We start from the raw sequence: 332,760 nt of genomic DNA on the forward strand, positions 1-332,760 counted from the left end.
AAGGAAGATCAAATTCTAAAGTCATTAGGATTAAAGAAATCAGACCTTATGCAAAATGCGCCGATACAATTGGTAAACACAGGAAATTCATTTATGCTGATTCCTGTAAAAAATTCAGAAATCTTAAAAAACATAATTCCTGATTTTAGTTTGATTGATGAAATAAGTGAAACCTTTGATTTAATAGGTTATTATGTATTTTCAACAGACGTAGAAAACCCTGAAAGAGATGCTAGTACAAGAATGTTTGGGCCTCGATACGATATTTTAGAAGAAGCAGGAACAGGTATGGCTGCGGGTCCGCTTGCTTGTTATCTTTATGATGTATTAACCATTAAAAAAGAACGGTTTTTAATACAGCAAGGAGAATTTATGACAACGCCATCACCAAGCTTAATTATTGTTGACCTACATATTGAAAACCACAAAATAAAAAGTATTATGGCAGGTGGTAAAGGATTGCTAAAAACACAAATGGAAATTGAGATAAATAGCTAAAATTAGCTTGAGCTTGTAAAAAGCAATAATCAGATTGAATAATACATAAAATAGATTGATTTTTGTACTATGGAGAATACGTATCATTTCGACACTATTGCAAAAGCAATCTATTTTATTAAAAACCATCATATTGAGCAACCAACGCTCGAAGAAATTGCAAACCATGTTCATTTAAGTAAGTTTCATTTTCAGCGTTTGTTTAAAAAATGGGTTGGTATTAGTCCTAAAGAGTACCTGCAATTCATCACCATAGAAAAAGCAAAAGAATCTCTACGAAAAGGACAATCTACTTTAGAAGCTTCTTATAACGTTGGTTTGTCGGGTAACAGCCGTTTACACGATTTATTTATAAAAATAGAAGCGTGTACTCCGGGTCAGTTCAAACAAAAAGGAAAAGGACTTCAAATATATGTAGGTGAAATAGGAACTCCGTTTCAATTACAAGTATGGAAAGCCTTACTTCAAATTCCGTCTTCTTACCTACTCGCCTATCATGATATTGCTAAAATGATTGATAATCCTAGAGCAGTAAGAGCAGTGGGAACCGCAATCGGTAAAAACCCTATTGCGTATTTAATTCCCTGTCATCGAGTAATAAAAAGTGATGGAAATATAGGTAATTACAGATGGAATTCTGAAAGAAAGATTACCATAAACAGCTACGAAACCATTCAATTGAAATAATAGCAAGAACCGTATTGTAGTCATTATCTTGTTACAAGATATTTGTATAAAATATCATAACTATGAATGTAAATTTTAGAGTATTAGCCATTGAAAATCATTACAATCATCTTTTTAATTTAAGTGAAAAAGACCTATTAGCTAGAAGTATAATAAAAATGATTGTAGACAAAAAGCTAGGTTTTCCTTGTAGAGTAAGTCTTAAAGACGTAGAAATAGGCGAAGAAGTGATCTTGTTTCCTTTTCATCATCACAAAACTACTTCTCCGTACCAAGCAAGCGGACCTATTTTTGTAAGAAAAAATGCAAAAATGGCTAACTTGGGTATAAATGAAATTCCAGAAATGTTATTTAAAAGATCTCAATCTTTAAGAGGTTATAACGAAAACGGAATGATGATCTATGCCACAACCGCAGAAGGAGAAAATATACGAAAAGAAATTGAAATCATTTTTAGCAATGAAGAAGCAAGTTATATTCAAATTCATAACGCTAATCCCGGTTGCTATAATTGCCAAGTTAATAGAGTGTAATAACTACTAAAAAAAATGGTATGTTAATTAACTCTGTGTATTTTTAATTATTTATACACCTTATCTATAAACTTAGAGTTTAGTAATCTTGCTACTCCCATATAATTAGGTGTAAACTTTATTTTATCGCCTACTTTGTATTTTACAGCTCCAGATGCTGTTTTATTTTCTCCAATATCTATCACCAACATATCTGAAGTTATTCCTACAAAAGAAATCTCTTTATCTTCGGTTTCGATATCATCTTTATCTACATCTAACAATCCAAAATCTAATATGGCTTTGTACGAAGTATCTTGTATGTCTTTTTCATCATAATTTGTTGTATGACCAATACTTGCATCACTTATTATTCCGTCAGGAACGATACTTTTTTCTTTTAACTCTATAATATTAGCATAAAACTCAAAGGTTTCCGTATACAATTCTTTAAAAGGTTCATTGTTTAAAGGACTCATTCCAAAAAAAGCAGCCTCTCCTATTCTAAAATGATTGATGTCTTCTGGTACTACCTTATTTTCTATTAAAGGTAAGGTTATTGAAGTACCACCTGAAATGTATTTTAATTCCTTATTAAACTTCACAGAAATTAATTCTTTATACAACGACAACTGTAATAGTTTGTCATAAGTAGGCTCTACACCATACATACACCCTAAGTTAGATCCAATACCTATTACCTCGATGTTCGATAAATTAAAAACACTTTCGTAAAACTCTAAAATATCATCTCGCTGCACTCCTTCTCTTAACTCTCCAAGCTCTATCATAATAATAATTTGATGTATTTTATTACTTCTAATAGCAGCCTCATTTAAGGCTACAATTGTTGAAAGAGAGGTGTTTAAAGAGATATCTGCATATTTTACCACTTCATCTGCATAGGTTTGCGCAGGTGGTTTTATATAGATGGTTCTCATTTCTGGATTCAGTTCTTTTAAATTTTTAAGACTGGTAAGTCTTGAATCTCCCACTGAATTAATCTTTTTAATTACATCTTTCGTTAATATTTTTTTTAAAAATGTTTTATCTCCTGAAAAAACTTTAGTTACTAAGCTCCATTCTATGTTATGAGATTCTAAGAAATTACTTAAGTATTGTATGTTATTTTTTATTCTTTCTGAATGAATAATTAATTCTGCCATAATTAAGTTGTTATTACTCTTGGTAAATTTTCTGGTAATTTTGTTAGTAATTCATAGTTGATAACCTGAATATAATCATTAAACGATGAAACCGTAATTTCTTGGTCTCCTTGAGATCCAATAAGAACAACTTCATCTCCCTTTTCTATAGCATCTGCAAATGTTATATCCACAGCCATCATATTCATATTAACAGTTCCAATAACATCTAAACGTTTTCCTTTAATTAAAACCTTACCTGTATTACTCAATGCTCTATTATATCCAGATGAATACCCTATAGGTATTAATGCTATTTTAGTTTCTCGGTTTGTAAAATAAGAGGTTCCATAACCTATAAATTGACCTGATTTTACAGTTTTAACGTCCATCACTTTAGTTTTCCATGAAATAACTCTTTGTAATGGATTTTCTACTTGCTTGTTTTTAGTTAAATAATGAACTAGGATTTCTTTTGTTGGAAAAAATCCAAACTGTAAAATCCCTATTCGAACAAGATTTAATCTAGTTTTAGGATATCGAATAGTTCCTGAAGAACTTGCTAAATGAAACATAGGGTTTAAAAAATCATATGAATTTACTTTATTAATTATTCTTTTAAATTTTATTGTTTGATCGGTTACTCTTTTATAATTAGCGATACTTTCTGCTCCTGCTAAATGCGAACAAACACCTTTTACATTAAGATGCATTTTGTTTTTATTTACATACTCTAAAATTGTTCTAATATTTTTAGTTTCAAAACCTGTTCGGTTCATTCCTGTTTCAATCTCTATATGTATTTGGGCTTTTATACCTATTTTTTTTGCTGTTTCTACTGCAAATTGCAATCGATCCTTTTCGAAAACATAAAATTCAATATTATTTTGAATGGCCCATTCTAGTTGATTGTTTTCAATCATTCCCATTATTACAATAGAAACATTCTCGTATGGTAATGTAGTTTTTAATTTGTATGCCTCATGTGCATCAGAAACACTAAAATGTGTTACTCCATACTTATAAGCCATTTTACTATACTGTTCAATTCCGTGACCATAAGCATTTCCTTTCACTACAGATGAAAACACTACATCTTCTCCTAATAACTCTTTAATGAAAGTAATATTATTTTTAATCGCAGATTCTGAAATTTCTATATATGAGGTATGCTTCATTTTTTTAAATTTTAGTAAGAATTGAATAAAACATATTTACTCCTGTTATTGTTATTTCATCAGGAAAATCATAATCTGGATTGTGTAATGCAGGTGTTTCTATTCCTGCTCCTAAACCAAACATCGCTCCTTTAAACTTTTGTGTAAACAATCCAAAATCCTCTCCCCATTTAAAAGGTGTATTAACTTTGTTTATGGTAAGGGTATTTTGTTTTGCTGCGTTTTCAATAATATCTACAGCTTTGTCATTGTTTACATTTGCATAAAACTCTTCTAACCAAACTATTTCAATTTCTAAAGAGTATTTTTTAATTAATTGATTAATAAATTTAATTAGTTCACCACTTTTCTTTTTCATTAAATCTGTAGACCAACTTCGAATGGTTAAATGTACTTCACCATATCCAGCCGATATCCCATATGCCTTTTCTCCTAAAAGAATATGCACTAGAGTTATTAAAAAAAACTTCTCTGATTCAGGGTTATTATAAGTGTTTTCATTACTAAAATTAATAAGCTCTCCTATTGCCATAGCGGGATTAAAACCTTTTTCTGGTTCTGCAGCATGTGCTGTTCTTCCTTTTAACTTTACGATAATACTTTTTACATTACTTGTAAATTCCTGTTTTTTTATTACTATTTCATGCTTAATAAAACCTGGTAAATTGTGTAAAGAAAACACATAATCTATACTTATTTTTTTAAAAAAATCATCTTGTAATACTGCTTTTGCTCCCATACCATTTTCTTCCGAAGGTTGAAAAAGCAGTATTATCGTTCCTCTTTTTACAGGTTTATCTGCTATTTTTTTAGCAACACCTAGCATAATAGTGGTATGACCATCATGACCACACTTATGTGAAACCCCTTCTACTTTAGACTTGTGTAAAAATGAATTAACTTCTTGAATAGGCAATGCGTCAATATCTGCCCTAAGCATAATCGTCTTATATTTTTCATCACCCTCAAAAACAGCTATTAAACCTGTTCCTGCTATTTTAGACACCTTACTTTTTGTGTGTTTATTTAAAAAGTCATAAATGCGTTTTTGAGTATTATATTCTTTACCTGATAGCTCAGGATACTCATGTAGTTCTTTTCTTATTTGAGCCAATAAAACATTTAATTTTTCGTCTTCCATTGTGCTTTTTTTTCACTTAATAATTGTAATGAAGTAAATACTAAAATAGATGATGTTATTCCAAAAAAATTAGCGTCTAACCCAAAAGGTAGCTTTAACTCTGTTATAATTAATATTAATGTGGTTGCTCCACCTATAATCATTGAGTAAAAAGCTGCTTTAGAAGATGGTTTTTTTAATAATAAACTAGCTAAAACGGGGACTAATAACCCAGAAACCATAAAAGCATACGAATATAACATTAACTGCAATACATTTGTCATCATTGTTGCTAAAACAATAGCAAACCCGCCTATTAATAACGTTATAATTTGAGAGCTTTTAATGCTAATTTTCTTTTTAAAATAGCCAAAAATATCCGTTGTTAAATTACCTGAAGCAGCCATTAAGCAACTATCTGCAGTAGACATAATTGCAGAAAAATAAGCAGACATCATTAATCCCATCAATCCAACTGGTAAAATAGTTCTTAATAATAAAGGTAACCCTAATTCAGCATCTAAATTGGTAGTTGGAGCATATCCTATCGATGAAAACATTCCTTGTTCAAAAGCTACCCTCGAAAACAATCCTAAAGCAACTCCCATAAAAGCCATTATAGGGTATTCAAACAATCCTGCTATTTTCCATGCTTTTTTTGCTGTTTTTTCATCTTTGCAGGCATAAATTCGTTGGTATAATGTCATACCCACAAACCAAATAGGAACAATAGTAATCATCCAGTTAAAGAGATCTATAAATTTCACATTCGTTAAGGATAAAAAGTTAGTGGGTAACGTTTCTTTAATAGCACTCAACCCTCCAATTTCAATATAACCAATAGGAATTCCAATTCCTACTAACCCTACCATCAATATAATCCATTGTATGGTATCAGTATAAATAACTGCTTTTATCCCTCCAATTACAGTATATATTACTGCTATAACTCCCATAATTAAAGCGGCATTTGTAATTGAAATTGAAGGAAATGTAGCAGAGGCTAATTTTGCTCCTGCTAATATCTGTGAACTTGTAAAGCCTATGTAACCAATTAAAGAAATAACTCCTGCCATTAAAGCTACTTTCGCATTGTAATAATGAGCTAACGATTGTGGAAAAGTTAAAAATTTATGTTTTTTAGCTATCGGATATATTTTGGGAATTAAAAAAACAGCACTTAACCAAGCGCCCAACAATCCTGTAAACAACATCCAACTTCCTGAGAGTCCCATTAAAAACCCGAGTCCTCCTAAACCAATGGAAAACCCTCCACCTACATCTGTTGCTACTACTGATAAGCCAATGTGTCCCGCAGACATGTTTCTGCCTCCTACGTAATAATCTTCTTTCGATTTATTTTTATTTAGAAAGTAAAAACCTACTCCCAACATAAAAACTAAATAAATAATAAAAATGATTAAATCTACAATATGAATATTCATAAATTACTTCTGGTTAGTTAAAAGAACTTTGTTCTTTTTGGGGGTTAATTATTTTGTAATTTGAAATTGTTTCATAATTATCTATCGTTTTAATCGCATTTCTAAATACGGGTTTGTAAACCCTAGTTTTTCATATAAAAATTTAGCAGGATTATCTTTTTCTACGTGCAATGCAATGTCTCCTTTACAATTATCAATTGTATACTGCATTATTTTTTTACCCAGTCCTTTACCTCTATAGTCTTTATGGGTTGCGATATAAACCAATATGTTTTCTGGTATATATTCATCCATTCCTGTTTTGTTAATAACCACCGCAGCAATTATTTCATCATTTTCTTCTAAAGTAAAAACGTATCCTCCTAAACCTGTTCTTTCTTTAGCTGCATAATTTATCGCTTTAGTAATAGCACTTTTGCTATCTCCATATTCTTCTAAGTGTTTAAATAAAAAAGACGCTACTCTTTCAATTTCTAGGGGAGTAATGCGGTTAAAAGCATCATAGGTTTTTAATTTCATAGTTATGTGTTATCTGTTAAATGTATAAATGACAATCGTCACAATTCTTTACTTCTCCATAATAGGTTTCTCTGTATTTATGTAATGTTTTTACGGGCAATCCTAAGAAATATTTTCTTATGTAAGTTACTTTCGTAATTAATCTACCCATTTTAGGAGAAAATCTGTTCTCTGTTTTAGTGTTTCTTTTAATATATAATAGTCTCATAATGATTATAATAAATAAAACATATGAATATCAATTTACTGATATTCATAAAATTAATAAATATGATGTTTTATACTTATCGATAGTAAGTACAAGCATCTTTTAAAAAAAATGAAGTTTTACAGGCTATTTAGAGCCTAAAAAAAAATTATAATCCAGGAGGAATGAATTTTTCCGATTGATTACGGAAAACTAAAAAATTAAAAGTGAAAATTCGTTGGTTTTTTCTCTCGTGTATAGAGTATATCATATCAAGCAAAGGTACAATTTATAATAGAGCCGACCAAAAATTAGATAAACAGACTAAAAAACAACTCATTATAATAATAGTATTCGAAGAATTAGATTCTTAATTAGAAAATAGCTAATATTACAAAATAAAGTTCTTTATTTATTTTCATCTAAAGGAAAAGGTTATGCTTAACTGTGTATTAATAGGGAATCTGGTGTAAATCCAGAGCTGTCGCGCAACTGTAATTAACTTTAAATTTTATCCTAGTGTTCCACTGTTTATTAATGGGAAGGACGATAAAATTGTTTTAAGTCAGGAGACCTGCCTATTCCAAAATAACTTTGCTTTCGCGATCTAAAGCTTTAAGTTAGAAATAACTTCTTTTATTAAACTAACATAGGACACCTATGTCTAGTTATTATTTAAAATGTACTTCTCTCTTAACTTTTTTATTTCGGCAAAATTGAAATATTATAATAGGCTTATATCAATAATCTAATTAAAAAAGTTAAAATTAATGACCGTCGAAGAACGTATTGAACAATCTAAAACACAAATTTTTAAAGCTGTATTTCCAAATACAACTAACCATTATGACACTTTATTCGGAGGCACCGCAATGCAACTTATGGATGAAGTAGCTTTTATTACCGCTACCAGATTTAGCCGACAACGTATGGTTACCGTTAGTAGTGATCGAATTGATTTTAAAAAACCAATTCCTGCTGGAACTTTAGTAGAATTAATAGGTAAAGTAACTTACTTAGGGAACACTAGCTTAAAAGTGCGTGTAGATATTTTTGTAGAACAAATGTACTCAGATCATCGAGAAAAAGCGGTTAGCGGAGAATTTACTTTTGTTGCTATTGATCAAGAAAAAAAACCTATTAAGATATTAAAATAGAGTTATTCTTATCCGAGCCAAAGAGTCATATTTATTTAAAAACTTGATTATTATCATTTATCAATTACTCAATTAATAATAATTTTAATCAGACAAAAACAATCATGAAAAAATATTTAATTCTGTATTATTCCAAAACAGGTAATAGTGAATTTTTGGCAAAAAAAATGTCAAAAGAATTAGGTTGTGATTTAAAAGAAATCACTCCAAAAATAAATAGTATCATACCCTTATTTATACTGTCTGTTTTTAAAATTAATATACATACTAACATACAAATTGAAGATATCAAACAATATGATGAAATCATAATTTTTGGTCCCATTTGGGGCGGACTTATCATTTCTCCTTTAAGAAATGTGCTAAAAAAATGTATAAAAGCCTCAAAAAACATTCACTTTGTGGTGAGTTGTGAAACTAGTGAAGAAGAAAAAAACAATAAGTACGGATACCAAACAGTATTAAATAAAACTAAACAAATTGGTGGCAATTTAATATTGTCAACGGAAGCTTTTTCTACTTCATTAATAAAAGGAGAAAGTGATTATCAAAAACGAAAACTCTCTGAAAAACCTAAAATAACTGAAAACAATTTTAAAGGAATTATTAAAAATAAATTTGATGAATTTGTTAAGAGAATTAAAAGAAATTAAATAAGCTCTAAGTTGTTTCTTAGTTTAATAAGCATCTACATCTAGAATAAAACGAATTGGTCTAAAATCTTTTACGGCTTCAAACGTAGTTTTAATTTTTTGTAGTTGCTCTTTAGTTTTTCCTAACGATTGTTTTGGCGGAATTTTAATCACCAAATTCTTAATATACTGATTTCTAATTCTCGCTACTGCAGGTGCTGACGGACCTAACACATTTTCTCCAAACACATTTTGCAAAGCTTTGGCTAACCAATTAATTCCGTTGTCAACCCTAGTATAATCCTTGTGCTTTAGGGTAATTTTTATCAATCTATAATACGGAGGATAATGATATTGCCAACGATCTTGCAACTGTTCCTTATACATTTCTGCATAATTATTCGTGGAAACCTGTTGTAAAATTTGATGATACGGATTATACGTTTGTATCGCTACATGTCCTTGTTTTTTTGAGCGTCCTGCCCTACCCGATACTTGTACCATGAGCTGAAAAGCACGTTCATGTGCTCTAAAATCTGGGAAATTGAGCATAGAATCGGCATTTAAAATACCTACCAACGATACATTTTCAAAATCCAATCCTTTGGATAACATTTGCGTACCTACCAAAATATCAATTTCTTGAGCTTCAAACGCACCTATAATTTTTTGATATCCGAATTTACCTCGTGTCGTATCTAAATCCATACGCCCAATGTTATGATTCGGAAATAATTCTTTCAATTCTAATTCAATTTGTTCGGTTCCGAATCCTTTTGTATCTAACGTAGCACTACCACAAGCTCCACAACTATTTGGCATTGCACGTTGATAATGACAATAATGGCATTTTAATTCTCCTCGGTATTTATGATACGTTAAACTTACATCGCAATTCGGACATTGAGGCGACGTCCCGCAAGTAGTACATTCTACAATAGGTGAAAATCCACGACGGTTTTGAAACAAAATTACCTGTTCTTTCTCTTCTAATGCTTCATTAATGAGCTTCAACATTCTATCCGAAAAATGCCCTGTCATTTCCTTTTTTCGATGCTTCTCTTTCACATCGATCAATTCAATTTTAGGTAATTGAATATTCCCATGACGACGATTCAGTTCCACCAATCCGTATTTATCTTGATCAGCATTAAATTTACTTTCTATGGATGGAGTTGCAGAACCCAACAATACTTTGGCGTTGTGAATTTTACCCAACACTACCGCTGCATCACGCGCATTATAACGTGGAGACGGTTCATACTGTTTATACGAAGATTCATGCTCTTCATCCACCACAATTAACCCAAGATTGGAAAATGGTAAAAAGATAGACGAGCGAGCTCCTAAAATAATTTGTGCCTTGGGTTTATTATCCAATACATTTTTCCAAACTTCTACACGTTCATTCATGGAATATTTTGAATGAAAAACAGAAATTTGATTTCCAAAATAAATTTGTAAACGCGTGATAATTTGTGTGGTCAAAGCAATCTCGGCCAATAAAAACAAAACTTGCTTTCCACTATCAATCGTTTCTTGAATAAGGGTATTATATACTTCTGTTTTACCCGAACTCGTTACTCCGTGTAACAGTGTAATATCTTTTTCAGTGAAACTTTCTTTGATTTCAGCTAACGCTTTTTCCTGATATTCATTTAGCTTTTTTAAATCGTTTGTATCTCCTTTATATTGAATTCTATCGATTTGAATATGATAAAACTCGAAGATATCTTTGTCTACCAAAGCCTTCAGAATTTGAGCGGAAACTCCTGCTTTTGAAGCTAAATCTTCTGCTTTTATTGGTTTTTTGGTCGATTTTAACTGAAAAAAGGTTAAAACAGCATCTTTTTGCTTTTTTGCTCTTGAGAGTTCATCCAATAAAACCTGTAACGACTCATCACTTTCATACTGCGGATGCAAACGCACATATTTTACCAACTTAGGTTTGTACGTTTCATAGATTTCTTCTTTAATATAAATAGCCGATTTATGAATCAACTCATTGATGATAGGCAATACTTTTTTCTTACCTAAAATATCCGAAACCTGATGTACCGTTAACTGCGATTGATGATGTAACGCTTCAAAAATTAAGAACTCATTATCCGTCAATACACTTTCATCTTGAAAAGCTTCATTTTTATAAATAACCGTTTCACTTTCTAACAAAAAAGCAGACGGTAATGAGGCTCTATACACATCACCCAATGAACACATATAATAATTAGCAATCCATTGCCAATGTTTAAGTTGTTGTTCGTTTACAATGGGTTTTTCATCTAAAATTTGATGAATATCTTTTGCTTCATACAACTCGGGTGCTGTTTGATGAATATTGAAAACCAAAGCTGTATAAATCTTCGATCTACCAAACTCAACCGCTACTCGCATTCCTTTTTGTAAAAAATTCGCTTCCTGTTCGGTTACCGAATAGGTAAACGTTTTTTGTAAAGGAATAGGTAATATGACGTCGATGAAGTGAATAGTAACTTAATTTTAAGCGAAACCAAAACTACATAAATTTCACTACATTGTAAACAGAAATTGATAGGAATTATGACAGCTAATCAGTGGAAATCGAAAGGAAAACTTATAGATATTTTCAATAGAAAAATCTTTGTTATTGACGAAGGAATTTCTGACAAAACCTTAGTTATTCTTCACGGATACCCTACTTCTTCGTATGATTATTATAAAGTTTTACCAGAACTGGCTAAACATTACAGAGTGATTATCCATGACCATGTCGGTTTTGGTTTTTCTGACAAACCTTTTAATTATTCGTATTCTCTTATAGAACAAGCTGATATTGCTTTGCAATTATGGCAACAGTTACAACTTAAAAATGTTACTTTATTAGCTCACGATTACGGAACTAGCGTAGCCACCGAAATTGTTAATAGATACAACAGAAATCAACTAAACATTAACATTGAAGAGTTAATTTTATGTAATGGAAGTATGCATATTGAGTTGGCAAAACTGAGATTTATTCAGAAGTTATTAAAAAGTAAAACGGTTGGAAAATGGGTTGGAAAACTGACAAATCAATTCATTTTTGATAGAAATATTCGTAAGATTTATTTTGATTCAAGTAAAATCTCTCAACAAGAACTAGATGAAATATGGGCACAAATAAACTACAATGATGGAAAAAAAGTAATTCATTTACTAAGTAATTACATAAACGAGCGTTACTTTTTTTGGCATAGATGGATTGGTGCTTTAAAAAACACTCAAATACCAACTAAAATTGTTTGGACAACACACGATCCTATTGCAGTAAAAGCAATTGCGGAACAACTTCATAAAGAAATTCCGAATAATGAATTAAAATGGTTAGAGAATACGGGACATTTCCCGATGTTGGAGAATCCTGATGAATGGACTAAATTAGTGTTGAGTTGACAAACTGTTACTATCTTTCTAATTAACTACTAGTTTCATCATCAAATCTGTTTGTTCATCATCACCTAATTTAAAGATGTGTTTATCGAATTCTACAAAACCATTTTTATGATAAAATTGAATTGCTCTCAAATTTTCTTCCCAAACGCCCAACCAAACATAATCAACATTTTTTTGCCTTGAAATTTCCATTGCTTTTTCAAAAAGTAATTGTCCTATTTTTTTTCCTTGAAACTCCTTTAGCACATATATTCGCTCAATTTCAAGTGCATTTTCTCCTTTAATCTCTGTTTGCGATTGTCCAAAATTAATTTTTAAATATCCAACAACGTTATTTTCTGCAGTAGCAAAATAAAATTCAGAATTTTCATCAATCAATTCGGTTTTTAGTTTTTCAGTAGAAAAACTTTTCTCCAAATACTCTTTCATATTTTCCTCACTATTTTCTGAAGAAAAAGCTTCAGAAAATGTTTGCATACCAATTTTTTGCAATTGGTTTATTTCGTTTGGTAATACCTTTCTGATTTTCATACTTTCTACCCTTTAACAATAAAATATAACTTTAGTAAAAGCTAACTAATACTACTCCAAATACCACTTGTTTTTTGTAATTTGGTATAACGCTTTAAAATTGAACTATTTTCAGGTTTTATCATGGTTGGATCATCCTCTAACAATTGAATAGCAGTTTGACGCGCTTTATATAAAATAGGGCTGTCTTTAACTACATCGGCAATTTTTAAATTTAAAACGCCACTTTGTTGCGTTCCCATGATATTTCCTGGTCCACGTAGTTTTAAATCTACTTCTGCAATTTTAAATCCGTCTACCGTATCTACCATTGTTTTTAGACGAGTTTTTCCGTCCGAAGATAATTGGTAACTCGATAATAGAATACAGTAACTCTGTTCTGCACCACGACCTACTCGACCTCGTAACTGATGTAACTGACTTAATCCGAAACGTTCTGCACTTTCAATAACCATTACCGATGCATTTGGTACATTTACACCCACTTCAATAACAGTGGTGGCAACCATAATTTGGGTTTCACCTTTTACAAAACGATCCATTTCGTAATCTTTATCGGCTGGTTTCATTTTACCATGTACAATACTGATTTGGTATTTAGGCGATGGGAACTCACGGGAAATACTCTCGTAACCATCCATCAAATCTTTATAATCCATAGCTTCAGATTCCTGAATTAATGGATATACTACATATACTTGTCGTCCTTTATTAATTTCATCCTTTAAAAACTTAAAAACTGCTAAGCGGTTACTGTCATAACGATGTACCGTTTTTATATCTTTTCTTCCTGGAGGTAATTCATCTATTACAGAAATATCCAAATCTCCATAAACCGACATCGCTAACGTACGTGGAATTGGCGTTGCAGTCATCACCAAAACATGAGGTGGCAACTCATTTTTATGCCACATTTTACTACGTTGTGCTACACCAAAACGATGCTGCTCATCAATAATAGCTATTCCCAAATTTTTAAACTGAACTTTATCTTCTAAAATAGCATGTGTACCAACCAAAATATGCAAGCTACCATCTTCTAAACCTTTGTGTATTTCTCGTCGCTTTTTAGTTTTAGAGGAACCGGTTAATAATTCAACTTTAATATCTGTTCCTTCAAGTAATTCGGCAATTCCGTTATAGTGTTGTGTCGCTAAAATTTCCGTTGGTGCCATAATTGTCGCTTGAAATCCATTATCAATTGCCAATAACATGGTTAACAAAGCCACAATCGTTTTACCAGAACCTACATCACCTTGTAACAATCGGTTCATATGTGCTCCAGTACTAACGTCTTTTCTAATCTCTTTTAGTACACGTTTTTGTGCATTGGTTAGATCGAAGGGTAAATGGTTGTTATAAAAATTATTAAAATTCTCACCTACCTGTTCGAAAACATATCCTTTTATTTTAGCTTTATTGATGAGTTTTTTCATCAACAATTGCAATTGAATAAAAAATAATTCCTCAAATTTTAACCGATATTCTGCTTTAGCTAATAATTCCTGGTTCTTCGGAAAATGGATATTCAGTAAAGATTCTCTTTTTCCTAACAACTGGTTTTCTTGCATGAAATTAACAGAAAAAGTTTCTTCTATGTTTCCATAGGCTTGTTGCAATAAATTTTGCAACATCGATCGCATGATTTTTTGAGAAATACCTTTATTACTTAATTTTTCTGTAGATGGATACACAGGTTGCATTGCGGTTTGCAACTTCTTTTTATATTCGGAAACCAATTCTAGCTCTGGGTGTGGCATATTTGCTTTTCCGCTATACCAATTAAGCTTTCCGTAAATAACATACGGAACATTCAGTTTTAAACTATCTTTAATCCACTTTACCCCTTTAAACCAAACTAGTTCCATAGAACCTGTAGCATCAGTAAAAGTAGCTACTAACCTACTTCCTCTTTTTTGCTTAACTGTTTTTACATTTGTTATTTTACCCGCAATTTGAACTTCCGAAGTGTTTTGCTGTAATTGATTAATCGTATAAAACTGTGTTTTATCAATATATCGAAACGGAAATAAGTGTAATAAATCGTTGCAGGTTTTTATTCCGAGTTCAGAATACAACAATTCTGCACGGGCAACACTTACTCCTTTGATATAGGTTACAGGTTGGTTTAAATTCATTGAAAACGAAAATACAAAAAGCCAATTAATCGTGCTATCTTTGTACCCTTAAATTCAATCAATGAGATTACATAGAAATTTAACGTATGCTGTAATAGATAGCTTACGAGATATATTTAATGAAGGAGTGTATGCAGATAAAGCTGTTGAAACTGCTTTGCGTAGAGATAAACGTTGGGGAGCCAGAGATCGTAAATTTGTTGCTGAAACTATTTACGATATTGTTCGATGGCAACGTTTATATGCAGAAATTGCCAATGTAAAAGTTCCATATGCACGTCCAGATTTATGGCGTTTATTTTCAGTTTGGTGTGTGTTAAGAGGAATACAATTACCCGATTGGAATCAAATTGAGCCTACTCCTACTCGAAGAATTAAAGGGAAATTTGATGAACTTTCTAAAATTAGAAAATTTAGAGAATCAATTCCCGATTGGATTGACGAATTAGGTGTTAAAGAATTAGGTGAAGAAATTTGGACAAAAGAAATAGCTGCTTTAAACAAACAAGCTGAAGTTATTTTACGTACCAATACCTTAAATACAACTAAAGAAAACTTACAAAAACAATTAGCTTCTGAAGGAATAGAAACAGAGCCTATTAAAGGATACGCTGATGCTTTAAAATTAGTAGAGCGTGCTAATGTTTTTAAAACAGAAGCTTTTAAAAAAGGACTTTTTGAGGTACAAGATGCTTCTTCTCAATTGGTGGCCGCCTACTTAGATGTTGAACCAGGAATGAAAGTTATTGATACTTGCGCTGGTGCTGGAGGAAAAACGCTACACTTAGCTGCTTTAATGGAAAATAAAGGGCAAATTGTAGCTATGGATATTTACGAAAGTAAATTAAAGAAGCTTAAAGTCCGTGCTCGAAGAGATGGAGTACATAATGTAGATACTCGAGTTATTGACTCTACCAAAGTAATTAAAAAACTACATGATAAAGCCGATAGAGTTTTAATCGATGCTCCGTGTTCTGGTTTAGGGGTTATCCGTAGAAACCCAGACAGTAAATGGAAGCTACAACCTGAATTTTTAGATAATATAAGAGATGTACAACAAGAAGTTTTACAAAACTATTCTAAAATGGTAAAACCAGGGGGTAAATTAGTATATGCAACTTGCTCTGTATTACCTTCTGAAAATCAGCAACAAGTTGAGTTTTTCTTAGCTTCAGATGGTGGAAAAGATTTTAAATTTGTAAAAGATGAAAAAATTTTATCTCACCAATCTGGTTATGATGGGTTTTATATGGCCTTATTAGAACGTAAATAATTTATTATATGATGAAAAAATTACTTTTATTATGCACTTTGCTGCTTTCAGTAGTAATCAATGCTCAACAAGATTATTATGATGATGTTAATTTAACACTTACTGGACTTGATTTAAAAAATGAATTAGCCACAAAAATAATTAACACTCACACCAACTTATTAAGTTATACACCAGGTATTTGGGAGGCCTGTAAAGCAACAGATGTTGATCCTAATAATAATAATGAAGTTTTGCTTATTTATGGTTATAGCGCCTCAGGTATCACCTCTAGAAGTAGAGGAATAAATGATAATGGAGGAAATAATGGTCAGTGGAATCGTGAACATACTTATGCTAAAAGTTTGGGAAATCCAAATCTTGGAACTTCAGGACCTGGAGCTGACGCGCATCATTTAAGAGCCTCCGATGTTCAATACAACAACCAACGTTCAAGTAAAAAATTCGCTACAGGTTCTGGTAATTCAGGTGATGTAACTGGTGGCTGGTATCCTGGTGATGAATGGAAAGGTGATGTCGCTCGAATGATGATGTATATGTATTTAAGATACGGAAATCAATGTTTACCCACTGGCGTTGGTGTTGGAGATTCTTCAGGAACACCTGATGATATGATTGATTTGTTTTTAAAATGGAATGCAGAAGATCCTGTTTCTCAAATTGAAGATAATCGTAACACATTTCATGAAAATACTTCTAATACCTACGCTCAAGGAAATAGAAACCCTTTTATAGATAATCCTAACTTAGCTACTCAAATTTGGGGTGGTGACATAGCAGAAAACCGCTGGGACTCTTCTACTCCTGATGATACTGAAACACCTACTATTCCTACAGCCTTATCAACTAGTGATATCACAAGTAATTCTATTACTGTTTCTTGGAATCCTTCTAGCGATAATGTTGGAGTTATAGCATATGAAGTTTTTGTAGATGGTATTAGTAATATCACTACAGGTGGTACATCTATAGTTATTAATGGATTAGAAGCTTCTACTAATTATAGTTTTACGGTTAGAGCTAAAGATGCAGCGGGTAATACTTCAGCTCAAAGTTCTTCTACAGAAGCCACTACATTAGAAGACACTAGTATAGATGCCTGTGTATTTGAATCTTTTACAAATATTGGTACAGCTTCTTCTTCATACAGTAGCAGAAATTGGACAGGTGATAATGGTTTTGAATGGACTGCTAGTGATGCTAGAACAGACCAAACTCTTACTTCTGGTAATAATGCCATCACTATTAGAAACGGGGAATTATCGACAGTACAAACAATTGAAGAAGGGATTAGTAGTTTTTCAGTAAAAACAAAACGTGTATTTACTGGAGGTAGTGGTACTTTCGATTTAAATGTGAACGATTCTAAAGTAGGTGAAATAACATATTCTGATGTAGAAAAAACTACAATCATTAATGATATAAATATTTCTGGAAATGTAACTATCACAATAACAAATAAAACGAGTACTACTGATCGAGTGATTTTTGATGACTTACAATGGGAATGTTATAATGCAACTGCAGGAATTGAAGAGCTTTCTAGATTGAATAGTATTAAAATATATCCAAACCCTAGTTTAAATGGAAAAATCACTTTACAGACTTTATCAAATATTGAAGTAGAAAACATTAAGATTTATTCCATCTTAGGCAAGAAAGTTATTGATGTTAAATATCCGAATTTCATAAATAATAAATACACTTTAGAAAATCTTAAAAGTGGAATTTATTTAATAAAACTTTCAAACAAAAAGCAAAGTACTACTAAAAAACTAGTAATTCAATAAAACAAAGAGGCTGGTGACTTTTTTTACTGGCCTTTTTTAATCATCAGCCTTCAATTATGTTTCTCTTGTCCTTTTACCTAGTTTTATTAGTATAAACTCTGATAGAAAATAAAACAAAAATACCTATAAACTATTTTGTATTCTATTCTTGAAATCAGTAACAAATTGACTTTTTCTTAACTTAAGATATCGGAAAAGATTTTACTTTTGCAAAAAATAAAAAATCTTTTTCACCAAGCTGGTTTTGATGGATTTAATAATACAACGTAAATAATTATGATGAAAAAACTACTTTTAAAGCTATTCTTTTTAATTGCATTTGTAGCAAATGCACAACAGGATTATTATGATGATGTTAATTTAGCTCTTACTGGTACTGATCTAAAAAATGCTTTGGCTGTTAAAATAACAGCAACACATATAAATATGTTAACATATACTCCTGGTGTTTGGGAGGCTAGTAAAATAACAGATATAAATTCTGAAAATAATTCTGAAGTCGTATTAATTTATGGTTGGGAAAATGGTTCTGATACTGATATTAGTAACGATAGAGGACGTGATAAGACGCTACAAGATAGTGGTAATGGAGCTACTTTTGTATGGAATAGAGAGCATGTATTTTCTAAATCCTTAGCAAATCCTAGTTTTACAACTGATAACCCTGGTCCTGGTACGGATGCCCATAATCTAAGACCAGCAGACAAAACTAGAAACTCTACTAGAAATAATTATAAATTTGCTTCCGGAACAGGTAATTCTGATCGCTCTTCTGTAACTTATAGTGGTCCTGATGGACCAAATACAAGAGGTTGGTATCCAGGAGATGAATGGAAAGGGGATGTTGCAAGAATTATTATGTATATGTATTTGCGCTATGGAAATCAATGTTTACCAACTAATGTTGGTGTTGGTGATAATCAATTCACTCCAGATGATATGATAGACTTATTTTTACAATGGAATGTAGAAGATCCTGTTTCCGAATTTGAAAAAATTAGAAATGAATATCATGAAAATACTACAAATACCTATGCACAAGGAAATAGAAACCCTTTTATAGACAATCCTTATTTAGCAACTCGAATTTGGGGTGGAGATTCTGCTCAAGATTTATGGGGAATTTATACAAGTAGTGATAATGAAGTCCCAACTGTACCAACAAATGTGGTTGCTAATAATATTACTATGACTACGATTGATTTTTCTTGGGATGCTTCTTCAGATAATGTAGCTGTTACAGGTTATGATATATTTGTTGATGGAATTTTAAAAGCACAAACTACAGCGACTAATATTACAATTTCAGGGTTAACTTCGAACACAACTTATGCTTTTACAGTATTAGCTAAAGACCTTATTAACAATAAATCAGCACAAAGCACCGCTGTTAACGCAACTACCTTGCAAGATTCTGAAGCTCCAACAATACCTACTAATCTTGTTGCAAGTGATATCACAGATACTTCATTTAGATTAACTTGGGATGCTTCTTCAGATAATGTAGCTGTTACTAGTTACGATATTTATTTAGATGGCGTTTTTAACGTGTCTACAACTGATTTAACCTATAATATTACTGGATTAAATGAGTCTACCCTATATAGTGCTTCCATTTTAGCTAAAGATAATGCAAACAATATATCTGCACAAACAGCAAGTATAGATATAACCACAACAGATGGTTCAGCTGTAGGTGGGGCTACCGAGTTATTTATTTCTGAGTATACCGAACCAAATGGAGGAAACAATAAAGCTATTGAAATTGTTAATCTTACAGGAAGTACAGTTAGTTTAGTTGGATATTCTATAAAAAAACAAAAAGACGGAGCAGGTAATTGGATAGATGAATTTGATATTTCTACTGGCTCTGTAACATCTATTGTTCCTAATGATGTATTTGTTATTATTAATGAAGGAGCAGATGATGCTACATTAGTTGCGGAAGCAGATTTAATAAGAGCAAGTAATACCTCTACAAATTATGGTTCTCCAATAAACTTTAATGGAAACGACCCTGTTGGACTGTTTAAAAATGGTATTTTGGTTGATATTGTTGGGGATTTTGATGGTGGAAGTGGTAATCAATTTGCACAAAACGTGACTTTAAGAAGAAAAAGCACTATTTCAAGCCCAAATACTGTATACGATGTTAATGAATGGGATACTTTTCCTGAAAACACCTTTGATGGTATTGGTTTTCATAGTGTTACTTTAAGTACAGAAAGTCAAGTTTATATAGATTTTAAAGTTTACCCAAACCCTTCTAACACAGGTAATATTACTATTCAATCACCTAACAATACTGAAATTAAAAACATTAAAGTTTATTCTATACTTGGTGAAAAAATAGTGGATATTAAAAACCCTGATTTCTTGAATAATAAATACACTTTAGAAAATCTTAAAAGTGGAATTTATTTAATGAAGCTTTCGAATAAAAAACAAAGCACTACAAAAAAACTGATTGTACGTTAAAATAAAAAGGCTCGTGAAGAAATTTTCACGAGCCTTTTTTCAATCAACTATTAAAAACTAACTAATTACTAACGTTACGTATGTAATTATCTATTTGACGAGGTTGTTTTTAATTCGTTACATTATTTTTTTAGTTTAACACATCTTTAAGAAATTCTCTTATTGATTTCCTAAAATAATTGGCATTCCACTTTTACCTGCTCCAATTAACACTACCTTACTATTTGGAGATTCCGATAATTTTAAAGTAGCTTCAATACCTTTATCTTGTAAAATTTTATCTGTTAATGAAGCACTTAAAATTTTATTTGCATCTGCTTTACCTTTTGCTTCAATAATTTGTTTTTCAGCTTCTTTTTGTGCAGTTACCAATCTAAATTCATATTCTAAAGACTCCTGCTCTTGTTTTAATTTACGTTCAATTGCCTCTTTAATGGTAGATGGTAATGTTACATCTCTAACTAACACTTCATTTAGTTGTACATATTGCTTTTCTAAAATCTTTTTAGTTTCTGTAAATATTTCATCTTGAATAGCATCTCTTTTACTTGAATATAACTGCTCTGGTGTATAACGACCAACAACACTACGAGCCGCAGATCGAATAGCTGGCTGAATAACACGTTGTAAGTAGTTTTCACCAAGTGTTTGATGTAATTTTCCTAAATCATTATAAACAGGTTGATACCATGCTGAAGCATCAATTTGAATCTCTAACCCATTAGAAGATAACACTTTCATTTTTTCGAAAAGTTCTTGCTGTCTAACTTCATAAACATGCATTTCATTCCAAGGTGCTACAATATGAAAACCTTCTCCATATGTTTCGTCTGTTACAACACCTCCACTAAATGTTTTATACAAAACTCCTGCTTGTCCTGACTTTATGGTTTCTGTTGATTTTGCAAAAAGAATAATTAAAAAAATTATGATTGGAATAAATACAATCCCTTTTGTTGGAAAATTTAATGTTGGTTGATTTTGTGCCATTTTTAGTTTTTTTATGTATCAAAGATACAGTTTATTGATTTTACATTTAATCCTTATACTTACAATCCTCATCTGCAAACTCAAGTTCAAGAGTAATATGTTCTAAACGAAATTGCTCATGTAACGTTTTTTTAATTTCTTTCTTAAGATTTTCAGTTGTATTTAGAGAAATTGATTTATCCTTTAGTGTTATATGAGCTGTAAAAACATTATGCTCCCCATCTAACGTCCATAAATGACAGTCATGTACATCTGTAATCTCTTCAAAACTTAATAATTTTTCTTTCACTGATTCAATAGACACATCTTCAGGAGTTGCCATTAAAATAATTTTAAGACTTTCTTCCATGTTTCTAAAGACATTAAAAAGAACATAAAAAGCTATTAAAAGTGATAAAATAGGATCCAGAATTGGTATATCCCAAAATTGCATAATCACGCTAGCAATTAAAACAGCTAGCCAGCCTAAAACATCTTCTAATAAATGTAATGATACTACACGTTCATTTATTGAAGTTCCTTGTTTTAATTTTAACACAGCCGCCCCATTCACTAAAATTCCTAAAATAGCAATCCACATCATCCCTTTTGCATCAGCTTGTTCAGGATTTAAAATTCTAGGAATTGCTTCTTTTATAATAAAAACTGAACCAATTACTAAAATAATAGAGTTGATAATAGCTCCCAACAACGAAAACCGTTTATATCCGTAAGAATATTTTTTATTTGCTTCTTTATTTGATACTTTTTGAAAATACCAAGAAAGTCCCAACGATAAACTATCTCCCAAATCGTGTAAAGCATCTGATAAAATTGCCAAACTATTGGTAAAAAGACCTCCAATAATCTCAATAATTGTAAATGCAAGGTTTAAAAAGAAAGCAACTTTGATGTTTCCTGTAGCATCGCTATGTGAATGATGATGATTGTGTGCCATGTATTTTTTATCTATATGACTAGTTTAATATAAAAAAGATGCATTATTGATTATCCAATCTATCTTTTACAAACTCAACTTTCGTTTTTCCATGTGGTCTTGGATTACCATTATCATCTAAACTTACCATTACAATTTTATCTATATTAATAATGTCTTTATGCGTTAGTTTGTTTCTTACTTTACAGTTTAGTGTGATAGAAGAATTACCAAACTTAAGAACCTCAATTCCTATTTCAATAATATCTCCTTGTTTAGCAGAACTAATAAAATCTATTTCAGACATAAACTTAGTGACTGTTTTAGGAATCTCTAACTGAATAATTGAATACAAAGCCACTTCTTCATCTATCCATTGTAAAAGTCTTCCTCCAAATAATGTTCCGTTTGGATTTAAATCTTCAGGTTTTACCCATTTTCTCGTGTGAAATTTCATATTTATTGTTCTATATTTTTCGCTTCAAAAGCTATTAATTCATTATTTTCAAAATTAGTGGTAAGTTGTATTGGATTACAACACACTTCACAATCTTCTATATACGTTTCAGAAACACTCATATCCAAAATCATAGAAATTTCTTCCCAACAATACGGACATTGAAAAAAGTGTTCTAAAATCATTATTTTAATTATTTAATTTTAAATTTTACCAAAATATTTTCTTGTAAACCATTCAATGGTTAGTAAACCAACGATAACAAATAATAGCCATTTCCAATTAATTAAATTTTCTTCTTTTACTATAGATTTTTGAGTGGTATAATAGCGTTTATCATTTAATAACTCGTTGATAAGACTTTCACTTTGATTCTTATAAAACAATTTCCCTGAACTTTTCAAAGCTAATTTCTGAAGCTTATCTGTATTCGCATTGGTAAATTGTTCCTCCACCTGATAATCGGTGACTTTAAATTGTCCGCTTACACTTAAATTTTGTCCTTCTACAGTAACTTTATAAGTGTAATTTCCAGCTAACAAACCATCTACATCGACTTTATAGGAATTATTTAGTAATGAAAAAGGAAATTGTTTTTTCTCTTTTGTTTTAGAGTTAGTAATTACTATTTGCATTGAAGCACGTTTATCAAACTGATAATTTTTATCTAAATACAATGCCGAAATATTTATGGTAGCATTCGCCGGATATATACGTTCTGCATTTACTTCTAATCTTTTTCGCTTTTTATTGGAAGCTACGTACTGTACTAAATTCCCTATAAATTCATCAAAAGGTTCAAAAGAATTTTCTTCTAAAAAACTCGCAGCTCTCCATTTCCAAATTCCTTCTCCAAATAAAATTGCTAGTTTTTGCCCTCCTTTTTCTAGAGTGGTTAATAAAGGTTGCTTGGTTTCTATATTTACTAATTTTTGATATAATAAGGTTTGATGTTCACCTTCAATAGTTACATCCCCAAACTTATCTTGCAACGGTGGAAGATTCCCAAATTGAAGATCTTTCTGCAAAAACGTTGAAAATCCAGCATTGTAAACTGCTCCATAATTTTCAGTTTGATTAATCGCATTTTTGCGAATTCCGTTTGGTAAAGAATTGATAAAGTTCCAATCTGTTTTTGTTCCAGAAATTATTACGAAATTCGATTTTCTTTGTTCAAACAATCTTCTGAACGCAGTATTAGGCTGATAAAAAACAACCATTTGATAACCTTCTAACGTTCCTTTGAAATTATGCACTAATTTTAAGTCAACTTTACGTTGTTTATTACGCTCTATTGACTTTTTTAAAGCTCCCAAATCAGGATGTAAAATAGAAGACACTATTAGTACCTTTGTTTGTTCGTCTATTACTTCTACAGCAAAACTTTTAAAATTATTCTTGGTGTTTTTTTCACTTTTAATCGCGCGAATTCCAGCAGTAAAATACTGTATTCCTTCCTTAGCAGCTGTTAAATTCGCTGTAATTGTTTTCGTTTTTTTCTCTGCTGAAAAAGATACTTTTTCTGAAAATACACTCTTACCTCCTTGCGTAATCGTAAATACTGATTGTAAGGGTTCTTTTCCGTCATAAAACAGCATCACCTCTACAGGAAACTTATTTTTGATGTAACTGTACTTATTTACATTGAGTTGCGAAATTCTTAAGTCTTGAAATTGTGTAGTATCGCCAATAACCAAAGGATAAACAGGTTGTTTGATGTTGATAAACTCATAATCGTTCCCAACTGTTTGATTACCATCAGAAATAAGCACACTAGCACCTATTCCATCTTTGTTTAAATCGTTTGCAGATTGTACCGCCTTAGCAATATCTGTTTGAGTTTCATTAAAAGATAAACTATCTAAAACGGTAATATTCTTTCCGAAGGAATAATAATTAACATCAAATTTACTATTCAGCTCTTTATGTGTTTTTACGTTTTGTAAAATGTTTTTTACTGAAGTTTCTTCTTTAAAATGTTTTGTGGATAGCGAATTATCTACTAAAAAAGATAAAACAGGTTTACTATTTTCTGTTTTTATAGTTTTTATCTTCGGGTTAATGAGCAACAAACCCAATAAAAACAAACTCAATGCTTTTAAAGCAAACAAAAAAATGTTGATTTTAGAATTGCTTTTCGTTTTGTAGAAATACTGAAAAAACGCCACAGCAACACTTATTAAAACAGCTAAAATAATATATAAAAGTGTGGATGTTTGCAAAATTTTTTGTTTAAAATGTGAAGATAAAAATATCTACTAAAAAACATCTTCTAAACCTTACATTTTTGATATTTTTGTTCCTTAACACAACAACACAAAATGAGCTTAACACAATTAAACGCCATCTCACCAATTGATGGTAGATACAGAAACAAAGTTTCAGATTTAGCTAAGTACTTTTCAGAAGAAGCTTTAATTAAATACCGCGTAAAAGTAGAAATTGAATACTTTATCGCTCTTTGCGAAATTCCATTACCACAATTAGCAGACTTTAACAAGCAATTATTTAAAAATTTACGTGCTATTTATGAAGATTTTTCTGCCGAGAATGCACAAAAAATTAAAGATATTGAAAGCGTTACCAACCACGATGTTAAAGCAGTTGAATATTTTATAAAAGAAAAATTTGACGCACTAGAGTTACAAAAATATAAAGAATTTATCCACTTCGGATTAACTTCTCAAGACATAAATAACACAGCCATTCCTTTATCTATAAAAGATGCTATGGAGGAAGTATACTACGATAGTTTAGATGGCTTAACATCTAAATTGGCTGAACTTTCAGAAGAATGGGAAAATGTACCTATGCTGGCTCGTACTCACGGTCAACCAGCCTCTCCTACTCGCTTAGGAAAAGAACTTTTTGTATTTGTAGAACGTGTTCAGCAACAAGTTTGGTTTTTACAAAATGTACCACATGCAGCAAAATTTGGTGGCGCAACGGGTAACTTCAATGCGCATAAAGTTGCTTATCCAAACATAGATTGGAAAAACTTCGGAACTCATTTTGTGGAAGAAATCTTAGGGTTACATCATTCCTTTCCAACAACACAAATTGAACACTACGATCATATGGCTAGTTTATTTGATGCGATGAAACGTATTAACACCATTTTAATCGACTTAGATCGTGATGTTTGGACCTATGTTTCTATGGATTATTTTAAACAGAAAATTAAAAAAGGGGAAGTTGGATCTTCGGCAATGCCACATAAAGTAAATCCGATTGATTTTGAAAATTCTGAAGGAAATTTAGGATTAGCCAATGCTATTTTTGAGCATTTATCAGCTAAACTGCCAGTTTCTCGTCTACAACGCGATTTAACAGATAGTACAGTTTTACGTAATGTTGGTGTTCCGTTCGGGCATACCTTAATTGCTTTTGCATCTACCTTAAAAGGATTAAATAAATTGCTATTAAACGAGCAAAAATTTGAACAAGATTTAGAAAATAACTGGGCAGTTGTTGCAGAAGCTATTCAAACTATTTTGCGTAGAGAAGCATATCCTAATCCATACGAAGCATTAAAAGGATTAACACGTACCAACGACAAAATAACGCAAAAATCAATTGCTGATTTTATAGATACGTTAGAAATTTCATCAGAAATTAAAAACGAATTAAAACAAATAACACCATCAAATTATACCGGTATTTAATGAGAGTCTTTTTATCAATATTTATAGTATCAATATTTACTCTTTCTTGCACTAAACAATCAAAAGGAAATGCAGAGCGCTTTAAACATGGTATTTTTGAAATTCCTGCGGGTGAAGGTTATGGAAAAACTACAATAAAAAGAATAGATAGTTTACAAATTGAAGAATATACAAAAAAAGTAAATATTTCTTCTGACAGTACAGTATCTGAACGTGAAGAAAAACATATTGACACCTTGTATATTAAATGGAAAAATAGTTTTGCATATACTTTGCGAATGAAAAATCCAAAAACCGATTTAGACAAAGACCCTATCTTTGTTCAAATTAACAAAGTAACCGATACTTCCTATCATTTTACAGCGAAAATTGGATACTCAAAATTTAGACAAAAAGGAACCGTTTTTATAAGTAAACAATAAATTATATATATATTTATTTAAGTTTTAAGATTATTTAAGAATAATTATGGAGATATTTTTACAGGCAGATACATGGGTAGCCTTAATAACATTAACTTTTCTTGAAATTGTTTTAGGTATAGATAATATTATTTTTATATCCATAGCTTCTAATAAATTACCACAAAACCAACGTAAAAAGGCTACTAATATTGGGCTTTTATTAGCAATGGTTTTTAGAATTCTATTATTACTCGGAGTTTCTTATTTAATTAGAATGAAAAATCCGTTTTTCACAATTAATACTTCTTGGCTAACAACACAAGTTACTGGGCAAAGTATTATTTTAATTTTAGGAGGGATCTTTTTGCTATATAAGAGTACAAGTGAAATACATGACAAAGTAGAAGGTCATGTAGAACACGAAAATAATAAGGCTAAAAAGAAAGAAGCAACTTTATTTAAAACAATCTTTCAAATTGTATTAATTGATATTGTTTTTTCATTTGATTCTGTTTTAACTGCTGTAGGTATGACCAACGGAGTTAAAGGTGCTTTAATTATTATGATTTTAGCTGTAATTATTTCCATATTAATTATGATGTTATTTGCCAATCCTATTAGTACATTTGTAAACAACCATCCAACAATACAAATGTTAGCTTTATCCTTCTTAATATTAATTGGATTTATGTTAATTACTGAAGGTGCACATTTATCTCACACTATAGTTTTTGGACAAACTGTAGGTGCAATTCCAAAAGGATATTTGTATTTTGCTATAGCATTCTCTTTAGGTGTAGAGATGCTGAATATGAAAATGAGAAAAAAAGAATGATATCAAGTATGCTACTACTCTTTTTAGTATAAAATAAAATAGTAGTATCTTTATCCATTAAATGAAGAAAATTAAAAACATATCTACTAGTCTTTTCTTTTCTATCGTGTTATTTATGCCTTTCTTGGTACAAATAGTACATAGTACAAAACACCATGAAAAAGAAGAGATTTGCTATTCAAAAAAGGAAAAACATTTCCATAATTTTGAAGGAGATTCTTGTGATATATGTTTATTTCATTTATCTAATTTTATATACAAAAACAACTATCTTTATATAGCTAAACTAGCTATTAAATCAGATTTCTACTCTAACTTATATTCATTTGTAAGTAGTCTTAATAAATTTTATTTTTCATTAAGAGGGCCTCCTGTTTTAGTTTAAATCAATAAATTATTGTTTAAACTAAAATCTTAAATTAAGAATGACTAAATCTAAAGTCTTATTCATTCTTGTGCTTTTTATTCATGTAACAATAAAAGCACAAGAATGTAACTATACCTTTAATGGTGTTGTAGAAGATTTTCATGACAAAACAGCTATTTCAGACGCTGTTGTTTATGTAAAAAATCAAAATAAATTCACCACTACCGATGTTAATGGAAATTTTTCATTCAAAAACATCTGTAAAGGAAAAATTATTGTGGAAATATCTCATGTAGCATGTGATACTAAACGTTTGGAATTTTACTTAAATGAAAACACCTTTAAAGAAATATTAATAGAACATCATATAGAAGAACTTGAAACAGTTACAATAAAATCCAATTCAATATTAAAAACAACTCAAGAATCTGTATTAAAAACTAGCGCTATCGAAAATTTAAGTGATGCTAGTTTAGGAGATGTTTTAAAACAAATTTCAGGTGTGTCATCTATAAATACTGGAAGTAGTATTGTAAAACCTATCATTAACGGATTACACAGTAGCAGAAATCTAATTATGGTCAACGGTGTGCGTCTTCAAGACCAAGATTGGGGAATTGAGCACGCACCAAATATTGATGTTAATGCTGCTGGTAGTATTTCTGTAATTAAAGGGGCTAATGCTTTAGAGTACGGAGGAGATGCAATTGGTGGTGTGGTTATAGTTAATCCAGAAAATATCATTACTAAAGATACGTTATCTGGAAAAACAATTATATCACAACAAAGTAATGCGAGATCTTTTTCTGTAAACTCTAGCTTGAGAAAATCTTATAAAAGTGGTTGGTTTGTTAATGGATTGGCTTCTTACAAAAGATATGGAGACGCAAATACTCCTGATTACAGCTTAACAAATACAGGTTTAAATTCTAAATCTTTTACATTACAAACTGGGTATAAAAGTTTTGAAAAAGGTTTTGAGCTTTATTATAGCTATATTACTAATGAAATTGGTATTTTAAAAGCCTCACATTTAGGTAATACTGCCGATTTGGTAAATGCGATCAACAGTCCTCAGCCACTTTTAATTAAAGATTTTAGTTATGATATTAACAATCCTAAGCAAGATGTAACACATCAATTAACAAAAGCAATATTTTACAAACGCTTCAGAGGATTAGGTAAATTAAATTTTCAATACGATTATCAAGATAATCATCGTTTTGAATATGATATTAGAACAGGAGATGACAAATTTAAACCATCTATTGATCTAAGATTAAAAACACATACTGTAAAAGCAGACTTAAAATTAGATTCAAATATAGAAAGAATACTAAAAATCGGAATACTTGCAGGCTATCAAAATAATTTTCCTAATTCGGAAACCGGAGTACGTCGTTTAATTCCTGATTATGATAAAATTGATTTTGGAATTTACACTATTGGTAACTTCACTTTTGATAATCTAAAATTATCAGGAGGGTTACGTTATGATTACAATTACATAAATTCAAAAAAATACTATTATAAAAGTAGATGGGATAATTTGGGTTATAATCAAACATTTGCTTCTTTTATAATTAAAGAAGAAGGGAATCAATACCTTACAAATCCAATATTTCATTATCATAATTTTTCTGCTTCTGCTGGGGCTTCATATAAGTTGAATGATAAAAACACGATTCTTTTAAACTATGGATTGGCAAAAAGACCTCCTAATCCATCAGAATTGTTTAGTGATGGTTTACATCACTCTGCATCGAGAATAGAATTAGGTGATTTATCTATTCAACCTGAAACCTCTCATAGGATTGGAGCTAGTTATATGTTTTCTAATGCAAAATTCAATTCAACATTAGAAGTTTTTTTTAATCAAATTTCAAATTTTATTTTTATTGAACCAGGAGGAATAGAAACTACACTTCGTGGTTCTTTTCCTGTTTGGAATTATAAACAAACTAATGCTCGTTTAACTGGAGTTGATTTGACAATGCAATATCTTATTAATTCTAATTGGGCTTTAAACAATAATACATCATACATTCTTGGTGATGATCTATTACAAAATAGACCCTTAATTGATATGCCTCCATTTAAAACAGTAAATAGTATTGCTTATAACAATAAAAAATGGTTAAATTTTACATCAACATTAGAAAGTGAATTTGTTGGAAAACAAACCAGATATCCAAACAACAATTTTTATGCTTACATCCCTACGACAGACAGTACTGTTTTAGTAGATATAAGCAGCACACCAAAAGCTTATCACTTACTAAATATTAGTAATGAAATAAGTTTTAAATATGCTAAAACTAATTTTTCACTAGGTTTTTCAGTGAATAATATTTTAAACACCTCTTATAGAAATTATTTAAATAGACTACGTTATTTTTCAGATGACTTAGGTAGAAATTTCAAAATTCAATTAAAAATTAAATATTAAAATTATTAAATCATGAAATCACAAAAAATATTACTAATTGCCTTCTTATCTTTAATCACTTTAGCATCTTGTTCTGATGATGACAATAATCCTCTTCCTGTTAATGAAGAAGAAGTGATTACAACTTTAGAAGTAACATTAACTAATGGTACTACAACTGTTACACTTTTAAGTACGGATCTAGATGGAGATGGTCCAAATGACCCAGTTGTTTCTGTTTCAGGAAACTTTGAAAAAGGGATGACTTATGATGGAGTTCTCAAATTATTAAATGAAACTGAATCTCCTGCAGAAAATATTACTGAAGAAGTAGAAGAAGAAGCTCTTGATCACCAATTTTTTTATAGCACTACTAATAGCATAGCTACTTTTGCTTATTCTGATGAAGATACTGATGGTAACCCAATTGGTATCGAGTTTAAAATGACTGCTAGTGCAGATGCAGGAAATGGGAAAGTAACATTTACATTAAGACACGAACCAAATAAAAATGCTTCCGGTGTTAAAGATGGTGATATTACCAATGCTGCAGGTGAAACTGATATCGAAGTAACTTTTGATGTAGTTGTTGAATAGATAAATTTATCACAAATAAAAAAGAGCTTCTAACGAAGCTCTTTTTTTATACCACATATTTTGTTTTTTTCATTGTACTTATAATAATAAACGATGCTAAAAAGAAAATAGCTAAACACAATACCGACCATTGCATAGAGTTGGTGATTGAATACAGTAAACCATATACAAATGTTCCTAAAACAATCGCAATTTTTTCTGTAACATCATAGAAACTAAAATAGGTCGCATGATCCTCGGTTTCTGGTAATAATTTAGAATAAGTTGACCTCGTTAAAGATTGAATAGCCCCTTGTACAAATCCTAATAAAATACCTAACCCATAAAAATATAAAGCTACATTTTCTTGAGATTTATCTAATAAAAATGCAGAAAAACAAACAAACATCCATGTTACAATAGTAATCTTTAAAGCTGTAATATTACCCAATTTATCAGATAAACGAGAAAACACAAATGCTCCTATAATCGCAACAATTTGAACCAATAAAATAGTTACAATTAAACTTGTTGATGATAAACCTAATTCTGTCGAACCAAAAATGGCTGCCATTAGAATAATTGTTTGCACACCAATACTTAATAAAAAGAAAGAAATTAAAAACTTTTTTAACGTTGGGTAATTGCTCACTTCTCTAACTACAATCTTTAACTCTTCAAATCCCTTCCATAAATAATCATTTCCAGGTTGTTTATCATAGATATCATCTGGCAAACGCCTAAACGTAATTTGTGCAAAACCAATCCACCAAAGACCTACCATAACAAACGAAATACGTGACGCCATACCTGCTGTAATTCCAAATAAATCTGGCTTTTGAATCATTAATAAATTAAGGATCAATAAAACTACCGACCCAGTATATCCATAAATAAAACCTTTAGCACTAGCTCTATCCTGTTGTTCTGGTAAAGCAACTTCAGGTAAATAAGCGTTGTAAAAAACCAAACTTGCCCAAAAACCAATACTTGCGAAAATGGTAAATAAAATCCCTATCCACACAGTATCAACCCCATCAAATAAATACAAACTCATCACCGAGAATCCTCCTAACCAACAGAAAAATTTCATGAATTTTTTTTTGCTTCCTGTATAATCAGCAATACCAGATAAAATCGGTGAAATAAAAGCAACTACTAAAAAAGAAAAAGATAATGCATAACTGTATAAACTATCTGGATGAGACCAATCCATTCCTAAAAAACGAACTATTTTTCCATCGGTTACAGCACTGTAATATAAAGGGAAAACCGCAGTACTTATTACCAATGAATATACTGAGTTTGCCCAGTCATAAAATGCCCAAGCATTAATTAATTTTTTATCTCCTATTTTGTACATAATCTAGAATTAAAAAGCCGCTCAATTTATTGAGCGGCTCGCAATATACTAAAAGTATTTTGGTATTATTTTGCAGTAGAATTTCTTAACATAGCTTCTGCTTGTTGATTGAATTTAGCTGCATATTTCTTAGCTGTTGGTAAATAATCACGTAACCCAACAATACGTGACTGATTAGAAGGGTGAGTACTTAAAAATTCTGGAGGTGCTTGTGAGCCACTTTTTTCTGCATTTTGTCCCATACGTACCCATACATTAATCGCTTCTTCCCCATTGTATCCTGCCATTATCATAAACACTAAACCTAATTTATCTGCTTCTGTTTCATGAGTTCTACTAAATGATAACATTCCTAACTGAGAACCAACTCCGTAGGCCATATTCCACAAGTTGCTATTCTCACTATTTGCTGAACCTATAGCGATGGCAGCTCCTCCCAATTGTTGAATTTGAGCTGAACTCATACGTTCTTGACCATGTTTTGCAAACGCATGTGCTACCTCATGTCCCATAACTGCAGCAATACCATCTGTATTTGCGCAAATTGGCATAATTCCTGTGTAAAAAACTACCTTCCCTCCTGGCATACACCAAGCGTTAATTGTTTTATCATCAATTAAATTAAACTCCCATTTATAGGAATCTGCTTCGGCTGTCATGCCGTTTGCTCGCATAAACCTATCAACTGCTGCCGCGACATTTTTTCCTACAGTATTTAATTCATTAGCCTTTGCCGTGTTTTTAACGATTTTACTACTATTTTCCTTTAAAAACCCATTATATTGCTGAAAACTAGTTGGTAAAATCTGTGCATCACTCACAAAATTAACACGTTGTCTTCCTGTAATAGGTACTGTACTACACTCAATAAATAAAATTGTTATAAACGCTAGTGCTAAAACTTTTCTCATTTCTTTTACTTTTTAATTTGATTTTTTTTGTTTTTAATTTTAAACTTTAATATAAAAAAGTCTAAAACATTTTCAAGTTTTAAAGATACAAAATTTCTATCTTTATCATGAAAACATTTTATTAATGAACCTTACAAACAACACGAAAATATTGCCATCTAGCATGTCAATCCCTAATTTTATAAAAATTACTGCTCGCTGTATTCAGTTTATTTCTACAAAACTAACTGTACTATTTGCACATAAATTATTCACTTCACCGTTTAATTTTAAAACGCCAGATCGTGAAAAAACAATGTGGCAAAGTGCACAAAAAAAACGTATTAAAATTATAACTCTTAATAAAGAAATAGATGTTTTATCTTACGGATATTCTACTAAGAAAGTGCTATTAATTCATGGATGGTCTGGAAGAAGTACGCAATTATTCACGGTTGCCGATAAGCTACTTGAAAAAGGATACATGGTAATTTCTTTTGATGGCCCTGCACATGGAAAATCTGAAGGAAAACAAACTTCAATGCTCGATTTTCTGGAAGCTATAAAACAAATTAATCAAGAGTTTGGTCCTTTTGATAGCGCAATAGGACATTCTTTTGGAGGAATGGCATTATACAATATCTCCAATGAATTAAATTTAAAAAACTTTGTAACTATAGGATCTGGAGACAAAGTAAGTACAATTATTAATCGATTTATTGAAGATTTAAATTTAAAACCTAAGATTGCAACCAAACTAAAACAGTTTTACGACAAAAAATGGAACAGAGATGTTGATAATCATGCAAGTTCTGAACTGGCAAAACAAATTAAAATACCTATTTTAGTGGTTCATGATTCTATAGATGGAGATGTTGCTGTAAGTTGTGCTGTAAATATCCGTCAAAGTCTACAAAAGGGTTCATTGTTAATTACACAAGGTTTGGGTCACACCAAAATCTTACGTGATAAAAACACCATGAGTCGAGTTGTAGAATTCATCACACAAAACCAATGAAAAAAATAGTTTTTATCTTATTTATAGGATTTCTTATTTCCTGTCAATCAACAGCACAAAATAAAAAAATGGAAAACAAAAAATACAAAGTTGAAAATTCTGAAGCAGAATGGAAGAAAAAGTTAACTCCTATGCAATTTCATGTTTTAAGAGAAGCAGGAACTGAAAGACCTGGCACAAGTGAATTTAATGATTTTCAAGAAAAAGGAACCTATGTATGTGCTGCTTGTAATACACCTCTATATAAATCTGATAGAAAATTTGATGCACATTGCGGTTGGCCTTCTTTTGATGAAGCTATAGAAGAAAACATCGAATTAGATGTAGATTATAAAATTGGTTATGAGCGTACAGAATTAAAATGTAAAACTTGCGGAAGTCATTTAGGTCATCGATTTAATGATGGTCCAAAAGAAACAACAGGACAACGTCATTGTTTAAACGGAGTCGCTTTGAAGTTTATTCCTGAGAAAAAATAAACTAAATTTAACCACCTAAACAACTTAAAAAACACTTTAAATAATATAACTTAATCTTTGTATTAATCTAATAAGTAACAGTTCTACAAAAATAAATCTGTGCACAAAAAAAGCTGTCAATAATTTAGTTCTATCAAAATATTACTTATTATTTCATTGATTTAAGAAGTGAACTGTAAAAAAAGGAAGATAATAATTGGTAAAATGCCTATTCGTGCAGTTTTAATGTTTTTGATATATTTACTCAACATCACACAAAACTATTAATATTAACTTAAAAACTACCGACTAAAATAATTATATTTGTGCCTCTAAAAATGAAGTAGACACACATGTTTAATAATTTAAGTGAAAAGTTAGATAAAGCGTTACATACGCTGAAAGGACACGGAAAAATTACGGAAGTAAACGTTGCGGAAACTTTAAAAGAAGTTCGTAGAGCACTTTTAGATGCCGATGTTAACTTTAAAATAGCTAAACAATTTACCAAAACTGTTCAAGAAAAAGCCTTAGGACAAGACGTTTTAACTACGTTAAATCCTGGACAATTAATGGTTAAATTGGTTAAAGATGAACTAACCGAATTAATGGGTGGTGATTCTGTTGGTATTAATTTAGGAGGTTCGCCAACTGTAATTTTAATGTCTGGCTTACAAGGTTCGGGTAAAACTACCTTTTCTGGTAAATTAGCTAACTACTTAAAAACTAAAAAGAATAAGCAAGTTTTATTAGTTGGTTGTGATGTGTATCGCCCTGCTGCTATTAATCAATTACAAGTTGTAGGTGAACAAATTGGTGTAGAGGTATATGCGGAAGTAGGAAATCAAGACCCTGTAGAAATTTCCAAAAATGCAATTGCACATGCAAAAGCAAATAGTAAAAATGTTGTTATTATCGATACCGCTGGTCGTTTAGCGATTGATGAAGCATTAATGACAGAAATTTCAAATATTCATAAAGCTGTAAATCCGCAAGAAACACTTTTTGTTGTAGATTCTATGACGGGGCAAGATGCGGTTAACACGGCAAAAGCTTTTAACGATTTACTTAATTTTGATGGAGTTATCCTTACCAAATTAGACGGTGATACTCGTGGTGGGGCTGCTTTATCAATTAAATCTGTAGTAAATAAACCTATTAAGTTTATAGGTACTGGAGAAAAAATGGATGCAATTGATGTGTTCTATCCAGATCGTATGGCGGATCGTATTTTAGGAATGGGAGACGTGGTATCCTTAGTAGAACGCGCTCAAGAACAATACGATGAAGAAGAAGCTAGAAAACTTCAAAAGAAGATTGCTAAAAACCAGTTTGGTTTTGACGATTTCTTAAGCCAAATACAGCAAATAAAAAAAATGGGAAGCATGAAAGACCTAGTCGGAATGATTCCTGGAGCTGGAAAAGCATTAAAAGATGTTGATATAGATGATGATGCTTTTAAAGGAATTGAAGCTATTATTAACTCAATGACACCTGGAGAAAGAAGTACACCTACTCTTATTAACGCTAGCCGTAAAAAGAGAATCGCAAAAGGTTCTGGTACATCGGTTCAAGATGTAAACCAATTAATGAAACAATTCGACCAAATGAGCAAAATGATGAAAATGATGCAAGGTGGTGGTGGAAAACGCATGATGCAAATGATGAAAGGAATGAAATAAAAAAAAGAGAAGCTTAAGCTTCTCTTTTTTGTTTTAACTTATTACTTTTACCCTTAACAACACAACAACACACTAAATGATATTATTAGACGGTAAAAAAACATCTGCAGATATTAAAGAAGAAATTGCACTTGAAGTTGCGGAACTTATTAAAAATGACAAAAAAACCCCACATTTGGCAGCGGTTATTGTTGGTGATGATGGTGCTAGTTTAACCTATGTTAATGCAAAAGTTAAAGCTTGTGAACGTGTCGGTTTTGAGTCTACCCTAATTCGACTTCCAAAAGAAACTTCTGAAGAAGAATTATTAAATGAAATTGAAATATTAAACATTGATAATGATATTGATGGTTTTATTGTTCAATTACCACTACCAGACCATATCAATGAACAAAAAATTATCATGGCTATTAATCCTGATAAAGATGTAGATGGTTTTCATCCAACTAATGTTGGTAAAATGGCTTTGAACTTACCAACTTTCATTTCTGCTACACCTTTTGGTATTTTAGAATTATTAGATCGTTACAACATTAAAACATCAGGTAAAAATGTAGTTGTTATTGGCCGTAGCCATATTGTTGGTAGCCCAATGAGTATTTTACTTTCTCAAAAAAGAAAAATAGGTAACGCAACAGTAACCCTAGCACATAGTCGTACTAAAAATTTACCAGAGCTTACTAAACAAGCAGATATTATTATTGCGGCTATTGGAATACCTGAATTTTTAAAAGCTGATATGGTAAAAGAAGATGTAGTTATTGTTGATGTTGGTATCACAAGAGTTGCAGATGCTTCAAGAAGAAACGGATTTAGATTAGTAGGAGATGTTGCTTTTAACGAAGTTTCTAAAAAAGCTTCATACATCACACCTGTACCAGGTGGTGTTGGACCGATGACAATAGCAATGCTGTTAAAAAATACTTTAATGGCTAATAAGAAAAATGATTAAAAACACATTATAAACTATAATTTATGGTTTTATAAAAATGCACTTATTTAAAAGGGTAAATTTCTATTAAATTTACCCTTTAATTTTTACCAGAAATAAAAGAACTACAACTTAATAACAGTATCCATTTTTAACTCAACAGGAGTTTTGTTTGGTTGAAATAATCTAGCAGAAAGAATGCCTTTTAAGATTATTAAATCATCTTCAACTTCTAACCAACTACCTTCTCGCAAGCCTAAAACAGGAGTTGTGTTGAAAACATGAAACTCTTTAATTCTCGTTTCTCGAGTTTCTCCCATATGTTTTGAATTTAAATTTGGATCTAAGTAATGAGCATTAATATTAAATGGAATAAAACTTAAAGTATCAAAACTTGGCGGATATACAATCGGCATATCATTGGTATTCATCATCGTTACACCACAAATATTACTTCCTGCACTTGTTCCTAAATACGGAGTTCCTTTTTCAACAACTTCTTTTAAATCAGAAATCACACCCTTTTTATACAACTGATTTACTAATTCAAACGTGTTTCCTCCTCCTGTAAATATAGCTTCTGCTTTTTGTATTGCTTCTTTTGGGTTATCAAACTCGTGAATACCAATAGCTTTTTTGTCAATTTTAGCAAATGCTTTTTTAACTATTTCTGTATATGCTTCATACGTAATGCCACTTGGTCGTGCATACGGAATAAATAAAATTGTCGTTGTTTTAGCAAAAAAATCAGCTAATGTTGGTAATAAGTATTCTAAATATCCACTTCCGTGAATAGTAGATGTACTAGCTATAATAAGTTTTTTCATAATTTCAAAATTAACAAAAGTTTACAAGTGCTTTAAAACATTTTTAAGAAAGCTCTCTTCGTTATTTGTAATATGAAAAACTACCTCTCTTTGTTATTGGTAATAACCACTATTTCTATTTATTCTCAAGAAAGGCCTATAGTTATAACTGGACAAATCTATTTAGACAGTATTCCTATACAAGATGTTCATATAATTAACAAATCATTAGAAGTAGGCACAATTACCAATGAAAAAGGAATGTTCGAGATTCTAGTTAAAAAAGGAGACATTCTTCTTATTTCACATCTAAATTTAGAAATTAAAGAACATATTATTACTACTGAGAATATTAGTTCAAAAAATATTCAGATATCACTTCCAAATAAAACATACGTACTAAATGAAGTAGTCATAAAAAAAAGGAAAGGTATTTTTGAAGTGGATAAAGATATAATGCCTCACAATACTCCTATTGTAAATGCAAAAACTTTAAATTTACCTTATACTGAAACAGAAAAAGCAAAAGAAAAAAAAACAATACAAATTAAATCAGGAGTTGCTGTAAATTTAGAAGGAGCACTTAATGCTTTAAATGGAAAAAACAAGCAGAAAAAATTGCTAAAAAGATTAAAGATTGAAGATGAAAACTTGCTAAGAATCCGAAAATATTTTACAGACGGATTTTTTGTACATCAATTGAAAATTAAAAAAGAGTATATAAATCAGTTTTTAAGTTATAGTAGACCAAGAGGAATCATTCAATTATATCAAAAGGAAAAACATTTAGAGCTTGCTACTATTTTATTAGAAAATAGCAAGAATTTTCCTCAACTAACTGAGAAAGAAAAAACAACTATAACAAGTAGTAAACTAAAAAATTAACAAAGGCCTTACAAACTATTTAATTCAACTTAAAATAGTTAACTTGTTACTTTGTAAAAAAGAAACTAAAAGTGAAACAAAAACTACTTTTTATTTTATTGTTAATTTTCGTAAAATCTTTTTCACAGGATAAACGAAATTTTTTCTACGGAAAGATTTATGATGATTTAGGTGTTTTAGCCAATGCTCATATTATTAACTTAAACACGAAACAAGCAACTTATTCTAACAACCAAGGTAAATTTAGAGTATTTGCTAGCATCAATGATTCTTTAAAAGTTACATCAGTAGGATATAAAACAACCTTTTTACTTGTGAAAACAACACATTTTGGAATCAATGAAAATAAAATTAATTTAGAGAAAGAAATCTATGAACTGGATGAAGTCTTTGTTAAAAACAACAACCTTTCTGGGAGTTTAGAAACTGACTTTAAACAAACACCTAAAGATTTAAAAGGGGAAGCTTTAACGAAAACCATGGATTTTTCTAAAGTAAATATGAAAGCCAAAACTTCTGATGATTACATTGATCAACGAGTAAGACCCAATATTGTTAGAACTGATCCTAATTTAGATTTTGTGGGGGCTGGTGTAGGTTTTGTAATGCCTTTTAAATATTCCGAAAGGTTATGGGCTCTTCGAAAAGACTTAGCCTTCAAAAAAAGTATACCTGCTAAATTGCTATCAGAATTGGGAGAAAAATTTTTCTTCGAAGAGTTAAAAATTCCTATAGAGAAATATTATCATTTTTTAGAGTATTGTAATCCATTAGGTATAGAAAAATTATATAAAAATGGCAATGTATTAGAAGTAATTAAAATTTTACGCAAAGAACATGTTCAATACTTAGAACTCATCAAAAAAGAGTAATTTGGCTTGATATTTGAATGATAACTACCATGAAAAAATATCTTTTATTTTTATTTATTATCCCAATGCTGGGGTTTTCAATTCATAAATATTATCTCGCTTTAACAGAAATTGAGTACAAACCTGAAACTCAATCTGTACAAATGATTATGAATGTTTTTATGGATGATATTGAAATAGCCATTAATAAGGACTATATTTTAAATTTACAATTAGCGTCCAAGGATGAACCTAAAAACGTCGATGAATATTTTTTTAACTATCTAAAAGAACATTTTAAAATTTCCATTAACAATCAAGAAATGAATTACAAGTATATCGGAAAAGAATATAATGGAGATATTATCTTTTTTTATTTAGAAATAGATAATGTTTCTGAAGTGAAAACTATTGAAATTCAGAACGATATTCTAACAAAGCACTTTTCTGATCAAAAAAACTTAATCAAAGCCAAAGTTAATGGTGATCGTAAGAGTTTAATCCTAACTAAAAAAAATGATAAAGGTTTGTTAAAATTCTAAAAAAGACCCTTTACTAGTGATAATTATTCAGTATTTTCACTTAATTTTTTAAACCAATTCAAACTATAATGAGAAAGTTAACTACTTTGCTATTTTCTGCACTGTTTATTTCTGCATCCATTTTTGCACAAGATGCACCAAAAAGAGAACTACAAAAAGGTCATACAGATGAAAATAAGTTTCGTCAATTAAAAGACGCTTTTGCCACACCTAACGATCAACACAATGCTTCTGGTGCTCCAGGACATGCATATACACAACAAAAAGTTGATTATAACATGGATATTCGTCTTGACGAAACTACCAATAAAATATATGGTGATGAAACAATTACCTACCACAACAATTCTAAAGATAATTTAGAATATTTATGGTTACAATTGGATCAAAACATGCGTGCTCCCGACTCAAAAACTCCTTTAGCACAATCTAAAAGTGCTAGTGGATGGCAATCACCAGAAAAATTTGTAACTGAGAATATGGGAGAATCAAAAGATTTTGGTTTTAAAATAGAAGCAGTAAAATATAATGATGGTAGAGATTTATCATATACTATTAACAGTACAATGATGCGTATTAACTTACCAAAATCATTAGCTCCCGGAGAAACTTTTACATTTAAAATTAAATGGAATTACTTAATAAATGATATCAACGTAGATGGTGGTAGATCTGGTTTAGAAACTTTTCCTGATGGCAACAACAATTATACAATTGCCCAGTTTTTTCCAAGACTATGTGTGTATGATAATGTAGAAGGATGGCAAAATATGCAATTCTGGGGACGTAGTGAATTTGCTTTAGAGTTTGGAGATTATGAGGTGAAATTAACTGTGCCAGCAGATCATATTGTAGATGCCACTGGAGAGCTTCAAAATGAAAAAGATGTGTTAACCAAAGAACAACGTAACCGTTGGGAAAAAGCAAGAAAATCATACAAAAATCCTGTATTCATTGTTACACAAGCTGAGGCTGAGGCTAATGAAAAAGGAAGGTCTAAAAAGACTAAAACATGGCATTTTAAAGCAAATAACGTTCGTGATTATGCATTTGCATCATCTAGAAAATATATTTGGGATGCGATGGCTGTAAACATTAACGGTAAAACAGTAATGGCTGTTTCATTATACCCAAAAGAAGGAAATCCTTTATGGGAAGAGCATTCTACAAGAGTAGTTGCAAATACTTTAGAAGAATATTCTAAAATGACATTTGATTACCCGTATTCTAAAGCTATTTCAGTTCATTCTGAAAGACAAGGAATGGAATATCCTATGATTTGTTTTAACTACGGAAGGCCAAACGCAGACGGAACATATTCTGACAGAACTAAACACGGAATGATTGGAGTAATTACTCACGAAGTTGGCCATAACTTCTTCCCTATGATTGTAAATTCTGATGAACGTCAATGGACATGGATGGATGAAGGCATTAATTCATTTGTTGAAATTTTAGCTGAATTAGACTACGACCCTAATTTTAATACAGGTAATTTACCTAAAGATATTGTTCGTTATATGAGTTTTGATCAAGAAAACTTATCTGCAATTATGTCTCAAGGAGATTACGTAAAAAACTTTGGACCGAATGCATACACAAAACCGGCTGCTGGTTTATACATGTTACGTCAAACCATTATGGGGCCAGAATTATTTGACTATGCATTCAGAACTTATTCTAAAAGATGGATGTTTAAACACCCTACTCCAGAAGATTTCTTTAGAACTATGGAAGATGCATCTGGTATGGATTTAGACTGGTTTTGGAGAGGTTGGTTCTATACTACAGATTATACAGACATAGGTATTAAAGAAGTTAAACCTTTATACATTACTGATAAGCAAAGTGATCGAGTTAAAGAATTAATTAAAACAAACCCAAGAGCTAAAGATTATTTCGAATCATTAGGAGATCTAGTATACCTAACCGACAAGAAAGAAGATGCTAATGCAGATAAGGTTCAAAATTATATTAATTCACTTTCTTCGGATAAAAAAGCAGCTCTAAAAGATGTTCCTAAATACATTTATCAAGTAGAGTTTGAAAAACCAGGAGGTTTGGTAATGCCTATTATAGTTGAATTAAACTATGCTGATGGTACCAAAAAACGTGAAGTTTATCCTGCAGAAATCTGGAATAAAGATGAAAATAAAGTTTTCCGCGTATACTCATCAGACAAAGAAATTAAAAGTATCGTCGTAGATCCAGATTTGGAAACTGCAGATGTTGATACTTCTAACAACAGCTGGCCAAAGCAAACAGAAAATAAGTTTGATAAATTTAAAAATACTGTAAAAGAATAATTAAAAAAATAGCTTTATTATTAAAAACCGCAACAATTGTTGCGGTTTTTTTTATTAAATTTTTGATATTTAAAATTAAATGTTACATTTACAGCAATGTTAGCAAGCAAAACAAATATAATTCTTCAAAATATCACTTTTATAGTGATGTCTTTTATTGCTACAACAATTATTTCTACAACAACCCTTTAGGGTTATTTTCTATTCATATCAATTCAGGTTATAATTTATTTTTTCAATAAAATTGAAAACAGATAAATTCATTTAAAGTCATTTTTTATTAATTACAAAAAACTTAAAAATGAAAGTTTTAAAATTCGGAGGATCATCTGTCGAGAATGCTAAAAATATTCAACAAGTAATTTCTATAATTACTCATATTTCAAAAGAACATAAACTTGCTGTTATTGTTTCTGCTTTTGGTAAAACTACCAATAAACTGATTGAGGCTACAAAAAAAGCCAAACAAAAAAACAAAGATTACAAAACTATTTTAGAGAATATTGAACAACAGCATATAGATGTTATTAAAGATCTTCTTCCTAGTTCATCACAAAATCAAGTAATTAACAATGTAAAACAATCATTTTCTCAATTAACAACATTGTGTGAAGGTTGTTATTTATTAGAAGAAGTTACCCCTAAAACATTGGCAACAATCAGTGGATTTGGAGAGCGACTTTCTTCATACATCATCTCTGAAATTGCTAAACAAAAATTGGATGCCATATTTAAAGATAGCAGAGAACTCATTGTAACAGATAACAATTATCTAAAAGCACAGGTAAATTTCAAATTAACGAACAAAAACTGTCAGGATTATTTTTCTAAGAATAAACACCAAATTACCGTTTTACCAGGATTTATTGCGAAATGTAAAAACGGACAAACAACAACGCTAGGTCGTGGTGGCTCAGATTATTCTGCATCGATTTATGCCGCAGCTTTAAATGCTGATGAATTACAAATTTGGACAGACGTTAGTGGTATGTTTACAGCAAATCCAAGTATTGTTAAACAAGCATTTCCAATTCCTCATATATCCTATCAAGAAGCGATGGAAATGTCGCATTTCGGAGCAAAGGTCATCTACCCTCCTACTATTCAACCCGTGATGGAAAAACAAATCCCTATTTTGATAAAAAATACTTTTGAACCAGAAAATGAAGGAACTTTAATTACTCAAAAAACCAGTAAAAATGGTTCTGTAAAAGGAATTAGTTATATCGAAAATATTTCTTTACTTACTCTTGAAGGTAGTGGAATGATTGGTGTTTCGGGTATTTCGAAGCGCTTGTTTGAAGTACTTGCAGATGAAAATATAAATGTGATACTAATTACACAAGCGTCTTCAGAACACTCTATTTGTGTAGGTATTTATAATGATGATTCAGAAAAAGCAGTTTTAAAAATTAATGAAAAGTTTGCCACAGAAATAGAGCAGCATAAAATTGACCCTGTTATTTTAGAACAAAACTTAAGTATTATTGCTTTAGTGGGTGATCAAATGAGAAATCACCAAGGTTTAAGCGGACAAATGTTTAGCGCTCTTGGTAAAAACAATGTAAATATAAGGGCGATTGCACAAGGAGCTTCAGAAAAAAACATCTCTGCTGTTATTAAAAATTCAGATGCCAAAAAGGCATTAAATACACTACATGAACAGTTTTTTGAAGAGAAAGTAAAACAACTTAATCTTTTCGTAACTGGTGTTGGTAATGTTGGAAATCGTTTCTTAGCGCAAATTCATCAACAAAAAAAATATTTGTTAGAAAAATTAAAATTGAATATTCATGTTGTGGGAATTTCTAATTCTAAAAAGATGATTTTTAACGAAAAAGGTATTAATCTATCCAATTGGAAAAATTTATTAGAAAATGGAGAACCGACAAGTTTAGAGTCGTTTTTTAATTGTACGAAAGAACTTAATTTACGTAATAGTATTTTTATAGACAACACTGCGAATCAGCAAGTTTCCGAAGTATATGAAAACTATTTACGCAACAATATTGGCGTGGTTACTTGCAATAAAATTGCATGTGCATCTAGTTTAGAAAACTATAAAACACTTAAAAGAATTTCGAGAAAATACAACGCTCCTTTTTTGTTTGAAACTAATGTGGGTGCTGGATTACCAATTATTGACACACTTAAAAACTTGATTGCTTCTGGAGATAACGTTCAGAAAATTCAAGCTGTTTTATCTGGAAGTTTAAACTTTGTCTTTAATAATTTTAATGAAAAAGTAACTTTTCATGATGTTGTTAAACAAGCACAAGCTGAAGGTTATACGGAGCCAGATCCTAAAATTGATTTAAGTGGTGTAGATGTAGCTCGTAAAATTTTAATTTTGGCCCGTGAAAGTGGGTATGAATTAGAACTTTCGGATATTGAAAATGATTCATTTTTACCTGAAAAAAGCTTAAAAACAACCAATAATGATGATTTTTATGCTTCTTTGATTGAGTTTGAAGCTCATTTTCAAAAAATCTATAAAGAAGCTAATGAAAAAAATTGCAAGCTAAAATACGTTGCTGAATTTGTAAACGGAAAAGCAAAAGTAGGGTTGCAACACATTCCATCAAATCACCCTTTTTATAATTTAGAAGGGAGTGATAATATTGTATTATTCTTTACAGATCGATATCCTAAACAACCGCTCTTAATTAAAGGTGCTGGAGCTGGTGCTGATGTAACTGCATCAGGTATTTTTGCTGATGTTATTAGAATAGCAAATGGATAAAAAGGAATGATGAACAAAGAAAATATTACATATCAAACTTGGAATAAAGTTGCGCAAAAGTATGAAGATAAATTTATGAGCTCTTCTGTTTATACATATAGTTTTGATGCACTTTTACAGCATACCAAAATTCAGAATGCAAAAATTTTAGATGTTGGTTGTGGGCCGGGAAATATTACCAAATATCCTTTAGAAAGAAATCCCAATTTTAATATCACTGGTATCGATTTTTCAGAAAATATGATTGAATTGGCTAAAAAAAACAATCCTGAAACTGACTTTAAAGTTTTAGACTGCAGAAACATAGACAACTTAAAACAAAAATATGATGTAATTATCTACGGATTTTGTTTCCCATACATTTCAAAAGAAGAGACAATTAAATTAATAAAAAAATCAAAAACTCTTTTAAATGAAAACGGACTCATTTTTATCAGTACTATGATTGATGATTATGATAAATCAGAATATAAAACTTCTAGTTCAGGAGATAAAATATACACTTATTACCATCAAGAAAATGATTTAGTTGAAGAATTAAAAATCAACAATTTTAAACTTCTTGAAAACTATAAAAAAGAATACACAAAAAACAATGTAGTTATAGCTACAGATTTATTTTTAATTGCAAAAAGATGAACAAAATAAAAATATTTTCACCAGCAACCGTTGCTAATGTTTCCTGTGGATTTGACGTTTTAGGTCTTTGTCTTGATAATGTTGGTGATGAAATGACATTTACAAAAACAACTTCAAAAGAGGTAATTATTTCAAATATAACTGGTGCTAAACTACCTCTTTCTCCTCAAAAAAACGTAGCTGGAGCTGTTGCTTTAGCAATGTTGAAAGAGGCCAATGCGAATTTTGGGGTAAATATTACTATCCATAAAGGTTTTACACCTGGTAGTGGTTTAGGGAGTAGTGCTGCAAGTGCTTCGGGTACTGCTTTTGCTATTAATAAATTATTAGACAACCCTTTTTCTAAATTAAAACTTACGCAGTTTGCAATGATTGGAGAAAAAGTAGCTTGTGGTTCGGAAATTGCAGATAATGTTGCTGCAGCTATTCACGGTGGCTTTATTTTAGTAAGAAGCTACAACCCCTTAGAAATAGTACCTATACCTACCCCATCTGAATTAAGAATTGTAGCTATTCACCCTCAAGTAGAAGTAAAAACGAAAGATGCGCGTGGTGTTTTACCTGAAAAAATTTCTTTAAAAGATGCTATAACACAATGGGGAAATGTTGGAGGCTTAATTAGTGGTTTATATACTAGTGATTATGATTTAATCGCCAATTCACTAACCGATGTAATTGTTGAACCTGCAAGAAAACATTTAATTCCACATTTTGATTTAGTAAAAAAAGAAGCTTTAAAAGCTGGGGCTTTAGGTGCAGGAATTTCAGGGTCTGGACCAACTATATTTGCTCTTTGCAAAGGTGATGAAGTAGCAAATAGCGTGTACAAAGCTATAAACAATTCTTATAAAGATAAAGAGATCAATTACCATATGATTTCCTCAAAAATTAATACTGAAGGTGTAAAAATAATATAACCGTCATTACGAGGACGAAGGACAAAGTAATCTTATCTTTTAATAAACAGATTGCTTCGCTTCTCTCGCAATGACACATCTAAAACACAATATCCAACAAACTATGAACTATTTCAGTCTCAATCATAAAGCGCCAAATGTTTCTTTCAAAGAAGCTGTTATTAACGGATTAGCCCCAGACAAAGGATTATATTTTCCTGAAAACATCACTCCTCTTTCAAAAGAATTTATTGAAAATATTAGTGAATATTCTAATGAAGAAATTGCGTATGAAACCATTAAACAATTTGTGGGAGAAGAAATCCCAACGAATGTTCTAAAACAAATCATCAAAGAAACGTTAGCGTTTGATTTCCCAATAATACCTATTGAAAAAAACATCGGAGCTTTAGAATTATTTCATGGACCAACAATGGCTTTTAAAGATGTCGGAGCCCGTTTTATGGCACGTTGTTTAGGATATTTCAATAAAAATAACAATCAACAACTTACCGTTTTAGTCGCTACTTCTGGTGATACAGGTGGTGCTGTAGCCAATGGGTTTTTAGGGGTAAAAGGTGTTGATGTCGTTATTTTATATCCTAGTGGAAAAGTGAGCGATATTCAAGAAAAACAATTAACAACACTCGGGCAAAACATTACTGCTTTAGAAGTAGATGGAGTTTTTGATGATTGCCAAGACATGGTGAAAACTGCTTTTTTAGATGGCGAAATTAAACGCTCCCTAACATCTGCAAACTCGATTAATATTGCACGTTGGCTACCACAAATGTTCTATTTCTTCTTTGCTTATAAACAATTACATAAACAACATAAAAACCTCGTTTTTTCAGTACCAAGTGGAAACTTTGGGAATATTTGTGCAGGAATAATGGCACAAAAGCTAGGTTTACCTATTAAACATTTTGTGGCTGCCACGAATGTAAACGATACCGTTCCTAATTTTATGAATGATGGAAACTACACACCAAAACCATCTAAACCTACCATTTCTAACGCGATGGATGTTGGAAATCCAAGTAACTTTATCCGGATTCAAGAATTATTCAACAATGATTATAAGGCTTTAAAATCGGCTTTTTCATCGTATTCTTTTTCTGATGATGAAACAAGAGATGCTATGAAATTGATATATAAAAAGGCTAACTATATTGCCGATCCTCATGGAGCTGTTGGATATCTAGGATTAAAAGAATATAACTTACAAAACGACCAATATGGTGTTTTCTTAGAAACGGCACATCCTGTAAAATTTTTAGATATTGTAGAAGATACTTTATCTGTAAAAGTGGATATTCCTTCTCAAATTAAATCAATAATAGATAAAGAAAAAAAATCAACAAAAATTAAAACTTACGAGGAATTAAAATATTTTTTGAATAACTAATTTTACTATACTTTTATTTTGACCATTAATTCTTTTTCGATTAGATTCGTTGTTAAAAACTAATTAACTATAACGTTATTAATAGTAAAAATGACAAAAAAAATTACCGGTTCTATCATAAAAGGCTTATTAATTGGTGCAGTATATTTAACTCTAGCTATTAAAATTGTTTTTCTATCTCCACAAGAAGTCCCTGCATTTAAAGATTTAAAAAAAATTGAAATTGATAGTGATAGCATTTACTATGTAAAAAGTAAAAAAAAGAATGATGCCTACACTAAAATTACGGGAACATTTAACGGTAAAGAACTAAGAAGTATAGAGTTAGGTACTAAACGATGTCAAGAAATATTTGGTATTACCTCTACATTTATACGTATTAGAAAAAAACCTGATAGCTACACATTATACCTTGAAGAAGATAAGCAAAGAATATTTGGTAGTGGGTATTTAATATACCAAATAGAGGTTAATAAAGAAGTGTTATTACCTTATGAAGAAACATCAAATCTATATTTAAAAAGTAGAAAGAAATTCTTTTATATTGCTGTTGCTTTTTTATTATTTATCGCTGCTATCTTATTTCTTAATTTATATAAAGCTATCAAAGCTAAAAAATAATCGATTAAATATCTTTATAAAACAAATTCTATACTGAAACATACAGTCACTTTAATCATTACATTTACCGCATAATTTTATTTTATGATGCAAGAGGATAAAGATTTATCAAATACGATAAATCAAGAAGAAATTGACACCTGTATTACAGTACTCAATAAATTATTAAACAATACAGATCAAATATTTGATCTTACAGAAGAAAAACGAATCGCCTTAATGGCAGCGGCAGGAAAACTGTCTCGTCCTAACCGAGATGAGTTTGTAAAGCGTAAAAAGAGTGCTGAAAAAGCTGCAAAAAGAAAAATGATTGAGCGAGATAAGCATGCTCGAAAAGAAACGGGAATTCGTAGCGCTAGAGAAGCCGCCATATTTATTGCGCCAAAACTATTAGCGATTCCTAAACAAGAAGACACTCCCGAGTTAGAATCTCCAAGAAACTGTTATGTTTGTAAAACGGTGTACACAAAATTGCATCACTTTTACGACACTATGTGTACTGATTGTGGTGATTATAATTATGCTAAGCGTTTTCAAACGGCAGATTTAACGAATCAAGTTGCTGTAGTTACTGGTTCTAGGTTAAAGATTGGCTATCATATTACCTTAATACTGTTACGTGCTGGTGCAACTGTGGTTGCTACGACTAGATTTCCGGTAGATTCTGCTTTACGTTTTTCTAAAGAAGAAGATTTTGCACAGTGGGGACACCGATTAAAAATACACGGTCTCGATTTAAGACATATACCCAGTGTAGAAATTTTCTGTAATTTTATTGAACAACAATATGACAGACTCGATATTTTAATTAATAATGCCGCACAAACAGTAAGAAGACCTTCCGGATTCTTTAAACATTTAATGGAAAAAGAAGAAGTTCCGTTCGATACTTTACCTCGCTTTGCTAAAGAATTACTAAAAGATCATTACAATTGCATTCAAGAGTTAGAAGATTTATCTATAAAAGCATCAGACGATAAAAATAATGCATTAGCAGTTACTTGGCATGGAAAAGAACCAGGAATTGGACTTAGAGCTTCTGCAAAACTATCTCAAATACCGTATAGTTTTGACAATTCTTTAAAAGCGGAAGAAGTTTTTCCTGAAGGCCAATTAGATGCCGATTTACAACAAGTAGACTTACGAAAAACAAATAGCTGGCGTTTAAAATTAGGAGAAATAGAAACACCTGAAATGATTGAAGTACAATTGGTAAATGCCATTGCGCCTTTTGTGTTGTGTAATCGTCTTTCTAAATTAATGAGAAAAGAAAATACAGGTATGAAGCATATTATTAACGTATCGGCTATGGAAGGTAAATTTCACAGGTTTCATAAAGAAGCTCGTCATCCGCACACCAATATGGCAAAAGCTGCTTTAAATATGTTAACGCATACTTCTGCAGGTGAATTTGCTAAAGATGGGGTTTTTATGAATGCTGTGGATACAGGTTGGGTTACCGATGAAGATCCTGCTGAATTGGCAAAGAAAAAAGTAGAAGTACACGATTTTCAACCACCGTTAGATATTGTAGATGGAGCTGCACGCGTTTTAGACCCACTAATAGATGGTATAAATACTGGTAAACATTGGTGTGGTAAATTCTTAAAAGATTACCAACCTATAGATTGGTAGTCTTTTGAATAAGAACATTTAGTTTGATTCTTAATATATTTTTATTGAACTTCGCTATTCGGTGAATATCCACAATTAAAACAGATGGATATTCTTTCACCAGTTGTGGTGTATAGTTCAGGACTAGACATATTTTAGGACGAGACATATAACAAAAATGAAATGAGAGTAGAATTTTTAGGACACGGACTTCATACAGACCATACAAATACCGTTGGACACTATATGATTGATTCCTTAAAAAATGAAGACTACTACTCTTTTGTTGGATTCTCTGCGTTTACGAAAATGTCAGGAATTAACCGAATTAAAAAAGAACTACTACAAGCTTCTAAAAAATTTAAGTCATTAAAGTTCTACCTTGGAATTGTACCAAAAGGAACTTCGAGAGAAGCTCTTCAGTTTTTAATCGATAACAATATTGACACTTGGATTTTCTGTACAAAAGACCAAATAATGTTTCACCCTAAAATTTATTTTTTTCAAGGCAAGCACAATTATCGATTTATAACAGGTTCGTCTAACTTGACAAGTTTTGGATTGTTTGACAATATAGAAGCATCAACTTTATTCGAATTTTCAAAAAACAATCAACAAGGGAAAAAATTAGTTAGACAATTTGAAGAATATTTCGAACCAATTCTTAACGGAGAAGATAAAAACGTTCAAAAATTGACAACGGAAGTGCTTGTTGACTTAGAACAATCAGGATTTATTTGGCCTGAATCAAAAACAAATGCTGAATATGAATTTGTAAAGTCTAATAAAAAGGCTTTTGCTAAAAGAAAGAAACTAAAATTCGACAAAAATTCTTTAGGCAAAATTGAATCAAAGCCAGCTTCATACAATAATGACTCAGATTATATTCCTGCAATAACTCAAGAATATTTGAACTCTTGGCCTGATTTCTTTGAATTATTTAAAGAGTTTAAAAAAGAAAATCTTGATAAAGGAGAAAAATATAGTGTTACAGTACCAAGTGACTACAAAAACCCTTCTCTTTACAATTGGTACCTAAAACAAAAGATTTATTATAAGAACAAAATATTACCAGAAGACCACGAAGAACAACTAAAAAGAGAACATTTTTACTTTGGTGATGCTCATAAATTATGGCAAGAATGGAAAGATGATACTAAATTAAAATTATTACAAGAAGCAGTTGATGAAGGAGAAAATATAGGGTTAAGCCAACGATATGAATATAAAGGAGTACGACTTGGAACTTGGATTCAAGGTGTGAAAAAAGCTAATAAATCCGGTAAAAAATTAGACGTGATGGAAAAGATAAATGAAATTCTTGATTTATCTTCAAAAAGTAGAACACCTCTTGACACAGCTACAAGATTTATAAATGACCTTTTAGAAAGAGAAAATCCGAATAAAGCGAACTTCCAAAATAGGTTTAATAGTGCTTTAAGAGATAGAATTGACGAACTTCCTGACGAAATACAACAAGACATAGTTGACGTTTGGTTTCTAGTTTTTGAAGAAGAGCGTCCACTAGGTCGTATAAGAACAAGACAAAAAGACCGAACTGACGAATGGAAAGCTTTTCGTTACAACAAGTCGCTTAATCCAGAAGAAATATGGTTTTCAACCTATTCAATAATGGGCGATTTATATAGTTGGGTCAGGCAAAAAAGAGAAGTTAAGTCTAGAATGGATTTAGTAAAAAAGAATTTTAACGAAAAAGAAAAAAGTGAATTACGAAGAGAAGGCTTTCCGATTTAGAAAATACGCACCACAACACCTTATATAATTTATTGCTAGTTCTAGCCTACTTCTGAAAAATACTCTTGAATTTTCAGTTTGGTGCGTACTTGCAAAGTTAACTGCTTAAACCACGCCACTAATCATACACAAAACCGATAGCGAAACACTTAAAAAATATCATAAAAAAAGCCGAGATTAAATCTCGACTTTTTAATATTTAAAACACAAATTATTTTTTAAATAAATTTGTTACGTCTTCTGCTGTTAACAATCTAGAAACTCTCATTTTATCAGTATTTTCTTCATTTTCATATTGTTGAATTTGTAAAAATACTTGTCCATCGTCTCTTGTATATTTAAGCCAAACGATATCTCCATTTGCCTTCATTTTTAAAGGATCTCTTGGTACTTCTTCAAAACCGTTCATAAAAATAGTATATAACTTATCTATGTCATTATCTATATTGTTAAACGAAAAGTTCTCATATTCATGTCCTACAGAATTCATGTTTTTATAAAAAAAGTTATATAGATTATCTCCAACTTTTTCTAAATAAACATAGCTGATTCTACTTACAACTTCAGATTTATTTGTGTCAATTAATTCAATCTGAGAAAAAGAAGATGTAGCTACTAGCAGCAAAAAGGTAATTGTAAAAATGTTTTTCATAAAATTTCATTTATAGGGATTAATATTTTGGTCAATGTACTTCAAAATATAATAAGTACAAATAAATAACGTATTAAAAAATAAATATTGTACACATTTTACTATTTTCGAACGTTCAAATAATAATAAATGAAAGTATGTATCGCAGAGAAACCAAGTGTTGCACGAGAAATCGCTAACATTCTGGGAGCCAGCACTAAACGAGATGGGTATTTCGAAGGAAATGGCTATGCGGTTACGTATACTTTTGGTCATTTATGTGCGCTTCTCGAACCTAAAGACTACAAACCGCATTGGAAAAGTTGGGATTTAAACAATTTACCCATGCTTCCTGAAAAATTCGGAACCAAAGTAACAGGCGATTCAGGTATTCAGAAACAGTTTAATATTGTAAAAGGTTTGTTCGAAAAGGCAGATGTTGTTATTAACTGTGGGGATGCGGGCCAAGAAGGAGAACTCATACAACGCTGGGTAATTAACCAAGCAGGATATACAGGTAAAGTACAACGTTTATGGATTTCTTCTTTAACAGAAGAAGCGATTAAAGAAGGTTTTGATAATTTAAAATCTAACGAAGACTACGATAATTTGTTTTATGCTGGTTATTCTCGTGCTATTGGAGATTGGTTATTGGGTTTAAATGCGACACGTTTGTATACTGTAAAATTTGGTGGATATAAACAAGTTTTATCCATAGGGCGTGTGCAAACACCAACTTTGGCAATGTTGGTAGATCGTTATAAAGAAATTCAAAATTTTAAACCAGAGCCTTATTGGGAATTACAAACAACCTATAGAGAAACGAATTTTAACTGTGAAGAAGGGCGTTTTTTAAAAAAAGAAGAAGGACAAGCTTTTGCCGATAAAGTTAAAGAAAGTGATTTCGAAATTACTTCGGTCACCAAAAAGAAAGGAAAGGAATATGCACCTAAGCTCTTTGATTTAACTGGTTTACAAGTATATTGTAACAATAAATTTGGTTTTTCAGCAGATGAAACTTTAAAAATCGTTCAGAAGTTATACGAAATGAAAGTTGTTACATACCCGAGGGTTGATACTACTTTCTTACCAAATGATGTATATCCTAAAGTACCGTCAATTTTACAAAAACTAACGAATTACAGTGAACTAACACAACCTCTATTAGGAAAAAAAATAAGAAAATCTACTTCAGTTTTTAACGATAAAAAAGTTACCGATCACCACGCTATTATTCCAACCGGAATTCAAACCAACTTACAATATAATCAGCAACAAGTGTACGATATTATTACACGCCGATTTATTGCTGTTTTTTATCCAGATAGCGCTATTTCGAACACTGCTGTTATTGGAAAAGCAGATGAAGTTTCATTTAAAACCACCGGAAAAGAAATTATTACTAAAGGTTGGCGTGTTGTTTTTGAATTTGGAGACGATACCAAAAAAACTTCCGAACAAAACGTGTTACCTACGTTTGTAAAAGGAGAAAAAGGTCCACATGAACCTAGTTTTTTAGAAAAAGAAACCAAACCACCTCGTAATTATACAGAAGCTTCACTCCTACGCGCTATGGAAACAGCAGGAAAACAAGTGGATGATGATGAAATGCGTGAATTAATGAAAGAAAACGGAATCGGTCGTCCGTCTACACGCGCAAGTATTATAGAAACCTTGTTCCGAAGAAAATATATTGAGCGTCAGAAAAAATTAGTAATTCCTACACAAACAGGAATTGATTTGATTGATTTAATTGACAATGAACTCTTAAAATCTGCTGAATTAACAGGACTTTGGGAAAAACAATTAAAAGAAATTGAGCGGGGTGAATTTAATGCAGGAACCTTTATTAATAACATGAAAAAAATGGTAGATGAACTGGTATATGAAGTTCGTTCGAGTTCTAAAACCAAACGAATTTCTCACGAAACTCATCAGAAAAAAACATTAGAAAAAAAGAAAAAAACAGCCACTAAAAAAACGTTAATTGGTAAAGAATGTCCGAAATGTAAAAACGGACAATTATTAAAAGGTTCCTCTGCCTATGGATGTTCTGCTTACAAAAATGGATGTGATTTTACACTTGCCTTTGAATTTTTAGGGAAAAAAATATCAGAAAATCAATTAATAAGGTTACTCGATAAAGGTTGTACAACCAATTTAAAAGGTTTTAAGCTAAACGATACTAAAGTTGATGGTTTGGTTCGCTTTGATGAAAATTTTGCTTTAAAACTTGAAGAAAAGAAATCAAAAGTGAAAGAAGAAGTTCCTGACACTATCCTCTGCCCTAAATGTAAAAAAGGAACTGTTTTAAAAGGAAAATCGGCTTACGGGTGTTCTGAATATAAAAACGGTTGTAGTTTTGTGTATTCTTTTGAAGACATCAAGAAAAATGCCAATGGAAAACCGTTGACAAAAGAGTTAGTTTATAAAATATTGACTTCTAACTAGGTCTTTTAGTGCTATGGAAATACTCTACTATTTCATCTACATTTTTAATTGTAGTTTTTACCCATTTAAAATATAGTGCTTCTTTTTCTTCTTCTGATAATTGCCAAGTAATATCTGTTTTACGTAATCGAGACGTTACATCTTGTAAAATAATAGCTGCTGCTACTGAAATATTTAAACTTTCAGTAAAACCGACCATCGGTATTTTTAAAAATCCATCTGCCTGTTCCTTTACGTAGTCCGAAATCCCTTCTTTCTCTACTCCAAACACAAATGCCGATTTCTTAGTTACATCAAAGTCTGCTAACATACACGAATCGTTATGTGGTGTGGTTCCTATAATTTGATAGCCTTTACTTTTTAAATCTTTTACACATGTTTTTGTATTATTTGTATCTTGTTTAAATCGGTTAATAGTTAACCATTTTTGACTTCCTTTAGCTACATGACGAGATACTCTATTTGTATACATATTTTCGATAGTATTCACATCTTGCACCCCAAAAACATCACAGGTCCTTATAACTGCACTTGCATTATGTTCTTGATAAATATCTTCTAAAACTACGGTGAAATGGCGTGTTCTTTCGTCTAAAACTTTACGAAACAAATCCTTTCTTTTCTCTGTCAAATACCCTTCTAAATAAGTTAACAATCCTTTATCTATCATAAATTACCTTCTTAATGAGCACGAATTTATTAATTTTACAGAACATGTAGTAATCATACTTTTTAAATAGATGAAAAAATTAGTGGTTTTAACAGGAGCTGGGATTAGTGCAGAAAGCGGAATTAATACTTTTAGAGATGCTGACGGATTGTGGGAAGGGCACGATGTTATGCAAGTGGCTTCTCCTCAAGGCTTTTATGCTAATCCGAAGTTAGTATTAGATTTTTACAATCAACGAAGAAAACAACTACTTGAAGTAGAACCCAATAAAGCGCATCAAAATTTAGCACTTTTAGAAAATCATTTTCATGTAGAAATTATTACTCAAAATGTTGATGATTTACACGAACGTGCAAAAAGTAGTAATGTAATTCACTTGCACGGTGAATTATTAAAAGCGAGAAGTACCAGAGATAGAAATTTAGTGTATAATTGGGAAAAAGATATTTTTTTAGGTGATTTGGCTGAAGATAATACGCAATTACGTCCACATATTGTTTGGTTTGGAGAAGAGGTACCTATGTTAGACAGAGCTATTGAAATTACAGAAAAAGCTGATGTTTTGGTAATTATAGGAACTTCTATGCAAGTGTATCCTGCCGCTAGTTTAATTAACTTTGTACAACAAAATACTCCTATTTATTTTATCGATCCAAAACCTTCAGTAAATAAAAACGCCTTCAATAATTTAACGATTATTGAAGACGTTGCGAGTTTTGGAACAGATAGATTACTAGAATATCTGTTATAGATATTATTTTATATACGTTACCATTAAAGTATCGTCTGAATTAAGATTATCGACAGCTTCAACAACTAATTTATCAGCAGAAATTTCAATGACTCTTTTGTAAACAGTTTCATCACCAGAAATTTTTATGCTCTTTTCTTCCGCTAAGTACTCCCAATTAGAAGCAGTAACATCTCCATATAGCCCTTCTTCTACTTTTCCATCAGCATGAAAAACGATCCATTCATCATTTTTGTTTGAAGTCATTTCTGGTTCTTGACCACTTTCTTGTGTAGATTCTACAAACCATTTACCAGAAGTTAAAATACTTTTAACTTCTTGGGTTTCATTTTTTGTAAATGAAGATAATACAATTGCGCAAAGAATAATTATAAATTTTTTCATATTAAGGGGATAATTTTAAACCAAAAATAATCAAAATTTATTTAATCCTAAAAATTTTAAAACTAACTTATTAACCTTTTAAAAAACTCAAACAATTCTCCCTTCGAAATGGAACTTCCTTTCTCTATTAAATCAAAAATTTCTAAATTTCTTTCTTGTGAATAACTTTTTTTTCCTTCTAATAATTCTACAGATTCATCTAAAGGATTTTTAAGTAGCCACTCGAAGCCTTCTTGCTCTAAAACATTAATATCTTTAGTTATATTAATAACTATTCGTTCTATTTGTTCTGCTTCGCATTTAAATAAATTAACTGTAACTGGTGAAAAGTGTTCTAAATACTCTGTCTTAGTAAGAACATCGTCCCAAACTACATCCGAAAACACATTCATTTCATCTTCTGCTATTTGTGGTTTTTGTTCTTTTAATTCTTTCCATTCTTTTGCATCAATACTTTGTGATGCTAAAAAACGTGCAAATTCTTCATGTAGGCCTTCAAATTGTTCTTTTGTGAGCTGTCTATATTTCATGAAACAAAAATACTTTTAAACACTCAATTTATAAACTATTTTATCAATCATTTCAACTCCTAAATTCAATTGTTCTATAGAAATATATTCATTTGCTCTATGTGCTTGTGTTATAGAACCTGGACCACAAATAATACTTTCTAAACCCGCTTCTGCAAACTGACCTGCTTCTGTAGCATAAGAAACATAACTTACATTTGAGCTTCCATTAACATCAAAAATAAAATCAACAATAGAAGCATTTTTACTTGTTTCTAAGCACGGTACTGGCGGATGTAATTTTGTACTTTTAATTTTAAATGTTGGAAATAATTGCTGTTTTTCTCTTTCCAATTCTCTACAATAATCTTCAAATTCTGATAAAATAGTAGTTGTTTCATTTTGTGGAATAGAACGAATTTCCCACTCTAAAATAACTTTATTAGCAACAACATTAGTCGCAATTCCTCCATTAAATTTACCTACATGTATAGTTGAATGTGGTGGAGAGAAATGTTGGTTTGTCGTAGAATTTGCTAAAATTTTCATTTTGTTTTCTAGCCACATAACGAGTCGAGCACTTTCGTGTATTGCACTTACTTCTTTATTAATTCCACTACTATGACCTTCGCTTCCATTAATTTCTGTTAAAATATCTAAAATCCCTTTTTGCCCAATTATAGGTTGCATCATTGATGGCTCTCCAATAATCGCGTATTTTGGTTTCTCTGAATAATAATTTTTAATGTGTGCCACTAATTCTGGTGCAGAGATACATCCTATCTCTTCATCATAAGAAAAAGCAAAGTAAATAGGTTTTTTAAGATCTGTTGCCACCATTTTTGGTAAAACGGATAAAAAACAGGCTAAAAAACCCTTCATATCACAAGCTCCCCTTCCATAAAGTTTTTTATCTTTTTCTACTAACTCAAACGGATTTGTATTCCAAGGTTGTCCTTTCACAGGAACGACATCTGTATGACCCGATAAAATAATACCGCCATCAACTGAGGGACCAATTCTACAATGCAACGAAGCCTGTGTTTTATCTTTACTATAGACATAAACTGTATCTATTCCGTAACTTTTTATATAATCGCTAATCCAATCTATAATAGGTAAGTTAGATTCTTTACTAAGTATATTAAAACTAACTAATTTTGCTAATATTTCTTTTGCAGTCATTGTAAATCCTTCTTAATTTATTTTTAATAAAGTTAATGGATTTGGGCAATTCTTTTGGTAAAATTCTACATCTTTTTTAGCACAAACTCCAGGATAATCTCCCACGTAATTTTCTATATTATTTATCAATTGAAAATGTAAATGTGGTGCATAATCTCCATTAACAGAATTATCTCCTAACGCTCCTATTATTTGACCTTTATGTACTTTATCTCCTTCTTTTACATGTTGAATTGAAGCTAAAGAAAGATGCCCATATAAAGAATAAAATACTTTATTTTTAATTGTATGTTCCAGAATAATAGTTGGGCCATAATCTCCAAAATTTATATTATTTTTAAAGCTATGTATTTTACCATCTAACACTGCTAAAACAGACGTTCCTGCACTGCACCACAAATCGATTCCTAAGTGTATATTTCTTTGATTTTCTACTTTTTGTTTAGAAAAATGCTCGCTTCTATTATAAATATCTCTTTTTTCTAAATAACCACCGTAAGCGACTTTCGCATTGTTCTTTAATAAATAATTATCAATATAATTTTGCCACTCCTTCGAAGAGGAAATATTAAAATTCAATTCTTTATTTTCCGAAGAAATAGATATGGGTATATATTTCTCTAATAATATTGAAGCATCAATAACTTTTAAAGGCTCTTCTGAAATAGATTTTAAAAAATTTTCCATCTTATAAAAATAAAAAAAGCGCAGTAAAAACTGCACTCTTAAATATAAATAAATGAATTATTATTTATCTTGTTACTGTTCCTGAAATAGATAATACAGGTCCAGCACCCATAGTTAATACACTATGCACATCTGCTCCTGATGGAACAGGATGAGCTAATGGCTTTAATGCAAAAGGAGCTGCACTGTTATCTGGACTTGGTTCTACCGAAATAACAACCATTCCGCTTCCTCTTATATCAGTAGGAAAAGTTACACCTGAAGCACTTCCCATAACATAATCTTCACCTGGAAAAGGGGGGCCATCTCCACTTGTTCCTTTATAAGGTGAAGTTGTTGCATTGTCATCCGCTGCATCTAGACTTGTGAAAGTTCCTGTGCTTACTGGTGTTCCATTTAATACAACCCAACCTTCGTACTTCCAACCATCTGGTAATGTTGGTAAATCTAATCCTGCAACTGGGGCTGCGCCTGAATTGTCTAAAAACCACACTCCACTAGCTTCGTTAGTATCATCCATATCAGTTGGAGTTGCTAAAATGTATTTTCCAGATGAATTACTAAAATCTCCTACTAAATTATTTGAAGAAACAATAGCAGATACTCCTGAAAAATCTCCTGCCAATAACTTTGTTGCTGCAGGGGCTGGATCAGTATCATTTGCTGGTTCAATAGATAAAACAAAAGTAGATGCACTTTCTAATTGAGTTCTATTAACTGGAAATGAAGTTTGTGATAAATTTCCTGAATCATCTACAGAAAAAACACCTGTACTTATCGGACTACTATTTACGATAATCCATCCTTCATAATTGTAATCAGATCCTAAATTTTCTAATCCGGAAATATTTAACGTTAAATTTTCTATTGTTGGTACTGGAGTCTCATCATCATCACTACATGATGTAAATGTAAAAGTAGTAATAGCTATGATGCTAAAAAGAATTTTTTTCATTATAAATAGTTTTTAAAGTTTACTTACAACAAATTTATTTTATAAAAGCTTCATAAAATGTCAGCTACCTAACACTTACGCTATTTTTTTTAATAATCTTATTTCTTTTCTATTAAAATCAATCACTTTTTCTTGTTTTAAATCATTCATTAAAGTATTCAATGTAGGTCTTGAAGTCCCTATAAGAATAGCAATATCTTTTTGTGTGTATGGATGTTTAATTATATGGTCCCCTGTTTTTTCACATTCATACCCAAAGTCTTCACACATTTCATCTAAGAATTCTAATAAACGTGTACGAGTGTCTTTAAAAAGTAATAATTGTAACCTTCTTTCAAGTCTTTTTATACGTAAACCAATGAATTTATAAATTTTAAAACTCACTGAAACATTATCTCTCATTAAGGCAAACATGGTATCTTTTGATACAGGGCAAACCATAGTAGTATTATCTATAGATTGAGCAAATTCATTGTGCTTATCTACTCCTAAAATTGCTTTTTCACCAAATATTTCTCCTTTGGTTAAAATGGCTTTTATCACTTCTTCTCCTTCTTCAGTATAATAACCTATCTTAACTTTTCCTTTATCTATCAAATAGATTTTATTTGCCGCATCTTGTTCAAAATAAATATAATCACTCTTTTTATATGCATTTACAGAGTGTTCTTTTTTATACTCAGGATATTTATGCGGACACAATATTTTAAACAAATTCACCTCTTCAAAATACCATAGCGCACTCATAGTTATAATAGTTTAGTTATATAAGTCTAAAATACAAAAAACATAATAAAAAAAGCTCCGGATATTCCCCAGAGCTTTTTAAAATTTATAGTAAAATGATTAAGCGTTTTCTTTTTTAATTAAATTTAAAGCAGAACCTTCTTTATACCATTCTATTTGTCCTTGGTTATACGTATGATTAACTTTAACAACGTCTTTTTTACCATCTGCATGAACAACTTCAATTGTTAATGGTTTTCCTGGAGCAAACTCATTTAAATCTAAGAAATTAAATGTATCATCTTCTTGAATTAAATCATAATCAGCTTCATTAGCAAATGTTAAACCTAACATACCTTGTTTTTTCAAGTTTGTTTCGTGAATACGAGCAAAAGATTTAACAATTACAGCAACCACACCTAAATGACGTGGTTCCATAGCTGCATGCTCACGAGAAGAACCCTCACCATAGTTGTGATCTCCTACTACAATTGTAGGTATACCTGCAGCTTTATATTCACGTGCTGTTTTTGGTACTGCATCATATTCACCAGTTAATTGACTCTTAACAAAGTTTGTTTGCTTGTTATATGCATTAACAGCACCTATTAACATGTTATTAGATATATTATCTAAATGACCACGATAACGCAACCACGGTCCTGCCATAGAAATATGGTCTGTAGTACATTTACCAAAAGCCTTGATTAATAATTTAGCACCTTTAATTTCATCACCAATTGGTGTAAACGGAGTTAATAACTCCAATCTTTCAGAATCTGGATTAACAACTATTTCCACTCTACTACCATCAGCTACTGGTTCTAAGTAACCATTATCTTTAACCTCAAATCCTTTTGGAGGTAATTCCCATCCTGTTGGCTCATCTAACATTACTTCTTCTCCATTCTCATTGATTAACTTATCAGTGATAGGATTAAAATCTAAACGTCCTGCAATAGCAATTGCAGCAGTTAATTCTGGTGAAGCAACAAACGCGTGTGTATTTGGGTTGCCATCTGCACGTTTCGCAAAATTTCTATTAAACGAATGAACAATACTGTTTTTAGGCGCATTTTTAGGGTCGCTATATCTTGCCCACTGACCAATACATGGTCCACAAGCATTGGTGAAAATTTTAGCATCTAATTTTTCGAAAAGTTGAAGAATTCCGTCTCTTTCTGCTGTATAACGAACTTGCTCAGAACCTGGATTAATTCCTAATTCTGCCTTCATTTTTAATCCTTTATCTAGCGCTTGTTTTGCTATAGATGAAGCACGAGATAAATCTTCGTAAGAAGAGTTAGTACAAGAACCTATTAATCCCCACTCAACTTTTAAAGGCCAATCGTTAGCTTTTGCTTTCTCAGTCATTTCTGGACCTGCAGGAGTAGATAAATCTGGAGTAAAAGGTCCGTTTAATAATGGATTTAATTCTGATAAATTAATTTCAATAACTTGATCAAAATATTGCTCTGGATTTGCATATACTTCAGCATCAGCAGTTAAATAATCTTTAACTTTATTAGCTGCATCTGCAACATCTGCTCTATCTGTAGCACGCAAATAACGCTCCATAGACGCGTCGTACCCAAAAGTCGAAGTTGTAGCGCCAATTTCCGCCCCCATGTTACAAATTGTTCCTTTACCTGTACAAGACATCGCTGTAGCACCAGGGCCAAAGTATTCTACAATAGCTCCTGTTCCTCCTTTTACAGTAAGAATTTCAGCTACTTTTAAAATTACATCTTTAGGTGCTGTCCAACCAGATAATTTACCTGTTAATTTAACTCCTATTAACTTTGGAAACTTTAATTCCCAAGCCATACCTGCCATTACATCAACAGCGTCTGCACCACCAACACCAATTGCAACCATACCTAAACCTCCTGCATTTACTGTATGAGAATCGGTACCAATCATCATTCCTCCAGGGAAAGCATAATTTTCTAACACAACTTGGTGAATAATACCAGCACCTGGCTTCCAAAAACCGATACCGTATTTATTAGAAACAGACTCTAAAAAGTTAAAAACTTCGCTACTAACGTCGTTCGCGTGTTTTAAATCTTTTGTAGCTCCTTCTTTAGCTTGAATTAAGTGATCACAATGAACAGTAGTTGGTACAGCCACTTTTGGTTTACCAGCTTGCATAAATTGTAATAACGCCATTTGCGCCGTTGCATCTTGACATGCCACACGGTCTGGTGCAAAATCTACGTAATCTTTTCCTCTTTCGTAAGCTTTAGTTGGTTTCCCATCCCAAAGATGAGAATATAAAATTTTCTCTGCTAAAGTTAAAGGTTTACCTGTAATTTCACGAGCTGCATCAACTCTTTCTACTACTTTACTGTAAACCTCTTTAATCATATTAATATCAAAAGCCATATTATGTAAGTTTTTGTTTTGTACACGAATTTACCAAAAAAAAATAGCATAAAAATGACATAGCTATTTAATTATAATGAGTTTAAATAAAATTTTTCTATTATAAAACATCTAGATTTTCATAAATTTAACAATAATAAAAAAGCTCGAGTAAATTACTCGAGCTTTTTTTAAATTATAATTTATAACAATTACATTACTAATTGCTTTTGAGAAGGCTTAAATTTAGTTAATACTATACCATCAACAGCAGCTTCATACTCTTCCATAGTAGGAGTTCTTCCTAAAATAGTAGATAATACCACTACTGGAGTAGAAGATAATAAAGATTCTCCTTTTTTCTCACCTGTATCTTTTACAACTCTTCCTTGGAATAAACGTGTAGAAGTAGCCATTACTGTATCTCCTGGCTCAGCTTTTTCTTGATTTCCCATACAAAGATTACATCCTGGGCGCTCTAAGTATAGCATGTTCTCATATTTAGTACGTGCTAAACCTTTTGGCGCATTATCATCAAACTCAAATCCAGAATACTTCTGTAATACTTCCCAGTCGCCTTCTTCTTTTAACTCATCTACAATATTATAGGTTGGTGGAGCAACTACTAAAGGTGCTTTAAACTCAACTTTACCTTGTTGGGTCTCAATGTTCTTTAACATTTGAGCTAAAATCTTCATGTCCCCTTTGTGTACCATACAAGACCCTACGAATCCTAAATCTACTTTTTTAGTACCTCCGTAGAAAGATAATGGTCTAATTGTATCGTGAGTATAACGTTTAGAAACATCATCATTATTTACATCTGGATCAGCAATCATTGGTTCAGCAATTTCATCTAAATCAATAACTACTTCAGCATAATATTTAGCATCAGCATCGGGTTTCAATGCAGGTTTAATACCTGTTTTAAGCTCTTGGATTCTGTTATTTGCTTTATCAACTAAACCTTGTAGCATTTGCTTTTCGTTATCCATTCCCTTATCAATCATGATTTGGATACGATCTCTAGCAATTTCTAACGACTCAATTAATGTTTCTTCTTCAGAGATACAGATAGATGCCTTTGCTTTCATCTCAGCGGTCCAATCAGTAAACGTAAACGCTTGATCAGAAGTTAATGTTCCAATATGTACTTCAATTACACGACCTTGGAATACATTTTCACCATCAAATTGTTTTAACATTTGTTGTTGAGTTGCATGTACTACATCACGGAAGTCCATAAAACTCTTCATATCTCCTTTAAAAGTTACTTTTACTGATTCTGGAATTGGCATAGTAGCCTCACCTGTAGCTAATGCTAAGGCAACTGTTCCTGAATCTGCTCCAAAAGCAACTCCTTTTGACATACGTGTATGTGAATCTCCACCAATAATAATATCCCAATCATCAACCGTAATATCATTTAATACTTTATGAATTACATCGGTCATTGCATGGTATTGACCTTTAGGGTCACGTGCAGTAATTAATCCGAAATCATTCATAAATGTCATTAATCTTGGAATGTTAGCTTTAGATTTATCATCCCATACAGAAGCTGTATGACATCCTGATTGGTAACCTGCATCTACAATAGGCGAAATAACTGTAGCAGCCATCATCTCTAATTCTTGAGAGGTCATTAATCCTGTAGTATCTTGAGAACCAACAATATTTACTTCTACTCTAACATTAGAACCTGCATGTAACGTTTTACCTGGTGTAGTTCCTACAGCATTTTTGTTAAATATTTTTTCAACTGCTGTTAACCCTTGCTCTTCTATTGAAATCTCTTTTGAAGGTGCATAAACTTGAGGAATCTCTATACCTAATATTTTACAAGCAATCGTCTGTAATTTTTTACCGAAAACAACAGCATAAGAACCTCCCGCTTTAATAAATTCCATTTTCTGAGGAGTTAATGCAGTAGAAATATCTTTTAATTCTTTATCTCCTTTATATAATTTCTTTGTTTTAGTATTAATCGTAAGTACCGTACCTGTAGCTACAGAATAAACCTCTTTTAAAATAGGTTCTCCATCTTCATCTACAATTGTATTTCCTTCTGAATCTTTTTGTTTTTCCCAGTTTTTTAAATCAATACCAATACCTCCTGTTACGCCTACAGTAGTTAAGAAAATTGGCGCAATACCATTTGTACCCGCAATTACCGGTGCTATATTAATAAATGGAACATATGGGCTAGATGAAATACCAGTCCATAATGCAACATTGTTTACACCCGACATTCTTGAAGAACCAACCCCCATTGTTCCTTTTTCAGCGATTAACATTACACGCTTATCTGGATGCTTCTCTTTTAGCTCTAAAAGTTCGTTTTGCATATCTTTGTTATGCTCAAACATGCATTGTCCGTGTAATTCTCTATCTGATCTTGAGTGTGCATCTGCTCCAGGAGAAAGTAAATCGGTAGAAATATCACCTACACCTGCAATGTAAGTAACTACCTCAATCTCTTCTTCAATCTCTGGTAATTTTGTGAAGAAATCTGCTTGAGCATAACTTTCAATAATTTCTTTTGCTATTTTGCTTCCGCTTTTGAAAGCTTCTTCTAAGCGTTTAGTGTCTGCCTCATATAAAAACACCTGTGTTTTAAGAACTTTAGCTGCCTTTTCTGCTATAGAAATATCATTTCCTAAAGCTAAATCTAGTAACACCTCTATTGAAGGCCCTCCTTTCATGTGCGATAATTGCTCGAATGCAAAAGCTGGAGATATTTCTTCTACAACTGATTCACCAATAATAATTTCCTTTAAAAATTTTGCTTTTACACCTGCTGCACTGGTGGTTCCTGGTAAAGTATTATAAACAAAAAAGTTAAGAGAATCCTTACGATGAGTATTATCCAAATCTTTAATTTGCAAAATAATTTCGCTTAATAATTCAGCTCCGTCAATTGGCTTTGGATGTAATCCTAATTCTTTTCTTTCTTCAATCTCCTTGATGTAATCTTTGTATGTCATATATAGAAATCTTTTCAATATTTAAGGTAAATTTGTAAAATCTATTGCTAATACGATCTGATTTTCATTTTTTACCTTTATAAGTTGTAATAATGTTATTTCTGAAATTGTATTAAAAATACAATTCAAATTAGTACAAAAAATAAAACAACTCTTTTCTATACACAATTGAGAAGATACATAGTGTTTTGAACAAATGTTTATTATGAAATTAGGCTAGTAATAGAAATATACGTGTAATCTTACATGTACAACTCTATGCTTTAATTAGTTTACTAAAACCTCATTCAGCATATCAATATCAAAAGCTATATAGTATAAGTTTTTGTTAATTTTTGTCTAGCGAAATTACTATTTTTCAAGGAATTTTAAAAGATAAATAATCAATTCGAAGAAATAATGAATATATATTTTTTATAGCTATAATTTTTAATAAATATACAATTATTGAGTTAAAAAAACATATTTTTTTGCTAATTTAATAATTTTAGAATACAATCAAAAGTCAATTTAAAATGAAGATTTTAAGAGAAATAACTTAAATAAAGTAAAAAAAGAAAAAAGCAGATCAATAAGCCGGATTCTGTAACTTACAAAGTTCTTATCATTTATCTCGCTCTAAAATTACTTTTAGAGTCTATCTACCTACCCCTTAGAATCGCGCGAGTAGCGCTCAAGCTCTAATATACGTGGTATTGCACCGCATAGAGTTTACCTGGTTTCACTACAGCCGAACTGTACTTGCTTTCTGTTGCACTTGTCCTCGGTTTACACCGGACGGATGTTATCCGCTATGCTACCCTATGGTGTCCGGACTTTCCTCCAAATTTTGGCGATAAGACTGATCTGCTAATATTTTATTGTTCTCTTAATTCATAAAAAAACCCACTCATAAATGAGTGGGAAAATTGCTATGAAAAAGAAAAAGTGTTATTAGACGTCTCTAATAACACTGCAAATATAAAACTTATTTTAATTATCAAACAAATAAATTATTCTTTTTTTATGTTAAATTTTACGAAAACATATCTTTAACTTTTTCGAAAAATGATTTATCATTTTTTTGAGGGTTTGGACTAAAATTTTCATCCTCCATCATTTTCTCGAAAAACTGTTTTTGTTCTTTGCTTACCACTTGTGGTGTCCATACATTTATATGTATTAAGAAATCACCAGTACCATAGTGTTCTATACTTGGCAATCCTTTTCCTTTTAAACGTAAAATTTTACCCGATTGAGTACCTGGCTCTATCTTTATTTTCACTTTACCGGAAACAGTATCAACTTCTTTCGAACTTCCTAAAACAGCTTCAGAATAATTAATATATAAATCGTAATGAATATTACTTCCTTCTCTTTTTAACGTTTCATGTTGAACTTCTTCTATCAACACTAATAAATCTCCTGGAATTGAATTTTTACCTGGAGCTTCGTTTCCTTTGCCTCCTACTTTTAACTGAACTCCTTCTGTAACTCCTTGTGGAATATTTATAGAAACAGTTTCTTCATTAATGATCATTCCTTGAGCGTCAGTTCCGTTTGGCTTGTTATTAAGTATTTCACCAGCTCCATGACATGTAGAACAAGTCGTTGCGGTTTGCATTCTACCTAAAATAGTATTGGTAACACGCATTTGTTGGCCAGAACCATTACAAGTTGTACATGTTTTATAAGTTACACCTTTTGCCTGAACTTTACGACGAACTTTTACTTTTTTTTCAACTCCATTAGCAATTTCTTCTAATGTAAGTTTTACTCGAATACGTAAATTACTTCCTTTTACTCGCGCTTGACGATGACCACCGCCACCAAAACCACCTCCGAAAGCACCTCCAAAGATATCTCCAAACTGACTGAATATGTCATCCATATTCATACCGCCACCGCCAAAACCTCCGTGACCACCTTGACCTCCTTCAAATGCGGCATGACCAAATTGATCGTAACGTGCTTTTTTATTATCGTCACTTAATACTTCATATGCTTCAGCACATAACTTAAACTTCTCTTCAGCCGTTTTATCATCCGGATTTTTATCTGGATGATACTTAATTGCCATTTTACGGTATGCTTTCTTAATTTCAGCAGGAGTTGCCGATTTTGAAACACCTAATATTTCGTAATAATCTTGTTTTGCCATTTTCTATTTGTCATTCCTGTAACCAGAAATCTAGATTTTTATATTAATGAAAATCCCGATTTCTCGGGAATAACATTTTCAATTCATTTACGCCTGTCCTACTACCACCTTTGGATGACGGATAATTTTATCCCCTAACTTATAGCCTTTTTCTACACAATCGATAATCTTTCCCTTTAAATCTTCTGATGGTGCTGGAATTTGAGTTATTGCTTGATGCGTTTCTGGATCAAAAACGTCACCAGAAGTTACTTCTATTTTTGTTAATCCTTTTTGTTCTAAGGTTGTAATTAACTTTTGATAAATTAACAACACTCCTTTGCGTAATTCTTCAGCCTCTTTATCTTCTTCAATATGTGTCAAAGCTCTTTCAAAATCATCTAAAACTGGCAGAACAGCTGTCATTAATTCTTGATTTGCTGTTCTAAATAATTCAATTCGCTCTTTAGAAGTACGTTTTTTATAGTTTTCAAACTCTGCAAATAAGCGTAAATATTTATCTTTTTCTACTTGTAATAACTCTTCTGCAGTAGGCTCTTTTTTCTTCTCTGCTTCTTGCTCTATCTCTTGATTTTCGGTTACTTCTTCATCAAGATTCATTTTATCTAAGTTATCTTTTAACTCGTCTTCTTCTGTATATTGACCTTTACTCATGGTTGATTTTCATTATTTTATACGTTATTCTTTAGCAAGAATATTGCCAATAAAAAAATCGTGTCATTATGACACGATTTATAAGATTAAAAAATAAATTTTTAATCTTCAATTCTTTCAATTTTAGCACCTATAGATTTTAAACGTGCTTCAATATTTTCGTAACCTCTATCAATTTGTTCAATATTATTAATAATACTGGTTCCTGTTGCTGATAAAGCTGCTATTAATAAAGAAATACCTGCACGAATATCTGGTGATGTCATTTTTGTCGCTTTTAATTGACTCTCAAAATCGTGACCAATTACAGTTGCTCTGTGCGGGTCGCATAAAATTACTTTTGCTCCCATATCAATCAATTTATCTACAAAGAACAAACGGCTTTCGAACATTTTTTGATGTATTAACACAGTTCCTTTAGCTTGTGTAGCTACTACCAAAACAATACTTAATAAATCTGGAGTAAACCCAGGCCAAGGTGCATCTGCAACAGTCAACACTGATCCATCTATATAATTCTGAATTTCATAACTTTCTTGTGCAGGAATAAAAATATCATCTCCTTTTTTTTCTAACTGTATTCCTAACTTGCGAAACACATTTGGAATTTGCCCCAAATCTTTCCAACTAACATTTTTAATTGTTAATTCAGATTTTGTCATAGCCGCCATACCAATCCAACTACCTATTTCTATCATATCTGGTAAAATGGTATGCTCACATCCTCCTAATTTATCAACTCCTTCTATTTTTAATAAGTTAGAGCCCACACCTGTTATTTTTGCTCCCATACTATTCAGCATTTTTGATAATTGCTGAATATAAGGTTCACAGGCAGCGTTGTATATGGTCGTTGTTCCTTTTGCTAAAACAGCTGCCATCACAATGTTAGCTGTTCCTGTTACCGATGCTTCATCTAACAACATATCGGTTCCGTGTAATTGATCTGCTTCTACTCCGTAGAAATGTTCTTCACGGTTATAACGGAATTTTGCTCCTAATCGGATAAAGCCCTCAAAATGTGTATCTAAACGACGTCGACCTATTTTATCTCCACCTGGACGTGGAATATATCCTTTTCCAAAGCGAGCTAATAACGGTCCTACAATCATAATAGATCCACGTAGTGAACTCCCGTCTCTTTTAAAATCTTCTGACTCTAAATAATCTATATTGATTTCATCTGCCTGAAATGAATAAGAATTTGATGCTAATTTTTCAATTTTTACACCTAATTCTCCTAATATAAAAATTAGCTTATTAACGTCAATTATATCTGGAACATTATTAATGATTACCTTTTCTGAAGTTAATAATACAGCACAAATTACTTGCAATGCCTCATTTTTAGCTCCTTGAGGTGTAATCGATCCATGTAACTTATGTCCTCCTTCAATTTTGAATGATGCCATTTATCTTTTTCGAGTTTTATGATTGGTGTTTTTTGTGTATTTAGAACTAGTTTTAGCACTAGCTTTCTGGCCTTGTGTATTTCTTTTACGAAGTAAATTTTTACTTTCTGCTAGATCTTCTTTTGTATTTCTGATATCTATCTTTCCATTAGATAATTCATATAAATGTTCTAAAATAACACTATCATCTACTGTATCTTTATTCCAATTTAAGAAGCACTTTTTCATGTGGTTTGCTATAGTATACACCAAAGCATCTTTCATTTCACCTTCCTCCCAAGTTAAAGCAACATCTATCATTGTTTGAATGTTATTACCATAAAATCGATATTTAGAAGCCGATTTTGGATATGCTAATCTTTCTGGTTTTTCTTGTAATTCTTCTTTTGATGGTATTTCGTAAGGAGAGTCTGCATCTAATTTAAAATCAGACATAATATACAATTGATCCCAAAGTTTATGTTTAAAATCTGGCACATCACGTAAATGTGGTTGCAAATTCCCCATTACATCAATAATTGCCTGAGCCATGGTATTTCGCTCTTCTTTAGTCTCTAAAGACATGCAATGATCTACTAATTTTTGTATATGTCTTCCATATTCTGGAATTATAAGTAAAGGTCTTTCTGAATTGTATTCTAAATCAAACGTCATTTTCTGTTTTTATTTATTGCAAAATAATGAATAATTTTTGTTCTCAAAGCAATTTCCCTACGGAAATGATTTGAACAAACTATAGATTTTCTTAACCTATTACTTTTAATTTTGCGAATTGTAATAATAATTTCTTTTTTCCTACAGTACCAAATTTAATTTCAGCTTTTTTATTAGGTCCTGCTCCTTCTAAAGCCAAAACCTCTCCTGTTCCAAAACGGTTATGCTCTACAATATTACCAACTGCAATATTACCGTCAAATAAATTGATTTTTGAAGTTGTTTCAGACACCTTTTTCATTTTGCTCTTCGGTGGAATTAAATCTTTTGGACTTTTCTTCTGCAAAAATTCTTGACGCTTTTTCTGAATCGGCTTTTGAAAACGAATCTGCTTTGGTGAATCGCCAAAAATATCTGAATCTATAAACCTGTTTACACTTGGTTCTGGAGCTTTAGGCGTAATATATTCTAAAAATTGATCATCAATTTCTTCTAAAAAACGACTCGGTTCACCATCTGTTAATTTTCCCCAACGATAACGAGTTTGCGCGTAAGTTAAATACGCTTGCTTTTCAGCACGTGTTAAAGCTACGTAAAATAAACGACGCTCCTCCTCTAACTCACTACGCGTATTCATACTCATTGCAGATGGAAATAAATTCTCCTCTAACCCTACTACATAAACGTATGGAAATTCTAATCCTTTAGATTGATGAATACTCATTAAAGCAACTCTTGCAACATCCTCTTTTTTCTCTGAATCAAAATCAGTTGCTAAAGCAACATCTTCTAAAAACGAGGTAAGAGATGCATCCTCTCCTGCTTCTATTTTGTCAGTAATAAAATCCTTAATTCCATTTAATAGTTCCTGAACGTTTTCAACCTTACTTACACCTTCTGGCGTACCATCTTTTTGTAAGTCTTTAACCAATTGCGTTTGCTTTACTACTAAATCTGCCATTTCAAAAGCATTTTTAGTTTGTGATTCTATTTGAAAACGTTGAATCATATTAGCGAAATTTTGCAATTTCGTTTTAGTTGGTGAATTCACTTTTAAATCCACTTTATCTATATTTAAAATAACTTCAAAAATGGATTTTTTATAATGATTTGCCGCAATAGTTAATTTATCTATAGTGGTAGCACCGATACCACGAGCAGGATAATTAATTACACGTTTTAACGCTTCTTCGTCATTTAAATTAATTAATAAGCGTAAGTAAGACAGTAAATCTTTAATCTCTTTACGTTGATAGAAAGAAATTCCACCATAAATTTTATAATCTATATTTTTCTTACGCAGAGAATCTTCTATAGCTCTAGACTGCGAGTTTGTTCTATACAACACTGCAAATGAATCGGCTTCTAATTGATGATTCATCATGTTTTCCCAAATAGATTGCGCTACAAAACGTCCTTCTTCTCCATCAGAAATGGTGCGCATTACTTTAACGTAATTCCCGTTATCATTAGCTGTCCAAACTTCTTTATCTAGTTTCGTTTTATTTTTTGCAATTACCGAATTTGCTGCGTTTACAATATTTTTCGTAGAACGATAGTTCTGTTCTAACTTAAACGTTTTTACATCTGGGTAATCTTTCTGGAAATTTAAAATATTATTAATGTTTGCTCCACGAAAAGAATAAATACTTTGAGAATCATCTCCGACCACACAAATGTTCTGAAAACGATCTGCCAATGCACGTACAATAATATACTGTGAATGGTTAGTATCCTGGTACTCATCTACCATAATGTATCGAAAACGATCTTGGTATTTTGCCAATACATCTGGAAACCGTGCTAATAATTCATTGGTCCGTAACAGTAAATCATCAAAATCCATTGCTCCAGATTTAAAACATCTTTCTACATATTCTTTATAAATATCTCCTACTTTTGGTCGACTCGCCATGGTGTCTGCTTCTATCAACTCAGGGTTATTAAAGTAAGCTCTTACGGTAACCAAACTGTTTTTGAATGAAGATATTCTACTTAAAATCTGTTTAGGTTTATACCTGTCTTTATCAAGATTCATTTCTTTAATAATGGACGTTATTAAACGAACAGAATCTTGTGTATCGTAAATAGTGAAGTTAGAAGGATACCCTAATTTATCAGCTTCCGAGCGTAGAATACGTGCAAAAACAGAGTGAAAAGTTCCCATCCATAAATTTTTCGCTTCACTATGACCTACAACGCCCGCAATACGCTCTTTCATTTCACGCGCTGCTTTATTGGTAAATGTTAATGATAAAATATTAAATGAGTCTACTCCTTGCTCCATTAAGTGGGCAATTCTGTACGTTAAAACTCTTGTTTTACCCGAACCTGCACCTGCAATAATAATCATAGGTCCGTCTTTTTGTAAAACAGCTGCTCTTTGTGGTTCGTTAAGTTGCTCTAAATAAGTACTCAATGGAAATCTTTATTGAAAGTATTTTAAAACGGAAAAATAACCATTCTTTTAGGTTTTTTACCCATTTTTAAGCAGATTTTATCCACAGATTTATTCAAGCAAAAAAATTAGACCCCAAACCCGAATTATCAATAATTCGTCTTAAAACCCGAAGAGCTCAAAATTCGTCTTAAAACCCGAATTATTTTGTTTTTATCAAACTAAAAAACTATTTTTACTAAAAATTACAGCATGATAAGCATCATCACTGGCGATATTATTAACTCGAGAACTATTTTAGTTGAAGAATGGCTTCCTGTTTTAAAGAGCGCTTTTAATAAAATTGGTAAAACACCAAAAACTTGGGAAATATATAGAGGTGATAGTTTTCAAATAGAAGTTGAAAACATTGCCGATTCTTTTCGGTTTGCTCTAGAGCTTAAAACCGCTATCAAGAAAATAAAAGATTTAGATGTTCGTTTAGCCATAGGAATAGGAACTAAAAATTTTAATGCTAAAAACATAACAGAAGCTAATGGTGAGGCTTTTGTTAATTCTGGCTATGCTTTTGATCATTTACTAAAAAAACAAAATTTAGCTATAAAATCTCCTTGGAAAGAAGTTGATGAAGAATTTAATATAGCTTTTGGATTAGCCTTGTTGATAATGGATAATTGGACTGTAAATTCAGCAGAATTTGTAAAAATGGTTCTTGATAATCCGAAAGTAACTCAAAAAGTGATTGCCAAAAAACTTGAAATTTCTGAAAGTAGTGCCAGTGAACGTAGAAAACGCTCAGGATTAGATGAAATTATGAAGTTAGAAAAACGATATAGAAAAATTATGAATCAAAAAATGACTAACGCATGATCTTATTTTTAAAATTTTTAATTGCCCATTTATTAGGTGATTTTGTTTTTCAACCTGAAAATTGGGTAAAAGATAAAGAGAAAAAGAAAATAAAATCAGTAAAACTATACGCACATATTGGTGTACATGTAGCTCTACTACTCTTACTTTTACAATTTAACACTAGATATTTAGGTGGATTTTTCTTAATCATCTTTTCTCACTTTTTAATCGATGTTGCAAAAGTTTACCTTCAAAAGAAAAAAAACAAACGTATTTTCTTTTTTATTGATCAGTTTTTGCACGTTTTAATGTTAGCTGTTGCAGCATATCTTTATAATCCTTTTACAATAGACTTTCAGCAAATTTTATCAGAAAAAAACCTATTATTTATTGCTTCAATCATATTTTTAATCTTTGTTTCTTCTATTATGATAAAAGTCATTATTACACAATGGTCTTTAGAAAAAGAAGAAAAAAAGGAGCAACAATCTTTAGCTAAAGCAGGAAAATATATTGGTATCTTAGAACGTTTATTTGTTTTTATGTTTGTTATTCTAGGTAAATGGGAAGGTGTTGGTTTTTTACTTGCAGCAAAATCAATATTTAGATTTGGTGATTTAACCGAGGCAAAAGATAGAAAACTTACAGAATATATTCTTATAGGAACTTTATTAAGTTTTGGATTGGCAATTTTAACAGGACTTGTATATTCGCATTATGGAAGATAAAATTATTGAAGGGTTAGCCTATGCCCTACCGGCTTTAGTTACAGGTGCAGTTGCCTATTTTATGTTCAACTCGTTTGTACAACAAGATAATAACGAAAAGAAATTTAATGCTTTAGTTGAAAAAAAGCGCGAGAGTTTACCTATAAAACTACAAGCCTACGAACGTTTGTTATTGTTCTGCGAACGCATTAATCCGTCGAAATTATTACTACGTGTAAATCCGATTGGAACAGATACAAATAGTTACTTGCATTTACTAATTAGTAATATTGAACAAGAATTTGAACACAACCTAGTGCAACAACTTTATATAGCTGAAGATAGCTGGAAAGCTGTTGTTGGTTCTAAATTAGCCATTGTAAACAAATTACGACAAGTTGCTGAAAAAAGTGAGAATGCAAAAGAACTTAGAGAAAACTTATTGATTGATTATTCTCAAGTTGAAAGCCCAACAGAAACCGCAATCGCTATTATTAAACAACAGGTTCGTAAACTTTTATAATAAAAAAGCTCTTGATTTCTCAAGAGCTTTTTTATTATAATATAACATTAATTAAAATATATTTTACCTGGATTAATACCAACCGTAAATTCTTTTTCTTCTGCTTTTGTTGAAATATCAAATACCTTTAACGAACCATTAGATACATAATCTTTAGCGTCTGTAATATATAATTTACCTTCTCTAACATTCATTCCATAAACAGGTGTAGAAAATAATTCTGTAGCATTATACGTTGATGCACTTTCACTCATTTCATAGACTTTTCCTTCTGAAGAAAAATATATTTTTCCATCTTCTTTTACCATGGTATTTGGATGCACTTCTGTAGGAACTTCTATTGTTTTAGTTACGGTATTAGAACCTGTACTAATCACAGAAATTTCAGCCAATACCTCTGTTGGATTCCAAGTTGAAGCAGCTTGCCCTTCGCAAGAAACCATTAAACTTCCATTACTATTAAAAAATAATTCATCTGGGGCAATACCTACCGTAATATTTGCCACAACACTATCCGAAGTTGCATCTAAAACAGAAACCGAATTACCAACTCCCCAACCTCCTTTATGAGACACATATAATTTGTTTCCATTCGCTATAATTCTTTCTGGACCTTCAGCTACGGTTATTTTATTTGTAACTGAATTTGTATCCAAATCAATAACAGCTACATAGTCGTCATCTGTACTTCCTCCATCTCCCCAATTAGTAACATACCCTTTTCCATTTGCAAAAGCAATAAAACGAGGATTACTTAAATCGGTTGAAATTTCTCCCAACTTTTCCATTGTATAACGATCTGTAATTGATATTTTATTGGCAACATTAACTACAATATACGCTCTATTTTCATCAAACCCAATAGATTGCACTATCGTTCCTAAAGTTTCATTATTCACCTTTTCATACACTTTTGCTTCTTCTGCTGTATAATCATTAGAAATATAATTTATAGTTCCTGTTCCTCCTGTAAAATCTCCTTCATTCGTCACTATGATCCCATTGTCATAATCACCTTTTGGAGCTGTCGGCTCATTACTATCGCTACTACATGATGCTAAAACAGTTAACGCGATAATTAATAACACTACTAATTTATTAGTTTTCATTTTTTTTAAATATTTAGTTTAAGTTTAATTTGATAATTTCTCGGTGGCATCGGGTAATATTCATAACTCTGATACTCCCTGTTAAATATATTATTAATTGTAAATTGTACTTTAGTTTGTTTAAGTTGATAGTCCACACCAATATTAGATACTGAAAAAGCTTCTAAACTTCCTTCATTAACTTTTCTTTTACCATTTATTAACTGCTGGTAATAAGCGGAAAATTTATTGATTTTATAATTTAACGAAAAGTTAATTCGGTGTCTTGGAACATAAATTAAATCTGTTTTTTTTTCGGTATCTTTAGCAAAAGTTAATGCATAGTTCGACAATAAATTAAACTGATGCTCTCCCCTTTTTTTATTAAAACTCAATGAAATTTCAGCTCCATAATTTACTGACTTAGATATATTATAAGGCTCCCAAACACCTGATTCTCCTGGTTTCCACTGAATAAGATCTTTATTATCAATATAAAATCCGTTGAAATTTATTTTTAATTTTTTTAATTGAAATACATTTCCTATTTCAAACTGATATGAGTTTTCTGGTTTTAAATTTGGGTTTCCTACTACCCCCCAATACAAATCATTTAGCGTTGGTGCTCTAAAATTTTTAGATGTGTTAAATAATATTGAATAAAAATCTCTAACTTTAAATTCCGTTCCAAAAGAATATAATAAAGAATTTTTATAAGTAAATGAAAATTCCTTTCGTAACTGAGCATTGTATGAAAAAACATTAGATACCGTATGATTTAAAACACCAATAAAAGAAATAGTATTTCTAGATTTGTTTTGTAAATCATCGCCACTTCCTGTTGTGCTTTCATAATTAACTAATCCGTTTATATCAATTTTATCTGAAATTTTATACTGATAATCTATATTAGCAATGAATGTACTTGCTTTATTTATTGAAAAATTATCTGGATTAAATCTATTTTCAACATAAATATATTCTTCACTTAAATAGGCCAAACGAGAAGTTATTACTTGCTTTTTATCCAAAAAACTATTCCACTCTATTAAGTTTCGAATAGTATTATATTTTAGTTTTGCTTTTGACGGAGCATTTAAACTTCTAGCAGTATTTCTATCATTTAGAGTAAGGTTAGAATACACTTTGAACCAATTTTTTTTATTGATTTTTACTCCAAAATTTCCACTAAAACCATATTTAAAATATTCTCCATTATCATTTTTTAAGTTTGAATTTAAAAACGGATAATCATTATTTGCTCCTAAATAATTTATTCCAAAATTAATAAATGAATTTGTGTTAGAATGCGTTGTCTGTACATCAATAAAATTAGAATTGTAACTCCCTTTAGCTAATTGTATTTTGAAGTTTTGATATTTTTTAAACTCTATAGCGTTGTTCAAATGTATACTTCCACCTATTGCCCCTGTTCCAAAAAGCACACTTCCTCCCCCACTTCTAATATCAATTTCCTTAAAATTATTAATCGACACGGTGTTAAAATCAGTTTGCCCATTAAGTTGAGAATTGATATTAATTCCATTCCAAATTACAGCTGTTTGAGATGCCGTAGTTCCTCTAAAACTTGCAGACGATATCATTCCATTCCCATATTCTTTAAAATAAATTTGAGAATTAAATCGTAAGACATCTGTTAATGACTCATTGTTTTTTTCAATTAAACTATCAGAAATTACATTAACCTTATATCCTTTCGAATATTTTTTTAATTTATATCCACTAACAACAACTTCTTCTAAAGTATAGATGCTATCCTTTTGTGCTTGCAAAAATTGCGAAACACACATAAAAAATAGAAATAGGAAATGTTTTTTATATCTCATATATTGTTAAACCTTTGTCCCGAAAGTTTTTTACTTGTGACTCTTTGGCAGGTCTCCTGACTTACGTCTTGTAACTCACCTTCCCATCAAAAAACTGACAGTGGTAAAAGTTTTAGTTACAAGCTTTATAGCTTACAGTTGCGGGAACAGTCTCGGATTTACACCGAATTCCCTTTTAATTCACTTACTCGAAAAGCAAGTAAAACCAAAAATCAAGGCAAATATATCTAATCTTATTAACAATACAACAAATTCATAGTTTGAATTTATATCTTCGTTAAATAATTTTTTTAACTACAAAATGAGAATAGAAAACGAGCTTAAATTAGGATTTAAAGATGTAATGATTCGCCCAAAACGTTCCACTTTAAAGTCGCGTTCGCAAGTAACGCTAGACCGTGAATTCACGTTCTTAAACAGTAAAAAAACCTGGAAAGGTGTACCTATTATGGCTGCTAATATGGACACTGTAGGCACGTTTGAAATGGCTACAGCTTTAGCAGAACATAACGTTTTCACCGCAATTCATAAACACTATTCTTTTGAGCAATGGAAAGATTTTGTTACCAACGCCAACGAGCAAACCATTAGAAACATTGCCGTTAGTACAGGTACAGGGAAATCAGATGCTGAAAAAACTACAAAAATATTAACAGCTTTTCCTCAAATCGATTTTATTTGTATTGATGTTGCCAATGGTTATTCAGAACATTTTGTGAGTTTTGTAAAAAAAATGAGAGAAAAACATCCTGATAAAACCATTATTGCGGGTAACGTAGTTACTGGCGAAATGGTAGAAGAATTATTATTGGCAGGTGCCGATATTATTAAAGTAGGAATTGGCCCTGGTTCGGTATGTACGACACGTGTTAAAACGGGTGTTGGTTACCCACAATTGTCTGCAATTATTGAGTGTGCGGATGCTGCTCATGGTTTAGGCGGACAAATTATTTCTGACGGAGGTTGTAAAACTCCTGGTGATGTTGCCAAAGCTTTTGGTGGTGGTGCCGATTTTGTGATGTTAGGCGGTATGTTGGCTGGTCATGAACAAAGCGGTGGTAATTTAATAGAAAAAGACGGCGAAAAATTCAAAATATTTTATGGTATGAGTTCTGAAACTGCCATGAACAAACACGTTGGTGGCGTTGCTAATTATAGAGCTTCTGAAGGAAAAACTGTTGAAATTCCGTATCGTGGTAATGTTCATAATACGGTAAATGATATTTTGGGTGGTGTGCGTTCTACGTGTACCTATGTTGGTGCTAGCAGATTAAAAGAATTGACCAAAAGAACCACTTTTATTAGAGTTCAAGAACAAGAAAACCAAGTGTATTCATAAATGAAAAATCGTCTTTATTTTTTCTTCGGATGCCTATTCGTATTGGTTTCATGTAAACAAACTCCTAAAAAAGAAGTTGTAACTACACAAACTGAAAGCTTAGTAAAATACGCAAAGGGATTTGATATTCAACGAATTGGAAACAAAACCAAGTTGATTGTTAAAAATCCGTATTTAGATGCTGATGAAACATTTGAATATCTTTTTTCTTCGGATGATGAAAAAGGCTCGATAAAAACACCCGTAGAAAAATTAGTGGTTACCTCAACAACGCATATTCCGATGTTAGAATTGTTGGGAGGAGAAACTTCTTTAGTTGGATTCCCACATCCCAAATATGTTTCTTCTGTGAAAACCAGAAAATTGATTGATGCAGGAAATATTAAAGAAATAGGACAAGAAGCTAACCTCAACACCGAAGTTTTACTCGATTTACAGCCTGAGCTTGTAGTGGCTTTTTCCATGCAAAAAACCAATAAATCATTAAGCCTCATCGAGCAAAACGGAATTCCGGTATTGTTAAATGGGGATTGGTTAGAAGAAACTCCGTTAGGTCGTGCCGAATGGATTAAGTTTTTCGGGGTATTATTTAACAAAGAACAACAAGCAGATAGCATTTTTAAAAGTATTGAAAAAAGCTATTTAGAAGCCAAAAAAATTGCTCAAAAAGCAACTATAAAGCCCACAGTTTTATCGGGAGCTATAATGAGTAAAGATATCTGGAACTTACCCGCAGGCGGAAGTTTTGTTGCACAATTTTTAAAAGACGCAAATACTAATTATTTATGGAAAGATACCGAAGGTAAAGGAAGTTTGTCTTTAAGTTTTGAAAGTGTGTTAGACAAAGCTCAAAACGCTGATTTTTGGATCGCTCCTGGGTATTTTAACACGAAAGAAGAAATGCACAACAACAACCAGCACTATACACAGTTTGCAGCATTTAAAAATGATCATATTTATACACCTAACTTAAAAAAAGGCGCTACTGGGGGTGTTGTATATTTTGAACTCGCTCCTACCCGACCAGATTTAGTTTTAAAAGATATTATTAAAATTACACATCCTGAATTGTTATCGAATTACGAGTTGAGTTTTTTTGAGAAGATGAAGTAATTTTATCGATATTATATTTTATAGACTCAAGTTTTAAATCTATTGGAGATATTCTCATTTTTTCAAAAGTAGGTTGTAATCCTCTTTCCAAAAACATTAGAATTATCTTTTTTTCATTTTCAAAATTCGATTTTAAACCAAATATTACTTTGGAAATTAGCTGTAAATCTATTGGAGAATATAGATGTTTATTATCTCCCTTTACAAATTGAATATTATCTTTAACTCCTCTGTAATTAATATCTATAACTAACCTAACTTCTTTTTCATATTTCCATTGTTTTAGCTTACTTGTAACAATCATTAAGCCAATATTTTCAGCATTATTTAATGAATATTCTTTTAAGTTATTTGGATAAATAACTTCTGATGGACCTCCTAAATAATGATTAATGGAAAAGTCAATTTCAAAGCAAACCTGAGTATGTGAATTGGCATAATGCGACCACATTAGATATGAGTCATCTGTATCATACTCTTTACTAAAACAACAAACAAAAAGAGAACCTAAGGCTTTTTGCTTAACAAAATCTACAGTCAAATCAGGAAATTGTTTCCCATAATTATTTTCAACTTCATTCCATTCTATTTCGGGGTGAAGAAACGGGCTACAATCCAATGGATCATTAAAACCATCAATTCTTGTAAACCGTAAAGATTTATTTTCTATAGTTTTATAAAAACCTTCAAATGATAAAAATCTGTATGCTTTTCCATTAAATGTGTTGTACTTATCCATTTTCAATCGTTCTAAACGTTAAGTTTACTCTTGGCCTATGTTTTATTTTGGTAGGTGGTAATCGATGTAGCCAGTGGGTTTGGGTTTCGTCTTTCATCACTAATAACGATCCGTGTTCTAATACCAACGATACTACTTCTTTAGTTTCTTTGTGTTTAAATCCAAACTTACGTTCAGCACCAAAAGTTACAGAGGCAATCGCTCCGTTTTTCTTTAGGTCTTTTTCTCCGTCGCTATGCCATGCCATACCTTCGGCACCATCGTGATATAAATTCAGTAAACACGAATTATAGGTTTCATTAGTTACTTTTTCTACAGTACTTTTTATTTTTAATAAATCTTCGGTAAATGGTAAAGCATGTTTGGTTACTTTAGAATATGTGTATTCAAAAGGTTTTTCGGCATACCAAGCTACTTTTCGTTTGGTAACCATTCGTTTTCCAAAGATAATAGCTTCATCATTTCTCCATTCAATGGTATTTAACAAAACATCATACAATTCATCTGCTTGTTGACGTGAAAAAACAAGTCCGTAGTAATTTACCGTTCCGTTTTTAGGAAGCAGGTTTTGCAATTCATCCGAAGAAGAAAATAAATCCATTTTTATTCTTAATCAAAAACTACCTATTAAATTTATTACGGGTAATAATATATTTTAGTTTTTCTTTTAAATCGGTTCCTGTATCGTAAATCATTTGTTCGTTAGACGGAAAATAAACTTCTTTTAATTGAATTAAATTCGTAAAAGAATCATCTAAAGCTCTTCTGTCACCATCATAATTTGCATAGGCATGTTCAAAAATAAACTCACTTTGTATAGGGAATTTTTTCAGTAACTGTCTTGAATAATTATCTATATACTTAACAACTCCTGTTATTGAACTACTTTTATTTTGTGTGAATTTATATACACGACAACGGATTTTTTTAAATTTATCCACTTTAATTTTATTCCCTAAACTGTCTTTAACAATATTTCCTTTCTCGTCATACAAATACTTGTATCCGTCTTTAATTTGTTTCTCTTTGATGATTTCTTTTTCATGAATTTGCTCAGGTGAAATATCAATTCTCCTCAAGTTTAATTCTAAATTATAATCATACTTAATTTGTCTATTTTTTTGAGCGTGATAAACAGTCCATAGATCATTTAACCCATACGTATCCATTGCTAATAGATCTTCTTCTAACCTTCTAGGAATTACTTGCCTGGTTTCATTTTTTACCAATACGTAAACAAAATCGGTTCCTCTATCATGCGCTTCATCCATTAAATTTTTAGTATCCTTATAATTCGGATTAATTCTATCTAAATATTGCAACTCTTCAAAAACAGCTCTGTATCGATATTTATCTTGACTCGCATCATTAAAAGCTGACGCTGCGTTATTATATAAATATTCTGATAATTCTGCTTTGGTAGCAATTAACTCATCGTCATAATTACGCATCTTAAATTCAGCATTTCTTCCAGTTGCTAAAACTTTTAAGGGTAATAATGGCTTTATTCTTTCTTGACGGTTGTTTAATTGCTGATATAAATTTAAAATTGACTCTAAATTTTCTGGACGATTTTCTTTTTTTAAAAAAGCAATTCTAGCCTCATCTCTTTCTTTAACCTTTTTAAATGCTTTTACTAACATTTCTACATAAGGCTGATTCTTTTCTTTGGTTTTATTTTTCTTTAAATTCTCTATTGATAAAGAAATGGCCTTATCATAATTACCAGAATTAATAGCTTTTTGAGTAGATTTAACACTACTACAAGAAACTATTGTTAGTGTTATTAAAAATAATAAAGTAATTTTTTTCATGTATAGTAAATAATTTGAGGATAATTTTCAATTACCATGCCAACGCCTGTAAAGTTATTTTAAATTCTAAACCTACTCTAATAATTTTGCCATTGCTTTTTTAATTACCTCTATATTTTTTATTTCATTAACTGTATTCGCTTTCTTTTGCATTTCTACCATTTGACGTAATAAGTTTATCCCAACTTGATCGAAACCGTATTGTTTGTATTGCTTTCCTTTTGAAACAATATCATCCGTTAAATTTGAAATGGCTTCTGTATTATTACTTTTTGAAATCTTTTCGTAAGCTTTTTTGTACAACGATTGTATCTTTTTATCTGCGCTTAAATACATTCCCGACATAACATTTCCTGCTATAAATGTTAATTCACCCTCATCTTTCTCTTCTAAATAAATACGCGTTAATGGTGTTGCAATGATCTTTTTAACCTCATTAGGTAATTCTTTCGACTTTGCAATCGCCATCGGTTTATCTATGTAATACAACGCTACTAAAGCTTTCCCCATTACTGAATACGACGGACTTTCTAAGGCTTTTTCGAAAATGGTTTTTAATTCAGGGTCGGTTAATTTACCTAAAGTTTCAATAGCTGTAGCTTGTACTAAAGTTTTAGGATCGTTATTCGCTATTTTCTTAATCGTTTCTATTTCTCTTTTCTTAGAGTTTTTATTGATTAGATTAATGTTTTCTAAAGCTAACATTCTAATTTTATAAAACGGATCATTCATCGCTTCTGCAATAGCTTCAAATGCATCTTTATTATCTTGCTTTATGGCAACTTCTAACAACGCTTCTCTTTTATGAGTATAATATTTAGCATGTTTAATCTGAAAAATATAATCGCTCAACACTTTGTTTTCATTAATATCACACAACAAAACACCATCTGCATTTACTTGAATTAATTTTGGTTGCGTGATATACGGAAATGTAAATGATGCATCTTTCCCTTTTACAAAAACATTATGTCGCGTTGCTTTAGTACCTTCAAATACATCAATAGCAAATGGAAACTGAAATTCTTCCGCTTGCGTTTGAAATATATTAACTGTTACTGTTTTACGCAATTCGTTAAAATCATAAGAAATATCTAACTTCGGGTGCCCACTACCAAAATACCATTGATTAAAAAACCAGTTTAAATCTTTACCACTTACCTCTTCCAAAGCTAAACGCAATTGATGCGCTTCTCCTGTTCCGTATTTGTTTTTGGTTAAATAGTTGTTTAATCCAGCGTAAAAAGCTTCGTCATCTAAATAATTGCGTAACATATGTAAGATTGCACCACCTTTGTTATAGCTTACGCCATCAAACATATCTTCTTTATCATCATAATTAAAACGCACTAAATGCTTATCGTAATTTTGTCCGTTTTTATATCCTTGTACATCTTCAAATAAATGTGCATCAGCATCCTCTTTTCCGTATTTATACTCTCTCCATAAATACTCGCTATAATTTGCAAAACTTTCATTTACGGTTAAGTTACTCCAGCTTTCGGCCGTTACTAAATCTCCAAACCAATGATGAAAAGCTTCGTGCGCAATCGTGTTTTCTTGTATATTCTCGTCTATTAACTGCCCTGGAGTTTGGTATGCGTTTTCACCATGAATTACCGCAGTAGTATTTTCCATTGCTCCACTTACGTAATCTCTACCCACAATTTGCGCGTATTTATTCCACGGATATTCAATTCCTGTAATTTTTGAGAAAAACTGTAACATTTCTGGCGTTTTACCAAAGATTTGTTTTGCATACGGAGCATATTCCTTTTCTACATAGTAGTCAACTGGTTTATTATTATAAGTGTCTTTTACAATTTCATATTCACCAATTCCCATAAAGAACAAGTATGGAGCGTGTTTTTGAGTAAAATTCCAATAATCTGTACGGGTTCCGTTTGCATTATTTGTTTCTTTTTCTAACTTTCCGTTTGAAAGGGTTACAAATTTTTGAGGAACAGTAATATAAATTTCTTGTGATGTTTTTTGATTTGGAGCATCTATCGTTGGAAACCAACAGCTACTAGCTTCCGTTTCTCCTTGTGTCCAAATTTGAGTTGGTTTATTTTCGTCTAATCCTGTTGGATTAATAAAATACAATCCTTTTGCCGAAGTAATTGCTTTACTTCCTTTTTGTTTCACTTTTTCTGGCTGTGCTGTATATTTTATGTACAGCGTAAATTCTTCATTTCTATTATACTTACGAGGTAAATCAATGATTAATTCATTATTATCGTAATTATAACTTAATGTTTGATTGTTTAAAGTCACTTTATGCATTAACATTCCCTTGGCATCTAAGATCACTTTTTCTTGCGGATAAAAATGCGATTTTATCGTTACCCATTCTTCTCCATTCATCGTTTGCTCTTGAAAGTTAAAATCCACTTTTAATTTTGTATGTACTAAATCGTGAATTTTATCTCTTTCTGCTCTGTACTCTGGTGATGTTTGTGCAAATGTAATTGTTGTTAGTAGGGCTACAATTAGGGATAGGAATATATTCTTCATAAATCTTTTACTTCAAATTTTTATTCAAAAAGTATTGCACTTTAATGATTGCCTCAAAAATAGCAATTTTAAGTGATTCCTCTGTTAATGCGTAGTTAAAACAAAAAACCACAACCTTTTTTTAATCGGTTGTGGTTTTATAGTAATATGATAAGAATTTTATTCTTTTGGCTCTACTTTTATTTTTTCTGTTTGAAGCTCTCCTCCAAAAATATCTTTAAGCTTTTCTAACCCCTTACTATTTTTATCTATTTTTGCTTTTTGTAGCATCATCATAATCTTATTAGGATTCATATCTTTTCCTAATATTCTCGCTACTCCAACTCCAAATTCTTTTGCATAACCCACAGCTACAATTTCATCAATAGCATCAACTTCACCAGCATAGTAAATTGTTGCTTTTCCTCTTTTATCATTAATACGCATTAACGATTTGTAATTAGTATTGTTCATCACACTACTTAACGTTTCTCTTTCTTCTGTTATTTCAGCTTCTGTTGCTTTGTTTTGTGGTAAAAAAGCAATATTTACTTTTTGTATACTCTTAAATGTATTTTTTTCTTCCTCTGTAGTATTCTCTTCTAAATAAGAAGTAAGTAAACTTGTAGAAAGGTCTAACCGAACAAAGTTTGGTTTCTCTTCTGTTTTTATAAAATATCCTTGCAAACTCTCTTTTTTACATGAAGTAATAGTTACTGCAAGAAATAATGTAACTAGTATATATACTTTTTTCATTTTGTAGTTTTTTAATTGATTAGATTAAAAAACGCAGTCTGATAATCATCGACTGCGTTTTAAACTTTTAGATAAACTATTATTCTTTAGGCTTCTTATCGTAATCGTTGGCAATTTCTGCTAACTCATTCATGTTTATTTCTCCAATCAAAGAAATAACGGTTGAACTTGGCTTATCATCTTTCTCATCTTTATTTTTAACAAACATCAATACTTCACTAACAATATCTTTGTTTTTTGTTGCTTTGATATAAATTTTTACACGAGATCCTTTGTCCTTTACACGCATTAATTGTGTCATATCTCCTTTTTTAATGGCTGCATTTACCATTTTTTCCATATCAGATGCTATAGACATATTCTCGGTAGAAAACACCTTTAACTCTTGCAATCCTTTTGCAGTGTTAAACACTTTCATGTCTTTAGAATTTGCATCTGGAAATTTTCTTAATAACTCAAAGGCATCTTTAGTTACTACTACTGTTGATACATCATCTAAATCTTCTAATTTATCGAACATTCCTTGTGCGAACATTACATTTGATGTAAAAACTACGGCTAATATTAATATTACTTTTTTCATGATATTCTTATTTTATTTACTTGGGTTACTTTCTTGTTTAATTAATAATTTACTTTTTTGATAACTGTATTAGCAGTCTCTTCATAGATTCTCAATTTTGTAACAGCATCATTTCCTTTATTTAAGTTGTTTGAAACTGCGTATAATGCATCATTTCCTTTGTTTAAATTGTCTGAAACTGCATACAACACATCATTTCCTTTATTTAGATTGAATGAAACTTGTTCTAGCGCTTCTTTTATTTGTGCAAACTGTTTACGTTGTTGATACTTGTTATACTCTTGTCTTCCTATAAAGACACTTATTAACAAAGCTACTGACGCTGCTACGGTTAACCATTTCCAGTTCTTTTTTCTAGTATTCTCAGGTTTTAACTGAATGGTTTTTGTATAGGTTTCACTTTTGTTTTGTTTAAAATATCCAAACATCATACCATACTCTTGTAAGTGTGGTGCTACATTACCTGTAGTAAAATAATTACGAAGGATATTTTCTTCTTGTAATGTGGTTTCTGCGTCTAGATATTTATCTAATAACTTTTCTATGTTAGCTAACTCCATAGTTATGTTTTTTAATTAATGCCTCTCTTATTGTTTTTCGTGCTCTTGATAAAGCTACTCTTACAGCGGTTGGTTTCATATCCACCATTTTACATATTTCATCAAAATCATATTGCTCAATATCTCTTAACTGAATGATGATCTTTTGCTGTTCGGGTAAATTTTCAATGAGCTTGTGTACTTGGTTTACACTATCTTCTTGTTCTATTTTTTTATCAAGCGATGTTTCTTTTTCTTTATAATTATTATGAACCAATGTTAAATTACTTGCTTGTTTCGATTTTAAACGATCGTAACAATAATTTTTAGTCATGGTCATAGCAAAAGCTTCTACATTGTTATACTCAGACAATTTTTCTTTATTCTTCCACAGCTTAAAAAACAACTCCTGTGTTGCGTCTTCAGCTTCTTCCGTGGAGACTAATAATCGTTTCGCTAAGCGAAAGACTTTGTCTTTAAAGGGGATTACAACTTTTAAAAAGTCTGACTGATTCATTGTTTGGTTACTTAGTTAGTGTAATTTCTTAATAAATTTTGCGTATTTTTTATCAACTTTACATACCTACGACGAGGCAAAATTATTTTTGTTACATAAATTTTAAAAAAATACTAATATTAACTAAATTGCGTTGTCTGTATTAATAAATACTGTTTTATGAAAATTCGATATTCTCTTTTACTTATTGTAACATTATTAACATCTTTTCTTTTTTATAACTGTTCTAAAACAGAAGAGATCCCTCAAGATATTAAAATTAATGATTTTGTTTGGGGCGGTATGAACGCTTATTACAAATGGCAGGGGGAAGTACTCGATTTAGCAGATAATCGTTTTGTGAATAGAAATCAACTTAATAATTATTTAGCTGGTTTCAATGCTCCTGATGATTTATTTTATAGCTTGATTTCTTATCAAAATGAATATCCTAGAGATCCTCAAAGAATATTCTCGTGGATTGTTGATGATTATATTGCTTTAGAAGACTCTTTTCAAGGGAGAAGATTAACTAGTGGAATGAAAGTTACATTAAATCGTTATGAAGATGGATCCAACAATGTTTACGCATATGTTAGAGATGTTGTTATTGGTTCTGATGCTGAAAATAATGGTGTAACACGCGGTATGATTTTTTCAGAAATTAACGGAACACAAATAACAATAGGTAATTACAATGATTTGTTTGACCTCAACAGTTTTACGATTTCTCTAGCCGATTTTAATGGAGGGAATCCTATTGTAAATGGATCAACTATAAACGTTACAAAAACAGACCTTCAAGAAAACCCTGTAAAAATTGCTAAAACAGTATTTGATAATGGTACTACTAAAATAGGTTATTTAATGTATAATCAGTTTTCTACAGAATTTGATGATGAATTAAATAATGCTTTCGCGACTTTTAAAGCAGATGCTATTACCGATTTAATAGTGGATTTACGCTATAACGGTGGTGGTTCTGTTAGATCAGCAATCTATTTAGGAAGCATGATCTCTACACAATCAAACGATGCTATTTTCGCTAAACAAATATGGAATAACAAAGTAATGAGCAACATAAATAACAGTAACTTTATCGATTACTTTACTGACCAAATTAACAATGGTATTGTAAGCGAATCTATTAATAGTTTAAATTTAAATACTGTTTATTTTATAGTTTCTGATGCAACTGCCTCTGCTTCAGAATTAGTAATTAACGCTTTAAAAGCATACATAGACGTAAAACTAGTAGGTACTCAAACCGTAGGAAAGCAAGTAGGTTCTATTACTTTATACGATTCTGATGATTATACTCGTAACGGACCAAACTTTAATACATCTCATGCATGGGCAATTCAACCAATTGTTTTAGAGATTCAGAATAAAGACAACGAAAACGAGCCTGAAGGTTATATTCCTGAAGTAGAAATTGAAGAAGATCCTGCAAATTTAGGAGTTCTAGGAGACCCAAATAACGAGCCTTTATTAGAAAGAACCATTCAATATATTCTTACTGGATCTAAAGGAGTTTCTACTCAAAAGAGATCTTTTAAAACTGATAAAATTTGGGACTCTAATATGACTTTCCTTGATTACAACAATATGTATGTTGAGTTGAAATAAGAATCAACTTCAATCAAAAATAAAAATCCAGTAAATTACTGGATTTTTTTATTTAAAATAAACTCGCTTGTTGACCTTCATTGGGTATTTTTAAATTCATTCCCAACTCTTTATTTAGTTTTTGAATAAAATAAGAGGCTAATAAAGGTGATTGAACTTCTAAATTTTGATGAATAAAAAAGTGAATGTTTTGTAAACCTAACCCTGTCCATTCTTTCAAACGGTTTACCCAATCATCTAAACGTGTATAATCCGTAGGATGATTTGCTCCGACATATCTTACAAAAGCTTCATTATTCGTTAAACGCATATGCAACATATCTCTTCTGCCTGCTGTATCCACAATTGTGTTAGAAATTGTATTGTCTTCTAACAACTGATAAAACTCTTTTGAAACACTATCATCTGTAAACCAATCTGTATGTCTACACTCTACAGATAATGAAACCTCCTTCGGCCAACTCTCTACAAAGTTTTGTAATTTATCAAAGTTCTTGGGACCAAAATTACTATGCAACTGTAAAAAGATAGTTCCTAATTTTTCTTCTAACCGCAAAGCACAATCTAAATAGTAATTTACTGCATCAGCAACTCCTTCTAATCGTTTCCAATGACTGATTTCTTGTGTTAACTTCGGAAAAAATTTAAATCCTTCTGGAGTTTTATTTTTCCATTTCTCGAACTGTTCTGCAGGAAATTGCCTATAAAAAGTAGCGTTTAGCTCTATCGAATTAAACTGACTCGAATAATAAACGAGTTCATCTTTTGTTCCTTTTGGATAAAATCCTTTTAGATCAGCTTTGTTCCACTTAGCACAACCTACATACACCGAAGGTTTCTCTACTGTTTCATACTTCGATAAAATTCTAACAGTATCAGGATGTGTTTTAGGCAATGTAAAATCTACAAATTCAGGATGTTCTACTTTTCCAAATTTCATACTAAATTTCCATGTTTTCTAACCCTTCTTCTACTTCTTGATTATTCATCAATTCGGGTCTAAATTCACTCATCAACGCATCATTTTCACTTCTAGCATGCTCATACCCTTGTTTCCACCAGCTACTCATCAATTTTTTATCAAAAATAAGTGAGTTCGTAGTTAAAACAGTTGGTGTGTAATATAAATTCAGTTTTACATCATTATGTTTTGCTGAAAGTTTACCAATGGTTATGTTGTGCCTTTCTACATGTTCTAACATAAAATCAAAAACATCAAATAATAATGAAAAAGGATTTTTAGCAGGTAAGCGATTAAACTGTGTAATTTCTGTTTCTAAAATAATAGCATCAACTTCTTTGGCACCTCTTAAAATAGCTTCTCTAATAGGAATCAAACAACCAAAACCACCATCTGCGTACTGACAGTAGTTTTTCTCTAATAAACTCATAAAAGGCACATAATTACACGACCCCCAAATCCAATCGCAAAAGTCTTCATAAGTACATTCTACAATAGATTTATACTCAATTTTACTTTCTGTTAAATTCGAAACAGTTACCACCACATCTTTATGTGTTTCTCTTATTCTGTAGTACATATCTTTAGTGATTTTCTCTTTAATAAGCTTACGCAAATTTTTACTCTCACCAAACGTTTTCCGCCCGTTTATAAAATTCCAAAGGGTATTAATGTGTCGAATTGATATTACTTTTTCACCATGAACTTTTTTAATTTCGAAAGGATTGTTGCTAAAAATACTACGCTGATTCACATTGGTATATAATTCTTTAAGTTCATCAACCATTCCTAAAGCTAAATGTGAAACCATTAAACTACCGGTAGAGGTTCCTAAAAACAAGTCATAGTCTTTTCCCTTTTTTTTCATTAAATACTCAGCTACTCCTCCAGCGAATGCTCCTTTGCTTCCGCCACCTGAAATTACCAATGCTTTTTTCATTAAAAAATAGTTACTTTAGACTACTAAAATATGAAAAACCAATGAAACATTTCCTTTTATTTATTTCCTTCGGAATTTTGCTTACATCCTGTAAAAATGAGTACAAGCCTAGAGTAATTAATAATATCACCATACAGGAATTTACAATAGATAGCACAAGTATTAGAGCTATTGAAGTAATTGATAAAAACTCGATGTACTATGCAGGCTCAAAAGGAGATATTGGTTTTACTTCGGATGCTGGTAAAAACTGGAAAATAAAAAATATTCATTTTCAAGATACTATAATTCCTCATTTTAGAAGCATTACGAAAAGTGGAGAAAATATTTTTGCCCTATCTGTTGGAAATCCAGCTTTATTATATAAAATTTCAGATAAAAAAATTGATTTAGTATATACTGAAGAGCATGAAAAAGCTTTTTACGATGCTATGAAATTCTTTGCCGATGATAAATATGGTATTGCTGTTGGTGATCCTACGGATCAATGTCCTTCTATTATTTTAACTTCAGATAGAGGAAACACTTGGACAAAAATTCCATGCGATAAATTACCAATATTTGAAAATGGTGAAGCCTTTTTTGCTGCGAGTAACACCAATATAAAAATCATTAACAATACGGTTTGGATTGTTTCTGGCGGAAAAAAAGCACGCATGTTAAAATCTACAGATAAAGGCCAAACTTGGAGTATTTATAATACTCCAATCGTTCAAGGAAATGGCCCTCAAGGAATTTATTCTGTTGATTTTTTTGATGAAAACAATGGGATAGTAATCGGTGGAGATTACTCTAAACCGGAAGACAATTGTAAAAACAAAGCCATAACTTCTGATGGTGGTAAAACTTGGGAAATTGTTTCAGACAACAATAACCCAAATTATAAAAGTTGTGTACAATATGTTCCAAACACCAACGGAAAGGAAGTTTTTGCTGTTGGTAAAACAGGAGTTTCTTTTTCTAATGATGGTGGAAATACCTGGAAAGAAGTATCTAAAGACAGTTATTATACCATTAAGTTTGTTGACAAAAACACAGCTTGGTTAGCAGGACACGAAAAAATTGGGAAGTTATTACTTAACTAACTCTTAAACTTATGTTAAAGAAACCGTTAATCCACTATTATTAAATATTTTTAATGATTAATTCAATTATACTACAATGAAAAAAATACTAATACTCCTCTTTTTTAGCGTATCAGTAATCTATTCGCAAGAATATTTCCCAACAAATACAGGAGTAAAAACCTCAAAAAACACCTCTGTTGCATTTACCAATGCTACCATTTATGTTACTGCTACTAACATTATAAAAAAAGGAACACTACTTATAAAAGATGGTAAAGTTGTTAGTATAGGTAAACGTATTTCAATTCCTAATGACGCTGAAGTGGTTGATTTGAAAGATAAAACCATATACCCTTCTTTTATCGATATATACAATTCTTTTGGTATTCAATCACCAAAAAGAGAACAAAATTCAAGTCGTCGTCCACAATACGATGCTAGTAGAAAAGGATATTATTGGAACGATCATATTCGTCCAGATGTTAATGCAGCTACGGAGTTTTCATTCGACAACAAAAAAGCAAAAGAGCTTTTAGAAGCTGGTTTCGGGGTCGTAAACACACATGTGGAAGATGGAATTATGCAGGGAAATGGAATTTTAGTTGCACTAAATCCCAATTCTTCAGACGGCTATAGAATTTTAGATAAAAAATCTGGTAATTATTTATCATTCAACAAAAGTAAAAAATCCAATCAGTCCTACCCTACATCTCGTATGGGTGCAATGGCTTTATTACGTCAAACTTACATGGATGCTGATTGGTATGCTAACGGGAATGCAAAAAACACCGATTTAGCATTAGAAGCTTTGAATAAAAACAAAACCTTACCTCAAATTTTTAATACAGGTAACTATTTAGATGCCTTACGTGCAGATAAAGTTGGAGATGAATTCGGAATTCAATACACTATTTTAGGAGGTGGTAATGAATACGAACGCATTGAGGAAATAAAAAACACCAATGCAAAATTTATACTTCCTGTTAATTTTAGAAAAGCATACGATGTTAGCGATCAATTTTTAGCAGATAAAATTTCATTACACGATATGAGACAATGGAATCAAGAGCCTTCTAATCCTTCTATTTTAGCAAAAAACGGAATCACTTTCGCATTCACTACACGCGATTTAAAATCAACTAAAGATTTTAATAAAAACATCCAAAAGGCTATTAAACATGGTTTGGATAAAACCAAAGCTTTAGAAGCACTTACTACGATTCCTGCTCAAATAATAGGTAAATCTAATGTTGGAAACTTAAATGTTGGAAGTTATGCCAACTTCCTAATCACTTCCGGAGACATTTTTGATAGCAAAACAACTATTTACGAAAACTGGACACAAGGTGATCAAAATGTAATAAACTCTAAAGATATTAAAGATTTAACAGGAGATTATATGGTTGCGGTTAATGGGAAAACGTACGATTTAACCATTTCTGGTAAAGGTGATAAACAAAAAGGAAGTGTCAAATTCGGTGAAAAGAAATTAAAATCTGACTTTTCATTTAAAGACGACTGGGTACAATTAACAATTAACGATAATGATCAATTCTTACGTTTAGCAGGAAAAATTATCAATGCCTCAAACGCAATGCAAGGTGCAGGTAAAGACAATTTGGGTAATGATATTAGTTGGTCTGCTTCTAAAAAAGTTAAAAAATCTGATGACAAGAAAAAAGATGATAAAAAGTCTAATGATAAAAAACTAGTCATACAACCTGTAAGTTATCCTAACATTGGGTATGGTAATTATACAAAACCTCAAAAACAAACTATATTAATCAAAAATGCAACAGTTTGGACGAGTGAAAATAATCAGGTTTTAAAAAATACAGATGTTTTATTAAAAGATGGTAAAATTTCACAAATCGGCAAAAACTTATCTACAAGAGGTGCTACAGTTATTGATGGAACAGATAAATATCTAACTGCAGGTATTATAGATGAACATTCTCATATTGCAACTTCTGCCGTAAATGAAGCGGGTCATAACTCAACAGCAGAAGTTACTATTGAAGATGTAGTAAATCCCGATGATATTAATATCTACAGAAATTTGGCTGGAGGTGTAACTTCGATTCAAATTTTACACGGATCTGCCAATCCTATTGGTGGTCGTTCAGCAATCATCAAACTAAAATGGGGAGAAAATGCTGACAATTTAATTTACAAAAACTCTCCAAAGTTTATCAAATTTGCGTTGGGTGAAAACGTAAAACAATCTAATTGGGGAGATAGTAATACCATTCGTTTTCCACAAACTCGTATGGGTGTTGAGCAAGTATATACCGATTACTTCCAACGTGCTAAAGAATATGATGCCTTAAAGAAAAGTGGTAAATCGTACCGAAAAGATTTAGAATTAGAAGCTTTAGCAGAAATTATTAACAAAGAACGTTTTATTTCTTGTCACTCTTATGTGCAGTCGGAAATTAACATGTTGATGAAAGTCGCTGAAAAATTTAATTTTAATATTAATACATTCACACACATTTTAGAAGGCTATAAGGTCGCTGATAAAATGAAGCAACACGGTGTTGGTGGTTCTACTTTCTCAGATTGGTGGGCTTATAAATATGAAGTAAACGACGCAATCCCTTATAATGCTGCCATTATGCATAATCAAGGAATTACGGTTGCTATTAATTCTGATGATGCTGAAATGTCTCGTAGATTAAACCAAGAAGCCGCAAAAACCATGAAATATGGAGATTTAACTGAACAAGAAGCTTGGAGAATGGTAACTATTAATCCTGCCAAATTATTACATATTGATGATAGAACTGGTAGTATTAAAACTGGAAAAGATGCAGATATAGTAGTTTGGAGTGGAAATCCGCTGTCTATCTATTCTAAAGCAGAAAAAACAATCATTGACGGAGCTATTTATTTTGATATTGAAAAAGAACGACAAAAAAGAAAAGAAATAAAAGCTGAACGAGCGAAATTGATTGAAATGATGTTACAAGAAAAATTAGGCGGTGCTGAAACACAAGCACCCACTAAAAAAGAACATAAATTATTTCACTGTGACACCGAATAAGAACTCAAAATTTACAACAATGAAAAAACAATTTTTATATAGCTTGGTTTGTTTCTTATTCTTAGGAAATAGTTTTGCACAGCAAACACCAGCACCCAAACAAACAAACGATTACACTATTGAAGGAGGAACTGCACATTTAGGAAATGGACAAGTGATCGAAAATTCACTTATTATGTTTTCTAATGGAAAAATTTCCTTTGTTGGAAATGCGAATATGAAAATTGCACGAAAAGGAACCGTTATAAACGCAAAAGGAAAACATGTCTATCCTGGTTTTATTGCTACAAACACCTCTCTTGGTTTAGCTGAAATTGACGCCGTACGTGCTACTCGCGATTTTGATGAAGTAGGTACAATGCTTCCTCACATTCGTAGTATTATAGCTTACAATACAGAAAGTAAAGTAATTGAAAGTATGAGACCAAACGGAGTCTTTACGGCACAAATTACGCCTCGTGGTGGTACCGTTTCGGGGACTTCTTCTGTTGTTCAGTTTGATGCTTGGAACTGGGAAGATGCTGCTGTAAAATTAGACGATGGTATTCATATTAATTGGCCTAATACTTTTTCTCGAGGACGTTGGTGGTTAGGAGAAGATCCTGGTTTAAAACCTAATAAAAAATACGCAGAAGAAGTAACAGCAATTAAAGAGTATTTTGAGGATGCAAAACGTTATTTATCAGGAAATAGAACTCCGAAGAATTTACCCTACGAATCAGTTCAAAACTTATTCAATAAAAGTCAAAAAATATTTATTCATGTTAATGGTAAAAAATCGATTATAGATGCAATCGATTTATTTAAATCAGTAGGTATTACTAATATGGTTATCGTTCATGGGGAAGAAGCTGAAAAGGTTGCAACTATTTTAAAAGCCAATAATATTCCTGTAATTATAGAGCGTGCACATCGTTTACCAAGTAATGAAGATGAAGATTACGATTTGCCTTTTCGAAATGCTAAAATTTTAACCGATGCAGGTATTTTAGTTGGTTTAGGTATGGAAGGTGATATGGAGCGTATGTCTGCTCGTAATTTACCTTTTTACGCTGGTACCTATGCCGCTTATGGATTAGATAAAGAAGAAGCTTTAAAGTTAATCACTCTAAATAATGCCAAAATATTAGGGATTGATGATAAAGTAGGTGCTTTAGAAGTTGGTAAAGACGCTACGCTATTTATATCGGAAGGAGATGCCTTAGATATGCGAACCAATAAACTTACTGATGCATTTATTCAAGGTAGAAAACTGAGTTTAGAAACACATCAAACAAAACTTTGGAAACGATATTCCAATAAATACAAAAATCAATAAGTCTAAAAAGCTCGGGAAATTCCCGGGCTTTTTTATTTTTAGCACTTTAAAATTAGGTATTTTTGCTGAAATATGAAAAAAATCACCAGCATTCAAAACGGATATATCAAAGACTTGTTAAAACTACAAGAGAAATCAAGAGAACGTAGAAAAACAAGCCTTTTTTTAGTAGAAGGACAACGTGAAATTTCACTAATTTTAAAAGGAAATTATGAAATTGACACAATTTTATTTGTTGCTGATATTTTTGCTGAAGATGAATTGCAAAGCTTAATACCGAAGGCCGTTTCTCGTATTGAGATTACCAAAGAAGTGTATCAAAAACTAGCCTATCGCGATTCTACTGAAGGCATTATTGCGGTCGTAAAAGCTAAAGATTTTTCCTTAAAAAACATTCAATTTTCAACAAAAAGCCCCTTAGTTTTGGTGATGGAAGGTATCGAAAAACCAGGAAACATTGGTGCTATGTTACGTACTGCAGACGCCGCCAAAATAGATGCTGTATTTATTGCAGATGCGAAATCAGATATGTACAATCCAAATATTATACGTTCTAGTGTAGGCTGCATATTTACCAATCAAATTGCTGTAGGTACATCTGAAGAAATTATTGAATTTTTACAAGCTAACAAGATTAATATTTATAGTGCTACTTTACAAAACTCTAACGAATACCATAAAGAAGATTATACAAAACCTACTGCTATTGTTGTAGGTACTGAAGCTACTGGATTATCACCAATTTGGAGAGAAAAAGCTACACAAAACATAAACATACCCATGCAAGGTGAAATAGATTCTATGAATGTTTCAGTAGCATGTGCTATCGTGGTTTTTGAAGCTAAAAGGCAACGTGATTTTAAAATCTAATTTACACATAAAGTAGATAATCTAAACTAAAACATACTACTTATTATCAATAAAAAGACTCTCTTCTACTCTAAATAAATTTCATCCTCCAAAATATAGATTGAATATTAAGTTAATCCTTTTAAATATGCCTTCTTTAAATTTATTTTTCTATATATTTACAACGGCTTTAGGGGTATTCTGAAAAGAATTGAGACAGTCCCTTTGAACCTGATTCGGTTAACACCGGCGTAGGGAAAAGCAAGCAAAATACTTTTTGTGTGTTTTGCTGTGACTTTATATTTCAAAGAAATCTTCTTTAGCCATTAATTTTTAATAAAATATTTAATGGAAAAAATTCTTTGGAATCACGTTCAAACCGTAAAACAAACTTTTCCCCTAGTTCATAACATTACAAATTTTGTAGTGATGAACAACACTGCTAATGCTTTACTTGCTGTCGGCGCTTCGCCCATAATGGCACACGCTCATTCTGAAATAGAAGAAATGGTAAAACTCTGCCAATCTTTTGTTATTAATATTGGAACTTTAGACGAGTATTGGGTTACCTCAATGAAACTTGTTGCTCAAAAGGCTCATCAATTAAAAAAACCTTGGATTTTAGATCCTGTGGGTGCTGGTGCGACCACTTTTCGTAATGAAACTTTATCTGAACTATTAAACTACAAGCCAACAATTATTCGTGGAAATGCCTCCGAAATACTGGCTCTTGCCAAAGCTAATAGTACGATTACTAAAGGAGTAGATAGTACTGCTCAAAGTGAAGCTGCTCTTGACGCAGCTAAGTTTATACAGCAAAAATATAATACAATAGTCTGTATTTCTGGAGCAACAGATTTTATTGTATCAGAAAACCAAATCATTTCCATAGATAATGGTAATTCTTTAATGACCAAAGTTACTGGTTTAGGTTGCTCTTCAACAGCGGTTATAGGGGCTTTTATTGCTGCCATTGAAAATAAATTGGAAGCTGTTGTTGCTGCAAATTCGTTGTTTAGTGTCTGTGGAGAATTGGCCGCTGAAAATAGTTCTGGACCAGGAAGCCTCCAAGTAAACCTTTTAGATAAACTATATAATATTACGGAAGCTGAATTCGTGAAGCATTTAAAAATGAAACATAATGCCTAAACATCCTCTATTTCCCTATCAATTATATTTGGTTGTTTCAGAAGCAAGTTGCAAAAACAAAAACTATTTAGAAGTTGCTGAACAAGCCATTCTGGGTGGTGTGGATATTATTCAACTAAGGGAAAAAGATATTTCAACGAAAGCTTATTTTGAGAAAGCATATCGAATAAAAGAGATTACGGACAACTATAATATCCCTTTAATCATAAATGATAATTTAGAAGTAGCCTCAAAGATTAATGCTTTTGGAATTCACGTGGGCAATAATGATATATCACCTACCGAAATTCGTAGGCAATGGAAAGAATGCCAATGCTTGGGTTATTCAATTGAATATATAGAACAATTACAAAACAAAGAAACTGAAGTATCTGATTACTTAGGTATCAGTCCTATTTTTAACACCACTACCAAAACAGATACTGTAACCGAATGGGGCGTTAATGGTATAAAAAAAATCAGAGACCTTACTCGTAAACCTTTGGTTGCAATTGGTAATATAAAAATAGACAATTCAGAAATTGTTACAAAAGCTGGAGCTAATTGCATTGCAGTAGTTTCTTCCATTTGTTCTTCTGAAAATCCACAAAAAGCAGCGTACGAACTCAAAAAAAAATTAAAATGATTGTAAAGAACTACACATATCCTACAGTATTAACTATTGCCGGATTTGACGGAAGCGGTGGTGCAGGAATTCAAGCTGATATCAAAACTTTTTCAGCTTTGGGATGTTTTGCTACCTCAGTTTTAACAGCATTACCTGTCCAAAGTACTCAAGGTGTAAGAAATATTTTTCCTATTCCTCCTCTTGCTGTTAAAGAACAAATAGAAGCTATTTTGGATGATATATTTCCTGATGCTATAAAAATAGGAATGGTACACTCCAATGAAATGGTAGAAACTATTGTTACTACGTTATTACAATACCCAAAAACAAATATTGTTTTTGATCCTGTTATGGTAGCTACAAGTGGTCATAAATTAATAGAAGATCAAACTATCACTAAAATTATTGAGCAATTATTCCCTGTTGTAAAAATCATAACACCTAATATGGATGAAGCTAGCATATTAGCTCAAATGGAAATCAATACTTTAGACGATATGTATATCGCTGGAGAAAAGATTTTAAAATTAGGTTGTAAGTCTCTTTTACTAAAAGGCGGCCATTTAGATTTACCTATTATTACTTCTCTTTATTTTGATAGTGAAGGAAAAGTACATCCTTTTGAATTTACAAAATTTAACACTAATAACACCCATGGTTCCGGTTGTACTTTGTCTTCCGCCATTGCTAGCTATTTAGCTCAAGGCAAAGACTTATTAGAAGCTGTTTCATTAGGACAAACATTCGTCCATCAGGCTATTGAAAATGGGAAAAACGTTTTAATAGGAAAAGGAAACGGTCCTCTCAATCACTTTTTTAATCCACAAAAACTTATCAAAAATGACTTGGTCTAAACAAACTTGGAAAAAAATAAACCCTATTTATCAATCTATTATTGAAATGCCATTTATCACTGAATTAATGAATGGAACCTTACCAATGGAAAAATTTCAATTTTATATGATGCAAGATGCGGGGTATCTCGAACATTTCGGAAAAGCTTTAGCTTTAATAGCTGCTAAGACTACAGATGTAAACGACTCTCTGTCTTTTATTCGTTTTGCGGAGACAGCAATTGTAGTTGAAAGTGCATTGCACGAAGTGTATTTCAAAGATTTTGGCATAAGAGATAAAGGTAAAATGGAGCCTGCTTGTCATCATTATGTTCACTATGTAAAATGTAATGCTGCACTAGCACCTATTGAAGTAGCAATAGCAACAGTATTACCCTGTTTTTGGATATATAAGAAAGTCGGTGAATACATTTTTAAAAATCAAAAATCAAAAAATAACCCTTATCAAAAATGGATTGATACCTATGCAGGTGAAGAGTTTGAAATAAGTGTACAAAAAGCTATTGAGATATGTGATCGTGTTGCTGAAAATTCTACAAAAGCAAACAGACAAGCAATGACAGAAGCTTTTATTACCGCCTCCCATTTAGAATTTAATTTTTGGGATGCTGCTTATAAAATGAAAAAATGGTGAATCTAAAATAGAAACCACTGATTTATCTCAAATTTTGAAGAAAATAGGTAATACCAGTTTAAATTTTAGCTGAAGACTAAAATATTTTTTTATTTAATTAGACATAATTCTGTAAAAAAATCAATAATTTTTACCTTTAATAATAAAACTTTACTATACATACAAAAAACTTGCTCATTACAATTCTTTATAGTAATTTCACTATTATACTGGTTTTAAAAAGAGGGATTGTTACATGGAGTATACAGCTACGATAGAAGAAGAAAATAAGGAGATTGCAAATCGTTATAAAGATTTGCTGAAAGGATCGTATCAAACGTTGTCTGAAGACGATAAAAAAATGATACGTAAGGCTTTTGAAGTCGCTGTAGAGGCACATTCCGATCAGCGAAGAAAAACAGGTGAGCCTTATATTTTTCATCCTATCGCTGTTGCTAAAATTGTTGCCTATGAAATTGGTCTGGGGGCAACCTCTATTGCTGCGGCTCTTTTACACGATGTTGTTGAAGATACTCATTACACTATCGACGATATGGAACGCTTGTTTGGTGAAACCGTAGCTAGAATTGTTAGTGGACTTACCAAAATATCTAACTTAAAAAAGGAGCAGGATTACTCTATACAAGCGGAAAACTTCCGTAAAATGTTATTAACACTTAATGACGATGTTCGTGTAATTCTAATCAAAATTGCAGATAGATTACACAATATGCAAACGATGGATGCTATGCCTCCACACAAACAAGTAAAAATAGCATCAGAAACATTATACATTTACGCACCACTCGCTCATCGTTTGGGCTTATACAACATCAAAACCGAATTAGAAGACTTGGGCTTAAAATACACTGAGCCTGATGTTTATAACGATATTTTACTTAAAATAAAAGAAAGTAAAGAAGAACAACAAAAATATATAGACAGCTTTACAGGCACTTTAAAAAAAGCACTCGATAGTGAAGATTTTAAATACGAAATTAAAGGTCGTTTTAAATCAATCTTTTCCATCCGAAGAAAAATGCGAAAGCAAAATGTTTCTTTTGATGAAGTCTATGATAAATTTGCTATTCGTATTATTTACGAACCAACATCTGAAGATGAAAAATTTGATGCTTGGAAAATATATTCAATTGTTACCGATTTCTTTAAACCCAACCCTGCACGTCTTCGCGATTGGATTTCACAGCCGAAATCAACAGGATATGAAGCGTTACACATTACTGTAATTGGTCCGGAAGCTAAATGGGTAGAAGTGCAAATTCGTTCTCAAAGAATGGACGAAATTGCTGAAAAAGGATATGCCGCACATTTTAAATACAAACAAGGAAATGTTCAAGAAAGCGGTCTAGAAAGCTGGTTGAACCGACTTAAAGAAACATTAGAAAATCATAGTTTAGACGCTGTTGATTTTGTTGAAGATTTTAAACTAAATTTATATGCCAAAGAAATATATGTCTTCACTCCTAAAGGAGATTTAAAATCTTTACCTAAAGGTGCTTCTGCTTTAGACTTTGCTTTTGCTGTACACACCGATGTTGGTTTAAAATGTCGTGGTGCAAAAGTTAACGGAAAATTGGTTCCTCTGAGTTATGAACTTAAAAGTGGGGATCAGGTTGATGTTTTAACATCTGCAATTAATAAACCTAATGTGCGCTGGCTTGATTTTGTAATTACGGCTCGTGCGAGAGCTAAAATTAAATCTGCATTAAAAGCAGAAGAAAAAAGTATAGCCGAAGAAGGTAAAGCTATTTTAGCACGAAAATTACGTCATTTAAAAATTAATTATGACGAAAAAATAGTACACGAAATTGCCGCTTATTTTAATCTTAAAACAAGTTTTGATTTGTTTTACAGAATGGGTAATGGCGCTATAGACAATACTCAGCTCAAAGAGTTTGTTAACCAACGTAGTAGTACTTTAATGAATTTTTTTAGAAACCCTTTCCGAAAAAATTCATCAAAAGGTATTACCGATAAGGAAGAAATAACAAACAAATACGATGCTTTAGTTTTTGGTAAAGAGGAAGAAAAATTAGACTATTCTCTTGCGCAATGTTGTAAACCAATAGCTGGTGATGCCGTTTTTGGGTTCATTACTGTTAATGATGGTATTAAAGTACACAAAACCAACTGTCCAAACGCTATTTCTTTACAATCTAACTACGCTTACCGAATAATTAAAGCAAAGTGGATAGATTCTACAAAACAAGAATTTTCTGTTATTTTACATTTAAATGGAGTTGATAATAAAGGAATTGTTAACAATATCACTAAAATCATTTCTAGTAATATGGATGTTTTTATCAACAGTATCAATATCTCTGGAGATGACGGTATTTTTGATGGAAAACTTTCTTTAACTATCAAAAACATCACTCAACTTAACAAGATTATCAATAAAATTAAAAAAGTAGAAGGAATCTTAACAGTAGAACGTGTTAACACTTTCTAACATCATTTTTTTTAAAGCTTTTTTTATTGATAAATAACCGTAAATTTGCTTGTTCGCAAAAATTAAAAAAAAATGAGTAGTTCTGTTGAAAATCAAGAAATCGTAAAAAAAGTTTTTACTGCTTTTTTAGAAGAAAAAAAACACCGTAAAACACCAGAGCGTTACGCTATTTTACAGGAAATTTACGATGCAGAAGAGCATTTTGATATAGAATCTTTGTATATTAAAATGAAAAATAAAAACTACCGCGTTAGTAGAGCTACCTTATACAACACTATTGATTTACTATTAGACTGTGGTTTGGTACGTAAGCATCAATTTGATGGACAATCTATGGCTCGTTATGAGAAAAGTTACTTCGATAAAAACCACGATCATGTTATTTTAACTGACACAGGTGAAGTAAAAGAATTTTGCGATCCTCGAATTCAAATTATCAAAAAAACAATTGAAGATGTTTTTGATATTGACATTCAAAACCACTCTCTATATTTTTACGGAACAAAACGAAACACTAAATAACACAACACAAACACTTAACAATACACTAAATGGCAGTAGATTTATTACTCGGCTTGCAATGGGGCGATGAAGGGAAAGGAAAAATCGTTGATGTACTCACCAGAAATTACGATATTATAGCACGCTTTCAAGGTGGACCAAATGCGGGTCATACTTTGATTTTCGATGGCACAAAACACGTATTACATACAATTCCTTCAGGAATTTTTCATAAAACAGCGTTAAACGTTGTAGGAAATGGAGTCGTTATTGACCCTGTTATCTTTAAAAAAGAGTTAGAAAATTTAGATAAGCATAATATTGATTATACCTCTAATTTATTAATTTCTAGAAAAGCTCACTTAATTTTACCAACACATCGTTTATTAGATGCTGCTTCAGAAACTTCTAAAGGAAAAGCAAAAATAGGTTCTACTTTAAAAGGAATTGGCCCTACTTATATGGACAAAACAGGTAGAAACGGAATGCGTGTAGGAGATTTAGAATTAGATAACTGGAAAGAGAGATATGACAGTTTAACAGAAAAACATTTAAAAATGTTAAATTTCTTTGATGTTCAGATCGACTACGATTTAAAAGAATTAGAAGCTGAATTTTTAAATGGTGTAAAAAAATTGAAAACATTACAATTTATAGACTCTGAAGAATTCTTAAACAGTGCCATTAAAGAAGGAAAATCTATCTTAGCTGAAGGAGCGCAAGGTTCTTTATTAGATATTGATTTTGGAACGTATCCTTTTGTTACCTCTTCCAACACAACTGCTGCAGGTGCTTGTACAGGTTTAGGTATTGCTCCTAACAGGATTGGTGACGTTTTCGGTATTTTCAAAGCATACACAACACGTGTAGGATCAGGACCATTTCCAACAGAATTATTTGACGAAGATGGAGCTACAATGGCGAAAGTTGGTCATGAATTTGGAGCTACCACAGGTCGTCCTCGTAGATGTGGATGGTTAGATTTAGTTGCGTTAAAATATGCTGTTGATGTAAATGGTGTTACACAATTAATGATGATGAAAGGAGATGTTCTTTCTGGTTTTAACACCTTAAAAATATGTACTTCTTATAATTATAAAGGAGAAGAAATTTCTCATTTACCATATAATATAGAACCAGAAAATGTTTCGGTAAACTATACAGAGTTTAAAGGTTGGAAAGACGACTTAACAAAAATGACCTCTGCGAATGAGTTACCACAAAATTTAATGGACTATGTCGCTTTTATAGAAAAAGAAACTGGCGTGCCTGTTAAAATCGTTTCGGTAGGTCCAGATAGAAAACAAACTATTTTGCGATAAAAATAAAAAAGGAGCTTTTAAAAGCTCCTTTTTTATTACTTACTTTTTAGAATTTCTTGACCGTATGTTTCACATTGATGTAATGTTTCTAACACATCATTCATAGATGTTTTAGGATTTATTAAACACATACGAAGAACTACTTGTTTATTAAGAATTGTTGTAACCAATACTGCTTTTTTTGATTGCATTACTCTTTCAGAAATCTGCTGATTAATCGCATCAATTTCTTTTTCGGATAGGTTCCCTCCTATTGGGTTGTATCTAAAATTAATTACTGCTAAAGTTGCCGGAGAAACCACTTCCCATTCTCTACTCTTTCTTAAATGTTGTTCAACATCCTCGGTTAATTGAATATTATAAGTAACAGCTTCTTTAAACGTTTTTAATCCATAGGTTTTAATAGACATATAAAACTTTAAAGCTCTAAACCTTCTAGTTAATTGGATACCATAATCGTAAAAATTAATTTCAGACTCATTTCCTTCTATATCTCTTAAATACTCTGGTTTTTCGCTAAATGTATTACTTAACCAAGAAGCATCTTTTACTAATAAACACCCTATTTCATAAGGCTGATAAAACCATTTATGAGGATCTACTGTTAAAGAATCTGCACGATCTATGCCTCGTAAAGCACGAGCTCCTTTTTTAGATAATATAGCAGCACCTCCGTAAGCTCCATCAATATGAAACCACATATTTTCATCTTCACAAATATCAGCAATATCATGTAAAGGATCTACAGTTCCAGTATTTGTTGTTCCTGCCGAGGCTATAAAACAAAAGGGCTGTAAACCCTCTAATTTATCTTTAGCAATGGCGTTCTTTAGCTTATTAATTCCAATTTTAAATTCAAAATCCGTAGGTATAATTCTTATTTGTTCTTTTCTAAATCCTAAAACACGAATCGCTTTAATATTTGACGAATGTGCTTGGTCTGATAAATAAATTACCGCTTTCGAAAAATCATCGCCACATTTAATTCTACGTGCTGTTACTAATGCAGTTAAATTTGCCATAGAACCTCCACTTGTAAAAATACCTCCTCCTTGTTTTACAGGAAAATTATACATTTTTAAGAGCCAATTCATGGTTACAATTTCTAATTCTGCAGCTGCCGGAGAAACAATCCATCCTCCAGAAAAAATATTAAACCCAGTCGCCAGCGAATCCGTCATCGTGCTTATAAAATTACTGGGACCTGGTACAAAAGAATAAAATTTAGGATGTGAAGTTACATTACTATTAGGAATTACGTTTTTCATCACAAAATCTAATACTTCATTTGCAGAAGTAGGTTCTTCTGGGGCTTCTTGCAAAAAAATAGTATCCATTTCTTTTCTAGTTGCTGAAGCTACTGGATTTTTATTTTCCATCGCTGCCCAATGTTCTGCTATTAAATCAACGATTTTATAACCGTACGATTTCATTTCTTCTAGCGATAAATCAAAATGGCCTTTCATATATTGTTTTTCTTAACTTTTGTGCAAAATTAGCCAACTAAAATCCCTTACAAAACTTTAAACAAGAATAATTTATTAAATGATTAAGAAATTTGGCATGTTCTTTTCATTATTTTTGTCGCTCTAAACCTAAAATCTTGAAAAGAATATTTCTTTTTTTACTTTGTCTTTATAGCCTACAAAACTTCTCTCAAACCAAGAGAATAAACATTTTATCTGCTGAAATTAGTACGGTAGATGAAGATAAATTTCCTGGAGCTACTATTTTAATTGGGAATGTGAAAATTGCACACGAAGGTGCCACCCTAGATTGTAAGCGAGCTTTATTGTATAAGGAAAGAAACGAATTCCAAGCAGTTGGTGAAGTTGTTGTTGAGCAAGGAGATAGTATTATTCAATACTCAGATTTTGCAAATTATTATGGAAACACAAAAATTGCAAAGTCTTGGGGAAATGTAGAAGTTGTTGATAAGGACATGAAACTTTCTACAGACACGTTGTACTTTCATAGAAAAGAGCAGTTTTTATACTACCCAACCAAAGGTGTTATTCGTGATACAAAAAACACACTTACAAGTAATACAGGAACCTATTTTTTAAACGAAAAAAAGTTTTCAGCAAAGTCTGAGGTTACTGTAGTAAACCCTGATAACAAGTTAGAATCAGATCATTTAGATTATTACACCAATACCAATCTAGCTTATATTTATGGTCCATCAACAGTAACTAATTTAAAAGACAGTACTCGAATTTATGCTGAACGCGGTTTTTTCGATACTAATACAGATATTTCTTATTTTGTACAAAATGCAAAACTATATTTAAAAGAAAAAACGATACAGGCAGATAGTTTATATTACGATAAACGTAAGGGCTTTGCTTCTGCAAACCATAAAATTAAAGTTGTAGACACTTTACAGAACCTTATTATAAAAGGTAATTATGCTGAAGTTTTCGAGTTAAAAGATTCCTTATTTATCGTTGATAAACCTGTTGCCATTTCGGTGATGGATAAAGATTCTATGTACGTACACGGAGACACCATTTTAGTTACAGGTGAACCAGAAAAACGTATTGTTAGAACTTTTCATAATGTAAAAATATTTAAGTCTAATTTACAAGGTAAATGCGATTCTATTCATACAAGTCAAGTTACAGGGCTTACACGTATGTTTAACAGCCCTGTTTTATGGTCAGGAAAAAACCAAATTACAGGAGATAGCATTCAATTTTTATCGAACAAAGAAACCAATAAATTAGATTCTTTATTTGTATATAATGATGCGTTTATGATTCAAAAGGACTCTATAGACCCAACTAATTTCAATCAAATAAAAGGAAGAAATATGTATGGGAAATTTAAAAACAACGATTTAAGTTTAATGCTCATAAAAGGAAATGCAGAGTCGTTGTACTATAACAGAAATGAAGAATCCCTAAAGTTAGAAACTATTACGAAGGAAATCGCAAGTGATATTGAATTTACTTTAGAGAACAATGAAATTATTCAAACAAAATACTTTAAAAAGACCGAAGGAAAAACCTTTCCTCCTTCAGAATTTCCTGAAGAAGAAAAAAAGTTTAAAGGTTTTATTTGGCGTGAAGACGAACAACCCAAAACTATGGAGGACATTTTTATTAAAGACAATAAAAAACCTGTTTTAAAGAAGTCTAAAAAAGTAAACAAAGATGTTCAAAAAGCAAAAATGGACTTCAATAAAGAAACTATTAAAAAAGAAAAAAATAAACCTAGAGAAGGTTTTGGTTTAAAACGAGAATAGTGAAAAGTGACTTTTTAAAATATCAAGGACAAACGACTCCTCACCCATTAGGTATCGAAATTTCGCATGCAAATGGAAGTTATATTTACAGTACTTCTGGCAAAGAATATTTAGATTTTGTAGCAGGAGTATCCGCAAACTCTTTAGGTCATAATCATCCGAAGGTAAAAAAAGCCATTAACGAGCAATTAGAGAAGTACACGCACATAATGGTGTATGGAGAATTCATCCAAAAACCACAGTTAGAACTGTGCAAAGCTTTAGCTGCTACACTACCTGAGAGCTTATCTTCTGTATATTTGGTAAATTCTGGTACAGAAGCTACCGAAGGTGCTTTAAAACTTGCAAAACGATTCACAGGAAGAGCAGAAATTATTGCTGGAAACAATGCATATCATGGCAATACTATGGGTGCTATGAGTATTTGTGGTGCCGAAGAGCAAAACCGTGCATTTCGTCCGTTAATTCCTGGATCAAGATTTATTCACTTTAACAACGAAGCAGATTTAGCAAAAATAACCACCAAAACTGCGGGAGTTATTCTTGAAACCATTCAAGGTGGTGGTGGATTTATAGAGCCTACCAACAACTATTTACAAAAAATAAAACAGCGCTGCGAAGAAGTTGGTGCTCTTTTAATTTTAGATGAAATTCAAACAGGAATTGGTCGTACAGGAACTTTTTGGGGATTTGAAAACTACAACGTTACTCCAGATATTATCATTACAGGTAAAGGACTTGGAGGAGGAATGCCAATTGGCGCATTTATTTCTTCCTACGAAATTATGAACACGTTAAAGAACAATCCGAAATTAGGTCATATTACAACTTTTGGTGGACATCCGGTTATTGCTGCTGCTGGTTTAGCAACCGTACAAGAAATTCTTTCTTCTAATTTAATAGAAGAAACTAAGCGGAAAGAACAACTTATTAAAAAACATTTAAAACATCCTAAAATTAGAGAAATTAGAGGAAAAGGGTTAATGCTTGCTTTAATTTTAGAAACTCCAGAAATGGCAGATAACGTAATTTTAAACTGCCTTGAGAATGGATTAATCTTGTTTTGGTTGCTCTATGAAAAACGAGCTGTACGAATTACACCTCCACTTACCATAAGTGACAAAGAACTTATAAAAGGATGTGAAATTTTAACAAACATTTTAGACAACGCATAAAATATACAAATGTAATCTCCGTTTTAAGTATGCATAGTAGATTAGATTAGGGGATTTATCAATTCTATTATTAGAAAAATCGGTTAGAATTTATTTTAACCGATTTTTTATTAGATTTAAAGCATGCAAAAATCTGAAATTACCCGCCTTTTTGATTTCCCTTATTATCAATTGGCAAATTATTCTCAAGAAAAGTGTTTTATCTATAAAGAAAATAATGTTTGGAAAAACATTTCTACACAACAGTACATAGCTCAAGCAAATAAAATTAGTCGTGCTTTACTCAATTTAGGAGTACAACCTAATGATAAAATTGCCGTTATTACATCAAACAATCAACCCAAATGGCATCTATTAGATATTGGTGTACTACAAATAGGAGCGATTAATGTCCCGCTCTACCCTACTTTCTCTCAAAAAGATTATGAATACATTTTAAATCATTCAGATGCCGTGTATTGTATTGTTTCAGATGATGAATTACTGCAAAAAGTAAATGCAATACTGCATAAAACACAAATAAAAAAAGTATTCTCTTTTGAAGAACTCAATACTGATTATGATTGGAATGCCTTGTTAAGTTTAGGAAACGAAGAAAGTTTTCAACCTAAAGTAGAAAAATTAAAAAGTAAAGTTTTACCAGAAGATTTAGCCACCATTATTTACACTTCAGGTACCACAGGAACTCCTAAAGGAGTAATGCTTTCTCACAAAAATATTGCTGATAATATTTTTGCCGTTGCAAAAAGAATGGATTTACACCAAAATAACAAACGTGTGCTAAGCTACTTACCTATTTGCCATATTTTCGAGCGTTCTGCCTCTTATTATTGTCAGCAAATGGGCTTTGAAGTTTATTTTGCAGAAAGTATAGAGAAAATAGGAGACAACATACGCGAGGTAAAACCTCATTTTATAGGAGTGGTACCAAGGCTTTTAGAAAAAATATTCGATAAAATTGTTGATAAAGGAAGTAATTTAACAGGGATTAAAAAGAAAATGTTTTTTTGGTCTCTTGCACTTGGTGAACAATTTGAGCCCTATCGTAAAAATGGATGGTGGTACGAATTTAAATTAAAAATAGCCAACAAGCTGGTCTTTTCTAAATGGAGAGAAGCCTTGGGTGGTAACTTGGAATTTATGTTAGCAGGAAGTGCTCCGTTACAACATCGTTTGGTTCGTGTTTTTACCGCTGCCAAAATTCCTGTTTTTGAAGGCTATGGTTTAACAGAAACTTCTCCTGCAGTTTCAATAACAGACATGAGAAACAACAAATTTAAAATAGGTACCGTAGGTAAAATCTTAGACAATGTTAAAGTTGAAATTGCTGAAGACGGAGAGATTTTGGTAAAAGGAACTAATGTTATGCAAGGCTATTATAAAAGACCAGAGCTTACCCAACAAACCATTATTAACGGTTTTCTACACACAGGAGATATTGGAGAATTAGACAGCGAAGGTTTTTTAAAAATTACCGATCGAAAAAAGGAAATCTTTAAGACTTCTGGAGGAAAATACATAGCGCCTTCGGTTATTGAAGCAGAGATTAAAAAATCGCGTTTTATAGAACACGTTTTGGTGATTGGCGAAGGCCAAAAAATGCCTGCAGCCATTATTCAACTACATTTTGATTTTGTGTACGAATGGGCAAAACGTCATCAGTATAAAATTACGGATGTTTGCACAGATAAAAAACTCATCCAAAGAATTCAAAAAGAAATCGATTTTTATAATAAACGATTCGGAAAATGGGAACAAATAAAACGTTTTGAAATCACCCCAGATGAATGGAGTGTAGAAGCAGAACATTTAACACCAACCCTAAAAATGAAACGTAAAATTATTGTTGATAAATACCAATATTTACACGACAAAATCTATAACTCACAATAAATCAACAGGTAATAATTTGTTTGCGGAAATGACTTAATTTTCCTATTTTGCAAGGCGCAAAACAAACCCACATATGTCGATTGAAATTAAACGTCTATTTGACTTTCCTTATTATCAATTAGAAAAATATAATTTAGAAAAAGCCTTCATCACAAAATACAATGGTGAATGGAAATCTATTTCTACCAAAGAATATATACAACAAGCAAACGCCATTAGTCGTGGTTTATTGCGTTTAGGAGTTCAACCTAACGATAAAATCGCGATTATCTCTACCAATAACCGTACAGAATGGAATGTTTGTGATATCGGAATTCTACAAACAGGTGCTCAAAACGTACCCATTTATCCTACTATTTCTAAAGAAGATTACGAATATGTTCTAAACCATTCGGAAGCAACCTATTGTTTTGTTTCTGATGAAGCGGTTATTGAAAAACTAAATCAAATTAAAGGAAACACACAATTAAAAGGTGTTTTTACTTTTGATGATATTGCAGGAGAAAAAAGTTGGAACGAAGTTTTAGCATTAGGTAAAGACGAAAGTAACCAAGCCGAAGTTGAAGCTCGTAAAAGCGAGGTGACTTCAGATACGTTGGCAACCTTAATTTATACTTCAGGTACTACAGGAAGACCCAAAGGTGTAATGTTAACACACGGTAATATTGTTTCGAACGTATTAGCGAGTGAAAAACGTGTTCCTTTAGATTATGGGAAAGACAGAGGTTTAAGCTTTTTACCGGTATGTCATATTTTTGAACGTATGATCTTATACCTATATCAATATTGTGGTGTATCTACATACTTTGCTGAATCTATTGATAAATTGAGCGAAAACGCACAAGAAATAAAACCAAACGTAATGACAGCTGTACCGCGTTTGTATGAAAAGATTTACGATAAAATCTATGCAAAAGGTGCTGAATTAACAGGTATTAAGAAAAAATTGTTCTTTTGGGCAATCGATTTAGGTTTAAAATATGAGCCTTACAAAGCAAACGGTTGGTGGTACGAAAAACAACTAGGTGTTGCACGTAAATTAATTTTCTCTAAATGGCAAGAAGCTTTAGGAGGAGAATTAAAATTAATGGTTTCGGGTAGTGCTGCCTTACAACCTCGTTTAGCTAGAGTGTTTGCTGCTTCGGGTATGCCGGTAATGGAAGGTTACGGATTAACAGAAACATCTCCTGTTGTTTCGGTAAATGACGTACGTAATGGTGGATTTAAAATTGGTACTGTTGGTAGAATTTTAGATGATGTTGAAGTAAAAATTGGCGAAAACGATGAGATTTTAGTAAAAGGACCAAATGTAATGGTTGGGTATTATAAAGATCCAGAAAAAAGTGCCGAAGTTCTTAAAAACGGATATTTTCATACTGGTGATAAAGGAGAAGTTGTAGATGGGTTCTTAAAAATTACAGGACGTATTAAAGAAATGTTTAAAACCTCTGGTGGTAAATATGTAATTCCAACATTGCTAGAAGACAGATTAAAACAATCTCGTTTTATTGAACAAATTATGGTAGTAGGTGAAGGAGAAAAAATGCCAACTGCTTTAATTCAGCCTAATTTTGACTTTGTAAAAGAATGGGCTAAGCGTCATGGTCTTTCTTTTAATACCAACGCAGAAATTATTTCAAATGCGAAAGTAATCGAAAGAATACAAGAAGAAGTTACCGAATGTAATACGCATTTTGGTAAGTGGGAACAAATTAAACGTTTCGAATTAACGCCTGATGAGTGGAGTATTGATGGTGGTCATTTAACCCCAACCATGAAAATGAAACGAAAAGTAATCAAAGAGATTTACAACAACTTGTACGAAAAAATGTACGACAGAGTATAATTTTAAAACCGCTGCATATTTGTAGCGGTTTTTTTATTACTTACTCGTCATTACGAGGGAGAACGGCGAAGTAATCTCCTCCTAAATAAATAGATTACTTCATTCCACTGTGCTTCATTCGCAATGACGTTCTCATTCGTCATTACGAGGAGACACGACGAAGTAATCTGTTAATTACTAGTTCCTTTTATTTTTTTTGATTGCTACGATATAGAGATTGCTTCATTCCACTGTGCTTCATTCGCAATAACGTTTTCATTCGTCATTACGAGAAGACACGACGAAGTAATCTGTTAATTACTAGTTCCTTTTATTTTTTTGATTGCTACAATATAGAGATTGCTTCATTCTACTGTGCTTCATTCGCAATGACATACAATTCATCATTACGAGGAGACACGACGAAGTAATCTGTTAATTACTAGTTCCTTTTATTTTTTTGAATGCTACGATATAGAGATTGCTTCATTCCACTGTGCTTCATTCGCAATGACATACAATTCATCATTACGAGGAGACACGACGAAGTAATCCTTTCCTAAGTAAACAGATTGCTCCTGTTTCTCTACATTTCTTTCGCAATGACAAAATAAAAACACGTAATTTTGTCCAGCTTAAGGTGCATGCATGAAAAAACTCATTGAATTTTCTTCTGATATCAACGGAATTCCACTTCCCAAAAAATTCACCTATCCGTTTTACTACACACCTCACCCACTCGCTAAAGTTGCGGTGGAGGAATTACAGGAATATTTAAAAACCCAAACGGACTTTAAGCATAACTTCGGAATTGAAAATCCTGACGATGAAAATGCCTTAGGAAAAATGTTTGGCGTGTTAGTAGTTCAAAACTCTGCAGGAGAATTAGGGTATTTAACCGCTTTTTCTGGAAAATTAGCAGAAAAAACACAACATAAATACTTTGTACCACCTGTTTTTGATGTGTTGGATGAAAATGGTGTTTTTCGAAAAACGGAAAATGAAAACAACCAAATCAATCTTCAAATTGAAGAACTGAGTACTCACAAAGAATATCTTCGGCTAAAAAAACAGTTTACAAAAACCCAAAAACTGCATCATACCTTACTGAAAGAAGCACAACGGATAATAAAAAAGCGACGCAAAGCAAGAAAACTTGAACAAAGCCCAGATAATCAACTTAATATTAACGAGGAGTTTTATGTACGTGAATACGAAGTGTATTTAAACGATAAAATTTTACCCTTACAAGAACAATTTGAAGTCTATCAAACCCAAATTGATGCCTTAAAAAAGCAACGAAAGCAAAAATCCGCTTGGGTGCAACAAGAAGTATTTAAGCAATATCAATTTTTAAATGCTGAGGGAAGCACACAGAATTTATTAGACATTTTTAAAGATTCTAACCAAAACATTCCGGCAGGTGCGGGCGATTGTTGCGCACCCAAATTGTTACAATACGCTTTTTTACACCACCTCACTCCTATTGCTATAGCAGAGTTTTGGTGGGGAAAACCAGTAACTACATCCGTACGAAAACACCAATACTTCTACCCTGCTTGCTCGGGAAAATGCAAACCTATTTTAACGCACATGTTACAAGGTTTACAGGTAGATGAAAATCCGTTACTCGCAGAATTACAAACCGAAAAAGAACTCGAAATTGTGTTTGAAGACGAGTTCTTATTAATAGTAAACAAACCTGCAGAGTTTTTATCAGCTCCAGGAAAAGAAATTGAAGACTCGGTGTATAGCCGCATACAACAACAATACCCCGAAGCTACAGGACCTTTACTAGTACACAGGCTCGACATGTCTACCTCGGGTATTTTGCTCGTTGCCAAAAACAAAAACATACACCAAGCCTTACAAAAACAGTTTTTAGACAAAACCGTACAAAAACGCTATGTAGCTTTGTTAGATGGCGAGTTAACCGAAAATAGTGGTACGATTAACTTACCGTTACGCCTAGACTTAGACGACCGCCCCAAACAAGTAGTATGTTACGAACATGGGAAACCTGCGGTAACGAAATGGGAAGTTATCGAAGTTACTAACCACCAAACTAAAGTATATTTATATCCAATTACGGGGCGTACACACCAACTGCGTATGCACGTTGCACACTCTTTAGGGTTACATACGCCTATTATAGGCGATGATTTATACGGACAAAAAGCCAACCGATTACACTTACACGCCGAAAGCATTACGTTTACACACCCAAAAACCAAACAAAAAGTAACCTTTACCGTGAAAACCCCTTTTTAAATTGCGGAAAAACACAGTTTTAAATGCGGAAAACCGCAAGCTTCTTTGTTTTTTTCTTTTTATGTTTGAGGAATAACTAACTATTATAACTCGTATTACTTTTTTCTCTTATCCCCAAAATACACACGGATATAAAATATAAAAGTTGGCTTATAACGAGTTAGCAACAAGCCACCGAAAACCGTAAATCCGAATGAGTAAAATCACTTCCCAAATACTTGATATTGATAAAACAATTTGTAAAAACATTGAGAAATTTGATGTCAATGAAAGAGGGTTATTATCACAAAATATTTTGTCTCAACTTAGGAATTATGTTGAACATATTGCTCTAAAAGTTTTTGAAGATGCACAACAAACAGAACTAAATAATAGCTATGAAAATATTCAGAATGCTATTGAATATATTAAAGCTAGAGGCGACTTAAAATTTTTATCAAGATTTCATAAGCTTTTACAAATTACAGCTTCACATTATACACTAAATGAAGAAAGTTCAGAAAGATTAATACTCAAATACTTTGAGTACCTCATTAAAATTAAATCTTTTCTTTACAAATCATATAATTTAGATGTTCTGCACAATCTAAAAGATTTTCCAATCCAAACAGATTCTAACTTAAAGGAATATTATGAAAAAATTTCTTCATTAATTAAACAGCCTGAAGGGAATAGAAAAAAAACTAATTATAAAGACAGATATTATATTCAGAAAATTAAACCATTTTTTGTAGAAAATGAAATATTCTATGAAGTAACTTTTCGTAGGGCTAATGATTACACGAGTAAATTTGACCGAATAATTGCTTTTACCAAGCTTGAAATACTTGAAAAGTATGCAGTAAAACTATCAATAAGCACAGACTTTATAGAGATTTTAGATAAAAAAATGCCTATACAAATCATTGATAGTTGGGAGGTTTCAATACGACCTTGTGAAATAGATAATTTTGCAAAAATTTTTGGAGTGAAATCTAAAATTAGTAGTGGGAAGGAATCTTTTGAGCTAATGAAATATTTAACATCTTCTGGTTTAAATTTAATTGAGATTATTAGTCTTAATGATTGGTACTATGAATATGTTAGAAAGACAGTTACAGAAAAAGCCAAATCTTCTCGAATATTCCAAATATTGGATGAATGTAGAAAAATGAGTAACGCAAAAAATGATGGCTATAATTTAATTAGATATTTACTACTAAGACTGAACAATAAAATAATTAAAAAACAATACACAAATTCACCTTGTAAATTTTTATCAAATTTAAATTTAGAATTTGGGTGTATTCCTTTTGACCAAATGCCATTTAATTCAGCACTAATTAATCACAATCCAAAACTAAATGACCTTTTTGCATCTATCGATACTGAAGATAGAAAACACGAAATTTTAGCAAGACATATTAAAAACAATACAGAACAAAAAGGACAATTATTTACAGCTATAGATGAGATTGAAAGTTTTGAAAATGTTGAAGAACTTATAAGTCAATGGAATGATAATTTATATTGGAAACACAAAAATAGACGAATAGAAAGTTTTAAAAAAAATGTATTTATTAAAGGTTACGAAGCCGATACTTTTAACATCATAAACAAACTAAAAGACATATCATCAACAGGAATTAAAAATTATAAAAACTCAATTGAATCTTGGCTTAATTCAACTGCTTATAAAATTGATTGTGAAGAAAAAAAATCTGCTCTTAAGAACTTATTCGAAATCTCAAAAGTAGCTTTGATTTATGGAGCTGCTGGAACAGGTAAATCAACTATGATTAACCATATTTCAAACTTTTTTGACAAAGAAAGTAAATTGTATTTAGCAAATACAAATCCTGCTGTTGATAATTTAAAACGTAATATAAAAGTTGCTAATTGCACTTTCAAAACCATAACTAAATTCTCTTACAGCCGACAAACTGAATACGATATTTTAATTATAGATGAATGTAGTACAGTAAGTAATTCAGATATGCTTAAAATATTGAACAAAGCAAAGTTTAGATTGCTTATTCTTGTTGGCGATGTTTTTCAAATAGAATCAATCCTTTTTGGTAATTGGTTCAGTTTAATAAAATATTTTATTCCAGAATCTTCAGTATTTGAATTAGAAAAACCATATCGAAGTAATAATCAAGATTTATTGAGACTTTGGGAAAGAGTAAGAAACATTGAAGACAATATTTTAGAAACTTTAACTAAAAATGGATATTCTAAAACACTTGACGATTCAATTTTTCAAAATGCAGAAGAGGACGAGATAATACTTTGCTTAAATTACGATGGACTTTACGGCATAAACAATATAAATTCATTTTTACAAAGCAGTAATTCTAATCAAGCATTTGTTTGGGGTACACAAACTTACAAGGTAGAAGACCCAATAATTTTTAACGAATCAGGTCGCTTTTCACCTTTAATTTATAATAATCTAAAAGGTAAAATCTCAAGAATTGAATTACTTGATGAACAAATTCAGTTTGACATTGAAGTCAATCTAGTACTGAATGAATTCGACACTGAAGGGTATGATTTTGAACTCTTAGAAGATTCTGCCAATGGAAATTCCGTAATTCGATTTACTGTCGACAAGTATAAAAGCACTGATGATGACGATGACGATTCTAGTAATATTATTCCTTTTCAAGTAGCTTATGCAGTTTCTATACATAAAGCACAAGGGTTAGAATATAACTCTGTGAAAATTGTGATAACAGATGAAGTAGAAGAGATGATTTCTCACAATATTTTTTACACAGCAATTACACGAGCAAAAGAAAATTTGAAAATTTATTGGACACCCGAATCTGAAAAGAATATTATAGAAAGTTTTAAAACAAAGTTTAACAAAAAGGACTATGCTTTACTCAAAATAAAGAACAGTCTTTAATTAGTAAAAAGGCCAGTTGCTAACAACGTGTATAATTCATTGCTAGTTACAGCCTACTTACGAAAGTCCTCGCGGACTTTCTATCTGTGATTTATTTGCTAACTTTAGTGCTTAAACACGCAACGAAATCATACACAAACACGTTGTAGCACATTTGAATAAAACGCTCTAAATGAATAAAATTGAAATAATAAATTACGAATCACAATATCAAGAAGACTATAAAAGATTATCTTTAGAATGGCTGAATGAAAACAATTTATATGAGGATGCTGATGGACAGATGCTCGACCATCCGAAAATAGAAGTATTGAATAAAGGAGGGTTTATTTATCTAGCTAAGATAAATTCTCAAATTGTAGGTACTATCACTATAATTCCTTCAGACAATAACTCATTCGAAATATTAAAACTTGGAGTAAGCAAAAATTATCAGCGTCTTGGAATTGGAAGAATTCTTATGGAATTTTGCATACAACAATCAAAAATATTAAATGCCAGAAAAATCATACTTGAAACAAACACCAAACTTGAAAGTGCAATTCGTTTATATACCAAATTGGGATTCAAAGAAATAGTATATCAAAACAATAAATATGAAATGTCTGATTTTAAAATGGAATTACTTTTGAAATAAATAAAAACGTGCAACAACACGGTGTATAATTCATTGCTAGTACTCGCCTACTTACGAAAATCCTCACGGATTTTCTATTCGGTTTGTATTTGCAAATTTAGTTGCTGAAACACGTAACTACTCATAGCCGAGACCGTTCTCCCCAAACCCAAAAAATGATAGTTAAAAACGATAATTTAGATATCCCACATGGAAATACCGTTATTTGGAGGTATGTTGGTTTAGACAAGTTTCTCGACTTACTCATGTCTCAAGAATTGTTCTTTTCGAACGCTGCAAAAATGTCTGACAAATATGAAGGATTGATCCCAAAACGGAATCAAGATTACTTGCTTAAATCCATCAAAAATGGTGGACTTTCACGAGAAGAAGCCGAACTAGAAAGACAAGCTCGGTTGCGAGAAATTCATTCTTTAAAAGAGCTTACCTTATTAAATTGTTGGACGATAAATCAAAACGAATCCTATGCGTTATGGAAAATATACTTGGGCGGTGCTAAATCTGGAGTTGCCATTAGAACCACCGTTTCTAAGCTTACCCGAGCTATTAAAAAAGGAAATGATCCTTTTAAAGAAGATATCTTTTTATCAAAAGTAAAATACACAGATTTTATTAAAGACGAGCCAGAAAACAGGTTCAACGTTATTACTACTAAAAATAAATTTTACGATTACGAAAAAGAATTAAGACTGTTTATTTTTCATCATCCGTTATCAGAAGGCGGCATACCTACTCCGTATGATATTTCTGTGGGAAGAAGATTAAAAGTCGATTTAAACGAGCTAATTGATGAAATTTATCTGAGTCCGTTTGTTGGAAAATGGTTTGACAAAAGCTTCATAGAAATTCTAAATAAAATTCATCCGAGTTTGAGTGAAAAAATAAAGAACTCAGAAATATTAGATGAATAAAACAAGGCAAAATCTTTTTTATATTAGCACTTTCTACATTCTATTTAAACGACCAAACTAATGCAAGAAACCGTATCGAAGTATGAAATTCTAGAAAAAGAAGTTTCAGAAATGGCTCTTAGAACCTCATTATGGAGTAAAGAAAACAAACGAAAATCCTTTCGTATTTATATTAGTATCTCTATTTCCTCTGTACTCATCACCTTTTTGGTAGCTATTGGTAATGATATTCCTGAACATCTACGTTTTATAGTTAAAATTATCACACTATTTTTTAGTGGATTAACTACGGTATTAGCTGCTTGGGATGGATTTTACAATCATAAACAACTATGGATTAACTACGGGGAAACAAGAGATCATCTTAAATCTATTCAATTAAAGTTAAAGCTCTTAAATACGAGTGAAAGAAATGACGACCAAATTCTTAACAGAATTTATAAAGAATTTCAAGATCTCCTTCATAACAGTAACTCTAAATGGAGAGAGCTAAGGGTTGAAGAAACGAAAGCAACGTCAAAGTCTTCAGAGTAGTTTGTTTTAACTACACTAAAAGGCGCTTTGGCTACATTCGTTACTATGTTGTTTCGCAACTTTGTAGAAACAAAAACATAGAAAAATGAAAATTGTAGTAACAGGTTCTTTAGGGAACATCAGCAAGCCGCTTACACAAGAATTAGTACAAAAAGGACACTCGGTTACCGTAATCAGTAGTAACCCCGAAAGACAAAAGGAGATTGAAGCCATTGGTGCAAAAGCAGCCATTGGTACAATGCAAGATGTTGATTTTCTAACAACAACGTTTACAGGTGCAGATGTAGTGTATTGCATGGAAGCACTTGGAGCTGGTGCTTTTTTCGACCCAAATCTTGATCTTTTTGTAGCAATTAATACGATTGTTACTAATTACAAACAAGCCATAGAACAATCAGGCGTAAAACAGATCGTTCATTTAAGTAGTGTTGGTGCTCATACCAATAAAGATAACGGAAGTCTTACAATGCATTATAATGCAGAAAAGATTATCAATGAATTACCTAGTGATGTTTCTATTAAATTTATGCGTCCTGTAGGTTTTTTTACCAATTTATTACGATCTATTCCAACAATAAAAGCTCAAGGAGGATTTATCTCTAATTATGGTGGCGGTACTAAAGAACCTTGGGTTTCTCCTTTGGATATTGCATCTGTTATTACTGAAGAAATAGAATTGCCTTTTAACGGAAGAACCGTTCGTTACATTGCTAGCGAAGAAGCTTCTCCCAATGAAATTGCGAAAGTTTTAGGAGAAGAAATTGGAGATCCTGATTTAAAATGGATGGTGATTTCTGATGAACAATTACTCAATGGTATGATTTCAGCAGGAATGAATCCGCAAATAGCCGAAGGTTTTGTAGAAATGCAAGCAAGCCAAGGCAGCGGATTGTTATACGAAGATTATTACCGTAACGAGCCAACATTAGGCAAAACAAAACTATCCGATTTTAAAAAGGAATTTGCAAAGGTTTTTAACCAACAATAATTAACTTTACTAAATGGCTAAGAAGCGACCATATAGAGTAAAAACAATCAGTGAATTTCATCGATTAAAAGGGTTGCCACAACCTGAACATCCGTTAATAAGCGTGATAGATTATGGAGAAATAAAATGTGATCCTGATGTTAGTATCAAAAATTGGATTTTTGATTTTTACAATATTTCTATTAAACGTGGGTTAAATGCTAAGTTAAAATACGGACAACAAGAATATGATTTTGACAATGGGGTGATGTTTTTTATTTCACCCAATCAAGTCTTTGGGATTGAACCTGGAGTAGATCATACAGCGATTCGTTCAGGTTGGATGCTCCTTATTCATCCCGATTTTTTTTGGGACTCCTCTTTAGCTAAAAATATAAAACAATACGAATACTTTGATTATTCGGTAAACGAAGCCTTATTTCTTTCTGAAAAAGAAGAAAACACACTAAAAGATATTATACAGAAAATTAAACAAGAATATCATTCTAATATTGATGAATTTAGTCAAAGTATTATCATTTCTCACTTAGAAGCATTACTTAATTATTCTGATAGATTTTTTCAACGCCAATTCATCACACGAAAAAAAGCAAATCATCAAGTTCTTAACCGTTTAGAAAAATTACTAGAAGATTATTTTAATAGTGAAGAGTTACTTAGAAATGGCCTGCCAACTGTTCAATACATTTCAGAAACATTAAATATTTCTCCTAATTATTTACGTGGATTACTCAAGACATTAACAGGACAAAATACACAGCAACACATCCACGAAAAATTGATAGAAAAAGCTAAAGAAAAACTCTCCACCACCAATTTATCGGTAAGTGAAATTGCGTACGAATTAGGTTTTGAACACTCGCAATCGTTTAGTAAACTGTTTAAAAGTAAAACCGATGTGTCTCCTTTAGAATTTAGAGCATCGTTTAATTAATTATATAACACAGCTATTATTTCAGTTACAACAACCATAGATACGGTTACATAAATTCTCTAATGTAAACTGAACTTTGTAGTGTCATTATTATTCACTTTCAAAAATTAAAAAAATGGACACAAAAAAAGTATGGTTGGTAACAGGAGCTTCCAAAGGATTGGGGCTTTCGTTAGTAAAAAAATTATTAGAAAAAGGGTATAAAGTAGCAGCTACTTCAAGAAATGTAAATGACTTAAAAGAAGCTGTTGGTGTTGAATCGTCTAACTTCCTCCCGCTTCAGGTTGATTTGGTAAGTAACCAAAGTGTGGCAGATGCAATTGCAAACATTATAAAGTCTTTTGGAGTCATTGATGTGATTGTAAACAATGCTGGTTACGGACAAGCAGGAACCTTAGAAGAATTAAGTGATGAAGAGTCTCGTAAAAACTTTGACGTGAATGTTTTTGGGGCATTAAATGTTATCCGTAAAGTGATGCCTCATTTACGTGCGAAAAAATCAGGACATATTTTTAATATTTCTTCTGTTGCTGGTTTTATTGGTAATTTTCCGAGTTTCGGGATTTACTGTGCTTCTAAATATGCTGTAGTGGGCTTTACCGAAGCGCTTTCTGCAGAAGCAAAAGATTTTGGAATTAAGGCAACCGTAGTGTATCCAGGTTATTTCCGTACTAATTTTTTAGATGAAGGTTCTTTTAATCTTCCTAAAAACCCAATTTCAGATTATGCTGATGCTAGAGCTATTGAAAAATTACATACGGATGAAATTAGAGGAAACCAAGCAGGTGATCCTGAGAAAGCAGCAAATGTTTTGATTAAAATTGCTAAAACTAAAAATCCTCCTTTACATTTGTTTTTAGGAAGTGATGCCTATCAATATGCAAAGCAAAAATTAGAAATAATCGAAAATGAAATGACAGTGAATGAAGCCCTAGCAACATCAACTGATTATTAACTAAAATTTTATAAAAATGAAAAACAAAATAGCACTAATTACAGGAGGAAGTAGAGGTTTAGGTCGAGATATGGCTATTAATATCGCTAAAAAAGGAATCGATATTATCTTTACTTATCATGCTAACAAATCAGCAGCAGAAGAAGTTATTGCTGAAATTGAAAAAATAGGACAAAAAGCAAAAGCGTTTCAACTGGACACAAGTAATATTAGCTCTTTTGATAATTTTTTTAGTGAATTATCATCTCATTTAAAATCAGAAAATGGAACTCCAAATTTTGATTTTCTAATCAATAATGCAGGAACTGGTATTTATAAACCGTTTGTTGAAACTACAGAGCAAGATTTTGATGCCATGATAAATATTCACTTTAAAGGTGTTTATTTTTTTACACAAAAAGCGATTCCGTTTTTAAATGAAGGTGCTAGAATTATTAATATTTCTTCTGGTTTAGCACGATTTACACTTCCAAACTCATCAGCATATGCATCAGCAAAAGGAGCAATAGAAGTATTTACACGTTATTTAGCAAAAGAATTAGCACCTAAAAAAATTGCTGCAAATATAGTGGCTCCAGGAGCTATTGGTACCGATTTTGGTGGTGGAGAAAACAAAACTAATGAACAAAAAAGAAATATTGTAAGTAACTTTACTGCATTGGGTCGCATAGGTGAACCTGAAGATATTGGCGGTGTCGTTGCCTTTTTATGCTCTCCTGATGCTGGATGGATAAACGGGCAACGTATTGAAGTAACTGGAGGAATGATGTTATAATGTATAGATGAAAAAACAGATAGAAAGATTTAAGTCGATAAACGAATATCATAAACTAGCAAACTTACCAAAGCCAGAGCATCCTTTGGTAAGTTTAATAGATTATAGTAAAGTAGATTATCAAGTTGAAGCAGGTGTCGAATTAACTTGGATTCAAGATTATTATTCTATTGCTTTAAAAAGAAACATCAATGTAAAGTTACGTTATGGTCAACAAGAATATGATTTTGACGAAGGGTTAATGTCTTTCTTTTCTCCAGGGCAATTAATGAATATGACCTTAAACAGACAAACAAATCCTAAACCTTCTGGTTGGATATTATTGCTACATCCTGATTTTTTATGGAATACCCCTTTGGCAAAAAGCATCAAAAACTACGATTTCTTAGGCTATGCAGTTAATGAATCGTTATTTCTTTCAGAAAAAGAAGAAGTGTTAATTGCTAATATTATGAAGAATATTCAACAAGAATATCACGCTAATATTGATCGGTTTAGTCAAAATATTATCATTTCTCAAATAGAAGTTTTGCTAAATTATGCAGAACGTTTTTATCAGCGTCAGTTTATTACACGAAAAATAAGCAATCATCAAATTTTAGGTCAGTTAGAAAAAACACTAACCAATTATTTTAATAATGACTCTTTAGCTATTGACGGATTACCAACAGTACAATACATTTCAGAGCAATTAAATGTGTCGCCTAATTACTTAAGTAGTTTGTTAAAAAGTCTTACAGGACAAAGCACACAACAACACATTCACGAAAAACTGATTGAAAAAGCCAAAGAAAAACTATCTACCACCAATTTATCGGTAAGTGAAATTGCTTATGAATTAGGTTTTGAACATTCGCAATCGTTTAGCAGATTATTTAAGAGTAAAACTAACATCTCTCCTGTAGAATTCAGGCTGTCTTTTAATTAACAAAGTGTACCATTTGTATAATTTACGGTGTCTTCTCTCCTATTTATAAAATCCTACGGATCTTTCGATAATCCGAAGCAATTTTAGTAAATTAGCAATATTAAGAGACTGAATACAAAGTGATTACTCACTATATTTCTACATACGATGCCTATTAACAACATACCCGATTTGTATCTAAACAATCCTTCTTTGAGGCCAGATCTTTTTGTGTATGATTTTAAAATGACTGAGGAAACCATTAAAGCAAAAGTCAATTTAAAAATGCACATGTTTAGTTTTTTACAAACAGGTAAAAAGCAAGTCCATTTTTCTAATGATGCTGTGTTGGTAGACAACAAACATTCCTTACTCATAAAAAAAGGAAACTGTTTATGGAGCGAGTTGTTAGATACCGAAGATACCTATTATTGTAAACTCTTATTCTTTTCCGAACATCGCTTACACGAGTTTCTTAAAAAACATGTAAAAGACAAAGAACCACATCAAGAAACACCTTTATATTTCGCCATCGAAAACGATACCTATTTAACTTCGTATCTAAATTCATTAGCAACCATCATTACTGCGCCACCTACATTTATGGATGATTTGCTATCGGTAAAGTTTGACGAGTTAATGCTCTATTTAATCAACAAATACAAGAGTGATTTTGAAAGTTATTTATTGTCGTTAATTACTAAAGAGGAATCCTCTTTCAAAAACAACATAGAAGAAAACACCTACTCTACTCTTACCTTAGAAGAAATTGCCTTTTTATGCAATATGAGTCTTTCTACCTTTAAGCGTCATTTTATAAAAACCTACAATGTATCTCCAGGTAAATGGTTACGAGATAAACGACTCTTAAAAGCCAAAGAGTTACTAGAAAAAGGAGAGTTCATCTCTTCAGATATTTATTTAGATTTAGGCTACAACAACCTTTCTAACTTCAGTACTGCCTTTAAAAATAAATTTGGCATGAATCCTTCGGAAGTATAATTCCACTCTTTTCAAAAGCAATTTTACACTCTAAAAATTGACCTTTTTTCATAAGCAAATGAACTGATTTCGTAATCAACTACGTTTATTTGGTTTGTACCTTAGGTGTTATAACAAACATAAAACCAAAAAATTATGAATATTACGTTAAAACAAGCTGAAAAAATGATTGCAGCTGCTAAAAACAAAGCAACAGCAATAGATACAAAAATGAACATTGCCATTGTAGATGCAGGTGCCAATTTAATTGCCTTTGCACGTATGGATGGTGCTTGGTTAGGTTCTTTAGACATTTCTATTAAAAAAGCGAAAACAGCGCGTTTTTTTGATATGAATACAGGCGTTATTGGAGAGTTATCGCAACCCGGAGGTTCTTTATACAACATAGAACATTCTAATGGTGGACTTATTACTTTCCCCGGAGGTGTCCCTGTAATAGATGATAATGGAAATGTTGTCGGAGCTATTGGTGTAAGCGGAAGCTCTGTAGAAAACGATCATGCAGTGGCAGAAGCAGGAGCCTCAGCACTTTAGAAGAATATCGTAATGAAACACTATAAAACAATCCCCATTTTTTACAAACTTAAATCATAAAAACATGTCTACAAACAGAGGAATTGCCTACATAAAACCAGGCGTAGTAGAAGTACAAGATATTGGATACCCCAAACTCGCTTTAGGGGATAGAAAATGTAATCATGGTGTTATTTTAAAAGTCGTTTCTACCAATATTTGTGGAAGCGATCAACACATGGTACGTGGACGAACCACAGCACCTGAAGGATTAATTTTGGGCCATGAAATTACGGGGATTGTTATAGAAAAAGGAAGCGATGTAGAGTTTATGAATATTGGCGATTTGGTCTCCGTACCGTTTAATATTGCCTGTGGTCGTTGCAGAAACTGTAAAGAACAACAAACCGGTATTTGCGAAAATGTAAATGAAGCCAGACCCGGTGCTGCGTATGGGTATGTAGATATGGGTGGATGGATTGGCGGACAATCGGAATATGTAATGGTGCCCTATGCTGATTTTAACTTGTTGAAAATTCCGAATAAAGACCAAGCAATGGAAAAAATTCGCGATCTTACTTTGCTATCAGATATTCTTCCTACCGGATATCATGGTGCCGTAACCGCAGGCGTAAAACCAGGTGCCATCGTGTATGTTGCCGGTGCAGGACCTGTGGGTCTTGCTTGTGCTGCTTCTTGCCATTTATTAGGCGCTGCCGTAGTTATTGTAGGCGATATGATTCCTGAGCGTTTGGCACAAGCCAGAAGCTTTGGTTGCGAAACGGTAGATTTACGTAAAGATGCCACACTCGCAGAACAAATTGAAGAAATTGTGGGCGTACCAGAAGTAGATTGCACGGTAGACTGTGTGGGGTTTGAAGCCAGAGGGCATGGTGCAAGTGCTGGTGTAGAGCAACCTGCCACGGTATTAAATGCCGCTATGGAAGTAACCAGAGCTGGTGGTGGTATAGGTATACCTGGTTTATATGTAACGGGAGACCCAGGAGCAAAAACTGAAGCTGCCAAAATTGGAAACTTAAGCATTCGTATAGGTTTAGGTTGGGCAAAATCGCATCATTTTCATACTGGGCAATGCCCCGTAATGCATTATAACCGTAACTTAATGCAAGCCATTTTACACAATAAAATTAAAATTGCCGATGCCGTTAACGTACAAGTAATTAGTTTAGACGACGGCCCCAAAGGATATGCCGATTTTGATAAAGGTGCCGCTAAAAAGTTCGTAATCGACCCACATGGAATGATACACTAGTGTAATTGATGAAATCCTGTCTATTCGAGTGAAGTTTACGATTGAAATGAGTAAAAATTGTATCGGGAATACATGTTTTAGGTTCTAAAATGGTTCTCGATACATTTTTTTTCAAAAAACTACTCGAACTGACAAACCTCGTCATTACAAGGATTATTGAAATTAAAATATATTTTAATTGAAAATACCCAAACGAAGTTTGTGACGAAGTAATCTCATCAAAAAAAACAAATTGTTTCGTTTTATTCACAATGACAAAATCTGCACGTCATTACGAGGAGGCACGACGAAGTAATCTTTCCAAAAAACAAATTTCTTCACTTTGCTCGCAATGACAAAATCTACACGTCATTACGAGGAGGCACAACGAAGTAATCTCACTCAATTACATACCAAAAAATAATCTTTAGGGTGAACCCCCCTTTTTTATTTTCGAAAATTCACACAATTAGCTACGGAAAATCACAACCTTTTTTTTTTTTAGTATTTTCTTTTTAAGTTGATTAATAACGAGTTGTAACCAATTAAAAATTACCTACTTATAGGTATTTAGAAAATAAGATGAGTTTATAATTTTGTTTTAGAATATTATTACTCATAAAATTTTAAACTACAGTTATGAACCAAAAAATAATTTTATCACTAAACCAAGAAGAATTGGAAAATTTTAGGGTTTTAGTTAAAAATAGTGATTTAGATCTCTTAAATGATTTAGTACAATTAGTTGTTTTGAAAGATGATCCAGAAAAATATATTAAAAGGAAAGTATTTGAAGCTTTGTCAGATTTAAGCGGGTTCAATATTAATGTTATTAATGAATCCCAAAAATTGAAATTTGATTTAGGCCTTACCAATTATCACAAAAAATCATTAAAAATTTATTTTCAACGAATTGTAAAAGATTTAAACTCAACTAAAATTATTTCCGTAACAGAATGCGAAAAATTGGAAAAAGTTTCTGATTGTTTAAAATTAGTAAAATCTAAATTATGAAAAATATAATATATCTAATTGCATTTTCTTTTTTTGGGTACTCTTTAAACGCCCAAGATTCAAACACTTTTTTTAATCAAATTACATTAAGAAAGTCTTTTCAAAGTAAAAATGATAAAGCAGAACCTGCTATTATTACATACTCAAAGCCAAAAAACAAAAATGAATCTTGGTTATTAAATGCAGCTATAGGGATAAATGTTTTACCAAATACAACTAAAGCTTTAACTCTTTCTCCATATATAGAATACCATAAAAACACTTTAATTGATAAGGAACAAGAGAATTTTCAAACTGGATTAGCCTTAGAATGGCAATTAAGGAATATTTCTACAAAGAAATGGACACCCGTGTTTATTTCATCCTTAAAATATAATGAAGATAAAATTAAGAATATTTCATCTTTTCAAGGTAATTATTATTTTACACCACTTTTAAAAGGTAAAGCAAAAGACCCTAAATATTTTTACATACCAAATACAGTTGTTGATTTTGGAAAACTATTTCAATTTGTTTATTCACCATATATAGGGATAGAGAATGAAAATAGATTTTCAACAGAAGATAGTTCGGATAAAGGATATATATATCGTGCATACTTTAGAATAACATCAAATATTTCTCTTTTCCCTTCCTGTGAAAAACTTAAAGAAAAATTTGAATTTAATATAGATTGGCAGTATAGGTATAACATCCAGGAAAATGTTGATAATCTAAATAAGTTCAAACATAAATATTTTACTGCAAATTTCAATTATATATTTTTCACTACCCAAGATGGAAAGAAATCAGCTAAAATTGGACTTGATTACACAAATGGTGAAAATCCATCAAAGAATTTTGAGGAACAATCTTTTTACGCTGTAAATTTAAAAATAAAATTTTAAAAAAATTAAAATAACTGGTTACAAAACCGTGTATAGTTAATTGCTGCATTTAGCTTACTTACGAAAATCCTCGCGGATTTTAAGTAAGCCACAAGCAATTTTATAAACTTAGTTACTTAAACACTCAACAAACCATACACAAACCGTTAACATTAATAAAACAAATAATCGAGACATGTTAAACAAAAAATATTTTATTATTTTCATTCTTATAGTGACAAATTTTGCTACTAATGGTCAGACAGCGACATTATCCGCGGGGGGGTGGCGGACGTCAAACAATAATCCTTTTACGAGAATAACAGGAAGTAATAACCTTGCAACGAAAATTTATCGAATTGAATGTACGGCTTTAGTTGACACTTCTATTTTACAATTTAGGATAATTGTTGACGGTACACCAATTCAAGCTACATTTCAAGAAGGTAGTTATGTTGTTGTCGAAGGAAAACAAATTGCTATTGAGCAATTATCACAAGGGACAATGGTTAGAGGGGCTTGGACAATTATACAAGAACCTGAAATAGCTGCAACAACAGTTCCTTGGAATTATTATCCCAGTTTATCCAACGATTTATTAGTTGCGTCATTAAAAGTGGAACAAGAATTTTTAATAAGCATTAACTACTCCACTATTAATTGCTCCAATACGAGCTTTAATGTGTTCATTAATGGTCAACCAGTGAAAGATACCAACAATAATACTTTGATCTTTTTAGAAGGGAGTACGGTATATGGAAAAGGTAAAAGCATTTTAATACGTGCAACTGGGGCTTGTACAAATAATATGCCGATTGTAGGAGATTTGAAATTGGCAAAATAATCAAACGAAAAAATTACTTATTGCAAAATAGAAATCATTAGTAACTTAAAATAAAGTCAAATATGAGAGCTTATATTCAACAAATTGACATCACTACTAACAGTAAAGTAGTTGTCACAGGTCAACTTTCTAGAACTAATTTGGAAGTCAGATTAAATGAGCACATTTATGTTAAAGAACCAAAAGATGGAATTTGGGGCTATACCCTTGAAGTTATTCCTACCTCTGTTTTCGGTGCCGATATCATGATTCCTTTTGTTATTCAAGCTCCGTGGACAGGAAATGAAGGTGCAAATGGGGTAAGAATCACACAACCAACCTTACAACCTGACCAAACAGATTATGAAACAATTCAGTTAAAGGTGAAAAAAGTTGACAACTTTACAAAGGAGCAATCTAATTTTATCATTATTAAAGGAGGAAGTTTTGACAAATCAACGAACCAAATAATTATTGATATAAATTATGAAGGAGGTTGTTTCCCACATCTTTTCTCATTAGAATGGAATGGAATATCCCTTGAGAGTTTTCCACCTCAATACAACTTTATATTAGTTGATTTAAGCGAATATGACTCTTGTAAGGCAATTTTACCTGCACAATTAAGATTTGATATTGATACACCAAACATTCAATTGGATAGGCCTTCGACAATTAATTTGGGTACAGTAAATAGTAACAGACAAATAAAGATTGACATAAATTAAAACCGAAAAAAATGAGAAACATTACCGCAAATGCAATTTTGAATTTAAAGGAACAGCCAGCATCACTTTATGTACATGGCTCAATAATGACATATAGAGCTGATGACATAATTGAAGTTGCTGTTGCATCACCTCTAGGAATTAGTCCTTCAATTTTAGTTTTAGACTTGATTGTTAAATCAGGAAATGGACCAATGAAAGGGACACCAAAACCTTTCAACTATGAGTTGTCTGATGATTCAGCAAAAAACTACAGTCAAGTAACTATTAGATATTCAGAAGATGCTTCTGTAACTGTGAATATTGAAGTATTCGGATAAGAACTCCCACAGTCTGTTTATAGTTCATAATTATTCAGAAGTTTGAATATAAGCTATTTAAAGTTCTGTTTTAGGTAAATAAAAAATTATTCTATGAAGAATCTTATTTATTCTATTATAATACTTACGACAAGTATTAGCTCATATGCACAAACCAAAAACTCTTTAGATGATAATAGGAAAATTAAAATCCCAGTAGTTTTCCATATAATCTATTCAAGCCCCCACGAATCCATTATTGATTCACTAATTATTGATGAGTTACAGAACTTAAATCTGGACTTTTCCAATGTGAATGACAAGTCTGCTTTAGATAGTGATTTTAAGATTCTTGTTGGTAATGCTAATATTGAGTTTTTTTTACTTGATACTATATTTCAATCAAGTGCAACTAAAGGAATTAATAGAATCTCTTCCTCTCTAAAACCTGACCGAAATAAATTATTAATAAATCCGATCAACTGTGTAAATATTTATGTAGCGGATCAAGGCAATTTTTCTAATATCTTAAGTGACCGAATTAATCTGAATTTTCGTGATATTGGACTTCATACTCATGTATTAACACATGAAATGGGGCATTGGTTAGGACTATACCATATCTGGGGGAAAGTTGGAAGTTGCAATCACTTTAGAGCAATTTTAAGTTCTAAAGATGACGGAATTGATGATACACCAAAACAGTTTAAATGCACAGATTTGTCATTTTCAAAAACTTGCCCTCCTAAAAAGAACCTTTATTATAAAGGTCATAAAATACTGTATAACAATTTCATGGATTATTCTGGATGTCGATGCATGTTTACTGTTGGACAAACTATTAAAATGAGAAATAACATCATTGAAAGTAAACCGTTGCTTTTCGATCAATAAAAACTAATGCCAACAAAGTGTTAAAATAATAAGGGTTTTAGTGCTTAACTCAAAGTTCCGTGCTTTTGATTATGTTCGCAAATTTTACAATTTTACAGTAAGTTTTTAAAACCCTTACTATTCTATACACAAAACATTGCAATTAATTACAGACCCCACTCTGAATTGAAAAATATAAATAAAAAATTTAAGTTTAACATAATTAAAATAATCTGAAAAATGAAAAAATTTAAAGACGACCCAACACAAGCAGATTTAGATAATCACTCTGATTAATTAAACCCAAACAATGATGAATATTGGCATTCAAGAGAAGAAGATTAAATAAATTAATTATGACAGTAAAGTATTAAATACCTTACTGTCTTTAGTTGTATTAAATTTTGAAACTAGTTTTCTCTAAAATTCTTAAAACGAAACAACATCTAAAAAATACATCTAATTTTCAACAAGAATAAAGCCTAATAAATTCTGCTGAATTACCACTCAAATTCGGAATTGAAAACACCTTAATAACCAATAAACAATAACCTTTAGGGTGAAAACCCTCTTTTAAATTGCGGAAATCCAAACAATTAACTACGGAAAAATCATAAGTTTTTTTAGTTTTTTGTTTTTAAGTTTGAAGGTAACTAACTATTACTCATATTACTTTTTTCTCTTATCCTCAAAATATACACGGATATAAAAGTATAAAAGTTGACATATAACATTGTAAAACATTAAAAAACAAATATTATGAAAGGAATAATTCTACTTATGACAATTTTAATATCCTGTAATGCATTTACACAACTTACACAACAAGAAAAAGATTCATTACAAGATAATAAATCGCCATTAACAAAAAAAGAGTTCTATACTGCCGTAAAAAAAGAGTTCAATTCTCTGTTAGGTAATGACGAAAAAAGTATAAACAATGCTATTACAACAAATTTTAACAAAAATGAAACAAGCGTTACAGCCAAATTCCTTATTGCTCCAAATTATCTAAATAAGAATGATAAATTCAAACACTTAATTTCTGGACAAATTAAAATAGGAGAAAGTAATAGCTTTTTGGACTTAGGAAAATCCAAAATGCCTTTAATTGATCTATCGATCAAACATAATTGGATTATTAATAAAACTTGGTATTACAATAAACCTAGTAAAGTAAAGGAGAATGAATCAAAAAAAATAAATATAGCTAATGATTCTTTAATGAAAGAAGGTAACAAAACTTTTTATTACCAACTTGAAGAAACTGAAAATAAAAAAATTCACGACTGGACCTTTAAAAAATATAATTGGATATCTACAGAAATAAATTATACAAATGCTAAATATCAAATATTAGATTTGACAAAGCCGTTTGACGAGCAAATATTTAGTAAAACATATTCTAAAGCCTCAGGAAATATAAGCTATAATTATTTTGGTAAATGGCTAAAGGATAATGCCTTTTGGAAAGGCAAAGCGAGACCTCATTATATCTACTTTACAGCAAACTATGAATTTAAAGAAGGTAATAACATTAATAAATTCGATAAAGTAGAAGTATCCGATTACGAACAAGTTGTCAATGGTAATACAATAAGAGAAGTTACTACAACTAAAACAGCTTATAAAGGAAGCTACCAGACATTTATGCAACATAATATTTCAAGTGAATTATTATTGGGAATTCAAAAAAACATTTCTCTAGACTTATTTGGTAATGTTCAATTTTCTGAAGAAGAACCACCTCTCTATACATACGGAGGTGGTTTATACTTTTTAGTAAAAAATAAAAAAGAGGAGACAACTGTTAATCTCGGTTTATTTATAAAAAAAGAAGGAGATAAAGACCCTTTTTTAGGATTTAAAACTTCAATTCCTATATCTCTATAAACGTTTTACAACAATGGCTATAATTAATACGGGTTTTGTGTTTAATCCAAAGTTTAGTGTATTTTTATAGAGTACGCTAAATCTTTTGCTTTGGCTTTAAAAATGAAAAATTAAAACAAAATAAAAAGTTTTGGCTAAGTGCTTATTCGGAAATTAATCGCTTGTTAATTCCCGTACTAATCATAGCCGAGGCCGTTGTGTGTCATACGACCAATCTCTCGTGAAAGAAAAAAATTGACTAATAAATGATAACCAAAATAGACCTTAATAAAGTAGCGAGCTACAAAAGTCAAGCGACTTTAGAAACAGATAAAGCTTTGAATCTTATTTATGGTTTAAATGGTACAGGAAAAAGTACTCTGTCTAATTATCTTTTAAAAAGAGATAATGAAAAATATAAAGATTGCTCTGTTGTTGGATTAGATGAGAATCACGAAATCCTTGTATATAATCAAACTTTTGTTCAAGAAAACTTTTTCGAATCTGAAAACTTAAAAGGAATTTTCACTCTTTCAAAAGAAAATAAAGAAGCTATTACAAAGATTTCTAATGCACAAAAAGAAATAGAAAAACTTGACGGAGAAAAAATCAAAAAAACCGAAGAACTAGAAACTGAAAAAACATCAATAAGTAAAAAGCTTGAAAACGCAAAAAATACTATTTGGAAAATAAAAACCGATTTTAGTGGTGGCGACCGTGTTCTTGAGTTTTGTTTGGAAGGTCATAAAGGCTCAAAAGACAATCTATTTAATCATATTCAAGGTTTAACAAAGCCAAATGATAAACCAGCCAAAAGCATTGATGATTTAAAAAATGAGGTTCAGGAAATTATGGGAGATAATGCTCAAAAATATGTCTACGTTCCTAAAATCACATTCTCGTCTTCAAGTATAGAAACTGAAAAGATTTTCGCCAAACAAATCGTAGGTAATGAAAATAGTAGTGTATCTGAACTAATCACAAAACTTGGAAACTCTGATTGGGTAAAATCGGGATTAAAATATTTACCCGAAGAACCATTTGATGAAAATGAAGATTGTCCTTTTTGTCAAGAAAAAACCATATCAAACGAATTAATAGAAAACATAAAGGGTTACTTTGATGCTTCGTATGAAGCAGATATTAACTCAATAAAAACTTTTCTCGAAGAATATTCCCAAGCAATTCAACAAATTCCGAACAAAACGATTTTTGAAGCCAATCCCAAATTTGAAACATTCAAGCAAGATTTTGAAATTAAATTTAATGCATTTAATCAATTAGTTAAGTCGAATAAAAAAAAGATTGAAGAAAAAACAAAAAAACCAAGTGTATCTCAAACTCTTAAAGACTCAACGAAATCATTAGAAGATATTAATGAAATTATAAGCAAAATTAACGCTTCTATTAAAGAGCATAATGATAAAATTGATAAAAAAGCGACTGTAAAAGCGGAAATAAAAAAGACTTTTTGGCAAATTATGCGGTGGGATTACGACCAAACAATTAGTTCATATCTTTCAGATAATAGCACATCAAAAACCAAAATAGATTCGTTAAATACTGCAAGTAAAGACATTGGAGAAACAATACTTGAACAAAGGTCAATCATATCCGAACAACAAAAACAAACAGTTAATATAGAAAAAGCAATTGCAAATATTAACGATGGATTAATTGACTTAGGAATTAATAATTTTAAAATTGAAAATCACGAAGAAAATCTTTACAAAATAGTTAGAGGAGACAATAGAGAAAAAGTATTTCTTTCGTTAAGTGAAGGAGAAAAAATGATAATAAGTTTCTTGTATTTTATAGAAATGTGTAGAGGAAAACAAGATGCTACTGAAACAGGAAAAAAGAAAATAATTGTTATTGACGATCCTATTTCTAGTCTTTCCCACATTTATGTTTTCAATATTGGAAGACTAATTAAAAACGAGTTTTTTGGAAAAAAAGAAATAAAAAAAGATGAAGAAACTGGAGATAAAATAAATGTTTGGAAATATAAGTATGAACAAGTTTTTATTTTAACTCATAGTCTTTATTTCTTTTATGAGATTACAGAAACGAAACACGATGAACGAAAAGAAACTCAAAAATTGTTTAGACTTATAAAAAACAATAATGGTAGTAACTTTCAAATAATGAAATATGAAGAAATTCAAAATGACTATCAAGCTTATTGGTCCTTTATAAAAGATGAAAATCAACCACCAGCATTGATTGCGAATTGTATGAGAAACGTAATTGAATATTTTTTCAATTTTGTGGAGAAAAAAGATTTAAATAACTTTTTCTTCAACCAAGAACCATTTAAATCTAGTATTAGATTTCAAGCATTTAATCGTTATATTAATCGAGAATCTCATTCGTTAGGTCAAAATATATTCGACTTTAAGGAATTTAATTACAATGACTTTAAAGATGGATTTGCAGAATTATTTAAAGTAGCAGGTTATAAAGAACATTATAAGAAAATGATAAAATAAAAAGTACGAACGCACAACAATGGCTATAAGTAATTGCTTGTTCTCACCTACTTCTGAAAATCCTCGCGGATTTTCAGTTTGGTGTGTACTTGCTAAGTTAACTGCTTAGCCACGCAACTAACCATATACAAGACCGCTACCCACAAGCTAGAAAATCCAACTCACAAAATAACCATGTGTGACAAATGTCATATTTGGTTCTACTTCCCTATCGTAGCTTTGCGATAAGGAAGATGAAAAAAAGCGTAGAACATATATTATATAGCGAAGACACCCTAGCTTTGGCTAAATTGGCCAAAGCCATGGCACATCCTACTCGTATTGCCATATTAAAACATCTTGAAAAACAATCGTCTTGTTTTACGGGAGATTTGACAGCTATTTTTCCGTTAGCACAGTCCACCGTTTCTCAACATCTTAAAGAATTAAAAAATGCGGGGCTTATTAAAGGAGAATTAGAATCACCCAAAATAAAATACTGTATCCATCAAGAAAACTGGAAGATTGCAAAGTCTTTATTTCAGCATTTTTTTGATTGATGTTGTTTAATAACAAAATCGCTTATTGGCGATAAACAAATACACCTACAATGACCAAAGTAATTAAAGTATTAGGAACAGGATGTACGAAATGTAAAAAAATGGCAAGTATTGTTCAAGATGTAGTTACAGAAAATAATATTGATGCAACGGTAGAAAAAGTTGAAGACATTATGGAAATTATGAAATTTAATGTAATGCTAGTACCTGTATTGGTAATAGATGATGTTGTTACTATAAAAGGTAGAGTACCTACAAAAAATGAAGTATTGGCACTTTTAAACTAATTACAATGAAGTATCAAATTAAGGCTTCGTCTATTTCTAATCAAGATGCTATTATTCATGTAAAGCAATTGAACATCCATTTTGGTACAACTTTAAAAACTGCTGAAGTATTGCCAAATCCTGCCGAGTTATTCTTAGGTTCTTTTGCTGCTTGTATGCTAAAAAATATTGAGCGTTTTTCTGAAATTATGAAATTTACATACACCAAAGCCCATCTTGAAGTAAATGCAACACGTCTTGAAAGTCCACCAAGAATGGACGACATAAATTATAAGCTAACCATTTATAGTAGTGATGAAAAACTAAACGTAGGTTTACTTAAAAAGAACATAGAAAAGTTTGGTACCATCTACAACACTATAAAATTATCGTGTACTATTTCTGGTACGATTAACACCATTGCAAATGTTTGATTGGATACAAAACATTGCCGATTGGTTTGTTTATGATGTTCTAAATTTAAACAAAGGAGAACATTTAGCCGAAGCCTTAAATTTCTTTATTTATGATACGACAAAGATTTTAATACTGCTTTTTATCATCATCTTTTTAATGGGGATCGTAAATAGTTACTTTCCTATAGACAAGGTGAAGAACTACTTATCAAGAAATAAATTATACGGATTAGAATACCTTATGGCAAGTCTTTTTGGGGTCGTTACTCCTTTTTGTTCTTGCTCATCGGTGCCATTATTTATTGGTTTTGTAAGAGGCGGCATTCCTTTAGGGGTAACTTTTGCATTTTTAATTACATCACCTTTAGTTAATGAAGTTGCCATTGGTTTGTTTGTGGGTTTATTTGGCATTAAAACCACTATTATATATGTGGTTAGTGGTATTTTATTAGGAACTGTTTCGGGTATTATTCTTCAAAAATTAAAATTAGAACCGTATTTAACACCTTGGGTAAAAGAAGTATTAGCCAATGCACAAAGAAAACAAGAGGCTTTTATTGCCGAAAAACAAACGTTAAAACAACGATTACCCGTAATTTGGAGTGAAGTTTTAAAAATCTTAAAAAGTATTATTCCGTACGTAATCTTAGGAATTGCTATTGGCGGATTAATGCACGGTTACATTCCGGAAGGATTTTTTGAAAAATATATGGATAAAGACAATCTGTTCGCTGTACCCATTGCAACCATTTTAGCAATACCTATGTATGCTAACGCATCTGGTATACTTCCTGTAGTACAAGTATTAGTAGCAAAAGGGATTCCTTTAGGTACTGCTATTGCTTTTATGATGGGCGTTATTGGCTTATCGTTACCAGAAGCCATGCTCTTAAAAAAAGTAATGACTTTAAAACTAATTGCCATCTTTTTTGGGGTCGTTACCCTTTGCATTATTATTTCAGGATATTTATTTAATATAATCTTATAAATCTTTAAAAAAGAAGACACTTAAATTCGCTTCTATTCTTACATTAAAACCATTACTCCTTCTTTAATAACAATGGACAACTCTTTTTAAAACGGTTTAAACGCGGTATAGAAACGCTACGCACATACGGGTTGTTTGGGTTTCGTTTTTCAAAGTTTTGATGGTGTTCTTCGGCTTTATAAAAAAGGTCAAACTTTTTAACTTCGGTAACAATTTTACCATTATATTTTTCTTTATTTAGCTTATCAATAGTGTTTTGTATAGCTTGCTTTTCAGTATCGGTTTGGTAAAAGGCAATCGAGCGGTATTGGGTACCAAAGTCAGGGTACTGTCCGTTTACCGTAGTTGGGTCGTGTGAGGCAAAAAAAGCATCTACCAAGGCTTGAAAACTCACTTTTTTAGGATTGTAATACACGGCAACGGTCTCTGCATGCCCTGTGCTTCCTGTACCAATCTTTTCATAAGTAGGATTTAAATCATGTCCGCCCGCATAGCCGGAAACAGCTTCCTCTACTCCGTTTATACTTTCGTAAATGGCTTCTACACACCAAAAACATCCACTGGCGAAGTAGGCTACTTCTCTTTCACTTTGTGCATTCATAAAACTAGGTATTGATAACAAAATTACAACTAAAACTTTCTTCATTTTAAACGAGTTTACAACTTGGTCGATGAAGTTATGAATTCCCTACAAAAAAAGCTACCCGAAATACATCGAATAGCTTTTTAACAAAAACTAACAAAGTTCAATAAATACTTATTGAAGGTTTTAAATACTTTTTTATTGTAATAAACTATACACAAACTCTGGATAACCGCGTTCTCCAGCATCGTTTGTTAACGCTAAAAACTTTAATTTATATAAGTTCCCATCTGTATCACTAACCACGTAAAATACATTTTCTTTTAATGAAGGTAAACTTCCTGGTCCTCCCCCATTTCTCCAACTACTTCCAACACTTCGTTGATCTTTAGTGAAATTATCAAGAACAACATCTGTTAATGCAAAGTCTTCGTAAATGAAAGCATCAACATCTGTGTCTACCATGTATACTTTGGCATCAGCTTTTGTGTTATTTACAACAAAATCAGCATACCCGTAAGAACCAGCCCCTGTAATTTCATTTGTAAAGACAGTAAAATTTAAATCCCAATTAGATTTTTCTGGTTCTACATTTACTGTTGTTTCTGTCATGAAGCTGAAAAAAGTAAAGTTATAGTCACTATCTTTAGAAATAGTTACCTCTTGATGCGTTGTAGCATCTAAATCTGCATATTGTAATACATAATCATTTCCACTTTTTAAAACTTTAATTTTTTTCCATCCTCTTGAGTCGTCGGAAATATCAACACCTCCTGTTGATGCTGCTTCTGTTCCAACAGCAAACCCTAAGTTTACTAAATACACTTTATTATTTGCATCTGTAGCAGAAACTTCTGCAATTGCTGTATTTGTTATTGTTCCATCTGGTGCATCTATATATACTGTATTAGCAGGGTCAAAAGTACCCACTGCAACTTGAGGCTGTAAGTCTTGTACTTCTGTAGAAGTTGAATTAACAACATCTATGTCTGTTTCAGAAAGTGCTGCTGTAGCCATATAAATAGAACCGTTAATCACTACTCTAAATTCATTACCTGAGTAAAAACCTAAGTCCCAAGAATCTCTCTTTACAGCAGTTGTTGTATTGGTACTTAAATCTACGTATACTTGGTTTGGTTCGTTTGGTCCTCCAACTTCTGGAGAAACGGCTGCTCCTTCAATTACAATGTTTATAGGTTCAGAAGGTGAGCTATCGTCACTACAGCTTGTAAAATTGAATACTGCAGCGCATAAAATAAGTGTTAAAAATTTGTTTTTCATGATATGTAAAATATTTAAAAATTAAGATTATATAAAAGTTTTAAGTAGTAAGATCGTCCGTAACCTAATAAAAGAGAACTATTATCAGACGCATGAACACCTCCTGTACTGGCATTACTTACGTTTACGTTAGTAATATCAAATAGGTTTCTGGCTCCAAAAGTTGCTTGAATTTTATTATTAAAAAATGATTTTTTTACCGATGTATCTAACCAATTATATGCTCTAGTAGTTGATTTTTCGAACAACGAGTTTCCTTCTTCATCAGTTCCTGAAGCTATGTAATTTTGTTGTTTACCATTATGTTTTAACAATAGTGTTATTGCGGTATTCCATTTTTTTATCTGATATGTACTACTTGTATTCAGTTGAAAAGAATAAAGAAAATCATTTTCTGCATTTACTTCATTGTTAACAATTCTAGAAATTCCCTGCAAAGTTGCTCCTAAATTGAAAGTCCAGTTATTGGTTTTTATACTATTTTCTGATGTAATTCCCCAAAGTTTATAAGCATCAATATTTATGTATTGATATTGTAAGGGTGTTGTATTTACAATTGCTAAATCAATTTTATCATTTACATCGATATAACTTAACTTTAGCGTATTTAATAAAGAAGTATTTTTAAACCAGCTACGTTTTTTAAGATTTAAAAAAGCAGTGAAACCGTTTTCTGGATTCAAATTTTCATTTCCTCTAACATCATGATTAGAATCTACAAAATAGTAGTATAATTCTTCAAAATTTGGTGTTCTGTAAGATGAACCTATATTACCACGTAGCTCAAAACCATTTTTCATTAAATAACGAGCACTTAACGATGCTAATAATTTAGTTTGAAACTTAGAATTGTATTCATATCGTATACCTGGTCTCAACAAAAATTTATTTGAAAGATTTACTTCCGAAGAGCCATATACTGCAGAGTTAATCTGAGATTGGGTTTTATCTTGTTGCGTTACATCACCTGAAGCTTGGGTATCAAAACCCTTTAAAAAACGTGCTTCGTACCCTAATTGATAATTATAAAAATCGCTTTTAACTAGATTATTTATAGATCCTTTTGAGAAAAAAACCTTGCTAGATTGATATACTTCATCAATTTCATTCGTTTTTTCTTGACTAATAATGTAATAATTAAACTCGTTTAAATAACGTTTTTGCTGTTGGTAAGACAATGAAACATTGTAATTTGCTCCAGAATTTGTGCGCCCGTTTACATTTAAGTTATTTACGATTCTATCGGTTGTGAAGATTCTATCGGTTGCAGACGGGTTACTAGTTTGTGCTTGTGTATCTATATTTGCTCTAACGGCTGCACCATAATAATTTATAAGCTCATTAAAATATTCGAATTTATAAAAGAGGTTAAAGTTTTCCTTGCGGTAATTTAATAAACCATTAGCATTTATTTGGTTTTTTGGCAACCAATCATAACCTCTTAAACCATCATTTTGATAATAGTCTCTACCTTGTCTATCATTATAAAAACCGGCAAACTGATTACGATTAAAACCTGCTCGTGCAAACCAATTTTCATTAAAATTATGAGAAACATTGAGACCTTGTATGTGTCTACCTTCATCAAAAAAAGCATACTCATCACTAACCGTTTCTTCTTGTAATGATACTTTAATATTCCACTCACTTTTTATTGATTTTTTTGTAATTATATTAATTACTCCAGACACAGCATTAGCACCATACTCTACTCCCATTGCTCCTTCTACAATCTCAATACGTTCAACATCATCTAAATTTACTTGAGTTAAATCTATATTATTTCCCAATCCATTATCACTCACTAAAGGAATATTATCTATGAGAATATTAAAGTATTGTGAATCTAGTCCAAAAAAAGAAATGGTTGATTTTCCTGATTGAGAACTTGGAATAATAGTTAAGTTTAAATTAAAATTAAGTAAATCTGCCAGATTATTTGCGGCTTGATATTCTATCTGCTCTCTCTTAATTACAATTACATTATGAATTGATTTTTTAATCGATTGAGGGTTATATTGCCCTGTAACCACTACTTCATCTAACTTATTATTGATAAGACTATCGTTTTCTATCCTTTTCTCTTGAGAAAAAGAATTATAACAAACTAATAAAAAGAAAAAAACAGCTTTCTTATTTAGAAACATTCTTAATAATTTTGATGCAAATATATATGTTATTTTTAATCAATCTAAATAAATTTTATATTTTTGTTCAAAATTTAAAAACCAATAAAAAACATATAATGAAAAATTTACTTTTAGGAAGTATATTACTTCTAGCTGCTGTAACGGTTAATGCTCAAAGCAAGAAAACTAAAGATAGAGACGCAATAAAGAAAATGTGTGGTTGCTTTGAAGTTACCTTCAATTTTGCTGAAACTTTTAATTATAGTAAAGATTCTTTATACAAAGCCTCAGAAAATAAAGTAGCAAAAGCTTTAGAGTGGGCTGGTTTAATTGAAGATGAAAAAAATAAAATTTCGATTCAGCATTTATTACAGGTCGGAGATCCTGCTAAACCACATATTGTAAAACACTGGAGACAAGATTGGACTTATGAAAACCGCGATTTTTATATGTTTAACGGAGATAATAATTGGCTATACAAAAACAAACCGAAATCTGAAGTAAAAGAACAATGGACGCAAAAAGTATATCAAGTAGATGATAGTCCTCGTTACGAAGGTTCTGGAACTTGGGTGCATGTAGATGGAAAGAGTTATTGGGAAAACACAACAGACGCCCCCCTACCAAGAAGAGAATATACTAAAAGAAGTGATTATAATGTAACTGAAAGAGGTAATCGTCATGAAATTACAAACTACGGATGGTTACACGATCAAGACAACAAAAAAATTATCAGAAAAGCAGGCGAACAGGATGTAGTTTTAGCTCATGAAAAAGGATATAATACCTACGTAAAAGTTGCTGATGAAAAATGTAAAGGAGCTCAAGAATGGTGGACAAAAAATGCAAATAAATGGCAATTGGTTCGAAATAAGTGGAGTGAAGTTTATGGTAGAAACAAAGATCTTTCTTTAGAAACCAAAGTAAATAATAAACTATTATTTAAACAATTGTTTTCTGATGAAATTGAAAAAGAGGGAGAAATTAGTGACGTTATTGAATCTTTTGTAAAAAAATAACCCATGAAAAACTTGTTAAAAATACTCTTATTTTTAAGTGTTATTGGTTATAACTCGATAATAACTGCACAAATCAAAAATACTTTTTTAGACAGAGCTTTCTGGAAGACAAATCCTACGATTAAAGATGTTGAGCAAAAAATTACCGAAGGTAATAGCGCTACCGAGCTAAACAGGTTTGGTTTTGATGCTGTCGTTTATGCACTATTAGAAAACACAAATGAAAAAGTAATTAAACATTTGCTTTCCAAAAAAGGAAACGATGTTAATAAGTTAACACACGATGGTAGAACTTATATTTTTTGGGCATCTTATAAAAATAATATGCCTATTGTAAAACATTTGTTAGCTAACGGAGCAAAAACAGATGTTATTGACGACAAAGGATACTCTATTTTAAACTTTACAGCAGTTGCAGGAGTTGAGAACTCAGATTTATACGACCTTTTGATTAAACATGGAGCTGATGTGGTAAAAGACAAAACTCCAAAAGGTGCTGATGCACTGTTATTAATCATTCCAAATCTATCAGATTTTAAAATGGTTGATTACTTTACTAATAAAGGTTTGGATATTAAAGCTACGGATAAAGATGGAAATGGTGCATTTAATTATACTGCCCAAAAAGGCAATAAAAAAATGTTGGAGTTGCTCATTAAAAAAGGATTACCTTATAAAGCCTTGAACAAAAAAGGTGATAATGCAATGCTTTTTGCTACCAAAGGCTCTCGTCGTGGCTATAATTCTTTAGATTTTTTTAAATATTTAGAAAGCTTAGGGATTAACCCGAATATCACAAATAATGAAGGATTAACTCCATTACATAATTTAGCGTATAGTAATAAAGATGTTGCTTCATTTAATTACTTTATTGATAAAGGTGTAGATGTAAATAAAGCAGATAAAGAAGGAAATACAGCTTTATTAAACGCTGTTTCTAATAATTCTTTAGCAGTAATAAAATTATTAGCTTCAAAAACAAAAAACACCGATCACATCAATAAAGATGGAGAATCAGCTTTGACCAAAGCATTAAGAAATAAACCAGAAATTGTTGACTTTTTAGTTCAAAAAAACGCAAATGTTTCTGTGGTTGATGTAAAAGGTTATGATTTAAGTTACTATTTATTTAAAACCTTTAATCCGAAAGATAAAGAGGCTTTTCAACAAAAATTAAAAACATTAACTACTAAAGGACTAAAAATTGGTAATACTCAAAAAGATGGTTCAACATTGTATCATTTGGCTGTTGAAAAACAAAGTGTACCAATGTTAGAATTCATCAAAAAATACAATATAAACATCAATGCTAAAAATAGTAAAGGGTTAACAGCATTACAAAAAGCAGTAATGACCGCTAAAAACAACAGTATTATAAAATTTTTAATTGCTGAGGGTGCAAACAAAACTGTAAAAACGGATTTTGAGGAAACTTTATATGATTTAGCTAAAGAAAACGAAGCTTTAAAAAATACGGATATTAGCTTTTTAAAATAAGTTCTCGATACATCTTTCATTTTACTCTAGGTACTCGAACTGACAAAAATATCACATCGAGTGATTTTTGAAGAATGAAAAAATTATATCGAGATGTAACACAACAAAAAAATGATCAAAAAAATAATTTCAATTTTTATAATAATCTTTACGATTACAGCATTTACGATCGTAGAAAACTCTAAATATAAATGTATGATTCAAATGAAGAATTATACTGGTGAAGGTGCTTATGTCGTTATTTCATTATTAAATCCCGAAGGAGAATATGAAAAAACACTGTACGTGCAAGGAGATGATGAAGAATGGTACCACGATATTACCAACTGGTGGAATTTTCATGGAAAAGTTCGTTCGGATATTGATGCCATTACAGGAGCAACAATTAGTGGTGGAAATAGAGTGATTAGCATAATTGAAATACCTAATGATAAAATTAATAAAGGGTATAAAATTCGATTTGAAAGCGCTGTAGAAGATCAAGAATATTACAAAGATGATGTTGAGTTTGAACTTACCTCTGAAAGTGTAAAAAGTAAAACTGAAGGAAAAGGATTTATACGATATGTTCGTATGATACCTCAATAATATCTAGCAAAAATGACCATTTCAATTTGGAGGTATAGTCATCTAACCTTGGCTATATCTTCTTTTGTTTTCATAATCATTGCCTCTGTTACAGGAATTGTTTTAGCCTTCGAACCTATTTCGAATCAGTTAAAACCGTTTGCTATTCAAAATGCAAACACAATAACACTAGCTGAGACCATAACTTCCTTAAAAAAGGAATATGAAGAAGTTGTTTCTTTAAAAGTTGATGAAAACAATTTTTTAGAAGCTTCAGTAATTACTAAAAACGGACAAAGCCATACGTTTTATGTAAATCCTGTAACGGGGAAAAAAATAGGTGATCTTATAGAAAGAGCTTCTATTTATAAATGGACTACTAATTTACATCGTTCTCTATTTTTAAAATCTACAGGTCGATTTCTAGTTGGATTTTTCTCCTTTTTACTCTTCTTAATAACAATTACAGGAAGTATTTTAATTATTAAAAGACAAGGAGGAATCATTCAATTTTTCACCAAAGTAGTTAAGGAAGATTTTAAACAATACTATCACGTAATTTTAGGTAGATACACACTAATTCCAATCATTATTATTACCCTTACAGGTGTATTTTTATCCTTAGAAAAGTTTTCTGTATTACCTGAGACTAAAATATCTCATAACGTTGATTTTTCTAAAACATTTGCGGGTAAGAAATTATCTTTTGAAGATTTCGATACCTTTAAAAGCATCTATCTAAAAGAACTTAAAAGTTTAGAATTTCCTTTTTCTGATGACGAAGAAGATTACTTTTTCTTAAAGCTAAATAATAAAGAACTTTACATTCATCAATATTCTGGAGAAATTATAAGCGAGCAAAATCTTCCTTGGATACGTATTGTGTCAAACTGGAGTTTGTTTTTACATACAGGTCGCGGTACTATTTTATGGTCTTTAATTTTAATGTTTTCTTCGTTTAGCATTCTGTTTTTTGTTTATTCTGGTTTTGCCATGACTATAGAACGAAGAAAAAAAAGTACCCTCCCAAAAAACAAAATCAACAAAGACAAAGCTGAGTTTATTATTTTGGTTGGCTCAGAAACAGGAAGTACTTTTGGTTTTTCAATCGCTTTATACAAAGCTTTGATAAATGCTAAAAAATCTGTTTTTATAGATCATCTAAATAATTATACTTCCTATAAAAGCGCAAACCATTTAATTGTTTTAACAGCCACTTATGGAGAAGGTGATCCTCCTAATAATGCTACTAATTTTTTAAAGTTAGCCTCAAAAATAGAGCAACCAAATTTGATCAACTATTCAGTAGTTGGATTCGGCTCTATGGCATATTCAGATTATTGCCAATTTGCTATTGAAGTTGATGCTATTTTGAATGAACACTCAAAATATAAACCTGTTTTACCTCTTTTCAAGATTAATAATCAATCTTTTACCGATTTTAAAGAGTGGTGTATACAATGGAGTAAACAAATTGAAATCCCGTTACATCTAAAACAAGAAGTTATAAAACCTAAAAAGCAACACGCTTTTACAGTTGTTAATAAGACCGATTTAAATATAGACGCTTCTTTTTTAGTCCGATTAAAACCTGCTAAAAAATTGAAATTTATTTCCGGAGATTTATTATCAATCACTCCGAAAGAAGACACGATAGAACGTCTCTACTCTATTGGAAAAATTAACAATGATATTTTATTAAGTATTAAAAAACACGAATACGGAATTTGTTCTAATTATTTGAATCAATTACAAAAAAATGACATGTTAAATGCAACTATAACACCAAATACTTCTTTTCATTTCCCGAAAAAATCTACAGGAGTAATTTTAATTGCAAATGGAACTGGAATCGCTCCTTTTTTAGGTATGATAGATGCTAATTACAAATATATTAAAACACACCTTTTTTGGGGAGGAAGAACTACAGAATCTGTTGAGTTATATTCTAAACAGATTTACAAAGCATACGACAACAAACAATTATCTAGTATTCATATTGCTTACTCTCAAGAACAAAAAGAAAAAATTTATGTGCAAGATTTAGTTTCAAAAGAACAAGATATAATTGCCTCAGTTTTAAAAAATAATGGAACTATTATGATTTGTGGCTCTATTGCCATGATGAACGATGTTTTAAAAGTTCTTGAAACCATCTCAATATCAAAATTAAACACACCTTTAAACTTACAGCAAATTAAAACTGACTGTTATTAAGTTTAATTTCTAAAAAATATTTATTGTTTGTTTTTGTTAGCCAACCTCTTTGTAATCATTAATTTGAAAATGAAGAGGTTTTTTTGTTTAAAACTTAGCGAATTCGTTTACAACTTTGTTTGTGTGTCGTAATTGGGTTTATTATTTTTGTTCGAGTAAATAGAAGAATTAAATGGAACATTTTATAGTATCAGCGCGTAAATACCGCCCTCAAAATTTTGAGGACGTGGTTGGGCAACAAGCCATAACCAATACGTTAGAAAATGCTATAAAAAACAACCATTTAGCGCAGGCTTTATTATTTACTGGACCTCGTGGGGTTGGTAAAACTTCTTGTGCGCGTATTTTAGCAAAGCGTATTAACCAAGAAGATGCTACAACCGATGATGAAGATTTTGCATTTAATATTTTCGAATTAGATGCCGCTTCAAATAACTCTGTAGATGATATTCGTAATCTTACCGATCAGGTTCGCATTCCGCCTCAAACAGGAAAATACAAAGTGTATATTATTGATGAGGTACACATGTTGTCGCAAGCCGCTTTTAATGCTTTTTTAAAAACGTTGGAAGAACCTCCTGCTCATGCTATCTTCATCTTAGCTACTACAGAAAAACATAAAATCATTCCAACGATTTTATCGCGTTGTCAGATTTTTGATTTTAAAAGAATTGGTGTTTTAGATGCTAAAAACTACCTAAAAACAATTTGTGAGAAAGAAAACATAACTGCGGATGATGATGCGTTGCACATTATTGCTCAAAAAGCAGACGGTGCCATGCGTGATGCTTTATCTATTTTTGATAGAGTGGTTAGTTTTTCTGGTACCAATTTAACCCGAGAAGCAGTAACACAAAACTTAAATGTGTTAGACTACGATGTCTATTTTAATATGACGGATCTGTTATTGGAAAACAAAATACCAGAAGTATTAATGGCTTTTAACGACGTTTTATCTAAAGGTTTTGAAGGTCATCATTTTATTAGCGGATTAGCTTCTCATTTTAGAGATTTATTAGTAGCAAAAGATCAAGCAACGGTCGAATTACTCGAAGTTGGAGACAATACCAAGAAAAAATACTTAGAGCAATCGCAAAAAGCATCCATGCTGTTTTTAATACCTGCGATAGACAAAGCGAACGATTGTGATTTAAAATATCGTGCTAGTAAAAATCAACGATTATTAGTTGAATTAACGTTGATGCAACTCGCCTCTATCACTTTTGATGGAGCAAAAAAAAAATCTAGTAACTACATAATACCGGCTACTTTTTTTACTTCGCTTTCACCAGCTATAAAAAAAGTTTCAAAACCAAAACCAGTCGTTAAGGAAACTATAAAACCTCCTGTTCAAACAATAAAAACAGAGACTTCAAAACCTATTTTAAAAAACGTTAAACGAAGACCTTCTGCTTTATCATTAAAAAGTATTCATCAGAAAAAAGAAGTTAAAAATGTTTCTGAAGAAGAAGAAAACTATGATAATCACCCAAAAACTCCTTTTACAGAAAATCAGTTAAAAGAAGTTTGGAAAAAATATTATTTTAAACTCAACCAATTAGGAGAAAATAGTTTAGCTTCTATTTTAAATTCTGCAACCATAAACTTAAAATCAAATTTTATTGTTGAACTTACTGTTGTTAGTGAACTTTTAGAAAAACAAATTAATACTGGTAAACCTAAATTATTAAAATTTCTTCGTGAAAAATTGAACAACTACGGGATTACTATTGCAATTAAAATAGATGAAACTACAGAAAAGGAATTTGTTTATCACCCAAGTGATAAGTTTAAAAAAATGTGTGAAAAGAACCCTCTTTTAGAAAAGCTAAAGAACACTTTTCAGCTAGATATTTAAGTTTTTGCCTACGTATACTAACATACAATTTTCAATCTTTTTTATACTTTTTTCAAATTCAGAAATCAACCAAATTTGTCCAGAATTACTCTTAATAAGAATCGGAATTGATTTTAACTCTTCGTATAATTTTTCAATTTTTGTATTATAATCTTGCAATGAGTTAATTGCTGTTTCATGAATTTCTGGATAATCTCTAACAGCTTCCATTAAATTCAAGTAATCATCTTGTGTTGTAAACAACTGGTTTTCATCGTCATAATCTTTAGTAATTACTTCTTGAGAACTTGCCAATCTATACGCTCCTTGCTCTCCAAATGCCGATGAAAAATTCTCGATCGCATATTTGTTTATAGAATCACTTCCAGTCATAGCGATCATATAACCTACATCATTTAACTCTATGTTATCTGTTAATTCCTCATCATAAATATTCACTTCAAAAGCTTCTAAACCTTCTTTCTTTGCTTTATCTACATTGTCTGGATTCGAATCAATCAAAACAACTCTTCTTTTATTTTCCTTCAAATAATTGGCTATTAATCTTCCTACATCAGAAGCTCCAATAATCATAATTGCATTAGATCGTTTTAAGAAAACACCTACCATTTTCGCAAACATTCGTGCCGTTGTAGCATTTAGTAATACAGTACCTAATACAATCATAAATACTAAAGGAGTTATATACTCTGCTCCTTCTATGCCTTCTTTTAATAATTTACTACCGAAAAGTGATGCAATACCTGCAGCGACAATTCCTCGAGGACCTACCCAACTAATAAATAATTTTTCATTCATTTTTAAGTTCGATTGATACGTACTTAAAAAAACCGCTATAGGTCTAATAACAAAAACTACCAGTACAAATAACAATAGTGTTTTCCAATCATACAACAACATCAATTCTTTAAAATCAATATTCGCGGCTAAAAGAATAAATAAGATTGATATTAATAAAACACTTAATGACTCTTTAAAATATAAAATTTCTTTTAAATTTTTTAACTTACTATTACCTAAGACCATACCCATTACCACAACTGCTAATAATCCTGATTCATGAGCTGCTAAATCTGAAGCTACAAATACTAATAATACAGTTGAAAGCGCTACCACATTTAATAAATAATGAGGTATCCACTTTTTATTAATAGAAAAAATTAAAGCATTTGCAAACGTAAATCCAAATGTAGTACCAAAAAGTAAAATCTTTAAAAATTCTGCAGAAGCCGTTTGTGTAAATCCAGAACCACCACCAACACTTATAAATTCAAAAACTAAGACAGCTGCTAAGGCTCCGATAGGATCAATTAAAATTCCTTCCCATTTTAAAACGGCAGATACGTCTTTTTTCAAAGGAATATTTCTCAAAATAGGGGTTATTACAGTCGGCCCTGTAACAATAATTAATGCAGAAAATAAAAATGAAAGTTCCCAACTTAAATTGAATATCATATGTGCCACTAGCCCTGCCCCAAAAAAAGTAATTGCCGAACCCAACGTAATTAACTTCGTTATAACGGGACCAATATTTTTAATTTCCCCTCTCCGCAACGTTAGACCTCCTTCAAAAAGGATGATACTAATTGCCAGAGAGACAAAGTAATACAATCCATCTCCTGGGAATAATCCTTTTTGACCGTCCCAAACAGGTTCTATTAATTTACTTCCATCTTCGTTTAAAAACTCCGAGGCAATAGGTCCTACTAAAAGCCCTATTAAAATTAAAGGTAAGATTGCTGGTATCTTAAATCTCCAAGCAAACCATTGTGCTAATATTCCAAGTATTATTATTCCTGCTAGTTCTAACATATTTATTTTTGAAAAATTAAAAATAGGAATTTTTAACCAACTAGAGCATTTAAAAAGATCCTAAAATACTCTTAATTTTTAATGAAAATTTAGTTTTGTTTACCTTTAAAATAATACTAAAAATTAGTAAATTTCTAAAACCCGTTTAAGTTCATTTCCAAAATCATCTATAACCGTTATTTGGTAAGTACCTTTTGGGGGTTTTATAGCTAATTCATGATAATTTTCTGTAGTATTGATAAATTCATCGTTTAAATACCAATATACTTTTGCATCAGAATTTGAGTGTGTCAACTTTAAAACAACTGAGTTCAATTGGTTGTTAACACCTTTTGTTAATGAGACTTTTGAACGGTATTTTGTAGGAAAAACAAAATCCATTTTGGCTTTTTCAAGCTCATTGCAATCAGCTCTAAAATTAGGTAAACGTTGGTAATCTGAATTGTTTTGTTGATAATAATGTGCCATTAACGGAGGCAACACAAACCAAGTTTTCGTTTTAATATTATTAATCGATTCACAATTCGTATTTACTCTAAACTGTTCCGTTTTTTCTACTTGAATTTCTTTATGATACGGACACGATTTTGCTTTTATACCATTTTTTTGAATCCTTTTTTTAACCGATTTACAAATTGGCAATGCTAAATAACCGCTCTTCTCACAAATGTTCTCTTCAATTAAATCTTCATACGGTTCTAAAAACCAGTCCGATTTTGGTAAGACATCAAACACATCAAACATTAATGGAGATGCACTTCCTACACCGGTTAAATCTGAACGCCCTTCACCGTCTGAGTTTCCTACCCAAACACCCACTACATATTTTGAAGTTGCTCCAATTGCCCAAGCATCTCTATTACCAAAACTGGTTCCTGTTTTCCATGCTATTTTTTGCGATGAATCGTAGTATTTCCATGCTTGGTCGGTATTTGGGCGGTTCACATTGGTGAGTGTATTCAACGTTAAATAAGTCGACCCAGCATCCACAATTTTAGGTGTTGGTACTACTTTTCCGAAGTTGACTTTTTCAGTATTTAAATACGTTTGCTCCACAAATTCATTTTGATAATATTGATATTTCAATTCATCAAAATGAGTAACCGTTCCTGCATACCCAGCAAATACTTTACATAAATCCCATAAACTGGCCTCTGCACCACCTAAAATGAGCGACAATCCGTAATAATCGGCAGGTTTGGTAATATGTGTTAATTGATAATCTTCTAAATCATCTCTAAATTTTTGTAAGCCGTAACGTTGTAACATCCGCACCGCAGGAATATTCAAAGAACGTGTAAGCGCTACATTGGCAGGAACTGCACCGTCAAACATTAAACTAAAGTTTTTTGGAGAATATCCTGCTATTTCTGTAGGTACATCGGCGACTAATTGTGTGGGTAACAAATCTCCCGATTGTAACATCTGCGCATACAAAAATGGTTTTAAGACGCTTCCTGTACTTCTAGAAGACACCACATTATTCACATCTTTTTGATGCTTTTCATCCGTTGGTGAATTCCCTACATAAGCCAATACTTTTCTAGTTTCAACATCTAATACCAAAACTGCTAAATTGTATACTTCGTTTTGTTTTAAACGTTCGTAATGTTGTTTAACAATATTATTTACTCGTTTCTGTAAGAAAATATCAATAGAACTTTGAATCCGTTTTCTTTTATAATTTTTAGCAATATCTTGCACTAAATGGGTTGCTGTGGTGGGTAAATTGTAAGGTTTCTCCGGAAGATCTTCATCTATCGCCAACACATACGTAATACTATCAATCATCTCTTTTCGATAGAGTTTATTTAATAGTCTATTGCGTTTTTCCTTAAGTTTTAACTGATTTTTCCCTGGATAAATCAAAGACGGAGCATTTGGTAATACTGCCAACGTTGCACTTTCTGCCCATGAAAGTTGACTGGGTTGCAATCCGAAATAACGCCATGAAGCCATTTCTAATCCAACCACATTTCCACCAAAAGGTGCATGTGATGCATAGAGTTTTAAAATTTCTTTTTTAGAATGACGAAATTCCAATCGGGTTGCTAAAACAAGTTCTTTGATTTTTTCAAAATACGAACGCTGTTGATTCTTACGTGATAAACGAATCACTTGTTGTGTAAGTGTACTTCCACCACGAACTACCTTCTTCGCTTTTATGTTTTCGGAAAAGGCTTTAACAATAGATACTGGGTTAAATCCGAAGTGTTTATAAAAATGAGCGTCTTCAAATTGTAAAATACAATCTTCAAATTTTTGAGGTACCGAATCTAACTCAGGAAATCGCCACTGACCATCTTCTGCAATAACAGCTCCTAATAATTCATTATTACTTGCCGTAACTACAGTTGATGTTGGATTTTGAAACAGTTTTTGGGGCAAGCAGAAATAATAGACAATCAACAAAAGGCAAACAGTTACAACCTTTATTTTATTATTTCTTAAAAATTCAAACACTCTTTGCATTCACTAGTTATATTTATCAAAAGTATAAAAGTTTAGAAGTAAAATATCAAGGATAAGTGAGTTATATTTGCAGCTTATAATACACTATGAGTTTTACCTTACTTTCTTCACCTCTACAAGGGTTTACCGATTTTCGTTTTAGAAATGCACAAAACAAATATTTTGGTGGAATTGACACATTTTACGCTCCTTATATTCGGTTAAACGGAAAAATGAAAATAAAATCAAGTTATGAGCGTGATTTATTACCCGAAAACAACAACACGTTAACGGTTATTCCGCAGGTAATTACTAATGATGCTGATGAATTTTTATTTGTAGCAAAATATGTACAAAGTTTAGGGTTTAAAGAACTAAACTGGAATTTAGGCTGTCCATATCCAATGGTTACAAAATCTGGAATGGGTTCTGGTTTGATCTGTAACCCGACACGAATAGACGAAGTATTGCATCGCGCTCACAACGAAACGGATATTGTAGTGTCTATGAAAATGAGAATGGGTTATGAAAACAGTGAGGAAATATTACACTCCTTCCCTATTCTAGACAAATACCCCTTAAAAAACGTAGCTATTCATGCTCGAATTGGAAAACAATTATACAAAGGTGGTGTAGATTTAGAAGCGTTTCAAAAATGTATTGATGTTGCTAAACATCAACTGTATTATAATGGTGATATTACCACTGTAGAAGGCTTTAAAGCCATGAAAGAACGTTTTCCTAGTATTACGCATTTTATGATTGGACGTGGTTTAATTGCAGATCCTTTTTTACCTCAAATGATTAAAGACGATACGACCGAATACCCAAAAGATAGATGGAAAATTTTTGAAGCTTTTCATGATGAAATTTACCATCAATACGATGCTGCGTTGTCTGGACCAACTCCTATAAAAATGAAAATGTTAGGCTTTTGGGAATACTTTTCTAAGTCTTTTTCCAATCCGCAGAAAACTTATAAAAAAATTAAAAAAGCGACCAATCCTAAAAAATATCAATTGGTTGTGAAAGAAATTTTGAGTGGTGAAAAATAAGTGAATTCATCACATAAAAAAGATACTCTTTTACAACAAGTATCTCTTTCTATATTCTTAAATATCTATCTTTTCTAAACAATACTAATACGCACTTTTTTATTTTTTAAGCGTCTATCACTTAACTTTTCAACTAATTCTTTGGCTTCCGTTGCAGGTACCGAAATAAAGGCACAATCTTGTTTTAGTTCGATAACGCCTAATTGATCTTTGGTAAGATTTCCTTGTTTAAAAAATAAACCTGCAATATCTCCTTTAGATATTTTATCCTTTCTTCCTCCTGAAATAAATAAGGTTTCCCAATAGCGAGGTTTTACCTTTTCTTTATTAGAAATATCTGCATTACTCGTATTCTTAATAAACTCTGGTAACGATTCTTTTTCCCATTTTAATACATAGGCAGTCCCTTTTGCATTTACTCTGGCTGTTCTACCATTTCTATGGGTAAATTCTTCTATTCTTTGCGGCAATTCATAATGGATAATGTATTTCATTTCAGGAATATCTATTCCTCTTGCGGCTAAATCGGTTGCAAGTAAAACCTGACTTGTACCGTTTCTGAATTTAATTAAAGAACGCTCACGATCTCTTTGTTCCATGCCTCCAGAAAAACAACTATGCGCTATTTTATGCTTCGTTAAAAAATCACTTACATGTTGTATGCTATCTTTTAAATTACAAAAAATAATTCCAGGTTCGTTACCAATATGATGTAATAAGTCTAAAAGCGTTTGATTTTTATTTTTTACTGGTGTAACCACCGTTTTGATGTCTAATTTCTTTGATTTCTTCCCTGTTAAATAATTTAATACTTTCGGGTTATGTAATCGCACAAAATCAGGTACCTCTGCTTCTTGTGTAGCTGAAGTTAAAATACGCTTGCTTATGTTTGGTAATTGATTGATAATTCCTCGCATTTCATATTCGAAACCAACTTCTAACGACTTATCAAACTCATCTAAAATTAAGGCTTTAATACTGTCTTTAGAAAAACGATCGTTTGCAAAATGGTCTGCTATTCTGCCAGGAGTACCTATTAAAATACTTGGTGTGTGTTTTAATTCTATTTTATCTTTCGCCATCGATCTTCCTCCATATACCGCATTTACTTTAAATCCTGTTCCCATTTCTCTGATTACTTGTTCTATTTGAATGGCTAATTCTCTAGACGGAACTAAAATTAATACTTGTATCTCTTTATTATCTGGATCTATCAGTTTAAGCGTTGGCAATAAAAAAGCCAAGGTTTTACCCGTACCTGTTGGTGAAAGTATAACCGTATTAGTAGTGGTATCAATTACTGAAATGGCTTCATTTTGCATTTCATTTAATTCATAGATATTTAGTTTTGCTAAAATATCTTCTTGGTCCTTTATCGTATTTGCCATAATCGTTTACTTACTATCTATGAATTTTTTGTATGCAGCAAAGATAGGTAGTCTTTTATCAGGATAGTGTATGTATAATGGTAAATTAAAAAAGTTACATACACGATAAAAAAACGTCATTGCGAGTGAAACAAAGTGGAACGAAGTAATCTCTATATCTTAAAAATCAAAACATTAATACAAACTCATAATTAAAAGATTACTTCAGTCCTATACTCCTTCGTAATGACGAAAAATTTACTTTCATTATCTATTTCTAAAATAGTTTGATATTACTTCACCACTTTAACCCATCTTCCTTTAGTACGTGCTACGTAATCATTGTCGTACATTGCTTCTACTTGAACTCCTGGTAAATAATACTCTCCTAAATACGAGGCGTTTAATAACACTCTAAAAGTTTTTGTTTCATAAACCTTCAACGTAAAATAATTACTAATACTTGCATCTCGAATATCGGTAAAATCAACATTCGTTGATGCTGTACTACTTCCAAAATCTGTAAAACGAGTATTTACAATTTCCCAACCCGATGGAATAAACTCCGTTAACGCAACATTGTCAACTTTATTATTCGTCGAATTTCTAATGATTACTTCTGCAATAAAATTGGTTCCTTGACTTAAATTATCTGGTTCCAAAACAATTCCTTCTTTCGTTTTATACACTACTTTGGCTTCAATATTCTTTTGAAATACTTTCTCTTCTCCAACAGGTAAAATTCCTTTGTTAAATACACGAACATATAAAACTCCGTTACTTTTATTGGCTATTTTTAAGGTATTCTCCTTTTTAACATCCGTTAAATCATTTACATACAACGATTTTGAGGTGTTTGCATTTTTAGCAACAGCATTAAAAGAATAATTGGATTGAATTCCTGAATTTTCTCCATTCTGCATAGCGAATTGAGACATTGCCAACAAACTATACGCTGTGGTTTGTGTACTCATCCAATCGTTACTCGATAATTTATCAGCAACTTCTTTTGCTAATTTAATAGCCTGTGCATCATCTTTTAACAAGGTATACGTTTCTAACGCCATCGCCTTATTACGTGTTTCTGATCCATAACCTGAATAATACCTACGTGTGTAATTTGAAGCAGACAAGGTGTTTAAAATTGATTTTGCAATAGATTGCTTACCAATTAAGGCATACGCACTTGCCAAACGCATTTTGGCATCATTAGAAATTCCGTTCGTTTCTCGTAATCGATTCATCGATGCTAAATCTGGGCTATTTGCTAAACTCAAGGTATACAATCGATAAGCTTGTGATAATGCATCGTCATCATAACGCGAATTTTGTCGCCAATTTCGAGCCGTTTGTTTTTGATATGACACCCATTTGTCTTTAAATCCGATCGGTAAAGCGTATCCTTTTTTAGCAGCCTCGATCATAAAATGTCCTGCATACGAAGTTCCCCAATTACTCACATAGTTTCCACCTTGCCAATACGCTAATCCTCCGTTTGATAATTGAAAATCTGACAATCGTTGAATCGTTGCTTTGATATTTCTTTCTATTGATCTTGATTTTTCTTGCGGTAAATCAAAAATCTCTGGTAAATACAACTGCGGAAATGCACTCGACGTAGTTTGCTCTACACATCCGTGAGGATATTGAATTAAATATTGCAAACGCTTTGTAAAGTTCATCGGCGGTAAAGTTGATAATTCTATACTTGCGGAATTTGTACCAGCTGTACCAAAACTAGTAAAACTAATTTCACTATTCTCGTTAGATTTCAATACTAAATCCTTTACCTCAGTAGTTACAGGATTCGGATTTACAACATCTATCTCAACCGAATACGAAGCTTTTTCAGCTCCTGAACTTGCATCAATATCAATTTTACCAATTCCTTTAAAATCATTTATTTTCAATTGAAAATAGGCCATTTTTTCATCTGGCTGATCAAAAGAAACTGTTTGAGTTTTATCACCCACAATTGTATACGATTCGTTAGGTTGTAAACTTACTTTTACATTCTTAATATTTGGTTTCATGGCAAAAACCGTAACAGGTAAAGTAACTGTTTCTTGTGGTGTAATTTTACGCGGTAAGGATGCTAAGATCATAACAGGTTTACGAATAAAAGCCGTTTTTTCATCGCTTCCATACGCTTCTTTTTCGGCATTCGTTGCCACCACCATTGCTTTTACAGAACCTATATATTTCGGTATTTTAATTTGATGCTCTTCTGTTTGTCCCATTTTTAAATCAAATGGGCCTAAATACGTAACCATCGGTTTAAATCTATTCGCTTTTTTGTTTTTACTTCCTGCTTCGGCTTCATCTCCACCGATACTTAAAATCTGATTGATTTTTCCGCCGTACGCACCAATAACTTCATCAAAAATATCCCAAGTTTTTACTCCTAAAGATTGACGTGCGTAAAATACGTTCCACGGATTTGGAGTTTTAAAGCGTGTTAAATCCAACAAACCTTCATCTACCAATGCAATGGTATAACTCATTGGCTTTCCATTCTTCTCTTTTACGCGAATCGTTGCCGTCGTTTCTGGTTTTAACTCATCTGCTAATTGAATTTCTGGCGCTAACTTTGTATTCGGATCATTCACTAAAATCGGAACAGAACCATACATTCTTATCGGTAAATCATTTTCGGTTTGACTGTGCTTTTGCAACAACGAAATATTTACAAATACGTTGGGTGTATAATTTGCCAAAATTGTAAAGTTAAAAACAGTTTGTTTATCTGTCGTTTCCACCCAAAAATTATCTAAGACCTCTGTACCGTTTTCAATGGTAATTAAAGCTCTTCCTCCTGCTGAAGAAGGGAATTTAACCTGTGCTTTTTCATTTACTTGATAATCTTCTTTATCTGTAGTAAAAACCAACATTGTGGCGTTAGATTTATCGGCATTATTTTTCTTTCTACCATACCAAGAAGGCCAATCGAAATACACAATATTTGCCGTTGAATGTTTACTTTGATTATTAGTTACTTTAATTAAATAGCGTCCCCAATCGTTTTCATCAATCTTTAAATCGAACTTTCCTTTTCCGTTTGCTCCTGTTTTAACTTTTAGCGTTTTATAAGGCTCGTGATAGCGTGTTCCGTCGTAACTTGAAATTCCGTTATCAGAATTACTCCACCACCAACGCCATGACATTTTGTACACTTTCACTTCTAAATTTGAAGCGACTCCTACTCCATTTTCATTAACGGCAGCCACATTAAATCCGTAATTTTCATTCGTAAATAAATAGTTTTTAGATTCCTTTTCTTCCGCAGTATTTAAACCAACATAAACGCTATATGGTGATACATTTTTTGAAAACATATCGGTACTAAAATCACCTCCATTTTCATATACTTTCGTAATAAACGATGCTTTTAGCATTCCCGGTGCTTTTGTGTCTAACTTTGGTTGCACCGAGAAATTAGCTTTACCATCGTTGTTTAAATTTCCTTGTAATACTTTAAACTCTTCTGTACCGAAGCTACGAGTAACATCATCAAAATTATAATTCGAAAATTTAGAAAACGCTGTTTTTGTTTGTCTGAATTTCCCATTAATATCTAACTTTAACCCTCTAGCAATTGCTCCATGTAACCATTTCACTTCTACATCTCCAGCAATTGGAGTATTAGATTTTATAACTTCTTGATCTGTTGTAAGCTTAATTTTTAATCGATTCGGCTTAATTGTTTCAATTTTAAGTGTTTTGTTAAAAGTTGCTCCACCAACTGTAACACGTAATTTCCAATTTCCTGTAAGTGCATCATCATTTGTTTTTGGAGTGTACGCATACATGTTGTTTGCGTTTTTAAATTGAATATTTCGATCAATAATTTTTCCTTGCGGATTGATTAACTCAAATTTTATAGGATGTTTTTCTGGAATCGGATTCGCATTGTCATTCAACACAAAGGTTAAAAACAGCTGATCCCCTGGTCGCCAAACGCCACGTTCTCCGTAGATATATCCTTTAATCCCTTTTTCAAGTTTTGTTCCCGATACATCAAACTTACTCATCGAAAGTGCGTTTCCATCATCTAACTTTACGTAAGTCGTATTGTTTCCTTTAGAAACAACTGCAAAAAATGCATTTGAATCGTCTGTAAAGTTTGCGACTCCTTCTTTATTTGTTATTGCCGATGTAATTTCTTGTTGCTGTAAATTGTATAAACTTACTTTAACGCCGTTTACAGGTTGGGTAGTTAAAATATCGGTAACAGCTACAAACATGCTGTTGTTACTACCTCTTTTAACAATAGCACCTAAGTTTGTCCCTAGAATATTTGTGCTAATTTTTTTATTATAAAAATATGAATTTGTACACGGATCTTCTCTTTCATTCCAACGATAATCCTCATAATAATCATCGTAGTAATAACCACCGTGAGAAGTATTATACAGCTTATTGTTTACTTCTTTCTTTCCGTAAATAATCGTGTTATCTGGTTTTGTTCCGTTACAGGTATAATTAGAATAATCTTTATGGTATGATAACTCAACACGGTACATTGCTCCTTCTTCCACCGAAACCAAATCAGCTAAATCAATAGCAAAAGCATTGAGTTTATCTAACTCTAATCCTTGATTTGATAAATTGATAGTGTGTTTCGAAACTGGTCGCCCTACATAACGTAAATCACCTTGATTACTCAAATTGTTTTGCTGTAAAAACTGTAAAATATTATCTTTATATATTTTGTAAAGTGTAACATCTACTGCACGTAAATTAACCGCATTAAAATTGATTTTTAAATTTTTAGAGTTTGGGAGTATAGATCCACTTTTAATAAAACTCACTGTTGGTTTTAACTGTTCAAAATACAACGAGCGTGTAAAATCTTCTTTTAATGAATAACCTTCTTCATTTTTAATTCCTTTAAAAACTTCAAGGTCAACCTTATTTTTAAATGAAGAAGCTGGATATACCGTTACAATATTATTATTGATTTTATAAGTAAAATTTTTCTTAGAAGTATTTACAAAACGAATCAATCCTTTTAAATCTTGTCCTTTCTTTATTGGATCTGAAAAACTGATTTCTATTTGCTGATTAATTCCTTCAACCATGGAAACATCTAATACTTTAAAGTTACTTCTTCCTATAATATCAATTTCTCTATCTCCTTCGGATGTTGACCCGATTAATTTACCAGTCCAGTTAACTTTTAACGTTTTATCATCATCGAAACGTTGTAAACTATCAATTTTAAATTGAACTCTAGATGTAAACTTTCCAGTAGCATCAAATTTTACAGCAACACTTTTCCCATCATACGAAGCTTTTAATAAAGAAGCTAATTTCGAGGTTTCTATAACATCGCTTGCGTTTATATATCCTTCTATATAATTCCAGTTTTTATCATATACTTGTGGTGCTCCTAAAGAAACCGTATATAATAACTCTTTAGTTTTTACTTTTATAATAAAGTCTTTTAAATCATCTTCTATTTTGTTATATAGTTTAGACAAATGAAGTGTTACCGCGTATTCTTTATCTGCGTCTAACACCTCTGTCGGAACAAAAGAAATAACATTGTCTATTAATGTTACCGTTCCTTTTACCTGTGGTTTTATAGAAATAACATCATTAGAAACCGAAGAAACGTCCACAAGTTTATTTAGAGAAAATTTGAAATTGGGTGTTACTGAAATCAATTTTTCTGGAAATACGGAAACGTATTCTTGATATTCGTTTACATCACTTTCTGCTGTTGGTGATTTTTTACAAGAATTGAATCCTATAAAAAATATTGAAATAATAAGTAGTTGTAAGAAGTTTTTCATGCTAAAAATAGGTCTTTTTCATTACAGTTTGTAGTCATTCAAAGTTAACTATTTTAGTAAATTAACCTAAAAAAGGAGATTCTTTTTTACTTTAGCACTCTCAAATACAAACTATGCTGGGATTACAATTTGAAACAGAAACTTCGTGGGTAGATGTTGCTAAAAACGGATTAGAACAACTCTTAATAGATCATGCTTTTGCAGAGCAAAAAGCAGCTGCAAACGCAATGTCTATCACCATAAACTATTCTGAAGAAACTGAATTAGTAAGAGATATGATGGATATTGCCATTGAAGAAATGGAACATTTTAAAATGGTACACGAATTAATGATAAAACGTGGTATGATTTTAGGACAAGCGACTAAAAACGACTACGCTTTAAAATTGCAAAAGTTTTTTACGAAGACACATGACCGTACCGAGGCTTTGATTCAGCGATTATTGGTTGCTGCTTTAATTGAAGCTCGGAGTTGTGAACGTTTTAAAGTATTTGCTGAAAACATGAAAGACGAAGAATTGTGTGAATTTTATCGCGATTTAATGATTTCAGAAGCCAATCATTACACCTTATTTTTAGGATATGCTCGTAAGTATATGAATAGAGAAATTGTAGATAAAAAGTGGAATGATTTATTAGCTTATGAAGCCGAAATAATGAAAAACCGAGGAAACTTAGCTAAAGTTCACGGATAATGTTTTCAAAAGAAGAATCTGCTCAATTACGAAAAGAATTTTGGATGAGCTTCGGAAAATCGTTTCCGAGAAAATGGTTGTTGTACAACACCAAAATAAAAGGTTTCGCTTTTAAATTTCAGGCAGACCGTAAAAAAGCTTTTGTTTGTTTGGATTTTGAACATCCAGAAGAAATCGCAAATGAGTTGCTATACGATCAAATGGTTTCACTAAAAAAAATAGTAGAAACCGAATATTTACCTGAAGTTATTTATGATGATAATTTTGAACTAGAAAATAGAAAAATCATCCGAAGAATTTATGTTCCTTACGATAAGAAATTCAGTATCTACAATAAAAACACATGGCGAGATTGTTATGAATTCTTTATAGAAACCATGCCGCAATTTGAACTTTTCTTTTACGAATATGAAGATTTTATTAAACAAGCTATATAAAATTTAATCCCTAAACTTATAAAAATGAAATCGTTGCTTTTAAAAATTACTTTATCTACTCTACTTGTTTTATTTAATTCTTGTTCATCTTCAGATGACACAGACATTATAACTTCTGAAGAGAGATTAATGGAATCTGAAATACTACTTCTTTTAAATGAACATAGAGTTAGTATTGGCCTCAATAAATTAATTGAACTTGATATTATTAAATCTCAGACCAAAGAACATACTAACTATATGATTGCAAAAGACGAAATATCGCATGATAATTTTAATGACAGGAGTAATTACTTAAAAGCAAAAATTAATTTAATAGGTATTGGTGAAAATGTAGCAAAAGGTAATAATTCTGCAAACAGTGTGGTTAATGGATGGCTTAACAGTCAAGGTCATAAAGAAAATATAGAAGGAGATTATACACACTTTAATATTACTGCAAAGAAAAACAAATCAAATACGTGGTATTATACTAATATTTTCATCAAAAAATAAATACATGTTTTGTGAACATAAAAAAACGCTCTTTATGAGCGTTTTTCTATTCAAATAATTATAGCCTTCATTTTATAAAAATTTTATACTAAACGGATAATTTGGTTCTTCATCATTATTAGCTTTTATCGCGTTTATAATCGGAAAAATAGCATAAAAAATTCCGATAATTATAAAACCTAATAATCCTAGTCCGAAGAAAATAACTAACGGAATACATATTAAAAAATATAAAAACATAGTAATTCTAAAATTTAAAATTGCCTTTCCGTGTTTGTCCATATCTATAATTTCATCTTTTTTAACTGCCCATATAATCAACGGAACTATAAATCCTCCAATACCCGTTACAAAGTCTAATAACTGACTTAAATGTGTTAAAACGATTAATTCTTTATTTTTTTTCATTTTGCTTTTTTTAGTAATTAGTTGTTTATTATGAGACGATAAAATCGTCGTTTTGTTACATATTATCTGTGTTTTACTAAACGAACTATAGTATATTTGTAAAAAAATTAAGCTTGCAAACAAACGTAAACGATACTATTATAGCACTCGCAACACCTTCTGGTGTTGGAGCCATTTCTGTGATTAGACTTTCTGGTAAAAATGCCATCAACTTAGTTGATCTTTTTTTTAAATCTATTAGAAAAAATAAAACTCTTATAAGTCAAAAATCTCACACCATTCATTTAGGACATATTGTTGAAAATGAAAAGATTTTAGATGAAGTTTTAGTCTCTATTTTTAAAGATCCACACTCTTATACTGGAGAAAATGTTGTTGAAATATCATGTCACGGTTCCGTATTTATCCAACAAGAAATTATTCAATTATTTTTAAAAAATGATTGTAGAATGGCAGATAATGGAGAGTTTACCATGCGTGCATTTTTAAACGGAAAAATGGATTTGAGTCAGGCAGAAGCTGTTGCTGATGTTATCGCTTCAAATTCTGAAGCATCGCATCAAATGGCAATTCAGCAAATGCGTGGTGGCATTACCAATGAATTGTCTGCACTACGCCAACAATTACTTGATTTTGCTTCGTTAATTGAATTAGAATTAGATTTTTCTGGTGAAGATGTTGAGTTTGCCGACAGAACAAAGTTTAAAGAGCTTGTTGAAAAAATCACTTCGGTTTTAAAACGATTGATTGATAGTTTCGCCTTTGGAAATGCTATGAAAAATGGGATTCCGGTTGCTATTATTGGTGAACCAAATGTGGGGAAATCTACTTTATTAAATACGCTTTTAAACGAGGAAAAAGCGATTGTTTCTGATATTGCAGGAACGACACGTGATGCTATTGAAGATGAAATTATTATTGATGGCGTAGCTTTTCGTTTTATTGATACTGCTGGAATTCGTGAAACGGAAGATGTTGTAGAAAATATAGGAATTAGAAAAACATACGAAAAAGCAGAAAACGCTCAATTAATTATTTTCTTAATTGATTCTAATAAATTTTCTCATTCCAAAGAAGAGTTTTTACAAGAAATTGAAATTATAAAAGAACGTTTTCCTAACAAAAGACTATTGGTTATTGCTAATAAAATTGATACTTTATCTTGTCACGATTCTGCTATTTTACAGTCAGAAATTGAAAACTTAATTCTACTTTCAGCTAAACAGAAAACAGGAATTGACAAATTAAAACACGAATTAACTTCCTTAGTAAACACAGGTGCTCTAAGCAACAACGAAACGATTGTAACCAACTCACGCCATTTTGAGGCATTAAATAATGCTTTAAAAAGTATTCAATCGGTACAAAACGGAATTGAGCTAGGTATTTCTTCCGATTTATTTGCGATAGATATTCGTGAATGCTTACGCCATCTTGGTAATATTACTGGAGAATTTGATGTGGATCAAGATATTTTAGGAAATATTTTTTCTAATTTTTGTATCGGGAAGTAACTTACTTTCTTTTATTTGTTAATCACTTGTTATTGTTGTTTTTATAGGTTTTTATCTTCTTTTATTTGTTGCTTTATTGCTCTTTTTTGATTAAATTTGTTGTATATCTGTTGCCTTAAATACGGATTTGTTGCCCAAATCTGTTGGCGAAAATAAAGGCGAAATGATGCACCATAACGCACCACGCTGCACCATTACGCTACATAAAGCACCATTTATGAGCAGTAATTTATTCATTCCTAAAACTTGTAAGCATTGCGGTAATGCGTTTACAGCACGCACAACAGTTACTAAATACTGTGGTGATACTTGTGCAAAAAGGGCATATAAGGCTCGCAAGCGTCAAGAAAAAATCCAAGCTACTCTTACTGAAGATATGCAACAGCAAAAACAAGTTGTTGAAGTTCACAATCCTAATGCTGTAAATAACAAAGATTTTTTAAGCGTTACAGAAGCCTCACAACTTATTGGTGTGAGTAGATGGACCATTCAAAGAATGATTCAACAAGGACGTTTAAAAGCAGTTCCTTTTGGTAGAAAGCGTATTGTGGCCAGATGGCAAATAGAAAACCTCTTTAATTAATTCCATTATGAAAGTAACATTAAGACAACGCAAGAAGAACGACAAAATAAGCCTGTATTTAGATTACTATCATAAAGGTAAACGTAAAACCGAATACTTACGCTTATACCTTACACCAAATCCTAAAACCAAAACGGAAAGAGAGGTAAATAGGAAAACGAAGCAACTTGCAGAAACTATTTGTGCACAACGACAGATTGAAATTCAAAACGGTATTTATGGCTTTCAAGATATTGAAAAGCTAAAAGGCAGTTTTATTACTTACATCACAGCTTTAGCAGAAAAGAAAAATACAAGCTCTGGCAACTATGGAAATTGGAATAGTATGCTAAAACATTTAAAAAAGTTTTGTCCAACTGATGTTAGTTTTCAAGACATAGACAAATCATTTGTTGAGCGTTTCAAAGAGTATTTAGATAAAGATGCAATAAGTAGAGCAGGTAAAAAACTGTCTCAAAATTCAAAATATTCATATTTCGGAAAATTTTCAGCAGCATTAAAACAGGCGGTCAAGGATGGTATTTTAAAAGTAAATCCTGCAAATGGTGTTGAATACTTCAAACAAGGCGAACCTCAACGAGAATTTTTAACGCTTGATGAATTACAAAAAGTAGTTAATACAGAATGTGAACTGCCTATTTTAAAGAATGCTTTTATTTTTTCAGCTTTAACCGGATTACGTTGGTCAGATATTGAAAAACTAATATGGTCAGAAATCCAGCACTCTAAAGAAATGGGATATTATATCAGGTTTAGACAAAAGAAAACTAAAGGTGTTGAAACCTTACCAATATCAGACCAAGCAAGAAATCTATTAGGAGAAAAAGGTAATCCAGATGATAAAGTGTTTGATGGCTTACATTATAGTGCCTGGTCTAACTTAAAGCTACAACAATGGATGATGAAAGCAGGTATTACTAAAAATATAACCTTCCATTGCGCGCGCCATACCTACGCTACCTTACAATTAACATTGGGTACAGACATATATACAGTATCAAAATTATTAGGTCATAAAGAATTACGCACTACACAGATATATGCTAAAGTAATTGACGATAAAAAGAAAGAAGCGGCTAACCGTATTCAACTGGATTTATAATGAAAGGAAGTATATTTTCAAGTTTGGTTTCTATAACCAATGGCTTGCATAGAGATAATAGACAGGAAAAGGATTTTAAATTCCTATTGTCTGATTTTAAATTAAATCCAAAAGCCAATAACGCAGTTTTTAAAGTAAACTTTAAAAAGCCTTTAAATGCGAAAAAAGAATACTACCAAAAGGTAATATTTAATGAAACAGAAAATACAGTAGCATCTTTTGTAAAGGAATTTCCTAAAAATGCAACTACATCAGAAAATAAATATAGCTTTACTATTCTTCTTAATAAATTTGATAAGTACTTAAATGACATTGCAACTTATATCAATAAAAGAGGAATAACAGCAGATTTAAATAATGATGACAATCATATCATAAACTACTTAAAAGTGTCTGCTATAAGATTGTATGCTGAACTACAAGAGCAATACGGTCAGTTTTCAGAAAACACAACATTTTCTATTTCAGAAATTGCAGAAAAATACTTTAATGATGAAACTTTTGATGTTAATGTGATAGAAAAGAGCACCACTAAAAAAGTTGCTACCAAAAAAACATCAAAAACGAAAGCAAAACCAAAGACTTCTTTCGGATATAAAAGTAATGACACTTCAACTTTGCTAACTGTGCTCAAACTGGTAAATCTAAAAATAGATTTGTTAGATAACCGTACAACTGTAGAACAGTTGCACGAACTCTTATTAGCAAAAGATTTCACAAATACAGAATCGCAAATTTATCTTCAATGCGAGACGACACAGTTTAGTTACCTTGTAACAAAACTTAAACCATTTTTTATTTATTTCAATCCTACGGCAATAGAACGTTCTGGAAAATTTGTTACCAAAACAGGTACGCTATTAAAGGCTAATAATCTTCACAAAAACAAAGTTCATAACCCAAAAGAAAAGGAAGAAATAGATAAAATTATCCAACAACTGCAATAAAAAACAGTAAGAATAGTAAGAAACCTTACTGTTGTCTTACCCTTGTTTTACACTCTTACTAAAATCGAGAAGCCAATTTTGAACCTTTGTCCTGTTCTTGAAAACCAAGAATGACATTTGGCCAGATGTCCATTTACTATAAACTAAAATTTTATTAGTTATGGACGAAATATTAGAACGTCTCAAAATTATTGAACAGCACGTTTTAGACAGAAACATTATTGTAAAAAACGTATTGAGCTTCAACGAAGCGTGTAAGTTTTTGGAATTATCACAATCCCATTTATACAAACTTACAAGTACAGGAACCATTCCACATTATAAACCGAATGGAAAGAAAATTTATTTTAACAGAGTCGAATTAGAAGAATGGTTATTAAGTAACCGTGTTGATTCACAAGATGAAATCGAACAGCAAGCTGCCGATTACCTAATTAAGAAAGGAGCGGTGAAGTTATGACTGAAATAATCGATTTAATCTTGGCACTCTCGCAAGATATCAAGGACTTAAAAGCACGTATCGAATTGTTGCGACAATCGAGAGCAGAAGTATTAAAGGATACGTGGATAGACAATCAAGATGTATTGCAGACTTTACATATTAGTAAGCGTACGTTGCAAACTTTAAGAACCAATGGCACTTTGCCTTACAGCAAAGTAAAAGGTAAATTTTACTATAGAGTTGCTGACATAGAGCAATTGCTTCAAGATAACTACTACAACCATAATTTCAAGCAAGATGGAAATAAGTAGAGAAGCAATTTTAGACAAAACACATTATGGCTTAAAGATTTATGCCTATGTGTTAAGACAGTATTATCCTGATACAACAGTCCTTTCCGTAAAAGGAAGGGACTGCGGGATAACTCGTAACCCATTTAATGGTGGAAAAGAAACTTTACGGATTCATATTGATGGAGTGATTGCAACCCATAGAGATACCGAACTAAAAACCTTTAACGGTGATGTATTTGAATTTGCCAAATATCATTTTAAAACTATTGATGAAGCTGATTTATTGCAGAAAATAAATGAAGCAGTACATCTGAATTTAGAAATCAAAGAAAATGACGAGTTAGAATGGTTAAACGAACCAGACGATACCTGGTATGCTTACTGTAGCTTTTTCAAAGCACCTGTTCGTAATGTATTTCCTGCGGAAACATTGCGACTGCATCAAATATTTGCATTAATCACAAGTGATAAATACAAAAGGATTACTGAAGAATTAAGAGCAATTACCAATGTAAAAGAAGCACGTAAATTCAAAGCAAATCGCTTTGATTACGTAACACTTTCAGGAACATTTGAAAAACGAAGTGATAACAATTTGCTAAAGCATTCTAATCTATTAACGATTGATTTTGACCATTTAGAGAATTTACAAGAGTTAAGAACACAACTCTTAAATGATGAATATTTTGAAACCGAAATGCTATTCATATCACCATCTGGTGATGGTTTAAAATGGATTATTAGAATAGATGTTTCAGAAGTATCACATTCAGAATATTTCACAGCAGTAGCAAATTACATTAAACACAATTATAACATTGAGGTTGACCAGTCAGGTAAAGACGTTTCCAGAGCGTGTTTTTTACCATATGACCCAACAGCCTTTCTACATAAAAGACATCAAGCATTATGACAAAAATATTTAACCCAAAAGATTGGTTAGAAGTTCCTAAAGAGCAACCTCAACCAAAAAGCAACACGGCAACAACTAATGTTGTTGCTGTTGCTGATAACGACATTGAATCCTACATTTCAGCAATCGAGCAATCAGGTTTGGACATAACAGGAAACTATGCAACTTGGAGAGATTTAGGTTTTGCTTTAGCTGAAGAATATGGAGAAACAGGAAGAGATTATTTCCACCGAATAAGCAAAAACTATGCGGGCTATGATTCAAAAGAATGTGATGAACAATTCAACAAATGCTTAAATGCAAAAGGACACGGAATTACTATTGCTACCTTTTACCATAACGCACATCAATCAGGTATCAAACCGACCAAACAACAGTACAACAACGAAGTTGCAACAAACGTTGCAACTATTGTTGATACACCCAACCAAGCAATGCCAACAATACCGGATGAGGTATTTAATACCTTACCGCAGTTTTTACAACAAGTTGTAAATCCAGCGAGCAGTCAAGAGGAAAAGGACATTTTGTTGTTAGGAGCTTTAACGGCTTTTAGTGCCTGCTTTCCTAAACTCTTTGGTATCTACGACCAACGTAAGGTGTTTGCTAATTTATATCTTTTTGTAACTGCACCTGCATCTGCAGGTAAAGGCAGGCTTAATCAAATTAAAAATTTGGTAGAACCTGTTCACAAGTTAAAACGTGAGCAAGCCAAAGTTCTAAAGCAACAATTTAATACAGAAATGGCAACTTATAATATGAACAAGGGTAAAGATGAAAACTTGGAAAAACCGAGTAAACCACCAGAACGAATGCTGTTTATTCCTGCTAACAATAGTGTAACAGGCGTATATCAATTAATTTCTGATAATGATGGTAGAGGATTAATTTTTGAAACCGAAGGAGATACATTAGCACAAGCCTTTAAAAGCGATTATGGTAATTATTCCGATGGATTTCGTAAAGCCTTTCATCACGAAACCATAAGCTATTATCGTAGAACCGATAGAGAATATGTAGATATTGAGAAACCGTGTTTATCAACAGTATTATCAGGGACACCAAAACAAGTGGCAACCTTAATACCCAATGCCGAAAATGGCTTGTTCAGTCGCTTTATGTTCTACTATATGAATATCAAACCAACTTGGAAAAACGTGTTTCAAAATAGCAATAAAGTAGGTTTAGACGATTACTACAACCAATTGGGTAGCGAGTTTTTAGAACTGTACAAAACCCTGAAAAACAATCCAGAGATTGAAATACGGTTAACTACAACCCAACAACAGCAATTCAATACGTTTTTTGAATCTTTACAGACCAAATACATCAACCTACAACCCGAAGAGTACATCGCAACGATAAGGCGTTTAGGCTTAATTGCGTTTAGGATAATGATGCTATTCACAGCATTTCGTATTATGGAAGATGGTGATGTAAACGCAACTAAAGAATGTGAGGATATGGATTTTAAAAACGCACTAACCATAATTTCAATTTTAGTAAAACACAGTAGTAAAGTTTTTAACGACTTACCTATTGAGCAAAAAGCAACAAAACGATTAAATAGAAAGGAACGCTTTTTAGAAAGTTTACCAAAGCAGTTTAGCAGACAAGAGTATTTAGATTTAGCCACAAAACAGAGCATACCACATAAAACCGCAGAAGGTTATATTACCAAATTTGTTGATGCAGGATTAATACACAGAGAAGCACACAATAACTACTCAAATCCTGCAAAGACATAGTTAAGGATTTCGAGGATTTAAGGAAATGATTAAATGGATTTCCTCAAATCCTCAACTTCCTCATTACCTGTTAATAACTGTTTATATCTTTTTACTTTCCTTTTGTTTCCTTTTATTAAATTAGACAAATATTGACAAGTCAAAATATCTCTAAAATGACATTTGGTAATTATATAAGGAAGTTAAGGGAAGAAAAGCAACTATTACTGCGTGAGGTTGCCTCTCAAATGAACATTGATACCGCCTTATTAAGTAAAATTGAACGTGGGACTCGTATTGCCAGAAAGGAACAAGTAGAAGATTTAGCAAAGGCTTTAAACAAAAGTGAAAGTGAGTTACTAAAGTTTTGGATGGCTGATAAAATTGTCAATATGCTTAAAGATGAATCCAACAGTACGGAAATCCTCAAAAAAGTAGAAGAAGAAATTAAGAACTTAACCAACCAAAAAAAGTAGCTTTAAATGGCATTATTTCAAACATCAGTATTAAAAACATATCTGGCGCAACAAGATAATTCAGTAGTAGAACGTGCCTATAAAAAATATACCAAGTATTTTCATAATGCTACCATTCAAGAGAATATTAAAAACTCTAAAGAAGAGCAATACCAGGCAAAGTTTCTGGACGAGCTGTTTGTCAATGTCTTGGGTTATACGCTAAATCCAAAGCCTAATTTTAATATTACTACCGAGTTTAAAAACCAAAAAGGAGCAGGAAAAGCAGATGGAGCTATTTTAAAGGAAACCAAAGCTATTGGAGTTATTGAGCTAAAGGGAACCAACACCAAAGATTTAGAAAGCATCCGTAAACAGGCATTCGACTATAAAGCCAACCAAAAGGGTTGTGTGTATGTCATCACATCCAACTTTGAGAAGTTGCGGTTTTACATCAATGATGCTACCGAGTTTTTAGAGTTTAATCTCTTTCAGTTAGCGCCCGAAGAATTTGCTTTAATGCACCTGTGCTTACAAAAGGATAACATTCTCAACAATCTACCATTAACCATTAAAGAAGCGTCTTTAGTTGAGGAAGACAAGATTACCAAACAGTTTTACAACGACTATTCCGTATTTAAACGCGAACTCTTTAGAGACCTCGTAAAACGAAATGCCAAACGCCTAAAACAAAATGTCATTGCGAGCGAAGCGCGGCAATCTCATAATGGAGACGATAGCACCGAACTAAAAGCACTCGAAAAAAACGTAAAACTATCCCTATTCAAAAAATCACAGAAACTCATAGACCGTTTTCTGTTCATTTTCTTTGCCGAAGATAGAGACCTATTACCACCAAATTCAACCATACAGATATTAGATAAGTGGAAAGCCGACATCGATTTTGGAGACGAACGCCCATTGTATAACCTTTTTAAACAATATTTTCATTTTTTAGATGAAGGTAGAAAAGGCACAACATCAAGAGCTGAAATATATGCCTACAATGGCGGATTGTTTAAACCGGATGCCATTTTAGATAGTTTGGAGATTGATGATGACTTGCTTTACAAACACGCCTATAAACTCGCTAAATACGATTTTAGCAGTCAGGTAGATGTCAATATTTTAGGGCACATTTTTGAAAACTCACTTAACGAAATAGAAAGTGTTAATGCCGAAATTGAAGGTGGCGAGTTCGATAAGCAAAAGAGTAAGCGTAAAAAAGATGGCGTGTTCTACACACCCAAATACATTACCAAATACATTGTAGAAAATACCGTTGGTAAACTTTGCCAAGAGAAAAAAGACCAATTAGGTTTTAAGGAAGAAGCCTATTTCGAGATTAAAAAGGGAACACACCAAAACACCAAAAAGCAACTATTAGAAGTTTTAGATAATTACAGAGCGTGGTTACTGCAAATAACCATTTGCGACCCAGCTTGTGGCTCTGGTGCATTTTTAAACCAAGCGTTAGATTTTCTTATTAAAGAACACCGTTACATCGATGAGCTAAAAGCAAAAGTATTAGGTGGTGGCCTTATATTAAGCGATATAGAAAACACCATTTTAGAAAACAATATTTATGGCGTAGACCTTAATGAAGAATCTGTAGAAATTGCCAAACTATCGCTATGGTTACGCACCGCACAACCACGCCGGAAACTAAACGATTTAAGCAACAATATAAAATGTGGCAACTCATTAATTGATAGCAAAACCGTTGCAGGAGATAAAGCCTTTAATTGGCAACAAGAATTTCCACAGATATTCAATCCGTCATTGCGAGGAGGCACAACGAAGCAATCTGCTGATGTAAAACAAGGATTTGATGTAATAATTGGAAATCCACCTTATGTGAGAGCAGAATTGCTTACAAACTATTTAGGCTATTTTGAAAAGAATTATTCAGTTTACCATTCAGCAAGTGATTTATTTGCTTATTTCTATGAGTTAGGTTCAAAAATCATTAATGACAATGGATTAATGGGTTACATATCAAATACCTTTGATAAAACAACAGCTGGGAAAGTATTAAGAGAATATTTAACCAATAAAACAAGCCTAAAAGAATATATTGACTTTACAGAAGTACAAATATTTGAAGGAGCGACCACATATCCTGTTATAATTATTCTGGAAAACGGAGTAGGAAAGGATTGCAATTTTAAATACATTAAAATTCCCAAAATTGCTCAAAGTAGAGTAATTGATATTGATAATGAAAATGAAATACAAGTTTTACAATCTTCTTTAAATTCAAAGTCTTGGTCATTTTTATCAGTTGGAATGGCTAATATTTTCAACAAAATTTTACAACATACTAATTTAAGAGACAAATATGGAAAATGTTATTATGGTGTTAAAACTGCCTTAAATGATGCTTTTATAATTGATAATAATTGGTCATTTTCAGAACATATAAAGCCAATTTTAGAAGGAAAGGAAATAAAAAAATGGAATGTTCAAAAGGTAGAGCAAAAGCTAATTTTGTTTAAAAGTAAATGGACTAATGAAGTTTATGCTAATCAATCTTCAGAGACTGAAAAACTTGAAAGTTTAATAAAAGATTTTCCTCAAATTTTCAATCATTTGTTGTCTTTTAAAGAAAGAGCAATAAAACGTTATGACCAAGGTGATTATTGGTGGGAATTAAGAAATTGTGCTTATTATGATTTATTTGAGAAACCAAAAATAATTTTCCCCAATCTTCAAAACACTAATAAATTCTGTTTTGATTCAATAGGAACATTTGTTAATGCACCAGCAGTCTTTCTTCCTGTTAACAGTAAAGCATTATTGTGTGTTCTAAATTCCAAAATAGTTTGGGAGTTTCTTAAATCTATTTGTGTTGTAAGAAGTGGTGGTTATATTGAGGTAAAACCGCAATACTTTGAACAAATTCCAATTCCAGAAATTAAAAATGAGTCTGCATTAGAAAGTAAAGCTAATACCGTAATTGAACTTGTAAATGACTTTCAAATTTTAGCATCAAGGTTTCAGAACTACATATCATCACAATTTAGTTTAGAAAAACTAACACGCAAACTCGATAACTGGCACGAATTAGACTTTGCAGACTTTATAAAAGAACTCAACAAAGCCATTAAAAAAGCAGGTGGCACACCGCTTACCAAAAAAGACGAGTTTGAGTGGTTAGAACTCTTCGAGGATAACAAGAAAAAAGCCCAAGAGTTACAAACCCAAATTACTCAAACAGAAAAAACAATTGACACTATGGTGTACGATTTATATAGCTTAACACAAGAAGAACGAGAGATTGTTGAAAATTCATAAAAATTAATAATAGTTGTCATTGCGAGAAGCGCAGCGACGTGGCAATCTTTTAAATTGAAACTAAAAAAATAAATATGTAATACTGAAAATCCCAATACCAATGCAAGAACACCTCAAAACGAACATACTCAACTTTAAATGGCCTAATAGTGCGCCTACCATTTATTTAACTTTAGAGGATATAGAAGGTAGTCATCCTATCCATAAATCTAAATTTTCAAGGCAGATTAAAGAGGTGTTTCCAGATACAGACTTATCTAACACAGACCAAATATTTACAACATTTACAACAGAAATACCAGATGCACCAAGCATTAAGCTAAATTTAGTAGATGGTAGAGAATTAAGAATTTACAAGCAATTCCTTAAACATCAATTAAGAAGCTATTTTAAATCTAAAGACTATATAGTAGTAAAAAACTTCGTTGGTGATGTACAAGTGTGGATGCCTTCAAAAAAAGGGAATACAGCAGACTATAACCTCTACTATAAATTTTCATTTAAAATACAGTTTGCAAAACTCACAGACTTACCAGAGTTAATTGTATCATACGATGGTACTTCAAAAGTCCTTACAACGTCGGTTAAGGATATAGAGGATTCAGAGTTAATAAGGCGTTGTGTATATGGTCAAAAAACGTTCAATTACCAAATGGACCTCGACACAGAGGAAAAACAAGAATTTTACAATGCTATTCAGTTTGACCAAGCATTCCCAATTTTTAGTTTACCATTAGCACGAGCATTAGATATACCTATTGAAGAACCAGTAAGACCAGCCAACAAATACCAAAAGTATGTAGCACTTATTAATAATTTTGCAACCAACTATCTATTTACAGAAGACTTTAAAGCCATATTTCCGTTTAAGAATGATGCGTTTATTGATGTGCCACTCAATCGTATCAATCACATTGACCCACAAGTAGGATTATTAGAATTTGGTAAAGACCAATACGGTAACAAGAAAACCCATTTAGTGCCTAAATTGGCAATGAATAACCTCAACCCTTACAAAAGACCCAACAACCAAAACATTAAGTTTTTCTTTGTGTACCATACGTCACATAAAGAAGCAATTAAAACCTTTTACAATAACCTCAAAACTGGTGTTACTGCGGATAAAAAATATTTTAAAGGGATTGAGGCTTATGTAAATATTAAGGCTTCAACTTCTAAAGAACATTTTATTGAGTTTACCAACGAAAACAACCCAATACCAGAAATAACAGAGCAATTAGAAAACCTTTCGTTTGACCACGATAATGTGCGTTATGCAGCTTTCTATTTAAGTCCTTTCGATAAGTATACACCAAATCCCGAAGACCGAGAAATCTATATTCAAATCAAAGAACTCTTTTTAAACGAAGGCATTGTTACACAAGTTGTAGATTATGAAAAAATGGTGGTCAATATCGAGAATCAATACAACTTCCAATTTTCATTGCAAAATATGGCGTTGGCAATTCACGCCAAATTAGGTGGTGCACCTTGGAAACTCGCAGTAACTGATAAAAAGGAATTAGTAATTGGTGTTGGTGCATTTACCAATCAAGGCGAAAACAGACGGTATATTGCAAGTGCTTTTAGTTTTCAAAACAATGGCTTGTTTAGAAAGTTCGAGTATTTCGACCAAAGCGAAACAGACCTATTAGCAGGTAGTATATGTAAAGCCATAAGAGATTTTACATCGGTTGCAGAAGCAGATAAAGTAGTGATTCACTTTTATAAGGAAATGAGTTACGAGGAACTAAAACCAATTATTAGAGGGATGCATACATTAGGCTTAAAAATTCCACTCTACATTCTAAATATCAATAAAACAGAAGCAGAAGATATTATTGCTTACGACCTTAATTGGAATAAAAAGCTAATGCCAGTTAGTGGGACATACATACGAATTAGCGAAAATCAATTCCTATTGTTTAATAATGCACGTTATCCAAGTGACCGTTTTTATTCAGATACAGATGGTTATCCATTCCCAATAAAGATAAAAATAAGCAGTCCAGATGAAGATGCTTTTGAAGATGCAGATGTAGTGTTAGAATTATTAACACAAGTGTATCAGTTTAGCAGATTGTATTGGAAATCACTTCGACAACAAAATGTTCCAATCACTATAAAATATCCAGAAATGGTAGCACAAATAGCACCACGATTTAATAATGGTGTTCCAGACGATGCCAAAGATGCCTTATGGTTTTTGTAATTAATTTGCACAACCATTGCATCATTAAATTTTTATCTTTGTAATTGTGAAATTTGTAACAATCATATTATCCTTAATAATACTATTGCTTTCAGCAAAGCCTTGTTCTGATGGTCAAAACATAGAAGACCAGCATCAAGACGACATAAGTGTTAATCACAACCATCAAGAAGATAGTGACGATTCTTGTCCTATTACGTGTATCTGCAATTGTTGTGGTTTGTCCATTACTTACGAACCAATCAAGACATTTGATTTAAAACTCAATATTGAAATCTCATCGGAGTTAATTTCTACATATCAACCTATTTATAGGTTTAACTTCCTTTCCAATATTTGGCAACCGCCACAAGTAATAAGCTAAAACGTTTCGATTTTAAATCAATTATTTAGTTAATTACAATTATAATTCAATGAATAAATACCTATTGAGTATAAAGCTCATATTAATACTTTGCCTATCGTTACAGGCACAAACATCAGACATACAAATAAAAGTCCTAACAGAAGCTGAAAACGAGCCTTTATTGGGTGCTACGGTTTACTTTGAAGCATTAGAAAAAGGAGCAGTAACCGATTTTGATGGTATTGCAACTTTTACAGAAATTCCAGATGGTCAGCATCAAATAATTATTTCTTTTTTAGGCTTTGAAACATTTGAGACAACAATTCAAATTCCAAGTAATACAGAATTAATGTTTAAACTAAAAGAGGGCGGTAATCAATTAGATGCTGTAGTATTGCAATCTTCAAGAAGTACAAGAACCGTAAGAAAAATACCGACACGTATAGAGTTTATAGGTGCAGAGGAATTAGGAGAAAAAGCTATAATGAATCCTACTAATATTTCTATGGTGCTTCGAGAAAGTACAGGAATACAAATGCAACAAACATCATTAAGTAGTGGGAGTACCAATATTCGTATTCAAGGATTAGATGGTAGGTACACACAACTTTTAAGAGATGGGTTTCCATTATATGGTGGTTTCTCAAGTGGGTTAAGTATTTTACAAATACCACCTTTAGACTTACAACAATTTGAAATTATAAAAGGAAGTTCATCAACACTTTATGGTGGAGGTGCTATTGCAGGATTAGTAAATATGGTATCTAAAACACCAGACTATGAACCTGCATTAGACATAATGCTTACACAAACACAAGCGTTAGGAAGTACAGCCAATGTGTTTTATAGCAAACGAAATGAAAAATTCGGTGTTTCACTTTACGGTTCTGGTCATTATCAAAAAGCATACGACCCAGAAGATGATGGTTTTAGCAACCTACCAAATACAACATCAATTTCATTTAATCCTAAATTGTTTTATTACCCATCAGAGAAAACAACACTTTGGTTTGGATTAAACGGTACGTATGATGATAGAATTGGTGGAGATATGACAAAAATTGAAAGTGGAGAAAATGGCATACATCAATATACTGAAGAAAACAATTCAAAACGATTAAGCAGTCAATTGGTATATCAAACACAATTAGATTCCGTTAGTTCATTAGAATTTAAAAATAGTGTCTCTTTTTTCGATAGGAATTTAACCGTTCCGGATTTCAATTTTGATGGTAAGCAAACAAACACGTTTACTGAAATATCTTATAACACAGCTTCAGATAAAACGGATTGGATAGTTGGAGCTAATCTTTATACCTCAAATTTTGATGAAAACGATAATGCACCATTACAGCGAGACCAAAAAGATGTAACCTTTGGTGCATTTGCAAATAATATCTTTGACATATCAGATAATTGGATATTGGAAACTGGATTAAGAGCAGATTATAATACGGATTTCGGTTTCTTTCCACTTCCAAGAATTTCATTACTTTATAAAAACAATAGTGGATTTTCAAGTAGAATTGGTGGAGGTTTAGGATATAAGATTCCTGATATTTTTACAGAAGAAGCAGAGTATATTAACTTTGAAAATGTGCTTGCAATAGATAAATCTACAGTAGATGCAGAACGTTCTTATGGTGTTAATTTCGATGTGAATTATCAAACACGATTATCGGATGAGATTGGTTTTTCCATAAACCAATTATTCTATGTGACTGCTATTAATGATGGACTGCTTTTAAATTCAACAGATAACGGATTTTTTCAATTTGAAAATGCTTCAGATAAAATATTCAGCAAAGGTTCAGAAACGAACATCAAATTTACATATAAGGATTTTAGATGGTTTTTAAATTATGCATTTATTGATACAAGGCTAAATTATTTAGAAGGCAATCCTCAAAAACCCTTAACAGCAAAACATAATGCAGGTAGTGTTATAATGTACGAATCTAAAAAATGGCGCATAGGTTATGAAACTTATTATACAGGGAAACAGTTCTTGTCTAATGGTACAGAAACTACAGACTTTGTAACTATGGGTTTAATGGTGATGCGTAACTTTAAATTGGGAAGTGTATTTGTAAATTTCGAAAACTTTACAGATAGAAGACAAAGCAGGTTTTCACCTTTGGTTTTACCACCGCACGAAAATCCTGTTTTCCCAGAAATATATGCGCCTACAGATGGTTTTATATTTAGTGTAGGACTTATTATTAAACCATTTGGTAACGAAGACGACGATTAATTATGGAAACAATAGAACAAGTATTAGAATCAAAAAACATACGAGTTACTGCAATGCGTATGTTAATTTATAAGTTCCTAGTTGAGAAGGAGGTTGCAGTAACATTGAGTGATATTGAAAACGCATTTGAAAAAGCAGATAGAACAACACTTTACAGGACTATTAAAACCTTTGAAGAGAAAGTCATTGTTCATCAAATAGACGATGGTACAGGAATTACGAAATATGCGTTATGCGAAGAGGGATGTAATTGTGATATAAAAAACGATTTGCATTTACATTTCCATTGTAATAATTGCAATGAAACCATTTGCCTAACAGAACATAAAATACCACAAATTAAAGTACCTGATGGCTTTGTTTCGGAAAATGTAAACTTGGTTGTAAAAGGTATATGTGATAAGTGTAGTGGATAACAAATGCACTTCCATTGCACTTACTATTAAATTACTTTTATCCAAAATTAGTGGATATGAAGTTTAATACTAAAATACCTAAACATATCAAACAGGCTTATATCGAAGAATTAAAACAATACAGTTTCTGTTTAGAAAATAAGCGGTTTGGTAATGCTTGGTTTCATTTAGAACGCAGTCATATAATAGGACAGTCTTATCCTATAGAACATACCTATTCACATTGGCTAATGCTAAAGTTTGGATTTAGACAAAAAGATACTAAAGAAGTATTCGGTCAAATTATTAGATTGCTTGTTGGTGGTTGGAAATCATTTATAAATCACGTTCCTCTTGGTAATACAGGTGGCGCAAACGTACCACCATTAAAACGTATGCCTATTCCAAATGACATTGAAAAAGTATTAGATATAGAATGAAAAATAAATTAGCGGTTACAAGTATCCTAACAGCAATCACAGCTTCATTGTGTTGCATCACACCAGTTTTGGCATTAATTGCAGGAACAAGTGGTGTAGCTTCAACTTTTTCTTGGATAGAACCATTTAGACCTTACTTAATAGGGCTAACTATATTAGTTCTTCTCTTTGCTTGGTATCAAAAATTAAAACCAGAAAAAGAAATCGACTGTGAATGTGAAACGGATAAAAAACCAAAATTTATTCAGTCAAAAACCTTTTTAGGAGTTGTAACAGTATTCGCAATAGTGATGTTGGCATTTCCATACTACTCAAGTATGTTTTATCCAAATTCAGAGAAACAAATTGTTGTCGTTGATAAATCAAATATCAAAACAACAGAGTATAAAATAAGTGGAATGACTTGTCCCAGTTGTGAAGCTCACGTAAACCACGAAGTAAATAAACTTAACGGAATTGTGAACTCAAAAACATCATACAAGAATGGTAACGCAATCATTGAGTATGACCAAACTAAAACTAATGAATTAGAAATTGAGAAAGCAATTAATTCTACAGGTTATAAAGTAACTGATAAAAATTAAAATTGATGCAAACTATATTAAAATCTGAAATCACTTGCCCAACCTGTGGTCATAAAAAGGAAGAAGATATGCCAACAAATGCCTGTCAATTCTTTTATGAATGTGAGAAATGTAAAACAGTTTTAAAACCAAACAAAGGAGATTGTTGTGTGTATTGTTCTTATGGTACAGTTCCTTGTCCACCAATTCAACAAAACAAAAGTTGTTGTTAAAACTAACTTGATGAAAAAAAAGAAAATCAATTTAAAAGATTTAAAACCAAATTCAGAAGCACAACATTCTCACGATGATGGTCATAATCACGGTAATGGAAGTGCATTCAAAACATACATTCCTGCTATCATAAGTTTTGTTATGTTAATGGTAGGTATCGCTGTAGATTATTTTGATGCGATTCCTCAATTTCAAGGATGGATTCGAGTAGTTTGGTACACTTTAGCATATATTCCAGTTGGATTTCCTGTAATTAAAGAAGGTTGGAAAAGTCTTATAAAAGGCGATGTTTTTACCGAGTTCTTTTTAATGTCTATTGCCACCATTGGTGCGTTTATCATTGGTGAATATCCTGAAGGTGTGGCAGTAATGCTATTTTATGCAGTAGGAGAATTATTTCAAAACGCAGCAGTTAATAGAGCAAAAGGAAATATTAAAGCCTTATTAGATGTTCGACCAAAAGAAGCCAATGTATTTCGTGATGGTGATTATGTTAGTGTGTCGCCAGAAGCTGTAAATATTGGTGAAAAAATACAAATTCGAGTAGGTGAGAAAATACCGTTAGATGGGATTTTATTATCCGAAAAAGCATCTCTAAACACCGCAGCGTTAACAGGCGAGAGCAAACCAGATTCCATTCAGAAAGAAGCAAAGGTTTACGCAGGTAGTATCAATTTAGAAAGCGTTATTGAAGTTGAGGTAACTAATAAGTTTGAAGATAGTTCTATTGCCAGAATATTAGAATTGGTTCAAAATGCTACTGCACGTAAATCTAAAACAGAATTATTCATTAGACAGTTTGCTCGTATCTACACGCCAATTGTAGTATTCTTGGCTATTGGTGTTATTTTTATACCTTACTTTTTTGTAGATGATTATGCTTTTAGAGATTGGTTATACAGAGCATTAATATTCTTGGTGATTTCTTGTCCTTGTGCGTTAGTGATTTCAATACCATTAGGTTATTTCGGTGGTTTAGGTGTAGCTTCAAAGAATGGTATTTTATTTAAAGGGGCTTCATTTTTAGACGCTATGACCAAGATAAATACATTGGTAATGGACAAAACAGGAACCGTTACCAAAGGTGTATTTAAAATCAAAGAAATAAAAACTATTGGTTGGGATGAATCTGATTTTATGAAGTATTTAATGGCTATGGAAGAACAATCCACGCATCCAATAGCTAAAGCCATAATGGTATATAAAGGAACTGAAAATAGCTATGAAGCAAAAGAAGTTTCTGAAATTGCTGGTAAAGGATTAAAAGGTATAGTAAACGGTAAAACTGTTTTAGTAGGTAACCAAGCCTTAATGATTGCCAATAGTATTGATGTTCCAACTGAAACGGAATCTATTGTAGAATCGATAGTATTAGTTGCAATCGATAATCAATTTGCAGGTTATGTAGTAATAGCAGATGAATTAAAAGAGGATGCAAAAGAAACAATTACAGATTTACATAAAGTAGGCATTAAAAATATTATGATGCTTTCTGGTGATAAAGATTCTATAACTCAACAAGTCGCTAAAAAGTTGAATATTGAAAATGCTAAAGGTGGTTTACTACCAGAAGATAAATTAAACGAAGTTGAATCTTTAAAGAAGAATCCTGAAAATAAAGTAGCTTTTATAGGTGATGGTATTAACGATGCACCTGTTTTAGCATTAAGTAACGTTGGTATTGCGATGGGTGGTTTAGGTAGTGATGTAGCTATTGAAACAGCAGATGTCATTATTCAAACAGACCAACCATCAAAAGTAGTGAGAGCCATTAAAATTAGTCGTTCTACACGCAAAGTAGTTTGGCAGAATATCATTTTAGCGTTTGGAGTTAAAGTTATTGTCTTGATATTAGGAGCAGGTGGTTTAGCCACAATGTGGGAAGCTGTTTTTGCAGATGTAGGAGTAGCATTATTAGCAATTTTAAATGCAGTTCGATTGCAGAAAATGAAATGGGATTAAGCAGATTAATCAATTAAACTTCTGTTAAACAAAATCAATAGTTGTTAAAATTTCGTAACTTCGCAATCAATATGAAGCAGATTTTCCATAAAATAATGTCTTTAGCAATGACTTTTGTAGTGTTATTCTCTACAATGTCATTTACTGTGAATATGCATTATTGTGGAGATACTTTAGTAGAATCTGCTATCTTTCAAAAAGCCAAAGGTTGCGGAATGGAAATGGAAAAGCCTTCAACCGAAGAATGTTCTATTACCAAGAAAAATTGTTGTGATGATAAACAATTAGCAATTGAAGGTCAAGACGAATTACAATTGCAAGTTGACAAAATCACGTTTGAGCAACAAGTATTCATCGCTTCATTTGTTTATACTTACATTAACCTTTTTGAAGGTTTAGACAGTAATGTATCTACCTACGAAGAATACAAACCACCACTCGTCATAAGGCAACTCTACAAGATTGACGAGACATACTTAATTTGATTTTTAAACAATAGACTCTTTTATCCTATGACTGCAATGTCGTAAGGATAATTTACTGTATTCGGTGTTTTTACAACACTATTGTCTAATTGTTTAAAATCAATCATATGCTAAATAAAAGCATCAAATTTTTAATAGAAAACAAACTCGTTGCAGTTTTACTACTTGTCCTTTTTATTGGATGGGGAACTGTTAATGCACCTTTTAATTGGGATACAGGATTTTTGCCAAGTAACCCTGTAGCAGTAGATGCTATTCCCGATATAGGTGAAAATCAACAAATCGTATTTACCAAGTGGGATGGTCGTTCCCCACAAGATATAGAAGACCAAATAACCTATCCATTAACCACATCATTATTGGGTATTCCTGGAGTGAAAACCATTCGTAGTTCCTCTATGTTTGGGTTTTCAAGCATCTATATCATTTTTGAAGAGGATATAGAATTTTACTGGAGCAGAAGTCGTATTCTCGAAAAACTTAATTCCTTACCAAGTGGTTTATTACCCGAAGGTGTTAATCCAGCGTTAGGTCCAGATGCCACAGGATTAGGACAAATATTTTGGTACACACTTGAAGGTCGTGATGAGAACGGTAATGTAACAGGTGGTTGGGATTTACACGAATTACGTAGTATTCAAGATTACTATGTTAAATATGCCTTGTCCTCTGCAAGCGGTGTTTCTGAAGTTGCATCAATTGGTGGTTATGTTCAAGAGTACCAAGTGGATGTAAACCCAGAACTAATGCGTCAATATAACATTGGGTTACATCATATTGTTAAAGCTGTAAAAGAAAGTAATAAGGATATTGGCGCACAAACCTTGGAAATTAACCAAGCTGAATATTTAGTTCGTGGTTTGGGGTATGTAAAATCCATTGCAGATATTGAAAATGCTGTAGTTGATTCTGAAAATTTCACTTCAATAAAAATTAAAGACATTGGAAAAGTTTCATTAGGTCCAGCAACAAGACGAGGTTTATTGGATAAAGAAGGTGCTGAAGTTGTTGGTGCTGTTGTGGTGGCTCGTTATGGAGCAAACCCAATGGAAGTCATTAATAACGTAAAGGAAAAAATTAATGAATTAAGTGCAGGATTACCTTCAAAAGTTTTGGCGGATGGTAGAACATCACAAGTTACCATAGTGCCTTTTTATGACAGAACAGAACTGATACAAGAAACTTTAGGTACACTCAATGAAGCATTGACTTTAGAAATCTTAATTACCATCCTGGTAATTATCATTATGGTATTTAATCTTCGAGCTTCCATACTAATTTCTGGACTTTTACCAGTAGCGGTTTTAATGGTGTTTATTGCGATGAAACTCTTTGGTGTTGATGCTAATATTGTGGCATTATCTGGTATTGCTATTGCTATTGGTACAATGGTCGACGTAGGTGTCATACTATCAGAAAACATTATAAGGCATTTGGATGAAAACGAAAATGTCATTCCGACAGAGCAAGGAACGAGCGACGAGGAATCTCATAAAAAGTTACCCATAAACACAGTAGTCTATAACGCAACAGCTGAAGTGTCTGGTGCAATCGTAACCGCAGTTATGACAACTATTATCAGTTTCATTCCTGTATTTACAATGATTGGAGCGGAAGGAAAACTATTCAGACCATTAGCCTTCACAAAGACTTTTGCATTAACAGCTTCTATAATAGTAGCGTTGTTTTTAATTCCACCGTTTGCTGCATTTTTATTCAGAAAGAAAAACATCAAAAACACTTTTAAATATGTTTTAAATGGTGTTTTAATAGCATTGGGAATCGTAGCCATAGTCTATGGATATTGGTTAGGATTAATTTTAATTGCGTTTGGGATTACAGCATTTCTCAATCTTCAAAGTAAGATAACAGACAAGCAAGCTAATCTTATCAATATCATTATTTCGGTATCAGCTATTGTATTCTTGTTAGCCGAATATTGGAGACCATTAGGCGTTGATAAAAGCATTTTTTGGAATCTCATTTTTGTGAGTGTTATTTGCTTTGGTTTATTAGGTGTTTTCTCATTATTCATCAAATATTACACACGCATTTTAAGGTGGTGTTTAGATAATAAGTTACTCTTTTTGTCTGTCCCAACAGCAATTGTGATTGCAGGTTTTTTCATTATGAAAAACACAGGTAAAGAGTTTATGCCCTCATTAAATGAAGGCTCATTTTTACTAATGCCAACTTCGATGCCTCATTCTGGCGTAGAAGAAAACAAACGTGTTTTACAGCAATTGGATATGGCAGTAGCCAGTATTCCAGAGATTGAAACCGTAGTAGGTAAGGCAGGAAGAACAGAATCAGCTTTAGACCCAGCACCTTTGTCGATGTATGAAAATATCATTCAGTATAAACCAGAATATATGCTGAATGAAAACGGAGTACGCCAACGCTATAAAGTCAATGATGATGGTGAATATGTGTTAAAAAACGGAATGTCATTGCGAGCGGAACAGCGTGAAGCGTGGCAATCTCTTAAAGCAAAAGAACAACTCATTCCAGACAATAATGGCGAGTTCTACCGTAATTGGCGACCAGAAATACAGTCACCGGACGATATTTGGAATGAAATTGTAAAAGTTACCAAATTGCCAGGCGTAACCTCTGCACCAAAGCTACAACCTATTGAAACCCGATTGGTAATGCTTCAAACAGGAATGAGAGCACCTATGGGAATTAAAGTAAAAGGTCAAGACTTAAAGCAGATTGAAGCGTTTGGTGTGCAATTAGAAAACATCATCAAGGAAGCTGAAGGTGTTAAAAAAGAAGCTGTTTTTGCAGACCGTATTGTTGGTAAACCCTATTTGTTAATTGATATTGATAGAGAGAAAATTGCACGTTATGGCATTTCGATACAAGATGTTCAAGATGTATTAAAAGTAGCAGTTGGTGGTATGGTCTTAACCCAAACGGTAGAAGGTCGAGAGCGATATGGTGTACGAGTACGATACCCAAGAGAATTACGAGCAAACCCAACAGACTTACAACAGATTTATGTGCCAGTTGAAAAAGGAAGTCCTGTGCCTTTAAGCGAATTGGCAACTATAAGTTACGAACAAGGTCCACAGGTCATTAAAAGTGAAGATACCTTTTTAGTTGGCTATGTATTGTTCGATAAACTAGATGGTTTTGCCGAAGTCAATGTAGTTGAAAGCGCACAAGCTCTAATTCAGCAAAAGATAGATAGTGGCGAATTAGTAGTTCCAAAAGGTATTAACTACCAATTTACAGGAACATACGAAAATCAGTTGCGAGCCGAAAAAACCTTGTCGGTTGTTGTGCCTTTAGCATTAGCAATTATTTTCTTAATTCTGTATTTCCAATTCCGTTCTGTAGGTACGTCATTAATGGTATTTACAGGTATTGCAGTAGCATTTGCAGGTGGTTTTATTATGATTTGGTTGTATGGTCAAGGATGGTTTTTAAACTTTAATTTCTTTGGCGAAAATCTACGTGATTTATTCCAAATACACCCAATTAATTTAAGTGTTGCAGTCTGGGTAGGGTTTATTGCACTATTCGGAATTGCAACCGATGATGGTGTAGTTATGGCAACCTATTTAACTCAAACATTCGGTAGAAATACACCGGATAATAAAAAGGAAGTAAGAGCATCTGTTGTAGAAGCAGGAGAAAAACGTATCAGACCTTGTTTAATGACTACAGCTACGACCATTTTAGCATTATTACCAGTATTAACATCTACAGGAAGAGGTAGTGATATTATGATACCTATGGCAATACCAAGTTTTGGTGGAATGCTTATAGCCTTAATCACTTTGTTTGTTGTACCAGTATTGTATAGCTGGAAAGCAGAAGTTCAACTTAAAAGAACATCAAAATGAAATATAAATCAATACAAATAAAAATCGTCTTGGCTCTTGGCTCTTGTTTCTTGAGTCTTTTTGCGAATGCTCAACAATTAGAAATACTTATCGATGAAGCCTTAACAAACAATCCAGAAATTCAAAAGTTTGAGTTACAATACAAAAGAGCTTCCGAAAAGGTAAACGAGGTCAACACCATTCCTAATACCGAATTTGGTGTTGGTTATTTTGTGAGTGAGCCAGAAACACGAACAGGTGCACAACGCTTTAAAGTATCTGCTAAACAAATGTTACCGTGGTTTGGGACTATTACTTCGAGAGAAAATTACGTGAGTTCATTGGCAGATGCTAAATACGAAGACATTGTCATCGCAAAGCGAAAACTAATGGCTTCGGTATCACAATCCTATTATAATCTATACGCTAACAAAGCAAAGCAAGAGGTTTTAACTGAAAACATCAAACTATTAGAAACTTATGAAACGTTGGCATTAACTTCTGTAGAGGTTGGTAAAGCATCCGCAGTAGATGTGTTGCGATTGCAAATGCGTCAGAACGAAATGCAACAATTAAAAGATGTATTGCAACAACAGTTTTTAGCAGAACAAACTAACTTCAATAATCTATTGAATAGAGATAATGATGTTACCGTGAATGTGGTAGATAGTTTAATGATACCTTCAGAAGACTTTGATATTACTTTTGAAAAATTAGTATTACATCCTGAATTACTAAAATTTGATAAACTCTATCAATCCATAGAGCAATCAGAATTATTGAATCAAAAAGAAAGCAGTCCAATGATTGGTTTTGGATTAGATTATATCAATGTTGCTGAAAGACCAAATATGGATTTCAGCGATAACGGAAAGGATATTGTAATGCCAATGGTTTCGGTATCTATCCCAATTTTCAATAAGAAATATAAATCCCAAACCAAACAAAATGATTTGCAACAGCAGGAAATTACTGCTCAAAAACAGGAACGTTTAAATGCATTGGAAACGCTTTTAGACAAAGCGAATAACGAACGCATTTCTGCAAGAATAAGTTATGCTACCCAAACCAAAAACCTACAGCAAGCCAAAGATGCAGAAGACATTTTAATCAAAAGCTATGAAACAGGAACGATTGATTTTAATGATGTTTTGGATATTCAAGAGTTGCAGCTAAAGTTTCAAATGAACCAAATAGAATCTGTGAAGACCTACTATGTGCAAAGTACAATCATTAATTATTTAATTCAGTAAAACAATGACACACACATATTACATACACGGAATGACCTGCAACGGTTGTCGCAGTCACGTTGAGGAAACGCTCTCTAAAGTAGGAGGTGTTTCAAAAGCAACAGTCGATTTAGATAAGGCAGAAGCTAACATAGAAATGGAATCACATATTCCCATAGAAACATTTCAAGAAGCCTTAAAAAAGGATGGTGGTACATATAGCATTCATAAACAAGGTGAACACCATCAGCATTCAGAAGCTAAAAAGGAAAAGCAACCTAAAGGTACAGGCATATTTTATTGTCCTATGCATTGCGAAGGCGATAAAATCTATAACAAACCAGGTGATTGTCCTGTTTGCGGAATGGATTTGGTGGAAGAACAAAATCTATCAGCAACTTCAAAGGAACAATGGACGTGTCCGATGCATCCAGAAATTGTAAAAGAAGAAGCAGGTTCGTGTCCTATTTGTGGGATGGATTTAGTGCCAATGAAAGCAGATAGTTCAGCAGAAGAAAAAACGTATAAAAAGCTATTAAAGAAATTTTGGATTGCCACAGCATTTACCTTGCCCATTTTCTTAATGGCTATGAGCGAAATGCTCAATAACAATCCGTTGTACGATATAATGGAACAGAAATATTGGAACTGGATTCAGTTTGCATTATCAATTCCAGTAGTGTTTTATGCCACTTGGATGTTCTTTGAACGTGCCTATAAAAGCATTAAGACTTGGAATCTCAATATGTTTACACTTATTGGGATTGGTGCAGGTGTGGCGTGGTCGTTTAGTGTTTTTGGTATGTTCTTTCCAGACGTATTTCCAAGTCAATTTAAAACAGAATCAGGTGAAGTTCACGTCTATTTTGAAGCAGCAACTGTGATTTTAACGTTAGTGCTTTTAGGTCAATTGTTAGAAGCTCGTGCACATAGTAAAACCAATTCGGCAGTAAAAGAACTGTTGAAATTAGCACCTAATAAAGCCATTAAAATAGTAGATGGTGAAGAAGTTGAGGTCAGTATTGACGAGATAGAACTTAATGATATTTTAAAAGTAAAACCGGGTGATAAAATTCCTGTAGATGGTGTCATTACGGAAGGCAATACAAGTATTGACGAATCAATGATTACAGGAGAACCTATTCCAGTAAACAAGGCTGAAAATGATAAAGTAAGTAGCGGAACAATTAATGGGAATCAATCCTTTTTAATGAAAGCCGAAAAGGTAGGAAGTGATACGCTATTATCGCAAATCATTCATATGGTTAATGATGCCAGTAGAAGTCGTGCACCTATTCAAAATTTAGCTGATAAAGTTTCGGGTTATTTCGTGCCAGTTGTAGTTATCATTTCGGTACTCACTTTTATTATATGGTCAATTTGGGGTCCAGAACCTGCATACGTCTATGCGTTGGTCAATGCAATTGCAGTACTAATCATTGCTTGTCCTTGTGCTTTAGGTTTAGCAACACCAATGTCTGTAATGGTTGGTGTGGGTAAAGGTGCTCAAAATGGTGTATTGATTAAAAATGCTGAAGCTCTTGAAAAAATGGATAAGGTAAATACGCTTATCGTTGACAAGACAGGAACAATTACCGAAGGAAAACCAACAGTTGAAACCGTTGGAGCTTTTAATGATGCTTTAAACAAAAATGAGCTACTTCAATACATCGTTTCATTAAATACCAATAGTGAACATCCTTTGGCAGAAGCGACAGTTAAATATGGAAAGGAACATAAAGCTGAAATAATAAAATCTGAAAACTTTAGTGCTGTCACAGGAAAAGGTGTTGAAGCTATAATAAAAGATAAAAAAGTAGCATTAGGAAATCCTAAAATGATGGAATATGCCAAAGCAGATATTACTTCTAAAATGAAAGACGAAGCAAAATCTTATCAAAAACAGGGTAAAACAGTTTCTTATTTGTCAATAGATGAAACCGTTGTAGGATATGTAGTTATAGGAGATAAAATAAAAGAAACAAGTGCCAAAGCGATTAAAGCACTTCAAGATAAAGGCATTGATGTTATAATGCTTACAGGCGATAATCACGATACTGCAAAAGCAGTAGCATCAGAACTTAATCTCGCAGATTTTAAAGCCAGTATGCTACCAGAAGATAAACTCAAAGAAGTAGAGAAACTGCAAGAAAAAGGGAAAGTGGTTGCTATGGCAGGTGATGGTATTAATGATGCACCAGCATTGGCAAAAAGTGATGTAGGTATTGCAATGGGAACAGGAACAGATGTAGCGATAGAAAGTGCTATGATAACTTTAGTAAAAGGCGATTTACACGGTATTGTAAAAGCAAAAAATTTGAGTAATGCTGTAATGAAGAACATTAAGCAAAACCTATTTTTTGCACTTATCTACAACACTTTAGGTGTACCTATTGCAGCAGGTGTGTTGTTTCCATTCTTCGGAATACTACTCTCGCCAATGATAGCAGCTTTAGCAATGAGTTTTAGCTCGGTTTCGGTAATAGGTAACGCATTACGATTAAGAACAAAAAACATTTAATTATATGCAGAAAACAGTTTTCAAAATATCAAAAATGGATTGTCCTTCTGAAGAAAATCTAATTAAGATGAAGCTATCTGATATAGATGGTATCAAACAACTTGATTTTAATTTAGAAGAAAGAATCTTAACACTATATCATAATTCAAATGTAAATGAAATTGGTAATGCCTTAAATGAATTAAAATTAAATGAAAGTTTAATCAGTTCAGAAGATACAGACACAATTATTACTGAATCTACAAGGAGTCAATCCAAACTGTTGTGGACAGTTCTAATCATCAATTTTGCATTTTTTATTATCGAAATGAGTACAGGACTTATTTCAAAATCAATGGGATTAGTTGCTGATAGTTTAGATATGTTGGCAGATTCATTTGTTTACGGATTGAGTTTAATAGCGGTTGGTGGTACAGTTTTAAAAAAGAAACGGATTGCAAAATATGCAGGCTATTTTCAGATAACACTTGCAATTATCGGAATCGTTGAGGTAATACGTAGATTTTTAGGCTATGAAGCTTTACCTGTATTTTCAACAATGATTATAGTTTCAGTATTTGCTTTGATTGCAAATGGCATTTGCTTGTACCTCTTACAAAAATCTAAAAGTCAAGAAGCACATATGCGTGCCAGTATGATTTTTACCTCTAACGATATTATAATAAATCTTGGCGTAATTACAGCAGGCGTTTTAGTCAATTGGCTGCATTCTGGTATTCCAGATTTAATTATAGGAATCATTGTATTTGGATTGGTGATACAAGGTGCATTCAGGATATTAAAATTAAGTAAGTAAAAAGTTTAACTATAAAATCAAAAAATATGGAAAATTCAAAAGAACACTCAAACAAAGGAAATTACAAAACCTTCTTTATAATGTTGGCTTGCTCATTTGTAGCAATGTACATAACGATGTATTTAAACACCTATTCCATAGACCACGTATGGTTTAGTCTAACACGATTCTATATGACGTGTTTAGGGATTTCAACAATGGCAGTAATAATGTGGTTTTTTATGCGAAAAATGTATAATGATAAAAAGAAGAATATCGCAATACTCGCAAGTAGTTTCATTCTGTTTGTTGGTGCATTAGGGTTGGTAAGAACACAAGCACCCATTATTGGTGATGTCCTTTGGATGAAAGCAATGATACCACATCATTCTATCGCTATTTTAACAAGTGAGAGAGCAGATATTCAAGACCCAGAAGTTAAAAAATTAGCAGAAGACATTATAAAAGCACAACGTAAAGAAATAGAAGAAATGAAAGCAATGATAAAACGATTAGAGAATGAAAAATAATAAAATAGTCATATATATTGGCATACTCGTAGTAGGTGTGTTATTGGGTTGGTTGCTTTTTGGTGGCTCATCAAATGAAGAAATAGACCATAATCACGATGCGGTTGCAGCAACCAATCAAATGTGGACGTGTTCTATGCATCCACAAATTATGCAACCAGAACCAGGCGATTGTCCTATTTGTGGTATGGATTTAATTCCTGCGGAAAGCGGAAGTGATGGCTTAATGGCAGACCAATTTAAACTAACAGAAAATGCGATGGCATTAGCCAATATTCAAACAACTGTTGTAGGCAAGGGAAATGTTGAAGGCAACACCATAAAGTTATCTGGTAAAATTGCTGAAAACGAAGAAGCCAATGCAGTACAGGTAAGTTATTTCGCTGGAAGAATTGAACGTTTGAATGTGAGTTTTACAGGCGAAGAAGTTCGTAAAGGTCAATTATTGGCAACCATTTATTCGCCAGAACTCTATGCAGCACAACAAGAATTAATCACAGCAGCTTCTTTAAAAGAATCTCAACCTGCTTTATACAAAGCAGTCCGTAATAAATTGAAATTATGGAAACTCTCTGAAAATCAAATCAACCAGATTGAAGAAACAGGAAAAGTAAAAGAAAACTTTCCTGTTTATGCAACCGTTTCGGGTACTGTTACAGAAAAATTGGTAGAGCAAGGCGATTACATCAAACAAGGACAACCCTTATTAAAAATTGCCAATCTCAACACAGTTTGGGGAAACTTTGATGTGTATGAAAATCAGATTGACCGCTTTAAAAAAGGACAGGAAGTGATGATAACAACCAATGCTTATCCTAATAAAGAGTTTAAAGGTAAAGTAGATTTCATTGACCCAGTTTTAAACACGAAAACAAGAACTGTAACCTTACGTGTTGTTTTAAGCAATAAGGACGATGTATTTAAACCAGGAATGTTTGTAACCGCAAATATTGAAGGCAGTACAGCTAAAAATGATGAAGTATTATCAATTCCTGCATCTTCTGTATTATGGACAGGTGAACGTTCTGTGGTGTACCTTAAAACAAATCCAGACCAACCTATTTTTGAAATGCGTGAAATTAAATTAGGCAATCAAATTGGTAATGAATATGAAGTTGTAGAAGGTTTATTTGTTGGAAATGAAATAGTGACTAACGGAACATTTACGGTTGATGCAGCAGCACAATTACAAGGCAAAAAGTCTATGATGAATAAAGATGGTGGTAAAGTAATGACTGGACACGAAGGTCATTTAGGTATGGATAACAATGCATCTAACAAAGAAAGTGACCACACTAATATGAATGAGCGTTTGGAAGTATCAGAGAAATTTCAAGAGCAGTTAAATAGTGTTTACAATGCGTATATCAATTTAAAAGATGCTTTAGTAAAAGAAGATTCAATAAGTACTTCAGCAAACGCAACAACTTTATTAAATAAATTGAACAAAGTAGATATGAAATTGTTGTCAGATAATAAGGCGCATAACCATTGGATGTCATTAGAAGGCGAAATAAAATCTTCTGCAACTTCAATTTCTGAAACGTCCGATATAAAATCACAAAGAGACCATTTTAAACATTTATCATCACATCTAATCAATGCTGTACAACTATTTGGTATCAATGAAAAGGTCTATGTAGAATTTTGTCCAATGGCAGATAACAATAATGGTGCTTATTGGTTAAGCAAAGAAGAAAAAGTAATCAATCCATATTTTGGCGAAGCAATGCTAACCTGTGGTGAAGTAAAACAAGTAATAGAATAATAAATCAAGTAATAACAATTAAATTTTAAACAATGAATTTTTCAAAGAAAAATCACGAACACAAAAACAAAAATGTAATCGACGTGAGTAAAAAAGTAATTTTAAGTGTAGCTGTAATTGCAGCATTAGGTTTAACAAGTTGTAAAAACGAAACCAAAAAAGAAACAGAAACCACAACTACTGAAATGTCAAAAGATATGGCAATGACAGACCTGTCTTTTGGTGTAAGAGGAAATTGCGGAATGTGTAAAAACACTATCGAAAAAGCAGCTAACGGTGTTGAAGGTGTTGCAAGTGCTAATTGGGATGTCGATAAAAAGAAGATTGATGTGTCTTTTGATGATACAAAAACCGATGCAATGGCAATCCATAAAGCAATCGCAGCTTCAGGATATGATACCGAAAAAGTAGCAGGTGATGAAGAAGCATATGATGGTTTACCAGGTTGTTGTAAATACGACCACGAAATGATGATGAATCAATCTGGTGAAGAAAAAAGTGATGACCATTCAAATCACGACCATTAGGTCAATAATGAAAGAGTCTTTTTCGGAAGGCTCTTTTTTATTCCCCACAACCCAAAACCCAGTTTTTTCGCTTGCCTTGGCTTGAGCCTGTCGAAAGCTCAAAATCCTCTGTCTTTTGTGTTGTTCCGCTCACCAAACAAGTTTAGCGTTTTTTTCGTCTTTAAGGTAATAGCATATTACAGCTTTGGTTTTCATAAAATCAAACCAAACTGCAAAAAGCTATTCTGTTATTATTTTATCATAAAACCCTAAACTCACCCAAGCTATGTTACATAATACAAGTTATAGTAGCAAACGGCACTTTTCAAAGGTTTGCTATCGCAGTATTAATGCATTTTGTAGCTATAACTGGTATTATGTAAAATATCCGCTATTCCAACGCGCACTTCCGTACATTAAACCACATTTTGAACTAACATTAAACATTTGAACATTTTAAGGTTTCCGTTAATTGATAATAATATTCGTTACCTCATTCAAGCTGCACAAAACCATCGTTAAGTCCAAGTATTCCTTACCTCAAGTCTTTGTTTGTTTCATTTCGTTAACAAATATAAAAGTCCACTTTTCCCCACCACCCAAGTCAGCGGTTATAAAAAAATAGGTTTATAAAGTGTAGTAATACCCCATAGCATATTGCTTTTTCTCGTGCCTCAAAAAAAGCAATTAGCTATTGTCTAAAAGTCCTGTATAAGTAGCTTGTTTAAATGCTGTTTTATCAAACAACTATTTAAAACGCTACCCATACAAACGCTTCATCCAACACTTAATAACAAAATGCAACCTATTTTTTTAAGTGTTAATTCCCCAGAAAAGTTAAAGGCAATTTCAATCAAGTTTAAACCAATTTGAAATATTAAAATAAAAAAAGATGGCAAATATATGTGGCTACCTCTGCCAACCGCACAAGGCTATAAAGGTCAAGCCCTACGGGTTTTGAATAAAACTTTTTTCAATACCTTTTTTTTTGATTTAGTCATTCAATAAAAAAACTTTTATCCAAAAACCTTGACAGCCTTACCCACGCCACAACAACTATGGCTATCTTTTTTCTTTTCAAAAAAAAATAATGGCGCGAAGCGTAGCGAAGCAATTTTAAATTGGATAGCTATGTCAACTTTTGAACTAAAAACACACCAAGTCGGAAAAGCTTACTCAAACCCTCATTTTTTTATACTAAACAAAGGGCTAAACAGCGGAAAACCACTCTTAAAATCCTGTGCTAACTGTTTCGTTGTCACTACTACAACAGAAGAGGTAAAACACACACTTTTTAACTTATCTATGATGTTACAAATAGGCGGTTTTTACGCTTACCATTTAAAAGGAAGTGTTATTCCGTTTATTTCAATAGATGATTGCAGAAATACTCTAAAAAATAGTTTTATATCATTAATAAATAATGAATTTCAATTGCAAAAGCATATTAATATAGTGTCAGCGATTAGTAAAAAAGAAGCCGAACTTCAAAAAGTCATTTCAAAAATGGCAGATTTGAAAGTATCATACATTCAAAGTTTATTTTCTAAAATGCAAAAAGAAGCAATCTAAAGCAACAAAATCCATATCTAACGAATAGCATAAAACTTGCCATATATTCAGTCGGAAGGTACAACTTCGTGTTAAGTCCGTACCAAGTCCGAAGAAAAATAAGTTTCATTTAAATTATTTATGTTATGGGTAAAATTTCCCAAGGTATTTTAGGAGGGCTTTCAGGTAAGGTTGGAAACGTTATCGGTGGAAGCTGGAAAGGAATTGATTACATTAGAATTAAACCCTCAAGTGTAGCCAATCCAAGAACTGTTGGTCAAGTAAACCAAAGAACAAAGTTTACTGCCACTTTAGAATTTTTACAGGCTGTAAAGCCTTTTATTAAGTTAGGGTATAAAGGATTAGCAGTTAAGAAAACAGAATTTAATGCTGCAATGTCGTATGTGTTGAATAATGCGATTACAGGTACAGAACCTAACTTTGTTGTTGACTATCCAAACGCTTTAGTAAGTCGCGGAGGTTTATCTGGTGCGTTAAACCCGACGACTGATTTAGCAACTGCTGGAGAAGTAACTTTTGGGTGGGATGATAACTCTGCCGAAGGTAACGCAAATGCAACTGATAAAGCGATGTTGTTGGTTTACAATCCCTCAAAAAAGGAATCTATTTCTTTACTTGATGGAGCAGACAGAACAGTAGGTTCTCAAATTGTTTCAATCCCAACAACTTATGCAGGAGATACGGTAGAGTTATTTATGGCGTTTATTACTGCTGATGGTAGTCAAGTATCAAACAGTATTTATTTAGGCTCTGGTACAGCTAATTAATGCTTGGTGTTTTTATTTGGAAACCGCTCTAATCGAGCGGTTTTTTTTGTGCTATATTAGTAGCTCAATTTATTGATGTTTACTCTTTATTTATTCTTTTTATGTATTTTTTGCACCCTATTTGTTGCCCAAATGCCTTAACGTCAATAGACATAAGGATAGTTAAATATTGCATCGGGAAGTAATCATTATATCTATTTTATTATAACAATTGCTTTATAAAATCATTTAAAAATATTACTTAGTTATTTAACCAAACTTTAAATTCTGAAGCTTTATTCTTACTGATAATAATATCTATTGGGTCTTCAGGTAAAACTTCTATTTTTAACTGATTATTTCCGTATCTCAAAATTTTATCTATAGCATTTATTGATAGAATATATTGTCTATTGGCCCTAAAAAAAAATGTTTCATCTAAACTAGAATAAATTTCATCAAGACTACTATTAGTGTTTGATTTCTTACCGTCTAAACAAACAATATAAGTTATAGTGTTTTTCGTGTATATATAAGCTATCTGTTCTATTAAAAGAGGGACAAGTTCATTCTTTGAATATGTTAGAATCCGTTGTTTATTATTTCTCTTTTCAATAATTTTATCTTGAATTTCGTTAGTTTTAACTTTACTTTTATATTTTATTAAATCGTGATTTAATTTTGAAAGATTTAAAACTTCATTAGAAAGTTTTTCATTCTTTAGCTCTAGTTTTTTTTCATACCTACTTCCAATTAATCGTACCATTAGTAAAGAGAGTAATACAATTAATGTCCCTGTTATTACATATACAGTAATAAAATTTTTCTTTAGGTTGTTAATTTGCTTTTTAATCTTTTGTGTATTTGCGTGTGCAGCTATAATCCAATCGGTGTTTTTAACAGGAAATACATATATAATTTCAGAGGATCTGTTTTGTTCTTTAAATGTTCTAATTCCGCCACCTTCTTTTTTGTTTTTCAAATAATGATAAAAGTCTTTAGAATTGGTATTGTCATCTATTGTAGATATAAATGATTCTTCAGGAAGAGAGTATTTTCCAACCCTATCAATATTAGGATGACAAATTTCTTTTCCAGACCAATCATACATACATATAAAACCAGTTTCATTATCTGTGTTTTCTATACTTTTTTGAATATTTTTTATAACTTCTTTTTCATTTATATTACTAGATATTTGAGAAGAAATCATACTTGAAATTTCTTTAGCTTCTCTTTTACTTGATTCTATTTGAATTTTAAGAAATTGCTCTGTACTAATATCTACAAAATAGTTCATATTAAAATATCCTATCGCATAAACTATAAATAGTAAGGATAGAAAAGTGAAGAAATAAAGCTTGTCTTTTTTCATCGGGGGCTAACAAATTTTATTCAAAAAATATTTCTATCCCAAATTTAGTTAATCGTTATATAATATAACAGGTAAAAGAATGATTATTTAAATATCTCTTCATTTTATTCAATCCTTTTTTTTCCTTTTCATTACCAATTTTTTCCCTTTGGCAAACATTTTCAACAACAAAACAGAATATAACACCTTAATTTGATGGACATTAAAAAATAACTAAATAATTTAAATAATGAAAAAGACAATCAAAAAAACAGCCTACTTATTTATGGTATTTATGATGATACTACAAAGTTGTAGTAATGACGATAATAATGATCCTATACCGTCTCCTCCTGCTGATGTAGCAACAGTTAAATTGACTACCAATTCTACTTTAGGAAGTATTTTGACTGATTCAGAAGGAAAAACTCTTTATTTCTATTCAAAAGATACTAAAGACACCTCAGAATGTTTAGGAGGGTGTATTGATCTCTGGCCTGTATTCTATTCTGAAAATCTAGTGGCCGATAATGGTTTAAACGCTAATGATTTTAAAACAATTACACGTACAGATGGAGTAAAACAAACTACTTATAAAGGGTGGCCTTTGTATTATTTTGATAATGATAATATTGCTGGTGATATAAATGGAGAAAATGTAAATAATATCTGGTTTACAGCAAAACCAGATTATTCATTAATGTATGTAAAAGCACAATTAAAAGGGCATGATGGAAACAACTATACAAGTAATTACACTGTAGGAGATGAAGAGACCAGTTATATTGTAGATATTGAAGGTAGAACACTTTATTCTTTTATAAATGACACAAATAACACAAATACTTTTACGACATCAGACTTTTCAAATAATAGTGTATGGCCAATAGCAGAGATTACATTAGACAAAATACCAAGTATCTTAAATGGTGATGATTTTGGAACAATCGATGTATTTGGAAGAACTCAATTAACTTATAAAGGATGGCCTTTATATTATTTTGGACAAGACACTGAAAGAGGAGATAATAAAGGAGTTAGTTTCCCAGCTCCAGCTGTTTGGCCAATTGCAAATATAAATATAGATATAGCTCCTTAATTAAGTAAACAGGTACATAACAAGTTTTACTTATTATCGCCAAATTAGTTAAAGGAGAGATAGAAAACGGAAAGCTATAAGTTATTGATATTTTAAAAAAAAACTATATAAATAAAGATTATGTTTTACTATACTTTCTATTTCTCCTTAGAATGAATAAGGATTGGTTTATTATATAGTTTCTGTTTAATTTTTAAAAGGAATGGTAAAAAAAATCCTTTTAACATGTAAATTTTATAAAAATGAAAAATGAAAAAATGAAAAAAACATTGATGTTAATCATATTCTGTGTTGCCTTTTATTCTTGTGAAAATCATGTGCAACAAGATGAAGAACCCGAAATTATTGATCAAGATGAATGTAACCCTGATACATCATTTGCAAATATAATTAAGCCAATAATAGATAATAATTGCGTTCGCTGCCATAATGGAAATCAATTTCCAGATTTAAGAACCTACCAGGGAGTAAGTGCAAATTCTGGTATAGTGAAAGAACAAGTTGTAAACAGAACAATGCCTATTGGAGACGTTTTAAGTAATGATGAAATTAATTTTATAAAGTGTTGGGTAGAAAGTGGAGCGCTAAATAATTAGTAAAATGAGTAAAAAAAAGATCTTAATTTTTTTAGTTTTATCAATTATTATAGTAACATCTCTCTTTATATATAAAGAGTATAATAAACCGCATATAAATGTTGCTAAAGCTACACCTAAAATAGTTATAAATTCTCAACAGATATTAAAAGAGTATCAAGAGAATGAGAATAAAGCCAACACAAAATACTTAGATCAAATCGTACAAATTAGCGGTAAGGTATCTAAATTGGAAGCTACAAATGATAACCGCATCATCATAACTTTAAAGAATGATGATAAATCTGCAATAAGTACTGTTATTTGTCATCTTACATCAGAGGAAAACAATAAATTAAAGAAACTAAAGGAAGGTCAAAATATTATTGTTAAAGGTATCTGCACAGGATATTTAATGGATATTATTTTGATTAGATGTGTCCTTGTAAAAATTTAAAAAATGAAAAATTTATTTACAATATTAATCTGCTTTCTTATAACCAACAATTTTAATGCACAAGAGAGGTATATAACAAAACATGGTACAATTTCTTTCTTTTCACACTCTCCTGTTGAAGATATAGAAGCAATCAATAGTCAAGTATTAAGTATTATAGATAAAGAAAATGGAAATATTGCTATTTCAATATTAATGAAGTCTTTTATGTTTGAAAAATCACTTATGCAAGAACATTTTAATGAAAACTATATTGAATCAGATAAATTTCCTAAAGCAACATTTACAGGTAAAATACTAAACATAAATAATTTAGAAAATAAAAACAGTGTTTTAATAGAAGGAGATATGACAATACATGGTATTAGTAATAAAATTGAAATTGAAGCAGATATCGAAATAAATAAAAATGACATTTCTCTTAAAGGTAAATTTCCTATAGTAGTCTCTGACTATGATATTAAAATACCTTCGGTAGTTAAAAATAATATAGCAAAAACTATAGAAGTATCTTTCTTATTAAATCATAAAAAATACAATTAATTATGAAAAAAATTTCAATAATTGTTCTATTCTTTTCTCTTAATAATACTTTTTCTCAAAATCTTTTAGACATATTAGAAAGTGAAACACCCAATCAAAAAGAATATGTTACAGCTACTTTTAAAGGAACAAGAATATTAAATGGTCATTCAATTGAAAATAGAAAAAAAGGAACATTAGAATTTCTTATATCACATCGATTTGGCAGCATCGATCTAGGTATTGATGAATTATTTGGATTAGATCAATCTAATATCCGTTTTGCATTTGAATACGCTATGACTGATGATATTATGTTAGGATTAGGTAGAAGTTCTTTTAATAAAACCTATGATGGGTTTATTAAGTATAAATTAATCAAACAAAGTAAGGGTAAAAATTCCTTTCCTCTCGGAATATCGTTTTTTGGAAGCACAATCTATAAAACTCTAAAAGATTATGACCCAGAAAATAAACCTAGCTTTAATCAAAAATTGTCTTATACCACACAAGCATTAATTGCTAGTAAAATTAATCGAATACTATCTTTACAAATTACGCCAACTTACATACATAACAATTCTGTTCGAATAAATAATGATCCACATGATATTTTTGCGTTAGGATTTGGTAGCCGAATTAAACTAAGTAATCGTGTAACATTAAACAGCGAATATTTTTATACAGTAAATCCTTTAAAATCATTGGATACAAGAAACTCAATTGCAATAGGGGTAGATATTGAAACAGGCGGTCATGTGTTTCAACTTATTTTATCTAATTCAATAACCATGATTGAGAAAGATTTTATTACAGAAACAACTAATAATTTTTTTGATGGAGGGATACATTTTGGTTTTAATATTTCAAGAGCATTTCAAACAGGAGGAAAAAGAAATTAAATATAAATAATTACCAAGTGTTTTTAAAATTATATATTAAACTTCACTTGGTAATTTTATAATAAAAATATGTATCGTAAATTATATAAAGTCAATATGATATAAATGATTACATGCTTATGGTAAATGAATCATATTTAAAATATTCAAATATGATTCGAAAACAATTTATATGTAAAAAAAAGATTTGTTCATTACATATATACTGTTGATATTGAAATTGTAGATTTCAACATTAATTTAAATAAAATAATTATAATGCATAATTTCACTAATGAAAATAATCAATTATGTGCTAAAATCAAGTGTAATATATTATGGTATACTTGCTAAGAGTTTTATTTATTAACTTCTTTTCTTAATAAAGTCAATTAAAAAAAATCTTACACCTCTCCTATACCTTAATACGCTACACCCATTATAATAATAAAAGAAATTTATTTTCTGTTTCGGGAAGTAAAAAACAGTATTTATTCATTATTCTATGGTTTTAAAAGAGGCTGTGTTTGACCAATTACTCCAATTTAAATTCTGATCTCTATAACGTACTCGCCAATAATAAGTAGTGTTTGGTTTTAAGCGTTTAGTTTTTTCATCTGATAAATTATCATCTTTTTGCCTATTTTCCAGATAGTACCAATTTTCGTGTTGCTTCCAACTATCAAAAACTGGATTAGAAAAATCTTCTGTTTCTGCTATTTGCCAATTTGACGCTGCGTGAAAAGCATTTCTAAAATTACTTTTAAAAGGACTGGCTTTTAAAATAGCCCCTTCAATAGCTATCGTTTCATTATTTGGTGCTAGTGTTTCAGGCTCTAAAGGTTTTCTTTCTTTTTTAAAAATGGTAATGCTGTCGGTAACTTCGTTATTTCTAAATGTCTCTTCATTACCTCTACTAATTCTCTTTATTGTAAGTTTTGGATTGTCTTTACTACCATCCACTTCTACCATTACAAAGCCGTATTCATCTTGAGTAACCGTAAACTCATCATAATCTCTTCCTTCAAATTCTCCCCAATTATCTATGGCTCCACCTGCTGAAGCAACATTGATCCACAAATGTTTATGATTTTTAGATTGTCCTCTGGAGTAGCCATGTGTATGACCAAAAAAATGAATACTAGGTTTTCCTGTTTTTGTACTGAATTCCTCTAATATTTTCACCACTTTACCCGAGAAATCTGTTTCACCAGGAATCCATAATTCTGATTTGAAAGGGTGATGTAATTGTGCAAAAACGAAATCTATTTCTTCATTTTTTGCAGTATCTTCCAATAGTTTTTCCAGCCATTTATATTGTTCTTTACTATCACGATAACCTTCATTTGAATTCAACCCTATTATTCTGGTATTTCCATAATCTTTAAACCACCAATGTTCAGCATAGGCAGCAGTCCCATTTTCGGGAAGACTGAAATAGTTGAAGTAAAAAATTGAATTATTCTCATGATTTCCTAAAACAGAATATACTGGTACATTACTAAATAATTTCTCGGAAGGATTAAAAAAATGATCCTTCCATTGAAAATATTTTGTTCCATTTTCTACCAAGTCACCTGGAATCATAACTAAGGCTAAATTTTCAGGTAGATTTCCATCAAATTCGTTCTTTAAATATTTTAAAATACCTTCATTTACAATTTCAGAAAACTTATCGGGGTTATTGTGATCCTTTTGCATATCACTCATAGCAATCATCTTAAAAGATTCGTTATCAATTGCAAAAGGAGGTGTTTTAAATTGATAGATATCTGATTTGATTCTACCAGTAGTCACACGATAATAATATAAAGTGAATCGTTTTAATCCTTCAATTTTAACTTCATGAATTTTGGAAGTACTAAAATTAATATCAAACGTTTTTCCTTTGGTTTTCTTTCCCAATTTAGGAGTAAGACCCCATTCTACAATGCTTTCTTCTCCAATAGTAGTTTCCCACATTATTTTTATAGAATTAGGCTCAGCATCTTGTAAATAAGGCTTCACTAAAAATTTCTGTGTATATCCTTTCAAGGAAAAAAGGAACGAAAAAACAAATAAATAATAATTTACTTTCATTTTAAAAAATTAACGCTTTATTAAATTATTAAACTTTACTATTTGAAATTCATTATTTTTTTAATGAATAAATAGAATCACTTACTAAATCTATTATGAAATTATCTGAAGGTTTCCCATTCATACTTTTTTCAAAAATTTCAGCCCATAACACTAGCCTACCATCTTCAGACATATTTAGTTTTTTACTAACTAATTTATATTGTAAAAGCCGCTTATCTCCTATTACATTAAACACCAATTCATCTGCTAATTTTATTCTGTAATAATCATAAACCATGTCTTTTCCATTCCATGCTTCTAAATCTTCTAAAACTAAATTATATGATTGTAAAAGCTCCTTAATTTTATTTGAATCCTCTTGATTTTTGGAGGTTAAAAATAAATCTTTTCCAGTTGATTCTTGAAGTAGTTCACTAAAATCAATTGGCCAATCTTCAGGTAAAAATCGCAATCGAATCAATTCTTTTAAATGCCAATCTGTAAATGAGATATAAGAATCTGCTGCTAAAATATTTTCATTCCAGATTATTATACTTCCCTTTGCAGTTAAATAATCATGTTCTATTTTATACAATGGTAATAACTCTCTAAAATTTTCTACAGATGTTAAAGGAACTGTCTCTACCTCTACTTTTTCATTTGAATGGAAGGTTAGCAATTTATAAGCTGGCATATACCCAGCTAAAGAAGGTGTTTGAATATTAAAAATAGTATTTCCTTTGAATGTTGTTCTAACTCCAGTATCATTTATATGCATATGACCTCCAAAATGCAATTTTAAACCTGCATCGGCAAAAACTTGTGCCACTTCTTCTGCTGGCACTCTTTTAAGTTGCATTTTATCTTCTCCAAAAAGTTGTTTTAATTCTTTCGAAGCTCCATCATTAAATTCTACCATCGGATAATGACTAAAAGCTACTAGTTTTTTATGATGCTTTTTTGCTTCAGTAGCTATTTTTTTTACCCACCTAATTAAATGTTTTTTTTGTTTTAGTACACTGTTGTATCCATTATTACTTGCGCCACCAAAATTTTTCGGGTTATTTGCCGTCCCCGACAACTCTTCTTTTGGTAGATACACATTTGCATCTATTGCTAGTAACCAAACACCATCTATTGGTTCTACCAAATAACTAACGTCAGGAATTTCAAGTTTTTCTTTACCAATTTCATAAGTTCTATGTTTCAGTTGACCTTCGGTAGAAGCTTCTTTAAAATTATACGTGTCATAAGTATAGTTTGAAAAAGGTGTTTCCCAATATTGAAATTCTTCTTTTGGGAAAAATCCAAAATTTGCCAATTCTTTGGCGATTCCTTCATATCCTAATTCTTTTATATCTGCTGTAATCACAGGAGCAGGATCACCCTTCAAAGATGTTGGAATCAAATCTGAGGAACTAACTATTATTTGATTACCTCCATTTTCAGCTAAAAAATCTGTTTTACCTGCATTTTGAGCAAATGGCCTTACTGGATCATGATTTCCTGTGGTTATAAAAAACTGTATTTGATGTTTTTTAGCATAGCTATCTAAAATTTTCCGAAGTGCTTTTACATTCACTAGCTGTCCATCATCTGTAAAATCTCCTGGCAATGCCACTATTTTAACCCCTCTTTTAACCACATCATCTAATGCTGCTAAAAAGGCAAAATAGTTTTCATTAAATAATCTTGTGGAATGTAATTGAGAATCCATTGTACGAATCGTGTTGTATTTTCCTGTAGATGGATTCTCAATTCCTTTATAATCTGTATCTGAAAAATGAGCATAAATATCTTGTAAGTGTACATCTGCCATAAAAGCTATTTGTACTGGCACATTTTTTTGATTTTCTTTCTTAGTTGAACAACTAAACAGAAATAAAACAAAAATTACGAGATAACTTTTATATATATAATCCATTCTAAACTAGTTTTTATGAGACTGGATAGCCTTCATCATTTTATGATAAATGTCGTTATTCTCATAAATTCCTTTAAATTCATTTTCTCCTGATCCTTTCGCAAATACAGGAATTAAATCTCCACTATGCTGATCGTAGTTAAAATAAACTTTTACTTTTTCTGGGTTTTCTTTCTTTTTTCCTGTCACTTCATCAACCTCATAAAACTTCCCAATACTTGCTCCTCCAGTTTCATGATCGGCAGTTACCACTAATAATGTGTTTGGATGTTGTTTTACATAGGCTAAAACAACACCTAAAGTCTTATCAAAATCAGCAACTTCTTGTATCAACATTTCAGCATCCATGGCATGTCCACCCCAATCAATATAAGAACCTTCAATCATAAAAAAGAAAGGTTTTCCTTTTTTAGTAAAATATTCCAACCCTAATTTTGTTGCATCTTGTAAAAAATTAGCTCTTCCTTTTGTTTTTGAAGGTAATCCTTCTTCAGATAATAAATATCCGTTCTTTTTATTCAAATCGAAATTTGATAACTGAACAGAATCTAATTTATAATTTTTTGATTCAAGTTCTTTGTACAAATCCTTTTTATCTTTTCTATGAACAAAATGTTTGAGTCCTCCGCCAGCAAAAAAATCCACATTCGCATCTACTAATTGACCTGCAATATCATCTTGTAAATCCCGATCTACAGCATGTGCATAAAAAGCTGCAGGTGTTGCATGTGTAATAGATGTTAAACTGATCAAACCCGTTTGGTATCCTTTTTCTTGTAAATTTTCTAAAATTGTAGGTTGTGAAATACTATCTTTTGAAACACCAATAGCTCTTTTATATGTTTTTTGACCTGTCGAAAAAGCTGTTGCTCCAGCAGCCGAATCTGTAATTGTATGACTTGTACTCGATGTTTTCATCAAACCAATGGTTTCAAACTGTTTAAAATTTGGAGTTGTTTCTCCAAAATAAAACGCTGTTGATATCTGAGGAAGTCCCATACCATCTCCAATCATGAAAATAATGCTTAACGGTTCCTCTATTTGCTTTTCTACAGCTACTTTTTTTGAAGAACAACCTATAAAAACCCAAGCAATATATAAGAAAATAGCTTTTTTAAATAATTGTACCATTATTAGAATAAATATATTGTTATAAATGAAAAAAACGACAAGAAGCATTTTACTTCTTGTCGTATATCTTTTGTATTAAAAAGCTTTAATACCCAGCATTCTGAACTAAATACCCTGGAGTATTTGAAGCTCCATCAATTGCAGATTGTGGAATTGGGAATAATCTGTTGTTCACATCACTATCTGTTTTTTCTGTCCAAGAATCTTCATAATGACCAAAACGGATTTGATTACTTCTTCTTAAACCTTCCCAATAAAATTCAAATCCAAGTTCGCGATACATAATATCTAAATCTATAGTTATAAGCTCTGAAGGAATTGGAGCACGAGCAGTTCTAGAGGTTCTTACTGTGTTTACATCAATCAAAGCTCCAGCATCATCTCCTTTTCTTAATTTTGCTTCAGCGCGCATCATGAAAATTTCTGCATAACGCATTAACACTAAATCTACACTACTATAGTTATTTCCGTCTGGAGAGGTGTGGCTAAATTGGTATTTTGACACACGGTATCCTGCGTGGTGTAATCTCCCTTCATTCGTAAAATCTACATTTAAAGTAAGGTCTACATATCCTATATTTCTATCTGGGCCATTTCCTTTTATTTGCTTTACTGGATAAATTCTATAGCCAGTACCACAAGTATAAAATGCCCCATTCTCATCCTTTCTAGCTGCCCATGGCACACCTCTTAAAATACCTCTATCAATTTCAAAATCTTCTGCAGCAACGCAAAAATAGTGGTCTTCATCATTTAATGGTGAAAGTCCAGTAAGATCTTGTAAATTAGCTGGAACTTGAGCATTGTTTTGATAAAATCTGGCATCTGCTTCCGCTGGATCTACACTACCATAAGCATCTACCCAAGTTTGGTAGAAATCCGATGTAATCGCAGGACCATCTGTACCATCTGCACTTGTAAATTCTGGTCTTGGAAACATAGAACCAGGTATTGACCAATAGGTCCAACGACTATGTTCGTCTTTTAATACACCTCGTTGATCTAAAGCAAAAATTAATTCAGCATTTTCATGATTATCATCATTAAATAAATCAAAATATTCAGGTGACAAGGTAAATCTACCCGAATTGATAATGTTATTTGTATATTGAATTACTTTATCCATATCTTCAGTTGTAAAGTTAGGAGTCCCATAAGGATCACGATATACAGCAGCATTTAAATTCAATCTTGCCAAAAACCCCCAAACTGAAGCTTGTGTCATTCTTCCCGGTCCTTTATCAGAATTAATAACGTCTGCTACAGATAGAAATTCGTTTTCTATATAATCAATCGCTTCTTGCCCTCGAAGAATCTCAGAATTTTCTTTTAATTTTTCCTTTTTAAAAGCAAGTCCCCAACTGTCTAATGCCAACATATTTAAATAGGCTCTTAGCGCTTTCATTTCGTATAGTGCTCCTTCTGCTTGTGAATTCCCGATCTCAGCTAATGGCGTTAAAACTTCAATTGCAGTTGCGGTTCTAGAGATATTTATGGTAAGTGCATTCCATGAACTTGTTACTAAATCGTTAGTTGGAGTTATTGTATGTGCATGGGCAGCCAAAAATTTCCCCCCATCATACCAATCTGTTCCACCACGATAAGGTAAAATCCCTTCATCGCTGGCTATTAACTGTAAGCCGTAGTAATTCGTGTGTTTCCAAGTATCTGATATTTGACCATATGCAGGTGCAATAGAACCATCAATAGCTTCTGCCTGCCCTGTACCTGTTAAAGATTCATCTAATACTTCTTCTTTTAAATCGGTACAACTCCAGCTTAAAAATAAACCGATTGTAAAAATTATATATATTGTTTTATTTTTCATTTTGAAACTATTTTAAATTAGAAGATAAAGTTTAAACCAAATAATAATGTTCTACTTTTAGGATAACTGAAATAATCGATTCCAAAAGTTTGAATGTCACCAATTGAAGTACCTGTATTTATTTCAGGATCAAATCCACTATAGTCTGTTATTACAAATAAATTTTGTCCTGTTACAGAAAAACGGATATTTTGCATCAAATCATCAAGTCCAACTAAATTTGGATTTAAATTATAACCTAATGTTGCATTATTTAACCGTAAGAAACTACCATCTTCTAAATACCTATCAGATACCAAATTTGAGTTGGTCGAAGCTTCATTCAGGTATTCAACTGCTCTATCCGTTGTATTACTTGAATTAGCGAGACTTCCTCTATTAAATAAAGACATTGCAACATGGTTGTAAATTTTATTGCCACCGGCTCCGTTAAAGTTCAAGCCTAAATCAAAATCCTTATATTTAAAATTCAAATAGAAAGCATAGATATAATCAGGCAAAGCACTACCTGCTACATAACGGTCATTATCTAGAATTTCCCCATCATTATTTCTATCTGCAAATTGGTTTAAACCATCAGCACCAATTCCAGTAAACTCAAGAACATAAAAAGAGCCTATTGATTCTCCATTCAAAATCCCATTAATTGTTGCATCTGTTTGACCTGATCCTTGAGCAGCACCCGTTGTTAATATTGTATAAGGAGAATTAACTACTTCATTTTTGGTTAAAGATATATTACCTCCAATAGTATATGAAAAGTCTTTACTTCTATCACTATTATAATCTAATGCTATTTCAACACCTGAATTTTTTATTTCCATATTAGGAATGTTCGTCCAGTATGTAGATACAGGTGTAATTGGATCGGTTGGAGTTACTATTGATATAATATTTTCTGAAACTTTATTAAAGTAATCGATAGTACCTGTAATTCTGTTATTAAATAAACCAAAGTCTATACCTACATTAGTTTGCGTAGAAACCTCCCATTTAATATCTGGATTGGCTAAACGTGTATAAATTGTACCATAAGGATAACCACTTAAATCATTTGCACCATTATCTAACGGGTATGTATCATTTCCTGTATTACTTTCTGTATAACTTGCTTTTGTTATTTTAGAAGGAATTTCTTGATTTCCTGTTTTACCCCAACTTGCTCTTAATTTAAGATTATTTATAATTTCTGAAGAAACTAAAAAGTCTTCATTACTAATATTCCATCCCAACGCAACTGATGGAAAATACCCATATTTGTTATTATCTCCAAATTTAGAGGATCCATCAGCACGCATTGTTGCAGTTATCATATACTTGCTTGCAAATTCATAATTTAACCTACCAAAGAAAGATTGTAATTCATTTTTTGTTGCATAAGACGACTGAGTAGTTGGTTCGCTCGCTGTTTCAATTTGATATCTAGGTTCAATACCATTATCTGGAAAACCAGACATACTAAAACTTTTTTGATGTACCTCAGTTTCTTGAAATGAATGCCCTAACAAAAATGTGAAATTATGATTATCTTCTCTAAAATTATACGTTAAGGTATTTTCTGTTAACGTATTTGTATTCGTTGTAATTGTAGAATTTAAAGATCCAATAGTTGTATTCGTTTCTGTAGAATAAGGTATATTTTGTACATCTCTATCGGTAGAAGAATAATCTACCCCATAATTCAATTTGTATGTTAATCCTTTTGTAATTTCAATAGATGGAGCAATATTCGCTAAAATACGATTGTTATTGGTAAAATCTCCGTAAATCGTTTCGCTAATTAAAGGATTAAAAGCATCATTGCTTAAATTAATTGTAGGTTTTCCGTTTGTATAAGCTGGATCAGTAGGGTTTAAACGTAACATGTCATTTACTATCGAATTTGAATTAGGCCTAATATTTTCAATTCTACTTCCTGTTAAATTAAACTCAATTTTAAGCTTATTATCCAATGCTTTTTGTGTTAAATTCAAACGCCCTGAATAACGTTTTAAATTACTATTTCTTAAAATACCTTCTTGATCTTCGGCTCCAAGTGACGCTGCATATGAAAATTTATCAGAAGCTCCACTCATTGAAAAGTTGACATTTTTAGAAATTGCCTTTCTTGTTAATTCGTCCTGCCAATCTGTATTTGCCCCCCCATCAATTAATGTTCCTCCTACAGCTGCTACTTGTTTACGAAATTCATCAGCGCTAAAAATATCAATTTTATTAGCTAATGTTGAAATAGCAGTAGATACTGAAAAATTCATTTGTATTTTTCCTACTTTTCCTTTTTTGGTAGTAATTACAATTACTCCATTTGCAGCTCTTGCACCATAAATAGCTGCTGCAGAAGCATCTTTAAGAACATCTATACTTTCAATGTCTTGAGGATTAATAAAATTTAAAGGATTAGAAGAAATACCATTTGCTGAATTATCAAGCGCAAAACCATCAACTACATAAAGAGGAGTAGTACCAGAACGTAAACTCCCTGCTCCACGAATAATAATATCTTGTGAAGCACCAGGTTCTCCATTGGTAACAGAAACATTTACACCTGCAACCTTACCCTGTAAAAGTTGTCCTGCATTTGATACAACTCCTTTATTAAAATTTTCATTTTTTACAGAAGCAATAGAACCTGTTACATCAGATTTTTTTTGAGTTCCATAACCAACAACAACTACATCATCTAATTGAGTTGCATCATCTTCTAAAATAATTTTTAAATCATTATAATCTTCAATGAATACTGTTTTTGTTTTCATTCCTAAAAAGGAAACTTGTAAAACATCTCCAATATTTACTTGAATATTAAAAGCTCCATCAAGGTCTGTTATAACCCCATTTGTAGTACCTTTTACTACAATATTAGCTCCTGGTAATGATAAGTTGCTATTATCTAGCACAATTCCTGAGACATTGCGTTGTGCCCAAGAAATAAATGACATACTAATTAAAAAAATTAGTAATAAAAATTTTATTATTCTCATTATATTTTGTTTGATTAATAGCAACCAAATATAAAATGAGAGGAAGAGTTTGTGTGTAAATTCTAGGTAAAGGAAAAATTATGTTTACCATAAATTATTGTTTTTAATTTGTAAATTTTTTGTAAACTAAATTTGAAGCTATTTTTTATATGTAAAACTAAAAATCAACAATACCCCTATTTACGCTCTATAAAAGTAGTTTTGATCAAAAAATATACTTATCCCTTTAAATTAACACTACACTTATTTTTGCTTCTACAGATATTTTGGATTTAAAAAAAATAGACTTTTAATGTGTAATTTTGAATCATTTACATCAAAATGATGTAAATGAAATGAGAGCTTATTCCTCAAAAAACACTATAAACTTATGTGCTCATTATTCAAATTAACCTTTTTATTAGCTATTACTTCACTTACCTTTTCATACGGTCAAGAAAACCTAAAATATAAGATCCATTCTCATAATGATTATGAACAGTCTATTCCTTTATGGAATGCCTATGGAAATGGAGTAACCTCTATTGAGATTGATGTTTTCTTAAAAAATGATACTTTGTACGTTACTCACGAACCTACCGAAATCAAAAAAAAACGTACAATAGAAAATTTATATTTAATCCCTCTTCAAAAAACGATTTATCTTCAACTGGGAAATCAACAGGAAGTGCAATTATTAATTGATATAAAATCTGAAGCACATGCTACTCTAAAAAAGCTTGTAGAAACTCTTCAAAATTTCCCAGATTTAATAAAGGCTGAAAATATTTCTTTTGTAATCTCGGGAAACAGACCAGAACCTGAGTTGTATATAAATTATCCAGATTATATTCAATTTGATTATCAAAGTTTAGAAACCATATCAAATACAGAAATATTAAATAAAATAGCACTAATTAGTTTACCTTTTAAATATTTTTCTAATTGGAATGGAAAAGGAAGACTTACTAAAGACGATTATAAGAAAGTTTCTACAATTATAGATAAAGCACATAGTTTTAAAAAACCATTTCGTTTTTGGGGTACTCCAGACTCTAAAACAGCATGGAAAACTTTTACAAATTTAGGTGTCGACTTTATAAATACAGATGTGCCTGCTGATGCATCAAAATATTTAAAAACCCTAAAGAATAGAGTCTATCATAATAGTTTTCATTCTGATGTATACAAACCTACGTTTGCTTCAGACAGAAAAAATTCTCCTGTAAAAAACATTATTCTGTTAATAGGAGATGGTAATGGACTATCGCAAATTTCTTCCGCCGTTTTAGCCAATAATGGAGAATTAACGCTTACACAACTAAAATCCATCGGTTTTATAAAAACTCAATCTGCAGATGATTTCACCACTGATTCTGCAGCAGCTGGTACAGCGATAGCTACTGGAGAAAAAACTTATAATAGAGCTATTGGTATGAACTCTAATAGAAAACCTATAGAAAACATTACTGAATTACTATATAAATATCAATTTAATAGTGGATGCATCACTACCGATGAAATTACAGGAGCTACTCCTGCTTCTTTTTATTCTCATCAGTTAGATCGTGATATGACAAATGCGACAGCTTTAGATTTAGTGAACAGTAAATTGTCGTTATTTATTGGTGGAGGAAGTGATACTTTTCAAAATAAATTTTCAAAATCTAACTTTTCAATTTTAAACAGTATTGATAAAATTCAAAACAGTAAAAAGGAAAAAGTGGGCTTTTTCTTTTCAGAAAAAGATGTACCAAGCATGATGAATGGACGTGGAAATATACTTGCTGAGGCAACAAAAAAAGGATTGGCTTTTTTGAACAAAAAAAACAAACCCTTTTTTTTAATGGTAGAAGGGGCAAAAATTGATAGCTATGGTCATCAAAATAATATAGCTGGAATTATATCTGAAGGGATTGATTTTGATACTGCTATTACAGAAGCTATAAAATTTGCCGATACTACAGGTAACACATTGGTTATAATAACTGCAGATCACGAAACATCTGGTTTAAGTTTACCTCAAGGGAATGTAAAAGAAAAAATAATTGAAGGTGATTTTACCACTTATGATCATACAGGTACTATGGTTCCTATATTTGCTTATGGCCCTCAATCAGATAAATTTTCAGGAATTTATGAAAACAATAAGGTTTTTCATAAAATAAAAGAAGTATTAAATATTAAATAATTAAACAACTATGTATTGTTAATTTCTAAACTACTTTTAATAATCTTTGTAACGGATTCTAAATTTTTATTTTCTATCTTATTAATCAACAACTTAAGAGCTTCTATTCCTATGTTTTGTGCATTTTGATTAATTGTGGATAGTTTTGGATACGAATATTTTGATAAAATACCCTGACTAAAACTAATAATGGAAACTTCTTCTGGTATTTTTAGTTTAAGTTCTCTAACTGCATTCAAAGAAATAATTCCTGACAACTCATCTAAAGCTAAAATAGCATCTATTTTTTGTGTTTTTAGCTTTTTTTCTATTTCTTTTGCCATCTCTACTTCTGATTCGGTTTCAATAAGTTGAACTTTATGAATAGATAATGCGCCTTCTTTTCTTAACTTTCCTATCCATAAGTTTTTCAACATAGATATTACTAAAATATTTTTCCTGCCAGATTCTTTAAAGTGAATAATCGCATTCTTTGCCGCATCAAAATCATCTATAGTCACTTTATCTGTGGTAAAATTTTCAAAATACCTATCGAAAAGAACAAAAGGAATTTCTTTATTTTTAAGTTCTAAAATATGGTCTGCTTTATTTAATTTTTCTGATTCTTCTGATGGAGCTAATAAAATTCCATCAACACTTCCATTTGAAAAGTATAACAAACTTTCTTCTTCTGAGCTAAATGTTTCATTCGAAATAGAAATAATAGTCTTGTATCCTTTCTTTCTCGCTTCAGATTCAATACCAGAAAGAATTTTAGTATAGAAGTGATTGAAAATATTAGGAATAACAACACCTATTGTTTTTGTTTGTTTTCGTCTTAAATTAACCGCAGTGTTATTAGGGGTATAATTTCTTTCTTTTGCTAAGTTTAAAATCTTCTCCTTAGTTTCCTTACTAATTTCGTGACTATCACTTAGCGCCTTTGAAACTGTAGAAACCGAAACTTTTAATTCGTTTGCTAAATCTTTTAATGTTATCATATTTATCTTACAATGAAGTATACCCTTATATAATCTATACTAAATCCCTTTGAAAAAATAGTACATCTACTTTTCAACCTTCAAAACTTCTTCCAGCTAAATTAAGAATTATATAAAAGGATTTATCTAAAGGAGTAGTTTTTATTTTTTATAAGGCTTCTTTATTTTATTAATTGTATTAAAATTTGGATAAATATAAATGTAACATTTAACATTTTATATAAAAAATACAGCAGTAAAACAATTAATCTTAAACCAAAGACAAATCAATTTTACTACTGCATTCTTAAAAAAACCTAATTAATTATACAATTTCTATTGTTTTACTAACTTACTAGTTTTAACACCTGTTTTACCTTTTAATTGAATAAAATAAATTCCAGATTTAAGATTGGAAGTATCAATAATCAAAGTGGTAATATTATCAAGTTTTTTGTTTTCAATAACTTGCCCAGCGCTATTCATCAATACTACTGTATCGTAAGAATTAACACTTGTTGTTTTAATAATTAATTCTTTTTCAACTGGATTAGGATATATATTAAACTCTTCTTTTTTCTCTTTCTTTACAATAGCTTCTGATACTCTTGCGCTATCATTACAACTTCCCACTATAAAGTTCATTTTACTATTAGCGGTATTAGTTTCCCCACCTGTAGGTAAACTGTACGTATAATAAAAATAAACCGTTTCTCCTGCATTTGCATTTATAAGCTGTGGTACATTTGGTTGTACCATATACCCAGGATAAATAGCATCTAAACTCGTACTGTAGTACAATATCAACGTATTCGCTCCTACACTCGTTACTTGGGGTATAAAAGTTAAATAAGAACCTTCGGAAGTAGTTGTTATTTTTACATTAAAATCACCATTTGCAGAAACTTTTGTACAAGAGTTTACTGGTGGTTGAGATTCTTCTACTTCGGTAAAGGTAAATTGTTCCCAAGTACCTTGTGAATCTGTACTTACTTGTTTCAAAAATCCTGCATCTGTCATTTGCAATCTTTTGTAATCACTTTCTAAAGTTGTCAAATAGAACTTACCATCGTTAGCCGAAGTAATTTGCCAGCTTTCCCATGTACCTGCATAGCTACTTGGTTGCATATCTGTAAAATCTGTATTATCAGAACGGAGTCTTGTATTTCCTTCTCCTCCTACACAATCTATATAATAACTATTATTTGGTGCTGCCGTGAATTTCCATTCTAATGTTGCTCCTGTTGTAGTTGTTGAAGCAGTAAAAGGATCTTCGGAACCATTAGCTCCAATTCTTTTATTATGAAATGGATTATTAATATAATATACTTTATTAGGATCTGGTGTAAAAGTTGAAACCGTTGTTACCGAAACATTAAAAATTACACTAGTTGTAACACCACAATCATTAGTAAAACTAGCTGTATAATTACCTGCATTACTCGTTTGAATATTTGAAAGTGTTATTTCTCTTGTTGTTGCGCTAAAATTATTAGGCCCTGTCCATGACCAGCTTCCTCCTGTTGTTGGTTGTGGTCCAAAAGCTACACTATTTCCTGTTTGAAGTGAAACTGTTGTATCTGAAACCCAACTTTGATCATTAATATTATAATATGGAGTTACTTCGGTTGGCTGACATCCTGTAGTATTACCATCTACCCATACAATATCATCGATTGCAAACTGAAAGTTAGTTGCGGGTATTGCTCCAGAACTACCAATTCGAAACATATAAGACATATCTTGAAAAGCTACTAATCCTCCTAAATCTTCAATAGGAATAGTTACTTCTCCCCATTCTCCATCTCTAACCAAACCGTATTTAGTTTCTCCTGCAGGGAATGTTACTTCTGCTGCATTGGTATAATTATCGTTAACTCCTATAATAAAAGATACATCTGCTGGAATTTTTATTTTAAACTTTAAGGATCCATTTTCTGAATAATTTGACATGTTTTTACCAAACAGACTTATAATTCCGGCTCCAAACCAACCTTTATCTTTATCATTTGTAAAAGATAATACATTAGACCCTTCGTAAGGAGCTATTGTTGTGTTTTCGACTAACGTTTCTCCAAAAATATAAAATTCAGAATCGGCTCCAAAAGCGAACTTGTTTGTTGTTGGAGTGGTATCTGTAAACACCCCAAAAGTTCCCGTTTCTGCTGCTATGGATCCATCAGACAATGTTACACTTCCGTGACCATTCCATTTATGTACACGAACATAATCTACATACATTTTACCTGGTAATGGTGCATTAATTCCATCATTCGCTGTTATCCCTGGTAGTAAACCACCAACTGCTAAATTTAACAACATATAAAACGGCTTTGTAAAAGTTGATGTGTTGGGATTATTAGCATCTATAGGAAATGGATTTTCATATAAATCATATTCTGTTCCCCCATCTATTACCGTAAAACGAATTTGTGTAGGCTCCCAATAAATTCTATATTTAACAAAGCGATCATTTAGTGGTGTCGCCGCTACATAAGGTTTATTATAATCTACATCGTAGGCAATATTACCTACTCCACCTCCTGGTGTTGGAAAAAAAGCATTCGCCCCAACATAATTATTTACTGTTGATGCTGTTTCTCCTTGATGGTCTCTACCCGATTGACTAAAACCCATCTCCATTATATCGATTTCACCTTTTGCAGGCCAAGTTAAATTTGAAGTTCCTAACATCCATGCTGCGGGCCATAAACCCTGGTTTAGATTAGGTACACGAACTCGTACTTCAACCATTCCATAGTGAATAGCAACTTTATTGTCACTAATTACTTTTCCAGAGGTATATGCTCTAGAACCTGAATTTTCTCTTTTTGCTTCTAATACTAAGGCTTTATTTCCAGCCTCTCCTGGTACATCAGCTACATAAACATTATTTTCCTCGTAAGATTGTAGCTCTTGATTTCCCCAACCACATAATCCTACGTTACATCCATCACCTATATCTTTGGTCCATTGTTGTGTATTAAAAGTATCAAAATTATCTTCCCATATTACTTCTCCAACCTGAGCTTGAAGTGCAAATGAAGAAAGGAAAAATAAAAATGTAAAGTACATAACTCCAAAAACTGATTTTTTTCTTTTATCAGCTCCTGTATGCTTACTTAAAATATTGAGGTAATTAATTTGTTTCATTATAATAATTTTTCGTTTTTAAATTTTGGTTTATAAATAAACTTTATAAACCAAAAATTAGAGTTTATATATTCTCTTTAAGTTGTTATTTTTTTATGAATTTTTTCACTGTATTCTTACCATTTTTTTCGAAAACAATTACGTAAATACCAGATTTTAAATCCGAAACATTAAGAGTATTTCTATTCATTTTACGATTAGCGACTAAAATTCCCGTTGAATTGAAGATACTTATCTGAGTCCCTTCTATCTCCGAACTAAAATTTAAAGTACTTTCTGCCGGATTTGGATACATAGTTATTAATTCAATTGAATGGTCTTGAATTGTACTTGACGCGACATCTATAGTTGAAACAGCGGCACCTATTTTTGTTATTCGTATCCAATTAATATTAACTCCTGTATTTTGAATATATATACCAAAATTATAAGTTCCAGCATTTATATTCACCGTTTGAGATACGGTTTGCCAATTTTGCCAGCCACTTGTATTAGGAATAGCTACATTACCTAAGACGATAGTTCCTCCATTTAAATCGGACGAAATAACAGCCCCATCTACTTCACTTGCTACTCGATATTCTATTAAATAAGATCCAGAGGTAGAAAAATTAATATCGTTATATGCCATCCAGTCTCCTGTATCTGCATACGCTACATTCAATCCTCCATCTATATCTGTAGTAGTTTCAGTTTCTATTCCACTCATAGATGAATAATCTTCTGCTTGAATTAATGTAGATATTTGCGAACTAGTTGCTGGTAACAATTTCCATTGCCCACAAGTTTGATTGTTATTATCCCATTGCTGTATATTAGCTCCATTAGCTGTACTAGCGTTTGTTACCTCAACAATTTTACCGCTATGTTTAGCGATCAATTTGTAATAACCATCTCCTGTTGATACTGCTATAAATTGCTGGTTAGTTGTTCCATTGTATGGATATTGCTCTAAATTAGCTCCATTAGCTTTATTGAAATTATTAATATCTAATGACTGTCCACTATGATTCGCAATAATTTTATACAAACCATCTCCTAAATGGGTAAATGTATATTTTTGATTTGCTCCACTATTAGGAGTACCTTGTGCTATGTTTGTACCATTATTTTGGCTTGCACCCCATACATCCATATTTAAGCCGCTATTACGGTTTTGCAGATAATAGGTCCCTGTTACATTTGGATCTCCATTAGCTAAAACACGAACAGAAGAAACTTTGTCATTCCAAGTAGTATCAAAACAACTTAAGTCGCCACCAAGCACTACAGAACCTCCAGTAAAATTATCATCTTGATATAAGATAACTTTATAACCTTCTATAATTCTAATTGAAGAAATATCATCATTTAAAACTCCTAATGAATTTAATCTTGCTAAATTATAATCTCCTATTTCTAATCCTCCTGAAAATCCTGTATAATTACAATCTTTATAAACTGTAACTAAACCTGTTGATGAATTTATGTTTCCTCCTGGAGGAATTGTACCTGTAACAGAGTAGCTTCCTATAGAACCGTAAGCAGAATAACCACCGTAACCGGCATTTCCTGCTCCAGTTCCATCTACACCAATAAAATATTTACCAGCTGTAAGATTAACATTCATAGATGCATTTAAAGCAAATGGATCTGAATTCCAATAGGTACCAATTTCTATACCCGAAGCATTATACAATCTAATTAAAAGATGAAGGTTACCATCTCTTCCAACAGTATTTGCATTAATACTTACATTTCCTCCTCCAGTAGTAAAAGTAAAAAAGTCATAATCTGCTTCGCTAGAAATCACACCGTTTTTTTGGTTAATAGTTCCGTTATTATTATAATCTAAATTAGCTGCTCCTGAAATTCCGTCACTATAATCATCTCCTCTATATCCTACCCCAAATTTAGATCCTGCAATTGTAGCTACATCATCTTGAAGATTATTTGCATAATTATATTCACCTTTACTCCATTGGACAACGGATCTATAATATCCTGCTCCCATAATTGGTGCCCAAGATGTACCATCAATTCCTAAAAAATATCCTTCATCTGGGTTAGTACGACCATCATGACCTAAATCAAAAGTATGTCCTATTTCATGTGAAGAAGCATCTCCTCCAGATTTTCCAGAGGTAATAAACACCCAACATGGCACATCATTATCCCAATTAAACGAGCCTATATATGCCACACCTCCAGCACCAGGAGCTGCTGTATTAGTTGGCGTTACTACAACTCTCATCCTTCTGTTTCTAGGATATGAATTAAAAACGGCTTCGTTTGTAGTTACATTTAAGTTAAAAGGACGATAATCTTCTGCAACTACTTCCCAATGTTGTTGAATATCTGCATCACTCATCCCTGATCCTGCGGCATTAATATCATTACCATTGTTCCATAAATTTCCTGCAGGCATATAATAACCGTCAAAATCTAACAAAATACAACCAGCTGCACCTGGTAAACTTTGTAAGTTTAATAATGCTTGTGCAATTTGCCTTTCAGCAACATTATTAGTCGATTTTTCTTTATCCTTTTCAGGTATATTATTATAGTTTACACATAATAAACTATTTATATCAACAGATTCTATAAAGGCATTTCCTTCTTTATCTGAATAATATTTATAAGCCTCATTAGTAGCTTTAAGAATAATATTCCCTTCTAATGATTTATTTGTTACATTAATATAAAAAGATCCATTAGTATTTTTAATTTCTCCATTTATAAAATATTCATTTGAAGAGTCTGTTTTTTGAAAATTAATTTTCCCATTCAAACTTTTTTCATCTGATACTTTTAATAAAATATCTGTTTCAACACCTCTTGCTGAATTATTAGCTATATTCTCTTTTAAATCTGCAAGAAAACTTTTGCTCGAACCCAAAGAGGTTTGCGACATAGCGAAATTGCAAAATGCAATTATCACTACTAAACTAGTGTAAATTCTTTTTTTCATCTTTACTTGTAAATAGTTTATATTTATCTAATAGTGATTCCTATTTCTTGATAAACTTTTTTTCAGTTCTTTTTCCGTCCTTTTCAAAAACAATCGTGTAAACACCTGATTTTAAATCAGAAACATCTAAACTACTGTTATTTACTTTCTTATTCGAAACTGAACTACCCGTTTGTAGGTTGAAAACACTTACATTAATTCCTTTCATATCTGAGCTGAAATTCAACGTATTTTCTACTGGGTTAGGATGAATTGTGATATTTATATTTTCTTGACTTACAGCTGATTTTGCTAAAGCATTACTAGCTTTTGTAATTCTTATCCAATTAATATTTACTCCAGAATTTTGAATATAAATTCCAAAATCATATACACCTGCATTTACATTTACTGTATGCGAAATGGTTTGCCAATTTTGCCAATCTCCAGTATTAGGAATATTTATCGCTCCTAATTGAATGGTTCCTGCATTTAAATCAGATGAAATTTGAGCGCCATCCACAGCACTTGCTATTCGATATTCTATTAAATAAGAGCCTGTAGTTGGAAAATTAATACCGCTATACGCCATCCAATCTCCTGTATCAGCATATCCAACATTTAAGCCGCCATCTGTATCTGTAGTAACTTCTGTCTCAACACCATTCATCGAAGTATAATCTTCTGCTTGAATAAATACTGATGAAGTATTGGTTACAGCTCTTACTCTTACTGAAGTTGTTATATCATTAAAACTATTATCTACTAAACAAGTATCATCAGCATTAACAATTATTGATGTTCCTGAAAAATTATCATCAGCATAAAGAACTACTTCATAACCATTTTGAACTCTTAAAGATGAAATATCATCGTCTAAAACTCCTGTTGCTTGTAATTGGCTTATTGTATAATTTCCTATTGGAAGGTTTACTGCATAACCTCCATAATTACAATCTTTATAAACTGTTGCTTCACCTGTATTGGTGTTACCGTTACCATAAGCTCCAAAAACAGCAACTACTTTTGTTGGTTGAGGAGAATGCAATGAAGGAGAATGATCTGCTACATCATCATAAGCAAAACCATATGCTAAATTATCTACACTAATTCCTGGTAAATGCCAAAACTTAGAGTAATGGTTCATTGGATTCGCTTGATAAAATCCAGAAATGTTATGCCAATTTTGCTCTCCTGGATTCGCTGAAGTTACATCTACCATATGTCTGTTAATAGCTGCAGTTAATTGTGATTGAATAACTAAATCTAAATCACCGTCAACCAATCTTCTATCCAGAACTCCTTTTCCTTCAAGAGCTTCTTGAGTTGAAGGTCTATTTTGTACGCGTCCTGTACGCCCTGCAAACGCTCCTGATTGACCTACTACTTCTAATTGCTCACCTATAACCCTTCCTTTGAATACTCCTGCTTGTCCAGCATAAAATATTAAATCTTGGTTTTTGTATTTATTCCAAATAGCATCAATATAGCCTTGTAAATAATTAGCATAAGGCCCTACTGATCTCCCATCAGTTCCATCAGCAAATGCGGGAGTTTTAGAAGGTGCTGTAATTTCACCTGTTTCGTCGTTTACACACCCTAGAAATTCTGTTGGTACATTTGCTTTAAAAGCAGCAACAATCTCTTCGTGCTTCATTATTTCACCGACTTTTTGGTAATATCCATTAGCTCCATAAAGTTCTAATCCTATAGGATATTTATAAGAATCTACTCTTGTAGGATTACCAAAGAACCCTCCTGGATCATTGGTTAATTCGATCATTTCAAATAAAATTCCTGTATTTGGATCGGTTGGATTTAATGGATTTACACCTGCATAACCAGAAGGTGCTCCTGTAGATCCATGGAAATACAAATACAATTGAGAACCTTGTGATATGAAAACTCTACAACCTTGAATAAGAGGAAGTGTAAAGGTTTTGTTAGGTATTTCACTTAGCTTTGTAAAACAGTTAGCATATCTAGAGTCTCCACCTGGTCCTGTATTTCCTCCTATAGAAGGTCCAACAACTGTGTTGTATGACCCATCCATAGGTAAAACCTGACTTGTTTTTGGGTTAATCCAAACATGATTTCCTGTTCCAAGTTCTTTTCCTACTATTGCGACGTACAACTCTGAATCGTTGAAAGTAGAAGTGTTTTGAATTTCAAAAGGTATAGAACCTTGAGAGTAACTTAAATAGTTTAAAGAAAACATCACTAAAAAAAGGGATATTTTCCATTTAAAAATGGTTTTTAGATTCGGGGTTTTCATTTTTTTTTTGATTTTAATTGGTTAATAATATATTTGAATAGTTATATAAATAAGCCTTCGTTTTTTATTTAAAACGGAAAAGCTGATTTTTAAAAATTTTCTATAAAAACTAATCTATTTAACAGCAACTTTTAATACAAAAAATTGGTGTTTTGAACTTAAAATGAAAATGAAAACCCCTTCATATTTTCATTATATTATATTATGTTGCGTTTATTGGTATACTTTTATATAGTCGACACTAAATTCTTGTGGAAAAATTTCGTTGTCTATTGCTGGTCCTCCAAAATTACCTCCTATTGCTAAATTGATTATGAAATAAAAAGGTTGATTATAAGGCCAAATATTTTCGTCTTTATTTTGTGGTTGAAATGTATATACTAAATTAGAATCTATATAAAACGCTATTTTATCTTTTGTCCAATCGATGCCATAAATGTGAAAACCTTCCTCGATAGCATCAATTTTAGTCTTTTTGGTATTAATAGTGTTACCATGACTCGCTTGCGTATGTAGTGAAGTAAAAACATAATTAGGTTCTTTCCCTACATATTCTAAAATGTCTATTTCACCACATTTTGGCCAACCTACTTCAGAAATATTTGCTCCTAACATCCAAAAAGCTGGCCATAAACCAGATCCTTTAGGAAGTTTTGCTCTTGCTTCAATACGCCCATATTGAAATTGTTTTTTATCTTTTGTAGTTATTCTTGTAGAAGTATATTTTGTTCCATCGTATTTTGCAGAAATAACTAAAAGTCCGTTCTTTACCTTATGATTTTCTTTTGTATAAAATTGTGCTTCATTATTTCCCCAACCACATATATTTGGACATCCATCACCTAGTTCAAAATTCCAAGTTTGTTCATTTAATTCATTTCCATCAAAATTTTCTTCCCACACTAATTTTTTAAAATCATTTTGTGAGAAACACCAGTTAGAAATAAGCAATAATATCCAAATATTTTTCATTTAATTTACTTTTTAAAGTTCAAAGTCAGCATCCAATGTTTTGTCAGAACTTCCTCCTACAAACACTTTAAAAGTACCAGGCTCCACAATAAACGCTCCTTCATTATTGTAAAACCCTAACTCTTTATCCGTTAACACAAACTCAATCGTTTTGGCTTCTTTAGGTTTTAATTCAACCAATTCAAACCCTTTCAGTTCTTTAACTGGTCGTGTAACACTTGCTACTTCATCTCTTATATATAATTGAACCACTTCTTTCCCTTTAACATCACCTGAATTACTGATTTGAACAGATACATTTACTTTATTGTTATTCACATTCGAAACCTGTAAATTGTCATATTTAAATGTTGTATAACTTAAACCGTAACCAAAAGGGTATAAAGGTGAATTCTTTTCATCTTGGTAGTGCGACCAAAAAACTTCCTTTTTAGGACCTGGTCTTCCCGTATTTTTATAATTGTAATAAATAGGAACTTGACCAACATTTCTTGGAAAACTCATTGGTAGTTTACCACTAGGATTATAATCTCCATATAAAACTTGTGCTATAGCATTACCAGATTGTGAGCCTAATTGCCACGCTTCTACAATAGATGAAATGTATTTATCTGCCCAAGTAATTGCTAATGGTCTTCCATTGTTTAATACCAAAACAATATTCTTGTTCACCTTATAAATCTCTTCTAACAATTCTTGTTGAAGACCTGGTAAACCTAATTCTGTTCTACTTCTTGCTTCTCCACTTTGAAACCCAACTTCCCCTAAAACTAAAACAACAACATCCGCTTTTCTTGCTACAGAAATTGCTTTTTTAAATTCTGATTTATCTGTGGTATTAATTTTTACTTCGGAAGCAAAATTATGTGTTCCTATAGATACATCGGTTCCTTTCGCATACACTAACTCATTTTCATTGTACTGTTGCATTCCTTCTAAAACAGATACTGCAGAGTTGTCTTTTGCTGCAATTCTCCAACTTCCCAACGGGCTGTTTTTATCAGAAGCTAAAGCACCTATCAAAGCTATTTTTTGGCCCGTTTTTTTTAGAGGTAATAAATCATTATCATTTTTAAGTAGCACAATCGATTTTTTTGCCATATCTAATGCCGCATCATGCATTTCTTTACTGCCAATAATTTCTTTTTCTCTTTCTAGATCACAATATCTATAAGGATTATCAAATAAACCTAATTCAAATTTCACTTTTAATATTCTTTTTACTGCATCATCGATAAGCGTTACATTAACTTTCCCTTCATCAATGAGAGTCTTTAATTCATTTACATAAACATACGATTCCATATCCATATCAGAACCCGCATTTACCGCTAATTCAGCTGCGTGTTTTTTATCTTTAGCATGTCCGTGAGCTATCATTTCCATAATAGAACCCCAATCGGAAACCATAAATCCATCAAAATTCCATTTTCCTTTTAAAATGTCTCTTTGTAAAAATTTATTTCCTGTTGCTGGTATTCCATTTAACTCATTAAATGAATTCATAAACGTTCTTACCCCAGCATCTACAGAAGCTTTAAACGGTGGAAAAATAGTATTATATAATGTAGATGTTCCAACATCTACCGTGTTATAATCTCTTCCTGATTCTGCAAAACCATACCCTGCAAAATGTTTAGCACAAGCCGCTATAGTATTTGATTTTGATAAATCATCACCTTGAAAGCCTTCAATACGGGCTTTTGCAATTAAACTACCTAAGTAAGCGTCTTCTCCTGCACCTTCCATGACACGTCCCCAACGAGCATCTCTAGAAATATCTACCATTGGAGCAAACGTCCAATTAATTCCCGCAGCTGCCGCCTCTTTAGCTGCCATTTCTGCGGATTTTTTAATTGTTTCTAAATCCCAACTTGCAGATTCTGCTAAAGGAATAGGACTTTGTGTTTCATAACCATGAACTACATCAAAACCTATTATTAAAGGTATTCCTAAGCGCGTTTCTTCAACTGCTATTTTTTGTACTTTTATTACATCTTCTACACCTCTTACATTTAACATAGAACCTACAAGTCCTTGTTTAAGGTGATTATATTTATTCGCTGCGTCTCCTTCGTTGGGTGCTGGTCCTGTTAAGTCCCAAAAACCATTGTACTGATTCATTTGACCTATTTTTTCTTCTAAAGTCATCAAACTTAAAATTGAATCAACTTTAAGATCAATAACAGATAATTTTCCTGAATAATTTTTAGGTGAATTGCAACCAACTATAATTAATAAAACAGTAAAAACTAGAATTATTTTTTTCATATACGAATTTTAATAAAGAAGAGATTAGCCATATCTTTTTGCTAATAACCAATCTCCTCTATAAATAATTAACTCAAATTATTGGTAAACTTTTACGTAATCTATTTCCATAATTGATTCAGTAAATCCTGCATCAATAGCACCTCCTAATGTACCTCCCATAGCTACATTAAAGATCAAAAAGAAATCGTGATTAAATGGTATAGACGAATCATTATCTCTAGTAAAAAATACAATATCATCTACTGCAAATACTATTTCATCTTCTTTCCACTCTACTGTGTAGGTATGAAATTCTGAAGTTGAAGTACTTACTGTTGTTGATTGCGTAGGGCCATTTCCTCCTGAATTACCTGGATAATGCAAGGTAGATGAAGTCGTAGTTTTATCTCCTCCTGTTTGCTCCATAATATCTATTTCTCCACTATCGGGCCAACCCACTGTTGTATAGTTTGAACCTAGCATCCATAATGCGGGCCAAGTCCCTGCTGCATCTGGAAGTTTTGCACTGATTTCCACCCTACCATATTGAAAATTAAATAATCCTTCAGTTTTCAATCTAGCAGAAGTGTATTGGCTTCCGGAAAAATCTTCTTTTTTAGCGGTTATGATTAAATTACCTCCTTCTACTTTTGCATTTTCAGCTCTATCGGTATAGTATTGAACTTCATTATTACCCCATCCATTATCTCCTACTCCAATATCATACGTCCATTTTGTGGGATCTGGTGCTCCATCTGTATTAAAATCATCTTCCCACACTAAATTGTTATACGTGTAATCTGCTTCTTGAGATGGTTTTGTAGATGTAAACTTATGATACCAAGCATAATCATCACCTGACTCCACAATTCTAACAATTAACTCATCATTGGTTATAGAAATAATATCATACTTACTCGCTCCAATATACCACCCCATAAAACCACCGTCTGAAATCTCAAAACTAGTTTTTCTATAAGGTTCATTGTTGTATTCTCCTTCTAATGCTGCGTTCGAATCTGATGGAGAAATAGTAATATTCTTCACCCCAAACATATTAATTGCAACAGATTCATCATGACATTGATCACCATCAACTCCTATTTTACCTGCATATGTTCCTGGCACAAAAGCTGGTCCTACGGTTTGTTCAAAAGTTATTCCTTCTGCTGTTCTGGTAAAAACAAACTCGTTATCATACATACATGATTTTTCATCATCCCATGCTCTAATTCCACTCCACCAAGATTCAAAATCGGAACCATCACCTTCAACTGGGCCTAAACCTACATGAAGATCTTTATCTGCTTGCCAATACCATTTTTTACTACTACCAATATCATCAACACCTGCTGATCCTGTTAAGAAATTTTCGGCTTCTACATCTGAAAAAGAACTATAAACTGTAACTTCTATAGTTGTGCTTGAGCCAACTCCACCTGTACCTGTAGCGTTTACGACTACACTATATGTGTTTATCCCTACTTTAGTAAATCTATGTTCTATAATACCTGATGGGCTAACTCCTTTAAGGCCATCTCCAAAATCAAATTGATAATTGATTTCATTATCTGCAGTTGACGTAAACACGACAAAACCAGATCCATCTCCGTGAGGATTGTCTGCATCTGCTCCAATTATTTCTGCTGTAACATTAACGTTGGTTGGAACAATAATTTTTCCTACTTCATGGTCATTTTCTTGACAACTATAAAAAGTTGCCATTAAAGAAAATAACACTATATAAATATTTTTAAGGCTTTTCATTTTTTATATTTTAATTATGATAATTAAAGTCATCTATATAAGCAATTACAGTATCATTATTATTCTCTGAATTAACTTGTAGTACAACTCTATTAAAATCTGTTCTATTAATTGGATCTGGTTCACCTATTGTAACATCATTTGCAAAATCAAATGTAATTTCTTGCCAAGTATCTAAAGCTAAACTCTTAACAATCTCAGTTTGTAAAGCCCATGGTTCTGCCGCGGTTCCATCTTGTAATTTTAATGAAATTTGATTGGGCTGACTACCAGAAATACTTGACGAGGGCACATAAATTTTTAGTGTAAATTTAGCTTTTGCTGTTAAATCAAAATTAGGGCTAACATCAAAACGAATGTTAGCATACTGACCTCCTGTATCGTTATATTCTAAAACTGTTGCAGATTGGTTGTTTGTATCTATATATGGATTTGCAAACATATTATCCATTCCACAACTATCTCCAGCCCAAGTTGTAATAGTTCCATTGCCTTCAAAATCATCTGTTGCAAATGGTGGTGTGTCTACTATTGTGTTTCCATAAGAAAAATCATCAATATAGGCTATAACTGTATCTGTATTGTTCTCAGAATTAACTTGAATAACCACTCTATTAAAATCTGTTCTATTAACTGGATCTGGTTCACCTACTGTAACATCATTTGCAAAATCAAATGTAATTTCTTGCCAAGTATCTAATGAAATTGCCTTAACAACCTCTGTTTGAAGAGCCCAAGGTTCTGCTGCTGTTCCGTCTTGTAGTTTTAAAGAAATTTGATTTGGCTGACTTCCAGAAATACTAGAAGATGGTACATAAATTTTTAATTTAAAAGTGCTGTTTCCACCTGATAAATCAAAATTAGATGCATTATCAAAACGAATATTTGCATATTGACCTCCGGTATCATTATATTCTAAAACTGTAGCAGATTCATTATTTGCATCTATAAAAGGGTTTGCAAAGGCTGTATTTAATCCTGCAGCATCACCTGCCCAAGTGGTAATATTTCCATTCCCTTCAAAATCATCAAAAAGAATAGGAGCTCCGGTCTGAGCAGGAACTTTATAGAAATAAATATTATCAATAAAAACTGTTCCTTCTGCCGAAGGTGTACCGACAAATTTCATTTGAAAAATTTCTGTAACCGTAAGTCCCTGATCTACATATTCTGAAATAGGAATTTCAATTCTTGTCCATTCTCCTGCCGTTAAGCTGCGAGTAACAGGACTTTCCGTTACGGTACCTGAAGCGTTGTTTATTAAAGATGTTTCTAAATCTGTAGTCCCTCCAGAAGTCCATACATCCATGTGTAAGAACTCCATTGTAGAAATATCTACGGAAGTTCCATCTTGTAAAGCAATTCCTTGATAACTAAGATTAATATATTGAAGCATTTTATCTCCATTTAAATCAAACTCAGCCCATGAACTTCCTTGACCTCCTTGTCCCCAATCTGGGAAATAATTTGTACCTGTTACATCCGTATATGCACTACTATATATAGAAATAACATCTGATTCATTTCTATTAGGTTGCGTAGGAGCTGAAACTATAGGTGCTAAAATTTCAGTTACTTCAAAAGTTGCTATATATTCAGTAGTTTCAATAGCTCCACCCTTAGCGACGACCTTAATATCATACTCTCCTGCTTCTTGATATTGATATGAAATGGTTTCTCCAATATTACCTGAAGCTACTGGTTGTGTTACACCAGACTCTCCTGAATAAAAATCAAACATTGTTGCAAAATCTGCTGTAGCTTTAACATTTACTTGTTTAGATACTGCTAAGTCATTTTCAAGAACTACTTCTAAATTTTCAGGAGCCTTAAATGAAACTATTAATGGTTTTGTTATTTCAGCAGTATCTCCTTTTAGATTATACGCAACAACTTTAACGTTGTAGGTTCCTTCAGCATAGACATGACTAGTACTTTGTCCTGCTTTTACTTTTACTGACTCAAGAGTAGTATCGCCAAAATATACATCAAATTCCACTGTACTTTCTCCTGTTGGAGAAATCGTTACTAATCCTGTATTATCTTGTGATATATTATATGTAGCTGACACATTTGATGGTGCAGGAATGGCATCTAGAAAGTCTAGATTATTTTCTTCTGAACAAGCACTAAAAAATATTAAAATAATTAATGCTTTGTATATTGTTTTAATTTTTTTCATGGTTAAAATTTTAATCTGTTGAACAAGTTGAAGTTGCATAACCTTTATTTTGACACCATCTATTACCTGCTAACTCAATTTCAATTCTAGGTATTGGAAAAACTTCATTTTTTTCAGTTTGAAAACCAGGAATTGTACTAGTTTTACCTGTTCTAACTTGATCAAAAAAGCGGTGTCCTTCTCCTGCAAATTCTAACCTTCTCTCTCTCCATACATTTTCTATATTTGCTGGAATTCTATGATCAGTGTCTCCAAAAGCTCTGCCTCTTACTTCATCTAACAAGTCTTGTGGGTTATTTTTTTGTACAGTTCCCAATAAGTTTGCTTCTGCTGCCATTAATAATACATCAGAATATCTTATTGCTCTATAATTATTACCGTGAGTAATTCTTGTATCTGGTAAATTAGCTTCTTGATACACCATGTATTTATGGTTGTAATAGCCTGTATACTCATTTCTTTGATCAAAAGTTACCCCTGGATTTGAAGCTACAAAATTTTCCATATCAAAGATTGTTGCACTCAACCTTGTATCTTCTGTATCATATTGGTTTACCAATTCTTGTACAGGTGTACTAAAGGTATTTCCGTCATCATAAGGTGCCCAATTAGATCTATCTCCTGTAAATCTTGGAGACATAAAACCAGCAGCAACATTTCCTTCCGAATATTCTAAATTCTCATAACTTCCTCCTTCTACTCCAATTGAATATTGAATTTCAAAAACAGATTCTTCATTATTTTCATTATTATTCAGAAAAATAGTACTGAAATCTGTTACAAGTTGATACTGCCCTGAGGTTATAACCTTATTAAAAGCATCGGCTGCCTCATTATATTTCTTTTGGTATAAATATATTTTACCTAATAGAGCTAATGCAGCCCCTTTTGTTGCTCTACCTGATTGAGATTGTTGCCATGGTAAATTATTAATTGCTGATGTTAAATCTGCTTCAATCTGAGCATATACATCTGCTTTGGGAGACCTATCTATAGTTTGAGATTGAGAAACACTAATTCTTCCATCAACAAATAAAGGTACATCACCAAAGAACTTTACTAGTTCAAAATAATAGTAAGACCTTAAAAAAAGGTTTTCTGCTAATAATTCTGCTTTTCTATTAAAATCTGTTTTATTTTGAAATTCAACAATGTAATTTGCTCTGCTAATACCCGCATACATCCATTTCCAAATGTTTCTTAACGCTTCGTTATCTGGCGTATGCTCCATATCATCTATTTGTTGCCATTCTAAAACATCTGTAGGTCTTTCTCCTCCACAAAGACTATTATCTGATGCTATTTCTCCTAATATATGATTTAAATAGTTCGTTCCTAAAAGATCATAAACACCAACTAATGCATCTTCATAATCTTGTTGAGAGTTAAAATAAGTTTCTGAGTTCTGCTCTCCTTTTGGGACTATATCTAAATAATCATCACAAGAAATTACAGAAATTATAATTAGTGTAACTGCTAATATATTTTTAATTGTATTCTTCATAATTAATTTCTTTAAAATGAAATATTAACTCCAGTTGTAAATGTGCGTGTTTGAGGATACTGACCTAAGTCTACTCCTGCTGCTAATGGGTCTGAATTAGAAACATCTGGATTATAACCACTATACTTAGTAAATGTGTATAAATTATTTACCGCTATATACAATCTCACTTTATCTAATTTAGTCTTTTTAAGTGTTGAAATAGGTAATGAGTATCCTAATTGAATGTTTTGAATTCTTAAGTATGAACCATCTTCTACATAAAAATCTGAAAACAAATAATTACTAGAAGCATTTGTTGAAGCTCTAGGTACTGTATTTGAAGTTCCTTCTCCTGTCCATCTATCTAAATATAATCTTGGTTTATTACTATATGATAAAAAACGTTCATAACTTCTAACCACATCATTACCTATTGAAGCATATAAAGATGTTGAAAAATCAAAATCTTTATAATTCAGATTAAGATTGACTCCCATTGTTGCATCAGGTATTGGATTCCCTATAGCAGTCTCATCATCACTACTTCCAAATTCTACAATTCCATCTCCATCTACATCTACAAATCTAATATCTCCTGGTTGAGCCCCAGTTTGAAATTTTTCATCACCTCCATCAATTACTCCATCATTATTTGTATCTGTGTTTAAAGCATCTATTTCAGCTTGATTTTGATAAACCCCATTGGTTTTTAAACCATAAAAAACACCAATAGGTAACCCTGTTTGAAATCTTGATGTATTTTGCGCCAAATCAAATAATCCTCCTGATATATAACCTGCAGCATTATTAACTTGGATAGCTTTGTTATTGATAGTTGTTACGTTTACTCCTAAACCTAATTTAAAGTCTTCTGAAAATTGATGACTAAAGTTTACACTTATATCAAACCCTTTATTTTCAATGGTTCCTGCATTTACAACAGGAGGACTACTCCCTGGTGCAGATCCTCCTACTACCCCAGAAATTTCAGGAACTAATAATAAATCTTCTGTTGTTTTTTTATAGTAATCAAAAGTTATATCTAACTTATTATTAAATAAACTTGCATCAAAACCGAGATTTAATTGTGTGTTTGTTTCCCATTTCAAATCAGGATTAGACAATGCTGCTAGTGAATTTCCATAATATAAATTATCTCCGAAGGAATAAGAAGCTTCACTACCATTAGTACCTTGCAAAAAGCCTAACCATCTGTAACTTCCAATTTTATCATTACCTGTTATTCCCCAACTTCCTCTAACTTTTAATTTATTAATACTTTCTGAATTAAAAAAATCTTCTTTATCCATTACCCAACCTGCCGAAAAAGAAGGAAAATATCCAATTCGGTCGTTTGGACCGAATCTTGTTGAGGCATCTCTTCTTAACATTGCAGAAAATAAATATTTACTATTATAATCATATTGTAACCTACCAAAAAATGAGTACCATCTATCTTCACTTATTCCTGTTGATGCACTATTATTTTGTCTAATAGTTTCTGAGGTTATATTATCATCTGCATCTCTAACTTCATCATATATAAAAGACTGCGTATTGAATAAATAAGCATTACTCCAATTATCTCTATCCGGACTCACAGTTAAAAAACCAGTCGCATAAGCTCCGTAAAATTGTTCACTTCTTACAGAGGTACCTATTAGTGTATTAAAATTATGATTTTCAAATGAAATTTTATATTCTAAAAAGTTTTCGAAAGTAAAATCATAATAATTTTGATTATTTTCATACACTGTACTAAAAAGATCTGTTGTTCCATTATTATTTCTATCTAAATCAAACTCTCCTCCAATTAAATTAACAACACTATTTACCACTTTATTAGGCCCATAATAGGTTAATGGATTATACTCTCTCTGAACAACATCTGCATAATTAAAATTAAATCGACTTGTCGCTTTAAAATCTTTAAAAACATTATATTCTAATTCTAATTTTCCTGTAAACCTATTTGTTTTGGTTTCATTAAATGTGTTATCAATTAAAGCTAATGGATTAACAATCTCAGAACCTTGCTCATCACCAATGTAGGCAAATCCTCTAGAAGGCCCCGTACCATCTGTACCGTCATAAACAGGTGTTAATGGTGAAGCATTCAAAGCATAATAAAGTGTAGAGCCTCTACCATTTTCATTGATCCCTTTACTTCTTATATTAGTATATAATAAAAATGTATTTAATTTTAACTTATCTGTTAAATCTATACCTAAATTGTTTTTAAAAGTTACTCTATTAAAGTTAGATTTATCTGGCGCTATAATACCTTCTTGAGAAAAATAACTAGCACTGGCACCATAGGTAACTTTATCAGAACCTCCATTAGCGCTAATAGTATGACTTATTATTGGAGATGTTGTAAATAATTCTTTTTGCCAATCTGTTCCTACTCCTAAATTACCAATATTTGTATAAGGAAGCGAATTACCATCTGCTATTTCTGTTTCATTTACATAAATCGCATATTCGGAAGCGTTCATTAAATCCAATTGATTTGAAGCTTCTTGCATTGAAACATATGAATTGAATGAAAACTTTGTTTTTCTATTTTTCTTACCACTTTTAGTCGTGATTAGTATAACCCCATTTGCTGCTTGTACACCATAAATCGCTGAACTTGCATCTTTTATAATATCCATTTTTTCGATATCATTGGGGTCAATTATACTAAGATCTTTTCCAATATTAACACCATCTACTATTACCAAAGGGCTATTATCTCCATTAGTTGTAATACCACGTATTCTAATATTTAATGATGCCCCAGGAGATCCTGAATTTGCAGAAACTTGAACTCCTGCAGCATTTCCTTTTAAAGCTTCCTCTATTCTTGAAGGGTTAGACTCTGTAATTTTTTCTGAACTTAAACTAGAAAAAGCTCCAGAAACTAATTCTTTACGTTGTGTTCCGTAACCAATTACGACAACCTCATCAAGCTTTTCAGAATCTTCTTTTAAGACTACATTTATTGTAGCCCCTGTAACACTTACTTGTTGTGTTATATAACCAAGGTAACTAAACACTAAAGTCGAATTTTCTGGTACTTTTAAAGTATAGTTCCCATCAAAATCAGTTTCTGTTCCTTGTGTTGTTCCTTCAATCAACACACTTACACCAGGTAATGGAATGCCCATTGCAGCATCTGTAACATTACCTTTTACAATAACATCATCCTGTGAGTAACTTAATACCGAACTCACAAGGAGTATTAATACAATAATATTTTTTTTCATGTAGTTAGTTTTAACCATTTCTTAAAACTACCATAACACTTTGTTAATTTCATAAAAAACACCACAATAAAAAACATACATCGTAAAAATTAATACTGTTTTTTATTATTTACTAATAAAACTAAAGCTTTTCAAAAAAAACATTTTCTTTTTTAAAGCAAGGTGTTGTGGTAATGTATGGTTTAAAAACAGAGTTGTAGTGGTGCTATACTTTTAAAATATACTCTGTTAAGTTCGATTCGTGCGGTAAATCCATTTTTTTACGCAATCGATATCGTTTTACCTCAACACTTCTTGGTGAAATGTTTAACAATGGAGCTATTTCTTTAGATGATAAATTCAACCTTAAATATGCGCAAAGACGTAAATCGTTAGGTGTTAAGGCAGGATGTATGTCTTTTATTTTCTTAATAAAGTCTTTATCAGCATTATTAAAGGCTTCTTTAAACATTTGCCAATCATCTGTGTTATTAATGTTTTCATTAATAATTTTAATAACTTTCTTAGCGCCTGTACTTTCTCCGCTTTTTAACTCTCCTTTAATAGTATTCAAAAACTCATTCTTCTTAATAATACTCATTGTAGAAATAGCTAGCTCTCTATTTTTATTTTCTACATCTGCTTTAAGTTGATCATTTTTAACACGCATCAATTCTCTTTCGTTAGCAAGTGCTTTAAATTCAAAATCTTTTTGCTGCTTTTCTAACAACCTTTCTCTTTGTTTTTTATAATATCTTTTATAAGTATTATGCATGAATAGTGAGAATAAAAGAATCATAAAAACATAGCCTATGATCATACCTGTTGATAAATACCATGGCCTCAAAACTGTAAACTTGTATTTATAAGTATTTGATGTAAGATTGTTTCCTACTCTAGCTCTAACATTAAACGTATAATCTCCAAAAGACAGGTTCTTAAACAAAACATTAGCGTTTGCAGTCCAATTACTCCATTGATCAGTTTGACCTTTTAATTTATATTGATAATTTACTGTTAAATCATTTCCATAATATGGCACATTATAAAAAAACTCAATATTATTTTTTTTAAAACTCAATTTTCCCTTGTCATTAAAAGTGAGTTCTTTTTCATCTCCATGTAACGTACTGTTCTTTATAGAATTTACCTCAATTACAAACTCAGTTTTGTTTTGAAGCTTATCTAAATCAATAATAATATAGCCATTTGAAGTTCCTAAAAGATAATTTTGATTGTCTAGTTTTTCAATATTTTCAAATCCGATAGCCCCTTTACGTAACCTTTCAGAAACATGAATTTCATTAAGTTTAAGATTAGAACTTAACTCATCTGGAACTATATAACTTATATTATCGGTAGAAAAACCCCATATTTTATCTGTAGATGGGTCAAAAACTAATTTACCCGACATATAATCTTCAGGAGAAAACAGCTTACTTAATATAGTATCTTTAACAAACAAATCTTGTTTGCTAGAAAATTTATATACTCCTTTTTTATAGGAATAAATAATTTGATTATGGTATTTTAATAAGCTTGAATGTATTCCTTTATTTACAGATGTAACTTTTTTTATTTCTAAAACCTCCTTAAAATCCTTATCAACCTTTAGTTTAAAAACACCTTTATACTCATGGTTTACAAAAACGGTATTATTTTCATAAACCTCAAAATATCTGCTTGAATTATCAAAACCTTTAATTTTATGAGAATATAACCACCTATTGTCTTTTTTCTTTAAAATATGCAATCCATTATAATTACCTTGAATTAAGGTTGTAGTATCTAACTTTTTTATTCCCCAAGTACCTTGAGAATTGGATATTTTATTTACATTATTACTATCAATCAAAAAGGTTCCTGTATTATGCCCACAAAATAAATTACCATCTATTTCTACCAAACACCAAACCTGACCTTCAGTTCCCTTAATAAGAATAAAGTCCTCTTTTGATTTGTATTTTTTGTAAAACAATCCTTGATTGGTTCCTATATACAAATTATTATTAAATATAATTGAAGTATAAACTGTACCTATATTCCCGCTTATATCCTTATATATTTTAAAAGGTGATTTTATATTAACAACACTAATTCCACTATCTAAACCAAGCCAAACATTCGAATCTTTATCTTCAAATAATGACAGAACGGTATTGTTGTTCAACCCATTTTTTTGATTTAATTCATACTTAATTTCTCCATTTTTTAATAAATAAATAGCCCCATGTGAAATCGTTCCTAAAACAAAATCTCCGTTAGAGAGTTGAATACCATTATAAATAGTTCTTTTATTTAAATTTTGATTAGAAGTAATATTCCAAGGACTTAAATTATTGTTTTCGAACTTATAAAAGCCTTTACTATCAGTTAAAAAAATAAGACTCCCTTCATTTTTTGACATAAAAACAATACTGTTTTCCTTTAAAATTTCACTTCCAGAAATTAGTTTTGCCTCTCCTTTTTCAATTTTGTAGATCCCTTTATTTACCTGCTGAAAATAAATAGTATTATCCACTTTAAACATCTTCGTTATTGTAGTCTCAGAATTAATAACTTTGAAAGCTTCAGTCTTTAAATTGTATAAATAAATTCTTTGAAAAGATTGAAATAAAACCCAACCATCCATTTCAATTATGCTCCAAAATTGCTCGTCCTCTAAAGGGGATATTTTATTTCTTTTAGCTATTGAAGAATATTGTAAAACACCATATTGGTCTTTTATCCAATACCCAAAATCCATATAAAAACCAGTAAAAATTTTATTTTCTACTACTTTTACCGAACGCATTATTGTTTCGTTTGGAGTTGGATATAATTTCCAATCCGCACCATTAAACTCAAGTAACCCCTTATTATTAGCTACATAAATAAATCCTTCTTTTGATTGAGATATAGACCAATTTTGAGATTCTCCCCTATAATCTTCTGGTGAAAAAGTATTAACAGGAGGTAGCTCTTGCGCACTAAGATTTAGCACACTAATTATAAAAATAAAAGAGAATATTGCTTTAATAAATTTCAATTAAGAAAAATAAATATAGGTTCCTATTACAATAATACAAATTATTATTCCAACAATTTTAGTGTGTTTCCAAGGTGTTATATCTACTTCTTCTGAAAATTTTTGAACAAAAGCTTCTTTTCTAGGATAGAATTTACCAATAAGTAACATTATTAGAATATTTAAAATAAATAAAATAGCCATAATATGTAAAAAATGTGGATACGCTTCTGCCTCTACTATTTTAAGCTCATCTGGGCTAGAAACTCCTAATGCTTTTGCTTTTTCTATAGCATTACTAACTAAATTAGGACGAACAACAAACTCACTGATTATATACAAAACAGAACCTGATAATAGACCTATTTTAGCGGCAATCGCAGGAACTTTTTTAGTCGTAAATCCAATAAATATAATTGTTAATATAGGAATGCTATAAATACCATTAATTCTTTGCAAATACGCAAATATACTTTCTAAACTCGATAAAAAAGGTGCAATAAACATCGCTGCTAATGCTAATACCATACCAAACATTTTACCGTACTTAACAATCGTTTTTTCGTCAGCTTCTTTATTGATATGTTCTTTATAAATATCTATCCCAAAAAGCGTTACAGAACTATTTAAGACACTATTAAATGAACTTAAAATTGCGCCAAATAAAACGGCCGCAAAAAAACCAATAAACTCTTTTGGCAATACCTTTTTTACTAGTTCTCCATAAGATTCATCTGGAGCTCCAACATTAAGCATTCCTTTTGCAGACATATAATACGCTATCATTCCTGGTAACACTACAATTAATGGTCCTAATATTTTAATAAAAGCACCTAATAGCAACCCTTTTTGTCCTTCTTGAAGATTTTTAGCTCCTAAAGCTCTTTGTATAATTTGCTGATTAGTTCCCCAGTAAAATAATTGAACTAACATCATTCCTGTAAAAATTGTAGCAAAAGGCACCGATGCTGTCGAGCTACCTATAGAATCAAATTTTTCTGGAATATTTTGCTGTAAAACTTCGATTCCATTAAAAATACTTCCATTACCAATAGTTAATAAGCCAAAAAGTGGGATTAAAATACCTCCTATCAACAATCCTACAGCATTAACAGAATCTGAAATAGCTACAGCTTTTAAACCTCCAAAAACCGCATAGACTGAACCAATAATTCCAATAGCCCAGATACAAATCCAAAGTGCTATATTTTTTGAAACACCTAACAGCTCTGGCACATCAAACATTCCACTAATCGCTAAAGATCCAGAATATAAGATTGTGGGTAGTAACACTACAACGTATCCTGTCAAAAACAATCCTGAAGTGAGTGTTTTTGTATCTACATCAAACCTTTCTGCCAAAAACTGCGGAACTGTAGTTAATCCACTTTTTAAATAACGTGGTAGTAAATAAACTGCTGTAACCACCATCGCTATCGCAGCTAGTGTTTCCCAAGCCATTACTAAAATTCCTTCAGAAAATGCAGCTCCATTAAGACCTACTATCTGTTCTGTTGATAAATTAGTTAATAATAAGGAACCAGCAATTACACCTGCTGTTAGACTTCTGCCCCCTAAAAAATATCCATCCGATGTATTTTCTTTTGTTTTCCTTGTAGCGCTGTACGAAATGATTGCAACTATTAATGTAAACCCTATAAAAGAGATTATTCCTAACATAAAATTTGGTTTTGTTTGAATGACTAATGTAAAGTAAAATATACATTGTTTAGGTATAAATCATTCTTGTATGGTTTTTGTATAGGTTAATCATCGCTCATTCAAACTTATTTAAAACACATAATTTTATAATATAAAAAGCCCTGATCAAAATTTTGACCAAGGCTTTTAAAATAATCCCCGAAAAAAATATTATTTAATATCTTCTAATCTTTTAATAACAATTGTGTCATTTAAAATAGCATCTCTTTGAGTTTTCAGAACATCTGCAGTTGATTTTGGCAAGTGCTCTTTAGCATTTATAACTTCATTATACTCTTCAATTGAAGCTTTTTCTCCTCTAATTGCCTCTTCTAGCATTGATTCATCATTATCTGGAGAAAAGAAAGCCTTCGTATTCATCCATGCTCTATGAGCTGTTCCTTTTATACTTCCGCTTTTTTCTGGAGCCTGACCAAAAGTCATGATCTCCGTTTTTAATTGTTTTCCAAAATTTTTACGTTCATTTGATTTTCTTTCGAAAAAACTTTTCAAAGGCTTGCTCGAAGCATTTTCTGCAGCGGTTTTATACCCTTTTTCTGCATCATAATTTTTTTCTAATAATCCGTTTAATTGTTTTGATACTTCTTCTGTGTAACTATACATAATTTTTTTTTAATGATTAACAAGTAATTTATTTTTAAGATGCTTACTATTTTACATCTAACCGTCTAGTTAAGTTGTTATTTATTTCTTACTTACTATAAAACCAGCTACAAGAGCTACTAGACCAATACCTATACTTATATAAGCATTGTCGTTGTTTTGGGATTCAAACTCTGCAATACCAATATCAACAGATGCTTCAGGTGTTACTAGTTCATATCCTCCGTAAATTAATAGCGCTAATCCGGCAACTATTAAAATTGTTTTTATCGTTTTGTTCATGATAGATTATGATTATGATTTTTATTATTAAAATTGATATCTGATTCCTAAAGCGATATCTAAATCTAAATCATCACTATAATTATCATTAAATCCTAATTCAGGTCTAATATCTAAAGACATCACAAGTGGTATGTCAAAATTGTACTCTATACCCAAATCACCTGCTACTAAAGCGAAAGCTCCATCATTATCAGGAGAATCAAAAGATCCTAAGCCTGCACCTGCACCTATAAACCAATTAAAATTATTATCAATTGCATTTACCCATTGATATAACCCTACCAATTTAAAAGCGTCTACATCATTAGAATTTCTAAAACCTAAATCAAATTCTAATCTATTATTATCAGATAAATATCTTTGATAAGAAATTTCTCCTCCAAACCCGTCGTTTTCACCTACTCTAATACCTAAGGCATTCTTAGAAATTTCTTGTGCAGAAATACTCGCAGTTATAAACAACAGAGTAATAAATAGTACGGTTTTAATGTCTTTCATAATTTTTATTTTTTAAGTTCAATACAAAGATATAATCAATGTATGCGTTGGTTTTGCTCATATCGTTTTGATGTTAACTCATTTAAAACAACTATGAATTCTGATTGTTCTTTATAAAGTTGACAGTCATAGCTATAATTTATTTTTCTTTTTTGATAACTACTTTTTTCTCAATAAAAAAGAAGATTATCCATCTTCCTGATCGTCGGTTCAAAATATTACTGTCTTCGTATTCTTAAACATTAGCATCAAAAAAGCGATTCAAGAATAACTCTCAAATCGCTTTTTTTTCTTCACAGCAATTATTTAAAAATTATTTACTATAAATAACTTTGTATCCTTTTAATTTTTCAGCAACTTCTCCCATATTTTTAAAATATTTATACGATTGATTAAAGACTCTATTTGGTCTTTCTCCAACTATATAATACTTAATATTTAAATCTTCTGGTGCATTTAAAGTCATTTGGTCAGAAATTCTCAATTTTTTACTTCCTAAAGTTCTAGATAACTCAGTTAATTGTGCCACTACCACTAAATTATTGGAATTAGCATACACCTTTTTTATATCTAATTCGTGTTCTTTTCCTTCAACTTCAGCCTCTACTAATAATGTCCGCTTTTCTTTATCATTCGAATCAGGCATATCTATATCTACATAAGGAACCTCCACTTCTACTTCTTCCATAACCACAACTACTTTTGGTACTGTTACTTTTTCGGTAGTTGTACCTACTTCTACATCTGCCCAATCCACATCAAATTCTGGTAATTGTGCTTCTTCTGTGTCTACATCTACATCGACTGATGGTAATTTAGTTTTTTTTGTTTGATCAATATCACAGCTTGTAAATACCAATGCTATTGCCAGTACTGGTAAAATAAAATTTTTCATAATAAATATTTTTTGTTAATAAATTATGTAACAAATATTAATTTGCACACTACAAAATTATAGGGTTTACACATAACTCTTTAACGCATATAAAATTGATATTAACTCATTTAATATATTTAGATACAATTATCCTACCTTTATAATAAAAAAAGGATGTGAAAACCGTTACCACTACCGCTATAAGCACTGAAGGTACCGTTAGAAAAATTAAAAATATTATTGGAGGAAAGATTACCGAACGTTAGGGAAAATATATTTTAGAGGCTGATATTAAAATGGCTTAGAAATAAAACACTCATTTCTGATTTATTTTTGATTAAATATTTAAGTAATCTTTACACATTTTATAAATTTTTTCTGCTTCTTTATTATCCAATCCAGAATAATTAGATAAAGGAAAACGAATAGTAACATCTGTGTTGTAAAATTTAAAACTTTCTGCTGAATGTGCCATTAAAAAAGTAGCTTGAACCAATACTTTTAATGTAGAATTTAATTCTTCTTGTGTTCGCTTTGGTGGATCACTAACATAGCTCCCTACCAACGGTAAATCTGATTTTTCAAAAGGGCTAATTGGGAAATTGTCTAAAACTCCTCCATCTGAGTACAAAATATTATTAATTTTTATAGGACTAAAAATACCTGGTATAGCACAAGAAGCCAAAACAGGCTTCAACAATTTTCCTTTATTAAAATAACGTATTTTTCCTTGCTGCATGTTAGAAGCAGTTATATATATCGGAATTTGTAACTCACTAAATTTAGATTTAATTTGATTCTCAATAGTAGACTTAAATAAAAAAGTATCAAAAAGGCCTGCTTTCGTAATACTGAAAAAAGATATTTTAAAAAGACTAGTTTCTTTAAATATTTTTAGAATATCTTGTGTAGGCACACCAGATGCATATAGAGATGCTACTAAAGCACCACCACTACTACCCGAAATAGCATTAATTTTTAACCCTAAATCTTCTATCTTTTCGAGCATTGCAATATGCCCTGCACATTTAACACCACCTCCAGATAGCACTAAATTTATAGGTGTATTTTTATTTAACTTATTAAGCTTAGTAATGCTTTTTTCAATTAAATTTTTATCCATAACTTTTATAATAAAGGACTAAATACTTTAGAGCAACCCTCTAGTAGTTTAGTGGTTAGTGGACGATTTTTAAAAGAATCGTAATTTAAAACTTCACAATTTTTTAAGTTTTCTCTAAAATCATTGCTTAACTCTTTAGCAATACTTTCATCATAAATGAGCGTATTTACCTCATAATTATATTCAAAACTTCTATAATCAAAATTTCCTGATCCAACAGAAGCTATTTCGTCATCAATAATGATTAATTTACTGTGCGAAAAAGTATTTTCTAACACATAAATCTTAACCCCGGCTCGTAATAAGTCTTCAAAATTAGCAAACATACTATGCTTAGCTAGCTTACTGTCGTTAATCTTTGGTACCATTATCTTTACGTCTACTCCACTTAAAACAGCCATTTTTAAAGATTCTAACAAAGCTTTATTGGGGATGAAATATGGATTTTCTATATAAATGGACTCTTTTGCTGTATGAATCATCATTAAATATTGATGGAGGATAGATAAGTATTTTAAATCTGGGCCTCCAGCAACAATTTGAACTAAAGAACTTCCTTCTTCTTTTTGAATAGGTAAATAAAAATCGTCTGTTAATAATATCTCATTACTAGCAAAATAATAATCTTTAATAAAAATTCTATGTAAATGATCTACTACAGGTCCTTTCACTTTTAGATGCATATCATCCCAAATACCTAATTCTGATTTTTCTTTTATATATTTATCTGATATATTAACCCCTCCAGTAAAAGCTGTTACTCCATCAACAATTGCTATTTTACGATGATTTCTGTAGTTTATGGTTGATAAAATTGTGTTTATTTTAAAAGGGAGAATAGGATAAATTTTTGCTCCTAAATTTTCAAGTTTTGCTGCCGCTTTATTTTTCCAACCACTACTACCAAAAGCATCATATAAAATTCTGATTTCTACACCATTTTTAACTTTTTCAGTAAATAATTCGATTAATTTTAATAATAATTCTCCTTCTTCAAGAATATAATATTGAATATGAATAAATTTCTCTGCTTTAGAAAAGACTTCAAATATTTCATCAAAAGTGGCTTCTCCATCTTTTAGAAGTTGAATTTTATTTCCTTCAACAACAGGAAAACCAGAACTTTTTTGTAATAATTTACCCATTTTACCAAACTTATCTGTATCTAACTTATGAGTAAACTCTTCAATACTTTCGCTTTTATGGTTTAAGTCGTATAATTTCCGTTTAGCATTAAAATTAAGAGTAAAAAACTTGAATCTTCTTCTATTAACACCAAAGAGTATAAAAAAAATCACCCCTATAATTGGAAAAATGATTACAATTAAAAGCCAACCTATAGATCTCGCTGGGCGATTTCCGTACAAAATTATACTAAAAATCGCCCAAAGGGTACTAATTACGTAAATACTATAGAATACTGTTAACATTAAGAAGCTATTCTTTGAATTTTAAATTTAGTAATATATGGCTTAGAAACAATATAATTAATATCTTTAATTGTAGTTGCTTTATCTAACCATATGTTTTTAAACATTTTTGGTATCTGTAAAGGCATTACTTCGTATAAATTATTAATAGAACTTAAGCATGAATTTGTATTCGTATTTATGACCGAACACGTTGCAAAACCGTCTTCTAAAACATTGTATATTCCTGCTAAATAAAAAGGTTTTAAAGGTGTTTTTTCTACTAAATAATTAGTAATTTTTTTTCCTTCTAAATGATGTGTGTAAAATCCTGTTACAATAATTAAACATCTGCGTCTTTCTAATGCTTCTTTATATAGCACATTTTCTGAAATTTCTTTTTCATTTACATGTAATGTAGTTTTTAAGCGTTGAAATTTTTTCCATTCTCCTTCAAAATTTTGTGGTAATATTCCCCAGATACCTTGTGTGATTAGATTAGGCTCTTCCATTGTTATAATTGAAACAGATTGTTCTTTATATCCATCTATTTTTAACCTTGGCTTATAGATGTTAGGATATTTAAACTTTATCCCTAATTCTTCTCTTATTAGAGTTTTGCTTGCGGTATTTGATAAACTATATTTCATTTTTAATTCGGTTATTGTTTTAGAAATTATAAAAAAGAAAAACCAGTAACCAAGACCATTATAATTCCTACTAATAATGCAGTTGCAACGATATAGAAACCTACTCTGGTTATTTGATTATTTTGAAAAATATAATTTTTATTCTTTTTTTTAGGGTTGTCTTTTACAACCTTAAACTCTTCTGGCCCTTGTTTCATAATATTATTTGTTTTTATATTCTAAACAAAATTATGTAGATACTTCTATCTCTATTAATTCATATCATTTTAATCTTTGCTCATTTCAAAAGCAAAAAATAAATTTTGTATTTGAGTTAAGATCATTTTTATATGAGCAAAAACAAACAGTAGTACTCCTCTAACTTTGTAGTGAAAACAAAAAAGAATTATTAACCATTTAAAACTATATATTATGTTACGTTGGACAATCACATTTGTTATAATTGCATTAATTGCCGGAATTTTAGGATTTTCAGGAATAGCTGGTGCAGCTGCAGGGTTTGCAAAAATTTTATTCTTTATCTTCTTAGTATTATTTGTAATCTCATTAATTAGAGGTGGAACTAAAAGAATTTAGGTACTGCATATAATTACAAAATACACAATAAAAGACGCTTTAAAGCGTCTTTTTTAATTTAAAACATGATATATAATCAAAAACAATAAATAATTCTTAAATGAGCAAAGACTAAAATGATATGAGCAAAACCTTTACGAAATGTCAACATACCTTTGTAGTGTAACACACGAAAAAGAATTATTAACCAATAAAATTTTAGAAACAATGAGAAATTTAATTTTAAGTGCAATAATGTTATCAGGTACTATGTTATGTGCACAAACAGACAAAATGGTAACTACCAAGGTAAAAAAAGAAACAAATGTTAGCGATAACGGTGTTATTTATAATACTAAAGTTAAAGTTGTAACAGAGAAAACAAAAAATACACAGTTTGACCCAGCTCAAAAACATCAATTAAATCAAGATAGAGTTGCATCTCCCGTCTCAGTAACAAAAACAGTTATGATTGATAATGATATGGATCCTTTTTACGATAAAACCACACAAATTAAATATTACAATTTTAAAGGTAAAAAATATGGTTTTCATGTAAACAAAAACAGCTTATTAATCACATATAGAGTAGACAACAAAGATATTAGTTCTGCAAGAGCTATTAAATCAAAGTATAACAATTACTATGTAATTAATGGTAAGGATTTTAATGGCGTAGGATACTTTAATAAAGATAATGATTTTGTTGTTGAATATTATGATCAAAAAACAGACGACACCGAAATTGCAGTTTTTGAAGATTTAAAACTTTAATAAACAACAAATTAACATATAAAAAAGGAGTAGCAAATAGTTACTCTTTTTTCTTGAATCTCATTATTATTAACTTATAAAACATACAAAATGAATTATTTAAACATACAAACAGAAGATATTTTACCAGTAGCAAAAGAATTAAATCAATTATTAGCAGACTATCACATATACTATCAAAAATTAAGAAATTTTCACTGGAATATTACGGGTGGTAATTTCTTTGAATTACACGATAAATTTGAAGAAATGTATGTAGACGCAAGAGCAAAAATTGATGAAATCGCAGAACGCATCTTAACCCTACAATATCACCCAATTAGCAGGTATAGTAGATATTTAAAAATTGCTACTATTTCAGAAGAAAGTCCTTTTCAAACAGATAAAGATATGGTTCATATTTTATTAGATGACCATAAAACCTTATTAAGACAAATGTCTTCTGTTATAAAAAAGGCGGAAGAAGCGAATGATGAAGGTACTGTTGATTTAATTGGCGGATACATAGGTGAATTAGAAAAAACAAGTTGGATGCTAAATGCTTGGACAAAAAGTACTGTTGAGCAGTTAAAAGAAGACATTGTTTTATCTTAAAAATAAAAAATGAATATAACTTTTGAATATGCTAATAGTAACTCTAGAGAATATCTAGAGTTACTTTCTATTAATAAATTACATAAGCTTAAAACCAAATATCCTTCACTAAAAAAAGCTGATTTCTTTTTTAAGATTGATAATGAAATTAAAACTTATAAATATTGTGGAATACGTTTAAGCACACCAAACTCTAGAATTTTTGCTTCCTCAAACAATCATAAATTCGACAAAGCAATTGAAGAAACAATTTGCAACTTAGAAGAATTACTTGAAAAAAATAATGAAACTAATAGCTAAAATGAATTTTAATAATACACTATATAAATTAAAAATATCAATACAACAGCATTGGGATAGTTTTATAAACCAAGTGCCAGATATAATAGTGTCTATACTAATTATTACCATTGGTTTTTTATTCTCAAATTTTATAGCAAACCTTTTTAGAAAAACAATTTCTTCTAAAACACAAGATCCATTAATGACTAATTTCTTAACAAAAGCAGTTAAATTAGGATTGATAATCTTGGTGGTAATGTTTGCTTTAAAAATTGCTGGTTTAGGTGGAATTGCAACCGGCTTGTTAACTGCTGCCGGTGCTTCAGCAGTTATAATTGGTTTTGCTTTTAAAGATGTTGGAGAGAATTTTATTTCTGGGGTTATTCTATCCTTCAATCGTCCTTTCGATGTTAATGATACCGTTATGATAGGTGATATTTTTGGCAGCGTAAAAACAATGGAATTTAGGTACACAAAACTAAAAACTTTTGATGGCAGGGATGTCTATATTCCAAATAGTGATATCATTAAAAAAGCAGTTTATAATTATACCGAAGATGGTTTTTATCGTTTAGATTTTATTGTTGGTATTGATTATGATGATAGTATCGACCTTGCTAAAAAAGTAATTATAGATACCGTTATAAAGACTTCTGGAGTTATAGACACAGAAGATCATCAATCTTTTGTAACAGTAGATTCATTGGGAGTTAGTACAGTAAACTTAAAAGTTATTTTTTGGACAAAAACTAAAGAATACAAACGCGGTGCCCTTGAAGTAAAAAGTGATGTAATAAGAAATGTTAAAAATGTAATTATAAAAAATGGTTTAAATATGCCAGCAGATATTACAGAAATAAAACTATATGGATCTCAAGACAGTATTCCAGTAACTATTAAGAATGGTTAAAGAATTAACAACACAACATAATACTGAATCTAGTATTTTAGTTAGCCCTATAAACTAACCACAAACACCCTACAAATCTATATTTATAAAGAAGAAATACTTTCTTTATTCGGAAGTGAAATTTGATAAAAAAAACTACTTTCGCGCCATGGATTTATCAACTATAACATTTACAGATTGGATAGGCTATTTAGCCTCAGTACTTCTTATCATTTCATTTATGATGAAGAATGTAAAAACCTTGAGAATTATTAATTCTTTTGGTTGTGCTGCATTTATTTATTACGGAATTTTATTAGGTAACGATCTACCTATTATTATCACCAACTTATTTATTGTACTATTCAATCTTTATTATTTATTTATTAAGAAAGATCAATAAATAAATTTACTTATTAAAAAACAAAAATCTCATTTAAAATTTTAAATGAGATTTTTTTATATTTTTTATAAAAAGCCTAATAATTTCGATATTGTTGCGTTGCTTCAAAAACATGTTCTAGAATCTTTTGCTCTATTTCATCATACTCAATACCTCTTCTTTTCATTACCACTTCATTTACTTCATTTACCTTATTCATTTTATATTCGGTAAATCCTGAAGCTCCTCCCCAACTAAAAGAAGGAACAAAGTTTCTTGGAAAACCAGAACCGAAAATATTTGAAGACACACCTATAACTGTACCTGTATTAAACATGGTATTAATTCCGCATTTAGAATGATCTCCCATCATTAAACCACAAAACTGTAAGCCTGTTTTAGCAAAACGCCCCGTTTCATAACTCCACAATTTCACTTCTGCATAATTATTTTTTAAGTTTGAATTATTTGTGTCTGCACCTAAATTACACCATTCTCCTAAAACTGAATTCCCTAAAAAACCATCATGCCCTTTGTTTGAATGTGCAAATAAAACAGAATTACTTACTTCTCCTCCTACTTTACAATACGGCCCCAGAGTTGTTGCTCCGTAAATTTTTGTTCCCATTTTTAATATTGAATTCTCACACATCGCAAAAGGGCCACGAACTACAGATCCTTCCATAATTTCAGCATCTTTACCTATATAAATTGGGCCTGTAGTAGCATTTAAGGTTGCAAATGTAAGCTTAGCTCCTTCTTCAATAAAAATATTTTCTTTTCCAATACATTGAACTGTATTTGGTATTGGTTGTGATTTCCTTCCTTCTGTTAGTAGCTCAAAATCTGCACGTAACGCTTTATCATTTAAAGAAAAAATATCCCATGTGTTTTTAACCTGAATTAAATCATCTTCAAATTCTATTTGTTTATAAATTTCAAAATCAACTTCTTCTTGTGTATCTGTAGTGTAAAATGCAATTACATCTTCTCCTTTAAAAATAGCTTCATTTTTACTTAATTTTTTCACCATTTCTACCAACTCGTTTGTCGGTAAATAAGACGCGTTTACTAAAATATTATCATCCATTTCTACCATCGGGTACTTATCTTCAAGATACTCTTCGGTAATCGTCGTTGTTGTTAATCCTAAATGTTTTTCCCATTTTTCACGAATAGTTAAAACTCCTATTCTAATATCTGCTACAGGACGTGTATATGTGAATGGTAGTAAGGCTTTTCTAACATTACTATCAAATAAAATATAATTCATTTCTTAACTTTTTTAAAGCAATACAAACTTACTATTTTCATTTTCAAGTAAAAATATAAATATTACTTTTGTTAAATGAAGAAAATTTTAGCCGTTATCCTACTTATTGTCTTACTCTTAGCAGGATCGTATTATGCCTTTATTTATTATGTTCCTTACAGCGAAGGTGTTAGATCTGGAGAGCTCATTAAAATTAGCCGAAAAGGTGTTTTAGTGAAAACTTGGGAAGGGGAAATTAGTCAAGGAATTTCAGGAGCCCAAATTTTTCAATTCTCTATTCAAGATAACCAGAAAGAAGCCATCCACGATTTACAAAAACTACAAGGTCGTTATGTTAAAGTAACCTATAAAGAAAGATATGGAAAATTCTTTTGGCTTGGAGACACTAAATATTTTGTAACTAAAGTAGAAGAAGAAAATTCGCCTCATTTTGGTGGTTCTAGATCTAGCGACAATGAAAAATAAGTATAAACACGTAGAAGAAACACGCATTACAATTTCCGAATTAATGCTCCCTTCATCTGCTAATTTTAGCGGAAAAATTCACGGGGGATATATCCTTCGACTAATGGATCAAATTGCTTTTGCTTGTGCATCTAAACACTCTGGAAAGTATTGCGTTACAGCATCGGTTGATACTGTTGATTTTTTAAACCCTATTGAAGTAGGTGAACTTGTAACTATGAAAGCGTCTATTAATTATGCTGGTAAAACTTCTATGGTTGTAGGTATTCGTGTAGAGGCAGAAAATATTAGAACTGGCGAAATAAAGCATTGTAATTCTTCATATTTTACCATGGTTGCTAAAGATGAAAAAGGGAAAAGCTGTTATGTTCCTGGAATTATTGTCGATGACGATTTAGAAGTTCGCCGTTTTTTGAAAGCTTTAAAGCGTATAGAAATGAAAAAGAACCGACAAGAAGAATTTGATAGTGAAGATTTTATGTCAGAAAATTACATAAAAGATTTAGAAAACTATAATGTGAAAATTGAATTGAAAAATTCTAAATAAATGGCTGAAATAATTGATTTGAGTCAAGAAATTTATGAAGGAATGCCTGTTTACAAAAGTCTTCCACAGGTAAAAATGTCCGTTCACAACACGCACGAAGAATGGAACAATATTAAAAACCCAACAACTTCGACTCCAGCAGTATATAAATTAGAGTTAGGGGAACATACAGGTACTCATGTTGATGCTCTCAATCATATGGCTCGTGAACACGAAGGAAAATCTATAGACACAATGCCTCTTTCTATGTTTTATACAGAAGGTATTTGTGTTGATTTTTCACATAAGAAATTTCAAGAATTAATTACTTCCGAAGATATACAAGAAGCACTTAAAAAAGACAATATCACCATAAAAAAAATGATACTGTTTTAATTTATACAGATCATTATAGAAAAGCATTTAACACAAAAGATTGAGGAAACGGGCCAGGAATAACAGCCGAATGTGCTCGTTGGCTAGGTAAATAGAATATCGCAGCTTTTGGAGTCGAAACTATGTCTCCTGGTGTTCCAGGAGTTTCCAACAAAGAAGTTCATCATATTTGTGGTGAATTAGGTTTCACTCATTATGAAAATATGATTAACCTTTATAAGTTAATTGGCAGAGGAAGATTCCGCTTTATCGGATTACCACTTAAAATAAGAGGCGGAACTGGGTCGCCAGTGAGAGCCGTTGCTATTTTCGAATAAAATTTAAGTTTCTTGTAAGGTATTTTCTTTTCGATGACTAAAACTGAAAATAAACTACATAATGAAATATTTACTATCTCTTACCTTAATTATTTTGGCTTTTCAATTTTCAAATGCACAAATTGCAAACTTAGCAGAAGAAATTTCTCCTTTATTAATTGGTGAAAAAATTCCAAACACCTCTGTTGTTTCCTCAAAAGGAGAAGAACTAAAAACTGACAAACTTTTTAACCAACAAAATACTGTATTAATTGTATATCGTGGAGGTTGGTGCCCGTATTGTAATCGTCAATTAGAAGGTTTAAGAACCATTGAAGATGATTTAATTAATTTAGGCTATCAAATTGTCGCTGTAAGTCCAGATGCAATTCCTGAAGTAGCAAATAAGTATTCTTCAAAATATCAATTAATCTCTGACGGATCTACAAAACTTATCCAAAACTTAGGAATAGCTTTTAAAGCTCCCACCAAATATGGTGATATGCTAAGCAAAGCTTCAAAAGGACAAAACAATTCAGTTTTACCAGCTCCTTCAGTATATATTATCAATAAAAAAAGTGAAATATTGTTTGAATATATAAGTCCTGATTATAAAAATAGAATTGATGAAAAACTATTATTAGCAGCAGCTAAAGCATTAAAATAGTTCCTTTATAAATGAATTCTTTAAAACAAAAAATCCGAAGTTTTCACTTCGGATTTTTTAATGTTATTTGATTATTTACTTAAATACATTTTTCTTCTTGAGTATAAATCGTAAAACTGGTCGTCTCGTAAGCTTTCTATAAACAAAATGCTCTCTCCAGTACTCTTCATTTCTGGTCCTAATTTCTTATTTACATTCGGAAATTTGTTAAATGAGAAAACAGGTTGTTTAATTGCAAAGCCTTCTAACTGCGGATTAAAAGTAAAGTCAGTTACTTTCTTCTCTCCTAACATCACTTTAGTAGCATAGTTTACATACGGCTCTTTATACGCTTTTGCAATAAACGGAACCGTACGAGATGCTCTTGGGTTTGCTTCAATGATATATACTTTATCATCTTTAATCGCAAACTGGATGTTAATCAACCCTACAGTTTTTAACGCTAAAGCAATTGTTTTGGTGTATTCTCTAATTTGCTCTAAAATTAACTCTCCTAAATTAAAGGGTGGCAAGGTTGCATTAGAATCTCCAGAGTGAATTCCACAAGGTTCGATATGCTCCATAATACCTATGATGTACACATTTTCACCATCGCAAATTGCGTCTGCTTCAGCTTCAATCGCTCCTTCTAAATAATGATCTAATAATAGTTGGTTTCCTGGCATTTGGCTTAATAAAGACACTACATGCTTTTCTAACTCTTCCTTATTAATAACAATCTTCATTCCTTGTCCTCCTAATACATACGATGGACGTACTAAAATAGGAAAATCTAACACCTCCGCTATTGCAGCAGCTTCATCTGCTGTTGTTGCAATATCAAATTGAGGGTAAGGAATATTATTTTCTTTTAATAAGTTAGAAAACAATCCTCTATCTTCTGCTAAATCTAATGCTTCATAACTTGTTCCTAAAATTTTTATACCATATCTAGATAATTTTTCAGCTAATTTTAAAGCAGTTTGCCCTCCTAACTGAACAATAACGCCTTCTGGTTTTTCATGTTTGATGATATCATAAATATGTTCCCAAAAAACTGGCTCAAAATATAATTTATCAGCAGTATCAAAATCGGTAGAAACCGTTTCTGGATTACAGTTAATCATAATCGTTTCATAACCACATTCTGCAGCTGCTAAAACCCCATGAACACAACAGTAATCAAACTCAATTCCTTGTCCAATTCTATTAGGTCCAGAGCCTAATACTATTATTTTTTTCTTGTCGCTTACAACGCTTTCATTATCTGTATAGCGTTTCCCGTTCACTTCCATATCACTTTCAAAAGTTGAATAGTAATACGGTGTTTTTGCTTCAAATTCGGCAGCACAGGTATCTACTAATTTGTAAACACGGTTAACTCCTAATTCTTCACGTTTATTATATACTTCACTTTCTAAACAACCTAACATATGTGCAATCTGACGATCTCCATATCCTTTTTGCTTCGCTTCTAATAACAACTCTCTATTTAAAGTGTCTATTTTAAAAGTAGCTATTTCATTTTTAAGCAAGTGTAATTCTTCATATTGCTTTAAAAACCACATGTCTATTTTTGTAATTTCGTGAATTCTACTCAATGGAATTCCCATTGCAATGGCATCATAAATAATAAATACACGATCCCAAGAAGCATTTGTTAACTTCTCTATAATTTCATCGTACTTTTTATTTTCTTTGCCATCTGCTCCCAGACCGTTACGCTTAATTTCTAATGATTGTGTTGCTTTGTGTAATGCTTCTTGGAACGAACGTCCAATTCCCATCACCTCACCAACAGATTTCATTTGCAATCCTAATGTGCGATCTGATCCTTCAAACTTGTCAAAGTTCCAACGTGGAATTTTTACAATTACATAATCTAAAGTAGGCTCAAATAAAGCTGACGTAGATTTTGTAATTTGGTTTTGTAATTCATCTAAATGATATCCCATGGCTAATTTAGCCGCTATTTTTGCAATTGGGTACCCTGTTGCTTTACTAGCTAATGCTGATGAACGAGATACACGTGGGTTGATTTCAATAGCAATAATCTCTTCTTTCTCATCTGGACTTACAGCAAACTGAACATTACATCCACCTGCAAAATCTCCAATACTACGCATCATATGGATAGCCATATCACGCATTTTTTGATATGTTTTATCACTTAAAGTCATTGCTGGAGCAACTGTGATAGAATCACCAGTATGAATTCCAATCGGATCCATATTTTCAATAGAACAAATAATAACCACATTATCATTTGAATCTCTCAACAACTCTAATTCGTATTCTTTCCAACCAATTAAAGCTTTATCAATCATTACTTCATGGATAGGCGAAACCTCTAAACCACGCGTTAATAATTCATCAAAATCTTCTTCTTTATATACAAAAGAAGCTCCTTCTCCACCTAAAGTGAAAGAAGCTCTAATAATTAATGGAAATCCAAATTCTTGAGCAATTTCTTTACCTTTTAAAAAAGAAGTAGCTGTTGCTTGTGGTGCCATTGGAATGCCAATGTCTAACATCAAGTGTCTAAACTTCTCACGATCTTCAGTTATATTAATCGCATCAATATCAACTCCAATAATTTCTACTCCAAAGTCTTTCCAAATTCCTTTTTCATCAGCTTCTATACATAAATTTAAAGCTGTTTGACCTCCCATAGTGGGTAAAACGGCATCAATTTGTGGATGTTCTTTTAATATTTGAATTATCGATTTTGTATTTAAAGGCAACAAGTAAACATGATCTGCCATTGATGGATCTGTCATGATTGTTGCTGGATTAGAATTGATTAAAACTGTTTCAATTCCATCTTCTCTAAGAGATCTTAACGCTTGTGTTCCTGAGTAATCAAATTCGCAGGCTTGACCAATAATAATAGGGCCAGAACCAATAATTAAAATCGACTTAAGGTCTTGTCTTTTAGGCATTTTTGTAATATATTGTGTTGTTAATTGTAAAAATAGTACTTATTAGGCATAAAAAAAGGTGTTACTAAAAAATAGTAACACCTTAAATATTAACAATTGTTAATCATTATTTCTTTGGTCTTGGAGCTGAAGATACTGTTAAGCTCTTTCTTCCTTTTGCTCTTCTTCTAGCTAATACTTTTCTACCATTAGCAGATGCCATTCTTTCTCTGAAACCGTGTTTGTTTCTTCTCTTTCTTTTCGATGGTTGGTACGTTCTTTTTGGCATTATCTATATCTTTAAAAATCTTCTTAAATATGTTTTTTGCTTTTATGAAATTTCGTCTGCTAAAAGCGTGGGCAAATATACAACAGTTTTTCTTTTTAGCAAATCCAAAAATTATTTTTTTTGAATTATTTTTTGAAATGCAAAATTAGTAATTATTTTCTAATGATTTTCTACTTTTTTATTTGCTGTAAATAACATACTTCTTACTTTTGCCCAAACCTAACAACACCATGAACAACACTAAATATGTTTTTGTAACAGGGGGCGTAACTTCATCTCTTGGTAAAGGAATTGTTGCCGCATCCTTAGCAAAACTACTACAAGAACGAGGCTATTCGGTTACGATTCAAAAACTAGACCCTTATATTAATATTGATCCAGGAACCCTAAACCCTTATGAACACGGTGAGTGTTATGTTACTGACGATGGGGCTGAAACAGATTTAGATTTAGGCCATTACGAGCGTTTTTTAAATATTCCTACCTCTCAAGCAAACAATGTTACTACTGGAAGAATTTATCAATCAGTAATAAACAAAGAGCGTAAAGGAGAGTTTTTAGGAAAAACCGTACAAGTAATTCCACATATTACAGATGAAATTAAACACCGAATCCAAATTTTAGGAAATACTGGTGAATTTGATATTGTAATAACTGAAATTGGAGGAACTGTAGGAGACATTGAATCGTTACCTTATGTGGAAGCTGTTAGACAATTACAGTGGGAATTAGGAGAAGAAAATGCAATTATTATTCATTTAACATTAGTTCCTTACCTCGCTGCAGCTGGTGAATTAAAAACAAAACCAACACAGCATTCTGTAAAAATGTTAATGCAAAGCGGTGTAGATCCAGATGTATTGGTTTGTAGAACGGAGCATGAGCTTTCCGATGACATTAAACGTAAATTAGCCTTATTTTGTAATGTTAAAAAGGAAAATGTAATTCAGTCTTTAGATGCTGAAACCATTTATGATGTTCCTAATTTAATGTTTAAGGAAGGCTTAGATCGTGTTGTTTTAGAAAAATTACAATTATCCACAGAAAAACAGCCTGCTCTAATCGAATGGAATGATTTTGTACAAAAACACAAAAATCCTAAAAATGAAATTGAAATAGGGTTAATCGGAAAATATGTTGAATTACACGATTCATATAAATCAATTACCGAAGCATTTATACATGCAGGTTCCTCTAACGAAACTAAAGTAAATGTACGCTGGATTCATTCTGAAGAATTAACTCCAGAAAATATTATAGAAAAACTTGAAGGTGTAAATGGGGTTTTAGTAGCTCCTGGATTTGGCGATCGTGGTATTGAAGGAAAGATTTCAGCAGTTCAATATGCTCGTGAAAATAATATTCCATTCTTTGGAATTTGTCTCGGAATGCAAATGGCTGTAATTGAATTTTCTCGTAATGTTTTAGGTTTAGAAAAAGCTAATTCTACTGAGATGAATAGAAAAACGCCTCATCCAGTTATCAATTTAATGGAGGAACAAAAAGAAGTTACAGAAAAAGGTGGAACCATGCGTTTAGGAGCTTGGGATTGTGAATTAACAGAAAATTCTAAAGTTTATGAAGCTTATAAAACGACTAAAATTAGTGAGCGTCACCGTCACAGATACGAATTTAACAACGACTACAAAGAACAAATAGAAAATGCAGGAATGAAAGCTACTGGAATAAATCCTGATACAGGATTGGTAGAAATTATTGAACTTCCATCGCACCCTTGGTTTGTAGGCGTTCAATATCACCCTGAATATAAAAGCACGGTGTTAAATCCGCATCCTTTATTTGTTAGTTTTATAAAAGCAGCTTTACAACAATCTAAAAAATAGTTTTATCAAACAATCCTGTAAGTATTTACAGGATTGTTTGATTTTATACAATTTATCTTGGAACGCTCTTTGAGTTACATAGCTCATCAAAATTAATAACAGTAAAATCAACTAAAATATATACGGTTTTACTACATTTGTCGGGTTTTCTCAGACAATTTTTGAGAAAATGACAAGTTGACATTTAACATATATCGATGGAACAAAAAAAATTTGACTTCAACTCGTTTATCGGGATGATTTTATTAGGTGGTATTATGCTTTGGTGGGTAAACACTCAAAAACCTAAAGTAGAACCAGAAGAAACTACAACAACCGAAGAAGTTACCGAGAATACAACTCCACAAAGTTCTTTAACAGAAAATACAGCAACAGTAGTAAACGATTCTTTACAACAAATTGAATTGCGTAATAAATTAGGAGCTTTTGCTCATAGCGCAATAAATGGAAAAGAAGGAGAAACAGTTATAGAAAATGGTTTATTACGATTAACCATTAACAATAAGGGTGGACAAATTACCAAAGCGTTAATTAAAAAATTTAAAACATACGACTCTTTACCTTTATATTTAGTAAAAGATAAAAATGCTTCTTTTAATATTAACTTCGGAACTTCTGATAACCGAATTTTAAATACACAAGATCTACTTTTCGAACCTAGTTTAACTAAAAACGGTGAAAACACAGTACTTTCTATGAAATTGAAAGTATCAGAAAACCAGTTTTTAGAATACCGATACGAAATTAAACCAAAAGACTATCGTGTAGATTTTGCTGTCCGTTCTCAAGGTTTAAATAATGTAATTAATGGTTCTCAACAAATTAATTTAGATTGGAACTTAAAAGCTTTTCGCAATGAAAAAAGTATGCGTACAGAAAATATGTATACCTATTATTACTACAAAGCAGATGATGATGTTGAATATTTAAAAATGACAGATGATGATGTTGTTAGCGACATAGATTGGATAGCTTTCAAACAGCATTTTTTCTCTTCTGTATTAATGAGTGACACTCCTTTTAATGAAGCTAAATTAAAATCAGTTGATTTTCTTGGGGAAGATAAAGACACCGTATTTACTAAAACTTATGGATTAAAAACACCTTTGGCATTAACTAACGGTGAATTAAACTATAATATGAAATGGTTTTTCGGACCAACAAACTACAACTTGTTAAGCACATATGAAAAAACTAATTTAGATGAAATTGCAGATTTAGGTTGGGGAATTTTCGGAACATTAAATAGATATGTTTTTTATCCTGTATTCAACTTCTTAAAAGGATTTATTGGTAACTATGGTTTCATCATAATTTTAATGACAATTGTCGTTAAATTATTATTATCCCCTGTTTTATACAAATCGTATTCATCAAGTGCTAAGATGAAAGTGATTCGTCCAGAAATGGAAGAAATTAATAAAAAATATCCTGGAAAAGAAAATGCGATGAAGCGTCAACAAGAAGTGATGGCAGTTCAACGAAAAGCCGGTGTTAGCATGATGTCGGGTTGTATCCCTGCCCTATTACAGATGCCTGTTTTCTTTGCATTATTCAAATTTTTCCCAACAAATATTGACTTTAGACAGAAAGCTTTTTTATGGGCAAATGATTTATCGTCTTACGATACTATTTTTAAACTTCCTTTTAAAATTCCTTTTTATGGAGATCACGTAAGTTTATTCCCAATTTTAGCTTCGGTTGCTATTTTCTTTTACATGAAGATGAATCAAAGTCAACAAATGAACATGCAGGCACCACCACAAGAAGGAATGCCAGACATGAGCCAAATGATGAAGTATATGATTTACTTCTCTCCTATTATGATGTTATTCTTCTTTAACAACTATGCAAGTGGATTAAGTTTATATTATTTTATTTCAAACTTATTAACGATTGTTATTATGTTGGTGATTAAAAACTACGTAATTGACGAAGATAAAATTCATGCTCAAATTCAAGAAAACAAGAAAAAACCTGTTAAAACTAGTAAGTTTAGACAACGTCTAGATGCAGCTATGAAACAAGCGCAAGAACAACAGGAAATTCAAAAAAAGTCTACCAAAAATAAAAAGAAATAAAATCTTATTATTTCACAATTAAAAAGGCCGCAATAGCGGTCTTTTTCTTTAACAGACTTTTAACACAGGTGCATTAAACCTTTATAGAACTTCGTGGTCTTAAGTATTTATAACATCATAATATCAACTAATGAAAAAAATATTATTTTTATTATTGCTTTTTAGCATATCTACTTTTGCCCAAAGACCTGATTCTAGGGAGAATACTTCTAAAATCACATTAACGGGTAAGGTAATAGAAACATCTACCAAACAACCTTTAGAATACGCAACTTTAGTATTAACTCATGTAAAAACTAAGCGTGTTTTAGGTGGTGTAACCGATCTTCAAGGAAATTTTTCTATTGAAGCTCCAAAGGGAGTTTACGATATGAAAGTAGAATTTATAGGGTTCAAAACAAAACCTCTTCCTCAAAAAAATTTGGCCGAAAACACAAACTTAGGTACTATTGCATTATCTGAAGATGCTGAAAAATTAGATGAAGTAGAGATTATTGCTGAAAAGTCTACTGTTGAAATTCGTTTAGATAAAAAAATATACAATGTAGGGAAAGACATGACCCTAAAAGGAGGAAATGCGTCTGATGTTTTAGACAATGTTCCTTCTGTAAACGTAGATGCTGAAGGTGCCGTAAGTTTACGTGGCAATGAAAATGTACGAATTTTAATTGACGGAAAACCATCTGCACTAGTTGGTTTAAGCGGTACAGATGCACTAAGAAATCTTCCTGCAGATGCTATTGAAAAAGTAGAGGTGATAACTTCTCCATCGGCACGTTATGACGCTGAGGGAACAGCTGGTATTTTAAACATCATTCTTAGAAAAGGAAAAATTACTGGTTTTAATGGTTCTGTTAATACCACTATTGGCCATCCTGAACAATACGCAATAGGAACAAACTTAAACTTCAGAACTAAAAAAATTAATTTGTTCTCTAACTTAGGTTATAGATACAGAAAAGGTCCTGGTAACTCCGAAAGCTTTTTTACTAATTTTGAAAATGGCATAATAGATAATTATAGAAAAGAGGATAGAATTTTTGATCGTAAAAGCAATAATTATAACGCTTCTATTGGTTTAGAATATTACTTAAACCAAAAAAGTTCTATTACGGGTACTTTTTTCTATAGAAAATCCGAGGATGATGACGTTGCTACAAACTACACCGAATTTTTTGATGCCAATAGAACTTTAACGGGTAATCAAACAAGAATCGAAAACGAAAAAGAAGATGGTACCGATACTCAATACTCTATTAACTATACCAATAATATTGATGATAAAGGACAAAAATTAACTGTTGATCTACAGTATAGTGATAGCAAACAAAATGAACCTGCATTAATTACAGTTGATGGAGATTTATCTGAACAAAACTCTCAAATAACCAATTCTACTTCTAAATTATTACAGTTAGACTATGTGTTACCTATTGGAAAAAATAGTCAACTAGAACTAGGACACAAAGCTGATTTACAAGATTTACATTCAGATTTTAAAGTTAGGGATGGAAATGGAGATCCTTTTGATAGAGATTTATCTAATGCGATAGACTTCCGACAAGATATTTATGCATTTTATGCTCAATTTGGTAGTAAAATAAATAAGTTTTCTTACTTATTTGGCTTGAGATCAGAAATTACTGAAATTGATTTGTATCTAATTAATGAAGATCTTTTTAATGAGAAAAATTACACTAAATGGTTTCCTACGATTAACTTTGGGTACGAATTAAATGATAATGATAACTTTACTTTAGGATACGCAAAAAGACTAAGAAGACCTCGTCACTGGTTTTTAAATCCTTTTGAAAGTAGAAGTTCTGCTACCAATGTGTTTAGAGGTAATCCTGATCTAAATCCGACTTACACGAGTTCTTACGATTTAGGATATAATACAAGAATTAGTAAATTTAATCTAGGAGCCTCTCTTTATTATCAGTATTCAACAGATGTAATTCAAAGGGTTTCTATTTTAGAAGAAAGAAATATAAATGGAATAGAAACAGATGTAACTGTAAGCCAGCCCTTAAATTTGAATGATGAGCAACGTTATGGTTTTGAATTCACTTCCAACTTCAATCCATCAAAAAAAGTGCGTTTAAGCGCTTCTTTTAACTACTTTAAATTTAAAACAGACGCCTTTACTTACGTATATACAGCTCCTGACGGACAACAAGTTACTACTCCTTTAAATGAAGTAAATGAAAGTAGTTGGTTTGCTCGTTTTAACTCGCGTATAACTTTACCTGCTAAAATTGAATGGCAAACAAGAGTAATGTACCGTGGCCCACAAGACGACGCACAAAGCAGTAGAAAAGGGATGTTTATTACTAATTTAGCTTTTAGCAAGGATTTATTTAAAGACAAAGCTACTTTGGTTTTAAATGTAAGCGACCTATTTAATACTAGAAAGAGAGAGAATACAACTTATTTATATGAGGATAATGGAGATTTAAAATCTATAAACGACGGAATTTTTCAATGGAGAGAGCGTCAAATATCTTTAAACTTTACGTACAGATTTAATCAAAAGAAAAAACAAGAACGTCCAAATAGTGGAGGTGGTGATGGTAATGGTGAAGAGTTTAGTGGATAATTAAAATATTCTTAAGAATATTAACTATCAAAAAACACCATAAAAAAGGTTCGCAAAATGCGAACCTTTTTTATTTCTATATTTTAAAAGCAGCTTATTTACCTTCTGATGCTTTTTTCGCTTCTTGCTTTAATTTCCAGTTTTCCCAAATAGTTCCACCAATCCAGTAAGGAACCACAAACGTTAATAAGAAAATTAACAACCAAAATCCAGTGGTAAAAATAAACATGAATAAAACTAATCCTGAAAATTCTGAAAAATCTAACATTTGTTTGTATTGAAAATTATAAATGCAAAAATAAAATATATTTTCAATTTTTAGTAGCAAAATTTAAAATATTTCAACAATCATTTCAACAATCGTTTCTCTTAGTTTTCTTAAATTTGATGCTTTAACACATAACATCAACAACATGAAATACAGAATAGAGAAAGATACTATGGGACAAGTTGAAGTTCCTGCAGATAAATACTGGGGAGCTCAAACAGAACGTTCTCGTAACAATTTTAAAATTGGTCCTGCTGCTTCTATGCCTTTAGAGGTTGTTTACGGATTCGCTTACTTAAAAAAAGCTGCTGCTTACACTAACTGTGAACTGGGTGTTTTAGCACAAGAAAAACGTGACTTAATTGCCCAAGTTTGTGATGAAATTTTAGAAGGAAAGCACGATGATCAATTTCCGCTAGTTATTTGGCAAACAGGTTCGGGTACACAAAGTAACATGAATGTAAATGAAGTTATTGCTAACAGAGCACACGAAATTGCTGGTAAAGTAATTGGTGAAGGAGAAAAAACCATTCAGCCAAATGATGATGTTAACAAATCGCAATCATCTAACGATACCTTCCCTACAGGAATGCACATTGCAGCTTATAAAAAGATTGTTGAAGTAACGATTCCTGGAGTTGAGCAATTACGTGATACACTTCAAAAGAAATCAGAAGATTTTAAAGACGTAGTTAAAATTGGTCGTACACACTTAATGGATGCTACTCCGTTAACCTTAGGACAAGAATTTTCGGGTTACGTAGCACAATTAAACTTCGGATTAAAAGCTTTAAAAAATTCATTAGCGCACTTATCTCAATTAGCATTAGGTGGAACTGCTGTTGGAACAGGGTTAAATACTCCTGCTGGTTATGATGTTTTAGTTGCAAAATACATTGCAGAATTCACAAAACTACCTTTTGTTACTGCAGAAAATAAATTTGAAGCTTTAGCTGCACACGATGCGTTGGTAGAAACTCACGGATCTTTAAAACAGTTAGCGGTTTCTTTAAATAAAATTGCAAACGACATTCGTTTAATGGCTTCAGGTCCTCGTTCAGGAATTGGCGAATTAATTATTCCTGCAAACGAACCAGGTTCATCAATTATGCCAGGGAAAGTAAATCCTACTCAAGCAGAAGCTATTACTATGGTTTGTGCACAAGTTATGGGTAACGATGTTGCTGTAACTGTAGGTGGAACACAAGGACATTACGAATTAAACGTATTTAAACCAATGATGGCAGCAAACGTATTACAATCCGCTCAATTAATTGGAGATGCGTGTGTCTCTTTTGATGTGAATTGTGCTGCAGGTATAGAGCCAAATCATGGTAGAATTGAAGAATTAGTAAACAATTCGTTAATGTTAGTTACTGCTTTAAATACAAAGATTGGTTACTACAAAGCAGCCGAAATTGCAAACACTGCACATGCCAACGGAACAACGTTAAAAGAAGAAGCTGTCCGTTTAGGTTATGTAACTCCAGAACAATATGATGAGTGGGTTAAGCCTGCTGATATGACAGGAAGTTTGAAATAATTTTTTTAATATAACTTTAAGAAAGCTGAACAGTTTTGTTCGGCTTTTTTGTTTTAACATTGTTTTGTCGCTAAACTTATTTTCAAGTAATTTAGCTACGTATACTGGACTTATTTCAGTTTTTATGAAAAAATTCTAATCAAAAAAATGAAAAACCACATTCAACATATAACCTTCTTTTTAGTCTTAATTTTTACTAGTGTTTCTCAAGCACAAAACATAAAAATTACAGGAACTTTAGTGGAACAAGAAACTGCTCAACCTATCCCCTACGCAACCGTTGCAATATTCAATAATGACACTAAAAAAGTAATTACAGGAACAACAACAGATGATAATGGAAAGTTTAATGTAGCTGTACCTAATGCTAATATTTACTTTGAAGTTAGTTTTATGGGTTATAAAACAAAAACTATCAACAAGTTTTCTGTTTCTAATAACAAAATAGATTTAGGAACTGTGCAACTTGCATCAGATAATCAAGCTTTGGATGAAGTAGTTGTATCTGGTGAAGTTTCTAAAACTACTTTTAAATTAGACAAACGTGTTTTTAATGTTGGAAAAGATATAAGTAGTACAGGTGTTAGCGCTTTAGAAGTCCTGAACAATGTTCCTTCTGTAAATGTAAATATCGAAGGAGAAGTTACTCTACGAGGAAGCGGTGGCGTGCAAATTTTAATTAATGGTAAACCTTCTGTGTTGGCAGATCAATCAAGTAATGCATTAGGTACTATCACTGCTGATATGATTGAAAGTATTGAAGTAATCACCAATCCTTCTGCAAAATATGAAGCGTCTGGTACTTCTGGGATTTTAAATATCATCTTAAAAAAAGAAGAAAAACAAGGATGGAACGGATCAATTTCTGCAAATACAGGAATTCCTGATAATCACAGTATTGGTGTAAGTATCAACCGAAGAACAGAAAAATTTAATTTGTTTTCACAATTTGGTGCTGGTTATCGTTCTCTACCAAGAGATACCGAAGCCAACAATTTTAACAAAACAAGTGGAAAAACAATTGCCAGTATAGGAGAAGAATTTAGAAATGAAAGCTTTTTCAACATTACGTTGGGTACAGATTATCACTTGAATGAATACAATGTGTTTACGCTTTCTGGAAATTTCGCCTATGAAATTGAAGATCAACCTTCAGAAACCAATTTCAGTTCTTTTACAGAGAGTAATTTAGATTCTCGTTGGATACGAAAAGAAACGACCGAAGCTACCAACCCAAAATGGCAATATGAGTTCAACTGGAAAAAGACCTTTAAAAATAGCAAAGATCACACATTCCAGTTAAGTGCTTTGGGAAGTTTTTTTGGAAAAGATCAATCCTCTTTGTTTACAGACACCACTGTTGAAGGTGAAAATGTAGACAGCAATCAGCGTACAGCTACTAATTTTCAACAAGCAGATTACACATTAAAGGCAGATTATGTAAATCCGATTTCTAAAGAATACACCTTAGAAACAGGTGTACAATACGTTATTAATGATGTGGGTAACGATTTTGAAGTTGAAAATTTTGTAAATGGTGCGTATGAAATTGATGAAGACCTTACTAACAACTTTGAATGGAATCAAAAGGTCTTAGGAGTTTATGCAACTGGTGCTTATGAAAATGATGCTTGGGGTGTAAAAGTAGGATTACGCGTTGAGAATACCGATCTTAACACACTACTAACCAATACTAATGAAGCAAACGCACGAAACTTTACTAACTTATTCCCTACCTTGCATACATCCTATAAATTGAGTGAAAATTTTTCACTACAAGCAGGATACTCAAAACGTATTTTTAGACCACGATTATGGGACTTAAATCCGTTTTTCAACATTAGAAATAACTTTAATGTACGAGTGGGTAACCCAGATTTACTACCAGAATTTACACACTCTTATGAATTGACCAGTATTTATAAAATCGGAAAAGCATCTTTAAGCTCAAGTTTATACCACAGATATACCACCGATGTAGTTGAACGTGTTTCTACTTTTGATAACGATGTAACATATACAACTCCAGAAAACATTGGTACAAACGCAACGTATGGTTTTGAAACCAACGGAAAATACAGTCCTGCTAAGTGGTTAACGTTTAACGGAGATTTTAACTTCAATTATTTTGATAGAAAAGGAACTTTTGAAGATCAAATTTTTGATTTTACCGGTAGCCAATGGTCAACAAGATTAGGTTCTAAAATAGGATTACCGGCAGACATCGATTTAGAATTGAATGGAAATTATCGCTCAGGATTTGAAACTGTACAAGGAAAACAAAGTGGTTTTGCTTTTTTAGACTTAGGGTTACGTAAAAAAATATTTAAAGGAAAAATAGTAGCTAATTTGGGGGTTAGAGATGTATTTGCTTCAAGAATTCAAGAGCGATTTGTAAACCAAACTACCTTTTCAACCTATGATTATAGCTTACGCGGACGCTTTATTACATTTGGTATAAGCTACGGTTTTGGTAAAGGAGAAGCCATGACCTATTCTGGTAGAAGAAGGTAATCACCTGTTTATCAAAATCTTTTATTTAAAATTATCTACATTAGAGACCATCAACCATTAAATCGATAGATATTTTAACACACTGAAATTAACTATGAAAAACAAAACGTTTTACAAAACGATACTTCTTTTAATTTTTGTTTTTATTTTTTCTTGTAAAAATAAAACTAATACAAGAGTAATATCTAACGGACTTAAGCAAAGTTTATCATTTAATAAAGTTAAAAATCAAGATGATGGTTTATCAGATTTCACATTCCAAATTGACACTACTGATGTAATTAAAAATCTAAAGTTTTACAAGAATATTGAATTTTATAAGTTAAATTTAACAAACTATGATTCAATATTTATAGGAAAAAGAAATGATACTATTTTCACATATGATAGTGGATTAAATTTTGTTGAAGTATTTCTAATTTTAAATAAGAAGAATCATCATAATTTAGGAAGGCTTGGAAATGACTTCAGTGTTGAATTATTGAAATCTAATGATTCTACTTTTCATTTTTCTTTAAGTAAACTAAAAGACAGAAATGACGATTGTGTTATTTTTATAGCAGGAGATTACCCTAAAAAAACAATCTCTTCAATCACAACAGATATAAATGGAAAAATTATTGACATAAAAATTAATGATAATAGTTCTGTAAAATAATCTACAACTACTCATACTAAAACTTATTTTAGATGATTATAGTTTTAACTACTTTTGTCTGTAAGTAAAAACTATATGACAACACTTTTCACCAACATAAAAGAACTTATTCAAGTTAGAGACGCCTCTGTAAAAAAAGTATCGGGTAAAGACATGAGTATGTTACCTACTATTAAAAATGCTTTTTTACTGATTAAAAGCGATACCATCATCGATTTTGGTTCGATGGAAAATGCGCCAACTTCAGCAGATAACACAATTGATTGTTCCGGGAAAATGATTTTACCAACGTGGTGTGATTCTCATACACACATTGTATATGCTGGTAATCGTGAGCAAGAGTTTGTAGATCGCATCAACGGATTAACCTATGAGGAAATTGCCAATAAAGGTGGCGGAATTTTAAACTCAGCTAAAAAACTGCAAGAAACATCTGAAGAAGATTTGTATCAGCAATCAGCAAAACGTTTAAAAGAAGTGATGCAATTAGGTACCGGAGCTATTGAAATTAAATCAGGTTACGGACTTACCGTAGAAGCAGAACTAAAAATGCTTCGCGTTATTAAAAAACTAAAAGAGAATTATAACATTCCTATCAAAGCAACATTTTTGGGTGCGCATGCTTTTCCGAAGGAATATAAAAACAATAAAGAGGGTTACATCAACTTGATCATTGAAGAAATGTTACCCAAAATTGCCGAAGAGAACTTAGCCGAATTTATTGATGCTTTTTGCGAAACAGGTTATTTTTCGGTAGCACATACGGATAGAATTTTAAAAGCAGGTGTTGCACTCGGACTCACACCAAAAGTACACGTAAATCAATTTACAACCATTGGTGGCGTGCAAGTAAGTATAAAACACAACGCACTTTCGGTAGATCATTTAGAGGTGATGAATCCTGAAGATATCAAAGCTTTACAAGGCACTAAGACCATGCCTGTTGCCCTACCCTCTTGTTCGTATTTTTTGAGTATTCCGTACACACCGGCACGCGATATTATCAACGCAGGTTTACCGTTAGCCTTAGCAACCGATTACAACCCGGGTTCTACACCCTCAGGAAATATGAATTTTGTAGTTTCAACCGCGTGTATTAAAATGAAAATGACTCCGGAAGAAGCTATAAACGCATCCACCATTAACGGTGCGTATGCCATGAACTTATCGGATGAAGTGGGCTCAATTTCCAAAGGAAAAAAGGCGAACTTCTTCCTAACAAAAGAGATTCCGTCTTACGGATTTTTACCTTACAGCTTTGGTAGTAATTTAATTGAGAGTGTTTATATTGGTGGTGAGAAAATTTAACTGGTTTAACGAATAAAAAGATTCCTGCCTTCGCAGGAATGACACAAAAACATGCTACACATTTTTACACAAAACGATATTAATGATTTGGTACACACAAGAGATGGTGAAACCAAACTAGGTGAAACAGTTACTGTTTTGGATGATGAAAAAGACTTTTTTGAAGAAGTTGAAAACAACACTTCAAAATTTGTTTTGATTGGTGTTCCTGAAGATATTGGTGTAAAAATGAATGGAGGAAAAGGTGGCGCACACACTTCTTTTTTTCCTGCTTTACAAGCCTTTTTAAACACACAAGAAAATCAGTTTATATCAGGTAAAGACATCTTAGTTTTAGGCTATTTGGACTTTTTAGAAACCGTGGAAACTTTTGTTGCTGATGATCCTGAAAAAGGAGATTATTTGGTAAAACAAATTGATAAAGAACTCTCTGAACTGATACATTTTGTGGTTTCCATCGGGAAAACTCCGATAGTCATTGGTGGCGGACATAACAATGCGTACGGAAATATAAAGGGTTTATCAACAGCAAAAAAGGAAGCTATAAATGTGGTGAATTTAGATGCTCATACCGATTTACGTAGGTTAGAAGAACGTCATAGTGGTAACGGATTCTCGTATGCTATACATGACGGGTTTTTAGATCATTATTTTATGTTTGGCTTGCACGAAAATTATACTCCACAATATATTTTTGAATACATTCACGATCATATTAACATAGAATACAATATGTTTGAAGAGTTAGAAATATATCAATCTACCTCTTTTGAAAGAGAATTACAACGTGCTGAAAATTTCATTCAAGAAAAACCTTTTGGAGTTGAAATCGACTTAGATTGTATTCAATATTTTCCGAGTAGCGCGATGACACCTAGCGGATTTACACCTCAACAAGCACGAAAATTCGTGCATCATTTTGGTAAAAATAAACAAGTAAGTTATTTACACATTTGTGAAGGTGCTCCGACAGTTATGAATGAACCTATTGCTGCTACTCAAGTTGGAAAATTTATTAGCTATTTAATTACTGATTTTTTAAAAGCGAAGAGTTTTAGTGGTTAATTTTTCTGATTATTCCATAATAAAAACCTCTTCAATTTTCATATTGAATACTTTAGAAATATCATACGCAAGTTTAAGAGAAGGATTGTACTTTCCTTTTTCAAGAAATACAATAGTTTCTCTGCGTACTCCTACTTTTTGAGCAAGCTCAATCTGTGTCAAATTATCTTTGGCACGTAGTTCCTTAATCCTAGTTGTCATCTATTCCTACTTTTGAAAGGTACAAGCGAATAAAAAGAAAGATAAGAGTCATACCCATCATACCAATCGCTATTACAAATTTGGCTTTATTTACCGAATCGATAGAAAACATATCTAATGCAAACAAACCAATCAGCCACATATAAATCGATATGCTAAAAGCCATAGAAGCAGCTTTTTGAGTTATCTTTTTTGAGAGTTCATCCTCAGGATTTAACCCTGATTTTGCGTCTTTTAATGCTTGAACACCAGAATAAATTATAAATCCAACTATAAGCAACATCACTCCAATGGTTCCGTAAGCGAATTCATTAAATGGCTTTGTTGTATTAAATATCCAAAAGCCCATTAAACCTAAAATAAAGGCTGCTACAGTAAATTTTACTATAGCAAATTTTTTTGCTTTCATATTTGTGTTATTTATTTCTAACACAAAGTTATATATTTATAACATCAAAAACAAATAAATCTTGAATAAACTGTAACTTATTAGAAATGAATATAAAATTTAAAAAAAATAAAACAAGGACTGAATTCTATTTTTTATAAATTATGATGAGTAGAAATAGAGTACTTTAATATTTCAGTGCCCAAACACGAAACACTATATTTAAATGGCTCTTTATTATTCAAGCAACCCTCAATCAATCCAATTTTTAAAATCTTTTACACGCTCTCTACTTACAATAATTTCCTGCTCATTATACGAATGGAGCTTTAATTGCAAACGCGAGTTGGTATACGAAACAATATCTTTTATGGCATTGATGTGTACAATAAACGTTCTATTCACTCTAAAATACTGTTCAGGGTCAAGTTGATCTTGCCAATGCTCTAAAGAATAATCTATTAAGTAATTCCTGTTTTCATTACTATGTATGTAGGTAGCTTTGTTTTCAGAGTACAAACACTCAATATTATCGGTATGAATTATTTTAATATGCTGCCCGATTTTAATGGTAAATCGCTTTTTATATTTTCTGTCAATAGGGTTAATCAGTAGTTTTCTAATTTCATCAATATTAACCTGTAAATCGCTTTTTTGAGGTTGTTGTTCTTTGTATTTATCAACTGCAACTTTTAACTCATCTTCATCAATCGGTTTTAACAAGTAATCAATTGAATTTAACTTGAACGCTTTTAATGCGTATTCATCGTACGCAGTTGTAAAAATGATTGCCGATTTTACAGGAATTTCTTCAAAAATTTCGAACGACAATCCGTCAGACAATTGAATGTCTAAAAAAATTAAATCAGGATGTTCGTTATTTTGAAACCAATTTAATGACTCTTCTACCGAATGCAACATGGTATGTACATTGATATTATGAGTTGCTAACATCCTGTTTAGCCTTCTTGCGGCAGGCTTTTCATCTTCAATAATTAGTACGTTCATTGTTTCTTTGTTAAAGTTTATCATTAAAAAACTGTGTTTTTCTCTGATTTTCTTCCTGCATTAACTCTTTTATTTTACGTTCTTCCCAATCTTTACCTAATCCTATAAAATTCTTTCCAAATACAGTAAACCAATGTATTAAAATTGCTGTTGCCCAACCTAGAACCGGAAACCAAAACCAGTGAAATTGAGGCACAAAAATTAAATTTACCGTAACTACAATAGGCATTGTTAATACATAGGCTAACAAATGTGTATAAAATGTTTTTATTTCTTTTACTTTTTTCTTTGCTCTTAGAAATTGTTGTTCTTTTACAAATTGTGTTTCCATTGTTTTACTTACTTAATTATTTTTTTAACATTCGGTTTTTTCTTTCCTCCTCTTGCTCCATTAATTCTTTGATCTTACGTTCTTCCCAATTTTTGGTTAGTAAATGCGGATACCCATACACTCCTAACCAATGAAAGAACAATCCAATTCCCCAAAATACCCATGTAGAATAGGTTCCGAAATTAGTTAAGGCTTCAATAAAGCTACTTTTACTATTGCTCATTATACCATAAATAACTACTGCACTTATAAAAATATTAATAACTAAATACCAAAATAAATGTGCATAAAATCCTTTTACTTTTTTAACATGTCTTTTTGCTAAAATATATCTTTCTTCTTGTGTATAATCTCTTTCCATAATTCTAAAACTTATTCTTATTCATCATTTCTTTAATTTTACGTTCTTCCCAATCTTTACCTAAGAAAAGATTGTACCCAAAAGCTTCTAATCCATGAAAAATTACACCTATTCCCCAACCTGTCACGGGAAACCAAAACCAATAAAATTGTGGTGAAAATCTTAAATTAATAAATATTAAAAGTGGTATAAAAATAACATAAGATGTTAGGTTTTGGTAAAATTCTTTTATTTTTTGGACTCTCTCAACAGCCTTTATATAGCTGTTATTCTCAAAGTTATTATCTGATGTATTCATAATATTTTCTGATTTAACTAATAGTGGTAAACTCACTATAAATGTTTTACGATTATTTTCTATTTTTACATTTTCTGTGGATATTAATCCATAACGATCTGCAATATTTTGCAATCCTACTTTTGTACTTTTACCAATGGCTTCTTTCGGATTCACATTATTTTTAATTTTTAAGAACCCATTTTCTTCATAAATAGATATTTTCAATGGTTTTGAAGATGAAACCACATTGTGTTTCACTGCATTTTCTAACAATAATTGTAACGATAACGGAACAATTTTTAATTCTGAATTACTTACCGATGTTGGTACTTTAAACTCTAACGCATCTTCAAAACGCATCTGCAACAATTCCATATACGTTTTTGCAAATTGTAACTCCTCCTCTATTGGTATTAGCTCTTTGTTTCGTTGTTCCAAAACATAACGATATACTTTAGATAATTTTGTCGTAAACTTTTCTGCTAAATTCGGGTTTTCACTAATTAGCGATGTTAACACGTTTAAACTATTGAATAAAAAGTGGGGATCTATCTGACTTTTTAATGTTTCAAACTTTGCGGTTTCTGTTTTTGCTACTATTTGTTGTTGTGTACTTTCTTGACTTACCGATTTTTTCCACTCAATCATAAATCCGCGAGCGTGTAAAAATGCTGATACAGCAAAAGAAAATAAAATCCAAAAGAGATGAATCCAAATCATCGTTTCACTAAAAAAAACATCTGGACTGTTTCCTGAAATCTCAATATAAACTACATAATGAATAATTAAAATAACAGGAACTGTATAACAGATAGTGGTTATAATTCCTATCCAAACTCTACGATTCGTCTGTGTAACCCAATTCCATTTTGAAGTTAAATAATCATTTAAAAAGCCTTGACCCAAGCCCAAACCGAAAGAGTACATTGCTGATATCTCTATCGTTAGAAGCAAAGACTTAATTGTATAGTTTCTATTAATTATAAAGAAGAAAGCTGCGAAAATAAAAGTTATTTTTAATGTTAACCTAAATCCTTTTTTTAGTTTTTCTAATGAAAAAATATTTTCTTGCGCTTTCATTCTATCTTTTTAATTTAAATTCTATTAATTAAAATCTGATTTCTAAAGATACATCTTTATCTAAAATTTCAAATTTTGCACTTTCATACGTTGGCGGACCAAATGGATTTAATTTGTTATTAGAAGCTCCGTAATCTTCCAAAGGCATACCATTTGCTTCAAAATCCATTCTACCATTATTATTTTTATCATGATAACATACTATCGCATATTCTCCTTCTTCTACATTCTCAAAAACAACTTTACTCTTTCCATTTTCTATTATGGCTGATTTGCTTAGCATTGGTTTCTTTCTAAACCCTTCTTTTGTATATAAGGCAAAATTTATTTTTCCTTGGTTAGATGTTGCATTTACTACGGTTACAGTAATATTTCTTCCTCCGATTGATGTGATGTTTGTTAACATCATTATTCCCCATGCTACTAAAGTCAATACGATTTTCATAATATAAATTTTTTAAAATTAATTACACCGCAAAATTCCAATACTAAACATCATTTAAAAATTTAAAATTACTGAACTGTAGATTATAAAAGATGAATTGTATTTTATTTCAAAAAATATGTATAAAAAGTTTTTTTTATCATTCTTTTTTATACATTTACATTAATGTTTACTATAAAAAATAATACATATACACCCTATACTGTTTTGCGCGAAAGCAAACGAAGACGTTAATACTAGTGTTCTAGTTTTTAACCAGCAGTTTATTATTATTATTTTTCCATGAAACACATTTTCTCAATATCTTTTTACCAATCTTTAGTTATTCTTACGAATAATAGGGTTTTAGTACGCCGATTTTTCTCAAGTTGTCGCCCGTAAGGGTGTATTCTATTTTTGAGCTCCAGGTGAGTCCAGCTCAGTTTTCAAACATTAATTATTTTTTAAACTTTAAATCAAAACAATGGAAGTTGTTATTGCTGATAAATCACATAGTATTTATGCAGAGATTATATGCAAAACGATTGCTGAATCTGCACAAGTTAGAGGTACTGGAATTGCAAAACGTACCCCAGAATATATTATTACAAAAATGGAAAATGGAAACGCTGTTATAGCTTTAGATGGCGGTTTTTTTGCGGGTTTTTGTTATATAGAAGTTTGGAGTCATGGAAAATTTGTCGCCAATTCTGGATTAATTGTTCACCCAGATTATAGAGAACAAGGCTTAGCTAAAAAAATTAAAGCTAAAGTTTTTGAGCATTCGAGAACCAAATTTCCTGAAGCCAAAGTTTTTAGTATTACTACAGGTTTAGCGGTTATGAAAATGAATAGTGATTTAGGTTATAAACCTGTTCCCTTTTCTGAACTGACCGCAGATCAAACATTTTGGAATGGCTGTCAAACTTGTAAAAATTACGATGTTTTACAACGTACAGAACAAAAAATGTGTCTGTGTACAGGAATGTTGTACGACCCTAAAGCTGTTGATATTAATCAGAAGATAAAAATAAAACCCAATGTTTTTAGAAGACTAAAACAAATAAAGCAAACCTTGTATTTAAAAAAAGAGAAAAAATGAAAAAATTAGTTTTAGCCTATAGCGGCGGATTAGACACAAGTTACTGTGCGGTTCATTTATCAAAAGACAAAGGCTTTGAAGTACATGCCGTTAGTGTAAATACTGGAGGTTTTTCAAAATCTGAAATTGAGAATATAGAAAGAAATGCTTATAAAATGGGTGTAAAAACCTATAAGAATATTGATGCTGTAAAAAGTTACTATCAAAAAGTAATTAAGTATTTAATTTTTGGAAATGTATTAAAAAATAACACCTATCCTTTATCTGTAAGTGCCGAAAGAATTATTCAGGCTATAGAAATTATAGAATACGCTAAAAGTGTAGATGCAAAATACATTGCTCATGGAAGTACGGGTGCTGGTAATGACCAAGTAAGATTTGACATGATTTTTCAAACTTTAGCGCCAGAAATTGAAATCATTACACCGATTAGAGATGAAAAATTATCTCGTCAAACAGAAATTGATTATTTAAAAGCAAATGGTATTGAATTGTCTTGGGAAAAAGCCAAATATTCAGTAAACAAAGGGCTTTGGGGAACAAGTGTTGGCGGACAAGAAACATTAACTTCTGAAAAACCTTTACCAGAAACAGCTTTTCCATCACAATTGGAAAGCCAAAACACGCAAACTATTAAATTAACTTTTGAAAAAGGGGAATTAATTGCTCTAAACGATGAGAAAAATCATCCAGAAAAAGTTATTGAAAACTTAAACAATTTGGCATCAAAATTTGCTATCGGTAGAGATATTCATGTTGGCGATACTATTGTTGGTATTAAAGGAAGAGTTGGTTTTGAGGCTGCTGCTGCATTAATTACGATAAAAGCGCATCATCTGTTAGAAAAACATACACTAACAAAATGGCAGATGCAACACAAAGAGTATTTGTCTAGTTTTTACGGAATGCATTTGCACGAAGGACAATTTTTAGATCCTGTAATGAGAAATATCGAAGCCTTTTTACAAAGTAGCCAAAAGAAAGTTTCTGGTGATGTTATGGTAACTTTAAAACCTTATCATTTTTCTTTAGACGGCATTGTTTCTAAACATGACTTAATGAATGCGAAATTTGGAAGTTATGGTGAAGAGAATAAAGGCTGGACTGCAGATGAAGCTAAAGGGTTTATTAAAATTATTGGAAACCAAAATAAAATTTATCATCAAGTAAATTCAGAATCATGATAAAAGCAGGAATTATTGGTGGCGCAGGCTATACCGCAGGAGAATTAATTAGATTGTTGATTTTTCACCCAAATGTTGTAATCGACTTTGTGTATTCTACCTCTAACGCAGGTAATAAAATTAGTGCAATCCATCAAGATTTAATTGGCACGATTGATTTGAATTTTACAGATACAATCAATACAGAAGTTGATGTACTTTTTTTGTGTTTAGGACATGGAAACTCTAAATCCTTTTTAGAAAAAAACATTTTTTCTAAAACCACAAAAATTATTGATTTAAGCAACGATTTCAGACTCGAAAAAGATAAAACCATTGCTCATAAAACTTTTGTATATGGATTACCTGAGTTACAGAAAGAGCAAATACAAAATGCTAATTTTATTGCAAATCCAGGTTGTTTTGCGACCGCAATTCAATTGGCAATTTTACCGTTAGCAAATGCTAATTTATTAGAAAATGATATTCATATAAACGCTGTAACTGGCGCAACTGGTGCAGGAACTTCGCTATCAAAAACCACTCATTTTACGTGGAGAGATAACAATTTTTCTCATTATAAAGCTTTTGAACACCAACATTTAGGAGAAATTCATCAATCTGTAAATCAGCTTCAAAAGAAGTTTAATGCTGAAATTAATTTTATTCCTAATCGAGGAAATTTTTCAAGAGGAATTTTTGCTACGCTTTATACGGAATTCAAAGGAAGTTTAGAAGAAGCTACATTATTATACACTGATTATTATAAGGATGCGAAATTTACATTTTTATCCGAAGAGGAGATTCATTTAAAGCAAGTGGTAAACACCAATAAATGTTTACTTCATTTACAGAAACACAAAAACAAGCTACTCATTACAAGTACCATAGATAATTTACTAAAAGGTGCTTCGGGACAAGCAGTACAAAATATGAATTTGATGTTTGATTTTGAAGAAACGGAAGGTCTACACTTAAAAGCTAACTTTTTTTAAACAAAGCACTATGAAATTAGCCATAATAGGAACAGGAAATCTAGGACATTCTATTGCCAAAGGATTGATTACAAATAATGCAATTACCACTTTGTATTTGACGAAACGAAATTTGGATTCAATTCAAGAATTTGAAGGATATAAAAACGTTTTTTTAACAACAAGTAATGAAGAAGCTGTTAAGAATTCTGATATTTTAATTTTTGCTGTTCAGCCATCAAGTATGGAAAACGTATTAAATGAAATTAAACCTTTTTTAAAGGAAAATCATGTTATAATTTCTACCATAACTGGTTTTATAATTCCTAAAATTCAAGAAATTGTTGGTGAACATCAATTTATTATAAGAGCAATGCCAAACACTGCAATTGCTGTTGGAAAATCTATGACATGTTTATGTAGCAATGAAGCAGGAAAAAAACGAATTAAAATTGCAGAAGCTATTTTTAACAGATTAGGAACTTCTATTGTAATTCCGGAAAGTCAAATGCAAGCAGCAACTGTTATTTGTGCAAGCGGAATTGCTTTTTGGATGCGCTTAATTAGAGCAACAACGCAAGCCGCAATTCAACTAGGTTTTGATGCCGAAGAGGCGCAAAAATTATCTATGCACACCTGTGAAGGTGCCGCTAGTTTATTAATTACAACAGGAAATCACCCAGAACAAGAAATAGATAAAGTAACCACACCTAAAGGCTGTACAATCGAAGGACTAAATGAAATGGAACACAAAGGTTTAAGCTCTTCTTTAATTCAAGGAATGGTAGCTTCTTTTAATAAAATTAATTCCATAAAAACTGAGCAATTATGAATCTTTTTAATGTATATCCCCTTTTTGATATTACCCCAGTAACGGCAAAAGATGTGTATGTTTTTGACGAAAAAGGAACAAAATATTTAGACTTATATGGTGGTCACGCTGTAATTTCAATCGGACATGCACATCCAGAATATGTAAAAGCAGTTTCTGAACAAGTGGCTAAAATTGGTTTTTATAGCAATTCTATTCAAAACCCTTTACAAGTTGAGCTGGCTGAAAAATTAGGAAAATTATCTAATTGTGATGAATACGAGCTTTTTTTATGTAATTCTGGAGCAGAAGCGAATGAAAATGCGTTAAAAATAGCATCCTTTCATACTCATAAAAAGAAAGTTTTAGCCTTTAAAAACTCATTTCACGGAAGAACTTCTGCGGCTGTTGTAGCAACAGATAATCCTAAAATAATAGCTCCCATTAATGCTCAACAAGAAGTTAATTTTGTAGATTTTGGTGATTTAGAATCCGTAGAAAAAATATTAACCCAAAATAAAACTTGTGCAGTAATTTTCGAAACCATTCAAGGAGTTGGTGGTTTAGATGAAAGTACTACTGCGTTTTATCAAGGCTTAGAAAAATTATGCAAAGCAACCAATACACTTTTAATTGCTGATGAAGTTCAATCTGGGTTTGGAAGAACTGGTGATTTTTTTGCATTTCAAAAGCATAAAATTACGCCAGATGTAATTTCAATGGCTAAAGGTATGGGAAATGGTTTTCCTATCGGAGGTATTTTAATTCACCCAAAAATTAAAGCTTCTTTTGGTTTATTAGGAACTACGTTTGGAGGTAATCATTTGGCTTGTGCTGCTAGTTTAGCGGTTTTAAAAGTAATCGAAAATGAAAAATTAATGAACAATGCAAAAGAGATCTCTAATTATTTTATAAAAAATTGCGATTCTATATCACAATTGAAAAGTGTTAAAGGAAGAGGATTAATGCTAGGTTTAGAATTTGATTTTCCAATCGCAGAACTAAGAAAAAAACTGATTTACAATCACCATATTTTTACTGGTAGTGCAAATAACCCTAATTTAATTAGAATTCTTCCTTCTTTAACAGTTAAAAAAGAACATATTGATTTGTTTTTTGATGCTTTACAACAAGAATTATGAAAAAATATACAGACATAAATGACCTTGAAAATATTTCAAAAACGATTCAAGAGGCTATTCAACTAAAAAAGAATCCGTATGTTTTTGAAAATTTAGGAAAACACAAAACCTTGGTTATGTTGTTCTTTAATTCAAGTTTAAGAACTCGATTAAGTACCGAGAAAGCAGCTAAGCATTTAGGAATGCAAGTAATGACTTTAAATGTAAACGATGCTTGGAATATAGAGTTTGAAGACGGAACTATTATGAATTTAGACAAATCTGAGCATGTTAAAGAAGCGGCTCAAGTGATTTCTCAATATGCCGATATAATTGCTTTAAGGGCTTTTCCCACATTGACAGATAAGGAAAAAGACACTTCTGAAATCGTTTTAAAAAGTTTTGAGAAATTTGCCACAGTGCCAATTATAAATATGGAAAGTGCAACTGCTCATCCTTTACAAGCTTTGGCCGATGCAATTACTATTGAAGAATTAAAAACAAAAAAAAGACCTAAAGTTGTTCTTTCTTGGGCACCTCATCCTAAAGCATTACCACATGCAGTTGCTAATTCGTTTGTAAACATGATGCAAGAAATTGATGTTGACTTCTCAATTACACATCCGAAAGGCTATGAATTAAATTCAGAAGTAACAAAAAACACTTCAATCAATTACAATCAAGAAGAAGCTTTAAAAGATGCTGATTTTGTCTATGTAAAAAACTGGAGTAATTATACAGATTACGGAAAGGTAAGCAACCAAGATACACATTGGATGATGACTAAAAAAAAATTAGGCAATGCTAAATTTATGCATTGTTTACCTGTAAGAAGAAATATTGTGGTGGAAGATGCTGTTTTAGACAGTGAAAATTCGGTTGTTATTCAGCAAGCAAATAACAGAACTTTTTCTGCTCAAATTGTGTTAAAAAAAATCCTTGAGAATTTATAAAATGGAAACTTTAAAAATTATAAAAATTGGTGGAAATATTATTGATAACGAACAGGTATTAGATGATTTTCTAAAGCAATTTTCTCTAATAAAAGGATTAAAAATTTTAGTTCATGGAGGTGGAAAATTAGCAACTCAATTGGCTGAAAAAACTGGTGTAAGAGTGAATATGGTTGATGGGCGAAGAATTACCAATCTTGAAACTTTAGATATTATTACGATGGTTTATGCAGGTAAAATCAATAAAAATATTGTTGCTAAACTACAAGCTTTTCATTGTAATGCTATTGGTTTTACAGGAGCTGATGGAAACTCTATAATATCAACAAAACGTCCCGTAAAGGAAATTGATTTTGGATTTGTTGGCGATGTTGAAAAAGTAAATACAAAAACACTACAAATTCTATTAGAGCATAAAGTTACCCCTGTTTTTTGTGCAATAACACATGATAATAACGGACAATTATTAAACACAAATGCAGACACAATAGCTTCTGAACTAGCTATTGGTTTTGCTAAAGATTTTAAAACTGAATTGTATTATTGTTTTGAGAAAAACGGTGTTTTAAAAGATATTAATGATGATTTTTCAGTGATAGAAAATATTAATTTAGAAAATTATCAAAAGCTAATTGATACTAAAGTTATTTCAGATGGAATGCTTCCAAAACTCAATAATTGTTTTCATGCAATTAAAAATAACGTAGAAAAAATCTGTATTGGAAAACCTGAAATGCTATTCAAACAAAAAATAAAATGTACGACTATAAAACAATAATGAGCCAAAAAGAACTTACATACAGCGCTATAGATCTATTAAAAAAACTTATAGAAACACCTTCTTTTTCATCCGAAGAAAATGAAACAGCTATTCTATTAGAACATTGGTTTATAGTTCACTATATTGACTATAATAGAACTAATAATAACGTTTGGGCAACTAACAAATTTTTTGATGAAAGCAAACCCACTTTATTATTAAACTCTCATCACGATACGGTATTTCCTAATAACGGTTATACTAAAGATCCTTTTAAAGCCATTGTTGAAGACGGAAAACTTTACGGTTTGGGAAGTAACGATGCGGGTGGTTGCTTAGTATCTTTATTAGCTACCTTTACTTATTTCTACAACCATGAAGATTTAAAATACAATCTAGTTTTTGTTGGATCTGCAGAAGAAGAAAGCAGTGGTCCTAACGGATTAAATAGCATGCTTTCTATTATTCCTAAGGTTGATGTTGCTATTGTGGGTGAACCAACTGAAATGCAACTTGCTGTTGCTGAAAAAGGCCTGGTGGTTTTTGATGCTAAAGTGAACGGAACACCAAGTCATGCTGCACATGTTAATCCTGATAATGCAATTTACAACAGTATCAAAACATTAAAATGGTTTAAAAACTATCAATTTGAGAAATCTTCTGAAATATTAGGAGATGTAAAAATGACAGTAACACAAATTAAAGCGGGTAAACAACACAACGCAGTTCCTGCTGCTGTAGAATTGGTTATAGATGTTCGTGTTAACGACAAATATAAAAACGAAGAAATTGCAAACATTTTACAAAAAGAAGCTCCATGTTCTGAAATAAAAGCAAGAAGTTTACGATTAAATTCTTCTTCAATACCAACAGATCATGAATTGGTGCAAGCGGGAATTGATTTAGGAAGAGAAACCTATGGTTCTCCTACTCTATCAGATCAATCGGTTTTAAGTTGCCCTTCATTAAAACTAGGCCCTGGAGACAGTACACGTTCTCATACCGCAGACGAATATATCTATATAGAAGAAATTAAAGAAGGAATAGATATTTACATTAAATTGTTAGATAAAATACTTTAAAATACTACTTATGAAACTTTGGCAAAAAGAGTATTCAATCAATAAAAAAATAGAAAATTTTACTGTCGGAAATGATAGAGAAATTGACTTACATATTGCTAAATACGATATTGAAGCTTCTTTAGCACATGCTAAAATGTTAAGATCAATTCATATCATTACCCATGAAGAATTTAACAAATTACAAGAAGGATTATCAGACTTAACAAAACAAATTGAAGAAGGTTCTTTTCAAATTGAAGCAAATTTTGAAGATGTTCATTCTAAAATTGAATTTGAACTTACACAAAAGTATGGTGAAGTTGGTAAAAAAATTCACACAGCAAGATCTAGAAACGATCAAGTTTTAGTTGCTCTGCAGCTATATTACAAAAGTGAATTAAAAACCATTTTACAAAAAACACAAACCTTATTTGATACATTATTAAATTTAGCTAATACTCATAAAGAAAAATTATTACCAGGTTATACTCACTTACAGGTGGCAATGCCTTCTTCTTTTGGCTTATGGTTTTCTGGTTATGCAGAAACACTAATTGACGATGTTCTTTTACTACAAACTACTTTAAAAATAGTTGATCAAAACCCTTTGGGTTCTGCAGCGGGTTATGGCAGTTCTTTCCCTATTGATAGAGAATTAACAACCAGAGAATTAAACTTTTCAACTTTAAAATACAATGTAATTGCTGCTCAATTATCAAGAGGTAAAAATGAAAGAATTTTAGCGAGTGCTTTAGGTAATTTATCAAATACACTTGCTCGTTTTTCTATGGATATTTGCTTGTATATGAGTCAGAATTTCGGGTTCATTACATTTCCAGACGAACTAACAACGGGTAGTAGTATTATGCCTCATAAAAAAAATCCTGATGTTTTTGAGTTGATTAGAGGAAAATGTAATCAAATTCAGGCATTACAAACAGAAATGTTATTAATTACCAATAATTTGCCAAGTGGCTATCATAGAGATTTTCAATTACTAAAAGAAAATAGTATTAAAGCTATTGAAAGTATAAAAGATATTTTAGACATCTTTAATTATACAATTCAGCAAATTATTGTAAAAGAAATAAATCTAAATGATGAAAAATATAGGTTTTTATTTACGGTGGATAATATTAATAATTTAGTTGTTGAAGGCACTCCATTTAGAGAAGCTTATCAAAAAATTGGTAAACAGGTTGAAGATGGAAGTTATGAACCAGATACCTCAAAAAAACATTCACATATTGGAAGTATTCATAATTTAGGACTGGAAGAAATCAGAAAAAAATTTCCTATTTTTTCTTGAAGTATTCTATCAACATAACATTTGTAAATAACATCGAAAATGCATATCCAATGTCTTCTATAGGTATCGTTCCTAAACGAATTCCTAAGTTTTCTTTGTTATTATACCAAACCACAGGTTCTTCTAATCCTGTTCCTGTAAGAATTCCGTTTACCACAAAAAATGGAATTAAAATGATTAAAAAAGCGATATAGAACCTACGTAAATGTTGAATACCTATATAATAACCAAACACTAAAATAATAAGTGAAAAACTATAATTTACAAAGGTATAAGCTTTGTGAAAATTTAAAAATACAACAGGAAGAAGTAACAATATTAGCCCAAGTGTAATTACTTGGGTTATTTTTTTTGACAATACTAATTTTGGTTTAAAATATGCTAACGAATAATGAATAAATACACTGGCATAAGGAATACAGAAAAAGAACAACCATTCTTCTATTGGCATTCCAAGAAATAAATAAGGCAAATGATAATTAGGATTAAAACCCCAAACGCCATATTTAGTAAAGACACCATCCCAAATTAAAAAGACTGTGGCAACAATAGTTAACGAGGTTAATACGGCTTTCCAATGACGGATAAATCGCATTTTTTTATTGAAAGAATACAATAATGGAATACTTATAGAGCAAACATTTAAAAGCAAATACAAATATTTCACTTCTTATATTCTTTAAAGTATTTAAACGGAACAAATAACATTCCAAAACATTCACCATCTGGCTTCCCTAAGTGTTTATGGTGAATTTTATGTGCTTTTCGCAATCCTTTTAAATACCAATTATTAGTACGTTTAAACCAAGAAAATCGTTGATGAATTAACACATCGTGAACCAAGAAATATGCCAGTCCGTAACATAAAATACCTAATCCTATAAAAAATAAGATATTGAGTTCTGGTCGTATACCGAAGTAAAATAATAAAATACTCGGAGTTGCAAAAACCACAAAAAAAGCATCATTCTTTTCAAATACATGTGGATATCCTGGTTGATGATGATCTTCATGTAAAAACCATCCAAAACCATGCATTATATACTTATGAGTACACCAAGTAACTCCTTCCATGGTTATAAAAGTTGCTATCGTTATAAGTGCAAATAACATCAAATTAAATTCAATTTATATTTTACATAACTACGTGCCAACAAATTTATTTTCATCGGATTTGAAATTCGAATTCTAGAATCCATTATTTTTGATGAGGGTGTAGCTTTTAACTTTTTTAATAACTTTCTATAATATCTGTACGCTATAAAAACTCCAAATTTTGCTTCAACTGGTAATTTTAAAATTCCATTATTGTATGCAAAATCAAAATCGGCTTCTATATCATTTATAATTTCATCTTTGGCTTTTGCATCTAGTTTTTTTAAATCTACATTCGGAAAATAAGAACGGTTTAAATGTTCTATATCATCTTTTAAATCGCGTAAAAAGTTTACTTTTTGAAACGCTGATCCTAAACGCATTGCGGGAGCTTTCAACTCTTCATATTTTTGCTCATCTCCTTTTACAAAAACCTTTAAGCACATAAGGCCAACCACATCTGCCGAACCATAAATATACGCATTATATTCCTCTTTCGTTGTGTATGTTGTCTTGTATAAATCATCTCGCATACTTTTTAAAAAAGCCTGCACTAAATCTTCCGAGATATTAAACGCCTCTACGGTATAAATAAAAGAATTTAAAATAGGATTCAAGCTAATACCTGTTTCTTTCGAGACATAATACTCTTTTTCAAATCTATTCAAAAGAGCTTCTTTATCATAGTCGTGAAACGTATCTACAATTTCATCTGCAAAACGAACAAAACCATAAATATTGTAAATATGTGGACGAATATCAGGTGATAACATTTTTGTTGCTAACGAAAAAGATGTACTATATTTCTTGGTTACGAGTTTGCTACAATTATAGGAAACTTCATCAAACAATTGTTTCATTACTGATGTGTTTTTAAAATTAAATCTGATGCTATTTTACCCGAAATTAACGACGGTGGTACACCCGGTCCTGGAACGGTTAGTTGTCCTGTAAAAAATAAATTCTTTACTTTTTTACTTTTTATTTTTGGTCTTAAAAATGCTGTTTGGGTTAGTATGTTTGCTAATCCGTAAGCATTTCCTTTATACGAATTGTAATCTTTTATAAAATCATTTACACAATAACTTTCTTTAAAAATAATACTTTCTTTTACCTTTTGATTTGTTAAACGCTCTAATCTATCAATAATAATATTAAAATACTTCTCACGTATCTCTGGAGTATCTTCAATACCTGGAGCTAACGGAATTAAAAATGTTCCCGCTTCTTTTCCTTCAGGCGCAAAACTATCATCTGTTATACTTGGAAAACTTGCGTAAAACAATGGTTTTTCTGGCCATTCTGGAGTGTCGTAAATTGATTTTGCATGTACATCAAAATCTGTATCAAAAAACAACGTATGGTGTTGCACATTGGTTAGTTTTTTATCGAAACCTACATAAAATAATAAAGAAGATGGGGCAAATGTTCTTGTATTCCAATATTCTTCAGAATACCTTCTTAATTCCTTCGGAAGTAAAGTTTCAGTATGATGATAATCTGCTCCACTCAATACCAAATCTGTTTCTATCTTTTCTTCGTTCACAATTAAAGCGTTTACTTTTTTATCAGCATCTACTTTAATCTGTGTGATATTGGCATTGGTTACAAAATTCACTCCCATTTGTTGCGCCAACGTTACTATTCCTTCTATTACTTTATACATCCCTCCTTTTGGATGCCAAGTACCTAAACCAAAATCAGCATAGTTCATAAAATTGTAAAAAGCGGGTGTATTACTTGGTTTTGCTCCTAAAAAAAGCACCGGAAACTCTAAAATTTGAATGAGTTTATTGCTTTTAATGTTTTTACGCACTTGTTTTCTTATGGTAGAAAAAAACTGCCCAACCCTTACAGTTGTTTCTGGTGTTATAAGTTCTAATGGAGAAACTCCAGGTCTATAAACAACCTCCTTAACAGCAATATTATAATTGTTTTCTGCAGATTTAATAAATTTTTTAAGATGTTTAGAACTCCCTTTTTCTTCTGCTTCGAATATTTCACATATTTCTTCAAAACTTCCTGGAATGATTATGCTATCGTTTTCATCAAAATATACTTGATACGCTGGATCTAATTTTTTTAACGTGTAGAAATCTGAAGGCTTTTTTCCAAAATCTGCAAAGAATTTCTCAAAAACATCTGGCATCCAATACCAAGTCGGACCAATATCAAAAGTAAAGCCTTGATTTAAATATTGTCTTGCTCTTCCTCCAATGGTTTTATTTTTTTCATAAACCGTCACCTCATAACCTGCTTTTGCCATATAACAAGCTGAAGAAAGTGATGAAAAGCCTGAACCTATTATTGATATCCGTTTTTTCAAAATTTTATTTATTTTAATATGATAAAGATACTTAATTTGTTTAATATTTTATAAAATAATTTAAACAATTTTAATTTTGATAAAAAAAATAAGTATCATAAATTTTCCAATAAATCTAAAACAGAAGGATATATCGTGATCTCAGAATCAAAATCTAAATTTTCAACTTCCCTCGCACGATTGCCAATTGCTATCATTTTATGATTTGTATTCTTTAAAACACTATCTATTTCATAAAAATAATCCATTACCTTATCTTCATAAGGCTTAACTGTCATTGAGGTAATAAAACAAACCTTTAATTCGCTATCAAAAAAATAATTTAGATTATTTAAAGGCAAACTTTGACCTAAATAAATGGTTTGACAACCTCTTAACACTAATTCATAATTCAAATACATCAATCCAATTTCATGTATCTCGCCTTCTGGTAAAAACAACACATACTTATAATCTGTATTTGACGCTGCGTATTCTAACTTCTCTATATTTAATTGAATTTTCTGAATAATTAAATTTGATATAAAATGCTCATGCGCAGGCATTAATGTATTGGTTTGCCATAGCAAACCAATATGATTTAAAAAAGGAACAAATACTTCTTTAAAAATTTCTCTAAACGTTTTTTTATGTAATAATTTATTGTAGGTATTGTTAAACAACATTTTATCAAACTGAAACATCGCGATTTTAAACGCATTAATGGCTTCATCATTTACAGCAAACTCAAATGATAACTCTCTTGCTTTTAAAATTATTTGCTCATCAGACATTTGTGCAATCTTTGAAATCTTAGAACCGTGCTTATTTAACAAAGCTACATTTAGCAATTTCATAAGACTTTCTGATGAATAATAACGAATATTGGTATCTGTTCTATTAGGCGCTAATAAATTATACCGTTTTTCCCAAATTCGAATCGTGTGCGCTTTAATTCCTGAAATATTTTCAAGGTCTTTAATTGTAAATATGGTTTTAATGTTGTTCAATATAAAATTGTTTTTATTAAACAAATATAAAGAATAATTTGCTGTTAAAAATAATTTTATAAAATTAGTGTAACATTTAATACATTTGAGCTACTTATACACTGACTAACCTAACTACCAACGTGCAAGAAAGTTTGAAAGACAAGTTTTTAAACGATTTTGAAGTAAATCAAAACATTGCTCATAAAATTTGTAGGCTCTATACTTCAAACAAAAATGATCATAATGATTTGTTTCAAGAGATAACCATTCAACTTTGGAAAAATTACCCGAAGTTTCGTGGCGATGCTAAATTTAGTACGTGGATGTATAGAGTTGCCTTGAATACAGCAATTTCATTATACAGAAAATCGACTAGAACTATTAAAACACATGATATCTCTGATGTTGAATTTAAAATTAAGTCAGAGGATTATGATGATACAGAAGAACAACAGTTAAAAGCTTTATATACCGCAATTAGAAGTTTAAATGATATTGACAAAGCTCTTGTTTTTTTGTATTTAGAAAACAAAAATTACAAAGAAATATCTGAAACATTAGGTATTAGTGAAGTGAATGCTCGTGTAAAGATGAACAGAGCAAAGGATAAATTAAAAAAGATACTAAACCCATAATTTATGGATGTATTAGATAAATATAAAAAAGCTTGGGATAATCAACCTGAAGATTCTCAAAAGGTTTCTAAGGATGATATTTATAAAATGGCTCATTCCCGCTCTTCTTCGATAGTAAAATGGATTTTTATTATTGGTTTGTTAGAATTTGTTATATTTCAATGTTCATACTTCTTTTATGATACTGAAAAAGGATATGAAATGTACAAAAAAATGAATCTCGAAAATTTTTATATCGTGACTCAAATAATTGGATATGCTATTCTTTTATTTTTTCTCTTAAAATTTTATAAAAATTACAAAAGTATATCAACAATAGACAATACAAAGAATTTGATGTCAAAAATTATAAAAACTAGAAAAACGGTAAAGCACTATGTTTTCTTTAACTTGAGTTATCTTTTTTTAGTTTTAACTGTAGTTACTGTTGCTATGACCAATAACGAAATTGAAGAAATTCCTGAAGAAAAAAAGATTTATATTATAATCGGCTTGATTGTTTTTGGTCTAATCCTAATTTTACTTTTCTGGTTGTTCTACCAGCTACTCTATGGTATTTTATTACGTAAACTCAACAAAAACTATAAAGAATTAGCTAAATTAAATGAGTTAAATTAAACCTCTATGAAAAAGATATTTACCCTTTTATTTTTAATTACTTTTTCTACAATAGTCGGACAAGAAAAACAAAGTGATTTTTGGGAAAATGTCCGTTTCGGTGGCGGGATTGGTTTAGGTTTCGGAAATAACAATACCACAATAGCTGTTTCTCCTACTGCTGTATATGATTTTAATGAACAGTTCTCATTAGGAGTATCGTTAGGTTATATCTACAACAAAAGAGGTGACTATAAATCGAATGTTTTTAGTGGTAGCCTTTTATCTCTATATCGTCCTTATACAAACATTGAATTCTCAGGAGAATTTGAACAACTTTTTGTAAACCAAAAGTTTGCAATAGCAACAGATAATTATAACTATCCTGCCTTATATTTAGGTGCAGCTTACAGAACTAGAAACGTCTCTTTTGGTCTTCGTTACGACGTTTTATATAACGAAAATAAAAGTATTTATACCTCAGCTGTCTCTCCAATAATCAGAATATTTTTTTAAAAATTCTTAAGTTCAGTAAGCAACCTTTCATGCATTTCATTGGTATAATCTAAATGGGTGACAATACGCACTTTACCTTCTCCCATAGATATCATCCAAATGTTTTTTTCTTCCATACTTTTGATAAAATCCATTGGGTCTAAATTATCATTTACATAAAAAATTACAATATTTGTTTCAATAGGCTCTACCTTTTTAACAAACGAAGATTGTTCTAAAACTTCTCCTATTTCTTTTGCTTTTTTATGATCCTCTGCCAAACGCTCTACATGGTTATCCAATGCATAAATTCCTGCAGCAGCTAAATATCCTACTTGTCGCATCGCTCCTCCTAATAATTTTCGAATGCGTAATGCCTTTGCTATATTTTCTTTGCTACCTAACAAAACAGAACCGATTGGCGCTCCTAATCCCTTAGACAAACAAATAGAAATTGTATCGAATAGCGCTCCATATTGCTTTGGAGTTTCACCCTTTTCAACTAAAGCATTAAACAAACGTGCTCCATCTAAATGAAATGCTAAATTATTTTCTTTGGATACTTTCTGAATTTTCTTTAACTCTTCAAAATCCCAACAAGCACCCCCTCCCTTATTCGTAGTATTTTCAATACATACTAAACGTGAATACGGAACATGAATATCCGATCTTCCTGCAACTTCATACGCTAATTGTTCCGCTGTAAACATTCCTCTGTCTCCATCTATCAATCTACATGTTACACCTGCATTAAACGCTGCTCCTCCACCTTCATAATTATAAACGTGTGCATATTTATCGCAAAACAATCGATCTCCTGGTTGTGTATGTAATTTAATAGCTGTTTGATTTGCCATGGTTCCTGATGGAAAAAATAACGCGTCTTCAATCCCAAACATATCAGCAAGTTTATTTTGTAATTTATTTACTGTAGGATCTGCTTTAAAAACATCATCACCAACCTCTGCATTCATCATTGCCTGTAACATTCCTTTAGTTGGTTTGGTAACGGTATCGCTTATTAAGTTTATTTCCATTTTTATGTACGTTTTTAAACGCTTATTTTTGCAGTTATGATTACACAAGAACAGCTAAAAAATATTGCTGAACGAGTTAGCAAGTTAAAAGGATATCTCGAAATTGACAAGAAATTAATTGAAATTTCTAACGAAGAAGAAAAAACTGCTGACCCTAACTTTTGGAACAACCCAAAAGAAGCTGAAATTTTAATGAAGGAACTTCGTTTTAAGAAAAAATGGGTAGAAGATTATAATGCTATCGTTTCGTTAAATGAAGATTTAAACGTCTTATACGATTTTTATAAAGAAGGAGGTATTGATGAAGCTGAAGTTGTGGAACAACATGAAAAAACAAGCTCTTTATTAGAGGATATTGAATTTAAAAATATGCTTTCTGAAGAAGGAGATAGTTTAAGTGCTACTATTCAAATTACAGCAGGAGCTGGTGGAACAGAAAGTTGTGATTGGGCAGAAATGCTAATGCGCATGTACACCATGTGGGCAGAAAGACAAGGTTATAAATTAAAAACCTTAAACTACCAAAGTGGCGATTCTGCAGGAATAAAAACCGTTACTATAGAAATTGAAGGCGATTATGCTTTTGGTTGGTTAAAAGGTGAAAATGGGGTACACCGTTTGGTGAGAATATCTCCTTTTGATAGTAATGCTAAACGCCATACTTCTTTTGCTTCTGTGTATGTGTATCCTGTGGCTGATGATAGTATAGAAATTGAAGTAAATCCTGCAGATATTGAAATTACCACAGCTCGTTCTAGTGGTGCTGGCGGACAAAATGTAAACAAAGTAGAAACTAAAGTTCAGTTAGTACATAAACCCACAGGTATTCAAATTCAGTGTTCTAACTCTCGCTCTCAGCATGATAATCGTGCTACTGCTTTACAGATGTTAAAATCGCAACTGTATGAAATTGAGCTGCAAAAACGTCAAGCAGCACGTGCAGATATTGAAGCTAATAAAATGAAAAATGAATGGGGAAGTCAAATCCGTAATTATGTAATGCATCCCTATAAATTAGTTAAAGATGTACGAACTGCTCATGAAACAGGAAATGTAGATGCCGTAATGGATGGAAACATCAGCCCTTTTTTAAAAGCCTATTTAATGATGATGGGGCAAAAAGAAAAAACCAACTAAAAAAATAACAATGATAAAGATATACCATAATCCACGTTGTTCAAAATCACGTCAAGGTCTTGCGATCTTAGAAGAAAGTAATCAAGATTTTGAAATTGTAAAATATTTAGATGCAATTCCTTCTAAAAAAGAATTAACAGCTATTATCAAATTATTAGGAATTAAACCTATTGATTTAGTTCGTAAAAACGAACAAATTTGGAAAGACAATTACAAAGAAAAAGAGCTTTCTAATAAAGATGTTATAAAGGCTATGATTGAAAATCCAAGGTTAATCGAACGCCCAATTGTTATCAATAAAGATAAAGCAGTAATTGGGCGTCCGCCTGAAAATATTAAGAATATTATTTAAGCAACTTGCTTCCTTTTGTAGTTACCATAAAAGAATATATATGCATAACAAAGGATTATCAAAATAAATGCTTTTTTAAAACCTCCATGGTCAATAAAAAAACCGTACAAAGGAGGAATAATAGCTCCACCTACAATCATCGTACATAAAATTCCGGATGCTTGTGGTTTTAATTCCTCTAATCCACCTATAGCTAATGAGAATATTGTAGGAAACATAATCGAATTGAATAGCCCTACTGCCAATATACTTATCATAGCAATAAAACCTGTTGTATTCATCGAAATTAAAATCATAGAAACTGCACCAATCGCAAAATAACCTAACACTTTAGCAGGATTCATAATTTTAGTTAAATAAGCCCCTATAAAACGGCCAATCATGGCTCCACTCCAATAAAAAGTAACAAAAGCACCTACTACAGCTTTATTATCTAATTTATAAACATCGTTACTTAAAATAGTTTCTGAAATATTCCTAAAAAAACTACTGTTCTTAATTGCAAGTGCTAAATCCATATCTAAAAAATAACTTACCAAATAGCTTCCAATAGAAACTTCGGCTCCTACATATACAAAAATCCCAATAGCTCCCAATACCAATGATTTCTTTTTAAGTAAATCACTATATCCAGATTTTGAAGTTTTTTGTAAAATTTTAGGAAGTTGTACAAATACAAATATGATTGCTAACACAATAATAAAACCTGCTATTAGTAAGAATGGTGATTGTACAGCTTCTGCTTCGGAAATTAAATACGTTTGTTTTTGTACTTCTGTTAGTGTTTCTATTTCTTCGGATGTTTTTATCGTATCACTTAATAAAAACATAGCTCCAATAGCTGGCGCAATAGCAGTTCCTAATGAATTAAATGCTTGCGATAAATTTAATCTACTCGATGCACCAGATTCATCTCCTAAAACCGCTACATATGGGTTTGCTGCAACTTGTAAAATCGTCATTCCTCCTGCTAACACGAAATATGCCAACATAAAAATACCAAACGTACGATATGATGCTGCTGGATAAAATAATAAACAACCTGTTGCCATGGTTCCTAAACCGAGGATAATTCCTTTTTTATATCCAATTTTTGATAAAATATATCCTGCTGGTATCGACAATACAAAATAAGCTCCAAAAAAAGCAAACTGTACTAAACCTGCTTGGAAATATGTTAATGTAAAAACATCTTTTAAACGTGGCACAAGAGAATCTACCAATACGGTGATAAATCCCCATAAAAAGAATAATGAGGTTAAAAAGATAAACGCTCTGTTATATGAATTTTTCTGTATCATATTCCTAAATTTTTGTTTGGTTTGTTAGACATAGTAAAAATGAACTCTCCTCCATTCATTAACTCGTTATGTGTAAGATATAAACGATTAATTTCTTTTCCATCTATAGTAATCTTCTCAATAAATACATTTTCTTTAGACTGATTTTCAGCAATGATAACCAATGAGTTTCCATTCTCTAAATGAATTTTTGCTTCTTTTATTAATGGACTTCCAATTGCATATTTATCACTTCCTGGAGTTACAGGATAAAAACCTAAGCTGCTAAAAATATACCAAGCACTCATTTGCCCTGCATCATCATTTCCACACAAACCATCTACATTTGATCCGTACATAGTGTCCATAATCATTCGAACTCTACTTTGTGTTTTATACGGAGTATCTGTCCAATTATATAAATATGGAATATGATGCCCTGGTTCATTTCCTTGCACATAGTTACCTATAATACCATCTCGTGTAATATCTTCTGTATTTGCAATATATTTATCATCCAATTCCATCGTAAATAATGAATCTAAAAACTGACCAATACGTTGCTTACCTCCCATTAAATCAACCATTTTTGGAATATCTTGAGGAACATACAAACCGTAATTCCATGCATTTCCTTCTATAAAGCCTTGCCCGTGAGTATCTAACGGATCAAACTCTTTTTTAAACGTTCCATCTGCTAATTTCGGACGCATAAACTTACTTTCTGCATCAAAAACATTATTGTAATACGTAGCTCTTTTCGAAAATTCTGAGACCGTTTTATCATCACCAACTTCTTTCGCAATTTGTGCTATACACCAATCATCATATGCCAGCTCTAATGTTTTAGATACCGAAGAATGACTTTTATCCTCAGGTACATATTGATATTTTATATAATCTCCCAATCCATCAAAATACGAAACATTAGCTGTACTTACTGATGCTTCTAAAGCTCTTTTTTTATCAAAATCGCCTACGTTTTTCACTATTGCATCAGCAATTACCGAAGTGGCATGGTAACCAATCATACACCAATTTTCATTTGCATAATGGCTCCAAATTGGCAACATTTTATGTACACTTTGTTCTTGATGCGCTAATATAGACTTTATCATATCATTATTACGCTCTTGATGAATTACATTGAATAATGGATGTAATGCCCGATATGTATCCCACAAAGAAAAAACAGTGTAGTTGGTAAAGCCTTCAGATTGATGAATATTTTGGTCTAATCCACGATAATTTCCATCAACATCTTCATACAAAATAGGACTTAACATGGTATGATACAATGCTGTATAAAATGTTCTTTTATCCTCTTCTTTTAGAGTGGTTATTTCTATTTTAGAAAGTTCTTTGTTCCATTTTTGCTGAGTTTCTTTTTTTACTTTATCAAAATCCCAATGCGGAATTTCAGCTTGCAAATTCTTTAATGCTCCGTTTGTACTAACAGATGACAAAGCTACTTTCATTTGTATCTTTTCATCCTGTTCAGTATCAAAATTAAAATATGCTCTTATGTTGTTCCCTGCCATTTCTGGAAAGTTTTCATCTTCTTTAAACCTTCCGTAAAATCCATTGTAAAGAACTTTGTCGTATTTTTTATGTCCGTAACTTTTAAAAGGTTTTGAAAACTGAATAGCGAAAAACACTTTTTTATCGCGCGCCCAACCTTTTGTTTGACGATATCCTGTTACTAATGAATCATTTTCAACTCTAATAAACGTCCATACATTTTTTTTATCATGATTGTAGATATTATACACCATATCTAATAAAATATGTGCATTTTCTGACTTCGGAAATGTATATTGATGAAAACCTACACGCTCTGTTGCTGTAAGCTCTACTTTAATATTATAATCTTTTAATTGTACTTCATAATACCCTGGTGCTGCTTTTTCATCATCATGAGAAAAGGTCGAAACAAATCCTTTTTCATTTTCTGTATTCAAAGGCTGTAATCGTAATTCTCCTTCTGTTGGCATTACCAATACATCCCCCAAGTCTGAATGTCCTGTTCCACTCAAATTAGTATGAGTAAACCCAACAATTGTAGTATCTCTATATTGATATCCTGCACAATACTCATACGTTTTAGGATTGTATTTCCCATCTTTTAATAATTCCTGTACATCTGTTTGCGGACTTAACTGAACCATACCAAATGGCGCAGTCGCTCCTGGATATGTATGTCCCATTTTACTGGTTCCCACCATTGGGTTTACAAACTGAGTATAATCATTTATAATTTCACTTTTTTTGGGAGATTCTTCTTTACACTGTATAAATGTAATGAAGATTAATAGTAGTAATATTCGTTTTATCATTGTTATTTAGTTAGTTATTTTTACTGATAAATATTGATTGCAAAAAGCCTAATCCGTAGCCTAAAAACTGTGTAAATGTGGTTAGAATGCTTAAAAAAGCTACTTTTAAACTTTTATTATGAAAGAGTGAATCTAAGAAAATTAGCGCAAAGTATCCTCCGTAAAAAGCAATTAATTGCCAATGCCCTAAAATTACTAACAGAATACTAATATCAATACCAACAAGAAACAACGAAGGAAACCAATATGTTAATTTTGCTGTTTCTGGATATTTACTGTTTAATAGCGGTCTTGCTGTACCAAAAGCAAAAGTTTGTTTAAAAAATTGTTGCAATGTACTTCTACGTTTATGATATACAAATGCTTTTTCAATTAACTGAGTTTCAAATCCATTTTTCCATAATCGAAAGGTCAAATCGATGTCTTCACCAACCTTCATATCAGCAAAACCTTTTGTTTTTTCAAATGCTTTTTTTGAAAGTCCTAAATTGAAACTTCTTGGTTGAAATTTTCCAACACTTTTCTTTTTTCCTCGTATTCCTCCAGTAGTTAATACGGAAGTCATCGAATAATTAATCGCTTTTTGTAAATCGGTAAAACTTTCGTGAGAAGCATCTGGACCTCCAAAAGCATCAGTATCATTTTTATCTAATGCAATTTTTACTTCAGATAAATATTGGGGTGGTACGAGTACATCTGAATCTAAAATGATAAAATAATTTCCAGAAGCGTGTAACATCCCGAAATTTCGACTAGCTCCTGCTCCACTATTATCTTTAAAAAAGTATTTGATATCGAGTTTATTTACATACTTTTTTACAATCTCTTCTGAGGAATTATCTGACCCATCTTCAATAATAAGTATTTCAAAATCATCAGCGAAATTTTGCTTTGTCAAACTTTCTAACAACTCATCAATCTCTTTCGGACGATTATAAACGGGAATTATTATTGAAAAATTAAGTTTCATTCTATGTTAAAACTGTTTTATTAATTTGTTTGGCAACACCTTCCCAAAGTTGAATCCTTTTTTGCAACGATTCTTTCGCATAATGCAGAACTTCTTTCCACTTTTGTTCGTCCTTACCACATAATTCTGCTATCATTTTTAAAGATAATGGTCCATGTTCATCTCCATCTAGCTCTATATGTCTGTGTAAATAATATGTCAACTTATTATAGTTTACGTTTTCTTCTTCCTCTGCTCTTTTTACAATTTCTAAAAACATATCTGGAATTACATCTTCCCTTCCAAAAGTAAAACTTGCAGCAATTATATGCGGTTTGTTCGTTTTTATAACTTCAAAAGTAAAATTTACAAAATCCTTTGTCTCTTTTAAAAGATCTAAATTGTTTAATGCTCGCACAACTTCGTCTCCTTTTATTATTTTAGAAATAAATGTTGAAATTTGAGTCGTATCAGCTCCAACTTGCTCCATCGCATCCAAATACATTTCAAAGTGACTTTTAGGTTCTCCTAATTCATTAACATCACTTTCTTCTCCATGAACAATTTCATTAATAAATCTTGCTGTGGTTGGGTTTGAAACAGGAACCCACGGCAAATCAACACAGGTTAATTTCTGCTGTAAGGCTTTTAATAAAGACATAAAATCCCATACCGCAAAAACATGCTCTTGCATAAACACTTTTACATCTTCTACATCATTTAAATAAGTGTATAACACGTGTTCTTTCAACTCTTTTCTTAACGATTGTAATTCGTTCTCTATAAATAAAATAGTACTCATTTCTTGCTTTATAATACCAATAAAAAATGCAAACCTATATAGGTTTGCATTTTTTATTTAATTAGAAACCTTAATTCGGTTTTTATTAATCTTCTTTCATAAACTCATCCATCACGCTATCGCTAACTCCCATATTCGAGAATCCTCCGTCGTGAAATAAGTTTTGTAAAGTAACTTTCTTAGTTAAATCTGAAAATAATGAAATGGTATAATCAGCACATTCCAACGCTGTTGCATTCCCTAATGGCGACATTTTTTCTGCATAAGCTAAAAAACCTCCAAAACCTTTCACTCCGCTACCTGCTGTAGTTGGTGTAGGTGACTGTGAAATTGTGTTTACACGTACTTTATGATCTCTTCCGAAGAAATACCCAAAACTACGAGCAATACTTTCTAAGTACGCTTTATTATCTGCCATATCATTATAATCTGGAAAAACACGTTGAGCGGCCATATAAGTTAGTGCTACAATACTTCCCCACTCATTCATGGCATTTTTGTTATATAAAACATTCATCGTTTTGTGAAACGAAACAGCAGAAACATCCCAACCTTTTGTTGTAAAATCATAACTAGGATCTGTATAATGTTTTCCTTTACGTACGTTTACAGACATACCTATTGAGTGTAAAACGAAATCGATTTTACCTCCTAAAATTTCCATAGATTTTTCAACTAAATTTGTTAAATCTTCCATAGAAGTAGCATCTGCAGGAATAATCTCAGAACCTGTTTTTTTTGCTAATTCGTTAATTTGTCCCATACGCATTGCGATTGGCGCGTTGGTTAATACAAATTGTGCACCTTCTTCATGTGCGCGTTCAGCAACTTTCCAAGCGATAGAATTTTCATCTAATGCCCCAAAAATAATTCCTTTTTTACCTTTTAATAAATTATACATATTATTGGTTTTTTTCTCTAGTTATTTGTTTGATTAAAGGCAAATATACATCTTTAATCTTTTTTTACTATTTAGTTTAATAACTCTTTTGCATGTATAAGAGCACTTTCTGAAACATCTTTTCCACTTAACATTTCTGCAATTTCTACAATACGATCATCGTAACTTAGTAATTTTAAGTTAGATGCTGTTACTCCTTTAATTTCTTCTTTAAATACTTTATAATGCATATTTCCTTTCGAAGCAATTTGAGGTAAATGCGTAATGGTAATTACCTGCATATATTGACTCATTTCTTGCATTATTTTGGCAATTTTATTAGATACTTCTCCAGAAACTCCTGTGTCAATTTCATCAAAAATGATCGTTGGTAATTGAGTGTTTTCAGATAAAATCTTTTTAATAGACAACATTATTCTAGATAATTCTCCACCAGATGCTACCTTTTTCAATTCACCGAAGCTGCCTCCTTTGTTTGCTGAAAATAAAAATTCTAATTCATCTTTTCCGTTAGACAAATAGCTGTTTGTTGGTGTAATTTTAATAGAAAAACGTGCATTAGGCATTCCTAACTCCGAAAGTAAAAATTCTAATTTTTTATCTAAAGAAGGGATTGCTTTCTGTCTTGCATTCGTTATCATTGAAGAAACTTCATCTAACTTCTTAGCTACATCATCAATCTCTGCTTGTTTTTTATTAATGTTTTCTGATGCATTTTCAACTTGAACAACTTTGTCAGATAATTGCTCGTAAATATCCATTAATTCATTAATAGAACTTACTTGATGTTTCTTTTGAAGGTTATAAATAAGTTGCAATCGATCGTTTATTTCTTCTAACTCATTCGGATTAAATTCAACGTTTTCATTTGCATCTTCCAGTTCCGATACAATATCATCCAACTCTATTTTTATGCTAGAAATTCGATTCGATAAATCTTCGTATTCTTTAGAAAATGAGCTAATTTTCTGTAAGTTATTTTCCAACAAATGTAATAAAGACTGTGCACCAACTTCTTCATTAACTGCTGTAAGTAAGGCTTCAGATAAATTTAATTTAATATCTTCAATATTATTCAATTTATCTAATGTTTCTTCTAACGTTTCTTGTTCATCTATTTGTAACTTCGCTTCTTCTAATTCTTTAAATAAATGCAGATTATATTCATATTGTTGGTTTGCATTTTCTTGATTATTTTGAAGTTCTTTCAACTCTTTTTGTAAAGAATTATACTTTTTCACTCCTCTTTTATAGGAAGCTATTTTTTGTTGATTCTTTGCCAATGCATCAATTACCGAAAACTGAAAATCTGTATCCGACAATTGTAAGGTTTGATGTTGAGAATGAACATCCATCAACTTCGATTTTAATGCATTTAATGCACTTAAGGTAACTGGAGTATCGTTTATAAACGCTCTTGATTTCCCTGATGGTAAAATCTCTCTACGTATAATCGTTTTATCCTCATAATCTAAGTCATGATCTTTAAAGAAATCTTGTAGTCTGTAGTTTTCTACAAAAAATTGTGCTTCAACAATACATTTTTTATCAGTGTCTTTCAGCGAAGATAAATCAGCTCTATTCCCTAACACTAATCCTAAAGCACCAAGTAAAATAGATTTTCCTGCACCAGTTTCTCCCGTAATTATAGATAATCCGTTCGTAAAATCAATCGATAACTGATTGATTAACGCGTAGTTTTGTATAGATAAGTTTGTTAGCAAATTCTATTCTTTAAAAGAATAAAAGTAAGGATTTTGAATAAATTAAGGTAGAAATATTTTGATTTTCCTTTAGAAGAAAATATTTACGGTTACGCTTTAATTTTCTTCCATTTATCACTCAAGGTGGGTGATATTTTTTGCAGAACAGTTTTCAATTTTTCTTCTTCCCCTGTTCTTGTTCCGTCAGAAAAAACATTTACGATTTCATCAGATTTTGCATCTAAAAAAATGCGAATCATATGATTACCAACTGTAATATTAAATAATTGTTCTAAATTTAAAATACTATTTAAAATTTCTGTTTTACTTTCTTTTTCATTAACTGAGAACGTGTCGAATCCTTTTCTGTGATAGTTATAATAGATAGCTCGTAAAGCTGCAAATTTTGAAGACAGTAAACTATCAATCAATGAAAAACGATTCTGTTTCCCTATTTCATTTTGCCAACCTGCGCTTCCACTTTGTTGAGCTTGTAACATTACATTTTCTGCCTGTTTTAAATATTCTTGTCCGCCATTTAAAGCAAATGTATCGGCATCTACACCCAAAATTGTGTATATATAAAAAACAATACCAGAAACTAAATTACTATCAAAGCTATTTGGATTGTATATTAATGGATCAAACTCATTGTATTGAAAGTTAAAATTTGAATCGTTAATATTTAAAATTGGAGTCTCATAAGATGAATTAAAAACGGGACGTGTAGCTTGCACCTGAATACTTGCATTAAAATTATTTCCACTTTGTTCGTTTACGATAATTGTAAATGCACAATTAATTCGCTCTTGTGGTAAAAATTTTTTATTCGTCCATTTTGTTTGATTGATAAACTCTGTTAACGATTTTTGTAAAGTTGTGTAAACTTGTTTATTAGAGCTCTGAACCTTGTCTGCATTAATTGTTACAATAGCATTTAACTCTTCTTGTGCAACAACTGTAAACACAGAAAAAACGATTACAAAAAGGAGTAAAATCTTACGCATTAATTCGTTGGATAATTTCGTTTATAATATCTACTGAAACTTCTTTTTTAGATTTTAATTGAAATGATTTTTGATTAAAACCTTTATCAATAATAGTAATTTTATTTGTATCTCCTGCAAAACCGGCTCCTTTATCTTGAAGAGAGTTTAAAACAATTAGATCTAAATTTTTACTTTTTATCTTCTTTTTAGCGTTTTCTACTTCATTATTTGTTTCGAGTGCAAAACCTACTAAAAATTGATTTTTTTTAGCGTCTCCCAACGATTTTAAAATATCTTTCGTTGGTTCTAACTCTATTGTTAACGAAGTATCTTTCTTTTTTATTTTCTGATCAGCAACATTTTTTGGACGATAATCTGCCACCGCAGCAGATAAAATTGCAATATCTACATCCGCATAATATTTATGGCATGCTTCATACATATCTTGCGCTGATTTCACATCTATTCGATGAATTAAAGAATCTTTTACAGTTTGACTCGAAGGTCCTGAAACTAAAAATACCTCAGCACCTAGATTAGCTGCTGTTTTAGCTATTTCAAATCCCATCTTACCTGAAGAATGATTTCCTATAAAACGAACAGGGTCGATCGCTTCATAAGTAGGTCCCGCAGTCATTAAAATCTTCTTTCCTCGTAAAGGTAATTTCGAAGTGATATCTTTTTCTATAAAATCAACAATATCCTCAGGTTCTGCCATTCTTCCTTCACCAACCAATCCGCTAGCTAATTCACCTGAAGTTGCAGGTATCATTATATTTCCAAAACTTTGTAACTTTTCTAAACTTGTTTTTGTTGATGGATGTATATACATATCCAAATCCATTGCCGGAGCAAAATAAACTGGGCATTTAGCCGACAAATATGTTGCTAATAATAAATTATCGCAAGTACCATTGGTCATTTTAGAAAGTGTATTGGCTGTAGCTGGAGCAATAATCATTACATCTGCCCAAAGCCCTAAATCTACATGATTATTCCATAGTTCATTTTCATCTTCTTTATCATAAAAAGTAGAATGAACAGGATTTTTAGAAAGTGTAGATAGTGTAAGTGGAGTAATAAAATCTTTAGACGCAGGTGTCATAATAACTTTGACTTCTGCGCCTGATTTTATAAATAAACGGACTAAACTTGCCGTTTTATAAGCGGCGATTCCGGCTGTTATACCAAGTAATACTTTTTTCCCGCTTATTACAGACATTATTCTGCGTCTGGTGTTCTATAATAAACTTTATCGTTTAACCATTCTTCAATAGCTAACGCAGTTGGTTTAGGTAAACGTTCGTAGAATTTAGAAACTTCGATTTGTTCTTTGTTTTCGAAAACTTCTTCTAAGCTATCATTATACGTTGCAAACTCCTCTAATTTATCTACTAATTCTGTTTTTAAATCAGAATTAATTTGATCAGCTCTTTTTGCAATAATAGAAATCGCCTCATAAATATTGTTTGTTGGCGCTTCAATAGCTTCTTTATTATAAGTAATAGTACTTATTGCTGCATTCGTATCTTTATAGTCCATAATTAACTTTTAACTAATTGTAATTGCTCTTCCTCCTTTTGTAATGTTGCTAACATTTTATCAGAATCTTCCATAAACTTAGACTTAGGAAAGTTTCTTTTTAATTTCTCATATGCTTTAATAGCATCTTTAATACGTTGTTCTTTTCTACGTTTTGTACTTTTTAAAACATAATCATGTGCCGCTTTCAATCGGTAGTACAATGCTTCTTCTTTAAAAGATGTACCTAAATAGTCTTCTAATAAATTATCAAACGCTACAATAGCCGCTCGGTAATTTCTTGAGTCATAATCTGCTGTATGATAATAGGTTTTAGCTATTTCAAAAGATTTTTTTTCTAACTTATAACGTAGCTCTTTATAGTACTTATTTGCTTCATCCATTCTTGTTGAATTAGGATAAGCATCAATAAACGTTTGAAATGAGTTTAACGCTTTATCAGTATCTGTTGGGTCTAAACTAAAACGAGGACTTGCTTTATAATAACTTAAAGCTGACAAAAAATCTGCTTCCTCTTTTTTAGAACTTTTCGGATAATTCTGCGAAAAACGATCAAAATAATACCCTGCTAAACTATAATTTTTCTCATTAAAATTAGAATTTGCAACCATATATTGAATACGCTCCATTTGAGGTTTCCCTCTATATGATGGCGTAATTTTTTCAAACAAACGTAATGCTTTACTATACTTGTTTGCTTCGTACATCTTCACTGCCATTTTGTATTGATCTTCAGTAGTACCTCTGTTCAATACTTTTTGATATTCACCACAAGAGGTTAACACCAAAATTATAACAAATAAGCTCGCTAAATTTTTCATTTTTTGCATCTGGCAAAATTAGTAATTAAATATGGATTATTAAAACGATTTTACGCATCTAAAATTGCGCATCGCAATAAACCATAATTTCAAGAATTATTGTACTAAACGTTTGTTAAATTTGTTCTGCAGATTGGTTTCCAACTAATTGCTTCACATCATTATCGAACAAATACAATCCTCCTTTATCATCACCTATTAAATTGATTTTATCTAAGATATTTCTTGCCAATGCTTCTTCTTCTATTTGTTCTGCGACATACCACTGTAAAAAGTTATGTGTAGCATAATCTCTTTCTTCTAAAGTGATATGTACCAATTCATTAATCGATTCAGAAACCATTACTTCATGGTCAAATAAATTTTGAAACATATCTTTAAAAGAACCAAATTTGGCAGATGGAGCTTCTAAAGCAGGAACTGTTGCATGACCACCACGTTCGTTTACAAATTTTACTAATTTTAACATGTGCATTCTTTCTTCATCAGAATGTGCATACATAAACTGTGCAACACCCTCAAAACCTTGAACTTCTGCCCAAGATGCCATTGATAAATATACTTGTGAAGATTGCGCTTCTATTTTTATTTGATTGTTTAAAGCGCTTTCTATTTTTTTTGATACCATATCTCTCTCTTTTTACTTTTGTTTGACTTAACAAAGATGCTAAAAAAAGCCCATAATTAAATAATTATGAGCTTAGTTTTATTCAATTTTTGTTTAGACAAATTATAGATTGTCTATAAAATCTGATATTTCAGTTTGTAATTCTTCGGAAGCTTTTACTAGCGGCAAACGAACTTGATCTTGACAAATTCCCTTTTTTAATAGCATTGCTTTGATTCCTGCCGGATTTCCTTCTGCAAAAATTAAATCGATACTATCTGCAACTTTATAATGCAACTCGTAAGCTTCTTTTACTTTTCCTTGTAAACCTAACTGAATCATTTTTGAAAACTCTTTTGGCAATCCTTCTCCTATCACACTAATTACTCCTGCTCCTCCAGCTAACGTCATAGGCAATGCAATCATATCATCTCCCGAGATTACTAAAAATCCTTCTGGTACATTTTGAATAATTTTCATGGCTTGTACCATATCTCCTTTTGCTTCTTTAACAGCAATTATGTTATCAAAATCATTCGCCAAACGAACAATTACGTCTGTAGACATGTTTGAAGCTGTTCTACCCGGAACATTGTATAAAATAATTGGTTTATCAGTAGTTTCTGCTATGGTTTTAAAATGCTGATAAATTCCTTCCTGTGTTGGCTTATTATAATAAGGAGATACTGATAAAATTCCAGCAAAATCTGATAAATCAGTTGACTTAATTTCTTCTACCACAGCTGTAGTATTGTTTCCTCCAATACCAATTACTAATGGTAAGCGATCTTTATTAACCTCAATAATTTTAGCTTTAACAGCTTCTTTTTCTTCTTGGGTTAATGTTGCTGGTTCTCCAGTTGTACCTAAAACAACTAAGTAGTTTATACCATTTTCTATTTGGTAATTTACCAAACGCTCTAAACCCTCAAAATCTATAGTTTTATCTTCATTAAAAGGAGTTACCAATGCCACTCCTGTTCCTAAAAATTGTTGCATGTTTAATAATTTATCCTGCAAAATTAAAGTTTTATTTGGTATAAAGATTAGATTTTAAAAGAATACACAATTTTTTGTTGTGTGTTAAATTTTACTCGATAATTTCCAATAAAATGAGTTGATTTAACTGTTTTCCATACATCTGAAAATTATCATCAGACACCAATAATAAAGTTTGATTACCGTTAGATAATTTGGGACCTAAAGTAATTCCTTCTATATTATCAACAATACCGTCTGTTAGTTGATTTCTAACATCATTGAAATTTAGTAACAATTCTTTTTTAACAAGAATAAATTTTATATTTTTAAGTGAAGAAGATTCTAACGTATTGGTCGTTTTTTTTTCTAAAGTAGCTTTGTAAATTTTAATGGTATTTCCATAACTTCCATAATTGTTTTGATACGCTCTTTCTACGACAAAAAACTGATTCTTTGCATACTCTAAAATAGCTGTAACTCCATTTAGATTAACATCTCCTTTTGGTGGATTGCCAATACTGTCTAACTGATACGCAAATTGCTTTTCTGCCTTAGCTGTACTAGTGCTAAAATATGTGATTCTAATTGGTGAATTCGTTTTAGTAAATGTTGCTTCTTCTCCGTCGGATTCTAAAACGCCTTCCATTCCAACCCAAAAACCTTTATTATCAAAGCTTTTTGAAGAACTTTCAAAAGTTGCATTGTGTTTCGGTTTTGATGTTGAATTAGCATTGAAATATTCTGGAATTTCATAATTCATCACAAAATTACCTTGTAAATTCGTTTTAAAAACGGATGGATTTTTACCTTTATAAATAGATCCTTCAGAAACAAAATTGAATTGCTTATTCTCTTTATCAAAAAGAATCGATTCTAAATCTAAGCTGTTTTGTTTATAGAATTCAGATGAGTCTTTTAGATATATAACATCTATAAAATCAACAGAATTTATCGTGTCTTTTTTCAGGTTTATTCTTACTTTAAAAACTCTTGGATCTTTAGAGTCATCTACTACGAAATAGTAATTTTCACCATCAAAATCTACTCCTGACAAACCTCCTACAAAAGAGTTTTTAAACTGTAAAGAATCCTCTACAACATATTCATCAACAAATTTTAACTTCATTTTTTTAGGCTGATTACTCTTACAACCTACTAAACTAAGAAGAAACACTACACACAAAAAAAATACTCTCATTTTAAATTTTTTCTAATTTTTACAGAGGTGTAAGTTAGCCAACTTTGATCGTCTAAACCTAAGAATCAACTTTAAGTTATTATGAAAAAATACGTGCCTATTATTTTAAAATTAGTTGCTGCATCTATAATGCTACAAACCTTATTGTTTAAATTTACAGGCGCTCAAGAAAGCGTTCATTTATTCACCAAAATTGCGGGCGAAAATGAAGCTTTTTTGCGTATTGGAACTGGAATTATAGAGCTTATTGCTTCTGTTTTACTATTTGTTCCTAAAAAAACTTGGTTAGGAGCTTACCTAACCATCGGTTTAATGAGCGGTGCTATCTTATCGCATTTAACAAAAATTGGTATTGTACACAATAACGATGGAGGAACCTTATTTATTATGGCTGTCATCACACTTATTTCTGCAATTGTTTTGTTATACATAAACCGTAAAAACATTCCTTTTTTTAATTAGCTTTTTTCAGATTTAGCGACCATTGCTTTACATATTAAATATTGAGCGGCTATATATGTTACCATAATTATAACTCCATAAATTTCTTTTGGTTCATAAAATCTATTAATCGCTATTAAACTATCAGAAGTAATAAATATAACAGCTCCTAAAAAAAGCCACAGATTTGCGGTTGATTTGTGACTAATATAATTTAACAACGTAACCGCACCGAAAGATGAAATAGTAATTCCGTAAACTGTTACTGGAATTAACATGTCTCCTAAATTATCATTAATTAGCAATAATAATGCTAATAAGTAAACTACAAACGGAGCTGATGCTACTGCCACTTTAGCAAAAGACTCTTTTTTAAGGAAATTTGTAGTAATTTTTATGTATAAGATATGTGCAAATAAAAACGAAGCTAGACCGAAAACAAAGAAATCGTCTTTGAATAACAAGAAAACATCTCCCCAAAACGAAAAGAAAAGTGCTGATAAAAACCAAAAACTTGGTTTTTTAACCGAAAATAGATACACAACCGCTAAAACCGTCATCAATAAAGGTTTAAAAATCATTTCTAATGGTTGACTATTAACAGCTACCGCGTAAACTTCTATTGCTGAAACTATTAAAAAAAGGATTGAGGCGATTAAAATTTTGGTTTGTTTAGTCATAGTTTGAGTTAGTTAATTTATCATATTTATAAAATCTTGTTCAGATATAATTTCAATCCCTAAATCTTGTGCTTTTGTTAATTTACTTGGCCCCATGTTATCACCTGCAACAATAAACGAGGTTTTTTTAGATATTGAGCTACTTACTTTACCTCCGTTATCTTCGATTGCTTTCTTCAATTCATTTCTGTTCATTTGATGAAAAACACCAGAAACTACAAATACTTTTCCTGCTAATGTCTCCGATTGATTTGCTTGTTCTTCAGCGGAAATTTCTAATTGAACTCCGTAAGATTTCAACCTATTAATGAGTTGAATGTTTTCTAAATCGTTCGAAAAATTGATAATACTTTGTGCAATTCTATCTCCAATTTCATCAACAGCAATTAATTCTTCAAAAGAAGCATTCATCAAATTATCCATAGATTTAAAATGTTTTGCTAATTTTTTAGCAACCGTTTCTCCTACAAATCGAATTCCTAAAGCAAACAATACTTTCTCAAATGGAACTTCTTTCGATTTTTCAATACCTTCAATAATGTTTTGTGCTGATTTTTCCGCCATTCTTTCCAACGGAATAATCTGTTCTACTTTTAAATCGTATAAATCAGCATAATTCTCAATTAAGCCTTCTTTGCGCAACAAATCAACAGTTTCCCCTCCTAAACCTTCAATATCCATCGCTTTTCTACTGATATAATGCTGAATTCTACCTGTAATTTGTGGTGCGCAGCCAAACTCATTTGGGCAATAATGCTTTGCATCTCCTTCCTTCCTAACTAATTCTGTATGACATTCCGGACAATGAGTTGCATATTGCGTAGGTCTTGAATCTGCTGGTCTTTTGGTAAAATCTACTCCAATTATTTTAGGAATAATCTCTCCTCCTTTTTCCACAAAAACAGTATCATTTATGCGAATATCTAATTTTTCAATTTGATCTGCATTATGTAACGAAGCTCGCTTTACAATGGTTCCCGCTAACTGAACAGGTTCTAAATTAGCTACTGGAGTTATTGCTCCTGTTCTACCAACTTGATAGGTAATTTCGTGTAAAACCGTAGAAACTTGTTCTGCTTTAAACTTATAGGCAATCGCCCAACGCGGAGCTTTCGCTGTATATCCTAACTCTTCTTGTTGCTGTAAATTATTCACTTTTACTACCACTCCGTCAGTTTCGTATGGTAAACTATGACGATGATGATCCCAATATTCTAAAAACTCAAAAACCTCTTCTAAAGTTTTACACGTTTTTAAATTATCGGGCACTTTAAACCCTGATTTTCTTGCGTTTTCTAAACTTTCTGTATGAGTTTTATATTTTCTACTGTCTGAAACCAAATGATACAACAAACAATCTAACGGGCGCTTTGCAACCTCAGCACTGTCTTGTAACTTTAAACTTCCACTGGCTGTATTTCTAGGATTTCGATACGGTTCTTCTCCGTTAACAATCCTTTCTTCGTTCATTTTATTGAAACCATCTAAAGGCAAAATAATTTCTCCTCGGATTTCAAAGTCAGATACAAAATCTCCATTAGACACTAATGGAATCGATTTAATCGTTCTAATATTTGCAGTAACATCATCACCTTGAAAACCATCTCCTCTTGTTACGGCTTTTACTAATTGCCCATTTTCAAAAGTTAAATTGATAGAAGCTCCGTCGTACTTTAACTCACATGAATATTCAATATCTTCTGTACCCAACATTTTTTGAATTCGCTTTTCCCAATCCAACAAATCTTCTTTTGAATAAGAATTATCTAATGAATACATTCGGTTTTTATGCGTAGCTGTTTCAAACTTTTTAGTCACCTCTCCTCCAACTCTTTGCGTTGGTGAATTCGGATCGTAAAATTCTGGATTTTTATCTTCTAACTCTTGTAATTCTCTAAGCTTGATATCAAACTCATAATCTGAAATGGTAGGTTTATCTAACACATAATAATTATAATTGTGTTGATGTAACTCTTCTCTTAAGCTCTGTATTTTTTGTTGGGTAGTCATTTATCTCTTTACTTTTCCTGTAAACACACTCACACCTTTTGGAAACGGGTTTCCGGAAGAACGACGAAATGAAGCAATTTGACCTGCATGCCAAATCGCATCAGCAATAGGTCCGTTAATTGCATTCCAAAACGGAAATTCTGAAGTGCTTTCTCCTCTCTTAAAAACGATTTTGAACTGTGAAATATCATCACTCTTTTTTAAAATATCACTTGCTGCTTTTAAATTTTCTAACGTTTTTTTGCGTTTATCAGCAAACGGCATTTTTGAAAAATCAAAAGTTCCACTCTCTACATTTAATGTTGCATTTACAACTACTTGCGATAAGTTTAAAATATGATCAATCGTTTCTTCTGTCGTTCTTACTTCTGCATTCGGACGAAATTGTAGATCTTTTTCAGTTAATCCTTCCGTTGCCCAATAATACCGAAATCCTAACCCATCAACCATTCTACTCATTACACTACCAGCTGTATATTCATTTGAAGCTTCAGGAATTTCATAATATGGTAATTGTTTATTTTGTGCGTTACTTTTTATCATCAGAAATAAAAATATAAAAGAAAGTATTAGTCTTTTCATCAAATTGAAATTTTGGCTAATTTAAGGAAAGTTTTAAGGTCTCGACTTGGCACTTACTTACATTTTTCAACAAAAAAACCCGAAACAAATTGTTTCGGGTTTTCATATTAATTTTTTAAAGCTTTAAACAATCTACTAATAATAAGTATAACGACGAACTTTAGCTATATGTTTTGCTAAACGCATTACTTGATGAGAGTATCCGTATTCGTTATCATACCAAACGTAAATTACAATTGTATCTCCGTCTGTAATAGTTGCTTTACTATCAAAAATTGATGGTGCTGTAGTTCCTACAATATCTGAAGAAACTAATTCGTTATTTAACGAATATTGAATTTGCTCTACTAAATCCCCTTCTAAAGCATATTGCTTCATAATGGCATTAATTGCTTCTGTAGTAGTTTCCGAATTTAACTGCAAATTTAAAATTGCTAAAGAACCATTAGGAACAGGAACACGGATCGCATTTGAAGTTAATTTACCTTCTAATGCTGGTAATGCTTTGGATACTGCTTTGCCTGCACCTGTTTCTGTAATTACCATGTTTAAAGCAGCTGCTCTACCTCTACGATATTTACTATGCATATTGTCTACCAAATTTTGGTCATTCGTATACGCATGAATCGTTTCTAAGTGTCCTTTTTTAATTCCGAAGTTATCTTCTATAACTTTTAAAACAGGTGTAATAGCATTTGTTGTACAAGATGCTGCTGAAAAAATATCTATTTTATCAGGATCATTTTCTAAATGATTAACTCCGTGCACGATGTTTGGAATTCCTTTTCCTGGCGCAGTTAACAATACTTTGCTAGCTCCTTTAGCTTTTAAGTGTCGACTTAATGCTTCTTTATCTTTAAAAGCACCTGTGTTGTCGATAATTAATGCATCATTAATTCCATATTGAGTATAATCAATATCTTCTGGAGCATTAGCAGAAATCATTCTTACAGTTGTACCGTTAATAATTAACGCATCGTTTTCTGCATCTACTTCTACAGTTCCTAAAAAATCACCGTGTACTGAATCTATGCTTAATAATGAAGCTCTTTTTTCTAAAACAGTTTGATCTATCTTTCCTCGAGTAACCACAGCTCTTAATCTTAATTGAGAACCTTTACCCATTTTAGTCATTAATTCACGTGCTAACAAACGACCGATACGACCAAAGCCATACAAAACAACATCTTTTGGTTGAATTTCATTTGCTTTAGTTGCATCTTTTAATTGATTTTTAACGAAACTAACTTTGTCTTCGCATTTTTCTCCTTGTAAATAACACTCATAAGCTAATTTTCCGATATCTAATTTTGATGGTGGTAAATTAATAGATTGAATTGCTTTTGCTATTTCTAATGCATCGTTGATTGAAATTGGCTTTGCTACAAATCTTCCAGCATAGTTAATTAAATTTAAAACTTCGCTTGCTCTTTTATCTATTAAAGGATTTCTAAATAAAACTAATTCGATCGATTTATCGTACCATAAATCGTTAACGATATTAATAAATTCTGTAGTTGCTCTTCTAACCTGGGCTTGATTTACAACTTCTTTTTCGTAATTTGTTATTGTTGACATAGTTGTGTTGAACTAATTAAAAAAAATTTTTGCAAAAGTATTAATTTCAATCGATTTCGTAAGTTTTTTTTGAAAAAGAAAAACTCGATTTTAAAAAATTAAAATCGAGTTTAAAATAACTAAATATTTTTATTTTTTTAATTAAAAGCGATAACGTTCTATTTCTCCTTTTGGACTAATTAATTCTAAATACAATTGTTGATTTCCATCATAATTATCTAAAATTTTAACCGCTTCAGAAGCTCGTTCAACTACTTTCCCGTTAATTTTAGATATAACATAACCAGCTCCTACTTTATAATATAAAAAAGCTTTGTTAGTCGTTGATACTATTTTAACTCCACCCTCTATATTTGCTTTTTTTCTTTCCTTTTTTGTTAAATCCTTTAACTGAACTCCAAATGATTGAGAAGTAAACACACTCTTCTTACCAAGTTTAACTGTTTTTATTAAATCTGTTCCATCTCTCAAAACAGTCAAAGCTACACTTTCTCCAGGTCTTTTAGCTGACAACTGTCCTTTCAAATCAGAAAACTTACCAATGGTTACATTATTAACTTTCTTAATAATATCACCCGATTGTAAACCAGCCTTTTCAGCTCCTCCATCTTCAGTTACTCTCGCTATTTTAACTCCTTCTATATCATCTTCATTTGCCGAATACTCTATACCTATTAAAGCTTCCTGCACATCCCCAAACTCTAAAATATCATCAATTATTTTCTTTGTAATATTAGATGGAACTGCAAAGGAATACCCAATAAAAGAACCTGTTTTAGAGGTAATTGCTGTATTAATCCCTACCAACTCACCACGTGTGTTCACTAAAGCTCCTCCACTATTCCCTGGATTTACGGCAGCGTCTGTTTGTATAAACGCATCAACCTTTGCGTTTCCATCTAAATCACGACCTTTTGCACTAATAATACCCGCCGTTACCGTAGATGTTAAATTGTAAGGGTTCCCAACTGCTAATACCCATTCACCTATTTTTGCATTATCAGAATTTCCGAAAGGTATATAAGGCAGTTCATAATCTACATCGACCTTTAACAATGCTATATCTGTAGTCTTGTCTGTTCCTATTAAAGTAGCGATTACCTTCTTTCTGTTATTTAAAGTTATCTCTATCTCATTTGCATCATCAATTACATGGTTGTTTGTTACAATATATCCATCCGAAGAGATAATAACTCCGCTTCCTGTTCCAACCTGTTGTTGCTTTCTTGCTCCACTTCCGTTACCAAAAAAATAATCATACGGATTATAAATCGTTTTAATAGCTGTATTTTTAACATGTACTACGGCATGCACTGTACTTTCTGCAGCTTTTGTAAAATCGGTAGGTGCAGATGATGAATTGATAATAGCAGGCGTATATCCTGCTTTTATTGTTTGCAATGTGGGTTCAACCGTTTGCTCTAAAACAACTGGTGGTTTTTCAAATGCTAATTTGTAGCCTCCAAGCGCGATTGCGCCTCCCAAAAACGCTACTCCTAAAATTTCTAATAATTTCTTCATGTGCTTGTAAAAATTTTGTTATTTCAAAGATACCTTTTTAACATTTTCGACAAATGTGTTTAACTAGATTTTAACGCATTTTAACCGCTATTTAACACTCCTTTTTTCTTAATGAAATATGTATCTTTGCGCCTATATGAATTTGACATTTTATAAATATCAAGGCACAGGCAACGACTTTATCATAGTCGATAATACATCAAAAACCTTTCCAAAAAGTAACGTAAATATTATAAAAAAATTATGTGATCGTCACTTCGGAATTGGAGCTGATGGATTAATTCTACTTGAAGAAGATAAAACCTCCGATTTTAGAATGATCTATTACAATGCCGATGGTAATGAAAGTACCATGTGTGGTAATGGCGGACGCTGTATAGTTGCCTTTGCTCATAAGTTAAGTTTATTTAAAAATAAAACTTCTTTTATAGCTGTTGACGGGTTACATCATGCTTCAATTAACGGAAATATTGTTTCCTTACAAATGATTGATGTCGATACTATTAAAGTTGAAAATAATCATATTTTTACTGACACCGGATCTCCTCATCATGTTGAGTTAGTTAAAAACATTGCTAATTTTGATGTTTTTAACTACGGAAGAAAAATTAGAAACGAAGTTTACGGAACCGAAGGAAGTAATGTAAACTTTGTAGAACAAATTAATGATAAAACTTTTAGACTTCGCACATACGAACGTGGTGTTGAAGACGAAACGCTAGCTTGTGGTACAGGTGCTACCGCTGTAGCAATCGCGATGCACAAAACAAATAAAACCTTTGAGAAAAAGATTGATTTACTAGTAGAAGGCGGACAATTATCTGTTTCTTTTGATGTTGATAACAATAGTTATAAAAATATACATTTAATTGGCCCTGCTGAATTTATTTTTAGTGGAACTATAGAAATTTAATGCAAACACTTAAAGGAAAACATATTATTTTACGAGCGCTCGAACCTGAAGATCTACAGTTTTTATTCGATACAGAAAACAATGAAAACTTTTGGGAAGTAAGCCACACAAAAACACCATTTTCTAAGTTTATATTAAAGCAATATCTAGAAAATGCTCATTTAGATATTTACGAAGTAAAACAATTACGTTTAGTTATTGAAGATATTAATTCTTTCCATCAGATAGGAATGATCGATTTGTTTGATTTTAATCCGCAACATAAAAGAGTGGGGCTTGGTATTTTGATTAGTGAAGAACATCAACAAAAAGGATATGCTTCTGAAGCTTTAAAATTACTTACAAACTATTGCTTTTCTCATTTGCAAGTGCATCAATTATATGCTAATATCACAGCAGACAATACGAAAAGCTTAGCGCTTTTTAGAAAACATAATTTCAAACAAGTTGGCATAAAAAAAGATTGGATTTTTAGCCACGGAATCTATAAAGACGAAATTTTATTTCAATTGATAAATGAATAACAAAGTTAAATACGGAATTATTGGTTTTTTGCTAATCGCAGGAACCATCACTTTTAATTATTATCAAAAAGTATTTGGAAAAGCGGTTACTAAAGACGCTAAAATCTTCATCTCTTCAAACGCTAACATAGAAGATGTAAAAGAAACCCTTTCACCATTTATAAAGAAACCTGAAAACTTTACTTGGGTTGCCAACAAAAAGAAATTTACCAAACCTAAAGGCGGTATGTACGTTCTTAAAGAAGGAATGAACATGAATGCTCTGGTAAATATGTTACGAATAGGTAATCAAACCCCTATAAAAATATCTTTTAACAATCAAGATACGCTTGAAAAACTAGCTGGTAGAATTTCAGAACAGATAGAAGCTGATAGTTTAACATTGCTATTAACGATGAAAGACTCTTCTTTTTTAGCGGAAAATAATTTTACAGAAAAATCTGTTTTAGGTATGTACTTACCGAATCAGTATGAAGTGTATTGGAACACTTCTCCTGAAACTTTTAGAAATAAAATGCTAAACTATTATACTTCATTTTGGAATAAAAATAGACAAGAGAAAGCTAAAAAACTTAACCTTACTCCAACTCAAGTATTAACTCTTGCATCCATCGTTCAAAAAGAGACTGCTCAAACATCTGAAAGACCAATTGTAGCTGGCTTGTATTTAAATCGTTACAAAAACGGTTGGCCACTTCAAGCAGATCCTACAGTTATTTTTTGTTTAAAAGAAATACATGGGCATGATACGGTTATAAAACGGGTTTTAAACAAAGATTTAAGTATAAATTCACCATATAACACTTATAAAAATACAGGTTTACCTCCTACCTTAATTGCAATGCCAGATATTTCGGCTATTGATGCTGTATTAAATCCTGCACAACACAATTATTATTACATGTGCGCTAGTATAGAAAATATTGGATACCACGATTTTGCGAAAAGCTTATCTGAACATAATCGTAATGCTATAAAATACCAAAGATGGATTAACAAACAAGGAATAAATAGATAAACACCCTTTTATTAACAGCTTTTCCCTGTAAGAAAAGGTCATTTATCACTGATTTTAAACCATTTACACAATTTTTTGTTAATTTTTTATGCTATTTTATTTACATTAAATTAACCTAAAATTATTTTTAAAGCTATTTTAATGTAAATAATTCATTTATTTCACTTATTCAATGTATTATCAATAATTAAAAACGATTATTTCTTGATATATTAGCAAATAAACCTTTAATTTTTTTACCTATATCTTTGCATCGCTAAACAGAAAGTAAAAAAACTATCAGAAAATTAGGACTTATTTTAGGATTTATTATCCTTACAAGTTTTACAATTCATCCGAAAGAAAAAGTAGTTATTAAACGAAATTCTGTAAAAAGCAATATAAAAATTGCAATCCCTTTTTTACAAAAAGATTTCATTGGTTTTAAAGAAGCAATCGCTTTTAAAGAATCTCAAGGAAATTACCGAATTGTAAATGAGTTAGGATATTTAGGCAAATACCAATTTGGAAGAACCACATTGCGTCGCTTTAATATTTACGATACACAAAATTTCTTAGAAACACCCGAGCTACAAGAAAGAGCTTTTGTTGCTTTATGTGAGGTTAATAAATGGATTTTGCGTAGAGATATTAAACGTTTTACAGGGAGATATATAAACGGTATTAAAATTACAGAATCAGGAATTTTAGCCGCAGCACATTTAGCTGGTGCAGGAAATGTAAAAAAACATTTACGCTCTTATGGTAAATTTCAATTTAACGATGCCTTTGGAACTTCAATTGATTCTTACATGAAAAAATTTGCGGGCTATGATGTTTCAAACATTATAGGACACAAGAAAGCTACGGTTTAATCATTACGATTGAATTATAAAAATAGCGGGTCTTTTATGTAAATCAGTTTTAACGTTTTTCCACTCTTTAACGGTTAACGTTTTAATATATTCGGAAGGAAGTGTTATGTCACAAGCAATACAAAGTCTGGTATTCGGTTGTAATGTAGAGCGCAAATCATCTAACATTTTTTCATTTCTATAAGGGGTTTCAATGAAAATTTGAGATTGATTTTTCTCTTTAGACAATCGCTCTAAGTCTTTGATTGTCTTTTTTCTAGTAGCTTTATCAATGGGTAAATAGCCATTAAAAGTAAAGCTTTGACCGTTCATTCCGGATGCCATTATAGCCATTAAAATTGATGAAGGCCCTACTAAAGGAACTACCTGAATTCCTTTTTCATGTGCTAATTTTACAATAGTTGCTCCTGGATCTGCTACAGCTGGTACTCCAGCATCTGATAACAATCCAACAGAAATCCCTTTTTCACAAATATCTAAGTAATTACGTGTTTCAAGTTCGTCAGAGTACTTATCTAACAACATAAATTCTAACGAAGGTTGCGATTTATTAGGTGTTATTTTTTTAATAAATCGACGGGCAGTTTTTTCATTCTCAACTATAAAATAATCTAGCTGTTCCACTACTTTTCTAACCGATAAAGGCATGACTTCTAATGGCTCTGTATCTCCTAAAGTAGTTGGTATTAAATATAGTTTTCCGATCATTTCTAATTTAATTTTGAAGCAATGAGTTCGCAAGCCTCCTCTAACATTTTGTAAACATTCTCAAAACCTTGATCTCCTCCATGGTAAGGATCAGGAACGTTTTTATCTTCATTAGATAATTCATCTAATATTAATTTAACCTTTTTTGCTTCTTCTTTATTTCTAGACAATTGAATAATATCTTCAAAGTTACTCTCATCCATCGCGTATATAACATCAAACATATCAAAATCAGTAGCTAAAAACTTACGAGAACGCTGACTCGTAATATCAATACCGTATTTTTTTGCTGTTTGAATAGATCTTGGGTCTGGTAAATTTCCCTCATGATAACCTGAAGTACCAGCAGAATCAACATAAACACGGTCAGTATGTACTTTTGACTCTAAAATACCCTGAGCTAGCGGAGAACGACAAATATTTCCCAAGCAAACCATCAGTATTTTCATTTTGATTATTCTGTTAGAAAGTTAACTTCTTTGTTAAATCTTCAACATATTTCTTAAACTGCTTATCTGTTTCAGTGAGATTATCAACAGTTTTACAGGCATGTAAAACGGTAGCGTGATCTCGTTGACCGATTTGACTTCCTATACTTGCCAAAGAAGATTTAGTCATACGTTTTGCAAAAAACATAGCTAACTGACGTGCTTGTACAACATGTCTTTTTCTAGTTTTAGACTGAAGAGTAGCAACATCCATATCAAAATATTTTGAAACTACTTTTTGAATATAATCAATCGAAACTTCTTTTTTCGTGTTCTTTACAAACTTATCTACAATTTGTCTCGCCAACTCTAATGTAAACTCTTTTCTGTTAAAAGAAGCCTGCGCGATCATGGATATAATAACACCTTCCAATTCACGAATGTTAGATTTGATATTTTTAGCGATATACTCAACAATATCTTCTGGCATATCAACCCCATCCCTAAATAATTTATTCTGAAGTATAGAAATTCGAGTTTCATAATCAGGAGTTTGCAACTCAGCAGACAATCCCCATTTAAAACGAGATAATAGACGTTGTTCAATGTCTTGCATATCAACTGGCGCTTTATCCGAAGTTAAAATTACCTGTTTCCCATTTTGATGTAAATGATTAAATATATGGAAAAAAACATCTTGTGTTCCTGCCTTACCTGATAAAAACTGCACATCATCAATCAACAATACATCAATCATTTGATAAAAATGAATAAAATCATTACGAGTATTCGACTTTACAGAATCTATAAATTGTTGTGTGAATTTTTCAGATGAAATATATAACACCGTTTTATCTGGATATTTATCTTTAATTTCTACCCCAATTGCGTGTGCTAAATGTGTTTTACCAAGTCCCACTCCTCCATAAATTAATAACGGATTGAATGAAGTTCCTCCTGGTTTGTTAGCTACCGCCATACCTGCAGAACGCGCTAAACGGTTAGCATCTCCTTCAACAAAATTATTAAAATTATAATTTGGATTTAATTGCGATTCGATCTTAACCTTCTGTAGGCCAGGTATTACAAATGGATTTTTCAATTCCCGCTTAGACTCAATAGGAACCGTAACCTTTTGTGGTTTTAATGGGTTTCTGTTCGAACTTGGAATTTTTACTGTTTGTGGACTATTACTACTATACGTATTTTCCATACGTACATCGTAAATTAGCTTTGCTTGATCACCCAATTCTCTAACCAAAGCAACACGTAATAATTTTATGTAGTGCTCTTCCAACCACTCATAAAAAAACTTGCTAGGAACTTGTATAGTCAATGCTTCACCTGATAGTTTTACCGGTTTGATTGGTTCAAACCAAGTTTTGTAAGCTTGAGGCTTGATATTGTCTTTGATAAAAGACAAGCATTGTATCCATACTGATTCAGCAGTTCTATCCATTTGTGTTTCTCAGATGATTAATTTTTAGTTAAAAATAGCAATAAAAAAATGGAATTTGGAAGGTTCCATTATGTTATTGAACGGGCGAACAAAAGTGTGAATAATTTTCATTAAAAAAAAATGAAACCACTATTGATTTTTAATTATTTTTTATGTAAGATTCGAGAAACTTTAACAAACATACTTTGAAAAAACATTCTACTACTTTAAGAGTACGCTACGCAGAAACTGACCAAATGGGTGTGGTTTATCACGGGAATTACGCACAATATTTTGAAATTGGCCGTACTGAATGGCTACGCTCTATGGGCGTTACGTACAAATATATGGAAAAAACAGGAATAATGTTACCAGTAATTTCATTGATTTGTAATTTTAAAAAATCAGCTCTATATGATGACGTTTTAACCGTTACCACACAACTAAGGAAAACCCCTAGCGTTAAGATAGAATTCGAATACGAAATCACCAATCAAAATCAAGAATTAATTTGTACAGGTAGTACAATTTTGGCATTTATTAACAAAGAAATTAACAAACCTACTCGTTGTCCAAAATATATACTTGAAAAACTAGAACTTTAAATTTAAGTTTATTATTTTCACATTTCAGAATATTTTTTAAATGAAAATTTACACAAAAACTGGCGACAAGGGAAACACCTCTTTATTTGGAGGCACCCGAGTACCTAAATATCATTTACGAATTGAAAGTTACGGAACAGTAGATGAATTAAATTCACATATAGGACTAATTAGAGATCAAGAAATTGATGAAGCTGCTAAAGAAGCTTTAATTAAAATTCAAGACGAATTATTTACATTGGGAGCAATGTTAGCCACTCCTCCTGAGAAAGAAACATTAAAAAGTGGTAAAGAGCGTTTAAATATTCCGAAAATAAATAGCGCCTCAATTCTTTTTTTAGAAAATGAAATCGATCGAATGAACGAATCACTACCTCAGATGACTCATTTTATTTTACCTGGTGGCCATTCTACTGTGTCATTCTGTCATATAGCACGCTGTGTATGCCGTAGAGCTGAAAGATTATCAGTAGCTTTAAACGAAGAAGAAGGTATCGATTTAAATATTTTAACATACTTAAACAGACTTTCTGACTATCTTTTTGTGTTGGCACGAAAGTTGTCGAAAGACTTAAAAGCAAATGAGGTAAAATGGATACCTAAAAAGCTGTAACTTAAGTTCTTTTTTTATTGATATCAGATTTTTGAAAAAAAACTTGACTTTTTAAGTTTAAATTTTATTTTTGCAAGAAAATTAAAAACAGATAAGGAAATGTATTGGACACTTGAACTAGCATCTTATTTAGCAGACGCACCTTGGCCAGCAACCAAAGACGAGTTAATCGATTACGCAATTCGTACTGGAGCACCATTAGAAGTGGTAGAAAATCTTCAAGATATTGAAGACGAAGGAGACTCGTACGATTCTATTATCGAAATTTGGCCCGATTATCCTACGGAAGAGGATTATCTTTGGAACGAAGACGAATACTAGAAAAACATCATAAAAAACACAAAAAAAGTCTCATTTGAGGCTTTTTTTTTGCTTACTTTTAGGCACTTTAAAACTAACGACATACTGATTTACTACATCAGCAATAAACAACATAAAAAATGAGCATTTTAAACTCGGTAATAAAACTTTTTGTAGGAGACAAACAAGAGAAAGATTTAAAAGTATTACAACCTATAGTTAACAAAGTAAAAGCTTTTGAAACTTCTTTAGCTGGTTTATCTAATGATCAGTTACGTGAAAAAACCGCAGAATTCAAAACTAAAATCAGTAATGCTACAAAAGATTTTACTGATAAGATTTCTTTATTAGAAGAAGAAGCTAAAACAGCCGACATAGACCGTCAAGAAGATGTTTATGCTGAAATTGACCGTTTAAAGGATGAAGCTTATCAAGTATCAGAGCAAGTTTTAGAAACTATCATGGCAGAGGCTTTTGCTGTGATTAAAGAAACTGCTAAGCGTTTTGCTAACAATTCAGAAATTGAAGTTACTGCTACCTCATTCGATCGTGAATTGTCTGCAACTAAAGAACACATAACCTTAGAAGGCGATAAAGCTTTTTGGGCAAATTCTTGGGATGCTTCTGGTAAAGAAGTTACTTGGGACATGGTTCATTACGATGTTCAATTAATTGGTGGTTCTGTACTACATCAGGGTAAAATAGCAGAAATGATGACAGGTGAAGGTAAAACATTAGTTTCTACCCTTCCTGTATATTTAAATGCTTTAACAGGTAATGGAGTTCACGTTGTTACAGTAAACGATTATTTAGCAAAACGTGACCGTGCGTGGATGGCTCCAATTTTTGAGTTCCATGGATTAAGTACCGATTGTATCGACTTCCATCAACCAAACTCAGAAGCTCGTAGAAAAGCATATAACGCAGATATCACGTACGGAACCAATAACGAATTTGGTTTTGATTATTTACGTGATAATATGGCTAGCTCTAAATCAGATTTGGTACAACGTGCGCCAAACTACGCCATTATTGATGAAGTAGATTCTGTGTTAATTGATGATGCACGTACTCCTTTAATTATTTCTGGACCTGTTCCTCAAGGAGACCTTCATGAGTTTAATGAGTTAAAACCATTAGTTGCTGATTTAGTTTCATTACAAAGTAAATATTTAGTCGGTGTTTTAGCAGAAGCTAAAAAATTAATTAAAGAAGGAGATACTAAAGAAGGTGGCTTTTTATTACTAAGAGTTTACCGTGGTTTACCAAAAAATAAAGCGTTAATTAAGTTTTTATCTCAAGAAGGAGTAAAACAAATTTTGCAAAAAACAGAAAACTACTACATGCAAGACAACAATAAGTTGATGCCAGAAGTAGATGCTGAATTATGGTTTACTATTGAAGAAAAAAACAATCAAATTGATTTAACTGATAAAGGAATTTCTCATTTATCAGACGTTACAAAAAACGAAACATTCTTTATTTTACCAGATATTAGCGTAAAAGTTGGAGAAATTGATCGAAACGAAGCTTCTCCTGAAGAAAAAGCAAATCAAAAAGAAGAACTATACCGAGATTTCAGCGTGAAGAGTGAACGTATTCACACCATGAATCAACTTTTAAAAGCTTATACCGTTTTTGAAAAAGATGTTGAATATGTAGTTGTCGACAATAAAGTAATGATTGTTGATGAACAAACAGGCCGTATCATGGAAGGGCGTCGTTACTCTGACGGATTACACCAAGCGCTTGAAGCAAAAGAAAATGTAAATATTGAAGATGCTACACAAACTTTTGCAACAGTAACCTTACAGAATTACTTTAGAATGTACCGCAAATTATCGGGAATGACAGGTACTGCGATTACTGAAGCTGGAGAATTCTGGGAAATATACAAGTTAGATGTGGTTGAAATCCCTACTAACAAGCCAATTCAAAGAGATGATAAAGATGATTTAGTTTACAAAACCACGAGAGAAAAATACAATGCCGTTATTGAAGATGTTGTAAAATTAGTAGAAGCTGGTCGCCCTGTTTTAGTAGGAACAACCTCTGTAGAAATATCAGAATTATTAGGAAGAATGCTACAAATGCGTAAAATTCCTCACAACATTCTGAATGCAAAATTACACAAAAGAGAAGCAGATGTAGTTGCAGAAGCTGGTAAACCAGGAGTAGTTACTATTGCAACGAACATGGCTGGTCGTGGTACCGACATTAAATTATCTGACGAAGTAAAAGCAGCAGGTGGTTTAGCTATTATTGGTACAGAACGTCATGATTCTCGTCGTGTTGACCGCCAGTTACGTGGACGTGCAGGACGTCAAGGAGATGTTGGTTCTTCACAATTCTATGTAGCATTAGATGATAACTTAATGCGTTTATTTGGTTCTGATAGAATTGCCAAAATGATGGATAGAATGGGATTAAAAGAAGGTGAAGTTATTCAGCATTCTATGATTTCAAAATCTATTGAAAGAGCTCAAAAGAAAGTAGAAGAAAACAACTTTGGTATTCGTAAACGTTTATTAGAATATGATGATATTATGAACGCACAGCGTGAGTTTGTTTACAAGCGTCGTCGTCATGCGCTAGATGGAAAACGTTTACAAGTTGACATTGCTAACATGATTTATGACACATGTGATTCTATCGTTAGAGAAAACAAACCAACAAAAGATTTTCAGAATTTCGAATTTGAGTTAATCCGTTTTTCTTCAATGACCTCTCCTGTTTCAGAAGAAGAATTCAACCGTTTATCTGAAAGAGAGTTAGCAGATAAATTATACAAAATAGTTTCTACTAATTACAAAGAAGATACAGAAAGAAATGCGCATCAAGCATATCCAGTTATTAAAAATGTATATGAAAATGAAGGTGATCGTTATGAGCGTATCGTGGTTCCTTTTACAGATGGCTCTAAAACATTAAAAGTTGTAACCAACTTAAAAGAAGCATACGAATCGGAAGGTAAATCGCTCGTAAATGATTTTGAAAAGAACATCACCTTAGCAATTATCGATGAAAACTGGAAGGATCATCTACGTAAAATGGACGAATTAAAACAAACGGTACAAAACGCATCTTATGAACAAAAAGATCCATTATTAGTATACAAGTTTGAAGCGTTTGAATTATTCCAAGGAACCATTGATAAGATTAATAAAGAAGTTTTATCATTCTTATTTAAGGGGAAATTACCAACTCAAGATGAATCTCAAATTTCTGAAGCTCATGAACAAAAACGTGAGAAATTAGATTTGCGTAAAGACGAAGTTCAAAACTCAACACAACAAGCTATTTCGAATTCTAGACCACAACAAGAGCAAGAGGTTGTAGAAACAATCGTTCGTGAACAACCAAAAATTGGGCGTAATGAAAAAGTAACGATTAAAAACGTAATGAGTGGAGAAGAAAAAGAACTTAAATACAAACAAGCTATTCCTTTACTAGAAAAAGGAACTTGGGTATTGTACAACAAGTAATTTTTTAAAATATATTTTAAAACCGTTCGGAAATTCCGAACGGTTTTTATTTACATAAATTTTACAATCTTTTCATTAAAAAAACAATCTATTAACAATCTGTTAATTAGAATTTTACCATTTCAACAAGCTTTTCATTTAATTTTATATAAATCAAAACTATAAAACATAAAAGCAACTACGTTTTATATCATTGCTAAAACTCTCATTAAAGTCAACTCTTTAATCGAGATACTAACTTTAAAACTTAACGATGAAAAAAATAAAAAAACGTAAACTAGATATTGCGGTAATTTCTGATGTACACTTAGGAACTTTTGGTTGTAGAGCTACCGAGCTTCATAACTATTTAAAAACCATCAACCCAAAGACTTTAATCCTAAACGGTGATATTATTGATATCTGGCAGTTTAATAAGCGTTATTTTCCAAAGCCACATATGAAAGTAATAAAAGCATTAATGTCTTTTATTACTTCTGGTACAAAAGTATATTATATCACAGGAAATCACGATGAAATGCTACGTCGTTTTAAAGACTTTAGCCTTGGTAGTTTTGAAATTGTAAACAAAGTAGTGCTAGATATTGACGGAAAGAAAGGGTGGTTTTTTCATGGTGATGTTTTTGATGTTACTATGCAACATTCTAAATGGTTAGCAAAATTAGGTGGTATTGGTTATGACACTTTAATTATGATAAATACAGCTGTTAATTGGATTAGTGAACAATTCGGTTACGGTAGACTTTCTTTCAGTAAAAAGATAAAAAACGGCGTTAAAAGTGCTGTTAAGTTTATTAATAATTTTGAAACAACTGCTTCCGACATTGCTATTTCAGAAGGTTATGACTATGTGGTTTGCGGACACATTCATCAACCAGAAATGAGAGTAATTCAAAATGAGGAAGGAGAAACAATTTATATGAATTCTGGAGATTGGATTGAAAACTTAACTGCCCTTGAATACAATAATAAGGAATGGAAATTGTACGAATATGAAAAAGATGAATTAGCAAATAAAACCCCTAATAACATTGAAATAAATGATTTAGAATTCGTGCAAGGAGAACAATCAAACAGTCAATTGTTTGAAGAATTATTAATCGAGTTTAATATTAAAAAATTTTCAAAATAAATTATGATGAAGATTTTATACGCTATACAAGGTACAGGAAATGGGCATGCAAGTAGAGCATTAGAAATTGTTCCTCATTTACAAACTAGAGCACAAGTAGACGTTTTAATAAGTGGATATCAATGTGAATTACAATTTCCTTTTGAAATAAAATACAAACTCTATGGATTAAGTTTTATTTTTGGAAAAAGAGGCGGAATCGATTTATGGCAAACCTATAAAAAGACTAAAATCCGTAATCTTTGGAAAGAAATTAAATCACTTCCTGTTCAAGACTATGATTTGATTATTAATGATTTTGAACCTGTTTCTGCTTGGGCTTGTAAGTTAAGAAACGTTCCTATTATTTCATTAAGTCATCAAAATGCTGTACTTGATGACAATGCCCCCAAGTACGGAGCTTTCAGACTAGAGCGATTAATATTAAAATATTATTCCCCTGCAAAACACAAATTTGGTTTCCATTTTAAAACCTATAGCTCTGCTACATTCTTACCTATAATTCGGAAGGATATTCGCTATAGAAATATCACAAAAAAAGGGCATTACACAGTTTATTTACCAGCTTATAGTAATAAAAAGATTATTAAGGTTTTATCAAATTTTAAAAATATTAAATGGCACGTATTCTCTAAAAATTCTGATAAAATAGAATTGAAAAATAATATTATCATCCAACCTATTAATGGAGATGAATTTATGAAAAGCATTGCTTCTGCTAACGGCATTTTATGCGGTGCTGGCTTTGAAACCCCTGCCGAAGCATTGTATTTACGTAAAAAACTGATGGTAATCCCCATGAAGAATCAGTACGAACAACAATGCAATGCTTTAGCTTTACAAGAAATGGGAATCCCCGTAATAAAAAATTTAGGAAAAAAGCAAATAATAAAAATAGCAAATTGGATTAAGTCTGATAAAATTCCTGAAGTTCATTACCCTGATGTTACTCAAGATATTTTAGACGCTATTATTTTACCCTATTACAACAAAACTATTTTACCACAAATTACCATTGAATAGTTGGTAATCCATCTTTTTGAAGAAACTCATTGGTCTTAGAAAAATGCTTATTTCCAAACCAATATCCTCTATTTGCACTTAAAGGTGATGGATGTCCTGACGTTAGTATATGATGCTTATTCTTATTAATCTTTGCTCCTTTTTTCTTTGCGTAACCACCCCAAAGTAAAAACACTACATTTTCTTTTTCTTCGGAAATCTTGCTAATAACTGCATCTGTAAATTGCTCCCATCCTTTTTTCTGATGACTTCCCGCCTCTCCTGCTCTAACTGTTAAAGTAGCATTTAACAATAAAACTCCTTGTTTAGCCCAACGAGACAAATCTCCCGAAACTGGATATGGAATATTTACATCCGTTTCAATCTCTTTAAAAATATTAATTAAAGAAGGAGGGTGTTTAATTCCTTCATGTACAGAAAAACACAATCCGTTAGCTTGCCCTACTCCATGATAGGGATCCTGACCAATAATTACCACTTTTACATCCTCGAAAGAACAAAAATCAAAAGCTGAAAAAATATTATCTCCTTTCGGAAAACAGGTATGATTTTGATACTCTGTTTTTACAAAATCAATCAAGTTTTTAAAATAATCTTTCTCAAATTCTTCTTGTAAAATATGTTTCCAACTTTCGGCAATATTTACTTGCATTATTTCTTATTTTTGTGGCTCTCAAAAATAGGAATTTGAAAACAAACATCTCAGAAAAAACATTACAAGATTTAGAATTCACAACGGTTTTAGAGCAAGTTGCAGCATTTTGTATTTCTGATTTAGGAAAAGAAAAAACAGCACAAATTATACCTATTCAAACAAAAGAAGAATTATTCTTTGAATTGAATTTAGTCAACGAATATTTGGGTTCTTATCAAAATGAAAACCGAATTCCAAATCACGGATTTGATGATATTGCCGAAGCAATTAAGCGTTTGGCTATTGAAAATAGTTACCTCGATACCGAAACGTTTTTAAAGGTTGCCTCAGTAACAGAAACAGTTAATGAGCTTAAAAAATTTCTCAATAAATTTAATGACTATTACCCTACGCTGTTCAAATTAAGTGATGAAATTGAGTATACCTCCTTTGTTTCAGATGCTATTAATAAAATAATAACATCTTACGGTAGCGTTGCTGATAACGCATCACCAATTTTAAAGCAGATTAGAAAAGATATTAATAATGTTCGCGGAAAAATATCTGAAAGCTTTTCACACGCTTTAAGCAAAAGTATTGCCAGCGGATATTTAGATGATATTAAAGAAACCATTATAGACAACCAGCGGGTTTTAGCAGTTACTGCAATGCACCGTCGTAAAGTAAAGGGAAGTTTATTAGGTTCTTCAAAATCTGGTAGTATTGTTTATATAGCACCTCAAGCCACACTTACTTACAGTAGAGAATTACAAAATTTACTATACGAAGAAAAACAAGAAATCGTAAAAATTTTGCGTGCATTGGCAGAAGAAATTCGTCCGTTTGTGCCTTTGTTAGAAGAATACATCGTTTTTTTAACACACTTAGACGTAGTGGCTGCAAAAGCAAAATATGCTCGAGAAATTAATGCGTTGCTTCCGAAGATATCTAAGGAAAAGAAAATCTTTTTAAGAGATGCTTTTCATCCTATTTTATGGAGGAAAAATCATCAACAAAACATCAAAACGTTTCCGCAGACACTTGAACTAAATGAAAAACAGCAAATTATTGTTATTTCTGGACCCAATGCTGGTGGAAAAAGTATCACACTAAAAACTATTGGTTTATTGCAAGTAATGTTACAAAGCGGATTATTAATTCCTGTACACGAACGCAGTGAAACTTCTATTTTTAATACGATTTTAACGGATATCGGAGACAACCAATCTATTGAAAATCAACTAAGTACCTATAGTTACCGATTAAAAAATATGCGTTACTTTTTACGTAAATGTAATCACAATACCTTGTTTTTAATAGATGAATTTGGTACAGGTTCTGACCCTGAATTAGGTGGAGCTTTAGCCGAAATTTTTTTAGAAGAATTCTACGAGAAAAAAGCTTTTGGAATCATTACTACACACTATGCTAACTTAAAAGTGTTAGCTAATGAGTTAGAAAATGTAACCAATGCTAACATGCAATTTGATGAACGTACTCTAGAACCCTTATACAAACTGTTTATTGGGCAAGCCGGAAGTTCTTTTACCTTTGAAGTTGCTCAGAAAAACGGAATTCCCTTTAGCTTAATAAACCGTGCTAAAAAACGTGTTGAAACTGAAAAAGTACGTTTAGATAAAACGATTTCTAAACTACAAAAAGAGAGAAATCGTTTACAAAAAACTTCTGATGATCTTGACAATCAAAAATCTAAAGGAAAAGAACATATTGAAAGCTTACAAGAAAAAGAACAAAAGATTCGTGAGAAATTAGAAGGTTTTCAGGAATTATACGACAATAACAAGCGCATGTTAACTTTAGGTAGAAAGATTAACGAATTATTAAATAAATACTTTCAAACCAATAATAAAAAAGAACTTACTGCCGATTTTTTTAAGTGGGTTACAGCCGAAAAAACGAAGTTTATAAAAAAGAACCCTCCAATTAAGAAAACCAAAACTGAGAAAAAACTAGACATCGTAACTGCTCAAAAACAAAAAGCTGCTATTAAAAAAGTAGAACAAGAAGTTTTACAAAAAGTAGTAAAAGTTCGTGAAGAAAAGAAAATTGAAGCCGCTAAGGTTGCAAAAGCAAAAGCTGAATATGTGTTTAAAGTTGGAGATCGTGTTCGATTGATTGATGGTAACTCGGTGGGAAGCATTGATAAAATTGAAAAGAAAAACGTCTTTATAAACTACGGAATGTTTACCACAAAAGCTTCTATAGAAAAATTAGAATTGGTAGAAAGGGCTAAGAAATAAATTTAGTTTGATTCTAAAAGTATTTTCTAATAACTTCGCTATCGGTGAATATCCACAATTAAAACAGATGGATATTCCTTTCACACGTTGTAGCCAATTAAACAAAACTGTAACAATTTTAAAATTATTTAGTCTTTAGACTATAAACTTAATTTTAAAAATATGAACAGATACATTACTCTCATCCTTTCTTTATTATTTTTTGGATTTATCAACGCGCAAAAACAAATACCTCAATCTTTTTTGAAAAAAAATAAAACTATTGATTCGCTTATGCAGATTAGTTATGATAGAGGAATTTTTAATGGCAATGTATTAGTTACAAGAAATGATTCTCTTGTATATCAAAAATCATTTGGATATTCAGATGGTACAGGAAAAACAAAACTGACAAAAGAATCTATTTTTTGTCCTGGTTCAATTGCGAAAGAATTTGTTGCTGTATCGATTATGATGCTAGTTGAGAAAGGCGATTTAAGTTTAGATGACAAACTTTCACAATTCGATTTAGGTCTACCTTCTTGGTCTGAAAAAGTTACTATTAAACACATTTTGAATTATGTAGGTGGAATACCTAAAATTAAATGGGAAACTGTAAAAAACGAGCAAGAGATTTTAGAAGATTTACAAAACTTGCCAAACTTATTGTTTGAACCTGGTACAGATTTTCATTATAATACAAACAGTATTTTTCTTCAGAAACGCGTAATCGAATCGGTTACTAAAAAACCATTCACAGAATTTGTAACAGAAAATATAATAAAACCGTTAAAAATGACCGATGCGGTATTCGATCCAGATTTTGACTACCCTAATAGATCTAGAAGCTTTGATATCTATAAACAAAATGCACTTGAATTTTATGCAAGTAAAGGCTGGTTATGGACAACTATAGACGATTTGAATAAATGGATTACGGCTTTACGACAAGACAAATTGATTTCAAGAGCATCCTTAATATCACTTCTAAAAAATCAATACTTTGAAAATGAAGGTACAATTCTTGGAGGTTCTGACAATAACTTTAAAACTCACGAACATGGCGGACAATCCTATCAATTTGAATCAATTTTTATTAGTGAATTTGGAAATGAGATTAGTATTATATTAATGTCAAATCATAAAAACCAAACATTTAAAATAGTTAAATCTATACATAATATTATTAAAGACAGACCATTTAATTTACCTAAGAAATCAATTTACAGAGAAATAAGACAAAAGTGCTTAGAAGATATTAATCAAGGTATTTCATATTATAATGCTTTAAAGAGAACTGATTACGACATTTATGGTTTCGATAATCCAAACGAACTTAACAGTCTTGGATATGATTTATTAGCTTTAAAAAAGTTCAAAGAAAGTATAACTATATTTAAGTTAGCCATTTCTGAATTTCCAAACGACGCTAACTTATATGATAGTCTTGCAGAAGCTTACTACACTAATAAGCAGTACGATTTATCAGAATTAAATTATAGAAAATCACTAGAAATGAACCCTAAAAACACTAATGCTGAAGCTATGATTAAGAAGATTGAAAACAAACATAAAAAGTAACTGGCTACAACAAAGAACTGAGGTAAAAAACAAGTAAATTTTACACTTTTTTAAACCAAAGTACTTTTATAATTTGCATCATAAGGCAATCCGCTTTTTACAAT

The 332,760-nt window shown here is 31.5% G+C and carries 285 protein-coding genes, 1 other RNA gene and 3 riboswitches (1 of these 289 only partly in view); of the genes, 167 read left to right on the forward strand and 119 right to left on the reverse strand.

What is annotated here, in order from left to right; translation table 11 throughout:
* The 3 genes from C7447_RS07565 to C7447_RS07575 form a co-directional block, all read left to right on the forward strand.
* Window positions 1-498 carry the 3' portion of a PhzF family phenazine biosynthesis protein gene (locus tag C7447_RS07565; RefSeq protein ID WP_148869906.1) on the forward strand. Its footprint begins 390 nt before the window's first position, so the window shows 498 of its 888 coding nt (coding positions 391-888); its start codon lies off the left edge, out of view; it ends in the stop codon at window positions 496-498.
* Between the two features lie 69 nt (window positions 499-567).
* Window positions 568-1,185 (forward strand): MGMT family protein, encoded by a 618-nt coding sequence (locus C7447_RS07570; RefSeq protein WP_148869907.1) that lies wholly within the window; start codon window positions 568-570, stop codon window positions 1,183-1,185.
* 62 nt (window positions 1,186-1,247) lie between these two features.
* Window positions 1,248-1,718, forward strand: coding sequence for a DUF1203 domain-containing protein (locus tag C7447_RS07575; protein WP_148869908.1), 471 nt, complete (start codon window positions 1,248-1,250; stop codon window positions 1,716-1,718).
* Between the two features lie 47 nt (window positions 1,719-1,765).
* Here the strand turns inward: C7447_RS07575 and C7447_RS07580 are convergent, their stop codons facing one another.
* From C7447_RS07580 to C7447_RS07605, 6 genes are all read right to left on the reverse strand, one after another.
* Window positions 1,766-2,863: an alanine racemase gene (locus C7447_RS07580; protein WP_148869909.1), complete on the reverse strand. Its 1,098-nt coding sequence runs from the start codon at window positions 2,861-2,863 to the stop codon at window positions 1,766-1,768.
* A 2-nt stretch (window positions 2,864-2,865) separates the two neighbouring features.
* A complete protein-coding gene (gene alr, locus C7447_RS07585; RefSeq protein WP_148869910.1) occupies window positions 2,866-4,020 on the reverse strand; it encodes an alanine racemase in 1,155 nt (384 codons plus the stop codon).
* A 4-nt stretch (window positions 4,021-4,024) separates the two neighbouring features.
* Window positions 4,025-5,161 carry an amidohydrolase gene (locus C7447_RS07590; RefSeq protein ID WP_148869911.1) on the reverse strand — a complete coding sequence of 379 codons (1,137 nt, stop codon included), beginning with the start codon at window positions 5,159-5,161 and terminating at the stop codon, window positions 4,025-4,027.
* Entirely contained in the window at window positions 5,143-6,585 is a 1,443-nt protein-coding gene (locus C7447_RS07595; RefSeq protein ID WP_246143039.1) for a sodium:solute symporter family protein, read from the reverse strand. Before C7447_RS07595 ends, C7447_RS07590 begins: the two co-directional genes overlap by 19 nt.
* 81 nt (window positions 6,586-6,666) lie before the next feature.
* Complete coding sequence (locus C7447_RS07600; protein ID WP_148869912.1) at window positions 6,667-7,104, reverse strand: GNAT family N-acetyltransferase; 438 nt, start codon at window positions 7,102-7,104, stop codon at window positions 6,667-6,669.
* A 16-nt stretch (window positions 7,105-7,120) separates the two neighbouring features.
* On the reverse strand, window positions 7,121-7,312 hold the full coding sequence (locus C7447_RS07605) for a hypothetical protein (protein WP_148869913.1): 192 nt from the start codon (window positions 7,310-7,312) through the stop codon (window positions 7,121-7,123).
* A 394-nt stretch (window positions 7,313-7,706) separates the two neighbouring features.
* Window positions 7,707-7,887, forward strand: a riboswitch (cobalamin riboswitch).
* A 174-nt stretch (window positions 7,888-8,061) separates the two neighbouring features.
* Here C7447_RS07605 and C7447_RS07610 point away from each other — a divergent pair.
* A complete protein-coding gene (locus C7447_RS07610; protein WP_148869914.1) occupies window positions 8,062-8,448 on the forward strand; it encodes an acyl-CoA thioesterase in 387 nt (128 codons plus the stop codon).
* Window positions 8,449-8,552: 104 nt separating this feature from the next.
* Window positions 8,553-9,101 carry a flavodoxin family protein gene (locus tag C7447_RS07615; RefSeq protein ID WP_148869915.1) on the forward strand — a complete coding sequence of 183 codons (549 nt, stop codon included), beginning with the start codon at window positions 8,553-8,555 and terminating at the stop codon, window positions 9,099-9,101.
* 24 nt (window positions 9,102-9,125) lie between these two features.
* Here C7447_RS07615 and priA read toward each other — a convergent pair whose 3' ends face one another.
* Window positions 9,126-11,567 (reverse strand): replication restart helicase PriA, encoded by a 2,442-nt coding sequence (gene priA / locus C7447_RS07620; protein ID WP_211354910.1) that lies wholly within the window; start codon window positions 11,565-11,567, stop codon window positions 9,126-9,128.
* Window positions 11,568-11,639: 72 nt separating this feature from the next.
* Between priA and C7447_RS07625 the strand changes: the two genes are divergently transcribed.
* On the forward strand, window positions 11,640-12,491 hold the full coding sequence (locus C7447_RS07625) for an alpha/beta fold hydrolase (RefSeq protein ID WP_148869917.1): 852 nt from the start codon (window positions 11,640-11,642) through the stop codon (window positions 12,489-12,491).
* An 18-nt stretch (window positions 12,492-12,509) separates the two neighbouring features.
* Here the strand turns inward: C7447_RS07625 and C7447_RS07630 are convergent, their stop codons facing one another.
* Both C7447_RS07630 and recG read right to left on the reverse strand, forming a co-directional pair.
* The gene (locus C7447_RS07630) at window positions 12,510-13,022 is read right to left on the reverse strand and encodes a GNAT family N-acetyltransferase (RefSeq protein ID WP_148869918.1); all 513 of its coding nucleotides are present in this window, start codon (window positions 13,020-13,022) and stop codon (window positions 12,510-12,512) included.
* A gap of 41 nt (window positions 13,023-13,063) precedes the next feature.
* Window positions 13,064-15,160 (reverse strand): ATP-dependent DNA helicase RecG, encoded by a 2,097-nt coding sequence (recG, locus tag C7447_RS07635; RefSeq protein WP_148869919.1) that lies wholly within the window; start codon window positions 15,158-15,160, stop codon window positions 13,064-13,066.
* A 61-nt stretch (window positions 15,161-15,221) separates the two neighbouring features.
* On the opposite strand from recG, the gene C7447_RS07640 reads away from it, so the two are divergent.
* From C7447_RS07640 to C7447_RS07650, 3 genes are all read left to right on the forward strand, one after another.
* A complete protein-coding gene (locus C7447_RS07640; RefSeq protein ID WP_148869920.1) occupies window positions 15,222-16,433 on the forward strand; it encodes an RsmB/NOP family class I SAM-dependent RNA methyltransferase in 1,212 nt (403 codons plus the stop codon).
* 8 nt (window positions 16,434-16,441) lie between these two features.
* The gene (locus C7447_RS07645) at window positions 16,442-18,223 is read left to right on the forward strand and encodes an endonuclease (RefSeq protein ID WP_148869921.1); all 1,782 of its coding nucleotides are present in this window, start codon (window positions 16,442-16,444) and stop codon (window positions 18,221-18,223) included.
* A 279-nt stretch (window positions 18,224-18,502) separates the two neighbouring features.
* Window positions 18,503-20,701, forward strand: a complete 2,199-nt coding sequence (locus C7447_RS07650; protein WP_170245948.1) for an endonuclease — start codon at window positions 18,503-18,505, stop codon at window positions 20,699-20,701.
* A 159-nt stretch (window positions 20,702-20,860) separates the two neighbouring features.
* Here C7447_RS07650 and C7447_RS07655 read toward each other — a convergent pair whose 3' ends face one another.
* Genes C7447_RS07655 through C7447_RS07675 form a run of 5 tightly spaced genes read right to left on the reverse strand, consistent with a single transcriptional unit; the run spans window position 20,861 to window position 25,286 of the window.
* Window positions 20,861-21,691: a prohibitin family protein gene (locus tag C7447_RS07655; RefSeq protein ID WP_148869923.1), complete on the reverse strand. Its 831-nt coding sequence runs from the start codon at window positions 21,689-21,691 to the stop codon at window positions 20,861-20,863.
* Window positions 21,692-21,737: 46 nt separating this feature from the next.
* Window positions 21,738-22,628 (reverse strand): cation diffusion facilitator family transporter, encoded by an 891-nt coding sequence (locus C7447_RS07660; RefSeq protein WP_148869924.1) that lies wholly within the window; start codon window positions 22,626-22,628, stop codon window positions 21,738-21,740.
* Window positions 22,629-22,671: 43 nt separating this feature from the next.
* Window positions 22,672-23,064, reverse strand: coding sequence for an acyl-CoA thioesterase (locus C7447_RS07665; protein ID WP_148869925.1), 393 nt, complete (start codon window positions 23,062-23,064; stop codon window positions 22,672-22,674).
* Between the two features lie 2 nt (window positions 23,065-23,066).
* The gene (locus C7447_RS07670; RefSeq protein ID WP_148870176.1) at window positions 23,067-23,246 is read right to left on the reverse strand and encodes a CPXCG motif-containing cysteine-rich protein; all 180 of its coding nucleotides are present in this window, start codon (window positions 23,244-23,246) and stop codon (window positions 23,067-23,069) included.
* Window positions 23,247-23,267: 21 nt separating this feature from the next.
* Window positions 23,268-25,286: a VWA domain-containing protein gene (locus C7447_RS07675; protein ID WP_246143040.1), complete on the reverse strand. Its 2,019-nt coding sequence runs from the start codon at window positions 25,284-25,286 to the stop codon at window positions 23,268-23,270.
* A gap of 99 nt (window positions 25,287-25,385) precedes the next feature.
* Here C7447_RS07675 and purB point away from each other — a divergent pair, with 99 nt between their 5' ends.
* From purB to C7447_RS07705, 6 genes are all read left to right on the forward strand, one after another.
* Window positions 25,386-26,729 (forward strand): adenylosuccinate lyase, encoded by a 1,344-nt coding sequence (gene purB, locus C7447_RS07680; RefSeq protein ID WP_148869926.1) that lies wholly within the window; start codon window positions 25,386-25,388, stop codon window positions 26,727-26,729.
* Window positions 26,729-27,151 carry a hypothetical protein gene (locus tag C7447_RS07685; protein WP_148869927.1) on the forward strand — a complete coding sequence of 141 codons (423 nt, stop codon included), beginning with the start codon at window positions 26,729-26,731 and terminating at the stop codon, window positions 27,149-27,151. Before purB ends, C7447_RS07685 begins: the two co-directional genes overlap by 1 nt.
* A gap of 46 nt (window positions 27,152-27,197) precedes the next feature.
* The gene (locus C7447_RS07690) at window positions 27,198-27,968 is read left to right on the forward strand and encodes a TerC family protein (RefSeq protein WP_148869928.1); all 771 of its coding nucleotides are present in this window, start codon (window positions 27,198-27,200) and stop codon (window positions 27,966-27,968) included.
* 61 nt (window positions 27,969-28,029) lie between these two features.
* Window positions 28,030-28,353, forward strand: coding sequence for a hypothetical protein (locus tag C7447_RS07695; protein WP_148869929.1), 324 nt, complete (start codon window positions 28,030-28,032; stop codon window positions 28,351-28,353).
* 40 nt (window positions 28,354-28,393) lie between these two features.
* Window positions 28,394-30,784 (forward strand): TonB-dependent receptor, encoded by a 2,391-nt coding sequence (locus tag C7447_RS07700; RefSeq protein WP_148869930.1) that lies wholly within the window; start codon window positions 28,394-28,396, stop codon window positions 30,782-30,784.
* A 12-nt stretch (window positions 30,785-30,796) separates the two neighbouring features.
* On the forward strand, window positions 30,797-31,360 hold the full coding sequence (locus C7447_RS07705) for a type 1 periplasmic binding fold superfamily protein (RefSeq protein ID WP_148869931.1): 564 nt from the start codon (window positions 30,797-30,799) through the stop codon (window positions 31,358-31,360).
* A 46-nt stretch (window positions 31,361-31,406) separates the two neighbouring features.
* Here C7447_RS07705 and C7447_RS07710 read toward each other — a convergent pair whose 3' ends face one another.
* On the reverse strand, window positions 31,407-32,702 hold the full coding sequence (locus C7447_RS07710) for an MFS transporter (RefSeq protein ID WP_148869932.1): 1,296 nt from the start codon (window positions 32,700-32,702) through the stop codon (window positions 31,407-31,409).
* A gap of 65 nt (window positions 32,703-32,767) precedes the next feature.
* Window positions 32,768-33,613, reverse strand: a complete 846-nt coding sequence (locus C7447_RS07715) for a M48 family metallopeptidase (protein ID WP_148869933.1) — start codon at window positions 33,611-33,613, stop codon at window positions 32,768-32,770.
* A 124-nt stretch (window positions 33,614-33,737) separates the two neighbouring features.
* Here C7447_RS07715 and C7447_RS07720 point away from each other — a divergent pair, with 124 nt between their 5' ends.
* The 4 genes from C7447_RS07720 (at window position 33,738) to folD (ending at window position 37,702) form a co-directional block, all read left to right on the forward strand.
* A complete protein-coding gene (locus C7447_RS07720) occupies window positions 33,738-34,610 on the forward strand; it encodes an alpha/beta hydrolase (RefSeq protein WP_148869934.1) in 873 nt (290 codons plus the stop codon).
* Window positions 34,607-35,089 carry a peptide-methionine (R)-S-oxide reductase MsrB gene (msrB, locus tag C7447_RS07725; RefSeq protein WP_148869935.1) on the forward strand — a complete coding sequence of 161 codons (483 nt, stop codon included), beginning with the start codon at window positions 34,607-34,609 and terminating at the stop codon, window positions 35,087-35,089. Before C7447_RS07720 ends, msrB begins: the two co-directional genes overlap by 4 nt.
* A gap of 332 nt (window positions 35,090-35,421) precedes the next feature.
* Window positions 35,422-36,750, forward strand: a complete 1,329-nt coding sequence (ffh, locus tag C7447_RS07730) for a signal recognition particle protein (RefSeq protein ID WP_148869936.1) — start codon at window positions 35,422-35,424, stop codon at window positions 36,748-36,750.
* 76 nt (window positions 36,751-36,826) lie between these two features.
* Window positions 36,827-37,702, forward strand: a complete 876-nt coding sequence (folD, locus tag C7447_RS07735) for a bifunctional methylenetetrahydrofolate dehydrogenase/methenyltetrahydrofolate cyclohydrolase FolD (RefSeq protein ID WP_148869937.1) — start codon at window positions 36,827-36,829, stop codon at window positions 37,700-37,702.
* 104 nt (window positions 37,703-37,806) lie between these two features.
* On the opposite strand, the gene pepE is transcribed toward folD, so the two are convergent.
* A complete protein-coding gene (gene pepE / locus C7447_RS07740) occupies window positions 37,807-38,508 on the reverse strand; it encodes a dipeptidase PepE (protein WP_148869938.1) in 702 nt (233 codons plus the stop codon).
* A gap of 72 nt (window positions 38,509-38,580) precedes the next feature.
* Here pepE and C7447_RS07745 point away from each other — a divergent pair, with 72 nt between their 5' ends.
* From C7447_RS07745 to C7447_RS07795, 11 genes are all read left to right on the forward strand, one after another.
* On the forward strand, window positions 38,581-39,372 hold the full coding sequence (locus tag C7447_RS07745; RefSeq protein WP_148869939.1) for a carboxypeptidase-like regulatory domain-containing protein: 792 nt from the start codon (window positions 38,581-38,583) through the stop codon (window positions 39,370-39,372).
* 71 nt (window positions 39,373-39,443) lie between these two features.
* A complete protein-coding gene (locus C7447_RS07750) occupies window positions 39,444-40,244 on the forward strand; it encodes a carboxypeptidase-like regulatory domain-containing protein (protein ID WP_148869940.1) in 801 nt (266 codons plus the stop codon).
* A 29-nt stretch (window positions 40,245-40,273) separates the two neighbouring features.
* Entirely contained in the window at window positions 40,274-40,765 is a 492-nt protein-coding gene (locus C7447_RS07755) for a DUF6702 family protein (RefSeq protein WP_246143041.1), read from the forward strand.
* 68 nt (window positions 40,766-40,833) lie between these two features.
* A complete protein-coding gene (locus C7447_RS07760; RefSeq protein WP_148869941.1) occupies window positions 40,834-43,071 on the forward strand; it encodes a M1 family metallopeptidase in 2,238 nt (745 codons plus the stop codon).
* Window positions 43,072-43,372: 301 nt separating this feature from the next.
* Window positions 43,373-45,814, forward strand: a complete 2,442-nt coding sequence (gene thrA, locus C7447_RS07765; RefSeq protein WP_148869942.1) for a bifunctional aspartate kinase/homoserine dehydrogenase I — start codon at window positions 43,373-43,375, stop codon at window positions 45,812-45,814.
* A 6-nt stretch (window positions 45,815-45,820) separates the two neighbouring features.
* Entirely contained in the window at window positions 45,821-46,453 is a 633-nt protein-coding gene (locus tag C7447_RS07770) for a class I SAM-dependent methyltransferase (protein WP_148869943.1), read from the forward strand.
* A complete protein-coding gene (locus C7447_RS07775) occupies window positions 46,450-47,370 on the forward strand; it encodes a homoserine kinase (RefSeq protein ID WP_148869944.1) in 921 nt (306 codons plus the stop codon). The genes C7447_RS07770 and C7447_RS07775 overlap by 4 nt, the downstream gene beginning before the upstream one ends.
* 103 nt (window positions 47,371-47,473) lie before the next feature.
* On the forward strand, window positions 47,474-48,757 hold the full coding sequence (thrC, locus tag C7447_RS07780; RefSeq protein ID WP_148869945.1) for a threonine synthase: 1,284 nt from the start codon (window positions 47,474-47,476) through the stop codon (window positions 48,755-48,757).
* Between the two features lie 90 nt (window positions 48,758-48,847).
* Window positions 48,848-49,378 (forward strand): hypothetical protein, encoded by a 531-nt coding sequence (locus tag C7447_RS07785; RefSeq protein WP_148869946.1) that lies wholly within the window; start codon window positions 48,848-48,850, stop codon window positions 49,376-49,378.
* Between the two features lie 84 nt (window positions 49,379-49,462).
* Complete coding sequence (locus C7447_RS07790) at window positions 49,463-51,013, forward strand: SDR family NAD(P)-dependent oxidoreductase (RefSeq protein WP_394343757.1); 1,551 nt, start codon at window positions 49,463-49,465, stop codon at window positions 51,011-51,013.
* 162 nt (window positions 51,014-51,175) lie between these two features.
* The gene (locus tag C7447_RS07795; protein WP_148869947.1) at window positions 51,176-52,747 is read left to right on the forward strand and encodes a phospholipase D-like domain-containing protein; all 1,572 of its coding nucleotides are present in this window, start codon (window positions 51,176-51,178) and stop codon (window positions 52,745-52,747) included.
* A 211-nt stretch (window positions 52,748-52,958) separates the two neighbouring features.
* Here the strand turns inward: C7447_RS07795 and C7447_RS07800 are convergent, their stop codons facing one another.
* Window positions 52,959-53,399 (reverse strand): hypothetical protein, encoded by a 441-nt coding sequence (locus C7447_RS07800; RefSeq protein ID WP_148869948.1) that lies wholly within the window; start codon window positions 53,397-53,399, stop codon window positions 52,959-52,961.
* 129 nt (window positions 53,400-53,528) lie between these two features.
* On the opposite strand from C7447_RS07800, the gene C7447_RS07805 reads away from it, so the two are divergent.
* On the forward strand, window positions 53,529-55,829 hold the full coding sequence (locus C7447_RS07805) for a type IA DNA topoisomerase (RefSeq protein ID WP_148869949.1): 2,301 nt from the start codon (window positions 53,529-53,531) through the stop codon (window positions 55,827-55,829).
* Here the strand turns inward: C7447_RS07805 and C7447_RS07810 are convergent.
* Window positions 55,822-56,499 (reverse strand): TrmH family RNA methyltransferase, encoded by a 678-nt coding sequence (locus tag C7447_RS07810; RefSeq protein ID WP_148869950.1) that lies wholly within the window; start codon window positions 56,497-56,499, stop codon window positions 55,822-55,824. The two genes, C7447_RS07805 and C7447_RS07810, sit on opposite strands and share 8 nt — an antisense overlap.
* 70 nt (window positions 56,500-56,569) lie before the next feature.
* Between C7447_RS07810 and C7447_RS07815 the strand changes: the two genes are divergently transcribed.
* Window positions 56,570-57,250 (forward strand): SIR2 family NAD-dependent protein deacylase, encoded by a 681-nt coding sequence (locus C7447_RS07815; RefSeq protein WP_148869951.1) that lies wholly within the window; start codon window positions 56,570-56,572, stop codon window positions 57,248-57,250.
* A gap of 3 nt (window positions 57,251-57,253) precedes the next feature.
* Here C7447_RS07815 and C7447_RS07820 read toward each other — a convergent pair whose 3' ends face one another.
* From C7447_RS07820 to C7447_RS07885, 14 genes are all read right to left on the reverse strand, one after another.
* Window positions 57,254-57,634 carry a hypothetical protein gene (locus tag C7447_RS07820; RefSeq protein ID WP_148869952.1) on the reverse strand — a complete coding sequence of 127 codons (381 nt, stop codon included), beginning with the start codon at window positions 57,632-57,634 and terminating at the stop codon, window positions 57,254-57,256.
* 62 nt (window positions 57,635-57,696) lie between these two features.
* Complete coding sequence (locus tag C7447_RS07825; protein ID WP_148869953.1) at window positions 57,697-58,164, reverse strand: DUF6495 family protein; 468 nt, start codon at window positions 58,162-58,164, stop codon at window positions 57,697-57,699.
* 15 nt (window positions 58,165-58,179) lie between these two features.
* On the reverse strand, window positions 58,180-59,328 hold the full coding sequence (gene argE, locus C7447_RS07830) for an acetylornithine deacetylase (RefSeq protein ID WP_148869954.1): 1,149 nt from the start codon (window positions 59,326-59,328) through the stop codon (window positions 58,180-58,182).
* 12 nt (window positions 59,329-59,340) lie between these two features.
* The gene (locus tag C7447_RS07835; protein WP_148869955.1) at window positions 59,341-60,015 is read right to left on the reverse strand and encodes a peptidoglycan DD-metalloendopeptidase family protein; all 675 of its coding nucleotides are present in this window, start codon (window positions 60,013-60,015) and stop codon (window positions 59,341-59,343) included.
* Between the two features lie 64 nt (window positions 60,016-60,079).
* Window positions 60,080-60,970, reverse strand: coding sequence for a hypothetical protein (locus tag C7447_RS07840; RefSeq protein WP_148869956.1), 891 nt, complete (start codon window positions 60,968-60,970; stop codon window positions 60,080-60,082).
* A gap of 75 nt (window positions 60,971-61,045) precedes the next feature.
* Complete coding sequence (locus tag C7447_RS07845) at window positions 61,046-61,717, reverse strand: Crp/Fnr family transcriptional regulator (RefSeq protein WP_148869957.1); 672 nt, start codon at window positions 61,715-61,717, stop codon at window positions 61,046-61,048.
* 99 nt (window positions 61,718-61,816) lie between these two features.
* Window positions 61,817-64,084: an aconitate hydratase gene (locus C7447_RS07850; RefSeq protein ID WP_148869958.1), complete on the reverse strand. Its 2,268-nt coding sequence runs from the start codon at window positions 64,082-64,084 to the stop codon at window positions 61,817-61,819.
* Between the two features lie 191 nt (window positions 64,085-64,275).
* Window positions 64,276-67,050, reverse strand: a complete 2,775-nt coding sequence (locus C7447_RS07855; RefSeq protein WP_148869959.1) for a bifunctional aconitate hydratase 2/2-methylisocitrate dehydratase — start codon at window positions 67,048-67,050, stop codon at window positions 64,276-64,278.
* 556 nt (window positions 67,051-67,606) lie between these two features.
* An RNA gene (rnpB, locus tag C7447_RS07860) (RNase P RNA component class A) lies at window positions 67,607-67,903 on the reverse strand.
* A gap of 162 nt (window positions 67,904-68,065) precedes the next feature.
* Window positions 68,066-69,190 (reverse strand): molecular chaperone DnaJ, encoded by a 1,125-nt coding sequence (gene dnaJ / locus C7447_RS07865; RefSeq protein ID WP_148869960.1) that lies wholly within the window; start codon window positions 69,188-69,190, stop codon window positions 68,066-68,068.
* An 87-nt stretch (window positions 69,191-69,277) separates the two neighbouring features.
* On the reverse strand, window positions 69,278-69,844 hold the full coding sequence (locus C7447_RS07870) for a nucleotide exchange factor GrpE (protein WP_148869961.1): 567 nt from the start codon (window positions 69,842-69,844) through the stop codon (window positions 69,278-69,280).
* A 101-nt stretch (window positions 69,845-69,945) separates the two neighbouring features.
* Window positions 69,946-71,256 (reverse strand): UDP-N-acetylglucosamine 1-carboxyvinyltransferase, encoded by a 1,311-nt coding sequence (gene murA / locus C7447_RS07875; RefSeq protein WP_148869962.1) that lies wholly within the window; start codon window positions 71,254-71,256, stop codon window positions 69,946-69,948.
* Window positions 71,257-71,910, reverse strand: a complete 654-nt coding sequence (locus tag C7447_RS07880) for a DUF4290 domain-containing protein (protein WP_148869963.1) — start codon at window positions 71,908-71,910, stop codon at window positions 71,257-71,259.
* A gap of 91 nt (window positions 71,911-72,001) precedes the next feature.
* Window positions 72,002-74,329 carry an ATP-dependent helicase gene (locus C7447_RS07885; protein WP_148869964.1) on the reverse strand — a complete coding sequence of 776 codons (2,328 nt, stop codon included), beginning with the start codon at window positions 74,327-74,329 and terminating at the stop codon, window positions 72,002-72,004.
* A 231-nt stretch (window positions 74,330-74,560) separates the two neighbouring features.
* Between C7447_RS07885 and C7447_RS07890 the strand changes: the two genes are divergently transcribed.
* Genes C7447_RS07890 through C7447_RS07900 form a run of 3 tightly spaced genes read left to right on the forward strand, consistent with a single transcriptional unit; the run spans window position 74,561 to window position 76,390 of the window.
* A complete protein-coding gene (locus tag C7447_RS07890) occupies window positions 74,561-75,178 on the forward strand; it encodes a SatD family protein (protein ID WP_148869965.1) in 618 nt (205 codons plus the stop codon).
* Window positions 75,175-75,888, forward strand: a complete 714-nt coding sequence (locus C7447_RS07895) for a DUF3307 domain-containing protein (protein ID WP_148869966.1) — start codon at window positions 75,175-75,177, stop codon at window positions 75,886-75,888. Before C7447_RS07890 ends, C7447_RS07895 begins: the two co-directional genes overlap by 4 nt.
* Window positions 75,878-76,390: a DUF7935 family protein gene (locus C7447_RS07900; RefSeq protein ID WP_148869967.1), complete on the forward strand. Its 513-nt coding sequence runs from the start codon at window positions 75,878-75,880 to the stop codon at window positions 76,388-76,390. The genes C7447_RS07895 and C7447_RS07900 overlap by 11 nt, the downstream gene beginning before the upstream one ends.
* A gap of 47 nt (window positions 76,391-76,437) precedes the next feature.
* On the opposite strand, the gene C7447_RS07905 is transcribed toward C7447_RS07900, so the two are convergent.
* Both C7447_RS07905 and C7447_RS07910 read right to left on the reverse strand, forming a co-directional pair.
* Complete coding sequence (locus C7447_RS07905; protein WP_148869968.1) at window positions 76,438-77,499, reverse strand: YncE family protein; 1,062 nt, start codon at window positions 77,497-77,499, stop codon at window positions 76,438-76,440.
* A gap of 5 nt (window positions 77,500-77,504) precedes the next feature.
* Complete coding sequence (locus C7447_RS07910; protein WP_170245950.1) at window positions 77,505-79,271, reverse strand: TonB-dependent receptor plug domain-containing protein; 1,767 nt, start codon at window positions 79,269-79,271, stop codon at window positions 77,505-77,507.
* Between the two features lie 83 nt (window positions 79,272-79,354).
* A riboswitch (cobalamin riboswitch) is annotated at window positions 79,355-79,550 on the reverse strand.
* Between the two features lie 76 nt (window positions 79,551-79,626).
* Between C7447_RS07910 and guaC the strand changes: the two genes are divergently transcribed.
* Together guaC and C7447_RS07920 are read left to right on the forward strand one after the other, a co-directional pair.
* Window positions 79,627-80,664: a GMP reductase gene (guaC, locus tag C7447_RS07915; RefSeq protein WP_148869970.1), complete on the forward strand. Its 1,038-nt coding sequence runs from the start codon at window positions 79,627-79,629 to the stop codon at window positions 80,662-80,664.
* Window positions 80,665-81,777 carry an ABC transporter substrate-binding protein gene (locus C7447_RS07920; RefSeq protein WP_148869971.1) on the forward strand — a complete coding sequence of 371 codons (1,113 nt, stop codon included), beginning with the start codon at window positions 80,665-80,667 and terminating at the stop codon, window positions 81,775-81,777.
* Here C7447_RS07920 and C7447_RS07925 read toward each other — a convergent pair.
* The 8 genes from C7447_RS07925 to C7447_RS07960 form a co-directional block, all read right to left on the reverse strand.
* On the reverse strand, window positions 81,719-82,516 hold the full coding sequence (locus C7447_RS07925) for a DUF2971 domain-containing protein (RefSeq protein WP_148869972.1): 798 nt from the start codon (window positions 82,514-82,516) through the stop codon (window positions 81,719-81,721). The two genes, C7447_RS07920 and C7447_RS07925, sit on opposite strands and share 59 nt — an antisense overlap.
* Complete coding sequence (locus C7447_RS07930) at window positions 82,509-83,117, reverse strand: alpha-ketoglutarate-dependent dioxygenase AlkB family protein (protein ID WP_148869973.1); 609 nt, start codon at window positions 83,115-83,117, stop codon at window positions 82,509-82,511. Before C7447_RS07930 ends, C7447_RS07925 begins: the two co-directional genes overlap by 8 nt.
* A gap of 19 nt (window positions 83,118-83,136) precedes the next feature.
* On the reverse strand, window positions 83,137-84,330 hold the full coding sequence (locus tag C7447_RS07935; RefSeq protein ID WP_148869974.1) for a hypothetical protein: 1,194 nt from the start codon (window positions 84,328-84,330) through the stop codon (window positions 83,137-83,139).
* A gap of 72 nt (window positions 84,331-84,402) precedes the next feature.
* Entirely contained in the window at window positions 84,403-86,847 is a 2,445-nt protein-coding gene (locus tag C7447_RS07940) for a M1 family metallopeptidase (RefSeq protein WP_148869975.1), read from the reverse strand.
* Between the two features lie 159 nt (window positions 86,848-87,006).
* Complete coding sequence (locus tag C7447_RS07945; RefSeq protein WP_148869976.1) at window positions 87,007-87,582, reverse strand: DUF4252 domain-containing protein; 576 nt, start codon at window positions 87,580-87,582, stop codon at window positions 87,007-87,009.
* Between the two features lie 79 nt (window positions 87,583-87,661).
* Window positions 87,662-88,165 (reverse strand): DUF4252 domain-containing protein, encoded by a 504-nt coding sequence (locus C7447_RS07950; protein WP_148869977.1) that lies wholly within the window; start codon window positions 88,163-88,165, stop codon window positions 87,662-87,664.
* A gap of 41 nt (window positions 88,166-88,206) precedes the next feature.
* Complete coding sequence (locus C7447_RS07955) at window positions 88,207-88,725, reverse strand: hypothetical protein (RefSeq protein WP_148869978.1); 519 nt, start codon at window positions 88,723-88,725, stop codon at window positions 88,207-88,209.
* Window positions 88,712-89,221, reverse strand: coding sequence for an RNA polymerase sigma factor (locus tag C7447_RS07960; RefSeq protein WP_148869979.1), 510 nt, complete (start codon window positions 89,219-89,221; stop codon window positions 88,712-88,714). The genes C7447_RS07955 and C7447_RS07960 overlap by 14 nt, the downstream gene beginning before the upstream one ends.
* 159 nt (window positions 89,222-89,380) lie before the next feature.
* Between C7447_RS07960 and C7447_RS07965 the strand changes: the two genes are divergently transcribed.
* The gene (locus tag C7447_RS07965) at window positions 89,381-90,829 is read left to right on the forward strand and encodes a S41 family peptidase (protein ID WP_148869980.1); all 1,449 of its coding nucleotides are present in this window, start codon (window positions 89,381-89,383) and stop codon (window positions 90,827-90,829) included.
* A 52-nt stretch (window positions 90,830-90,881) separates the two neighbouring features.
* Here the strand turns inward: C7447_RS07965 and C7447_RS07970 are convergent, their stop codons facing one another.
* Window positions 90,882-91,769: a DUF72 domain-containing protein gene (locus C7447_RS07970; protein WP_148869981.1), complete on the reverse strand. Its 888-nt coding sequence runs from the start codon at window positions 91,767-91,769 to the stop codon at window positions 90,882-90,884.
* A 1-nt stretch (window position 91,770) separates the two neighbouring features.
* Window positions 91,771-92,730 (reverse strand): patatin-like phospholipase family protein, encoded by a 960-nt coding sequence (locus C7447_RS07975; RefSeq protein WP_148869982.1) that lies wholly within the window; start codon window positions 92,728-92,730, stop codon window positions 91,771-91,773.
* A gap of 41 nt (window positions 92,731-92,771) precedes the next feature.
* Here C7447_RS07975 and C7447_RS07980 point away from each other — a divergent pair, with 41 nt between their 5' ends.
* From C7447_RS07980 to C7447_RS08030, 11 genes are all read left to right on the forward strand, one after another.
* Entirely contained in the window at window positions 92,772-93,815 is a 1,044-nt protein-coding gene (locus C7447_RS07980; protein WP_148869983.1) for a WD40/YVTN/BNR-like repeat-containing protein, read from the forward strand.
* Window positions 93,816-93,891: 76 nt separating this feature from the next.
* Entirely contained in the window at window positions 93,892-96,843 is a 2,952-nt protein-coding gene (locus C7447_RS07985) for an amidohydrolase family protein (RefSeq protein ID WP_148869984.1), read from the forward strand.
* A 19-nt stretch (window positions 96,844-96,862) separates the two neighbouring features.
* Complete coding sequence (locus tag C7447_RS07990; RefSeq protein WP_148869985.1) at window positions 96,863-98,161, forward strand: amidohydrolase family protein; 1,299 nt, start codon at window positions 96,863-96,865, stop codon at window positions 98,159-98,161.
* A gap of 72 nt (window positions 98,162-98,233) precedes the next feature.
* On the forward strand, window positions 98,234-99,031 hold the full coding sequence (locus C7447_RS07995) for a TrmH family RNA methyltransferase (RefSeq protein ID WP_148869986.1): 798 nt from the start codon (window positions 98,234-98,236) through the stop codon (window positions 99,029-99,031).
* Between the two features lie 161 nt (window positions 99,032-99,192).
* Window positions 99,193-99,285, forward strand: a riboswitch (TPP riboswitch).
* 73 nt (window positions 99,286-99,358) lie between these two features.
* Window positions 99,359-100,159 carry a hydroxyethylthiazole kinase gene (gene thiM / locus C7447_RS08000; RefSeq protein ID WP_148869987.1) on the forward strand — a complete coding sequence of 267 codons (801 nt, stop codon included), beginning with the start codon at window positions 99,359-99,361 and terminating at the stop codon, window positions 100,157-100,159.
* A complete protein-coding gene (thiE, locus tag C7447_RS08005; protein ID WP_148869988.1) occupies window positions 100,152-100,784 on the forward strand; it encodes a thiamine phosphate synthase in 633 nt (210 codons plus the stop codon). The genes thiM and thiE overlap by 8 nt, the downstream gene beginning before the upstream one ends.
* Window positions 100,781-101,620, forward strand: coding sequence for a bifunctional hydroxymethylpyrimidine kinase/phosphomethylpyrimidine kinase (gene thiD, locus C7447_RS08010; RefSeq protein WP_148869989.1), 840 nt, complete (start codon window positions 100,781-100,783; stop codon window positions 101,618-101,620). The genes thiE and thiD overlap by 4 nt, the downstream gene beginning before the upstream one ends.
* The gene (gene tenA / locus C7447_RS08015; protein ID WP_148869990.1) at window positions 101,607-102,254 is read left to right on the forward strand and encodes a thiaminase II; all 648 of its coding nucleotides are present in this window, start codon (window positions 101,607-101,609) and stop codon (window positions 102,252-102,254) included. The genes thiD and tenA overlap by 14 nt, the downstream gene beginning before the upstream one ends.
* A gap of 235 nt (window positions 102,255-102,489) precedes the next feature.
* Complete coding sequence (locus tag C7447_RS08020) at window positions 102,490-104,706, forward strand: RelA/SpoT family protein (protein ID WP_148869991.1); 2,217 nt, start codon at window positions 102,490-102,492, stop codon at window positions 104,704-104,706.
* Window positions 104,707-104,778: 72 nt separating this feature from the next.
* Window positions 104,779-105,228, forward strand: a complete 450-nt coding sequence (locus C7447_RS08025; protein ID WP_148869992.1) for a Fur family transcriptional regulator — start codon at window positions 104,779-104,781, stop codon at window positions 105,226-105,228.
* 29 nt (window positions 105,229-105,257) lie between these two features.
* The gene (locus tag C7447_RS08030) at window positions 105,258-106,529 is read left to right on the forward strand and encodes an adenylosuccinate synthase (protein WP_148869993.1); all 1,272 of its coding nucleotides are present in this window, start codon (window positions 105,258-105,260) and stop codon (window positions 106,527-106,529) included.
* A gap of 35 nt (window positions 106,530-106,564) precedes the next feature.
* On the opposite strand, the gene C7447_RS08035 is transcribed toward C7447_RS08030, so the two are convergent.
* Window positions 106,565-107,995 (reverse strand): pyridoxal phosphate-dependent decarboxylase family protein, encoded by a 1,431-nt coding sequence (locus C7447_RS08035; RefSeq protein ID WP_148869994.1) that lies wholly within the window; start codon window positions 107,993-107,995, stop codon window positions 106,565-106,567.
* 137 nt (window positions 107,996-108,132) lie between these two features.
* Between C7447_RS08035 and C7447_RS08040 the strand changes: the two genes are divergently transcribed.
* The 29 genes from C7447_RS08040 to C7447_RS08180 all read left to right on the forward strand — a co-directional run bounded on the left by C7447_RS08040 (window position 108,133) and on the right by C7447_RS08180 (window position 140,417).
* Window positions 108,133-109,776 (forward strand): OstA-like protein, encoded by a 1,644-nt coding sequence (locus C7447_RS08040; protein ID WP_148869995.1) that lies wholly within the window; start codon window positions 108,133-108,135, stop codon window positions 109,774-109,776.
* Entirely contained in the window at window positions 109,776-110,951 is a 1,176-nt protein-coding gene (locus tag C7447_RS08045; protein WP_148869996.1) for an aspartate aminotransferase family protein, read from the forward strand. Before C7447_RS08040 ends, C7447_RS08045 begins: the two co-directional genes overlap by 1 nt.
* Before the next feature lie 123 nt (window positions 110,952-111,074).
* Window positions 111,075-112,844, forward strand: coding sequence for an AMP-dependent synthetase/ligase (locus C7447_RS08050; RefSeq protein WP_148869997.1), 1,770 nt, complete (start codon window positions 111,075-111,077; stop codon window positions 112,842-112,844).
* 73 nt (window positions 112,845-112,917) lie between these two features.
* A complete protein-coding gene (locus tag C7447_RS08055; RefSeq protein ID WP_148869998.1) occupies window positions 112,918-114,690 on the forward strand; it encodes an AMP-dependent synthetase/ligase in 1,773 nt (590 codons plus the stop codon).
* A gap of 627 nt (window positions 114,691-115,317) precedes the next feature.
* A complete protein-coding gene (locus C7447_RS08060; protein ID WP_148869999.1) occupies window positions 115,318-116,940 on the forward strand; it encodes an RluA family pseudouridine synthase in 1,623 nt (540 codons plus the stop codon).
* A 193-nt stretch (window positions 116,941-117,133) separates the two neighbouring features.
* Complete coding sequence (locus tag C7447_RS08065) at window positions 117,134-119,833, forward strand: ATP-dependent DNA helicase (RefSeq protein WP_148870000.1); 2,700 nt, start codon at window positions 117,134-117,136, stop codon at window positions 119,831-119,833.
* Window positions 119,834-120,005: 172 nt separating this feature from the next.
* A complete protein-coding gene (locus C7447_RS08070) occupies window positions 120,006-120,470 on the forward strand; it encodes a GNAT family N-acetyltransferase (RefSeq protein ID WP_148870001.1) in 465 nt (154 codons plus the stop codon).
* Between the two features lie 155 nt (window positions 120,471-120,625).
* Window positions 120,626-121,381: a hypothetical protein gene (locus C7447_RS08075; RefSeq protein ID WP_148870002.1), complete on the forward strand. Its 756-nt coding sequence runs from the start codon at window positions 120,626-120,628 to the stop codon at window positions 121,379-121,381.
* A gap of 60 nt (window positions 121,382-121,441) precedes the next feature.
* Window positions 121,442-121,915 (forward strand): DUF4231 domain-containing protein, encoded by a 474-nt coding sequence (locus C7447_RS08080; protein ID WP_148870003.1) that lies wholly within the window; start codon window positions 121,442-121,444, stop codon window positions 121,913-121,915.
* An 85-nt stretch (window positions 121,916-122,000) separates the two neighbouring features.
* Window positions 122,001-122,903, forward strand: coding sequence for an SDR family oxidoreductase (locus tag C7447_RS08085; RefSeq protein WP_148870004.1), 903 nt, complete (start codon window positions 122,001-122,003; stop codon window positions 122,901-122,903).
* 13 nt (window positions 122,904-122,916) lie between these two features.
* Complete coding sequence (locus C7447_RS08090; RefSeq protein ID WP_148870005.1) at window positions 122,917-123,837, forward strand: helix-turn-helix domain-containing protein; 921 nt, start codon at window positions 122,917-122,919, stop codon at window positions 123,835-123,837.
* A 115-nt stretch (window positions 123,838-123,952) separates the two neighbouring features.
* Window positions 123,953-124,792: an SDR family oxidoreductase gene (locus tag C7447_RS08095; protein ID WP_148870006.1), complete on the forward strand. Its 840-nt coding sequence runs from the start codon at window positions 123,953-123,955 to the stop codon at window positions 124,790-124,792.
* 16 nt (window positions 124,793-124,808) lie between these two features.
* A complete protein-coding gene (locus tag C7447_RS08100; protein WP_148870007.1) occupies window positions 124,809-125,567 on the forward strand; it encodes an SDR family oxidoreductase in 759 nt (252 codons plus the stop codon).
* Window positions 125,568-125,574: 7 nt separating this feature from the next.
* Window positions 125,575-126,495: a helix-turn-helix domain-containing protein gene (locus tag C7447_RS08105; RefSeq protein WP_148870008.1), complete on the forward strand. Its 921-nt coding sequence runs from the start codon at window positions 125,575-125,577 to the stop codon at window positions 126,493-126,495.
* A gap of 147 nt (window positions 126,496-126,642) precedes the next feature.
* Window positions 126,643-127,476, forward strand: a complete 834-nt coding sequence (locus tag C7447_RS08110; protein ID WP_148870009.1) for a helix-turn-helix domain-containing protein — start codon at window positions 126,643-126,645, stop codon at window positions 127,474-127,476.
* Window positions 127,477-127,611: 135 nt separating this feature from the next.
* The gene (locus C7447_RS08115; protein ID WP_148870010.1) at window positions 127,612-128,010 is read left to right on the forward strand and encodes a GlcG/HbpS family heme-binding protein; all 399 of its coding nucleotides are present in this window, start codon (window positions 127,612-127,614) and stop codon (window positions 128,008-128,010) included.
* Between the two features lie 64 nt (window positions 128,011-128,074).
* Window positions 128,075-129,262: a formaldehyde dehydrogenase, glutathione-independent gene (gene fdhA / locus C7447_RS08120; protein ID WP_148870011.1), complete on the forward strand. Its 1,188-nt coding sequence runs from the start codon at window positions 128,075-128,077 to the stop codon at window positions 129,260-129,262.
* A 618-nt stretch (window positions 129,263-129,880) separates the two neighbouring features.
* Window positions 129,881-130,255 (forward strand): hypothetical protein, encoded by a 375-nt coding sequence (locus C7447_RS08125; protein WP_148870012.1) that lies wholly within the window; start codon window positions 129,881-129,883, stop codon window positions 130,253-130,255.
* Window positions 130,252-131,142, forward strand: coding sequence for a hypothetical protein (locus C7447_RS08130; RefSeq protein WP_148870013.1), 891 nt, complete (start codon window positions 130,252-130,254; stop codon window positions 131,140-131,142). Before C7447_RS08125 ends, C7447_RS08130 begins: the two co-directional genes overlap by 4 nt.
* A 175-nt stretch (window positions 131,143-131,317) precedes the next feature.
* Window positions 131,318-131,965, forward strand: coding sequence for a hypothetical protein (locus C7447_RS08135; protein WP_148870014.1), 648 nt, complete (start codon window positions 131,318-131,320; stop codon window positions 131,963-131,965).
* 62 nt (window positions 131,966-132,027) lie between these two features.
* Window positions 132,028-132,672 carry a hypothetical protein gene (locus C7447_RS08140; RefSeq protein ID WP_148870015.1) on the forward strand — a complete coding sequence of 215 codons (645 nt, stop codon included), beginning with the start codon at window positions 132,028-132,030 and terminating at the stop codon, window positions 132,670-132,672.
* Between the two features lie 11 nt (window positions 132,673-132,683).
* Window positions 132,684-132,992: a hypothetical protein gene (locus C7447_RS08145; protein WP_148870016.1), complete on the forward strand. Its 309-nt coding sequence runs from the start codon at window positions 132,684-132,686 to the stop codon at window positions 132,990-132,992.
* A gap of 291 nt (window positions 132,993-133,283) precedes the next feature.
* On the forward strand, window positions 133,284-133,865 hold the full coding sequence (locus C7447_RS08150; protein ID WP_170245952.1) for a M43 family zinc metalloprotease: 582 nt from the start codon (window positions 133,284-133,286) through the stop codon (window positions 133,863-133,865).
* A gap of 738 nt (window positions 133,866-134,603) precedes the next feature.
* Complete coding sequence (locus C7447_RS08155) at window positions 134,604-135,737, forward strand: hypothetical protein (RefSeq protein WP_148870018.1); 1,134 nt, start codon at window positions 134,604-134,606, stop codon at window positions 135,735-135,737.
* A gap of 245 nt (window positions 135,738-135,982) precedes the next feature.
* A complete protein-coding gene (locus tag C7447_RS08160) occupies window positions 135,983-138,208 on the forward strand; it encodes an AAA family ATPase (protein ID WP_148870019.1) in 2,226 nt (741 codons plus the stop codon).
* Between the two features lie 233 nt (window positions 138,209-138,441).
* The gene (locus tag C7447_RS08165; RefSeq protein ID WP_148870020.1) at window positions 138,442-138,747 is read left to right on the forward strand and encodes an ArsR/SmtB family transcription factor; all 306 of its coding nucleotides are present in this window, start codon (window positions 138,442-138,444) and stop codon (window positions 138,745-138,747) included.
* Window positions 138,748-138,797: 50 nt separating this feature from the next.
* Window positions 138,798-139,034: a thioredoxin family protein gene (locus tag C7447_RS08170; protein ID WP_148870021.1), complete on the forward strand. Its 237-nt coding sequence runs from the start codon at window positions 138,798-138,800 to the stop codon at window positions 139,032-139,034.
* Window positions 139,035-139,039: 5 nt separating this feature from the next.
* Window positions 139,040-139,447 carry an OsmC family protein gene (locus C7447_RS08175; RefSeq protein ID WP_148870022.1) on the forward strand — a complete coding sequence of 136 codons (408 nt, stop codon included), beginning with the start codon at window positions 139,040-139,042 and terminating at the stop codon, window positions 139,445-139,447.
* On the forward strand, window positions 139,440-140,417 hold the full coding sequence (locus C7447_RS08180) for a permease (protein WP_148870023.1): 978 nt from the start codon (window positions 139,440-139,442) through the stop codon (window positions 140,415-140,417). The genes C7447_RS08175 and C7447_RS08180 overlap by 8 nt, the downstream gene beginning before the upstream one ends.
* Before the next feature lie 52 nt (window positions 140,418-140,469).
* Here C7447_RS08180 and msrA read toward each other — a convergent pair whose 3' ends face one another.
* The 3 genes from msrA to C7447_RS08195 all read right to left on the reverse strand — a co-directional run bounded on the left by msrA (window position 140,470) and on the right by C7447_RS08195 (window position 144,428).
* Window positions 140,470-141,063: a peptide-methionine (S)-S-oxide reductase MsrA gene (gene msrA, locus C7447_RS08185; protein ID WP_148870024.1), complete on the reverse strand. Its 594-nt coding sequence runs from the start codon at window positions 141,061-141,063 to the stop codon at window positions 140,470-140,472.
* A 135-nt stretch (window positions 141,064-141,198) separates the two neighbouring features.
* The gene (locus C7447_RS08190; protein WP_148870025.1) at window positions 141,199-142,281 is read right to left on the reverse strand and encodes an HmuY family protein; all 1,083 of its coding nucleotides are present in this window, start codon (window positions 142,279-142,281) and stop codon (window positions 141,199-141,201) included.
* 14 nt (window positions 142,282-142,295) lie between these two features.
* Window positions 142,296-144,428 carry a TonB-dependent receptor plug domain-containing protein gene (locus C7447_RS08195; protein ID WP_148870026.1) on the reverse strand — a complete coding sequence of 711 codons (2,133 nt, stop codon included), beginning with the start codon at window positions 144,426-144,428 and terminating at the stop codon, window positions 142,296-142,298.
* A gap of 98 nt (window positions 144,429-144,526) precedes the next feature.
* Between C7447_RS08195 and C7447_RS08200 the strand changes: the two genes are divergently transcribed.
* From C7447_RS08200 to dnaX, 5 genes are all read left to right on the forward strand, one after another.
* The gene (locus C7447_RS08200) at window positions 144,527-145,429 is read left to right on the forward strand and encodes a DUF6607 family protein (RefSeq protein WP_148870027.1); all 903 of its coding nucleotides are present in this window, start codon (window positions 144,527-144,529) and stop codon (window positions 145,427-145,429) included.
* 3 nt (window positions 145,430-145,432) lie between these two features.
* Entirely contained in the window at window positions 145,433-146,926 is a 1,494-nt protein-coding gene (locus tag C7447_RS08205) for an ankyrin repeat domain-containing protein (protein WP_148870028.1), read from the forward strand.
* A 111-nt stretch (window positions 146,927-147,037) separates the two neighbouring features.
* Window positions 147,038-147,514 (forward strand): DUF2271 domain-containing protein, encoded by a 477-nt coding sequence (locus C7447_RS08210; RefSeq protein WP_246143042.1) that lies wholly within the window; start codon window positions 147,038-147,040, stop codon window positions 147,512-147,514.
* Between the two features lie 12 nt (window positions 147,515-147,526).
* On the forward strand, window positions 147,527-149,710 hold the full coding sequence (locus tag C7447_RS08215) for a PepSY domain-containing protein (protein ID WP_211354907.1): 2,184 nt from the start codon (window positions 147,527-147,529) through the stop codon (window positions 149,708-149,710).
* A 172-nt stretch (window positions 149,711-149,882) separates the two neighbouring features.
* Window positions 149,883-151,568 (forward strand): DNA polymerase III subunit gamma/tau, encoded by a 1,686-nt coding sequence (gene dnaX / locus C7447_RS08220; protein ID WP_148870029.1) that lies wholly within the window; start codon window positions 149,883-149,885, stop codon window positions 151,566-151,568.
* On the opposite strand, the gene C7447_RS08225 is transcribed toward dnaX, so the two are convergent.
* Window positions 151,557-153,380, reverse strand: a complete 1,824-nt coding sequence (locus C7447_RS08225) for a cation:proton antiporter (protein WP_148870030.1) — start codon at window positions 153,378-153,380, stop codon at window positions 151,557-151,559. The genes dnaX and C7447_RS08225 overlap by 12 nt on opposite strands.
* Before the next feature lie 123 nt (window positions 153,381-153,503).
* On the reverse strand, window positions 153,504-155,768 hold the full coding sequence (pbpC, locus tag C7447_RS08230) for a penicillin-binding protein 1C (protein WP_317128803.1): 2,265 nt from the start codon (window positions 155,766-155,768) through the stop codon (window positions 153,504-153,506).
* Window positions 155,769-155,938: 170 nt separating this feature from the next.
* On the opposite strand from pbpC, the gene C7447_RS08235 reads away from it, so the two are divergent.
* A complete protein-coding gene (locus tag C7447_RS08235; protein ID WP_148870032.1) occupies window positions 155,939-156,886 on the forward strand; it encodes a tRNA dihydrouridine synthase in 948 nt (315 codons plus the stop codon).
* Window positions 156,887-156,960: 74 nt separating this feature from the next.
* Here the strand turns inward: C7447_RS08235 and C7447_RS08240 are convergent, their stop codons facing one another.
* Complete coding sequence (locus C7447_RS08240) at window positions 156,961-158,274, reverse strand: DEAD/DEAH box helicase (protein WP_148870033.1); 1,314 nt, start codon at window positions 158,272-158,274, stop codon at window positions 156,961-156,963.
* A 272-nt stretch (window positions 158,275-158,546) separates the two neighbouring features.
* A complete protein-coding gene (locus tag C7447_RS08245) occupies window positions 158,547-164,051 on the reverse strand; it encodes an alpha-2-macroglobulin family protein (RefSeq protein WP_148870034.1) in 5,505 nt (1,834 codons plus the stop codon).
* Between the two features lie 113 nt (window positions 164,052-164,164).
* Here C7447_RS08245 and miaE point away from each other — a divergent pair, with 113 nt between their 5' ends.
* Genes miaE through C7447_RS08260 form a run of 3 tightly spaced genes read left to right on the forward strand, consistent with a single transcriptional unit; the run spans window position 164,165 to window position 165,678 of the window.
* The gene (gene miaE / locus C7447_RS08250; RefSeq protein ID WP_148870035.1) at window positions 164,165-164,746 is read left to right on the forward strand and encodes a tRNA-(ms[2]io[6]A)-hydroxylase; all 582 of its coding nucleotides are present in this window, start codon (window positions 164,165-164,167) and stop codon (window positions 164,744-164,746) included.
* Window positions 164,746-165,183 (forward strand): DUF4268 domain-containing protein, encoded by a 438-nt coding sequence (locus C7447_RS08255; RefSeq protein ID WP_148870036.1) that lies wholly within the window; start codon window positions 164,746-164,748, stop codon window positions 165,181-165,183. The genes miaE and C7447_RS08255 overlap by 1 nt, the downstream gene beginning before the upstream one ends.
* Window positions 165,184-165,207: 24 nt before the next feature.
* Window positions 165,208-165,678: a CAP domain-containing protein gene (locus tag C7447_RS08260; protein ID WP_148870037.1), complete on the forward strand. Its 471-nt coding sequence runs from the start codon at window positions 165,208-165,210 to the stop codon at window positions 165,676-165,678.
* Between the two features lie 72 nt (window positions 165,679-165,750).
* Here C7447_RS08260 and C7447_RS08265 read toward each other — a convergent pair whose 3' ends face one another.
* Complete coding sequence (locus C7447_RS08265; protein ID WP_148870038.1) at window positions 165,751-166,086, reverse strand: DUF4870 domain-containing protein; 336 nt, start codon at window positions 166,084-166,086, stop codon at window positions 165,751-165,753.
* 113 nt (window positions 166,087-166,199) lie between these two features.
* Between C7447_RS08265 and mnmE the strand changes: the two genes are divergently transcribed.
* The 28 genes from mnmE to C7447_RS08405 all read left to right on the forward strand — a co-directional run bounded on the left by mnmE (window position 166,200) and on the right by C7447_RS08405 (window position 199,754).
* On the forward strand, window positions 166,200-167,600 hold the full coding sequence (gene mnmE, locus C7447_RS08270) for a tRNA uridine-5-carboxymethylaminomethyl(34) synthesis GTPase MnmE (protein ID WP_148870039.1): 1,401 nt from the start codon (window positions 166,200-166,202) through the stop codon (window positions 167,598-167,600).
* 130 nt (window positions 167,601-167,730) lie between these two features.
* Window positions 167,731-168,183 (forward strand): helix-turn-helix domain-containing protein, encoded by a 453-nt coding sequence (locus C7447_RS08275; RefSeq protein ID WP_246143043.1) that lies wholly within the window; start codon window positions 167,731-167,733, stop codon window positions 168,181-168,183.
* A 7-nt stretch (window positions 168,184-168,190) separates the two neighbouring features.
* A complete protein-coding gene (locus tag C7447_RS08280) occupies window positions 168,191-169,285 on the forward strand; it encodes a site-specific integrase (protein ID WP_036122932.1) in 1,095 nt (364 codons plus the stop codon).
* Window positions 169,285-170,232 (forward strand): DUF6617 family protein, encoded by a 948-nt coding sequence (locus C7447_RS08285; RefSeq protein ID WP_148870040.1) that lies wholly within the window; start codon window positions 169,285-169,287, stop codon window positions 170,230-170,232. The genes C7447_RS08280 and C7447_RS08285 overlap by 1 nt, the downstream gene beginning before the upstream one ends.
* A 160-nt stretch (window positions 170,233-170,392) precedes the next feature.
* On the forward strand, window positions 170,393-170,692 hold the full coding sequence (locus C7447_RS08290) for a helix-turn-helix domain-containing protein (RefSeq protein WP_036122936.1): 300 nt from the start codon (window positions 170,393-170,395) through the stop codon (window positions 170,690-170,692).
* Between the two features lie 20 nt (window positions 170,693-170,712).
* Complete coding sequence (locus tag C7447_RS08295; RefSeq protein WP_223878837.1) at window positions 170,713-170,985, forward strand: helix-turn-helix domain-containing protein; 273 nt, start codon at window positions 170,713-170,715, stop codon at window positions 170,983-170,985.
* Window positions 170,972-171,880 carry a BT4734/BF3469 family protein gene (locus tag C7447_RS08300; protein WP_147130649.1) on the forward strand — a complete coding sequence of 303 codons (909 nt, stop codon included), beginning with the start codon at window positions 170,972-170,974 and terminating at the stop codon, window positions 171,878-171,880. Before C7447_RS08295 ends, C7447_RS08300 begins: the two co-directional genes overlap by 14 nt.
* Entirely contained in the window at window positions 171,877-173,628 is a 1,752-nt protein-coding gene (locus C7447_RS08305; RefSeq protein WP_148870041.1) for a DUF3987 domain-containing protein, read from the forward strand. The genes C7447_RS08300 and C7447_RS08305 overlap by 4 nt, the downstream gene beginning before the upstream one ends.
* A gap of 155 nt (window positions 173,629-173,783) precedes the next feature.
* The gene (locus C7447_RS08310) at window positions 173,784-174,083 is read left to right on the forward strand and encodes a helix-turn-helix domain-containing protein (protein ID WP_105473069.1); all 300 of its coding nucleotides are present in this window, start codon (window positions 173,784-173,786) and stop codon (window positions 174,081-174,083) included.
* Window positions 174,084-174,089: 6 nt separating this feature from the next.
* Window positions 174,090-177,359 (forward strand): Eco57I restriction-modification methylase domain-containing protein, encoded by a 3,270-nt coding sequence (locus tag C7447_RS08315; RefSeq protein ID WP_148870042.1) that lies wholly within the window; start codon window positions 174,090-174,092, stop codon window positions 177,357-177,359.
* 100 nt (window positions 177,360-177,459) lie between these two features.
* The gene (locus C7447_RS08320; RefSeq protein ID WP_148870043.1) at window positions 177,460-179,571 is read left to right on the forward strand and encodes a Piwi domain-containing protein; all 2,112 of its coding nucleotides are present in this window, start codon (window positions 177,460-177,462) and stop codon (window positions 179,569-179,571) included.
* A 46-nt stretch (window positions 179,572-179,617) separates the two neighbouring features.
* A complete protein-coding gene (locus tag C7447_RS08325; protein ID WP_148870044.1) occupies window positions 179,618-179,935 on the forward strand; it encodes a DUF6660 family protein in 318 nt (105 codons plus the stop codon).
* Between the two features lie 49 nt (window positions 179,936-179,984).
* On the forward strand, window positions 179,985-182,171 hold the full coding sequence (locus C7447_RS08330; RefSeq protein WP_148870045.1) for a TonB-dependent receptor: 2,187 nt from the start codon (window positions 179,985-179,987) through the stop codon (window positions 182,169-182,171).
* Between the two features lie 2 nt (window positions 182,172-182,173).
* Window positions 182,174-182,587: a Fur family transcriptional regulator gene (locus C7447_RS08335; protein WP_133355505.1), complete on the forward strand. Its 414-nt coding sequence runs from the start codon at window positions 182,174-182,176 to the stop codon at window positions 182,585-182,587.
* Between the two features lie 56 nt (window positions 182,588-182,643).
* Window positions 182,644-183,006: a DUF3703 domain-containing protein gene (locus tag C7447_RS08340; RefSeq protein ID WP_120201175.1), complete on the forward strand. Its 363-nt coding sequence runs from the start codon at window positions 182,644-182,646 to the stop codon at window positions 183,004-183,006.
* Window positions 183,003-183,590: a mercuric transport protein MerTP gene (merTP, locus tag C7447_RS08345; protein WP_133355506.1), complete on the forward strand. Its 588-nt coding sequence runs from the start codon at window positions 183,003-183,005 to the stop codon at window positions 183,588-183,590. The genes C7447_RS08340 and merTP overlap by 4 nt, the downstream gene beginning before the upstream one ends.
* A gap of 5 nt (window positions 183,591-183,595) precedes the next feature.
* The gene (locus tag C7447_RS08350) at window positions 183,596-183,802 is read left to right on the forward strand and encodes a GDCCVxC domain-containing (seleno)protein (RefSeq protein ID WP_120201171.1); all 207 of its coding nucleotides are present in this window, start codon (window positions 183,596-183,598) and stop codon (window positions 183,800-183,802) included.
* 10 nt (window positions 183,803-183,812) lie between these two features.
* A complete protein-coding gene (locus C7447_RS08355) occupies window positions 183,813-185,765 on the forward strand; it encodes a heavy metal translocating P-type ATPase (protein ID WP_120201169.1) in 1,953 nt (650 codons plus the stop codon).
* Window positions 185,766-185,836: 71 nt separating this feature from the next.
* Entirely contained in the window at window positions 185,837-186,250 is a 414-nt protein-coding gene (locus tag C7447_RS08360) for an HYC_CC_PP family protein (RefSeq protein WP_036122971.1), read from the forward strand.
* Window positions 186,251-186,357: 107 nt separating this feature from the next.
* The gene (locus C7447_RS08365; protein WP_148870046.1) at window positions 186,358-190,104 is read left to right on the forward strand and encodes an efflux RND transporter permease subunit; all 3,747 of its coding nucleotides are present in this window, start codon (window positions 186,358-186,360) and stop codon (window positions 190,102-190,104) included.
* Complete coding sequence (locus tag C7447_RS08370) at window positions 190,101-191,336, forward strand: TolC family protein (protein WP_115839038.1); 1,236 nt, start codon at window positions 190,101-190,103, stop codon at window positions 191,334-191,336. Before C7447_RS08365 ends, C7447_RS08370 begins: the two co-directional genes overlap by 4 nt.
* A 4-nt stretch (window positions 191,337-191,340) precedes the next feature.
* Window positions 191,341-193,836 carry a heavy metal translocating P-type ATPase gene (locus C7447_RS08375; RefSeq protein WP_148870047.1) on the forward strand — a complete coding sequence of 832 codons (2,496 nt, stop codon included), beginning with the start codon at window positions 191,341-191,343 and terminating at the stop codon, window positions 193,834-193,836.
* A gap of 4 nt (window positions 193,837-193,840) precedes the next feature.
* Window positions 193,841-194,632 carry a cation transporter gene (locus C7447_RS08380; protein WP_027879802.1) on the forward strand — a complete coding sequence of 264 codons (792 nt, stop codon included), beginning with the start codon at window positions 193,841-193,843 and terminating at the stop codon, window positions 194,630-194,632.
* A gap of 26 nt (window positions 194,633-194,658) precedes the next feature.
* Entirely contained in the window at window positions 194,659-195,141 is a 483-nt protein-coding gene (locus C7447_RS08385) for a DUF305 domain-containing protein (RefSeq protein ID WP_036122983.1), read from the forward strand.
* Window positions 195,131-196,909 carry an efflux RND transporter periplasmic adaptor subunit gene (locus C7447_RS08390; protein WP_148870048.1) on the forward strand — a complete coding sequence of 593 codons (1,779 nt, stop codon included), beginning with the start codon at window positions 195,131-195,133 and terminating at the stop codon, window positions 196,907-196,909. Before C7447_RS08385 ends, C7447_RS08390 begins: the two co-directional genes overlap by 11 nt.
* 32 nt (window positions 196,910-196,941) lie before the next feature.
* A complete protein-coding gene (locus C7447_RS08395) occupies window positions 196,942-197,436 on the forward strand; it encodes a heavy-metal-associated domain-containing protein (protein ID WP_115839041.1) in 495 nt (164 codons plus the stop codon).
* A gap of 1,110 nt (window positions 197,437-198,546) precedes the next feature.
* On the forward strand, window positions 198,547-198,987 hold the full coding sequence (locus C7447_RS08400) for a DUF6943 family protein (RefSeq protein WP_036123372.1): 441 nt from the start codon (window positions 198,547-198,549) through the stop codon (window positions 198,985-198,987).
* A 125-nt stretch (window positions 198,988-199,112) separates the two neighbouring features.
* Entirely contained in the window at window positions 199,113-199,754 is a 642-nt protein-coding gene (locus C7447_RS08405) for a DUF6266 family protein (protein WP_054851354.1), read from the forward strand.
* Window positions 199,755-199,995: 241 nt separating this feature from the next.
* Here the strand turns inward: C7447_RS08405 and C7447_RS08410 are convergent, their stop codons facing one another.
* Complete coding sequence (locus C7447_RS08410) at window positions 199,996-201,108, reverse strand: LytTR family transcriptional regulator (protein WP_148870049.1); 1,113 nt, start codon at window positions 201,106-201,108, stop codon at window positions 199,996-199,998.
* Between the two features lie 229 nt (window positions 201,109-201,337).
* On the opposite strand from C7447_RS08410, the gene C7447_RS08415 reads away from it, so the two are divergent.
* From C7447_RS08415 to C7447_RS08435, 5 genes are all read left to right on the forward strand, one after another.
* On the forward strand, window positions 201,338-202,186 hold the full coding sequence (locus tag C7447_RS08415) for a hypothetical protein (protein ID WP_148870050.1): 849 nt from the start codon (window positions 201,338-201,340) through the stop codon (window positions 202,184-202,186).
* A gap of 257 nt (window positions 202,187-202,443) precedes the next feature.
* Entirely contained in the window at window positions 202,444-202,782 is a 339-nt protein-coding gene (locus tag C7447_RS08420) for a cytochrome c (RefSeq protein ID WP_148870051.1), read from the forward strand.
* A gap of 4 nt (window positions 202,783-202,786) precedes the next feature.
* Window positions 202,787-203,218, forward strand: coding sequence for an OB-fold protein (locus tag C7447_RS08425; protein ID WP_148870052.1), 432 nt, complete (start codon window positions 202,787-202,789; stop codon window positions 203,216-203,218).
* Between the two features lie 3 nt (window positions 203,219-203,221).
* Window positions 203,222-203,761, forward strand: coding sequence for a YceI family protein (locus C7447_RS08430; protein WP_148870053.1), 540 nt, complete (start codon window positions 203,222-203,224; stop codon window positions 203,759-203,761).
* A 2-nt stretch (window positions 203,762-203,763) separates the two neighbouring features.
* Window positions 203,764-204,642 carry a DUF5777 family beta-barrel protein gene (locus C7447_RS08435; RefSeq protein ID WP_148870054.1) on the forward strand — a complete coding sequence of 293 codons (879 nt, stop codon included), beginning with the start codon at window positions 203,764-203,766 and terminating at the stop codon, window positions 204,640-204,642.
* A 477-nt stretch (window positions 204,643-205,119) separates the two neighbouring features.
* On the opposite strand, the gene C7447_RS08440 is transcribed toward C7447_RS08435, so the two are convergent.
* The 5 genes from C7447_RS08440 to C7447_RS08460 all read right to left on the reverse strand — a co-directional run bounded on the left by C7447_RS08440 (window position 205,120) and on the right by C7447_RS08460 (window position 214,546).
* Entirely contained in the window at window positions 205,120-206,700 is a 1,581-nt protein-coding gene (locus C7447_RS08440) for a fibronectin type III domain-containing protein (protein ID WP_148870055.1), read from the reverse strand.
* 52 nt (window positions 206,701-206,752) lie between these two features.
* Window positions 206,753-208,606, reverse strand: a complete 1,854-nt coding sequence (locus C7447_RS08445; RefSeq protein WP_148870056.1) for a metallophosphoesterase family protein — start codon at window positions 208,604-208,606, stop codon at window positions 206,753-206,755.
* 6 nt (window positions 208,607-208,612) lie between these two features.
* Window positions 208,613-209,737, reverse strand: coding sequence for an alkaline phosphatase (locus tag C7447_RS08450; RefSeq protein ID WP_148870057.1), 1,125 nt, complete (start codon window positions 209,735-209,737; stop codon window positions 208,613-208,615).
* Window positions 209,738-209,822: 85 nt separating this feature from the next.
* Window positions 209,823-211,565 (reverse strand): RagB/SusD family nutrient uptake outer membrane protein, encoded by a 1,743-nt coding sequence (locus C7447_RS08455; protein WP_148870058.1) that lies wholly within the window; start codon window positions 211,563-211,565, stop codon window positions 209,823-209,825.
* Window positions 211,566-211,582: 17 nt separating this feature from the next.
* Window positions 211,583-214,546, reverse strand: a complete 2,964-nt coding sequence (locus tag C7447_RS08460; RefSeq protein ID WP_148870059.1) for a SusC/RagA family TonB-linked outer membrane protein — start codon at window positions 214,544-214,546, stop codon at window positions 211,583-211,585.
* A gap of 370 nt (window positions 214,547-214,916) precedes the next feature.
* Here C7447_RS08460 and C7447_RS08465 point away from each other — a divergent pair, with 370 nt between their 5' ends.
* A complete protein-coding gene (locus tag C7447_RS08465) occupies window positions 214,917-216,716 on the forward strand; it encodes an alkaline phosphatase (RefSeq protein ID WP_148870060.1) in 1,800 nt (599 codons plus the stop codon).
* Window positions 216,717-216,724: 8 nt separating this feature from the next.
* Here C7447_RS08465 and C7447_RS08470 read toward each other — a convergent pair whose 3' ends face one another.
* From C7447_RS08470 to C7447_RS14785, 20 genes are all read right to left on the reverse strand, one after another.
* The gene (locus tag C7447_RS08470; RefSeq protein ID WP_148870061.1) at window positions 216,725-217,696 is read right to left on the reverse strand and encodes a LacI family DNA-binding transcriptional regulator; all 972 of its coding nucleotides are present in this window, start codon (window positions 217,694-217,696) and stop codon (window positions 216,725-216,727) included.
* 315 nt (window positions 217,697-218,011) lie between these two features.
* The gene (locus C7447_RS08475) at window positions 218,012-220,828 is read right to left on the reverse strand and encodes a T9SS type A sorting domain-containing protein (RefSeq protein ID WP_148870062.1); all 2,817 of its coding nucleotides are present in this window, start codon (window positions 220,826-220,828) and stop codon (window positions 218,012-218,014) included.
* Between the two features lie 85 nt (window positions 220,829-220,913).
* Entirely contained in the window at window positions 220,914-223,778 is a 2,865-nt protein-coding gene (locus C7447_RS14965; protein WP_246143045.1) for an RICIN domain-containing protein, read from the reverse strand.
* A gap of 40 nt (window positions 223,779-223,818) precedes the next feature.
* Window positions 223,819-226,032 (reverse strand): beta-1,3-glucanase family protein, encoded by a 2,214-nt coding sequence (locus C7447_RS08485; protein WP_148870063.1) that lies wholly within the window; start codon window positions 226,030-226,032, stop codon window positions 223,819-223,821.
* 213 nt (window positions 226,033-226,245) lie between these two features.
* Complete coding sequence (locus C7447_RS08490; protein WP_148870064.1) at window positions 226,246-227,004, reverse strand: glycoside hydrolase family 16 protein; 759 nt, start codon at window positions 227,002-227,004, stop codon at window positions 226,246-226,248.
* A gap of 12 nt (window positions 227,005-227,016) precedes the next feature.
* Window positions 227,017-229,275, reverse strand: coding sequence for a beta-glucosidase BglX (bglX, locus tag C7447_RS08495; protein WP_148870065.1), 2,259 nt, complete (start codon window positions 229,273-229,275; stop codon window positions 227,017-227,019).
* Window positions 229,276-229,353: 78 nt separating this feature from the next.
* The gene (locus C7447_RS08500) at window positions 229,354-231,024 is read right to left on the reverse strand and encodes a family 16 glycosylhydrolase (RefSeq protein WP_148870066.1); all 1,671 of its coding nucleotides are present in this window, start codon (window positions 231,022-231,024) and stop codon (window positions 229,354-229,356) included.
* Window positions 231,025-231,034: 10 nt separating this feature from the next.
* Window positions 231,035-233,206, reverse strand: a complete 2,172-nt coding sequence (locus C7447_RS08505) for a hypothetical protein (protein WP_148870067.1) — start codon at window positions 233,204-233,206, stop codon at window positions 231,035-231,037.
* A gap of 10 nt (window positions 233,207-233,216) precedes the next feature.
* Complete coding sequence (locus C7447_RS08510) at window positions 233,217-234,710, reverse strand: RagB/SusD family nutrient uptake outer membrane protein (protein ID WP_148870068.1); 1,494 nt, start codon at window positions 234,708-234,710, stop codon at window positions 233,217-233,219.
* A gap of 11 nt (window positions 234,711-234,721) precedes the next feature.
* Window positions 234,722-237,943 carry a SusC/RagA family TonB-linked outer membrane protein gene (locus tag C7447_RS08515; RefSeq protein WP_170245954.1) on the reverse strand — a complete coding sequence of 1,074 codons (3,222 nt, stop codon included), beginning with the start codon at window positions 237,941-237,943 and terminating at the stop codon, window positions 234,722-234,724.
* Between the two features lie 205 nt (window positions 237,944-238,148).
* Window positions 238,149-240,905, reverse strand: a complete 2,757-nt coding sequence (locus tag C7447_RS08520) for a helix-turn-helix and ligand-binding sensor domain-containing protein (RefSeq protein WP_246143046.1) — start codon at window positions 240,903-240,905, stop codon at window positions 238,149-238,151.
* Window positions 240,906-240,950: 45 nt separating this feature from the next.
* Window positions 240,951-242,609, reverse strand: a complete 1,659-nt coding sequence (locus tag C7447_RS08525; protein WP_148870071.1) for a solute:sodium symporter family transporter — start codon at window positions 242,607-242,609, stop codon at window positions 240,951-240,953.
* A 192-nt stretch (window positions 242,610-242,801) separates the two neighbouring features.
* Window positions 242,802-243,254 (reverse strand): ferritin-like domain-containing protein, encoded by a 453-nt coding sequence (locus tag C7447_RS08530; protein ID WP_148870072.1) that lies wholly within the window; start codon window positions 243,252-243,254, stop codon window positions 242,802-242,804.
* 81 nt (window positions 243,255-243,335) lie between these two features.
* Window positions 243,336-243,536 carry a hypothetical protein gene (locus tag C7447_RS08535; protein ID WP_148870073.1) on the reverse strand — a complete coding sequence of 67 codons (201 nt, stop codon included), beginning with the start codon at window positions 243,534-243,536 and terminating at the stop codon, window positions 243,336-243,338.
* Window positions 243,537-243,563: 27 nt separating this feature from the next.
* The gene (locus tag C7447_RS08540; protein ID WP_148870074.1) at window positions 243,564-244,037 is read right to left on the reverse strand and encodes a hypothetical protein; all 474 of its coding nucleotides are present in this window, start codon (window positions 244,035-244,037) and stop codon (window positions 243,564-243,566) included.
* 313 nt (window positions 244,038-244,350) lie between these two features.
* On the reverse strand, window positions 244,351-244,932 hold the full coding sequence (locus tag C7447_RS08545; protein WP_148870075.1) for a hypothetical protein: 582 nt from the start codon (window positions 244,930-244,932) through the stop codon (window positions 244,351-244,353).
* 319 nt (window positions 244,933-245,251) lie between these two features.
* Window positions 245,252-246,037 (reverse strand): patatin-like phospholipase family protein, encoded by a 786-nt coding sequence (locus C7447_RS08550; RefSeq protein WP_148870076.1) that lies wholly within the window; start codon window positions 246,035-246,037, stop codon window positions 245,252-245,254.
* A gap of 5 nt (window positions 246,038-246,042) precedes the next feature.
* Entirely contained in the window at window positions 246,043-247,467 is a 1,425-nt protein-coding gene (cls, locus tag C7447_RS08555; RefSeq protein ID WP_148870077.1) for a cardiolipin synthase, read from the reverse strand.
* Complete coding sequence (locus C7447_RS08560; RefSeq protein WP_148870078.1) at window positions 247,467-248,096, reverse strand: SOS response-associated peptidase family protein; 630 nt, start codon at window positions 248,094-248,096, stop codon at window positions 247,467-247,469. The genes cls and C7447_RS08560 overlap by 1 nt, the downstream gene beginning before the upstream one ends.
* Window positions 248,097-248,122: 26 nt before the next feature.
* Window positions 248,123-248,293 (reverse strand): hypothetical protein, encoded by a 171-nt coding sequence (locus tag C7447_RS14785; RefSeq protein ID WP_170245956.1) that lies wholly within the window; start codon window positions 248,291-248,293, stop codon window positions 248,123-248,125.
* A gap of 214 nt (window positions 248,294-248,507) precedes the next feature.
* On the opposite strand from C7447_RS14785, the gene C7447_RS08565 reads away from it, so the two are divergent.
* The 6 genes from C7447_RS08565 to C7447_RS08590 all read left to right on the forward strand — a co-directional run bounded on the left by C7447_RS08565 (window position 248,508) and on the right by C7447_RS08590 (window position 251,593).
* Window positions 248,508-248,672, forward strand: a complete 165-nt coding sequence (locus C7447_RS08565; RefSeq protein WP_148870079.1) for a DUF1328 domain-containing protein — start codon at window positions 248,508-248,510, stop codon at window positions 248,670-248,672.
* A 141-nt stretch (window positions 248,673-248,813) separates the two neighbouring features.
* A complete protein-coding gene (locus C7447_RS08570) occupies window positions 248,814-249,425 on the forward strand; it encodes a hypothetical protein (protein WP_148870080.1) in 612 nt (203 codons plus the stop codon).
* A gap of 90 nt (window positions 249,426-249,515) precedes the next feature.
* Window positions 249,516-250,019 carry a Dps family protein gene (locus C7447_RS08575; protein WP_148870081.1) on the forward strand — a complete coding sequence of 168 codons (504 nt, stop codon included), beginning with the start codon at window positions 249,516-249,518 and terminating at the stop codon, window positions 250,017-250,019.
* Window positions 250,020-250,028: 9 nt separating this feature from the next.
* The gene (locus C7447_RS08580; RefSeq protein WP_148870082.1) at window positions 250,029-250,319 is read left to right on the forward strand and encodes a 30S ribosomal protein S30; all 291 of its coding nucleotides are present in this window, start codon (window positions 250,029-250,031) and stop codon (window positions 250,317-250,319) included.
* 1 nt (window position 250,320) lies between these two features.
* Window positions 250,321-251,211: a mechanosensitive ion channel family protein gene (locus C7447_RS08585; protein ID WP_148870083.1), complete on the forward strand. Its 891-nt coding sequence runs from the start codon at window positions 250,321-250,323 to the stop codon at window positions 251,209-251,211.
* A 148-nt stretch (window positions 251,212-251,359) separates the two neighbouring features.
* Entirely contained in the window at window positions 251,360-251,593 is a 234-nt protein-coding gene (locus C7447_RS08590; protein ID WP_148870084.1) for a uroporphyrinogen decarboxylase, read from the forward strand.
* A gap of 76 nt (window positions 251,594-251,669) precedes the next feature.
* Here the strand turns inward: C7447_RS08590 and C7447_RS08595 are convergent, their stop codons facing one another.
* Window positions 251,670-252,845 carry a GlmU family protein gene (locus C7447_RS08595; protein ID WP_148870085.1) on the reverse strand — a complete coding sequence of 392 codons (1,176 nt, stop codon included), beginning with the start codon at window positions 252,843-252,845 and terminating at the stop codon, window positions 251,670-251,672.
* Between the two features lie 75 nt (window positions 252,846-252,920).
* Here C7447_RS08595 and C7447_RS08600 point away from each other — a divergent pair, with 75 nt between their 5' ends.
* The 5 genes from C7447_RS08600 to C7447_RS08615 all read left to right on the forward strand — a co-directional run bounded on the left by C7447_RS08600 (window position 252,921) and on the right by C7447_RS08615 (window position 255,195).
* Window positions 252,921-253,310 (forward strand): 6-phosphogluconate dehydrogenase, encoded by a 390-nt coding sequence (locus C7447_RS08600; protein ID WP_148870086.1) that lies wholly within the window; start codon window positions 252,921-252,923, stop codon window positions 253,308-253,310.
* On the forward strand, window positions 253,300-253,857 hold the full coding sequence (locus tag C7447_RS08605) for an acyl-CoA thioesterase (RefSeq protein WP_148870087.1): 558 nt from the start codon (window positions 253,300-253,302) through the stop codon (window positions 253,855-253,857). The genes C7447_RS08600 and C7447_RS08605 overlap by 11 nt, the downstream gene beginning before the upstream one ends.
* Window positions 253,858-254,232, forward strand: coding sequence for a cyclase family protein (locus tag C7447_RS14970; RefSeq protein WP_246143047.1), 375 nt, complete (start codon window positions 253,858-253,860; stop codon window positions 254,230-254,232).
* 122 nt (window positions 254,233-254,354) lie between these two features.
* A complete protein-coding gene (locus C7447_RS14975) occupies window positions 254,355-254,549 on the forward strand; it encodes a cyclase family protein (protein WP_246143048.1) in 195 nt (64 codons plus the stop codon).
* Between the two features lie 61 nt (window positions 254,550-254,610).
* Window positions 254,611-255,195: a redoxin domain-containing protein gene (locus C7447_RS08615; RefSeq protein WP_148870088.1), complete on the forward strand. Its 585-nt coding sequence runs from the start codon at window positions 254,611-254,613 to the stop codon at window positions 255,193-255,195.
* Between the two features lie 71 nt (window positions 255,196-255,266).
* Here C7447_RS08615 and carB read toward each other — a convergent pair whose 3' ends face one another.
* Both carB and rpmH read right to left on the reverse strand, forming a co-directional pair.
* Window positions 255,267-258,116 carry a carbamoyl-phosphate synthase large subunit gene (gene carB, locus C7447_RS08620; RefSeq protein WP_148870089.1) on the reverse strand — a complete coding sequence of 950 codons (2,850 nt, stop codon included), beginning with the start codon at window positions 258,114-258,116 and terminating at the stop codon, window positions 255,267-255,269.
* A gap of 106 nt (window positions 258,117-258,222) precedes the next feature.
* Window positions 258,223-258,384 (reverse strand): 50S ribosomal protein L34, encoded by a 162-nt coding sequence (rpmH, locus tag C7447_RS08625; protein WP_093871631.1) that lies wholly within the window; start codon window positions 258,382-258,384, stop codon window positions 258,223-258,225.
* Window positions 258,385-258,614: 230 nt separating this feature from the next.
* Between rpmH and C7447_RS08630 the strand changes: the two genes are divergently transcribed.
* The 3 genes from C7447_RS08630 (at window position 258,615) to C7447_RS08640 (ending at window position 264,908) form a co-directional block, all read left to right on the forward strand.
* Entirely contained in the window at window positions 258,615-260,228 is a 1,614-nt protein-coding gene (locus C7447_RS08630; protein WP_148870090.1) for a CTP synthase, read from the forward strand.
* Between the two features lie 197 nt (window positions 260,229-260,425).
* Window positions 260,426-262,309: a membrane protein insertase YidC gene (gene yidC / locus C7447_RS08635; protein ID WP_148870091.1), complete on the forward strand. Its 1,884-nt coding sequence runs from the start codon at window positions 260,426-260,428 to the stop codon at window positions 262,307-262,309.
* A 130-nt stretch (window positions 262,310-262,439) separates the two neighbouring features.
* Window positions 262,440-264,908: a TonB-dependent receptor domain-containing protein gene (locus C7447_RS08640; protein ID WP_148870092.1), complete on the forward strand. Its 2,469-nt coding sequence runs from the start codon at window positions 262,440-262,442 to the stop codon at window positions 264,906-264,908.
* 94 nt (window positions 264,909-265,002) lie between these two features.
* Here the strand turns inward: C7447_RS08640 and C7447_RS14790 are convergent, their stop codons facing one another.
* The gene (locus C7447_RS14790) at window positions 265,003-265,176 is read right to left on the reverse strand and encodes a hypothetical protein (protein ID WP_170245958.1); all 174 of its coding nucleotides are present in this window, start codon (window positions 265,174-265,176) and stop codon (window positions 265,003-265,005) included.
* A 145-nt stretch (window positions 265,177-265,321) separates the two neighbouring features.
* Here C7447_RS14790 and fumC point away from each other — a divergent pair, with 145 nt between their 5' ends.
* The 5 genes from fumC (at window position 265,322) to C7447_RS08665 (ending at window position 272,264) form a co-directional block, all read left to right on the forward strand.
* Entirely contained in the window at window positions 265,322-266,719 is a 1,398-nt protein-coding gene (gene fumC / locus C7447_RS08645) for a class II fumarate hydratase (protein ID WP_148870093.1), read from the forward strand.
* 147 nt (window positions 266,720-266,866) lie between these two features.
* A complete protein-coding gene (locus tag C7447_RS08650; RefSeq protein WP_148870094.1) occupies window positions 266,867-269,233 on the forward strand; it encodes an outer membrane beta-barrel family protein in 2,367 nt (788 codons plus the stop codon).
* Between the two features lie 94 nt (window positions 269,234-269,327).
* Window positions 269,328-269,891, forward strand: coding sequence for a hypothetical protein (locus C7447_RS08655; protein WP_148870095.1), 564 nt, complete (start codon window positions 269,328-269,330; stop codon window positions 269,889-269,891).
* Between the two features lie 75 nt (window positions 269,892-269,966).
* Window positions 269,967-271,199: an imidazolonepropionase gene (gene hutI / locus C7447_RS08660; protein WP_148870096.1), complete on the forward strand. Its 1,233-nt coding sequence runs from the start codon at window positions 269,967-269,969 to the stop codon at window positions 271,197-271,199.
* Between the two features lie 51 nt (window positions 271,200-271,250).
* A complete protein-coding gene (locus tag C7447_RS08665; protein WP_148870097.1) occupies window positions 271,251-272,264 on the forward strand; it encodes a formimidoylglutamase in 1,014 nt (337 codons plus the stop codon).
* A gap of 9 nt (window positions 272,265-272,273) precedes the next feature.
* Here C7447_RS08665 and C7447_RS08670 read toward each other — a convergent pair whose 3' ends face one another.
* The 7 genes from C7447_RS08670 to C7447_RS08700 form a co-directional block, all read right to left on the reverse strand.
* Window positions 272,274-272,465: a helix-turn-helix transcriptional regulator gene (locus tag C7447_RS08670; protein ID WP_148870098.1), complete on the reverse strand. Its 192-nt coding sequence runs from the start codon at window positions 272,463-272,465 to the stop codon at window positions 272,274-272,276.
* Window positions 272,455-272,874: a hypothetical protein gene (locus tag C7447_RS08675; RefSeq protein WP_148870099.1), complete on the reverse strand. Its 420-nt coding sequence runs from the start codon at window positions 272,872-272,874 to the stop codon at window positions 272,455-272,457. Before C7447_RS08675 ends, C7447_RS08670 begins: the two co-directional genes overlap by 11 nt.
* A 231-nt stretch (window positions 272,875-273,105) precedes the next feature.
* Window positions 273,106-273,861: a LytR/AlgR family response regulator transcription factor gene (locus C7447_RS08680; protein ID WP_148870100.1), complete on the reverse strand. Its 756-nt coding sequence runs from the start codon at window positions 273,859-273,861 to the stop codon at window positions 273,106-273,108.
* Window positions 273,862-273,871: 10 nt separating this feature from the next.
* The gene (locus C7447_RS08685) at window positions 273,872-274,192 is read right to left on the reverse strand and encodes a 2TM domain-containing protein (RefSeq protein WP_148870101.1); all 321 of its coding nucleotides are present in this window, start codon (window positions 274,190-274,192) and stop codon (window positions 273,872-273,874) included.
* Window positions 274,193-274,208: 16 nt separating this feature from the next.
* Window positions 274,209-274,553 carry a 2TM domain-containing protein gene (locus C7447_RS08690; RefSeq protein WP_148870102.1) on the reverse strand — a complete coding sequence of 115 codons (345 nt, stop codon included), beginning with the start codon at window positions 274,551-274,553 and terminating at the stop codon, window positions 274,209-274,211.
* Window positions 274,554-274,557: 4 nt separating this feature from the next.
* Window positions 274,558-275,913, reverse strand: coding sequence for a 2TM domain-containing protein (locus C7447_RS08695; RefSeq protein WP_148870103.1), 1,356 nt, complete (start codon window positions 275,911-275,913; stop codon window positions 274,558-274,560).
* 28 nt (window positions 275,914-275,941) lie between these two features.
* On the reverse strand, window positions 275,942-276,358 hold the full coding sequence (locus tag C7447_RS08700; RefSeq protein ID WP_148870104.1) for a DUF2141 domain-containing protein: 417 nt from the start codon (window positions 276,356-276,358) through the stop codon (window positions 275,942-275,944).
* Window positions 276,359-276,821: 463 nt separating this feature from the next.
* Between C7447_RS08700 and C7447_RS08705 the strand changes: the two genes are divergently transcribed.
* From C7447_RS08705 to argH, 9 genes are read left to right on the forward strand one after another with little or no spacing between them, the layout of a single operon-like run.
* Entirely contained in the window at window positions 276,822-277,439 is a 618-nt protein-coding gene (locus tag C7447_RS08705; protein WP_148870105.1) for a GNAT family N-acetyltransferase, read from the forward strand.
* Window positions 277,436-278,623: an argininosuccinate synthase gene (locus C7447_RS08710; protein ID WP_148870106.1), complete on the forward strand. Its 1,188-nt coding sequence runs from the start codon at window positions 277,436-277,438 to the stop codon at window positions 278,621-278,623. The genes C7447_RS08705 and C7447_RS08710 overlap by 4 nt, the downstream gene beginning before the upstream one ends.
* Window positions 278,620-279,597 (forward strand): N-acetyl-gamma-glutamyl-phosphate reductase, encoded by a 978-nt coding sequence (gene argC, locus C7447_RS08715; RefSeq protein ID WP_148870107.1) that lies wholly within the window; start codon window positions 278,620-278,622, stop codon window positions 279,595-279,597. The genes C7447_RS08710 and argC overlap by 4 nt, the downstream gene beginning before the upstream one ends.
* 10 nt (window positions 279,598-279,607) lie before the next feature.
* The gene (gene proC / locus C7447_RS08720) at window positions 279,608-280,408 is read left to right on the forward strand and encodes a pyrroline-5-carboxylate reductase (protein ID WP_148870108.1); all 801 of its coding nucleotides are present in this window, start codon (window positions 279,608-279,610) and stop codon (window positions 280,406-280,408) included.
* Entirely contained in the window at window positions 280,405-281,529 is a 1,125-nt protein-coding gene (locus C7447_RS08725; protein WP_148870109.1) for an aspartate aminotransferase family protein, read from the forward strand. Before proC ends, C7447_RS08725 begins: the two co-directional genes overlap by 4 nt.
* On the forward strand, window positions 281,526-282,461 hold the full coding sequence (locus C7447_RS08730; protein ID WP_148870110.1) for a Rossmann-fold NAD(P)-binding domain-containing protein: 936 nt from the start codon (window positions 281,526-281,528) through the stop codon (window positions 282,459-282,461). Before C7447_RS08725 ends, C7447_RS08730 begins: the two co-directional genes overlap by 4 nt.
* Before the next feature lies 1 nt (window position 282,462).
* Window positions 282,463-283,239, forward strand: coding sequence for an acetylglutamate kinase (gene argB, locus C7447_RS08735; protein WP_148870111.1), 777 nt, complete (start codon window positions 282,463-282,465; stop codon window positions 283,237-283,239).
* Window positions 283,239-284,303 carry a M20 family metallo-hydrolase gene (locus C7447_RS08740; RefSeq protein WP_148870183.1) on the forward strand — a complete coding sequence of 355 codons (1,065 nt, stop codon included), beginning with the start codon at window positions 283,239-283,241 and terminating at the stop codon, window positions 284,301-284,303. Before argB ends, C7447_RS08740 begins: the two co-directional genes overlap by 1 nt.
* Before the next feature lie 10 nt (window positions 284,304-284,313).
* Entirely contained in the window at window positions 284,314-285,594 is a 1,281-nt protein-coding gene (gene argH / locus C7447_RS08745) for an argininosuccinate lyase (RefSeq protein WP_148870112.1), read from the forward strand.
* Here argH and C7447_RS08750 read toward each other — a convergent pair.
* The 5 genes from C7447_RS08750 to C7447_RS08770 all read right to left on the reverse strand — a co-directional run bounded on the left by C7447_RS08750 (window position 285,581) and on the right by C7447_RS08770 (window position 290,004).
* Entirely contained in the window at window positions 285,581-286,261 is a 681-nt protein-coding gene (locus C7447_RS08750; protein WP_148870113.1) for a lycopene cyclase domain-containing protein, read from the reverse strand. The two genes, argH and C7447_RS08750, sit on opposite strands and share 14 nt — an antisense overlap.
* A complete protein-coding gene (locus C7447_RS08755) occupies window positions 286,258-286,707 on the reverse strand; it encodes a sterol desaturase family protein (protein WP_148870114.1) in 450 nt (149 codons plus the stop codon). Before C7447_RS08755 ends, C7447_RS08750 begins: the two co-directional genes overlap by 4 nt.
* The gene (locus C7447_RS08760) at window positions 286,707-287,549 is read right to left on the reverse strand and encodes a phytoene/squalene synthase family protein (RefSeq protein WP_148870115.1); all 843 of its coding nucleotides are present in this window, start codon (window positions 287,547-287,549) and stop codon (window positions 286,707-286,709) included. The genes C7447_RS08755 and C7447_RS08760 overlap by 1 nt, the downstream gene beginning before the upstream one ends.
* Window positions 287,549-289,015 carry a phytoene desaturase family protein gene (locus C7447_RS08765; protein WP_148870116.1) on the reverse strand — a complete coding sequence of 489 codons (1,467 nt, stop codon included), beginning with the start codon at window positions 289,013-289,015 and terminating at the stop codon, window positions 287,549-287,551. Before C7447_RS08765 ends, C7447_RS08760 begins: the two co-directional genes overlap by 1 nt.
* A 95-nt stretch (window positions 289,016-289,110) precedes the next feature.
* Entirely contained in the window at window positions 289,111-290,004 is an 894-nt protein-coding gene (locus C7447_RS08770; RefSeq protein ID WP_148870117.1) for a MerR family transcriptional regulator, read from the reverse strand.
* 122 nt (window positions 290,005-290,126) lie between these two features.
* Between C7447_RS08770 and C7447_RS08775 the strand changes: the two genes are divergently transcribed.
* Genes C7447_RS08775 through C7447_RS08785 form a run of 3 tightly spaced genes read left to right on the forward strand, consistent with a single transcriptional unit; the run spans window position 290,127 to window position 291,734 of the window.
* Window positions 290,127-290,621: an RNA polymerase sigma factor gene (locus tag C7447_RS08775; protein WP_148870118.1), complete on the forward strand. Its 495-nt coding sequence runs from the start codon at window positions 290,127-290,129 to the stop codon at window positions 290,619-290,621.
* A 3-nt stretch (window positions 290,622-290,624) separates the two neighbouring features.
* Complete coding sequence (locus C7447_RS08780; RefSeq protein WP_148870119.1) at window positions 290,625-291,239, forward strand: hypothetical protein; 615 nt, start codon at window positions 290,625-290,627, stop codon at window positions 291,237-291,239.
* A 6-nt stretch (window positions 291,240-291,245) separates the two neighbouring features.
* Entirely contained in the window at window positions 291,246-291,734 is a 489-nt protein-coding gene (locus C7447_RS08785) for an alpha-ketoglutarate decarboxylase (protein WP_148870120.1), read from the forward strand.
* On the opposite strand, the gene C7447_RS08790 is transcribed toward C7447_RS08785, so the two are convergent.
* Window positions 291,731-292,750: a threonine aldolase family protein gene (locus C7447_RS08790; RefSeq protein WP_148870121.1), complete on the reverse strand. Its 1,020-nt coding sequence runs from the start codon at window positions 292,748-292,750 to the stop codon at window positions 291,731-291,733. The two genes, C7447_RS08785 and C7447_RS08790, sit on opposite strands and share 4 nt — an antisense overlap.
* 36 nt (window positions 292,751-292,786) lie before the next feature.
* Here C7447_RS08790 and prfB point away from each other — a divergent pair, with 36 nt between their 5' ends.
* Window positions 292,787-293,887 (forward strand): peptide chain release factor 2, encoded by a 1,101-nt coding sequence (prfB, locus tag C7447_RS08795; RefSeq protein WP_148870122.1) that lies wholly within the window; start codon window positions 292,787-292,789, stop codon window positions 293,885-293,887.
* Between the two features lie 10 nt (window positions 293,888-293,897).
* Entirely contained in the window at window positions 293,898-294,239 is a 342-nt protein-coding gene (arsC, locus tag C7447_RS08800; RefSeq protein WP_148870123.1) for an arsenate reductase (glutaredoxin), read from the forward strand.
* Here arsC and C7447_RS08805 read toward each other — a convergent pair.
* The 13 genes from C7447_RS08805 to C7447_RS08865 all read right to left on the reverse strand — a co-directional run bounded on the left by C7447_RS08805 (window position 294,236) and on the right by C7447_RS08865 (window position 308,276).
* Window positions 294,236-295,540, reverse strand: coding sequence for a sugar MFS transporter (locus tag C7447_RS08805; RefSeq protein ID WP_148870124.1), 1,305 nt, complete (start codon window positions 295,538-295,540; stop codon window positions 294,236-294,238). The two genes, arsC and C7447_RS08805, sit on opposite strands and share 4 nt — an antisense overlap.
* Window positions 295,537-297,855 (reverse strand): GH92 family glycosyl hydrolase, encoded by a 2,319-nt coding sequence (locus C7447_RS08810; protein WP_148870125.1) that lies wholly within the window; start codon window positions 297,853-297,855, stop codon window positions 295,537-295,539. The genes C7447_RS08805 and C7447_RS08810 overlap by 4 nt, the downstream gene beginning before the upstream one ends.
* 10 nt (window positions 297,856-297,865) lie before the next feature.
* Window positions 297,866-298,825 (reverse strand): glycosyltransferase, encoded by a 960-nt coding sequence (locus C7447_RS08815; RefSeq protein WP_148870126.1) that lies wholly within the window; start codon window positions 298,823-298,825, stop codon window positions 297,866-297,868.
* A gap of 1 nt (window position 298,826) precedes the next feature.
* On the reverse strand, window positions 298,827-299,606 hold the full coding sequence (locus tag C7447_RS08820) for a DUF3050 domain-containing protein (protein WP_148870127.1): 780 nt from the start codon (window positions 299,604-299,606) through the stop codon (window positions 298,827-298,829).
* A gap of 85 nt (window positions 299,607-299,691) precedes the next feature.
* Window positions 299,692-300,507 (reverse strand): enoyl-ACP reductase FabI, encoded by an 816-nt coding sequence (locus C7447_RS08825; protein ID WP_148870128.1) that lies wholly within the window; start codon window positions 300,505-300,507, stop codon window positions 299,692-299,694.
* A gap of 71 nt (window positions 300,508-300,578) precedes the next feature.
* On the reverse strand, window positions 300,579-302,231 hold the full coding sequence (gene recN / locus C7447_RS08830) for a DNA repair protein RecN (protein ID WP_148870129.1): 1,653 nt from the start codon (window positions 302,229-302,231) through the stop codon (window positions 300,579-300,581).
* 89 nt (window positions 302,232-302,320) lie between these two features.
* The gene (gene porD, locus C7447_RS08835) at window positions 302,321-303,217 is read right to left on the reverse strand and encodes a type IX secretion system protein PorD (RefSeq protein WP_148870130.1); all 897 of its coding nucleotides are present in this window, start codon (window positions 303,215-303,217) and stop codon (window positions 302,321-302,323) included.
* Window positions 303,210-304,421: a bifunctional phosphopantothenoylcysteine decarboxylase/phosphopantothenate--cysteine ligase CoaBC gene (gene coaBC / locus C7447_RS08840; RefSeq protein ID WP_148870131.1), complete on the reverse strand. Its 1,212-nt coding sequence runs from the start codon at window positions 304,419-304,421 to the stop codon at window positions 303,210-303,212. The genes porD and coaBC overlap by 8 nt, the downstream gene beginning before the upstream one ends.
* Window positions 304,421-304,741: a DNA-directed RNA polymerase subunit omega gene (locus C7447_RS08845; RefSeq protein ID WP_148870132.1), complete on the reverse strand. Its 321-nt coding sequence runs from the start codon at window positions 304,739-304,741 to the stop codon at window positions 304,421-304,423. The genes coaBC and C7447_RS08845 overlap by 1 nt, the downstream gene beginning before the upstream one ends.
* A gap of 2 nt (window positions 304,742-304,743) precedes the next feature.
* Window positions 304,744-305,562 (reverse strand): outer membrane protein assembly factor BamD, encoded by an 819-nt coding sequence (locus tag C7447_RS08850; RefSeq protein ID WP_246143049.1) that lies wholly within the window; start codon window positions 305,560-305,562, stop codon window positions 304,744-304,746.
* A 115-nt stretch (window positions 305,563-305,677) separates the two neighbouring features.
* The gene (locus C7447_RS08855) at window positions 305,678-306,190 is read right to left on the reverse strand and encodes a ferritin (RefSeq protein ID WP_148870134.1); all 513 of its coding nucleotides are present in this window, start codon (window positions 306,188-306,190) and stop codon (window positions 305,678-305,680) included.
* 102 nt (window positions 306,191-306,292) lie between these two features.
* Complete coding sequence (dapA, locus tag C7447_RS08860; RefSeq protein ID WP_148870135.1) at window positions 306,293-307,168, reverse strand: 4-hydroxy-tetrahydrodipicolinate synthase; 876 nt, start codon at window positions 307,166-307,168, stop codon at window positions 306,293-306,295.
* Window positions 307,169-307,259: 91 nt separating this feature from the next.
* Window positions 307,260-308,276 (reverse strand): esterase-like activity of phytase family protein, encoded by a 1,017-nt coding sequence (locus C7447_RS08865; protein ID WP_170245960.1) that lies wholly within the window; start codon window positions 308,274-308,276, stop codon window positions 307,260-307,262.
* A gap of 153 nt (window positions 308,277-308,429) precedes the next feature.
* Between C7447_RS08865 and C7447_RS08870 the strand changes: the two genes are divergently transcribed.
* Window positions 308,430-308,810, forward strand: a complete 381-nt coding sequence (locus tag C7447_RS08870; RefSeq protein ID WP_148870137.1) for a DoxX family membrane protein — start codon at window positions 308,430-308,432, stop codon at window positions 308,808-308,810.
* Here the strand turns inward: C7447_RS08870 and C7447_RS08875 are convergent.
* The 5 genes from C7447_RS08875 to C7447_RS08895 form a co-directional block, all read right to left on the reverse strand.
* On the reverse strand, window positions 308,807-309,469 hold the full coding sequence (locus tag C7447_RS08875; RefSeq protein WP_148870138.1) for a lysoplasmalogenase: 663 nt from the start codon (window positions 309,467-309,469) through the stop codon (window positions 308,807-308,809). The two genes, C7447_RS08870 and C7447_RS08875, sit on opposite strands and share 4 nt — an antisense overlap.
* Before the next feature lie 12 nt (window positions 309,470-309,481).
* The gene (ligA, locus tag C7447_RS08880) at window positions 309,482-311,479 is read right to left on the reverse strand and encodes an NAD-dependent DNA ligase LigA (protein ID WP_148870139.1); all 1,998 of its coding nucleotides are present in this window, start codon (window positions 311,477-311,479) and stop codon (window positions 309,482-309,484) included.
* Window positions 311,480-312,061, reverse strand: coding sequence for a hypothetical protein (locus tag C7447_RS08885; protein ID WP_148870140.1), 582 nt, complete (start codon window positions 312,059-312,061; stop codon window positions 311,480-311,482). It lies immediately after the preceding gene.
* A gap of 135 nt (window positions 312,062-312,196) precedes the next feature.
* Window positions 312,197-313,639 (reverse strand): glyceraldehyde-3-phosphate dehydrogenase, encoded by a 1,443-nt coding sequence (locus tag C7447_RS08890; RefSeq protein WP_148870141.1) that lies wholly within the window; start codon window positions 313,637-313,639, stop codon window positions 312,197-312,199.
* Between the two features lie 141 nt (window positions 313,640-313,780).
* Window positions 313,781-315,160, reverse strand: coding sequence for a trypsin-like peptidase domain-containing protein (locus tag C7447_RS08895; protein WP_148870142.1), 1,380 nt, complete (start codon window positions 315,158-315,160; stop codon window positions 313,781-313,783).
* A gap of 136 nt (window positions 315,161-315,296) precedes the next feature.
* Between C7447_RS08895 and dapF the strand changes: the two genes are divergently transcribed.
* From dapF to C7447_RS08915, 4 genes are all read left to right on the forward strand, one after another.
* Complete coding sequence (gene dapF / locus C7447_RS08900; RefSeq protein WP_148870143.1) at window positions 315,297-316,073, forward strand: diaminopimelate epimerase; 777 nt, start codon at window positions 315,297-315,299, stop codon at window positions 316,071-316,073.
* Entirely contained in the window at window positions 316,073-316,597 is a 525-nt protein-coding gene (locus tag C7447_RS08905; protein WP_148870144.1) for a GNAT family N-acetyltransferase, read from the forward strand. Before dapF ends, C7447_RS08905 begins: the two co-directional genes overlap by 1 nt.
* Entirely contained in the window at window positions 316,590-317,615 is a 1,026-nt protein-coding gene (gene mltG / locus C7447_RS08910) for an endolytic transglycosylase MltG (protein ID WP_148870145.1), read from the forward strand. Before C7447_RS08905 ends, mltG begins: the two co-directional genes overlap by 8 nt.
* Before the next feature lie 329 nt (window positions 317,616-317,944).
* Window positions 317,945-318,469 carry a peptidoglycan-binding protein LysM gene (locus C7447_RS08915; protein WP_246143051.1) on the forward strand — a complete coding sequence of 175 codons (525 nt, stop codon included), beginning with the start codon at window positions 317,945-317,947 and terminating at the stop codon, window positions 318,467-318,469.
* Window positions 318,470-318,472: 3 nt separating this feature from the next.
* Here C7447_RS08915 and C7447_RS08920 read toward each other — a convergent pair whose 3' ends face one another.
* The 3 genes from C7447_RS08920 to dnaA are packed head-to-tail and all read right to left on the reverse strand — an operon-like array spanning window position 318,473 to window position 321,064.
* The gene (locus C7447_RS08920; RefSeq protein WP_148870147.1) at window positions 318,473-319,177 is read right to left on the reverse strand and encodes an SAM-dependent methyltransferase; all 705 of its coding nucleotides are present in this window, start codon (window positions 319,175-319,177) and stop codon (window positions 318,473-318,475) included.
* A gap of 2 nt (window positions 319,178-319,179) precedes the next feature.
* On the reverse strand, window positions 319,180-319,632 hold the full coding sequence (locus tag C7447_RS08925; RefSeq protein ID WP_394343758.1) for a low molecular weight protein-tyrosine-phosphatase: 453 nt from the start codon (window positions 319,630-319,632) through the stop codon (window positions 319,180-319,182).
* Between the two features lie 7 nt (window positions 319,633-319,639).
* On the reverse strand, window positions 319,640-321,064 hold the full coding sequence (dnaA, locus tag C7447_RS08930) for a chromosomal replication initiator protein DnaA (protein WP_148870148.1): 1,425 nt from the start codon (window positions 321,062-321,064) through the stop codon (window positions 319,640-319,642).
* 185 nt (window positions 321,065-321,249) lie between these two features.
* Between dnaA and C7447_RS08935 the strand changes: the two genes are divergently transcribed.
* The 6 genes from C7447_RS08935 (at window position 321,250) to C7447_RS08960 (ending at window position 328,201) form a co-directional block, all read left to right on the forward strand.
* Complete coding sequence (locus tag C7447_RS08935) at window positions 321,250-321,648, forward strand: acyl-CoA thioesterase (RefSeq protein WP_148870149.1); 399 nt, start codon at window positions 321,250-321,252, stop codon at window positions 321,646-321,648.
* A gap of 40 nt (window positions 321,649-321,688) precedes the next feature.
* Window positions 321,689-322,261: a cob(I)yrinic acid a,c-diamide adenosyltransferase gene (locus tag C7447_RS08940; protein ID WP_148870150.1), complete on the forward strand. Its 573-nt coding sequence runs from the start codon at window positions 321,689-321,691 to the stop codon at window positions 322,259-322,261.
* A gap of 99 nt (window positions 322,262-322,360) precedes the next feature.
* Window positions 322,361-322,582 (forward strand): DUF2795 domain-containing protein, encoded by a 222-nt coding sequence (locus C7447_RS08945; protein WP_028889331.1) that lies wholly within the window; start codon window positions 322,361-322,363, stop codon window positions 322,580-322,582.
* A 119-nt stretch (window positions 322,583-322,701) separates the two neighbouring features.
* Entirely contained in the window at window positions 322,702-326,046 is a 3,345-nt protein-coding gene (gene secA / locus C7447_RS08950) for a preprotein translocase subunit SecA (RefSeq protein WP_148870151.1), read from the forward strand.
* A gap of 253 nt (window positions 326,047-326,299) precedes the next feature.
* Window positions 326,300-327,178 (forward strand): UDP-2,3-diacylglucosamine diphosphatase, encoded by an 879-nt coding sequence (locus tag C7447_RS08955; protein WP_148870152.1) that lies wholly within the window; start codon window positions 326,300-326,302, stop codon window positions 327,176-327,178.
* A 6-nt stretch (window positions 327,179-327,184) separates the two neighbouring features.
* Window positions 327,185-328,201 carry a glycosyltransferase family protein gene (locus tag C7447_RS08960; RefSeq protein WP_148870153.1) on the forward strand — a complete coding sequence of 339 codons (1,017 nt, stop codon included), beginning with the start codon at window positions 327,185-327,187 and terminating at the stop codon, window positions 328,199-328,201.
* Here C7447_RS08960 and C7447_RS08965 read toward each other — a convergent pair.
* Window positions 328,188-328,853, reverse strand: a complete 666-nt coding sequence (locus C7447_RS08965; protein ID WP_148870154.1) for a uracil-DNA glycosylase — start codon at window positions 328,851-328,853, stop codon at window positions 328,188-328,190. The genes C7447_RS08960 and C7447_RS08965 overlap by 14 nt on opposite strands.
* Window positions 328,854-328,888: 35 nt before the next feature.
* Between C7447_RS08965 and C7447_RS08970 the strand changes: the two genes are divergently transcribed.
* Both C7447_RS08970 and C7447_RS08975 read left to right on the forward strand, forming a co-directional pair.
* A complete protein-coding gene (locus C7447_RS08970; protein ID WP_148870155.1) occupies window positions 328,889-331,096 on the forward strand; it encodes an endonuclease MutS2 in 2,208 nt (735 codons plus the stop codon).
* Window positions 331,097-331,258: 162 nt separating this feature from the next.
* On the forward strand, window positions 331,259-332,656 hold the full coding sequence (locus C7447_RS08975; protein WP_148870156.1) for a serine hydrolase: 1,398 nt from the start codon (window positions 331,259-331,261) through the stop codon (window positions 332,654-332,656).
* The last annotated feature ends 104 nt before the right edge of the window (window positions 332,657-332,760 follow it).

Origin of the sequence: Tenacibaculum adriaticum, assembly GCF_008124875.1 — a bacterium.
Taxonomy (GTDB): Bacteria; Bacteroidota; Bacteroidia; order Flavobacteriales; family Flavobacteriaceae; genus Polaribacter; species Polaribacter adriaticus.

Bases quoted from the DNA above. Each gene is read 5' to 3' on its own strand.
- C7447_RS07570 (WP_148869907.1), top strand. From the start codon at position 568: ATGGAGAATACGTATCATTTCGACACTATTGCAAAAGCAATCTATTTT.
- C7447_RS07575 (WP_148869908.1), top strand. From the start codon at position 1,248: ATGAATGTAAATTTTAGAGTATTAGCCATTGAAAATCATTACAATCAT.
- C7447_RS07580 (WP_148869909.1), bottom strand. From the start codon at position 2,863: ATGGCAGAATTAATTATTCATTCAGAAAGAATAAAAAATAACATACAA.
- alr (WP_148869910.1), bottom strand. From the start codon at position 4,020: ATGAAGCATACCTCATATATAGAAATTTCAGAATCTGCGATTAAAAAT.
- C7447_RS07590 (WP_148869911.1), bottom strand. From the start codon at position 5,161: ATGGAAGACGAAAAATTAAATGTTTTATTGGCTCAAATAAGAAAAGAA.
- C7447_RS07595 (WP_246143039.1), bottom strand. From the start codon at position 6,585: ATGAATATTCATATTGTAGATTTAATCATTTTTATTATTTATTTAGTT.
- C7447_RS07600 (WP_148869912.1), bottom strand. From the start codon at position 7,104: ATGAAATTAAAAACCTATGATGCTTTTAACCGCATTACTCCCCTAGAA.
- C7447_RS07605 (WP_148869913.1), bottom strand. From the start codon at position 7,312: ATGAGACTATTATATATTAAAAGAAACACTAAAACAGAGAACAGATTT.
- C7447_RS07610 (WP_148869914.1), top strand. From the start codon at position 8,062: ATGACCGTCGAAGAACGTATTGAACAATCTAAAACACAAATTTTTAAA.
- C7447_RS07615 (WP_148869915.1), top strand. From the start codon at position 8,553: ATGAAAAAATATTTAATTCTGTATTATTCCAAAACAGGTAATAGTGAA.
- C7447_RS07625 (WP_148869917.1), top strand. From the start codon at position 11,640: ATGACAGCTAATCAGTGGAAATCGAAAGGAAAACTTATAGATATTTTC.
- C7447_RS07630 (WP_148869918.1), bottom strand. From the start codon at position 13,022: ATGAAAATCAGAAAGGTATTACCAAACGAAATAAACCAATTGCAAAAA.
- recG (WP_148869919.1), bottom strand. From the start codon at position 15,160: ATGAATTTAAACCAACCTGTAACCTATATCAAAGGAGTAAGTGTTGCC.
- C7447_RS07640 (WP_148869920.1), top strand. From the start codon at position 15,222: ATGAGATTACATAGAAATTTAACGTATGCTGTAATAGATAGCTTACGA.
- C7447_RS07645 (WP_148869921.1), top strand. From the start codon at position 16,442: ATGATGAAAAAATTACTTTTATTATGCACTTTGCTGCTTTCAGTAGTA.
- C7447_RS07650 (WP_170245948.1), top strand. From the start codon at position 18,503: ATGAAAAAACTACTTTTAAAGCTATTCTTTTTAATTGCATTTGTAGCA.
- C7447_RS07655 (WP_148869923.1), bottom strand. From the start codon at position 21,691: ATGGCACAAAATCAACCAACATTAAATTTTCCAACAAAAGGGATTGTA.
- C7447_RS07660 (WP_148869924.1), bottom strand. From the start codon at position 22,628: ATGGCACACAATCATCATCATTCACATAGCGATGCTACAGGAAACATC.
- C7447_RS07665 (WP_148869925.1), bottom strand. From the start codon at position 23,064: ATGAAATTTCACACGAGAAAATGGGTAAAACCTGAAGATTTAAATCCA.
- purB (WP_148869926.1), top strand. From the start codon at position 25,386: ATGAGCTTAACACAATTAAACGCCATCTCACCAATTGATGGTAGATAC.
- C7447_RS07685 (WP_148869927.1), top strand. From the start codon at position 26,729: ATGAGAGTCTTTTTATCAATATTTATAGTATCAATATTTACTCTTTCT.
- C7447_RS07690 (WP_148869928.1), top strand. From the start codon at position 27,198: ATGGAGATATTTTTACAGGCAGATACATGGGTAGCCTTAATAACATTA.
- C7447_RS07695 (WP_148869929.1), top strand. From the start codon at position 28,030: ATGAAGAAAATTAAAAACATATCTACTAGTCTTTTCTTTTCTATCGTG.
- C7447_RS07700 (WP_148869930.1), top strand. From the start codon at position 28,394: ATGACTAAATCTAAAGTCTTATTCATTCTTGTGCTTTTTATTCATGTA.
- C7447_RS07705 (WP_148869931.1), top strand. From the start codon at position 30,797: ATGAAATCACAAAAAATATTACTAATTGCCTTCTTATCTTTAATCACT.
- C7447_RS07710 (WP_148869932.1), bottom strand. From the start codon at position 32,702: ATGTACAAAATAGGAGATAAAAAATTAATTAATGCTTGGGCATTTTAT.
- C7447_RS07715 (WP_148869933.1), bottom strand. From the start codon at position 33,613: ATGAGAAAAGTTTTAGCACTAGCGTTTATAACAATTTTATTTATTGAG.
- C7447_RS07720 (WP_148869934.1), top strand. From the start codon at position 33,738: ATGAACCTTACAAACAACACGAAAATATTGCCATCTAGCATGTCAATC.
- msrB (WP_148869935.1), top strand. From the start codon at position 34,607: ATGAAAAAAATAGTTTTTATCTTATTTATAGGATTTCTTATTTCCTGT.
- ffh (WP_148869936.1), top strand. From the start codon at position 35,422: ATGTTTAATAATTTAAGTGAAAAGTTAGATAAAGCGTTACATACGCTG.
- folD (WP_148869937.1), top strand. From the start codon at position 36,827: ATGATATTATTAGACGGTAAAAAAACATCTGCAGATATTAAAGAAGAA.
- pepE (WP_148869938.1), bottom strand. From the start codon at position 38,508: ATGAAAAAACTTATTATAGCTAGTACATCTACTATTCACGGAAGTGGA.
- C7447_RS07745 (WP_148869939.1), top strand. From the start codon at position 38,581: ATGAAAAACTACCTCTCTTTGTTATTGGTAATAACCACTATTTCTATT.
- C7447_RS07755 (WP_246143041.1), top strand. From the start codon at position 40,274: ATGAAAAAATATCTTTTATTTTTATTTATTATCCCAATGCTGGGGTTT.
- C7447_RS07760 (WP_148869941.1), top strand. From the start codon at position 40,834: ATGAGAAAGTTAACTACTTTGCTATTTTCTGCACTGTTTATTTCTGCA.
- thrA (WP_148869942.1), top strand. From the start codon at position 43,373: ATGAAAGTTTTAAAATTCGGAGGATCATCTGTCGAGAATGCTAAAAAT.
- C7447_RS07770 (WP_148869943.1), top strand. From the start codon at position 45,821: ATGATGAACAAAGAAAATATTACATATCAAACTTGGAATAAAGTTGCG.
- C7447_RS07775 (WP_148869944.1), top strand. From the start codon at position 46,450: ATGAACAAAATAAAAATATTTTCACCAGCAACCGTTGCTAATGTTTCC.
- thrC (WP_148869945.1), top strand. From the start codon at position 47,474: ATGAACTATTTCAGTCTCAATCATAAAGCGCCAAATGTTTCTTTCAAA.
- C7447_RS07785 (WP_148869946.1), top strand. From the start codon at position 48,848: ATGACAAAAAAAATTACCGGTTCTATCATAAAAGGCTTATTAATTGGT.
- C7447_RS07790 (WP_394343757.1), top strand. From the start codon at position 49,463: ATGATGCAAGAGGATAAAGATTTATCAAATACGATAAATCAAGAAGAA.
- C7447_RS07795 (WP_148869947.1), top strand. From the start codon at position 51,176: ATGAGAGTAGAATTTTTAGGACACGGACTTCATACAGACCATACAAAT.
- C7447_RS07800 (WP_148869948.1), bottom strand. From the start codon at position 53,399: ATGAAAAACATTTTTACAATTACCTTTTTGCTGCTAGTAGCTACATCT.
- C7447_RS07805 (WP_148869949.1), top strand. From the start codon at position 53,529: ATGAAAGTATGTATCGCAGAGAAACCAAGTGTTGCACGAGAAATCGCT.
- C7447_RS07810 (WP_148869950.1), bottom strand. From the start codon at position 56,499: ATGATAGATAAAGGATTGTTAACTTATTTAGAAGGGTATTTGACAGAG.
- C7447_RS07815 (WP_148869951.1), top strand. From the start codon at position 56,570: ATGAAAAAATTAGTGGTTTTAACAGGAGCTGGGATTAGTGCAGAAAGC.
- C7447_RS07820 (WP_148869952.1), bottom strand. From the start codon at position 57,634: ATGAAAAAATTTATAATTATTCTTTGCGCAATTGTATTATCTTCATTT.
- C7447_RS07825 (WP_148869953.1), bottom strand. From the start codon at position 58,164: ATGAAATATAGACAGCTCACAAAAGAACAATTTGAAGGCCTACATGAA.
- argE (WP_148869954.1), bottom strand. From the start codon at position 59,328: ATGACTGCAAAAGAAATATTAGCAAAATTAGTTAGTTTTAATATACTT.
- C7447_RS07835 (WP_148869955.1), bottom strand. From the start codon at position 60,015: ATGGAAAATTTTTTAAAATCTATTTCAGAAGAGCCTTTAAAAGTTATT.
- C7447_RS07840 (WP_148869956.1), bottom strand. From the start codon at position 60,970: ATGAAAAAAATTCTTTTTAGCATCATAGCTATTACTACTTTTACATTT.
- C7447_RS07845 (WP_148869957.1), bottom strand. From the start codon at position 61,717: ATGAGTGCGCTATGGTATTTTGAAGAGGTGAATTTGTTTAAAATATTG.
- C7447_RS07850 (WP_148869958.1), bottom strand. From the start codon at position 64,084: ATGGCTTTTGATATTAATATGATTAAAGAGGTTTACAGTAAAGTAGTA.
- C7447_RS07855 (WP_148869959.1), bottom strand. From the start codon at position 67,050: ATGACATACAAAGATTACATCAAGGAGATTGAAGAAAGAAAAGAATTA.
- dnaJ (WP_148869960.1), bottom strand. From the start codon at position 69,190: ATGGCAAAACAAGATTATTACGAAATATTAGGTGTTTCAAAATCGGCA.
- C7447_RS07870 (WP_148869961.1), bottom strand. From the start codon at position 69,844: ATGAGTAAAGGTCAATATACAGAAGAAGACGAGTTAAAAGATAACTTA.
- murA (WP_148869962.1), bottom strand. From the start codon at position 71,256: ATGGCATCATTCAAAATTGAAGGAGGACATAAGTTACATGGATCGATT.
- C7447_RS07880 (WP_148869963.1), bottom strand. From the start codon at position 71,910: ATGACGTTTGATTTAGAATACAATTCAGAAAGACCTTTACTTATAATT.
- C7447_RS07890 (WP_148869965.1), top strand. From the start codon at position 74,561: ATGATAAGCATCATCACTGGCGATATTATTAACTCGAGAACTATTTTA.
- C7447_RS07895 (WP_148869966.1), top strand. From the start codon at position 75,175: ATGATCTTATTTTTAAAATTTTTAATTGCCCATTTATTAGGTGATTTT.
- C7447_RS07900 (WP_148869967.1), top strand. From the start codon at position 75,878: ATGGAAGATAAAATTATTGAAGGGTTAGCCTATGCCCTACCGGCTTTA.
- C7447_RS07905 (WP_148869968.1), bottom strand. From the start codon at position 77,499: ATGAAAACTAATAAATTAGTAGTGTTATTAATTATCGCGTTAACTGTT.
- guaC (WP_148869970.1), top strand. From the start codon at position 79,627: ATGAGAATAGAAAACGAGCTTAAATTAGGATTTAAAGATGTAATGATT.
- C7447_RS07920 (WP_148869971.1), top strand. From the start codon at position 80,665: ATGAAAAATCGTCTTTATTTTTTCTTCGGATGCCTATTCGTATTGGTT.
- C7447_RS07925 (WP_148869972.1), bottom strand. From the start codon at position 82,516: ATGGATAAGTACAACACATTTAATGGAAAAGCATACAGATTTTTATCA.
- C7447_RS07930 (WP_148869973.1), bottom strand. From the start codon at position 83,117: ATGGATTTATTTTCTTCTTCGGATGAATTGCAAAACCTGCTTCCTAAA.
- C7447_RS07935 (WP_148869974.1), bottom strand. From the start codon at position 84,330: ATGAAAAAAATTACTTTATTATTTTTAATAACACTAACAATAGTTTCT.
- C7447_RS07940 (WP_148869975.1), bottom strand. From the start codon at position 86,847: ATGAAGAATATATTCCTATCCCTAATTGTAGCCCTACTAACAACAATT.
- C7447_RS07945 (WP_148869976.1), bottom strand. From the start codon at position 87,582: ATGAAAAAAGTATATATACTAGTTACATTATTTCTTGCAGTAACTATT.
- C7447_RS07950 (WP_148869977.1), bottom strand. From the start codon at position 88,165: ATGAAAAAAGTAATATTAATATTAGCCGTAGTTTTTACATCAAATGTA.
- C7447_RS07955 (WP_148869978.1), bottom strand. From the start codon at position 88,725: ATGGAGTTAGCTAACATAGAAAAGTTATTAGATAAATATCTAGACGCA.
- C7447_RS07960 (WP_148869979.1), bottom strand. From the start codon at position 89,221: ATGAATCAGTCAGACTTTTTAAAAGTTGTAATCCCCTTTAAAGACAAA.
- C7447_RS07965 (WP_148869980.1), top strand. From the start codon at position 89,381: ATGAAAATTCGATATTCTCTTTTACTTATTGTAACATTATTAACATCT.
- C7447_RS07970 (WP_148869981.1), bottom strand. From the start codon at position 91,769: ATGAAATTTGGAAAAGTAGAACATCCTGAATTTGTAGATTTTACATTG.
- C7447_RS07975 (WP_148869982.1), bottom strand. From the start codon at position 92,730: ATGAAAAAAGCATTGGTAATTTCAGGTGGCGGAAGCAAAGGAGCATTC.
- C7447_RS07980 (WP_148869983.1), top strand. From the start codon at position 92,772: ATGAAACATTTCCTTTTATTTATTTCCTTCGGAATTTTGCTTACATCC.
- C7447_RS07985 (WP_148869984.1), top strand. From the start codon at position 93,892: ATGAAAAAAATACTAATACTCCTCTTTTTTAGCGTATCAGTAATCTAT.
- C7447_RS07990 (WP_148869985.1), top strand. From the start codon at position 96,863: ATGAAAAAACAATTTTTATATAGCTTGGTTTGTTTCTTATTCTTAGGA.
- C7447_RS07995 (WP_148869986.1), top strand. From the start codon at position 98,234: ATGAAAAAAATCACCAGCATTCAAAACGGATATATCAAAGACTTGTTA.
- thiM (WP_148869987.1), top strand. From the start codon at position 99,359: ATGGAAAAAATTCTTTGGAATCACGTTCAAACCGTAAAACAAACTTTT.
- thiE (WP_148869988.1), top strand. From the start codon at position 100,152: ATGCCTAAACATCCTCTATTTCCCTATCAATTATATTTGGTTGTTTCA.
- thiD (WP_148869989.1), top strand. From the start codon at position 100,781: ATGATTGTAAAGAACTACACATATCCTACAGTATTAACTATTGCCGGA.
- tenA (WP_148869990.1), top strand. From the start codon at position 101,607: ATGACTTGGTCTAAACAAACTTGGAAAAAAATAAACCCTATTTATCAA.
- C7447_RS08020 (WP_148869991.1), top strand. From the start codon at position 102,490: ATGGAGTATACAGCTACGATAGAAGAAGAAAATAAGGAGATTGCAAAT.
- C7447_RS08025 (WP_148869992.1), top strand. From the start codon at position 104,779: ATGAGTAGTTCTGTTGAAAATCAAGAAATCGTAAAAAAAGTTTTTACT.
- C7447_RS08030 (WP_148869993.1), top strand. From the start codon at position 105,258: ATGGCAGTAGATTTATTACTCGGCTTGCAATGGGGCGATGAAGGGAAA.
- C7447_RS08035 (WP_148869994.1), bottom strand. From the start codon at position 107,995: ATGAAAGGCCATTTTGATTTATCGCTAGAAGAAATGAAATCGTACGGT.
- C7447_RS08050 (WP_148869997.1), top strand. From the start codon at position 111,075: ATGCAAAAATCTGAAATTACCCGCCTTTTTGATTTCCCTTATTATCAA.
- C7447_RS08055 (WP_148869998.1), top strand. From the start codon at position 112,918: ATGTCGATTGAAATTAAACGTCTATTTGACTTTCCTTATTATCAATTA.
- C7447_RS08060 (WP_148869999.1), top strand. From the start codon at position 115,318: ATGAAAAAACTCATTGAATTTTCTTCTGATATCAACGGAATTCCACTT.
- C7447_RS08065 (WP_148870000.1), top strand. From the start codon at position 117,134: ATGAGTAAAATCACTTCCCAAATACTTGATATTGATAAAACAATTTGT.
- C7447_RS08070 (WP_148870001.1), top strand. From the start codon at position 120,006: ATGAATAAAATTGAAATAATAAATTACGAATCACAATATCAAGAAGAC.
- C7447_RS08075 (WP_148870002.1), top strand. From the start codon at position 120,626: ATGATAGTTAAAAACGATAATTTAGATATCCCACATGGAAATACCGTT.
- C7447_RS08080 (WP_148870003.1), top strand. From the start codon at position 121,442: ATGCAAGAAACCGTATCGAAGTATGAAATTCTAGAAAAAGAAGTTTCA.
- C7447_RS08085 (WP_148870004.1), top strand. From the start codon at position 122,001: ATGAAAATTGTAGTAACAGGTTCTTTAGGGAACATCAGCAAGCCGCTT.
- C7447_RS08090 (WP_148870005.1), top strand. From the start codon at position 122,917: ATGGCTAAGAAGCGACCATATAGAGTAAAAACAATCAGTGAATTTCAT.
- C7447_RS08095 (WP_148870006.1), top strand. From the start codon at position 123,953: ATGGACACAAAAAAAGTATGGTTGGTAACAGGAGCTTCCAAAGGATTG.
- C7447_RS08100 (WP_148870007.1), top strand. From the start codon at position 124,809: ATGAAAAACAAAATAGCACTAATTACAGGAGGAAGTAGAGGTTTAGGT.
- C7447_RS08105 (WP_148870008.1), top strand. From the start codon at position 125,575: ATGAAAAAACAGATAGAAAGATTTAAGTCGATAAACGAATATCATAAA.
- C7447_RS08110 (WP_148870009.1), top strand. From the start codon at position 126,643: ATGCCTATTAACAACATACCCGATTTGTATCTAAACAATCCTTCTTTG.
- C7447_RS08115 (WP_148870010.1), top strand. From the start codon at position 127,612: ATGAATATTACGTTAAAACAAGCTGAAAAAATGATTGCAGCTGCTAAA.
- fdhA (WP_148870011.1), top strand. From the start codon at position 128,075: ATGTCTACAAACAGAGGAATTGCCTACATAAAACCAGGCGTAGTAGAA.
- C7447_RS08125 (WP_148870012.1), top strand. From the start codon at position 129,881: ATGAACCAAAAAATAATTTTATCACTAAACCAAGAAGAATTGGAAAAT.
- C7447_RS08130 (WP_148870013.1), top strand. From the start codon at position 130,252: ATGAAAAATATAATATATCTAATTGCATTTTCTTTTTTTGGGTACTCT.
- C7447_RS08135 (WP_148870014.1), top strand. From the start codon at position 131,318: ATGTTAAACAAAAAATATTTTATTATTTTCATTCTTATAGTGACAAAT.
- C7447_RS08140 (WP_148870015.1), top strand. From the start codon at position 132,028: ATGAGAGCTTATATTCAACAAATTGACATCACTACTAACAGTAAAGTA.
- C7447_RS08145 (WP_148870016.1), top strand. From the start codon at position 132,684: ATGAGAAACATTACCGCAAATGCAATTTTGAATTTAAAGGAACAGCCA.
- C7447_RS08155 (WP_148870018.1), top strand. From the start codon at position 134,604: ATGAAAGGAATAATTCTACTTATGACAATTTTAATATCCTGTAATGCA.
- C7447_RS08160 (WP_148870019.1), top strand. From the start codon at position 135,983: ATGATAACCAAAATAGACCTTAATAAAGTAGCGAGCTACAAAAGTCAA.
- C7447_RS08165 (WP_148870020.1), top strand. From the start codon at position 138,442: ATGAAAAAAAGCGTAGAACATATATTATATAGCGAAGACACCCTAGCT.
- C7447_RS08170 (WP_148870021.1), top strand. From the start codon at position 138,798: ATGACCAAAGTAATTAAAGTATTAGGAACAGGATGTACGAAATGTAAA.
- C7447_RS08175 (WP_148870022.1), top strand. From the start codon at position 139,040: ATGAAGTATCAAATTAAGGCTTCGTCTATTTCTAATCAAGATGCTATT.
- C7447_RS08180 (WP_148870023.1), top strand. From the start codon at position 139,440: ATGTTTGATTGGATACAAAACATTGCCGATTGGTTTGTTTATGATGTT.
- msrA (WP_148870024.1), bottom strand. From the start codon at position 141,063: ATGAAGAAAGTTTTAGTTGTAATTTTGTTATCAATACCTAGTTTTATG.
- C7447_RS08190 (WP_148870025.1), bottom strand. From the start codon at position 142,281: ATGAAAAACAAATTTTTAACACTTATTTTATGCGCTGCAGTATTCAAT.
- C7447_RS08195 (WP_148870026.1), bottom strand. From the start codon at position 144,428: ATGTTTCTAAATAAGAAAGCTGTTTTTTTCTTTTTATTAGTTTGTTAT.
- C7447_RS08200 (WP_148870027.1), top strand. From the start codon at position 144,527: ATGAAAAATTTACTTTTAGGAAGTATATTACTTCTAGCTGCTGTAACG.
- C7447_RS08205 (WP_148870028.1), top strand. From the start codon at position 145,433: ATGAAAAACTTGTTAAAAATACTCTTATTTTTAAGTGTTATTGGTTAT.
- C7447_RS08210 (WP_246143042.1), top strand. From the start codon at position 147,038: ATGATCAAAAAAATAATTTCAATTTTTATAATAATCTTTACGATTACA.
- C7447_RS08215 (WP_211354907.1), top strand. From the start codon at position 147,527: ATGACCATTTCAATTTGGAGGTATAGTCATCTAACCTTGGCTATATCT.
- dnaX (WP_148870029.1), top strand. From the start codon at position 149,883: ATGGAACATTTTATAGTATCAGCGCGTAAATACCGCCCTCAAAATTTT.
- C7447_RS08225 (WP_148870030.1), bottom strand. From the start codon at position 153,380: ATGTTAGAACTAGCAGGAATAATAATACTTGGAATATTAGCACAATGG.
- C7447_RS08235 (WP_148870032.1), top strand. From the start codon at position 155,939: ATGAGTTTTACCTTACTTTCTTCACCTCTACAAGGGTTTACCGATTTT.
- C7447_RS08240 (WP_148870033.1), bottom strand. From the start codon at position 158,274: ATGGCAAATACGATAAAGGACCAAGAAGATATTTTAGCAAAACTAAAT.
- C7447_RS08245 (WP_148870034.1), bottom strand. From the start codon at position 164,051: ATGAAAAACTTCTTACAACTACTTATTATTTCAATATTTTTTATAGGA.
- miaE (WP_148870035.1), top strand. From the start codon at position 164,165: ATGCTGGGATTACAATTTGAAACAGAAACTTCGTGGGTAGATGTTGCT.
- C7447_RS08255 (WP_148870036.1), top strand. From the start codon at position 164,746: ATGTTTTCAAAAGAAGAATCTGCTCAATTACGAAAAGAATTTTGGATG.
- C7447_RS08260 (WP_148870037.1), top strand. From the start codon at position 165,208: ATGAAATCGTTGCTTTTAAAAATTACTTTATCTACTCTACTTGTTTTA.
- C7447_RS08265 (WP_148870038.1), bottom strand. From the start codon at position 166,086: ATGAAAAAAAATAAAGAATTAATCGTTTTAACACATTTAAGTCAGTTA.
- C7447_RS08280 (WP_036122932.1), top strand. From the start codon at position 168,191: ATGAAAGTAACATTAAGACAACGCAAGAAGAACGACAAAATAAGCCTG.
- C7447_RS08285 (WP_148870040.1), top strand. From the start codon at position 169,285: ATGAAAGGAAGTATATTTTCAAGTTTGGTTTCTATAACCAATGGCTTG.
- C7447_RS08290 (WP_036122936.1), top strand. From the start codon at position 170,393: ATGGACGAAATATTAGAACGTCTCAAAATTATTGAACAGCACGTTTTA.
- C7447_RS08300 (WP_147130649.1), top strand. From the start codon at position 170,972: ATGGAAATAAGTAGAGAAGCAATTTTAGACAAAACACATTATGGCTTA.
- C7447_RS08305 (WP_148870041.1), top strand. From the start codon at position 171,877: ATGACAAAAATATTTAACCCAAAAGATTGGTTAGAAGTTCCTAAAGAG.
- C7447_RS08310 (WP_105473069.1), top strand. From the start codon at position 173,784: ATGACATTTGGTAATTATATAAGGAAGTTAAGGGAAGAAAAGCAACTA.
- C7447_RS08315 (WP_148870042.1), top strand. From the start codon at position 174,090: ATGGCATTATTTCAAACATCAGTATTAAAAACATATCTGGCGCAACAA.
- C7447_RS08320 (WP_148870043.1), top strand. From the start codon at position 177,460: ATGCAAGAACACCTCAAAACGAACATACTCAACTTTAAATGGCCTAAT.
- C7447_RS08330 (WP_148870045.1), top strand. From the start codon at position 179,985: ATGAATAAATACCTATTGAGTATAAAGCTCATATTAATACTTTGCCTA.
- C7447_RS08335 (WP_133355505.1), top strand. From the start codon at position 182,174: ATGGAAACAATAGAACAAGTATTAGAATCAAAAAACATACGAGTTACT.
- C7447_RS08340 (WP_120201175.1), top strand. From the start codon at position 182,644: ATGAAGTTTAATACTAAAATACCTAAACATATCAAACAGGCTTATATC.
- merTP (WP_133355506.1), top strand. From the start codon at position 183,003: ATGAAAAATAAATTAGCGGTTACAAGTATCCTAACAGCAATCACAGCT.
- C7447_RS08350 (WP_120201171.1), top strand. From the start codon at position 183,596: ATGCAAACTATATTAAAATCTGAAATCACTTGCCCAACCTGTGGTCAT.
- C7447_RS08355 (WP_120201169.1), top strand. From the start codon at position 183,813: ATGAAAAAAAAGAAAATCAATTTAAAAGATTTAAAACCAAATTCAGAA.
- C7447_RS08360 (WP_036122971.1), top strand. From the start codon at position 185,837: ATGAAGCAGATTTTCCATAAAATAATGTCTTTAGCAATGACTTTTGTA.
- C7447_RS08365 (WP_148870046.1), top strand. From the start codon at position 186,358: ATGCTAAATAAAAGCATCAAATTTTTAATAGAAAACAAACTCGTTGCA.
- C7447_RS08370 (WP_115839038.1), top strand. From the start codon at position 190,101: ATGAAATATAAATCAATACAAATAAAAATCGTCTTGGCTCTTGGCTCT.
- C7447_RS08375 (WP_148870047.1), top strand. From the start codon at position 191,341: ATGACACACACATATTACATACACGGAATGACCTGCAACGGTTGTCGC.
- C7447_RS08380 (WP_027879802.1), top strand. From the start codon at position 193,841: ATGCAGAAAACAGTTTTCAAAATATCAAAAATGGATTGTCCTTCTGAA.
- C7447_RS08385 (WP_036122983.1), top strand. From the start codon at position 194,659: ATGGAAAATTCAAAAGAACACTCAAACAAAGGAAATTACAAAACCTTC.
- C7447_RS08390 (WP_148870048.1), top strand. From the start codon at position 195,131: ATGAAAAATAATAAAATAGTCATATATATTGGCATACTCGTAGTAGGT.
- C7447_RS08395 (WP_115839041.1), top strand. From the start codon at position 196,942: ATGAATTTTTCAAAGAAAAATCACGAACACAAAAACAAAAATGTAATC.
- C7447_RS08400 (WP_036123372.1), top strand. From the start codon at position 198,547: ATGTCAACTTTTGAACTAAAAACACACCAAGTCGGAAAAGCTTACTCA.
- C7447_RS08405 (WP_054851354.1), top strand. From the start codon at position 199,113: ATGGGTAAAATTTCCCAAGGTATTTTAGGAGGGCTTTCAGGTAAGGTT.
- C7447_RS08410 (WP_148870049.1), bottom strand. From the start codon at position 201,108: ATGAAAAAAGACAAGCTTTATTTCTTCACTTTTCTATCCTTACTATTT.
- C7447_RS08415 (WP_148870050.1), top strand. From the start codon at position 201,338: ATGAAAAAGACAATCAAAAAAACAGCCTACTTATTTATGGTATTTATG.
- C7447_RS08420 (WP_148870051.1), top strand. From the start codon at position 202,444: ATGAAAAAAACATTGATGTTAATCATATTCTGTGTTGCCTTTTATTCT.
- C7447_RS08425 (WP_148870052.1), top strand. From the start codon at position 202,787: ATGAGTAAAAAAAAGATCTTAATTTTTTTAGTTTTATCAATTATTATA.
- C7447_RS08430 (WP_148870053.1), top strand. From the start codon at position 203,222: ATGAAAAATTTATTTACAATATTAATCTGCTTTCTTATAACCAACAAT.
- C7447_RS08435 (WP_148870054.1), top strand. From the start codon at position 203,764: ATGAAAAAAATTTCAATAATTGTTCTATTCTTTTCTCTTAATAATACT.
- C7447_RS08440 (WP_148870055.1), bottom strand. From the start codon at position 206,700: ATGAAAGTAAATTATTATTTATTTGTTTTTTCGTTCCTTTTTTCCTTG.
- C7447_RS08445 (WP_148870056.1), bottom strand. From the start codon at position 208,606: ATGGATTATATATATAAAAGTTATCTCGTAATTTTTGTTTTATTTCTG.
- C7447_RS08450 (WP_148870057.1), bottom strand. From the start codon at position 209,737: ATGGTACAATTATTTAAAAAAGCTATTTTCTTATATATTGCTTGGGTT.
- C7447_RS08455 (WP_148870058.1), bottom strand. From the start codon at position 211,565: ATGAAAAATAAAACAATATATATAATTTTTACAATCGGTTTATTTTTA.
- C7447_RS08460 (WP_148870059.1), bottom strand. From the start codon at position 214,546: ATGAGAATAATAAAATTTTTATTACTAATTTTTTTAATTAGTATGTCA.
- C7447_RS08465 (WP_148870060.1), top strand. From the start codon at position 214,917: ATGTGCTCATTATTCAAATTAACCTTTTTATTAGCTATTACTTCACTT.
- C7447_RS08470 (WP_148870061.1), bottom strand. From the start codon at position 217,696: ATGATAACATTAAAAGATTTAGCAAACGAATTAAAAGTTTCGGTTTCT.
- C7447_RS08475 (WP_148870062.1), bottom strand. From the start codon at position 220,828: ATGAAACAAATTAATTACCTCAATATTTTAAGTAAGCATACAGGAGCT.
- C7447_RS14965 (WP_246143045.1), bottom strand. From the start codon at position 223,778: ATGAAAAAAAGAATTTACACTAGTTTAGTAGTGATAATTGCATTTTGC.
- C7447_RS08485 (WP_148870063.1), bottom strand. From the start codon at position 226,032: ATGAAAACCCCGAATCTAAAAACCATTTTTAAATGGAAAATATCCCTT.
- C7447_RS08490 (WP_148870064.1), bottom strand. From the start codon at position 227,004: ATGAAAAATATTTGGATATTATTGCTTATTTCTAACTGGTGTTTCTCA.
- bglX (WP_148870065.1), bottom strand. From the start codon at position 229,275: ATGAAAAAAATAATTCTAGTTTTTACTGTTTTATTAATTATAGTTGGT.
- C7447_RS08500 (WP_148870066.1), bottom strand. From the start codon at position 231,024: ATGAAAAGCCTTAAAAATATTTATATAGTGTTATTTTCTTTAATGGCA.
- C7447_RS08505 (WP_148870067.1), bottom strand. From the start codon at position 233,206: ATGAAAAAAATTAAAACAATATACAAAGCATTAATTATTTTAATATTT.
- C7447_RS08510 (WP_148870068.1), bottom strand. From the start codon at position 234,710: ATGAAGAATACAATTAAAAATATATTAGCAGTTACACTAATTATAATT.
- C7447_RS08515 (WP_170245954.1), bottom strand. From the start codon at position 237,943: ATGAAAAAAAATATTATTGTATTAATACTCCTTGTGAGTTCGGTATTA.
- C7447_RS08525 (WP_148870071.1), bottom strand. From the start codon at position 242,609: ATGTTAGGAATAATCTCTTTTATAGGGTTTACATTAATAGTTGCAATC.
- C7447_RS08530 (WP_148870072.1), bottom strand. From the start codon at position 243,254: ATGTATAGTTACACAGAAGAAGTATCAAAACAATTAAACGGATTATTA.
- C7447_RS08535 (WP_148870073.1), bottom strand. From the start codon at position 243,536: ATGAACAAAACGATAAAAACAATTTTAATAGTTGCCGGATTAGCGCTA.
- C7447_RS08540 (WP_148870074.1), bottom strand. From the start codon at position 244,037: ATGAAAGACATTAAAACCGTACTATTTATTACTCTGTTGTTTATAACT.
- C7447_RS08545 (WP_148870075.1), bottom strand. From the start codon at position 244,932: ATGAAAAATTTTATTTTACCAGTACTGGCAATAGCATTGGTATTTACA.
- C7447_RS08550 (WP_148870076.1), bottom strand. From the start codon at position 246,037: ATGGATAAAAATTTAATTGAAAAAAGCATTACTAAGCTTAATAAGTTA.
- cls (WP_148870077.1), bottom strand. From the start codon at position 247,467: ATGTTAACAGTATTCTATAGTATTTACGTAATTAGTACCCTTTGGGCG.
- C7447_RS08560 (WP_148870078.1), bottom strand. From the start codon at position 248,096: ATGAAATATAGTTTATCAAATACCGCAAGCAAAACTCTAATAAGAGAA.
- C7447_RS14785 (WP_170245956.1), bottom strand. From the start codon at position 248,293: ATGAAACAAGGGCCAGAAGAGTTTAAGGTTGTAAAAGACAACCCTAAA.
- C7447_RS08565 (WP_148870079.1), top strand. From the start codon at position 248,508: ATGTTACGTTGGACAATCACATTTGTTATAATTGCATTAATTGCCGGA.
- C7447_RS08570 (WP_148870080.1), top strand. From the start codon at position 248,814: ATGTCAACATACCTTTGTAGTGTAACACACGAAAAAGAATTATTAACC.
- C7447_RS08575 (WP_148870081.1), top strand. From the start codon at position 249,516: ATGAATTATTTAAACATACAAACAGAAGATATTTTACCAGTAGCAAAA.
- C7447_RS08580 (WP_148870082.1), top strand. From the start codon at position 250,029: ATGAATATAACTTTTGAATATGCTAATAGTAACTCTAGAGAATATCTA.
- C7447_RS08585 (WP_148870083.1), top strand. From the start codon at position 250,321: ATGAATTTTAATAATACACTATATAAATTAAAAATATCAATACAACAG.
- C7447_RS08590 (WP_148870084.1), top strand. From the start codon at position 251,360: ATGGATTTATCAACTATAACATTTACAGATTGGATAGGCTATTTAGCC.
- C7447_RS08595 (WP_148870085.1), bottom strand. From the start codon at position 252,845: ATGAATTATATTTTATTTGATAGTAATGTTAGAAAAGCCTTACTACCA.
- C7447_RS08600 (WP_148870086.1), top strand. From the start codon at position 252,921: ATGAAGAAAATTTTAGCCGTTATCCTACTTATTGTCTTACTCTTAGCA.
- C7447_RS08605 (WP_148870087.1), top strand. From the start codon at position 253,300: ATGAAAAATAAGTATAAACACGTAGAAGAAACACGCATTACAATTTCC.
- C7447_RS14970 (WP_246143047.1), top strand. From the start codon at position 253,858: ATGGCTGAAATAATTGATTTGAGTCAAGAAATTTATGAAGGAATGCCT.
- C7447_RS14975 (WP_246143048.1), top strand. From the start codon at position 254,355: ATGTCTCCTGGTGTTCCAGGAGTTTCCAACAAAGAAGTTCATCATATT.
- C7447_RS08615 (WP_148870088.1), top strand. From the start codon at position 254,611: ATGAAATATTTACTATCTCTTACCTTAATTATTTTGGCTTTTCAATTT.
- carB (WP_148870089.1), bottom strand. From the start codon at position 258,116: ATGCCTAAAAGACAAGACCTTAAGTCGATTTTAATTATTGGTTCTGGC.
- rpmH (WP_093871631.1), bottom strand. From the start codon at position 258,384: ATGCCAAAAAGAACGTACCAACCATCGAAAAGAAAGAGAAGAAACAAA.
- C7447_RS08630 (WP_148870090.1), top strand. From the start codon at position 258,615: ATGAACAACACTAAATATGTTTTTGTAACAGGGGGCGTAACTTCATCT.
- yidC (WP_148870091.1), top strand. From the start codon at position 260,426: ATGGAACAAAAAAAATTTGACTTCAACTCGTTTATCGGGATGATTTTA.
- C7447_RS08640 (WP_148870092.1), top strand. From the start codon at position 262,440: ATGAAAAAAATATTATTTTTATTATTGCTTTTTAGCATATCTACTTTT.
- C7447_RS14790 (WP_170245958.1), bottom strand. From the start codon at position 265,176: ATGTTAGATTTTTCAGAATTTTCAGGATTAGTTTTATTCATGTTTATT.
- fumC (WP_148870093.1), top strand. From the start codon at position 265,322: ATGAAATACAGAATAGAGAAAGATACTATGGGACAAGTTGAAGTTCCT.
- C7447_RS08650 (WP_148870094.1), top strand. From the start codon at position 266,867: ATGAAAAACCACATTCAACATATAACCTTCTTTTTAGTCTTAATTTTT.
- C7447_RS08655 (WP_148870095.1), top strand. From the start codon at position 269,328: ATGAAAAACAAAACGTTTTACAAAACGATACTTCTTTTAATTTTTGTT.
- hutI (WP_148870096.1), top strand. From the start codon at position 269,967: ATGACAACACTTTTCACCAACATAAAAGAACTTATTCAAGTTAGAGAC.
- C7447_RS08665 (WP_148870097.1), top strand. From the start codon at position 271,251: ATGCTACACATTTTTACACAAAACGATATTAATGATTTGGTACACACA.
- C7447_RS08670 (WP_148870098.1), bottom strand. From the start codon at position 272,465: ATGACAACTAGGATTAAGGAACTACGTGCCAAAGATAATTTGACACAG.
- C7447_RS08675 (WP_148870099.1), bottom strand. From the start codon at position 272,874: ATGAAAGCAAAAAAATTTGCTATAGTAAAATTTACTGTAGCAGCCTTT.
- C7447_RS08680 (WP_148870100.1), bottom strand. From the start codon at position 273,861: ATGAACGTACTAATTATTGAAGATGAAAAGCCTGCCGCAAGAAGGCTA.
- C7447_RS08685 (WP_148870101.1), bottom strand. From the start codon at position 274,192: ATGGAAACACAATTTGTAAAAGAACAACAATTTCTAAGAGCAAAGAAA.
- C7447_RS08690 (WP_148870102.1), bottom strand. From the start codon at position 274,553: ATGGAAAGAGATTATACACAAGAAGAAAGATATATTTTAGCAAAAAGA.
- C7447_RS08695 (WP_148870103.1), bottom strand. From the start codon at position 275,913: ATGAAAGCGCAAGAAAATATTTTTTCATTAGAAAAACTAAAAAAAGGA.
- C7447_RS08700 (WP_148870104.1), bottom strand. From the start codon at position 276,358: ATGAAAATCGTATTGACTTTAGTAGCATGGGGAATAATGATGTTAACA.
- C7447_RS08705 (WP_148870105.1), top strand. From the start codon at position 276,822: ATGGAAGTTGTTATTGCTGATAAATCACATAGTATTTATGCAGAGATT.
- C7447_RS08710 (WP_148870106.1), top strand. From the start codon at position 277,436: ATGAAAAAATTAGTTTTAGCCTATAGCGGCGGATTAGACACAAGTTAC.
- argC (WP_148870107.1), top strand. From the start codon at position 278,620: ATGATAAAAGCAGGAATTATTGGTGGCGCAGGCTATACCGCAGGAGAA.
- proC (WP_148870108.1), top strand. From the start codon at position 279,608: ATGAAATTAGCCATAATAGGAACAGGAAATCTAGGACATTCTATTGCC.
- C7447_RS08725 (WP_148870109.1), top strand. From the start codon at position 280,405: ATGAATCTTTTTAATGTATATCCCCTTTTTGATATTACCCCAGTAACG.
- C7447_RS08730 (WP_148870110.1), top strand. From the start codon at position 281,526: ATGAAAAAATATACAGACATAAATGACCTTGAAAATATTTCAAAAACG.
- argB (WP_148870111.1), top strand. From the start codon at position 282,463: ATGGAAACTTTAAAAATTATAAAAATTGGTGGAAATATTATTGATAAC.
- C7447_RS08740 (WP_148870183.1), top strand. From the start codon at position 283,239: ATGAGCCAAAAAGAACTTACATACAGCGCTATAGATCTATTAAAAAAA.
- argH (WP_148870112.1), top strand. From the start codon at position 284,314: ATGAAACTTTGGCAAAAAGAGTATTCAATCAATAAAAAAATAGAAAAT.
- C7447_RS08755 (WP_148870114.1), bottom strand. From the start codon at position 286,707: ATGTTATTTGCACTTATAACGATAGCAACTTTTATAACCATGGAAGGA.
- C7447_RS08760 (WP_148870115.1), bottom strand. From the start codon at position 287,549: ATGAAACAATTGTTTGATGAAGTTTCCTATAATTGTAGCAAACTCGTA.
- C7447_RS08780 (WP_148870119.1), top strand. From the start codon at position 290,625: ATGGATGTATTAGATAAATATAAAAAAGCTTGGGATAATCAACCTGAA.
- C7447_RS08785 (WP_148870120.1), top strand. From the start codon at position 291,246: ATGAAAAAGATATTTACCCTTTTATTTTTAATTACTTTTTCTACAATA.
- C7447_RS08790 (WP_148870121.1), bottom strand. From the start codon at position 292,750: ATGGAAATAAACTTAATAAGCGATACCGTTACCAAACCAACTAAAGGA.
- prfB (WP_148870122.1), top strand. From the start codon at position 292,787: ATGATTACACAAGAACAGCTAAAAAATATTGCTGAACGAGTTAGCAAG.
- arsC (WP_148870123.1), top strand. From the start codon at position 293,898: ATGATAAAGATATACCATAATCCACGTTGTTCAAAATCACGTCAAGGT.
- C7447_RS08805 (WP_148870124.1), bottom strand. From the start codon at position 295,540: ATGATACAGAAAAATTCATATAACAGAGCGTTTATCTTTTTAACCTCA.
- C7447_RS08810 (WP_148870125.1), bottom strand. From the start codon at position 297,855: ATGATAAAACGAATATTACTACTATTAATCTTCATTACATTTATACAG.
- C7447_RS08815 (WP_148870126.1), bottom strand. From the start codon at position 298,825: ATGAAACTTAATTTTTCAATAATAATTCCCGTTTATAATCGTCCGAAA.
- C7447_RS08820 (WP_148870127.1), bottom strand. From the start codon at position 299,606: ATGAGTACTATTTTATTTATAGAGAACGAATTACAATCGTTAAGAAAA.
- C7447_RS08825 (WP_148870128.1), bottom strand. From the start codon at position 300,507: ATGTATAATTTATTAAAAGGTAAAAAAGGAATTATTTTTGGGGCATTA.
- porD (WP_148870130.1), bottom strand. From the start codon at position 303,217: ATGCGTAAGATTTTACTCCTTTTTGTAATCGTTTTTTCTGTGTTTACA.
- coaBC (WP_148870131.1), bottom strand. From the start codon at position 304,421: ATGTCTGTAATAAGCGGGAAAAAAGTATTACTTGGTATAACAGCCGGA.
- C7447_RS08845 (WP_148870132.1), bottom strand. From the start codon at position 304,741: ATGGACTATAAAGATACGAATGCAGCAATAAGTACTATTACTTATAAT.
- C7447_RS08850 (WP_246143049.1), bottom strand. From the start codon at position 305,562: ATGAAAAATTTAGCGAGCTTATTTGTTATAATTTTGGTGTTAACCTCT.
- C7447_RS08855 (WP_148870134.1), bottom strand. From the start codon at position 306,190: ATGGTATCAAAAAAAATAGAAAGCGCTTTAAACAATCAAATAAAAATA.
- dapA (WP_148870135.1), bottom strand. From the start codon at position 307,168: ATGCAACAATTTTTAGGAACAGGAGTGGCATTGGTAACTCCTTTTAAT.
- C7447_RS08865 (WP_170245960.1), bottom strand. From the start codon at position 308,276: ATGAAGTTAAAATTTGTTGATGAATATGTTGTAGAGGATTCTTTACAG.
- C7447_RS08870 (WP_148870137.1), top strand. From the start codon at position 308,430: ATGAAAAAATACGTGCCTATTATTTTAAAATTAGTTGCTGCATCTATA.
- C7447_RS08875 (WP_148870138.1), bottom strand. From the start codon at position 309,469: ATGACTAAACAAACCAAAATTTTAATCGCCTCAATCCTTTTTTTAATA.
- ligA (WP_148870139.1), bottom strand. From the start codon at position 311,479: ATGACTACCCAACAAAAAATACAGAGCTTAAGAGAAGAGTTACATCAA.
- C7447_RS08885 (WP_148870140.1), bottom strand. From the start codon at position 312,061: ATGAAAAGACTAATACTTTCTTTTATATTTTTATTTCTGATGATAAAA.
- C7447_RS08890 (WP_148870141.1), bottom strand. From the start codon at position 313,639: ATGTCAACAATAACAAATTACGAAAAAGAAGTTGTAAATCAAGCCCAG.
- C7447_RS08895 (WP_148870142.1), bottom strand. From the start codon at position 315,160: ATGAAGAAATTATTAGAAATTTTAGGAGTAGCGTTTTTGGGAGGCGCA.
- dapF (WP_148870143.1), top strand. From the start codon at position 315,297: ATGAATTTGACATTTTATAAATATCAAGGCACAGGCAACGACTTTATC.
- C7447_RS08905 (WP_148870144.1), top strand. From the start codon at position 316,073: ATGCAAACACTTAAAGGAAAACATATTATTTTACGAGCGCTCGAACCT.
- mltG (WP_148870145.1), top strand. From the start codon at position 316,590: ATGAATAACAAAGTTAAATACGGAATTATTGGTTTTTTGCTAATCGCA.
- C7447_RS08920 (WP_148870147.1), bottom strand. From the start codon at position 319,177: ATGATCGGAAAACTATATTTAATACCAACTACTTTAGGAGATACAGAG.
- dnaA (WP_148870148.1), bottom strand. From the start codon at position 321,064: ATGGATAGAACTGCTGAATCAGTATGGATACAATGCTTGTCTTTTATC.
- C7447_RS08940 (WP_148870150.1), top strand. From the start codon at position 321,689: ATGAAAATTTACACAAAAACTGGCGACAAGGGAAACACCTCTTTATTT.
- C7447_RS08945 (WP_028889331.1), top strand. From the start codon at position 322,361: ATGTATTGGACACTTGAACTAGCATCTTATTTAGCAGACGCACCTTGG.
- secA (WP_148870151.1), top strand. From the start codon at position 322,702: ATGAGCATTTTAAACTCGGTAATAAAACTTTTTGTAGGAGACAAACAA.
- C7447_RS08955 (WP_148870152.1), top strand. From the start codon at position 326,300: ATGAAAAAAATAAAAAAACGTAAACTAGATATTGCGGTAATTTCTGAT.
- C7447_RS08960 (WP_148870153.1), top strand. From the start codon at position 327,185: ATGAAGATTTTATACGCTATACAAGGTACAGGAAATGGGCATGCAAGT.
- C7447_RS08965 (WP_148870154.1), bottom strand. From the start codon at position 328,853: ATGCAAGTAAATATTGCCGAAAGTTGGAAACATATTTTACAAGAAGAA.
- C7447_RS08975 (WP_148870156.1), top strand. From the start codon at position 331,259: ATGAACAGATACATTACTCTCATCCTTTCTTTATTATTTTTTGGATTT.